The organism is Sulfurimonas sp. HSL3-7 (genome assembly GCF_039645985.1).
Lineage (GTDB): Bacteria > Campylobacterota > Campylobacteria > Campylobacterales > Sulfurimonadaceae > Sulfonitrofixus > Sulfonitrofixus jiaomeiensis.
Genome location: NZ_CP147919.1, coordinates 1,718,398 through 2,179,770, shown reverse-complemented (window position 1 = coordinate 2,179,770; position 461,373 = coordinate 1,718,398). Strand labels below are relative to the sequence as shown.

Below are 461,373 nucleotides of genomic sequence, written 5' to 3'. Positions count from 1 at the left end.
TATCTTTGACGGGCTGGCGCTTAATGCCAAAGGGATCTATGTCGATCCCGACGGGACCTTCCCGAACCACCATCCCGATCCGTCTGATGAACACAACCTTGCAGACATTAAAAAGCTGTTGGAAGAGGAGGGGGATATCGCCTTTGCCTACGACGGCGATGCCGACCGTATTGCTGTATTGACGCATCAGAACAACATCAAGGGTGATCAGATGGCCTTGCTCTATGCCATGAAGATCGAGAACCCGACGGTGATCGGCGAAGTGAAGTGTTCGCAGGTGATGTATGACGAGTTTGCGAGACGCGGTGTCAATGCGGTGATGTACAAGACGGGCCACTCCAACATCAAAGTGAAGATGAAAGAGCTTGACGCCGACCTGGCGTGCGAAGTGAGCGGCCACATCTTCTTTAAAAACCGTTACTTCGGTTATGACGATGCGATCTATGCAACGCTGCGTATGCTAGAGCTTATCCAAGACGGCATCGATCCAGATGCGGAACTTGCAAAACTGCCCCAGGTCTTTTCCACCGAAGAGATCAAGGTCGAAACAACCGAACAGGAGAAGTTCAAATTGATGGATGCCGTCAAAAATGCGTTGAAGCAGCCCCCTGAAGATTTCCCGCATATCAAGGATATTATCGAAGTCGACGGTGTCCGGGTCATTTTTGACAAAGGGTGGGGACTGGTACGTGCCAGCAATACAACGCCGGTACTCGTAACCCGTTTTGAATCAACAGAACTGTCGGAAGCAAAGCGCTACGAAGAGGCCTTGAACCGGTTAATCGACAGTGCGAAAGAGAGTCTATAACCGATGCTGTTTTATCCTACCCTGTTTCTGGGTCTGCTCTATTTCAAGATCTTCCGCGTACGCAGAAAGCTGGAAAAAAAAGCCGTCGGCACAACACTTGAAGGGTTCTTTGCCAACACGGCTCTTGCCGTAATCGTTTTATTCGGCTCTCTCAGCGAACCCTGGTACCTTCTGCTCACTACGGTGGTCGGGATGAATATTATGGCGTCTCTTATGGTCACCGCGGTACAATTGGGTATCTTCATTGACGGAAAACCGCTTCTTGGCCTGTCTCAGCTCTATAAGGTGATGCCGTTATTGGCCATGGTCGTTATATCGGGTTCTGTCGGAACCGTAACAATAAACTATTTAGGATAGATGATGAAAACACACTCTTTACTGATGCCTCTGGATATGCATGTTCACCTGCGTGATGGCGAGATGCTGCAGAATGTAGCCAAACTCACTTCGTATACCTTTTCGGGCGCCGTGGTCATGCCGAACCTGGTACCGCCTGTCAAGACCAGAGAACAGGTCAAAGCTTATAGAGAACGCATTATGTTTGCATGCGGTCTGGGGATCAACGAGGATGAGATCGAAGACTTTTCCTTTGACGAGGATGAGGACGAAGCGCTCATCGGCGGCGGCGATTTCGAACCTTTTATGACGATTTTCTATGACAATTACAGCGAAGAGTATCTGGAAGAGGTCCGGGATCTCATTTTCGGGATCAAACTCTACCCGGCAGGTATCACGACCAACTCGGAAGGGGGCGTGAAAGATTTTAACCTTGAGGCGATGCGGCCGACACTGGAAGCGATGGCACGTATGGATATCCCGTTGTTGGTGCATGGCGAGACGGCCGGCTTCGTGATGGACAGAGAGAAGGAGTTTATGAGTATCTATGAACTGCTGGCGAGCAATTTTCCCGATCTTAAGATCGTGATGGAACATATTACCACCAAAGCAGCGGTTGATCTGCTCGATAAGTTTCCGAACCTCTATGCGACGATCACGGTGCACCATCTGCTTATCACTCTTGACGATGTGGCAGGCGGTATGCTGCAGCCGCACCTTTTCTGCAAGCCGATCGCCAAGCGTCCGGAAGACAGAGAGGCACTGCTGGAGCTCGCACTGAACGCCCATCCGAAAGTGATGTTCGGTTCGGACTCCGCACCGCACCCGCAGCATGCAAAAGAGTCTTGCGGATGCGGTGCCGGCGTCTTTACCGCACCGATCGCACTGCAGCTGCTTTGCGAACTTTTTGACAAACACGGCAAACTTGACAATCTTCAGAGCTTTGTTTCGGACAATGCGCAGAGCATCTACGGCATCTGTCCTGAGTTCAAAGAGGTTGTCTTGGAAGAGAAACCATTCACTGTTCCTGCCAAATACGGCGATGTCGTGCCGATGTATGCCGGCAAGACCATCGGCTGGAGCATAGAAGACGTACTCTAGAGAAAGCAGGAAGATACATGATTGACGTCTATGCCCATCACCGGATTGCTACTGCGTTGCATGTAGATTGCAAGGGAGTGTTTCTTGTCTGATATTCTGCTGCTTGAAGATGACCTTCTTTTGGGCGAGACCCTCGAAGACCTGCTTGATGAAGAGGGATATAATGTGCAGTGGTGCAAGAACGGACAAGAGGCTCTGGACCTCTCCTATGCATCTAAATTCGATCTCTATGTGTTTGATATCAATGTTCCTCTGATCAACGGGCTGACCCTGCTGAGCGAACTGCGAAACGCTGATGATTTTACCCCGGCGATCTATCTGACCTCGCACCAGGAGAAGGAAGTGATGCTTGAGGGGTTTGCAAACGGGGCGGATGATTATCTTAAAAAGCCTTTTGACACGGATGAACTGCTTCTGCGTATAAAGGCGTTGCTGCGCCGTTCCCAAGGGAAATCAAAAGTATGTACCGGGACACTCTGCATAGATCGTGAGCGGCATATGATCTATGAAGACCGTAAGGAACTTGTGCTCTCTAAAAAAGAGTACATACTGCTTGCTCTTTTTATCGATAACAGCGATAAAACGGTCAGCAAAGAGATGATCATCGATGCGCTTTGGAGTACGGAAGAAGGGGTGAGCGACGGGGCCATCCGTGTCTATATCAACCGTCTTAAGCAGGAACTTTCAACGGTTGAGATCCAAAATGTCCGCGGGATCGGGTATCGTCTTGTTTCGTAATGTTGAGATCGTCATCCTTGTCTTTTTTGTGATCACGACACTGCTGATCATCTCGCTCTTCGCCTACCTGCAGGAGGCGGTTTCTCCACCCTACCTTGTCTCGATCATAACGGCGCTTGTACTGATCGCCGGTGTTGCGATAGCCAAACTCTCCATCGAGCCGCTGCGCGAACATTTTGATCAGCTGGAGCATTTTTCCAGAGAGATACTGCACGAGCTTAATCTGCCTATCAACACGATCATGACAAACACGGCGATGCTGAAAAAGAATATCGAAGATGAACGCGCGCTTAAACGCTTCCACCGCATTGAAGCGGCATGCGGCATGCTTGAAGAGCGCTACAAAGAGCTTGACTATCTGATCAAAAAGCAGATGCAGCGTGAACGGATTGAGACCTTTGATGTGGCAGATCTGGTGGTAGAACGGTTGAGGCTGTTGAAGCCACTCTACAGCAATGCCCGGTTTGAGGAAGATTTAGAATCTATTAGTGTAAATATCGATAGAATAGGCCTAGCAAAGGTGATCGACAATATTATTGACAACAGTGTGAAATACTCACCGAAAAATGCTGAGATCAGTATCGTTATCAAGAATAAGAAGCTGTCTATCAGCGACAAAGGGCGGGGAATGGATGAAGTTGAACTCTTCCAGATCTTCGACAGGTATTATCAGAGCGACGAGAGTGATCTTGGTTTTGGCATCGGACTGGGTCTGGTCAAGAACTATTGTGATCGTTATAAAATAAAACTGCATGTCAACTCAAAAAAAGATAAGGGTACGACAATGCAGCTAGACTTTTCAGGAGTAGCGTAAATGGATTCAACGGCATGGCTGGCGTTAGCAGAAGAGGTACTTGATTATGGTGTCATGGGGACACTGGCGATCATGAGCGTGGTTGCATTGTGGCTCTTTATTGAGCGGATGATGTTCTATAAAAGTATCAAACTTGAAGAGTACGATAACCGGGAACTTTTGGAAGTTGATCTTACCGACAACCTCTCAGCTCTTTCGGCCATCGGCGCCAACGCCCCTTATGTGGGGCTTATTGGAACAATCTTGGGGATTATGATCACCTTTTACGGCCTGGGAGAGGTCGGTACGGTCGATACCAAAAAAGTGATGACCGGACTGGCACTGGCGCTTAAAGCGACGGCATTCGGTATTATCGTTGCCATTCCTGCGATTGTTTTTTACACGACAGCGATGCGCAAGGTAGAGCGTTTAAGCGCTATCTGGGATGCTAAACAGCCGCAAAAAGATACGGAAAAATAATGAAGCAGCGTAAAAAATTCGATCAGATCAATGTGATCCCGCTGATCGATATCTTGCTGGTGCTGCTGGTGATGGTCATCACGACGGCCACCTTTATCAAGCAGGGTATCCTGCCGATAGAACTCCCGGAGGCAAAGGCGTCCGATAAAAAAGAGGATCAAAAAGAGTTTGATATCTACATTACGAAAGAGGGAAAGTATCATCTCGATAAAAAAGAGATCTCTATCAGTGATCTTGAGGAGAAACTGAAGTCGATAGACCCTGAACAGACCGTCGTGCTGCGCAGTGATAAAGATGCGAGTTTTCAGCATTTTGTCACCGTGATGGACATGTTGAAAAAACTCGAACACAAACAGCTCTATATCGTCACAAAAGAGTAACAGATGTCAGAGCAGCTCTTTAAACCGGCAATCAGGCTGATGAAAAGAGTTTCGCCGGACGTGAAAAACCTCTCTTTTCTTCTCGGTGCCCTCCTGTTAATAGCCGGATCCGCTCTGTACACTTTGGAATATGGACTCTCAAACACGCCCTACCTCTATCTGATTTTGACATTTTTACTGCTTTGGCTCTATTTTTACAGTGCCAATATCTACAGCCTCAAACAGAGTATCGAACAGATCACAAAAACACTTGATGAGATTGCTCAGGGCGGGTACGCTTCGCGGGTGGAGAATGTCAGTGCAGGCGAATTTGACCGCATCGCAGGTTCCGGCAATGCGATGCTTGCCACCTTGCAACAGAAAAGTGCTTTTCTTGAAGAGTATAAGCGGGTGGTCGATGCCAGCGCACCTCTTGTCAAGACGGATATCGACGGGCATATCACCTATGTCAATGCGGCGTATGAAAAGCTCAGCGGCTACAGTGCAGATGCGTTGATCGGTCACTCCCATGCTATTGTCCGTTCAGATCAGACAAGCGACGATTATCTGGAAACGTTTTGGACGACGATCTTGAACAAAGAGATTTTCAAAGGTGAGTTTCAGAACCGTAACAGAGAGGGCAAGATGTTCTATGTCGAATCAACGGTCGTGCCTATTTTGGATGAGAAGGGGGAGATCTTTGAATTCATCTCGATCATGTTCGATATTACGGCGAGAAAAGAGCAGGAACAGGAACTTGAGCATCGGTTGTATATCGACAGGCTGACCGCCTTGCCAAACAGAACGGCGCTGCACCGGGCGTTGGAACGTTCGTCCGAACATAAGCTGATCCTGATCAATATCGATGATTTCAATACCATCAATACGATCTACGGCGAACGTATCGGTGACGAACTGCTGGTCAGGTTCGCTCATAAACTGCAGACAATGCTCTCGAACGAGAATTTAAAGCTTTTTCATCTTAGTGCAGACGAATTTGCGATCCTGGCAGATAAAAAAGTCTCGGCGGACTTTTTCCGAGAGGATGTGGTCTTGCTCTCACACCAGCTCAATGTGATCGAACTGCAATGTTTTGCCCATACGATTACGGTCCGCGCCCGTATAGGTGCGGCGGCAGGGTCTGAAAATGAGAACCTCCGTTCACTGATCTCCATGGCCTCGCTTGCCTTGCGCGATGCCAAAAAGCGCCAACAGTCCTACGCTTTTTATTCGGACAGTGCAGATAACCTTTTGCATCTTGAAGAGAACTTTTTGACCTTGGAGATGCTTGATTTTGCACTTAACAACCAGACGGTCAATGTCCATTTTCAGGCGATAGCCAATACAGAAACACATGAGATAGAGAAGTTCGAAGCCCTGGTGAGAATCACAGACAGGGACGGAAAGGTGCACTACCCCAGCGAGTTTATCCCCATTGCCAAGGGGGCACGGCTCTACAGCCAACTTTCGATGGAGGTCTTTGCCCAAACCATAAAGATGGCACAGCACAACCCCTCTTTTGACTTCTCGTTCAATATCGAGATGGCGGATATCCTGGACCCGAAGAGCAGCTATTTTATTCTTTCCAGACTGCGTCAATCCGGCTGCGCTGAGCGGATCGTCTTTGAGCTGGTCGAATCGCAGGAGCTTGAAGGCAGCGAAGAGGTCTACCGCTTTTTTAAACTGATCAAAGAGGAGGGCGCCAAGATCGCCATCGATGACTTTGGAAGCGGGTACTCCAATTACGCATATCTGATGAAGCTCGGTGTTGATATCGTCAAGATCGACGGTTCATTGGTCGCCGATATTACGACCAATCTGAATAACAAACGTATTGTCAAGTCCATTATCAACATCATCCACGATCTTGGGATGAAGGTGGTTACCGAATTTGTTGAGGACAGAGAGATTTACCAGATGATTGTACTTTTAGGCGCTGACTATGCACAGGGGCATTTTATTGAGAAAGCGACTAACCTTGACGTCACGGCCCTCTTGCAAAGAGGAGAGCAGGAGGTATGATGCGACGGTATGTCGGCATCTTGCTTTTGCTCTTCTCCCTTTTGCAGGCGGACAATTGGGAACTGACAAAAGAGAGTGACGGTGTTGCTGTGTACACCCGAAACGTTGAAGGTTCACCGTTTCTAGCGTTTAAAGGGGTAACTGTAGTCGAGGGAAGCGTTGACGCCCTGGTCGCAATCTTATATGATACGCCCGCCGCTCCTGCGTGGCTGCATCAATGCCGTTTAGCCATGACCCTCGAAGAGGTGCGTTTTGAAGAGAACTATGTTTTCCAAATCTATGATCTCCCATTTCCCGTCAGTGACCGTCAATTAATCCTGCGTTCAACGCTTTTTTTTACAGAGAACGGTGTACGGGTTGAGATGCACGAGGCCAACACCTTTTGCGATGAGCAACAGAGTGATCGCTGTCAGAAGGCAAAGGCGTCAGATCTTATCCCGATCAAAAGATCCCGAGGCCACTATCTCTTTATTCCCCAGGATGAGAAGAGAACGAAAGTCATTTGGCAACACCATATTGAACCCGGCGGCAGCATTCCGGGGTGGCTGGCCAATGCGCTGGTCGTTGATGTTCCCTATAACTCGTTGTCCGATCTGAGAACACTGGTCAAAGAGGAGAAATACCGTTCTATGACGATAGAAAAGCTGCAAAGACTGTGGCAAAAGCAATATAAAGCGTTCCATTAGCGTCGCGGTGTTTTACTTTGTTCAGGGCTCTTTTAAAGAGCATTTTTGCTGTTTTGGCCTATGATAAGCCTGTAGAATCCGGTCCCCACCAAAAGGTAGAGAATGCAATGGCGTATGACGTATAACAATATTGACGGTGCCGCCTGTTCGGCAAGAGGTATCGCACTGCGGGGCTCCAAAGAGGAGCTTGAATCATTGGCCCAAGAGTTAGAAGGGACGATCTGCAATGTCATGATCGAAGAGAACAGAACATTTTCAAAAAGGGAGAAGCGATGCGATCGATAAAAAGAATAGTTGCGGGTCTGTTGTTTTCGTTTACGGCACTTTTTGCCGCGGAGCAGAAAGCGGTCTTTGACCTGACGACAGGTGATGTACCGACGATAGAGAAACACCTCATTAAAAACATAGAAGGGCTTGCCCGGTATTACAAAGCAAACGATATCACCTTCAAGGCAGTCGTCGTTATTTCGGGAAATGCCTATAAATATTTTGTACGTGACCTGGAGAACTCCCCTTTCAAAGATGAGAACGATGTTGTTCGTGCACAAAAAAAACTGGCTCCCTTGTTGGCAAAACTGCATCGTGAATACCAGGTCGAGTTCGATATGTGCCAAGCCGGAAGACGGGCCCGCAATATTGACATGAAAGTGCTTTATGACTATGTTCAAAGCGACAAGAACAAAAGCGTCTACTTAATCATGTGGCAGAACAGGGGCTATGCCTATCTGCCGGTACATTAAAGTGGGGGCATAATGATAGAGACACCCTATGTCGCAGCTGATGGCATTGTCGAGATCTATATTGACAGTACGTTCAAAGGCATTGTCCTGATCGATAGGCTGAACCCACCTTACGGAACTGCACTGCCGGGCGGTTTTATGGATATCGGCGAGACGATAGAGGCCTGTCTGAAACGGGAGATGAAAGAGGAGATCGGCCTGGATGTTGAGATCGAGCATCTGTTGGGGCTCTATTCCGATCCTTCACGTGATCCGCGTTTTCACACAATCTCAGCGGTTTATATCTGCCGGGCTGATGCACTGCCGCAAGCAGGCGATGATGCAAAGAGTGCCAAAGTGGTCGTGCTGGACGAGCTTGAGAAAGAATTGTTCGTGTTCGATCACGGCAAGATTATCGAAGACTATTTGGCCTTTAGGGGCGAATAAAGATCTTGCGCCCGGAGTAGAGAACACTTAGGCCGTCAAAGATGAGCGTTAATGCGATGAAGATACCGATCGCTTTGGCGGAGAATGTCTGGAAAGCTACAAGATAGGCGAAGAGAGCCGAAAAAAGAGCGTTTGCCAGCCAGGCAAAGGCCGTACGGTTTTTACGGGTCATAGAGGCGAAAAACAGATCGCATGACATGGCCCCGAGAAAATAGGCTGTGGCGATAACACGTGCCGTGCCGCTCTCGCCGTAGGGCAAGAGCAGAAAGAGCAGTCCAAACAGTATTAAAAGATGTGTCTTTATGCGACTGGCCAGGACGTCCGGATTGAGTTTTTTGGTCAAAAAGAAAGAGATGAGACCGCTCACCACCATCGTTGCACTGATGACAGTTGCCGGTGCAAATGTTGAAAAGCTGGCGTAGACCCCTGCGATGATGCCGATGATGATAAAGAGCGTGCCGATCCATCTGCTTTTGGACTCGTAGTCATCGCTCAACCCATTTTTTTCAATTTTAATCCACAAAACATAACACCATATTAAAAAATATTATTTTAGTGCCGGAATAATGCCCTGAAATTGATAAAATTGGGGTAAAAAGCAGCGCACATACAGGCATCTAATAGAGCTTTCCGAAGTGGTCGATGCAGGTGAGGTAGAGGCGGGTGTCGAATTCCAGCTGATGGTAAGAGGGTTCCATATGCTCACAGAGTTTGTAGAAGGCTTTGTTATGCTCTTTCTCTTTAAGATGGGCGAGTTCATGGACGATAATCATACGTAAAAATTGCTCCGGGACATTTTTAAACATCGATGCGATCCGGATCTCGTTTTTACTTTTAAGCTTCGATCCTTGCACCCGGGAGGCGAAGGTGTGCAAACCGAGCGCGTTGTTGATGACATGGATCTTGCCGTCATAAACCACCTTGCTGATCGGCTGTGTCTTCTTGAGGTAACTGTTCTTTATATCGAGAGTGTAGTCATAAAGGGTTTTGTCTGTTTTATAGTTATGACAAACCGGATATTTTTGCGTGAGAAAACGGGGCAGTTTTTCAGCTTTTATCAGCGCAACGACCTGCTCTCTCGTCGTCTCGCTGTAATGCGAAAGATATTTTAAGGTCATTTTATGCAGATGTGATGCGTGCTACTGCTTTGATGCATCAAGGCTTTTATTTAAGATATCTTCAATATCTTCGACACTGAGATCAAATTGGGCGAGCAGGGTCTGCATCGTTGCAAAATTTCCCTCTTCAATGGCAATGGCTATCGCCAACAGATTACCCAGAGTGCCTGTACGGTTTACCAGCGCATCTTCGACGTCCGGCTCCAGATCAAAGACTTTGAGCGTCGTCTCCAAGGTGGCATCAAAGACATTTTCCAACAGCGAAAGCATGGCGACGAGACGGGCCTGCGTTTTCAACTTCTCATTCTGGTGTGTTTTGATCTTCTCCAGGATACCGAGCATCGTGTCGATACGGTTCTGGATTAAAATAGAGTAGGAACTTTTACTCGTCTCTATCTTTTTGCTTGAGCGTGAGTAGATGATCATCATCAGCCACTGCATCAGTCTCGCTTCCCCGACATGCGTGACAATATCTTTGATGGAATGGCTCTCTTTAAGATCAAAACCGGGAATAGATTTGACATATTGCAACAGTTGAAGCGTAAGCTCATTATGGCGTTCGAACTCATTGCTGATATCTTCCATACTGCAGGACTGGAGCATATTAAAGAGACGTACGACGCCCAGGTGTTTCGGATCGAGACGGTTCTGCTCGATGGTGTAGATATCTGCAATAAAATAACCTTGAAAATATTTGAATCCCATCTCCCTGTACGCATCGTAGATCTCCTGGAACTCTATCTTCTGGGCAATGAGGGTCTGGTCTTTAAAGAGCGCAAGGTGGTTTTGAAGGTTTTCGATATCGGTTTGAGCAGTATCTATTTTTACATAACGGATATACGGCATGACCGGTGCAAAGTTCTTGATAAACTCATCATCAAAACGCGCATTGTCGAGTGCAAATGTATAGCCCTTGGCAAAAAACTGTTCGAGATTGGCAATCTCTTTTTTCCCTAAAGTAACATCCGTAGCGAGTTCAAAGACAAAACGGTCTTTGGGAAGATTATAGAGTATATCGGTCAGCAATATGTCGCCGCTGATGTTGATAAAAGCCTTGGCTTCGCCGATACTGTTGTCGACGCCGACCTGATTGAGAATATTGACCAAAACGGAAGCGGTTGCAGATCTTGGGTCGGTGAAGTCTCTATTCCCTTCATCATCGCGATAAAAAAACTCATAAGCGATGGTCGTATTGTTCGTATCGACAATGGGTTGTCTTGCCATAACAAGTTTACTGGACATCGTTATCCTTTCGGCCTCTTCTAAAAACCATAATCACGGATCTCAGCGGCGCGCTTTTATAATATGGCTTTATAGTACAAAAGATATTCTAAGAAAGAACATAAAGCGCTGCCGCTTCTATTTCTCTTTATCCCTATAATGGTATGATTTCTCAAAAATTACGGATAACAGATGAGTCAAGCCAAGCCGATACTTTTAGAAGATTATACACCTCCGAGCCATCATATAACCCACACGGATCTTACGTTTGAGATCTTTGATGAACATACCCTTGTGATCAACCGAATGCAGGTTAAACGTCTGGAGAGCGGTGCGACATCGCTCTACCTTAACGGCAGCGCCCTGAAACTGCTCTGTGTCAAGGTAGATGATGTCAAAGCGCAAGAGGATGCATTTGTGCGTGATGAAGAGGGGCTAAGCATTTTTTGTGACAAAGATGCATTTGTCCTACAGGTCGTTACCAAGATCTATCCCGATGAGAATACAGCACTGGAAGGGCTTTATCGCTCGGGGACTATTCTGTGTACGCAAAATGAGCCTGAGGGGTTCCGTTCGATCAGCTACTTCCTTGACCGTCCCGATAATATGAGTATCTTTACAACGACGATCATTGCAGAGAGCGCACGCTATCCTGTTTTATTGAGCAACGGTAACCTTGTCGAGCAAGAGCAGTATGAAGAGGGACGCCATATGGCCAAATGGGCCGATCCTTTTCCGAAACCCTCTTACCTTTTTGCTCTTGTCGCCGGTGATCTTGGCGTTGTAAACGACAGTTTTACGACGACGAGTGGACGCGAGATCGAACTCAATATCTATGTCGACAAAGGTAACGAGAACAAGTGCGGCCATGCGATGCGCTCGCTTAAAAATGCGATGAAGTGGGACGAAGAGAAGTACGGCCGCGAGTACGATCTTGACATCTACAATATCGTTGCCGTTGACAGTTTCAATATGGGGGCAATGGAGAATAAGGGGCTTAACATCTTCAACTCGCACTACGTCCTTGCCGACGAAGATACCGCGACAGATCAGAACTTCATGGGGATCGAGAGCGTGATCGCGCATGAGTATTTTCACAACTGGACAGGCAACCGTATCACCTGCCGCGACTGGTTCCAGCTGACGTTGAAAGAGGGGTTGACCGTTTTCCGCGACCAGAGTTTCAGCGCTGACATGAACGATGCGGCGGTGCAGCGCATCAGTGACGTCAAGGCACTAAGGGAGCGGCAGTTTGTCGAAGACGCTGGCCCGACAGCCCACCCGATCAAACCGGAAAGCTATATCGAGATCAACAACTTCTACACCGCAACGGTCTATGAGAAAGGGGCCGAGGTGATCCGTATGATCCACACGCTTCTGGGCGAAGAGAAGTTCCGTGCGGGGATGGACCTCTACTTTGAGACTTTTGACGCGCAGGCGGTGCGGACAGAGGATTTCCTCTGGGCAATGCACATCCAGGGGGGATTTGACCTTGAACGTTTCTCTCGCTGGTACTCTCAAGAACGCACACCGACATTGGAAGTACACGAAGAGTATGATGAAAGCACTCGGGAATTCCGTCTCAACCTGAAACAGGTTATCCCGAAATCGGTCAAAGGCGAAGAGCAGCTTCCTTACTACTTTCCGCTCGGATTCGCCCTGCTTGACGCAAAAGGCGAAAAACTCTCTTTTGAGCTCGAACGCGACAACCAGCCTCTTCTGGACCGCGGTATCCTGATCGTCGAAGAGGGCATCGAGACCTTCATCTTCAGGGAGGTGGAACAAAAACCGATACTCTCCGTCAACACGAACTTCAGCGCGCCGTTCAAGATCGAACATCCCGAAGCGGATTTCGATTTTCTGATGCGTTATGACAGCGACGGGTTCAACCGCTATGAAGCGACGCAAAAAACGGCTATGAGAGCGCTGCAGAAATTTATAGAGGATGGTGAGATAGACAGCGCCTACATCACGAGTTTTGGTAGCATTCTGGAAGATGAGACGCTGGGATTGGAGTCGAAGGCGTTTATGCTTGAACTTCCTTCTCTCTCCGTGATGATGCAGGAACAGGAGCTCATCGATGTCCCGCCGATCTCCAAGGCGCGCTCAGAACTCAAAAAAGCTATTGCGAAGGCATACAGAGAACCGATGCTCTCAGTTTACGCCACTTACCATAAAGCGCAAAACAGCGGGCTCGATACACAAAGCATGGGTGAGAGAGCGATGAAAAATGCCGTGCTGAGCTATCTTGTATGTCTTGAAGACGAGGCCATCAATGCCCTCTGTCTGAAACAGTATGAAGAGAGTGTGATGATGACCGACCGGATTGTGGCGCTCGACCTTTTGGAGAATTTCGCCCCGCACCTGGCAGAAGAGCCGCTGGCGCACTTTTATGAGCGTTATAAAGACGATACCCTGGTGATGAACAAATACCTATCGGTATTGGCGGCATCGGAACGCGAAGGGACGATTGACCGTGTCCAGGCCCTGCAGAACGATGCTGTTTACGATGTCAAAGTGCCGAACCTGGTCAGGGCCCTACTGGGTGTGTTTGCCCGCAACGCGGTGGCGTTCCATGCTCCGACCGGTCACGGCTATGCGTTTCTGGCAGAGAAGGTGATCGAACTTGATGCGATCAACCCGCAGATCGCTTCGGGATTGGCTGGCGCGTTCAAGAGCTATGGCCGTCTAAATCATGAAAACAGAACATTGATGAAAGAAGCCTTGGAGATGATCCTAAGCGAGAAAGAGATCTCAAATAACGTCTATGAGATCGTTGAAAAGATTTTGGCGAACTAGCAGTGCTTTCATGCGTTGAACAGCGCTTTTAGCTTCTGAAAAAAACACTGTTTCAGATCTTCGTATCAAAGATACCGATTTGATGCGATTTTCTCTTTTCCTGCATTCAAAAGGGATGTTTTTCATCCGAATAAATCGCTCTCAATTTCCCTCCAGTGGGTGATTCCATCACCTTGTGCATCCTCCGTTTGATTTTTGACATGTTTTTACGTCAACAGTGTGTAAAATCTGCTATAAATTCATGGAATTATCGCAAAAATTCATGTTGTATTAGAATTTGTGATAAGATTGTGATGGATTTGCGATAAAGTGGTTTTAGTAATAAATTAATCGTTATTTACAAAAGGAGAAAAGATGGCTAGAGTCGTTGTATTAGGCGGTGGTGTTTCAGGACACACGGCGGCAACATTTGCTGCAAAGTGGCTGGGTAATGGACATGAGGTTGTTGTCGTTACACCAAACTCAAAATGGAACTGGATCCCTTCAAATATCTGGGTCGGTGTTGGTCAGATGAGCAAAGAAGAGGTTACTTTTGAGCTTGATCCTGTCTATAGAAAAGCAGGTATTACTTATAAACAGGCAAAAGCGGTCTCCCTGAACCCTGAGGGAAGTGCAAGCGAAGCGAAACCTTTTGTAACGATCGAATATACGGGTCAGGGCAAAGCGGGTGAAACCGAAGATGTGACGTATGATTATGTGATCAATGCGACAGGTCCAAAGCTGAATTTCGGTGCGACACCTGGCCTTGGAGAAGGAGCAGAACTTGGCGAGCACACGGTCTCTGTTTGTACGGCGGATCACGCGGTTCATGCTAACGAGAAGCTGCAAGAAGCTATCGAGAAGATGAAAAAAGGGGAGCGTCAGACGTTTTTAATCGGTACAGGACACGGTATGTGTACCTGTCAGGGTGCTGCGTTTGAGTACATTTTTAATGTCGAACATGAGCTGAAAAAAGCAGGCGTGCGTGATCTGGCTGATATGCAGTGGATCTCGAACGAGTCTTTCCTCGGTGACTTCGGAATGGGCGGTCTTCACATGAAGGTCGGCGGTTACGTCGTCAGCTCGAAGATCTTTGCCGAGTCCCTCTATGCTGAGCGGGGTGTTGAATGGACAGTTGGTGCACATGTCTCTAAAGTCGAGAGCGGCAAGGTCGAGTATGAACTGCTGGACGGTTCAAAAGGTGAAAAGCAATTCGACTTTGCAATGCTGATCCCGCCGTTTGCGGGTGTCGGCCTGAAAGCGTACGGCAAAGATGGTGCCGATATCACGGATACGGTTTTCGCGCCGAACGGTTTCATGAAAGTCGATGCGAACTACAACGCAGGGTCTTACGAGAACTGGAAAGCATCCGACTGGCCGCGCACCTACCAGAACCCGACCTACAGCAACATGTTTGCCTGCGGTATCGCGTTTGCACCGCCGCATATCATCTCCAAACCGATGAGCTCCCCGAACGGTACACCGATCAACCCGACGCCGCCGCGTACGGGTATGCCTTCAGGTATTATCGGTAAAGCCGTTGCCCATTCTGTCTGCGACCTGATCACCAAAGGAGAAGGGGCACACCTTCACGAAGCCTCTATGGCCGAGATGGGTGCTGCCTGTGTCGCGTCTGCAGGTAAAGGTCTTACGACGGGTACCGCTGCGGCGATGACGGTCTATCCGGTCGTACCTGACTTTGACAAGTACCCTGGAACAGGACGTGATACCGACTATACCTTCGGTGAGATCGGTCTGGCGGGCCACTGGATCAAACATATCCTCCACCATATGTTTATCTATAAAGCGAAGCTCAAGCCGGGCTGGGGATTGATCCCGGAATAAAGAGGGAATGAAAAAGCCGGTGTTCGGCTTTTTAGTAGGTTTAGGGTCTGATCCTAATGTCTGCATCGCAGACCGCTAAAGAAATAAAATAACGATAAAGGAAGAAAAATGGCAAGAGAAGAAGAAGTCAATTTTGGGCGTAGTTCACAATCGAACACGACGATGATCCCGGGCAGATTCGCGAGAGCGATGCGAACCAATGTTATCTGGCAGTTTCTACGTTTTGTAGTCATAAACCTTAAGATGCTGGTCGTTGTCAGCAAGAGTCACTAGCACGTTTCTGGGGCTTTGCCCCGGATATTTGTTCAAGTCAAACGCGTTTGATTTAAACAAGTATCTTCACTTCACTGCCCTCCTAAAGGTCTTATAGATGGTTTTAGAGTTATTGAAATACCCGGATGAACGGATTCGTCTGATTTCAGGAAATGTACGGTTTTTTGATGATTCGCTTCAAAACATAATCACCGATATGGTTGATACGATGAAAGCGAATGGTCTCGAAGCGTTGAGCGCGATACAGATAGGAATACAGTACGCCGTCGTCGTCATTAAAGAGGCCGATGCGTATAAGCCCTATATCAACCTGCGCATCATCACCACGTCCGGCGAGACGGTCGAGACCGAGCGGACTCCCTATTATGAAAATATCAGTGTGGATGTACCGCGCCACGACAAGATCAAGATCTTTTATGAAAATGAGAAGGGCGAAGCACAGTACGCAGACCTTGAAGGCGCTTTTTCGCGTGTAATCCAGCATCAGCTTGACTACAACTACGGCAGCACATTTGTCGACAGGGTCGATAAAGAGACCCGCAAACGGATCAATGAGTACCTTCCGAAAGGGCTGGTCGTAAGCAGCAACAGCAGCTGCCCGACCGTTTTTTACAGGGATTATATAAAGAGGGCCTACAAATATGTAATGCTGGCCGTATGGTTCAGTTTCTTACCCCCATTTTTCATCGATGACAGTGCCGTTATGGCAAAACTGTTTCTCTTTGACAAGATTGCGCTGGGTACGGTGCCTTTTTTGATTGTCGGTTATGCCGTATACGCCTACTACGAGTCTGAAAAGTACAAACAGTGTACCAGTTGCCAAACCGGAAATATCATAGGGACTTCCGGTTTTGCATTAGCACAATGGATGGTACTGGGTGTTATTGCCTTTTTTTGGATGGGTATTTAACTCTCTGTTAATACGTCTTTCTGAAACCTCTATAAATCTCCACACTTAGATTTTAAACCTCTTGTGGCCCAACAGAACACTTTAGTATGATGCCGGCATATATTACAGGAGTTGCTTATGAAACAGATAATAATGGGATTGATCGTCTCTCTTCTCTTTTTGGGATGTGCCAAAGAAGAACCGGTCGCAGTCGAATCAAAAGTCGCCGTCGGTAAGAGTCTGGAGACACTTAAGCTCAATGATCAGTTCGGAAAGCCCCAGTCGCTCGGCGTCGATACAAAAAAAGTGATCTTCGCTTTCAGCAAAGAGACGGGCCACATGAGCAACGAATATTTTGATAAACAGGATCCGAACTTTCTTCCGGAACATTATGCTCTCTTTGTTGCCGATGTCAGCGCCGCACCGTCGCTGATCAGAAGCATGTTCATCATGCCGGGACTCAAAGAGTTCAAACATAATGTACTGTTGATCGAAGATGAAAATGTCGCCGCAAGCTACCGTATCGATGGTAAGAACGAAAAAGTAATGGTCCTGGATGTTGATAATTTCATCATCAAAAATATCACTTTTGTCGATTCGGAAGATGAACTGGCAAAAGCATTCTAGACCCTTGCCTGCGCCGATCGCTATCGGCGCTTTTTCCGCTTTTACTCTCCCCGTACCGTTCCTTCGAGAGATCCGATTAATTCATCTCTCTAACCGAAACTAAAGTTCATCTATACCACTATACAGAAAACAAAGGTTCGGTACGACGTCATGGAACATATCATGTCCTTTCTCACGGCACTTTTCGAGCTCTCCAACGCGATGGCACCCTATATCCTTTTCGGTCTTCTCTTCGCCGGTATTTTACATGAGCTGGTGCCGGACACCCTGGTAACGAAGCATCTCGGCCGTGAGAGTGTCGGTTCAGTGGTCAAAGCAACACTCTTCGGTGTGCCGCTTCCGGTCTGCTCCTGCGGGGTGATCCCCCTGGCGACCAGCATCAAAAAGAGCGGGGCGAGCAGGGGGGCGACGCTCTCTTTTCTTATCTCGACACCGATCACGGGGGTCGACTCCATCCTGGCGACCTACGGGATGTTCGGCTGGGCATTTACGATCTATCGTGTCATCACATCGATGGTGATCGCGATGGTGGCAGGGGTCCTGACCAATTATATGGACAAAGAAGTAGAACAGCCAAAACCGCTCTTCAGTGCAGCACCTCAGGGCGGTTTTTCGATGACGCCTCTGCACGCTAAAACGGATGAAGCGGGAAGCTGTTGTTCAGGCGGCAGCTGCTGCGAAAGCACGCAGAAGAGAGGCTTCTCCCTGCGTGCCGCACTTCACTATGCATTTATTACACTGCTCGGCGACATTGCCAAACCGCTCTTTTGGGGTCTGCTCATCGGTGCACTGATCACGGTGGCTATTCCGGAAAACCTGAGTGCGATCCTGGTCGAATACGCCTGGCTCTCATACCTGATCGTCATCGCCATTGCGGTGCCGATGTACGTCTGTGCGACCGCTTCTCTGCCTATTGCCGCCGCCTTGATGCTCTCCGGGGTAAGCGCCGGAGCGGCTTTTGTCTTTTTGAGTGCCGGCCCCGCGACGAATACCGTGACCATCGGCGTTGTCAAAAAGATGCTCGGAAGCAAGTCGCTCTCTATCTACCTCGGTACGATCATCGCTGGCAGCATTCTGTTCGGCCTCGGTCTGGACTACATTTTCGACATCAGTGATATTGATCCCAAATCCCTCGTTCATATGGATGAGGAAGCGGGTCTGATCGCCATGGCCAGTTCAACCGTCTTATGGGGTTTTGTCGGCTACTTTTTGCTTAAGCCGCTGCTTGAAAATAAAGGAAATCTCTAAAGCAGGTTAGCCTCTGTTTTTAAACTGGTACATCAGGATCGCCGCCGCGACACCGACGTTAAAGCTTCGGATGCCGGGCTCCATCTCTATCCGCACCGCTTCATCACAGGCTGCCAGCACTTCGGGAGAGATCCCTCTGCCCTCATGTCCCATCAGCAGTACCCACTTCTTTGGAACTTGTATCTCTGCCAACGGAGTAGCATCATCTGTCACCTCTGCGGCAAAGATCCTGTACCCGTTGGCCTTGAGTGTTTTCAGCGTGGCGAAAATATCATCGTAGCAATGCACCTTCAGTTTGCTGACGTGTCCCATCGATACCCTGAGTGCGCGTCTGCCGTAGGGGTGAGGGCCGTGTTTGGGCAGAAGGTAGGACCCTACACCCAGGGCGGCGGCACTTCTGGCGATGGAGCCGATGTTCTCGGTTGAGGTGATCTCGTCGAGCATGATGATGGTGTCGTCAAGTGCATCCAGCGGCGTCTCTGCCGGACGGATACCATGCATCATAACGTTGTGATGCACCTTGTGACCGACGATCTTCTCTATTACTTTTTTTTCGGCGACATAGAGAAGGGGAATCTCTTTTTGGCGAACAAGTGTTCCAAACTCTTCGTAATACGTTTTGGTCGCCAAAATACTTTTGACCTCGACGGCCGTCTCTAAAAGCATATTGACCACTTTGGGGCTGTCGGCTATGAAGCTGTTGTCTTCGCTGAAGGCGTTATCCCGCAACTGGCGGTATATCTCTAAAGAGGGGGTGTCAAGGTTGTCTATTTCTGTGAGATTCATAGGGTGGAAACTTTCTTGGGCAGTGGTATTTTTTGTCGGATGCACATTGTATACAATCCGCCAAAAAATACTTCAGTTTAGAGAAGGGTTTAAAAAAACGTTCTGCAGATACTTTAGGTATCGGATCAGATCTCAGCAAACAGTGTCAGCGTGACGGAACTTTTCTCATTGAGGCGTTCTTCATTGATGTTGAATGCTTCTGTAAATGCTTTGCGAAGTGCTTCATCAAACTGTGATAAATCGACTTTATAGTCTATGAAGGCATCCTCTTGGCTCATTTTTATATTGAACTGCTTGATCTGCTCATCGGTTGGAGCTTGTGTGATCGTAATGTACATGCGATCTCCTGCATAAAATTTTCAGTGAAATTATACAGCCAAATATATGAATTTCGGCATGAAATATGACAGACATTTACAGGAGATAAACAGAAGCGTAATACAAAACCGTAAATTTAGTATGATGCAGGTTTTAAACCTCTGTTTTTTCTCCTCTGATGCGGAGCGGTTTATCGGCTTGGTCTACTACCATCTGTATGCGATCATGATTCCATAAGCCCCTTGCACTGCAAGGGGCTGCAGGGCGACATCGTTATAGCGGTCGGTGAAAAACCAGGCGCTCAGACTCCCTATTGCAGCGCCGGCCAGCACATCGCCAAGGTAGTGTTTGTCGGTCTCGATGCGGCTGTAGCCGACAAAGGCTGCGCCTAGATACGCGGCGAGGGCATATTGGAGACCGTAGCGCTGATGGATAAAGGTCGCCCCCTGAAAAGCGTACATGGTATGCGCGGAAGGAAAAGAGCGGTCGTTGCTGCCGTCGGGGCGTTCTCTTTTAACGGTGAACTTCAGCCCAAAGGTGGTCGCGGTGGAGACGGCAATGGATTTGTAAAAAGCGCTCCGGCCGTCATGGTCATGCAGGCAAAAGGTGCTGCCGTAGGCACTGGCCGGGATAATAACGGCGAGGCCGTCGCCGATATAACCGATGCTTTTGTCATTGGCAAAACCGCTCTGTGCCAGGAACAGAAAAATGAGTAGAAGAGATTTGGTAAACATAGGGTGATTATAGCCTAGTTTAAGGCCCTATTCTGTGATAATGGCAAATGTTAATCGTTGTTAAAGCCGTTTTTTCTTTCGGCTGCCCTATAATAGATTAGAATACACCAAAGGAGTCCTGATATGGCAAAAGTTCTAAAGAAAAAAGCGGTCAAAAAAGTGGCAAGGAAAGCGGCGAAAAAAGCTGCACCGAAAGGAACAGCAAAGAAAGTTGCTAAAAAAGTGATCAAAACCATCTTGAAGAAAAAAGTGACGACGGAAAAAGCGGCGGTAAAAGTTGCCAAAAAATCAGCAAAAAAAGCGGTTAAAAAAGCGGCGGCAAAAGCAGCAAAGGCTCCGGCAAAAAAAACTGCGAAAAAGACGGTTACAAAGAAAAAATAGACTTTCTTCCTGCGGTTCTGCAGCATTTTAAGCGGCAGAACCTCTCTTCTGAAAACTTCCGACTGTTCAGGCAACGTTGCTTAGAACAGAGCGGTTCGTCTTTATATCATGGATGTCGGTAGTGGGCCTTTGAATGAGGTAACCCTGGACAAGCTGACACCCCAAAGCCTTGCAGACCTCCAGCTCGCTTTCGCGTTCGATCCCTTCGGCAATGATCCTGACGCCTAGCTGCTTTGCCAGCTGAATGATATTTTCGACGATCACCCTTTTTTTTGGGTCTTCGCAGATGCCGTTGATAAAAAAGCGGTCTATTTTGATGACATCAGGCGTAAATTCATAGAACAGTTTAAAGCCGGAAAATCCGACGCCGAAATCATCGATAGCAAGTTGGAATCCCTCTTTTTTATAGTGTTCAAGTATATGGATGATGCCGTTACCCTCTTTGGTCACTTCATGACGTTCCGATATCTCGAAACAGAGGGTACTTTTAGCTACATTATATGCCTGCAGCAGGGCTTCGGTATTGCCGGTGGTGTAATCCTCCATATCCAGCAGACGGTTATCAAGGTTGTAAAAGAGCTTGATGGCGGCATAGTTTTCGAGTTGCGTAAACTTTTTGATCGCTTTTTCACGAAGCAGAAGATCGACGGCGTATAGAAGCCCCAGATGGTAGGCCGTGTCAAAAAAGTGGTGGATGGAGTCATAGCCTATTATTTCAACGTTTCGCAGCAGGGCCTCGACTGCATAGATCTCTCTGGTGTGTATATCGACGATCGGCTGAAAGGCGAAATCAAGTGCTTTGATCTTTTCTAAAAAATGTCTAGTGTCTGTCATGGGCGGATAGTAGCGCAAAAGCATTACTTTTGTATTACATCGCGATGCCGCCGATCTGGAATTTCCCCCGTAACCAAAATCTTATACTTTAGTAATGTTTCTGAAATAATAGCCGCCTAGAATTTTGCCGAAAAAGGATGTATTATGAAAAAAAACGGATTTTGGCTGATAGGTTTGAGTGCGGCAGCGATGTTGACGATGAGCGGTTGTCTTGAAAAACAGAACGAACTCCATGAATCAACCATTTCTTGCCCGGAGAACACCCAGTTGATCAGCGATGATTTTGAGGGCAAGCCTGTCTGCCAGCTGCGCGGAACCTATGTAGACAATATCCATCTGACCAATGACAAGTTCTGGGCGCTTAAAGGCGAAGTGCATATCGGTATTGACTCTAAAGAAGAGGCGAGACTTGTGATCGATCCGGGAACAACTGTTTTTGGCAAGACCGGTGCCGATTTTTTGATCGTGACGCGCGGTTCACAGATCATTGCGGAAGGGACCTCTTCACAGCCTATCATCTTTACCTCGATGAAAGATGCAGCCGGTCTGCTCTCTACGCCGGGTGACTGGGGCGGTATCGCGATCGCAGGATATGGACCGACCAATGCCGGTAAAGAGGAGCGTTTCGAATTTTCCAACACCGATGTGCGTTTCGGCGGCGACAATGAGGAGGACAACTCGGGTATATTGAAGTATGTGCAGATCCGCTATGCCGGAAACGAAGTACGTCCGGGCGAAGAACTCAATGGTCTGAGCCTCGGCGGTGTCGGACGAAAAACGACGATCGATTATGTCGAGGTCTATAACGGCAAAGACGACGGCATCGAAGCCTGGGGCGGCAATGTCAATATGAAACACATTATTCTGATCGGAAACGGTGATGACAACCTCGATTTTGACCATGGCTACCGGGGCAATATCCAGTATGTCTATATCAAACAGACTACTGTTGAATCGATCCATGCCAGAGGGATCGAGACCGACAACAACAAAAAATCCCAAAATGCTGAGCCCCGCACGCTTGCAAAGGTGGCAAACTTTGAGATCGACGGTACGAAGAAAACCTCGGAAGCGGTCTTCTCGAGAGTTGGTTCAGGGTTGACACTTTACAATGGCGTGATCCGGAATGTCGGCGGCGTCGGTATCGTGGTCAAAAGCGAGGGACAGGAACGGTTTAAAACAAACCGTTTTGACGGCGTTTACCTGTTTAATTGTGCCCGTGGCGATGTCGAAGACGAGGCCGCCGGGATCAACGATCTTCTTACCTTCAACAAAACATTCAACTCAACGGTTGTCACGGAAGGTAACTACATCGCGCAGGTCGAAAACGATTTCTTTGAGCAAAGCAATTTCATCGGTGCATACCGTAAGAACAGTGACTGGCGTCAGGGATGGAGTGTGTTGAACTGAGGCTTCGTCAAAAAACAGGCCTTATTAATAGGCGCTTGATCGTCACTAGGCTTAGGTAAAACAGTTAATACGCTTTTTCTATAAAATATCCAAAAGTAATATGCTATACTCCGCCTATTTCACCTTTTGGAGTCCCCCTTATGTTAGACGAAAAGGTTCCCCACCTGCTGCGTGCCCTGCCGATATTTGTTGCGGCCAAACAGCATATTCTGCAAGAGTGGCTGGTCTTTGAAGAACCTCGCATTATCCTCGAGAGACACAATATCGAGACCGGCGACTTTATCAACCATTTCGGCGGCGGGGTATTTGACTATTTTATGGATGTTATCCGCGGTAAAAAAGAGATCGGGGATTGCCCTGTTATGGCGGATTTGATCGAGTATCTTAAAGACCGTGACATCTCGGCGGATGAACTTTTTATTATCTGCAGCCACTTCCGAAAAGCGATGATCGATTTTTCGTATGACTCTTCACTCAACTCCAAAACGATCTTCGACGAGGTCTCCTATCTTTTTGATCTCAACTTCTCGGGCGTGCTCAAGCGCTATACCGGTACGATCTACCAGAAAGAGCGTGAAATCGAACGCAATGTCAAGCTTCTGAATGAGTATAAAAAAGCGATCGATGCCAGTGCCATTGTTTCGAAAATGGATCCCAACGGCAGGATCATCTTTGTCAATGACAAGTTCTGTGCCTTAAGCGGTTACAGCCGTGAAGAGCTGCTGGACAAAGAACATAATATGATCCTGGCCGCTGAGGAGGAACACGCTTTTGATAAAAGCTTTTTGAAGACGATCCCGGCAGAAAGCGTCTACAACAAGAGTCTGAAAAAGCAGAAGCGAGACGGCAGTTTTTTTTATGTCGACAGCACGGTCGTTCCCATCAGCAATACAGAAGGGAGGGTCACGGAGTATATTGTGATCGCCTATGACGTCACGACGCTGATACAGGCCAGGCAGGAAGCGGTTCAGGCGGGGCTCTCAAAAGAGTACTTTCTTTCCAACATGTCGCATGAGATCCGCACACCGCTGAACGCCATTTTGGGCTTCGTCAGTATTCTTCAGGATGAGGTGGGAAGTTCCAAACACAAGAAGTATCTCGATATTGTCCTCAACAGCGGGGAGAACCTGCTTAATATCATTAATGACATCCTGGACTTTTCAAAACTTCAAAGCGGCGAGTTTATGATCGAAAAGAGTCATTTCAACCTGCATGAAGAGTTGAGCCACACCCTGGAGCTGTTTGTTGCGAGCGCCAATGAGAAAGGGGTCACGATGCTCTCTTATCTCGATCCGCACATTCCCTACATACTGGAGGCCGATCCGCTGCGCATCAAGCAGATCATTGCCAACTTTATCAGCAATGCGATCAAGTTTACGCCGCCTGAAGGAGTTGTGGAACTTGAGGCTTTCTGTGAAGAGGACATGTTGCGTATCAGTATCAAAGACACGGGGATAGGTATCGATGCAGAGGACCAGTCAAGGATCTTTGAGGCGTTTACCCAGGCGAAGAACAGAGGCGGTAATGTTCACGGCGGTACCGGCCTGGGTCTAGCTATCTGCAAGAAACTGGCACAGCATATGGGCGGGGATGTCCATGTCGAATCGGTAGTAGGCAAGGGGAGTGTCTTTACCCTGGAGATCCCGGTCCGTTCAAATGAAAAAACGACGTTGGAGATGTTCAATGTGCAGCCGTTCAAGAAGCTGACTCTGGCGCTTCTCCGTCAAAACGGCACACTCTCCAACACCCTGGAATCGCTGCAGCGCTATCTCAAGATCTTTGAACTCGATGTGATCCTGGTGGATACGTTGAGCGATGATCTCTATGACATTCTTTTCTTTTCCGATGCCCAGATAAATGAGATTATGCGTTCACAAATAGTCAAGAAGAAGCTTCCGGCCATAGCGATCATGGAGTATTTTGACAACCGCTATGAGGAGGTGGAGAATATCACGCCGCTTTACTTCCCGCTCTACTGTTCAAAGCTCTATCACACCTTTTTGGACGCGCTCCGCCTATCTGAGGAGAACGATGGGGCACTGTTGGCAAGTCCGTCTAAAAAACGCTGTTTCAAAGGCAATGTTCTGGTGGCAGAAGACAACAGTGCCAATCAGGAGCTGATCAAGATTATTTTGGAGAGTTATGGTCTGCACTACGTCATCGCTTCCGATGGGCTGGAAGCGGTGAATCGCTATAAGTCAGGCGATTTTGACCTGCTTCTGATGGATGAACAGATGCCTAAAAAGAGCGGGAGTAAGGCAGCCGAGGAAATCCGGGCATTTGAGAAGAGCGGCGGCAAAGAGCCTACGCCGATCATCGCCTTGACTGCGAATGTCCTTAAAGGTGAGAAAGAGAAGAGCGCCAAGAAAGGGTTTGATGCCTTCTTGGGCAAACCGATCGTCCTCAAAGAGATCGAAGCTGTTCTGAGCCGTTTTCTGGAGGAGGTTGTCGACGAGAGTGCTGCGCTAAAGAGCTGTAAAAGGGATAACGGCACTACGCTTCAAGGGTTGTGCATTACGTCATTGGCTGAAGAGCTGATGCTTGAGGAAGAACAGGTCATACGTCTCATGCAGATCTACAGTAAAAAGATGGAAGAGAGTCTCGAAGAGCTTAAAGAGGCTATAGGACAGAGAGACTATAAGGTGATCGCTCATCTGGCGCACTCGATCAAAGGCTCAAGCAGTAATTTCAGGATCGAGCCGATCGTTGATCTGGCCTATAGGCTTGAAAAAGCCTCTTCTGCCAAATCAAGCGAATTTGAGTTTGAAAATGTTTATGATGCAATCGTAGAGGCGTTTACCTCTATTACTGTCAGCGCGTAGAAAAGAGGGCCACTGCCGCCGAAAAAGGAAAAGCGTTATATCTCGATGTAGTAGCCGATACCTGAAGCATTCTTGATGATCGGCGTCGGCAGCAGTTTACGAAGACGCCAGACAAGAGTACGGACGTTGTTTTCAGTAGCCCCTTCGTCTTCCCAGACATAATTCACTGCCTGTTCGAAACTGACGATGACACCGAGCTGCGCGACAAGAAGGCGTATGAAGGTGTTCTCTTTTTTGGTGAGCTTGAGCATTTTACCCTTGTAGAAGACCTTGTCCAGATCGATGTCGAGATGGTAGCCGTCACCAAAAGGGATGATCGGTTTGTCGGAGATCTTTTTGGCAAAGAGAAGCTTCTCAAGGTGATCTTTGTCGGATTTTAGCGCATTCAGGTTCTCGTCTCGTTTCTTCTCCTCCTCATACTTGTAGAGTGCCATCTGAATAGTCCCGTGCAGCGATTGCGGATCGAAGGGTTTGACGATATAGCCGTAGGGCTCCGTTGTCTTGGCCTTGGAGATGATCTCATTTTCAAAATGCGAGGTCAGGAAGATAAAGGGGAGAGCATATTTATCATGGATGTAGTGGGCAAGCTCGATGCCGTCATCGACCTCTTGAAGTGAGATGTCGAGCAAGATGAGATCCGGTTCGTAGATCTTGATTTTGTTACGTGCCTGGATTGCTGTGTCGGCAATGGAAACGACGGCATACCCCTGTTTTTCAAGCGACATCTTGAGGTTTAAAGCGGTGACTTCATCGTCTTCGACGATCAATATCTTTTGACTCATGATTTACCTATTTAAAATTTGTTTTCATTATAGAACAAAGTGCTTAAATTTTTAGCACAACAGTGATAGGTTTGAGATAAAAATATTTTAAGGTCCGTTACGGGAGGTGGCATCTTGTTGTTCTCGTCTTGATCCGGGATCAAGAACTGATCCCCGAAGAAAGTTTTCCCGGATTCTGGTATGATCGAAAGAGAGCCATTGAAGGGAAACCCGGCGTTGGTTTCACAACGACAAAGACTATCGGCTCGCCGCAGAAAGCAGTAAGAAAAGAGCGCGGTTTACCTGCGCGAGGGTCTGACGCCGAAGCTGACCAAAGGAAATCCCTTTAGGGGAAACCCAGTGTTAACGCAATGAAGGGGAACGTGTTCATTTAGTGTGCAGTGAGAAAAGAGTGCGGTTTACCTGCACGGGGGACCTGACGCCTAGTCAAACCCAGTGTTAACGTAGCGTAGGGGAGCTTAGCTCGCCGCAGCGTATAAAACTAATGAATGGTATAGCCTATCCCCCGAACCGTCTTGATGTAGTCTTTGCTTTTGTCGGGATCAATCTTCTCTTTGAGACGGTTGATGGCGACATTGACGGTACGGCCCTGGTAGTGTTCGTTTTTGCCCCAGACATGTTTCAACAGGTAGTCGCGTTTGAGGACCGTATTTCTGCTTTCGATGAAAGTGTGCAGCAGGTCAAACTCCAGTTTGGTCAGTTCGACTTCTTTGCCGTCGATAAAGATCTCACGTGAGCGCAGATCAAGTTCAATATCACGAAAAGAGACGGTGTTCGCCTGTTGATGGGCCTGGGTCCGGCGCAATACAGCCTGTATACGGTAGAAGAGCTCCTGCATCTCAAAAGGTTTGCAGACATAATCGTCCGCACCGCGCAGAAACCCCTCTTCGATATGGTATTTGCTCCCCTTTGCCGAGAGGTAGATGACGGGTATCTCCATCCCCTGGTCGCGCAGCAGGGCGATGAACTCGCTCCCCTCGATATCGGGGAGGTTCCTGTCCATGATGATAAGGTCTATCTTCTCTTCCGCGATCGCCTGGCGAACATTCTTTGTACTGAGAAAGCCGAGTGTCTCGTAACCCTCTTTGTTCAGTCGGTGTTCTAGAACCTCAAGCAGATCTTTTTCATCTTCTACGATTAATATCTGTGCCGCCATTACCCTGTCCGTATAGTTTATATAGTGGCACTTTATCCGCTTTTTATAACACAAAGGTTACATGCCGTAGCCTTGTTGTAACCGAATTGTTACTTATGCGCCATACTGGGGACGTCTGTTTTTTCTATGCGGCTGTCTGTTTTTGAACAAGGATAATACGGCTTACATAATATATATAAAAGGTGAGAGTAAAGAGAATTGTAGATGTAACCAAAATGTTACACTGCTGTTGCATTTATGTGTCATAACGGTAGTGGTGATGTAACAGAAGGCTTTTATAATTTTGGAAATTAATCAAGGAGCCTTCCAAATGGCAAAGAATGAAAAATTCGTTTCAACAATCGTACTTAGTAGCCTGACAGCGGCACTATTAACTCTTTCAGGATGTGGGAGTTCATCTTCTTCAAGCAGCTCTACACCAACGCCAACGCCTACGGTAGAGGCAGAGCTGTATGACGGTTCTGGTGCTTTGGATGCAATGGAACGTCACGTTGCCAACGACGGCGTGATCTCTGCAACAACGTTTGCTTCTCCGGTAACAACTGCATTACCGGCGCCGGTAGCACCGACAAGAGACGCTGCAGCACAAGCGGCTGCGACGGTATTGACAGGTGATATCATAGTAGATACAACACTGGATGCAGCGACACTTTGGAAGATCAACGGTCTTGTAAAAGTGAAAGATGGCGCGACATTGACAATCGAACCGGGAACAGTGATCTTCGGTGAAGCCGGTGCGAACTATATTGTTGTGACAAAAGGTTCAAAGATCATCGCGGACGGTACGGAAGCATCTCCGATCATCTTTACATCAGCAACAGCATTGTTGAACCCGGCAGATGCTGCTCCTGCACAATGGGGCGGTCTGACAGTTCTTGGCGGCGCACCGACCAACCACGATGCACCGTTCTATGAAGTGGATGAGACAGATGCGGACTTCGCGTTCGGTGCTGCTACAGCAGGTGCAGGTGATGCAGCTGACAACAGCGGTATCCTTAGAAACGTCTATATCCTGAACTCAGGAAAAGAGGTAGCGACAGACCTTGAGATCAACGGTCTTTCCCTTGCCGGTGTCGGTTCAGGCACAGTGGTAGAGAACATCTATGTCGAGAACTCTTCAGATGACTGTATCGAGATCTGGGGTGGTACGGTCAATGTGACAAACGCGACATTGAAAAACTGTAACGATGACAGCCTCGACCTTGACTACGGTTATGTCGGAACAGCGGACAACATCGTTGTCGAGCAGGTTAATGCGGCGCACGCAGGGTTCGAGATCTCAAGCGGCGGCGACACGCCGATGACAGGTGCCGAGATCAAAAACTTCCGTATCGTAAAAGTCGATGGAAGTGATGAAGGCGGTATCTACATCAAAGACGACTCCACTGCACCGATCTTCGGTAACGGAACAGTGACAACAGTTGGCGCGCTTGATGCCGGTATCCACACGAAAAAAGCCTTTGTCGCTGACCAAAAAGGTCAGATCGCATTCAGAAACGTGACGTTGACGGCTTCGGTTGATTTTGACGGCTCAGGTGCAGCGGATGTTCAAGAGAAGTTCGAAGCTCAGGGCGGTACGATCTCATTACCGGCGCCGGTAGCACCGACAAGAGACGCTGCAGCACAAGCGGCTGCGACGGTATTGACAGGTGATATCATAGTAGATACAACACTGGATGCAGCGACACTTTGGAAGATCAACGGTCTTGTAAAAGTGAAAGATGGCGCGACATTGACAATCGAACCGGGAACAGTGATCTTCGGTGAAGCCGGTGCGAACTATATTGTTGTGACAAAAGGTTCAAAGATCATCGCGGACGGTACGGAAGCATCTCCGATCATCTTTACATCAGCAACAGCATTGTTGAACCCGGCAGATGCTGCTCCTGCACAATGGGGCGGTCTGACAGTTCTTGGCGGCGCACCGACCAACCACGATGCACCGTTCTATGAAGTGGATGAGACAGATGCGGACTTCGCGTTCGGTGCTGCTACAGCAGGTGCAGGTGATGCAGCTGACAACAGCGGTATCCTTAGAAACGTCTATATCCTGAACTCAGGAAAAGAGGTAGCGACAGACCTTGAGATCAACGGTCTTTCCCTTGCCGGTGTCGGTTCAGGCACAGTGGTAGAGAACATCTATGTCGAGAACTCTTCAGATGACTGTATCGAGATCTGGGGTGGTACGGTCAATGTGACAAACGCGACATTGAAAAACTGTAACGATGACAGCCTCGACCTTGACTACGGTTATGTCGGAACAGCGGACAACATCGTTGTCGAGCAGGTTAATGCGGCGCACGCAGGGTTCGAGATCTCAAGCGGCGGCGACACGCCGATGACAGGTGCCGAGATCAAAAACTTCCGTATCGTAAAAGTCGATGGAAGTGATGAAGGCGGTATCTACATCAAAGACGACTCCACGGCTCCGATCTTCGGTAACGGTTTCGTAACAGCACCGGGTATCGGTGATGCTGCGATCCATACGAAAAAAGCCTTTGTCGCTGATCAGAAAGCGGCAATCGCGTTCAAAGATGTCTACCTTAAATAATAAGGCAGTCCTACAGACAGAGCAGCGCTTTGCTGCTCTGTTTTATACTTAGTGATCACACAGAGCTTCACGCCTCTTTCTCTCTACACAATCTTTCAAACCGAACCTCTTCTACTGTGTCATGCATGTCGATTGCAGACAAATAAAGCTTCTTTGCCACAGGTATGTAACCAAGATGAGATGACCATGTTCTTATAATGAAACAACCATTTAGACGCCAGATGCATCTGATGAGCCCTTGAACACGGGTATTATGGCGATTTTTTCTGCTTGACGGTGCCAGCCGGCCATCTGCCTCCAGTTGCTGTGTAACCTAAATGTTACACAAGAGTAACGTTAAAGTAACCACCCTGATCTATTATTCGCCATCTTAAATTACTTGGGGAATCCATGTCTACAAAAATGCAAAATATTGCTTTGGCTTTTTTGGTTGCTGGTACATCGTTGATGGCAAACAGTGACAATATGGCGGAATCGTTGATGAAACTTCGTGCAGAAGTGGAGCAGCTGGACAGTTCGATCGCAGATGAAAAAGATGCGTTCAAAGGGTCGATGAAATCTTTGCGTCTGCAAAAAAATGACCTTGATGCGTTGATCGCGAGAGAAGAGCTTCGTATAAAACAGCTTGACGCAGAGATGGGCAAGGTCAAAAAAGAGGTTAAGGAGGCGGGCAAAAACTCGGTGGGCCTGAAACCTCTGGTACTGGAAGCGTTGTCTGTTCTGGAAAAAGATATCCAGGCACAGATCCCTTTCAAGACGGCCGATCGTATCGCTGATGTGCAGCGTATACAGAGCCAGCTTGAAAACGATGAGATCACGGCACAAAAAGCCCTGGCTTTGACATGGAACTCGTACGGCGATGCAATCCGTATGAGCAAAGAGAACGGTACTTTCAAACAGACGATCGAGCTTAACGGTCAGGACCGTCTGGCGGAAGTGGCCCGCATCGGAACGATGATGATGTACTTCAAGACGCCGAATGACGAGATGGGGTACGTGGTCAAGAGCGAGCGGGGCTGGGACTATAAACAGGTACTCGATAAAGCGCAGGCCGATCAGATCGCCGCTCTCTTCGATGCTTTTAAAAAACAGATCCGCACAGGCTATTTCACCCTGCCTAATGCGCTTGTTGTAACGGAGGTGAAATAATGCGTAATTTACTATTGGCCCTGCTGTTGGTGACAACAGCACTTTTCGGTGCGACCGATACTCAGCTTGAACGCGCTTATGCCAAAGAGTTTGCTTTTTTGAAAGCACAAAAGAATATGCTGACACAACGTCTGGAGCGTATTACAACGGAAAATGCCCAGAAACTTGAGGCAGCAAAAGCAGAGCTTGGCACACTGCAGAACAGCGTGCTTGCCAAACAGAACAGAAGCGAAAGCTTGAGTGATCAGCTCTATGCGGCGCAGCAGCATGCCCAAAACGTGACGGATGACGTCTCGATGGTCGAAGCGGTCGTACTGCAGGCGCAGTCCGCCTTGAAACCTTACGGTATCGAAGTCGAGGTTGACAAGGAGAACTATCAGGCGGCACTTAAGACAATCTTTGAAAAAGCGGATGCCCTGATCGGACAACTCTCTGCAGTCGAAGTGACGAAGGGCCCTTTCTACCTGAGTGACGGTACGGAAAGACTCGGCACGGTCGTCAAGATCGGTAACATCGCACGCTACGGGGTCGATGCCGAAAGTGCAGGCGCCCTTGTTCCTGCCGGCGAAGGGAAGTTCAAGATCTATAATGCACCCGAAGCGGCTGAAACGGCCAAGGTCATGGCCAGATCGGAGATGCCTGCTACGCTTGACATCTTTATCTATGAGAACAGCGCCAAAGAGATCGAAGACAAGACCGAGAAGACGATCATCTCGGTGATCAACTCAGGCGGGATCATCGGTTGGGTGATCATGGGTCTGGGTGCGCTCGGTCTGCTGCTGGCGTTGGTGCGTTTTGTCTTTCTGACCGGATCGAACTCGGCTACTCTGCCGCTTGCAAAAGAGACGTTGACGCACCTTCTCAAGGATGGGCAGGAGAAGACACTGGATTTCCTGAGAGACAAAAAAGGTGCCGCGCCGCGACTCTTTAAAGCAACAGTGCGCAATATCGACGCCGAGCGTGAACACGTCGAGGATGTCGTGATGGAGTCGATCATGCATGAGAGCACCCGGCTTGACCGTTTCAGCTCAGCGATCATGGTGATCGCCGCGGTATCACCGCTGCTGGGTCTGCTTGGAACGGTAACGGGTATGATCGCAACCTTCGACATCATTACCGAGTTCGGTACGGGTGACCCGAAACTGCTTTCAGGCGGTATCTCGATCGCGCTTGTCACAACGGAGCTCGGCCTTATCGTGGCTATCCCGATGCTGTTGCTTGGCAACATGTTGAGTGCATGGGCAGAAAAGATCAAAGACGGCATGGAACACTCTGCACTGCATTTGATCAACGAGTATAACAAGCAGAAATAATGTTGAGTCTGTATCTGGAGGGCTTTTTTGACTACATGCAGAGCGGCGGCCTTGTCATGTGGCCGCTCTTTTTCACTGCCATGTTCCTGTGGTTCGGTCTGGGGTTTCGTTTTCATACCCTCAAGCGCGGGTCAAAAAAGAGTGTGCGTACCCTGATCAGGAAATATAGAGAGAACAAGCGCATTGCGACAAAGGGACTGATCGACAGTGCGATTGTCGATGCGATGAAGATCATCGATGAGAACGGCTATGCCGTCTCCCCGCGCAAGCTGCTCGATGACCGCTTCTACGGCTATCAAAAACAGCTTAAACAGTACTCGCGTCTGGTGATGACCCTGGTCGTGATCGCGCCGCTGATCGGACTTTTGGGAACGGTCGTAGGGATGATCGAGACCTTCGACTCCCTGGCCTCTGCATCGCTCTTCAGCCAGAGCGGCGGTATCGCCGGCGGTATCTCGCAGGCGCTTTTTACAACGCAGCTGGGTCTTGTCGTGGCTGTTCCCGGTGTGATCATCGGCCGTCTGCTGGACCGCCGTGCGAACACGATGGAACTGGAGCTCGAACAGATCATCGACATCTTATGTACAGAAGTAAATGAAAAGGTAAGTCATGAAGTTTAGAAGAAAAAAAGAGCAGGTCAGCGACGTTGATATGTCGCCGCTGATCGACATGGTCTTTATCCTGTTGATCTTTTTTATGGTGAGTTCGACTTTTGTCAAAGATATGAAACTCGACCTAGAACGCCCGGGCGCTTCGTCAGCCTCGCGTGCCTCATCGAAGGTGATCCGTGTCTACATCGACAACACCGGCGAGACCTATGTAGACGGCCAGCCTGTCAAGACCTGGGCGATACAGGGCAAACTGCGGGATATGCTGCGTGCTTCGACCGAGAAGTCCGTCCTTGTTGTGACGGATGACACCATCGCTGTTGAAAAGCTGATCGATGTGGTTGACCAGTGCCGACTTTCGGGTGCGAAAGACGTCGCTGTCGCAACGAAAAAAGAGGTCGGCTAAGGTGCTTCGTCCAAACTGGTCAACCTATCTCAAAGCCGCTGTGTGGATGGTATTCGGTGTGGCTTTTGTCTTCACGACGGTCATCATGATGAACGAAGCAGGCGGCATCCATGAGACAAAGAAAAAAGAGGCAGCCGCCAACTTCGAGATCCAGAAGATGGTCAAACCGAAACCGAAGCCGAAACCGAAACCGAAGCCGAAACCGAAAAAAGCGGAGGTGAAACGCGCTGCGCCGACACCGAGCCTGAGTTCAAGCCTCGGGGGTATTGACACCGGACTGGACGCTTTTATGAGTGATGATGCCGGCATGGACGATGCGCTGCTCGGCGATGTCAATAAAGATGTCGTCATGACAGGGGAGTCCGTCGATGTGGCGCCTAAACCGGCACAGCGTTCGGCAATGGAGTACCCGAAGGCGGCACGTAAAAACGGTGTCACCGGCTACGTGCTTATGAACCTGCTCATCAGTAAAGAGGGACAGGTGGAGAAGGTCAAGGTACTGGAATCCGAACCGGCAGGCGTCTTTGACGAAACGGCCGAAGCGGGCGTAATGGGCTGGAGCTTTACCCCGGCACAGTACCAGGGCCAAAACGTCAAAGTGTGGGCCAAACAGAAGATCCGATTCGATCTGCAATAAGAGAAGAGCTATGAAACTATTTTTTATGTTATTAACGGCGTTACAACTGACGGTCTTTGCTGCTGAGAAGAGCAAGAATGACGAAGTCGACCATGTCGCACTGGCGGCACTGTTGATGAAAGACGGTCACTATGCCCGTGCTGCCGAGACCCTGAACGAAGCTGACACGACACAGAAAGATTTTGACTTCGTGCTGTACTACACGATCAAAGGGTTGGTCTTTACGAAACAGCAGCTCTATAAAGTGGCCAATGAACAGTTCTATAAAGCGATCGAGAGCGGTCAGACGGAACCGACGATCTACCTTTATATCGCGCAGAACAATTTTAAGCTGCTCGACTATCAGGGAACGATAGAGGCGCTGGACAAGGCGGGCGATATTGCTGCGGCTAAACCGCAGCTACTGGCCTTGCGGGCGGAGTGTCACTGGAAACTTGAACAGCGTCCGGAGGCCCTGGAGACGATTGCCGAAACGATCGCCAGATTCCCGGACTATTTTGCCGTCTACAAGCAGCGTTTCAACTACTATGTCGAACTCGGGCTCTATCAAAGCGCACTGGAAGATGCCGAGATCTACCTGGCCAATGAAAAGCCCAACGCCAAGACCTATCTGTCGTTCATCGGTGCCCTTCGCAAAAGCGGCGCGACGCAAAAAGCGACCGAATTGGCAGAACGCGGCAACCTGAAGTTTCCTGAGAGTGCCGAGATGACCGTGATGTTGGCCCATCTCTATCTTGACCAGGAGATGATCCATGCGGCGGCCGACCTCTTTGACCAGGCCTCGATCGAAGATGCCAAATACACCAAAGAGGCGGCCGAGATGCTGCGCCGTGCCCGCGAGTTTACGCTGGCGCTCTATAAAAACACGCAGCTGCTCGACACCAAAGAGAAGTATAAACAGCGTATCGCGATCTATCTTGAATTCGGCGAGTACGAACGGGTGGTCTCGGCGCACAGTGCGATCGAACGCAGCGGCCTGCTGGAGGATGAGAATATCCGCTATGCCCTGGCCTATGCCTATTATATGACCGCTAATTTTGCGGCCTGCGAAGCACAGCTCAAAGAGCTGACGCGCCCGGATCTCTTCGCAAAAGCGACGGAGCTTCGCAAGAACATCGAAAAATGTCAAAACAACGCTTGGGAATGTGAATTATGAAACTATTTTTAATCTTGATGGCTTTTTTAAGCTCCGTCTACGCTATCGATACCGGGGAACTCTCGTTTTATGCCATGAAAGACGGCAAGCCGCTTGCCGACCAGACCGTTGCGATCTTTAAAAAGTCGGATTCGGCGCTGATCAACGCACCGGGCAGCTATGACAAAAGAGCGGAATTCGTCACCGACAGCGACGGCTACCTTTTTACCGTTCTGCCGGCAGGCAGCTATCAGCTTCAGGTGGTTGCCAAAGAGAACGGGGTGCCGCAGGCCTTCGTCAAGAAAAATTTCATGATCGAAAAGGGCAAAGAGTCGCAGCTGTTTGTCTCATTGAAAGCCGACAATACGCTCGATTTTGTCGATGAAGAGGTGCCCCAGAGCGCCGCGTCGGCAGCTCAGGCTGACAGCAATAAGAGCGTTGTCAACGGCTATGTCAATCTTCAATTGACGTCATCCGAGAGTACCGAACCTATCAAAAACGCACGAATCTTTGTAAAAGGTATGAAGATCGATGTCAAAAGTGACGACAAAGGTCTAGTGTCGCTGACGATTCCTGAGGGGAATCAGACCATCTCCATCATCCACAGCGAGTACAGTTCGCAGACGGTCAAGGTGACGGTCCTGGGCAATGAAAGCGTGACAAAGTTTGTCGAGATGTCACCGGCATCGATGGAGCTCGAAGAGTTCGTTGTTCTGGCCCCGCAGGTACAGGGTTCGGTTGCAGCCGTCATGGCCGAAGAGCGTAACAGCGAATCGATCGCCAACATCATCGGTTCCGAACAGATGTCAAAACAGGGTGACTCCAATGCAGCGAGCGCTTTGAAACGTGTGGCCGGTGTCACGATTTTGGGCGGTAAATATATCTATGTCCGTGGACTCGGAGACCGTTATTCAAGCACCGAGCTCAACGGTATGGCGCTCCCTTCGCCGAACCCGGTCAAACGTACGGTTCCGCTTGACATGTTCCCGAGCGGCGTCATCGGCAGTCTGCAGGTGCAGAAGACCTTTACCCCGGACATCACGGGCGCCTTCGGCGGCGGGTATGTCAATGTACGGACCAAAAAGGTTTCGGATGACGATTATGCCAAGGTCAAAGTGGGGCTGAACATCCATGACTCCTACGGCAAAGAGGCGCCGAGTTACCAGGGCTCTTCAAGTGACTGGACAGGTTTTGATGACGGGTACCGTGCATTCAACTCCGGTCTTGTGAATGCGATGACCCCTGTTGTCGGAGAGAACCCGCCGAGCCTTGATTACAGCAGCAGTGAGATGCAGAATTTCCTGAAAGACCGAAACATTAACAACCAGACGACAACGGTGCCGCTCGGCGGCGAAGTCGAGATGGAAGTGGCCAAGAGTTTTACGATCGCCGACGAACACGAACTGAGCTTTTTGGCATCGTACGGGTATAAAAGCGAAGCGAAACTGCAGACCTACACCTCTTACGACTATCTGACATCGCGGGACGGTGTGCAGGAGAGCACACCGGACAACACGGCGGTGAACGACTCCTACCGTGAGACCGTGCAGCACGGGGGGCTTTTCAATGTCGGGTACCAATTCAGAAATTTTGACATTGCCTACACCAAACTCTACGTCCTGAACACGCTTGATCAGACCCGTTCGGTCGAAGGGACCTTCGGTGAGAACAACTCAAGAGAGCTGCAGAGCTACCTGGAGTGGCAGGAACGCGAGCTGGACATCAATCAGATCAACGGCGGCCTGAGCTACGACCTGTTGACCGACAACCGGTTTGATTTCGGGTACGAGTTTGCGACGGCGAGTGAAGATGTTCCGAACGATGTCGTCTACAACTATAAAAAAGTCTTTGCGAGCCAGCCGTATGTCTTTCAGCCGAACCAGAGCAAACTGACCTATAACAACAGAACGACAGAGGATGAGGTGACGAACTTCTTCTTGAAAAACAAGACGGATATCCCGTTGTTAAGCGATGAAGATTACCTCGAACTGGGGTATGTACAGGAGAAGAAAGAGCGTGTCGGTAACCGCCGGGAGTTGACCATACAGAGCAGTATCACCGATGCCGATGTCATCTCGGGACCGATCGGCGGGATCATCGACTACGGGACGGGGGATGAGCTGGACTACAGTATCACCTCCCAGCCGAAGGATCAGTACAATGCCAGCCTTGACCGCAAGGCGTTCTACCTCAAAGGGATGCTCAAGCCGATGGAAGATCTGGATCTGACCTTCGGGGTCCGCCATGTCGACCTGACGCAGACGGTCCGCCAATATGAGGTGACGAATAATATCGTCGGAACGACGAGCAATGAACTTAAATTTACTAAAAACCTGCCGAGTCTTGGGGCGAAATACAGCATCAACGATGCGAATCAGATCCGTCTGGCGTACTCCGAGACCTTTGTCTATCCCGACTTCCGCGAGTTTGTCGATGCCGAGTTCATTCACCCGGTATTCCTGGCAAAGATTGCCGGTAATCCGGATCTGGTCGAGACAGATATCCAGAGTGTCGATCTGCGGTATGACTACTTCTTTAACACTATCGATTCGATCAGTGCGTCGCTCTTCTATAAGCACATGGACAACCCTATCGAAGATACGCAGACCTTTACGACGGGGACACTGCCGCGTTACTCTTTTGAGAATTCGGCGGCAGCGGATCTGGCGGGGATTGAGTTGAGCTGGTATAAAAACCTGGGCTTTATCACGGGTGCATTGGATGACTTTGTCTTCTCCGGAAACTATACCTATATTGATTCGAAAGTGGAGTTGACACCGGATCAGCAGCGTAAGTTTGTGACCCAGAACCGGGGCTTGCAGGGCTTGTCACCGCAGGTACTGAACCTCTCATTCACGTATGAGCAGAGCGACAACCGGACCCTGAACCTCTCGTACAACAAGATGTCCGAACGTCTGATGCGGGTGGCGCTGAAAAACGGTACGGTCATCTATGCGCTTGACGATTATGAAGTGCCGCCGCATCTGCTTGATTTCACCTGGACGGAGCAGTTTAAAACGGATGTCTTTGCGGACATGGCGATGACCTTCAAGCTTAAGAACATCCTGGATGATGAGACCATCTGGAAGCAGGGCGACAATGTGACGCTGAAATATAAAACAGGCCGCTCGGTCTCGCTCTCACTGAGCGCCAAGTTCTAGATGCAGCGGCTTCTTTTTCTGCTACTCGCCTCTCACTCCTGGCTGATGAGCCAGACGCTCGTCGATGAAAAGACGGCGTTTATGTGGCAGGACGTTGTTGAGAACAAGAGCGTTATCCTGACCTGGCAGGAGGCAAAGGAGAACTGCGAAGAGCTTGACCTTGAAGGCTTCGACGACTGGTGGCTGCCGAGCGAGAGCGAGATGGCGACCATCGTCGATATCAGCCGTCCTGCGGGCCGCAGGATCAAAAAAGGCTTTGTCTACTACAAGAAAAATGCCGTCTACTGGACCGCCAGCACCTACGCCTGGAACGCGCCGCACGCCTGGGTCGTCGACTTCGGCAGCGGGGCTTCCTACACCCTTCCCAAAGAGGAACGCCGTTTTGTGCGCTGCGTGCGCTGCAGCGATTTCAAGAAGTGCATCGAACTTTTTTATGACAGGTAGAAAGGTCGTGAAACGCTTATCGGACAGTGTGTGGATAGAGATCGTACATAGGCGCTTCGTTAACCCGGATGAAGGGCAACCGATGCGTAAACAACCTTCTTGCTGCGGTATTAATTTCTCTCTTTAACCCCGTTTTCAACACTTCAACGGCATAATCGCGTATTAATATTAAAATATTGGACGCTTATGCTTGACTTCGCAAAATTTATCAAATACTCTAAACCGGGACCGCGATACACCTCGTATCCGACGGCTTTGGAGTTCAATGATGCCTTTACTTATGAGACCTATATCAACAAACTGGAGAGTCAGGAGAGTTCGCGTCCTCTATCCCTCTATTTCCACCTGCCGTTCTGCCGCAACGCCTGCTATTTCTGCGGCTGTAACGTCGTCTTCACCTCCAAAGAGGAGAAGATGGTCCGTTACATCGACTACCTCAAACGCGAACTCGCGATCCTGAGCCGCCATGTCGACACCTCGCGCGAGGTGATCCAGATGCACTTCGGCGGGGGGACGCCGACCTTTTTCAGTGCCGAGCAGCTTAAAGAGATCATCGTGGCGATCAAAAGCCATTTCAAGAACTTCAGCACCGACGCCGAGATCTCCTGCGAGATCGACCCGCGCCATATAAATGAGGCGCAGATGAAGATGATGAGCGAAGAGGGGTTCAACCGCGTCAGCTTCGGCATCCAGGATTTCAACGAGAAGGTGCAGGTGGCGGTGCACCGCGTCCAGCCCTACGACATCACGAAAAATGCGATGGACCTGGCCCGCAAATACAATATGGAGTCGGTCAACGTCGATTTGATCTACGGCTTGCCGTACCAGAGCCTGGAAACCTTCAAGGAGACCCTAAGACTCTCCCTTTCGCTCAACCCCGACCGCTTCGCCGTATTCAACTACGCCCATGTGCCGTGGCTTAAAAAGACGATGCGCAAGATCGACGAAACGACGCTGCCGCTGCCGGACGAGAAACTGCAGATCATGCAGTACACCATCGACTATCTCACGGAGAACGGCTACAAAATGATCGGGATGGACCACTTTGCCAAACCCGAGGACGAACTCTTCAAAGCGATAGAGAAGGGTGAACTCCACCGCAACTTCCAGGGCTACACCACCAAGGGCGGCGCCGACCTGATCGGTGTCGGCCTCACTTCGATCGGCGAGGGGGTAGACTACTACGCCCAGAACTTCAAAGAGATGAAGGCGTACGAGGCGGCGATCGATGCGGACAGACTGCCGTTCGAACGCGGTGTTGTGCTTAACGAGGATGACATGATACGCCAGCATGTGATCATGGAGCTGATGAGCAACTTCAAAATGGATATCAAACGTTTCAATGCCGATTTTGACGTTGATTTCAACACCTATTTTGCAGATGACCTACCGGGGCTCCAACCGTTTATTGATGAGGAACTGGTGCGTGTCAACGGCGATCATATCGAGTGCTCGGAGACGGGGACCCTGCTGATCAGAAACATCGCCATGGTGTTTGATGCCTATATGAACAAGCACGCCGGTTCCAAAAAGACCTTTTCAAAGACAGTATGATGAGCAAGAAACAAAAACGTCCGGAAGATATCTTCAACTTCAGTGAGACCAGCGATGCCTGTATCAAGTGCGGGATGTGTATACCGGTCTGTACCATCCACAACGTCAACGCCGACGAGGTCACCTCGCCGCGCGGTTTCATCGATCTGCTCGGGGCCTATCAGAAAGGCAACCTCGAACTGGATAAAACGGCCAAAGATATCTTCGAGAGCTGTTTCCTCTGTACCAACTGCGTCGACATTTGTCCGAAGGCCCTGCCGACCGACATGGTGATCGAACAGGTGCGCGCCGATATCGCCGAGAAGTTCGGACTGGCGTGGTTTAAAAAGGCCTTCTTCTTTCTGCTGCGCCACCGTTTCACGATGGACCTGCTCTTCAAGCTCGGCTACGTCTTTCAGACCTGCGGCTTCAAGATCAAGGCAGAACAGCAGTCGATGGAACCGCGTTTTCGTCTGCCGATCATCAAAAAAGACCGCCTGCTGCCGAGTATGGGCAAGACCTCGTTTTTGAACGCGAATCCCGAGAACATCGACAACGGCGGAAAACGAAGGGTGGCGATCTTCATCGGCTGTCTTGCCAACTACAACTATACCGAGATCGGCAAAGGGCTACTGGATATTCTCGAAGCCCTTGAGATTGACGCTTTCATCCCGAAAAAACAGCTATGCTGCGGGGCACCGGCCTACTTTACAGGCGATTTCGATACGGTCGACAACAACGCGAAAAAGAACATCGAATATTTTGAGAGCTTCATCGATGAGGTTGAAGCGATCATTATCCCCGAGGCGACCTGTTCGGCGATGATCAAGATCGACTACGAGCACTTCTTCCATGACCAGCCGGAGTGGCAGGAACGGGCGAGAAAGCTCAAAGACAAGGTCTTCATGGCGACCGAGTGGCTCCAGCACCACACCCATCTGGAACATCTGCTTTCGGCAAAAGCCAAAAACGATCTGATCGTCACCTACCACGACCCCTGCCATGCCAGAAAGATGCAGGGTGTCCACAACGAGCCGCGCAACCTCATAAAGCAGAGCTACGTCCTTAAAGAGATGAGCGACCCGAACGTCTGCTGTGGCTTCGGCGGGGTGACGATGCAGACCGAGAAATACCATTTCGCCAAGGCGGCGGGGGTACCGAAAGCGGCGATGATCAAGGAGACCGGGGCGCAGGTGGTCTCGGCGGAGTGCTCCGCCTGCCGTATGCAGATCAACGACTCGCTCTATCAGGCAGAGGTCGATACGATCTTCAAGAACCCGATCGAGCTGATCGCCGAAGCGCTTAAAAAACAGTGAACAAGCTGCTGATACTCTGGACGACCGAAGAGGTCGAAGTGGCGAAAAAAATGGTGCTGCTCTACGGCAGCGTCATTTTGCCGAGAGGCTACTGGGACGAGGCCCACCTGATGATCTGGGGCCCATCCGCCAGGGTGTTGGCCCATAACAGTGAACTCCAGGCGATGCTGAAAACCGTTCAGGAGAGCGGGGTGGAGACCTCGGTCTGCGTCGTCTGCAGCGATGACTACGGCGTCACTGAAAAGCTTGAATCACTCGGTGTCAAGGCCATTCACACAGGCGAATTCCTGACGGAGGCGCTCCAGAAGGAGTGGAAGGTCATCACTCTCTGACACAAGCGTTCCTGCCTCCTCTTTGGCAGGCGTCTCTCCCCGTACCCTTTTCCCTCTCTTTTTTGCTGCTTCGTTGTCGGCCGATGCAAAAGCGGCATGCAAGTGCTGTGCCAGAGAGGGCCAAAGGGGTTTTAAGTTAGATGGGAATACAATTGTTGCAAGGCCTCTACAGGCGGTAAAAGCCGGAACACATCTCCCTCTGGCGGAGCAGGTGAGGTACGGCGAAGAGAGAGTAGCAGATGAGAGACGCAAAAAACGACTGCAAGGCGCCGCTACCGTGGCAGCGCCGCAAATCCCTTGATGAAGACCCCCGGGCGCACGAAAGAATCGAAGCGATCACAAGTGGTCCCGGTTATGAGATTGCCGAGAAGGACAGCGCCTTCCTGGAGCAGCATGAGACACTGGGTATCCGTCTGGAGCTCGATTATCTCAAGGCCGAACTGCTGCTGCAGAAACACGGCATCGAGCACACCATTGTCGTTTTCGGAAGCACCCGCATTATCGAAGAGACGACAGCCAGGCGTCAGCTTGAAGCCCTGAAAAGTTCTCCCGACGCTTGTGAGAGAGCAGAGGCGGTGGAGATCGCCGAGCGCATACTGGAAAAAAGCAGGTACTACGAAATCGCAAGGCGGTTCGGACGATTGGTCGGCAGTGCGGGAGCCGGGCCGGCTGACAGCAGGATAACCCTGATGACAGGAGGCGGCCCCGGCATTATGGAGGCGGCCAACCGGGGGGCTTTCGACGTCGCCGCAAAATCGATCGGTCTGAACATCTCTCTGCCCGAAGAGCAGTTTCCCAACCCCTACGTCACCCCCGATCTCTGTTTTCAGTTTCACTATTTTGCGATCCGAAAGCTCCACTTCCTGCAGCGGGCGAAAGCCCTGGTCTTCTTTCCGGGCGGTTTCGGTACGCTCGACGAACTCTTCGGCATACTGACGCTGATACAGACACGGAAAATAGAGCCGGTCCCGATCGTGCTGGTCGGTGAGACTTACTGGAAAGAGCTGGTAAACATGGAGTTTATGGAAAAAGAGGGGTCGATCGACCCTGCGGACCGCTCCCTTTTCAGCTACGGCGAAAATGCCGGAGAGATATGGGAAGATCTGCTTGCGTGGCACCGGGCCAACGGGACACCGCTTTTTTAAGGAGAGAAGATGCTTTTGATACAGCGGTTTGGCTCTTTCGCGGCTTTTTCCCCACGGAGATGCGGTGATGAATGAAGTCGAACTGGGTGAACTGCTTCTCTCCTTATCCTTTATCTTTGTTCTGACCTACACCTTCGGCTATCTTCTCGCCAGATTTCGGATTCCCAGTATTCTGGCGGCATTGTTTGTCGGTATGGCGCTGAGTTATACACCGTTTTCCGCCTTTGTCCACTCTATTGCAGCGTTTGAAAGCACCTTTAGCTTCCTTGCCGATCTCGGTGTCCTTTTCCTGCTCTTCTATATCGGGCTGCAGATCGAGCTGGGGGAGATGAAAAAGTCAAGTTCCGACATCATATGGCTCACTGTTTTAAACACCATTTTCCCCTTCCTCTTCGGTGCCGCAGCTATGCTGCTCTACGGCTACGGCTGGGCGATCGCCCTTGTCATCGGGATGACACGTATGCCGACGGCCGAAGCGGTGATCGTGCCGATTCTCGATGAGTTCAAAATGATCAAGACACGCGTCGGTACCTATATTATCGGCGCGGGGGTGCTCGATGACATTATCGAAGTCGTGCTGGTCGGCATCGTCTCCGTCTGGATAGGGGTAAAGAGCGGTCAGAGCCATGGCGGCGTGATCGGCCTTCTGGCCGGCATCTTTGTCTTCATGTTGATCTCCTGGGCATTTTACCGCTGGATACCGCAGATGATGGAGAAGTGGGAGCCGGAGAACCTGAGTGGGCTGATGCTCCTGTCGCTGGTGATCCTTTTCGGTTTCGGCGGTTTCGGCGAGTATGTCGAACTGGGGATGGTCGTCGGGGCCATTACGGCAGGGGTCATCATGCGCCCCCTGTTTGAACATGAGGAGCAGAAAGGGGAGCTGCTTACCAAAACGACGCAGACCCTGAGCTACGGCTTTTTCGGCGTTCTCTTCTTTTTCTGGGTCGGTTTCAATGCCGATATGGAGGGCTTTCTGCAGGAGCCGCTTCTGGCCATAGTGCTCTACCTCGCCGGTACAGTGGGCAAACTGCTTGGGGTACTGCTGATGGTACCGATGAAGAAGATGGCGCTGAAAGAAGCGGTGGTCGTCGGGGTCGGACTGGATGCGAGGCTGACGACGGAGATCATCGTCGCCCAGCTGCTTTACAGTGCCGCGATCATCGATCAGAAACTTTTTACGGCGCTGGTCGCCGCCTCCTCTTTTACCGCGATTACCGTGCCGCTGCTCTTTTCTCTACTGATACGTTTTTGGGGCAGGGAGGTCTGCCGTGCAGAGTAACTCGCTATGGCAGAGCAAAGCGCCGGACGAGGTTATCAAGGCTTTCAACAGTGATGCGAAGAGCGGGCTGAGCGAGGAGGAGGCCCGAAAAAGGGCGAGAGAGGAGGGGGCGAACGAACTTGTCCGTATTGACAGAGCCCCCTGGTACAGGGTCTTCCTCCGCCAGTTCACCGATGTGCTCATCCTTATCCTCTTTGCGGCGGCGGCCATCTCCCTGGCCATCGGTGAGGTCGGCGATGCGGTCACCATCCTGGTCATCATCGTCTTGAACGGGGTACTCGGGTTTGTGCAGGAGTTCAAAGCGGAAAATGCTATCGAAGCTTTGCGCCAGATGCTCCACCCGACAGCGAAGGTGCTTCGTGACGGCAAAGAACAGATCATCGATGCGAAATTGCTTGTACGCGGCGATATTGTTCTGCTGGAGATCGGTGACAAGGTCCCTGCCGATCTGAGGCTGCTGCAGAGTGTTAACCTGAAAGCCGACGAGTCCGCTTTGACGGGGGAGTCGTCATCGGTCGCCAAAAACAGTGACCTTCTCAGCGAAGAGAAGCCGCTCTCGGAACAGTCGAACATGGCATGGATGGGAACGGCTGTCGTCAACGGACGGGGGAGCGGTCTGGTTGTCGAGACAGGGATGGCGACCCAGTTCGGTAAGATTGCAGGTATGACGCAGCGTGTCAAAGAAGCGCCGACGCCGCTGCAGAAGAAGCTGGCCGTTCTGGGCAGAAAACTGGGCATCTACTCTGTTGCAATCTCCGTACTTGTCGCCCTGTTCGGGTGGCTGCTGGGCAAAGATCTTCTCGAGATGTTCCTCACCGGCGTCGCCCTGGCGGTCGCTGTGGTACCGGAGGGACTTCCTGCTGTCGTGACCATCACTCTGGCTCTGGGGATCAAGGCGATGGCCGGGCAGAAGGCGCTGCTCAGACGCCTTCAGGCGGCCGAAACGCTGGGTGCCGCCACCACGATCTGTACGGACAAGACCGGGACACTGACGCAAAACCAGATGACGGTGAAGAAGATCTGGCTTGCTGAGGGAGAGGTGGGGGTCACCGGCAGCGGTTACGACCCCGCCGGCCATTTCGAGGCAGAGGGCGAGAAGATCGACTACCGAAGCCGTGCCGGACTGATGCTGCTGCTGAAAAGTGCCCTGGTCTGCAACCATGCCAAGGTCCAGAAAAGCAATGGCGGCTGGGAGGCGATAGGGGAGCCGACCGAAGCCGCCCTAGTCGTTGCGGCTTACAAGGCGAGGCTTTATAACGAAGAGGAAGAGAAGACGGTCAGTGAATTGTCTTTCAGCTCTGCGCGCAAACGGATGAGTGTCATCGTGCATGAGAAAGGGGTATTGACGGCCTATGTCAAAGGGGCACCGGAGGTGATTCTCGAGAGAAGCAGCCGCCTCTTTAAAGAGGGGCGTGCGGTTGCGCTCGATGAGACGCAGAAAGAAGAGGTCGAAACGGCATATACAATGATGGCGTCCAAAGGGCTGCGAACGCTTGCTGTCGCTTTCAGGGAACTCAGCGATGAGAGCAGTCTCTCTGAAGAGAGTGTGGAGAACGATCTTATCCTTCTCGGCATTGTTGGCATCATCGATCCGCCGCATGAGGCGGTCCCCGAAGCGATCAGGACGGCGGACGAGGCGGGCCTCAAGGTGATCATGATCACCGGTGACAGCCCCGACACGGCACTCTCCATTGCGGATGCCATCGGCCTGAAAGCAGAGCGGGCTGTCACCTCCGGTGAACTTGCCGAGATAGAAGACGACGCCCTTGCCGAGCTCCTCAAAGAGAGGGTTCTTTTCGCGCGGACGCGTCCGGAAGAGAAGCTGCGGATCGTGAAGATACTCAAAAGCAGAGGAGAAGTGGTCGCCATGACCGGCGACGGGGTCAATGACGCACCGGCACTCAAAGAGGCCGATGTCGGCATCGCGATGGGCAAAAAGGGGACCGATGTCGCCAAGAGCGCTTCCGACATCGTTCTGACCGATGACAACTTCGCCTCCATCGTCAACGCCGTCAAAGAGGGGCGGCGCGAATATGACAATATACAGAAGTTCGTCCAGTACCTTCTGGCGTCCAACAGCGGGGAGGTAATCGCCATTTTCGTCAACATCCTGCTGGGCGGACCGCTGATCCTGATCCCGGTGCAGATCCTCTGGATGAACCTGGTCACCGATGGTATGACCGCGGTCGCCCTCGGCGTTGAACCGGCCGAGAAGGGGATCATGAAGCGGCCGCCGAGAGAGGTGCGTGAGCCGATCCTTGACCGCTATGGTATTATAATGATCGCACTACTAGGAGGCTATGTCGGCCTGGCGACGCTCTGGCTTTTTCACCACTACCTGTCGCAGGCGCCCGAAAATGGCCTTCTGCTTGCACAGACCGTTGCGTTTACCGGGATCATCATTCTTGAAAAGATGATCGTGCTGAACTTCCGCTCCCTGCGCGAACCGATCAATGCGATAGGTTTCTTCTCCAACAAGTGGCTGTTGGGGGCGATCGCCCTGACGGTGGCGCTGCAGGCCGGCGCCGTTTATCTGCCGTTTTTGCAGGAGGCGCTCCATACGACTGCGATGGGATGGGAAGATTGGGGTATTATAGTGTTAGTGGCACTGCCGATATTTATCATAACTGAGATCTACAAGTGGGTACGATGGAAATAACAATTATAAAACAGCTGGGGATCGCCCTTTTCGTCGGGTTGATGATAGGGCTGCAGCGGGAGATGTACTATCATCGCGAGGGACGCAGCGGTTTTGCGGGGGCAAGGACATTCACCCTGATCGCGCTTTTTGGCTACATCAGTGCCTGGATGCAGGCATCGGTCCCTTTCTTTCTTCATGTTTCGCTCTTTTTGTTCGGTCTGCTGGTGATAATAGCCTATGTCTACAAGACCATGAAGACCGACTATCACGGCGCGACGACTGAGATCGCCTCTTTTGTGACCTATGTGCTGGGGATGATGATCTACTTTTCATTAGAGAGCTATGCCGTTCTCATTGCGGTTGTCATGCTGTTTCTGCTTGAACTGAAAGGGGCCCTGGCCAAAGTAGAGAAGCAGATAACGCAGCCCGACATTACGTCAGCTACCCTTTTTCTCGTGATGACCTTCGTTGTCTTGCCGCTGCTGCCCGATGAGATGATCGGACCGTTCGGGGTCTTCAACCCCTATAAGACGTGGCTGATGGTGGTGCTGATCGCGGGGATTTCGTTTGTCGGCTACATTGCCATCAAGATACTCGGCAATAAAAAGGGGATCTACCTCACCGGCATATTCGGCGGTCTCATCTCTTCGACGGCGGTCTCGATAACGCTCTCCAAACTCTACATCCTGCGGCAGTCCAGGTTGAAGAACTTTGCAGGCGGTATTGCTGTCGCTTCGACCATCATGTATGTGCGAGTGCTTGCCGAAGCGGCCATCTTCAACCCTTCACTTGCCCGAATGCTCGCACTGCCCTATCTCCTCGCTGCGATCATAGGGTTCGCTTTTGTGGGGTATCTTTACAACCGGCAGGAGCCGGTGCACAAGGTCGGCGACAGTGCGCTGAAGGCCAACCCGCTGGAGCTTTCCGAAGCACTGAAACTGGGGCTTCTCTTCGGTATCATCTTCGGATCAATCGGTATCCTGCAGGAGTGGTTCGGCGATTCCGGGGTCTATATCATCTCCTTTCTTTCCGGCCTGACCGACGTCGACGCCATCACCCTTTCACTGTCGCAGCTGGCGACAGTGAAGATCACGCAGCAAGCGGCGATGAACGGTATCGTCATAGCGACATCGGTCAATGCGACGGTCAAGATGGGCATCGTTTTTGTGCTGGGTGGTAGAAGGTTGGGGTTTGTGATACTTCCTTTCTACCTGTTGACGGTCGGCGTGTTGCTGGTCTCGCTGGCGCTGCTGAGATAGCAGCGAAGGGCAGGGTGCAGGAAAGAACAGCTCTGTAACTTCGCTCATAGGGTTTTTCGATATACTTTGCCACACCATAAACGGAACGACAATGGAATACTGGAACAATATCTACGAACAATTCAACCCTGTTGCCTTTACACTCTTCTCCTTCCCGGTCCATTGGTACGGGATGATGTATGTCCTGGCCCTGGTCAGCGCACTCTATATCGCCAAACGCATGGTCAGGCGCGATAGGCTTGCCATCGAACAGAGCCAGCTTGATGACTACTTCATCTATATCGAGATCGGAATCATTCTGGGGGCGCGTCTGGGCTACATCCTCTTTTATGACCCGAATACCAGCTATTACCTGAGCCATCCGTGGCAGATGTTCAACCCCTTCTCGAAAGAGGGGGAGTTTGTCGGGATCCGGGGCATGAGCTACCACGGTGCGATCATCGGCTGGTTCCTGGGCTCGCTCTACTATCACAGGCGCCATCCGGAGGTCTCTTTCGGCATCATCATGGATGTCGTGGCGCTGGCCGTTCCTGTCGGCTATATGTTCGGGCGCATCGGCAACTTCCTCAACAAAGAGCTCATCGGCCGTACGACCGATCTGCCGTGGGGCATCTACGTCGACGGCGTACTGCGCCACCCGTCACAGATCTACGAGGCGATCCTCGAGGGATTGGTGGTCTTTCTGGTCATCTACCTATACCGCAGCCATAAACGTTTCAACGGTGAGCTTATTCTGCTTTACGGGTTTGCGTACGGGCTGATGCGTTTCACTGCAGAGTTCTGGCGTCAGCCCGACGTACAGCTGGGCTTTCTCTTCGGTGAATGGCTGACGATGGGGCAGCTGCTGAGTTTCGGAATGATGGTGACGGCGATGGTTCTGTGGTTCTATTTCAACGGGAGACTCGCGAAAAAGAGGTAGCCTGGAGCGTTTTTTCTTTGCTGTTTATATATTTTTTGTTTGAATGATTTTTGATAGTAGAGGTGTCACTTTTTTCTTTTGCTTATCCAAAAGAAAAAGTAACCAAAAAAGAAAAGGATAATACCCTCCGGCCAAAAGTCACTTTTAAGACTTTCATCTTTCTCCCAGTGGCATTCCGGCACTGCTGCCGGAATTAATCTTCTGACGCAAAAGAAACACAAACTTCGTTGATAATGTGAAATTGAATGACAGCCCATCACTCCGCACAAGAAAACGAAGCTGTATTGTGAAAAGCATCAGCTTTTAGATTCCAATAGATGCGTCACCGCTTGGCTCTTTTCGTGGCATCTGCAGAGCAAACTGGAAATCAATTTGATGCGTTAAGAAAACGGCTTGTTTGAGCGTAAGCGAGTTTGCCGTTTTTAGTGTCAAATTGATTGGAAGTTTGGTACCCAGTAGCTACTGGGCTCGAAGCCGTCACGAGCGCTTTTTGGTTTCGTTTTTGGCGAGACAAAAAGGAAAGAGTGTATGATACAAAAGTCATACGTTCGAACACTTCTCAAGTGACTCTCTTTTTTTGAATGAGTTTTGATAGTAGTGATGTTACATTTCTTTCTTGCTAGCTCAAGAAAGAAACCTAACGAAAAGAAAGAAACGCTATACCCTCCGGCCAAAAGTCACTACCCGGACTTTTAACTGTCAACACATGGCATTCCGTCACTTCTGCCGGAATTAATCTACGGACGCATCACAACATCAACTTCTTTGACATTTTGAATTGTGTAAAAAATCTGATGTTCTGTACGGGTTGCATTAGCAAAAAAGTATGCTACAATAGAAATAAGCAGAACATATTCAGAGAAGGAGTCTCTCATGTCTAAAAAAATTGTCGATATAACAACCTTGGATTTGGCGCATACAACGGATGGCAAGATCAGTGTCGTCCATATTGAAAGGCCTTATGGGGAGCATAGCAGTCCGGTCGTGAGTGTAGGTATTTCGGTCAGTGGAGAGGATCAGGAGTGGAAAGTGCATATCCCCTACGAAAACCTCGACGATCTGATCAATGCGCTGAACCTTGCGCGCAGAGTGAACGAGGGCCTTCCGCACGAACTGCCGCACACGATGGATCTCGGTGCCGACATAGGGGGCGGGCAGTAACGCTCCCACAGCCCGGCTTCGGGCAGACAGGTCAAATACGATCCTATTCACTTGCTGTAAAAGCAGTACGCTTTCATCGTGCTACGTGTTACGATCTTTTTTCTTTTTCATCAACAGACTAACACATGACACTCATTCGTGTAATTTGATGATTCTCTCTTTATCTTTTTCTCTCTTTATATTTGTACGATAAAGCATTTCACGATACAGAATTTAGTTCTGTCCTGCATAGAATTTTAATTCTTTAAGTGCTTTCCATGCATTTTGCTGTTGGCTCTTATCAACAGATTATGAGGATTATTTTTAAAATATGCTCAGACTGAAGGCAAACCCTTTCCACTTACGCGCTCTCCACTTTCTGTCGAAGCTCAATCAGCTTGAGCAGCGAGAGGAAAAAGGCGGTAATGGCTGGGCCGAGGATCATCCCCCAGAAACCGAAAGCGCCGAGACCGGCGATGATAGAGAAGAAGATCAGCAGTTCGTTCATCTTGGCGTCGGTCTTGACGATGCGCAGGTTGATCTCTTTGATGATGACGGGTTTGATGAGGGTGTCGGCAATGATCGAGATGACAATAATGGAGTAGAGGACGATGAAGAGGGCACTGCCGGTATTGCCGTGGCTGAGTTCATAGACCATAAAAGGGACCCACATCAGCGCGCCGCCGACAACGGGCATCAGCGATGCAAAACCGTACATGATCCCGAAGAGAAGGCCGTTATACCCCATGAAACCGACAGCCACACCGAAGAGTGCCCCTTCAAAGACAGCGGTGGTCAAAATGGAGTAGAAGACCACGCTCATGACCGACGAAAGCTCGAAGCTGAGCAGTGTCGCATCCTGCTGGGGAAGCTGGATGACGCGTCTGAAATAGGCGAAGATCGTCTTGCCGTAAAAATGCGAAAAGAAGTAGAAGATGATGATCAGCAGCGCATTTTTAAGAAAACCCGCACTGTAGCTGCCGATGGTGCCCGCCATGCCCAGAGTGTGTTTTGCGAGCTTGTTGATCTCGATCTCGCTGAGGGCGTCGTCAATAAAGGGCTGTAAAAAGGCCAGATAGGAGGGCATATGCCCGGCCCAGTCACTGATCTCAAAGTAGATCTGCTCCAGGGCTGTGATGTCCGTATTGCCCAGATAGAGGGTGAAGGTGGTCAAAAAGTAGCCCAGAGGAGCAAAAAAGAGAATAGCCAGGGTGATGGTGGAGATCAGCGAGGCTAAAAGCACCGAGCCGGTCTGCTGCTCAAGGCGACGCTGCACGGAGGCGGTGGAGACAGCCAGAAGGGCCGCGATCATGATGCTCAGCAGAAAAGGCTGATAAAGCAGGAACATCCAGTAGAGAGAGAAGCCCAAGAGGGTGATGATGATGTATTGCGGTTTCATCGTCTCTCTCTATTCTTCAAAGAGAGAGTGTTTCTGAGTGGGTGCCTTGAACTTCAGCACTTCGTAGCTCTTCTGTGTGGCGACACGCCCCCGGGCTGTCCTCTCGAGGTAGCCGTTGGCCAGCAGATAAGGTTCGAGTACGTCTTCGACGGTGCCCTCGTCTTCGCTCAGCGCCGCGGCAATGGTGCTCAGCCCCATCGGGCGCCCTTTGGCCTGCATCAGGTACTCCAGAAGACGGATGTCCATCTCGTCAAAACCGTAGGTATTGATGCCGAGCTGCTCCAGGGCGAATCGGGTCCTTTCAAGCAGGATCTGCTCCTCATTGGCCACATCCGAGAAGTCGCGAACGCGTCGCAGCAGTCTGAGCGCGATACGCGGTGTTCCCCGGGAGCGTTTGGCGATCTCGAGAGCAGCTTCATGAACGATCTCTTTGCTCAGCTTCTCGGAGGCCTGCTGCACGATAAGTGCAAGCTCTTGGGGGCCGTAGAAGTTCATGCGGAAACTCATGCCGAAACGGTCGCGGAGCGGGTTGGAAAGCATCCCCGCACGGGTGGTCGCGCCGATCAGGGTAAAGCGGGGAAGGTCGATCTTGACCGTCTGCGCCGCCGGTCCGCTGCCGATGATGATGTCCAGGCGAAAATCCTCCATCGCCGAGTAGAGGATCTCTTCGACCGCAGGCGAGAGTCGGTGGATCTCGTCGATGAAGAGGATATCCCCTTCGTCGAGATTGGTCATGATCGCGGCCAGGTCGCCGCTCTTTTCGATCATCGGCGCGGCGGTGACTTTGATGCTTGAGCCCATCTCATTGGCGATGATCAGTGCGAGGGTGGTCTTGCCCAGCCCCGGGGGGCCGTAGAAGAGGACATGGTCGAGCGCCTCGCCGCGTTTTTTGCTCGCCTCGATAAAGACGCCGAGGTTCTTTTTGATCTGTTCCTGACCGACATATTCGTTCCAGGCATCGGGGCGTAGGTTGGTTTCGCTGAGCTCTTCGGTCTCAAATTTTTCGATTTCGACTATGCGTTCCATCAGCCTCTCTTCTCTTTGAAATAGTGTTTAATAGGTGTGGATCTCATCAGGAAAACGGCGCGATTCAACTTCATCTTTGTAGTTCTGGACGGCCTCTTTGACCAGCTCGGCACCGTTGAGGTACTTCTTGACGAATTTGGGGGTGAACGCCTCGAAAAGTCCCAGCATGTCGGAAAAGACAAGCACCTGTCCGTCAACGCTGTTGCCGGCGCCGATGCCGATCACCGGCACCTTGACGGCTCTGGCAACGTGCATCGCGACCTCGGCCTTGACCCCTTCGATTACCATACAGAAAGCACCGGCCTGTTCGACCGCCAGTGCATCGGTGATCAGCGCCTTGGCCTCCTCCTCATTTTTGCCCTTGACCTTATAGCCCCCTTCGCCGCGGACCGATTGCGGCAGAAGTCCGATGTGGCCGCAGACGGCGATGCCGTTGTCGACAAGGTGTCTGATGGTCTCTGCTTTGTTCTGGCCCCCTTCGATCTTGACCGCATCGGCAGGGCACTCCTGGAAGAGTCTGGTCGCATTTTCCAGGGCTTTTTCAGCCGTAGGGTAGGTGCCGAAAGGCATATCGGCGATGACAAAGCTGTTTTGTGCGCCGTTGCAGACGGCCTGGGTGTGGTAGATCATCTGATCGAGGGTGGCGCTGAGCGTATCTTTTTTGCCGCCGAAACTCATATTGAGGCTGTCGCCGACAAGAATAATGTCGGCAATGGGGTCAAAAAGTTTGGCGAACAGGGCATCATAGGCAGTGATCATGGTCAGGGGACGATCGCCCTTGGCCTTTTGAATACTGGTGATGGAAAGCTTCTTTGTCATATTTCTTCTCATCTTTTGCGTGTATAAGTATCGTGATTTTATCCAAAAGTGGTACAATTTCGTTTAAATATTACAATAATTATATATATCCCTCTTTTGGAGACAGATTGAAACATCTTGTAGCGTACATCACAACAGGTTTTCCTGAAAAATCATTTACCGTAGACCTGGCCCTGGCCCTCGGCGAAAGCGGCGTCGACTCGCTGGAGCTCGGCGTCCCTTTTTCCGATCCGGTCGCTGACGGCCCGGTGATCGAGAAAGCCAACTTTTTAGCCTTGGAGAAAGGGCTTCGCTTCAGGGATGTACTGGAGATTTCCGAGCAGATCGCCCCGAAAGTCGACACGCTGTGGATGGGGTACTTTAACTCTTTCTACCAATACGGCATGGACGCACTTTTGAAAAAAGCGAATGCGATCGGTGTCAGCGGTATGATCATTCCGGACCTGCCGCACGAAGAGGCGCTACTTTACAAACCGCAGTTTGACGCGAACAACATTGCCAACATCGCCTTTGTTGCACCGACCGACAGTGATGCGCGTATTGAAGAGATCGTCCGCGACGCCAAGAAGTTCATCTACCTGGTCGCCTATGCCGGTATTACGGGCAGCGGCCAGAGCGAGGACCTGCAGCCGGTCCTGAGATCGATAAAGTCGTACACCGATACCCCCGCCTATGTCGGTTTCGGCGTCAACCAGAAGACGGCCAAAGAGAAGGTCGCCGGTGCGGACGGCGTCATCGTCGGTTCCGCTTTTGTCAATGTCCTTTTGCAGGAAGAGCTGACCCTCTCTCAAAAGATAGAGCAGTGTTGCGCGATCGCTTCCGAGATCAAGCAGAAAATAAACGAATAATTTTGCGCAGGGTTAAAAAAAGGCTTGTGCAAAGCGCTTTTTGCCGAGTGAAGGTCATATCATGCGATTGAGGACTCTATTGTTTATGCTTCTCTCTGCCCTGAGCCTTCATGCCGGCAGCCGGCTCTACGAGGATCTCAGCGCAACGCCCGCTCGGACGCAGCTGCCCGCTTCCGCGTTTCACGTCGGCCCCCTTGCCGAACCCCTTTTGATACCGCCTGGCGAAACGTTGTCTCAGGGTCTTCAAGACTACAGGATGAGTGCGTCGCTGCAGCAGCAGTTTGCGGTGTTCAACGGGGAAGACGGCGTAGACTATCTTCCCGAATATTACAATGTCAACGAAGCACTTCCCTACCGTTACCGGAAACTGATCGAAGATTCGGTCTACCTGCAGGTTTTTTTAATATCGACGATCGGTATTCTGGCGGTGCTTCCCGAGAGCGTTTCGAAATGGGACATGGACGAGCTGGAGGAGAAGTCCCTTCAGGAGCGGTGGCGCGAGCACCTCAATACAAAGCCGGTCTGGGACAAGGATGACTGGGCGATCAACTATATCGGCCACCCGATATCGGGCGCGATCTACTATACCCTGGCCAGAAATGACGGCATGTCCATCGTCGAATCGGCGGCCTACTCGACGCTGATGTCGACGTTTTTCTGGGAGTACGGCTATGAGTCGTTTGCCGAGATCCCGTCCATTCAGGATCTTATCATTACGCCGCTTTTCGGTTCGTTTATGGGCGAAGGGATGTATCTGCTCGAAAAGAGACTCGACAGCAACGGCGGCATGGTCTTCGGTTCCAGGATACTGGGCAATATCAGCTACTTTTTCCTTAACCCGATGGGCAGTATCGCCAACGGCGTGAGCGGTATTTTGCAGGATTACAACAGTGAGATGCGGGTCACGATGACCGTTCAGACCTACCCCCGCGCCGACGACATCGCGCAGTTTCGCTGCGGTGACCCGGTGGAGTGCCCGCTGCGTTTCAGAGAGCGTGACTACGGTTTCCTCATCACCCTGCAGTAAACGTTTTTATCCAAGGGTTTTTACGATGCCTGTTTACTTTTCTGTCGACAGGGTTGCTTTTTATATGGTATAATTTCACTGTGTAATTTGTATCTGACTGGGGACGACTTGGCTTCGACAGGAGTAGGTCGGAATCTGGTTGCATGCCGGGCTGAGCACTCCCGTTACGCGGCTCAACTTGCTTAAACGCAAACAACACAAATTACCGCCCAGCTTTAGCAGTAGCTTAAGTTTTAACCCCTCGAAAGAGGCGGGCTGCTTCACTCTTCGGTTCTATCCGAGAAGAGATCTTGAAGTATAACCCTCACGATAGATATACTCTGCGTCTGTCTCAGCGCAAGATGAACTTTTGAGGCTCGTTCGGTCTAGTCTTGCGCATTGTATGAAGCCGAATTAAACGAAACAATGTCTCTAAGCATGTAGACGCCATTTTCTAACTATTTTTGGACTCGGGTTCGACACCCGACGTCTCCACCAATCAAACAATCCTTTTCAAACTCTTTTTACTTCTTTTCCCTATTTTTGTTTTTTCCGATGCACCTTGTCCCCCTTTTCCGTACTCTTGAAAAGTCTGTATCCTCGTTGCAGCTTTGTTAAACACTGTTGTATCTAATGTGGCATTAATGGCTATAAAGGTAAAATCTCCGGCTGAATCAATTATCTATTATTATCGGAGAAGGGCATGACCAACATTATACTTTGCGGCGGTAGCGGGACAAGACTCTGGCCGCTGAGCCGGACCCTGATGCCGAAGCAGTTCGTTCAGCTTTTCAACAGCGAATCTCTTTTTCAAAAGACCGTTGCACGTAACCAGAAGGCCTGCGACGCGCAGTTCATTGTCTCCAATGCCGAGCAGTATTTCCTCGCGGTCGACCAGATCGAGGAGATGAAGGCCGGCATCCGGGCGCGCAGGGCGGGGGACCCGCATGAAACGCACGCCGTCAACTACGAATCACGCTACCTTCTCGAGCCGGTCGGCCGCAACACCGCCCCGGCAATCGCACTTGCATGTCTTGCACTCGATGCAGACGAGATCGTTCTCGTCACCCCCTCCGACCACCTGATCAAGGACGAAAAAGCCTACCTTGAAGCGGTGGAAAAAGCAAAGACGTTGGCACAGGATGACAACCTCGTCACTTTCGGCATCACCCCTCAGTACCCCGAGACCGGTTTTGGCTACATCGAGGCCGAAGGGGAGGATGTCCTCTCTTTCAAAGAGAAGCCGGATGCACTCACGGCGCAGGCCTATCTCGATGCCGGAAACTATTACTGGAACTCCGGAATGTTCTGTTTCAGAGCGGGTCTCTTCCTCGAAGAGCTGCAGACCTACTCTCCGGAGATCTATGAGGCTTCGCTGAACGCCTTTGAAAATGCGAAAAGAGATGAGATGGTCCGTATCTCGCACGAGGACATGGCGGCGATCCCCGAAGACAGCATTGACTATGCGGTGATGGAGAAGAGCAGTCGGGTCAAAGTGGTCCCGTCCGACATCGCCTGGAGCGACCTGGGAAGTTTTGATGCCCTCTACGAAGAGCTGCCGCAGGACGAGGCGGGTAATGCCGCTTCGACCCAGCGTTGCGAGCCGATCATTCAGGAATCAAAAAACAATCTGATCATTTCGGAGAAGTTGGTCGCCGCGATCGATGTCGACGACCTGCTCATCATCGATACGGCCGATGCACTGCTGGTCTCCAAAAAGGGGAGCAGCCAGAAGGTCAAAGAGGTGGTCAAAGAGCTCAAGGCGCGTAACTCTGAACTGCCGAACATCCATGTCACGGCGCACCGTCCGTGGGGGACCTACACCATCCTCGACGAGTCGGACGGCTACAAGGTCAAACGTATCGTCGTCAAACCGGGCAAACGTCTGAGCCTGCAGAAACACTACCACCGCTCGGAGCACTGGATCGTCGTCTCGGGCACCGCAACCGTGACGCGGGGCAAGGAGGAATACCTAGTCCGCGCCAACGAATCGACCTACATCCCGATGGGCGAGATCCACCGCCTCGAGAACGTCGGGAGAATACCGCTGGTCATGATCGAAGCGCAGGTCGGCGAGTACGTCGGCGAAGACGACATCGTCCGCATCTTGGACGATTTCAAACGCGTTTAGTGTTTTGTGTTGCGTGCTAAGTGCTGTGATAATGAGCAGATAAAACAGTAGCAAGTAATACGTGATACAATGAAAGAGCTAGAACAAGGATAATTTAAAAATCAACCCTCTCATCTGTTAAACACTCCAGGGTGGCCTCTCGCACGACTCAGAATTTAGTGCTTTGCTATACTGTGCTGTTTGCCCTTGACCTTCTCTGTAGATAAAAAGAAACGATAGTAACACGTAATACATAGCACGTAGCACGCCATGTCTAGGACAAGCAGATCAGCGAAGTAATCGCTATGTAATAGCAATAGTGATAAAATATTTTTACAAAAGAGCGCAGCGCTAATCCCCTTTAAGGGCCTTGGCGCTGTACGTTGGAAAGAGAGGAAAGCCTATGGTCCTTGTGACTGGAGGGGCCGGTTATATCGGCTCACATACCTGTGTTCTGCTGATGGAGGCGGGGCATGAGATCGTGGTCTTCGACAACCTCTCAAACGCCTCGAAAGAGAGTTTGAGACGGGTCGAGAAGATCGTCGGCAGAGCCGTGCCGTTCGTCGAGGGGGACATCCGTTCGGCGGATGACCTGGAGGCGGTGTTTGCGCGTTACGACATTACATCGGTCATCCATTTTGCCGGGCTGAAGGCGGTGGGGGAGTCGGTGGCGGAACCGCTGACGTACTACGACAACAACATCCACGGCACCATCGTGCTCTGCGAAGTCATGCGAGAGCACGGCTGCAAAAAGATCGTCTTCAGTTCGTCCGCGACGGTCTACGGCGACCCGCATATGACGCCGATCACCGAAGATTTCCCGCTGAGCGCGACCAACCCCTATGGGCGCACAAAACTCTTCATCGAAGAGATATTGCGCGACCTCTCCGTTGCGGACGGTGAGTGGAGTGTCGCGCTGCTGCGCTACTTCAACCCGGTCGGCGCCCATAAGTCCGGCACCATCGGCGAAGACCCCAACGGCATTCCCAACAACCTCATGCCCTTCATATCGCAGACTGCGGTGGGTAAACGCGATTGTCTCAGCGTTTTCGGCGGGGACTACCCGACGCGCGACGGCACGGGGGTGCGTGACTATATTCACGTCGTTGACCTCGCGGACGGCCACCTCAAGGCGCTTGACTACATTGACGCCAACCGGGGCGTCCTGACCGTCAACCTCGGTACGGGTAATGGTTACTCGGTGCTGGAGATGGTCAAAGCCTTTGAGAAGGCCTCGGGCAGAAAGGTGCCCTACAAGATCGTCGAACGCCGCGCCGGCGACATCGCCGAATGCTACGCCGACCCGACTTACGCCAAAAAAATACTGGGATGGGAAGCCAAACGTGGCATCGACGAGATGTGCGAAGACAGCTGGCGCTGGCAGTCGCAAAATCCGCAGGGCTATGCCGACAGCTGAGCGCGAGGGGTTTGCCTTTGGCAAGGTGCAGTGTGAAGCGAAATGGTGAAGGGTTTACCTTCGGCCGGGAAGCGGAAAGAGCAGAGAGTTCGCTCCTTCGTTGATAAAAACAAAAAGCTCAATGGATCAAAAAAAACTACATTGTTTAGCGTTAAGTCTTAGCGCTACATATTGAACGCTTAGTACGTAACGCGTTGCGCATCACACGTCACACGCCTACTCCGCTGCCAGAAGTCCTTTTGCCTTGTCTGCGATAACCTCGACGGGGATCGTCCGGATGGAGAAGTCGTTTTTGTCGATCTTATTGATGTCGACTTTTGAGTCCGACTCGCAGGCGAGGTTGATCGGGGTCTCGTAGATCATCCGGGTGTTGGTCGGGCCGAAGAGGGTAATGGAAGGGCGGTTCATCGCCCAGGCGAGGTGGGTCGGGCCGGTGTCGTTGCCGATGGTGAGGTCGCAGTGCTCGATGACCGCTCTGAGCTCGGCCAGAGAGAGCTTGGGTGCGACGACCGCATTGGGGGCGTTTTTGGCGATAAAATTGGCATATTCTCTCTCCCTCTCGCTTCCCCAGATCAGGATGCATCGGGCCTCCTTCAGATCAAGAGCGAGCTCGGAAAATCTCTCTTTCGGGTACTCTTTGGACGGCCACGAAGCCCCGATGACGAAGGCGATATTCTTTGTACCGGAGGCGAGGAAAGCGGGCTTTTCCCGCGAAGCGAAGCAGGGCTGTTTGGCCAGTATCTCCCCGTCGCTCACTTTGAAGCCGAGCGCCTGCGCGACAACATCGATGTTGCGGCGGATGACGTTCTCTTCGTAGGGGATATGCGAATGGGTCGCATAGAACCGCGAGGCGAGAGACTCTCTGGCCGATGCTTTGTCGAAACCGTGGATGTTCTTGCCGATAAGGCGGGCGACGACGGCGGACTTGATGAGCCCCTGCATGTCGATGATCTTGTCAAAGGGGCCCGACGCTTTCAGGGCGGAAACGGTCGCTTTGAGCAGGGCGAGACTCTTCTCTTTTTTGATCCGCTTGATGGGAACGGCGTGGACTTTGAGGAGGTCGGGATGCCCCTCAAGAACAGGGGCGAACGCCGCCTCGCAGAACCACTCTATCTGTGCATTCGGGTAGTGCTTTTTGATCAGCTGCAGGACAATGGTACCGTTGATGATGTCACCAAGCGCGGTGAGGCGGACAAGGGCGATACGTATGGGTTCTCTATTCATACCGATACTATAACAGACGGCGTACAAAACAGGACTTAATCAGGAGACAAATCAAGCGTTAATCAACACTAGGCTATAATCGCGTCTATTTAAACGATGATGGAGAAGAGGTTTTGCATACACGCGACATACAACACTACGCCGAAAGCCGTACGAAGGCGAGAGCCTATTTTTGTTACCTCTTCTCCAAGAACCTGCCGAACCGTCTCCCCTCCATCACAGTCGACGCCGTCATGGGGCGCATGCGTAAGATCAAGGGGGACCTCAAGGATTGCGAGGGGATCTATCTGCTCGATGCCCGCGGGGTGCAGCTTTCGCCGACCTACCTGGGCGATGAGAGTAAGAAAGACGATGATATCGGGCTGATCCGCTCGAACCGCGCCTATTACTACCGCGCGGTAAAAGAGAAGCGCTGTACGATCACGGACCCTTACCCCTCGCTGATCACGCAGGAACTGACCATCACCGCTTCGCAGCCGATCTTTGACGAGAAGGGCGAGATCCTGTATGTCGCCTGTCTGGATATGCCGCTTGACGCCGTACTCAAGATCGCCCACCCCATGCCGATGCGCTCATTCGCAGGGCGTTTTTTCCGTATCGGGTATGCGGCCTTTACCCTTGTCCTCGCCCTGGTGGCGCTGCTGCTCTTTCTCAAAGGGCTGGAGTATTTTTTCCTGGAGGGAACGGATTTTCAGAACATCGATGTCAAGAGCATCTTTAACGCCACAATCCTGTTGACTCTGGCGCTGGCCATCTTTGACCTGGTCAAGACCCTTTTCGAAGAGGAGGTCCTCGGCAGCGGCTTCGAAGAACACAATACCGCAGACCCCCACAAGACGATGGTACGGTTTTTGGGCTCCATCATCATCGCCCTCTCTATCGAGGCGCTGATGCTGGTCTTCAAGTTTGCGATGACGGAACCCGACAAGCTGATTACGGCGATGTACATTATCGGCGGCGTTTCGCTGCTGATGGTCTCGCTTGCTGTTTACATAAAATTTACTGGAAAGAGAATTGAATCATGATCGGAATCGTTGATTACAATATGGGAAACCTGGCCTCGGTCAAAAATGCTTTCAGAAAGCTCGGCCACGAGGCGAAAGTCGAGTCGGACCCCGACAAGTTTTACACCTATGACAAGCTGATCCTGCCGGGCGTCGGTGCCTATGGCGATGCGATGGAGCACCTGAAAGAGCGTGGCATGGACGAGGCGATCAAGCGCTTTGCCGCCTCGGGCGCCCCGATGCTAGGCATCTGTCTTGGCATGCAGCTGCTCTTCGAAACGAGCCAGGAGTTCGGCCACAACGAAGGGCTCGGACTTATCAAAGGGCATGTGCAGGCCTTTGACACGGCGCGTTTCGATCACCCCCTGAAGGTGCCGCACATGGGATGGAACCGCATGTTCACCAAAGAGCACCCTCTTTTTGAAGGGCTGGACGATGAGCACTACCTCTACTTCGTCCACTCCTATCATGCGGTGTGCGAAGATCCTGCCAACACCATAGGGCGCACGGAGTATGGCTACAGCTTTACGAGCGCCGTGGCGAACGGCAATGTGATGGGTATCCAGCCCCACCCCGAGAAGAGCCATAAAAACGGGCTTCAAATCTTACAAAATTTTATCAATCTATAGGAGCAATATATGACGCTATTTCCTGCGATCGACCTCAAAGACGGCAAGGCGGTCCGTCTCTCTAAAGGGGTGATGGAGAGTGCCAAGATTTATTCCGACGAACCGTGGGAACTGGTCAAGAGTTTTGAAAAGATGGGGGCCGAGTGGGTCCACCTGGTCGATCTGAACGGCGCCTTTGCCGGCGAGCCGGTTAACCTTGAGGAGATCAGAAAGATCCGCGCAAACTGCAACGTCAAGCTCGAACTCGGCGGCGGCATCCGCGACGAAGAGACGATCAAACGCTACCTCGATCTGGGCATCGACCGCGTGATTCTCGGCTCCATCGCCGTGAAAGACCCGCAGTTCGTCAGGGAGATGGCGGCAAAATACCCGGTGGTTGTCGGCATCGACGCGATCGACGGCTATGTGGCCGTCGAAGGGTGGGGCGAAGTGAGTGAAATGAAGGCGACCGAGCTGGCCAAAGCTTTCGCCGAGGCAGGCGTCGAAGCGATCATCTGTACCGATGTGGGGCGCGACGGGATGCTCAGCGGGGTTAATGTGGACTTCACCCTCTCCATCGCTCGAGCGTCGGGCGTGCCGACAATCGCCAGCGGCGGCCTGAAAGACAGGGCCGACATCGACGCCCTCCAGGCGACGGGCGAGATCGAGGGCGTTATTGTCGGCAAAGCCTACTACGAGGGAACCCTGGATCTGGAAAAAGCGTTAAAGGAAGTGCAGTAGATGCAAGAATATTATTACGAACTGACCATTACCCCTTCGGCCTATTTTGAACTTTTCGGGGATTTCCTCGCGGACACGCTGCCTGTCGGTTTTGAAGAGCGCGACGGCAGTTTCATCGTCCGCAGCGAAGATGATCTTGAGACGATGTCATGGGGCGTAGAACAGTTTAAAGAGGCCCTTGAACAGGCGCTCGGAGAGACGATCGGTCTCGATCTCGAGCTTAAAAAAGAGAAAAACAGTGACTGGGTCAAGAGTTACCAGGAGAGCATTACGCCGATTGAGATCGGACCCTTCTATATCCATCCGACCTGGGACCAGCCCAAAGAGGGGATGTACAACATCATGATCGATCCGGCCCTAGCTTTCGGTACGGGTCACCACCCGACGACGGCGGCCTGTCTCGAAGCGATCGCCTCCGAGGTCAAAGAAGACGACGAGGTTGCGGACATCGGCTGCGGCAGCGGGATATTGGGTATTGCGGCAGCAAAACTCGGCGCGGAGGTCGATGCATGCGACACTGATCCCGTTTCGGTAGCAAACACGCTTGAGAATGCCGAGGTCAACGGGGTGGCTTTCCGGGAGATCTGGGAAGGCTCGGCAGCCGGCACGCAGAGAAAGTATGACGTGGTCATCGCCAATATTGTCGCCGACGTACTGGTCTTCATTGCCGGTGACCTGAAACGTTTGCTTAAAGATGAGGGTACCTTGGTACTTTCAGGGATCTTAGACAAATATGAAGATAAAGTATTACAAGCATATGCTGACTGCACAATTGTAAAGCGTATTCAGCGTGAAGAGTGGGTGACACTCGTTGTATCTAACAAAGGAAAGTAAAAAAGTATGAACAAAGACGATAACCAAAATCCAAAAAATGATAATTTTTTCAATAAAAACCCGCTGATTACCTTCGCTATCTTCTCGGTAGTGGTAATCCTGATCTTCAAGGCACTTATCGGCGAGGGCGGCGGCAGTATCGGCCAGCAGTTCGGCCAGGGGGCGGTCACGCACAAAGAGGTGAGTTATGCCGAGCTTAAAGAGCTCATCAAGAACAAGCAGGTCACCAAGGTCGATATCGGTCAAACGCATATCAGGGCGAAGGGGGAGAATACGATCTATACGACCCGTATGGTCGCCAATGACGACACCCTTGTGCCGCTGCTTGACCAGGAGAAGATCGACTACAGTGGTTTCTCGGAGAGCAACTGGTTTACCGACATGTTCGGCTGGCTCTTCCCTTTCCTGATCATCATCGCCATCTGGATGTTTTTTGCCGGGCGTATGCAAAAGGGGATGGGCGGCGGTGTCCTGGGGATGGGCAGCTCCAAAAAACTGGTCAACTCGGAGAAGCCGAAGACGAAGTTTGCTGATGTTGCCGGTGCCGAAGAGGCCAAAGAGGAGGTCCACGAGATCGTCGACTTTCTGAAATATCCGGGCCGTTATGTCGAGCTCGGGGCGAAGATTCCGAAAGGTGTCCTGCTGGTAGGCAGCCCGGGTACGGGTAAGACACTTCTGGCCAAAGCGGTCGCCGGCGAAGCCGACGTCCCTTTTTTCTCGGTCTCGGGTTCAAGCTTTATCGAGATGTTCGTCGGTGTGGGTGCTGCGCGTGTCCGTGACCTTTTTGAGCAGGCGAAAAAAGACGCCCCTTCGATTATCTTTATCGACGAGATCGATGCGATCGGTAAAAGCCGTGCGGCAGGCGGTATGATGGGCGGCAACGATGAGCGTGAACAGACGCTTAACCAGCTGCTGGCCGAGATGGACGGCTTCGGTACCGATACGCCGATCATCATCCTGGCGGCGACCAACCGTCCCGAAGTGCTAGACCCGGCCCTGCTGCGTCCGGGCCGTTTTGACCGACAGGTCCTGGTCGACAAGCCGGACTTCGAAGGGCGCATCGCGATCCTGAAGGTGCATGTCAAAAATGTAAGAATGGATGACGACGTCGATATCGAAGAGATCGCCCGTCTTACGGCCGGACTGGCCGGTGCGGACCTCGCCAACATCGTCAATGAAGCGGCCCTTCTGGCGGGACGCAAGAACCAGAAGACGGTCCGACAGGATGATTTGCGCGAAGCGGTCGAACGCGCTATCGCGGGACTGAGCAAAAAGAACCGTCGCATCAATAAAAAAGAGCAGCGCATTGTCGCCTACCATGAGTGCGGGCATGCACTGCTTGCCGAGACGACCAAAGGGGCGAAGAAAGTCTCCAAAGTCTCCATCGTTCCGCGCGGTCTGGCCGCACTCGGCTACACCCTGAACACGCCGGAAGAGAACAAATACCTGGCACAGAAATATGAACTGCTTGCCGAAGTGGATGTCCTTCTCGGGGGCCGTGGGGCAGAACAGGTTTTCATCGGTGAGATCTCGACGGGTGCGAGCAATGACCTCGAACGTGCGACCGATATCATTAAATCGATGGTCCAGGTCTACGGCATGAGCGATATTGCCGGCCTTATGGTGCTGGAGAAACAGCGTCAGTCCTTCCTCGGCGGCGGCATGGGGCAGGCCCGTGAATACTCCGACAAGATGGCCGAAGAGATGGACCAGTACATCAAAGTGACGCTCGAAGAGCGTTATAACGCTGTCGTTTCACGCCTGGAAGAGTACCGCGGTGCCATCGAGAAGATGGTCGAAGAGCTGTACAAGACAGAGAATATAACAGGTGCTGTGGTGCGTGACATTATCATCAACTTTGAAAAAGAGAACGGGATCGAATCGAAGGTCGAGGAGCATGTGAGTGCCGAAGACGAACGTGAATTCTCAGAAGATATGTCCCAGGACCAAAAAAACATGGATGAAAAAGAAGAACCAAGATCATGAACTATAATGATACGTTTATCATCGCGAAGGACGGTTTCAAGTGTATTGCGGCCTCTGCTGCGTTGATGCTTTTTTTCATGGCGATAGACGCCGATCTTTTCAGCTTTTTGAGCGGTGTTCTGCTTCTGGTTACGATCTGGACCTTTCGCAATCCCGAGCGTACGATTCCCCATTTTCAGCAAGACAGCATTGTCAGTGTTGCTGACGGCGTGATCAGAAGTATCGAGACGATAGAAGATGCGAAGGGGGAGAGTTCGTACAAGATCGTCATCAAGAGCGGCTTTTTGGATGCATCGGTCCTGCGTGTGCCGTTTTCGTGCGAGGTCTCCGAAGCCGAGCTTCTCTATGGTGCGCGCCTTAATTCGCTGACGCCGCTTTCGGACAGCCTGAACGAACAGTGCCGTATTGTTTTCGGCAGGGGGAAGAAACAGGTACGTGTCATGCATAAGCTGCAGATCAGCTCGGTCGGCATCAAAAACCACCTGAGCGAAAAAAGCCGGGCTGTCCAGGGCGCGCGTTACGGCCTGATGGTCAACGGCAAGACGACGCTGATCCTGCCGGTGAATTCGCGTGTGGCTGTCAAAGTCGGTGCAAAAGTGCGCGCGGGCGAGACGCTGATAGGGTTCTTCTCGTAAGCCATGAAAAAACAACCGACGCAACTCGCCTATCTGCTGCCAAATTTCTTTACCGCTTCGAGTATCTTTGCCGGTATCTACAGCATGATCTCGGCCATCGAAGGGAATTTCGCCCTGGCGGCGTGGATGGTACTGCTTTCGCTAATCTTTGACGGGCTAGACGGGCGTGTGGCGCGCCTGACCAACACCTGCAGCCGGTTCGGCGTAGAATTCGACTCTCTGGCCGACATCGTCGCCTTCGGCGCCGCGCCGGCAATACTGCTCTACCTCTATGTCGGGCATGACTTCGGCCGTTTCGGTATCATGGCCAGTGCGCTCTTCGTTATCTTCGGGGGGATCCGCCTGGCCCGTTTTAATGTGATGACGGGTGAGAACGAACCCTCGGTCTTTATCGGTGTGCCTATCCCTACGGCAGCCGTCTTTATCTCGATACTGGTGCTTTTGTTCGAGAAGTACAGCTTCTTGGCAGAGTACAAAGTCGTTATCCTGCTGATCGCGCTGCTGGTCGCCGTGCTGATGGTAAGCAACATACGTTACCCGAGTTTCAAAAAAGTGGATATGGGTAAAAAACATATACGGCGGGTCTTCGTCGTCATCGTTGCCGTAGCCATGATTTTCTTTATCTACCCGGTAGAAGGGTTCGCGACCTTCTTCACCCTCTATATCCTCTACGGACCGCTGCGCTCTGTCGTGACCCTCTCCAAACGTTCAAGACTTCTAAAATAACGCTTCAGGGCAGCGGTCTGCGCTCTCCGGCCGTCTCTTCACCGTTATAACCAGGGTTTTTAGAGGTGCCCTAAAGGGTTCGGATTCTACGGCACTGCGAAATATCTCTATGCAAAAGAAAGAGAGGACGGTGTGAACATGATCGATTTCAGTGAAGGGATCGCTCTGCTTGGCATCTACTACCGTTTTCGTTTTTAAAAACACGGCTGCTGTGCTGATCAGAGATGAAATGCTTCAGTAAAGATGCCGGAGGCAGTCCGGACAGGAGGGCGGGCAGTGCTTTTTGCGCTGCCCCTATTTGAGGTAGGGTTGAAGCGCAGCCGGAATCGTGATCGTGCCGTCTTCGTTTTCGGAGAAACGAGGCGTTCAAACAAGTTTGAACCCGCGTTACAGATACTTCTGCAGGGCAGAAGGTATACTAATACTCCCATCTTCGTTTTGAAAGTTCTCCATGATTGCGACAAGGGTACGGCCGACCGCCAGAGAGGAGCCGTTGAGGGTGTGGACAAGCACGTTTTTCTTGTCGATCTTCGTGCGGATCTTCGCGCGGCGCGCCTGGAAATCGCGGGTGTTGGAGACGGAAGAGATCTCGCGGTAGGTGTTCTGCCCCGGCAGCCACACGGTTTATGCCATTCATATATAAAGTAGATGACAACACAATGGTTTATAAAGGTTTGTCTAAGTTGTTGTATTGTTTGGTTATGGGTCTAGGCAGCTAATAGGCAACACAACCATTGAATGTTTCTTTAGAACACTTAAAGATGATGAAACCTACATTATGACAAGCATTGCTATGGGTTCCAAAACTCCTAAAGCTTTATGGGACTTTGTAATTTTGACTTTTTGAACACTTTGTGGGACACGAAGAATAGTTGCGATGACTTGTATTTTGAAAACTAGAGGTAATGGCACATAAACCAACTGAGCCAGTATTTAGAAACGTGCCTAATATTTTAGTATTTATTTGAATGTAAAATCTACAGTATTAAAAGCTGCATTTAGCAACGCAAAGATAAAGACTCCAAATGATATGAAAAATTTATTTCCAATTGCAGAAACACCATTTTTTTTAAAATTGTAGATTGCATATGTTATAGATAAAACAATAAGAGAGAATAAAACCCAATTTGCTTTTTGTTTTTTCTCTAAATCTGTATTTAGATCAAACAATATATCGACTATCCATAATAAAAATGAATGAATATAATCACTCATAAAATCCATAAAAATCCTTGAGATTTTTGTGCCCTAGGACTGATTACCTTTAGGTTAAGTTGTCTTGGAAGACTATGATTGTTTAATCTTTTCAATAATCTCCTCATGTCTATCATATTTATACAAATAAATATCTCGTGTTCTATGATTCGTTACAGTTTTCGATGTATATTTATAATAGCCAGCTTCATTTTTAGTGTATACACCACTGATTGTTTTCGTCAGTTTTCCTTGTTGATCATAATATTTTTCTACAGTGCCGTCAACATTTGTTTTATCGGTCGTTCTTTGCCCATCACTCGTTAAATAATACTCTGTTTTAAGCGTTCCATTTTCATGATAAGTTTTTCTCTCAAAAGGGAAACTGGTTCTTTCGAAATTTTTATAAATTTTACGTATTTGACCATTTTTAAAATAATATGTACCAGTGTATGTAGATTCGTCCCATTGATATTCTAATTCCCCCGTTTCATAGTAGGATTTGCTATACACTGCATGATATGCATATTTTTTACGGTCATACTTTGTCTCACTTTCAAGTCTGCCGTTCTCATAGTATCTCTTCTCTGCAGATTCAAGTGTTTCTGGTGGCTTAAACCATTTTTTATACCAAACCTTTCCATTAGACCAGTAGTGTATCTCTTGAATCTTTTCACGGTTTTTATTATAAATATATTGACCCGTTTTTCTTTTCCTCTTTAATCGTGAAACTTCTTTACCATTTTTATAATGAATATCGGCAACTATTCTATACTGTGTTTTTATAGTATTTCCCGCTTTGTCTTTTGTGTTTTCTTCTTTATTAGCGACATGTTCTATTGCGGTTCCATCAATAGTTATTCGACGTCCATCTTTATATTCTCCATGCGTTTCTGTAGCACCATTTTTGCCATATATCTCAAACGGTCCATCTTTTTTATCAGCCTTGTATGTATATTTTCCAATAAGGTTAAAGTCTTCATCATAAACTTTTTGAACACCTTCCCGTTTACCGTCTTTGACCATAGTATATTTATAATCAAATCGATCATACTCTGCACAATAACCTTCTGCTTTTCCATTTTTAACATTGGCAACACCAAGAAATATAGGGTTGGATTGATATCTCAGTACTGTATAAAGGCCATCCTGCCGTTGGGTTGATGCTAATTTATCTCCAGTCATCCAGTCACGAGTACTATTCCCGTTTATATAACCTACAGTATTTTGTTCGTAAAAATCTCTATCATACTTTTTTGGATTACTATTGATATCTATTGCCATTTTTTCAATACGTGCTTCTTCTTCTTTACGTAACTTCTCCTGACGAGCTGCTTCTTCTTTACGTAACTTCTCCTGATGAGCAGCTTCTTCGGCCTTCTGTTGCGCGGAAATTTGGTAAGCGAAATATCCACCAGCAACCACTGCCAATACTGTAATTGAAATTACAATTTTTCTAATTGCATTTTTTTTGTTTTGCAAAACACGTTCGATCTTGTAAATTTCAGTGTTAAGATCATCGTCAATTTTTTTTCTACCAAGTTGTAACTTGTCTTGAAGTGCTTGAAGTTTTGCAGAAAACTCTTCTTCCTCTTTTGAGACTAAAGCTTTATGCTCATTTCGACTGTTTTGTATGTTGTTCTCTATCTCTTGTTTTTTTTCTTCAAGATGATTTAGGATGTTTTCTCTTCCCTGCAGGAGTTCTTCTTCCAAGTGTTTTTGTTTTTCTTGAAAACTTCTATTTTGTTCGTGAAGCTGATTTGAGTTTTCTTTGATAGTAGTAATTAATGTTTTATATTCAGTATACATGTAAGTGGCTCCTAGTCAAAAAGACTGTCATACGTGTCATCAGTCTTCTCTTTCGTGTCAATTTCAACGGCATTGAAAAATTTCGGATAATCTTCTTTATCATTATTGTGGGCACAATTGTCATAAAGCGCTTTGACTTTTGCAAATGGATAGACTTTAAATTCATCGACATCAAATTTATTCTGATTACCTTTGATAATCCCAATATGCGGCGATCGGACTTTATCCAGGAAAAGACCCTGGTCTTCAAAAAGTTTTTGACTGTCTTCGCCACGTAGAATAATCTGTGCAGATTCAAACTCTCGAAAGAATGAACTTTCAACCATCTCTTTGAGACGATTATATCGGTCTGAATGAAGAATAACATGGATATTTCTGGCTGCACCATCTTTGACTAATCTATGTAACTTTTGAATATATGTCGAACTGTTATAGCCATCCGACCTGAACGAACGTGCATTGTGCACAGCAACTATCGTAAGTATGATTGTAGGATATTTCGTCTGTTTGTTCAGTTCGCGTTTATCAAGTTCATCATTGAGATTGTCAATCACGTTTTCTGCTTCATCCAGGTCATGTCCAATATATGATTTTACAGGCAGACCAGTAACAAAGTCCAGTTCTTCTTTATACTCATCATCTTCGCCAAGAAGATTGATGGTATAGAATTCACTTGCTTTATCCATAGTAAGGGATAGTGAATATAATATAGAAGAAATTAGACTGAATACTGTTTCTTTTGGATCACCGACAATTAAAACATTGGCCGGAATATCACGTTTGATTCTAAAAAAGACATGTTGATCACTGATGAAGTTTGGTTCGCCAATATAGGCATCAGAGAAGCGTCCAACTTTATGTTCTTTTTGGAAATAAGTGTTGTTGGTTATATCTGCATCCAGGTTTGTGTCAAATACTCTTTGCGTATCAAGCGGTATTCCACGCTCTAGAGCGATATCTTTAAGCATTAGCACATGTTTATTAATTGAATCATTATCGATATAAGCTACGCCAAACTTGACATTGGCCTCCTCTTTTCCATTGTCACGGTTGTATATTGCCTCACCACGTTCTAAATATTTTGCCGCATTATTGTCACTTGAGAAGAGTCTTTGCGATTCACTTTCATCCATACGCATACCGATTCGAACCTGAATTTGCCCCATTATTTTTCCTAAATCCAAGCCGAATAATGATTGTGTAGATAAAATCAAATGTACCCCAAATGAACGTCCACGTTTAACAATGTCTTCGAAAATATCTAACGCTTCTGAAGCAATTTTATCCATACCTGATACAAGTACCTGAAATTCATCAAATATGATCACTAGTCTATGCAGTGTTTTTCCGCTTCGTTCACGATACTCTTTAATATTATTTGAACCTGTCTCTGATTTGAAAAGTTCACCACGTCTGTTTATCTCCGCTTGAACACCTTTTAAAATATTTAACCCAAATAGTCGTTCACTTGAAAGTGATAGAACAGACATATGCGGAAGATTTTTATAAACAGAAAATTCTGTACCTTCTTTGTAATCTAATAAATAAAGTTGTAGTTCTTCGGGTGAATAGTTATGCGCAAGCGTATTGATCAGTGTATGTAATAATACAGTTTTACCACTACCGGTAGCACCTGCAATAAGTGCATGATGTTCGCTTTCACCAAGAATCAGACTTTTAACACCCTTGGCACCTGCACGACCAAGAGGTGCTTCAATTCGATCAATCGTGGTTTTTTCCCAAAGAGTATTTTCTACGATAGAGTCGAATGAAATGATTTTCTTCTCTACTTTCCTGTGCTTACTGTTAATTGAAGTAACCAGTGACTGCATTACTTCTGAAGGGAATGTTTCAATTGCCCGTGTACTATTCTCCACTAATAAACATTCTATTTCGCTCAAGTAAGGCAGTATGCCATCATCGATTTTTGGATTGTCGAACTTATATGATGGAGAAATTGAAAGTATTGTTTGAATACCGACTGTAGGCCCCTGAGAAACTATCATTTCAAGATGCTCTAAACTGGTATCATCAAACTTGTCTGGAAAGTTTGTTACACATAGGATTCTATATGGTTCAACGACTTCTTGAGCATCCTCATTATATTCCTTAAGTGATGAATACTTTGCTCCTAGGTATTTTTGTGTTAATTGGCCAATAGCATCCGAAAGTTCTTCCATGGCAGACATTACAGATCTTTTGCTATGCAAGATGCCTGAGCCCACAATCTTCTCATCCAATTCAACTAGGTTAATGAGATTTCCACCAGCTTTTTGCATATCAATACCGATAAATTTATACTCACCAACCGGTAATGAAGTGATAGTTTTCATTATGATAGTCTGTATAAGATCATGATTCTCATCTGTGGCATCAAATTTAAGGGATGTCTCTCCAAGAAAAGGTACAACCGCAGGTATTTCAAAAGATGCATTTGGCGATAGAGTAAGTTTGTCATAACCTATTGAAACAGAATCTGGAAAAACTTTTAGCAATTCATGGTTAGATTGATGTTTTGCAATATATTGCTCATATTTTTCCAAATATGTAGAATTGGCTTTTTGTAACGCAGGTATATCATTGTTGATAAACTTTTCTATTTCTTGCTCTATACTGGTGATGAGGGAGGATGTGTCGTCTTCATATTTTTTTTGTTCAATGTCTTTTTTCTTTTCACATTGAATATTGGTTTTCTCTAGTTCTTGAGTATATGTATTTAATGTCAGCTCAATTTCATTTGAAAAGTTTTTTTCTTTATCTTCTTCTATTTTGTTTAGCTGCAGAATGGTGTCTGCATGGCTTTTTTCAAGTTTTGATTTTTCGTTGTTTATTTGCTCTTCTAGTGTAGTAATCTCAGAGTTTGCCTGTTCTTTTAAATTTGAAATCTCTTTATCTGCTTGTTCTTTTGTCATCGTTTTTCCACTGTTGTTCTATATTCGAATATTATTTGTTTAGTTAGGCATTTGAGTAGTTTTGAGATTTTTTCATAGTCTCTTCTATATGCATCAGTCGTTTTCTATGAAAACCTATAACCCTTTCAAGCTCTGCAATAATTTTTGCCAGTACATCTCTTGCTTTATCGCCTTTCTCATCTTTCCAATCAATGTTATCGAGCATCTCTTTATTCTTTTCGTAAGCAAATTGAAGTTTTTTTATATCTTCTTCTTGCTCGCGTATAATTTGTAAGACTTGTTGATGGTTGATTTCTATTTTACTCATTGAAGTACCTTAGTTGGAGTTTGCATAATCTAGGATTTGCTTGGCGTGGTCTGAATGTTGTTTTGTATGTTTATGTAATGCATTCATCTTTTTTACAGTCTCTTCATACTCTTGTATTATTTTCAGAAGTTTATGTTGTTCATTGACCCCTTCTTGACTGGTCCAATGTTTCTTTAGTCCATTCACTTGTTGCTTCATTCGATCAACAATGATCAACGTTTGTTTAGTAGTTGCATCTATATGTTGCATATAGTTATCTGCATGTTCTATATCTATGTCTACTTGTTTACTCATTGAAGTCCCTCATTCGTTATTAAGTTTTTTTATTATCTTTAAAACATATTCAATAAATATTGAAATATAAATAATTAAAAGTTATAAAAAAATATTGCTACTACTTGTAACATCTACTATTTTTTTGAATTTTTACTTTTGCTTGAACAAGTTTATATTACTGTTGTCAACGGCGGAGTTAAATTCCGCGTTGACAAAGCTTATTGAATCATTGTCTGTTACTGTTATTAGGTATATCAGAAAGAAGTTTGCTGGAATGAAGTCGATGTCAAATGATATGACTGTTTAATCTATGATTGATAGATATTCACATAGGTTGAAATATTCTCCAGACGATTATTATTTAAGTTTAGTTGAAACATCAAAAAAAGCTTGAATGATGAATATAAAAAAGAATGTATTAAGTTTTTTTGAGGATTGATTGAGGTAGTTAACAGGCAGCAAAATCTGCCTATTTTAATGTATTTTATAAAATTTTTTAGCGTAGGTAAGACTTTAATACCTCAGGGATGGTAACAGTGCCATCTTCGTTTTGAAAGTTCTCCATAATCGCTACCAGGGTACGCCCGACTGCCAGAGAGGAGCCGTTAAGAGTATGGACAAGGACGTTTTTGTTGTCTATCTTTGCGCGGATCTTTGCACGGCGTGCCTGGAAGTCGCGGGTGTTGGAGACCGATGAGATCTCGCGGTAGGTATTCTGCCCCGGCAGCCACACTTCGAGGTCCACGGTTTTGGCCGCACCGAACCCGAGATCGCCGATACAGAGCGTGACAAGACGGTGCGGGAGTTCGAGCGCGGTCAGAAGGTCGGATGCACAGCTGACCATCTCTTCGAACATGGCGTCGCTCTCGTTCGGGCCGGTTATAGAGACAAGCTCGACCTTGTGGAACTGGTGCTGGCGGATGATGCCGCGGGTGTCGCGTCCTGCCGCACCGGCCTCTTTTCTGAAACAGGAGGTGTAGCCGCTCATCTTGATCGGCAGTTCGCTTTCGGGGATGATCTCGTCCTGAAACAGGTTGGTCAACGGCACTTCCGCTGTCGGGATCAGGTAGAGATCGTCATTTTCGACCTTGTAGAGATCCTCTTCGAACTTCGGAAGCTGTCCTGTTCCCTCAAGGGCGCGCCGGTTGACAAGCTGGGGTACAGAGACCTCGTTAAAGCCGCGTTCGCGGTTGAAGTCGAGCATGAAGTTGATCAGTGCGCGTTCGACTCTTGCACCCATGCCGGATATGACGGAGAAACGGCTTTGTGCCAGTTTGACGCCGCGTTCAAAATCGATCCAGCCTGTCGTCTCGGCCAGTTCCCAGTGCTCTTTCGGCGTGAAGGTGAACTGACGGGGGGTCAGTACCTTTCTGATCTCGACGTTATCCTCTTCATCTTCGCCGTCGGGCACATCATTGTCAGGCATGTTCGGCAGGACCATGACCATGGCTGTCAGCGACTCTTCGGCTTCACGCTGTCGGTTCTGCATCTCAGTGACGACGATCTTGTTCGCATCGACTTTGGCCTTGAGCTCGGTGATGTCTCTGCCCTCGCGTTTGTAGGTGCCGAAAAGCTTGCTCATCGCATTCTGCTCTGCCTGAGCGTTCTCAAAGGCCGCTTTCGCTGTTTTCAGCGCTTCGTTTTTCTCTTTGACGGATTCGATTGTCTCCGGGCTGACACCCTTGCGCTGGAGCCGGCTGCTGACAAGGTCAAAATCTTTTTGAAGGAGTTTAAGGTCGATCATTACTATTCCTTGGGGAATTAAATTGGCGAATTATAGCTAATTCAGGGTAATTATAAAGAATGGGCAGTGGGGCAGGAACAGTGCTACTGCTCTTGCGTGGCGGCGCAGGATTTTAGATAGACAAATTGGTAGATATCTCGTGGCTCGTCATCATCTGCACTGCGGAGTAACGCCGTTTTGCCGGTCGAGCGTACCGAGATGTCGACACGCTGCCCTCCTTTGATACCTTTCGCCTGCAGCAGGTAGTAGGATTCGCCGTCATCACCGTAGATAATGAAGGTGTTTCTGCCCAGAGATGCGGAAGCCGTTCCCGTGATATGGAACTTTTTGTTGCCCGTCTTGATAAGTAAAGCTGTCGGCACTTCGCCGCACTCCTTGACCATGGCCGCCATCTGCTCGGCCCTGCGTTTTTCCGCCTCTTCGGCGATGCGCTGCTGTTCTTGGATTTGGAGCTGTTTGACCCGTTTGGCATCATCGAGGGCTTCTTTTTTTCCCAGGACGTAGGCTTTGTCGTAGAAAGTATAGGCCTGAGCGTAATCCCTCTCGCATCCGCGCGCGTTTTCCAGCATCTCGGCCCGCAGGTAGAAGGCGTCGGCACTTTCCGATTGTGAAAGAGAGGCCATCGCACGATCGTAAAGTTTCAGATTGTAGAAATAGTTTCCGAGAAAATCGGAAGCGGGCTGATAACCGCTGTGTGCAGCCTGCTGCAAAAAGCTGATGGCATCGGCCGTTCTATTCTCTTCCATCAAGAACGTTCCGTAGTCGTACTGGGCTTCGGGATAGCCGCTTTGCGCCGATTTATTCAGCCAGTTGAGGGCCTTCTCTTTTTCCTGGCCCTTTAGGCGCTGATAAAGCTTGTACTGTGCCCGGGCATCACCGCTCCGCGCCGCATTGTCGTACCATCGTCTTGCCTTCTCCTGCTCGCCTTGCGTTTCATAGAGGCGGGCCAGGTTGTATTGTGACGCGGTGACATTGTTTTCAACGGCTTTACGATGCCAGTAGAGCGCCTGGCTGACATTATTTTCTTCGTAGAGGAGTGCCGTAGAACGTGCGGACTGCGCGTTGCCCATATCGGCAGCTTTTTCAAAGAGTTCGAGGGCTTTGCTCTTTTCGCCCTGGTCGAGATAGTATGTCCCTTTTTCTGCCAGCTTTTCACTCTCTCTATACTGATACGCAAGGTAACGGGGGTCCTTGTCGAAACGGGGGGATTTGCTTTTCATATAGACGTAATAGGATTCGATAAAGCTGTTCCCCGGGAAAGAGACGCTGGTGGTAAACGCATCGATATCGTCTTCTCTGACGGCAGCGAGTGTCGCTTTCTTGACCGTTTCCATCAGCAATTCGTACTCGAGTTTCAGCTTAAGGCGCTGGCGTGCATACTCGGTCTCTTTGATGGCCCGGTCGGATTTTCTGAGTTTTTCTGTATCGAGTTCGGTGGCGATGTCGTTGCTCTTCTCTAGACGTTTTAAAAAGGTGTCACATCCCTGTTCGACCTCCGTGCCGAGTTTGCCCTCGCCGCTGAGAAGTGCATGGCACTGCTGCTGCGCGTCGGCATAGGAACTCAATTGAGGCGACAGAGGGATACCGGGTGATGGTGTACATCCCGAGAGGACAAGAAGTAGGAGAAAGAGAGGTAATGAATAAAACCGCATAGCAAACCTTTAGTTTAAGTTACAATTTTTGAGATAATACGTTCGATAGACGCGCTGCAAAGCACCGCTGTCGTCGCTGATCTCGACAGAATTCCCTGTCGCTTTGACGAGGAGATCGACTTTCTGATAGGCCTTGAGCCCGTCATCTATCTTGGGATCAATGATATAGTAGAGCCGCTCATGGTCACCATAGACAGTGAGCCCGCCACTTTTTCTCTGCGCACCGGCGGACACCCCCACGATGCGAACGGTTTTGTCGCGGATCTTGATATTTTTGTTGTCGACAGGATCACCGCATGTCCGGCGGGCCTCTTTTTGCGCTTTGGCTTCTTTTTGGACGATACCTTTTGCAGCCTGGCGTTCCTGTCTGGTGATCTTCTTCTGTACGCGCTGCATATCAGCTATGCAGTTGTTTTGTCCGAATTCATGGGCTTTTTTATAATGTCGGTAGGCGAGAACGTGGTTCTGCTCTATTTCGAGACCCTCTTCGTACATCCGTGCCAGCATAACGTTGGCTTCGCCTCTGTTTTGCGTCTCCATCAGCATCGGGTATGCTTTTTGATAGGCCTTTTCTTGGAAATAGAGTCTCCCGAGGAAAAATCGGGTATCGGTGACGCCGTTGTTCTCGGCTTTCTCAAGCCAGCGGATCGCTTCTTGCTTTTTTTTCTGTTTCAAGAGTTGAAGACCGTAGATATATTGGGCCTGGGGGTAGTTGTTTTTTGCAGAGCGCTCCAGCCACATCTGTGCTTCTTCCCGCGCTTTGATGCTTTTGGATTTGGCATCCATTTTAAAAAGGCGGTACTGGGCGAGAGCATCACCCCCCTCTGCTGCGCTGAGATACCACTGCTTGGCTTTATGGGGCATCTTGATACGGAGATGGAGCCGGGCGAGGTTGAGTTTGGAACGTTCAATACCGTGCGCAAGGGCCTCTTTATGCCACTCAATGGCTTTGTCGACATGTTTGGCCTCGTAGATGATGCCGATAAGATATTTGGCTTCGGCGCTGTTCGCATCCGAGGCCGTTTGAAAGGCGTTCAGCGCGGCATGCTTGTCACCCCTGTTCAAGGCGGCGAGCCCCTTTTCGATGTGTTGGGAAGCATAGGCCTCTTCAAAGGCTCTGTATTGGGGGTAAATATCGAAGCGGGGTGCGTGCCGCTTCAGATAACGGTACATCTCCAATGTGAAAGGGTTTTTCTCGAACAGCAGACAAAATTCTGCACTGTTGAGATCGTCGTTCTGAATGATCGTTCTTATCTTTGCCTGGCAGCTGCCGGCTAAAACGGCCTTGTCGTTTTGAAGCTTTTCCTGACGTGCCGACGCTTCTGCGGCCAGTGCGGTGTAGGCGCTTTCCGCTTTTTCATCCTCGTTCAGGTTTTCCATCTTCTGCAGAAGAGTGTTTTGCGCTTCGAGGTCGTTCAGAAAGAGAGCACACTCCTGTTCCAACGCCTTGGGCGGGTTTTTTGTACAGCCGTTTTGGAGGCTTTTGTACGGTGAAAGTTTGGCATGCATCGCAGCTTTCGGCGTCGCCAGACAACCTGTCAGCAAAAGCATTGTTGAAAATGTCAGGATAAAAATATAGGGCATGATCGATCTCTCTTTCAGGGTTGGCAGTGCTGTTGAAAATAAAACTGATAGACGTCGCGTGTCCCGCGGTTGTCGCTGCTGACCGTGATCGCGTTTCCGGTGGAGATGGCGGTGATGTCGGCATGTTGGAACGGTTTTAGACCGGCTTGGCGGTCGGTATCGATCACATAGAACTGCCTGCCGTCGTCTGTATGGAGTAAAAAGCCGTTAACGTCCTCCAGAGGCAGTGAGACCAGGCCGTTAAGATAGACCTTGGTATCTTTTGTTCTGGCGATGCGCTTGATCGCTCTTTCACCGCAGCGTTCGGCAAGCTCTTTTTTGTAAAGCCGTTTTTTGCGTTTGGCCGCCTCGTAATACGCCTGCTCACGCTGCGTTTTCAGTTTGTCGACACGGGCCATCTCTTTTCCTGTATCGCCATAGCCCAGCCGAGCTGCCTCTTTGTAGCATTGGTAGGCACTGTAATAGTCAGGTTCAACACCGAGCCCGCGTTCAAACATCACACCGAGCCGGTATTTTGCTGTGGCACTCTTGGCGGCATCCAGAAGAGGGTAGGCTTTTTCGTACTCTTTATCCTCGAAGTAGAGCCCGCCGAGCGGTCCGTTCGCAGCGGTTATGCCGTGGTCTTTTGCTCTGAGCAGCCATGTTTTGGCTTCTTCTGGCTTATTGTTCTGCTCGAGACGCTCCGCATAGGCGTACTCTGCCGGCGGGAAACCGTTCTCTGCAGAATGTTGCAGCCATTTGTCGGCGATCTCTTCCGTCTTCTGCGAGGTTGACGTTATGTACTGCTGATAAAGCAGGAACTGCGCATAGGCATCACCGTCTTCCGCAGCCGCCAGATACCATTTAAGCGACTCTTTGGGCTCCATCTTTCGTTTGTAGAGACGGGCGAGGTGGAGGCGGGCCTCTTTGATGCCGTGTGCTTGCGCTTTTGTGTGCCACTCAATGGCTTTGTCGACATGTTTGGCCTCGTAAATGATTCCGGCAAGGTATTCGGCCTGAGCGCTGTGCAGGACAGCCGCTTCTTTGAAGTTTTTAAGCGCGCGGTGCTTCTCGCCCTGACTTAAAAACAGCAGCCCCTCCTCTAACAGCTCTTTGGCATACTGCTTCTCGAAGGCAAGGTATCGTGGATCGGTATCAAACTGGGGAGCATATCGCTTATAATAGTGATAGTGCTGTTTCGTAAACTCAGTCTCGCTAAAGGTCAACGTCAGTTCAACGTCGGAAAGTTCATCATTGGCAATTGCCGTTGCAGAGACACGGTTAAGCGTGTCTATAAGCTTTTGGTACGCAAGGCTGCTTTTCAGATGCTGGCGGTGGCTCTCGGTCTGTAAAAGGATGTACTCCGGTTTGGGTTTGGCGTTGGGGTCTGGATTGTCATCGTTGAAGTGCGCTATCTTGTAGTCGAGCGCATTGGCTTTCTCCAGACGGTTCAGAAAAAGATGGCACTCGTTTTCGAGGGCATCGGCAACAGCGATCTCCGTGCGCAGCCCTTCACATCTTTCCTGGGCTTCTGCGTATTGACTCAGTTCGGCAGAGAGCGGTACATCTGGAGCGGGGGTACAGGCGGTAAATACAAAAGAGATAAAAAGGGAGGTTAAAAACAGATATAGAGACATTGCGTACCTTGGAAGTATTTAATAAACTATAACAAGAAGTTTACAAATCTTATATTAAGCGAGGATCTCTTTTGCGATCTGAAAGTGGTTGGCGGTCATCAGGTGTATTTTCGGGTGGATGGCCTTGATATCGTCAAAGAGTTTTTTGCTGAGATCAAAGCCGACCCTGTACTCTTCGTCCGTTGAAATATCGGCCGCATTTTCAAGGGCTTCAAGCCAGTATGCCGGGACATGGATACCGGGTACATGGGCATCGAGAAATTGTGCGGTACGCAGTTTTGTGATCGGAAATATGCCCAATATCAGCGTGGCACTGCTCTGCTGTTCACTTTCGCGGTTTGCACTCTCCATCAACTCCACCAACATTTTGGCATTCTCTATATCATAGACGGGTTGCGTGATGATCCCGACAGCGCCGTGGTTGATTTTTTTGAGCATCTTTTTCTGCAGGGATTTCGGGTTGCGCGCGTGGGCGTTGACGACAGCAAAAGGGTAGATCGTTTCAGGGGCATCTTTAAAGGGCTTGCCCATCAAGTCGCTGCCGCTGTTGAGCGACGTGATGATGTCAAGCAGGAAGGTGGAATCGCCCTCAAAAACACCTTTGGCCTCTTTCTGATCGGAGATCTTGGCCGGGTCGCCCGTCAGTGCCAGTATGGCCCGGACATCCGCTTCGTTGGCGCCCAGAAGGTCGGACTGCAGAGCGATGCGGTTTCGGTCGCGCATACTCATCGTAGCCAGGACCGGTTTGTTGAAACGGTTCTGCAGGAGCTGGGCTGCAAAAAGGGCATTGTATTTGAGTTTGGCAAGGGGGTTGTCCGTCGTGCTGAACCCGTCAACCAGTTTGTCGAGTTCCAGCGCTGCAATCGTATCGATAACCGGTTTGAAACGGGCCGAATGCGGCGGGGTCGTCTCAAGGGTGATGTATGTTGAGTTTTGCAGTTTATCGATCAGTTGTTCAAACAAAAAGGGCTTCCTACGCTATAATTGCGTGATTATAACGAAAGAAGAGTAATTTATTATGAAATTATGTGTGTTTGATTTTGATTCGACCCTGATGGATGGCGAAACGATCGATTTTTTTGCGGAGGCGCTGGGAATCGGCGAGCAGGTTTCCGAGATCACCGAGAGGGCGATGGCCGGCGAGCTGGACTTTTTTGAGTCGCTTCAGGAGAGGGTCGGCCTGCTCAAAGGGCTGGATTACGCCAAGGTCGAAGAGATCAGCCAATCGCTTCCTTATATGCCGGGTGCGATAGAGACGATCGCCGAACTTAAAAAGCGCGGCATGACGGTGGTCTGTTTCAGCGGCGGGTTCAGAACGGCGACGACCTATGCCAAAGATATTTTGGGCTATGACGCCGACTTCTCCAATGCCCTGCATGTCAAAGAGGGCAAACTGACCGGACTTGTGGGTGGGGATATGATGTTTAACTTCTCCAAAGGCGACATGCTGGTAAGGCTGCAGAGTATCCTGGGCGTCAGCGAAGAGGAGACGATGGTGGTCGGCGACGGGGCCAATGACTTGAGTATGTTTGCCCATGCCGGTACCCGCGTTGCCTTCTGTGGCAGAGAGATCCTGAAAAAAGAGGCCAATATAATAATAGATAAAAAAGATCTGACACTGATCTTGAAGGAAATATAATGTTAGAAAATTCGATCTGGTACAAATACAACGGCGAGAAGTCCATTCGCGCGACTTTGGCTGACTTTTACGGCTGTCCTACGGCAATGATCAGCAATAACGAGGTTGAGCTTTACAACATCCTCAAGCGTAATATGACCAAACGTGAGCTGAAAGTCTATGTTCTTGAAGTGGCCGGTTTCGATGACGAAGCGATCAAGAAAGAGATGGGACTTGACGATAAGACACTCGAAAAGCTCAAGCATACGAGCAACCGTAAAATGCGTCAGGACAAGATTCGCCAGACGGTCAAAACGGCTGAACAGGAAGATGAGCTGGAAACGGCGGACGAAGACGAATAGGTAACGCTTTTTTATGAATATTCACCGCTAGAGGAACATCTTTACTTTAGATTTAGTTATGCTCATGTATGATTTTATCAACTTTTCATCACAAGGAGAAAATAGAGCATGAAAAAACAGACTTCAATTCTATTAGCATCACTCGTAGCCCTAGGTATGTTTGCAACATCTGCAAACGCTGACATCAAAAAAGGTCAAAAAGCTTACCTTAAACAGTGTAAAAAATGTCACGGTAACGGTACTAAAGGTGCTGCTATGAAAACTCAAGACGAGTGGGAAGAAGCATTCGAAGATAACGGTGCTGTATTCAAAGAATGGCACAAAGGTACCAAAGCAGAGAAATATGCTAACGGTAAAAAATTCGAAAAATCTGCAGCAGATCTTAAAGATTTCCTTTACGAGTACGGTTCTGATTCAGGAAACGTTCCTTCTTGTGGCTAAACCATCTTAGCTTTAGTGCAGCTTTCAGCCCCTGGCTGTTGTGCACCCGAAGCGCCCCGGCGTACATCTAGTACGCCTTCGTTTACTTAAACGATATTTTAAACCTTTCATCCCTTCCAATTAATCGCATCATCAAAACGATATCATTAAAGTTCTGTTAAAATGGCTGTAGCCTATCTAAAGCAGTTGACATGACAAAAAGCCTTTTTCTTTATACGGTTATCTTCGGTTCATTGCTCTATGGCGGTGCGGCGATCGTTCCGGGTGATGAGCAGTATTACAAAGCCGGGAAGGAGAATGTCGAGCTCATCTACACGAAGCAGAACCGTTATGCCGCCGAGCAGGCAATGGCTCTGGCGCCTTTGATCAACAAAGAGTACCAAGACACTTTCGGTTATGCGATGGATACGCCGCTGCATGTCGGGATCATCTCTCAGCAAAACCAGGTCGCCAACGGTTTTTCGACACAGTTCCCCTATAATCTGCAGATCAATTACGGGGGCGGTTCGCTGCAGGCCGATTATTTTGCATCGACATCATGGCTTAATACGCTGCTCTATCACGAGACCGCGCACAACTATCAGCTCAATGCCAAGGCGAGCCCGGTCACAAAGGGCCTGCACAGTGTCTTGGGTAACAGTGTGATGATAGCAGGGTTTTTCCCGCTTTTCAGCGTTCCCAACGTGACGATCACTTCTTTCCTGTTGGAAGGCAATGCCGTATTGAACGAGTCCTGGCAGGGCAACGGGGGACGTCTATACAGCGGCCGTTTTAAAGCCGAGACCGTTATGCAGGCAAGGGCGGGGCATATTACGCCGCAGTTTCTGTTCAATCAGACCACACATGCGTTTCCCTATTATGACAGGCACTATATCATAGGCGGATTCTTTCACCTCTATCTGGCTGAGAAGTACGGCATTGAAAAGGCAAACAGTTTTTTCTACAACCACTCCAGGTCGTGGCTCTGGCCGTTTCGTACCAACCATATCTTCAGGATCACGTTTGGCGAGAGCTATGAAGAGGCGATCGCCGGATTCAACCAATGGCTTCTGCAGGCATCGGAAGGTTTTGCCGAGACAGAGGGAACACCTCTTGTCACATCGAAATATTTCACTTCGTTGAACAGCAGCTATGACAAGATCTATTTTCTGATCTCGGATGCCCGGCGCGCCCCCGAACTGGTCCGTCTTTTTAAAAAAGACAAAGTGCTCAAGGTTGAGAGAGAGAGCTATTTCCAAGGAAAGATCATCAATCTGCACGACGAGTACCGTACACAAGGAAGCGGATTTGTCAATCCGACCAGGATCTATCAGGGGCTTTTTGATGAAAACGGTCATATTATCGACGGTACTGAGTCGAGGATGATCCAGGGTTATCTGAAAGGCGGAACTCCGGTCTATTTCGATGTCCCTTCCTCCTTCGATCAGCCGCAGCTGTATCTCGGCGACGACTTTTACGCGCAGGTCAATTCATCGGTGCACATCGACAGAGACGATAACCTCTACTATTTTGTGCAGAACGGCAAGAGACGCACACTCTACCGCAACAGAACTCCGCTCTACAGTTATGACGGCTATTACGGGATCGTCAGTGATGTGGACAGCAGCGGCCGTGTCTATTTCGTCGCCAACAGCGAAAAGGGGAGCTCTCTGTACCGGGTGGGAGAGAGCGGAGTAGCGCGCGTCTGCAGAGCGGACAACGTGGTCGAAGCGCGCTTGGTCAATGACGAAGAGGTGTTGATTGCTGCGATCGGCAGTGACAACTACTACTATGTCATCAACCCTCTCGAGAGCAGGGAAGAGGCTCCGTATGCGGTCAAATATTTTTTTGAAGAGGATTCTCGTTTCAGCACTGCCGGTTTCGCGGCCCGCGAAGCACAGAACAAAAGAGAACAACTGACCTTGGACGATCCCTATTACGGACCGCTCAATCTCCATTACGGCGGGTCGACGGTAAGCTTTGGCACCGCCAGCAAAAACGGAAAGAGACTCTTTACCTATTCGCTGGCAGCAAGTTTTACAGACCCTCTTTTGAGCAACACCTTCTCTCTTTTTGCACAGAGTGGCATCGATGAGGTCGGGGTTGCCGGACTGGGGTATGCCAACGGTGCGCACCTGCTTGAATTCGGAGGAACGCTATACGGCGTCTACAATGAAGGCGATGCCAATACCTACTACGACTACAATGCAACGACAAACGAATATTCGACGTTCTCACGTGATATCGAAAAAGACAGCCGCAGGTACGGCCTTTCGGCCTACCTGCGGTTGCCGGTGATCCAGCGCGGATACGACCGGGGTGACGTTCAGTTGAGTTACTACCAGGATTACGACAATAATGCCCGTTCGCCGTTGGTGCTGAGCGGAAACCTCGCCCATAGCGAGCAGTATGGGCAGTCGATGTTCATCAACTATCTCAACGCGCTCTCACTGTTTGGTTCGTATGACCGGGGTGACCGCTCTTACGGTTTTGAGTATACCCTCTCGCATGACCTTCCGTACAAGTTCTATATAGGAATGGCCCTCAAGGGCGTACGATCAGATTATGAGAGAGACGGTTCGACTGTAGAGGATGCGGATTATACACGCGGAGTTAAATTCAGCAATTTCCAGACGTCGCTCTTTATAGATCCTTCTTCCGTGGTGATGCCTTCACTGGAGCACACCCGTTTTGTGAAACAGGCCGCAGTAGGAGAACTCTCTTTGACAAAACAGTTTGACGGGCGTCTTTTGTTCTTCACCTTTCCGTTCTCGCTAACCAGGGAGGCCCTTTACGTCAAACAGCGCTACTACGATATACAGGATTTTGGCCAGGCCGATTTCAGCTGGAATGCGCGTAGCGGGCATACCGTCTATAATGAGACCACTGTGGGCGTTACTCTGGAGATCTTGCTTATGAACCGCTTGAGTGTCCCGGTCCGTATGGAATATATCTACAATGACAATACCAAAGAGGCCCATAACTACAGATTTTCACTCGGCGCTGTATTTTAGGTCCGGCGTAGCGAATCGTTTTCACTCCTCTTTTGTCGCTATCGCTCCGTATTCCAACAGCAGGTCGATCATCTTGTAGCGTTTGTGCTCTTGCGCGATTTTGAGTGCGGTAAGCCCCTGCGACGAGATAAGGTTGGGGTCAACACCGTTGTTAAGCATAAAAGTTACCGTCTCAAAGTGGTTGTAGTAGACCCCGAACATAAGGGCGCTCCAGCCGTAATTGTCGATTATATGGCTGGAAGCGTAGTTGCTCATAAGTAGTTTAACGGCTGAAAGCCGCCCCATAGATGCCGCCAACATCAGCGGCGTACGTCCGTTTATATCCAAATGATTGACGTCGGCGCCGAGTTGCAAAAGCAGGCGGAGATGCTCTTTATTGGCCGTGTCCTGTACTTTGGTGACTGTAGAGCAAAGCGGGGTCCATCCCAGTGAGTTAAGGGCAACATCGACCTTGGCCCCTTTGCTCAGGAGCAGCGTCTCCAGCTCTCTGTAGGCGTGTGCACTCTCATGATATTGGTTCAGGGCAATATGGGTCAGTGAAAGGGGCGTATGGACATTGTCGATGATATTGATATTGGCGCCGCGTTTGACCAGTACTTTTGCCCCTTCGGGATTGTCGTTGCGAATCGCGATACTCAATGCGCTGTGGCCGTTGTAGGAGGTGTGTTCAATGGATGCGTGCCGATCGAGCAGCAGCAGTACAATATTGAAATAGCGGGGATGACTCATCGCCAGCATTAGCGGGGTGAGCCCGTCACTGTCCTCTTTGTCAATATCAAGCCCCTTGTTGAGCAGGTAGAGCACGACTTTGATGTTGTTGCTCAGCACCGCCAGATGAAGCAGGGACTGTCCCTCTTGATTTGTCTGAAAAAGCTGTTGATGGTTTTGAACGCTGTGGATAAGGCGGTTAAGGTCTCCCAGGCGTGCCGTCTCGAAGATGTTGTAGGCTTTGGTATCAACCATAGAAACGGTTGCGTTGATAATCGACTGATACTGCTCTGAAGCAGTGTCGATGGCGGAGAGACCTTCATGATTGGTTATGGTTGCATCGGCGCCGTAGCGGATCAGGGTTGTTACGATTTCCATATGTTCAAATTTGAGTGCGAAATGCAGCGGGGTGTTGCCGTCTTTATCCTGGATATTGACATGGGCACCGTAGAGGAGCAGGGTGTCGATGATCTCCCTTTGATTATATTTGATCGCAAAGATAAGCGGCGGTGTCTGCGCCATTTCATGAAAATCGACATCAAAACCCTCCACGATCATCTGCACCATCTGGGGTGTGTTGCCATGCACGATGGTCTCATAAAAAAGCTCATGCGTATGCTCGATAATATGGGCTTCGTTGGGATGATACATCGGTGTCTTCAGTATTAAAGCACTGTGCAGACGTTCCATAAAAGGCATACTCGCTCCTTCTTCTCTCTATCTATAATATCATAAAGACAAAGGCATGTAAAGAGGTGTGTCTATCGTTTATATAATGAAGATTAATGTCAATTGGCGGTGTCGGGGTGAAGGGGATAGAACAGCGAAGCATTGTGCTTCGCCGAGGTCTTACTTGATGTTTTCGAAAGGGTTGTTGACAACCGCTTTACGTGTAACAGTGTAAGGGATGATCGCTGCTGCACGCGCACGTTTGATGGCAATAGTAACCATCTCTTGGTGACGTTTACAGTTACCAGTCAAACGACGTGGCATGATCTTGTAACGCTCAGAGAGAGAGAATCTCAATGAACCTGCATCTTTGTAATCTATGAAGTCAATTTTTGCTTCACAATATTTACAATAACGTTTTTTGTATTTTCTTCTTTCAGCCATAATTAATTCCTTATGCGTTTATTACTGTAGAGCCGTTTTGGACTCTAGAATGGGATCTCATCTTCATCAATGTCAATAGACGGTAGGTCTGCCGGCATATTCTGCTTCGGTGCTTGCTGCTGTGCAGGCTGGCCATACGATGGCTGCTGGTACTGTTGTTGCTGCGGAGCATTGTATGAAGAAGATTGCGTTTGTTGTTGCGGTTGTCCGTAACCGCCCTGTGCTTGCTGAGGTGCATTGTATCCGCCTTGGGCGTTGGCTTGCTGGCCTTCGCCTTTGGAATCGAGCATCTGCATTGTCTCAACAGCGACAGAGTGTTTAGAACGTTTCCCGCCATTTTGATCAACCCACTGTTCAAACTGAAGACGCCCTTCGACAAGGATTTTTGAACCCTTGCGAAGATATTGGTTTGCCACTTCTGCCGAGCGTCCGAAAAAAGTGATGTCAATAAACATCACTTCCTCTTTTTTTTCACCGTTTGAAGTGAATTTACGGCTTGTAGCGATCGCAGTCTTGGCAATAGCCATGCCTGCCTGGCTGTAGCGCAGTTCAATATCTCGTGTCAGGTTTCCTACTAGGACGACTTTGTTGTACATCTGGGTTTCCCTTACTTATTCAGCTGCCGGAGTTGTTTCAGCTGCTGGAGCTTCTACTGCTGGCGCTTCTTCTGCTGCCGGAGCTGCTGCTGGTTTGTTTTTAGTTTTAGCAACTAAATCATTCCATGCAGTAACTTCGCGTTTAGAATCGTATTTGATCGTAACAAAACGAAGAAGGTCTTCGTTGATACGGAAACGGCGTTCAACTTCGGCAATCGCAGCCGGTGCCATTGTGTAATAAACAACATGGAAATAACCACGCTCGTTTTTTGCGATAGGGTAAGCAAGTTTTTTTGTACCCATTTCGTCACGTGCAACAATTTCTGCGCCGTTTGACGTTAAAACTTCTTCAATCGCAGCGATTGAAGCTTTGGTCTCTTCTTCTGTTAATGTCGGCTTAACAATTACAAGATTTTCGTAATGTCTCATAGAGTATTTCTCCTTTTGGGTTCGCCCCTTATGGCTCGTGAACAACAGGTTGTTCGTTATATGCTCAAGTTGTACTTTTGCACAAAGAGTAAGGAAGCCCGAAATAATAGCTAAAGTGAGCTTAAGATTCTTTAAAGAATGTGGGCTTGTCTACCGACTTATTGTCAATATGCGCCAAATCTTCTTCTCTTTTCTCCCGGCAGTTGCATTTATGCCGGTAACCGTGACGGCTGCAGATAGCAATGACACCGGGTCGTATGCAGAGGTTCCCCTAAAAACGGTACCCGGCTATGGTCAGTCAGCACGGAGGATAATCTCAAACGCTGCTCCTTCAGAGGTGTTGCGGGCACTCAGCAGACCCTGCATGTTCCTTTCGATGATCAGCTTGGACATGTAGAGCCCCAGCCCCGTTCCCTGCTGTGCGTATTTGGTCGAATGGTACGGTTCAAAAATGTCTTGGAGTATCTCTTCGGGTATTCCGCCGCCGTTATCTTGGACCGTTATGATAAGCTCTTTTTCAGTGCGTACTACATGAATATGTATCCATTTCTCCTGCAGATCTTTAGTTGTTGACTGTTCTTCGATCGCTTCGCGGGCATTGTTGATAATATTGATGAGGACCTGTTTGAATTCGCTTTCATACCCTTCGATTACATAGGCGCGGGCGTCAGCCTGCAGGTTCGCAGCCTTGCATTCGGCATCAACGGAGACATCGATATCATGGCTTTGAAGATGCTTCTTCGTGATTGCCAATGAAGTCTCGATCGCTTTGATGATGTCGAAGGGTGCTTTCTGTTTTGAGGGCTTGAAAAAATCCCTGAAATCGTCAATGGTCTTTGACATGTACTCCAGGTACTGCTGTAACTCTTCGCTCAGTGCTTTGGCCTCACCTCTTTTCAGGGCGTCAAGTTCGATCTTGAGCTGCAGCTCCTGAACCAGGACACCGATCGCATTGAGCGGCTGGCGCCACTGATGGGCGATCGCACCGATCATCTCTCCCATAGCGGCAAGTTTCGACTGCTGCAAAAGCATTTTCTGCTGCTCTTCAAGCTCATCATACAGCCGTTTGGGGATCTTCGCGAGGAAAAAAGCGATCACGATGCCTGCGGGGATGATGAAGAGTATCAGAAACAGGATACTTTCGAGCATATTGCCGAATATATCTTTCTGGCTCTCGATGGGGACCAATCCGATATGGAGGGTCTCCTGATCGCTGACTTTAAAGGCTTCGCGCTCAAGCAGCACACCGGCTGTGTCAAAAGTGCACTGCTGATCATGGTAGCGTGTCCAGTTGCTGCGGGCAGGGTCATTGGAGTAGAGCAGACAGTTCTCATCGTCATACAGGTAGAGGTAAAAGAGCTGAGAAGCTGTCAGCTCTTCGAGTATATTCTCCATAAAGATATTGACGATAACGATCCCCCGCCGTTCCCCCTCTTCAAATACCGGCAGCGCAAAGCGCAGCACCGGCTTGTAGGGGACTTCGATCTTCCCATGTTCGATATTGAGGTCGAGCTTGGAGATGTAGAGCTGACCGTAACTGTTTTTGCTGCTCTCTAAAAAATAGTCGCGGCGCGATTTGTTCTGCAGCCTGTCGCCCTCTATACGGGCAGGAAGTTCATCCATATCGGTACGATCGATGCGTATCCGCTCCTGCCCGGTCTCATCCAGATAGCGCAGCTGCATAATGCGCTGATCGCTTTGGACGACGGTACAGAAGGTGTCTATACTGTTTTGGTAGTTCTGTGGCGTGTTCTCTCTAAGATAGTCCATAAAAAAGCGGTTGTTGTTTATGGCGTGGAGCAGGGCTTCGAAATGGTTCAACGAGTTTTTGAATCCCTGCTGTTTCAGTTCAAGTACGCTTTCGCCCTTTTCGATGTCGACGACATCCTGCAGACGAAGCTGTTGTACGGAGAACAGAGCGATTGACAAGATCGAGAGAAAGACGCCGCCAAGGACAAACAGCGATGTAAAACGCCCCAGGTAATCGATGCGTTTTAACAGCTTCATCTAAAGTTCCCCGAAGGGTTTCGGCGGTGAGAAGTAGTAGCCCTGAAACATGTCGACACCGAGGCTTTTAAGTTTATTGAAGACCGCTTCGTCTTCGACGAACTCGGCCACTGTTTTAACCCCGAGGTTGTCGGCAAACTTGACGATCGTCTCCAACGCAATGTAGCCGCGATAGTCATGAATGCGCCTGACCAGTGAACCGTCGATCTTGAGGATGTCGATGGGCATATCGAAAAAATAGACAAAGTTGGAATAGCCGCTTCCGAAATCGTCGATCGCTATCTGTGCACCGAGACTTTTCATATGTTGGCAGAACCTGATGGTCTGCCCGATATCTTTCAAGCCCTCGCTTTCAAGCAGCTCAAGGGTCACCTCTCCCCCTTGATGTTTTTTGATCATCTCTTCGAGATAGAGGCTGATCTCGGGGTTGCTGATGTCGTCAAAGGAGAGGTTGATGCTGAAACCGTGGGGTGAAGATGCAAAGTCCCGGAACGCGTTGTCGATCACCCGTTTTGTCAGCAGCGGATAGTTTTTCGACTGGCGGGCAATATCAAGAAAGTGATAGGGTGTCAGGATATGTTCCGGGTTTTCCGGATTGCGTATCCGCACAAGGGCTTCATATTTCACGAGTTTGCCGTTGGCATCGAAGATCGGCTGATAATAGTTTTCCACCGTGTCGTTGTATAACGCGTTCTTGATCATCCCCTGTATCTGCAGGTTGGCTTCGAAGTGTTCTTTGAATCCATCAAGATCGGAGTAGCATTGAAATGCCTTATGGGAACTTTTGGCAAACTTCAGGGCCAAAGAGGCTTCGGCATAGAGGTCGGTTTTTTCGATACAGCTGGCACCGATGGTGATGCCGACTTCGATGCGCAACACGCCGCCGATGACAAAGGGGTGGTTGTCCACATGCTCAATGATCTGTTTCGCTATTGTTTCCGTTCCGGTCAGATCAAGCGGCGCTGTCTTTTCAAAGAGAATAACGAAATGGTCCATATCGCTCCGGTAGAGGTGCCATGGCTCAGTATTTGGATGATAATCGGCCAGTACCGAAGCCATCTGTTTCAAGATATCATCGCCGGTATCAAAACCGTAGAGGTGGTTTAGATTCGAAAATCCGTCGATATCGACGATCATCATCATCCTTTTTGCGTTATGCTCGGCCAGGTCATGAAAGAGCCTCTGTCGGTTGGGAAGCCCTGTCAGCTCATCGGTATAGAGCTTCTCTATCATCGCATCTTTTTCACGGACGACTTCGGAAATATTGGTCAAAAGCAGGGTTATCTCGATGATGCGGTCTTCTTTTAGAGCAGAGGGGAAAGCGGTGATCCATATCGTATAGTTTCTGTTGTTGAGTGTCAACAGCGTCATCTTGCTGAAGATCTTCAACGTCTCTACTTTTTCAAGCAGCTCTGTGACATACGCCTCATCCAACAGATCGTATACCGATGAGAAGGAAAAATCTTCTTCCCCCATCTCGTCAAAATAGTCCGAGAGTTCGCGGTTCATGCTCAGCAGCGAACCCTCCGGCGTGATGTGCATGACGAAATTCGTCTGTTCTATCGCCTGACGGTAGTGTTCCAGTTCCTGCTGCTTGAGCCGGAGTTGCTGCTTGTTATAGATCGCTTCGGCGACTTTCGATATTGTTCCCATCAAGTCGCTGATACGGATCGGCTTGTTGATAAACTTGTCGACTTTCAGGTCGATCGCTTTACTCAGGTACTCCGTCTCATTGAAGGCGGATGTGATCACGACCGGGATCGTATACCCCTCTTCTCGGAGCTGTTCAACAAGGGTCAGCCCGTCCATCTTCGGCATCTTGATATCGGATATGATCAGATCCACCGGATGTTCATGGAGCTTTTCCAGTGCTTCGAGACCGTTTTCTGCGGTATGGACGTTTTTGACCAGCAGTGACAAGGAACGTGCAACCGAATGTCGGATTCCCGTTTCGTCTTCAACATACAGTACCGAGATATCAAGCATATCATTCATGTCTATTTCCCTTTCATTGCACTTCGACAATAGACCTTATCGAGGATACGGAGACAGATAAACTATTGTAAATTCGTTCTATTATAGTTTGTTGATTATTATTAGAATATTAATATGTTAATCAGCTTCTGTTAAATCCTTATCTGCTTCGAATGATGTTAATAGGAGCTGTATACCGGTCATTTAGACGGGAAATGAAAGGGAGGGTGCTGTTTTGAGGCTAGCTTGCAAGAGAAGGCGGTTCTGCTAACCGTTTACATGTTTTTTTTGGTCTTGCTGGTGGCCCGGGCCGTGAAGGGGTCGTCGGGCCAGTAGTGTTTTTTGTACTTGCCGCGGAGCTCCTTTTTGACCTCATGATAGGTGCTTTCCCAGAAGCTGTACAGATCCTTCGTCACCTGCATCGGACGGTGCGCCGGCGAGAGCAGCTCGATGGTGATCGCCACGGTGCCGTTGATGAGACGCGGTGTTTCCAGCATACCGAAAAGCTCCTGCAGCCGTACCGCCAGTACCGGGGAAGCCGGGTCTTCGTAGTTTAGGCGTATGTCTGAGCCGCTTGGCACTTTAATTCTGGCCGGGGCGAGAATGTCGATATGTTTCTTCTGATCCCATGTAAGGAGAGACGAGAGCATCGTATAAGTGTCGAGCTTGCGGCAGGCTTTAAAGCTTTTTACCCTCTCGAGGTGCGGCAGCAGCCATTGTTCAAGATGCTCCAGCAGCCATGTGTCGCTGACGTCGGGCAGGTCACCGATGAGGGCTGCTGCTTTGTCATCTTGTTCTTTCCAGTAATTCAGGAAGTCCATTCTTTGGCGCAGAGCGAGTGCCTCTTTCGACCATGTCAAAGTGTCCAGCCCCTTCTCTCTGACCGCGCCGAGCAGTGCCATCTTGATCTCGCTGTCGTCAATGTTTCGGAGAGGGCGTTCATTAAGCGTGATCGCACCGAGCCTTGTTACCTCTCTTGCTTCGACCCGCTCGCTCTCATCGTTCCACCTCGTCAGACGCTCTTTTACAATAAGGTCGCCGAAATACTCTTGCATCGTGGTCTCAAAGAGTGCTGCGCCACGGAAGATGCGGGCGTTGTTCCCGGCGGCATCGAGGTCGGCAATGACAAGGTAGGGTTCGCCGAAGAGTCCGTCTTCGCTGTTTAGAACGGCACCCTTTCCTCCGCTGAGAAGGTAGCGGCTCTCTTTCGGGCCGCGGCATCCGGCGATACGGTCGGGGTAGGCGAAACCCAGCAGAAGACCGACGGTATCGGCACGGCTTTGTTTGATTTTACCGCTGCTGTTAAGTTTTTTTCGCAAGGCCGAAGCCGTCTCCAGGACGCGCCTGAAGGCTCCCTGGTCGATGTGGCTGCCCGAGTGGCGCTCCTGTAGGGCATTTACTCTCAGAGAGAGGTCGGCCGAATGGCGGGCGCTGCCGGTGAAGATCTCTTTTTCGCTCAGCAGCGCGGCGATCAGGCAGCCAGTCTCCCCGTAGCCGAGTTCGGAGCCTTTGAGGATCATATGGGCAAGGCGGGGGTGGGTTCCCAGTTCAAGTATCTTCCTGCCGTGCGGGGTGATCGTGTTGCCCTCTAGGGCGCCGAGTTCTCTGAGCAGTTCGCGGGCATGTTCGACGGCTGCTGCGGGCGGAAGGTCGAGCCACTGCAGCTCGTCCACTTCCTCGACGCCCCAGTTGGCAAGTTCGAGCATCATCGGTACAAGGTCGCTTGTCATTATCTCCGGGGTGCTGTGGCGCGCAAGCGGACGGTGCTCATGCCAGAGACGGTAGCATCTCCCCGGGCTCAGACGTCCCGCACGGCCGCTGCGCTGCACTGCGGCGTCCTGCGATACAGGGAGAGTGTGGAGGCGGTTCATCCCCGAACCGCTGTCAAAGGTGGCAACCCGCTGCAGGCCGGCATCGATGACGACGGTGATCCCTTCGATGGTGAGACTTGTCTCGGCAATGTTGGTGGCAAGGACGATCTTGCGTTTTCCCTCGCTGCAGGGTCTGATCGCAGCATCCTGAGCCTGCTTGCTCATGTCGCCATAGAGCGGGGCGATGATGAGGTTGTCTTCTTTGAACGTCTCGCGCAGTTTAGCTTCGGTCTTTTTGATCTCCCTGACCCCCGGGAGAAAGACCAGGATGCTGCCCTTTTCACGGCGCAGAACGTCACCGACTGTCTTGGCAATAAGCGCACTCAGCTGCATCGGTGAGGGGTGGGGTGTTTTGCTGTCGAGGTAGATGTTCTCTACCGGAAAACTGCGCCCCTCGCTGGTGATGACGGGGGCATTGCTAAGAAGGGCGGCAATGGCTTCGGTGTTGAGGGTGGCGGACATCACCATGATCTTGAGATCGTCGCGCAGCAGCGCCTGCGACTGCAGGGCAAGCGCGAGGGCAAGGTCGCCGTGGAGGCTGCGTTCGTGGAACTCGTCGAAGATCAGCAGGGCGGCGTTCTCGATCGCCGGATCGCCCTGGAGCATGCGGGTCAAGATCCCCTCGGTCACGACAATGATCTTTGTCCTGCTGCTTACACAACGGTCCGCGCGGATCTGGTACCCCACCGTCTCGCCGACCTTTTCTCCCAGCAGTTCGGCCATGCGGGCCGCGGCGTTTCGTGCAGCCAGGCGGCGCGGCTCGAGCATGATGATCTGGCGTCCCTCCAACCATGTCTCATCCAGCAGCGTAAGGGGCACCGCCGTCGTCTTACCCGCACCCGGAGGAGCCTGAAGCACGAGCCGGTTCGATTCGCTCAGGGTGGTGACGATACGGGGTATGACCTGACGGATAGGGAGGTTTTGCATGCGGTATTATAGCGCAGGAGAGGAGTTAAATAGACGCCCATCCAAGTTTAAAATGTCATAGAAGTTATCGCTCTTTTCTTTGCGTCTGACCATTAGTTCCGGCACCAGTGCCGGAATGCCACATAGTAAAAAGTGACATCCTAGCTGTCAAAATACATTCATAAAGAAGTTGTACAGCTTGGATCTATTGTGGTGAAGATATAGGAACGAATGACTTTTGTTTCATACACTCTTTCCTTTTTACGACTCGCAATTTAGTTGCTCCCTGTATTGTGCTTTAGCACTTATACGCCGCAAAAAAGGAAACGACAAAGCTCTCGTGACGGCTTTACCCAAGGGCATTTCCTTTGGTCACGGCCTGGCGGGCTACTGGGTACTAAACTTCCAATCAATTTGACACTAAAAACGGCAAACTCACTTACGTTCAAACAAGCCGTTTTCTTAACGCATCAAATTGATTTCCAGTTTGCTCTGCAGATGCCACGAAAAGAGCCAAGCGGTAACGCATATGCTGCCGCGGTGAAGCTGAAGCATAACACCTTGTCGCGTCGGCTATAAAAAGCAAAGCAGTTTGCTTTTTATTTAACGCCTTTGGCACTAAAAGCTGTCGCTTTTCAATTCGGCTATGCCTCATTGTAGGGAACATGAAATTTCCATACTATCCATGATGTCTTAGAAGTTTATATTTTGGACGTCTGACCATTAATTCCGGCAGCAGTGCCGGAATGCCATCTGTTGACAGGTGAAAGTGTTGAAAATAATTTTTGGCCGAAGGGTATTGCACTCTCTTTTTTTCCTCAAGGTTTTTTCTCTGTGCTAGCAGAGAAAAAAAGTTGAATACTAACTATTGAAAAATATTCAAAAGAAATTGAGCCGCTAACATGCTTGCTATGATAATGAAAAACATGTAAAAACAATGATCTTTTGAACCGTTCTCGACAAAGATCAGCTTACTCCCCGTGAAAATGGTGTTCCAGAGTCCGTCGGTACTCTTCGCAGACCTTCCTGCCCGTCTTCCCGTGCTGACCGATTTTCAGAACCTCTCTGATGAAGTTGATGGGGTACTCGACCGCATTACCCGCATCGTGTTCAAAGATCTCGTCGAGGGTCTTGTACATCAGCTCATAGCTCTCATTATCGACAAGCTTGAGGCATTGAAGGATCTCTTCGGCCCGTATAAGCGAAGCATCATTGAACTCGCCGCGCTCATGGAGCCCTTTTCTGATCTCGACATAATCTTTTAGGCTTTTCCTGTTAAGGACGTGGTCGGTAAAAATATCGATAAGTGAGTTTGTTTGCATCGCTCTTCCTTTTTTAAACAGTTCTTTGTTTGTTTATTATACTGCCGAAATATAGCAAAAGTATAGCAATGACAGTTGTGCTGATATCTCTGTATAATACGGTTACAATGAAAATGATCAAAAAACACGATAAGGGTCTGCACCCGCGGAACCTTCATAATGACCGCTACGACTTCGAAGCACTGATAAAGAGTGAGCCAAAACTCGCCCCTTATGTCCGCGAGAACCCGTACGGCGACCTCTCCATCGACTTTGCCGATCCCGATGCGGTTTTGGTTTTGAACAAAGCGCTGCTCGCACACTTCTACGGCATCAAAAACTGGCGTATTCCCAAGCAGTATCTCTGCCCGCCGATCCCGGGGCGTGCCGACTACATCCACTACGTGGCGGACCTTCTGGCGGTGTCGAACGGCGGCGATGTCCCGACAGGTTCAAGGGTCACGGCCCTGGACATCGGCGTGGGGGCAAACTGCATCTACCCCGTCATCGGTCACAGCGTTTACGGTTGGCGGTTCGTCGGAACGGACATCGACCCGACATCGATCCGCTCCGCACAGTCCGTCATCGATGCCAATGATGCCCTCGTCGGCAATATAGAGCTGCGTCTGCAGAGCAATCCCGAGCATATTTTCAGCGGTATCATTCAGAAAAACGACCGCTTCGATTTGACGCTCTGCAACCCGCCGTTTCACCGCTCTGAAGAGGAGGCAAGTGCGGGAACCAAGAGGAAGATCAGAAACCTCACCGGCAAGCAAAGCAAAGGGAAGACGCTCAACTTCGGAGGACAGAGCAACGAGCTTTGGTGCAGAGGGGGCGAGAGCGCCTTTATACGAAAAATGGCGAAACAGAGTGCCGTACATGCCGCAAAAGTCTTCTGGTTTACCACCCTCGTTTCCAAAAAAGAGAACCTTACCGCCATCTACAAAGCATTGAAACCGCTCAATCCCGTTGAGGTTCAGACCATCGAGATGAGACAGGGGCAAAAGATAAGCCGCATTGTCGCATGGACCTTTTTGACAAAGAAGATGCAGCTGCAGTGGCGCAAAGAACGCTGGTGATGTATTGAGAAAGGTATGCGCGAAGTGCGTGAAAGAGCAGAACGGTGATTGCCCTAAAGTGTATCGGGGAGAGGCTCACCGAGATGGAAGCCCTGTGAACGCTCGATACCGAGCTCTTTGACAATTTCGTACACTTCGGCGTTGTGAACGAATTCGGCAATACATATCAGGTTGCGTTTGTTGGCAAAATAGACGATCGCCTGGATGATCGAAATCGCATTGGCATCGGTATGGAGATTCCGGATGAGGCTGCCGTCGATTTTGATGTAGTCGATCTTGAGTTGCAGCAGGTGTTCGAAGTTGGAGTAGCCTGAACCGAAATCGTCAATGGAGAACCGGCAGCCGAGCGCCTTCATCTCTTCGATAAAGCTGAGGATCTCCGGATAGTTTTCGATTCCGACGGATTCAAGGATCTCGAAAATAATCTGCTCCGCGACACGGTGCGTTTCTATCTGCTCTTTGATAAACAAGACGGTATCCTCATTAAGGATGTCATCTACGGAGAGATTGATAGAGAAATGGTCAGGTCTGCCACTAAAATGGCGGCAGCTTTTCTCCACCATGATCATCGTCAGACGGGGATAAAGCCGTGCTTTTTTAGAGATTTCAAGGAAATGAAACGGCGTCAGGACATTGCCGTCGGGTTCAACCAGCCGGACCAGACATTCATAACTGCTGACGGCGCCGGATCGGTTGTCGAAGATAGGTTGGTAATAGGGAACGATACGATCTTCGGAGATCGCAGCTGTGAGCCTTTGGGTCCATTGCATATTCTGATGGTACTGATGCTCGATATTGAGGCTTCCGTCATAGATCATGAAGGGTTTGTGACGGCTGCGGGCTGTTTTGAGAGCGATATCGGCCTTCTCCATTCCTTCTACGATGTTCATTGTTGCGCCAAGTGTGCTCCGGATGTTGAGCCTGGCCTCCTCGTAATCGATAGGGGTGGCTTCGATGACGGTGTTTAATTCGTTTAATAACAGTTCCAGATTATGATAGTCAAGGGCATGGTCGGTGAAGAGGGCAAACTCGTCGGCGGAGAGCTTATAGACGGACATGTCCGTCTCATTTTTGCTGAGATGTGTAAGTGTCTTGGCCAGGGTATTAAGAACATGGTCTCCGGCAATGTGGCCGTAAAAGTCGTTGATCTGCCGGAATTCATCGATGTTGACAAGTATGAGTACGCCGTGACGCGCTTTGCCGATATCTTCCATCAGCCGTGTACGGTTTGGCAATCCGGTCAGTGCATCGGTATAAAGCTGACGTCTCAGCTGGCTTGTCTTTTTTGCGACTTCCTGTTCCAGAATCTGCGCCGTATTCTCCTGCTGCTCGGCGTAGTCGGAAATACGTATATTCATCACTTTCAAGGCAGTGGCAATATCGCTTATCTCATTGTTTTTCTTATAAGGGGGAAGCGAAAGTTCCTGACCGGGGGTAAAACCGGCAACCTCTGAAGCAATACGTTTAAGCGGTGTAAGCAGATGGCGGAGGTAAAAGGTAAACAGGAATATGAGCAGACTCAGTACGCCGAGTAATATCAAAAAAACCATTCTGTACTGCCTGGCGAGATGGTGGTAATGCTCACTTGAGTAGGAGAGGTGAAGTTTAGCGATCGGATGATGGTTGACGGGGTGGATCAGCTCTGTTTCGACATTGAAATCTTCATCTGTATCGCTGCTGTCGATTTCCGTATTTTTGCGTCTGACGATACGCTGACCGTCTTGAACAAGCTCAAAAGAGAGAATATTGGGGTTGGCGGTGATTTGGTCGGCTATGGCCAACACATTCTCATTACGGCCCAGATAGAGTTCAACGGCCAGCATGGGTGCAATCATTTCGGCAATGATCTCCGCTTTGTCTTTTTCGGCCGTGTAAAGCGCATCTTTAGTTATTTTGCCAAAGACCAGAAAGATCGCAAAGAAGAGCAGAAAAAAAACAAGAGCGACGGAAAGAACGATTCTAGTGGAGAGGGAATGCGCTTTCTTTATTATCATCAAAAAACCTTACAACATGATAGAGCGTGTCTGAAAATTCAATCCCATAGTACGGCAGCATCGGCTTGTTCATATAGATCACCGTCGAACGCTCCAGGTTCAGGGAAAAAAGATAGCCTTCATTCAGATAGGCGGCATCCTCCACAAAAGAGACGATCTGTTTCTTAACGGCCAGTTTGGCAGGCTCATCGATATGCTTTTCTGAATGAAGTGCCATAACGGCACTCGCTTCAACTGTCTCATTGAGTTTGGAATATTGTATCAAAATTACTTTAAAAGGGTACCCTTCTATGCGCCCTTTGTACTGTTGTTCCATCAGGGACTTGAGTCTGGAAGCCGTCAAGGTGTCTTCAGCTTCGTGGACAATGGCAAAAACGATGCTGCCTTGAACCAGCAGCTTTTCCGGTTCTTTGGCAAGCAGCAGAAGCTTGGGGAAGATGGATGCCTGGGCTTTGAGCATCAACGGGCTATAGCTGAATCCGAAAAGCGGAACAACGATAAGCATGCTGACGAGCCATATTCGCATTAAAACTCCTTGCTCAAAGTGAGCAGAAAAGTACGGCCGTCCTGCGGGTAATCATTGGTATAGGTATTCGGCTCTGAAGGGTAGACGACATCGGCATCGGCAAGGTTCTTGACGCTGGCTGTTACATTGAACTGCCGTGCTGGGTTCTGGTAGTGCGCAGAAAGGTCCGCTGTAAAATAAGAGGGCGTATCGTCACGCTGATCACCTTCAATACGGGATTTACTGCCGACATATTTCAGGACCGTTCCGGCACTCAACTCCGGAGAAAACTTGTAGAGATAACTCGCTTTTGCCAGGTGCTGTGCGACATTGGCCAGAGGATTTCCCTGATCATCGGAACCGTCGACGTAGGAATAACTGGCATAGAGCTGGTCATGCGGCAATATCTGGGTGCTTGTTTCCAGTTCAAACCCGTAGATATCGGTATTGTGGTTGTTAAGATAAAGGTGCAGGGCATTGTTCTTATCGATCTGGTCTTTGTTTATCAGGTAGAAAACATCAGCCTGCAGATAGCTGCTGCCGCTGAATTTTTGAATGAATGCCAGTTCAAAAGCATCCACGGTTTCGGGTTTAAGGTCGGTGTTGCCGACACGCGCCGCGTTGTTAAGCGTATAGAGTTCCTGCCAGGAGGGGTTGCGGTGTGAATGGCTGTAGATGGCTTTAAAGATACGCTGCATGTCACTTTGGTAGACAAAAGATATCCTGGGATCATACTGTATCTTTGATAATGAAGTCTTTTCAATATTGATGCCATAGAGTATGCCGAGTTTTGTCCCGATCTCCATCTGATCCTGCAGGGAGAACATCGCAGTGTCGCGTTTTGCATCAATATCAAAAAAGGGGAGAGTATCCGTATAGTCAACCAGCCCTATGCCGGTATCCCTGTCGGTCGTTATCGTAACGATGTTGTAGGTCTCTTCCCGACTCAGACGGTAGCCGATGGTGATTTGATGGTTATCCACCCCGCTGTATTTAAGATAGGCAGATTGGTAAAAAGAGCGCTGATCAGCCTGATGAATTCCATAAAAACCGTCCGTAAAGGTGACTTTTTCATGGAGAGGATCGGAAAGACTAGGAAGTTCGAATCCTGCTGGTACCGATCTGGCATCACCGCTGAGGCTGTCATATTTTGCGCCGATCTTGATGACGGCCTCAAGGTCACCGAAATGCTTGTCCCAGCCCAATTCCAGCAGATAGGCAGGCATTTCGATACGATCATCATCTTGTGGGAGTAAACCGTTAAGACCGTAGGCACTGCCATGGGTATAACTGTTCCCTCTTGCTTTGAAGCTGAAGGCATCGTAATCAAGCTGCAAACCGAGAGCATAGGTCGTTGTCTGCAGCGGGGCATCTCCACTTTGTGCAAGAGCGGTATTGTCGATGGTATAAAAGGGTGTTTGATAGTTATAAATACCAGTGGCAGCCGCATCCGGACCGGCATACAGTGTTTTTTTATCCTTCTGGTAGTAACCGTCGGCATGTATGCGGAGTTTGCCTTCGGTGGCGGAAGAGGTGAACCCGACGGCCAGTGCGTTGTAGGATCCGGTTTTGGCGAAGACACGGTTGAGTGGTTCGCCGATCTCTTCAGCATAGGTAATGACCTGGATGGAACCGGCATAGGCGTTGATGCCGTCTGTTTTACTGCCGGGTCCACGAACTACTTCAATCCGTTTGATGACTTCGATGGGCATATAGTGATAACTTGCAAACCCGTCAATAAAAGTATCATTGGCGAGTATGCCGTCAATCAGCAGTTTGACCTGCCCGAAGGCCAAAGGGTTGGAACCCCGAAAAATTGGAGTTTTCATATCCATAAGGTCGGTGGCAATATCGACACCCGGTATCAATTCCAGGGCTTCTCCGAGTGTTGAAATACCGAGTTTTTCAAGTCTTTTTCCATCCAAAACGGAGATGATATAGGGCTGGTACGGTTCATTTGCTTTCGTTTCTGTGGCGGCCTCTGTAAAGTGTTCAAGATCCCTGCCAATCTGCTGCGTAACCGAAGCGAGATGCGGAATATTAGTCGATGAAAACTCCTTTAGTGACTCTTCTGCCTGCAGCAAGACGGTACTGCAGGCCAACAGCATGAAACTGAAATATCGGGCTTTCACTGTATTTCGCTTTTACTGAAAAGTTCACGATTGGCGTCGTACAATTCATCCATATATAAAATAGAGGGATAGCGTTGCCCAATATATGGTTGAAGATCTCCAATGCGCTTATAGGGAAAATTCAGCATGTTGAGTAATCGAAAAAACGGTTTTTCCAGGGCAGCAAAAGTATAGGCTATATTGAGATTTACCATGGTGGGATAGATAATAATTTTGAGATCATTGAAAAGGGGTTTTAGTTCCGAAATACTACGGAATTTCGGTGTGACAAATACTCTCGAAAGTTCACCGAGCTGTTCCTGATCAAAGTGCCAAGTATCCGTATCGTAGGTCATATAATTTGTAGTAGGATAACCAATGGGAGAGTGGTGAATAAGACGTGTGCATGCTACAACTTCGCCAGCTTCATCAAAGGCGGCGAAATGCTCAGAGTAAGCGTCGTATTCATCTGTCTCACGGTTAGGCTCACAGTTGTCCAGCTCAGTGACCCCCAATTTTTCACAGACAATCTGATATCGAAATGCATATATTTTTTCGAGCTGATCTTCCGTGCTCACTTTGATAACCTGATAGGACATTCTCAGCTTTTCCTTATTTTTGCAAAAATAATAGCACACAAACTTAGTCAGAGAGGATAAAAGCGATGAAAATTAAAGAATATTTGAACGATATTTTTCTGTTTTATCTTTCAGCTGCAGATAAAATGCAAAGGAGCACAGTCTTAGGCACAGATAAAACGTAAAGAAAAATGATGGTCTAATGCCTTTTTTGTCGTCAGAATGGAAAGGTTTTTTAAATAGTCAATGCAGCAATGTTCTTTTCGATAAAATAGAGTCTGCAAAACAGCAAAAGGAGTAGTATGACAGCAGGTTTTTTCGCTGTATTTGACGACATCGCAGCGTTGCTTGACGATGCGGCGGCAATGAGCAAGATCGCCACGAAGAAAACGGCAGGGGTATTGGGTGACGATTTGGCCGTCAATGCCGAGAAGGCATCTGGCTTTGCCTCTTCGAGGGAGCTTCCCGTCCTGTGGGCCATCACGAAAGGCTCGTTCCGTAACAAGCTGATCATCCTGCCGTTTGCCTTTCTGCTGAGTGCTTTTGCCCCGTGGATCATCGTCCCTATTTTGATGCTCGGCGGACTCTACCTCGCTTTCGAGGGGGCGGAGAAGATCTATGACTATTTTCAGCCGCATCCCCATGAAAAAGAGGAATTTAGCGCTGTCTCGACAGAGACCATCCTGGAGCATGAGGCAAAGAAGATCAAGTCGGCCATCCTCACCGACTTCATCCTCTCCATCGAGATCGTCATCATCGCGCTGGGAACGGTGGTGGAAAAAGAACTGCCGGTCCAGATCGTAGTCGTCTCTTCCGTGGCGATTTTGGCGACCATAGGGGTTTACGGTTTTGTCGCACTGCTGGTGCGGATGGACGATATGGGCTTCAAACTTATCGCGATCGCCGACAACAGGAACAGACCCCTTGAAGCTGTCGGCAAGACGCTTGTCCTGGCCCTGCCGAAGGTGATCAAGCTTCTGACGGTGGTCGGGACACTGGCAATGCTTCTTGTTGCCGGCGGCATCTTTGTCCACAATGTCCATCCGCTTCATGACGCCCTCCATTTCATGCCGAGCCTGCTGGCCGAAATGGTAACGGGCGTGGTTATCGGGGCGCTTGTCTTGATGGCAGAAAAGCTGTTTATAAAGCTCAAGACGGTCATTGCAAGGTAAGCCCCGTCAGTAAAGGGCAGCGCAAAAATGGCCACTCCTTCATGGCATAAATGTTTTTTTTATGGGGAATACCTGGCATTTAAGATAAGATTACGTTATCTATTCCAATTTTTTAAAGGCAAGGAATTGCAGATTTACTTCCTCTTGTATGGGTCCTCAATTGAACCTTAATCGCATTAAGATGGCGCTTTACGCCACATATCTGACAAACAGATACGGTTTGACACTCAAGAAAACAGACTCAGGTGCAGCGAAAAAGAGGCTCAGGCTTGAATATGCCCAAAAACTTCTCGCTGCACTGCACATCGATGTTGTCGTCAAAGGGAAAGAGAAACTGCCCAAAGAGGGGCGTTTCCTACTCATCACAAATCACCGCAGTATTATTGATCCGCTGATCATCGAAGTGGCGCTCAAAGAGACGGATATTTTCGGCCTGTGGGTTTCGAAAAAAGAGCTTTACAACTCTTTCTTCTTCGGTATTTTTACCAGAAACGCGGGAAGTATTCTCCTGGACAGGGAAGCCAAGCAGATGAGCGGATTTTTTAAAGATATCAAATCCGGTGTCGATGAGGGGAACTCGATCTTTCTTTTTCCTGAAGGCACCCGCAACAAAGAGGCGAGCGATCTCTCCGATTTTAAAGAGGGCGCCCGCATTATCGCTTTGAAAAACAGGCTCCCGATCCTGCCGATCTATATTCGGACCAATGCAAACGACGTTCTGGAAGCCGCTTTACAAAACAGACCGAAGCAACAGCACGCTATCACCGTCGAGATAGGTGAGCTGATGGACTATAAGGATAGATCTGTCGACTTAGAAGAGGCCTACCGGAAGATCTTTGATCTTGACGAGAAAGTTTTTCTCGGAGCGGATCTGTAAGGGGACCTTCTATGCAGGAGTGCAATGGGTTGAAGGTCAGATCACCGTGCTATTCATGGAATTTAAAACTTCCAATGTCTTCGTGACATCATAGATAGCGCTGTGATACTGCGCATCATCAAAATCAATACCGTAAAATGCACAGGTCTCTATGAGCTTCGGGTTTTTCAGATTGCCTTTTATATTGACAGCATTGACCGCCTTTTTGTTCTCTTTCATCGTGCAGAAGTGACGCTCAAATGAGACAAGAGTACCTAGATGGCGAAGCTCAAAAGCGATATTGTGGGCGACCAGCGTTTTGGCCCCGCTACAAAAATCGATGAAATCACGGTCATCTTCAAAATACTCCGCATAGCCGGCACTGTTTCTAAGCGTTTCGACTTTTTGCGGGGAGAGTTTATGGACAAGCAGGGCATGAGGGTTCACCGTATATTTGGAGTAGTAGTAGCGGTGAAAGGTGTCGGTAACAATATACTCTCCACCGCTCATGAACGCTCTAAACGCGGCAACCTCTATGACATCATGGATGTTGGATGAGTTTGTCTCAAAGTCCAGGATTATCATGCGCTATTGATCGTCCTGCGGCTCTTCGGGGTGCGCATCTTCTTTCGCTTTGTCCCCCCGCTTTCGTTTCTGTTTACGGTGGCGCGGTTTCTTGTTCCGGTCTTTCGTGCGCTGCGGTGTCTCTTCGGCGGCAGATTCGGGTTCCGGTACAAAACCTTCAACCTCCTCTTCGGGGATCTCCTGCCTGATAACCCGTTCAATGTCAAAGCGTTCGCGCTCCTCTTCAGGAGTGACAAGGGCGATGGCTTCACCTGTCTCGCTCAGGCAGCCTAAACGGCTGAGATAGTTCTCCGGCTCCGTCGGAAGGTCATAACTCACCATGCGGGCAATATTGCTGAGTCCAAGCGACTGCAGGATCATGTCGGTGGTGATGAGGACGTTCAGCTTACCCTCTCCAAAAGCCTTGGCTGCCGCTTCGTTCTCCTGTGTTCTTTTGTTGCCGTGTATCGCCGCGGCGTTGATACTCCGGCTTTTAAGGAAAATACTCAGGGCGTCCGCATCACGTTTGGTTTTTGTGATGACAACGGTCTGTATATCATCGCTGCTTTTGATGATGTGTGCAAGGATAGCCGCTTTGTCACAGCCTGCGACAAGGTGCAGCTTCTGTCTGGTACGTTTAGCAACACTTATGGGGTCGTTGTAGATCTTTTCAGTGGGTTGGTCGGTTTGCTCAGGCATGTAATCGGTTCCTTTGAAGTAAGGCGCGATTATAGCTGAGCGCAGATGAAAAGGGGGTTTTCATCGCTGACCCGAGAGGGTTATAAAAGGGCTTCCGCTGGAATGATGTTTTTAAGTACGCTGCACAAGTCGCTGTAGCCTTCTACCTTTTGAATAGGCATGCCGAACTTGACAAGGTCGACTCTCGAAGGGCCGTTCAGACAATAGACGGTTTTCTTAGGCTGGGTCACGACCTTGAGATACTCTGATTCGATCAGGATATAGTTCTTCGCGTCGTAGGTAAAAAGAACCTCGTTTTTTTCATTTGTTTTAACATCTGTGATTTTATTACTCATAGGTAGCACTCCTTTATTTTGTGTTGCCATCATACAGAGCGCTTTGCTCAATTTTTATTTAGTTATTTGCAAGAGAGGAAAGCAGGGGTTCCATTTTATATAAGCTGTGTTTCCGTTACTGTAAGCAGAAAATATCTCTGCAGTGCGGAGGAAAGGGGGTGTCTCTTTTGATTATATCTTTTTGGATTTTCTGTTGTGATAGTTGAGTTATAATCAGAAAATAGTACAAAAAAAGGAGACTATCATGAGATTAGTCACAATTGCAACCCTGACTGTGGTAACACTGCTTAGTACGGGGTGTGTCACCAAACAGACGCATGAAGCGGCGTTGCAGGAACTTAACAAAACGCGCGATTCCTTGGGTTCGGCGCAGAAGACCATCCATGATCAGCAGCTCCAAATCGAAAGCAACGAAAAAGAGATCGCACGCAGCAAGGAGCTGATCGAACTCAATAATGTTGAACTCTCGGACCTTGACTTGAAAAAAGCGGTGCTTCAACGGGAGCTCGATGAAGCCCAGAAACTCTTGAACACTGCAGAGTCGCAGCTGCAGGCGTCAAGGTCCAGGCTGAGTGACTCAGAGGCACAGCTTGAGACCATGCGTCAGATCGAGGCGGAGACCAAAAAGCGCAACGAGATCTACGCCCGTTTTGTCACTGAACTCCAAAAAATGATCGACGGCGGACAGCTGACAGTCAGCATCGAGCAGGGCCGCATTGTCATCAACCTGCCGGACAACGTTCTCTTTGCAACAGGCAGCGCCCGGGTAAATGCTGACGGGCAGGTAGCGCTCAAGCAGATCGCCAACGTGCTTAAAGAGTTCTCCGACCGCCGATTCCAGATCGAAGGGCATACGGACAATGTACCGATGAAAAGTGCCCGTTTCCCAAGCAACTGGGAACTTTCCACCGCGCGGGCCCTGAGCGTTGTCCACCTGATGATACAAGAAGGGGTGGCAGCTGAAAATGTTTCGGCAGCAGGCTTCGGTGAATTTCATCCCCGTGCGGACAATGAGAGCAAGGAGGGCCGAGCCCTAAACCGCCGCATCGAGATCATCATGCAGCCGAACCTTGAGATCCTCTCCAACGAACTGCCGAAAGTCGCCGAGTAATCTCTTTTCCAATCTACTCTTTCTCCCCTCTCAGAGTCCTGCCCGGGCTCGCCCCTTCATTTACGGCTTCGGTATTGATGATTATGATTTACACCGCTATCTCCAGACGCAACATTAACCTCTCGCACAATATAGGAATTTGTCCGACTTTCACGTTATAATTGATTTGTATGAGTTGATAAGAGTTGCTGGGATGAGAGAAGGATGGGGCCTATGCGAGGGCTCTTCTTCTGACTGCTTTTAACGACAAAAACCTCTTTCAGCAGCTTGAATCCAGATTTTATTTCCAAGGAGAAAAAATGGCAGGAATCAAAATCCGATACAGCGAGGCAGAACATGGCGGAGCCTAAAAACATCATCATCTGTCTTGACGGGACATGGAACAAACCGGATGAAGGGCGGCATGAAGAGAATAAAGAGACCAATGTCAGAAATCTGTGGGAACTTCTGGAGAAAGATGAGCCGCAGAAGCAGGTGGTCTATTATGACGAGGGGGTGGGGTCACACTGGTATGACCGTATCCGCGGAGGTGTTTCGGGCCGCGGCCTCTCCAAAAACATACGCGAAGCCTATTTTGAGGTCTGCAGACACTATGTGCCGGGAGACAGGGTTTCGATCTTCGGTTTCAGCCGGGGGGCCTACACGGCGCGCTCTCTTGCCGGAATGGTCTACAGCTGCGGCGTTATTCCCAGAGAGCAGCTTACGGACAACGCTATCGAAGAGGCGTTTGAGGTCTATAAAAAGGCGGACAAGCCGACACGGGCCGAATATAAAAGCAAAAACATCACCTGCGAGATCGAGATCGTAGGGGTATGGGACACGGTGGGAGCATTGGGGATCCCTGTCGGTTTTTTAAAGAAGTACACCAACAAGTTTCTGCAGTTTCATGACACCAAGATCAACAGGGAGATCAAGCACGCCTACCATGCTCTGGCGATAGACGAGCAGCGCGAGACCTTTCGGCCGACACTGTGGCATGTCAGAGATAAAAATGCACATCAGGATATCGAACAGGTCTGGTTCGCGGGTGTGCACTCCGATGTAGGCGGCGGTTATAAGCAGCGTGCGCACTCGGATATCGCATTTCGGTGGATGATCCACAAGATCCGTGACATGGTCCTTTTGGATGACTCGACCTATCCGTACCGAGTTGACGCGACCAAAGAGATCCATGACTCGTATAAGATCTATTACGGTCCAAAAGAGAGACGGGTGGCTTCTGCGACGGATATCTATACGCCGTATGTTCACGCGAGTGTTCTGGAGAAGATCCAAAAAGTACCGGACTACAGGGCGCTGGCACTGGTCGACATCGAAGACAGGGCGACGCTCGCACCGTACAGAGTGGTCCACGAGTGAGCATCTAGGCTGCACGCTGCGATACATGTAATAAAGGAAAAAAATGGGTAAAAAGACAATGAATATTCTGATCTTTTTGACTCTCGCTGCACCTGCCGCTGTGACGGCGGGTGCCCTGGAGAGATATCAGGTTCCGGAAGTGAAGAGCAACTCGGCAGAGATCCGCGTGGAGGAAAAGGTCTATACTGATTTTCGCAATAAAGCAAAGGAGTATTCACCGGAAAAACGGGAAAAACTCAAAGCATATTACCGTCAGAAGATGAAACAGTCCGTTCGGGAGAGAAACTTTGATGCCGCTTCACACTATCAGAAGCTTCTGGATATTTTGAATTCTTTGTAAAAGGTGGCGGGTATGAAAAGGATAATAGAGCAGATACTCCTGCTGATGGCCCTGGTCACACTGCCTTCAGGAGTACTCTATGCTACGGCAGATGAGAATATCAGTATGTTTGAAGATGAGTTCGATTACAGCAATGTGCCAAAGCAGGTGCAGTCCGAAAGCGACAGCGCACAATTGGCTGTGATCGAAAATACCTATCGATATGTGGTGATCACGGCGATCCTTTATGCCTTTACACTGGTCATCATCACCATCCTGATGAAGATAACGCCGCAGCATCAGGCAAAAGACATTGTCACGGTGGTCGGTCTGGTATCGGTCATATTCGGAGCGATACTGCTTGTCCTGGTTGTCGATACGTCAGATGCGCTAACGGCACCGATGGGCATTCTCGGTGCAATAGCAGGATATCTATTCGGCCGGTCTCAGAAAGCGGAGGGGTGATCTATCGCATACCTGCTCATCATATCGGACAGGAGAGAGTAGAAGCCGTTTCCTGTTTCTTCGTTTAATGAGTATACTGTTTCAGATAGTCGGCACAGAGACCTGAATATTTGACCTGCTGTTCTTGCTTTTCAGTCCATTACGAAGGAACCATTGTGCCCATTCCCCAAACCATAGAGGCGTTGATCGAAGAGGTCAGGCATCTCGAACAGAAGATCGATGCGGAGCTTGAAAAGCGACAAGAGCCCTTTCGTTACCAGATAAAAAAGGGGAAAGTCATCTTTGAAAAAGAGCTGCTGGCACGTCAGAAGCTCTTCAAGAAAAATCTTTTCACCTACCTCTCCGAGGTTCCGCTCCTCTCCTTCCTCGTTTCGCCTGTCATCTACAGTATCATCATCCCGGCCGTCATTTTGGATATTTTCGCCACACTCTATCACGCTGTCTGCTTTCCGGTCTACAAGATCCCAAAGGTGAGGCGAAGCGACTATATCATCTTCGACCGTCATAAGCTCGGCTACCTCAATCTGCTCGAAAAGATGAACTGCCTCTACTGCGGCTACATTAACGGACTCGTCGCCTACGCGCAGGAGATCTCGGCCCGTACCGAACAGCGTTTCTGCCCCATTTCGCATGCAAAAAAACCGCACCAGACCCATTCGCGCTACCGTTATTTTTTCAGCTACGGCGACGGCGAACGCTATAAGGAGGAACTCTTTCAACTGCGCCTGAAGTTTGAGGACCTTCAGCAGAGAGAGAAGAAAGAGGACGAAGCAGACGCGGTTAAGTAGGTTGGCTTAGGTTTCTCGGAAACGGCATCGCCGTCAAGCATTGTTTTCAAATTGAAACGCCGAATACGCCACCGAAATGGTACGGTTACTTTCTTTTATACGTTTTGTCTATGCTCCGATATAAGCCCGGCCAACGGCTTAGCGGTTCGAATCCCGCTGCCCCTTCGGGCAGAGACTCATGGGTGCCGATGAGCAGATAGCCGCCGGGTTTGAGCCTCGCTTCGATCTGCTTCAGCAGTGTTCGCTGCAGTGCATCGTCAAAGTAGCTGAAGATGAGGTTGCGGCAGAGTATGAGGTCAAACGTCTCTTCAGGCATCTCGTCTCTGATGTCCTGGTGAGAAAAGGTCACCGTCTTTTGATACTCTTTTTTGAGACAGTAGCTGCCGTTTTCGACATAAAACGCGCGCTCTAGCAACGGTTTCGGCAGCTCTTTGAGGCTGCTGTAGCGATAGCAGGCCTTTCCGGCCCGTGCCAGCATTGCAAGATGGCTGTCCGTTGCGATGATCACCACTTTCAGTACAGGAAATTTCGCTGCCAGTTCCATCTGCCAGAGAATCGAGAGGGTATAGGGCTCCTCTCCCGAGGCACACCCGGCGCTCCAGATCCTGAGGCTTTTCGCTTCCTTCTCGCACGCTTTTTCCGCCAGCTCCGGAAGCACTGTCTCTTTTAGATGTCCATAGATCCCCCTGTCCCGGTAGAAGCGGGAGATCGTAATGCGGCACATACCGTCAAGCAGATCCCATTCGTTTTGCGCATAGTCAAGATATTCACCGTACGCGTCAAAATCTGAGAGGCCGAGTGCTTTGATGCGTCTTTCAATCCGTTTGCAGACCTGTTTCCGTACTTTCCGAAAACCGTGCCATTGCAGACGGAGTGTCGGCATTATACGCTGCAAAAAGCTGACGCATTCCCAATCTTTCATCGGCGCTTTCTCCCCTTCTTATCCGTCAACAGGTCTCTTATCGGCCCTTTAACAGATATTTTCTCATAATGAAGATGTATTGCATGTTAAGAATGCAGCCCGAAATGAAGCAGGAAGGGGGCATGGGGTTTGTCATGCACACGGTCGGATCTTTTGAGAAAAAAAGCGGGTCGGAGCATTGGGCCTGAAGGCATCTTCCCGATAGTACTAGTCCAAAATTTTGGGAGGATTCTAAGCTTTCTTCTTTTAAAATGAATAATAGCACGACAAAAGGAGACGTTATGCGTTGGTCTAAAATTTTTGCAGCCGTTGCAGGCACATTGGCAGTTTTTATGTTTTTTAACTGTGGAGGCAGCGGTTCTAACAGCATTGGGACCGGGACGTTGTCTTTACGTCTGGCTGATGCGCCGCTGATTGACGACGGGAGCGTGACCGGCGTCTATATCACGATTACCGGAATCGAGTACCATACGAGCGATGGCAGCTGGAAAACGATGGATGAGTTTAACACCTCCGTCAACCCTATCAATCTTCTGGAATGGCAAGACGGAAAAAGCATCTCGCTGGGTGACTTTCAGCTGCCTGCCGGGAAATACACGCAGATGCGGTTTATGCTGGATGCCGCAGAAGAGCAGAAAAGACCCAAGAGCAATACCGGCTGTTTTATCGAGATCAACGACGTGAATGAGACGCTTTATGTACCCAGCGGTTCGCAGACAGGTTATAAGGCGGTCGGAAACTACGAAGTGCCGCGCAATGGTACCGTGGTGATGACCGCCGATTTCAATGTCCGAAAATCCATCGTCAGTTCGGGTGACGGCAGTTATTATAAACTGAAACCGACCATCAAACTGGTTGTTACGAACGAAGCCGGTACGATCAAAGGAACACTCGGCAATCTTGATACCAACAGCAGCTATGTCGTCTATGCCTATGAATATGTAGAAGGTTCATCTACATGGAACGATGAGGAGGCCAATGAACCGGCTCCTGAAGAGGTGCGCTTTGCCAATGCCGTTACCAGTTCACAGGTCAAGGACGGCGGCGCCTATATGCTCACATTCCTTGCGGCAGGAACCTATGATCTGATCGTCGCCAAATACGACGGCAACGGGGATTATGAGACATACTACATCCAGACAGAGATCACTGTTGAAAGTGCTGAAACCACCACGTTTGACTGGACACTGTAGACCGCTTCGCCGTTTATGACGCGGGCTTAGTGAACAACGTCACATCTACCTTTTTAGCGTGGGTGAGGGTATAAACGGCGTCAAAGAGTTTTGTTGAAAGAGGAAGATACAGCTTCAGCACTTTTTGGTAGCGCTGTTTTTGGGTGTACAGTGCGTCATGTTGTTCAAACGGTCTTTCTCGAATGTACAGCACTGTTCAAAAAACGTTTTCATCGAAGCTTTTCCTCTTTTTATCCGGGACTTTACGGTTGAAAGCTTTACCTTATTCTGCTCTGCATACTCCTGCTGGGTCTGTTCTTCCAGGTAGACCGCTTTGAGGGGATCTGAATAGTGCTTTGGCAGCTGGTGAAGAAACTTCTCGACACAGCAGTTCAGTTCATCATAGATCGTCTCATTCTCATCTTCGTTACTGTAAAAGAGTGCATCATCGATATCGACATAGTTCTCTTTTCGGCGGCGGTAGTAATCGATGATCCGGTTGGAGGCGATCTTGTAGAGCCAGCTTTGGACTTTCGTCTTCTCCTTTAGTGTCTCCAGCGAGTTCGCAGCTTTGAAAAACACGTCATTGAGAATCTCTTCGGCACTGTGGGCATCGGCCACCTTGTGCGAAATATACCGCAGGAGCGGTTGCCTGAACGTTTCGTAGAGCTTCTCGATCTCTTTTTCTCTGGATAACTGCATACGGTATTTTACCCTGTAATGGGAAACTGGCCGAGAGATGCAAAAGTTTCAAAAGCTTGCAACCTTTTTTTAATGCATTACGTCTTAGGCATGAAGAGACTTGAAAAAGGGAATAGATAACATGATTTTTACCGATAAAAAAGAGAGCCCATCATGCGGCTGCGCAACACAGGTGAATGCGGCAAGCGTCTGCCCGCAGTGCCATCAAAAAGGCAGCAAGGTTGAGGCGGTCACCGTACAATCGCAGTTGAAAAAGGAGCCGCTCAGCAACATGCATTCCACTAGGGATGCATTTAACTTCTGCACCAACCCCGTGTGCGATACCGTCTATTATGCCGACGACGGCAGTGAGAGCTTCGGGCAAAAAGAGATAAAGTCAAAAGTGACGCTGAAAAACGATGACCCCAAAACGCCGCTCTGCTACTGCAAAAAGCTGTTGAAAGGGGATGTCCTGGCGATGATAGAGAAGGGAGAGCCGGATATCGCCGAAAAGGTCAAAGCGATCATCGCAAATGGGAAGTCGTTTTGTGAAAAGTCCAACCCGAAAGGGACCTGCTGCACTGACGATGTAAAAAACTTTCTGGCCGGTTTCGGCATCTCCTGGGAAAAGCCGAAAAAACAGATGTTCAGTATGATGCCGCCCTCAAGCTGCTGTTCCTCCTCCGGCTGCTGCTGAGGTCTGTGCAGCATCGACCCCCTCTGTCGCGAAGATATCCCTTCGGAGACTAGGGGAACGAAGAAGTGCGTTTTTTTAGTACGGTGTAGTTGACCTTCTTATTCTCCCTCATTCGGGTCATAGGATATAACGGTCTCGTTCTCTTCATCAGGCGCCTGAGCCTTTGTCCCAGCATTTAGAACTTCGTCCACTTCTTTCACTTCTTTTTCCGAACGTTCCGGAATTTCTTTCGCCTTTTTGATCTCTTTTTCCGAGGCAGGCTTGGTGTACAGTGCGCTCTCCTCATCAAAGCCGTGCATTACAACGCCTGAACATCCGGCCAGTAACGTCATTGCCAGTACCGATGCTATTATCCCGTTCCCTGTTTTTCTCATAGGTGTCCTTTTAGGTCAGAATTTTACCAAATGTATAGATTGTTCTTTCATCTTACACCGTTTCGGCTGCGACTTTTTTTTCGCATCGCTGACGACGACAAGATGATGATTGTCGATCCATGAGACCCCTTCGACATTGCAGTAGAGCGTCCGGCCTTTTTTGTCTTTCGGAAAATAGTAGACCTTGCCGCTGCCCACGGTTTTCCATCTGTCAGTGTCGAGTTTTCCGATCCAGAGTGCCGATGATTCCTGTGAGCTGACCGCCAGCGTGTTGTCGGTGCTGATGTCCAGCCCGGAGTAGTCGGTGAAACGTAGGTTCTCAGGCAGAGGGATGGCACCTGTCAGATTCCATTTCTTCTTTTTTTTCACAAAGAACTGTATCGTCCCGCCGCCGGGTTTTTCGCCTTTTCGCCCCGCCTTGCAGCGGTTGCCCTCGCAGAGCGCCAGTAGGTAGTCCGTGCCGTTTCTGCGGAAAAAGGCCAGCCCTTCGAATCCCTTGTTGCCGCTCTCAAACCCGTAGTCCAGCCAGCGCTGCTTCGAGGTCGGTGAAAAGCCTCCGTCTGTCACACTCAGACGCCCCTGCCACATCCCCTTATGCTTCAGCGACTCTTCAACAAGGTAAAACTCGTTTTTCGGAGGGTTATAGGTAATGCCCTCAAATCCCACTTCTGCACGCTCTTTTCCCAGCAGTTTCACCTTGGTGAGCTTCGTGTTGACACGTGCCACCCGGCTGCTGTTGTCGAAGACAACATAGAAGCGGTTATTTGCAAAATGGACCCCGCTCGCTTCGTATCTCTCCATCTTGCCTTTGCCGTCAATGAGCTTTTTAAACTTGACCTCGTCGACTATTTTTAGCTCATCGCAAAGCGATTGGGCCGTTCCGAGAAAGAGCAGCGCTGTCAGTAAGATGACTGTTTTTAGTCTTTTCAACATTTTTCTTTTTATTCCAAAGGTTGTTTTCGGCGATTATATCAGAGTTGTGAGATCTTTGGAGATGCAAAAGTGCCTCTGCTGTCCTTAGTGAAAGGTTTCGATCTGTAAGCTTGTTCGGCTTTTTGGCTATGATAATAGAATGACAATCCATATGAAGGTTACACCATGACTTTCCCCAAACAACTGCAAAAAGATCTCGGACAGATCGCCGAAACGCTCAATTTGAATGCCGATGAGATGACCATCGTCAAAATGCGTCCGGGTATAAACGGGCGCCATAAAGAGCTGGAGCTGATTCAGGGGAACTGGGACACAGAGCACCCGTGGGTTATCATTGATGAAAACGATCTCCCCTATACGATGACTTCGGCTGAGTCTCTCTCAAAAATGATCGCCTTGTTCGCATCGGCGCAGGGCGAGACCTTTCGTCTTAAACTCGAAAAAGCGATATGGAAACAGTACCCGGTCGACTATTATGATGTGTGGGCCGTGGCGATGGACAGGATCAAACGGCTGGCAAAAAGCCGCCCGGAGAGCACTATCGTGAAACTCGATCTGGACTGGCTGGTCACAGAGATCAAACAGGAATACCCGAACCTCTTTTACCACATCGACCAATTGCTGGGGCAGGGGGAAAAGTAAGCGAAGCGCTCTACTTTAGCACTGTTGTTTATTTGAATATCTATTAAAGCAGCCTCTCCACCCAGCTATGAGATCAGAAAATCCTTCTTTCTGCCAAGATACTTTGATGACGACGGTCCGGATATCCATATAGTTTTTGTATAATGCCGCATGCAAAACCTACCCTTAGACAATATCTTTATCCCTTCAAAAGTCCCTTCCAAAAAGGTCATGATCATCCTTCACGGGCGCGGGGACTCGTCGGAAGGTTTTACGATGCTGCCGGACTTTTTACAGATCGAAACCATGAATTACCTTCTTCTGGATGCCCCGTTTGAGTACTTTACGGGGTTTTCATGGTACCAGCTGCCGCCGAACCAGCTTCCCGGAATACGACAGTCGAGTCAACTGCTTACCGAGACTTTGGACATGCTCTTCGAAGAGGAGTTTAATGCCGATGAGAGCTTTCTGTTCGGTTTTTCGCAGGGTTCGCTGCTCACCTTTGAGTTTGGTACGCGCTACCACAAGGTGCTTGCCGGTTACATCGCCGTCAGCGGCTATATCTATGATGCGTCCAAATTGCTGAGCGAGATGAACGAAGAGGCGGCCGCTTCGAACTGGTTATGTACCCACGGTACCGATGACAATGTATTACCTTTTGAAACCTCGAAAGAGCAGGTACAGCTGCTGCAGCAGAACGGTTTTAATGTGGCGTTCAAAGCGTATGCTAAAGATCACAGCATCGACCGTGAAGAGTTGGCGGATATCGCTGCCTGGATGCGAAAGATCATTGAAAAATAAATGATGTTGCGAAACGTTTAGAGAACAGGGTAAGTGATGTGACCGAGCGGGGTCAGCTTTCTGACATCGTCCCTTCAAAGGGTTTGGCACGGCAGACCCTGTTCCGACCGTTCTCTTTTGCTTCATAGAGGGCCGCATCAGCGCGTGTCATCGCCGCATCAAAGTTTTTGTCATCCCTGTTGACCTCGGCAACGCCAAGGCTGATGGTGAAGCGGAGTTCTGTGCCGTCGTCGAGTGTGATGACGAGTTTTTCGACTTCACGGCGCAAGGTCTCGGCCATGGCATATCCGCCCTCCATTACGGTCTCCGGAAGAAGAATAAGAAACTCTTCGCCGCCGAGACGACAGGTCACATCACTGACGCGTGTCGATTTTTTAAGGGTCTGGGCAAGTGCGATGATCACGTCGTCGCCCACCTGATGCCCATAGGTGTCATTGATGTTTTTAAACTTGTCGATATCGAGCATGACCACGGTAATGTGGCTCCTGTTACGGCGCATCAACCCTAAAAGATGGTCTGTGATTTCCGACAGGTATCGTCTGTTGTAGAGTTTTGTCATCGGGTCTGTCAGCGCCTGCTGCTCCAGTTCGTTGCGCGAAGCGGAAAGACGTTTTATCAGCGTTTTGACCCGAAAGAGAAGGAGTATGACGACAAACATCATGCCGACATAATATAGAGAGTTCACATAGATATCGAGCTTCTCTTTGACATAATAGAGTTTCCAGGGAATATCCTCAAACGCTTTTACATAGACATAATGACTGCCCAGGGAGAGATGACCGTTGTCGGTGACGGCCGACTCCAGGATCTCTCTGCTCAGCAGCTGAGATGCTCTAAAGATCTTTTCGACATCATACCCTTTAAGGTTGCTGGCGGCAACGATCTCATTGTTCTGACTGACAACAACGTAGGTCCCGTGATGAAGGTTCTTACTCTCAAGAAAAGCACTCTCCAGGGCAACGGCAATGTCCAGGTTGACGGTGCCGAGAAACTCGTTTTTGTCATAGAAAGGGTGCCCGATAGTGACCAGGACCTTCTCTTTTTGTGCCGATTTATGAAGCGGGGTAAAAAAGAGTTTTTTCTCAGGATTCAGTGCCGGCGTCGCATACTGCCACAGCGGTTTTTCAAGCATTTCGGCATGCCACATAAACTGATCTGACCATAGAAAAGGATAGGATGTGGAGAAGTTGTGTTTTGAAGCGTAATAGATTTGTTTAAAACTCTTGTTCAGCCCTTTGGCAATGGCAAAGTAGGTCGTCAGGGCCAATGACGTTGCCATCTCGTGGAGTACTTTTTTTGAGGATGTAAATCCGCCGAATCCGGTCAGGTTGGAGAGGGTCGGTTCATCCAGGGCAAAATCCCCTTGCACATTCACCCCGTGGACCTTGGCGACATACGCCAGGGGAATATCCTGATTTTTGTAGATCTCCCCAGCAGCGGCATATAGAGACAAAACAGAACCGATCCCGGTTTTGATCCGTGTCTCGAATTCGTTTGCGGTATTGTCCACTTCGATCCTGATATTGTTGCTCTGACTGGTCAGGGTCTGGTAGCCGACAACGATCATGACGACAGAGAGCAGACCGATTAAAATATTGATATAAAAAGCTTCTTTGTTAAATCTATTCTCTTTCATCACATCTTTTCCTTAAGTCGGTAGCTTATTATAGGTAACACTTCCTTGTAATAAAGCTGACCTTTAAAGAGAGACGCAGTTGCTTTTGGACGTTTAACACGGTTTTGCCTAAGACTCTTATCCCTCTAATACCGCCAACTTCTCTTCGTACTCCGCCATCAAGGCATCCAGCTCTTCCTGCGCAACTTCCATGCGCTCAAATTTCTCTTCGACTTCGGCTTCGAGTTTAGAGACAAACTGTGAGACTTCCATCACTTTGGCGTTATCATTGACATTGGAGGCTTCTACTAGTTCCTGGTGATACTTGGCGATCTGAGTCTCGCTCTCCATAATGAACTTCTCCGCCTTTTCGATCTCTTTTCGAAGCGGCGACGTTGCACGTGAACGCTCTTTGGTGATGATGTTTTTGAGCTTTTTGTTCTCTTTGCTCATCGGGTTGGCGGTTTTCTTCTTTTTAGGTTTGGTCTCTTCGACCTCGTCTTCATCCCACCCCTTTTTTTCCAGGAACAGGTCGTACCCGCCGTCAAACAGCTCTGCACCGTCTTTTGAAAAGATGATGAGCCGGTCAGCGACACGGCGTAAGAGCTCTTCGGAGTGGGAGACGATAATAGAAGAGCCCTGGAAGTTTTTGATCGCGACGGTCAATGCTTCAATGGAGTCGATGTCAAGGTGGTGCGTGGGCTCATCGAGAAAGAGCAGGTTGGACGGCCGTGACAAAATCTGTCCCAGCATCACCCGACTTTTTTCACCACCCGAGAGAAGCGAGACCTTCTTTTCGGCACGGTCGCCGCTGAACATCATCGCCCCGCAGATCGCCCTGACATTGGCGGCGGCAAGTTTCGGATTGGCGGCATAGATCTCATCCATAATGGTGCTGTCGGGATTAAGACGTGCTATATTGGTCTGACCAAAGTGTCCCACTGCGGTGGATCCATGGTACTTGACTTCACCCGTCAAGGGCTCTAACTCACCTGCGATAGTGTTAAGCAAGGTAGACTTACCGACACCATTTTTACCGATGATGGCAAGGCAGTGCCCCTTTTCGATGGTAAAGGAGATGTTCTTAAAGAGAATGTTGTCCGGGGTGTACCCAAAGCTGATATCCTGAACATCAAGCAGGACTTTAGCCGGCGTGTCTTTGAACTGAAAGTCGAAGGCAAGGGTACTGTCAAAACCAATGTCCTCCATACGGTCCATCTTCTCCAGCTGTTTGACTTTAGACTGCGCCAGTGCTGCTGTCGATGCTCTCGCCTTGTTTTTGGCGATGAACTCTTCGAGTTCCTTGACTTTTTTGTCCTGAGAGGCTTTCTGTTTGGCGTAAAGCTCCTCATTTTCGGCCAGCTGGGCATAGAACTTGTGTGTGTCGCCTGGGATCACAAACAGATCACGCCGGACGATCCCCATGGTATGGGTACAGATGCCGTCCATAAAGTCGCGGTCGTGCGTAATGAGGATCACCTCGCCCTGAAAGGCTCTAAGAAAGGACTTGAGCCAGCGCAGAGAAAGGATGTCGAGGTAGTTGGTCGGCTCATCAAGCAGCAGCAGGTTCGGTTCGGTCACCAGCAGTTTGGCAAGGTTGATACGGATCTGATACCCACCCGAAAACGAGAGGGGGGCTTTGTCGAGGTCTTCCTGGACGAAGCCCAGACCAAAGAGGATCTTCTCGACACGGTAGGTATCCCACTTCATGTCATCTTCGAGTGCAAGAGCAGCCTCTTCACGCAGCGTTTTTTCACTAAACTCAAGGTGCTGACGCAAGGCACCTATCTTATAGTTTTTAGGGATAAGCACACTCCCTTCACTTGGCTCTTCTTCGCCCAAAATAAGTTTAAACATGGTCGATTTACCGCTACCGTTACGACCGACGAGGCCCATTTTGTTACCGGGGTTGAGTTTAAAGGTGATGTTGCTATAAAGTTCTTGGCTGCCGTAGGCTTTGGAGACGTTGGAAAATTGTATCATTTTGATTCTTTTTGATTGGTTTTTTGTTTTGGATGTTAAATATAGCTCTGCAGTTTGATCAGCGTCGCCAAAAGGAGGGCGTTTTTCTCAAGCGCTCCGCCGGACTTCATCTTCAGCTCATTCGCAAGCAGGAGGTTCAGGATGGTTTCGTACTGCTCCTGCTTGAACCTGATGCTCTGCTGGGCGCGCTCCTGTTCGATCTTCTGCGGCAGTTTGTAACCGAGAATGGCCGCAGAGTCGGCAATGCCGTGTATCTTGATGTGGGCGTAAAAGAGGTAGAGCTGCGTTATGAAGGCGCTGATGGCCGTGATGATGCGGATCTCGTCCTCGCCGCTCTCGAGGATGCGCTGGAGCTCCTCTTTAAAATCTTTTTTGGCAAGCAGGTGGTTGATGAACTGGTCGATCTTTACTTCGGCTACCCCGTAGACCAGCGCGTCGATCTCCTTGGCACCGACAGGGCGCCCGAGGATCCGGAGTTTGTTCAGCTCATTGAAGGCGAGCGAGAGGTCGCCGTTTTGCGTTTCGATGAGGTGGGTGGCGGCATAACCGTCCATCTGGACACCCAGGCGCTGCGCCTCCTGCATGATGAGGCTGCGGGCCTCATTGGCAAAAGGGGGGAAGAGCCGCACTTCGATGCCGCCGGACTTCTTGTTGAAGGCTTTTGCTGAGGTCTTCATGTCACTGCCGTAATAGGCGTAGATAAAGGTGTTATCGGGGTTCTTCTGTACCAGTTCGAGCAGGATGTCAAGATCTTTTTTGGGCACTTTCTTTTCGTTCTTGATAATGAGCAGGTTCTGGTCGCCGAAGAGCGAGCCCTGTGAGAGGTGGACTTTCGCGCTGTTGAAATCGTACTCGTCATGATAGAGGCTCAGCACATTGGCATCGGGGATAGTGCTGAAGATGCGCAGGTAGTAGTCGATGAGAAAATGGCTCTCGCCGTAGAGCATGACGGCCTGCGGACGTTCGTTGTTGCGGATAAGGTTGTCGAGCTCGTTTCGGCGCATCAGCTCAGTTCCATCGGGTCGGTGTCAAGCTTTTTGACGAGGCTGGCGCTGATCTTGGCCGTTGCCAGATCGACCTTGTCGATACGGACGATGATATCGTCAAAAAGGGTGACCGGGGTACTGACGCTGAGGTTGACCACCGCGCCGACGATCGGTTCGAGTATCTCGGCGATGTAGTCCGGATCCGTGCCGTGGACTCGTGCCCTGAACTCCTGCCCGATCAGTCCGTTTGCCCAGCGGGCGAATTTGCGCTGCATGAAACGTATCTCGATCGTAGAGGCCTCGCGCTCTTTTTCGCTGATGCTGAAACAGAGGGCGTCGATGTTGCGCAGGACGTAGGAACTCTCCTCGGTGTCCTTGGCCAGCAGGGCCTTGAGATGACGGTGGACGATGAGATCCGAATAGCGGCGGATCGGCGAGGTGAAATGGGTGTAGGCGTCAAACCCGAGCCCGAAGTGGCCGACATTGTGCGGGGCATAGCGCGCCTGCATCTGCGCGCGGATGATGAGGGTGTCTACCTCCTTGTCGAGGCCGCGTTTGCGTGCTTCGGCCTGAATGAAATCGATCGTCTCTTTCATGGACTCTTTGGGTTCGACGATGATGCCGATGCCTGCAAGCTCCTGATAGAGGCTCTGGAGCTTGATCTGGCTTGAAGGTTCGTGGATACGGAAGACACCGTGGGTGTAACGCGAGGCTGCCGCCTTGTTGGCCAAAAGCATACAGTCTTCGATCAGTCCGTGCGAGGGGGTTTCTTCGCTCAGCGTAGTAGAGATGATGTTTTGCTCCTCGTCGAGTTCCATCTCGACCTCTTCGGAATGGAAGTCATAGCCGTATTTCAGCCGCTCCTCTTTGAGCGCGTCGGTCAGTTCGCGCAGCTTGGGGAGGTAGCCGAATACAGGTTCTTCCTCGCTGTTTTTTGGCGTAAGGCCGCCTTCGAAAAAGAGGTCGACCTCTTCATAGGTAAAGCGGCGTTTGGAGTGGATAATGGCCTCGTACAGTTCGCTTTTTACCACTTTTAGCCCATCGAGATGCAGTTCAAAAACAAAGGCGAGACGGTCGACATGAGGCTGAAGCGAACAGAGGGTCTCGGAGAGTTGGCGCGGCAGCATCGGAATGGAACGGTGCGGCAGGTAGATTGAGAAACTACGGTAGATCGCTTCGGCATCGATCGGACCAAAGGGCTCGACATAGCTGCTGACGTCGGCGATGGCGACGTAGAGGATGTTCTTCTCGGGGATGTAGCAGATGGCATCGTCAAAGTCTTTTGCGGTGACCGGGTCGATAGTACAAAAAGGGAGGCTTCGCAGGTCTTTGCGGTCGGGGTAGAACGAGACGTCCACGTTCTTGTCAAAACTCTGCGCCAGATCGAGGACATCCTGCTCGAATTCATCGTGCTTGTTAAACTGCGCCAGCACGATCTTCTCATCGACCAGAGGATCGCTGATGTGGCCCAGCTCTGCCATGACTTCGCTGGTCTGGTCGTTGATTTTGAAGAGGGCGCCCTCTTCGTATTTGGCAAGTTCGGCGGCGCTGAGCGGAACGCCTGCCGGGTAGCCGGTACGAATGTCGACCAGCCCTTTTTGCCCCTTGTTGACCGTCAGTATGGCAACGCTGTAGGTTTCGGCGCGTCCGAGGACCTCTACGACCTTGGCGCTTGGTCCGCCGCGTTTTCCCAGCAGACGTTGGGCGATGACGATGTCACCGTCTTTGGCACTGCCGAGATCGTGTTCATCGATGTAGAGATCGCGGACATTGGCACCGACTACCCGCAGGTAAGCGGAACCCTGCTGGGCCATCATTATTGAACCTGCGCGGTATTTTGAGGGGAGGCGGTAGAGTTTCTCCTCTTTTACGAGGTAGCCTTGAGCAAGCCATTTCTGAACATGTTCCATCTCCTCTTCGGTGATGTCCTGTTCGTAAAGTCCCACGGTCAATCGTATCAAAAGGTTTTTCACGCGCTCTTTTCCCCAATACAAAAGCATCGCCGGCAATTCTATAATGATTGCAGGGAGGCTCTTAAATAAATTTCTAGTATTATAACTAAGAATAGATATTGAAGGCGAATATATGAAGATCCTACTGTTACTGTTTTTGACACTGTCTCTCTTCGGAGGTGATTTTGAAGAGATGAAGAATACGTTTGAAAAAGGGAATGCCGACCGCGCTATTGCCATTGCGCGGATCAATGCGATGAAGGGAGACGTTGCTGCGATGTACGATCTCGGGCTGCTCTATTATGCGAAGGGCTCAACTAATGAAGCGAAAAGGTGGCTGGAACGTTCGGTTAGAAACGGGGGCAAAGGAGCGCTGGGTATCAGCATCATCCTTTTCTCGCAAAGTCGCAGCAGAGATGGGTATAAGAAGGTCACGGAATCGCTTGTCAATGTTGAAAAAAGTCCGATACGTTCAGCTTTGATGGCCGTCAGCAGGGACCTTTCGGAGAACCGGCGTGAGGCTTCTGGGAAAGATTATCTTACGGTAGCTGAGCTTTTTTACGGCGACAAAATTATTGCTCCGGACCTTAGAATGGCGCTCTTTTTGACCAATCAGGCGGCAAAAAAAGGCGATGAGAAAGCGATGGAACTGATGGGCGATGCATATTGGCGCAGCAACTACACCCGAAAGAGCCCGATGGTCGCCCCGCAAACGGGCAATGCCCTCAATGTGGCGCTAGAGTACTACAGCGATGCCTCCGGACTAGGCAATCTCGATGCGATGGCCAAAATGGGGAAACTTCATATTATCGGGCCGCGCAATGTCCGCAGGATCCAGTACGGAGTCGAGCTGATCCTCAAATCAGCAAACGGGGGCAGCCCCCTGGGTGCACAGATGGCAGCGGAACTCTATTTTGAAGGGCAGGGTGTCAGAGCCGATCGACGGCAGGCACTGGAATGGTATGCAAAAGCGACGGAGATATGCGAGGTCAACAAGATACTTGCGAACCTCTATCGCCAGGGCGAAGAGGCCGATAGGTATGCGGCCGCGTACAAACAGTGTGCCAATACCGACAAGTACAAGGGGCAATACCATCTACTGTTTGAACAATTTTGAGAGTAAACACATTCTATGCTAGAATTTTCGGCAAAAACAAGCCAAGGTGAAAAATGAATAATGAAGCGATGTTGAAACAACTTGGGTATACACCCAACGAAGCACTGTTGAACCAGTTGGAGAGAATTATCAATAATACGAACTCTTTTGAGAAGATCGAAAAACATATTTTTGATCTGAATGAACACCTCAAAGTTGATGACTCGCACGTTGCCATGTCGAACAGTGAAGACTATTTCAAGATCAAGATCGAAGCACCGAGCCCGGAACGTACTGAAGAGGCGATGGAGAAAGTGCAACATTTTGCCGACAAGTATAAAGTGGCCCTGAAGCAGGTTGAAGGCAAAAACACCTTTTACATTCTGGGCTTTAACAAATAAGCCGCGCCTTCAGGAAAATGCGAACCGTTTTGCATTTTCAGCCGACGCGGCACTGTACCGCATCTAACTCCGTAGTGACAAGCAGCGTAAAGCCGCTGCTTCCTAACCCGTAAAGATGAGAAGATACTATGCACATTGAACCGATCACGCAAGAGGGTTATGACCTTCTGATAAAAGAGTTCAAGTATCTTAAAGAGATCGAGAAGCCTAAGGCCAACCGTGAAAAAGAGGTGGCGGCAGCACTGGGTGATCGCAGTGAAAATGCGGATTACCATGCGGCCAAAGAGAAACTTCGCCATATCGATAAACGGCTTTTCTATCTTAGTAACATTCTTGAAAAGACACAGATTATCGATCCGTCGGGGCTTGATCACGCCCGTGCCCATTTTGGCTCTACCGTCACACTTTGCAATCTGGAGACAGGTGAAGAAGAGGTCTACACGATCTGCGGTCTCTTGGAAAGTGAGCCGGAAAACGGTCTCATCTCCATTCATGCCCCGCTTGCAAAGGTGATGATGGGCAAGCGTGTCGGCGATGAGTTCAGCATCAAGCTTCCCGGCGGTAAAAAAGAGTATGAAGTAGAGAAGTTGGAGTATATCCCGGTATTTGAGCGCAAAAAGATCCACCGGGATGAGAAGGATTTTGGGTTCAGTTAAAAAGGGTGAGGCGTGTCAGTGCACGTGAGCTTCCTGCTGAAGGGAACGCAGCGTTAGCGCAGGAGCGGGGGCTTTGCTCCTGTTTTTCCGCAAGAAAGACCAAGTGCGGCAGGCTGCACGTGAGCTTCCTGCTGAAGGGAACGCAGCGTTAGCGCAGGAGCGGGGGCTTTGCTCCTGCACCGTATAAAATAATAGAAATCAAAAGGAGCCAAAATGGCAAGAGCAGAAGCAAGACATATATTAGTGGACAGTGAAGAGCAGTGTTTAGCACTTAAAAAAGAGATCGAAGCAGGTGCTGACTTTGCTGCGGTGGCAAGGGAAAACTCACTATGCCCGTCAAGCCGCAACGGCGGCGATCTGGGTGAGTTTGGACCGGGTCAGATGGTACCTGAGTTTGACAAGGCGGTCTTCTCTTCGGATGTTGGCGTTGTCATCGGCCCGATCAAGACCCAGTTCGGATACCATCTGCTTGAAGTGACAAAACGCGTCTGACAGTCAGCCCGGATGTTCCCCGATTAAAGCGTTGGAACAGGTAACCTAAAATAAAGAGGTTATATGAGCGTAGGATCGATGTTGGCAAGAGTGGTGGTCGTTAGCATCTCTACGAGAGCCTGTTTCGGGACCTTATAGGCATCATGAAGCGAACATGGATTTTCTATATCGCATTCGCTCTCCGAAAAAGCACAGTTAGTGCAGTTGTTCTCCCCGATAGCCTCAAGTACATCTACCAGGTAGATCTCATCGATACCTCTGCTGAGTGTGAAACCGCCGTTGCGGCCACGCGTTACCTCAAGAAGCTCAGCCTTTGCCAGCTTGGTCATAAGCATTGTCAGGTATTTGTAAGGGATGTCTATTTTTTCGTGAATATACGCTGCCGAGAAGAGGCGTTGCGTGTCACTGGCCATAAAAATAACGATGCGAAAAGCATATTGTGCTGTTTTACTAAAAATGTGAAAACTCCGTTGACGAAACAATTTGTTTATTGTAAACAGATGCATCTTAAGTGTTTATCAAAAATATTATTTAAAATATTATTTTGGTATAATCGCGACTTAAAACCAAAAATTCTGTATTATGTAGATACATCCTCGCAAGGAACAGTCGTGAGTAAACCCCTCGAAAACATTGATGAGATCCTGAGTCAACACAAACTTTCCAAACTTGAATATGCCAATATCAAAAATATCCTGGGGCGCGAGCCTAACCTCGTTGAGATCGGTATTTTTTCAGCAATGTGGTCTGAACACTGTTCGTACAAGTCATCCAAGAAGCACCTTAACGGTTTCCCGACAAAAGCACCGTGGGTCATCCAGGGACCGGGTGAAAATGCCGGTGTTATTGACATCGGTGAGGGCTATGCGGCCGTCTTTAAGATGGAGAGCCACAACCATCCCTCGTTTATTGAACCGTACCAGGGTGCAGCAACAGGTGTCGGCGGGATCATGCGTGACGTCTTTACAATGGGTGCCCGTCCGGTAGCGAGTCTGAACTCGCTTCGTTTCGGCAATGTGACGAACGATGACAAAATAAGCAAGCATCAGCGCTATCTGGTACGCGGCGTTGTTGAAGGGATCGGCGGCTACGGCAACTGTATGGGTGTCCCGACAATCGGCGGTGAGATCAGTTTTGATGAGTGTTACAACGGAAATATCCTGGTCAACGCCTTCAACCTCGGTATCGCCAAATCGGACGAGATCTTCTACGGCAAGGCAGAGGGAACCGGCAACCCGGTAATGTATGTCGGTTCCAAAACGGGCCGTGACGGTCTCGGCGGTGCGGTCATGAGCTCTGACTCGTTTACGGAGGAGTCAAAATCACTCCGTCCGACCGTACAGGTGGGCGATCCGTTTACGGAAAAACTGCTGCTTGAAGCGTGTCTCGAGCTTTTCAAAACAGACTATGTTATCGGTATCCAGGACATGGGTGCGGCGGGTCTTACCTCCTCATCTTTCGAGATGGCGGGGCGCTCCGGTTCTGGGATGATCATGCACCTTGACAAAGTCCCTGCCCGCGAAGAGGGAATGACACCGTACGACTTCATGCTCTCCGAGTCTCAGGAACGTATGCTGATCTGTGCGAAAAAAGGGAGCGAGCAGGCGATCATCGATATCTTCGAGAAGTGGGATCTTGATGCGGCAGTGATCGGCGAAGTAACTGATACCGGGAATATGGAACTGTTCTGGCACGGTGAAAAGTGTGCGGAAGTTCCGGTCGATCCGGTCTCCGAGGAGGCACCGATCCTGGACCGTCCGACAGCTCGTCCTGCCTATCTTGACGGCATCAAAGAGACAACGATCGACGATTTTGCCAAAGTCGCCAACCAGGAAGCTTTTGAAAAGATGATCGCTTCGATGGAAGTGGTCGACAAGGCCTGGGTATATGAGCAGTACGACTCCATGGTGCAGACTAACACTATCAAAAAAGGCGGTATGCTTGATGCGTCCGTCATCCGTGTCAAAGAGAACGGCAAGGCTTTGGCGATGAGCTCAGACTGTAATGTCCGTTTCTGCTTTATCGACCCGAAAGGCGGTGCGGCGGCAGCCGTCATCGAAGCAGGGCGTAATGTTGCGATGTCCGGTGCACGTCCATTGGCGATTACCGACTGTCTGAACTACGGCAACCCGGAGAACCCGGAGGTTATGTGGCAGTTTGCCGAAGGGTGTCTGGGGATCAAAGAGGCGTGTGCCGAACTGAACACCCCGGTCATCGGAGGGAACGTATCGCTTTACAACGAGACAAACGGTGTTTCCGTATTCCCGACGCCTTCGATCGCGACGGTCGGTGTCAATGACGACCAGAACAAGGTCCTTTTCTCCAATTTCCAGAAAGCGGGCAATGACCTCTATCTTGTAGGTGAGACGGCATCTGAGTTCGGCGGTTCACTCTATATGAAAGAGATCTGTGGTACGGTCGAAGGGACACTTCCTAAGATCGACTACAAAAAAGAGCTGGCGCTTTGGGATCTTGTCATTGAAGCCAACAAAAAAGGGCTTTTGGCATCGGCAAAAGACCTCAGTTCGGGCGGCGCGGCGATCGCTCTGGCCAAGATGGCGGCGACAAGCGGTCTGGGCTGTGACGTCGTCATCAAGAACATTGACGATGCACGCGATATATTTGCCGAATCGATGAGCCGTGCGATCATCGAAATCGCCCCTGAGAATGCGGATGCCTTCAAAGCAATGGTCGGTGAGATGGCCTGCGAGAAGATCGGGAGTGTCGGCGGAAACGATCTCAAGGTCAACGATGTGGAGATGAGCCTGAAAGACCTTGATGCAGTCTATTTCGGCCAGTTCCGCAAGGTGATCGAACAGGATCTCTAGTCGGCAAAAGCCTCAGGGCTTTTTCCGTTTCGCCTCTCGTCTCTATAATATTCAACACACCCCTTTTATCCTCTCCCCGAAACTTTTTAGAATCCGACCTTTAAAAGCAGAATTTGCTGTCTATTTTATTTCAAATGCATCGACAGGATCTTCGAATGCGATGAAAAGTATGCAGGATTCACCTTCATGGCAATAGGCAGTATGCGGTTTTTTGGCCGGTCCGTAGGCATAGCGGCCCGGATATAACAAGCCGCTCTTCTCGCCTTCATAGGTGACGGTCATCTTTCCGGTCAGCAGTACCATCCGTTCCGGTGATGTGTGCCAGTGGTTGGGGATCTCATAATCGCCAGGGACCTTGAAAAAGAGGTCGGTATTCGGTTTTGCCGGATCACCGTGAATGGCTGCCAGCTGACACCCCTCACCTAAAAATGCAGGACAGGGTCCCCATGCAATGTTCGGATCATTGACAATTCTGATCAGAGAGTCCTCTGCATTCGCAATACCCAGTGTGGTTGCAAAGACAACGGCGGGCAGCAGTCTGCCCGCTCCGTTAAGAAATGATTGTAGATAAGACATAATGACTCCTTTCTTATCGATAACACAGGCTCTGAGATACATCGACACCCTATTGCAGATCATCTTCTGAGCACTTAACAGAAGACAAGTATGGAACCTGCATGCTGTGTTTCCTATGATTCGATTATTATAAAAAGTGATGGTAAGCTTTATTTAATCACCACCTTTTTACAGAATATTTTGAAAAGTGTAGGTTAAAATGGAAGCGGATTCTGACGGGAAGAGGGGTCTGCAGAACGGTCTACGCCTTTCGTTACTGTGCCGGCAGAGAGAGTGTCAAAGCAATTTTAAACCCCTTTTTACTGCCCAAGCTGGTCGAAGAGGAGATCAAACAGCGCGTCTTATAAGTCCAAGTGCTTTTAAACTCTTTCAGCCGTAACTTCTTGAAAACCCATAGTGAAATTTTAATTATCTTTTCAAATAATATTTATAAGTATTAGTGGATATTATTCGACAAAAAAAGGTGTACATCAATGTTATTGAAAAATATTCATAATGATCTGATCGGTAATTTCAGGATCATCGGTTTTATAGAGGGGATCTCCTACCTGCTGCTGCTCTTTATTGCGATGCCGCTGAAATACATGATGGGTATTGCCGCAGCGACAAAGATCGTAGGCATGGCCCATGGCCTACTTTTCATCGTTTTTTTGATCATCCTGATGCAGGCAGCCCAGAAACATCACTTTTCGCTAAAAGATAGCGCTATCTTCTTTATTGCATCACTACTGCCGTTTGGTACGTTCTTTACGGACAAACGCTTAAAAGAGCTGGAAGAGAGGCTTTAACGCAGCAATACCTGCGTGAACATAACTGGACAACAGGTGAAAAGTTTTGACGAGCGGGTCCGACTCTTCCGGGAGACCTACGCCTCTCTTGTATCGTTATGGATATCTTTGAATCTGTTTTTGATCTCAATGAACTGGTCAAGATAGTTGACAAAAAGTTCTATCAGTTCGGGGTCGAACTGCTTTCCCGACTGCACTTTGAGGTAGGCAATGATCTCATCGAGGGGCCAGGCTTTTTTGTAGATACGGTCGGTGGCAAGAGCATCAAAAACATCGGCGATCGCAACGATCCGTCCGTAGATCGATATCGCATTGCCTTTTATCCCGCGGGGATAGCCGTTGCCATCGTAATGTTCATGATGTTCATAGGCGACAGTTGCGGCTACTTTAAGAAGCGGACGGTTTGACCCTTTGAGGATCTTGTAGCCGACCTCGGTATGGGCCTTCATGAGTGTCCACTCCTCTTCCGTCAATTTCCCTGCTTTCAGTAAGATGGAGTCGGGTGTAGAGATCTTTCCTATGTCGTGCATTGTTGACGCGGCAAAGATGATCTCGCACTCTTCGTCATTCAAGCCGACCAGCTGCGCCAAAAGCTGCGAGTAGTGTGCAACGCGCTGCACATGGTGGCCGCTCTCTTTGCTTCTGGACTCAACGGCTTCGCCCATGCGGTAGATCAGTTCGCGCTGGGTCTCTTTGATCTCTTCATTAAGCAGGATAATATCGGTTATATCCCGACGGATGGCGATATATTCTATCAGCCTTCCTTTTTCATCATAGATGGGTGAGATGGAGGCGTCGACCCAATAGGCGGTGCCGTCCTTTTTCAGGTTTTTGATGATGCCGTTCCATTTTTTCCCTTTTTTTAAATCTTCCCATAATTTTTTAAAGACCTCTTCGGGCATATCGGTATGGCGTACAATATTGTGGGGCTGGTGAAGCAGCTCATCAGGTGAATAACCCGATATATTGCAAAAAGCGGGGTTGACATAGGTAATGATCCCTTTTGGATCGGCTTTGGAGACAATAGTACTGTAGTCAATCGCCTCTTGATAGTTTTGTAAGAGCTGCTGTCCGCGTGCCAATGCCTTGGAGCGCTTGAACGATATGACGAGTATCAGAAACAATGCTGCAATCGTGCCTGCCCAAAAGAGGGTGTGTCTGATCATGGCGTTTTTTGCCGCTTCTCGGTTCTGGAGGGCAGTGGCTTGTATCTGTTTTAATTCGCGGTTGGCCATATCATGAATATAGTCGACGGCAGAGGTGGAGCGTTGAAACCACTCAAAAGGCGTCTGGGGAATCTTTTGAAGGGGGTTGTCTGTAATGCTTTGAATGACTGAAAAGGTTTGTTGCACAGAGGGCTGTTTTTGTATGCTATCCAATGGGGATTGCATAGAAAGAGGGGCATATTCTTGAAATTTCGTAAGGAGATGTTTGTGGAGGCTGTTGATGGCGATGATCTCATGAAGATGCTGCTCTTTTGCGGTTGCCGAAGCTAAAAACAGACCGACTTTTGCCTGCAGACGGGCGGTACTTTCCTGTATATCTTTTAGCAGACGGTAGCGGATAAGTGAATTTCTGATCTCGGTGTTATCGGTATTGAGCAGAGGTGCCTGCGGTTGCTCCATCAGCTGGGAGATCAGCAAGGTATAGGCTTTAAAAGTCTGTGATGGGACTGCCGGATCTACTGCTGAATTGTCTTGAATCCGGGCATATTGTGCATGCAGATTTGAGAGATCGACTGTTTTTGAAACCTTGTCAAAGGCTTTGGCCGTATCTCTGTGCTGATCGGCTAGCGCCGAAGCCGCACTTTCAGTCGGATCGGCCGTATAGATGGTAGCGAGTGAACGCTCTTTTTGCAGTTTGCTGATGATCGTATTGATCTCGATAAGAGGGTGAAGACGATCTTCAACGAGGCGGGCATTGTCAATTCGGCACTTATCGGCACTGAGGTCCCTACAGGCACTGTACGCTGTCATAAATATCAAAAAAACTATTGCCGCTATGATCGTTATTTTGTTAGGAGTCATCATAATATTACTTTATCAAATATTGTATTCAACCGCATAGATTTTTATTGGAAAAATTTTTGGCAAAAGTACGTTACATTTACGATAAAAAAAACTTTTGTATTATCGTGGCATTGTTGCATAATTCTATATATATACTATCACATCAATGCTCAAATGGTATAAAATTTTCAAATATTGAGCGGTAACGGTTTTTCTTCAACAAAAAAAGTTTTTTAATAGGCGTCCAATGCCTTGTTTATCTGGACATAGGCTTCTATCGGGCTTGTCTCAAAATAAGGGATATTGTGTCTTTTGGCAAATTCACGTGTCATCTGCTGGACTTTCAGGAGGTTGAACCGTGGCGCTTTTGGAAAAAGGTGGTGCTCAATCTGGGTGTTGAGCCCGCCATAGAACCAGTGTACGAACCTGCCGCCTTTGAGCGAGCGCGATGAACGCATCTGTAGCTCCATCCAGCTCATCTTTTCGACCTCTTCAACACTGAAGACTTCGCATCCCAGATGGTTTGTAATAAAACCGAATGCCATCCAGGCAGAAAGAACGAGGTTGAGGGTAACAAAGGTTGTCAATGCATTGGCCAGAGGGAGCTGATAGAAGAGAGGGCCCCAAATGATCGGCCAATGCAGGAGCATTAAAAAAAGTTCACTGTAGTTTTTGCGTCTGATCACAAAGTTGTAGGACTGTACGATAAAAGCAGGGTACATAAAAAACATCGCCCCCCAGAATATGATGCGTTTATATTTTTTGATAAAAGGCTTGTTGCCGCGGTTATTCGGTGTAAAGGCCCCGTCAAGCGCCATGATGTCCCGGTCTTTGGTGACGGTGTTACAGAAGTGGTGGTGGTTGATGTTGTGTTTGAGGTCCCACCAGGATGATGAGTTGCTCAGGATGATGGCTGAAAACGGGTGGCTGAGGCGAAAAGAGAGTTTTTTGTTTTGAAAATACTGCAGGTGCAAAATGTCATGGGCCACAAAAACAGCACGGGTAAAGAGCAGGGTCATAAAAAGAGCGAGCAGAAGGGGATTCCATAGAGGCAGCGTGCTGTAGACAGCGATGAAAGAAACAACAAGCGCGATCATCTCGATCGAACCGCGGACAGGAACCCGGCGCAGAAGGCCGGCGGCACGAACCTGGGTTTTCAGCTCATCAAAAATATCTGGATAAGGGGTTGCGGGCATGAGCATTACCTGATGTATAAATTTGCCGGAATTATAACCGTTGTATTCTGAGATAATCGCTACCTGATTGATACGACAATGCTGCATTAAGGCTTATCACACACGTCATTGACGGTATCAATAAACGTGTATGATGCATTTTGGATGCCCTTTACTCAGAGAGTCAGCAGTAAAATCAAACAAATATAATGAACTTAATTCATAAAATGAATTAAGTTCATTTTTAATTTAGTTAGCATACACTTCCGGATTATGTCACGAAGGAGAAGAATGTCGCGTTTAAACCAAGAGTTAAAGAACATGAAACGCACGCTTATTCTGGATAAGGCTGAGGAGATGTTCGAAGAGCATGGCTTCGAAGAGCTAAAGGTCTCTGATCTTGCCCATGAAGCGGGTGTGAGCGTCGGAACGATCTACGCCTATTTTGAATCGAAAGAGGGGCTGTTCAGCGCCTGTGTCGGTGTACAGATCGAAGCCGTATACGAGGTGTTTATGCGCCTGTTCGAGGAGGAACTCCCTTTCGAACAACTGATTGAACGGTCGCAGCAGATCAAGTTCGATATGATGTCCAAAAAACGAAAGACGCTCGAGAGCGGGATTATCAACAACCCGTTTTTCTTTGAGTCGCAGCAGATCAGCCATAAAGAGGGGATAGACAGGATCCACCGTCTCTTCGTCGATACGATCGACCGCCACAAAAAAGTCGATGTTGACACCCTTCAGCTCGTCTATATTCTCAATGCCATCGGCAACGCCTATGTCCTGCGGTGGATCGAAGGGGAGTTCGACGATCTTAACGCCAAAACAAAAGAGGTTAGTACTCTTTTTATATCGATGCTAAAAGGAGCATAATGCAACGTCTACTGATACTACCTCTGATCGCGGTTTCTCTTTTCGGGTCTGATCTGGCTCTATTGATCGAGAAGGCACAGAAAAACGAACGGGTCGAAGTCTATCGACAGAAGATGAATGCCTCGGAGCAGACATACGAAGCGGTCAAGTCCTCCTACTACCCCCGGATCGATCTGGGGGCAGCGGCACACTTCACCTCCCCGAAAGGGCCGATGGATGCGGGAGAGCTCTATAATGTCAATGCCGAGGCTTCCTTGGTCCTTATGGACGGTTTCAAACGTGAAAACATACTTGACGAGAAGAGCAGTCTGAAACGTTCAAGCAGCTACAACCTCTCCCAGGCCAGGAAAGAGGTCGCAATGGAGGTGGCAACGCACTATTTTAACCTCAAGACGGTAGAGGCCGATCTCGCCGCGCTCAATCAGAAGCGAGAGCAGCTTCAGGAACAGCTCAACCGCCAGGAGAAGTTCTTCAGAGCGAAGCTCACGACCGAGGACAATGTCGAACGGATCAGAGCAGCAGTGGCCAATACCGACTACGAGATCGCTTCGCAGCTCTACAGTCGTGACGAGGTGATCGCGAAACTCTATACTCTGACCAACGAGGTGGTCGAGAAAGTGGACGAGAGCACGATTATGCCGCCGCTGTACGCTCAGAGAGAAGAAATGGATGCCTTGAAATCATTGGCATCGCAGGCCGAGGCGGTCCGCTATCAGGCGGAACAGGCCGACAGTACGAACTATCCGACCATCGTTTTATCGGACAAATACGGCTATACGGAGTATAAAGACGATAATCTGGAAGCTTTCGGATTTGAGCGGGTCAACAGTCAAAACGTGTTGATGCTCAACCTTTCAATGAACCTTTGGGACTTCTCTGCCGCCTCCGAACAGCGTCAGGCCGTGATGGCAGAGCACAACGCGCTTAAAGCGGAGCTTGCCTATAAGCAGAAAGAGGCAGATGCCGACCTGAAACTGGCGGAACGGGCTATCGAACGTTCCAAAAAACTTCTGGAAGCGGCACTGTTGTCGCAGCGCGCGTCGGACCGTACTTTTGCGGTCATTGACAAAAAGTACCAGGTGCGCGTGGTGGACTATGTGAAATACCTTGACGCATTGACGCAAAAGATTGAAGCGCAGGCGCAGTACAACAGGGCTTTGGGTGCATTGGAGATCTCTTATGCACGCTATTACTATTATGCAGGATTTGATGTGAAGGAGTATGTAAAATGATGAAAAAGATGATGATATTGGGACTATTGGCAACGGCGGGCCTTGCAGAAGAGATCTATGCGACCTTCAATGTGCAGGCGGAAAAAGAGGCGGATCTGGTCCTTTCTACAAGCGGATTGGTGAAGAAAATCTATGTCGATGTCGGCGATACCGTCAAAAAAGGTGAGGTCCTGCTGGAGCTCGACAACGATGACCTCAAAACATCGATGCTCCTGGCACAGAAGCAGATCGAACTGGCTGAGGTTAACCTCCGTTTCGCTAAAAAAGCGTATGAACGTTTCGAAAAGGTGCAGGATGTTGTCGATGAAGAGCTGTTTGATCAGTATGTTTCGAGTTATGAGCGCTCCAAGATCGAACTGTCCAACGCCAAAGCCAATCTTTCCTATAAAAAGGCGCTCTATGAGAAGACCCGTCTGAAAGCGCCGTTTTCCGGTGTAATCGCCTCCAAAGAGATCGAACTCGGCGACGGGGTAAGTTCGGCAAAGATGGAAACCCTATTTACTTTGATCACACCGAAAAAGCAGAAACTGATGGTAACGGTCGACGAGAAGTATTGGCAGAAGCTGAAAGTGGGACAGCCGTTTGACTACGTCGTGAGCGGCAGCGAAAAGAGCTTTAGCGGCAAGATAGTCAAGATCTACCCTTCGATCGATGACAAAAAACGTTCCGTTACGGTGGAAGTTCCTGCAACTGCACTCAAAGCCGGGCTTTTCGGGCACGGTACGATCAAGGCTGACTGATGTATAAATTTGCAATTACCCGGCCAATCACCACCCTGATGCTCTTTTTGTCATTGGTGATCTTCGGTCTAATGAGTTTCAGCAGCATGAACACCGTGCTTTTTCCCAAGGTCGATTTTCCGATCGTGACCGTAAAGACGATGTACTACGGGGCCGATCCGGAGACAGTAGAGTCAAAGGTGACCGAGAAGATCGAAGAGGCGGTTTCGTCGGTCGCCGGTCTGGATAAGCTAAATTCCGAGAGCAGCGAGAACGTCTCGGTCGTCACGTTGATCTTTGATATGGAGGTCGATATTACCGAAGCAGCCAACGATGTCCGCGACAAGGTCTCGGCGATTCAGCTTGACAGCGGGGTCGAAAAGCCTATAGTCAGTAAGCTGGATGTCGGCTCTGCTCCTGTACTTTCACTCTTCGTCGCCTCGGACAAGGTCAAGAGTACCCGTCTGATGCAGACGGTTGATGAGGTGATCAAACCGATGCTTGAGCGCCAAAGAGGGGTGGGTAGCATCAACATCATCGGGTACCAGGACCGCGAGATCAAGATCTATCCGGACCCTTTTGCCCTACGCAAATACGGGATCTCCGCAGTCGATCTGAAGCAGCTTATCCAGGCTTCGAATGTCAAGATGAGCGGCGGCAAACTGATCACCGACAAGGACCAGCTGATGGTCAAGGTTCAGGCCAATGCGAACAGCATTACGGAGCTGGAGAACTTTGAGATCCTTCAAGGGGTCAAGCTCCGTGATATCGCCCGGGTGGAGGATACGCTCGAAGATGCGGAGAGCCTGTCTACTTTTAACGGAAAACCGGGCGTGATCCTGCAGATCCAGAAGATCTCGGATGCGAATACCCTCAATGTTATCGCCGGCATCAAGAAGGTGATTCCTGATGTCGAAGAGCGTATCGGCGGCGACTATACATTGCAGTATTTCAACGATACCTCGAACTTTATCAACGCGTCGCTCGACCATGTCCTGTTCGACCTGATCTACGGGGGTATTCTGGCGATCATTATCGTCTTTCTTTTTTTGCGCAACCTGACGGCGACCATCGTCTCGGCGATCGCGATCCCGACCTCGATCATCGGGACTTTTTTCCTGATGGACCTGTTTGGTTACGAGCTGAACAAGGTGAGTATGCTGGGGTTGACGCTGGCGATCGGTATCTTCATTGATGATGCGATCGTTGTCATCGAGAATATTTATAAAAAGATAGAAGCCGGGCTTGACAAGGTGGAAGCCGCGCAGGATGGGACCCGCGAGATCGCGTTTTCGATTCTGGCGATCTCTTCCATGCTTCTGGCCGTCTTTATCCCGGTCAGTATGATGGGCGGTATCGTCGGGAAGTTCTTTAACGCCTTCGCCTTCACGGTGGCCATCGGTATCTTTATCTCCTACTTCGTCGCGATCATGCTGATCCCGGCGGTGAGTGCGAGGGTGCTGAAAAAAGGGGAGTCGCGTTTCTACCATATGACGGAGCCGCTCTTCGTCTTTATCGACCGCAGCTACGTTAAGCTGGTCGGTATGACGGTCAAGTATGCCAAAACAACGATTTTGGCAACCTTTCTGATCCTGTTTGCAAGTTTCTCGCTCGCGGGCAACATCGGGATGGACTTTGTCCCGAAAGAGGATAAGAGCGAGTTCGAGATCACGCTTAAAGCGCCGATCGGCGTCAGTCTCGAAGAGATGCAGCGCCGTTCGGAAGCGGTGGCGGAGCTTACCCGTCAAAACGAGTTCGTCGAATACACTGCGTTGACTGTCGCCTACAACACGACGCGCGATGCCCACAGGTCGCAGATCTACGTCAAACTGCGCGATGTTTCCAAGCGTAAAACGACACAGGAAGAGATCATCGTGCAGACACGTAAGGCACTTGCCGGATTTAAAGGGTTTGAGACGATCGCGGTCGCGGATATTCCGAACATCAAAGGGGCGGGTGCGGCGACGCCGTTTCAGATGATCATCCAGGGCAACGATTTCGACTCCCTGCAGGCCACTGTCGACAAGATCATTGCACGCATGAAGACAAACCCGGGGATCGTCGAGATCTCGACCAATTACGAGTCGGGAAAACCGGAACTTACCATCGATATTCAGCGTGAGGAGAGCACCCATATGGGGGTCTCTGCACAGGAGATCAGTGGTATCATCGCGACCGTACTCTCAAGCGACCGCGCGATTTCGCAATTTGAAGAGGGGGGCAAGCAGTATGACATCACGATGCGTTTTTCGGACGAGTACCGCCGCACGGTGGAGGACCTGAAACATCTGGAGGTCAAAACGATCAACGGTGATTTTGTCGCACTGGAGGGGCTGGTGAATTTTGTCGAGTCTGAAGGCCCGGTCTCGATCCACCACTTCAACCGACAACGCCAGATCAGCATTTCGGCCAACCTCGACGGCATCCCTCTGGGCGAAGCAGTCGATACGGCTGTCAACGGGATTGCCAACGACCTTGGAAAAGGGATGAAATACGGCTTTCTAGGAATGGCGGAAGAGATGAAGAAGATGGGCAAAGAGTTCGGCCTCGCCTTCGGTCTCGCTTTTTTGATGATGTACATCATTCTGGCCGCCCTCTATGAATCTTTGCTGCAGCCGCTCATCATCATGGTGGCGCTGCCGATGTCCTTTATCGGGGTGCTTCTGGCCCTGATCATCGCGGGCAAGAATTTCAATCTCTTTACGATGATGGGGATCATCCTGCTGATGGGGATGGTCGGTAAAAATGCGGTCCTGCTGGTCGATTTTGCCAACCAGCAGCTGCGCAAGGGTTCGAGTGTCAGTGAAGCGCTTATATTGGCAGGCGAAAAACGTCTGCGCCCGATCCTGATGACCACCTTTGCAATGGTCTTTGCGATGCTGCCGCTTGTCTTTATGAAAGGGGCGGGTTACGAGAGCAATTCGCCGATGGCGACGGCGGTTGTCGGCGGTCTTATCTCGTCGATGCTGCTGACGTTGATCGTCGTGCCGTCGATCTACAAGTTTCTAAGTCCGCTCGATCTCTGGATGCGCAAGTTCTATGACCTCGATTTTATGGAAGTGACAAAAACGGATAGAAGCGAAAAGCAGGAACTGCCTAGATAGGCAAGCCGTTTTACTTTCAAAAGAGCATCATAGATTTAAACGATGAACCAATATAGGAAACACGCCTCAGCCATGATCTGCATGGCTGCAAATAGAATGGAACATTTTTGGTATATAATGCGCGAATGGAAGAACTAGAGATAATCTATCGAGATGAGTACCTCGTTGCAATAAACAAGCCGACCGACCTTCTGGTCCACCGCTCCTGGATCGACAAGGACGAGACGCGTTTCGCCATTCAGATGCTGCGCGATCAGATTGGACAATATGTCTACCCGGTGCACCGCCTCGACAAACCGACGTCGGGAGTGCTGCTCTTCGCCCTTACCAAAGAGATTGCCAGGGCTCTCTCCGAGCAGATGCAGGCGAATGCGTTCAAAAAACAGTATGTCGCCCTTGTCCGAGGCTATACCGATGAGAAAGGTCTTATCGACTATGCCCTCAAAGAGGTGCTCGACAAGATGACGGATGCCAAAGCGCGGCAGGACAAAGCAGCGCAGGAGGCGGTGACCGCCTATGAGAAGATCGGCCAGGTCGAACTGCCGTTTGCGGTGGGTCGCTACAACACGGCGCGGTATTCGCTGCTGAAGCTGAATCCGCAGACAGGGCGGAAGCACCAGCTCAGGCGCCACATGAAGCATATCCTCCACCCGATCGTCGGCGATACGAAGTACGGACGGGGGGAGCATAACCGTTTTTTCAGAGAGCAGTTCAATGCCCACCGTCTGCTGCTTCACGCCAATGCCCTGACCTTTACCCATCCTGTATCAGAGCGCGAGCTGCTCCTGCGGGCCGGTCTTGATGAGTTGTTTTCGGGCCTCATTGAGCAGCTGGGTTTGAGCTGTGACGCGGAGCTGACAGAGAGTAGTGCCGTTTTCGGAGGTGAAGCGTGAAGCCAGCCCCCTTTCAGGAGGACAACTTCGCAGAGGAGTTCATAGATCTGGACCTCTCCGAAGCAGAGATCGTCTCAAAAGAGTTTGAAGAGTGCACCTTTATCAACTGCGATTTCAGCGAGGCCCAGCTTCGCCACTGCATCTTTGACGACTGCCGTTTTCTCAAGTGCAACCTGAGTGTGGTGAAGGTCGACGGCAGCAGGTTCTCAAATGTTGTTTTTGAAGAGAGCAAGCTCAGCGGCATTGACTGGACGAAAGCCGCATACTCGGAGATCCTGCTGGACGCCCCGTTCACATTTATAAACTGTATAGTGGACTACGCCTCTTTTTACGGCCTTACGCTGCAGTCGATGGTGATAAGAGAGTGCAAAGCGTACGATGTCGACTTCAGGGAGTGCGACCTCTCCGGGGCCGATCTGAGGGAGACGGATCTGACCGACACTCTCTTTCGCAACACGAATCTGAGCGGCGCCGATCTTACCCTGGCCGAAAACTACACGATCGATATCAATGTCAACACGATCAAAGGGGCCCGGTTCAGCCGATACGAAGCGCTTACGCTGCTTGAGGGGCTGGAGATCACGCTGGTCGATTAGTCCTGCTGTGCTGCTGCGATCTTGAAGTCGAAATAGGTCGTTTTGAACGGCTCATCTTTCAGTGTGAAGTGCCACCACTCCTCGGCGTAGTTCACATAGCCGTTTCTCTCCATTATCTTCTTGAGTTTCATCCGGTTCTGATGCTGCTTTTTCGTGACCGCTTCGGAATGGGTATGCGAGCGGGGATCGAAAAAGTCGAAGGGGGTCCCCATGTCAAGTTTTTCGATAGTAAGGTCAATTGTGCTTCCCCTGCTGTGGCCTGACCTGGCGGCAATGTAGCCCCGCTCGAAAAGCACTTCTTTATCGACATGGGGATAGTAGGTCTCTTTCATCCTGGTATCGTTTAGATCCTTGGCCCAGCGGACAAAGTGATCGACGGCACGCTGCGGGCGGAAGCAGTCGAAGATGTGGAGACGATATCCCTCTCTCTGCAGGTCACTTTGTGCCTTCTGCAGTGCAAGGGCAGCCTCTTTCGTAAGGTAGCATATGGGATCGTCATAGCCTTCTATCGCTTGGCCGACAAAGTTCTCATTAGACGCATAGCGCATATCAAAATGGATAGAGGGGATCAGGGTGTTGACGTTGACAAAGCGCTGCGCTTTATCATTTCCGAAAAGTGTCAGGGTAAGTAGAATAAATAGGAGTGCTTTCATACCAATACTTTCTGTAATAATGGTGTAGTATACAAGATCAATAATGAAACAGAGGAGGGCAACGGATGGAATTTCGTTCATGGGCAATAAAGATAGCGAACAGAGAGGTCCTGGACAGGCTGATGGAGATGGTTGAAAAGCAGGAGATTGAAGAGATGTTCCTCTGCCAGATCGATGCGGATGACGCTGTTATCAAAGGATCCAGAAAAGGGGAGGTAATAGGTATACTCTTGATCAAAGGGGTGAAAATCAGACCCCGGCTCGAATCCCTGGGCCAAAGCGTGCTTCTGGACGACTTAGATGACGATATGTTTGACATAGACGATGAAGGGGCTGCCCTTAGAGGGGTGATCTACCCCGAATCGGAAGAGGACGAGCTCCAGATGATCGAACGTCTCGCCTAGTCGTCGATCTCTTTTTTCTGACTCTTCGCCAGCACAAAGATCAGGCTCAGCAGCGCGCCCAGAAAGACGATACTGTAGCCGGTCGGAAGATCATAATAGAAGCCGATGGCGACGGCGGTGACGGAGAAGAACCATCCGTAGCCGAAGGCGACCCATAGCGCTTTGAAACGGCTCTGCATGCTGGCGACCATCGCCGGGGCGATCAGCAGGGTGAAGACGACGAAGACGCCGGCGAGCTGAACCGAAGAGGTGACGGTGACGGCAAGCAGGGAGAAGAAGAGCAGCTCTTTGACAAAACCCGTTATTTTCGGGTAGAGAAAATAGATGATCAATGCGATAAGGGCGTAGATGCCGCTGCTCTTGTACAGGTCCTCTTCGGAAGTGAAGAGGATGTCGTTGGCCAGCAGTGACTTGAAATGCTCCATTCCCTCGGCGCTCTGGGCAAGCACCATCATGATCCCGCTGGCACCCAGGACATAGAGCAGCCCGATATAGGCCTCCAAATGGATCCGTCGGTGCGCCCCGTAGGCGATAAAGAGTGCACCGAGAAGGGCAAATGCGAGGGTCCAGATATAGAGAAACTCGCCGTGAAAGAAACCGTAGCTCACTGAAGCACCCAGGGCCGCCAGTTGCCCGATGGCAAGATCGGTGAAGATGATACCGCGCTCAAGAATGCGGATGCCGAACCAGGCGTGGATCATTACAAGAATGATCATAAGGGCGATCGGGACCAGAAAGATATCGATCATGGCTGAACCGCCGAGGTCAGATGGTCAAAGAGGCCGATCAGGGAGTCTATAGACTCAAGTGCCCCGATGTCGTGCGGCATCAGAATAATTTTGATACCGGTCTTGGTGCGGATGTACTCGGCCGTTTTGGTAGAGTGGTAGACATCATGAAAGATGCAGCAGGGCTTCTCTCTTTTGATCTGTTCGATCAACTCCATCGTGTGGCGCGAAGAGGGCGGAATGCCCGGAAGCGGCTCGATGGTGCCGATGTTGACAAGTCCGTAGGCCTGGTTGAAGTAGGCGAGGTTATCGTGGAACTGGATCACTTTCATTCCTCTTTTGGGGGCCATCTTCTCTTGCCACCGCTTCATATTCTTCTGCCACTCCTGCTCAAAAACCTGCAGGTTCGTTTCGTAGATGCTGCGGTGCTCGCTGTCCATGTTGCTCATAAAGGCGGCGATAGAACGGGCCAGGATCAGGACATTGCTGGGATTGAGGTGGAAATGGGGGTTACCGTCGGGGTGGACGTCGCCTTGCGAGCGGTCGACCGATTTCGGTTTCTGAATCAGTTCAAGCTGGTGGGAGAGGTTCAGAAAGGTTGATGCATTGGGGTTGACCTTGCGGTTGTTGGCCCTCTTGATCAGCGGCGGCAGCCAGCCGATCTCAAGCTGTCCCCCGTTCATGATCAGCGCATCGGCACGGCGTAGCTTCGAGATCAGCGAAGGGCGCGGCACAACAAAGTGCGGGTCCCAGTTCCCCTGTGCCAGGACGACTGTTTTGACATGGTCCTTACCGATCTCTTTGGTGATCGCACCGATATAGGGGTAGCTGACCGCGATGTTGAGATGGGCAGAGAGGGCGAGGGGAAGCAGTAAGAGCAATAAGATGTTTTTCATGTCAGGCCTTTAGTCTGTTGTGTCACGATGTAGGCAGCGCGACCCGCCTGGAAGCGGGCGCTTTGCAGGAGCTGCCTAAAAATCGTGGGCACCGTGGGCGCCGATGGCGATGTTGAACTGCACCATCACCGTGTCGATGTCCTGGCGTTCGCCCTCTTCGTTGAAGAGCGCTTCGTTATGGTTATATTGTAGACGAATACGGCTGAATTCACTCGGGTGGTACTCGGCCATCGCGCTGTAGCGGTTGAAATTGTCAGGAAGGTCCAGATTGGTACCGCCCGCCGTGACATCATTTTTGTAGATGTTGTCGTAACGGACGCCTGCACGCCAGTTCTTGTCGTAGGCGTAGACAAGCTGGGTGTAGTAGCCCGCCTGTTTTTTGTTAAGATCGGCACTGCTCGTTGTGTTAGTATCCGTGTTGTTTACATACTGCGTACCGTCCATATCGCGCATCATCCACTCGCTCTGCCATGTCAGGAAGCTGTAGGAGTCGAAGTAGTGTTTGACGGTCAAATCTGCACCGTAGAGGGCGCTGTTACCGGCAAAGGCGTGTGGGCTCTCTTCGTCGCCAAAGTGATCGAGACGGCTTGAACCATAGGCGTAGGAGATGCCCGGAAGGATCGTCGTGTTTCCGATGTCGAAGGCGGTCTTGACGTAGCCGACGAAGAGCGAAGGGGCACGTACTTCCGATGCCAGCGGTGCGGCATCTTCTACGATAGAGTTCGGGTCACTGATGGCCGCATTGCCGAACATCGACTCGTTCGTCCCCTGAAGGGTTTCCACTCCGATCATCAGGTAGTGGTCCATCGGGGCAACCCACTGCAGCTGTGCGCCGAGTTCATTGATACCGTGGTTGCCCAGGAAAGCCTCGTAGACCAGCGGCATGTCGCCGAAGTCCCAGAAGTGGTGATGCTGGGAGTTGATACGGCCGAACTCCGAGAGCATCTTACCGGCGCGGAAACGCAGACCTGCAGGCAGGCTTGTGGTGGTGAAATAGGCCTCTTCGACCTCGACGCCGTGCTCACTGAAATGGAAGACAGCGTCCATATTGAAGTAGGGATCAACACTGCTTGAAAGCACAAGTTCCGCGTAGTTGAGGTTGAAACCGTTGTTGGCGTTGTAGGTAGCGTGGCTGGTCGTGCCGTGGCTGTGCGAGCCCATCAGACCGTGTGCGATTCCCGGGACTTCAAGGTGCTGCAGCTCGGAATCTTCCACGTTTCGGTAGACATAGGAGAAGTCGGTGACCAGTGAGATGTCGGGAATATATTGCGACTGTGAGAAGCTTCTTTCGTTTACCGGTTTGACAGAGGGGACAACGGCAAAAAGTGATGCCGAGACAAGGGTGGACAGTAGTAGTGCTTTTTTCATAGTTTCTCCATAATTAAGCGCACGGCATATACCTTAGGACAGTATACAGTGCATTGTTCTTATATAGTTTTGATAATCGGGACTGAGTATTATGAAAAAAGAGGCGGTGCGCGCGGGTTGCGTGTTGAGATAATCGAAGCGGTGATCTCTGTTTCTGGGAACAGGAGTGCTTCATAGCCGATAAAAAGTGTAATGACCGGGGCGTTCGTTTCCGGTGCAAGCGCGTTGTCATGCTGTACCAGAGTACAGACCTGACAGTCGCTGCTGTTGTGGTTGGGCAGCAGCTCATGCAGACTTGTCGTCAGGGTCGTGATGATAAAAAAGAGTGCTACTAAAGTATTGATTTGCCGTTTCATCGACGGAATTTTAACATAATTCTGCGACAGGGTGCGTAAGGCTGCCACAATATTTTATACCTGCCGCGTCAACTAACACAGAGGTAACACTCTTCGGTTATATTTTTTGCATAGATAAAAAGGGATGAAATGCGAATTTTAATGCTTGAAGATGATCTGAAACTCTCGGCACTGGTAACGGCATATTTGCAGCAGCACTATGTTGTTGATGCACTTTCGAGTATCGATGAAGCCGGTGATTATATCGACCAGTTCCACTATGATGTCGTCCTGCTGGACAGAAATATCAACGGGGCCGATATAGGGATGTCTTTGATCCAAAAGGTCAAAGCCAAAAATATGCAGACAGGGGTGATCGTGATCAGCGCTTATGATACGATCGCAGACAAGATCAGCGGTCTGAACCTCGGGGCAGACGATTACCTCGACAAACCTTTTGACAATGATGAGCTGCTTGCACGTATCAACGCACTCTCACGGCGAAACCAGAATATTGCAGAGATCGATATTGAAGGCGTCAAGTGTGATATAGGGCGTAAATCCATGGCGTATGAAGGCGAGTCGATAAAACTGACACGAAAAGAGAGCGACCTTTTCTTCTATCTGTTACAAAAACAGGGCGCTATCGTCTCTAAAGAGGAGCTGCTGGACGCACTTTACCTCAATCCGCAGAACATCTCGTCAAATACAATCGATGTGACGATAGGGCACATCCGTAAAAAGCTGCCTGTGGCGATTATAAAGACGGTCAAAACACGAGGGTATACCATTGAACCGGCCTAAAAGTCTGCAATTCTCGATTATCTTCTTTTTTGCCGTCAGTTCGGTCGTGACCTTTTTGATGCTCGGAAGCTATGTCGTCTATGATTACCACAAAGAGCTGCGGACCAATCTGCATAACTCACTGAGTGTTTTTGCCGATGATGTAGTACGACACAAACTCTACCAAAATGATCCGAACACTATCAAAGAGAGCTTTCATCTTTTGGAAGGCTATCACGAAGCGCCTTTTGTCGCTCTTTTTGACCATCTTAGCTTTGATCTCAGCCAGGATAAACCCTCAGATGCTCAGGCATGCCGTGTTGTCAGGGAACTGCCGGATGATCGTTACCTGGTCGTCAGTTCCGGTCTCGAAGCCGTCAACAGCAAGACAATGCTCTTTATCTATAAATTATTGTCGGTATTCGGCAGCGTTTTATTACTTTTTATCTTGATATTTGCCTTCTTTCTCAACCGGTTGTTTATGCCGCTGCGCTGCCTGGTCCGTTTTTGCCAGGACTCCTCCGTTGAAAACAGAAATATGCCCTTGTGCAGCGGCAGTACCGAGGTGACGGATCTTAAAAAAGCGATTGTCGGACTGCTGGAATCGAACCAGACACTGTGCAAACAGAAACAGGATATCTTTAAAGAGGCGGCGCACGAGATCAAATCGCCGATCGCGATCTTGAAAGCACGTCTCGCTCTTTTTAAACAAAATAAAGATTTTGATAAAACAACATTCATTCAAGAGAGTGAAGATGATATCAGGACGATCAGCAATAAACTGCGTGAACTGCTCTTTCTGAAAGAGATCGAGTGGGATATGCAGAAGAAAAAAGAGTCGGTCGCGATGCAGCTGCAGTGCACTATGATGCAGGAGGCTTTCAAACCTATATTGGAGAAGAAAGGGCTGACAATGGTTTCGAATTGGGAAGAGGATTTTACCCTCTCTGTTCATAAAGAGGCGATGAAGAAGGTGATGCAGGCCGTTTTTGAAAATATTTTCATGCACACGAAAAACAATACGACCATTACAAATTATGTCGACTCCAAAAATCGTCGTCTTCATATTGTCAATGAGATGGGAGACAAGAGCGATGAGACGCTTTTCAGTTCCTATATCGGCTCAAAGATGATCGAAAGACTTGCCGACAAGCTTGATTATACCTATAATGTGCAGGAAAAAGAGGGGATGTTCTATACAACGATTGTTTTCGGTGTCTCCGAAAAAGCAGGGTAGTTGCCGATCAGTGGGCAGAGGGTGGATAGGGGTGCCGAAATGTTTTCGGCACCCCTCATATTGTAAAGTCAAAGACTATTTGAAGTATTTGGAAACATCTTTCTCGACTGCACCAGGTACGGTCATAATCCCCATGAAACCGCCCATGTCAAGCAGCGGGTAGCTGATGGCGATCAGGTAATCGGCACGCATTGCAGTTGCTTTGTTGTCCTCGACCAGGACCATCCACGGAAGGATCGCGGCATTCTGGACACCGATCTTGTCGACAAACTTCATCGTACGCTTGTTCAGTTTGACACCGTAGAGCGTACGCCCCTCACCGACGTCGAGTTTGAAGACCAGGTCTTTCTTTTTAGCACCCTCTATCTTTGCGTTAAGCGCGGCCGTCTCACCCTCTCCGGCAACGATAACGTCCTGATAATAAGGGCGTCCCATCATAAACTGGTAATCGGCAAGACCTGCAAATTCCCATTTGTCTTCTGACGGTTTCAACTCACCAAACGCTTTGTTGATAGCATCAAGCAGAGGCTGTTCGTCACCCAGCTTGTAGTCGTCCTGCAAAAATGCCTTTACGAAGTAGCGCGGGTTTGAGATACGGACCTCATTGCCTTCAGTGTTGACCAACACGCGAAGTGCGCCTGCCAAAAAACCGCGTCCGGGTTTGTCTGCTAGAGCTTTGAGGTGGTCATTGGTAAAGACGATACTGTCAAGTTTTTTCTTGCCGACCTTGTCGACCGCTACGATCTCGAAACCGGCACTTTCAAGTTTTGACTTGACCTCGTCCGTACTCATCAACGGGGCGATAAAATAGGTGCTGACTTCAGCTGGACCCGCGTATCCCGGTGTCGCCTCTTTGGAGCTACAGCCGCTAAACATCATGACAGCTGCTGCCATAATCGCTAAAAGAAGATTTTTCATTTTAATCCTTGAATATGAAGATGCGTCATTATCATCTTTTTAAGATGAAAAAATCATTAAATATGTATAAAAAAATCAAATACTAACTTTTCATGATTTTTTCATTTTAATGCTGTAGTCTAACGTCTACTATAGCCTACATCTCTATAGAACTAAGGAGTAAAGATGAGAAGAAGTAACTATCTCAATCTCGCAGCAGTCGTTGGCGTCAGTGCCATGTTGCTTTTGAGCGGATGTAGCTCGGATTCCGATAATTCAAGCACACCACCGGCCACCTCAATAGAATACATTGATTACAAAGGGGACACACGTACGGCAGCAGTAACTGCCGGTGCAGCAGAGTACCATGCGGGAACAGGGTATGGAGAGACGATGTTTGACAGTGCCGATAAAAAGTGTCAGCACTGTCATAATGAACTCTACGATACATGGAAAGGTTCCATGCACGGTAACTCCTGGACGGACCCGATATTCCAGTCTAAGTTCCAGGATTTCCTGCGCACGCATATCGCAAAGATCGGCAGCAACCCGACAGGCACACTTGCCTATGAGGAGAAACAGTTCAAGGGGGCAGCACAGACATGTATCAAGTGTCATGCACCGGGCGCTTATTATGCGGATGATGTATCGGTTGTTTTGACACCGCTTACAGTAAATCCTACGACAGCCGATCTTGATGCAGCCAAGGCTAACAACCAGGCCAACAGTATGGCTACAACGGGCGCATTTGATCCGACACAGCCGATCAATGTCGTCTCGGTATCCGGCTTTGACGACACACTCTATCAAGCGACATTTGATATCGGTCATGAAGCGAACAAAGAGGGCATCAACTGTGCATTCTGTCACAGTATTGAAACGGTACGCATGATGAGTGACACGGACGGCGCTGACGGCGGCATGTATACACTCGCAGCTGCAATGCGCGAAGGCCCGGTCGGTGCTATTCAGTATGATGCAGGCAGTACACTGCATTACAGCCCTGAAGGTACTAACATCGAGATGAATGCGTTTTTCCGTCTCTGGGGACCGGAAAAATACAAAGATCCGGAAAACACACCAAAGTCACTACCTGACTTTGATGTTGATAAAGCCAAAGACGGCCGATACACCATGCACAGTGTCATGCTCCATGATGAAACGAATGAGAGTAAGACGCATTACACCGGCGGACCGTTCTATGGCCCTTTCGGTGTCACCGGAAAGAGCAATGAAAACGAAGATGATGATACGAACCGTACGGCGTTGATCAGCCCTGAGTTTGACCAGACATCGGCCAATGTCCACCAGTTCGGTGCGCACGGCAAAGCACTTTGTCTAAGCTGTCACCAGCGTTCTGCAGGTGCACTTGATCCGGCTTCTGCCGGCACAGCTGCAAAAGAGCCTGGAACGGACAACTTTATGGAGCTCTGTTCAACATGGACCGTTGTCAGTGACGGTGTAGGAGACAATTATGCAGACAGTGAAACATCACCGAAATGCCAGCGATGTCATATGGAACGTATTGAAGGCAAAGTCCTGCACCGCTGGGCAGCTCCTGATCAAAACTGGACACTGGCAAACAACCCGGCGTTGACAGCCCATTTTGATCCCGACGATAATGATGGTCTGGGTGATGAGAACCCTGTGGCAGCCGGTTGGTTGAACTCGCATGCCTTCCTGGGCGCAAGCAAGACAGGCGGCCATAAGACAAGCGTTGTAGCGAAGATAAAAAGCGGGTTTGAATCAACGTTACCGACCCCGGTCCTTACAAATAATACGCTGACGGTAACAACGACACTTAAAAACAAGACAGCACATATGTTCCCAGGAGCACACCCGATGCGTCGTGTCCTGACACGTGTCGTCGTGACCGATGAAAATGGAACGATGATCGAGTCAACAACCAAGTCCGGAATTTCTAACTTTGCAACGGTCGCAAACAGTGTGACACCGGTTGCAGACAAAACACTTCACGCAAGTGCAGAGTCGAGTGTCACTGTGGGTTATGATGCAGCTAGAACAATTGACTTCCCGGGTAAAACACCTGATCTTAACGGCTCTGCTGTCAGCGGACAAAAGTTTGACGGACGTACCTTGAAAATCACTGGAGCAGACAGTACGGTGAGTTCACAAGAGGTGAATACGACAACGTATGCTATTCAAGGCAGCGTCTTTAATGCAGCGATCACTGATGACAGTAATAACAGTACATTTACGCGTATTTACGGTCATGAGACGGGCAAAAAATATGATCTTGACGGCGATACTACAAAAGAGACGTTCATCGTCCGCCCCGGTTTTGATTCAAATACGGTGCCGAATGATACGCGTCTAGTGCCGAATGAAGAAGAGGTTTATACATTGGAGTACGATGTATCGGGTGCATCAAGCGTGACGGTGACCTATAAAGTCTACTACATGCAAAAAGGTGCAAACGGGAAATTCCTGACAGGTGCCGACGGTTTTCTTGACCAGGCAGCCAGTGATGCGAAAAAACTGCTTGTAACGGAAGTGGCATCACATTCAGAGACAGTAGTAGTCGCTGCGCCGTAAGGAGCGCTGTATATAAGTGATGAACTTGGCGTCGGACAGAGGAGATCTAAGTTCTGTCCAAAGCCTCTTCTCTAGAGGCCGTCAAGAGGAGATAATACCGGGTACGTAACGTTCTGTTCGGACTGTACGGCCCGATAATCCCTACCACCATTTCAATTCCTTTTTTTCTTTTAGCGGCTATCGAGTTACTGTTTTACCCAGTCCTAATAACTACTGCGTTAAAATTCCACAAATATTTTCTCCAAGGTTTAGAGTATGAAACGCGCCCTTTTGAGTGTAAGTGATAAAAGTAATATTGTTGAGTTCGCAAAGTCTCTTGTTGCGAATGATTTTGAGATCATCTCGACAGGTGGTACCTTCAAGATGTTGAAAGAGGCCGGTGTGCCGGCGATCGAAATCGATGAGATCACGAAGTTTCCTGAGTGCTTTGAGGGACGTGTCAAAACATTGAACCCGTTCATCCACGGCGGTATCCTTCACCGACGTGACAAGCAGTCGCATCTTGACCAGGCCAAAGAGCTTGGTGTCGAGGCGATCGACCTGGTCTGTGTCAACCTGTACCCGTTCAAAGAGACGATTGAAAAAACAGATGACTTCGAAGATATCATCGAGAACATCGACATCGGCGGACCGGCAATGGTCCGTTCTGCGGCGAAAAACTTTGACAGTGTGATGATCGTTACCGATGTTGCAGACTATTCGCTTGTATTGAATGCGATTGAGAACGACACCAACACGGTCGAGTTCCGCCGCGGTCTTATGATCAAAGCCTATGAACACACGGCAGCCTACGACAGTATGATCGCCAATTACATGAACAGCCGTTTCAACCAGGGCTTCGGCGAGAAGCAGTTCATCGTCGGAAAGAAGGTGATGGATACGCGTTACGGCGAGAACCCGCACCAGAAAGGGGCGCTTTACGAGTTCGACAACTACTTCAGCAAGAACTTCAAGACACTCAAAGGGGAGGCGAGCTTCAACAACCTGAATGACCTTAACGGTGCGGTCAAGATCGCAGCGGCCTTCGGCGATGAGAACGCCGTTGTTATCTGCAAACACGGCAACCCGTGCGGTTTCGCGATCCGCGACAACCTGACAGAAGCGTATGCCGAAGCGCTCAAATGCGATCCTGTTTCCGCATTCGGCGGTGTCGTTGCCGTAAACGGCGTTGTTGACGCGGAACTAGCCGAGAAGATGAACGAGATCTTCCTTGAAGTGGTGATCGCCGGCCGTATTACCGAAGAGGCGCAGGCGGTGTTCGAGAAGAAAAAACGTATCAAACTCTTTGAGTACGGCGCGGACAAGATCGTTCTTGCCAACGACGCCAAAGACTTCAAGCACATCGACGGCGGATTCGTCTTCCAGGATGCCGACAAAGTCGGTGCGGACGAAGTCAAAAATGCGAAACTAGTCTCAGAACGCGCGGCGACAGAAGCAGAGTTGAAAGATGCAGAGATCGCCTATAAAATCGCTTCTCTTACCAAATCGAACTGTGTCGTCTATGTCAAAGATGCGGCAATGGTGGCTGTCGGTATGGGGATGACCTCACGCGTCGATGCTTCCCAGTGTGCGCTCAAAAAAGCCAAAGAGATGGGCCTCGATGTTTCGGGTGCGGCGCTTGCCTCCGAAGCGTTCTTCCCGTTCCGCGACTCGATCGATGCGGCGCAGACAGCCGGCGTCAAAACGGTGATCGAACCGGGCGGTTCGATCCGTGACGATGAGGTGATCGAAGCGGCCAATGAGTTCGGCATGGCCCTCTACTTCTCGGAAGTCCGCCACTTCCTCCACTAGCCTGAAGCGTTAGCTTCAGCATATCTTGTACGAGAGTTCACCTCTTGACGTACCGATGTACGCCTTCGGGTTCACTCTCGTACTATCTATACTAAATCTAAAGCTGCAGGCGGGTTCTTTTGCCTTTATAGCGAATTTTTACAAATTACTAATCATCACCGCAAAGTGATACTCTCACCGTTTTTTAACTACTTATCCAATATAATCAAAGCACAATGCTCTTATAAAGGCACACCATGAACCTACCTGCCATTACACTTCCTATTGAGATCACCGATACTGTTCCTGTGCTGTTACACCCCATCGCGGTTCACTTTGCCGTGGTTCTTCCGCTTGTTATTATGATTTTGGAGCTGATCAATCTGATCACGAAACGCAAGGCCTTGAGTATTTCGGTCTATGTTCTGTTTATCCTTCTCATAGGTCTGTTTGTAGCCGCTTACATTACCGGCGTGACCGACGGCACAGAGGCCGGCCTGTTTTTGAGCGATGAAGGCAAAGAGGCCCTCAAAGGGCATAAGATCCTTGGCACCTATCTTGTCTATCTGACGCTTTTGCCTCTGTTGCTGAAGGTGCTAAGCCTCTTTGTCAAAAAAGGGTGGAGCAGGGCGCTCTACTCGCTGGGGCTGATTATTTTGATCGCTTTGACTTTTTTTCAGGCAAAAAAGGGCGGAGAGCTTGTTTACAGTTATGGTGCCAATGTCAGCTCACAACAGCTTCTCGAAGATAAAATCGAAACGCTGGAAGAAGATATCGACACACTTCAAAGCAGCTGTGAAGAGGAGTTGGCCGCACTCAAAGAGCGATATTCAGATTGTAACCTGACGTTTGCTGAAACAAATGCTACCGCTGTTCAAACGCCACCCGATACAAACGGTACTCAAGGTGTAACGGTAGATGCGAATGCGTCTGATACCGTCATAAAAACCGATCTAAACGGCAGTGCCGCTCCAAACAAGACAAAAAGCGGTGACGCTAACAGTTCCAAACCTTAGTGGAGTGGGTCGGGACGTTAAAACAACAGAGCGATACGGGATCTGTTTTAATGTCCTTGTCCGCTTTATTTTTGACGTGCCTGCCTTGCAATAACTCTTTTATCGCCAATTTCCTATTCATCGCCGTGTTCAATGGCATTGTTCTATTAAGCTGTTTTAAACGCTTTTGTATTATCATGAAAAAACACAGAAAGGATGAATCGTAATGCTGGAAGAGATCTCAGTTTTGATATTATATCTGGTATTGGCGTTTTCATGGTTTTATATTTTTATGCACGCTGTCATACAGTACCACGCATCTAAAAACGGCCAGTTATTGTTCCATTCTATTTATCTGCTCATCGCGCTTTTCTCATTCCGTTTTTTTATTGTATTTGCCATACACTCTTTTGCCACTGCGCTGGAGCAGGCACTGCTGCCAAAAGAGCTTGTTCCGTTTATTGCACCTTTATATACATCGTTCTATCATCCGACGACCCTGGATATTATTGACACAATTTTCACTTTCATTGTTCTGGCTATCATTGTGCTTGGTTCATTCGGTCGTAAGCGTAAGCAGCTTCAAAACGAGCTTGAAGCGTTTTTGCGTTTGAAGCGCGACGCCAAACGTATGGAAAAAAATGTCCACCGTCAGAGCAGTTACATCAGACTGCTGGAGATCGTCTCAAAGATCAAAAAAATGCTTATTGAGAGTTCGACAGAGAAGGAGATATTTACGCATGTTTGCAATTCACTGGGAACCTTTCCGCACTATAAAGTTGTCTGGATCGGTTTGCAGAGCGAAGAGAACAATATTGTAAATATCGCCTACAAAGCTGATATGGCGACGCCAAGCTATCTGCAAAAAAATTTTCAAATCAAACTTGATGATGACGATCCCCACGCGTATGGCCCTGTCGGCGAATGTATGCGTACGGGCAGAAGTGTGCTCATCGAAGATACGCAGAGTGATCCGCGTTTTGAACCTTGGAAATATCGTGCGAAGGCTTCGTCGATCCATTCCGTTCTCTCTATTCCCATAAAAACCTTTCATCAAAAAAAACTTTTTGGTGTTATCAGTATCTATGGCGATGCGGAACACAGTTTTAGTTATGAAGAGATCGATATTCTCGAAGACCTGGCCCAAAATGTCAGCAGCGCCATTGCTTATCATAAAGCGGATAATCATCGTAAAGAGACCGAAGATGAACTGAAAAACTCTTCTCAGCTTCTTCAAAATATCATCGCTACCGTTCCTGTCCGAATTTTTTGGAAAGACAAATATTTGTACTATAGAGGCTGTAACGCACTTTTTTTACAGGATGCCGACCTTTCCCGAATCGAGGATATCGTCGGTAAAAAAGACACGGACCTTGTCTGGGCAGAACATGCCGACGCGTTTATCCAGGATGACCTGCAGGTGATGAAAACGAAAAATCCTATTGTCAACCGTGTCGAACGCCAAGGCGATATGTATGTTCTCGTCAACAAAGCGCCTCTTTTTGATAACGAACATAATATTATCGGCATGATAGGCAGTTACACCGATATCACGCTTCAGCGCAAAGCTGAGCTCTATCTAAAAGAGAATGAACAGCGCTTTAGAGAACTGATACAGTCATTACCGAATATCTCGATACAGGGGTATGATAAAGATCGCAAGGTGATTTACTGGAACAGGCAGAGTGAAATACTTTACGGTTATAGTGAAGAGGACGCATTGGGACGCAAATTTGAAGAGCTGATTATTCCTGAGGCGATGCGAGATCGCGTTATCGCTGACATTGAGAATTGGATACACAACAATAAACCTATTCCCGCTTCGGAACTTACCCTGCGTAAAAAAGATGGGTCTGACGTACTGGTCTACTCCTCACATGTCTTGCTGCGATCACAAGAGAAGGAGCCGGAGATCTTCTGTATCGATATTGATCTGACACAGCAGAAGGAGGCCGAACTGGCACTGGAACGCCTTGCCAATCATGATCTTTTGACACAGCTCCCGAACCGTCACTTTTTCTTGCGCCATGCCAAGGCGCTGATCAATAAAGCGGAGCGTAACCACAGCGAGTTTGCTCTGCTCTTTCTTGATCTGGATGATTTCAAGGTGATCAACGATACCTACGGTCACGACTACGGCGATAATGTTCTGATCGAGGCGGCTGAACGGCTACGCTCCAGTTTACGTGATTATGACTTTGTGGCCCGCTATGGAGGTGATGAGTTTATTGTGACGATTGAGTATGAAGGGGATATTGAGCTGATCATGACAATTGCACAGAAGATCATTGACACTCTAAAGGAGCCCATCTATATTAAAAACACCAGTTTACAGATCGGTTCAAGTGTCGGTATAAGCCTCTACCCTCAGGATTCGAGTGAACTTCTAACACTGCTCAAGTATGCGGATGCGGCAATGTATAGCGCTAAAGAGGGCGGGAAAAACAGATTTAGCCATTATTCGAACAGATCGCTATAGTGCATGGAATAAAGCAGATTGGCATAGTTGGGAAATAGAGTTATGAAGATAAACTGTGATTGTTGATAAGTGTATTAGGAATAAAGAAAGTGGTCGGGGCGAAAGGACTCGAACCTTCGACCCCCTGGTCCCAAACCAGGTACTCTAACCATACTGAGCTACGCCCCGACAACGAGCCGAATTATACATAGGGAAAAGTAAAAATAAGTTGAAATTACCCGTATGCCTGCGTTTTACGTGAGAATGTACATTCGGACCTTGGCGATCAAGGTAGATGACCACGTAAAATAGGGAAATTAAAGAAATAAAACGTCGTGCAACGTCCTTTTATTATTCGCTTCAAACGGCGAACCTTGATTGACATGCACTCAACCTTTTTGCTATAATAGATACAAATAATAGAATATGTATAGAAGAGGAAAATTTTAATGAGTAAAAGTCTGTATGAGACATTAGGTGTCAGTGATAACGCCAGCGAAGCAGAGATCAAAAAAGCATACCGTAAGTTGGCCCGTCAGTATCACCCGGATGTCAATAAAGACCCGGGGGCCGAAGATAAGTTTAAAGAGATCAATGCTGCCTACGAGGTTTTGAGCGACAAAGATAAAAAAGCGCAGTATGATGCCTACGGCGACCAGATGTTCGGCGGACAGAACTTCCATGATTTTGCACGCGGCCAGGGGGCCAATGTGGATCTTGATGAGATCCTGCGTCAGATGTTCGGTGGTGGCGGCGGTTTTGGCGGAAGCGCCGGGTTTGGCGGTGCAGGCGGTTTTGGCGGCGGTGGTTTCGGCGGTTTCGGTGGCGGACATGGCCGTCAGACGGTCAACCTTGACATCGAAAGCGCCATTACGGTGCCTTTCAACGTAGCAATACTGGGCGGAAAACACGGTGTTACCGTACAGGGTGAGAGTTTTGACATTAAGATCCCGGCCGGTATCAAAGACGGCGAGAAATTGCGTGTGCGCGGCAAAGGGCACAAACAGGGCGGACAAAGCGGCGATCTCTACCTTAAGATCAATGTGGCACAAAACCCGGAGTATGAACGTGACGGCGACAATTTGGTCAAAAGTTTTGATCTCCCTCTCTCTGCAGCACTTTTTGGCGATAAGATCATGATCAATACTTTAGAGAAAGAGATCACGCTCAAAGTGCCTCAAAACACGAAGAACGGGCAGCGTTTTCGCGTCAAAGAGATGGGGGCGGTTAACCGCAAGACAAATCAAAAAGGTGATCTTTATCTTAAAGCAAATATCGTCCTTCCGAATGTTGACACCCTGGATGAATCCCTTGTCGCTATGATGAAAGAGAAACTACCTAAAACGGTATAAGGAGTACGAGCATGATGCACCATTACGATGAACCGGCTTACCTGATCAGTATTGTGGCAAAGATCCTTGATATCCATCCACAGACACTGCGTCAGTATGAGCGTGAAAACCTGATTACCCCTTCGCGGTCAGACGGTCGTATCCGCCTTTATTCCCAGCGTGACATAGACCGTATCAAAATGATTTTGCGTCTTACCCGGGAACTGGGCGTGAATTTGGCGGGGGTGGATGTCGCCCTTCGTCTGAAAGAGCAGATGGAAGAGATGGAGAAAGAGATTGCCGAACTTCGTCATGCCCTTTCTGTCGCCCGCAATACCGGTTCTGTACCGCCGGAAAAATCACTGGTGACAAAGCGCAGTCATTACGAAATGGTGATCTTCACCGACGATTAAAAGTTCTAATTTCAGCGCATCTTGCACTGAAGTTCACCTCTCAACGTACCGATGTACGTCTTCGGGATCACTTCCGCACAATCTGCACTAAGACTAAAACTTTTAAGTGTGTCAGCTTGGTTTTCGGTAAGCTTTCGCCACCTTTCTCCAATCCAAATATATTACCATTTACTAAGATGTCGGAATAGAACTATTTACGGGTATTTTTGAGGGTGTTTGTAGAGAGAAGCACTTTTGGCCGCTTTTTGCCGCATCCAAATGCGGTAAAAGCTATTCGCGAAGGCGCTCGATCTTTGCTCCGAGATCTCCCAGCTTTTTCTCCAGGTTCTCATACCCTCGGTCAAGATGATAGATACGGTGCACCTGTGTCACGCCTTCGGCAATATTGGCGGCGATCACCATCGCACTTGAGGCGCGAAGATCGGTTGCCATGACATCGGTTCCGGAAAGCTGCGAGGGGCCGATCACCGTTGCGGTATGGCCGCTGAGTTTGATGTCCGCACCCAGACGCTGCAGTTCGCTCACATGCATAAAGCGGTTTTCAAAAAGACGTTCTTCTATCGTAGATGTCCCGTGGGCCTGTGTCGCCAACGCCAAAAACTGCGCCTGCATGTCCGTCGGAAAGCCCGGATACTCCTGCGTGACAATATTGACGGATTTGATCGTGTCGGTAGGGTGGATGGTCATTGTGTTTTCGGTAATATCAAAGGTAAATCCCATCTCCTCCAACTTCCCGGTAACCGCCTCAAGATGATCGGGACGGACATTCTCCAGGGTGACGGTCGAGTCGCTTATGCCGGCAGCACAGAGGTACGTTCCCGCCTCGATACGATCGGGAATGACATCAAAAGGGTCGATGTCGACCAGGCGTCTGTCGGTGCCGTAGATGGCAAGTTCTGCTGTACCGATCCCTTCTATGGAGACACCGCTGTTCTTAAGCACTTCACAGAGCTGGACAACTTCGGGTTCGCGGGCCGCATTGGTAATGGTGGTCTTTCCTTTGGCAAGGGCGGCGGCCATGATGACATTGGCGGTTCCTGTGACGGTGATCTTGTCAAAGATGATGTGCGCGCCTTTAAGACCGTCCGGTGCTTCGGCCTGGACGTAACCGGCATGGATCGTGATCTTGGCACCCATCTGCTCCAGTGCTTTGAGATGCAGATCGATCGGACGCTGGCCGATGGCACAGCCGCCCGGAAGAGAGACCTCGCAGTGGCCGAAACGCGAAAGCAGCGGGCCAAGGACCAGGATGGAGGCGCGCATTGTTTTGACAATCTCGTAGGTTGCTTTGGTGTTGGTAAGGCAGCAGGTATTGATCTCTACAGTGTTTTCGTCTTTAAACGAGAATGTGCCGCCAAGGTTCTCTATCAGTTTTAATAACGTCTTGATATCGACGACAGAGGGCATATTGCCTATCTTAACAGTGTTGTTGGCGAGCAGTGTCATCGCAATGAGCGGCAGCGCGGCATTTTTTGCGCCTGAGATCTTTACATTGCCGTGAAGCTTGGTCGGGCCGGTGATTTCTAAGTAGTCCATTACATTCTCTTATTTTAATAACGAAATTATAGAGCAGAGTTGGTTTATCGCAGGTAAAATTTACGCCGATTGATATGTTAAGGCGGGTTGAACATATATTCGGAAGTTTCAATTGGTATAATACAGGAATAAATATATGAAGGTATCCAGAGGTACGCTAAAGGAAGAGATGTGAGTTCAGCATTAGACCGGTTAAAAGAGTTGACTTCGAGGATATCGAGTTATGAACTGGCACGCAAAGAGAACCTGCGCTCACTTTCGGCACTCTTTACGGCCTTGAACCTTTCCGAGAAGGTCGGGGCGTTTGACGAGATATTCGAGTTTAAAGCGATCAACCTCTCGGGCATCTCCCTGAGTGAAGAAGATATCGGTACGATCAAAGAGGGAAAATACCTGCAGATAATCGGCATTAAATACGACCGTGAGGCCAAGGTGAAAAACAGAAACATCTCACTCGGTTATTATGGTCGTGTGGAAAAAGTTGATGCCGAACTTCGTGAGACAATCGTCAGGTTTATTATTGCCTGGCGTTTTGAGAAAAGTTTTCGTACCTTGGAACACTATTACACTATGCTGGAAAAACTGCCAAAAAACGAAGAACTGAGTCATGCTGATCTACCTTGATCTTGAGACAACAGGGCTGGAAGAGGGTGACCGGATCTGTTCGCTTGCCATCGTGTTCAGCGATGAAGGCCAATGGGACAGCAAAGAGGAACTCGTAAAGCCGCCGCGCAAGATCAGACCTGAGGCGATGGCGGTGCACCACATCACCAATGAGATGGTCAGGGAGGTGCCTTCTTTTGAGGACTCTGAAATAGCCGCTTTTCTGAAAGAGCACAACCGTGTTGACAATACGCTCGTCGCACACAATATCAGTTTTGACCTCTCCATGCTGGCCAAAGAGGGGTTTGTCTGGCAGGGCGGGATCATTGACACCCTGAAATGTTCGAGGCACCTTATCGACGAGATCGATTATTTTTCGCTTCAGTATCTGCGATATGAATTGGGGCTTTACCGAAATGAGTCCGAGGAAGCCGGGAAACTGGACATCCGGATTTGTGCGCATAATGCACTCAGTGATGCTTTTCATGTGATGCTCCTGCACCGATATCTAAACGAAATGGCGGATGATAGGAAGCTGCAGGAGCTTAGCGTGGAACCTGTCTTGATCAAGCGGCTCAATTTCGGAAAATATAAAGAACATTATCTTGAAGAGGTCGCGATGAATGATGCAGCCTACCTCCGCTGGATGTTGGAGCAAAACATCGACGAAGACCTTCAGTACAGTATAAGACACTATTTAGAAACAGTATAAGGAGTATTATCAATGCCAAAACACCTGACGAAGAAGATCATTTCCGGAAAATACAAGGGCAAGACGCTGAAACTTCCGTCGATGAGTACGACCCGCAGTTCGAAAACCATTGTTCTGGAGTCATTTTTCAATACTGTTCAGTTCGACGTGATCGATGCCAATTTTGTCGAGCTCTTTTCAGGCAGCGGTTCGATCGGCCTGGAGGCACTGAGCAGAGGGGCCAAACGGATCTACTTTATGGAGCAGGACCGCAATGCCCTTAAAACGCTTGAAGAGAACATCGCTCAGACTGACCCGAAGGCCTGTGAAGTCTACCGCGGTGATACCTTTGCAAATATCGGCGCTGTCGTCAAGCGGCTTAAAAACCTGAATGAAGATGCCTACTTCTATATCGACCCGCCGTTTTCCATCCGTGAAGGGCATGAAGACATCTATCTGAAGATGATCGATCTTATCGGAAAACTGCCGGAGGAGGTTGTAAAACTCATCATCATCGAACATATGACGGGCCTTGAACTTCCCCAGGAAATCGGTGTTTTTCATAAGACAAAGTCCAAAAAATTCGGCAAGACCTCTTTGAGCTATTTTGGAGTTGAAGAGGTTTAGATCCTAAAGAGTATAATGAGAATGTGGTTGAATAAAATTATTTTCATTTGAACATTCCCAACAGCTCATTAGGTGTACGCCAGTACCAATGTCTACTTGAGTAAAGCGTATCGGCTTTCAGTTGTTTTTTGGTCAAAGAGGCACTTTCCAAATCCCAAAATACAGGGGAACTGTTCGTATTTTGATACGAAACGAATCGTTAAAATATGGCCGGGACGATCTGCAGGAACCGGAATTTTCGGTTACAGAGAACTTGCAATTTCAAACTTAGACTTTCACAATCTATTCATTACGAGCATTGACCTCCTTTCCAAACCTCCACCGTAGAAGCTATGCCAATAAGAGTGTTTTATACATAAAATAGGCCTTGCATATACTTCACGATCCAAGCTCATTTATGTTTGTTTTTATACAGTTTTTGTGTAGAATGGATTGAAATAATTTTATATAAGATAAAGTCATAATAGAAAATAAAAATTTCTTATAAATGATATTTTATTGATATCAACAGGATCGTAATGCAGAAACTTTTAGTACTGTTAGCCATAAGCTGGGTGTCACTTTTGGCAGAAGAAAATCTCATACAGAACTATGTCCCACTCGATATTTCGGCTGTCCATCTTGGATCAATGGATGCTTTTGCCAGTACAGAAAAGATTGCTGTTCCCGAATTGTCTTCTCTGAAGGCGTTTCAGAAAAAGAGTGGCGAGAGTGAGGCGGCGTTTTTAAAACGTGTTCGCAACGCAACACAAAAACGCCAACAGGCAACGTTTGACATTCAAAAGAGTTACCGTGACGAGGTGCTCCAGCGCAACAATAGCGCAAACAGTTCAAAAGAAGAATTTGAAAGACAGGTCAGAAAACACAATCAAAAACTTCAGAAACTCCGTACTTTCCTCGATTATGATGCAAAAGTACACGGCGCTGCAAGTGTCTCTCAAGAGTACCCCCAACTTATAGATGTCAGCACAGTATTTGATACAACACTGCAAAATCCGAACCTGAATGACCCCTTCCTGCCTCTTTTAACGAGCTACTCTGACAAAACGTATAATGCAAAAGATGACGAACTGGCTAGACTGATCAAGCGCACTAAAAAGAGCTATCCAGACTACAAATCCTGGCTTTTTGTTGTCTCAATAGAGAACTATGCCAACGCAGATAGCGTACTGTTCGCTTCCCGAACGGCCAAAGCGGTGGTGAGCACTTTTCAGAAAAAGATGGGCGTGCCTTTGCGTCATACCATTGTGGTAGAGAATGAAAAGGCGACAGCGGCAAACATCCTGGCGGCGCTTGAAAAGATGATAAACCGTATTCAGCAGGAAGATACCGTCTACTTTTATTTTGTGGGGCATGCCATGTCGGGCCCTTCCGGTAAAAACTTTTTGCTTGCTTATGACGGTTCGGTGGATATGTTGGACGATGATGGGCTTGTGGGGATGGAACGCATCTATAACGCATTCCAGCGTTGTCGGGCAGAACGGACGTTTGCTTTTATTGATGCGAGTTTTATGGGGGTGAGTGACGGTATACCGCTTAAGAAAGGGGAGCGTCTGAGCGGCCCTGTCAAAAAGACAAAGTATCATAAGCGCCTCAACATCATCAACGCGGCAAACCGTGACCAGACCGCGAATGGCTACTTTGAAAAAGGGTACCGGCTCTTCAGTTACTTTCTGATCAAAGGGGCGCTCTCTGAAAAAGAGCAGGATGCCGGGGAGATGTTTGATGACCTGCAGTTAAAGATGCTCCAGGTCTCAACAACCTACGGTCCGGAGTTCACGCAGGAACCCGAGTTTTTCGGTTACCGCAATTTAGCGATGCAGAAGTAGGAGGCAGAGACGATGAAACGATATGCAGCACTTATGATCTCCCTTTCACTTTTTGCCGGCGCTGAGACGGAATGGCCAGATAATCGGAGTGCAGACGCACGTTCGTATGATGTTACGCAATCGTATGCATTGAGCGCCGATGCGGAATTCTCTCTTGAAGCGGCACTGGAAGATTACTCTGAACTGACAGATTGCGAAGAGGATGCCAAAGAGCAGATGGCCGAAGATGCAATGGCCGAAGCTGATCTCTGTGAAACACACAACATCGATATCCGCCTGGCCCATCCTGTCGAGATCAAGAATGTCAGGGTGACAAGCCGCAAGATCAGAAACGACACCTGTTCGCTCGAAGCGGTCTATACGCTTTCAACGCTGCCGCCCGAAGAGATGAAAGAGATCGACGCGGTCTGTAAAGAAGAGTACGAAGGCTACGGTGCGTCGTTGATGCTCGATGACGGCCTGTGGCAGGCGGTACAGTTCGGTTTCGGTGTGGGTTACTCCGGCGGCGGTACCGGCACCTTCGAGGGCGATCTGGTAGAGAGCGCGACCGGCAAAAAAAGCGCTGAGTACAGATATGTGTCCGCACCGACCATGACGCTGGATGCTGCCTATCTCTACAAACTTCCGACGGCCAATTTCTATCTCATGGGCGGTGCGGAACTGGGCTGGGTCATGCAGCAGAAAAACACGAAGGACCCTGACCCGACGGAAAAAGTTATCTATGACGGCGGCAGTCCCTATATCTTCCGTGTGGGTATCAACACCGGGTTGGGGTACCGCTACCATATGCGCTATGATCTGCAGCTGCAGGTCGGCTACCAGTTTCAGTACCTGTATCGTACGGTTAGTTCGGGCGAGACGTTTCAGGGGTATGAGAACAACCTGATCGCCGGTCTTCGGGGTGCGTACCATTTTCATGAGAATTTCGCCGTCTGGGTCAAAGTCCAACATAATACATCGAGTGCGATCGGTACGGTCGGGCTGAGTTACGAATTTTGGGATTAGGAGAAGAGATGATAAGAAAAGCATTAATGGCATCACTTTTTATTACCGGATTGATCTTTTCCGGATGCGGGGAAGCAGACTACTCGTTTGAAACGGTTAAGAGACTAAGCGGTCTGGACCTTATCAATGGGAGTTTCGGATTTACAAGCAGCGATTATGTCATTGTCAACAGTGAGGAGCGTTATGTCACTGATGTGACGACCGATACCACGAGCAATGTCAGATACAGCGTAATCGGAGGCGAAAACGGTACACTTTTCAGCATTGATGCGACGACAGGCAAACTTTCATTCATCGCAAAGCCTTCCTATGATCCGGACAGTGGAAACCTCTATGAGGTGATCGTTTCGGCAGAAGACAGTGAGGCCAATCGTGCTGTTCAGATCATAGAGGTTGAAGTCGTTGCGGACATCACAAAACTTCCTCCCGTCATTGATATGATGTTCAAAGAGTATGCTGTACTCAGTTTTGAGGGGGTCGTATTTAATCTCTTCGCCCAGGCGGCAGACAGCCAAAGTCAACTGATTTACACACTGGAGGGGACGGATAAGGCATTTTTCAGCATCAATGAAAAAGGCGAGGTGCGTTTTACAAGTACTGCAGAAACGTCTGGCAAGAGCAGCTTCACGATCGATGTCATTGTCCAAGACGGCTACGGAAATATTAGCAGGATTAACGATGTTGTCATTACCAAGGTCGATTCGTTAAGCGAAATCCAGCCTGTGATCCTTTCCGAAAGCTTCAAGATCGTCGAAAACTCCAAAGGCAATATCGCGGTAGAGGTATTTACGGCAGAAGGGGTGAAAATCACCCATTATACACTCGGCGGCCAAGATGCCGCGATGTTCGCAATCAACAGCGACGGGGTGCTGTCGTTGATCGAGCCTCAGGATCATGAGAGCGTCACGGCACCTTTTGAAATAACGCTTCAGGTCGAAGATGCCAATGGTCAAAAAAGTGTTGTGCAGCCGATCGAGGTGACGATTGTCGATATTGACGAGACTTTTCTCTTTTCCGGTATTCGTGACTTTACTGTCCAGGAAGGCAGCAGCGGTGTGGTGACAACAGTAGAAGCGACCGCAAAAACGCTGCCCGAAGACCTAGAGAAGCACTTTTCCCTAGTCCAGGGCAGCGACTATTTTACTATTAATGATGCGGGTGTCATTCAGTGGAAAGCAACGGCACAAAAAGATGCCAAGATCACGGTTCAGGTCGCTGTTGAGAGCCAGCTTAACGGTTCAAGGACCCTGAGTGCACCTTTCAGCATCGTCGTCGTTGATGATCCGGCCAAGATAGCGCCGACAATAGACAACAACTATCCCCGAGAGATATCGGTTGTAGAGACACAAGCGGTATTGATGACGATACAGGCTACGGTCAACGGTAATGCTGAAAGTCTTGCCTATGCACTTACCGGTGCCGATGCCAATCTGTTCGCTATTGACGGCAACGGTAATGTCTCACCGCATGTGGCATTTGATGAAGCGGGAACAAATGTCTATACGTTTGCTGTTGTGATCACGGACAACAACGGCAATGTCGTTACGACAGACACCATTACCGTTACACTGCTTCAGGACCCGGATAAGATCAGGCCTGTCATTGTCTCGACGACGTTTAATATTGCCGAGAACAGTACCGGAAATATGAACATTCTGATCAGCAGCGAGGGTAACGGTGTTGTCGATACCTATCTCACCGCTGGCGATGACGGTGCACTCTTTGCCTTTGATTCGAACGGATTGCGCTTCAAGAGCGGTGCGGATTTTGAGTCGATGCGTTCGGCCGCCGGTACGACCAGCTACCATCTCCTGCTGCAGGTCAAAGACAATCTGGGCAACTATTCGGATGAAAAAGCCATAGTCGTGAATGTGACGGATGTCGACGAGACGCTGCAGTTCACCTCATTGAACAGTTTTACCCCGACAGAAGGGACGACTGCTGTCGGTACGATCAAGGCTAACGGTAAAGATTCGACGCCGGTCACGCTCAGTTACACACTGCACAATCATACGGATGTATTCATCCTTGATGCCGTCAGCGGCGCATTGAACTTGAGATCGCCAGCCGTTGCGGGTGAGCATTATGACCTGACCATATCGGCACAGAGCCAGTTTAACGGCTCGTTAACCTATGCACCGACAATCAGTGTTGATGTTGCGGCACTCAGCTACGCCATTACCTTTACGTCGCAGGATGTCGCGACCTTGCCGCAAAACAGTGTGGTCGAGGTACCGATCGAGGCAGCTTCGGCAGCCGGAAGACCGATCTCCTATGCGATGGCAGAGGGAACGGATGCGTCTATCTTCGCGATCGATGCCTCGACAGGTGTGATGACCGTTCATGTACCGGCCTATACCTTCAGTAACGACCCCGAAGCCAATATCTATCGCGGTGCAGTGGTCGCAAGTGATGATATGGGCCACAGTGCGACCCAGCAGGGTGAATTGCATATTGAACCGGTGGACGGTCTGCCGGTCTTTGTGACACCTGCGGCTCAGGATGTGAATGAAAATGAGAAAGCAATCGCCCAGCTTGAGGCCACGTCGCCGATCGGTTCACCGCTGACGTATGAAAAAGTATCGGGGCTTGACAGTTACTACTTCAACGTCACGAGTGACGGGGTCCTAACATTCAATATTGCAAAAGATTACGAAGATCCGGAAGATGCCGATCTGGACAATGTCTACGAAGTGGAAATCCGTGTCACCGATACACTGCACCCTGTCAACACGACGGTGCGGCGCTTTACGGTCAGTGTGCTTGATGTCGATATTGCATTTTCTTCGACAACGACGGTCAATGTTTCTGTAGATGACGGAGAATATACCTTGTTTTGGGCTAATAATACAGTGACTGACCTTGAACTCAGTCCGACGCCGGGTAATGGTGTATTGGATTACACGATTGTAAGTAATCCGGATAGTCGTATTTTCAGTATGCCTTCCAGCGGGGTTCTGCGTGTTGATGCCCCGCCAGTCAGTAGTGATAAGCGATATGTCATTGTTGTCGGGGCACACAAAGACAATGGGACAACAGTGCAAGAGGTACTTTATGTGACGATACTTAATTAGACGGGTACTGCCTGTTATTATCTGAAGAAGGTATGAATCACTTTGATTAGCGTCGACAGGATACTTGTGATTGGCATCAGGGATATAAACATTCCTATATGAGTCGTGGGTTAAACAGCGGACTTAGCTTTTGTTGGCTATAGTGTTTTTATAAAAATCTTATTTAGATAAGGTCCGTTTTGCTACGTTTGCCCTACTTGAGTTTTATAGCACTTATCTCTGTTTTCATTTTTGTATTTGTGGGAGAGTTTGTCTATCTACAGAGCCCCTATGAACTGCACAAAGAGGCCATCCTTGTTGCCCCGTCTTCACTCTTTCCCCTTGGGACGGACAGGCTTGGGCGCGATCTGTTGGCACGTTTGATCGAAGGGGGTAAAGTCTCGCTTCTCATCGGAATAGGGAGCGCTTTTATCGCCTCGTTCGTCGGTCTGATGCTGGGGGCGACGGCGGGCTATTTTCGCGGCAAAGTCGACAAAGCCTTTGTCGTTACGGTCGATCTTTTCTTGACCTTTCCGACCTTCTTTTTGCTGTTGGCACTGGTGAGCTACATCAACGCCTCTGTCTGGGTGCTGATATTGATTATCTCCGTCACCGGGTGGATGACAACGGCCAGGCTGATACGTTCGGAGAGTTTTGCCATCACTTCACAGCCCTTTATCAAGATTCTGAACATAGCAAAGGTCAGCAGAGCCAAGATCCTTTTGAAATACTACGCCCCGCTTCTGACCCCTATTTTTTTTGTCAGTTTTACCTTTGGGGTAGGGGGTGCGATCCTGTCGGAATCGGGGCTGAGCTATCTCGGCCTGGGGATCGTCGCACCGCAAATGAGCTGGGGGACCATCCTCAGCAACGGCAAAGAGGTGCTCGATATCGCCTGGTGGGTCAGTTTCTTTCCGGGGCTGATGATCTTCCTGGTCACCTTTTCCCTGATGAACATCGCCAACTACCTTCAAAACCTCAATAGCAGTAAGGATATCCAAAAGTAGTCTTTCGCTTGCAGTCATGTTTTATTAGGATTTAGGATGGGCGTGAAGACTTTACAATGGGAGCAGGGGATGGACCCCAAATCTTAAATCGAAAAGAAAACAGCTACTGCGCTTCGTTGATCGGGTCGTGGATTTTCCAGCCGAAGATCTTGCGGTACATCACCCCCTGGGCGATCATGACGAGCGGGATAGTCCATATCAGTCCGATACCAAAAGGTATCGCACTTAAGACAGTGAGCAGCACCAAGGTAATATTGACCCCAAAGACAGTGAACCAGTGTTTGGTGACGGCCTGACGGGAGACCTCCATCGCGCCCCAGATACCAAGTCCTTTATCGACCATCAAGGGAAGCGTAAAACTATAGGCGATGGAAAGGTAGATACCGGGCAGTATCAGGAGAGCCAGACCGATATAGGTAATAACCGTGATCAGGATAGATGCAAAAACAAGCGGCCAGACCAGAACATAATAGTTGAATATGGAACCGATGTTCAACTCTTCACCGTTGGCACGGCTGTACCCCAACAGCAGCAGGCCTAATGAGAGCGGAATGGTGATCGGCGCAGCAAGCCAGCCGACCAGCATATCGATAAATACCCCTTTGAATGTCTCTTGCGCATCGTAATAGGGTTGCGAATCGAGAAAAAGGTTGATGATACCTGCCGTCAGTGAGGCAAGTATAAGATAGATCAACATCGCACCTACGATTTTGAGTTTGGCGCCGTATACTTTTCCCCATGCTTCCGAGAGGATTTCACCAACGGTGAAAAAATATTCCCCTTTGACTGCTTTGTGCAATGAACCCTGATCTTCCAATATATTTTCCCTTAATTATGTTAAACTTTTAAACATATACTAACATAAGCGGAGATAATGGTACAAGTAAAAATTTCCGGAAATATCATCATCGTCCTGGCATCTATCATCATCGTCTTGGCTGCGTTGAAACTGGCCGCTGCAATTGTAGTTCCCTTTCTGCTTGCAAGTTTCATCGCTATTATTATTTCACCTTTGTACAGTTGGCTGATACAGAAAAAAGTCCCCACCGTTTTAGCCCTTTTAGCGGTTGTTGGGGGGCTTGTAATCATTTTTAGTCTGTTAGGCGTTATCGTAGGTACCTCTGTACAGAGTTTTAGCGCGAACATGCCTCTTTACGAGGCAAAACTCCATGTGCAGCTGAGCTCTATAACTGAGATGTTAAGTCGTTACGGTCTGCTTCAGGGCGATCTGAAATCGATATTTGATCCGGCCAGGTTAATGCAGTATTCGGCAACCGTCTTGAAGGGCGCCGGTTCGGTTCTGACCAACAGCTTTATTATCTTTTTGATTATTGTCTTTATGCTTTTGGAATCGACACAGTTCGCTAAAAAACTTGATATTGCCGGCGGTGAAAGAGAGACGATGAAGCATGTCAACGAAGTGCTTACCAAGATCAAACACTATATGGCTTTGAAAGCAGTGATCTCCCTTGTAACGGGGGTGATCGTTACAATCGTTTTGATGTGGATAGGGCTGGATTATGCCGTACTTTGGGGGCTGGTCGCCTTTTTGTTTAACTTCATACCAAACATCGGGTCCATTTTGGCCGCAGTCCCGGCTGTATTACTGGCCCTTGTACAGCTTGGTACCTTTGGCGCTTTAGAGGTCGGGGCCGTTTATCTTGCAATCAATGTTCTGATCGGCTCGATCATTGAGCCTCGTATTATGGGAGAGGGATTGGGTATCTCCACGCTGATCGTATTTTTATCATTGATCTTCTGGGGATGGCTGCTCGGACCGATAGGGATGCTGCTTTCGATACCGCTGACCATTATGATAAAGATCATTTTACAGACGAACGAGAAAACGCGCTGGATGGCTGTTCTGATGGGAAATGGTGAAGGCGTAGCAGAGGTTAAAACCCGGAATGACTTCTAGCCGTTACGAACGGCTCTTTATGTAGTATACATTTGCGCAACGAAGGCGGATCAGACCAGAACGTGTCCTACAAACTTGCTCATGTTGTCCAGGATCTCGCCGCCGCGACGAAAGCCCAGCCCGCAGGCTTCGTACGCAAAAAAGACACCGGCCTGGTACTTGTTGCCTTCGCTGTCTTTCGGAAACTCCACATATTCCTGATAGACCGGGCGGTAGTTTTCGTAAGGGCCGTCTGTTTCGGCAACGGTACTGCCCGAAGCGTCCACAATTTTGGTGTTGGCCCCCTCTCTTCCGAAGTGGCGTTTTTCAACATAGGCCCCCTCCAGCGGTGCATCTGATGTCTTTAAGAGGTAAGGGGAGTCAGGAAAGAGATCGCTGAGAACTTTGAGCATCCCTTTCGACTGGAAAAGAACCGTATAAGCCGGGTTGAGGATGATCGCTTTCTGGTTCTGTATGATCGTGTTGAGCAGTACCGCCAACTCCCCCTCATCGCTGCCGATATCTTCCCAGGGGTAGAGTTTGAACCAATACTCATACTCCATGCCGTTACCGTCGCTGATCCCGTTTTCGTCAAATGCTACATTCTGCAGAAAATCAAAACCGGTGTTAAACCCGGCATCGGTGGCGATCTGCTGCAACAAGCGCGTCGTCACCTCTTCTTCGGCATTGCCTTCAACACTTGAAAAGAGCATTTTCCACCCTTCGTAACGCTCGCCAAAAAGTGAGGTGTCTTCAAAAAGGGTGACGAGGCGTTTGAAGTTCTCTTCAATCGCCTTGTAGATATCGTTGAACTGCATCGCGTCATCCATACCGTTGGCCTTGAGAAGAGCCCACTGTACGATGGCCGTTTCAAAAAGCCCGGTCGGTGTATCGGCGTTGAACTCAATGAGCTTAATGGGTTGCCCGTCGATGCCGCCGGCAAAGTCAAATCGGCCGTAGATGTGCCAGTGCACGTCATTTTCCCATGACTTTTTAATGGTATCGATAATATTAAAAGGGATGCCAAGTTCAAAAAAGAGGTCGTTTTCGATGACGTATTCAGCGGCTTCGACATACATGTCATAGAGTGTATTGGCCGCTTCGTAATAGGCTTCGGCTTCAGTTTGTGATACCTCGACAAGCTGGTCGGCAACATATTTGCTCCCATCGGTATCGGTGTGCCAGCTAAAGCCGATCTTCTCTAGTTCCAGGTCGCTTAAAGGGGCGACATCGCGAAGTCTGATCATCGGTCAGCCGCCGAAAGAGCTGCTGCGGGTTGACGAGCTTCCCGTTTTTGAACCACCGAAGAAACTCCGTTTGGAACCACCGGCAGCAGCCCGTTTCGCTGCATTTTGGTGATACGCCGATTTGTTGACGGTGTTGGAGTGGCGTTGAAAGTTCTTGTTACCCATCAGGGCGTTACCGATCATATTCCCCAGCAGTGAACCCGCCGCAACGGCAAGGATGGTTCCCGCCAGTCCCATCCCTTCGCCTGAAGGGGCACTGTTGAGTTCAGACTGGCCGTTTTGCATCTTCTGATACTCCTGCTCAGCCAGGCGGCGCATCTCTTCCTCGCTCATAAACCGTTCTGTCACGATGCCGTTTTCGTCCCGTTCACGGATGATAGCGCGAGAAGGGCCTTCTGTCGGCATCTCTTCGACAACAATATATTTTCCGCCCGGCTGCTGCTCGATGACCAGAAAACGGTTTTGAGGCTCCTGCTGGGGTGCTTCACAACCGCTGAGCACGCTCATCACGGCGACACCCATACTGCCTAGCAGGGCCGCGGAACCGATGGTTGAAAGATGTTTCATAGATATTTCCTTGTTAACGTAATTGTTTGATTTTTTTACGATTTAGTCTGTAGATAGAGGAGGCTTCACCTTCATACAGACCTCTGTTATCTTCGATAATAATATCGGCATGCGCTTCAGCAAACGCTCTGTCAAATGAACACCCTTTTGCATTGGCAGAAGTGCTGTAGAACCAGCCGAATTTTTTTAGCAGTTGATGGTGCTCCCCGTCTGCAACGATACGGATGGCCCGATTGTTGATGACAAAGCTTGTCGCTTTTGCCTGACGGAGTCTGTTTTTAAACTTTCGAGGCACACGCCCTCCCATGGCACTGTAACGTCTCAGCGAATCAAAACTTTGGATAAAGGGTTTATTACCGGGGCGCTCTTTGATGCGGGCAAGTTTGTGTGAATCCTGAGAGAGGAAACCGACAGTGGTGTCGGTTTGGGCCAGTATCACGCTGTGCATATTAATTGTTGAGGTACTCTTGCAGTGCCTGAGGTTCATTCCAGTTAAGATCTTCCATCTGCGCGAGGGCGTCAATAGCTGAACGTGCAGCACTGAGTGTCGTAAAGTAAGGGATGTTCATTGCCAGTACGATCTGGCGGATAACGACGGCATCTTTTTTAGAGGTGTTGTTGTCCGAGGTATTGATCGCCATTGCAATTTCGCCGTTTTTCATGGTGTCCTGAATATTCGGACGGCCTTCAGAGATCTTGAGAACGACTTCGCATGGTATACCTGCCTCTTCGATTGTTTTCTGGGTGCCTTTGGTCGCAATCAGTTTAAAACCTGCTTTGTGAAGTCCGCGTGCGATCTCCGGTGCGTGTTCCTTGTCCATATCGATAAAGGAGAGGAAACAGGTTCCTTTCGTAGGAATAATATTCCCGGCTGCCATCTGGGCTTTGGCAAAACTCTTGCCGAAGGCACGGCTGATCCCCATGACTTCACCCGTCGATTTCATCTCAGGGCTGAGTACCAGGTCGGCACCGTAGAGTTTATGGAAAGGGAAGACCGCCTCTTTGATGGCAACATGGTCTTTCAAACGCGGTTTAAGCAGACCGTCTTCTTCCATCACCACCTTATAGGTATCGTAAAAGTCCAGCGCGCTGCGGAGGTTCTCACCCATCATGACACGTGTTGCTACCTTGGCAAGAGGAACGCCGGTTGCTTTGGAAACAAACGGTACGGTACGCGAAGCACGCGGGTTGACTTCGATCAGGTAGATCTCGTTTTGGTAAATGGCATACTGGACATTCATCAGTCCGACAACGCCGAGACCGAGAGCGATTGTCTTGGTCTGTTGTTCTACCTGCTTTTGCAGCTCAGCTGTAAGGTTCATCGGCGGAAGCGAACAGGCGGAATCGCCCGAGTGGATTCCCGCCTCTTCGATATGCTGCATGATCGAGCCGATGTAGACGTCAGTGCCGTCACAGATACAGTCGACGTCAAGTTCAACAGCCTGATCAAGGAATTTGTCGACAAGCACCGGTGCGTCATGAGAGACCGAAACCGCTTCATCCATATAGGTGCGAAGCTCATTTTCGTTGTAGACAATGCGCATCGCACGTCCGCCCAGGACGAACGAAGGACGTACAAGTACAGGGTAGGTCAATCTCTCGGCGATGACGACAGCCTCCTCTTTGGTCGTTGCAAGGCCGTTTTGTGGCTGTTTAAGTCCGTTGGCTTCAACAAATTCAGAGAACTGTTTACGGTCCTCCGCCAGGTCGATCACACGCGCAGGTGTCCCGGAGATCTTTGCTCCGATCGCGGTCAAAGGGTTGGCCAGTTTCAACGGTGTCTGCCCGCCGAAGTGAACGATGATGCCGTCTGGGTTTTCTGTTTCGATCACTTCACGTACATGCTCGAAATCGATCGGCTCGAAGTAGAGGACGTCGGAGGTGTCGTAATCGGTAGAGACCGTTTCAGGGTTACAGTTGTACATAATGGTTTCGATACCCATATCGTTAAGGGCAAACGCCGCATGGACACAACAGTAGTCAAACTCGATACCCTGGCCGATACGGTTGGGCCCGCCGCCGAGGATCAACACTTTTTTCTTGTCACTGACACGCGGTGCAGTTTTCGGCAGCTTTGTAATGTTTGTCGTCGAGTAGAGGTACGGGGTCAATGCCTCGAACTCGGCGGCACAGGTATCGACCTCGTTGTACTCAAGGTGGATGTCCAAACGCTTGCGTGCAGCGTAGATGTCGTTTTCACTCATGCCGGTCGAACAGTTCTGGGTGATAAGCTTGGAGATGCGCTTATCGGAGAAACCGTCAGTTTTCAGCTTGCGGAACGATTTTTCATCATTAAGCAGTTCAAGGTTGATCTTTTTCTCTGAGGCGATGATCTCTTCAAGCTGGTAGAGGAACCACGGATCGATCTTGCAGAGCTCAAATATCTCTTCAACGCTCATGCCCCGGCGGAGACCTTCTGCCACGTAAAGAACGCGTTCAGCATTCGGACGGCGGATCTCATGCTGGATGAACTCCATATCACCTTTTATCTCGTCAAAGCCGCTGAGCCCGGTCTCAAGAGAGCAGAGGGCCTTTTGGATAGACTCTTTGAAGGTACGTCCGATTGCCATGACTTCACCGACAGATTTCATCGAGGTCGAGAGCGTTGACTCGGCTTCAGGGAACTTCTCGAATGTAAAGCGCGGAATCTTCGTCACGACGTAGTCGATGACCGGCTCGAATGATGCCGGCGTACCGGTGATGTCATTGGTCACTTCATCAAGGGTAAAACCGACGGCCAGAAGGGTCGCCACTTTTGCAATAGGGTAACCTGTCGCTTTTGAGGCCAATGCCGATGAACGTGATACGCGGGGGTTCATCTCGATAACGATCATACGGCCTGTTTTCGGGTCGACTGAGAACTGGACGTTCGATCCGCCTGTATCGACACCGATCTCACGTAAAATAGCGAATGAAGCGTCACGCATACGCTGGTACTCTTTGTCCGTCAGGGTGAGTGCCGGAGCAACGGTGATAGAGTCGCCGGTATGGACGCCCATCGGATCAAAGTTTTCGATCGAACAGACGATGATACAGTTGTCCGCCGAGTCTCGGATGACCTCCATCTCATACTCTTTCCAGCCAAGAAGAGATTCCTCAACAAGGATCTCCGTGATCGGGCTTTCATCGAGACCGCGCTGCGCGAGTTCTTTGTACTCATCGATGTTGTACGCCACACCTGAACCGCCGCCCGCAAGCGTAAAGGAAGCGCGGATGATGATCGGGAAACCTATCTCTTCGGCAGCTTCAAGGGCTTCATCCATGTTATGGGCATAACGTGAATGGGGCAGGTCCATCCCGAGTCTGATCATCGCATCTTTGAATGCGGTACGGTCTTCACCCATGGTGATCGCTTCCGGTTTTGCACCCAGGAACTCGACACCTTCAAGCATCCCGTTTTCATACATCTTCATTGCGGCATTAAGTGCTGTCTGTCCACCCATGGTCGGCAGGATGGCATCGACATTCTCTTTTTTGATGATCTCTGCAATGACCTCAGGCTTGATCGGCTCGATGTAGGTACGATCTGCAAACTCAGGATCGGTCATAATGGTTGCCGGATTCGAGTTGATGAGTACAACTCTATAGCCTAACTCTTTAAGTGTTTTAACGGCTTGTGTCCCTGAATAATCGAATTCACATGCTTGGCCGATAATGATCGGACCTGAACCGATAAGTAAGATTGTCTTTATGTCTTCGCGTTTTGGCATTATGACCCTTCAAAAATGTGTAAAAATTTGCTAATTATAGGCAAGAAGGGCTTAAAAAACGGTGAATGATCTTTAAGAAAACAGGGCTTTTGAACGTATCATTATTGCTGGAGAGGTTTTAAGGCTGTTGAAGACGAAAAGAGTGGATCGTGACTACTTTTTCGGTAAATTCAGTAAGGCTTGATCTTCGCCAAAGAGATTGAAAGAGTACAGAACAGAGAGCATCCCGGAATACATCATTTTGTCATCAACAAGCGGACTGTCTTGAATGCTTTTCCCAAGATAATCGGCACGAAGATTGGCTAAAAGATGCCAATGCTCATTGAGATTGTATTCGATGTAGGTCTGGGCGGCAAGGTTGAGTGCCGCACCGGCTTTATAGCTGTCCGGTCTCAGCCCTGCATCCGTCTCATCCTGGGGAATACCAAAATAGTAGTCTGTAAACTTTGGTGAAAGATAGACTGCCAGCACACTCGGTACAAAGTAAAAATTGCCGACGGTGTATTCTGCGCCTATTTCCATACGTGCTTTGAGGCCGTTGTACTCGTTGAAAATATCATGCAGCAGTAAAAATTCGCCGAAATAGTTTTCATAGCTGGCACTCAGGGCCAGACCCCCTTCCCAGCTGCTCTCATGCGGCTCCATCCCTTCCAAGATCGGGGTCTTGTCTCGGGAGCCTAGCGCGTTGAAGGCATCGGTCTCATAATAGCCGATGATCTGCGGCTGGGCGGTGATCGAAGCACCCCAGCTGAACTTGTCGCCTTTCTGTCCGTAAAAGTACATTCCGACACGTGTCCATCGAACATAGAAGAGTGAATTATCGAAAAAGATGACCGGCGAGGCGAGAACAACAGGATCGGCATCTTTGTAGGGCTGTGTCTGGAAATAGGGGCCAAGACCGATATATGTATCGTCTTTGGCATGAAGCAAGGTGCTTAATGATATCAAAATTAATAGTAGCTTTTTCATGGGTTTTGTCTGCTTTTAGGGTGATGATAGTATACCGCGACTTTTAGCGGATCCGTTTGATAAGGTGGAAATAGTCGGGGTTGCTCGCGTTGTAGTAAGGGTCGATTATGGCATTCTGATACCCCTGGGACTGTTCTATCGAGACCACTTTCCCTACTTTCAGCCCCGGGAAAAAGAGGTTGTCGAGTCCGGATGTAAGCACTTCGTCTCCAACTTTGATCTTGATCCATGTCGGTATGAACTCGACGATCAGCTCTCTGGTCTTGAGACCGTGCACGATGCCCGGGGCCTTGTTCGCACCGACATAGACGGCATAGGAACTTTTGAGCGCGCCGTTTAACAGTGCCATGGGCCGTCCCTCTTTCATCACAACAATGCCGGCGACGTTCTCTTTATGGACCAGTCCGTAGACTTTGGTCGGATCGAAAGGCGGTGTATCGATCCAGACCTTGTTGATATCGCCAAATTTTGCATAAGAGATAGCACGGACCAGTTCGACTTGCGGCAGGACTTTAAACGAAGAGTTGTTTTCAACAAAGAGTGCATTGAGCTCGGTAGCGACCTGATGCAACAGAAGGTGGCTCTCTTCGTAGAGACTTAGCTGCTTGCGCAGTTCTATGATAGTGTCCTGCTGGTTGAAATGCTCATCATAACTTTGTCCGACAGAAGCGGTAAAGCTATGATAAGAACTTTTGATGGCGTTCGATAGAGAGAGTATAGGGCGCTGTAGATCTGTCATGAAAAAGAGTGCACCACCGAAAAGGAGTGCAAAGAGAACAAAAATAGACAGGACTTCTTTGTTCATCTCTATTCGTCAAACAGTTCTTGCAAAAGATCGATCTCGTCGAGCGCCTTGCCGGTGCCTTTGGCAACGGCTAACAGAGGCTCGTCGGCAACATAGACCGGAATGCGAATGATATCGGAGAGGTATTTGTCAAGCTGGCGGATCAGTGCGCCGCCGCCGGTAAGCACGACTCCGTGGTTGACGATGTCACCTGCAAGATCAGGCGGCATCTGTTCAAGAACGTCGCGAAGTGCTTCGGCGATCTCTTTAAGCGGCTCTTCCATCGCTTCTCTGGCGTCTTCGCTTGTCAGCGTGATGGAACTGAGCAGCCCCTCTACCTGGTCACGGCCGGTGATGTTGTAGGTAAGGTCCTCATCGAGCTCCATTGCTGTCCCTACGGAGATCTTAATCTCTTCGGCCACACGCTCACCGATCAGGAGGTTATATTTACGGCGAATGTAGTTGATGATCGAGAGGTCTATTTTGTCGCCGGCAACGCGGATCGATTTTGAAAGAACCAGCCCTCCTAGAGAGACCACACCGATCTCCGTAGTACCACCGCCGATATCAACGACAAGGTGCCCCTGCGGTTCACGGATATCAATACCGGCACCGATGGCTGCAGCCATCGGTTCTTCGATCAGGAAAACCTCACGGGCACCGGCCGAGAGAGCAGATTCGCGAACCGCTTTTCGTTCGACCTGGGTTAGACCGTAAGGAACACAGATGATGATACGCGGACTGATGAGCGCTTTTCTTCCGTGCGCTTTTTCAATAAATTTTCGGATCATCTTTTCCGTCATATCGAAGTCCGCGATGACACCGTCGCGCATAGGGCGTATCGCACGGATGTTGCCCGGTGTTTTACCGACCATATCTTTGGCTTCCTGTCCAACGGCCAGAACCTGAGTCTGACCATATTTTCCGTTTTTAACGGCGACAACTGAAGGCTCATTGATGATGATCCCATGACCTTTGGCAATAACAAGGGTATTAGCTGTTCCAAGGTCAATCGCAAGATCGCTTGAAAAAAGACCGATAAGTTTATTAAATATCATTTATGCGTTCCTATGCACTTTTTTGTTTGCTTTTCTTAATATAAAGAGGTTCATCACCTTTTTCGATGACTTCTTTGGTAATAACTATCTCATAACCGCTGTACTCCGGAAGAGTGTACATGATGTCGATCATACTCTCTTCCATAATAGCCCGCAGACCGCGTGCGCCTGTTTTACGGGCTATTGCTTTTGCCGCAACGGCGAGAAGGGCATCTTCTTCAAACGTGAGTTCAACATCATCGATCGCAAAAAGCTTTTTATACTGTTTGACCAGCGAGTTTTTCGGTTCTGTCAAAATGCGAACCATATCCTCTTCTTTGATCTCATTGAGGGATGCGATGATCGGTAAACGGCCGATAAGTTCAGGGATAAGGCCATAGTGGACGAGATCGTCGGGTTCGACCATCTCAAGCGTCGGCTTTTGCTCATCCTTGCTCTTTTTTTCATGTCCGAAACCGAGTATATTCTTACCCTGCTTGCGTTTCAGGATATCCTGCATCCCGTCAAACGCACCTCCGCAGATAAAAAGAATACCCGAGGTGTCGATCTGAACAAACTCCTGGTTAGGGTGTTTACGTCCCCCTTTTGGCGGAAGGTTGACCTGGGCGCCTTCGACGATCTTAAGAAGGGCCTGCTGAACACCCTCTCCTGAGACGTCGCGGGTGATCGAGCGGTTTTCGCTCATGCGCGCAATCTTGTCCACTTCATCGATAAAGACAATACCCTGCTGGGCACGTTCGACGTCACCGTCGGCTGCCTGTAACAGTTTGGTCAGGATGTTTTCGACATCCTCACCCACATAACCGGCTTCGGTCAGAGAAGTTGCATCGGCGATTGCGATCGGTACGTTCAAAACACGTGCAATGGTCTGTGCCATCAGTGTCTTACCGGACCCTGTCGGACCGATCAGCAAGATATTTGATTTGGCGATCTCGGTATTGTCATCTTCAACCAAACCGGTTTTGAAGATACGTTTGTAGTGGTTGTAAACAGCAACCGAAAGCAGCTTTCTGGCATTTTCCTGGCCGATGACATATTCGCCTAAAAAGGCATTAAGCTCTTTGGGCGTCATCAATTGCGTGGTCGCATCTACGAGCGCTTTCTGTTCTTTGGTGACCTCACCTTGTGTGTCACCAAACATGATCTTGTATGCTGAATAGACACAATTCTTACAAATATAGACACTGTTGCCGGCGATCAGCGGATTCTCTTCACTCTCTACGGCATTACAAAAACTGCAGTGGCGGTGTTCACTCATATATTTTTCCTCTCAAACGGGATTCCGCGTTTGGTGTTACTGATAAAATTACAAAGGTTCTTGACCAAGTCGTTCTCACTTTTTTCAAGCAGCTCTTTTGCTACCTCCTGCAGCGGTTTTCCCATCTCAAAAAGTTCACGATAGGCTGCTTTCAGTGCATCAATATCGCTGCGCTCGGCGTGACGGCGCAGGCCGGTCAGATTTAGGCCTCGCAGCGTTGCCCGGTTGCCCTCTGCCATGCAGTAGGGAGGGACATCCTGCGAAAGTGCCGAGGCGCCGCCGACCATAGCAAAGTCGCCGATCTTGACAAACTGGTGTACCGGTGTCATGCCGCCGATAACGGCATTGTTGCCCATCTCGACATGACCGGCCAGCGTCGCCGCATTGGCCAGAATACAGTTGTTTCCGATGATCACATCATGGCCGAGGTGGACATATCCCATAAAAAGATTGTTGTCTCCGACACGTGTGACACTTCCGCCGCCTTCGGTACCCGGGTTGAAAAGAGTGAACTCGCGGATGGTGTTGTTGTCGCCGATGATCAGCTCGACCTCTTCGCCGTGAAACTTGAGATCCTGCGGGATCGAACCAAGCACGGCATGCGAAAAGATGCGGTTGTTCTTACCGATCGTCGTCTTGCCGTAAATGCAGGCACCGTGGGCAATCGTCGTGCCGTCGCCTATCTTGGCTTCGCCGGATACGAAACAGTGCGCATCGATCCTGACATTCTCTCCGATTTGTGCACCATCTTCAATAATGGCCAATGGTGAAATCATACTCACATCCAGTCCTATTTGTCTACGACCATGGCTTTAAGTTCTGCTTCCGAGACCATCTCGTCATCAACAAAAGCTTTACCTTCAAGCAGCCAGATGGCGCCTTTTTGCTTGATTACACTTACGCGGTATTCAAGACGGTCACCGGGACGGACCGGTTTTCGGAATTTGGCCTTGTCGATACTCATGAAGTAGACCACCTTCTCCTTGACCTCTTCTTTTGTCAGTTCCATACTTTGAAATGCCAACAAACCGCCGGCTTGTGCCATACCTTCCAGAATCATGACGCCAGGGTAGATCGGGTGACCCGGAAAATGGCCTTCAAATACCGGCTCGCTGATACTTACGTTTTTGAAAGCGACAATGTTCTCTTTCACTTCGAGTGAGACAACTCTGTCTACAAGTAAAAACGGGTAACGGTGAGGCAGGATCTCTTGAATTTCAACGACGTCCATCATATATAAAACCTTTTGAATCGGCACTTCTTGAAATGATTGTGTTTTCAGTAGAACGTGCCATAAAATAAATTGCTTTATTTTATCCAAATGTCTGTTAAGAGATTATTATCAAAGGCGCTTGGCAGGTTTTTTAGAGAGAGATCAAATACTCTTTGGTGTCTTCATAGGTCTTGGCATCGAGTGAGAGGGTGAGTTTACCCTCCGGAATGGTATCCACGACGACGATAGGCGTAAGATCATAAGGCAGAGCAACGATCTTCTGGCGGACCATCAACTCGATCTCAAAAGTGGGGGCGTTGAAGATCAGCTCCCGGACATTTTCAAAAGAACTCTCTGCGAGTCGGTTGTAGTGTTCAAGGGTGATAAAGCGGATCTCGTCGCGATTCATGTAGTGGACATTATCAATGCTGTATTCGATCTTTCCCTGGGCGCGCTTGCGCGAGAGGGTCGAGTAGGCGAGGGCATGGGCCGGTATCGACGTCGTTTTTCCTTTGGTCAGGGTGCAGGAGAACTGGCGGTAGTTTAAAAACTTCTGGCGGACGATGCGATAGGGCTTGCCTTCATCTTCAAATTCCATTCTTTTTGTATACATGGCCAGGCGCTCTTCGATCGAGGCCGGCAGAGTACGGTTGTTGATAGGCGAGAACATCTCGTCCATCAGTCTGTCTTGCTGTTCACGCTGCATGGTAAGCCCGAAGATGCAGCCGCAGTAATCCTGGCGGTAGAGCTGCTCCTCTTTGGTGACGCGGGACTGATCCTGCGTTCCGCCGTCTGCACGGTAATCGACGGCAATAAACTCGACACCGTGTTTTTTGTGGAAGGCGTCACCCACACGTTTGAGCTGTTCCTGGGATTTAAGCGGGCTGACGAGCAGCGTTGTCGTCATCTTCTTTTCACCCAGTTCAAGGGCTTTATGGGCGCTGACGTCAAAGCGCTTGTCAAAACAGACCTCACAGCGCGCCCCTTTTTCAGGCTCTTTTTCCAGTCCGCGGACGGCGTCCAGCCAGTTCTCGAAGTCATATTCGCCTTCGAGCAGGTCAATGCCCAGTTTTTTACAGCTTCTTTGAACATCCAAATAGCGCAATCGGTATTCCGAATAGGGGTGGATATTGGGATCATAAAAAAAGCCGGTGAGTTTCTCTTCGGGGAACTCTTTTTGAAGTTTTTCCAGAAAGAAGTGGCTGTCAACCGAGCAGCAGATATGCACTAGCATCGGGAACCTCCCGATGACAGTGCCGTGAATAGCAAACGGTGAATAGTGAAGGGGGCATGGCAAAGAGTGTTCTGCTTAGCTTTTGCCCTTTTACCATGCTCCATTTTCTATTCTCCTTATATTAGCGGGACGCTAAAATCTCAACGCTTTCGATCTTATCCTGGCCCTGGATGCTGTCCAGCACAGACATAGAGTCTGCATCGTCTGGCTCAATGCCGCCAAATACCGTATGAACGCCGTCAAGGTGAGGACACGGTACAAAACAGATAAAGAACTGTGAGCCGCCTGTATTCGGGCCGGCGTGTGCCATAGAAAGGGTTCCTTTGACGTGACGGTGCTTGTTCAGTGCCGTCTCACACGGGATCGCCCAGCCTGGACCGCCTGTACCTGTACCGTGCGGACAACCGCCCTGTGCCATAAAACCCGGAATAACACGGTGAAAGTTAAGACCATTGTAATAGCCGTCATTTGCAAGTGAAGCAAAGTTTGCAACGGTGTTCGGTGTTTCGTCATTATAAAGTTTGATCCACATAACACCTTTGCTGGTTGTCATTTTTGCCCATTGAAAAGAGGCCATCTCTTCTGCTGAGAAATCATAGGTTTTGAGTTCTTGTCTTCCAAAAGCCATTGTTATCCTTTATTTTTTAGAATTAATGGTGCGAATTATAGTAGAAGAATCTTAACCGCAAACAAACTTTTAAACGTAATGTGTATAATCCGTATTATGTTAACGCCACGTAAAAAAATTGCCTTATGGGCATCACAGTATTTAAGTAATTTCGCTCTCTCTCAGGTCTACGCGTTCGCAACATTGGTAATACTTCTGTTCACTATCGTGTTTGCCTCTTTACTGATCCAGGATGAATATCAGGATTATGAAAAGCAGCTTGCTCTGGAGTACAACACTTTTGTCAAAGAGCAGGAACTATCATTAATACGTTCGACACGCCGGCTGGCCGCTTTGATGGAGTACGAGCTGCAAAATCCCTCAAACCATACCGGCGAAGCGTTAAAGCGGATCGAGAACCTTTTTACCGATGATAAAAACAGCTTTGTCCAACTCTTTGATTATAATGCAAACGCACTTTTCAAACCCGTTGCAGTACAGCAAAAACTCGGCGATATCCGTCAACTTGCAGATGCTTCGATTATTCACTTGCAACAGCTCGAACATACTAAACTGCATGATGCACTGCTCTATGTGCTCAAGCTGGACAACGGCTACACGCTTATCAGCGGTATCTATACAAAGCCGGCACACACCTTGCTGCTTGAACGCCACAATAAACAAAAAAGCAAGATCGTAAAGATCGTCCTGGAGATCGCCACACTGGCTTTTATACTTTTTGGTGTCATCTTTGGTATTAACAAGATCATCAGTGCCGTCATGCAGCGCGATGTCGATACTTTTCTGCTTTTTTTCGAGCGGGCCGCACATAATGATCAGGTGATCAACTACAAACAGATATTCTTTAAAGAGTTCCGTACGATGGTGCGCTATGCCAATGAGATGGTCGAGACGATCATGCATCAGAAACACTCGCTGGCGCAGCTGAACGAATCGCTTGAACAGAAGGTCGAAACGAAAACGCTGGCCCTGCAGAAAAACTATGAAGAGCTGGAAAAAGCACAGCAGTTTTCGCAGAGCCTGCTGGATTCGCAGAAGCAGTTTCTGCGCCACGCCGTTCATGAAACGAATACCCCGCTGAGCGTTATTATGACAAATATCGATCTTTTTACATTGAAGCACGGCAAAAACAGCCAGCTTGCCAAAATCGATGCCGCGGTCAAAAATATCTTCAATATCTATGACGACCTGAGCTACCTGGTCAAAAAAGACCAGGTCGAATACCCGCGGACGGCGATCAATCTGAACGACTACCTTCAGAGCCGCAAGGAGTTTTTTGAGGAGGTGGCCGAGCAGTCGCACCTCTCCTTTGTGTTTGAACCGTGCGAAGGCAGCCACTACATCTACTTCAACGAGACCAAACTGCAGCGCATTGTCGACAATAACATCACCAATGCTATAAAATATACGTTGCCGGAGGAACTGATCACCATCAGGACGAGTGTCGACGGTACGGAAATCTGTTTTGAGATCTACAGCCGTTCGAAAAAGATAGAAGATACGAACAAGGTGCTGGAACCCTACTACCGTGAAGACGGAAAAGTGGAAGGATTCGGGCTGGGACTGAACCTGGTGAAGTCCATCTGTGAAGAGGAGGGGGTTGTGATCAAGATCGACTCGAGTGAGGACGTGACACGGTTCAGCTACATATTCAAGGTGATGGGCATATGAAAATATTTTTGTTGGAAGATGAAATCATGCTTAATGAGTCGATCCAGGAGTATCTGGAGGCGATCGGCCATCAGGTGATAAGCTGCGTGGACGGCGAAAAAGCGATGGGGATGCTTCAGGAAGAGAATTTTGATCTGCTTATTTTAGACATCAATGTGCCGGGTGTGGACGGTCTGACGCTCCTGGAGCGGCTGCATGCGCTGAAAATACACACACCGGCTATCTATATAAGTGCATTGGTCGATATCGAAGATATTTCGCGCGCCTACGATCTGGGCTGTTATGACTACCTGAAAAAACCGTTCCATCTCAAAGAGCTAGCCCTGCGGATAGACAAGATCAAGCTCTCTACCGAAGTACCGCGGGTGCATCTGCGCCTCTCTTCCCACTATAGTTACGATCAGGAACACAACCAGTTGCTCTTCAGGGGCGATGTCCAGGTCCTCAGCAAGCGCCAGTCACAGATTATCGATCTGCTGGCACGCAACCGCGGACGGATCGTCGACTTTGAGCAGTTTCAACACTATGTATGGGACGATACCTTTGTCGACAATGCGACGATCAGGGCAGAGGTGAACCGATTGAAAAAGAGTCTGAAAGAGGATTTTATACAGAATATCCGTTCGCAGGGGTATATGATAGACATTCCGTCCAAATAAGGTGTTACAATCTTTCCCATCTTATGACGCAAGATAGTAGATTTTCATTATCTATTAGCGCAGAGAAGCCGCTTTTTCCAATTTGCTACGTTCGTGCTACGTTCTCACCTTATGATAACAGTGTAGAAGAATTATCGGGTATTTGGCGATACCCGTTTATAAGGTGAAGCAAATGAAAAAAACGTTCGGTGCAAGTATAGCATCAATTGTTGCTGTATCGGGTATATATGCTGCTGAAGATTTAAGCAGTATGTTCAGTGAAGGTAAGGCCGGCGGGCAGATCCGCGAGTTCAGTGTTGCGAGGAGCATCACCGATACGCGCCCCGCGGGGGACGACTATACGCGAAAAGCGAATGCGATCGGCGGTTTCCTGAAATATGAGACGGCGGAGCTGCATGGTTTGACGCTGGGGACGGCATTTTATACGACCAACGGGTTTTTGTTGGGAAGCCCAAGAACGGACTACACGGTTGTCGATCCGTCACTGTTGGGTCCGGATAACGAAGACTATTCGATCCTTGGTGAGGCGTATCTTCAGTATAAGCGCGGCAATACGATCTTCAAAGGGGGACGCCAAAAGCTTAATACGCCGCTGGCGGGTGCCGATGATGCGAGAATGCTTCCCAACTTGTTTGAAGCGTATCTCCTCAGCAACACGGACATTCCGGACACAACAGTTGTCGTCGGGCACGTGACCCGTTTTGCGCAGGGTACTTTCGGCCGCGTCTATAACGGCTCGAATCTGGCGAATCAGATGCTCTCGGCAACATCGGGCTACTCGGCTGTCGATCCCCGTAACCAGGTCGGTTCGTTCGAGAATATGGGCAAGTATGCGGTAGGAACAGCAACAGACGGCGTCTCTGTCGCATCGGCGACCTATACCGGCGTCAAGGGTCTTAAAGTCCAGCTTTGGGATTACTACGCCTACGATATCTTAAACGCCGTCTATGGTCAGCTTGATTACAGTATGGCGTTTGGTATGGTCAAGCCCTTCGTCGCCGGGCAGTTCATCAAAGAGGATGACCTCGGCGATAAATTGTTGAGCAACCTCGGCGGTGACGGCAAGATAGATTCGCTCTACTGGGCTGCCAAAGCGGGTTTGACCGTCGAGAACTTGACGGCGTATATCGCCTATTCGCAGACAGGGGCCAACAAAAGCAGCGATGCGCCCTATGCCAATGCAATTATCACGCCCTGGGGCGGCATGCCTGCATTTACCCAGGGAATGGTGACGCGCCATATGTTCCTGGCCGGTACAAAAGCCTCGAAAGCGGCGCTCTCCTATAACTGGAAAGGGTTCGGACCGGATCTTAGTACGGCGCTCTATTATGCTGATTTCGATATGGCCGATTTTAACGGCTATACCTCCGACGATGCTAGCGAGGCGGGATTTGACGTGATCTACAATACCGGTTTTGTAGAGAACCTGCAGCTGCGTCTGCGCGGGAACTTTACATCGGATTACTTTGTCGCGGACAACGGTGCCGTCGATTGGGACGAGTACCGTTTTATCGTCAATTACAATTTTTAGCAGCCGTTTCGGCTACTATTGAGTCAGAACATTAAAAAGGAGTCTTGATGAGACAAGAACAAGTTGAAGCGATCAAAAACGATCCGAACTTTCAGGAGCTGGTAGCCAAGCGGACCCGATTCGCGTGGACATTGACCATTTTGATGCTGGTCGTCTACTTTGCATTTATTTTAACCATTGCATTCGACCCGAGTGCACTGGGAACACCTTTGGGTGATGATACGGTTACGACAGTGGGTATCCCGGTGGGCGTGGCGATCATCGTATTTGCCTTTGCCCTGACAGGAATCTATGTCAGACGTGCCAACGGCGAGTTCGATGCGCTGACGGCCAAGATCAAAGAGACTGCAAAGGAAAATGAATAATGTTGGGTCGTATTCTTATATTTATGGGTCTTTCAGCGGCTATGTTGTTTGCCTCGGGTGCACTGGAAGGCGAAGTTGAAAAACAGGCGCTGAACATGTCAGCGATCGTGATGTTCCTGCTTTTCGTGGGCGGTACACTGGGTATTACCTACTGGGCGGCAAAACGTACCAAGACGGCCAAAGATTTCTATACGGCCGGCGGCGGTATCACCGGACTGCAAAACGGTATGGCGATCGCAGGTGACTATATGTCTGCGGCATCATTCCTCGGTATTTCAGGCCTTGTCTACCTTAAAGGGTATGACGGGCTGATCTATTCGATCGGTTTCCTTGTCGGTTGGCCGATCATCCTTTTCCTGGTAGCGGAGCAGCTGCGTAATCTCGGTAAATACACTTTTGCCGACGTTGCGTCATACCGTCTGCGCCAGACGCCGATCCGTTCATTGGCGGCTTCAGGCTCTATCGCGACGGTCATCCTCTACCTGATCGCACAGATGGTTGGTTCGGGTAAGCTGATCCAGCTTCTCTTCGGTCTTCAGTATGAGGTCGCGGTTGTTCTGGTCGGTGTATTGATGATCCTCTATGTCACCTTTGGCGGTATGCTGGCGACAACATGGGTTCAGATCATCAAAGCCTTCCTGCTGCTTTCGGGTGCAACGTTTATGGCGATTGCGGTTATGGCCCACTATGACTTCAGTTTCGGTTCACTCTTTGCTACGGCGACGGAGATGAAAGGGATCGAGATCATGAGTCCGGGCGGACTGGTCAGTGACCCTGTTTCGGCGATCTCGCTTGCGATCGCGCTGATGTTCGGTACGGCGGGTCTTCCGCATATCCTGATGCGTTTCTTTACGGTCGGGGATGCAAAAGAGGCCCGTAAATCGGTCTTCTATGCAACAGGTTTCATCGGGTATTTCTACATCCTGACCTTCATCATCGGTTTCGGTGCGATCGTCATGGTCTTTAAAAACCCTGAGTACCTGGATATGGCGAAACAGGCAGTTGAAGGCGGTTCACCGATCCTTGGCGGAAACAACATGGCGGCGATCCACTTGTCACATGCCGTCGGCGGCGATTTCTTCCTCGGCTTTATTTCGGCGGTAGCATTTGCAACGATCCTTGCGGTCGTTTCGGGTCTGACGCTGGCAGGCGCTTCGGCGATCTCGCATGACCTTTACGCTTCGGTGATCAAAAAAGGCAAAGCGGACGGTATGGCGGAGATGAAAGTCTCCAAAATGGCGACGGTCGCGCTTGGTATCATCGCCATTATTATGGGTATCGCATTTGAGAAACAGAACATCGCTTTTGTTGTCGGTCTTGCCTTCGCTATTGCTGCGTCGGCGAACTTCCCGATCCTCTTCCTGTCGATGTTCTGGAAAAAATTGACGACTCGCGGTGCGGTTATCGGCGGTTCCTTAGGTCTGGCGACAGCAGTCATGCTGGTTATCCTCGGTCCGATCGTATGGGTTCAGATTTTGGGCAATGCGGAAGCGATCTTCCCGTATAAATATCCGGCTCTGTTCTCGGTAGTCGTTTCATTTATCGGGATCTGGTTCTTCTCGATCACGGACAAAAGCGAGGGCGTGGCACAAGAGATCGAGGCTTTTGAAGCACAATACGTACGTGCTCAGACCGGTATCGGTGCCGAAGGGGCAACGGAGCATTAAGCTTTTGGGCTGATATTCCGTATTAGAATATAGAAGGAGCAAACTATGAGTATTTTGGATCAGCAGCAGCTGCTTGCCTCTATCCACCCGTTCGAACTGTTGACTCAGCGGGTTATCGCACAGTTGAGTTCCCAGATGGATATCGCCTATTATCCGAATGAGACGGTTCTTATCGGACCGCGTGTAGAGGCGCAACACCTCTACATCATCATCAAGGGCAGTGTAAACGAGCTTATTGACGGTGAACTGCATAATGTCTACACAGCGTTGGACAGTTTTGATGCCAATGCGCTGATCTATAATGATGTCAAGTCCACATTTGTGGTTCAAGAAGATCTTATCTGCTACCTGCTGCCAAAAGAGATTTTCTTAAACCTCATACAGGATTATGAGCCGTTTCGCAGCTATTTCATGAAAGACTTCATCGCGAAGCACCAGTCGCTTAAAGAGCGTCAGCAACAGAACGACCTGACGCCGTTTATGATTGCAAGGGTTTCCGATATTTTTCTTCATGAACCTTGTATCGTCGAGTATACCGAACCGATACGCAATGGACTGGTAAAGATGAAAGAGCTTAAAACCTCCTCCATCCTGGTCTGGGACAACGGGGTGTTCGGTATTATTACCGACACTGACCTGCGAGATAAGATACTGCTGGGAGAGACGGCGCTCGATGCGAATGCCGGATCGATTGCCAACTACCCGTTAATTACCATTGATCGAAACGACTTTCTTTTCAATGCGCTGCTGCTCTTTACCAAACACGGCATCAAACGTGTCGCCGTGACGGAGGAGGGTGAGATCATAGGTATCCTGGAACAGCTGGACCTACTGAGCCATTTCGCCAGCCATTCGCATCTTATCGCGGTTCAGGTCAACAAAGCCGAGAGTATCGAGGAGTTAAGCAGCATTCAGAAAGAGCAGCTTTATCTGGTGCAGTCGCTGAACTCAAAAGGGGTGAAGGTCCGCTACATCTCGAAGCTGGTCAGCGAGATCAATGCCAAGGTCTATGAAAAGGTCTATGAATTGACAGTGCCCCGGGAACTTCGGGAGAAGGCAGCTTTGATCGTGATGGGTTCGGAAGGGCGGCATGAACAGGTGTTGAGAACCGATCAGGATAATGCACTGATCATCGATGAGAGTGCCGATGCAGAAGTTTTCACGCCATACATGCAGGCCTTCAGCGAACATCTGCAGACCTTGGGTTTCCCGCCGTGCCCGGGTCAGGTCATGGTCAATAACCCCCATTGGCGCGGCACTGTTTCTCTCTTCAAAAAACGCATCGACGGCTGGGTGGAGAGTTTTGATGAGAATGCACTGCAGGCACTCTCTATCTTTTTGGATGCCCAATGCATCAGCGGCAACAGCAGACTGCTCGACGAGCTGACAGAGTACCTTCAAAAAAGATTCACAGGCAGAGAGGATATTCTGGCGCATATGGCCAAGTCAACACTCAGTTTTGAGACCCCGCTGAGCATCTTTTCGGGCTTTATTGTCGAAAAGTCGCATGCCAACGAGATCGACCTAAAAAAAGGGGGGATATTTGCTATCGTTCACGGCATCAGGACCCTGGCGCTCGAGTATCATATTACGCAGACCAATACGATCGAACGCATCAAAGAGCTTAACAACCGCGGGCTCTTTGACAAAAAGTTTGCGACTGAACTGATCGAGGCCTTTGACACCCTCTCAGGCATCCGGCTCAAGGCGATGCTGCGCCATCCGAACAAGCTTGAACATGTCAATTTTATCAACCCGTCCAAACTGGATAAAATGGAACGCGATCTTTTGAAAGATAGTTTTAAGGTGGTTAACACGTTCAAGAAGTTTCTGACCTACCATTACCATCTGAATATGGTGGTTTAGATGTTTAACGGACTCAAGCAGAAATTGAATCGCAAGCGTTTGAAAGACGATACTTACGCATTCCTGTTTGACGATTACGAGGGTGACGAAGTGGTCGTCTATGATACGGAGACAAGCGGGTTGAACCCAAAGAAGGATGAGATACTCTCCATAGGGGCCGTAGTGGTCCGTGGCAACACCATTGTCACGTCAAAAACCTTTGAACTTTTTCTCAAACCATCACAGCAGATTTCCAAAAAAAGTATCGAAATTCATCACATTCGTCCCTGTGATGTTGAGAGTGCACTGGACCCTTATGAAGGGATCGATGCCTTCCTTAGATTCATCGGTTCGAGACCCCTCGTCGGATACTATCTTGAGTTCGATGTCGCGATGATAAATAAGTATATTAAACCGTGGCTAGGAATCACCCTTCCAAACCGTCAAATAGAGGTCTCAGCGCTCTATTATAATAAAAAAATAGAGTTAATTCCGCAAGGAAATATAGACCTTCGATTTGATACAATATTATACGACCTGCAGATCCCAAATATGGGGCAACATAACGCCGTTAACGATGCAATTATGACGGCCATGATCTACATAAAATTGTTGCATACAAAACGATTGACGTGAGCTCTGGATAAGAGATATTTTATGTCTTTTATCCAGAACTCATGTTCAAAAAATTAAGGAGATTCTATGAGTGAAGTAAAAAAACCTGTCTTTCAACCGAATAAAGCATTTGCTAAAGAGGCGCGCATCAAAAACATGTGCGAATATCAAGAGCTGCAAGATTGGGCCCATGAAGATTATGAAGGCTTTTGGGATCATTTTGCCAAAGAGAAGATCGATTGGTTTGAACCGTATACGAATGTTCTGGACGAGAGCAACATGCCTTTCGTCAAATGGTTCGAAGGGGGTAAACTGAACGTTGCCCACCAGTGTATCGACCGTCATCTGGATTCGCGTAAAAACAAAGCGGCGATCATCTTCGAAGGTGACCGCGGTGACAAACAGATCATCACCTATCTTGAACTGTACTACAATGTCAACAAAATGGCGAACCTTCTCAAGAATGAGTTCGGCGTAGAGAAAGGTGACCGTGTGGTCATCTACATGCCGATGATCCCTGAAGCGGCCTATGCAATGCTGGCCTGTGCGCGTCTGGGTGCGATCCACTCGATCGTCTTCGGCGGCTTTTCGGCAGAAGCACTGCGCGACCGTATTATTGACGCCGAAGCCAAAACGGTCATCACGGCGGACGGCGCCTTCCGTAAAGACAAGCCGTATATGCTTAAACCGGTTGTCGACAAAGCACTCGAAGAGGGATGTGAATGTGTCGGTAAAGTCCTGGTCGTCGAGCGCAACGGCGAAGATGTGGAGTGGGTCGCGGGACGTGATTACTCCTACAACGAAATGATCGATCAGCAGTCCCCTGTCTGTGATGCTGAACCGATGGACTCGGAAGATCCGCTCTTCCTGCTTTACACCTCGGGTTCAACCGGCAAACCAAAAGGGGTCCAGCACAATTCTGCAGGCTATATCCTGTGGGCACAGATGACGATGGAGTGGGTCTTTGATGTCAAAGAGAACGACACCTACTGGTGTACGGCAGACGTGGGGTGGATCACCGGTCACACCTATATTGTCTACGGTCCGCTTGCCATGGGTGCGACAACGATCATGTTCGAAGGTGTCCCGACCTATCCGGACGCGGGCCGTCCTTGGAAGATGGTTGAAGAGTACAAGATCAACCAGTTCTACACGGCGCCGACTGCGATCCGTGTCCTTCACAAGACAGGTGCCGAAGAGCCTAAGAAATATGACCTTAGCAGTCTGAAAGTCCTCGGTACGGTCGGTGAGCCGATCGATCCGCCGGCATGGAAATGGTACTACGAAGATATCGGTAACAGCAAATGTGCGATCGTCGATACCTATTGGCAGACAGAGACGGGCGGCCACATGGTCTCTCCGCTTCCTGGTGCGACACCGATCAAGCCGGCCTGTGCGACCTTCCCGCTTCCGGGCATCATGGGCGAGATTCTTGACCCTGAAACCGGCGAGAAAGTCGGTGCCGGCGAGAGCGGCTACATGTGTGTCACACGCCCGTGGCCGTCGATGATCCGCGGCGTATGGGGTGATCCGGAACGCTTTGTGAAGTCCTACTTCGGCGACGTTACGAAAGACGGCAAGCCGGTCTATTTTACCGGTGACGGTGCGAACTACGACGAGGATGGTTACATCACCATTACGGGCCGTACGGATGATGTCATCAACGTCTCAGGCCACCGTATGGGTACGGCTGAGGTTGAAGCGGCGATCAAAAAGTCTTCGGATGTTGCCGAAGTCGCCGTCGTCGGAAAACCGCATGAACTCAAAGGTGAGGGGATATTCGCTTATGTCGTGCTCAAAAACGAAGAGAACCTGGGCGAGCTGGTTGATACGATGAAAGCGATCAACAATGTCATCAAGCAGGAGATCGGTAATATTGCACTCTGTGACGATATCGTTTTCGTACCGGGTCTGCCGAAAACACGTTCGGGCAAGATCATGCGTCGTATTCTGCGCTCTATTGCTAAAGGCGAAGCGATCACCCAGGACACTTCGACACTTGAGGATCCTGCAGTGGTCGGACAGATCGAGTCGTGTGTCAAAAACGGCAGCTGCTGACGCCGCTCCAAACGTGACGACGCGTCGTCACGTTTATCTCTTTTTTTCAAAATCTCCTTACAACTGACATCTAAAGGGAACTCCCATCTCCTGTCTCCTGTGATTTCCATAGGAAAATTTTATTTAATCTCCAAAGTTAAAAATAATGTTAAAATGAATTCTCGATGATTCTTTTTTAGAAAAGAAAGGGAGATGATATGGAGAGTAGAGAGGCATATACAATCAAAAAGTCGCAGTACGACGCTGTTGTATTTGACCTGGACGGTGTGATCACGCAGACACAGAAGATCCATGCAAAAGCGTGGAAGAAGACCTTTGACGACTTTTTAAAACAGAGCGCTGAAACCGATGCTTTTACCCCTTTCGACATAACAGCCGATTACCTTGCTTATGTCGATGGGAAGCCAAGAAAAGAGGGCATACGCAGTTTTCTCGCCTCCAGAAATATGGAGATTCCGGAAGGAAAGGATACCGATGGAGAGGAAGTAGAGAGTATTGCCGCTTTGGCAAACAGGAAAAACAGCTGTTTTCTGGAGCTGCTTTCCCAGGGGGTGAAAACCTACAAAAGCTCCATAAAACTGCTCTTAAAACTGCGAAATTTCGGCTTTTTAACGGCCGTGGTCTCTTCGAGTAAAAACTGCCACCATATTTTGGAATCCGCGAATCTTAAGAGCTATTTTGATGTCGTCGTCGACGGTCTGGACCTTGCTGCCCTGGATCTCAAGGGAAAACCCGAACCTGACCTCTTTCTCGAAGCGCTTAAAAGACTTAATGTTCGACCGGGCAGAGCTGTTGTCATAGAGGATGCCGTGGTCGGGGTTGCGGCGGGGAAAAAAGGGGGATTTGCGAAAGTGGTCGGCGTGGACAGGGGAAGACACGCCAGGGCGTTGAAGCGTGCCGGGGCCGATCTGGTCGTCAAGAGCCTTCAAAAGTTCGATATCGAGACGAAGACAACAGAACTTCCTTCGGCATTACAATCGTTCAAGAAGATAGAGGCGCAATGCAAAGACAAGGAGGTTGTACTCTTTCTTGATTTTGACGGGACGCTGACGCCTATTGTCTCACACCCCAAAGATGCTTACCTCTCAGAAACGATGCGAAACACGCTGATCAGACTCTCCAACCAGTGTACCCTGGGCGTGATAAGCGGCAGAGGGCTTAACGATATCAAGAGCAGGGTGGGCATTAAAGGGATCTATTATTCCGGCAGCCACGGTTACGAGATCGAAGGGCCCAGTATCAAGATGGAACATGAACCGGCTCTGGCATTTGTAGAGACCTTTGATGCCCTGGAAGGGGAATTGACCGAACGCCTGGCTGATGTTGAAGGGGCCCTGGTCGAGCGGAAAAAGTTCAGTATAGCACTGCACTACAGAAATGTTGCAAAGCGCAACGTAGCACGTGTTGAAAAAGCAGCTGATGACGCTGTCAATAAATATCCCCGATTGCGTAAGAATTACGGCAAAAAACTGTATGAGCTGCAGCCGGACCTGCAGTGGAACAAGGGCAAGGCCCTGGAATGGCTGATGAAAGCGCTGCATATAGACAGGCGTATCAGCAAGGTGTTCTATATCGGTGACGACATCACCGATGAAGATGCTTTTTCGGCTATAAAGAGCTATGGAATAGGGATATTGGTCGGTAGAGAGAAGCGAACGACCGGGGCGCAATACAAGTTAAAGGACACGGAGCAGGCCCTGCGTTTTCTGGAGATACTCTCCTCCTCAGTTGAGGAGGGTAATATCTGGTCCTTGGCTTATAGCCATTATGAGCCTAAGGAGGAGAAGCTCAGAGAAGTGCTTTGCGCTTTGGGCAACGGCTATTTTGTGACCAGATCCGCCGCAACCGAATCGCAGGCTGATGAGATACACTATCCCGGAACCTATATCGCAGGAGGGTATAACCGTCTGAAGACAGTGATCCAGGAGAAGGCGATTATCAATGAGGATCTGGTCAACTTTCCCAACTGGCTGACATTACGTTTCAGGATAGATGAGGGGGAGTGGTTCAGCATAGATGATACGGCGATCCTCTCCTATCGCCAGGAGCTCGATATGCAGGAGGGGGTTCTGCATAGAATGGTCCACTTTAGTGACGCCAAGGCACGGGAGACCCGCATCATAGAGAGACGTTTTGTCCATATGGGAAACAAGCATATGGCCGCCATTGAACTGACGATTATGCCGATCAACTGGGAAGGAAGGCTTGAAGTCGAATCAGGGATAGACGGAAATATAAAAAACGAGGGGGTCAAACGCTATCGCAATTTAAGCAATCAACATCTGCGGTATATAGAGAAAGAGGCGCAAGAGGATAGGGTCTTTTTGAGGATGGAGACGGTGCAATCCAATCACACCGTATTTCTGGCTGCGAAGACAAAACTCTTTGTCAACGGCGAGCAGCCCGCTGCTGAAAGCGAGTCGGTAGAGAACAGATCCTATATCGCTAAACGTTTTCTGCTGGAGTCCATCAGCAGTAGAGATTCGGTGAGTATAGAAAAGATCGTTTCGCTCTTTACGTCAAAAGACCAGGCTGTATCAAACTGTTATATCGAAGCAAGGGATGCTCTGGAAGATGCGGGAAGGTTTCAAAACCTTCTTGTTGACCATAAAATCGTCTGGAAACATCTCTGGAACTATTTCGATATCGGTCTTACGCTCCGGGATATTAAAAAAGATTACTTTGTAAAAAGAACGCTGCACCTCTACACCTATCAGCTGTTACAGACCGCGTCAGTCCATAGCATCGGCATGGATGTCGGTATCCCGGCGAGAGGTTGGCACGGAGAGGCCTATCGGGGGCATGTTTTCTGGGATGAGGTCTTTATCTTTCCTTTCTTTAACTACCGACTTCCCCAGGTAACACGTTCGCTTATACTCTACCGCTACCGCAGGCTTTCCAAAGCCAGACGCGCAGCGAAGGAGCAGGGTTATAAAGGGGCGATGTATCCGTGGCAGAGCGGCAGCAACGGTGAGGAGGAGAGCCAGAAGATACACCTTAACCCGCGCTCCGGCCGATGGATCGAAGACAACAGCCATCTTCAAAGGCATGTCAACGCAGCCATTGTCTACAACATCTGGCAATATTATCAGGTGAGCGGTGACCGTGAATTCCTCGCCTATTACGGTGCGGAGATGATCATTGAGATCGCCAGGTTCTGGTCGAGCATGGCCGTATACAACAGTATGGAAAATAGGTATGAGATCGAGGGTGTTATGGGGCCGGATGAGTATCATGATGCATATCCGGAAAGTAAAGAACCCGGATTGAAAAACAACGCCTATACCAACATCATGGCGGTATTCGTCCTTAACAAAGCGGTCGAGATGCGAAAGATACTCTCATCGATCCGTTTCAGCGAACTGCGCGAAAAACTACATATCGAAGATGCGGAGATCAAAAGGTGGGATGAGATACGCCATAAGATGAAGATCGCTTTTCACGATGGAAATATTATCAGTCAGTTTGAGGGGTATGAAGCACTTAGGGAACTCGATTGGGATGCGTACCGCGAGAAGTATGGCAATATCCAGCGCCTCGACAGAATCCTGGAGGCCGAAGACGACAGTACCAACCGCTACAAGGTTTCCAAGCAGGCCGATGTGCTGATGCTATTCTACCTCTTCTCCAATGAAGCGCTCAAGGCCCTCTTCCATCAGCTGGGATACCGGTTCAGTCAGGCCATGCTGCAAAAAAACGTCAAGTACTATCTGCAGCGGACCTCAAGCGGGTCCTCTCTAAGTCAGGTTGTGCATGCCTGGGTAAGTGCACGAACCAACGCGAAAGAGTCATGGAACTCCTTTAATAAGGCACTTCTGACAGATATAGCAGACATTCAGGGAGAAACGACGCCCGAAGGGGTGCATATCGGAGCGATGGCAGGGACGAGCGACATTATACAGCGCTGTTATACCGGCCTGGAAGCAAGAGATGAGATCTTGTATCTAAAGCCTTCCCTTCCCCGTGAACTGCATGAGATCAACCTTAAATTACACTATAGAGGGCATTGGCTTACTATCAATATCTGTGCTAAGAGGGTTGTAGTCGAAGCACAAAAGTCCAATGCAAAGGCCATAGATATGGATGTCAAAGGCGAGCTTTTCACCGTTGCAAGCGGCGAGCGCAAAGAGATAACGTACACACATAAATAGAAGGAGCAGAACATGTATGAAGACAAAGAGGGAAGATTGATCGTTGTCTCAAACCGGCTGCCCATCGTGGTCAAAAAGAGTGGTGCGAACCGATATGAACTGACACCGTCATCAGGAGGACTGGTAACTGCGATGACCCCGGTTTTAAAAAGGGACGGGGGAGTATGGGTCGGCTGGGCCGGCAATTACGAGGAGGAGGGGGTAGTGCTTGAAACGCTTCTTCGACAGGAAGAGCAGAATCTGGCGTACAGCTATGAACCGGTAGATATCAACCTTAAAGAGTATGAACTTTATTATAAGGGGTTCTGCAATGAAATACTCTGGCCGCTCTTCCATAACCTCTCTGTCTATTGCAATTTCTCGGCGGACTACTTCAAGGCGTTTAAAAGAGTCAACCGGAAGTTTGCGCAGACGGTGGCGGAGGCGCTCATCGACAATGACTTTATCTGGATTCATGATTATCATCTTATCAATACAGGCGAAGAGTTGAGGAAAAACGGTATACAAAACAGGATAGCATTTTTCCTTCATATCCCCTTTCCCCCGGCTGAGACCTTCAACCGTATACCATGGCGTCTGCAGATCGTAAAAGCCCTGTTGGCTTATGACCTGATAGGGTTTCAAACGGAGACAGATAAGAAGAACTTTTTGGAGGTCGTCACCACCTGCATAGACGAAAGTGAAATTAACGCTAAAATGCCTGATCCAGCGACGATTGTAGGTAAAAAAAGAGAAAACAAAGTGGCTGTTTTTCCTATCAGCATCGATTATAATGAGTTTTCCGATGCGGCGGGGAGCAAGCCTGTGGTTCAAAGGTACAGGGAGATCAAGGAGGGGTATCACGGGCAAAAGATCATACTCGGCGTCGATCGGCTCGACTACAGTAAAGGTATCCCGCAGAGGCTGAAAGCCTATAGGACCTTGCTGAAAAGGAACCCGCAGCTGCATACCAAGGTCAAATTGATACAGGTACTCGTGCCCAGCCGGGAAGATATCATCGAGTATGGGAATCTTAAAAGAGAGATAGAACAGCTGGTAGGCGAGATCAACGGTAGATTCAGCCAGCCGGGTTGGATCCCTATACAAAACTGCTATTACACATTGAGCAGGGAGGAACTACTCGCTTATTACAGGGCATCGGATATAGCGCTGGTCACCCCGTTAAAAGACGGGATGAACCTGGTTGCAAAAGAGTATTGTGTTACTAATATCGACAGAGAGGGGGTATTGATCCTCAGCCGGTTCGCAGGGGTAAGACAGCAGTTCAAAGACGATGCTCTGTTAGTAAACCCTTTTGATGAAGAGTCTGTTGTAGACGCTCTCAAAAAGGCTCTTTTTATGGACAGTGAAGAGAAGCATAAACGAATGGAAAAGATGCAGGAGAATGTCCGAAAGTATGATATCTACTGGTGGGTCGATGCCTTTTTACAGGCCGGTAAGAGGCAGGAAAGAGGGCGCAAGAAGATGCTTTCGGCTGATCACTTTTCTACAGTAGTAAAGGCTATGAAAAACGCCTCAGCAGTTACCGGCCGAGACTGAAGAACGGGGTGAACCGGCACTTCTCTTATTGCTTGAAGTAGTGCGACATGTTGTTGCGGCCGAATTTCTGGACCAGCATCGCTGCGGTCGCACCGCGTTGGTTCGCGATGGTCACATCCGCTCCTTTTTCGATGAGGTAGCCACAGAGCTCCGGCATATCATCCATGACACACTCCATCAATGGCGTCCAGCCGGGTGCATCCTGGCGGTTGATGTCGGCACCATTGTCAACCAAAACCGCAACCATCTCCCGACGGTCTCTGCGAATACTGATGTGCAGCAGCGTTTCGCCGTATTTGTTTTGCATATTGACATCGGCGCCGGCTTCGATCAGTGTTTTAAAGGCTTCTGTGTCATTTTGGTAGACGATATCGGCAAAGAGTGAAAAAAGATCTTCATTTTCGGGATGGGTATCATAGAGAGAGATACGCTCAACGACAGCGACGTCAATCTTACCAAGCAGTTCGGTTTTGGAAGCCATATAAAATCCTTATTACGAGTAGTACATTTAAAAGAAGAATAGTCCGGAAGAACTAAAACTTGCATTAAGGCCCGTATTGAACTTCATCACTTTCATAGATACAATTGTCTATACTTTCACTATCAAATATAAAGGCTTGCCATGGAACTCTGCGTCGCACTGGACCTTCCGACAATGGAAGAAAACCTCTCTCTTGTAGAAAAGATAAAAGATTATCCTATCTGGTTGAAAGTGGGTCTTCGCGCCTATATCCGTGACGGCGAACCGTTTATTAAAGCACTCAAAGAGATCAACCCGGGGTGCAGGATCTTTCTGGACCTGAAACTCTATGACATCCCCAATACGATGGCGGATGCGGCAGAGTCGATCATGGGACTGGGCGTCGACATGTTCAACGTGCATGCTTCGGCTGGCAAGCGTGCGATGCAGACGGTAATGGCGCGGTTGGAGAAGTACGAGAAGCGGCCGCTGGTCCTTGCGGTAACCGCCTTGACCTCGTTTGACGAAGAAGAGTTCAGCAGTGTCTACGGTGAGAAGATCGCTGTCAAAGCGGATCAGTTTGCCAAAGACAGCTATGAAGCGGGGCTTGACGGCGTGGTCTGTTCGGCTTTTGAAAGTGCATCGATCAAGTCTATTACAGCGGACAACTTTCTGACACTTACGCCGGGTATCCGTCCTTTCGGCGAAGATGCCGGTGATCAGCAGCGTGTGGCAACGGTTGAACTGGCGCAGGATGAGAAGGTCGATTTCATCGTCGTCGGCCGTCCGATCTATCAGGCAGAGGATCCGGCAGCGGTTGTCGAAAAAATCATTCAAAAGCTGTAATTCCCGCTTGTTTTAAGGTTCATATTAGAACTCTGTAAGTATAATCACGTTCTCTTTTTAAAAGAGGCTGGACACGTGGGTGAGTTGGCTGAAACCACATCCCTGCTAAGGATGCGTACTGGCAACGGTACCGAGGGTTCGAATCCCTCCGTGTCCACCACTTGTAAAGAGCTTCATTTTCCGGATTAGCTCAGCGGTAGAGTAGATGACTGTTAATCATTTGGTCACTGGTTCGAATCCAGTATCCGGAGCCACTCAATCAATCAACCCCTAAAACAAACACTTTCAAGCAACATAATTATTACTCGGTGTCAATTCGGTGTCTTTTAGTGCCAGTTCTTGCTGTAAAAACTGACCTCTTTTTCTCTCTTTTCTCTTCACATAACGAGCATAACGACTCAGTGTCATTGTCGAATCCGTATGCCCTAACATGTTTGACACCCAGAGTATATCCTCACCATTCTCCAACATCACTGTTGCAAAGGTATGACGTGTATGATAGATAGGACGATACTCCAATTCACATACTTTAAGCGTCTTTTTCCAAGCTCGATCTCGAATTCGTTTGATGTCATATATCGGTTCATCACCTTCATTCAAGAAGACATACGAGTTTTTATCTCCAGTGAGCTTGTATTGGCTCTGAAGGTAAACATAGAGTGAGTCCAGTATATCTATCACCCTGTTGCTCGATTCGGTCTTAGGAGGCGTATTAACACCCATTTTTCGTGAGCGCTGGATATGGATCTCCATCTTCTTGAAATCGATGTCACACCACTTCAAACCGATCATCTCACCGCTGCGCATCCCGGTGAAAAAGGCCAGAGCAAAGAAGTTCCTGTCCTGACCTTCCGAATTCTCCAATATCTCTGAAATCTCCGAGAGGGAAAAAGGATGAATCTCAACTTTCTCAGCCTTAATCGTCTTGACCAAGGTGAGCGGGTTTTTGGAAATCAGCTCATCACGATAAGCATCATTTAGTATACCGCTAAGAACAGCTCTGATATTCTTCAGACGCCTTGGCGAGACACTTTCCAAAACCTTGTTCTGCCAAAGCTCCAGATCGGAGGCTTTGATCTTATCAAGTTTCATATGACCCAGATGCGGTTCGATATGTTTATCGTACGATATCTGATAATCGTTTTGCGTAGTGGCACGTCTTCGAGACTTGTTCATCTCGAAAGAGGTACGCATGTACTCGTTAAGTGTTGGTGCTGTTTTATTAAAGAACTCTCCACTGTGAAGCTTGAGCATCAATTGTGGAATCAGTTGTGTCTCTGCCAATTTTCTATTGGCCTTTGTGTTGGAAAGTTTCAGAGGCTTGCGGATCAGCTTTCTATGGTGATCATAAAACCTGACCCAAAGAGTCTCTTTGACTTCGCCTTTTACATTTTTGACTTTTTTTACATACAGTTTCATATATTCGATCCTTTATTCAAGAACCCTATATACGAAGTTTTCACATTCACATTATAGAATGTGTTGTGTAAACTGTATGTAAAAGATGTCATGGCGTTATCCCAAGACTTCTTCGAACAAAGCATCGATCTTGGTATAGGTACTGTTATTGACAGAATCTATTCCCATTACCCAGTTATCTACTTCACTCTTGTCAAAGAGCAGTTTGCCTTCGCGCTTATAATAATGAGTACCCAGTACAAAGTCATTTTTTTTGATCTTGGCTTTAATGGTTTCCAGTTTATAGCCGGTGTACTCCGCCAACTCTTTTGTGTTCAGCCAACGTTTTTCAGTACTGTTGGTTTCAAGGGTGCTTTTGACCTGAAGCATGACTTCCAAAAGTTTGGGAATCTGTTCAAGTACTTCGAAATCTACTTTCATGATTTGCTCCTTTTGTCAGAACATTATGAAAGAGTTCATATTCGATGAAACATAATTTTGGTTGCATTTAAAAAATCGTTGGTTGCAAACGAAATGAACAATGACATCATGCATTAGCATGTATCAAAGTGTATCAATTGATGTATCAGGAATGTATCAATATGTTCTCATCATGTATCGCAAATGTATCAACATGTTGCGCCAATGTATCAGATATGTATCAATTGTGTATCGGCGTGTTATCAGCAATGTATCAATATGTTCTCATCATGTATCGCAAATGTATCAATATGTTGCGCCAATGTATCAGATATGTATCAATTGTGTATCGGCGTGTTATCAGCAATGTATCAATTATATATCAGAATGTATCAGACACAGACTTGTGCGAATTTTTCGGGGTATATCTCCAAACCGTGAAAGGGATACGATTTGCAAATGCCCGATTTTAGTGGTTTTTACCAGCTTTATAGTCCTGTTTTCAGGGCTTTGTTGGGATACACCCATTTTTTTGGGTATATCCATTTTTACCCCGATCATGCTTACGGAAGCAATCCGTCTGCTAGCATCGTTTAAAGCCCAACTTTTAGGGGTTTGAAGGACATTAGTCGTTTTTTGGGGTAATATCCCCTCGATTTAGCAAGACAATCAGGTATAGCCCACCGAAAAATCAGAGATTTTTAGATTGGCAAGCTTTAACTACTTCGCTCCGCAAAGTTCAATGGATTATTTAATTTCATACCTGACTTTCAGTGATCAATAAAAAAGTTAATGAAATGTACCTAACTCAACCGCGACCTGAAGTCGATTAAAGAACACAAGCTATAATAGATCGAAATATAATTCATTAGGTTTAGTTACATAGATGGCATACTCTGAATCAGACACACGTTCAAAACTTATCGACCCGAAAATCAAAGGTAGCGGGTGGAATGAAGCACATATCGTTAGGGAGTACTATTTCACGGATGGCCGAAAGCTCATCGGCGGTAAGCGTGGTAAGCGATATTTTGTCGATTACCTACTGACCTACAAGAACACCAACCTTGCCATCATCGAAGCAAAAGCCGAAAACAGAGACCCGCTGGACGGCCTGCAACAATCCATCAACTATGCCGAACGTCTTCGCATTGATTATGTCTATACTACCAACGGTCATAAGATCTATGAGCATTCACTGAAAGACGGCAATGGAAGATACATCGAGGACTATCCGACGCCTGATGAGCTCTTTGAGAGAAAGTACGGCAGACCAACGCCAAAAGTACAAGAAGTCATTACCCACCCTTTCCACATTGAAGGAACGATGAAACCTCGTTTCTATCAGCAAATTGCGGTTCAAAAAACCATAGAAGCCATTGCAAACAGTGCGGACAGGGTGCTTCTAACGCTTGCAACGGGGACAGGCAAAACCTACATCGCTTTTCAAATTGCCTACAGACTGTTTCAATCCAAATGGAACAGGGATAATGCCGACAGAAGACCCAAGATACTTTTCTTAGCTGACAGAAACGTACTTAAAGATCAGTCTATCAATACGTTCAACCCTCTTGAAAAAGATTGTGTCGAGATAAACGGAAAGAACATCAAAAAACGGGGTGGAAAAGTTCCTACGGCTGGAAACATCTTTTTTGCGATCTACCAGTCCATTGCAGAGAACAAAAACAGAGTGATAGAGACTTCCGAAGAAGAGCAAGAGGACGATGTGACCGCTTACTACAAGCAGTATCCGTCCAACTTTTTCGACCTTGTCATCATTGACGAATGTCATAGAGGTAGCGCTAACGATGAGAGTAGCTGGCGAGCTATTTTAGATCATTTTGGCAGTGCTGTGCATTTAGGACTTACCGCAACACCGAAAAGAGATGACAACGGCGATACTTACAAATACTTCGGCGATCCAATCTATGAATATTCTCTCAAAGACGGTATTAACGACGGTTTCTTGACACCTTACAAAGTCAAGAGAATCCAGACAAACATAGACGAATATCGGTTTGATCCGAACGACATCATTACAGGTGAGCTGGACAAACAGATAGTAGAGCTGGAGAAATTCGAGAAACAGGTCGTCATTCCGAAACGCACCGAGCTCATCGCGAAAACGATTCTAGAAAACATGAACCCGATGGACAAAACGATAATCTTCTGTGTGAATCAGCAACATGCTTCGGACATGAAAATCGCTATCGACAAGTTTAAAACCATCAAAGATAATAACTACTGTGTACGGGTCACTTCGGACGAGGGAGACATAGGCCGAGACTTTTTGGAGATGTTTCAAAACAACGACAGAGACATTCCTACGATCCTCACAAGCTCCAAAATGCTGACAACGGGCGTTGATGCCAAAAATGTTAGAAACGTTGTTCTGACGGCGCCCATAAAGTCCATGACCGAATTCAAGCAGATCATCGGTCGTGGCACGAGGGTGTTTGAAGGAAAAGACTTCTTTACAATCATGGACTTTGTCGGTGCAACGAACCTCTTTTATGATCCGGCCTGGGATGGAGAAGATGAACCTTCTATTGGGAGTGGAAAAAGAGAACCGAAAGAGCCGAAAGATAAACCCGAGTATCCGACACCCGAACCCGGTGACGACACGGTAGGTGAAACGCAGCCCACTTATGGCAGCAACATAGTCACCATCGACATCAAAGGCAAGAAACTCAAAGTCATCAACATAGAAACAACCTATGTGGGTGTTGACGGCATCCCTCTCAAAACAGAAGATTACCTAGAACTGCTCATCGGCGTACTCGGCAAGTTCTACAACAACGAAGAAGGGCTAAGAGAGATATGGAGCAACCCAACCAACAGGAAGGATTTGCTTGACAAGCTTAGAGAGATGAATATCGACGAATCCCAGCTAGAGGATCTAAAAACCATCTTTGAGGCAGAAGAGAGCGACATCTACGACGTACTGGCACACTTGTCATTTAACCTCGACATAAAAACGAGAAGCGAACGGGTCTTCTCTGTGGAGCATGGCGACTTCTTTGAAAAGATCCATAACGAAAAGGCCAAAGAGTTTTTAGAGTTCATTTTAAACAGGTACAAAAAAGACGGTGTCAAAGAGCTCGACGAAGATAAACTCGGCAATCTTGTTGATCTAAGTGGCATGGGAACAGTGCGAGAAGTAGCTAATAACTTTGGTGGTATACCACAGATGCGGGATGAGTATTTTGGATTACAAAAGGAGATATACAAATGAAGAATGTACCAAAAATAGTGTTGGACAAGATTGTAAAACAAACTAAAGAAGAAAACTCATTTCTAGTAAATTGTGGGTATACACAAGAAGAGGCAGACGAAGAAATCCAAGCATTAATTGATGAAGAAATTAATGCATATAATCAGTTACAGACACTACAGTGTGATAGTGTACCAGATAAAATAATTGAAGAATATAAAAATTTGGCAGATAATGTGGGCAATAGTTATACTGAACAACTCGAAGAAGTCACTCAAAGGTTATCAGTATATGAACGAAATCAAAAAATAGATAAACTGAAACAATTATTTATCTTATTGGAAAGTACTATTGGTGGTCAATGCTATAATGGACACATCCAAAACTACGGAAGCTGGGGGCAATGGCTAGATGAAGGAAGAGAATTTAAATATCCATTTTATTATTACAAAAATAATGAAAAACAACCAAAAACACATTATTTAAATAATAGTATGAATGCTAATGAACTCTATTCTGCATATTATCCTTTTGGTGCAAACCAGTTACATATAAGTAAAGCAATATTGAAAACAATCGAACTAATAGAAAAAAGATATGGATTGAACTTCTGTGAACTAGAAGAAAAAATTACTAACTGATGTAAATGAAGTATTATGGCAAAAAAACTTAGAAAAGGCAGAGCCAAGTATTTATTTCTATATTAAATTGAAAGCAGAATGGGAACAGTGCGAGAAGTGGCTAATAATTTTGGTGGTATACCTCAGATGCGAGATGAGTATTTTGAGCTGCAAAGGGAGATATATAAATGAGTTTCATATTATCAAATGTACATAACGATTTAGATGGGTATAATCAACTGATAAAGCTTTATGATAAATATAAGGATGATTTTTTTGAAAATATTGAAATAGAACTGACTCAATGGTTTGATGCAAATCTCTGTGCTGTTTTAGGTGGCATACTTGATAAAATAGAAAATGGTGGGATCAATGATATAGTATTTATAAGCATTAAGAATGATATTCAAACAATTTTACAAAAAAATGGTTTTCTTGCATTTTACGGATATGATAAAATTTACGATACATATCATAGTACGATTGAGTATAAAAAATTAAAACCGTCTGATAGTAGATATTTTAACCAGTATTTAGAAGATGACTTGCTAAAAAGAAGTGGTTTACCGAAGATGAGTGATGCTGTGCATGAAAAAATCAGTGAGTCTATTCAAGAAATGTTTGTCAATGCTCAAATTCATAGTGAAACAGAGTTTATATACACTTGTGGACAATATTTTCACATGCAGGACAAAATTAATTTTACTATTGTGGATACAGGAATAGGTTTTGCAAAAAGGATTGAGAAAAACTTAAAAGAAGTTATCACTTCTAAGGATGCCATTAAATGGGCTATGATAGACGGGAATACAACTAAACAAGGTGTTTCTGGAGGTTTAGGACTCGCTTTACTTCAAGAGTTTATTACGCAAAATAAGGGTAAAATACAAATTATTAGTGGAAATGCCTTGTATGAACTTAGTAACGGTAGTGAGACAATACAAGAATTAGACAGTTTTTTTCAGGGTTCAGTAATTAGCATGACATTTAAAACAGATGACAATAAAACATATCGTCTTCTAAGTGAAGTTGAAGAGATAGATATAAATGATATATTTTAAGGGACTATTATGGATGAAATGAAAATAAATGTTTTCAGCATTGTTGGGCAAAAAGATTGTACCTTGCCTGAAGATGGAGATAAAGTTTATCAAACTATAAAAAAGGCTTTAGTAGAAAATAAAAAAACTATAATTAATTTTAAAAATGTTGAAAAACTAACAACGGCCTTTTTAAATAATGCTATAGGAAAGCTTTATGGAGAATTTGAAGAAGCTAAATTAAAAGATAGTTTATCGGTAGAAAACCTATCTGAAAGTGGTAAGGTTAGGCTCAAAAGGGTTGTAACAAATGCAAAAAACTATTTTAGTAATCCTGACAAAATGAAAGAATCCATTAAAGAAATTTTAGGTGAAGATGATGGCGAATAGATATAACCCATCAAATATAAGAAATATTAGTGATAAAAAAATTTTTTTTGATGCGAATGTTTTGATATATCTTTTTTGGGCAAGTACTTCCTCTTCTTGGGAAGAAAAATATGCTAGATTATATTCAAAATTAAATGCTCAAGATAGTAAATTTGTATTAGACTTCATCGTTATATCAGAATTTATAAATAGAGCTATTAAGATTGAATATAAAAATTACCTAGAAAGCTATACCCTTATTGAAGAAGAATGGCCATATAAAAAATATAGAAATAGTGAAGATGGGCAAAAGGCTTTAGAAGATATATATTTAACTGTAACTGAAGATATATTTCGTGAGTTTGAAGTAGTAGAAAAAAGTTATTCAATACATGACTTAACTTTAATGTGTACAGTAGATACTTTAGATTTTTCTGACAAGGCTATTGTGAAGATATGTGATGAAAATCAATTCGTATTATTAACAAATGATACCGATTTTAAAGATATTGATATTGATATCCTAAGTTGTCATCGAGATATTTGTTGATTTAAATCAATATACACTTTTCATAATAAATTCAATCGAAAATAAAATGTAGTGAATAGCTGTAAATCTATTAGTAAATTTTTAATAGTTATTCTAAAGGCAAAGCTTGGAAAGCAAAATAAACAGAATAACAGACATTCTTCGTCGTGACGACGGCATCAGCGGTGCGATGATGTACACCGAACAGATCTCATGGGTACTCTTCTTAAAATTCCTCAGTGACTTGGAAGATTCAAAAGCTGACGAAGCACTTCTTAATGGGCAAGATTATACGTACATACTTGATGATGAATTCAAATGGGGGAACTGGGCTTGTCCTAAAAAAGATGGGAAGATCGATCTTATCAATGCCAAGAGTGGTGAAGACCTTTTGGAGTTTACAAATAAGAAGCTATTTCCCTACCTTAAAGGCTTCAAATCGATTACGGAAGACCCAAAGTCCATTAAATACAAAATCGGTGCCATCTTTGAATTTTTGGACAACCGCATCGCTAATGGGCATACTCTTAGAGAGGTTCTGGACATCATTGATGTTATGGACTTCCATAACCAGGCAGATCTTTTTCAACTTTCACTTGTCTATGAAAAACTTTTGAAAGATATGGGCAGTGATGGAGGCAACAGTGGTGAGTTTTATACACCTCGTCCACTCATCAAAGTGATCGCCGATGTTGTCAATCCTCAAATCGGTCAAACTGTTTATGATCCTGCTTCAGGCTCGTGTGGATTCCTTATAGAGGCTTATCATCATATTCGATATGAAGATTTTGAAAAGAAAAAGCAGAGAGAGCTATCAACTTCGCAGCTGAAGTTTTTAAATGAAGATACCTTTTTTGGAAACGAAAAAACGCCTCTCTCTTATGTCATGGGTGTCATGAACATGATCCTGCATGGAGTAGAGTCGCCTAACATCTCAAAAATGAATACACTTACCAAAGACATTCGGGGACTGGAGGAGAAAGATCGTTTTGATTGCATCCTTGCCAATCCTCCGTTTGGTGGAAAAGAGAACGACAGCATCCAGCAAAACTTCCCCGTTAAGTCCAATGCTACAGAGTTGCTGTTTTTACAACATATGATGAACTACTTGAAACTAAACGGCAGATGTGGCGTGGTTATTCCGGAGGGTGTTCTGTTTCAAACCAATAATGCCTTCCAGTCGGTCAAAAAAGAGCTTTTAGAGCGTTTTAATGTTCACACCATCCTTTCACTTCCGGCAGGTATATTTTTACCGTACAGCGGTGTTAAAACAAACGTCATCTTCTTTGACAGAAACGGTTCTACTTCTGACATCTTTTACTATGAAGTAAACCCACCATACAAACTCACAAAGAACAAGCCGATCCAGTACGAGCACTTCAAAGAGTTTTTAAATGTATGGGAAAATAGAACACTGACAGAGAACTCATGGATAGTCAATGTCAACGACATTAAAGAGTTCGATATATCGGCTAAAAACCCGAACAACGTTGAAACAATAGAACATAAATCACCGATTGAGTTGGTTGAGAACATCAAACTCAATAACGTCGAAATAAATGCATTGATGGATCAGATTGAAGCTATCTTAATAGGTAAAGATATCAATGAATGAGTTGTATGAACTTCCTGAAGGATGGGAGTGGACTAAATTAGGTGCTGTTTGCAACTTATTGAATGGTTATGCATTCAAAGCCAAAGAGTATGTAGAAAAGTCTGATACCGTGATAATAAGGATGGGGAATATCCGTCCTAATGGTGAATTTGATGCAGAACATAAAATAAAATATCTACCCAATAAATACGCTATTGAGTTACCAAACTACATTCTTAGCGAGGGTGACTTAATTATTGCAATGACTGATTTGGCATCTGAGATGAGAATATTAGGGAACCCTACATTAGTATCAAATTTAAATGGTAGAACATTTATGCTAAATCAGAGGGTTGGTAAATTGTATGATTTTAATTTAGAGAAAGTTGTTGTTAAATATTTAAGATATATCTTAACAGCCCATCAAATAAAAGATTATTACAAATCTTTGGGGGGTGGCGGTTTGCAAATCAATATAGGAAAACAACAAATATTATCTGTTGACTTGCCACTCCCACCAATTTCAGAACAACAAAGATTAGTTTCTAAACTCGATCTGCTCTTTGAAAAAATAGATAAATCCATAGCCCTGCATCAAAAAAACATGGATGAAGCGGATCTGTTTATGGGAAGTGTTTTGAATGATGTTTTTGGGGAGTTGGAAGAGAAGTATGATAAAGATCAATTAGGTAATACAGTAAAGATTATTGGGGGTGGGACACCATCAAAAAATAAAAAAGTATATTGGGACAATGGAAACATTAACTGGGCTACGGTTGGTGATATGAATGTAGAAACAATTAAAAAAACAGAATTATCAATTACTGAAAAGGGATTAGAAGAAAGTTCATCAAATATTATTCCAAAAGAAGCAATTATTATTGCTACGAGAGTTGGATTAGGTAAAGTCTGTTATTTGGAACATGATACAGCTATAAATCAAGATTTAAAAGGCTTATTGCCTTTAAATGATAAAGTGAATATTAGGTTTTTGTTTAACTATTTTAAAAATATTAAAGAATATCTTATTAATAATGGAACTGGTGCAACTGTAAAAGGTGTAAAATTAGATTTTATAAAGACATTGGAATTACCACTACCACCTCTACAGATTCAACAAAAAATTGTTAAGTATTTAGATGAAGTATCTCAAAAAATAGAAAAAATTAAATCTGTTCAAAAAGATAAAATGGGTGCTCTCAAAGCATTAAAAGCTTCTATTTTGGATCAGGCGTTTAGAGGGGAACTGTGAATGGAAAAGCTTTTGTGGCTTTTAGCAGGTGCAGCTATCTCCTACATTTTACAACGTCTGCACGTTCGAAACAGTGACAAAGAGACATTTGCGAGAGAACAGTTAAAAGAACTCTACATTCCCCTCGACACCATCATAAACGAAGAGTTTTTGATGAACATAGAAAACAGTGGAAATCCTGCAAGACAATACGATTATGCTTACACCATCATAGAGCTAATCACCAAAAAAAGTTTTTACGCCTCACATGATCTTAAGCTGGCTGTTCATTCTTTGCGCCACCATTTTAAATTGGAAAACGAAGTTGCCGGGCATTACAACAACCTGGAAGGTGACGAGAAAAAAGCTGCTGTTTGGACGTTCAAAGAAGAAGAAAATGAAACAAACCTTGAACAAGTGCTAGATGTCATTCACAATGACCTCCAACAGCTAAAATCACTTAAACCATTGCGAACACAATACAAAGAGTAAAGATTAGATATTCTCATCAAAAGGGATATGCCAATAGTGGACTGACATAAAAATTCCAATATGCCTAGTTGCTTCGCAGTTGAAATTTACATCTGTAAAAATTCAAAAATAGTTGTATCAAATTTACTGTAAAATCGTTCAAACTTCGATCTGAAATCAAATTCATAATCTTTGCCCATATTTCCATGAATCTCACTTACTCTAATTTTATTTTTATCGAAAATGATTACATCTGGTCTATAGTTGTTTTTATTGTATTTAAAAAACTTTTTGGCTAATTCGCCTTTATTGGTAAGTGCCGATGCGATTAGATTTGTAGTAATCGGTTTATAAATGACTTTACCCGCTTGTAAGAGTGACAAAACCTTTTCACGTTCCAATCCACTTTCTACGGTTGCTATTAGATTGTCATGTATGACAATTGGATAAATAAACCCTCGAACCACCTCATTGTTTTTTATAACTACAAAATAAAAGTATGGTGCTGTAACTGTGTTTTTTTTGATCCTTGCACAATTATGCATGTAACGCAAATTTTTAGGAACAATATCATATTGAATACCCTCCAGAGTTACCGTTTGGATAGTGTCTAATTTGTTATTAACCGTAGGTAAGTTTTCATGTGTTAATCCATACTTAAATTGAACATTTTTTTTCTGCTGATACTGCTCTTTTGAAGAACGACCGAACTTTATTGAACTTAGGGTCTCATCAAAACGTTTTAACAAAGCGGAGATCGTTACATTAGTCATTCTTTGGCTGTCAAGTCTGTTTTTCTGTATATTCGCACTATTAAAGGCATGAGTGTATGCTTGTGCTAGCATCCCCTCTACCACTCCTCTAAAGTTTTTTCTCGCCTTTCTATGCTGTTTCCTTGTCTGAGCTTTAGATAAGTTCTCCTTTTTAATATAATTCTTCGGTTCATCAAATAAACACTCACGTACCCTTTCAATTTTATTATATTCGTTCACATGATAATCCGGTTTGTCATCGCTCAAATCACATGAACTTGTATGGTCGTTTCCTTGTTTTGGAAAATGAGCAATATGAAAAGTTTCATTCTTATCATGTTCTTTACTAATATTACGTTTTATAGATATTTGAACAGGGTTATCTTGATGACATCCGCAAATTAAGTGTTTGACATTTTCATTATTTTTCATCTTTTTTAAGAAGTGCTGGAACTGCTTCGAATCTTTGTCAGTTATGCTTGATAAATGAAACGCCTCACTCCAAAGTTTTTTAGGTTTGTTGTTCTCATCTGAGATAATAGGTACTAATTGTGTTGACATAAATATCCTTTTATATAAAACTGGTTACGAGTACATCCGTATACTAAGAGTTATATATTTTTCTAAGTCAAGTATAAAAATCTAAAGCTTGTTCCAGAGATAAAAATGGTTGCAATTTCAAGTTCTGTAGTTGCAAAATAAAAACTTTGCGGAGTGAAGTAGTTAAAACGCAATATAAAAACAATAGATTACAAACAATCCGGACATTATGCTGTCCGGTTCATTATTTATAATTCATTAAAAGCTACAATATTCTAAAGGGCTGCTATGGATCATGAATATGACAAAATTCTAACACGCTTAACTAGAACGCTTTCACGTCTTAACAGCGGTGAAGCTTTATCTGTCAAAGAGTTGGCAGATGAGTACAATGTATCTACTAAGACGATACAACGTGACTTTAATGAAAAGCTCTGCAGTTTTCCAATCTACCAAGAGAAGAAAAAATGGAAGATGCAAAAGGGCTTTAGAGTTGAAAAGACCAAGACTGTTCAGGAACAGTTAGTGCTTGATATTATGGAGAAGATGGCAGAGGATATCGGTGGCAACTTTTATACAACGGCACACAGTCTTCTTTCAAAAATTAAAAATGAAGAGTTCAACCCTATTTATACTAAACTCAATATAGAAGATATTAGTGATAAATTTAACGAGATCCAAAAACTCGAACAGGCTATAAATAATAAACAGATCATAACTTGTATCTATGATGACGAAAAAGAGCCTCCTAGGCGAGAATGTTTGAAACCTCTAAAGATTGTTAATTATGAGGGATTTTGGTATCTGGTTGCTCTTGATGAAGATGAATATGTTCGCAAACTCTATCTCAAAAAAGTGAGTAATGTCATTGTTACCAGAGATTCTTTTTCACCATCAACTAAGATCGAAACTCTTCTTGAGAATTCTATAAATATATGGTTCCAGTCAGACAGAGAGCCCTTTGATGTAACCATATATGCCGACGCAAAAGTTGCTAAATACTTTAACCGTAAGCCATTGTCTACACAACGTATAATCAGCACTCATTCAGATGGTTCCCTGGAGTTTGTAGTTACCATTACCTATGAGATGGAGATCATCCCGATCATTCAATATTGGCTTCCACATCTTAGAATTATTGAACCATTATGGATTGATGACATCATTAAACAAGAGTTGAAATTATATATTAAAGGGAACAACGATGATTGAAAGAGAAGAGATAAAAGTATTGTGGGAAGGCCCATTTTCGATAGAACAAATCCTCCAAAAAGATGGGATTGATTCTAAAAAGTATGAAGTTAAAGCAAGTGATATTGGCCTTTACCAAATTTATGGTTGTCATCCTCTGTATGGAGATAACGTACTGGTATATATTGGCAGAACAAAAGGTAAAAAGGGTTTCAGATCTCGACTAAAAAATAGATGGGTTATTGAAAATGGGAGTGATGCTGAAAATGTGCAAATATATCTTGGAACAATTATGAGTGATTTAAATAAATTGTCAAAAGACGAGATATTAAGTAAAAAATTAATTGATAAGGCTGAAATACTACTGATTAACGCGCATAAACCTGCGTACAACTCTTCAAATATTCAAAGTGCGCATGATGATTTTATTGATGGTAGATACATGATTCACAATGAAGGCAACTACAGAAGACTTGCAGCAGTTTTAGATAGTAAATATTTTTGGGAGAAGTATGCAAACTATAAAATAGTTGAACTCATAGCAGATGTCACAACAATGGAAATTGAAGATGAAGATGAATATTATGGAGTCTCGTTAAACGATTACTTTGATGTCAATGCTAAATATAAAATATGGTTTGGAGTGGATTATGAAATTTGGGAAGTCGAAAAAGTACCATTAATGTTTCAAATATATTCTGAAGATAAATTGGTGATGGAAAAAATCAGAAAATCAGGAAAATATACATTTTATAAATATGCTGATAATGATGAGCTTCTAGATTGTTTTTATATTGACAATATTAACTTTAATGCAGATGTGGATAAAGAAACTTTGTTGGAAGAATTTAAAAACCATGTCAATAATATCAAGACAGCAATGAACGAGATACTTCAATAAATGTAGTGTAGACAAGTTCTACATAGTAGCGATTAATAAAACCAGACATGATGTTGTCGCTATAGACTTATATACTTCAGGTAACTTAACACTAGAAGTACGTGATGGATGTAATAACACAGACTGAAAATTTCTCATGGGTTGCAGAGCTTATAGACTTTGCTGCAGCTCATCAGATATACGAGCTACAGCATTTAGAAAAGAATCCTCTTCAAGTCGTCATGAACTTGCAGACTTTAGATCTTTCCTATAAAGAGCTAAGTTGTTTACCAGATGCTTTGAGTCGCTTGACAGAGCTAAAACATCTCGATCTTTCACACAACAGGTTCGAAGTATTCCCACCGCAGGTCTTTACATTAGAATCACTTACCAGTTTAGATATTTCATGGAATCATATTATCGAGATACCTAATTCTTTGCCAAGGCGGTTGACTATAAACCGGGCATGGAACAGATCGAAATCAAATAAATGAAGAAGCTAAAATGAGACGCATATCAAAACAAGAACTTTTATTCGAATTACAAACACTCACAAGTGATAACCCAAACAACATTCAGTTTGATGTAGATGATATTGATACTATAACTAGTGATGTATCTAAAATATACACGATGGAATTTAGTGTTTCCACTTCTTTAGTTCCAGCATTCCACGAAAGAGTTCAAGCATTTAATCATAACTTAAAGGGCATGTTATGTCATTTCAGGATTACGAGCGACTACGACATGTCTAATGTCATTAGCATTATGGACACAATACAACAAGACTTGGATGATGAGATAGATACACTGTTCGCTATTTCTTACATTAATGATCTGCCCCCTTCAAACATGATGATGGCAGTATTTATTACAATGCCTGAAAAGTTAGTCCCAGTAAACAATACTTACAAAATTTAGTATATGCGAAGACCTAAAATAAAAAATGATGCCGTATGCTGCGCCTCGTTTGACACCTATGGACATTTATAGATTGTCGGTGTCCATTTGGTGCTATTTATGACCCAAAAGACACCTTTTTTTGACAATCTTTTAACTTTGAAAACTTCGATACATAGGGCATTTGATGGTATATAGAGGTTTTAAAAATGGTTTCCAGTATCCGGAGCCACTTAATCACCCCCTCCCCATCAGCTTTATACCTATCGTATCTCTATTAGCAATGCATTTTTCGTCACGCATATCTTTCTGGGTCTCACGGCAGAAAAAGAAAGCCATATAAACGGATCGAACGATTTAAAAGAAGTGTGTGAAAAAGCGTACTCACATCTTCCTCGATCTCATTTGAAGAAGAAGCGGGATTACGCTGTACACGTATCGGAAATATACACTCTAAAACTCCTGCTTGAAACGAAAAGAATTAAATATTGTTTTTATTTATTTATATTTATTTAATGTGTTGTTCTGTACCATGTTTCGTAACCTAAAAAAAGGAGTGTTAAATGAAGCTTTTAGCATTTGTTTCAGCATTAATGCTGAGTGTATCACTGTGGGCGGTCAATATCAATACCGCATCAATTGAGGAGTTGTCGACGCTGCCGGGTATCGGTAAAGGGACGGCTGAAAAGATAGTTAAGTATCGTCAAAAGCACAAATTCAAGAAGACCTCTGACATTATGAATGTCAACGGAATAGGTCAAAAAAAATATGACAAGATCCAGGCTGAACTGAGCATCTAATCGTTGTCTGACAGACAAAAAGCAGGCAATCAAACCTCCCAATAATAATCGTAAATGTTCATAGGTCTGATCCTATGACATTTCTTCCGAACTATTTCAATCCATCATCAACGATCGTGTACGAGAAAATCAGGATAGATCAGGACTGACTTGGTAATTTTGATCAGAATTTTTTACAAGAAGGGGCGAAAGGGCGCGAAGGCTTTACCAAAATGTCAAATAATTTAGTTAGAATATAGAGATAAAGCAGAAACTAATACAAAGTGAAAAAATGTTAAGACAAACTATTTTGATCACCGTTTTGGCGCTCTTTTTTTTCTCCGGGTGCAGTATGAAAAGGTACACCTTGTTTCAGGACGACGAGCGTTCGGAGGAGCCGACGGAGGTAAACGAGAAGGTGTATCAGGATGAGATGGTATTCGAGAACAGGATACAGCCTAATGACCGTGTGAATATCATCGTTTATAATCAGTCAGGTCCGGGCGAGCTGACGGCGATGATCAGTTCAAGTTCACGCGGCACGCCAACGGGGGGCAGAGTACCCGATGAGACGACAGGTCTTTTGGTAACGCGAGAGGGGACGGTGGATCTGCCACTGATCGGCAGTGTCAAGATCGAGGGCTATACGCAAGACGAGGCGGCGAAGTATTTAATGAAAGAGTATAAGAAATACATTCGCACCCCGTATGTCACGGTAGAGATCATGAATCAGCGCATCTTTCTTTTAGGCGAGGTCAACACGCCGGGTGTAGTACAGGTGACAAACGGTACGATGAACCTGATCGAAGCGATCGCCCGTTCGGGAGACCTGACCGACTATGCAGAGCGCCGGGGTATCCTGGTAATCCGCGGGGACCTGCGCAACCCACAGGTCCGTACGATCGATCTGACCCAGATGTCGGCCGTCAGGATTGCAAGTCTTTATCTCAAACCGAACGATATCGTCTATGTACAGCCGCGTGCATCTAAAGGACGTCAGCTCGCCTTTGATGAGATCGCACCGCCGTTTCAGCTGGTTGCGTCGATGTTAGAACCGTTTGTAAGCATTACCTACCTAGCCAAAGCGTGGTAAGAGTAATATGAACACATACCCTACCATCGATAAAGATGAGATCGACCTCAAAGAGGTCTTCAGCACGCTCAACCGGTATAAATATTCTATTATTATTTTTATGATCGTCTTTACCATCGGTTCGGCCGTCTTTGCCTATTTTACACCCAATGTCTATGAAGCGGCGACGACAATAGAACTCCAGCGAGAAGATCCTCGTTTGAGAGGCGATAACAGTGATACGATGGCCCTTGCTCTTGCCGGAAATAGTGCCAATCTCGAAGATGAGCAGTATATTATCCAGTCTCGTTTCCTTGCGGAGAAGGTCCTTGCTGGGCTCGATATCGGTACACGGTACTTTACGAAGCGCAATTACCGTACTGTCGAGCTTTATCGTGCTTCCCCATTTTTAGTGACGGCAAAAACGCTCGATAAGCGTTTAAATGGAACCCGTTTTTATATGGATATGCTGGGCAGTGACCGTTTCATTCTGAGGATGACGCCTGATATAGAGATAAGAGAGAGACTTTTACGGCAGTTTGGTTTTATCGAAGCGCCTGCGGATGAACCGAAACCTTACGAAGATATACATAGATTCGGCGAAGAGATCGTCACCGGGTGGTTCAGTATTAAGATCGAAAAGATCGTTGACCCGGTTGAAAAAGAGTATTCCTTTTCGATCACACCCAATGAAGCGATGCACAAGTTTATTAACGAAGGCCTTTCGACCGCTTTGGCTTCTGAAAATGGTTCGATACTGAAGATCACTTTTCAAGACAACGTTGCGCTCCGTGCGAAACAGGTGCTCAGCGCCCTGATAGAACGCTACCTGCAGCAAGAGCTGGAGGAGAAGACCCTGGAGGCGGATCGAGCCTTGGCCTTTATCGATGCACAGATCGCCGAGATCAACAAGGATGTTGAGCGAACCCAGGGGCAGCTGGAGCAGTTCCGTGCGAAACATACGATTGTCGATACCGGCCAGCAGGCGATGATCACGGCACAGAACATGGCTGAGTATGAGAGTCGGCTCCAGACACTTGAGATCGAATCGAGTATCTTGAAGAATGTTCAGGAGTTCGTCAATACCGGCAAAGATCTCGCCGGTATCAGCCTGGGCTCTGCCGGCGCTACGGATCCGGCACTGGCGCAGATGATCCAACAGTTTCAAGAGAACATGATGGCACGTCAATCCCTCCTGGTCGAGTTCACCGAACTGCATCCGGATGTGATCAAACTGACAGAAACGATCAACTCTTTGAAATCATCGATTAAATATACACTGAAGAATGATCTGCGCATCATCGAAGAGCGCAAACAGAAGCTGCAGCAGTATATTAGCAAATATCAACGTTCGCTGGAAGCACTTCCTGAAAATGAACGAAGATTGGCGAACCTGACGCGTAATACGACGGTCAACGAGAAAGTCTATAATTATCTGTTGGAAAAACGGGCCGAAACGGCAATCTTAAGCTCCTCGACCATATCGAAAACACGTGTGCTTGATTCGGTACTGCTGCCGAAGCTCCCTATCAAACCAAAACGTCTGTTTATTATTTTAGTGGGGATGATCCTTGGGCTTATCGTCGGGGTCGCTTCGGCCTTTTTACGCTCTTTTCTGGACGATACCCTTAAAACAGCTGAGGATTTCGATAAGATCAGCACTATTCCCCTCTATGGTGCTATCCCGCAACGTAAGAACAAGAGGGGGTATTCGCAGTTTGAAGAGGCGATGCGTGTGCTTCGTACGAACCTGCAGTTTGTGGGCGGTACCAAAAAATCCAAGATCGTTGCATTGACCTCTTCGATCTCGGGTGAAGGCAAGACAATTATCGCGGTTTCACTGGCCAAGATGATTGCCGCAACCGGCAAAAAAGTGATCATACTTGATCTGGATATGCGTCGTTCCCGTATGCATGAAGAGTTCAATATTACGAACAAGATCGGTGTGAGCTCCGTGCTTTCAGGCAGCAACACACTCGAAGAGGCCCTGCAAAAAGAGGTCTTGGAAAATGTTGATGTCATCACTTCGGGACCGAAGCCGCCGAACCCATCGGAGCTTTTGGTGAAAGAAGGTTTCGAGCAACTGATTCAAACACTCTCGGAAAAGTATGCGTATATTATTTTTGATACACCGCCGATCGGTCTGGTGAGCGATGCGATGATCCTGCTGAAGACGGCCGATATCGGTTTGATCGTGACACGTGCGAACTACTCGAAGAAAGCCTATCTTAAAAATGTGGACAAGTTCTCTAAAGAACATGACCTCAATAATCTCGGCTTTATTCTTAATGGCATTGAATCGAGCAAACGCCATGGTTACGGCTATGGCTACGGTTACGGCTACGGCTCTAGCAAAGGCTACTACGAGTAAACGTTGCAGGTTTTTGGCTCTGAATCTTCGGGACCATCGTCTTTCTCTCCTCATCTTTGCAGATAACTATTTGCACTACCAGTCGCTAACCTCTTTATTCCGCCTATGGCTTTGCATAGGTGTGGCACATTTAAATCGTATCGGTGTATCCTCCAAAACTTAAAAGAATGTCATGATAACAAAGGATTGTCCTTATAAAGAGTGCGCGTGCACAATTGCAGGTTTTCCTGGATAAACTAAATCGTCGCGTTGGAAAGCTCAGTCCAACGAACCCATTTTGGGTTATTTTTTGATACAATTAATTTAAATAAGATTAAAGTAGTATGAAATATTATACTGTGATTTTATGTAATATGATGATATCGTGCTGATCCGCCAGATGGCGCTTGAGTTGGAGGAAAGCTAATGATAAAGAAAGTCCTCATAGTATTTGGAACCCGTCCTGAAGCCATCAAGATGGCGCCGCTTGTAAAAGCATTTCAGGCAGAGGCTGCTTTAGAAACAAAAGTGTGTGTGACTGCGCAGCACAGGGAAATGCTCGATCAGGTACTGGGGATATTTGCCATTGCGCCGGAGTATGATTTAAATATTATGAAGGCAGGCCAGGACCTTTATGACGTGACCTCCGCCGTGCTTTTGGGTATGAAAGAGGTGCTTTCGGATTATCGTCCGGATGTTGTCCTGGTCCATGGCGACACCACAACAACGATCGCTGCATCGCTGGCAGCCTTTTACCAAAAAATAGCTGTTGGCCATGTGGAAGCCGGTTTGCGAACCGGCAATATCTACAGCCCCTGGCCGGAAGAAGCAAACAGGCGGTTGACCTCCCAGCTTGCCGCCTACCATTTTGCCCCGACACAGACCAGTAAAGAGAACCTGCTGAAAGAGCAAATCAATCAGAAGAACATTTTGGTTACAGGCAACACGGTCATTGATGCACTCTTTTTTGCATTAAAGGCGATCAATAGTGATGACGCCCTGAAAAAAAGGGTCATTGCCCGGATCAATGAGGAGTATAATCTTGATGAGGGAAAAAAACTCATTCTGGTGACGGGACACCGCAGGGAAAATTTCGGGCAGGGTTTTATTGACATCTGTACGGCCCTTAAAGCATTGGCGGAAAATAATCCGGAAGTCGATATTGTCTATCCTGTGCATTTGAATCCCAATGTTCAGCAACCGGTTCATCGGATACTAGAAAGTGTCAAAAATGTCCATCTGATACAACCGATGGGATATGAACCGTTTATCTACCTGATGGAAAAATCCTATTTCATTATCACAGACAGTGGCGGCGTGCAGGAAGAGGCCCCAAGCCTCGGCAAGCCGGTACTGGTGATGCGTGACACCACAGAACGTCCTGAGGCCCTGGAAGCGGGCACAGTCAAGCTTGTGGGAACAGACCCCGGAAAAATCATCGATGAGGCGCAAAAACTTCTGGATGATGCAGCGGCGTATGCGAATATGTCAAAGGCACATAACCCTTACGGCGATGGGCTCGCCTGTTCGAGAATTGTAGAATTTATAAAAGGAAGAGAGTAATGCGAAATAAAACAATCTGTGTTGTAGGATTAGGCTATATCGGTTTGCCGACAGCGGCATTGTTGTCAAACCGGGGGTATAAAGTCCACGGAGTCGAGATCATACAAAGTACGGTTGACACGATCAACCACGGAAAGATTCATATTGTTGAACCCGGACTAGACACATTTGTCCGTTCCGCCGTCAATTCGGGTCGATTGGAAGCGGATACCCTGCCTAAGGAGTCCGATATCTTCATTATTGCCGTTCCGACACCTTTTTACGAGGGGTTTGTACCGAATATCGATTTTGTGATCGATGCCACGAAGTCGATTGCGCCCTATGTCAAAGCCGGAAATATCGTCATTCTGGAATCAACATCGCCAGTCGGTACAACGGAGAAGGTAGCCGAAGTTTTGGAGCAAAACGGCGTTGACATTTCAAGTATCTATATAGCCCATTGTCCGGAAAGGGTACTGCCCGGGCAGATTATGCAGGAACTGGTTGCGAATGATCGGATTGTCGGGGGTATTACACCGGAAGCCACCAAAGTGACGGCTGCATTTTATAAGACGTTTGTTGACGGTGAAGTGTTGCAAACCGACGCCAAAACGGCAGAGATGGCAAAATTGACCGAGAACAGCTTCCGTGATACCAATATCGCATTTGCCAATGAACTTTCTATACTATGTGATAAATTCGGTATTGACGTATGGGAACTGATCGCGCTTGCAAACCGTCATCCAAGGGTCAATATTCTCAGACCGGGAGCAGGAGTAGGGGGACACTGTATCGCGGTTGACCCTTGGTTTATTGTGCATAAAGGCGGAAAAGATGCGAAGATGATCCGTACGGCAAGAGAAGTAAATATGTATAAAACCGAGTGGGTAATAGAAAAGATTAAAAATGCCGCATTGACGTATGAAAAAGAACATGGCTCAGAGGCGAAAATTGCATGTATGGGGCTTGCGTTCAAGCCGAATATCGACGATTTGAGGGAGTCCCCGGCTCTTTATATTACAAGAAGGCTTGTTTCCGAGAATCTTGATGTTTTGGCCGTTGAACCCAACATCCATAAGTCCGATGAGTTTACACTGGTTGATTTTGAACAAGCTGTCAACGAAGCAGATATTGTGGTGTTTTTAGTGTCGCATAAAGAGTTCGGTAATTTGAATACTGAGTATAAAATTGTTTTGGATTTTTGCGGGGTGAATAAATGAAAATCAGTGTTATCGGGACAGGCTATGTAGGCCTGGTGAGTGGAACTTGTTTCGCGCAGATGGGTAACAGTACCATCTGTGTGGATATCGACAAGAAAAAAATAGAAAACCTGAAAAACGGCATCATCCCGATCTATGAGCCGGGTCTTGAAGAGATGGTATTGAAAAACCATAAAAACGGCAGTCTCAGTTTTACAACAGATGTCGCGGAAGCAGTTGCAAATACAGATATCATTTTTATCGCGGTGGGCACGCCGATGGGCGAAGACGGCAGTGCCGATCTGCAGTATGTTCTCTCCGTTGCCAAAAGCATCGGTGAACATATGCAGCACTACATGGTCATCGTTGATAAATCCACGGTTCCGGTAGGAACGGCAGATAAGGTACAAGCGGCTGTTCAGGCTGAGCTTGACAGACGCGGAAGCGATCTGAAGTTTGATGTAGTTTCTAATCCTGAGTTCTTAAAGGAAGGCGCGGCGATAGAAGATTTCATGAAGCCAGACCGTGTCGTTGTAGGAGCGGAGAGTGACAAAGCGATGCAGATGATGCGCGAACTTTATGGGCCGTTTATGAAAACGCGTGACCGTTTTATTGAAATGGATGTAAAAAGTGCGGAGATGACCAAATATGCCGCCAATGCCATGTTGGCGACAAAGATCTCCTTTATGAACGAGATCGCCAATATCTGCGAGCGGGTAGGGGCGGATGTCAATAAGGTCCGTAACGGTATCGGGTCGGACGCCCGTATCGGGTACAGCTTTATCTACCCGGGTAGCGGCTACGGCGGCAGTTGTTTCCCGAAAGATGTGCAGGCGCTTGCGAAAACGGCAAAAAAACATGGCTATACCCCGCGCATTCTAGAAGCGGTAGAAGCGGTCAACTACGATCAAAAGAGCGTAATCTCAAACAAGGTGATCAGACGCTTTGGAGAAGACCTTTCCGGCAGGACTTTTGCTGTTTGGGGACTGGCGTTCAAGCCGGAGACCGATGATATGCGCGAAGCTTCCTCCATTACCATCATAAATGAACTTACTTCCCGCGGTGCCGAAATTGTCGCGTATGACCCGAAAGCGCGGCATGAGGCGGAGAATTTTTATCTCAAAGGCAATGCGCGTGTCCGTTATGTTGACAGCAAATACGAAGCGCTCACCGGTGCCGATGCCGTCATCCTGGTGACAGAGTGGCAGGAGTTCAGAAGCCCGGATTTCGGCGAGATCCACAAACTGCTTAAATCGGCGGTCTTTTTTGACGGCCGTAACCAGTACAGTAAAGAGCGGATGCATGATATGGGTTTTGAGTATTTTCAGATAGGAGTCAGTTCGTGAAAATTTTGGTGACAGGAACTGCAGGATTTATAGGATTTCATCTTGCGAAAAAACTTCTTGAGCGCGGCGATGAAGTCATAGGATTAGACAGCATTAATGACTATTATGATGTGAATGTAAAGTATGGCAGATTGCAAGAAACAGGCATTGAAAAAGAAAAAATAGTGTATGCCAAATTTATTCAAAGCAGCAAGTACCCAAATTACAAATTTGTGCAGCTCAATCTTGAAGACCGTAAAGCAGTTTTGGAGTTATTTGAAAAAGAGAAATTTGATAAAGTAGTAAACTTGGCAGCGCAAGCCGGCGTGCGTTACTCTATAGAAAACCCTTTTGCCTATATTGAAAGCAATATTAGTGGATTTATAAATATTCTTGAAGGGTGCCGTCATAATAATGTAAAACATTTGGCATATGCAAGCAGTTCTTCTGTGTATGGGTTAAATGAGCAGATGCCTTTTTCAACTTCAAGCAATGTTGATCATCCTATGAGCTTGTATGCTGCAACTAAAAAAAGTAATGAACTTATGGCCCATACTTATAGCCATCTTTATAACCTTCCGACGACAGGATTGAGGTTCTTTACGGTTTATGGCCCGTGGGGAAGGCCGGATATGGCACTGTTTTTATTTACTAAGGCAGCGCTGGAGGATAAAACAATCGATGTCTTTAATAATGGCGATATGTTGCGTGACTTTACCTACATTGATGATATCGTTGAGGGCGTTGTCCGCGTTATGGACAGTCCGGCAAAAAGTAACCCTAACTGGAATGGAAAGAAACCGGACCCATCGAGTTCAAGTGCTCCATATAAGATCTATAACATAGGTAATAACAATCCGGTGAAATTAATGGATTTTATTGAAGCTATTGAAAAGACGGTAGGGAAAAAAATAGAAAAGAATCTGATGCCATTACAACCAGGTGACGTACCTGCCACCTATGCCAATGTAGATGATTTGGTTGAAGATTTACATTATAAACCTGAAACACCCGTGCAAAAAGGTATAGATAACTTTGTCGCATGGTACAGAGAATTTTTTAAGTTGTAACGGAGAGAACATGCAAAATACTAAAATCGCAATCATCGGTTTGGGCTATGTAGGATTACCTTTAGCGGTAGAGTTTGGTAAAAAATATGAGACAATTGGTTTCGATGTTGCGCAATGGCGCGTTGATGAATTGCAAAATGGCTATGATAGAACGTTAGAGATAGCTGATGATGATTTGACGAATGTTATCACCAATCACACACTCTCTTTCAGTACCAACCTGGATGATATCAAAGTATGTAATTTTTATATTGTCAGTGTTCCTACTCCAGTGGATGAACATAAACGTCCGAATCTTATGCCTGTAATTAAAGCAAGCGAATCTATAGGCAAAGTATTGAAGAAGGATGATATCGTTATTTATGAGTCGACAGTATACCCGGGTGCAACGGAAGAAGTGTGTGTGCCTGTGCTTGAAAAATTCAGCGGTTTGACTTTTAACAAAGATTTTTTTTGCGGTTATTCGCCGGAACGTATAAATCCGGGGGACAAAGAACATACTGTGACCAAGATAAAGAAAGTAACCTCTGGTTCAACACCTGACGTTGCACAAAAGGTTGATTCGTTATATAAAAGTATTATTACAGCGGGAACACATCTTGCTCCCAGCATTAAAGTGGCCGAAGCAGCAAAAGTAATTGAAAACTCTCAACGTGATATCAATATCGCCTTTATGAATGAACTAGCTATTATATTTAACAAGTTGAGTATTGACACTAATGCGGTGTTAAAGGCAGCTGGAACTAAATGGAATTTTTTAAAATTTAGACCAGGACTTGTTGGAGGGCACTGCATAGGTGTAGACCCATATTACCTGACCTACAAAGCTCAAGAAGTGGGATACAACCCCGAGATTATCCTGTCGGGACGTAGGCTCAATGACAATATGGGAATATATGTAGCCAACCGGGTGATTAAACTGATGATTAAAAAAGGACAGAAAATTGAAGGTTCCAAAGTCCTTGTACTAGGGATTACATTTAAAGAGAATTGTCCAGATATCCGCAATTCACGGGTGATCGATGTGATTCGGGAATTACAAGACTTTGGCACTTATGTAGATATTTATGACCCATGGGCAGAAAAAGAGGACGTTCAACGAGAATACGGTGTTGATTTGATTGATAGTCTGAACATGGAATCGTATGATGCAATTGTACTTGCAGTTTCCCATGACGCGTTTCGTAAACTTGAAATACATAAGTCAGAACATCAGGTTGTCTTTGATATCAAATCGTTTTTAGATGTTGAATTGTCAGATGGAAGGCTGTAATTGTGAAAGGTATCATACTTGCAGATTACAGCGGGACAAGCCTTTAATCTATTGCCAAAGCAACTGCTGCCGATTTATGATAAACCAATGGTTTATGCATCCGTTTTCCATGCTGGTGTTAGCTGGTATAAGAGAAGTTAGATTATCTGCATGCCAGAGTTGATAAAGAGTTTTAGTGTGAAGTCTCAAACGCTTAATCAACCAAGAGAATGAATTTCACTGAATAGTGCACCGTAAAGAGATATTTTATGATATAAACATTTGAACAATTCATTAATTGACATTGAGTTTGTATAGCGACTATAGTGGTAGATGGAAGGAATTATATTTAATGGATAACCTGAAGTCAAAAGGAGCAACGGCCTTTCTCTGGGACTTTTTTGGAAAAATGGCCATGCACGGAACCGCCTTTGTGGTAATGATCTTTCTTGCACGACTGCTGGAACCGTCAGCGTTTGGTCTTGTCGCAATGGTGATGGTCATCGTTACTGTCGCAAAAGTTTTTACCGATGTCGGCCTCGGCGGTGCTTTGATCCAGCGCCGTAGGGTTCTGCCGATCCATTATACTTCCGTCTTTTATTTCAATATTTTTGTAGGTGCCTGTTTAACGATCATCACTTATTCCTCCGCTACGCTGGTAAGCGAGTTCTATAAAAATGAACAGCTTATCCCGATCGTCCAAGTGATGTCTATCATGTTTTTTTTTACCGCATTTAGCAGTGTGCATACCAATATATTACGTAAAGAGTTGAAATACGCCGCTTTAACAAAAGTCAATTTCGCGTCTGCATTGCTCAGTGGTATAGCAGGTGTTGCCTTGGCATTTTACGGGGCCGGGGTCTGGAGCCTGGTTGCCCAGGCTCTATCAAGAGTGGTGTTTTACAACCTTTTTATCTGGTTTGCATCCCAATGGACACCCTCCTTATTGTTCTCCTTTAAAGCTTTGCGGCAGTTGTGGGGATACGGATTTCGTATATTTTTGTCCGGGTTGTTGGAGACCATTTTTACCCGTCTTGATATCATCATCATAGGGAAACTGTTCACGCCGGCAGCATTAGGTTTTTTTCAACAGGCTAAGGCTTTGGATGGGTTGATCGTCACGTACTCTTCCAGTAGCATTATGGCCGTGCTGTTCCCTATCCTGAGTAAAGTGCAAAATGATCTGCCGCGGTTTCAGCACATTGCCATTCGAACGTTGGAGGTTATCTGTTTTATCCTTTTTTTACTGCTGGGCGGTATGTACCTAATCTCAGAAGAGCTGATCGTGATGCTTTTTACGGAAAAGTGGCTTCCCACAGCTGCGTACTTCAAGATCCTCGTGCTCAGCGGGTTTGCATATCCCATTAGTGCTTTGTTAGTCAATATTTTGAAAGGCAAAGGAAACTCGAAGGCTTTTCTGCGTTTGGAGATTTACAAAAAAATCCTGATTAGTATTAACTTCTATGTTGGTTTTTTGTGGGGGATTGAGGGATATCTTTACGGACTTGTCGTTGTTTCTGTTTTGTCCGTGATATTAAATACACTGTTTGCTTCGCGTGAGATTCATTTGTCGGTACTTCAGTTTATAAAGCCGATGATCGTTCAAATGTTACTATCGGTTTCCACAGTAATTTTAGTTGTGTATATTACATCGGACCTGGAATTAAATAACATTTTACTGATCGTCATAAAGGGACTTTTATTTACGTTTCTGTATTTTTTTACAAGTGCAGTTTTTCGGACAGCCCCTTTTATGACATTCAGAAACCAGGCGTTGCAGGTTATAAGAAGAAAAATTAGCATTTGAAAGTAAGGAGAGATAGGTATGCAGGAATATCAAAATGACGATATCATTGTTTCGGTCTGCTTGACAGCTTATAATCATGAAAAATATATTGCACAGGCTTTGGATTCCATCCTGATGCAAGAGGTGGGCTTCAAGTATGAGATAGTTGTCGGAGAAGATTGTTCACCGGATAATACTCGCAAGATTTTACTTGACTATAAAGCGAAGTATCCTGATAAACTCAAACTTTTGTTGCATGAAAAAAATATGGGCGGGAAAAAAAATGTGATGACTACATTGAAAAACTGTAGCGGAAAATATATCGCCATGCTTGACGGCGATGATTACTGGATAGATCCGAAAAAACTACAAATTCAAATTGATTTAATGGAAAGAAATCCTGACTGTCACATGAGCTTCCACCCTGCGGAAGCAAGAATCGATAATGCTGAAACAGGAAAGATTATTGCCAAACATGCTAATAAAAATAAAATATTCAGTACTTCGGAAGTGATTCTCGGTGGCGGTGGCTTTACCCCTACCGCTTCAACCATCTTTCATCGGGAAGTAATCGATAACCTTCCGGATTTTTTTGTAGAGACCACTGTTGGGGATTATTATATGCAAGTATTAGGTGCTCTGAATGGAGGTGCTTTGTATATAGACAGGGTTATGTCGGTTTACAGACAAGGCGTAGAAGGGTCCTGGTCAACATCATTGAAAAATATTGATATTGACAGAAAGATAAAATGGCATCATGATTCTATTAAGTCACTAAATGAGTTAAATAAATATTTGAATTTTAATTATCAAAAAGAATTTGACCAAAGGATATCAAATCATTATTACAGAATGTCAATTCTCTACTTGAAAAATGATTTTTATAAAGAGTTCAGAAAAAACATAGAATTAAGTTATAATTTGTATGCTTTTAAATCATTTAAGTTTTTGATTTTGTATTATTTACGGTTATTTCCAAAATTTATAAAATATTTACATCAATTTATTTATACAAAATGATTCTTCCGAATTATACTAATGAATAGAAGGGGTGGGGGGGTTAAGCTTATAAACAACCAAAAATAAGGTTATGCCGCGTTTATGGTCGGTAAATGATATTTCAATATTTAATGCCTTTAATCAGGATGTTATGAATATGAAATTTGACGAAATCAATGCTTCCAACCATTAAGGCGTACATAGTCAATAATCATTTATTATTAATATCAAAATCTTTTTATTAAATAAAAGAATATTCAAGGAAAAATTAATCAAAAAGGGTATGGATGAAGCTTGGTATTTTAAAAGCGTGGGATAAATTACATTATAGTCGTTTTGTCAATGCATGTGAGTATTTGAAGATTAATTATGAAGTTATCGATATCTTATGTGCAGACTGGATAGATAAAGTACGGTCGAGTAACTGCGATGGATTTTTATGCAGACCACCATGCGACTATCAAGAAAGAAAAAGTATTTATGATGAAAAAATATATTTTATTCATAAATTTCTAAATAAGCCAATTTATCCTTCATTTGATGAACAGTTTATATACGAAAATAAAAGAAATATGGCTTATTTTCTTGAGATTATGAATTTTCCACATCCTAAAACCAACGTTTTTTCCAGAAAAGAAGATGCACTATTGTACATTGAGAACTGCGTCTATCCCATTGTGTTCAAATCCAATGTAGGTGCTTCCGCAACTGGTGTGACAATTGTGAAGAACAAACAACATGCCAAAAAAATAATTATAAGTGTTTTCGGTAGATTTCAAAGCTTGTTTGCTATTGGGAAAGTTCCTTTTTTTAAATCCAATAAACTTAATGGATTAAAGTTTCCAGCTTTTGGTGCAATTCAAAAGCACTATGTCATTATCCAAGAATACCATAAAATCAAATGGGAATGGAGAATCATAAAAATCGGAGATTCTTATTTTGGTCATCAAAAACTTTTAAAAGGAGAGTTTGCAAGTGGCAGTGGTATTGATGCTGTTGGATGGGTCGATCCGCCTAGAGAACTTCTCTGTCTAGTCAAAGATGTTTGTGAACAAGGTCGATTCTATTCGATGTCTGTGGATATTTTTGAAACAGTAAACGGCGAATATCTTATAAATGAGTTACAAACGCATTTTGGCGCTTATGATCGTCCTCAAATGTATTTAAATGGCATCCCAGGCCGCTATATATTGAAAAATGATACGTTTGTATTTGAAGAAGGGGAGTTCAATAAATTCTTTAGCAATATATTGAGAGTGGAACATTTTATAAATATTCTTAAAAGTTCAAAAGCAAATAAATGAAGTTTTGAAATGCAAAATCTATTAATTAAATCTTTATCGATCCTTTTAACGTTATATTTTGGATGCTTTATCGTTTTTGACATAAATTATACATATATTGCGCATTCTGTTAATATATTAGTAATTAGTAATTTTGTTATTTTATTATTTATAACAAAAAGAACATTTCAGATTAATGAAATGATCAATGTATATGCTTTATTTCTTTTTATAGCATTGGCAAGTTCCTTGTGGGGTGTTAATTTTGATAATCCATCATTTCGGAGTCTTCAACTTTTTATTATCTTGATCAATTTATTTGTTATATACAATAGCATGAAAAAATTCGATCTGCAAAATACATTTTTATACGGTGTTCTTTTAGGCTCTTTTGTAAATTATGTATTTATACTTGAAATTATCCCTGCGCCCTTTCCAATTATAGATGCATGGGGAGAAAGATATTTCGGAACAGTAGGCAATGCCAACTCATTGGCTATTGTTATGATCGCATCAATATTTGCAAGTATTGTAATTTTACATAAAAAAAAAGAAATCCACACAATGTTTCTTTATTACCAATATATCAATATACTTTTAGCGGCATATATGATAATGCTGACATTGTCGAAAAAAGGAGTTATTTTTGGTTTTCTACTTATCTTCATTTTTTTAATATTATCTATCAAATCCATAAAAAAACCAAAAACAGTACTTAAACTTATCATGCTGAGTATTATTGGTATAGTGTTGATTTATAACTTTATTACTTTAGATGATATTATGAATACTCTTAATGGTATAGAACGAAGATTTAGTAATTTTCACTCTCAAATTACATCTCAGCACCAAACTAAATTTGGAAGCACTGGAGAACGAAAATATTTTATAGAATTAGGATGGGGTTTATTTAAAGATAAACCTTTATTTGGTTACGGATTGGACAATTTTCGTGAATTCGCACATACGTATTCTCATAACAACTATATTGAATTACTGGTCGGTGTAGGATTGGTGGGAATGATGATTTTTTATTCAATATATTTTTTCTTAGTTAAGAAAATTCTTCGTATGAAAGATTTTTTTTTGAAAACGATTTTTTTAGCGATAGTAGGTATTATACTATTAATGGATTTTGCTCTTGTCTCATACAGAAATAAAACATTATTATTTTTACTACTATTTATATTCGTAATCGTAGAATTGGAAAATCAATATACAATAAAAAGTGTAGACAATGAAAAAAAAGATTAAAGTACTTTTTGTTTTAGCACAACTTGTCGGTGGTGGTGCCGAAAGAGTTACCATAAATATCATGAGACTATTAGATAGGAATATATTTGATATTCATTTACTAGTGATGTGCAGTGATGGTCCTTCTTTTGAGTATTTGCCTTCGGATATTACATTGCATGATATAAAAGTATCAAAAACGATGTTTTCAATTTTCAAACTTAGACAAAAAATTTTGCAAATCAGTCCGGATGTCATTTACTCAACACTGTTCCGCACTCATGAAGCACTCTACTTTGCATTGTTAAATGTTCAAAATAGACCTATAGTTGTAATGAGAAGCCAGAACTCTCCCAAGCTGCTATTACAAAATAAGAGAATGGGCCTTTTCTCGAAGTTCTTATTAGAAACAGCCTATAAGAGTGCGGATCTTGTTTTGGCCCAAACACCTGAGATGAAAGATGAAATTATTAAATATCATAACATCAACGCGACCAAAGTCCATGTTCTATTAAATCCATTGGATACAGATAATATCAATGCAAAAATTGAAAAAATCGAAAATCCTTTTGATCCACAACGTATTAATGTTGTAGCAGCAGGTAGATTGGCTAAACAAAAAGGTTTCGATATTCTTATAAAATCATTCAAATACGTTGTTGAAAATAATAATCAATTTTTTTTACACATTATTGGAGAAGACTTGGGTGAAAAGGAACGTTTAGAACAAATTGTGCATGAACTCTCGCTAGAAAATAATGTAAAGTTTTGGGATTACCAAAATAATCCTTATAGGTTTTTCTTTTTTTCAGATCTCTATGTACTTTCATCCAGATGGGAGGGAATGCCAAATACTGTAATTGAAAATCTATACCTCAGAAAACCTATAGTTGCCACCAACTGTATTCCATATATGAATAAATTGATCCAAAACGGAAAAAATGGTTTTTTAGTAGATGTAAATGATATAACTGCCTTGGCTGACGCAATTATAAATTATAACAAGATAACGATGGAGTTTCCAAAGCCAATAGAAACCCGGTATTATGTTAACGATTTTTTTAAATCCTTGGGTGTCAAAATATGACTTGCAATGGCCTTTCCTATCCTGTGTATATAATTTAAGAAATATGGATAATTGAGCATGTATAAAATTGCTAAATGGTTCAATAACTTTCAATCACCGTCAGTGCTTATGATAGATGATTTGAGTGATGCATATATTGAGGTATATCGTGAATCATATAAAAACGATTGGGGCTATTTATGTGATTCTGAGGGATCATCGTTTAAATTTTTACAAAAAAGCCTATTGGATGTTTTCCCACATATCAAGATTACTTTTTTTGCACCCTATGCTAGACATAATGCAATTAGTGAAAAAAGTAGATACAAATATATGAAATATTCTCTTGGAGAACGAGATCAATATACTGATTTTTTAGTAAAGTTGGATAAGCAAGGTCATGAGATCGCACATCATGGTTCCAATCATGGTGAATATATAGATGAGAATATACCGACAACTGTAAATAATTGGACTCACGAATGGGCATTGTTTAAAGATGTTGATACAGGAATAGATACTACGTTGAAAGGTGTTGAAAAATTCAAAGAAATATGTCGAATAGAGGTTGTAGGAGGAAAATATTGTGGTTATATTATGATTGATAATTCTAGAAAAATTATAGATAAATGTAATTTTTTATATTGGTGTGAAAAACCAAATTATAATTTTCACAACTATCAAGAAAGCTTTTTTGGCAAGAATGAAATAGTCTCTTTTCCCACTAACTTTCCAGGCAATTCATTTGTAAGGTTGTCTTATGAGACAGGGGATGTACGGAAAGATAGAAAGAAAAAATTTTTTAAATATTTTCAACCTTTATATAATGTTCTAAGTTACATAAGAATCTACAAACTATACAGAAATGGGCATATAATAAGTATACAAGAACATAACTCTCCTTCTAAATCTTCAGGTTTAGTCCAGTCTGCTAATATTGTGACAGATATCAAAAGTCTAAAAAAAATATATACATTTTTAAAAAATTTATCCATCTGGTATGCTAACTGTAAAGAAATTGCAAAATATATTTATATCAGGGAACACAGTCAATTAATATTTAAAAACGATAGATTGATAATAAATTTTAAAAATACAAAAAAAATAAGCAATGCTGTAATTTCGTTAATTAATAAAAAAGCATTTTCTTTAGAATGCAATGATCAAACTTTTTCATCAGCAATGAATAATGGCATGCATGTTGTAAATTTGCCGATTGTAAATGGTCTGAATAGCTTTAAAATTATATAATGTAAATATAGGTAGTTTGTTTATGCAAATACAACTGACTTCTTCAATATGAAAGAATGATGAACGTTCATATCGTTAGGGCATCAGGAAAATTAAATACTGCCTAATCTACAATATAATCTAACTAGCAACATACAAATATTCTTCAGCAGTAGGCTAGTTTAAGGGAAAAAATGAAAAAAGGTCCAAAAAAAATATTAATAATCGGTCCTTGTCTTAATAGAAAAAATCCCGAATTGGCAGGTGGGCCAATAGTCTTTTTTGAAGGGTTCATTAAGCAATTAGATAAAAATAGTGTTCAATATAATATTATTGATACTAATAAAAAAAATTATTGCAATCTCTTCTCTGCATATATTAATATCTTTTTTCAAATTTTGTTCAAACAGAGAGGGTGCAGTCATATTTCATTGCATAGTTCTCGCGATTACATGATACTTGGGATAATTATTATTTTTATTGGGAAAATATTTAAAAAAAGAACTAGTATTCGAAAGTTTGGAGCAGAGGTAATAAATACATACAAAGAAAGCAAAAGGATAAAGAAATATGTATTGAAATTTATTTTTTCACATATCGATACATTGTTTCTTCAAACCAAATATTTGGTTGATTTTTTTTCAAAAATAAATGAGAATACTTTTTGGTTTCCAAATGTAAGAAGTAGAGTCATCGAACCAACATTACCTCGATCTTTTCAAAAGAGATTTGTTTTTGTCAGCCATGTTATACGTGAAAAAGGTATTGATGAAATTATTGAAGCATCAAATCAGTTGGATCGTAGTTATACTATAGATATCTTTGGCCCTATATTTGATGAAAAATATACAGAAGAGTATTTTGAAGAACATAATGTATCGTATAACGGAGCTTTGAAAGCTGACAATGTAATGCAAAAATTAAATGAATATGATGTCGTCCTGTTACCAAGCTATAAAGAAGGGTATCCAGGAATTGTTATCGAGGCATATTCGTTGGGTATTCCTGTTATTGTCACCGCGTTACAGCCAATTAAAGAGATTGTTGACCCCTTTGAAACGGGTATACTAATTGAACCAAAAAGTGTAGAAGAACTTGTCAATGCAATAAAATATTTCAATGAAAATAACTATAGTAGTATGTCGGAAAATGCATATAGAAAATTTGAAAATTTTGATTTTGATAAGCAAATAAAAAAGTTCTTAGAGAGAATATGAAGTGTACAAACTTTTCAGGCTGTTTCATACTGTTCAGTATTTAAAATGTAGACAAATATATTTCCGACTATTTTATTACATAAGAAAGCTACTTAGGCAATTGAGTGGTTTTTCTTACCCTTTGTCTATAGTATCACAGCCTGCACAGCTCTCTTTACGACCTTCCATCCCACTTACAAATGCTTTGTTGGATAGGGAATTTGTTTTTTTAAATAAGTCTTTTGTATTTCTAAATAAAATTGATTGGAATTTTTCTACTTATGGAAAACTTTGGACTTATAATCTGACCTATTTTGAATACTTAAACCAATCAAAAATGCAACAAGATGAAGGACTACTTCTGATCAAAGACTTCATTGATCAGATGCTGTCTGTAAAAGATGGCTTAGAATCCTTTCCCATTGCTTTACGTGGGGTCAACTGGATCAAATTTTTGACCAAATACGAGATACGTGATCAAAAGATAGATGATTCACTTTATGCGCAGTATAAAATACTATTGGATAATTTAGAATATCACCTTTTGGGAAATCATCTGTTGGAAAATGGTTTTTCACTGCTTTTCGGTGCCTACTACTTTAAAGATGAAGAATTGTATACAAAAGCCAAAGAGATTCTAATAACCGAATTAGATGAACAGGTCTTAAGAGATGGAGCACATTTTGAATTAAGTCCTATGTACCATCAGATTATGCTCTTGAGATTACTTGATTCCATTAATCTGGTTCAAAACAACAGTTGGAAGAAAAGTGATCTTTTAACTTTGTTAAAAGATAAAGCTTCATTAATGCTTGGTTGGCTAAATGCTATTGCTTTTGACGATGGAACTATTCCTCTTTTAAATGACAGTTCTTTCAATATAACACCTACTACAAACGAGTTAAATCTTTATGCTGAACAATTAAAAGTCAAAAAAGGTTCTGTAATACTTAAAGAGAGTGGCTATAGAAAAGTCAAAAAAGATCGGTATGAATGTATAATAGATGTAGGAAACATTGGGCCTGATTATATTCCCGGTCATGCTCATAGTGATACGTTTAATTTTATAATGCATGTTGATGGCAAGCCATTAATCGTTGATACTGGATTATCAACCTACGAAACAAATCAAAGGCGTATGATTGAACGTTCTACATCGGCACACAACACTGTAGAAGTCGATGGTTTAAATCAGAGCGAGGTCTGGGGTGGTTTTAGAGTTGCAAGACGTGCAAAAATTATTCATTTGGATGAAAATAGTCATATTATTGAAGCTACTCATGATGGATATAAACGCATAGGTGTCCTCCACACAAGAAAATTTACAGTGAATGAGCGATCTATAGTTATCGAAGATTATATCAATAGTGCTAGTAAACATCAATGTATCGCCTATATACATTTCCATCCAAAAGTGCGACCGGTGATTAAAGATAATAAAATCATAATTGATCAAACTGGAATAATCATAGATAATGCTATAAAAATTGAAATAGGAGCATATCAATATGCTCCTGAGTTTAATAAGCTTAACGAAGCGGTTAGTGTAAAAATAGCATTTGAAAATAGATTGAAAATGGAAATTCAGATATCATGAAAATACTTTTTATTACCGACAACTTTCCACCAGAAGTTAATGCCCCAGCTACGCGAACCTATGAACACTGTCAGAAGTGGATTAAAAAAGGAGTCAAAGTCACAATTATCACATGTGCTCCAAATTTTCCGCATGGTCAAGTCTATGAAGGATACAAAAATAAACTTTATCAAAAAGAGCAGATTGATGGTATAGAGGTGATAAGAGTATGGAGCTATATCGCGGCCAATAGAGGAGTTGTTAAAAGGATTCTGGATTATGTCAGTTTTGCTTTTATGGCATTTTTTGTGGGTTTGTTCCAGAAAGCTGATGTTATTATTGCAACTTCACCACAATTTTTTACTACCTGGGCAGCATCGGGACTCTCAAAAATCAAACGTAAACCATGGGTGTTTGAACTAAGAGATCTATGGCCTGATTCCATCAGAACCGTAGGCGCTATTAAACAGGGTAGAGTACTTGATTTACTTGAAAAGATAGAACTTTCTCTTTATAGGGATAGTGACAAGGTGATAGCAGTTACTCAGGCCTTTAAAGCTAATTTAATAGATCGAGGAATTAGTCAAAAAAAAATTAAAGTTGTTACCAATGGCTCAAATATGGAGCTTTTTACTCCTCGTGAAAAAGATCAAACACTTTTAAGAGCGTTGAAATTAGAAGATAAGTTTGTGATTGGCTATATAGGTACACATGGTATGGCGCATAGTTTGGATTTTATTACGCAGTCGATTTCAAAGATAGATGATCCGAACATCCATTTTTTATTTATTGGTGATGGGGCGAAGAAAAGCGAAATTGTTAGTCTGGCTTCTGCATTGGATCTAAAAAATATTACATTTTTAGATCCAATTGCAAAAGAAGAAGTTCCCCGCTATCTTTCAATCATTGATGTTTCATTGGCACCTTTGAAAAAATCCGATACTTTCAAAACAGTTATTCCATCTAAGATCTTTGAAGCATCTGCCATGCAAAAACCAACTTTACTTGGTGTCGAAGGACAAGCAAAGGAAATCATTGAAAAATACAATGCAGGACTGTGTTTTCAACCGGAAAATGAAGAAGATTTCATTACTAAAGTTAAACTCATGAAAGATGACAAGTTTTTATACAAAAGCTATCAGGAAGGCTGTAAACAATTGGCACTTGATTTTGACAGGGAAAAACTGGCTAATGACATGTTGGAAATTTTAAAGAATCTGATGTAGTATTTGTAAGGTAAAAGGGTATATTTCACTCGAAGCTTCCATCCAACTTTAGCAGCCAATTGAATTGACTGCTATTTTCGAGTTTAAAAAAAAGAACCTGCAGCTTTGATTATTTCAATTCTTTATTCTGATAATCCATTATCCACGGCCCTGTTGGTTCTACCGTAACTGGCTCTACCGTAACGGGTTCTACAGCAACTGGTTCTTCAGCAACCGGTTCTTCGCTGACTGGAGCATCAGGAATACCTGCAAGATTTGCATGCGGGCTTAAAGAAGTAGTAACTACGCCAACAAGTGTTATTTGTTTTGGGTTATTGGTAAAAAGATCATAGTTGAAGGTGTAATCCCCCATTTTAGCATCGGAGGCATTAGCATAACTGATATCTCCTGTGCCTTTGATTCCATTTGATGTATCATAGTAGTAGTTGCCTGAGGCTTCGAGCACACCGCTTACATGGGCAGTTTGTCCTGAGGAAATCAATACATTGTTTTTGAATGTTGTGTCTCCCGAGTTGTTTTCAAATCTCATGGCATAACCCGTTAGTGAACCGACCCATACGTTTTCTTCAATACGAATGTTATTACAAGCATACGAGAACATAACATAGGGTGTGTCTCCGTCTACAGTTTTATTTACTTTATAAAACACATTGTGTTTAAATAATGCATTCATAGCAGGATAGGGAATGTCATTGTCTCTGCTGGTAGACAAAGAAATTCCCCACTCAGAATCCATGATGTAGTTGTTTTCAAAGACAAGATTTGGAACACCAAAGTGAATCGTTACAGCTTTACCTTGTCCGCTACCACTGGAGTTGTGTCTAAATCCCCACATTTTATTGTTTGTAATAACTACAGGATTGGCCGTATCTTTAGAACCGGCTTTGAGATCAATGGCGTTTTCAGCCCAAGCATGCTCTTCATCGGTATATATATCAGGTGTTATCCAGAGCAGGTTATTGTCAATTATTGTACCAGCAAAATTTACATTAGTGTAAGTCCCATCGTCTGCTCTTGTAAGTTGAATAGCATCACATGCATTAACAATTTCATTGTTAATTATCTTTGTGTTGAGAGTAGTGCTTCCGTCGGTTATACTATTTGAAAGTAAAATTGCGACTCTATCCCTTTGTCTTCCTCCCAATGACATATCTGCTATACGGCTGTTCTGTATTGTATTATTATCGCAGCCATGATAAAAGGCTATTCCATGATCCTTAAGGTCTGTAATATGGAGTCTGTTTAGGATGTTATTGGAAGCGCCACCATAAAATCTATATAGCTTCTCTGCGCTTCCAGTATCAACAGAAAGGGATGAGATTCTATCAATTACCCAATAGCTCCCACCATTATCAAAAGATAACCAAACATTTGCCTGCTCTGAAGTTTCAAGTTTTGCAGGATGTGTATCGTTTCCGTTGTCAAGAACAATATATCTGCGTTTTGCACTTGAGCCATCGGCAGACAATGTTATCTTTCCGGCACTTCGGTAATCACCCGGCTTAACACAGAAGATACTTTTGCTGCTGTCATTTATTTTACTCCAGTCAGCGTTGCTGCTGATGAACTGTACTTCGGGATTGGTGGCATCGCATTCCGGAAGTGTTATATTTTCAAGATATTCACTATCTGCTGCAAAAGCATTACTGCTTAATATGAACATCAAACTTAACAATCCGATTTTTAGTGAATTTAAGGTATTTGTTTTGTTACGCATTATTGATCCTTATTTCTTTATAATCTGTCTTCAACAATCTCGTCCGAAGAGATTGCCGGTATTACACTATTTGATTGGACTTCATAGTTCCATTTGTAGTTATACGCTACGAGTTTGAAATCATCCCCAGGAAGCACTTCTATCTGAAAAAATCCGTCTGCATCGGTGGAGAGGTCGCTTCTTACCCAGTTTGGTCCGACAGCAGACACTCTTGCGTCTTTAACTGTAATTCCATCCGTATAAACAATACGACCTCTGTAAATACCGGGAGCATTTTCAAGAGGCATATTTAAGCTCCACGTTCCTAAGTGCGTAATGTTTCCTTGATAGGTTCCGTCTGATTGAAGCTCGGCATAACCTTCTTCAATCCAGATCCCCTGGTTGTAATCATAATACCATAGTGGAATGATATTTTCTTCTTTTAAACTGGCAATAGCTGGAAAAGTTAAAGTTGCCATTGCACCGTCAGTTAAACTCAGAGCATTACCGTTTACATCTTCCAACGTTGCAGTAATTAAACCGTAAGAGCCAAAGAGTGCGATGTTCCCACTGCTGTCTTTTCCTTCAAAAAGTCCTGGAAAAGTCGCTTTACCTGAATCTGTTGTTGGATCAAGATAGGCTACGTTGGGAATGACTTCACCAACATACTGATTTCCTGAAAGGTCATTGTAGACCGCCGCCGGCAGAGCGATACTGGCTGAATTAGCCAGATCTAATACCGTGCTTTCTTGGCTGTAATAAGGTGCTTGCTGTTCATTTGGAGCAAGTTCATATTCCAAATAGTTTGACGAAAGCATATCAGTGCCTTCTGCAAACTCATCGGCTTGAATGACCGCAGAGTTGTGAAAATAACTCTGATGTTGAAAAGTGACAACGGCTCTTATCGTCGTGTTAACGTCAAACAGTGCATAGTTTCCGTTTGCATCGGTAGTCGTAACAGCATCGCCGACACTGACCTGAACATTTTCGATACCTTCTCCGGTGACACTGTCTTTGACTTGTCCTTCGAATTTGGCGACCAAAGATGCTTCGGGCGCACTGTCGAACTGTGTTTCGGAAGGAATATTTGAGTCGGAAGTTATACTTGCGTCGACTTCAAGCGAATCATTGGTTGAATTTGAGGTTTCCTGACAACCTGTCAGAAATGTTGTAGCAACTAATAGTGCTAAAAAACTTTTTTTCGTAGTTAAGTACAAAAGTTCATCCTTGTTTTTGAATAAAACCTTCATGCAAAAAGGCATGTAAGAATTTAATATTCAAACCTGGGATGTGAATCTATAGAGGAGGTAACCCGGCTATCTTAATACAGTTATGAAAGGAGGTAGGTGAGAAGATACTTAATATTCCGCATAAATAATAATGAAATATCAAGGCAACCCAGCCATCTCTTTCAAATTAATGAATAAGACCCGTGGCTTTCCGTCCCCGCTTCACAACGGGTTTGGCCTAAAAATATTATTTGGAATAATGTTCAGAGGAGAAAGCTTGATTTTATATTAATAATAGTACATTACATTTCTAATATAAATCAAGGCAACCCAGCTATCTCTAATCAAAGAGACCTGAAGCTTTCCGTCCCCGCTTTGCAACGGGTTTGGCATAAACAATCAGAATTATGCTATAAAACAACTTAATTCTTTATTACTTATTTGAATTAGATTAAAAGCCCATCGATTCAAATCTGACTGGTTTCCTGGAATTGGAATATGTTTAGCGTTGGAAGATGCAGTACATTCCCTGTTCTACAATCTGTCGGCTGATATCACAGCTGCTCACAAGCCCGAGTTGAATGATCAGACTAAATCTCGCTCTAGACGCAATTCCCCTCACTTTAAGATTATAAATTCGTACTTGAATAATCCTGTATAAGCAGGACAACACATGTTTAAGCAGTACGCTCTACGGAAATAATGACAGTACAAAAGATACTTTTTCTATTAAAATATTTAGCAGCAATACAGATGAGCCAGAACACTGATATATAAGTAGATGAGGTGAGAAGTTGGCGATAGCAAACTGATATTTGCAGATATACCAATGGAGTGTTTTTTGGACGGGCATATGCAATGCCCCGTGGCATTATTTCACGGCAAAACGATCTGATGCCGTTCTTTTTAGATCGACTGTTTTGAGAGATTGATTTCCTTCGTTTTGGACGGATAATCAATTTGGCTCTTTATACAGTCCACCTTTTTTAGTTACCGCTTGTCTTTACTTTTCATTGGCGGTATTTAATTAACTCGAATTGGTTATTTAGATCCTGTCTTCAACAATTTCACCCGAAGCGACAGCCGGTAATACGTTGGCATGTGCAGCTTCATATTTCCATTTATAGTTATAAGCTACAATTTGGAAATCATCACCGGGAACGACGGTAACTTCAAATAGCCCATCAGCATCAGTTGACAAATCGCTTCTCATCCAGTTAGGTCCGATAAGAGCTACTCTTGCATCTTTAACCGTGACTCCATCGCTATACACGATTCGGCCGCGGTATGTGCCAGGCGACGTCTCTAGCGGCATATTTAGACTCCATGTACCAACGTGTGAAATGCTCCCCACATATGTTCCATCCGACTGGAGTTCTGCATAGCCTTCTTCGATCCAGGTCCCTTGGCTGTAGTCATAATACCATAGCGGAATAATGTTCTTCTCTTCTAGAGAGGTAACGGCATCAAATGTCAATGTTGCTGTAGCGCCATCTGCAAGATTTAGTGCATTACCGCCAGTATCTTTGAGTGATAGGCTGATCAGGCCGTAAGAGCTAAACAACACTGTCTCCCCATTGACATTTTTCCCTTCAAAAGTACCTGGAAACAGTTCTTTGCCTTCCTCTGTAGTGACATCCACTATTTTTAATCCTGCAGTAACAGTACCGTGATAGGCATTACCTGACATATCTGCATAGACATCAGTAGGTATGTCAAGATGGGCACCGGCAACTGCGGTCTGGCTGTCATAACTCCATTGTGAAGTATAGGTACCTATAGCGTACTCGAGATAATTCGAAGAAGCAGTGGTTGTACCTTCCGCATAGAGATCAACCTGAATACGTGTACTGCCAAGCAGGTAGCCCTCTTTTTCAAAATTGACAACGGCGTTTTCAGTTTCAGCAATGTTGGAGAGTGTAAAATAGCCGTTCTCATCGGTTGCTGTGGCACATCCGCCCACATTGATCTGCACATCGGCTAATCCGCTGCCTGTCGCTTTGTCAGTGACATGGCCTTCGATCATTGCATCGCCTTCTACACATACTGCAACGACAGGTTGTGTCTCTTCCACTACAGGTAGCGTCTCTTCAACGACAGGTTGTGTCTCTTCCACAACGGGTAGCGTCTCTTCAACGACAGGTTGTGTCTCTTCAACAACGGGAAGTGTCTCTTCAACAACGGGAAGTGTCTCTTCAACGACAGGTTGAGTTTCTTCAACAACGGGAAGTGTCTCTTCAATGACAGGTTGAGTTTCTTCAACAACGGGAAGTGTCTCTTCAACGACAGGTTGAGTTTCTTCAACAACGGGAAGTGTCTCTTCAACAACAGGTTCTGTCTCTGTAGTAGTTTTTTTAGCTAAGCCCGGTGGTAGTGTTGTCTTTACCTTAGGTGCTAGTGCAGTACTGCTGCTTGTTTGATTGGCATCTTCTTGACAACCTGTCAGAAAAGCGACTGTGATGAGTAATGTCAAAAAACTTTTTTTAGTCGATAAGTACAAAAGTTCATCCTTGTTTTTGAATAAAACCTTCATGCAAAAAGGCATGTAAGAATTTAATATTCAAACCTGGGATGTGAATCTATAGAGGAGGTAACCCGGCTATCTTAGATACAGTGATGAAAGGAGGTAGATGAGAAGATGCTTACTATTCCACATAAATAAGAATACATGTCAATGCAACCCAGCCATCTCTTTCAAAAATGAAATAAGACCCGTGGCTTTCCGTCCCCGCTTCACAACGGGTTTGGCCTAGTTAATTTAATAATGTATGTGAGGAATAAGGTTCAGAGGGAAAAGGCTTGATTTTATAATAAAAAGTGTAAAATCATCTTCTTTATAAAACAAGGCAACCCAGCTATCTCTAATCAAAGAGACCTGAAGCTTTCCGTCCCCGCTTCACAACGGGTTTGGCATAAACAATCAGAATTATTATATAAAATAGCTTAAATATTCATTACTTATTTAGATTAGATAGATGAAACTTGACGTCTCTTGCTTGTGCTTCTTAGTTTTTAACAGATATAGATTGGTTGTCAGTAGGGTGATCACACTGTTTATGCATCTCTTTTCATTCGGACTTAGCGATGTTATAGATATTGCTTTGTTGCCGATCATTTATATGACTTTTTAAAAATGTTGTGCAGTAAAATTGAACAAGAAGCACAGGGTAAAGAGATCTCTGTGCAAATCGACTTGGCAACTGAAGAGGACAGGCTGGCACGCTGTTTGAACAAATCCTCAGTCGATAATTCTGGCCATAACAACACCCTTGATCGCGAGCAACTTCTCGATCATTGATTCTGGGAGATTTCCGTCTTCTATATCGATGATGTTATAGGCCAGGTTACCTTTACTTTTATTGAGCATGTTGGCAATATTGATATTGTGTTTTGCCAGCAAAGAGGTGATCTCACTGATCATGCTTGGCATATTCTTATTGGCTATAACCACTCTTTTTGCGCCTGCTATTCTAGGTTGTACACAGTTAGGAAAATTTACAGAATTCTCGATATTTCCGGTTTCAAGAAAATGTTTTACCTGGGTGCATGCCATGACTGCACAATTGTCTTCTGCCTCGCCTGTTGAAGCTCCGAGGTGGGGTATAGGAATGACCTGTTTGATATCGAGCAGGTCGCCATTGGGAAAATCTGTTACATACGCCGAGACTTTTCCGGAGGCAATGGCGTTTTTGAGGGCATCATTATTGATCAAACCACCTCGTGCAAAATTCATGATTTTGACGCCGTCTTTCATCATGGCAAATTTTTCGCTGTCAATCATCTCTTTTGTGCTCTCCATCAGCGGTACATGAATGGTCAGATAGTCAACATCGCTAAGAAGTGTCTCAAGTCCGGTGGCCTTTTGTACATTGTGTGAGAGTTCCCAGGCAGAATCTATAGAGAGAAAGGGGTCGTAGCCGATAACGTCCATGCCTAATGCGAGTGCATCATTGGCCACGATCACACCGATAGCGCCTAGACCGATGACCCCGAGCTTTTTGCCTTTGAGCTCCTGACCTGCAAATTGGGACTTTCCTTTTTCGACCAGTGCCGGAACTTTGTCACCCTCTTTTTTTAAGCCATGAACCCATGCGATACCCTCTACAATATCACGTGAAGCGAGCAGCATACCGGCGAGTACCAGCTCTTTGACGGCATTGGCGTTGGCTCCGGGTGTGTTAAACACGACAATACCCTTTTCAGAGCATTTTTCGATAGGGATATTGTTGGTTCCGGCACCGGCTCTGGCAATGGCAAGTAACGACTTTGGTAGTTTCATATCATGCATTGAAAAACTGCGAAGTACGATTGCATCGGGATGTGTGATTTCACTGGCGACTTCATAGTCTTCGCGGGAAAACAGTTCCAAACCTTGCGGTGAAATCTTGTTCAGTGTCTGTACCTTATACATCTTATTCTCCATTTTACTGTTTTTCTATCGCGAACGTTTACATTAGTCAATCAAGCGCTTGAACGCCATTTTAGCTCATTGCATGTTATATTGAGACACAAAGGCCGTTTGTGATATACCTGAGAAAGCCTGACTTGTAGAGTTGTATTTATTCTAACAAAATCTAGGGAAAAAAGTCCTTTTTCCCTGGGATAAAAGATTGTCGGCAGCACCTTTTTTAAATTCATGGGATGTCATCAGTGGCTATTTGAGAAAACTAGTGTAAAACTAAAAATGTGATTTATTGATAGTCTTGTTGTAAAGAAATTGTGAAGAGAGTGTTTTATAGCTGTCTTGCGACAATTCAACCAATCATGACATGGATTTGTTTTGATAAATGGCTGAAATGATAGATTTTAGAGCTTAAAACCCTAAAATCCATTGGTTTTTTTATTTCAGTTCAAAATTGAAAAGGTAAACCGTACCCATTTCGCTAATGATATTTTCGGTATAAGATCTGGCACCAACAACCATATCAGAACCGCTGATGGCTACTGAATATCCAAAATAGTCTCCTGCGCCAGTATCATGAGCTTTGAATCTGAGGATTTCTGTAAAGACACCTGTTCCATCATTTTGGAAGAGATAGGCTGCACCACGATTGCCGTTTATATCGCTGGCCGGATCTTCGCTTTTGGCGCCGACAAGGACATAATTTCCGCTAATGCTGACTGCGCTACCAAATAGATCATCTGCAACGGCATCGGAAGCAGCAAGTTTTGTTGTCTGGGTATAGGTGTCATCTCCGTTGTTTTTAAAGATATAGGCTGCACCGGTATTGTTTTTATCGACACTGTCTTGATTGGCATTGTCGTGATAGGCACCGACAACTGCATACTCTCCATTTGCGCCGATACCCACTGACCAACCGAAATTATCACCTACTTGGGCATCGCCAAGAGGAGCCATTAGTTTGTCTGCATGATTGAAAAGGCCTGTACCGGCATCCTTTTTATAGACGTAGGCCGCTCCGGCACTAATTACAGCATCTGCGCCCATACTTTCTGACCAGGCGCCGACTATCGCATGATCTCCGTTGATGTCAACTGACCACCCAAAATAATCACTTGGTTCGTGATCGAAGGCCGTGAGCTTGTTTACCTCAGTATAGGTGTCATCTCCATTGTTTTTAAAGATATAGGCTGCACCCGTAGACGGGCCGACCGGGTCGACAGAAGAAGATTTATTATCGGCACCGACGATCACATAGGCGCCATCGATGGCGACTGAAAAACCGAAATGGTCATCAGCCGCAGGATCAGAGGCCGTGAGTAGGGCTATCTCAGTATAATTGTTATCTGGAGCGTTCCTTTTAAAGACATAGGCCGCACCGGCATTCGTTGCGTTAGTATCCGCGAGCTGCGCACCGACAACCACATAATCGCCACTGATGGCTACCGATATGCCAAACTTGTCGCCAAGTGTAGCATCACTGGCGTTGAGCTCAGCCACTTGGCTGTAAGTTCCTGTTACGTCTTTGTAAAGGACATAAGCCATACCGGCTTTTGAGGCATTACCTTCAGCACCGACAACCACATAGGCACCATCAACGGCGACCGAAGAACCGAAATAGTCCTGGGTCTCGGGTGCAGGTGCAGTACGCTTGATATCAACCATGATCGTCACAGGGACTGCTGCGCTGTCTCCAGCATCGCTTGTTGCTACAGCCGTCAACTTATATATTGCCCGTGTTTTATAGTCAATAGTTCCCGTGGTGGAGATGTTGCCTTCAGGTGTTACCGTGAAATCCTCAGCACCTATTCCGGTGAGACTGATGCCGTGTATGACAGTGCTCTCCCCACTATCTGATATATTGATATCTCCTATGTGACCGGAAGTACCATCTGCTATTGTCAGAGTAAAAGGCTGAAGAGTCGGCGGGACATCGGGAACATTGTTAATGGTGATGTTGACATCAACCTCTGTACTGCCTCCGGCAGCATTGGTCGCTATCGCCTTCATACTGTAGAATGGTGTTGTTTCATAATCAAGAGCGCCCGCAACAGTAATTGTGCCATCTTTTGCTGCTTTAAAGTCGGCGCTGCTTAAAGCAATGGAGTCAACGATACCTGCATCTCCGGTACCGGAAATATTAATGTCTCCGACAACCGTTCCGATTGGAGAGTTTTCAGCTATGCTTCCAGTAAATGCCTCAATGACCGGAACGGACTCAACATCATTGGTGACCGTGATTGTGACAGCGACCGGAGCGCTGCCTCCGGCTTCATTGGTGGCAACAGCTTGCAGGTTATAGAGAGCCTGCGTTTCAAAGTCCGGAACGTTGACGACGGTGATCGTACCGTCTGTTGCTACGGCAAAGTCAGTTGCACCGGTACCGGTAAGAGTGATATCCGTGATCGCGGTATCTCCGGAACTGGTAACGATTACAGAGCCAACAACGGTAGTATTATTTTCTATTACTGTCGCAGTTGAAGCTGCCAAGATCGGCGCAACATCGGCGACATCGGTGACTGTTATTGTAACATTAACCGAAGCGCTGGTTCCGGCATTGCTTACCGCTTCTGCCGTCAGCAAATATGTCGGCCGCGTTTCAAAGTCCGGCGCGTTGACGACGGTGATCGTACCGTCTGCTGCTACAGCAAAGTCTGCCGCGCCATTGCCGCTCAGGGTGATACCTGTGATCGGGGCATCTCCGGAACTGGTGATGGTTACGGTGCCAATTACAGCGGAAGCCGCAGTATTCTCTGCTACTGTCGCCGTTGATGCTGCCAGAACCGGGACAACATCGGGTACATCAGTGACTGCTATCGTCACACTGACCGGGTCACTCTCCCCGCCTGCATTAGTGGCTACTGCCGTCAGGTTATAGTCCGCCTGCGTTTCAAAATCAAGTGCATTGGCCACTGTGATGGTCCCGTTGGTATCGACACTGAAATCCGTACTGCCGGTGCCGCTGAGCGCAATGGCAGTAATAGAAGAATCCCCGGCATCTACCGTGATACTCCCGATGACCGAACTGACCGCCGCACTCTCTGCGACATTGCCACTGAACTCTGTTAATGTCGGTTTGTCGTTACTGCTCTTGCTGCTGTTGCTACTGCATCCAGACAGCACCAAGAAAGCGAATAACATACTTAGGTAAAACGTTTTCATGTCAACACTCCGTTAAATTGGGATTTGACACATAATAACATAAAAATGATAGAAATATGAAACGGCAAAAAAAAAGGGTAAAAAATTATTATAAAGTGCGAACAAGCAGCATATTAGATGGGTATTTTCTATAAACGGTAGCCTTTAAAAGGGATGGTTTTACATCTTTTTGGCGTGTAGTGTTTTTGATTGATTTGGAATTTAGATAATGAAATTAAAATGGTGCACAATGACGATTAAATTATGGATTTACAGGTTGGAACGTGTATGCGTCGGTGATGCAGTAAAACATATGCCGGTCGGCAGACTGGATGAAGAAGGTGTTCACAAAAAAAACGCGACTATCTGTCAAGGGGCCGCAGATGAGAATAACCTCCCTGCAGATATTGGATGGTACTGTGAGGGTACGGGTCTATAAGAGGCCAGGGAATGCGTTTAAAGATCTCCATGCGTTTATTAAAAGATTGAAAGGTGGATTGATTCTGAAAAGTTCTATTGTGTTGGTTTAGATTTGTGTTAATATATGATAATCACTTAACGTACGGTGTTAGGTCATCCTTTGAGTGAAATGATTTATGGATGGAGGTTTGTACAATGAAAGGCATAATACTTGCCGGTGGAAGCGGGACACGGCTTTACCCTATGACCAAAGTAATTTCAAAGCAGCTGTTGCCGATCTATGACAAACCGATGGTCTATTACCCGCTCTCTGTACTGATGTTGGCGGGAATCAAAGAGATACTGATTATTTCAACACCTGAGGATACGTCACGATTTGAAGAACTTCTCGGCGACGGCAGTCAGTGGGGTATTCATCTTCAGTACAAGATACAGCCCTCTCCGGACGGACTGGCCCAGGCCTTTATCTTAGGCGAAGAGTTCATAGGCGATGACAGCGTTTGCTTGATTTTAGGCGATAACATCTTTTATGGTCATGCCTTTTCGCCGTTGCTGAAAGATTCTGCAAATTTAAAGGAGGGTGCGATTATATTCGGGTATCAAGTCAAGGACCCAAAACGTTTCGGCGTCGTTGAATTTGACAAGAATAGAAAAGTCATCTCCATTGAAGAAAAGCCTGAAAATCCAAAAAGCAGTTTTGCCGTGACCGGGCTCTACTTTTATGATAACGATGTCATAGAGATAGCAAAAAAGATCAAGCCATCACCCAGAGGGGAGTTGGAGATAACCTCTGTCAATGAGGCTTACCTGAAGCGAAAACAACTCAAAGTGCACCTGCTTGGAAGGGGCTTTGCCTGGCTGGATACGGGGACGCTCAGCAGTTTACTTGATGCTGGAATCTTTGTTCAGACTGTTGAAGACCGCCAGGGTTTTATGATCGCATGCCTCGAAGAGATTGCTTTTAATAACGGATGGATTGATGCAGAAAAGATTTTGGAAATCGCCAAACCGCTTGAAAAAAGCGGTTACGGGCAGTACCTTATAGGTTTGGTGAAAGAAAAGCAATGAAGACGATTCTGGTTACGGGATGCGCAGGGTTTATAGGTTCTAACTTTGTTCCCTACTTTTTAGAAAAATATCCTGACTATACCATCATTAATCTCGATCTGCTTACTTACGCAGGTAACCTTGACAATCTTAAAGAGGTGGAAAAAGATGGGCGTTATGCTTTTGTCAAAGGCGACATCTGCGACCGAGCACTTGTTGAGAAGCTATTTGCAAAGTATGATGTCCGAGGCGTGATCCATTTTGCTGCGGAAAGTCATGTCGATAACTCTATCAAAAATCCTGCTGTCTTTATTGAGACAAATATAAAAGGTACATTTACGCTTATCGATGTGGCGTACAAATATTGGATGGCGGGTCCTTTTGTCTGCAAAGATGGATATGAGACATGCCGTTTTCATCATATCTCCACAGATGAAGTCTATGGAACACTGGGAGAGGAAGGCTTTTTTACGGAAAATACCCCCTATGCACCGAATTCTCCCTACAGTGCATCAAAAGCAGGAAGCGATATGATTGTGCGCAGCTACCATCATACCTATGGGATGAATACCGTTGTCACCAACTGCTCAAACAACTACGGACCAAAGCAGCATGATGAGAAGCTGATCCCGACCATCATTCGAAAGGCGCTTGCCGGTGAGCAGATCCCTATTTACGGTGACGGCGAGAATATCCGCGACTGGCTCTATGTACTCGATCACTGCAAAGGTATTGATCTGGTCTACCATAAGGGGGACAGCGGCGAGGTTTACAATATTGGAGGCCGTAATGAGCGTACAAACAATTACATAGTGCATAAAATATGTGAAATCCTGGATAAATTGCACCCGATTGAAAAATTATCATTAAAAAGTTACAATGAACTAATATCTTTTGTAGAAGATAGGGCTGGACACGACAGGCGTTATGCTATTGATGCGACAAAAATCGAGAACGAACTTGGGTGGAAAGCGGATGAGAATTTTGAAAGCGGGATAGTGAAAACAGTGGAATGGTATTTGAAAAAATACAGTGTTAAAGATCTAAAAAAAGAGAGAAACTGATGGTTCATGTTACTAAAATATATTTACCGGATAAAGAGAAGTATAAAAGCTACGTCGACAAGATATATGAGAGCGGATGGCTAACAAATAACGGGCCATTGGTCCAGGAGCTTGAAAAACGACTTGAAGAGTATCTTGGGGTAAAAAACCTGCTTTGTGTTTCAAATGGAACGTCTGCAATACAGCTGGCTTACCGTCTGCTTGAGCTTGAGGGGGAGGTAGTGACAACGCCTTTCAGTTTTGTTTCGACGACGAGTTCAATTGCGGCTGAGGGGCTTACCCCTGTTTTTGCGGATATTGATCCCGAGAGTTACAATATTGATCCCCAAAATATTGAAAGTGCCATTACCGAGAAGACAAGTGCTATCGCTCCATGCCATGTTTTTGGGAACGCATGCGAGATTGATAAAATCGATGAAATCGCCGATAAGCATCATTTAAAGGTCATTTATGACGCTTCACACGCGTTTGATGTCAAGTACAAAGATAAACATATATTGAATTACGGTGATATTTCAGCTATCAGTTTCCATGCGACTAAAATTTTTCATACCATAGAAGGTGCTGCAATTGTCATTAAAGATGATGCCTTGTATGAAAAAGCAAAAATTGTCAGAAGTTATGGTGTAGACGGTCCTGATTCCGTGGGAATGTTGGGCATAAATGCGAAGATGAACGAATTTGAAGCGGCGATGGGACTGTGTATGCTGGATGAAGAGACCATTATCCATGAACAGCGTAAAGCAAGCAGGGAATATTATGTCAAACAGCTAAAAGACTATATTCAAATGCAGAAAAAGAATGAAGACGCTACGCAGAGTTATACCTATTTCCCAATTGTTTTCAGATCGGAAGAGGAGATGGACAAAGTTCGGTCAGCTTTGCTTGAAAAAGATATTGCACCGCGGCAATATTTTTATCCGTCACTCGATACGCTTTCGTATGTTGAAAAGCGCAGGATTATGCCGATTTCGAGGGATATCTCGAGCAGAATCCTTGTGATCCCCATGCATTCGGGGGTTGAGCCTACTGTGAGCAAAATAGTGGTTGAAACTCTCGAAAAGTTGCGTAGATAAAAAGCTGTATCTTGGATTTCAAAACGCATGAAGGCATATAATGGTTAATGTTTCAAAAGTATATTTCCCTGATAAACAGAAGTTTCTAAACTATGTCGAAAAGGTCTATGAAAGCGGATGGTTGACGAACAACGGACCATTGGTGCAGGAACTCGAAAAAAGACTTGCGAAACATCTTGGGGTCAAAAACCTTCTTTGCGTCTCAAACGGTACAACCGCGCTGCAGCTCTCATATAAACTTTTGCAACTAAAAGGTGAAGTGATCACGACCCCTTTCAGTTTTGTGGCAACCACCAGTTCCATAAAATGGGAGGGGCTGGATCCTGTGTTTACAGACATTGACCCCGAAACATTCAATATCGATCCTGTAAAAATGGAAAAATCATTGAGTGTAAAGACTTCCGCGATCGTCCCGGTACACGTGTTTGGTAATGCCTGCGAGATAGAAGAGATCGACAGGATCGCAAAAAAGAATAGCTTGAAAGTTATTTATGATGCTTCACACGCTTTCGACGTTAAGTATAAAAATGAGAGCATCCTCAATTACGGAGACATCTCTGTTATCAGTTTTCATGCAACCAAATTTTTCCATACGATTGAAGGGGCTGCGATTGTTGTAAAAGATGATGACCTGTACGAAAAAGCGAAAATCGTTAGAAATTTTGGTCTTGACGATCAAAACACAGTCAAGACATTAGGCATTAATGCAAAAATGAATGAACTGGAAGCGGCAATGGGGTTGTGTGTGTTGGATGAGATCGATACCATTCTTGCGCAGCGCAAGAAGAGCCATGATTATTATGCCGCACATTTGAAGGATTATGTGCAGTTGCAGCGTATTACTAAAGATGCGTCACAAAGTTACAGCTATTTTCCTATCGTTTTGAGATCAGAAGAAGAACTTGAAAATGTCCGGAATGCTCTGCTTGCGGAGGCTGTCTCACCTCGTCAATATTTTTATCCTTCGCTGGATACGCTCCCTTATGTAAAACTTCGTCAGGTGATGAGAAACTCTAGAGACATCGCTGGCAGAATATTGGTAGTTCCTATGCATTCCGGAATTGAAGCTGCAGTAAGTAAAATTATCATTGAAACACTTCACAAGCAGAGACGATGATAGAGTATGATTAAATTACTTGTGAGTCTTTATCTAAAAAATTCTGAGCAGAATAAAACTGCTGAGAATAAAGAACATTTAAATAAAGTAAAGGTGGCCATATGACTATCGCTATTATGCAACCTTATCTTTTTCCCTATATTGGTTACTGGCAGCTGATAGATGCTGTGGACAAGTTTGTGGTTTATGACAATATCCAGTTTGAGAAGGGGGGTTGGTTTAACAAGAATAATATTCTGTTATTTGGAAAGAAAACACTCTTCAGCATTCCTCTGAAAAAAGATTCCTACCAGCTTGATGTCGTGGAAAGAAGGCTTGCGGACCATGCTTCCCAACAGATAGATAAAATCTTACGTCAAATTGAGAACGGATACAAAAAAGCGCCCTATTTTAATGACGTATTTCCTTTGCTCGAATCTATTTTCAGCTTTGATGAAAAAAACCTGTTTTTCTATACCTACAACTCCATCATGAAAGTAGCGGAATATTTAGATATAGATACTGAAATAGTGGTGTCATCAACACTGAAAATTGACCATACTTTAAAGGGAGAAGAGAAGGTATTGGCGATAAATAAGTATTTGCATGCTGATCACTATATCAATGCCATTGGTGGTCAATCGCTTTATGTGAAAGAAACCTTTGCCAAAGCTGGTGTGAAACTGAACTTTATTGATACGAAGATTATAGAGTACAAGCAATTTGATGATGTGTTCGTTCCTTTTCTCTCTATTATTGATATCATGATGTTCAATTCTAAAGAAAAGATCCAAACGATGCTAAAAAGTTATACATTGATATGAAAATGTATTAGATGGTGATCATGACGCTTTTTGTTTAAAATACACTCTTTTCTCTCGTTAAGATATGAATCCGTCGATGATCTTTGTTCGCCATAGGCTGTTGCTGCTGTTTTTTTAATTGTCTATCCAGTGTGGAGTGAATGATATGGGCAGTGATCACATGTCTTTAAAACTGATGCATATTATTACAATTCGGGTACGCAATACAATTGACATTTCAACGGCCGCATTGTTTAAAAACCTGTCATTCACTCTGCTGACATCACAGAAAAGTAGATGATCGATTGTAATTCTGAACACTTTCTCTTTCTCTTGTAAAATTAATACCGGTATAATTTTTGGAGCGCTGCAATCAAGCAAAAAAAAAGCTTTTTCCCAACTGTGTCAAAATTCAAAGAATCTTGCAAAGAGAACAAAGGCTTTACCAAAATGTCAAATAATTTAGTTAGAATATAGAGATAAAGCAGAAACTAATACAAAGTGAAAAAATGTTAAGACAAACTATTTTGATCACCGTTTTGGCGCTCTTTTTTTTCTCCGGGTGCAGTATGAAAAGGTACACCTTGTTTCAGGACGACGAGCGTTCGGAGGAGCCGACGGAGGTAAACGAGAAGGTGTATCAGGATGAGATGGTATTCGAGAACAGGATACAGCCTAATGACCGTGTGAATATCATCGTTTATAATCAGTCAGGTCCGGGCGAGCTGACGGCGATGATCAGTTCAAGTTCACGCGGCACGCCAACGGGGGGCAGAGTACCCGATGAGACGACAGGTCTTTTGGTAACGCGAGAGGGGACGGTGGATCTGCCACTGATCGGCAGTGTCAAGATCGAGGGCTATACGCAAGACGAGGCGGCGAAGTATTTAATGAAAGAGTATAAGAAATACATTCGCACCCCGTATGTCACGGTAGAGATCATGAATCAGCGCATCTTTCTTTTAGGCGAGGTCAACACGCCGGGTGTAGTACAGGTGACAAACGGTACGATGAACCTGATCGAAGCGATCGCCCGTTCGGGAGACCTGACCGACTATGCAGAGCGCCGGGGTATCCTGGTAATCCGCGGGGACCTGCGCAACCCACAGGTCCGTACGATCGATCTGACCCAGATGTCGGCCGTCAGGATTGCAAGTCTTTATCTCAAACCGAACGATATCGTCTATGTACAGCCGCGTGCATCTAAAGGACGTCAGCTCGCCTTTGATGAGATCGCACCGCCGTTTCAGCTGGTTGCGTCGATGTTAGAACCGTTTGTAAGCATTACCTACCTAGCCAAAGCGTGGTAAGAGTAATGAACACATACCCTACCATCGATAAAGATGAGATCGACCTCAAAGAGGTCTTCAGCACGCTCAACCGGTATAAATATTCTATTATTATTTTTATGATCGTCTTTACCATCGGTTCGGCCGTCTTTGCCTATTTTACACCACAATGTCTATGAAGCGGCGACGACAATAGAACTCCAGCGAGAAGATCCTCGTTTGAGAGGCGATAACAGTGATACGATGGCCCTTGCTCTTGCCGGAAATAGTGCCAATCTCGAAGATGAGCAGTATATTATCCAGTCTCGTTTCCTTGCGGAGAAGGTCCTTGCTGGGCTCGATATCGGTACACGGTACTTTACGAAGCGCAATTACCGTACTGTCGAGCTTTATCGTGCTTCCCCCATTTTTAGTGACGGCAAAAACGCTCGATAAGCGTTTAAATGGAACCCGTTTTTATATGGATATGCTGGGCAGTGACCGTTTCATTCTGAGGATGACGCCTGATATAGAGATAAGAGAGAGACTTTTACGGCAGTTTGGTTTTATCGAAGCGCCTGCGGATGAACCGAAACCTTACGAAGATATACATAGATTCGGCGAAGAGATCGTCACCGGGTGGTTCAGTATTAAGATCGAAAAGATCGTTGACCCGGGTTGAAAAAGAGTATTCCTTTTCGATCACACCCAATGAAGCGATGCACAAGTTTATTAACGAAGGCCTTTCGACCGCTTTGGCTTCTGAAAATGGTTCGATACTGAAGATCACTTTTCAAGACAACGTTGCGCTCCGTGCGAAACAGGTGCTCAGCGCCCTGATAGAACGCTACCTGCAGCAAGAGCTGGAGGAGAAGACCCTGGAGGCGGATCGAGCCTTGGCCTTTATCGATGCACAGATCGCCGAGATCAACAAGGATGTTGAGCGAACCCAGGGGCAGCTGGAGCAGTTCCGTGCGAAACATACGATTGTCGATACCGGCCAGCAGGCGATGATCACGGCACAGAACATGGCTGAGTATGAGAGTCGGCTCCAGACACTTGAGATCGAATCGAGTATCTTGAAGAATGTTCAGGAGTTCGTCAATACCGGCAAAGATCTCGCCGGTATCAGCCTGGGCTCTGCCGGCGCTACGGATCCGGCACTGGCGCAGATGATCCAACAGTTTCAAGAGAACATGATGGCACGTCAATCCCTCCTGGTCGAGTTCACCGAACTGCATCCGGATGTGATCAAACTGACAGAAACGATCAACTTTGAAATCATCGATTAAATATACACTGAAGAATGATCTGCGCATCATCGAAGAGCGCAAACAGAAGCTGCAGCAGTATATTAGCAAATATCAACGTTCGCTGGAAGCACTTCCTGAAAATGAACGAAGATTGGCGAACCTGACGCGTAATACGACGGTCAACGAGAAAGTCTATAATTATCTGTTGGAAAAACGGGCCGAAACGGCAATCTTAAGCTCCTCGACCATATCGAAAACACGTGTGCTTGATTCGGTACTGCTGCCGAAGCTCCCTATCAAACCAAAACGTCTGTTTATTATTTTAGTGGGGATGATCCTTGGGCTTATCGTCGGGGTCGCTTCGGCCTTTTTACGCTCTTTTCTGGACGATACCCTTAAAACAGCTGAGGATTTCGATAAGATCAGCACTATTCCCCTCTATGGTGCTATCCCGCAACGTAAGAACAAGAGGGGGTATTCGCAGTTTGAAGAGGCGATGCGTGTGCTTCGTACGAACCTGCAGTTTGTGGGCGGTACCAAAAAATCCAAGATCGTTGCATTGACCTCTTCGATCTCGGGTGAAGGCAAGACAATTATCGCGGTTTCACTGGCCAAGATGATTGCCGCAACCGGCAAAAAAGTGATCATACTTGATCTGGATATGCGTCGTTCCCGTATGCATGAAGAGTTCAATATTACGAACAAGATCGGTGTGAGCTCCGTGCTTTCAGGCAGCAACACACTCGAAGAGGCCCTGCAAAAAGAGGTCTTGGAAAATGTTGATGTCATCACTTCGGGACCGAAGCCGCCGAACCCATCGGAGCTTTTGGTGAAAGAAGGTTTCGAGCAACTGATTCAAACACTCTCGGAAAAGTATGCGTATATTATTTTTGATACACCGCCGATCGGTCTGGTGAGCGATGCGATGATCCTGCTGAAGACGGCCGATATCGGTTTGATCGTGACACGTGCGAACTACTCGAAGAAAGCCTATCTTAAAAATGTGGACAAGTTCTCTAAAGAACATGACCTCAATAATCTCGGCTTTATTCTTAATGGCATTGAATCGAGCAAACGCCATGGTTACGGCTATGGCTACGGTTACGGCTACGGCTCTAGCAAAGGCTACTACGAGTAAACGTTGCAGGTTTTTGGCTCTGAATCTTCGGGACCATCGTCTTTCTCTCCTCACCAGTCGCAAAATGAGTAAAACGTTCAGCTTGCTGACATTTCTGTGAAAAGAAGGGTATTCCTCACGTAATGATGTTCACTCTAAATTTATAACTTTTATGCTGCTTCCGTATTTAGATACGCATCGCCATTTTTCCTGCTTGAATGGATGTGTTGACAGCTTACTCTTTATTAATTATCTTTTCTTAGCACTTGGCACTATTTATTCAGTAGTGCCTCTATATCCTTCCTGATACTTTCAGGCTTTGTGGAAGGGCCGTAGCGTTTGACGATGTTGCCCTTTCGATCGACTAAAAATTTTGTAAAGTTCCATTTGATCGACTCTGTCCAGAACAAACCGCTCTGTTCATGCTTGAGATACTGGTAAAGGGGCGAGGCATCGTCACCGTTAACGTCGATCTTGGCGAACATATCGAACTGAACGTCATATTTTCCCTGACAAAAAAACAGGATCTCCTTGTTGGTGCCGGGCTCTTGTTCTCCGAACTGGTTGGACGGAAAACCGAGTACCATGAACCCTTGCTCCCTGTACGATTCATAAAGTTTCTCCAAGCCTTCGTACTGCGGTGTAAACCCGCATTCGCTGGCGACGTTGACGATCAACAGTACCTTCTCTTTATAAATGGACATAGGGATCTCTTGCCCGTCAATGGCCGTCACGTTAAAGTCGTAGATAGACACTTCTTTTTCCTTTGCACTGAGTGGATTGGCTAATGTTATAAGCGTAAGCACCAGTAGTAGATATCGCATTACTATCCTTTTCAAACTCATCTTATACTGTTTATTATCGGGGAAAACGAGTCTATAAGTATAACGATAAATCTACGGGATGCAAAGAATAGGACAATGATTTATAAAGCTGTGCAATGAATAAGAGAATGATACGAAAGAGGGGTAGGGTGGTGCCTACTTCTCCTCATCTAGAAGTTTCTTATACTGGATAATAGTGCTTTGAAGGCGATCGGGTACAGTTACCTTACGCGAAGCAATGTAGCCAATGATGGTACCGTTCTCATCCTTTTTCGGAACGATATGGACATCGACCCAGTAGTACTTTCCGTCTTTACGGAGGTTTTTAACGTAACCGTCCCATACTTTGCCTTCTTTAATCACCTTCCACATCTGTTCAAAAGCCACCTTTGGCATATCCGGGTGGCGTAAAATACTGTGCGGCTGACCGATGGCTTCTTGTTTAGTGTAACCGGTCATCTCGACAAATTTTCGGTTTACAAAGGTGATGACACCTTTGGTGTCTGTTTCGCTGATAAGGCTTCGGCCATCAAAGATAACTTCTTCGTCAACAGGTTCAGGTCTTTTGATCATAAAAAAATCTCCTCAATTATTAGATGAAATAATAGCAAAACAGGTATTAAATTCAAGTAATATTGACTGTTTTTCTCAGTATTGGATCACAAATAGACTGTTTCCCTATCATGGGACTCTGTGCTATAATAACCGAACTAAAATTTAGGGCACCGTATCGATGTTAGCCAGTGAAATCACTTCTCTTCTTAGCGACAAAAAAAAGCTTCTGACCGAAGTTTACTTTGAACTTCAAACCTATTTTGAATCCAAATACGGCAATGATACGGTCATCTTTATGGAAATCGGCACATTTTACGAGGTGTATGAGGTCAACAACGATGATCTGCAGGTCGGCAAAGCAAAGGAGATGGCAGAGCTGCTCAATATCCAGCTTACCAAGAAGAACAAGAACATCGTAGAAAACTCAATTAAAAACCCTCTGTTGGCAGGGGTCCCTTCGGTCTCTTTTGAACGCTATCTCGCGCGTTTGATTCAGGAAAAAAAATATACGGTGATCGTTATCCGTCAAAAAGGGCTGCCGCCTAAAGTCAGCCGATATGTCTCTCAGATCATCTCGCCGGGCACCAATTTTGACTATATGACGGACAATGAGGATAACTATATCGCTTCACTGATCATCGATCAGCACAGAGATATCTTTTCGGTCGGCTACAGTGCCATCGATGTGACGACGGGAAAGACCTGGCTTTATGAGGCGCACGGTACTTCTGAGGACCAGAGTTTTGCGCTTGATGAGATCTTTAACCTGCTCAATGTCCATAAGACCTCTGAAGTGGTCATTACTTTTTTGGAAGGGGTGCAGAACCAGAAAGAGGTACTCCGCTATCTTGAGATTGCCGACCGTTTCCACTACACTATCAACAATGAACGCCATAAGATCGCCTATCAGAACGAGCTTTTTCAGAATGTCTACAACATCCAGTCCCTTCTTTCGCCAATAGAGCACCTGGACCTTGAGCGCTCCCCGATGATTTCGGAGTCTCTGGCTATTTTGGTTCATTTCGTCATTGAGCACGACTATCACATCATCCAGAAGCTCTACCGCCCGCAGCTCATTGACAACAAACGTTATATGTACCTCGGCAATAATGCTTTGGAACAGCTGGGCATCATCTCCAAAGACCGTAATGAGATGACACTCTTCAAACTGATCGACAAATCATGTACGGCCATCGGCAAGCGGCTTTTAAAAGAGCGCCTGCTCAACCCGCTGCTTGACCGCGATGAACTGGTGCGCCGTTACAACCTTATTGACCGGGTCAATACCCATACCCGTACGCTTGATGAGACGCTTCGGGGGATCTATGACCTTGAACGTCTTGCCCGGCGCATCAGTCTGGGCCGCCTCCACCCTTTTGAGATGAACTATGTCTATGAGTCGCTGACCGGTGTCCAGGAGCTGATGAACTACATCAAAAAGCACAAGATCCAAAAGACGCCGTTTTCCGAACAGGAGATCAGCGAGTTTATCCGTGACATCCAAAAGAGTGTCGACCTGGAGACCTCCCGCCGTTTTACAATGGCGACGATCGATGAGAACTTTTTGATGCGGGGCGTGGATGCCGGTATCGACACTTTGGTTGACGAAAATGCACGTATGCTGCAGACTTTCAAGATCATTATGGTGCGCATCGAAGAGATGCTTTCACGGATGAGTGCGAACAGCAACGGGTCGTATGTGAGCTTAGGCCTTCTGGAGAAAGAGGGGTACTATATCTCGTTGAGCAAAAACCGCTGGTCGATGATCGAGAAGGTCTTTAAAGAAGAGAAGATCGAGATAGAAGGGCTCTCTGTCGATTTTAGTGATTTCAGCATAAAAAAACTGACCAACAATGTGAAGATCACTTCGGAACTGACGGATCAGCTCTCCGACAAGATCATGCGCAACCGGCTCAAGATCGTCGCCCTGGCCAAAGAGCGTTTTGTCAACCTGCAGGGCCTCTTTGAACGCCGATACACTATTCTTTTAGAACGCATCATCCACTATGTGGCTGATCTTGACGTGGCGGTGAGTTCGGCAAAAGTGGCCCAGCAGTACAATTACGCCCGCCCGACGATCGTTGATGTGCGCGAAGATGAGAACTTTATGCAGATCATGGCGCTGCGACACCCGCTCATCGAGATACAGGAACGCCAGGGGATCTATGTCCCCAATGATGTTGTGATGGGTACGCGCGACTATCTTGACCTTCCTTACCCCGAAACGGTGATGCTCGATGTGCGTGTGCATGACGGCCACGACATCAACGGGGTATTGCTTTACGGCATCAATTCGAGCGGTAAATCCTCTTTGATGAAGAGCATCGGTATTGCCGTTCTTCTGGCCCAGTCCGGTTTCTATGTTCCGGCCAGTGCAATGAAATTCTCTCTTTTTGACTCCATCTTTACCCGTATCGTCTCCAAAGACAACCTCGCTAAAGGGCTTTCGACCTTTGCGGTAGAGATGCTGGAACTCAAAAACATCTTTAAACGCGCTTCGCAACACTCTCTGGTGCTGGGTGACGAGATCTCGCACGGTACGGAGACACTTTCGGGCGTCTCTATTGTTGCCAGCGCGATCATGAAGCTGACAAAACTACGTTCGATCTTTCTTTTTGCTACCCACCTGCATCAACTCGCGACGATGCCGGAGATAAGAAAGCTCAAAAATGTGGTCGATCTGCATCTGAGTGTGGTCTATGATGAGATACAGGACAAGCTGCTCTTCAACCGCATCCTGCAGTCGGGCAGCGGCAGTTCGGTCTATGGTCTTGAATTTGCCAAATCACTGCACATGGATGATGAGTTTTTGACCAACGCCAATAAGATAAGAAAGCGTCTCTCCAATGACTTTGAAGAGCTTGAACTCTTGGTGAAAAAACGTACGTCCAAATACAACAAAGAGCTCTATGTGACCAAGTGCGTTATCTGCGGCGCTGTGGCCGAAGACGTGCACCACATCGCCCATCAGTCGGTGGCGGACAATGCCGGATTTATCGGCCATTTCCATCAGGACCACCGCAGCAATCTTGTCCCGCTTTGCAAAGAGCATCACCGGGAGATCCACGACGGCAAGATCCGGGTCAAAGGTTTTGTCATGACTTCGAAAGGGCTTGAACTCGACTATGAAGAGCAGCTCCTAAAAGAGAAGCAGGTGGTGACCGAACCGGAGATCAACATCGTTGAAGAGGACGAAAACAGCAGCAACCTGGGCGGTTGGGATGATTTTTAAGGTATTTGAGCTTTACTGCTGAGATTCTTGTAAATATAGAAGTAGCTGTTGCGTATTGTCTTCCAAAGCAGGGCCCGCCCACTCCATATAGTTCCCAAGATCACACTCTTCGCCGATGATATCTTTGGTCAAATCGTCGCATTCTGAGGGGTAGGTGGCAATACGGATATTTTTGGCGAGTGTACTGATCTTATCGGCCAATAGAAGGGTACTTTCCTTTCTTAGCCTGTTTTCTGTTTTAACCTGATCCAGTTTTTTCTGGCAATAAAATGCTGTCGTAATAACAAATAAAAGCGACAAAAATAGTATAAATATGCATTTTTTTCTTGATCTGAACATAGCACCTTCTTTAATCAATAAAAATATAATAACACAATAAATAATGTATTTTCTTAACTGTTCGCTTTAATGAATTTATCCTCTCCTCAATCCGGTACGCAATATAATAGTCGTCAAGAGCACCTCACAGTTGTGTCGCAAGGGGAAAGTTCTTTGAACGGTATGTTCTGGAAAGTGGTGGCGTCAGTTGGACTGGTGTTGATCAAATGCTGAAATTGTGGAACCGGCTGTTGTGGAAAAGATAGCCAAATCTGGAGAGGCTGAAAAACTTTGCGCTTAAAGTGGCCATCCCAAGCTTTCCCAATAGGGTGAGCTGAATCTTATCTGTAAGAGGGCATTGGCGTGAGAAAAGCGTAACTAGACATCAGCACTTTACGCTATGATTTTGTTATTAAAAAAAGAGGACGATCATATGAAGAAAATAGCAGGGTTAAGTCTTTTGGCACTGTGGTTGATTATGGCCGGCTGTACGCAGGAACAGCAGAACCAGATGAGCCGCGGCATCCAAAACTGGACAGGTACCAACGGGGTGATGGATGTCTATGCAGGAGAGAAGCTGGTCATGCGTTTTATCAAGGTCGACAAGATGACAACAGGTATGGGGCGCGATGACAACCAACAGCGTGCTTACCGCTACAGCTACGGCTATCTGGATAAAAATTTCAACTATAAGGTCGACCCGGGTGAGAAGAAGCTCTACTTTGAGGTGAGCGATTACAGCAACTATGTTTTTTATGAAAATCCTGAGTTCTAGGGAAGAGATTTGGAACTGATAGACTTATTTAAAAAGATCCTGCAAGCCAAAAGCGAGACACCGGATGACGGTGGGCTGCTCGATTTTGTTGCAGAGTACCTTAATGACTTTACAGCGGTGCGACTGGATGCGAACGGGGTCAAGAACCTCTTTGTCTACAAGACGTTCGGTGAAGGCGAACACCTCTGCTTCGCAGGCCATGTGGATGTTGTTCCGGCAGGCGAGGGGTGGAGCGTCGACCCGTATGCAGCAGTAGAACAGGACGGCTATATCTACGGACGCGGTGCGCAGGATATGAAGTCGGGCTTTACGGCCTTTTTACAGGCGGTCAAAGAGACGGAACACTTCAACGGTACCCTCTCATTGCTACTGACCTCAGATGAAGAGGGACCGGCAAAACACGGAACACTCGAGGTACTGAAATACCTAGATGAACAGAAGATGATGCCGGATGCCTGTATCGTGGCGGAGCCGACCTGCGAAGAGGTGTTCGGCGATGCGATCAAGATCGGCCGCCGCGGCTCGATCAACGGCGTGATCGAAAAACACGGCAAACAGGGCCATGCCGCCTATCCTGAAAAGGCGACCAATCCGATCCACAAGGTCGCTCAGGTACTGCACCATATGGCGGGTGTCGATCTGGACGAGGGCGACGAGAACTTTGCACCGAGCAAGTTTGTCGTAACCGACATCCGTGCCGGCATGGAGGTAACCAATGTCACGCCCGGTAAGCTGAAGATGATGTTCAATGTGCGCAACTCCACCAAGACCGATCAAAAAGCGATAGAAGATTTCGTCCATAAATACTTTTCGGAGATGAACTATACACTCAAACTCGACCAGTCGGCTTATCCTTTTATGACTGACCCCAACACGAAAATCGTACGTACCATTGATGCGGCTATCGAGAAGGTGACCGGGATCAGACCGAAACACTCCACTGCCGGGGGGACGTCAGATGCCCGGTATATTGCACCGTATGGCGTAGATGTCATAGAATTCGGGGTGCGAAACGATACGATCCATGCACCCAATGAGAGAACGACGCGTGAAGAGGTCGAAAAACTCTACGAAGTCTTTAAGCGGGTCATCGCTACCTTTTAAGCATAGGCAACGATACGGGTTTTACTGTTTTTAGAAGAGGGCTGTTCTAAAGAGCTCTTATCCGTGCCTTGTCTTTGCGTATGAATGCAAGCATCTGCTGCGCATTCCTGGAGTAGCAGACCAGCTGCTCTTCCGCCATACTTTTTGTGTTTTTACGCTGCAGACGCAGATAATCTTCACTGTCATAATACGAAAACAAAACACCGCTGTAGAAAAAGCCGTGGGTATTGAGCAGGGATATCACCGCATCGATATTTTCGATACGGTGAAGGTTGATATCGGCATAGAGCATATCACAGTGCTCTTTTTGCAGATCGGCAAGGATATCCATCAACTTTTTTTCTGTGATCACCTCTTCGATACGTATATAACCGAGATTTACTTTGTCGTCGATGCGGTGGGTAATGGCGTCGCGTACCTGATGGGGTGGATTCATGTCGCAGATCTCGATGCCGATATCATCATAGACTTTTTGGATCTGCTTGCCGTAGATCTCAGAACGGGCATGCTGGCAGCGGCGTTTGTCAAAAAGCAGGTAGGCAACGAGCACACCGCTGCGCTGCTGGTGCTGAAGGCTGTGTTCGATCTGGATCTCGGAGGGGACCTGCCCGAGTATGATGGCACACTCCGTCATTCCGTGTGACAGGTTGGCTTTCTGGCTGTAGGGGTGGAGCATGATCGCATCACCGAAGATCGCGTCATACCCGAGTCGTTTGGCTTCGAAGATGAGAAAATCGAACATCTTGTTCATAATGCCTATTCCCTTGTAACGGGGATCGACTGTTGCGACGGCGATCTCGGCAATATTGGAGTAGGGATTGCGTATCAGGGCAAAATGGCCGACAACTTCGTTCTTATAAAGTGCAACGATGGAGTGGACATCACCTTTTTCATTGGCCTTTCGTACCTTCTGGGGTTCATAAAAAAGGTGCTTGTAATAGGTGTAATCATAGTTTCGGTAGATCAGTTTGGCAATGCCGTCACCGTCACCGCTTATGAATGCGCGTACATCAAGATGCTGCAGGATATCTTGCTTGTCAGGCGCCTCCTGCATGATGATCTGATTGGTCTTGATGTCAAAACATTGATCAAACATCTGTACCAGAGTAAACTGTTTACCTGCGTTCGGAAGCGGTGTGAAATAGAAGCGGTCGACCAGATCGTAGATAAGATAAAATCCTTTTTTGTGGTCGGCACTGTGATCGATGGGCTCGCTGAGATAGCGGCTGAAGTCAAAAGGAACACCCCTATCTTCAACGTCGATTCTGAGCTGGCAGCTGTAGATGTAGTAGTGGATGGTAACGTCCAGGTCATATTCGCGTTCGTACGCATGTTCGAGGACATTCTCTATCAGCTGCATGAGCGCTTCTTCCATAGGTGCAAGGTCCGAAACAGGAAGCCGCTCTTTCAGATGGGAAAAGAGATGGTAGATCAGTTTCGCATCGGCCATATTGGTGATCTTTAGAGCGATTTCGTCACGCATTTTTCATTGCCCGCAGTGCGGCCGCCCCCATGATCTTCATACCGACGATAAGCGCATCGTCATCGACATTGAAGCGGCTGTTATGCTGGGAGACACAGGTGCCTTTGTCCCGATTGCAGGTCCCAAGACGGAAAAAAGCGCCTGGGACGATCTCAAGGTAGCGTCCGAAATCCTCGCCTCCCATGACAGGGTCGATAAGGTCGATGGTGTTCTCTTTGCCTAAAACGCTCTCACCTGCCTCTCTTACCAAATCGACCATGGCATCATGATTGCACACTTCGGGCGAACCGTAGTTGTAGTGGAACGCATAGGTCGCATGCATCGAACGGGTGATCCCTTTCAGGGAGATCTCCATCATCTTCGGGATCGAATGGCGCACATCATGGTTGACGCTGCGTACGGTGCCGCAGAGCTTGACATGATCACACAGGATATTGGCCGCTTTTCCTCCCTCGATGGTCCCCAGCGAGATGACTGCCGGATGCAGCGGGTCGATCTGGCGCGAGACGATGTGGTTGAGCGAGTTGACCGCCATGGAGGTGACCAGAATGGCGTCGACGCCTTCATGCGGACGCGCTCCGTGCGAACTCTTGCCGAATATTTCGATTTCAAAGGTGTCGGCAGAGGCGAGCATCACCCCGTATTTATAACCGATCTGCCCGGTGTTGAGATAAGGGTAGGCATGCAGTCCGAAAATGGCTTTGACATTTTCCAGTACGCCGTCTTTTATCATCTGGGAACTGCCGCCTTCAGTGATCTCTTCGGCAGGCTGGAAGATGAACCGTACATTACTGTCAAGCAGCGGTTTGACCTGCATGAACGCCAGAGCAGTACCCAGCAAAATGGCGGTATGCGAATCATGGCCGCAGGCGTGCATAATCCCCGGTTTGCGTGAGGTGTAAGGCGCTTCACTCTGTTCCTGGATAGGCAGGGCGTCGATATCGGCGCGAAGAGCGATAAAAGGTTTCTCTTTATCGACCACAAGATCGGCAATAAGACCGTAATGATCGCTGAAGATCCTTACAGTTAAACCGGCATTTTCAAGCAGACCTTTCAGCAGCGCCGTAGTCTCTTTCTCCTGCGAGGAGAGTTCCGGGTATTCATGCAGCTGCTGCCGAAGTGCGATGATACTTTCATTGATGGTTTCTATTGTCTCAAAAAGTTTTTCTTCTGTTGTCTGCATGTTCTCTCCTGAATGTATCCGCTTTCTTTTATTATAGAGCAGGATTTCTAAAAAGGGGTGAAAGCATTAACAGTGAACCGTTTCCTCTTTGGTATAATACGGTTTTTTAAAGGACGACAATGCGTATATTTTTGTTTATTGCGATGTTCACACTCTCTATCTTTGCCAATGAGATCGAGTGGGAGGATAGCTTTGCGGAGGCAAAAGCCAAAGCGCAAAAAGAGGATAAGATCATCTATGCGCTGATCACGTCAGAGACGTGCAGATGGTGCCGAAAGCTTGAATCGACAACGCTCGAAGAGGAAAAAGTGGTCGAGAACGTCAACACCAAATATGCTGCTGTCGCACTGACACGCGGCAAAGACACGTACCCGCCGTGTCTGAAAGCGCCAATGGTACCGATGAGCTACTTTCTGACGCCTGAAGGACGAGTGCTATACAGCGTACCGGGGTACTGGAGCAAAGACGATTATCTTTCGATGATGGAAGATGTCGAACGAAAATACAAAAAACAGAAATCAGCACAAAAGGATGACTAGAATGGAATTCGTAAAAACAGACAAGGCGCCGGCAGCGATCGGACCGTACTCACAGGCGGTAAAGGTAAACGGTATGGTCTATACCTCAGGGCAGATCGCACTGCGTCCCGACGGTACGATGGTAGAAGACGACGTGGTTAAACAGACAGAACAGGTTTTCAGCAACTTGAAAGCGGTTCTGGCAGAAGCAGGTTCGTCACTCGACAGAGTCGTAAAGGTGATGGCTTTTGTCGCAGATATCAATGATTTTGCAACGGTCAACGAGCTCTATGCCAACGCTTTCGGTGACCATAAACCGGCGCGTTCGCTTGTCGCCGCAAAGACTCTGCCTAAGAATGCCCTGGTTGAGATCGAAGTTATCGCGATTTGTGATTGATATAAAGTAAACTTAAAGTAATATTCAGTATAATTCGCAAACTTTTTATAAAGACAGATAGAGTACTCTTTTGACTCTTGGTGTCGGAGAGGGTGAAAACCTTCTCTTTACAGGCTGGACCTGATCATGGCAAATGTTGACCTTCTTGGACCGTTTTTCGGGATAAGAGTCTTGTGATGATGAGTAAGTGCTGTACACTGAAGCGTTTTTAGAGGACTCTTGAAAAAAACAAGGAAATGCAATGTACGCAATCATTAAAAATGGTGGTAAGCAGTATAAGGTAGAAGAGGGCGATATCCTTCTTCTTGACAAAATGAACCTTGCTGCAAAAGACACTCTTGAGATCAAGGAAGTTCTGGCTGTAAATGCCGGCGAACTTAAAGTAGGGGCACCTTTCGTAGACGGTGCTGTTGTGACTGCTGAAGTTATCAACGAAGGTCGTGACCGTAAAGTCGTTATCTTCAAAAAACGTCGTCGTAAAGACTCTAAAGTCAAACGTGGTTTCCGTAGAGATTTCACCCGCGTTCGTATCACTAAAATCGCTGCATAAGCACTAAAAAGTTAGGAGAAAGACATGGCACACAAAAAAGGTCAAGGTAGTACTCAGAATAATCGTGACTCAGCAGGTCGTCGATTAGGTGTTAAAAAATTCGGTGGTGAAACAGTACGTGCAGGTAACATCGTTATCCGTCAACGTGGTACAAAAGTTCACCCAGGTAAAAACATGGGTATGGGTAAAGACCATACACTTTACGCACTTGTAGACGGTATCGTTGTTTTCGAAAGAAAAGACAAAAACCGTAAACAAGTTTCAATTATCCCTGCTGCATAAGCACTTTTCTTTAGGCCCTTTCCGGGGCCTCTTTCACTGATTTTTAAATATTTACCACTGTATTTTTTTCTTTTCAAATGTATAATGCTAAATATTTAAATGATTTTTTTTCTAAATTTAAGGACAATCGATGTTTACAGATAAGGTTACATTAACACTCTCATCAGGCAAAGGCGGTCAAGGTTGTGTTGCCTTCAGACGTGAAAAGTTTGTAACCAATGGCGGGCCGAACGGCGGCGACGGCGGTAAAGGCGGCGATATCTATTTCCGTGTCGACAACAACACCCACACGCTTTCGCATTTCAAAGGGCAAAAAAACCTGAAAGCGGAAAACGGCCGTCCGGGTGAGGGCTCGCGAATGACAGGGAAGTCGGGCAAGCCTCTCTATGTGATCGTACCTCCGGGAACACAGGTGATCGACAAAGAGACAGGCGAAGTCCTGTTTGACCTGTTGGATGACGGCTATGAAGTACGTTTTCTAAGCGGCGGCAGGGGCGGTCTCGGCAACTACCACTTTAAATCATCGACAAACCAGCAACCGCGCTATGCCCAGCCGGGCGAACCGGGTATTGAACGCGAAGTGATACTCGACCTTAAACTGATCGCGGATGTCGGTCTGGTCGGATTTCCGAATGTCGGTAAATCAACGCTGATCTCGACGGTCTCCAATGCCCGTCCGGAAGTGGCAAACTACGAGTTTACGACATTGACACCGAAACTCGGTCAGGTCGATGTCGGGAACTACGAGTCTTTTGTCATGGCCGATATCCCGGGGATCATAGGCGGCGCTTCTGACGGCAAAGGGCTCGGTCTGGAGTTCCTGCGTCATATCGAGCGTACCAAAACCCTTCTTTTCATGATCGACATCGCTTCGTATCGCGAGATGAAAGAGCAGTTCGACATTCTTAAAGAAGAACTCCAGAAGTTTTCGGAAAAACTGCACAAGCGTTCATTTGCCATTGCACTGACACGTTCGGATGCCTTGAGCCAGGAAGAGGCGAAAGAGAAAGCCGAAACGTTTATCAGGGAATTGGGTCTGGAGCCAAGCGCAAAAAGCCGCTTCGGATTTGAAGCAGGGTACCCTTTTTACGAACAGGACGACCAGGAAGGTACACAGGAGTTTGACATGTCGAAACCTTTTTTCATCGTTCCGATCTCTTCGGTAATGCATACCAATATAGACGGATTACGCTATGGGTTGCATGCACTTGTGAGCGCTGCCAGAAAATGAAACGTCTTGTTGTCAAAGTCGGCAGCGCAGTCTTAACCGAACAAAACCGCATTGCCAAAGAACGCATGCAGAACCTGGTCGATCTGATCGCAGAACTGAAAGGGAAGTATGAGGTCATTCTGGTCTCATCCGGAGCCGTTGCTGCAGGTTATACAGAACTGAAACTTGACAAAAAGATCCTGGCCAACAAGCAGGCATTGGCTGCTATCGGACAGCCGATACTGTTGAACCGTTACAAAAAAATGTTCGAGCACCATCAGATCATCACCGCCCAGGTCCTTGTGACTGCAGCCAATTTTCGTTCCGATGAACAAGAGTCGCGTATGCGAAACACAATCGAAGCGCTATTGGCGAATAAAGTCCTTCCGATCATCAATGAAAATGATGCAACGGCGACAGAAGAGCTGGTGCTGGGTGACAATGACCAACTCTCTGCTTATGTGGCAGAGCACTTTGACGCAGACCTGTTGATGATCCTCTCCGATATCGATGCCTATTACGACAAAGATCCGCGTGCCAATGCAGATGCGAAGGTACGAAAAACAGTCTCTGTTATTGCTGCGGCAGAACTTGAAAAAGAGGTGACCCCAAATTCAACCTTTGCTACGGGCGGTATCGTGACCAAGTTGAAAGCGGCCAATTATATACTGGAACATGACAGAGAGATGTTTTTGAGTTCGGGCTTTGATCTTAGCGATGCAAGGGCCTTCCTTCTCGAAGAGAGACATCTCGGCGGTACCTACTTTACAAAGAGTGCACGATGATGAATGTTATCTTTATGGGGACACCCGATTATGCCAGTGAGATATTAAAAGCACTGGTGGCCGATGATGAGATCAATGTGGTCGCTGTCTATACCCAGCCTGACAAGCCGGTCGGACGTAAAAAAGTGATGACCCCGCCAATCACAAAAACAGTAGCACTGGAAAACGGCCTCAAGGTCTATCAGCCTACCAGACTGCGCGATGAAGAGACTGTAGCCGAACTTCTGACGATAGCGTGTGATTTCATCGTTGTTGCGGCTTATGGGCAGATCCTGCCAAAAGCGGTGCTGGATCATGCGCCCTGCATCAACCTTCACGCCTCTATCCTGCCTGACTACAGGGGAGCAAGCCCGATTCAGCAAGCCATTCTGAAAGGAGACAGGGAAACGGGTGTGACGGCGATGCTGATGGATGAGGGTCTCGATACAGGCGATATCCTTAAAATTGAAAAGATCGCAATCGGTGATGAGGAAATGGTAAGTTCACTCTTTGAGCGTTTGACCGTCAGTGCCGCTGCATTGACAATTGAGGTGTTGAAGAAGTTCAAGACACTTACACCGCTACCCCAGAACAATGCAAAAGCCTCGCACTGTACAAAGATCTCAAAACAAGAGGGACTTGTTACATTTGATGATGCAGAAACACTCTATAACCGTTATCGCGCTTTTACGCCATGGCCTGGTGTCTATCTTGAAAGCGGTTTAAAACTCAAGAAGATGCAGTTGATCGAGAATGAAAAACATCATAAGGCAGGTGAAATACTCTCTGTAGACGATGAAAGTGTTGTCGTCGGCTGTAAAAAAGGCTCTTTACGACTTGAGCTTGTGCAACCGGCGTCTAAAAAAGAGATGAGCGTGATCGCCTATCTCAACGGTAAGCGACTCTCTATTGCAGATACTTTTGCTTGAAACGGTTGATTCCACCCAGACCTACCTTTTAGAGGCGCTTAAAGAAGAGACCTTGTCGACGCCTGTCTGTGTCAGTGCCAAACGCCAGGCGTCGGGCAAAGGGAGTCGCGGCAACAGCTGGGAAGGGATGGAAGGCAATCTCTTTTTCTCTTTTGCCTTAGACCGAAGCAGCTTGCCTCAGGATCTCAAACTTGAATCCTCTTCTATCTATTTTACCTATATCTTAAAAGAGTTACTGGCCGAAAAGGGCTCTTCTCTCTGGCTGAAATGGCCCAATGACTTTTATTTGGGCAACACCAAGATCGGCGGGGTGATTACAAATCTCTATAAAGAGGTATTGGTCTGCGGTATAGGCTTAAATACCAAGGCGGCGCCGCAGGGTTTTGACAATCTTGATATTGAAATCGAAAATGAGACCCTCTTGAAGGCTTACTTTGATATCTTGAAAAATCCACCTTCGTGGAAGAATGTTTTTAGTAACTATGCGTTAGAATTTGACAGAAGCAGAAGCTATTTTACCCACAACGGTGAATCAAAAATCGCATTGAAAAATGCAAGATTATTGGAAGATGGATCACTGGAGTGTGATGGGAAAAGGATATTTAGTCTACGATGAGTGAAATTATAGTAATAGCCAACCAAAAAGGTGGGGTAGGAAAGACGACGACCGCTGTTAACCTTGCTGCCTCTTTGGCAGTGGAAGGCAAAAAGGTATTGCTGATCGATGCAGATCCGCAAGCCAATGCGACCACTTCTCTTGGTTACAGCCGTAATGATTATGAATTTAACATCTATCATGTTCTTATCGGTACGAAAAAACTCCGTGACATCATATTGAAATCTGACATCGCAACATTAGACCTGGCGCCGTCAAACATCGGTTTGGTCGGAGTTGAAAAAGAGTATTATGATGCGGGTAACGCCAAGGGACGCGAGCTCATTATGAAAAATGCACTCGCCCAGGTCAAATCTACCTATGACTACATCGTCATCGACTCGCCGCCGGCACTTGGACCGATGACGATCAATGCGCTTTCCGCTGCCAACTCGGTCATTATTCCGATTCAGTGCGAGTTTTTTGCACTCGAAGGTTTGGCACAGCTTTTGAACACGGTACGTCTGATCCGCAAGACGATCAACCCGCGTTTGAGCATCAAGGGTTTCCTGCCGACAATGTACAGTGCGCAAAACAACCTTTCAAAACAGGTTTTTGCCGACTTGCGTCAACACTTTGACAACAAACTCTTTAAGGACATGGACGAAGAGCTGATTGTCATCCCGCGTAATGTGCGTCTTGCCGAGAGCCCGAGTTTCGGAAAACCTGCGCTCTTATATGACGCAAAATCGAGCGGCTCGATCGCTTATCAAAATCTAGCGCAAGCTATTATTGCGTAACAGGGTAGAATGTGGGAAAAAGCAAAGCAAAATCTTTAGGACGTGGTCTGGGCGAACTGCTGGGAGAGATCGAAGAAGCGTATGAAAGTGAAATGCCGAGTTCCGATTCGGTAGTGGAACTTCCACTCTCGCAGATCAAAGCCAACCCTTACCAGCCGCGTAAACATTTTGATGAGCACTCTTTAGCAGAGCTTGCCGATTCTATCAAAACATACGGTCTTATTCAGCCGATTGTTGTGGTTGAAGATATTGACGGCTATATCCTGGTGGCAGGTGAGCGTCGTCTGCGTGCAAGCAAGATCGCAAAACTCAAGACTATTCGTGCAGTGATCGCACATATTGACGAAGAGAAGATGCGTCAGCAGGCGCTTATTGAGAATATCCAGCGTGATGAGCTCAATGTGGTCGATCTGGCCCATGCGTACGGTGAACTTTTGGAAGTGCACGGCATTACGCATGATGAGCTCTCCTCTATGGTCCATAAATCCCGCGCACATATCACCAATACGCTGCGTCTACTGCAACTGTCAAAAAAAACACTGGCAGCATTGAAAGAGGGCAAAATAACAGCTGGTCACGCCAAGGTTCTGGTCGGTCTCAGTGATAAAGAACAGGCAACAATGGTTGCTTCAATCGTTGGTCAAAAACTGAGTGTCCGTGACATTGAGACGATGGCAAAATCAATGAAAAACAGTTCACCTGCCGCACCAGTAAAAGCGAAAAAAGAGAGTTTTGACCTTACGGGACTGGCGGACCGTTTCAAAGATCTGGGGTTTAAAGTAAAAACAAAATCCAATGAGATCACTATTTCCTTTGACAGCGAAGAAGCGATTGCAAAACTCATAAACCGGCTATAACCGCCGTCACCTTCCCAAAAAGACGCTGTTCGTACGTTCTTAAAATGTTACGATTGAACGCTTGTTTTCTTCATATTGTGTAATTTTTCTTCTTTTTTTCATATTCTTTTCTATCTTTAACTATTACTTTAACTACTGCGTTGTATAATCTCGCAACTTTTAGGAGGTGGTATGTTAGATATAAATCCGTTGCTACTGAGCATCACGATCGTTGTCTTCCTTGTCCTTATAGCCGTTCTAAACAGTTTGCTTTTTAAACCTCTATTCAATTACATGAATGAGCGTGATGCTAGTATCAAAAACGATCTTGACAAAGTTGGCAACAACGATGCCGAGATCGCAGCGTTGACAGCACAGGCACAGAGTATTGTAAATGAAGCGAAGTTGGAAGCCGCGGCATTAAGAGAGAAAGTGATTGCTGAAGCAAAAGAACTTGCAGAAAGCAAAATTGAAGCAAAACGTGCTGAATTAGCGAAAGACAAAGCTGAATTTGAAAAGTCTCTGGCGGAAAGCCGTGAGGATCTGAAAAGTTCACTCTTGTCCCAATTGCCTCTTTTTAAAGAAGCAGTTAAAGCTAAGTTTAGTCAAATATAAGGAAACGATGTGAGTAAAATTCTTTTACCTTTATTGTTTGTGAGTGCATCACTGTTTGCTACTGAGCATGCAGCTGACGCAGGTACAGACATTGTACAGCGCACCGTTAACTTCGTTATCTTTGCAGGTATCCTATGGTATCTGTTAGCAGAGCCTGTGAAAAACTACTTCGGTGGTCGTTCAAAGAGCATTGCTGATGAACTGCAAAAGGTGCAAGACAGACTCCGTGAGTCGAAACAGGCCAAAGAAGTTGCCGAAGCGAAGATCAGCGAAGCCACAAACTTAGCTGAAGAAATCATGAAAGCGGCTTCTAAAGAGGGTAAGATCTTGAATGAGAAGATCCTCAAGCAGTGTGATGCAGATATCGAGAACCTGCAAAAGCAGAGTGCTGCACTTATGGCACTGGAACAGCGTAAAATGGTTCGTGAACTTGTAGACGAGATCATGGAAGATGTTCTGGTCCAAGAGAGTGCTTCACTTGATAAAGAAGCTATGGCTGGCATTCTGATGAAGAAGGTGGCGTAAATGCAAGAGTTAATCGCAAAACGCTATGTAAAAGCATTGGGTGAGGCAACAGGTACTGAATCATTGGCAAATATTGCTGATCTGTTTAATGCAATCGCTGCTAATTTTGAAAATGTGAAGTTTCGTCAAATTATGGAAAATCCGGATGTTGCAAAATCGGATAAAGAATCCATCCTGCTTGATGCTGTAAAATCGGCAGGCAGCGAGAAATTGAACAATTTCATGAAACTCTTAGTGGAAAACGGTCGTATCAATATCATTCCTGCAATGGCTGAAGAGATGCGCAAGGAGATCGCGCGCAGTTCGAAAAACTACAGCGGTGTTGTTTACAGCAATGAAGAGATCGATGCTAAGACCCTGCAAGAGCTAAGTGCTGGTCTTGGTAAAAAAGTCGATGCAACTGTTGTGCTTGATTTTGTTAAAAGTGATTATGATGGTCTTAAGGTAGAAGTATCTGACCTGGATATGGAAATCAACTTTTCAAAATCTCGTGTTAATGCACAACTTATAGAACATATCTTAAAAGCAATCTAATAGGAGGCAAACAAAGTGGTAGCTAAAATTCAAGCTGATGAAATCAGTTCAATAATTAAAGAGCGTATTGATAACTTTGAACTAAGTGTTGATATTAACGAAACGGGTAAAATCATCTCATACGCGGATGGTGTTGCACAAGTCTACGGCATGAACAATGTTATGGCTGGTGAGATGGTCGAGTTCGAAGACGGAACAAGAGGCCTGGTACTTAACTTGGAAGAGAGCAGCGTCGGTGTTGTTCTTCTAGGTAAGAGCTCTCAGCTTCGTGAAGGTATGAGCGTTAAGCGCCTTGGCAAACTTCTTAGTGTACCAGTTGGTGATGCTCTTCTTGGCCGTGTTGTTAATGCACTTGGTGAACCTGTTGACGGCAAAGGCCCGATCGAAGCAACTGAAATGCGTTTGGTTGAAGAGAAAGCGCCTGGTATCATGGAGCGTAAATCGGTACATGAACCACTTGCAACAGGTATCAAAGCGATCGATGCACTTGTACCGATCGGCCGTGGTCAACGTGAGCTTATCATCGGTGACCGCCAGACAGGTAAAACAACTGTAGCTATCGATGCCATCATTAACCAAAAAGGTAACGGTGTTGTCTGTGTGTACGTTGCAGTCGGTCAAAAAGAGTCGACTGTTGCACAAGTCGTTCGCCGCCTTGAAGAGCACGGTGCAATGGAGTACACAATCGTTGTTACTGCGACTGCCGCTGAGTCAGCAGCCCTTCAATTCCTTGCACCGTATACTGGTGTAACAATGGGTGAGTATTTCCGCGATAACGCACGTCACGGTCTAATCGTTTATGATGATCTTTCCAAGCATGCCGTAGCATACCGTGAAATGTCACTGATTCTTCGCCGTCCTCCGGGCCGCGAAGCATACCCTGGTGATGTTTTCTACCTACACTCTCGTCTTCTTGAGCGTGCAGCAAAACTGAACGACGAAGAAGGTGCAGGTTCACTAACAGCACTTCCTATTATTGAGACACTTGCAGGTGATGTTGCAGCATACATCCCGACAAACGTTATCTCTATCACTGATGGTCAGATCTTCCTTGAAACTGATTTGTTCAACTCAGGTATCCGTCCTGCGATCAACGTTGGTCTTTCGGTATCCCGTGTTGGTGGTGCGGCACAGATCAAAGCAACGAAACAAGTTGCCGGTACATTGCGTCTTGACCTTGCTCAGTATCGTGAACTTCAGGCATTCGCTCAGTTCGCATCTGACCTTGACGAGCTTTCTCGCAAGCAGCTTGAGCGTGGGCAGAGAATGGTAGAGGTTCTTAAGCAGCCTCAGTACTCACCATTGTCAGCTGCGCAGCAGGCAATGATCATCTTCGCAGGTAACGAAGGTTTCCTTGATGATATGCCACATACAAGTGTCACTAAGTTTGAGGCTGAGCTTTATCCGTTTATTGAAGCGTCTTACCCACAAATCTTCGAAAACATTAGAAGTACATCAAAAATCGATGACGAAACTAATGCTTTGATGAAAAAAGCGCTTGAAGAATTTAAAGCATCTTTTATCGCTGAATAAGAAGGACCATTATGGCCAACTTAAAAGATATTAAAAGACAGATAAGCAGTGTAAGTAGCACGCAGAAGACGACGCGCGCTATGAAGCTTGTCTCGACTGCGAAGCTTCGCCGAGCAGAGGAGCTAGCCAAGCGCTCTCGTCTTTTCGCTGACAAAACAAATGAGATGATCCAAGAGATTGCATTTCAGATTGAATGCACGAAGATGGGTGGTATCGATAACCGTTGTTTCGAAAAGATCGAAACTCCTAAGATGGTCGATATAGTATTTGTAACAGCGGACAAAGGTCTGTGTGGTGGCTTTAATATACAAACAATTAAAGCCGTCAACAAACTGATGAAAGAGTTTAAAGAGCAAAAAGTCAAAGTTCGTATACGCGGTGTTGGTAAGAAAGGTATCGAGTATTACAAATACAACGAAGTCGAACTTCTTGATGCTGTTAATAACCTCAGTTCTGCCCCGGATATGGGACGTGCAGCTGAGTTTATCACAACGTCTATCAATGACTTTAAAGACGGCAAGATCGATGGCGTCTACATTGTGCATAACGGTTATAAAAACATGATTACGCAAGAACTTCATGTTGACCGCGTACTGCCGGTAGACACGGATTCACTTGACTGTACAAAAAATGTCAACAAGTCTTTACTTGAGATCGAGTCCGAAGACAGTGAAAAGATGCTTGATTCTCTTCTTACGAAGTATGTCGAGTACAACATGTATTATGCGTTGATCGACTCCGTTGCTGCTGAGCACTCCGCTCGTATGCAGGCAATGGATGCGGCAACAAACAATGCAAAAGAGATGGTGAAGTCGCTTAACGTTAAATACAACAAAGCGCGCCAAGAAGCAATTACAACCGAACTGATCGAGATCATCAGTGGTGTTGAGTCAATGAAATAATGGAGGAAACAATGGTTGGTAAAATTATCCAGGTAATGGGTCCAGTTGTTGACGTTGAATTCGAAGGAAAACTTCCTGCGATCAATGAAGCAATTGAAGTAAAGGGCGGAATCGGTGAAAACAATTTTCGTCTTGTTCTTGAAGTAGCTGCACACATCGGTGGGGGTCGTGTCCGTACGATCGCTATGGATATGAGTGAAGGTCTTGTTCGTGGTATGGAAGCAGTCGCAACTGGCGCTCCTATCAGCGTACCGGTAGGTGAAAAAGTTCTTGGTCGTATCTTCAACGTTATCGGCGAAACAATCGATGGCGGCGAGCAGGTGACTGACGCGCCGACATGGTCAATCCACCGTGATCCACCTCCGTTCATCGAGCAGTCTACTAAGACTGAGATGTTCGAAACAGGTATCAAAGTTGTCGACCTTCTTGCACCATATGCTAAAGGTGGTAAAGTCGGTCTATTCGGTGGTGCGGGTGTTGGTAAAACAGTTATCATCATGGAGCTTATCCACAACGTTGCACACGGTCACGAAGGTCTTTCTGTATTTGCCGGTGTTGGTGAGCGTACACGTGAAGGTAATGACCTTTATTACGAGATGAAAGACTCGAACGTACTGGACAAAGTTGCACTGTGCTACGGTCAGATGAGTGAGCCTCCTGGAGCACGTAACCGTATCGCACTTACTGGTCTTACAATGGCTGAGTACTTCCGTGACGAAAAAGGTCTTGACGTATTGATGTTCATCGATAACATCTTCCGTTTTGCTCAGTCTGGTTCAGAGATGTCAGCACTTCTTGGACGTATCCCTTCAGCTGTTGGTTACCAACCGACATTGGCTCGTGAGATGGGTGCACTTCAAGATCGTATTACGTCAACGACTAAAGGTTCGATCACTTCTGTTCAAGCCGTATATGTTCCTGCGGATGACTTGACGGATCCGGCTCCGGCATCTGTTTTTGCTCACCTTGATGCAACGACAGTACTTAACCGTAAGATCGCAGAAAAAGGTATCTACCCTGCGGTTGATCCATTGGATTCAACATCACGTATGCTTGACCCTGCGATCATCGGTGAAGAGCACTACAAAGTTGCTCGCGGTGTTCAGCAGACACTACAGAAATACAAAGACCTTCAGGATATCATTGCGATTCTTGGTATGGATGAACTTTCTGAAGATGATAAAGCGGTTGTCGAACGTGCTCGTAAAATCGAGAAGTTCCTTTCTCAACCGTTCTTCGTTGCTGAAGTATTTACCGGTGCACCTGGTAAATATGTCAGCCTTGAAGACACTATCAAAGGTTTCAAAGGAATCCTTGAGGGTGAATACGATCACATGCCGGAATCTGCATTCTATATGGTTGGTGATATGAAAGAGGCTATCGCTAAAGCCGAGAAATCTAAATAGTAGCGCTGCTACTTTTTAAAACAAGGGCTAAATATGGAAACGCTTAATTTAGAAGTTGTAACACCAAGCGGCATGATCTTTAACGGAAAAGCTGTCAGTGTTACACTACCTGGTGAAGAGGGAGAATTTGGTGTTCTTCCTCATCACGCAGCTCTGACAACACTGCTGAAAGCAGGTGTTGTTGACATCGAGAATGAAAATAAAAATGTTGAATCGATTGTTGTGAATTGGGGTGTTGTTCAAGTGAATGAGGCAAAAGTAGTAGTACTGGTTGACGGTGCTGTTGCGATTCGCGGTGAAACCGAAAGCGAAATTGCCAAAGCTCTTGATGACGCGAAAACACTTCTTTCAGACATTTCTGACTCTAACATTGCAATTGCAGCCGTTTCTGCGAAGATCGAATCTGCTGCACACAAGCTCGTCTAACGCTTATGGAAAGCTTTAGCGACTTTATCTCCCAAAGTCACAGTGTCACCCTTGCGGTGCTGGCACTGCTCTCACTCTACTTTATTTTGATCAACTGGGTATTTTTCTATCGCCTTTTCACTATTAACAGTTGGATAGAGCGTGAAACGCTTTCTCTAGAACAGTTACTGATGGGTGCCGAAAATGTAACGACGAATGCTTATCTCTATAAGTTTATCAGTTCTAGTTCCAAGATAAGCCGTGAGATCTTTGACTTGGGAATGTTTTCAGCGACAAAAGAGTCGACAAAAGGACTATCATACCTTTCTGTTGTCGCCTCGACTTCTCCCTTTATTGGTCTCTTCGGTACCGTCGTCTCTATTTTGGATACCTTTGATGACATCGGCGGTGCCGGCGGGATGAATATGATCGCTGCCGGTGTTTCGGATGCTCTGATAGCGACGGCAGGCGGTATTTTTGTCGCTATCTTTGCCTATACCTTTCATCAGGTTCTGAAACGCCGTGCCTATGAACTTAACGGCTTGATCCGTATGCAGCGCGATGCTGTACTTGCCCGTAAAGCTGAAGAGGCCTGATGAACGATTTCGAGTGGGAACAATCACCTGAATTAAATATCACACCGCTGGTGGACGTCATGCTGGTGTTGCTTGCGATCTTGATGGTGATCGCGCCTACCGTTATCTATGAAGAGATGATAAAATTGCCGCAGGGCTCTGCGACAAAGCAGATTGAACAAAAAGCCCCGGTTCACATCACGATTGATGAAAAAGGCAAAGTTGTTGTGAATAAAGAGAATTTCGATCTTCAGACATTCGCTGATAATTTTTATCTTTATTCTCAAAAACTTGACAAAGAGGCAACGGTACTTATCAGCGCGGACAAGTCACTGGAATATGGCGTTGTCATGTCTATACTCGGTGCGGTGAAACAGGCCGGATTTACCGAAGTCTCACTCGCTACCAGTGGTTAATCTCTTTTCGTTAGACTTTCAAAAAAAAGCAGGAGAATAGATGGCTCAATACAGCAGAGATGACCGTTATTTTTATCTCAGCGGCCTTATCTCACTCGCCCTTTTTACTGCTGTTCTTTTCCTTTTTGCCCTTGTTATCCTGCACAAAAGCGAGATTAAAACCTTTGCTATGCAAGAAGATAACTATATCTCTGTGTCTCTTAACATGGACGTCGTTATTCCGACAAAAAACGATGCCAAGCCGGCTCCGGAACCGACTCCGAAAGAGGAGGTTGTTCCGGAAACAGAACCTGTCGTTGACGAGATTGAGACAACGCCGGAGAGTGTCAATACGGATGTCTCATCACTCTTTGATGATGTCTGGACACAAAGTGCCGACACTAAAGTTGATAAAAAAGTGGAGAAGGTCGATACCAAAAGATTGGCGGCGATCGAAAAACGTATTAAGACCAAAGAGTCAAAGCACACCAGCAAAGCAAGTGATAAGATTAAGACGATAGAACTTGTCAAACCCTCTATAGAAGTGGTCGGTGCTTCAGCCTCCACGGCACCCGAAGTTAACGAGTATTTGGCTAAAATACACGCCTTGGTCAAAAGCAAGTTCTTCCCGCCTGCCAGCAGTGAAGGCGAAAGTGCCAAGGTACGTGTCAGCCTTGATGCAAACGGGTATATTACAGGCTATAGAGTCATTGTCCCTTCTGGCTCTAACATATTTAATGAAGAGGTTGACAGGCTATATGGCCGGTTGAAGAGAATTGATTTTCCTAGAAATCCGGATGGAAAATCGATCTCATTAGAGATCATATTAACAGTTGAGGAGAAGTAATGCGCATTTTTATTGGAGTACTGTTTTCAGTACTGATGTTGTGGGGGTCTGACGCAACAATCGAAGTTAGGAAAAGTGTTGATTCCCTGCCGTCAATCGCCGTGGAAGATGCATCAAGTGATTATCAAGACGGTCTTAGCAAACGTTTTTTCCGTGTCTTGGTGGGCGATTTGAATGTACTAAGTATCTTTAATGTCGACCGGGATTACGCTACAGCCGATTTTGAGAAAGAAGATGTTGCCGACCTTCATAAAGAGATAGATTATGTTGTACGCTACCGTCTCGTTGAGGATAACGGTGTGATGATTGTCAATGTCAAACTGATAAACAACGACAAGGTGATGCATACAATAGATTACAGAATCAAAAACCCGAGACAGTACGTTTTTCTGGTCCATACAATAGCAGCAGAAATAAATGATTTCATGGGTGCCGACCCTGTCGACTGGATGAAAGAGAAAGTTGTTATCTCGAGAACTACAGGTCCCCGCGTCTCAGAGATATTGATCACAGACTATACTTTGAGCTATCAATTTTCAATCAAGAAAAACGGGTTGAACATTTTTCCAAAATGGGCAGATAAAGCAAAAAAATATCTTTACTACACCGCTTTGACAAATGGCGTACCTGAACTTCATAAATACGGTATTTATGATAAGAGTGATGTCCTGATCTTAAAATCGGATGGCATGCTGGTCTGTTCTGATGTGAGCGATGATGGGAACAGATTGCTCCTCTCTATGGCGCCAAAGGGGCAGCCTGACATATACGAGTATGATGTGCAGAACAGGAAGCTGAAGCGGCTGACCCGATACAGCGGCATCGATGTCAATGCCCAGTACCTTGCTGACGACAAGATCGCCTTCATCTCTAATCGTTTTGGTTATCCAAATGTCTTCGCCAAAAAGATCGGCTCGGACGCTGTCGAACAGATGGTCTACGTCGGTAAAAGCAACTCGGCTTGCAGTGCGCACAACAATTATATTGTCTATAAAGCGCGTGAAAGCTCAAATGCATTTTCCAAAAACACCTTCAATCTGCATTTGATCTCAACCAAGACGGACTTTATACGCCGACTGACAGTGACCGGTATCAATGAATATCCGCTTTTCTCACGAGACGGCGGCACGGTTCTTTTTGTCAAGAAATACAAAAATCAAAGTTCGGTGGGCGTGATCCGTTTGAATCAAAACAAAAATTATCTTTTTCCTCTTACCGGCGGCGATATCCAGTCAATCGACTGGTAGTTGACGGCAGATGCCCCAAGGCAGGAGTTTATACTGTCTTCTGCCGCTGGGTTCCGCTTTTGATTACTATGCAAGTGCTTTCTGTTTAAGGTGTGGATGATACGCGGCTTTTTAATTTACTCTCTGTTTCTGTTATTGGATTATAATCGCTTCACAGATATTCATAGAAAATTAGCTCTTTTTTATTAAGAAGTGGCTACTATTTCGCAACGAATAAGATGAAGGATATACATGAAAGCACTGCTGTTTACAGGATCTTTAGTAGCTATTTTGACATTAGCAGGATGTAGCGGTACAGGACCGGTCGTCGAAGATACAACAGAAGGCACAAGCCAGCCAGAAGAGATCAGTATTGTTGATGAGAGTAGTGCAGCGGACACTGAAGCAGGAATCGTAAGTACCGACCTTGACAGCGGTATCGTCACCCTCGAAAGCATTGAAGCGAAAATCGTCCCTATCTATTTTGCATTTGACAAATATAATCTGGAAGATGAAGATATAGAGACGTTGCGTACAAATGTTGAAATCGTAAAAGGGGATACGGCAGCGATGAAAATTGCTGACCAGTACACCTTGAAACTTGAAGGGAACTGTGACGAATGGGGTTCTGACGAATACAACTTTGCACTGGGTCTGAAACGTGCGAATGCGGTTAAAGAGGAGCTGATCAATGACGGTATTGAAGCAAATCGTATCACGATGGTAAGTTACGGCTCAAGCAGTCCGGTCTGTACCGAGAAAACACAAGAGTGCTGGTCTAAAAACCGCCGCGTAGACTTTAAACTGCTGCCGTAAATAAATGCGTTTCGCCTTACATCTTTCATTTCTACTGCTCCCTTTGTCACTTTTAGCCGGAGAACCTTCGGCTTTTGGAGCCGGTAACCTGGACAGTGACAATCCGTATGGTTTGACAGAGGCAGAAAAGAAGATCCTCCAGAACAAGCAGATATTGCAACAAACTAAACGCAACCTCCGTTCCCAGAACAATGAGATAGAGTCGTTGCGTGAACGCGTTGACGGACTGCAGTCGGTTCTTGAAGCAATCGCGATGAAATCACAGCAGAATCGTGTTGCTTTGGGCGATCTGAGCAAGTCTCGCGAGAATGAAGGTTCGTCGACGCTAGAACGCCTTCAGCAGCTTGAAGCGCAGACAGCGACGAACACTGAAAATGTACTGCAGCTGAAAACAGCGATAGAAGAGCTGAGTAAACTTATCGACCAGCAAAGCGCTTCCCTTGTCACCAAAGAAGAGTACAACGCACTTGTCGATGATGTCAACACTTTTAAAAAACTGGTTGCAACCGAGTTAAAAAAAAAGCCAGGTAAAAGCAGCGGGAAAAAAATAAGTAACGGGGACCTTGCGACAAACGCAAAAAACCATTACGAGTCTAAAAAATATACACAAGCCCTTGAAGAATATAAAGAATTGGTAAACCGAAAGTATAAACCGGCACGTTCACACTATATGATCGGTCAGATCTACTATGCAAAAAACGACTACGGCAAAGCAATCGCTCACTATAAAGAGAGCGCATCACTTTACAAAAACGCTTCGTACATGCCGATCTTGATGTTTCGTACCGCTGTATCGATGGAACGGACGGGTGATAAAAAACATGCGAAATCATTTTACAATGCCGTAATTGCAAAGTACCCTGGCTCAACAGAAGCGATGCAGTCTCAGGAACGTCTTAATAACCTTAAATAAGCTTTCCCAGAAGCACTTTCACAGTCTAGCACGGCATTCTGCCGTGCTTAATCCGATTGCTACTTTCTATTATTCAGCCAATCCATAGTTTAATGTGTTAAAATCGCGTTTAAATTACAAGGGCCTTATTCATTAAGTGCCCTACCATAGAGGAATTAAAATGGCAATTTCAGAAAATCAAGTTGTATCTATCGAGTATGAAGTAAAAGACGGCAATCAAGTTGTTGATTCAAATGTCGGTGGCGCACCACTAGTATTTATCTTCGGAAAAGGTCAGATTATCCCTGGTCTTGAGGAAGGCATTAAAAACATGGCTATCGGTGAAAAAGGCGATGTCCTTGTCAAGCCGCAAGACGCTTACGGTGAGTACAATGCCGATGCGACACAAGAGGTTCCAAAAGAGCAGTTTGCCGGTATCGAGTTAGAGGTCGGTCAGACACTTTACGGTCAAGGTGAAGATGGCGGTACGGTACAAGTGACTGTCAAAGAGATCGGTGAAGAAAATGTAACTGTAGATTTTAACCACCCATTAGCGGGCAAAGAGCTAATGTTTACTGTTACTATCAACAACGTGCGTGACGCTTCGGCAGATGAGATTCTTTCAGGTGTTCCTGTTGAAAATGCTCCTGCAGCAGGCGGATCATGTGGTACAGGCTGTGGTTGCCACTAATTTTTTAGCGACATCACGTGCTTCAACAGAAGCATTTAAAACAGCAAACCTGCTAAAAACTCTCAGTGTAAATGCCCTCATTTACGGAGAGACCGCAACGGGCAAGCTGACGCTTGCCCGATATATCCTTCCCAACGCTTCTATATTTAGCGCTAATGATTTTGAAAAACTTTTAGAAGCTGTTGATACCAATAGCGAACTGATTATTACGCATATCGAAAATGCACCAAATCTTAAACGTCTGATCGATACGATTTCTGCTTCCAAAGCACGCGTGATCGTCACGAGTAATGACAGTAACCTGAATGAACTTTTACACGATAGTTTCAGTGTACGAATCTACTTGCCTCCTCTCAGAGAACGGTTTGAAGATGTGAAGCCGCTGCTAGAGCTTTTTTTGCAGGAAGCAAATAAGATCTTTGGTGAGGAGAAGCCTTTTGAGATGCCGGCTTATGAACTTGACCTGAGTCAAAATGCCAATTCGTTGAGGAAGCAGCTTTTTTTACATTATTCGTTTACAAATATCAATGAAAATGAATTAATGGCAGTGATTGAGGAGTACCTGAGCGACAAACTTGGCTCTAAAAACGATTATCGCAACTATCTGCATCTCTACGAAGTGCCGCTTATCCGTGCAGGTTTGAAACAGTTCAAGTCACAGTTGCAGCTTGCAGAGAAGTTAGGCCTTAACAGGAATACCCTGCGTAAAAAGATCGCAGAACATGCGCGATATAATCTAGAATAAGATTTCATCGATAAAAGTTCCGCCAGAAGGCTTTTGTAAAGCAGAAACTGATTTTTGTCGCTCTTTGTACTGTTTTGTTGTGGTGATGTCTCTACAGCCCGTATTTATTATGTGTTTGTTGATACAATTACGTTTAAAAAAAAAGTTAAGCATGAAGGATAGATATGAGTAAAAGAATTGCAATGATCTTCCCTGGTCAGGGTAGTCAAAGTATTGGCATGGGCAAGTCATTTTATGAAAATTCAGACATGGCAAAAGAGATGTTCGAAAAAGCCGGTGAACGCATCGGCGTTGATTTTAAAGCCCTTTTGTTCGAAGAGAATGAGAAGATCAATCAAACGGCCTATACACAGCCGGCTATTTTACTTGTAAGTATTATTGCTTATAAACTTTTTCAACATAAGCATGATGTCAAACCGGCGCTATTGCTGGGACACTCTCTAGGCGAGATTTCAGCACTGTGTGCTGCCGGTGCGATCGACTACCTTGACGCCGTTGAACTTGTTCATAAGCGCGGAACGCTTATGCAGGCGGCTTGCGAGGGAATCGAGGCAGGTATGATGGCGATTGTCGGACTTGACGACGAGTCTGTTGCAAATATCTGTCGTGATGCGCGTAACCAAGAGAATAAAAGCGTTTGGCCGGCGAACTACAATCAGGACGGTCAACTGGTTATCGCAGGTTTGAAGCCGGATCTATCAAGTATGGAAGAGACGTTTAAAGCGGCAGGTGCCAAACGTGCACTGCTTCTGAATATGTCCGTTGCCAGCCATTGCCCGCTACTCGCTTCTGCCCAGGCACCGCTGAAGGCAGAACTTGAACGTATGCTCCACGATCCGTTCGTGGCACCGGTTATCTCCAATGTCACGGCGAAACCGTATGCGACAAAACAGCAGGCATTGGAGCTGGTGACGGAGCAGCTTATCCGTCCGGTACTTTACAAACAGTCGATCGTTGCCATCAAAGATGATGTCGACATGGCTATCGAGTTTGGTAACGGCGCTGTGCTTAAAGGCCTTAACCGCCGCATTAACAAAGATATGCCTACTCTCAATGTTTCCGATATGGAAACACTTCAAAAGGTCGTAGAAGAGCTGTCATGAGCCGATTTACAAAGGGGATGACGATTGTTCAAAATGCGCCCCGGCTTAACCGTAGCAATCTGAAAGAGGCGCTTTTACTCATTGAAGATGCCGCTGAGCGTTCTGACATCATTGTCTTTCCTGAACTCTCCCTCAACGGGTATATGCTCCAGGACAAACTCCACGAGGATGCCTGGCAGCTTGATGAACTTGATGCACTGCGCGAGGCCAGTCTGGCTATTGACATTGTCATCGGTGCGGCGATCAGGGAGGAGAACGGTTTTTATAATGCGGCTCTCTACTTTTCCCAAGGTTCGCTCAACCATATTCACCACAAAGTCCATCTGCCGAACTACGGGATGTTTGAAGAGGCGCGTTATTTCAGACCGGGAAGCCGTATCGGCAGCTTCAAAACCAGGTTCGGCCGGGCGGCGATGCTGGTGTGTGAAGATTTATGGGAAGTGAATCTTCTCGAAGACCTTGAAGATGAGCACCCGGAGATTATCTATATCTTAGCCGCATCACCCGCACGCGGATTCAGCGATGGGGGGCTGGCAATCGAAGCGACATGGCAGAAGCTTTTAGAAAAAGCGGCTGTTGACATGCAGGCAGAGGTCGTATTTGTCAACCGTGTCGGGTTTGAAGACGGGCTTGGCTTTTGGGGAGGCAGCCGCGTGATCACCCCTGAAGGCGAAACCGCATACCTAGCCGACAAATTTGCAAACAGTACGGAAACTGTAAAACTGGGTCAATAACTTCATAGCTACCAGGAATGGATGGCTAAAACAGATTAAGGATAATGATGAAAATAGCAATTATGGGCGCGATGATTGAAGAGGTCGAGCCGTTTTTGAATCTCGGAGAGCACGAACCGCTTCTGAAATATTTTAAAAAACATAATGATGTCAATTACGGGGGCAACCTCTATCATGAGGCGAAGTATAAGGGACTTGATATCGTCTTGGGATACAGCAAGATCGGTAAGGTCAATGCCGCGTTGACGGCGGCGACGATGATCGAGAAGTTCGGGGCCGAGCAGCTGCTTTTTACCGGTGTAGCCGGTGCCGTCAACCCTTCGCTGAAGATCGGAGACCTTATTGCGGCGACGCAGCTTTGCCAGCATGACCTAGACATCACTGCATTCGGGCATCCTCACGGCTATGTACCGGAGGGGAAAGTTTATGTCGAGCCTTCGCGCGAGCTTCTTCGAATCGCTAAAAGTGTTGCTGATGAGAAAGAGATAGCTCTCAAAGGCGGGGTTATTGCGACCGGTGATCAGTTTATTGCCGATCCGGAACGCAAGAAGTGGATCGAGACAACATTTGATGCAGATGCCATTGAGATGGAGGGTGCAGCAGTCGCAGTCGTCTGTGATCAGCTCAATATACCGTTTTTTGTATTGCGCGCGATCAGTGATACCGCCGATACGGATGCAACCTTTGATTTTGACGAATTTTTAAAACACTCGTCTCAGGTCAGTAGCAGTTTTGTACTGGCTATGCTTGATAAGATAGCTGATGGTCAAGATCAGTAAAAAAATTATGAAGCAGATGGGCCGTACCAACGGTGCCTTTGAACTGATAGAAGAGGGTGACAAGATCCTTGTCGGTCTAAGCGGCGGTAAGGACTCCCTGACCTTGATCCATGCGCTGAAAGAGCAGCAGCGCCGCGCGCCTTTTGATTTTGAGTTCGTCGCGGTGACGGTTGCCTATGGTATGGGTGAAAACTTTGACTACCTGGCCGAACATTGCGAAAAGTACGGTATCAAACATGAGATCTACGATACGAAGATCTATGAGACGGCCCAGGAGAAGATACGTAAGAACTCCTCTTTCTGCTCCTTCTTCTCACGTATGCGAAGAGGCTCTCTCTACTCCGCAGCGGAGAAGTTCGGCTGTAACAAAGTAGCCCTCGGACACCACCTCGATGACGCGGTCGAGAGTTTTTTTATGAACCTGATCTATAACGGACAGATGCGTGCGCTCTCTCCGAAATACCGGGCAGGAAACGGCCTGATCGTGATCCGTCCGCTGATTCAGATGCGTGAGCGCCAGCTGCGCGCTTTTGCCGAAGACAACGGTCTTCAGGCGATTGGCGACGAAGCGTGTCCGAGCATGCGTTTCGATGTCAAGATGCCCTATGCAAGAGCGGAGATGAAAGAGATGTTGAAGGGGATGGAAGAGAAGTACCCCGATATCTTTACTTCGATCAATGCGGCATTTTCAAATATTTCGGACGAGAGTTTTTTCGACCCGAAGCGTTTTCTACTTTAGCGCAACAGAAAGCAAACGCCTATTTCACTTCGCCGATACGGCGTTTTGACAAGAGGGGACCTTGTTTGCTCCGAGGCGTCATGCACAGATAAATCATGCAGATACTTTTTACATACAATTCTTAAAGCGTTCGCCTGTTTCTCCTCCTAAAGTCTCTGATGATTAATTTCGGTATAATTCCAGCAAATTTTAGATATAAGGCAGAAAATGAGCATTAATGTAACTCCAACAAAAGAGATCTTGGAAAATTCAGATATGGTCATCGTTGATATCCGTACAGAAGGCGAGTGGATGCAGACCGGTGTTGTCCCGGGTTGTAAAACGATCACATTTTTTGATGAGCGCGGCGGTTATGATGCCGAAGGCTTTTTAAAACAGATGGATGCCCTCGGCGGCAAAGATGTTGAGATCGGCCTTATCTGCCGTACAGGCGCGCGCACGGCGCAGGTGGCTAACTTTATGGCACAACAAGGGTATAACGTTAAAAACCTTGTCGGCGGTGTAATGAAGTTGATGGGTGAGGGGTATCAACTCTCCCCGTACAAAGGTTAATCAAAGCTCCAGCTTCGACACACCTTGCACTTCAGTTCACCACTCGACATACCGGTGTCTGCCTTCGGGCTCACTTCAGCACAATCTGCATCAAATCTGAAACTTTTACAAGTTGAGACTTTTAAAGATGTGCTGCGCTATCTTTCTTAACGCTTAACGCTTAACGCTTAACGCTTAACGCTTAACGCTTAACGCTTAACGTTATTCTGTAGAATGGGTTTCGATATGCCCTTGTTCATACTGCTCTTGAGGCACGATTTGTGTCTCCTCTTCAACCGGTTCAGCTCTGTTTTCGCAACCGCTTAAAATCAGTACAAGAATTAAACTACTTACGACGTTTCTCATAATCATCTTTTAGCCTTTGATATAGATCGACAATGCGTTCTTGATAGATTCTGTTCTCTTCGTCTTCGCAGCAAGCGATGATCTTTCGATAATCGTCGATTGAAATTTTGTCCGCATAACGCGGGATGTCCTTCAGGTCGTTCATAATATCTTCGATCAACTCATCGATAGCGAGACCATTGTCTTCAAAGACCTTGTCCAGATACTCTTCAACGGTCAACCGCAGTGTATTGGCTCTGTCTGCTTCGCCGTAGAGCGCCATTCCTGTTTCCCGAACAATATCGAGTTCGCATTCACTGTAGTTTTCATTGGCAGCGATCAGTGCAGCAAAAAGTTTTGCTCTGAACTCAAGAGAACTGTGGTGATACAGAAGAAGTTCACGAAAGGCACGAAAGATGTAGTGCTTAAGGTTGAATGCCATTGTCTAGCCTATTACATTATATATTCGATATCATAGCGAAAAGGAAATTAGCAATGAAGAATTTATCTCTATTTGTGGGCTTACTTCTCTTTTTTTCGGGGTGTGCCGATAAAACGGCCCTATCGCTCAACCACGATGTTAAGCCTTCTTGTACCTATTATTCACTGCAGCGTGCGGAGTGCCTGGACAAAGAGGCCTTTATCGATATATTTGAGCCCTACAGGGTGATCTTTGTCGGGGACCATCATCACAGTGCCAACGCCCATAAGGTGCTGACAGAGCTTATCGATGAACTCTCACGCCGGGGGTATAAGATCGCATTGGCCAACGAGTGGTTTACACCGCAGGACGATGCGCTGCTTAAACAGTATGTAGACGGTGAACTCGATGCCAATCTCTCCAAAGCGCTGTCGTGGAAAAAGCGTGTCGGGTATGATTTCAACCTCTCAAAACCGATCTACGATGCGGTCATCGCGAATCAGGGGGCGCTTTTCGGCATCAATATGAGTCGGGCCTTTAAAAAGAAGATATCGGATCAAAACCTCACCGGTATGAGTGAAGAGGAGAGAAAGTTCTATGATGGGCTTGATCTTAACGTGCGTGCACACAAAGTGATGCTTTCGCCCTATTTCAGCCATTGTCACAGCCTGAAAAACGGGGAGTCGCAAGCCGCGTGCAGCGAACGGATGTATCGTGTTCAGGTCGCATGGGATACGATGATGGGAGAAGAGAGTGCCAAACTTTTAGAGCGATTGGCTGCAGATGAGAAGCTGATCGTTTTTGTCGGAGCGATGCACCTGGAAAACGGACTCGGGGTCAATATGCGGTTTGCAAGAGTGTCGAATGAACCTTTCATCACGCTTCTTCCTGTGCCAAAAAAAGTGCAGCAGAACGAAGAGATAGATGCGCATCTCGGACGCAGCGATCTGCTCTATCTCTACGATAATTAGTGCGTTGCGTTTTCCAGTTCGATATCCTTTTTAAAGGCCTCTTTGTAGTAGCCGATAACAGCGATCAGGCCGATGGCGTAGACAAAGATTGAGAGCAGGATCACCCCCATGACTACCTGGGTGAACATCTCTTTATAGATAAAACTCTCCGGCAGGTGATGGACCATGATGATGGAGAGACCGCCTTTGATCCCAGAGAGGGTAAGAACGGCCCACCACCGGTAGTTGACATTGGTGATGCGGTTGCTGGCGCGGGAGATGAAAGAGAACTTCAGCATCATCAGGGCCCGTATGACAGTGGTGACCAAAAAGAGGCCTATGATCTCGTAGGTGTAGTTGAAGAGCTTCTCTAACTCGATGAGCTCGGCGAGGGTGACAAAGAGCAGGGCGTTGGCAAAGAGGGCGAAGAAAGCGATGGACTGTTTATTGGCATCGATGCGGGCTTTTGTCGTGATCAACCGCTCGCGCGAACTGAGCCTACGCTGTGTGTCGTCAGAGACGATCTCCTCGTCTTCGCTGAAACGGCTCAGATCTCTGTTGATATAGAACTGCAGCGTCATGATGGCGACGATGAGCGAGAGAATCCCCGAGACATGGATGGCATGCAGCTCCGCGATGACAAAGGCGGCGTAGCCAGCCAGCAGGATGACGATGAACTCATCGACGACGGTGTGGAGCCACCCCAGAATGATCTTGGCAATGTAACCGACGATAAAGCCGATCACGATCGAGCCGGCAAGCACTTTGACCAGTATGAACGAGACATCCACGGCAGTGATCTCTGCTCCGCCCATCAGCGGCAGACCGATAAACAAGAAGGCGATCATCGCCGTCGCATCGTTGAAAAGGGACTCTCCCTCGGTCAGTACCTTGAGCGAGTGTGGCAGCTCAAACTGCGAAAAGATGGAGCTGACACTCACGGCATCGGTGGCGAGGACCATCGCAAAGAGAGAGATGAGCATACCGACGGTGAAGGTGTAGTCATGGACCGACGCAAAATTAAGCACGATCCCTGCAATGATGGAGAGGACAACGGCGACAAAAGAGAGGTAGAAGATGGCAATGCCGTGCTTTTTAAGGTCCCGGAGTCTGAAGTTCATCGCATCCGGCAGCAGTATCAGCGGCAGAAGAAGCAACAAAATCTCGTCAAACTTTTCATGGGCAGAGAGGTTGATCAGCTCCGGCATGTAGGTGTAGGTGATCAGTGTCAGCGACATGATACCGATCGGCAGCGGAATGGAAAAACGCCGTTGCAACACACGTGAGAGCAGCAGGATCGTCAAGATCGAGATGAGGATGATGCTCATAAGACTCCTTGTCAGTTAGAAAATTGTTGGTGATTATAACCCACTTTCCTGCAAGAGTGCAAAGGCCTTGTGGTCGGCACCGCTCAGGGCGAGTTTTTCGATCTCCTCTTTGGTGTACCATGCGGCTTCCTCTTCGACCATTGAGGCGGAGAAGTAGACTTTGGCGTGGAGATGGAAGTGGGAGTACTGGTGCTTTATTTCGCCGATGTGCTGTGCTTCCTGCACTTCATCATGTTCCATGAACCCCCAAAGCCCGTTTAGAAAACGTGTCTGGCGTTGGCGCAGGGCATACCGGCCGTCATGTTTGTGGATCACGATATGTTTCAGACGGACAGGTACCTGCTTTTTTGCTCTCTTCTCGGGGTAGAGCAGCGGGCCATCCTCTGTCGCTTTGCAAATATCATTAAAGGGACAGCGGTCACAGGCGGCCTGCTTTGCCTGACAGAGCATGGCGCCGATATCCATCATCGCCTGGTTGTAGTCAAAGGGTCGCTCTTCGTCAAAGAGGCGGTAGGCCAGCTGCCACAGCTCTCTGTCGTTCGCCTTTTTGACGCCGAAGACCCGGTAGAGGATCCGCTTGACATTGGCATCCATGATGGGAACAGGGGTATGGTAGGCGAAGGCGGCGACGGCGTGGGCCGTACTCTGTCCTATGCCGGGCAGGGCGACGAGTTCGGTCACACTCTGCGGAAGAGCGTCCCGGCAGATCTGCGCAGTCTTATGCAGGTTGCGTGCCCGGGTGTAGTAGCCGAGCCCTTCCCACTGTTTAAGTACCTCGTCTTCATGGGCTTCAGCAAGTGCTTGTAGTGTCGGAAACTTCTCCAGAAAGGGAAAATAGAATCTTTCGAGTACCGTTTTGACCTGGGTCTGCTGGAGCATGATCTCGCTCACCCAGATCCTGTATGCATCACTGTTTTGGCGCCAGGGGAGGTCGTGGCGGCCGTTTTCTTGGTACCACTGATAAAGTTTTCGGTGCGCCTCTTTAAACATGGGCTTCTTTCGCGGGTCTGGTAATGAGATAGCCGCCGATCAGGATCGGAATGATGCCGAGCATCTGGCGGATACCGGGAACTTCGTCCAGGGTAAAATAGGCAAATACCAGGGTAAAGAGCGGCGGGAGGGCCAGCATGGCACTCACCTTGGTGATCGAGATGCGGTGCAGCGCTTCGATCCAAAGCACCTTGGCCAGGCCGAAGACCAGAAAACCGATGATCAGAATATAGGGCGCGGCTTTGACGAGGTTCTCCTGGGTCGGCAGCGGTTCAAAGAGATAGGCGAGTGCAAATACGGCCGGCAGCGCAATGACGTTTCTAAAGGCCAGAATGGTCTCCGAACTGACAAAGCTGCGAGCCCGTTTCTGGTAGAGGTTGGCAAAGGGGGCGATTGCTGCGGAGATCAGGATGATCAGGTCACCCCTGTTGAAACTGAGGTCATCCGGTATCAGGACGGTCAGCGCCCCCACTCCCATGAGCGCTGCGCCGGCCGTCTGCATCGGACTGAGCCTGTCACTGCCGAAGACATTGAAATAGAGGTAGGCAAAGAGAAGCTGCAGAAAGATGATGACGGCCATATTACCGGCGGTGGTGTACTGCAGGCCGATAAAGACGAGTACAAAGAGGAGGTTGATAAAAAGGGTGGTCAGCAGCAGGTCTTTACGGGCATTTTTCTGAAAAAGCTCGGGCACTTTTTTTTGATAGACGACAAGTGCTAAAAAGATGACGGTGGCGATAACGATAGCGAAAGTATAGCTGTAGATCGCGCCGATAAGGGGGATACTGAAGAGTGACAGTATCGGAAACCAGCTCTCTATAAGCGAGAGCAGCAGCATATAGATCTCGCCTTTGCGTTCTTCTTGCATTATCACATCTTTTTTGTTTGTGATTCTAGCATAATCATCAAAGGATGGGGGATTAAAATAGGGTGTAAAATAACCAGTCGTTTTAGATGTCCGCACTGTTTTTTTATCTGTCTGCTGCCCGGTGCGCCGTCGCACCCTGTTCAAGAAGCGCTTTAATCACAGTCCTCTATAACCTTGTTTGGTATAAAATCCGGTCATGTTTACAGTCACTGACCATACGCATGAGATGCTTATTGAAAAACAGTCCAAGTTCATTGCCCATCTGATACCATACGGCATCTATGATGAGGTGCTGGCATCACTCAGAGCGGAACATCCAAAGGCCCGCCATTTTGTCACGGCATTCCGCTATATCAACGAGTTCGATCAGGTCGTTGAGGGAAGCAGTGACGACGGTGAACCGAAAGGGACCTCGGGTAAACCGACCCTGGCGGTACTTCAGGGCAGTGAACTGATCAATGTCGCCGTGATCACCGTGCGCTATTTCGGGGGTACGAAACTGGGCACCGGCGGTCTGGTGCGCGCCTACTCCGATGCGGCGAACCTGGCGGTCAATGCTGCAAATCTTGTGCCCTACCAGAAAGAGAATCTCCTGGTTGTCGCATGTGCCTACAGTGACATCGGCAAGGTGGATTATATACTTGAGAAGCTGGGTGTCAAGGTGACTGAAAAAGAGTTTGACGCCGTGGGTGAAGTGATGCACCTGCAGGCACCGCAGGAGAGCTTGGACGCTTTTTTAGAAGAGGCGAAGCGACTGGTAACGATCGTCTCTGCATAAAGCCTGATCTATCCTTTTTTGACCAACACGCCACCCAGAACGATCAAACCGATACCGCAGAATGTCCAAAAGTCCGGAAAGGCATCGCCAAGCATATAGCCAAAGCCGATGGCGAAGGGGATGTTGGTGTAACTGACAACGCCGATGACCCCCGCTTTTGAGAGGCTGTACGCCTTGGTCAGCAGCCACTGCGAGAGGGTAGAGATAACACCTATCAGCAGGATAAGTGTCCAGAGTTTGACACTGTCCGGCAATCTGAAATCGACAAAGAGAAACGCGACGGCTTCGGGCGCGGCTACATAGGGTGCGATCAAAAAGAGAAAAAGCGGAAAGAGCGTCCCCGTTGTCATAAAGGAGAGAACGATCACCCTCGCATCGTAGATGTGTTTGATCTTCTTGATCGTCGTGTAGGCGGCCGCAGCAAAAAAACCTCCCAGTATCCCCAAAAAGTGCTCATAGCTAAATACCAGGCCGATCGGTTTAGTGATCAGTACCACGCCGATAAAACCGATCAGGAGGGCAGCGACCCCCTTGCGTGAGAGCTGCTCTTTGAGCAGGAAAAAGGCCAGCACCGAGACAAAGAGCGGGGAGGTCTTGTTCAGCGTTATGGCCACGCCGAGCGGGATCGTCGTGATGGTGTAGAAAAAGAGGATCATTGCGCTGAAGCCGAGCAGGCCGCGCAATATCAGCAGATGGATCTTGCCGCCGGGCAGTTTGGTCGGGGTGTGCCTGAGCATGACGAGCAGAAAGAGTACGCCTAAGAGGTTTCTGAAAAATACGATCTCGAGTGCGGAGATATCCTCGCTCAATATCTTGGCAATAGCCCCGTTGAGTGCAGAGATAAGGGCACTGACCAACATAAAGAGAACGCCCCTGTCAACCCTGCTTAGCATCACAACCCCAATTTTTTTTGACATTGTAGCACCATGAGCTTAGCGCATCATGTAGGACGACAGAGCTTAAAGGGGTTACGGTCTTCGGCTAAGAGGTGTTTCAAGCTGCGCTTTTTTACTGCGCAGGACGGTGTGCCCCAGCACGATAACGTTGAAGACGGGGGTGAACAGTGCGGCAAAAGGGATCATCGAGATGAGATAGAGCAGCAGTGTCGTAATACGGACCTTGTTCGCATTAAAGTACATCATCTGCCGGTACTCCTCTTTTAGAAGTGCTGTGGTGCCGACATCAAGCATATAGAACTTGTGAAAGAGGTAGTAAAACGGCAGGTTGATCGCCACGATGTTGAGCACAGGGATGAAATAGAGCGGGATCAAGGCGATCAGCAAGATGACCATGATGGCGATATATTTGAGCGAATGAAAGAGTGTGGTAAAGACATTCCCGTGACCGTCGAGCGTGAGTTCGGGGTAGTGACGGCGCTGCAGCTCCCTCAAGATGGCCGGCGTCAGAAAGCCGATCACCAGTATGGCGGTAAAGATGGCGACGACAAACATCAGCATCCCGCCGACGGTAAAGAGAAAGAAGCTGACCAGCCAGGAGGTGATGGAATACTGCATCAAAAACTCCAAGATCGCATTGCCGCCGACGTAGGTCTCATCACTACTCTCGGTGTGCGCGATGCCGTTCTCCTGCGTCGTCTGCATCTTTTCGATATGGATCACACTCTCTTTGAGGCTGTCCAGACCGGCATCGGCTGCGGAGAAGAAGAGGGCATAAAGTACGATTATGCTGAAGAGAAAGGGGGCAAACGCATAGGTCAGCATCTTTTTGGTCAGGAAGTCCTGAACGCTCAATGTCCAGAGGTTTGAATTCACATGTTTTCCTTGATAAGTCTGATCACTTCTTCTATTTTTTCGCCTTCTACTTTTCCGGCATGATAGAAGAGCACCTTGCCTGCCTGATCGAAGACGATGATATCCGAGTTGTCGTCGGCAAGGCCCCATTGTGAGACAAGCGCTTTGTCCATATCTTTGAGATAGAGGGTCTTTTTAAACTTTTTCTGTTTCTTTTTCAGGGCGGCGTTGATGGCAAAGTTCGGTTTCCAGGTCGCTGCCATGTTGATAATGGCAACGGAAGCAAATTTGGCGCGGTCAAGCGCTGCCGCTTTGACAGCATCGCTTAGCGCATTATTGAGATCCTTCTCATCGGGGTCAACATAAAAGAGCAGGTGAACCTTGTTTCTGAGTTCACTGCTTGACCAGGAGCTGCCGTCCAGACGGCCGCCTGCATCACCGCTAAGTGTGATTTCAGGGGGAACAGTACCGACCTCCAGTGCATTCAGAGAAAGGGTCAGAAAAAAGGGAAGCAAAAGAAGTTTTTTACATAATCCGCGCAGTAGACGATTGCACTCTGTTGTGACACTTGTCATGGGTAACGATCCTTTTAGTGTTGATGATAGCAGAAAAACACTAATGTTTAGACCAGAGTTTTTCGTTGAGTTTGAGCTCTTTGATGATGCCCGTGGCCAGGTGCAGCGTCTGGATGTAGGCCATTGCCGCCTTGTACTCAAGCAGGGATGAGAAGAGTTTGGGCTCAAACAGATCGTCATTGTAATCGATGGCGATATAGATGTGTGTTCCGCTAAAAGCGACATAGAGTTTTGCTCCGGCTCTTCTCCTTAGCTCGATCAGACGTTTCATCATCGTATGGGTCAAAATATAGCGCGACTCGATCTGGTCGCTTCCGTAGACCACAAACTCTTTTTCAAAGAGAGGATCATCCATCTTAACAAGGTCATTACGGGAGTAGTTGTTCGACTGCATCCAGTTGCCGATAAAGGAGCCGAAGGTACTCTCCGCACTGTCGGGAAGCACGACCGTATGCCCAAGGAAATGTTTGTTGAAATCGGCAACGATAAAGAGCCCCTGAAAGACGGTATGCCAACTGGTACGCCCTTTTGAATCGGTGCTTTTATGTTCGGCATGAAGGTCGGAAAACTGTAGGTTTATCCCATCCATTGTCCCTTTTACATGGTCATTCCCCCCGAAGCGGTCGATACGCTGCGTAAAAAGTTTCGCGTGAGAAAAGAGTGATTCGCTGACGTGATGGAGCGGTGCATAACGAAGGTCTGTATCGATGGCCCGGATGAGGGGTCGGATGATCTTCTGTTTGAACTCGGCGGTGTAGTCTTTGATCATAAACTTATAGACAAAACCGCCGATGCCGAAACCGGCAAAGAGAATAAAAAAGAGGGTGTCGTTGAACCCCGTGTTTTTGCCGATAACTGCCGCAATACTTACGGTTGCAATGCCGATCGAACCCAGGACGAGCGTCACTTTTGATTTGACCCTTTTTCGCTCTGCTTCGAGAATTTTGAGTTCCGGGTAGAGCTCATTGTAGTAAAAGTCGGTCAGATCATTGACACTCGCCATCCGCTAACTACTTTTTGCTGAAAAGATCGTTCACATTGACGTTTTGGCGCTCTGTCTCGGGAATAGTAAAAACTTCTTTGCGCTGATAATTCATCATCGAGGCCATGAAGTTGGTCGGGATCATCTCGATGGCATTGTTGTAGTCGGTGACCGCCTGGTTGTAGGCACGGCGGGCGGCCGAGATCTGTGCTTCGACCTCGTGAAGCGTGCGCTGCAGGTGCATGACGTTTTGATTGGCTTTGAGGTCGGGATAGTTCTCGACGGCGACCAGGATAGAGCCGAGTGCCGAGGTGATCTCTTTGTCGAGCGTAATCTTGTCATGGTCGGAGAGATCCGGCTTCATCGCCTTGGCACGAAGCTCGGTAATATTGTTCAAAAGGCCTTTCTCATGCGCCATATACTGCTGAACGGAGGAGACAAGGTTGGGAATGAGGTCATAGCGTTTTTTCAAAACAGCATCGACACTACCGGAGATATTCTCGATCTGGTTCTTCTTGCCGACAAGGGAGTTGTACATCAGCACGAGCGCAAGCAGTACGACGCCGATAATGATTAGAGCTGTCATATGATGTCCTGGTAAGTTGAAATGGCGGATATTTTATCGAAATAAAAATTAACACAGACCTGCAACGGATTTACACGGTTATCGGAAAACACCACCCCTCTGAACCGGCCTCTTTGACGACATCAATATAATCGCCTTTCAGGATGTTGCAGCGGCCGCAGATACAGAGCAGGGCATCGACGAGGTGTTCACCCATCTTTGCATCTTGATCGAAATGGTGAAGAAGAGATTTTGGCTCTTTTTTATAATCGGTATCACCCCGTGTCTGCTTGGTCGTTTGGGTCGATTGATCTGGATGAATCCATACTGCCGGAGTAAAGCGTTATAATACCGGATCAATAAGATGATGGCGGGATAGTATTGGATATCTTTACAAGAGCAGTTTTTAGAATATTTGTTCTGTTGTATATGTTAACGGGAGTAGAACTCTTTGGCGGTTCTGTGGGCGGATTTATACACAATGATGTCATATTTAAAACGGATCAGCACTACACTAACGGGCTCGCGTTGGGATGGGTGAGCGATGAACTTTCCGGTACGGGAGGGGTTGAAGCCGCTTACACCGAAGCTCTCATCTTTGTTGCAGATCTGATCCCTTTTCACACACTGGACACGGGTCGGAACTTTCAAAGCAGTGTCTTCATCAATCAATATATCGTAACTCCCAGTTTTGATGATAACGGCACGGCTGCAGATGATATTCCTTTTGCCGGCGTGCTACGGATGGGATTTGGACTTTTTGAATGGGATCGCGAGGAACTTCATTCCTATCATATTTCAGTGGGTGTCATCGGGCCGAGTGCAAAGGCGGAGGAGGTACAAAACGGTTTTCATGATCTCATCAACAATGATGCCGTAGAGGGTTGGGATAGTCAGCTGGGCAACAAAGGCTTCTTTGAGATCGGCTACGGGTATGGGAACCGCTCTTACGAATACAATTTCGCAGAGAGTTACAGAGTCGACTGGTTTAACGATTTTTTGGCGACAGCCGGCAATGCTGCAGTCGAGATGGAGCTGGGAACGCTGGTGCGTATCGGCGATAATGTCCCGGATAATTTTGTCTTCGCCTCACAGTATCTTGGCTCTTTGGGGAATGAACATATAAATGTACGGGAGCGAAACGGTGCATGGGGCTGGTCGATGAGTCTCGGTTTTGTGATGAGAGCCACCCTCTATAACTATATCATGGAAGAGGCTGAAAAGATGAGCGGACTTGACGTCAAAATGCTCAACGCGCAATGGGTCGGTAATATCAGTATGTATATCGGTGACTTTCAGACCTCGTTTGTTTTGCAACAGACCGATATCATCATTAATCAGGACATATCGAGAGAACGTTACGGCGGGTTGACTTTTATCTGGGCGTACTAGGTAAACGTCTGCTGTTATCGCGGCGTTTCGAGAATTGGAAAACACCACCCCTCATCTTTAGCTTCCTCAACGATTTGAACCGTTTCCCCTCTCAAGATTTTGTAGCCGCCGTAGACACAGAGCAGGGCATCGACAAGATGCTCATCCATATTCTGTTTCTGATTAAAATGGGACAGAAGGCGTTGCGGTTCTTTCTTGTAGTCGGCAAAACCTAATGCATGGGCGATCTGTTTGGGGTAGACCTCGTAGATGGGTACTTTTCTGTTTTTGACGCTAAGGTAGGGAAACCGGTAGTCGAAATGGTGCAGCAGGGCGACGGCTCGTGCGGTCAGCCGGCCGATGCGGTCGCCCGCCGGCGGCATCGGCCGGAGACCGAATGTTTTATAGAGGTAGTAGTCTGTGTAGCGATAGAGATAGGGGTTGATGATCTCGCCCGATCCCTCTCTCGGCGGCGTCGGCATCTGCGGGTGAAGCAGGGGCAGGGGTAGGCTCAAAGGCGCATCGACGGTGACGGCATCGACCTCCAGGCGTTCCAGGACATCGACAATGTACTCTTGACAGGCGATGTGGTCTTTGTGCTTCGGCTCTTTAAACGCTTCGAGAACCTCGACTTTCCCGTCAACGACGTTGGCGTGGATATAGGCGGAATTGCCGCTCATGCAGCCGCCCAGATCGATGCCCAGTATTTTGTAGTTTTTTTGCATGTAAAAGTGTATAATAGATGAGTTAAGGGGTACCTGTCAGATCGGTATGGGGCCGTAGAAGGTGCCACAAAAAGAAAGGAGAAAGGTCATGAAAAAAGTTATGGCGTCGTTGGCAGCGACTTTTGTACTGGTTGGTGGTGCCTATGCCGAGGGTGAGACACCCAATGACGGGAGCGGTTTCTATATCGGTGCCGGATTTGGTATAAGCGGTTATTACGCCACTTTTTTCGACAACTCCTATAACATGGACGATCCGGATAACACCTATGTGGTCAGTGCCAGCAAATTGAATGATAACGATGCAGGGTACCTTCTGTACGCCGGGTATCAGATCAACAAGATCATAGGCGTTGAGTTCTCATACACTGATTACGGCCGTTTTGAGTATAAAAAGTATCATCAGGAACCGAAGGCCGTTGCTGTTTATGCCAATGCGGGTTACACCTTTTTGAACGGTCAGTTACGGCCGTTCGGGAACCTGGGGCTTGGGTACCTGAAGCAGAATCAGTCTGACCGCTACTATGATCTGAAAGACAAGTTCGCCACGGTGCATTTCGGGATTGGCGGCGAGTATTACCCGACCGTGTTAAAGGGACTTGGTTTTAGAGCGGCCATGGAGGGAGATGTCTATGTAGACAGAGTGACAGCAGTGGACGAAGATACGAACAAGCGTTCCACGGAGTCCCTATGGCAGGAGTATTATCTCTTTTATGCCGGTGTCCAGTACAAGTTCTAAGTAGGAATGAGCCTTAGATGAAGAGTTACCGTTTCTTAATCTCCGGACGTGTTCAGGGTGTCTTCTACCGGGCCAATGTCTCCAGAAATGCGGGTGATGCAGGTTTTAGCGGTTATGTCAGAAACCTGGACGATGGACGTGTCGAAGCCGTAGTCAGTTGTGAAGAAGAGCGGCTTGCGGAGTTCCTTGCGCTGTTACGGCGCGGTTCGGAAGCCAGCCGTGTAGATGACATTGAACAGAGTGCGACAGATGAGACGTTTAGCGGTACGTTTGTCGTAAGATAGCGCCACAGTAGGCCGCACACTTCACAGTCACTTCACGTTTTCTTGTTACTGTTTCCCCATAACAAGGAGACAAAAATGAAAACCTTTATATTCTCAACACTGATAGCTTTTATGTTGGCCGGTTGTCAAGTCACATACGATTCGTATTCAGATAGGGATAGTCTGTATGTCGACGGTTCATACGGCTGGGTGGTACAGGAGTATGAACTGCCTTACTCCTACGACTACTATCTGGACGACAGCCTCTATTTTGAAACACCCTATCTGCAAGACGGCACGAAAGTGTATATCGACATCTATAATGACTACGGGTATGCCTACATCGATGTGAATGACTGGAGCATGATCCTGATAGACCAATGGTTTGACGGTGCGTATGAAGCCCACTATGTTTTCGAAGTCGGTGAAAGCGGGTACCACTATTTTCAGATCGGTGACCTTGATCCAGATACGGTCGTCCATATCTATTATCAATAAAGATGCCCACACAAACGAGGGTATCAGTAGTGAACAGTTTTATTGGATCAGGAGTGCTTTTTTGATTTTTGCTGAGGCGATACACTCGCCGATCTCTTTTTCCTTGCCTCTTTCGAATCCTGTTTTGTCGGGTTACAATAGGCGAATTATCCCTTCTTGTAAATGATTGGTAAGGATATAAGATATAGTTGGCTTCAAACAATCAAACGACCCTTTGGGTCTGATTGCCTGATTTGACAAAGATGATAATCTGCCGCCAAATATCGCTATTCCCACCATATTTCAGTAGCCTTATACTCCAGGAGAGGCACAGCTTCGCCCATTTGCGGATGGCTCAGTTCGATCCCTTTGCGTTCGGCTTCCGCCACGACCCGCTCCAGCGGTTCTTTCCAAGGGTGCATGGCCAGTTTAAAGCTGCCGTTGTGGATCGGGAAAAGCCGTCGACCCCGCAGGTCCATATGGGCCTGGACGGTTTCTTCCGGCATCATATGAATGCTTCGCCAGCGTTCATTATAGGCGCCCGCTTCCAGGAACGTCATATCAAAGGGGCCGAAGCGGTTTCCAATCTCCTTGAAACCATTGAAATAGCCGCTGTCCGCTCCGAAATAGAGGTTGGTATGGGCGCTTTTTATGATCCAGGAGGCCCAAAGGCTCCGGTTGCGGTCAAAAAATCCCCGTGCGGAAAAATGTTGTGCCGAAGCAGCTGTAATAGTTAGACTCTGATCTTCGACACTTTCCCACCAGTCCAGCTCGGTGATCTTGGACGCGTCAACACCCCAATCTACGAGCTGCGACTTGATGCCCAGCGTCGTGTAAACATGTCCGATCCGATCCTTCAGGCTTTTGATCGTCGCTTCGTCCAGGTGGTCATAGTGGTTGTGGGAGATGATGAGAATGTCGATATAGGGCATCTCATCCAGAGAGATCGGCATCTCATGAAAACGCTTCGGCCCCAGAAAAGAGATCGGCGACGGCCGCTCGGAAAAGACCGGGTCCGTCAGGATAAAACGGCCGTCCAGCCGAAACAGCAGGGTGGAATGGACTAGGCGGATCACGGAGTTCTCCGGCATATGCAACAACTCCTCCCGGGTCAGTTTGTATACAGGGATGGTCCCGGTTTCGGGGGTGGTGTCTTCGTTGTCTTTTACAAAAATCTCCCAGATGATGGAAAGTGTCTCGGTGAAACTGAGCTCTTCCTGGTCCATCTTGCTCTCGAAACGCCCATCCTTGTAGAACGATGCGCTGGAGCGCGGCTTGAGTTCTTTTTCGGAACATCCGTTCATCATGACTCCTGTGATACATAGTGCGAGTATGGCGATTTTGTTGTGTATTTTCATATGACCTCTCACATCAAGCCACTAAAGCGCTAATCGGTGGTTTCTACTTTTATCATGCCGGAGAAATCCTTGATATGTTCCATGCCCGACACCGCATGGCCGAGTTCGTACAGGCCGTTCGCCGTTCCGAAATCTTTGTAGAAGATGACGACATTTCCCCAGGGGGCGTAGTAGGCGAGCGTTCCGGTCCGCGCGTCAGCCAATGGCGTGCCGGTCGTCGACAGTTTTTTTGGAGGGTAGAATATCTTTTCATTGTGGCTGTAGTTCTCGACTTTGATACTCAGGGGAAGCTGCGCATAAAGCTCTTTTGCGGCCTGGGAGTCATTGAGTTGAAAAATCGTGGTATTGTTGTTTGCGTGGACGCTGATTTTCATCTTTTTACCTTCGTCACGGGCGGCCAGTGGAAGGGTAAGCAAAACAATGATGATCATACTCAACAGTGCTCTCATACTTTATCCTCCCGATTGGTGTTTCTGCCTAGCCCTTTGTGAGTATGTCGTGGATAACGGTATATTTGCCGGCCCATGAGCTGATGATGTCCGTCGCCGTTTGCGCACCGTAGCCTGCGGCCGAAGCGAACATGGAGGTGGCACCTGCCGCACAGCCCGTGACGTACTTTCCTTCGCCGATTATGCCGTTGTGATTTTCTATCATAACCATACCCGGACGCGGTGCACGGATATGATCGACGATCGCAGCACCGATGCCCTCTACGGCGTTGGTCTGCATGCCGTTGGCAAAAACAACGATGTCGGCTTCGAAGGTCTCTGCCGATTCGGTCGTTACTTTAAAATCCCCCGCAGTTCCGGAGACGGATGCGACGGTGCCCTGCATGATGGAAACGTTCTCATAAGCTTCTGCCCGCTGTGCCAAAGAGGCCAAAAGTTCAGGCCCCTTTGTTCCTTCGGCGATACCCGGTACGTTATGGAGTTCCGCCATATTCAAATGGGACTTTCCTGCGTCGATCACGAGTACTTTTTTATCGGCGGCAAGTTCCATCTTGGGGCCTGCCGAACCCAGAGTGATGGCGCACGAAAGGCCCGATACACCGCCGCCGATGATAATGACATCATATTTCTGCATCTTGTTCTCCTTTTAACTTGAACTATTTTAGCAGTTTATCCCGATTCGGGGATAACACGATACTGGATCATGATTGCACAATACTACAAAATGTGTGCTGTCAGTCCGGTATTAACCGAAGCTATGAGAGGTAGGCCCCTCCGCTGACAGAGAGGTATGCCCCTGTTACCTGGGCACTCTCTTCTCTTGCCAGAAAGCTGACGGCATTCGCGACATCTTCGGGTTTTGAAATCGTCTGCGTCGGCGTCATGGATCGGATGAACTCTTTAAACTCTTCCGGGGCACCTTCGGTCGCATCGGTCAAGACCAGACCGGGAGCGACGATGTTGGACGTGATACCGTGGGCGCCCAACTCCTGTGCGAGATATTTGCTGAAGGTATCGAGAGCGCCTTTGGCAGAACCGTGGGCGATAAAAGTCGGTGCAGGACTTTCCGACAAAGTACTCGAAATGAAGATAAGACGACCGAACTTCTTTTCTACCATTGAAGCCGCTGCATATTGGGCACAAACGTATGAAGCGCGCATCTCATCATTGAGTTTTTGGGAGAATTCGCCCCAGGTTTGCTCCATAAAAGGCTTCTGCGTAAAGTTCATGTTGGCATTGGAGACCAGGATATCGACGCCGCCGTGTTTGCTTTTGACCTCGTCAAACATTGCCTTGATGCTCTCTTCATCCCTGACATCTGCCTGAACAGTATAGGCTTCGCCGCCCGCATTGTTGATGGCTGCCGCCAGATCATTCGCCACCTGGGTGCTGTTGACGTAATTGATGAACACCCTGTGACCGTTTTTGGCGAGCTCTTTGGCGACGGCCGCACCGATGCCTCTCGCACCTCCGGTAATAAGTACATTTTTCTTAGACATAAGAAATCCTTTCTATTTGTGGGTTGATGGCTGTTATTGTAGCTGACGGAACGTTTTTTGGTAAGAGTAAAAACGCCTATTAATTGTCAATTTTACTTAATTAAAAAAGTAATTAACTGAAAATATTAAGAAAAAAGCTATATTTTAAACTTAAAATGGACAATACCACGTATATACGCCGTACTCTTGTTATAATGGCAACACGTTGCAATGATCAGGATCTATGATGGAACTATTGACGATGTCTCAGGTGCTGGAACGCTACAGGCAAATACATCTGGAAGAGCCGAAGTTTGGCATGAATGTCCTCTCAGACGACTTTCGGCCACACGACATCGTCATCCTCCAGAGTAACTCCCAAAGAAAAGAGGGGGTGCCTGTCCGGTGTGATTTCTATACCATGGTTTTCTGTCTGACCGGCGGTTCGATCCGGTATGTCAACCAGTTCGAATACACGATCAATGCCCACTCGCTGCACCTGTTGCCGCCGGAAAGCATCCATTCGTTCAAAGACACGTTCGATACGACGCAATATTATGTGCTTCTCTTTGAGAGAGACTTTCCCGAAGAGGCGGCACTTTTGGATTTTCATGACAGGCAGCTCGAAAGTGTTGATCTGGAACTGTCGCTGTTCACTAAAGTCAAGGAGATCTTCGAGGAGATCGAGAGTGAACTCAAAAGAGACGAAGAGGACAATTACCTCTATGCGAAACATCTGTTGAATCAGCTGTTGTTGATCTTGAAAAGAGAGAAATTAAAACTCAGGAGTGATACGCTTAGAACAAGAAGCGATGTCATCTGCAGCCGGTTTCTCTCGCTGCTGGAAGAGAATTTCAAAAGTATGAAACGCGTCGATGACTATGCATCGCTGCTCGATCTGACCCCGAAATACCTAAGTGAAACGGTCAAAGGAAAACTGGGAAAAAGCGCCTTGCATTATATTCATAAACGCATTATAAAAGAGGCCAAGTATCTGCTGGTCTATACCGACAGGAGCATCAACAGTATTGCACTGACGCTGAATTTTCATGATGCTTCTCAGTTCACCAAGTTCTTCAAACAGAAAGTCGGTAAAAGTCCGAAACAGTACCGAATAGATAATTCTGATTAATGTCCGTTTCTACTTTCCAACACGTTGTGCAACACTTCTCCGGCAACCTCGGCTTTCCGATGGCCTACACGCTCTTTTATCACCGCGACAAACGCATGGTGTTCAAAGAACCTGATTGTTGCTCACGGATCTTAGGTCCGTGCCATCTCTTTTCCGGCGATCATCCCGCTCGCCCAGGCGAAGTTGAAGTTGTAGCCGCCGCGGCGTCCGACGATGTCGATCACCTCGCCGGCAAAGTATAGCCCTTCCACTAGCTTTGATTCCATTGTCTTGTTGTCTATCTGCGCCGTACTGACCCCGCCGCCGCTGACCTCGGCATGTTTGAAACCATGCGTATCGATGATATCGAAGCGCCAATCCTGGATGAGATGGGAAAGCTTTTTGATCTCTTTTGTCGTCAATTGCGAGGCCGGGATGTCAGGCCGGATACGGGCACTTTGCAAAAGGTGGGGGACGACCTTTATGGAGAGAATACCGGTAAGTGCCGTTTCAAGCGGATGGTTCGGTACCGCGACAGTCAGTTTTTCTATCAGAGTGCCGAGGGCCTGGCGGTTGAAGCGGGGCAGCAGATTGATGCCCACAGCAACATGTTGGTACTCCATCAGGGCCAAGGACGCCTTTTGGCTTACATCCAGGATCGCCAATCCGGAGATACCGTAGCGTGTGAAGAGGATGTCGCCCTGGACCTTCTCTTCGGGTCTGCCGTTGAGGTAGAGTGTCACTTCCGCCAGGGTTTTGACTCCGGCCATCTTATGGTGGATCGTTGAGTCAAGATGCAGCTGCACGAGAGAGGGGTAGGGCGGCTCTATTTCGTGGCCAAAGGTTTTGGCAAAATCATAACCGTCACCTGTTGCGCCAAGCTGGGGTGCCGCTTCCGATCCTGTGGCGATAAGCACCTTGTCATAAGCTGCTTTCTCCTGATCCGATTCGATGATGAACTGCTTGCCCTCTTTGGCGATACCCGAGACCCGTTTTTCAGAGACGATTTTTACCCCGGCCTCTTTCACAGCTGTCTGAAAGGCGAGTACGACGGACTTGGCTTCATTGGAGAGAGGGTAACAGCGTCCGTCATCTTTGATATCGAGAAGCAGACCGATCGTTTGGCAGAACTTCTCAAACGTTTTAAACGGCATCTGTTGCAAAGCATAGGCGCTAAAGCCCGGATCAGCACCAAAATAGTCATCCCTACAGGCTGTCGTATTGATGATATTGCAACGCCCGTTCCCCGAGGCCAGGATCTTCTTGCCGACACTTTTGTTGTGCTCATAGATCGTGACATCGGCACCGGCTCTTGCAGCGGTCAGTGCCGCCATTAACCCGGCTGCACCTCCGCCAATTATGGCAACTTTATTCATGGCAACATTGTAGCTACTCGATACTTAGTCAGATGTAACATTGAACGCTCTGTCGCGTTGTCCGCTTATGCACAATTATAAAATTTAATGGATAATAATTATAAAAACGGTGTATAATCGTTTTAAACACATTAACTGAAGGACCTGCCATGAAAGAAAAAAAATCAGCCGAAGCCCAAAAACAGACAAAAGAGGAAGAACTGACGAAAGCGCAGACACAGATCGATTCATTCAAAAAACAGCTGGCTGAGCTCAATCTGAAAGAAAAAGTGGATGGTCTCAGTGCTGATGCGAAGAAGATCTATGAAGAGCAACGTAAAGAGCTTGAAGCGCTCATCGATGAGATTGAGAAGAAGTTCAAAGAGCTGAAGACAAAAGCAAGTACAAACTGGCAGGAGACAAAGGAGTTTGTCGAGCTGACCAATAAGGCGTTAAAACACTCTTTTAACTACTTTATGTCCCACTATAAGAAAAAATAATTCTCCAAAAGAGAGGGGCGTGGCCGACGTTGCCAAATGTGGACCGGCCTTCTGTCTTCGCAAGAAGTCGGCTGATTGCATCGACGTCAGCCGGCGTGACTGACCCGGAAATCACGGGATTTACGGAAATGTCGGTTTCGGTAATACCCAGCTGGTTGCAACGGCGTCAAATTCAGTATGATCTGTAACATTACTCACGTTCCAATCTGATAAATTCTGATCAAATGCAGTAGCAGCAAAGAACATTCTTGGCATAAGTTTTACGCTTGAAACGTTCCATCCTGAGATGTTTTGATTAAATGCAAGAGCAGCCTCAAAAAGGGACGTCATATCTGTAACATTTGAAGTATTCCAATCCCCTATATACTGGTCAAATACGGTGGCGGCATTGAGAAGCTGATTCATCGTTTTTACACGTGAAGTGTCCCATGATCCAATATGCTGATTAAATGCCGTGGCACTATAGAACATGCCGTTCATGGTTGTTACACCTGACGTATCCCACGCATCGAGATTCTGATTAAACGCATTGGTATGAGCAAACATATAAGCCATAGTGGTGACCTTCGCAGTATTCCATGATCCGATGTCCTGATTAAACACTTGGGCAGTATCGAACATATGGGACATCGTAGTCACCTTTGAAGTGTCCCAAGATCCGATATCCTGGTTAAACGCTCTGGCATTGTGGAACATATAGTCCATACTGATAACATTCGAAGTATTCCAGTCGCCGATATCCTGATCAAATACTTTAGCTGCGTAGAACATCAAACTCATGTTCGTATCGTTCGCGGTGTCCCAATCGCCGATATCCTGATTGAATGCTGCCGCAGCGTAGAACATTTCACTCATATCGGTGACATTTTCTGTATTCCATAAGGATATATCAACATTAAACGTCAGCTTCCCATAAAACAGTCTGTGCATATCTGTCACCGCGTCTACTACGGCATACTTGATCTTTCTTTCAAGGTCTTTTGTCGTTGCAGCGTTAGCATCAGCGGTATAGTTGGCATCATAGTTAGTGATCAAAGCATCCAATGCGGCCCTGTCGGCGACGGTAAAGTCGGTATCGAGCAGGGATTTGATACTGTTGAGTTCCGACTCCATCGTGCTGACAGAACCGCTGAAGGCGTTTACTTTGGCCAGTAGCTCCCTGAAGATAGGCTGTTTAACCGGTGATCTTTTGATCTCATCGATAAAAGCGGTGAGATTGGTGTCGGTACCGGCATTGAAGTTCGTTGTCAACCGTTCTTTAAGCAGTGATGCACCGTTGGGATATTTAAGCATCGCGTAGCAGAGTTGGGCGAATTTGGCCACTTCGACATTGTCGGTTTCGACATAATCAACGGCCAACTCTGCATCACTCAGTCCGCCCAGCAGGATCTCAATATTGGATCTGACGGCAGCATCACCATCAATGATGGTCGTTATGGGGGAGATGATCGTGCCGCTAGCAGCACTCAGGTTGACGTCGAATGCTGCATTCGTATCAACCAGCTTGGCACTGCCGACGGTCAATGAGATGGGGTAGACCGGGGTTGATGCAAAAGTATAGAGTCCAATTGTTCCATTGCGCTCTGTTGCGACCTGCCCGTTGGCATCGGTTACATTTCCATCTTTGATATAACCGTCGAGGACTGTGACCTCACTTGATGGTGAATGATCTGATGAACCGTCACTTTTAGAACACCCGGCCAAAAGGCCAATTACTAATAAACCGATCAAGTATTTGGCATACATGATAACTCCTCGCCTACACCTAAAAATACACGCTTAATAAATATGGCGGAAACTAACTTAAATTGATATTCATAAATAAACTATGGTTTGAGAGCGTGAAAACTTTAATGTTTGTTGTCCGGACTGTCTGTTTGAAAGGGCAAAAGCAGTGGCGCGGTGGACAATATGGCAGAGAAGGGTGCTGTTAGCACGCTTTTTGGCTAAAGTGATATTAATCAAGAGCGTAGCGAAACATTGTCAGCGAAGCGAGTTTGATGTCGATGTTTATGTATGCGAAAAATTTGTTTGGATTGTATGTTTGAATAGGAAAATGTAGTGGCGCGGTGGACGGGACTCGAACCCGCGACCCCCTGCGTGACAGGCAGGTATTCTAACCAACTGAACTACCACCGCGCATGTAACAATAAAAATGGTGGGCATTACAAGACTCGAACTTGTGACATCTACCTTGTAAGGGTAGCGCTCTACCAACTGAGCTAAACGCCCGTTTATAATCTACTTTATGGCGACCCCTAAAGGATTTGAACCTCTGTTCCTACCATGAAGTGATAGTGTCCTTGGCCACTAGACGAAAGGGTCAAGTATCAAGCACATATAAACGTACAATTACGTTTTCAATGGTGGGCACTACTGGACTCGAACCAGTGACATCTACCTTGTAAGGGTAGCGCTCTACCAACTGAGCTAAGCGCCCAAAATCTTGCTTTTAACTTTAATTTACAGTAAAGAAAAAATCAACAATTTTGGAAAAAATTCCAAATGGCGCGGTGGACGGGACTCGAACCCGCGACCCCCTGCGTGACAGGCAGGTATTCTAACCAACTGAACTACCACCGCAACCGTAAAAAAATGGTGTCCCGTGATGGACTCGAACCATCGGCATCCTCATTAAAAGTGAGATGCTCTACCAACTGAGCTAACGGGACTCACAAACCAGCTACTGCTGTTGTGAGGCGAAATTATAGGCAAAAGATTCTGCGATGTCAAGAGAATTTAGAATTTTTTGAAAAAAACTTTTTTATCGCCCAAAATGAGCATCTTCAAGGCAGTGAGCGCGCTCTGCTGCTGGATGTAATTTCGATCGCCCTTGAAGTGACAGCGCACGACATTTTCGTAGTTTTTGGATTTGACACCGATGACAACCGTACCGACAGGTTTCTCTGGGCTTCCGCCATCAGGTCCCGCAACACCGCTGATGGCAAGTGCATAATCCGCCTTGGCGACATTCAGCGCACCTTCGCACATTTCGGCGACCACCTCTTCACTGACCGCACCATGTTTGACCAGGGTCGCATGGTCAACCGCGAGCCAGTTCTCTTTCAAGATATTGGAATAGGTGACCAACGAGCCTTCAAATACGGAGGAGACACCGGCGTGGGAAGTAAAGTAATAGGCGAGCAACCCACCCGTACAGCTTTCTGCGAGTGTGATCTTCTGCTGCGTCGCCAGTGTCGCATCAATAATATGCTGGACCAGGTCTTCCGTCACGATGATCTTTGCAGGATGCCTCTCCTGTGCAATCTGAATAAACTTGTCAATCGATCCAAATGTGTTGCATGTTACGCTCACTTCCACCCACCCTTCTACTATTTGCGAGAAAGCAAGGGAGACATCAAATTGTCTGGAAAGCGGTTTCAAGGCTTCGATCACCTCTTTGATCGGTGTCTCGAAAAAGTGCAGTTTCTGTTGTGCAGAGGGGAGCGTGATCAGAAGTTCTGGAATCTCCTGAGACTCCTGCGCCTGTATGACATTGATGGCACTTGTATTGATATCGAGGCGATAGCTGTTTTCAACGCATGTTTCACATTGCGAGGGGATGAGCATCTGCTTTTTCAAGACCAGTTTGTCTCCCAGAAGGGTGCAGAGCAGCTTACCGACAAGTGTAAAGCTCTTTTTACTGGTAAGAATATAGAGCATCTCCTCGTCTTTTAGCCTCTTTTCAAGGTCGCCGAAGAAGTTGCGGTCAGCTTCCCGATAATACTCAATAGAATCAAGCGCCATCCCATCCGTTTCGATCGTTCGGATAATATAGTCTCTAAAAGCCTGGTTCTGGATAAATATATTGCCGATGAAAATAAGACGATTTTTCACATTAAGTCCATTGATAAACTTGCTTAGGTGACCGTAAACAGCGTCAGGTAATAGGGAAGTATAGCACAGCGTCAGCCCTTTTTAAACCCTATAAGGATATAATCCAAAAATTTTAGAAACAGAGGGTGTAATGGATTACAAAGAGACTTTGTTATTGCCTAAAACAGATTTCCCGATGCGCGGAAACCTTGTTCAGAACGAACCAAAACGCTACGGCGCATGGGATGCGGACAAGATCTATGAACAGATGAAGAAAAACCGTGAAGGTGCCGAGCCGTTTACACTGCATGACGGACCGCCATATGCCAATGGACATATCCATATCGGCCACGCCCTCAACAAGATCTTAAAAGACATCATTATCAAATTCAACTACTTTAACGGCAAGTCTGTCCGTTTCACGCCGGGTTGGGACTGCCACGGTCTGCCGATCGAACAGCAGGTCGAGAAAAAACTGGGCGGCAAACAGAAGAAAGAGCAGTTGAGTACCGGCGAGGTGCGTAAACTGTGCCGTGAACATGCGGCGAAGTTTGTCGATATCCAGCGCGACGAGTTCAAGACACTCGGTATCCTGGCCGACTGGGAAAAACCTTACCTGACAATGGACTACAAGTTCGAAGCGAACATCTACCGTACGCTTTGCGACGTGGCGAAAAAAGGGCTGTTGATCGAACGCTCCAAACCGGTCTACTGGTCATGGGCGGAACGTACCGCTCTGGCCGAAGCCGAAGTCGAGTATGAGGACAAAGAGTCCCACTCCATCTATGTCGCTTTCGAACTGAGCGACGAATCCAAGGTGCGTATGGGCATCGAAGGCAAAGCGGGTCTGGTTATCTGGACAACGACGCCGTGGACGCTGCCGGCAAATACCGGTATCTCCCTCAACCCGGATGAGAAATATGTGCGTACAAGCGACGGCTATATCGTCGCGGAGAAGCTCTACAACGAAAACATCGAAAGCGGTGTCTTCAGCGGCGAAGTGGTTCAGACCTTTGATGCGAAGAAGTTTGAGAACCTTCATGCGGTCAACCCGCTCAACGGCCGCTCTTCGCATATCGTTCTCGGCGAGCATGTCCTGATGGACAACGGTACGGGCTGTGTCCACACGGCACCGGGCCACGGTGAGGATGACTACCGTGTCGGTCTGAAGTACAACCTGGACGTGATCATGCCGGTCGATGAGACAGGCTGTTATGATGAGACCGTAGTCCGTGAAAGACTCTTTCCCAACCCGGAAGAGTTTGTCGGCAAACATATCTTTAAATCGAATGAGCCGATCCTGGAGATGCTGGGTGAAGGGCTGTTAAAAGTCAGCAAGTTCACCCACTCCTATCCGCACTGCTGGCGTTCGCATACACCGCTGATCTTCCGTGCAACGAAGCAGTGGTTTATCGCCGTTGATCAGAAGCCGGAAGGTGAAGAGCGTACGCTGCGTGAGATCGCGCTCGAAGAGATCGAAAAGACCTCATTCTATCCGGAGACGGGCCGCAAGCGTCTGACCTCGATGGTCGCCAACCGTCCGGACTGGTGTATCTCCCGTCAACGTGACTGGGGTGTGCCGATCGCACTGTTCCGTGTCAAAGCGACCGGCGAAGTGATCCTCGACGAGAAGGTCCTGAACTTTGTGGCGATGATCTTTGAGATGCAGGGCTCTGACGCCTGGTATACAATGGATATTGCAGAGCTGTTGTACCCGGGTTCGGGATATAAACCGGAAGAGCTTGAAAAAGTGACGGATATCCTCGATGTCTGGTTCGATTCGGGTGCGACCTGGAATGCGGTTATGAAGTCGCGTAATTACAATGCCGGAAAATACCCTGCCGATGTCTATCTTGAAGGAAGCGACCAGCACCGCGGCTGGTTCCAGTCGTCACTTTTCCTGAGTACGGCGGTAGAGCACAAGGCACCGTACAGTGCACTCATCACGCACGGATTTACCATGGATGGTAAAGGCGAAAAGATGAGTAAGTCCAAAGGGAACGTGCTTGCACCGGACAAGGTGGTCAAGCAATATGGATCGGAGATATTGCGTTTTTGGGTTGCGATGACGGATTACCAGAATGATCAAAAGATCTCTGACGATATTTTGAAGCAGATCGCCGAGCAGTACCGCAAGCTGCGCAACACTTTCCGGTTCCTGCTTGCGAACATCGATGATCTTGAGACAATCCTGCCGTATGCGGAGATGGGTGTTCTTGACAGATGGATCGTCTCCAAGGCACAGACCGTTTTCGATGAGGCGCACAAGCAGTTCAGTGCCTACAACTTTGTCGGGGGCATGAGCACGCTGAACAACTTCATTGTCAATGAACTGAGCGGTATCTTTATGGATATCACCAAAGACAGGCTCTACTGCGACGCCAAAGATGACCTGCATCGCCGTGCATCGCAAAGCGCGATGGCGATGATCACCCAATCGCTTCTCGGTCTGATCGCGCCGATCCTGACCTATACGGCGGATGAGATCATGGAGAGTGCGCCGGCCGTGATCAAAGGCGGGATGGAAAATATCTTCGATATGACCTATACGCCGATCGATGTCGAATACTCTCTCTTTGAAGAGTTCTATATGGTCAAAGCGCGTGAAGGTTTTTCCGAAGTCGTCGATGCGCTTAAAAAAGAGAAACGTATCAAAAGTACGCTTGAACTGGTGATCTACACGTCATCAGAAAAGATCAAAGCGCTGCCGGAAATCGAAGCGGAAGACTGGTTCGTCGTCTCCGGCATCAAGGACGGTGAACCTGCCGAAGCACTGGGTGAGTTCACGGTGGATGATGACAAGTTCGTCATCGCGCTTGCAACCGCTGCAAAATGTCCACGCTGTTGGAAGTTCCACGCTCACGATGAAGAGAGTCTGTGTGAACGCTGTCATAAGGTCATGAATGCCTGATATGACCCAGCCTGTCAGTGCGACAACGGTCGTCGTGACTATTGTGATTATTTTGGCACTCTCTCTGGCGGGTGTCTATGCTGTAAAAAAAGCTAAAAAAAAAGGATAATGTGTGATTACGCTTAAAGAAGCCCTTTCCCTATCAAAAGAGGAGTTGGCAGCATTTAAAGAGGATCTTAAAAAGAAGATCGAAGCAAATCCGGAGCTCAATGCTTACATTGATGTCAATAATGTCGGCGACGGTGTACCGATCGCGATCAAAGACAATATTCAGGTCAAAGAGTGGTCGGTAACATCCGGTTCCAAGATCCTGCAGGGATACATCGCACCGTACAACGCGACCGTGATCAACAAGCTTCTTGATGCAGGTATCTCACCGTTCGGCCGGACCAACATGGATGAGTTTGCGATGGGATCGACGACGGAGAGCTCATGCTACGGGATCACGCAGAATCCGCATAACCCCAACTGCGTACCGGGCGGCTCGTCAGGCGGATCGGCGGCAGCTGTCGGTGCGGGACTTGCGATCGCGGCACTCGGTTCCGACACCGGCGGCTCGATCCGTCAGCCGGCGGCATTCTGCGGTATTGTCGGCATGAAACCGACCTATGGCCGTGTCAGCCGTTACGGTCTGGGCGCGTATGCAAGCTCGCTTGACCAGATCGGACCGATGACCCAGAACGTTGAAGATGCGGCGATTCTCTACGACATCATCAGCGGTCATGACGTCAAGGACTCGACAAGTTATCAGAGCGATGATAAAGTCTCTGACAAACTTGATCCTGAGCGCAAGCTGACGATCGCGATCATTCCCGATCATGTCAAAGACGCCAGCGATGAGATCAAACAAGGGTATGCCAAAGCGGTCGAAGCACTGAAAGTAGCGGGCCATACTGTTGTTGAGAAGAGTCTGATGGACGGCAAGTACGACATCTCGGCTTACTATATTACGGCAACGGCTGAGGCGACAACAAACCTGGCACGTTATGACGGTATCCGTTACGGTAACCGCAAAGAGGGTGAAAACCTGAATGACCTTTTTGTCAAAACCCGTTCCGAAGGGTTCGGTGACGAGGTCAAACGCCGTATCCTGCTGGGGAACTTTGTTCTCTCAAGCGGCTACTATGATGCCTACTATGTCAAAGCGCAAAAAGTGCGTCACCTGATCAAAGAAGAATACGCAAAACTGTTTGCCGAAGTCGATTTGATCTTGAGCCCTGTCGCGCCGCGTACAGCGTACGAAGTCGGTGCTTTGGAAGACCCTCTTGAGATGTACCTGAGCGATATCTATACGATCTCGGTCAACCTTGCCGGTCTGCCGGCGATCTCTCTTCCGGTGGACAAAGCAGAAAACGGCATGCCGGTCGGTCTCCAGCTGATCGCCAATGCCTATGATGAGCAGACACTCTTTGACGGTGCGCTCAGTCTAGAAAAACAATTAAATTCATAAACCAAGGAAAACAAAATGAATATTCGTAAACGCGCACTTACCTTCGAAGACGTTCTTCTCATCCCAAAATACTCAGAGGTCCTTCCCAAAGAGGTCAACCTTGAGACAATGCTGACACGCAATATCAAGCTTAATATCCCGATGGTCTCTGCGGCAATGGATACCGTGACTGAGTACCGTGCCGCGATCGCAATGGCCCGTCTCGGCGGTATCGGTATCATCCATAAAAACATGGATATCGCGACACAGGCCAAGCAGGTAAGACAGGTGAAAAAGTCAGAGAGCGGGATGATCATCGACCCTGTATCTGTCAATCCCGATGCGACATTGAGAGAGGCCGATATCAAGATGGGTGAATACCGTATCAGCGGCGTTCCCGTCGTGGATGAAGACAACAAGCTGCTGGGTATCCTGACAAACCGTGACATGCGTTTCGAGAAAGACTATGGCAAAAAAAGCGGTGATGTCATGACCAAAATGCCGTTGGTGACCGGTACCAAAGGGATGTCACTTGATGATGCCGCCGATATCATGCACAAAAACAAGATCGAAAAACTTCCGGTTATTGACGATGAGGGGAGACTTCAGGGACTCTATACGATCAAAGATATCAAAAAACGTATCGAACACCCTAATGCGAACAAAGATGAGCTGGGCCGTCTTCGTGTCGGTGCTGCGATCGGCGTCGGTCAGATGGACCGTGCAAAAGCACTTGTCGAAGCGGGTGTTGACGTGCTGGTTCTGGACTCGGCACACGGTCATTCCAAAGGGATCATCGATACGGTCAAAGCGATCAAAGCGGAGTTGGATGTTGATATCATTGCCGGAAACGTTGCTACGGGCGAAGCGGTCGAAGCGCTTGCCGAAGCGGGTGCAGACGCCGTTAAAGTTGGTATCGGACCGGGTTCGATCTGTACGACGCGTATTGTTGCCGGTGTGGGTGTGCCGCAGATCTCTGCTATCGATGAGTGTGCCGCTGTCGGGCGTAAACTTGGCGTGCCTATTATTGCAGACGGGGGTATCAAATACTCCGGCGAGATCGCGAAAGCCCTGGCCGTGGGCGCAAGCTCTATTATGGCGGGTTCTCTGCTTGCCGGTACCGAAGAGTCGCCGGGCGACCTGATCAACTTCCAGGGACGCCAGTACAAATCGTACCGCGGTATGGGAAGTATCGGGGCGATGCAGAAAGGCTCACACGACCGTTATTTCCAGGAAGGTACGGCTGCTGACAAGCTGGTACCGGAAGGGATCGAAGGGCGTGTACCGTTCCGCGGATCGATTGCCGGTATCGTGCACCAGATGATGGGCGGTCTGCGCGCATCTATGGGATACTGCGGTTCAAAAGACATTGTGACGTTCTGGGAAAAAGCAGAGTTCGTCGAGATCACTTCTGCCGGTCTGAAAGAGTCGCATGTCCATGACGTTCAGATCACAGCCGAGGCGCCGAACTACCACGTTTAGCCACTGGCTAAACGCGATAAAATAATGAATTTTCAATGATGGATGTTGAATGAAGGCTTGCTTTTTTAAAAAGCCTGTCATTATAATAATGGCACTGTTTAATAGAACCGGGTGTGATGAAAAAAGAATCAAATAACATCCAGCATCCAACAGTAAACATCCGTTACGCCGGGTTCTGGGTTCGGTTCCTGGCAAGCTGGATCGATACTCTTGTATTGATCGTTCCGATAGGTCTGATCGTCTATCTGCTCAGCGGCGGTGCCTGGCTGGACTTTTCACAACTTTCCCAAAGTATTGCACTGGCACAGAGCAGTGCGCCTGCCGATGCACTGCAGACGATGCCAAAAGCAAGTATGAAGTGGGAGTCGCTGTTTGAACTGTTGGTCGCCGGCGTGACCATCGTTTTCTGGAAACGCTGGGCGGGCGCGACACCGGGCAAAAAACTGCTCGGTATTCACGTGGTTGATGCTGCCAGTTGCGACGATATTAATAACAAGCAAGCGATTATTCGCTATATTGGCTATATTATTTCAGCCATTCCGTTGGGGGCAGGGTTCCTGATGGTCGGGCTGAGAAAAGACAAGCGGGCTCTGCACGATCTGCTGGCTGAGACGGTTGTCATTTACAAATAAAGGATAGAGATGCATTTTCAAACAGAAGCGCTTCATGCCGGTTACGATAAAGACAACCAATCAACCATGGCGGTACCGATCTACATGTCCACGGCGTATGAGTTTCGTGATGTTGAACATGCAGCCAACCTCTTCGCGCTCAAAGAGCTCGGCAACATCTATACCCGTCTGAACAACCCGACAACGGATGTCTTTGAAAAACGTTTTGCCCAGCTGGAAGGCGGCGAGGCTGCCATTGCGACCTCCAGCGGGATGTCGGCGATCTTCTATGCCATTGCCAATGCCGCCGAAGCGGGCGATAACATTGTCTGTGCTTCCCAGCTTTACGGCGGTTCGCTGACGCTCTTCTCGCATACGCTGAAACGTTTCGGGATCGAGGCACGCTATTTTGATGTCCAGAGCCCGCAGGATGCCGAAAAGCTGATCGACGACAAGACGAAAGTGATCTTTTTTGAGACCCTGACCAATCCGAGCATCGATGTCGCCAATATCGCTGCGATCACCGAGATCGCGGACAGACACAATGTCCTGACCGTGGTTGACAACACCGTAGCGACGCCGGCACTCTGCCGTCCGTTTGAGCACGGTGTGGACGTTGTCGTGCACAGTGCAAGTAAATATACGACGGGCCAGGGGCTTGCCATCGGCGGGATCATGGTCGAGCGTAAAGACCTTGTCGAGAAGATCAGGGGCAATGCCCGTTATCCGCACTTCAACGAACCCGATACATCGTACCACGGGCTGGTCTATGTGGATGTGCCGTTGCCTGTTTACACCCTTCGCGCACGTCTTTCGCTGCTGCGCGACCTGGGCGCGGTGAGCTCACCGTTTAACTCATGGCTTTTTATTCAGGGTCTTGAGACACTCGCTCTGCGTATGAAAGAGCATTCGCACAACGCCTTGATGCTGGCGCAGTTTCTGGAGAAACATCCTAAGGTGGCCAAAGTCAACTACCCGGGGCTGCCGTCAAACAGCAACTATGCCAATGCGCAGCGCTATTTTGAGAACGGCCAGGCGAGCGGACTGCTCAGTTTTGAGGTGGCCGGTTTTGACCAGGCAAAAGCCATTGTCGATGCGACCAAGATCTTTTCACTGGTGGTCAATATCGGTGATTCGAAGTCGATCATCACCCACCCGGCATCGACCACGCACCAGCAGCTGTCGGATGCCGAACTTGCAGCCTGCGGTGTACCGGCAGGGTTGATACGTCTGAGTGCAGGTCTGGAAAATGTCAACGACCTTATTGCAGACCTGTCCCAGGCACTAGAGGCGTAGTCATCGAAGCAGTAAAAAGTCAAGCTCTCCTGCATCTGGAGACGCACACCGAGCACTTTACCAATCCGCTCTATCTTGAGAGCGGGCGTATCCTTGAGCCGTACGATATCATCTACGAGACCTACGGCAAGATGAACGAGGATAAGTCCAATATTATCGTGGTCTGCCATGCCTTGACGGGGTCGCATCATGCCGCCGGTTACTATGAAGGCGAACATAAACCGGGCTGGTGGGACGGCTTCATCGGGCCGGGCAAGGCGATCGACACGGATGAGTACTTTGTAATCTGTACCAATGTGGTCGGCAGCTGTTTCGGTTCGACCGGGCCGATGTCGACGATGTACCCCCATCAGGAGCCTTACCGCTATAAATTTCCTGTTGTGACGATCAAAGATATGGTGAAGGCGCAGCGCATTCTCTTTGACCGTCTGGAGATCCACCATGTCCACGCTATTATCGGCGGGTCGATGGGCGGTATGCAGGCACTGCAGTTCGCCGTGCACTTTCCGAAGTTTGCGACGAAAGTGATCTCGATGGCAGCCACCTATGCGACCCAGCCCTGGGCAATCGCTTTCAACAAGGTGGCCCAAGAGTCGATATTGTCCGACAGGGATTTTAAAAACGGTTATTATGATCCGAAAGATCTGAAAGAGAACGGGCTGCGCGGTATGGCCGTCGGGCGTATGGCGGGGCATATCAGCTTCCTCTCCCACCACTCGATGCAGGAGAAGTTCGGACGTGAGTACAAACTGACGGACGGCCTTTACGAGCTCTTCGGCCGCTTCCAGGTGGAATCCTACCTGGAGTACAACGGCCACAACTTTACCAAATGGTTTGATCCGCTTTCGTACCTCTACATCACCAAAGCGATCAATATCTACGATCTCTCACGGGGGTTCGATTCGCTTGAAGAGGCGCTTTCGCTGATACAGTCGGAGACCTATCTGCTAAGCTTTAAAAATGACATGCTCTTCTTAAGCGACGAGATGAAGGTGATCGCTGATATACTTGCCGGCAACCAAAGAGTAAAAAGCGACTATTTTGAAGTCGACAGCAACTACGGGCATGACGCCTTTTTGGTTGAGCTGGACAAATTTGAGGATTATGTGAGAAAGGCGCTACATGAGTGAAAAAACCGCAGAAGATTTTGAGATAAGACTGGAAAAGGCCAAAGCGATCCTTGAGAAGCTGATGAACCCTGAGATCACCCTGAATGAGAGCGTAAAAGCTTACGAAGAGGGGATGAAAGAGCTTCAGCAAGCGCAGAAGATGTTGGAAAATGCGCAGCTACAGATCGAACAGATCCGGACCAAACAGTAGGGTCAAAGAGAGAGCATGCCAATGAAAGTCGCTGTCCTACAACTTCAATCCATCGGCATGAGCTCGACCAAGCTTTACCACTTTATCCGCATCGCGCATAAGAAAGGGGTGAAACTGCTGCTTCTGGGCGAGTATATGCTCAACTCCTTTTTCAAGGAGCTCGAATCCACACCGATCTCGATGATCAAAGAGCAGAGCGAACACCACCTTGCCGTCTTAAAAGAGATGGCGCAGACGCACAACATGGTCATCGTCGCGCCCATCATTATCGTCAAGAAAAAAGAGCCCTACAAGGTGGTCGCCAAGATCTCGCCGAACTCGACCAGCTACTATCACCAGCAGTTCCTTATCAACTACAGCCACTGGAACGAAGAGAAGTACTTTGCCAACCCGATAGAGGGGATCAAAGCGCCGATGAGTTTCAGTCTTGACGGCGTGAGGTTTATGATCATGGGCGGTTTTGAACTCCACTTCGACGACCTCTGGTACTACACGTCGATGAAGAACGTCGACTGCGTGCTGCTGCCGACCATCTCGACCTTCGAATCGCACGAACGGTGGAAAGAGATCATCAAGATGCGCGCTTTTACCCACAACTGCTACGTCCTCCGGGCCAACCGCATCGGCGACTACAAAGAGGAGGGCTACACCTGGCACTTCTACGGCGACTCGGTGCTTGCCAACCCCTACGGCGAGATCGAAGAGCACCTCGGTGACAGCGAAGAGCTGATGATCACGGAGATCGATCACAAGAGGGTCGTCGAAGCCAGACGGAGCTGGGGCTTTAAAGAGGCGCTGAACAAGCGCCAGTAGCGTTGCTGCTTCTGTCAGGCATTTGCTTTAGAGCGTAAACCCCAAATAGACAATCCCACCGCTGCGAATGATGTTATGACAACCACGACCAGCATAGCGGTGACGACGAATTCGTTGAACGCATTGCCTTCCAACCCGTTCGAGGCAAGCGGCGTTGCCATGCCTGTACCGAGAATCGCACCGGCAAGGCAGGCAAGCCAATTCAGGTAACTCGATATCAACCAGGCCCAGTACATCGTCTTTGTCTGTCCGGTCGTCAGCGAGAACTCCTGAAAAACAGCGCCCACGGCTATTAGAAGCACACCGCTTAAAACACCGATCGTATGCGCTGACAGGCCCAAACGGGGTATGGCCATCTGCGAAACGAACATGCCCGATAGTAACGCCAGCAGCATGAGGATAAAACCGTGACGCATTATTTTCGTTTTCATACTAAACTACTCTGCAAGCGGACCGCGCTCCGGCCGTAAGGAAGTGAGCAGGTCGTAGACTTCCGGGCGAACCTCTGTCGCTTCGTAAGCGCTCGGTATCGTTTTCGCCAGTTCGGTCTCGCGAAATGCATCGAGCGCCGCCCGGGTCTCAAAGAGATAGATGCCGCAGACAGCACCCGTCGCCTTGTCTCTGCCGTAAAACTTCTGCACCAATCCGGGCACCTCTAGAAATTGCGGACGACGGTCCTCCATTCGACGTTCAAGCTCTTCGAATGCCAGTTCCGACTTTAAGCGGACAAATAAAATAGCAGCCATATCAACCCTCCTCAGATTGCTCTATTCTCTTCATTTCACGTCTCTGCAGGTGTTTTTCCACCTGCGTATATAACCATTATAAGACAGGCTATATCGCATATATCCCCTTACGATGGAAACAGTTGAAATATTTTGGTTTATGTTAAGCATCCGGTAAATGGCAGTCATTCGGAGAAACAACCGGCAGCAGCGGAGGGATCTTGTCAAGGTGTGACCGGACGTTGGTAGATTAAGACAATGGCCCGGCTCTGTTGTCTTTTATTGATCGACATAAGCGCTGCCTGCATTCGCACGTAGAACGCGGGAACGGTTATGAAACGAGCTCGAGCAGCGCGTCACGCGCTTCGGTGATCTGAACAAAATGGTCATGGCTGCCGCCGACGTCGGGATGCACCTTCTTGGCAAGCCGGCGAAAAGCGGCTTTGATCTTGGACGGCTCAAGCGTCCCGTCGGCCGGCAGCTCCAGCAGCTCTCGATGCTGCTTCTCATTGCATTGCTGAAAACGGTTCGGGCGCCGTCTGCGGCGTCCGTTGGCACGCTCAAGCTCTTCGAAAAGCCGCCCCTGGGCTTCACGGCGTTTTTCGAGAGATGCCCGGCGCAACGCCACCTGATCCTCCTGCCATCGTTGGTGGGACATGACGACACACGCAGCGAAGCTGATCCGGCCGCCTCTCTCGAGCTCGTCGAGGCTGAACGGCCCCACCATGTCGTAGGGCTCATCCAGCCAGGCCTTTCTGCTGTCGGAGCCGATTTCGACCCGGGCGATCGTCACCGTATCGCATATGCCGTAGGCGTCATTCCAGATGACCCACTGTTCTTCTTCCTCGGAGCACAGGTCGTTGTCATGCATGGGTCATCTCCTGTTTGAGGGGTTGAACGCGTTTTTAATGATATGCAATATACGTACCAATGCCCTAAAGCGCACCAGTGGAAGAGACGCCGGAGGTTGTGCCCTTAACGTCGGGAACACAATATGTATCTAAGACCCAAACAGACCAAAAGAAGCAGTTATGGCCACTAAAAATACCGAATTGTCGGAATCTTTACAAAAAAGTATCGATCTCATGGCAGATTACCAGGCGTATGCGCTTGGTATCAACCGGGATACACCCTTCTTTGCACTGAAACTGCCGCAAAATTTCGCACCCGATCTGGACGAACCTCTGAGCTGCGAATTCAAGCCGGCCATGTTGAATGTCACCTATCACGGGCAGACTTTCGCACTATGTGTCGTGCAGTTCCGTCTTAACGGCAGAGACAGCCTCGTCTGCAGTCTAAACCTTGACCTGATGCAAGACAGAGAGCATGCGGTTGCCCGGGCACTGTTGAGAATGCAGGAGTACGGCGTCATGCTCGTCACCGAAGAGCTGCACCGTGCCATGGAGTTCAAGGCAAACTTCGTGGGTACGTTTAACCCGATTGTCGTTTTGGAAGAGACGGTTCAACAGGCAGACAGTGATGACAAAGCCCTCTGCCGGGAGGTCTATTCGGGAATCGCTTCGCAGTTTGAATCAGCTTCGGATATGTGGTATTCATTTGAGAGTATCGCACCCGCACACCACCGCTGGTATGCGAAGATGTGAAAGCCAAAGAGTTGAGTGAGTACGGAAGCCGACCGGCGGAGAGGGAAAAGATGCGAATAGCCCCTTTAGCAAAAGGAAGACTCTGGTTCGAATATGAAAATTATAAACAGCATGCCCGTTTTCTGAATCTTTCAAAAAAAGAGAAAGAGATCGTCGAACAGTTCAAAAAAGAGGGGTGCTACCTTTACAAAAATGCCATCAGCGATGATGTCATTGACAAGATCGATAATGCGGTAGACGAATGGATGATCGACAATATATCCGGATTGGTGGCCAATAAAAAACCGGACGGAACCTACCCGAGACTCATCGGTCTGCATGAAGAGGTGCCTGCCATACAGGCGCTGTTCTCAAACGAGGTGACGCTCAGGCTCCGGGAGCTGCTGTTCGGGCGCGGAAAGTCACTCTATACCAGTATCACTTTTTTGCAGGGAAGTCAGCAGGCACTGCACCGGGATATCCCTGTTTTTAATGTTTCGCCCGACAACTTCTATTTCAGGATCTGGTTTGCACTGGAAGACGCGACATTTGAGAACGGGACATTGACAGGGGTGAGAGGTGGCCACAGGGTGGCTGCTGACAAGTACAGGATGCCGCACAGGTTCTACAGCCGTTTTGAGGAGATCCCCGAACAGGACCCTGTCCTGTGGCGAAAATATCAGGATGCGTTAAAGCAAAAATATGAAGCAGCGGGTCTCAGAGAGGAGAAGATAGAGTTGTCCAAAGGCGATCTGCTTATATGGCATCCTCTTTTCCCTCACGGGGGAAGCAAAATTGAAGACAAAAAGTCGAGCAGGCGGTCCGTTGTCCTTCACGTAACGGAGATTCCTCCGTTTTCGCAGACCGTCAAAAAGTGAGCTTGTTTTGTTCCCCTTATGCGTTATGACTTTCACCCGGTTTTTATACAGGAACGTTTTTTGTATACCCAAAGAAAAGGAATTCTATGCAGATAAAAAACTACCCGAAAGTCGTCTTGTTAAAAGGAAACGGTCCCATTACGGTTAACAGTGAAATGATGGAACTGATTACGATCACATTGTCGCACGGCCTGATCGGCCTGCCCCTCAAATCTTTGCGTGCCGAGAGGGTCTATGTAGTAAGTGATATGACCAGGTTTTGGGAAGTCCACAAAGAGATCAAAGAGAAACCCTGCTGCTTTGTCTACAGCAATGAGACATTGGATGAAGAGGATTTAGAACGTATTAAAGCTGATAATATCAGTTTTATTTGACAGCGCTGTTTCAAAGCGTATAAAAAGAGTGTAGGCATATAAAACGTTTAAAATGAGCAATCAAAAAATCGCTCGCGGATTCTTGATTGACTCCTCTAATTTGTTATCTCATTTGATATCATTGATAATTGTATTAATATACCCAAATTTTTTACTTCTTTGCAAATAGTTGGGATGATATGTTCTATAGCATGACGCATTGAATGATGGAATTTCAATTTTAGCAAGTTCTCGTAAGGGGGTATTTTCGTTTAGTGGCTTAAATGTAACTTGTTGAAATGTTTTTTTTATATACTTGTCATAGTTCGGACCAGTAAAAAAAATAACTTCTGTAGGTTGTAATAACGCAATTTCTTGTATTAATACAGAACTAGTGTTAGTAATAAATTCATTAGCTATGGCTAAATTTGCTTTTTTTAAAAATGATCCTCCATCGTAACTAGACCTGAACAAGTTTGTCCAAAGAACGTTGGACTCAAAGCCAGTATTTTCTGATCCCGATAAAGAGGTTCGAACAAGCCTAAATGCTTTCCAAAATGGACTTGACTTATGTCTATAATTCTCTCCAAAAGAAAATCTTTCGTAATTTTCAATCATTGAACTTATTGCTTTTAGCTCTTTAAAATCTGAAAGATTACGAATTTTTCCCCATTCCCAACCAAGAGTTTCTTGTCCAATGACTAAAATCCTTTTATTGGAATTAACCCATTTTGCTGTAGTACTGAGAAGAAGAGGCGGTGAAATATGAGTTTCATCAATCCCATGAAAATTTACTTTTAACAAAGTTTTTTCATATAAAGATGCTAGTTGTTTATTCATTATATTGCTTTCATGATAACGTTTAAAATGAGCAGTCAAAAAGCCGCCCGCTGATTTTTGATAGGCTCCACAGTTTTGTAATATTATTTTTTGATTCTTACTACATCGTTTAGGAAATCGTTATTTAAAAGCTGTTCTAAACTTTCCCTAGCCTTTTCTTGTTTTGTACAATTCTGGTCGGAAAGCATTCTAATATTTTCGTTAAGTAAAGCATCTGATGCTTGTATTTTTATCTTAACTGCATTAGTGACTTCTTGAAGACGATTTGTACAAATTTGTACAAAAGAATTGTTGATATTTTTGTTATGTGCCAAGTACGATAAACATATTTGTGTGAAATCATCAGCCTCATTTATATTTTCAAAAATTTTATAAACTGTACTGGCAACTTCGTTGATATGATCGTCACTTCTATGAATAATACTATCCCCAACAACCATAGCACTGGTTTGACCTGTTGTAATTAAACCTCGCGCATTTGCCATACCTTCATTTATGGCTTTCTTATTTAGTTCTCTACTAAATTTTTGGTTTTCAAGCTCAGCTTGTTTGGTTTTTAGAATATTAATCTCATCGTCAGTCTTCCCAGTAGTATTTGTATCTTCTACCTGTTTGATTTCTTCCGTGAGTTTATCAATTTCTTTTTGAATGGTGTCAACTTCTGCTTGCATTTCGCTAATAGATTTTGCGACTTCTGTAGTACCTACAGTTGTAATTGTTACTGGTGGCACTCGTACAGTTCCAGTTAATTGTTCAATAGCTAATAAAGCGATCATACTTCGCTGATATCTTCTAGCTGCAATACCATATTGTGCCTTATCAAGTGCACCGTTCGCATATGCTTCACAGTTCCGATACATTGCATCACGAAGCAGCTGAATACTTTGTGTACGAAGCCCAATGAAGGAAGTTCCTTCTTGTGACGATGTAGCCAATTTTAATGCAGCTTGTTCAGGAATTTTCCCTTCCAATGCCAACTGCATGGCATAGGCAGATAATGCGTCTGGACTGGGCTCTGAACATACCACTGTTCTGTTGCTCTCATTTTGAACAACAATAATAGCTCGTTGCTTGGCATCAATGAGCTGGCCATTCCCATCATTAACATTAAAATCACGTGCTATTGAGTTCAAACGTGCACATCCCGAAAATAGCATCATGGCTAATAGGGCAATCATAGCTGTATATTTCACGATTTCTCCTTTTTATATAACTATTTAATATCTGACATGGTATAGCTTTTAACCTGATATCTCCTCAATATCTAACAAAAAATATGTTCTTGTATTTTAAAATATTTGTCAAGATGCAATATTTCTATATTGTAATTGATATTTTCACTGATAAGATAATCATTTTTAATGTCTAAATATTGGTTTTAAGGCCAATATCTTGACAAAGTGTAGGGATATTTGCCGATTTAGACAATATCCGTACATTTTGTCCGGTATTTGAAAGATGATCATTGGAAGAAAAAAGGGTTGACAACCTCATGTTTTCATCGCAGACAGTACAGTGGAAATAAAAGATATAATACGCCCATGAAACGCAAATACATACAGAACCATAATCCCGTGACATTCAGCTTTAAACCGACCCGCGAGGATTTCATCGTCGATGAGATCCCCCTTTACGAAGAGGGCAAAAGAGGCAATTACCTGCATCTGCACATCAAAAAGACCGACATGTCCACTATGGAGATGATCGCCGTTCTGGAGGAGCAGACTAAGTTCCACAACATCTCCTACGCGGGATTGAAGGACAAGTACGCGACGACCACGCAGTACATCTCGATGCCGGCCTCGTATGAGAAGTATTTTGCGAAGTTCAAGCACCCGCAGATAGAGATACTCGACTCGTTCCTCCATAAAGAGAAGCTCAACATCGGTGACCTCAAAGGGAACCGCTTCAAGATCCGCCTTCACGACGTGACGCCGAAAAGTGCCGAGAAGCTCGATGAGGTGCTTCAGGAGATCGTCCGTCAGGGGATGCCGAACTACTTCGGGTACCAGCGTTTCGGGCAGGACGAAGACCACTTCGAGAAGTCCAAAGAGGCGGCGCACGGCTCCAAGGTCTTCCGCGACCGCCGTCTGAACAAGCTGATGACCAATGCCTACCAGTCCTACCTTTTCAACGACTGGCTGGACGAACGGGTCCGTCTCTGCCGCGATCTGGACTACATGGACCTGGATCTCTTTGAGAAGAAGTGGGGGCTTTCGACCGAAGAGGTCAAACAGCTTCAGGGGCAGTCCTCCATCTTCAAGGTGCTTCCGGGCGAGATCATGCTCGACGTTCAAAGTGGCAAATGGGTCAATGTCACCGACCTCCAGTCGGTTAAAAAGCCCTACAAAGAGCGCAAGCTTCAACCGACGGGACTGCTGGTAGGTAACAAGGTGTGGCGCTCGCGCGGCGCGGCCGGTGCGATCGAAGCACGTCATGACGATGACGAGGTGACGATGGCCGGCGAACGCCGCGTCGCCTGGGTCTACCCCAAGGAGATAAAGTCGAAGTACCTCAAAAAAGAGAGCGTCTATGAGCTCTCTTTCGCACTGCCGAAAGGCTCCTACGCCACCGTGCTTCTGGAGAACCTCGCCAACCGGGATATAGAGGGCGTGCACGAGCCTAAGAAAACGAAGAAGTCTGCTTCTTTCCGGTTCGATGATCCGGATGATTACGATGATGAGTATTAGGATTTAAGGGGTAAAGACTTATATTGTGTCTTTGAAGTTTGTTGAACAATTAACTTTTATTAACCATACTCTTTCCTTTTTACGTCGCAAAAAAGGAAACGAAAAAGCTCTCGTGACGGCTTCGCGGTCGGCTAGCTGCCGACTGCTTTCCTTTCAGTCCTTCACTCGCTAAAAACGACAAAACTCCCTACGGTCAAACATTGCCGTTTTTTTAACGCTCCTTCTCTCCTTACAGTCAACGCTGCAGATGCCACGAAAAGAGCTAAGCGGTGACGCATTGATTTGAAATTAAAAGCTGATGCTTTTCAATTCGGCTACGCCTCATTGTACGGAACATCAAAATTTTTACACAATTTAAAATGTCAAAGAAGTTGATGTTGTGATGCGTCCGGAGATTAATTCCGGCAGAAGTGACGGAATGCCATCTGTTGAAAGGTGAAAGTTTTGGCAGTGAATTTTGGCCGAAGGGTATAGCTCTTCTTTCTTTTCCGTCAGGTTTCTTTCTTGAGCTAGCAAGAAAGAAAAGTGACATCCCTGCTATCAAAAAATATTCAAAAGAAGTTGTGCTGCTCAGATTTATTGAGGCGGAGATGCCAAAGATCATGAGCTTTATCGATCATACTCTTTCTTTTTTCACGATGCGGAATTTTACGATGTGACATTTAGTGTCACCCTGCATAGAGCTTTAGCTCTTTAAGTTCCGCCCTGTGCGGCGCTTTAGCGCTGTGTCGCCGCAAAAAAAGTAAGCAAAAAAGCTCTCGAATCGGCTTTACCCGAGGGCATTTCCTTTGGTCACAGCCCGACACGCTGTCGGGTACCTTCTTTACACTCGCTCCTTCCTAAAAACTGCCGCACCGATGCTTCGCATAACGGTTTGGCGCGTCGGCTAAAAAACGCAAAGAAATTTGCCTTTTTTTAACGCCTTTGGCACTCCCTAGCTCAGACAGCGTGATTTTCTTAACGAGTAAAATAGAGTTCCAGCTCACTCTGCAGATGTTGTGAAAAGAGCCAAACGGTGACGCATTGATTTGACTTTAAAAGCCGACGCTTTTCACAATGCGGCTTCGCCTTCTTGTGCAGAGTGATGGACTTTCTCGCAATTTTAATTTTTCATTGAAGTTTGTGCTTTTTACACGTCAGAACATTAATTCCGGCAGAAGTGACGGAATGCCATCGGGAGAGAGGTGAAAGTTCTAGCAGTGACTTTTGGCCGGAGGGTATCATCTTCTCTTTTTTCCGTCAGGTTTTTCTCTGGATGAGCAGAGAAAAAAGTGACATACTAGCTATCAAAACTCATTCAAAAGAAGTTGTTTAGCTTAGATGTATTGTGGCGAAGATGTAGGAACGAATGACTTTTGTCTCCTACACTCTTTCCTTTATCCAATTTTGTATTTTCAGTAATGGTTGTATTTCAATATGCGTCATGGCATTAATTCCGGCAGAAGTGACGGAATGCCATTTGTTGACAAGTAAAAGTTCTAGCAGTAACGGTATCCGTCAGGTTCTTGCCCTTTTCTTTTTTGGTTACTTCTTCTTTTGGGCACGCAAAAGAAAAAAGTGACATTACTACTATTAAAAAGCATTAAAAGAAGAAGGTAGACTTGCAACAATGTTGTGAAATTGTTAGAAATAACAAATATTCCTGACTTCTCTCTTACTTTTTTACGCCGCAAAAAAAGTAAGCAAAAAAGCTCTCGAAACGGCTTCGAGCCCGACAGGCTGTCGGGTACCAAGCCTACGATATATTCCATCCTAAAAACGCATGGGTCACTACGTTCAATGCGTTTTCTTAACGGAAGTAATATACCTCCGGCTCGCTCTGCAGATTTTTCGAAAAAGAGCCAAGCGGTGACGCATCTATTTTTAATTTAAAAGCTGACGCTTTTCAATTCGGCTTTGGCTCATTGTGGGCAGTAACAGACTCTCATTTGATTTTGTATTATCAATGAAGTCTGTATTTTTTGTGCGTCAGAGATGAAAGTCAAAGTTTGAGCAGTAACTTCTGGCCGGAGGGTATTGCACTTTCTTTTTTCCGCTAGGTTTTTCTTTGTGCACGCAAAGAAAAAAGTAGCATCTCTAGCGATATGAAGTAATTAAAAAAGTCTAAAAAGAGAAAGAATATCTATTGGCGGAAGTGAGTATGCGTATATAAAGTTGAGATCGAAGATTACTCCTCTTCGATCATATGGTCGAGAATATAGAGCTGAATCTCTTTGGCAGGCAGCTCTTTGTCAAGCGCTTTGCCGTAGAGACGGGAGACCTGTTGATGGTGCTTCTCATAGGCAAAATGCGGATAGTGGTTATGCCACGCCTCTTTGATGATCTTCAGTGAGACACGGTCAACAAGCCACGCCTTGAAGATGGAGTAGGTGCCGAAGAAGAAGCCGGTGAAGATCACCGCCGCGATGATGAGCAGATGGCAGTCGATCTTGGCCAGCTCTCTGTGAAAGAGGGCGCTCAGCGGCAGCAGGATGACGTGCCAGATGACCAGAAAGACAAGGATGTTCCGACCTATCCTGACGCGGGTGCCGGGTATCTTCCCCTCGAGGTTCAGACCGTCATCGTACATCTTGTTGGCTTTGAGCAGTTCGCGAAAAAGCAGGGGCTCGTTGTTCCTGGCGAACACAAAGGGCACAATATACTTATCAACAAGTTCTAATATTTTATTCACGTCGGGACTCTTTTATTGGTTGGTAGCCGTATTATACCGATGAAAAGGAAAATCTTTTTAAAAGCGTCCCAATCTTTAGTAAAAGAGTAGGATTGCTGCTAATTTTAGAGCAGACATGCTACACTAATCCACTTGCAAAAAAGGTGTAAAGCGATGTTGAAATATTTCCATAGACAGGTGCAGTTGTGGGGCGAAGATACCCAACGTTCTCTTCAGGAGAAAAAGATCGCCATTATCGGCAGCGGCGGCCTCGGCAGCTCTCTGGCCTTTGCTCTGGGCGCATCCGGCATCGGCGAGATCCATATGGTCGATTTTGACGAAGTGAGTCTGCACAACATCCACCGCCAGATCGCATTCAAAACCGGCGACGAGGGGAAGAACAAAGCCCGTATCAACGCGCGGATCATCGAAGAGCGCTGCCCTTATGTCAAAGCGGTCGCCCACGAATGCGATTTCGAGACCTTTGCCAAGATGGGGATCGAGGTCGACCTGATCATCGATGCGACCGACAACCTGCCGACACGCGGTGCGATCAACGCCTATGCCAAATCGGTCGACACCCCGTGGCTCTACGGTTCGGTCGAAGCCTTTAACGGGCAGGTCTGTTTCTTTGAAGAGGCCTCATTCGAAGAGGTCTTCAAGATCACGCAGAAGACCCCGGCCGGCATCGCGGCACCGATCGTCATGCATATCGCTTCGCTGCAGGCCAACCTGGCACTGCGCTACCTGGCCGGTCTGAGTGTCAAAAAAGATTACCTCTACTACCTCTTTTTCAACGACGAGGGCGAATTGATCACGCAGAAGTTCGGGCTTCCCAAAAGCTGACCTCTGTTGAGGAGAGCAGAACATTTTCAAAGTTTTATGTTATCTTGATTACAATGTGTGATACTCACAATCGGAAGTACTCTTATGAAACAGACGCTTTTGCTCCTTCTTTTGACACTCTCTCTGCTTGGCAACGACTTTTTTGACGATTTTTTTACCCAACAGATCGAACTTGAAAGACAGCTCGAAGATCAGAATCTCAGCAGTGACACCTTGGAAGAGATCCTCGTAGAAGAGGACAGGCTCTTCAACCAGTTCTTCGTCGATTACATTACCAAAGATAAAAAAGAGGGCGGGTTAGAGCAGGACCTCTACAGCAGCGAGATATTCAGGCTCAAGCGCCGCATCCAGGCGAACAGTCAGCGCGGCAACACCCTGGCCATCATGCGTGACGAGCTGAAACTTGCCACATTCGCTCTCAAGCAGAACATATGGAGTACGATGGAGCAGGTCGTTCAGGCTGTGAAACTGGACTCCTACAAAGCGTTTGCGGCGCGGCTGCAGGAGATCATTGAAAAACGCCATGAAAAAGAGCCTTCCATCGATCTGCAGAAATATGCTTATATCCCGAAGATAGCCGATCCCGATCCGTTAATGCTGAGTGTCAGGGCGAATCTTGACGAGTACCGTTATATCCAAAACATACACAACACCCTAAGTGCCGAATTGATAGAAAACGCGAAACAGGTCTATAAGGCCGGTGCGGTCTATCGCTACGGGATCCTCTCCCTGGCGGTCATCATCAACGATTCCGATGTGGCCAGAGCCGTAGACCCCTATCTGGATTATGTCTATCTCAGCAGTGCCAAGCTTGTCTACATCACGGCGATTCTCTTTGTGATATACGTTGTGGGCAAGACCATCGTCTTTGTCCTGCAGCGCCTGCTCTATTTTGTGAGCAGCGACGAGGAGGATATCTGGTACGTATTTGAACAGACCACCCGCCCTTTTACGGTGCTTGTCATCATACTGGCATCCGAACTGGTCTTTACGGTCTACTCCGGCTTCAGCGATGTCTCGTGGGTCATCACCCTCTATAACATCGCCTATGTCTTCCTGGTTTCGTTCCTGGTCTATCGCCTGGGCAATGCGATCGCTGTCGTCAAGATGGAGCAGCTGCACAGCAACAAGTTTTTTAGAAACGAGGTCGTTAACCTCGGGTTGAAAGTGCTGAACGGTCTGGTGGGGCTGACAGCGCTGATCATCATCCTGAAAATACTCAATGTGAACCTGACGGCGATCCTCTCCGGTCTTGGTATCGGCGGTATTGCGGTCGCTTTTGCCGCGAAAGATACGATTGCAAACTTTTTCGGGTCGGTCTCCATCCTTTTGACAGACCTTTTTGAACAGGGGGACTGGATCGCTGTCAACGATATGGAAGGTACCGTCGTCGAGATCGGTCTGAGGGCGACGACGATCCGGACCTTTGACAACGCCCTGATCGCTATTCCCAACTATAAACTCGCCGATAACGGTATCAAGAACTGGAGCCGGCGGACCATGGGCCGCCGCATCAAGATGAAGATCGGCGTGACCTATGAGTCTGATATGGAGAAGATCAAAAAAGCGATAGCGGAGATCAGGGAGATGCTGCAGAACCATCCGGGTATCGTGACGGAACGGACCGAGTATTTGAGCAGTGAACGTCAGAAGAAACTGGTCTCCAAAGAGGACCTCAAGGGGATCAAACGCCTTATTATGGTCTATCTCGATGCGTTCGGAAGTTCAAGTATCGATATTCTGGTCTACTGTTTCAGCCGTTCGGTAATCTGGAGCGAGTGGCAGGAGGTCAAGGAGGATGTGCTCTTTAAGATCGCCGAGATCTTAAAGGCGAATGATCTGGATTTTGCCTACCCGGCCATGACAATCCACCAGGCTGCGCCGAAAGACTAAAGCGTAGCGATATATTCGGAGATCGCCCGGATCTGCGCTTCGCTCAGGCTGCTTGCCTGGCCTTTCATAATGGCTTTCATATTGCCGCCGTAGGTGCCGTTTTGGTAGCCTTTGAGCGCGTTGATACTCTTCTCTTTCTCCCACCCCGCAATGATCTGCGACTTGTTGAGGGCGGCTTTCTCACCATGCTGGCCATGACATGAAGCACACTTCTGGACGAAAAGAAGGCGGCCGTTCTGCGGTGTCTCCGCCTTGGCCGATGGTGCCGGTTCCGTACTTTGAGGCGCTGTTTGCAGCGGTTCCTTTTCAGCGGAAGACGGCTCTTGCTTCACAGGAACGTCAGACGGTGATGCCGCTTCTTTTGTTGTCGCATTTGAGCGGTTGTCGCTGCAGGCACCCAAGAGAAGCATAAGCGTTATTAAGAGGGTCGGTTTCATAGTTTTTTCCAATACGTTTTAGTATGCGGAAGATTATAACATCGCACTTCTTAGAGAGTTGGGGCAATGTTGAAATGTTAATGCAGGTTTAAGGGCACCTTTAAAACCCAGGACAGCTTCAGCGATAGAGAAGAGACGCGGCGAGGGTTTCTGGAAGTGCCCCTGGTTTTACGCTCGAAAAAGTATCATCGTCTTCTTCCTCGGAAATGTGCCTCAGTATTGTTAGAGATGCCCAAAAGAAAAAAAAGGGTATAATCGCGATTACATAGAGAGACTAAAACATTAGAGCAGACATGAGATTTGAACCCTATCCATTTGAAAAACTGAACACACTTTTGGCGGATATTGCGCCCAACCCTGAGCTTGATCCCATTCTTTTGACGATCGGCGAGCCGCAGTTTGAGACCCCCGCGTTTATTCAAAATGCCCTGAAAGAGAGTACCCCGCTGCTTAAAAAATACCCTAAAACGGCGGGCGAAGAGTACCTGCGTGACTCCATGCGCAACTTTCTTTCACGCCGTTTCGGCGTGACGGTAAGCAACGCGCAGCTTGTCCCATCGTTCGGGACAAGAGAGGTGCTTTTCAATTTTCCGCAATACTTTCTTTTCGACAAGAAAGAGCCGGTCATCGCTTTCACCAACCCCTTCTACCAGATCTACGAGGGTGCCGCGATCGCCAGCCGTGCAAAGATGCATTTTTTAAATCTGGATGAATCCAACGGCTACAGACCCGAAATGGACGAAGCGCGCCTGAAAGAGTGTGATCTTGTGATCCTGAACTTTCCGAACAACCCGACGGCATCATGCCTGAGCCTCGAAGAGCTGGGCGAATGGGTCAAGCTGGCGCTCAAACATGACTTCGTCCTGGTCAACGACGAGTGTTACTCGGAGATCTATACCGACAAGGCCGTGCCGTCGCTGCTGGAAGCCTCCGTGCATGTGGGCAACAGCGACTACACCAATGTCCTGGTCATCAACTCGATCTCCAAACGCTCATCGGCGCCGGGACTGAGAAGCGGATTCATCGCGGGGGATGCCGAGATATTGAAGGGGTATATGGAATACCGTACCTATGTCGGTGCCGCCTCGCCGCTGCCGCTGCAAATGGCTGCGGCAGCTGCCTGGGATGAGGAAGAACATGTCGAACGTTCCCGCGCTGTCTACAGACGCAATTTTGAACTGGCACAAGAGATCCTCGGTGTCGCCATGCCCGAAGCGACCTTCTATATCTGGCTCAAAGTCGACGATGCGATAGAGATGACGAAAAAGCTCTACCGCGACTACAACCTCAAGGTCCTTCCGGGCGAGTACCTGGCGCGAACGGATGAGAAAGGCGAGAACCCGGGCCGCGGATACCTGCGTATCGCCCTGGTCGAGAACGAAGCGAAGACAAAAGAGGCACTACTGCGTATTAAGGAGGCATTGGCATGAACGAAGAACTGAAAGAGAAGATATTAAAAGCACAGCAAGAGGGCAGTATCGCCGGGTTGTATGTTCTGGAGGCCCAGGCGCAAGAGGCATTTGACGAGCAGGAGCTGATCGCCTATTATGCCAACATTTTAGACCTCGCCCTGGAGAACCTGACGGACGCACTGGAGTCGGCCCGTCAAATGGATATCACCGAAGTTCAGGACTTCGCGACGCTCCGTGCGCTCTACGAGTATGCGATGGAACATTACAGTGCGGGTAAAAAGACAGATGCTTCGGCACTGTTTGAGATCCTGTCGGGTCTCTGCAGCGACAAGACCTTCTCTGACGCGATGAAGATGCATCAGGCCGGTGCCGATTCGGGTATGAGCATCGATGCCTTTGTTGAAAAGATCGGCGACGTGGACGCAACGCACCGCGCCGGCAACTTCTATATCTCCGAGTTTAAGAAAGATGCCCGGAAGATACTGGATGCCGAAGGGGGGAAACAGTGAAGATCCATTTTATCGGCATAGGCGGCATCGGCATCTCGGGACTGGCGCAGTACATGCACTTCAAAGGGCATGATATTACCGGCTCGGATGTCGCCGATTCGCGTATTGTAAAGATCCTGCGCGACAAAGGGATCGAAGTCACCATCCCCCACAACAAAAAGGCGATCGAGGAGCAGGAGCTGGTGATCCACTCCGCCATTATCCGCGGGAACAACCCCGAAGTCGTTGCGGCAAAAGAGAAGGGGATCAAAGTCCTGGCACGTCGTGAGGCGCTTCTGGACCTGCTGCACGAACAGAAGGTCTATGCGGTCGCCGGAGCACACGGCAAGAGCACGACGTCGGCGATCCTGGCTGCGATCATGGACGGTTCCGCCATTATCGGGGCGGAGTCAAAAGCGTTCGGTTCCAACGTCCGCTATGACGATACCTCCGATCAGCTCATTTTTGAAGCCGATGAGAGTGACGGCAGTTTCCTGAACGCCAACCCCTACTGTGCGATCGTGATCAACGCCGAACCGGAACATATGGAGTACTACAACTACGACTATGAGCTCTTCTACGACTCCTACCGCAAGTTCATCGCTTCGGCAAAACTGCGTGTCATCAATGCCGAAGATGCGTTTTTGAGTACGATCGAAGGCGAAGCGATCCGTCTCTACCCGAGCAAAGATATCAAAGATATCAGGTACCTGCTTATCGATGACGAACCCTACACCTCTTTTACGCTGAAAGATCTTGGAAGCTTTAATGTCTGGGGCTTTGGCGAGCATATCGCCATCGACGCCGCACTGGCTATTCTGGCGGCCCATGAGAGCATGGATATCGAGACGATCCGCATCCGCCTGCTGCACTTCAAGGGGATCAAAAAGCGCTTTGATATCGTTGCGAAAGGGGATGAGGCTGTCATCATCGATGATTACGGCCACCACCCTACGGAGATCGCGGCAACGATGGGTTCCGTGCAGGAGTACAAGAGACTCAAAGGGATCAAACGGATCACGGCCATCTGGCAACCGCACAAATATTCGCGTACCATTGACAACCTTGACGCCTTCACAAAATGTTTTGAGGGGGTGGACCGGCTCATCATCCTGCCGGTCTGGGCCGCGAGCGAAGCCGAACAGTTTATCGACTTTGAAAAAGAGTTCGGCGGGTATGACCTCACCATGATGGACTACCTTACCCGCGACGGCGACAGTGTCAACCTCTGTAAACACAATGAGGTCATCGAAAGCCTGGATGAGGGGATCATCATCGGTTTCGGTGCCGGCGACATCACCTATCAGCTGAGAGGAACAAAGTAATGGCCTATATCTACGGCTTGATCATAGTTGCGCTTTTCTTTGCCGTGATGCACTTTTTTACGGAGCTTGACCTGAAACAAAAAATGGGGGCTACCGTCTTGACCCTCTCTTTCGTGATGGCTGCGCTCTATTACAACACGCTGCAAAACGCGAAGGCGGAACATCTTCGTGATGTGATGCTCCGTTTCAACCAGGGAAAGAGCCTGCAGTGCGGCGACCTGGAGGTCGACAAGCAGAACTTTACCCTGAGCGTGGGGACGCAGACCTTTATCGCCAAAGAGCAGACGCCGTACTCCGGCAAAATGGTCGTAGCAAGTGACTGTGAATGAGTCTTAACGCGCTGATCGACCGTCTGGACCTACACGGCCATATCGACTCTTTTAACGGCTTTCTCAGCCGTCATAAGCCGCTCTTTATCGAGGGCGATCAAGAACGCCATTTTAACTATATCGAAGCGCTGGACAAACTCTCTTTCAATGCCCCGCCGAAAGTCGACTCCTTTCATATCATCAAAGCCCATCTCAAAAAACAGGGCATTATGCGTTTTGAACAGATCTTTGAGATCATCAAGGTGGTGCGCTATTTCCGTTCGCTCAAAAACAACGGCTACGAGGGTATTATCGGTGAATGGCTGAAGAAGATCGAGATCCCCGAACGTTTCGGCGAAGAGGTGGAGAGCTATTTTGACCTTGAGGGAAACTTCAATGAAGAGCTTGACGAAGAGCTGTACGGACTCGGACAGCGCATCAAAGCCATCAAGGATGATATCAACGCCTCGATGCGCCGTCTGCTCTACCACTCAAAGCTCTCTTCCTATCTGGTCGATACGCAGATCCACTACGTCAACAATGAAGAGTGTCTCCTGGTGCGCGGCGGTTTCAACCATGTGCTCAAAGGCCAGGTGGTCGGCCGTACCGGCGCGGGCTTTTTCTACGTTGTTCCCGACGCGCTGAGCAAAAACCGCGAGCAGATCAGGGTTGTCGAGACGATGCGCGAGGTGAAGTTCTATGAGTACGCCAAGCGCTTTTCGAAAGTCCTCTCCGAGCTTCTGCCTTTTATCAGCTTTATCGACAAAGAGTTTGACCGTTTCGACCACTACCAGGCCCGCGTCACGTTTGCCAGGGCGAAAAGTCTCAGTATCATCAAAGCCGAGCGAAGCAGAGAGATCAGGCTTGTCGGTTTCGAACATCCCGCACTGCACAAACCGAAACCGGTCAATGTCGATTTTTCGAAATCGGTGCTGATGGTGACCGGGGTGAACGCCGGCGGTAAGACAATGCTTTTGAAAGCGATACTCTCCGCGGCGGTGATGGCCAAATACCTGATCCCGATGAAGGTGAACAAGCATAAATCGGTGATCGGAAACTTCAAGCGCTTTGAAGCGGTCATCGACGATCCGCAGAATGTCAAAAACGACATCTCCACCTTCGCCGGGCGGATGCAGCAGTTTGCACAGCTTTTTTCGCAGAACGAGGCACTTGTCGGCGTGGATGAGATCGAACTCGGTACCGACAGCGACGAGGCGGCGGCACTTTTCAACGTCATACTTGACGACCTGATCGCCAAGGGGCAGAAGATCGTCGTGACGACCCACCACAAACGGCTTGCCGCCCTGATGGCGGACCGCGATGACGTGGAGCTGATGGCGGCGATCTACGACGAGGAACACCGCCAGCCGACCTACGAGTTTCTGCAGGGTATCATCGGCAAATCCTACGCCTTTGAGACGGCACTGCGCTACGGCATCTCCAACGCCGTGGTCGAACGCGCCAAAAAAGTATACGGCGAGAACCATGAAAAACTCAACCTGCTTATCGAGAGAGGTTCCGAGCTGGAGCGCGCCTTAAAAGCGAAAAATGCGCTGCTGGATGAAAAGCTCGCCGAAGTCGAGGCCGAAGAGCGCAGGCTCAAAGAGCAGAGAGAGCAGCTTGCTCTGAACCTTGAAGCCGAGCGCGCCAAGCTCAAAGCGAGCTATGCCGCGTCGATCGCGATAGCCAAAGAGGCGGCCCGTCTCACTGATGCCAAAGCGATCCATAAAAAGATGAACGAAGCCAACATCGCACTGCCGAAGCAGGAACCCATCAGGAAAAATGAGCGCTACGATTTCAAGGTCGGCGACAATGTCAAATACCGCAGCGCCAAAGGAACCATTATCAGCCTGAAAGAGAAAGAGGCGATGATCGAAGTGGAGGGAATGCGCCTGCGTGTCCGGCGCGACGAGCTGCGTCCCTCAGGCAAGCCGCCCAAAAAGAGGCCGAAGACGGAGGTCCATCACAAGATCGAACGCCGCGGCAGCCTGAGGCTTGATATCCACGGTCTTCGAGCCGAAGAGGCGGAAGAGAAGATGGACAAGTTCCTCTCCGACGCACTGATCGACGGCTGGAACGAGGTGGTGATCTATCACGGTATCGGTACCGGCAAACTCTCCTATGCAGTCAAGCGCTTTCTGAAAGCACACCCGAAGGTCAAGTCCTTTGAAGACGCGCCGCAGAACATGGGCGGTTTCGGTGCCAAAGTGGTACGGCTGTAGAAAGGCAGGGAATGAAGAGTTTACACGAGACGATCTTCTCAGCTTTGAGAGAGGTACCATCGATAAGACCGGTTTCCGGTCGAAGTAAAGAGGCTGAATGACGCAAAAAGAGTATAAAAAAAACGTAGAGCTGTTAAACAAATACGCGTACCACTACTATGTGCTTGACGATCCTATCACGACGGATGAGGTGTATGACAAGCTCTATCATGAAGTGCTCGCCTACGAAGAGAAATATCCGGAAAATATCGATCCCTCATCGCCGACGCAGCGGGTGGGGGATGTGGCCTCACTCTCTTTTACAAAAGCAGTGCACCTTTCACGTATGTGGAGTCTCGAAGATATCTTCAACAGTGAAGATCTCCAGAAGTGGCTGGAGAAGGTGCACAGACTTTCAGACGGCATCTCCTTTTACTGTGAGCCCAAATACGATGGTGCGAGCCTGAACCTGATCTATGAGAACGGTGTGCTGACAAGAGCGATCACACGCGGCGACGGTGTCGAAGGCGAAGAGATCACTCAAAATGCGAAAACGATCAACTCGATTCCCCTGACGATCAACCATCCGGGCCGTCTTGAGGTCCGTGGGGAAGTGGTGATCTTTAAAAAGGAGTTCGAACGCATCAACGAAGAGCGTATGCAATCGGGCGAGAGTATCTTTGCAAACCCGAGAAACGCGGCTGCCGGTTCGCTCCGTCAGCTGGATCCGCGCATCACCGCCTCGCGCAACCTGGTCTTTTTGCCGTACGGCATCGGCGAGAACGATCTGGAGATTGGGCGTTTGAGTAAGCGGATGGAGTACATCTACGAGCTCGGTTTCCGTGCGCCGCCGGAAAGAGCTCTCTGCAAAGGGTTCGACGAGATCGAAGCCTTTTACCAAAAGATGAACACTGAACGCGACGATTATGTGATGATGATTGACGGGATGGTGATAAAGGTCGACCAGATCGAGGCGCAGGAGGAGATGGGGTACACGGTGAAAAATCCCCGCTGGTCGTGTGCCTACAAATTTCCGGCCGTTGAAAAGATCACCACGTTGAAAGATATTGTCCTGCAGGTCGGACGAAGCGGGGCGGTCACGCCGGTTGCCGTTGTCGAGCCGACGCCGATCGAAGGGGTCGTGGTCGAGCGGGCCACGCTGCACAATTTTGACGAGATCGACCGCAAAGATATCCGCATCGGCGACAAGGTGATCATTCTGCGTTCGGGCGATGTCATCCCCAAAATTGTCAAAGTGCTGACGCATGAGCGTGACGGTTCCCAACTGCCGTACAAGCGTCCGACCGAGTGCCCCGTCTGCCACAGTGAGCTGCTTGACGAAGGCGCCTTGACCAAGTGTCAGAACCTCACCTGCAGTGCGAGGGTGGTCAACGCCATCATCTATTTTGCCTCCAAACCGTGTCTGAACATTGACGGGCTGGGTGAAAAGATCGTCGAGACGCTTTATAACGAGGGGCTCATCAAGAGCGTGATCGATCTTTTTTCTCTGGAGCTCGACGCGCTTTTGGCGCTTGAGGGATTCAAAGAGAAAAAGAGCCAGAAACTTCTTGATGCGATTGAAGGGGCCAAAGGGTGTGAATGCTGGCGTTTCATCAATGCGCTCGGCATGGAACATATCGGGGAAGTGGCGTCGAAGAGTCTGTGCGGGCATTTCGGACTGGGGTTCAGCGAGGCGACCAAAGAGGAACTTGTCGCTATCGACGGCTTCGGCGAAGAGATGGCCAACTCGGTGCTTGAGTTTGTCCGCGTCAACGGCGAGAACATCAGGATACTCGAAGAGATACTGACACCGGTGGAACCGGCGCAAAAAGCGGATGTGGCCGAGAACCCCTTCAAAGAGAAGACCGTTGTTTTGACCGGTTCGATGAGCGAATCGCGCGGCAAGATCAAGATCATGCTCGAAGAGCTGGGCGCAAAGGTGGCGGGTTCCGTCTCAAAAAAGACGGACTACGTCATTTACGGTGACGATGCCGGAAGCAAATATGACAAAGCGGTGGCATTGGGCGTTGCGACGATCACCGAAGAGCAGATGCGGGAGATGTTGGCATGAAAAAGATAGTGCTTCTTCTGATGACCTTTGTTACGCTCTCCTTGGCCGAGCCGGTAGACAGGGTCGGCCCTTATATCGCGCTGGGCGGCGGTTATGCGCTTTTTAACGACGATACAAGGATGCAGGCCGATACGATCGACAACTCGTATAACCTCAATATCATCGGCGGTGTTTTTATCAACAAGTATCTTTCGGTAGAACTCGCTTACGACTATTACAAGCGATTTGAAAACGTTGAGAATGCCAATACGACCAAAATTACGGTCGTGGACGTGGATGCCAAGGCCCATTACCCGTTGTCGCAAGAGCGCATCGATCTGTACGCCGCTTTTGGAGCAGGACAGATACTGTGGCGTGAAAGTCTGCAGGGTGTATCGAACGACGACAAGTCAAATGTCCTAAGGGGTGATATCGGGGTAGGGGTCCGTGCTTTGGAGTGGTTGACCGTCAACATAGGCTACCGCAGGTACTTTTTCTCACTTGAACACAACACCGGTACGCTCGACAGCGATAACAACATCATATACGAGCGCTACAATATGGAAGTCAGTTCGGCTTATGCAAACATTGAGGTACAATTTTAATGCGTTTAGATCAATACCTGGTACAAGAGGGCTTTGTCGATTCAAGAACCAAAGCCCAGATACTGATAAAAGGGCGAAAAGTGAGTGTCAACGCCAAAGCGGTCACGAAACCTGCTTTCAATGTCACTGATGAGAAGGTCGAGGTTGCCGACGAGATGATCTATGTCTCAAGAGCGGCGCACAAGCTCAAGGGGTTTTTGCCAACGCTGCCTTTTACCCCGAAAGGGCTCGAAGCGCTTGACATTGGCGCAAGTACAGGCGGCTTTACCCAGGTCCTTCTTGAAGAGGGTGTCAAAAGTGTGACCTGTGTCGATGTCGGACGCGGACAGCTGCACCAGAAACTGCTTGATGATAATCGTGTCACCAGTTTTGAAAATATGGATATCCGTGATTATCCACGACAAAAACAGTATGATCTTGTTACCAGCGATGTCTCTTTTATCTCCCTGCATCATATCCTGGAGTCGGTTGATGCGCTGAGTAAAAAGTGGATCATCCTGCTTTTTAAACCGCAGTTTGAGGTGGGCAAAGATGTCAAACGTGACAGCAACGGTGTCGTGACGGATGACAAGGCTATTGCCGCCGCTAAAACGCGTTTTGAAGAGGCGACCAAGGCGTTGGGCTGGAGACTGGTCCATCATGAACCCTCAAAACTCAGCGGTAAAGAGGGCAATATAGAGGAGTGTTACTGTTTTGAAAAATGTTAAAGCGATAGCGATAGGCGGGTTTGACGGCATGCATATCGGGCATCAAAAACTTTTTGAGGCCGTGGGAGAGACGGGGGCTGTTTTAGTGATCGAGACGGGCTATGCCAACCTGACCCCCGGGCGGGCAAGAGAGCATTACACAGATCTGCCGGTTTTTTATTATGAACTTGAGACTATCCGTCATCTTGATGCAGAAGGTTTTATTGCAAAACTCTCCGAAGAATTTCCAAAACTGGAGAAGATCGTTGTTGGGTATGATTTTCATTTTGGCAAGGACCGCCGTTATGCCATTGACGATCTGCGTGCGTATTTCAGCGGGGAGGTCGAGGTGATCGACGAGGTCGCGATCGACAACGATTCGGTCCATTCGCACAAGATCCGGGCCAAACTGCAGATCGGTGATGTCAAAGGGGCGAACCGGTTTTTAGGGTATAACTATACGGTCCACGGCGAAAAGGTACCGGGGCAGGGACTTGGAGAAAAAGAGCTTTTCGCAACGATCAACATCGATGTAAAAGGGTTTCTCCTGCCCAAAGAGGGGGTCTATGTCACTTTTGCCCGTTTGGACGACGAAGAACATTACCACCCTGCGGTTACTTTTATCGGTCACCGTGTAACGACGGACGGCTCTTTTGCCGTCGAAACGCACATTTTAGACATGAATGTCGGCGATATTAAAAGAGTACGCATCTCTTTCGTCGACTTTATCCGACCGAACAAAAAGTTTGAGAACCTGGAGAGCTTGAAAGCAGCGATCGCCGATGATATAGCGATTGCAAAGCGTGATACACAGCGGCTGAGTCTTTAAGCGCCTGTTTGGATTCTACTCTTTGCTTATTTGATACAGAATCAGTGAATTTGCGCAATTCGCTGATAAAGAGGGGCTCTTCTTAGAAACTTTTAATCCAAGAGAGAGTAAAATCGCGGAACTATTTTGCATTTAAGGAACGATGAATGGGTGAATTATTTACATTCTTTGGTCTGATCAGTCATGATCACACTTTTATCTATATGACGCACATGCTGCTTACAGCACTGATTGTAGTTGTTATCGCCAAGCTGGCAACAAGCAACATGAAAGTGGTTCCAACCGGAACACAAAACCTTTTAGAAGCTTACCTTGGCGGCGTACTTGCCATGGGTGCGGACGTAATGGGTAAGGAAGAGGCGCGCCGCTATCTTCCGCTTGTTGCGACGATCGGTCTTTTCGTCGGTATTGCCAACCTTATCGGTATCGTTCCGGGCTTCGAAGCACCGTCAGCGTTCCTTGACTTCACACTGGCTCTTGCGCTTGTCGTTTTTGTCTACTACAACTTCGAAGGTATCCGCCGTAACGGTGTTATCGCCTATTTCAAACACTTCTTCGGCCCGGTCTGGTGGTTGGCATGGTTGATGTTCCCGATCGAGATCGTTTCGCACATTTCACGTATCATCTCTCTCTCTTTCCGTCTTTTCGGTAATGTCAAGGGTGATGATATGTTCCTGATGGTACTTTTGATGCTGGCTCCGTGGTTGCTGCCGATGATCCCGTTCGCACTGCTTACCTTCATGGCGTTGCTTCAAGCATTCATCTTCATGATGCTGACATACGTCTACCTTGGCGGCGCGATCCAGATCCACGACGAGCACTAAACACTCTGCCGTATGAAGCGAAGTGTTTTTGATAACATCATCAGCTTCCTTCTAGGCATCTCCTGGGCATTTATTGTCCTCGGTGCCTACATCGTCTTTAAAATCTTTCTTTTTATGGGTGTCGGTTCGGCACTCTTTTTCGCCATACTCTATATCATCCTCGGCCTGTTTTTCATTCTTCTGCTTGAAACGATGCTAACCTATAAAGAGCGTTTAAACGAGTCAAAAAAACAGACAGAGCTTCTCGAAGACATCCGCGACGCACTTCGGACATAAGGTCCGGCTCCAACTGTTCCAAGACGAGGTTGTCTGATATGAAATATGAAAGATTAGAGGCCGAGAGATGAAGTCCTATCTGATAACCGATCCCCGGTTCTACTCAACAACGCCGACAACGTTTCGTATGACCATGCAAAAGACTTTGCAAAAACATCAACCCGATTTTGCACTCTACCGGGACAAGAACAACCCGGATTACGCCGAAATGGCGAAACTGTTCCTGGAGCTCTGTTCAGGCTCCGGCAAAACAAAAGCCATACTGCACGGCAATGTCGGACTTGCCGCCGAACTTCATGCATACGGGGTGCACCTGACGTCACAGCAGTTCGACGAGATCGAAGCAGCAAAAGCGTCGGGACTCTTTGTTGTCATCTCCTGCCACAGTGAAGCGGAAATCCTCGAAGCGCAGCGAAGAGGGGCCGATGCCGTCACTTACAGCCCCATTTTCAACACACCGGACAAGGGTGAGCCGAAGGGTTTAGAGGATTTAAATGAAAGAGTGGCTAAAATAAGCCTACCTATTATCGCGCTGGGCGGGATCACCACGAAAGCGCAGGTTAAAGCGGTTGAGCAGAGCGGCTGTTACGGCTTTGCTTCGATCCGCTACTTTATAGACAATTAAAAAATATTTTAAAAAAGTCAGTCCCGGGACTGACCTCTCCACAAGGAAACCAATGTTTGAAGTCGTTATCGGCCTTGAAGTCCACGTCCAACTCAACACAGATACCAAACTCTTTTGTTCATGCCCGACCAGTTTCAATGACCGTCCCAATGTCAACACTTGTCCGACCTGTTTAGCACTTCCGGGTGCTTTGCCGGTCCTTAACAAAAGCGTCCTGGAAAAATCGGTAATGCTCGGAACGGCGATCGGTGCGACGGTCAACCGTACCTCGTTCTTCGACCGCAAGTCCTACTTCTACCCGGACAGTCCGTCCGCATACCAGATTACACAGCTCTACACGCCTGTGGTCGAGCACGGCAAGCTGGAGATCGATTTTGAGGACGGCTCCAAAAAGACCATCCGCATCAACCGTGCGCATATCGAAGCGGATGCCGGTAAAAACATCCACGAAGGGGCTGTCTCCAAAGTGGACCTGAACCGTGCGGGAACACCGCTTCTGGAGATCGTCTCTGAGCCGGATATGCGTTCAGCCGAAGAGGCAGTCCTGTACGTCAAAAAGCTGCACTCGATCGTCCGTTACCTTGACATCTCCAATGCGAATATGCAGGAGGGGTCGTTCCGTGTCGACGTCAACGTCTCAATCCGCCCGAAAGGCGATGAAAAGCTCTATACCCGTGTCGAGATCAAGAACATCAACAGCTTCCGCTTTATCCAGAAAGCGATCGAGATCGAGGTAGAGCGCCAGATTGAAGCGTGGGAAGACGGGGTCTATGACGAAGAGATCTACCAGGAGACCCGTCTGTTTGACCAGAACAAGCAGGAGACCCGTTCAATGCGCGGCAAGGAAGAAGCGGCGGATTACCGCTATTTCCCGGAACCTGACCTGCTCAAAGCGGTGATCGATGACGAGATGTTTGAAACGTACTCGCAGATCCCGGAACTGCCGGATGAGAAAAAAGAGCGTCTGGTCTCCGAATACGGTATGCGTGAATATGACGCCGCCGTTATTACCGCCGAGCTTGAGACGGCACACTTCTTTGAAGCGATGCTTGCAGAGGGCATCAATGCCAAAAATGCGGTTACCTGGCTGACAGTGGAGCTGCAGGGACGCCTTAAAGGCGGCATGACGATCACAAGTTCTCCAGTGGATGCCAAGACACTCGGAACCCTTGTCAAGCGGATCGAAGACAAAACGATCAGCGGAAAGGCGGCAAAAGAGGTCCTTGACTATCTGATGGAGAACGAGAGCGATGTCGACGGTGCGATCGATAAGCTCGGTCTTAAACAGATGAACGACACCGGTGCTCTGGAAAAGATCATTGATGAGATCATCGCAGCCAATGCTGACAAGGTGGAAGAGTACCGCGGCGGCAAGGACAAACTCTTCGGCTTCTTTGTCGGTCAGACGATGAAAGCGAGCAAGGGAACGGCCAATCCGCAAACGGTCAACGAGATGCTGAAAGCAAAACTCGGCTAGAGATCCGATGATGCAAGAAGAGCTTACAGAGTCAGAGCGGGTCTCTTCTTCATCGTATAAACAGAAATATGTCGGGCTGCTTTCGCGGTTTCTGGTCGATACGGCCTATTTCCTAAAGACATCACCGCGCTACAAGAGTGCGAAAAACTTCTTCTACAATCTTCTTGAAAACAATGCCTTTGTCTATAAACGCTATTTTGACCTCTTTATGATGGTGCTGATCTTTTCAAGCGTCATTATCCTGATTCGAGAAGTGCGTCATGAGATCAATGATTTTTGGGCCGTTTTCAACAACTACATCATCTCGGTGATCTTTCTGATCGAATATCTGCTGCGTTTCTGGGTGATCAGCGACTCGTCCGATATCGTCATCGACCAGTATGAGAGAGACGAACATCTGCAGCGGCGTTTTCGTACCGGGCACGCGCTCTTCAAGATATTTCTTGCCAAATGGAACTATGTCCGTTCGCCGGCGGCGATCATCGACCTTCTGGCGATTATGCCGTTCTTCCATGAACTGAGGCTGCTGCGGCTTTTCATACTGTTTCGGGTCTTCAAAATCTTCCGCTACACCCAGAATATGCAGTATTTCGGTTACATTCTTTCGCACAAAAAGTTCGAACTGCTGACCCTTTTGACTTTCGCGAGCGTCGTGGTCTTCGTCGCTTCGGTTCTAATCTATGTGATGGAGTCCAACAACCCGAATTCGCCGATCAACACTCTTTTCGATGCGTTTTACTGGTCGATCGTGACGATCTCGACTGTCGGATACGGCGATGTGACCCCGGTGACAAGCGAGGGACGGACGGTGGCTATCGTCGTGATCATCTCGGGTATCGCGGTGATCTCTTTCGCCACCTCGATCGTCGTCACCGCCTTTACCGAAAAGCTGGATGATATCCGCGAGAACAAAATACTGGCAGACGTCAAAGGGCTCAAACACTTCTATCTGATCTGCGGCTACGGCATCGTCGCCCGTCAGACCGCTTCGAAACTGCGCCGAAGCGGCCGCAACGTCGTGGTTCTGGATACGGACCATCAGCGGGTCAAAGAGGCAAAAGAAAATCAGCTTTATGCTCTGCAGTTAGATGCGGCATCGCTCTCCTCCTATCAAAAGATGGGACTCGATTTTGAGAAACAGGTGAACGCCGTTATTCTGCTGGGTGAGAGTGATATCGCCAATGTCTACACCGCGCTGACACTGCGTTCCATCGATCACAATATGCGGATTCTTTCCCTGTTGCATGACAAAAGAAACCGCCGCAAGCTGCAGCTTGCCGGGGTCAACCATATCGTCTATTCTCAGGAGCTGATCGGACTGCTTTCCAAAGAGTACAGCGGCCGGCCGATCGCTTTCGAGACGATGAGCATGCTGCGTGCGGAAGAGTCGGGTACGGCGATGGAAGAGATCGTTGTAAATGAACGGATCGCAGACAACTTCAAGAAGGTCGATGATATGCATATCCGCCGGCACCGGCTCCTGCTGATCGGACTGTCAAAAGTGAGTGCAGAAGGCTTCCTTTTCAATCCGCCGCCGGAGACGCCTCTGGAGAAGGGGGATATTATGATCGTCGCGGGTGAACATTCGATGATCAACGAGTTCAGACTATTTACCCATATGAGGTTGCGATGAAGACATATCATGTGGTCGTTTTCGGTTATGAAGAGTTTGCCAAAGAGGTCGTACGGCAGGTCAGAGAGGCTTATCTCGGCGTAGAGGTCTATGCACTGACCGAGGCCTCTGTCGAGGAGGCTAAAAAAGAGGGGATTGCCGCCAAAATATTTGATCTTGATGACAACTGGGATGAGTTCAAGCGTTTTAATATGCAGGAGACCCTCTTCATCTGTGCACTGGACGATGACGTTTCGAATGTCTTTTTGACGATCGGTCTGCGTGACGGCCTGGATGATGCCAGGCTGATCGCGCTCGCCTCGACCCAGGAACATGCCTCAAAACTTCGTCTGGCCGGAGCGAACAAGGTGATCTCCAAACTTCAGACGACGGCAGATATCATCATCGAGGTGCTTGAACGGCCGATCGTCACCTATGTCATGGGGGAGATCATGCAGGAAGAGGCGGCCTTGAAAACGGTACAGATCGTACTCGAAGCCGGTTCGCCGCTCATCGGCGAGCTACTGTATGACGTTTCGCTGCAGCTGCAGAGCGAGTTGATCGTTCTGGCCGTTGTTGACGAGACGATGCAGACCCATTTCGTGTTTACATCAAAAGGGTATAAACACCGAATTGAAGTGGGGGATATTTTAGTTGTGATCGGATATGATGAGAATATTGAGAAACTTAAAAGGAGAGTGTAGTGAAGAAGATAGGCGTTATTGGAGCGGGGAAATGGGGACAGGCGCTTGCGTTTGCTTTTCGTCAAAATCCCGAGAACGAGGTCTATATCACCTCGCGGACAAAGCGTGATATCGAAAACTTTGTTTCACTCGAAGAGGTACTGAAGCTGGAGTATCTGGTCATGGCGATACCGGCACAGCAGGTGGCCTGTTGGCTGGATGACCACTTTACCTATCATGACCAGAAAGTCCTGGTCGCCGCCAAAGGTATCGAAGCTTCCAGCGGTCGTTTTCTTAACGAGATTTTCGTAAAACATGTGCCCGAAGCCTGCCTGGCCTATCTTTCCGGCCCTTCATTCGCAGCCGAGGTCATGCAGTCACTGCCTACCGCCCTGGTGATCAACTCCACTGACGAGCAGCTCGCGATGGCTTTTGCCGAATTTTTTCCCGCCTTTATCCGTACCTATGTGAGTGCCGATGTGGTGGGGGCCGAGGTGTCAGGCTCCTATAAAAACGTGATCGCTATCGCAGCGGGGATCACGCAGGGGCTGAAGCTCGGCAATAATGCAAGTGCGTCACTTATCTCCCGCGGTCTGGTCGAGATGCACCGTTTTGGCAAGCATTACGGTGCCGAAGATGACACCTTTTTGGGTCTCAGCGGTGCGGGGGATCTTTTCCTGACAGCGTCTTCGACCATGTCACGTAATTTTCGCGTGGGTCTGGGACTTGCCGCTGGGAAATCGCAAACGGAGATTCTTGAAGAATTGGGTGAGGTGGCCGAGGGAATCGGTACGGCCTATGCGCTCAATATTATTGCCGCAGAACGCGGTATCTACCTGCCTATCGCAGCAGAGGTTTATGCTATTTTAGAAGGCAAAGAGCCGCTGAAAAGCCTGAACGATCTTTTGACGCGCTAGGGATAACGATGAATGAAGAGCGTCTACAGATAAAGAAGATAGCAACTGCGCTGATTCTGGGTGTTCTTTCGTTCGCTCTTGCCTTCCTTTTTCTGAACTATCAGCAGTCGGCGTTAATCGGGGCGCTGGTCCTTTTAGTGACGCTTTGGACCAATGAGGGACTCGCCCTTGGTGTGGCCTCTCTTTTACCGATCGTCCTTTTTCCGACGCTGGGTATTTTAAGTACCAAAGCGACAACGGTCAACTATGCCAATCCCATCATCTATCTTTTTTTCGGGGGATTTTTACTGGCAATAGCGGTGGAAAAGACAGGGCTGCATACCTGGATCGCAGACAAGGTATTGCTGCTGTTTCCCAATACGGCAAAGGGGATCGTCTTCTCTCTGACGATCACTTCGGGCCTGCTCAGCTCCATACTCTCCAATACGACAACGGCCCTGCTGCTGATCCCTATAGCGCTCTATCTCTCTGCTGAGCCTAAGCTCAAACTCCGTTTCGCACTTTCTATTGCCTATGGGGCGAGTGTAGGGGGGATATTGACGCCGATCGGGACGCCGCCGAACCTGATCCTTCTTGGGGTGATGGAGGAGAAAGGGATGGAAGCGATCCCCTTTTTTCAATGGATCTGGATGGTCGCGCCGCTCTCAGTCACGATGTTTATTGCGGTCGCCTCTGTGTTGAGTATCGGTGTCGGCAAGGTGAAAATAACGAGAAATATCGAGCATAAAGCGATGACACTGTCGCAGAAGAAAGTGATGTTCTTATTGGCCTCGCTGATGCTGCTGTTGTTGGTTAATGCGCCGATAAAACCTTACTGGAACGGTCTGGGGATGAGCGAACCGGTCATCCTGCTCTCTGCCGGGCTGCTTCTTTTCGCACCGCCGTTTCGTCTGCTTGAGTGGATGGGCGACAAAGATAAGATCCCGTACCGTATTATGCTGCTATTTGGTGCCGGTTTTTCGATTGCGGAGGCTTTCTCAGTGACCGGTTTGGCCGATCAGGTCGCTTCGTATATCGTGGGGATGACCACCCTGGCCCCGGTTCTGCTTCTGCTGGCCATTGCGGCGATCGTCACTTTTACGACGGAGGTGACCTCCAATACGGCACTGATCTCGATTATGCTGCCGGTGATTTACTCGGTGGCAGAGCAGAGTGGTATCGATACCCGTCTCTTCATGATGGTGGCGACACTCTGTGCCAGTTACGCCTTTATGCTGCCCATTGCGACACCACCGAATGCGATCGCCATGTCATCGGGGGTAGTGGATGTGAAGGTCATGGCGAAGTATGGGCTGGTCTTTAACCTGGTCGGTATTGCGCTGATCGTCCTGATCGCCAAACTCTTCTGGAGCCACCTTATTTGAAGCGTTAGCTGGGTCTGCCCCTTCGGGTATCGGCGCACTTTGCACAGAAGTTCACCTCTCGATGTACCGATGTACATCTTCGGGTTCACTTCTGCACAACCTGCACCAAATCTAACGCTTCAAAGTTCAGTTCTGGTTAAGATGAGCTGCGCCACCTTTCTTAACTCTTAACTCTTAACTCTTAACTCTTAACTCTTAACTCTTAACTCTTAACTCTTAACTCTTAACTCTTAACTCTTAACTCTTAACTCTTAACTCTTAACTCTTAACTCTTAACTCTTAACTCTTAACTCTTAACTCTTAACTCTTAACTCTTAACGCTGAACGTGGCATAGATGGGATTGTGGTCTGAGACGTTTTTGGTATCGATCGCTTCTGCTTTGAGCAGTTTAAGATCTTTGTAGAAGATATGGTCAAGGGGTTTTGCAAAGATCTGTTTGATGTGATGTTCCTGATGGACTTCTGCTTTTTCCAATCCGAGTGCTTGTTGAAAAGCTTCCAGTGCCTTCATCCGTTTTTTCGTCCAGTTGTTGAAATCTCCTCCGACGATCATCGGTCCGCTGCAGCTGTGCAGCTCCGTTTTGATCTTCTCCAGCTCTTTCGTAAATATCTTTATAGAGACAAAATTGATGGCATGAATATTGACAACGTGGAGATTCTGGCCATTAGGAAGCTGGTGGTGTGTGATGAGCATACTTTTATGGGTGATCATACCGACCTCGCGGCGGTGCGAGAGGTTCTGGCGGATCTTTTTAAAAGCGACCTGGGTCGCTGTCAAGACACCGTAGAGGTGCTGAAACGTCTCGATGTTGCTTGCCATTGCATAGGAGAAATCGTCCAGGATAGAGGCCATTTTTTTGGGAAACTTGGCCTCTTGAAAGAGGAGAAAATCTGACGGGTAGTCGTGAAGAATGGCTTTGAAGGCGTGCTGAAATTGCGGTTGAAGGTTCTCTTTATGAATGTTCCATACAAGCAGGGAAAACTCTTTTGGGAGGAGGTGATGCTGGTGCTGAAGTTGTTGCGGGAAGAGCTTGGGTTTTAAAATAGGTGATCCTTTAGAGCTGCGGAGCTAAGATACGCATGAAATTTTCTATGATACGACGCAATTTTGAAGCCTCCGGCATTCGCGTCTCTGCATTGTCGATAAAACCTTTCATCCACGCCTCTATCTCGCCGATGATGGTTTCAGAATAGGCAAAACTGACGGCTTCGTAATTGAGCAGCAAAGAGCGGTTGTCAATATTGACTGAGCCGATCATGACCGCCTTCCTGTCAAAGAGAATGGCTTTGGCATGCAGAATATTACCTGTATACAAGACCAGATCAATGCCTTCTTCCTGGAGTTCGCGCATGTAGGAACTTCGGCTCAAGTCGGCGACGATGTGATCGGATTGTTTCGGTGTGATCAGTTTGATATCAAGCCCTTTGTGTTTGGCGATTCGAAGTGCCAGCATCAGGGTCTCATCGGGTAAAAAATAGGGGGTGACGATCCAGATGCGCTCTGTCGCGGAGTGGATCGCACTGATGAGCGCTTCAAAAAGGGCATCCCCTTCGATGTCGGGTCCGGAGGGTACGACCTGGATATAGGCGTCACCGTAGACTTTCTTAACAGGCAGGGCTGCCTGGCGAAGTGCAGAACCGGTGGCATAGGCCCAGTCGGCTTCAAAGATCTGGGCATACTGGTAGGCCGCATCCCCCTGTGATTTGAACAGTATATCCCCCCATTGACGCGGGTCCTTTGCCGGTCCCATATACTTCTTTGAGAGGTTCATCCCTCCGGTGATCAGGGTGGTTTCGTCAAAAAGGTAGATCTTGCGGTGGTTGCGAAGATTGATGGAGTTCTGATAGGGCAGACGAAGAAGAGGCATGAAAAAGTGGACCTCACATCCCGCTTTTCTCAGTTTTTTGAGCGGACCTTGAAAAAAATAGAGTTTGTAGGAGCCGAGCGAGTCAAGCAGCAGCCGTACATGAATACCTTCTGAGGCTTTCTCTATCAGGGCATTGATGATTGTTTTTGTGACCTTGTCTTTTTTCAGGAGATAGGTGCTGAGACTGATGCTCTTCTTCGCATTTTTGATCTCATCCATTAGGGTTTCGTAGGCTTTGACATTGTCACTGATAAACTCGAAACTGTTATGTGCGCTTACCCCGGCAATGCCGTTGGAACGCAGGATACCGTCGATGCTGTTGACCTTTCCTGCCGTTTCACCGACCCCTTTGACGTGCAGCGAAGACTTGCTCTTTTTAACCGGACGTTTGCGAATACCGAAGATAACGTAGAGCAGAATGGAGACGTAGGGTACGATCACCATCAGCAGGAGCCAGGATATGATACTTGTCGGAGAACGTCTTTGATAGAGCATATGCAGCATGGCAAACACGATGATGATCTCGGTTATGATAAAAACGCCGTGCAGGCCCAAAAATTCGAACAGGTTACTTTGCATTGAAAAGCTTCCGTCGATTCTGAATGATCAGAACAAGACAAAGCGGCCAAAACGTATTTAAAACGGGACGGTTGTTCAGATCAGAGAAATAGTAGAGAAGAGGCAGACAGGCAAGAAAAGGCCATGTCAAAAAGTAGAAAAAAAGAATTGCACTGCCATAAAGTTCTCTCATAAACAGATAGTAGCCTAGTTTGGGTAAAATTGCGAAAAAGAAATGGAGAAAAAATGATCGTTCATATTGTGATGTTTACATTCAAAGAGGAAAACAAGGCAGAAAATATTGCCAAGGCTAAAGAGATGCTTGAAGCACTTGTCGAAAAGATCGATCCGCTGCTTTCCATGGAAGTGGGCATTGATTTCAACGGCAGTGAACGGGCGATGGACCTCTCCTTGATCTCGACATTTGAAACAAAAGAGGGGCTGGCGGAGTATGCCACGCATCCGGCGCATCTGGAAGTTGTTGCTTTCATTAAAGAGGTGACGACATCAAGCAAAGTGGTGGATTACGAAAAGTAAGGTTCGCCGGGTAAAGATCGACTTTAACGAAGATCGATACCGGGGCGTCAGCGTTTACCTTTTGCCGAAGAGGGCGAAAATGCCGGTACGTTTTTTCGGGTTCTCTTCCGTCGGTTTCTCTTCGGCTGCTTCGATGGCTTTACACCCCTCTTCGGTCGAGACGATCGAGGCATTGCGTTTGATCATAACTGAGGCGCCGCTTTTGCTCTCTACCCCGATGTTTTTGAGGGTGTCGGAGAGCAGGTTGAAGGTTGCATCATCATTGATGCCTTCACAGTTGGTATTGCCGGTACAGATACTGAACTGCGACTCGCCTTCGACAAAACGAAGACCGACGATCAGGTCGATCCCCTGTGACCGAAGGTCGATCTTGACCCCGCAGATATTTGCGTCGTTCTGATGCTTCGCACCAAATTCCTGAAGGGCCTCTTTGAAAACAAGGCCGATTGAACTCTCTTCTGACATAACATTTCCTTATAGAAAAGGGTGGATTCCTGATACTATTGTAGCATAGCGGATTTTCTTTTACAAATTGCTATTCTTTTGTAGTAAAACGACCTTTTTGTCATCATGATAGAAAAGAGTCAGACCGAACTGTTTTGCCAATATCTCAAAACTTTTTGGTTTGCAGAAGACGATATGTGTCGGATCGCGCCGGTACCACCACTGCAGATAGTGCTCTTGCGTGTTGCTGTGGAACTGCGTCATCAGCGCCAGGTAGCCGCCCGGATTGAGATGTTCTGTCAAGAGCTGTATGATACCCCGGACATCGGCAATGTGTTCGATCACTTCAGTCGAGGTGATAAGGTCGTAACGCTTGCCTTGATAGACCTTTTCGGGGGCGAAGAACTTGTCGTAGTGGTCGGTTGCAAACCCCTCTCTCTCGAGCATCCTGGCTAGGACGGGATTCGGCCCCGATCCGAAGTCGAGGGCCGTTTCGATCTTCTCTTTATGGGGTGCTATTGTCTTGTCGATAAAGTCCTGGAACATCGCTACATAGCCGAGATTCTCTTCGGTATTGTTGTGCTGCTGATAGACCTTCAGCTCTTTTTCGTCAGAGACGATCGCCTGCGGATCTTTAAAAAGGAATTCGCACTCCGGGCAGTGGTAGGTCATGCACTGCATATAGTCATCGAAAAAAGCATGTGTCTGGCCTTCACAGATTTTGCACTGCATCCGATTACCCCTTCTGCGCTTCGATCTCTTCGAGTTTCTCTTCGATAGCGAGCAGCTCTTCGACTTTCGCTTCGTAGAGGGCTTCGCTTTGTGAGAGCTCCTGCGCGACAACAGAGATCCCTTTTTCGCTGTAGCATTCCGGATCGGCCAGGCAGGCATTGATCTGATCGATCCTGGCCTCGATCTCTTCGATCTCCTGAGGCAGGGATTTGAGGGCCTCATTCTCTTTGTAGGTGAGTTTCAGCGCCTTGGGCTTCTCTTTGTGTACTTTTTTAGGCGTGCTCTGCTCTGCCTCTTTGACAATGTTCTCGATCTCCAGCATCTCTTTCTCATGTTCGAGGTACTCTGAGTAGAGCTGGTGGGATTCTTCGATCTCGCCGTCATGGCCTTTGAAGATAAAGAGCTTTTTGGCGATCTTGTCGACGAAGTATCGGTCGTGGCTGACCAGGATGACCGCGCCGGGAAAGTTTTGCAGCTGCTCTTCAAGGATGTTGATGGTCGGGATGTCGAGGTCGTTGGTCGGTTCATCCAGGATCAGACAGTCCACATTTTTGGTAAAGAGGAGGGCGAGGGCGACACGGTTTTTCTCCCCGCCGCTCAATACGCCGATTTTCTTGTCCAGGAACTCTCTCGGGAAGAGGAAGTTCTTAAGGTAGCCGTAGACATGCATGTTCGAACCGCGCACCTGGACCCGGTCCCCGCCGTTGGGACAGAAGGTCTCGATGAGGTTTTTTGAATCGTCGAGCAGCTCTCGGTGCTGGTCGAAGTAGCCGATGGAGAACTCGCCCTGTTTGATCTTCCCTTCGGTCGGCTTGATACGCCCGAGCAGGGTCTTGAGCAGGGTCGATTTTCCGGTGCCGTTGGGCCCGACGATGGCGATCACATCTTTCTGGAGAATACGGGTGGTGAAGTTTTTGATCAGCACTTTGTCGCCGAGGGTGACGCCGAGGTTTTCGACCTCGAAGAGCATCTTCTGCTTGTTGACGCTTTTGTCACGGTTGAAGTGCTTCTCTTCGCGCTGGATTTCGACGCTCATCTTTCGGATCTTGGCGGGGTTGGTCTTGGCCGCTTCGCGCAGCTGCATCAGCCGTTCTTTTCGTCCCTCGTTGCGTTTGAGACGGGCGCGGACACCGCGGGCAAACCACTCGTTCTCGGTCTTGAGCAGCCCAAGCAGGTTGTCGTGCTGTTTCTGCAGGGTGCGGAGGTACTCCGCCTTCTGCTCAAGGTAGTTGGAGTAGCCGCCGCGGTACTCTCTGAGTTTGCCGTCTTCGACCTCGATGGTCTTGGTCGCGATCTGGTCGATGAAGTAACGGTCGTGGGAGATGAAGACAAGGGTGAACTGCTCTTTGAGGATCAGCTCTTCCAAAAACTCCACCATATAGACGTCAAGGTGGTTGGTCGGCTCATCGAGCAGCAGGATATCGGGTTTCTGCAGGAGCAGCCCGGCAAGGGCGACGCGGCGCTGTTCACCCCCGCTGAGCATGACGACCGGCTTATCTTCCATATGTTTGAGGTTGAAGTTCAGAAGAACGCGTTCGATCTTGTCGTCGAGCGTCCAGGCGTTGTGATGGTCGAGATAGTGGTTGAGCTCGGCATGCTCTTTCAAAAGCTGCGGGTTCTCAAAATCGTCTGCGAGCTGCAGCGAGAGGGCATCGTAGCGTTCTCTGGCAGCATAAAGCTCCTTCAGACCCCGCTCGACGGCTTGCCTGACAGAGTCATCGGCTTCAAAGCGCGGGACCTGGTCGAGCATCTTGATCTCAAGGTCCTGCTTGGTGATGCGTTCACCTTCGTCTATATCGAGTTTGCCGTTGATGATCTTCATCAGGGTCGATTTGCCGCTGCCGTTTTTACCGACAATGACAATACGTTCACCCTCGTCAACATGAAAATTGACATTGACTAGGATCTTCTGCAGATCATAATGTTTGTGTACACCAAGTAGGTCGATCAGGGCCATAGGTTCTCCAAAAGTAGTTTACTGTTTATATAATCGTTATTTTTTGCCGAAGCAATAGGTCCGATATAAAAACCATGAAGCGATCGCTTTGTCGCTATAGCTGTACTCCTGCTGTTTTTTAGGAATAGAGTTGTTTCGCATGTATGAACGGATAATGCCGGTGACCAGATAACTGATAAGCAGCGTGGCCGCCGCGTAAAAATAGTCCACAATAAAGGCGACCATCAGGGTCAATATCAGGGGTATATAGGTGAGTTTAAAAGCGATAACATTGACCAGAAAAACGCACTCTTTTGATGTGAAAACAGGGGTCGGTTCGATCTCGGGAATAAAGTCATTTTGCATGACGGCATTATATCGAATTATCAGTTTGCTTCCCGGCAGTATTTGTTGGACTTTTGCCATCTGTCCTACGGGTCTGCGTAGTACGGATATGACGAATAAAATATATAAAAAGCAAACTTAAGGCGTCATATTAACTTATAGTGTTTACGATTGTTAGTATCATTTTTTTGTATTCTTCTACAGTACAAAGACACAAAATAATAAAATTTCCCACAAGGAGTTAGCAATGGGTGAACCAAGATTAGAAGAGTTAGGTGATTACAACACACTTAAAGGTGAAAAGCGTCGTATTTTTTGGGCCGTTATTATCGCGGGTCTGATCATCGGAACGGTCTACCTGGCAGCCAGAAGCTATTTCGTGCCTAACGACATGATCGAGACGCAAGACGAGATCGTCAAAGTGCCGAGGGTCAAATAAAGCTTAAACGCTATTGCATATATTGGCGCTTAATGCAATCATGCTAAAATAGCGCAATTCTAACAGGGATGTTCAAAACCCTGTTAAACCTTCTTTCCTAAGGGCTTTCATGTTAACCGCTATAATAGCAATCTATTCCGTCTATGTTCTCCTGAAAATGTATGTCAGTGTCATGCAGATCGGTTTTGTCAACCAGGCCAAGCGCCAGGGTGCCGTCTTGATGGGCAGCGCAGACTATCTGAAAGCCGGTAATTATGCCGTCGCCAAAGAGAAGCTTTCGATGCTGTCGACACTGATCGATTTTATTGTCTTTCTGGCGTGGATGCGTTTCGGTATCGCTTTTCTCGAGCAGAATGTCATGGTCTTTGATCCGGCTTTCTCGACGATACTGGGTGTGCTTGGATTTATTTTGATCAACGGCCTGATCTCTCTGCCGATGGAGTATTATGAGAAGTTCGTTCTGGATGCCAAGTTCGGCTTCAACCGCTCAACCAAGGCTCTCTATATCAAAGATACTCTGATTTCGACGATGTTGACCATTGTGTTTGGCGGCCTGATTATCTGGGGGATCTATCTTATCATCTCTTCGACAGCCCTGTGGTGGCTCTGGAGTTTCGGTTTTATCTTCGGTGTGGTTGTTCTGCTCAATATGTTCTATCCGACCATGCGTGCGCTCTTTTTTGACAAGCTGACCCCGCTCGAAGACGAGGAGCTCAACCGACAGATCAATCAGCTGATGGAGAAGACAGGCTTTCAAAGCTCCGGCGTCTTTATCTCCGATGCATCCAAACGCGATGCCCGCCTCAATGCCTATTTCGGCGGTCTGGGAAAGACAAAACGGGTCGTGCTTTTCGATACGCTGCTGCAGAAACTGACGCCGAATGAACTTTTGGCGGTTCTGGGACATGAACTCGGCCATTTTCAGCACGGCGACATCTATAAAAACATCGCCCTGATGGGCGGGATGCTCTTTGCGATGTTTGCCCTTTTCGGTAACCTCCCCGATACGCTCTATATGGAGCTCGGCATTCAGAAGAGCGCGGCCAATATGATGATCCTTTTTATGCTCGTAATGCCGCTGCTTGGCTTTATTATGATGCCGATTATGGGGATCGTCAGCCGTCACAACGAATACGAAGCGGACCGGACTGGTGCGGATCTGGGCGGAAAACTTTTTTTAAGCGAAGCACTTAAAAAACTGGTAAGTGAGAACAAGAGTTTTCCGCTTTCACACCCGGTCTATATCTTCTTCTACTACACCCATCCGCCGGTGCTGGAACGGCTCAAGGAACTCGGTGTTGACACGAATGTAAACACCCGTGAAGCGCTTGAGGGAACATGTCCGACAATCGATTGAAGATGCAATCGGTCGGAGAGTGGCTGCGGCTGATCACGGCAGAACTGCAGGGGGCTGTCGAGCGGCCGAGGCGTGAAGCCCAGCTGCTCATCATGGCCCTGCTGGAAAAAGACGAGCTCTGGCTGATGACGCATGAGGCCGACATTGTGGAGGAGGGGGAGAAACTCGCCTCCTGGGTAGAACGCCGCAAAAAGAACGAGCCTATCGAGTACATTACCAATAGGGTCAGTTTCTATTCGCAGGAGTTCCACATCGAACCGGGGGCACTGATCCCCCGTCCCGAGACGGAGCTGCTCATCGATGAGGTACTTGCGCTGGCCGACAGGGATGCGGAGCTGACCATCGTCGAGATCGGTGTGGGCAGCGGTATCATCTCGACTGTCCTTGCGCAGGAGTTGCCGAAGGCAAAGATCATTGCGGTTGACATCAGTCCGGAGGCCCTGAAGGTTGCCAAAAAAAACATCGAATGCTTCGGTCTTGGCGGACGTATCGAACTGCGTCAGGGCGATCTGCTGGAGCCGGTAAGCGAGAGTATCGACATCCTCGTCTCAAACCCGCCCTATATCGCCAATGACGAGCCTCTTGAGTCCAACCTTGACTACGAACCCGACCTGGCCCTTTTCGGCGGCGAGATCGGTGATGAGATCATCAAGCGGCTTCTCGACGCGGTGTTTGAACGCGGTATCAGGATCTTTGCCTGCGAGATGGGCTATGACCAGAAGCCGAAGGTCCAGCACTACCTTGAGGGAAAAAGGTATAATGAGCTGAAGTTCTATGAAGATCTGGCGGGCCTGGACCGCGGGTTTGTTCTTAAAACATAAAAAGGAAAACGTATGACGGCTAAACAGTGGACGGTAACACTCTACCTGCTTTTGATAGCGATGACCCTCGGTGCGGTTTTGACCCTGGGCATCTTTGTGACGGCGACGCTCTTTCACTCGGACAGCTACCTCTCGGGTGTGATGCTGGATCATTACAACGAGGGTATTCTGATGGCGGAGATATTCCGCCGTTTCAGCTACTTCATCTACTTCATCGCGGCGGTTGTCTTCGCCTTCGAAGGCAATGAGTACAAACACGGCCGCCGTGACAACTACGCGATGGTGAGCGGTTTTGTCGTCATCATAACGGCTTTGATGTTCAGCGGCGTCTATACCCCGAAGATACTCGAGATGCAGGCGCTCGGTGCCGAGGCGACACAGAGCGAGGCCTTCGAGGCGCTCCATATGGGCAGCGAGATCGACTTCAAGATCCTCGCTGTGGCCCTCGGTGTGCTCTTTATCCGCCGCATGCGGCTGATGTTCGTGCAGAAGTAGCCCAACAGTAGCGGCGGCCTGTGCCGCCGCTGCAGAATACTTCCGATTTTTTGCATTATAAATCTTTTTACAAGAGAGATCTATTATAATGCTGCCTGTAAAAAAGACGCGTCCGTAGCTCAGCTGAATAGAGCACTGGTTTCCGGTACCAGCGGTCACAGGTTTGAATCCTGTCGGGCGTACCATTAGCTTTCCAAGAATAATCATCCGCACATATCATTCTTACTACTGTTAAAAGTCAATAGTTTTCTATAGGTATTGAACACATACGTAAGATGTTCTGCCGATTTTGATCTATCCATATCAACCGGAGTGCTGTTTTTTATACCGTTTCATTCTTATGTATAATAGTGTCTGTGAGATAAGATACAATGAGGCAGAGGTATGTGCGGACGGGTCGGTTTCTTTTCAGACGGTCTTTTTATCAATGATGTACAGGCCGTTCTCGGCGATTTTGTTAACGACATCGGTTATCTGACGCCGCACTACAACATCGCCCCTTCCCAAGCTTTAGCGGCACTTCTGAACAACCATCACTACACTGAGACCTCATTCGGGCTCATACCGCATTGGGCAAAAGACAGGAAACGGCAACTCATCAATGCCAGAGCAGAGACGATCAATGACAAACCGATGTTTCGCGGCTCTTTTAGACACAAGCGTGCTCTGATCCCGGTCAACGGTTTTTACGAATGGCATCAGGAAGGTGGTCATAAGCAACCCTACTGGATACATCCGACAGAAAGTGACTATTTTGCGTTGGGTGCCATATGGGATAAGTGGTATGACAATGAACAGGAAAAAAGTATCACGACGTCGGCGATCATCACAACGGCTTCTAATGAACTGATGGAACCGATCCATGACCGCATGCCGGTGATCATTCCGAAAGAGTCCTGGGGGCTCTGGCTTGATAGCGAAGTTCAGGAACCCGAAGCACTCTATGAACTGCTGCAGCCATGCGGAAGCGATCGAATGGTCGCATACAAAGTCTCTACGAGAGTCAATTCTCCTGTAAATGATGATGCGGAGCTGCTTGCGCCAATGTCTCCAGAAACGCTCTTTTAAAGCGATCATCAGGCAGTGCCTCCGCTTTTTGCTCCAGATACCGAAAACGCTCCAAAATTACTTCGCTTTTAATCCGCTCTTTCTGCCAGAGATAAGGCTGGTATACCTGCATCAGACTCTTATAGGCACTCATCCTCCCCAGCCTCTCTTCACTGTAGCCTTTAGACCCGTATTTCACTTTGCCATAGAGGAAATAGGCCACAAAATAACTTGCCATTAACGCCTCAAATTCTATGTATCGTCTCATACTGAAAGTGTATGTCAGCATGTAATATATTCACTGAAATTTGTCAACTCGTCATATTATGTCAACATGATATTGCACCTTGACCTGGACAGTTTTTTTGCTTCTGCCGAACGTACTCGAAACGTGGAACTCATCGGTAAACCACTCATCGTAGGCGGACGGGGCGATCCTTTTATCTTTGACACAAAACCGGCCAAAGCGAAGCGGCTTATCCAGCTCAACCAGGGGGCGTTTGTCCCCTCTCTTTTTCATGCCGAGCATGACGCTTCAAGTTACTTTTTCGAGGGCGATCGCATACGGGGGATCGTTACGACTGCCAGCTACGAGGCGAGACACTGCGGGGTGAAGACCGCCATGACGATCAGAGAGGCTTTGAACCTCTGTCCCGATGCGATCTTGCTGCCGCCAGATCATCTGCTCTATCACACTCTGTCGCATGAGATGATGGAGCTGCTCGGCAATGAGATACCGCTGGTAGAACAGTACAGCATCGACGAACTCTTCGGGGATGTCACCGGCTGGATAGACGAAAAAGATATGTACGACTTCATCGCCTATCTACAGGAGAAAGTTGCCAAGGAGATGCTGCTTCCCGTCTCCATCGGTGCCTGTAATGCAAAGTGGATTGCCAAGCTGGCGACATCTACCGTCAAGCCTTTTGGATTGAAAGTGGTCTATGATGAAGAGATCCATGACTTTGTCAAAGATATCGATATCCATGCGTTCCCGGGCGTGGGCAGAGCCTTCGGAAAGAAGATGCGGCAATACGGCATCAAGACCATCGGTGACGCTTTACATGCCCGAAGGCTCTTTGAAAGCTGGGGGCGACAAGGAAGAGATCTTTATAAACGGTTGAGCGGTACGGACCATGAAGGCGTGAGCAGAAAACAGAGCCGTAAAGGTGTCGGGATGTCACGCAGTATGGACCACCCGATCAAAGACCGTGCCGAGTTTTATCGGCGTGTCAGTACCATGGTACGCCACTGGAGCCATACTATCAAACGTCTGAACGTGAATCCGACCACCTTCTTTTTTGGGATCGGGTATGAACATCATCTCAGAAGCAAGAAACAGTACACCACCTACCGAATATTCAACGAGCAGTTCATCCAGCACTTTGCAAGGGAGAAGTTTCAGGAGCTCGATATCTACCCCAATGTCGCGATACTCTATATCACGATGAGCGCGACAAAATTTCTGCACCATGATCCCAAGGCGGTGGATATCTTTGCGTTTGAAAATGACAAGAAGATGCACCGGCTCGATTCGGCTGTAAACAAGGCACGGGAAAAGTACGGAATGGACATATTGCGCAGTGGAAACGAATTAAACGATAGTCAACGATGATCACTCATGCGAACACTGTTATAATAGGTACTCCAGCGGTTAAAACGCCACAATCATAAGCTGGATAGGCATCTCAAGGCCTTATTGAAAAACAGGAAGCCAAATAGGCGCCGTTTTGTGTCATATGAAAAAAGTAATCACTATCCACTCGACTGAGTGAATGATGAAAATTATTTTGGAAGTGAAAAAGGTTAGGTCAAAAGGGGGCAGAAAAATGCAAATGTCTTCCGCCTCTATATACTTTAATTGATTATCCGCCTGAAAAGAGGGCGGCGTTCACGCTACCGTTGTTATTTGGCCAGGATGATTGAGCTTGCTTTCACAAGCGCGTAAAGGGTGTCACCTTTAGCTATCTCAAGCTCTTCAGTCGCTTCATTGGTAATGTTGGCAGAGAGCGTGTCATCACCCATCGCCAGTTTTAGCGTACTGTTGACCATCCCTTTTTTGACATCGGTAACGGTTGTTTCAAAAACATTGCGGGTGCTTATCTGGCCCGGTTTCTCTTTGCTTACAATGACAAAAGATGCTTTGATGATGGCATAGACTTCCTCACCGACAGCCAGCGCCATCTCCTCAACGGCTTCATTGGTCAAAACAGCTTTGATCACATTTGATTTCAGATCAATGACGACTTCGCTGTTGACCTGACCGGCCTTGATACTGCTTACCGTGCCTTTTAATTGGTTGCGTGCACTTGTTTTCATGGTTAATCCTTGTTGTTTAGTATTTTGTAATAATAGTCCGAATAAAGTAATTCATAACTTAAATCTAATAATAAAAATTACTTTGTGTTATTATTGTGGTATATAATATTTTAGAATAGTTTCGGTTTTTTGCATGGTTTCTGTTCAGACAGATAACCGGGTGAAAAGGCGCGTCAGCCTAATGCCGGGTTGTCAGATAACAGCACTTTGGTAGTGTGTTGGCATATCGAGCTTCAGCGATCCTTCCAAGAATAAGAGAATGCTATATTTTATGACACTCTAATCTGTGGCAAGTATAATGCCGGGCTTCTTTTATAATAACAATTTATTATAAAAACAACATATTCAAACTAAATGGCACCTCTAAAAACCTTAGTCCGCCTCCCTGCGGGCAACACTGAGAAATACATACTTTGGGTTGGTACTTCTCACTTAAGCTATGTCTAGGCTTGCAAAGTACCGCCTTGATTATGAATTTTACTGTGCTGCTGAGGCTAACCAGGGTTTTTAGAGGTGCCCTAAAGGAAACCATCATGTTCAAAAAACATTTTGCATCGGCGTTGTTGCTGTTTGTCCTGTTTCTGGCCAAGGCCCAGGCGTCGCTGACGACCGAACTGCAGGGACTTGTCAGCCAGGGCAGTGCGCTCGACGCCAATCTCTCTGCGTTCAGTTTTGATGAGGGGGATGACTGTTCCCAACTGGGTACCCTCAACACCTCTATTGAAGCGTATATCGAAAGCATCGAGGCGATCTATGCCCAGCTCTCTTCGCCGCTGAGCCTGACACAGGAGGACATGACATCGCTTGATGATCTTAGCACCATCAGCAGATCGATGGCCGAAGAGAGTGTCCGGATGGCACTGGAGCTCAACAGCATCGAATCGGTTGCCGACCTTTTCGAGTACCGGGCCGGGCTCAGTGCGATGCTGCGCCTTTCCGACGATATCGGTACGATGGCCGACCGCATTCTCGAGATGGCCAACCGCATTCTGGTCATGGCGGACAATATCGGTTCGATGGCGGACAAGATCGTCGTCACCATGACGCTGCAAAGCAGCAATATGCAGTTCATTCAGGCCTCCCTCTTGACGACACAGCAGAATATGGCCGCGCTCAACAGCTCTCTTTCGTCGATTGTCTACAACCTTACCCTCGAGCAGGTCCAATCCGACGGTGATGCGTTGAGTTCCGATATGAATATGACCATCCTGACCAACTTTAACATGGCGGATGAACTGGGCCAGCTGCAGGAACAGTCGGCACTGCTGATGGGGAAAGTACTCAGCCTCTACACCTTCGCCAGCCTGAACAGTGCGATGGCTTCGCACTATGTCGACGGTGATACACTGACCTATTTCAGCGACCTCTCGGAGATCAACAGGGCTCTGGCGCAGAGTACCGAAAATTTCGCCAGAACCGTGCAGCTGATCGCCCCGCTGACGGAGACACCCGTCCTTTCCGATGCCACGAACTCCATGCTGAAGCTGGTGCAGGATATCAGACTGATGAGCGACCGCATCATGGAGATGAGTGACAAGATCATCGTCATGGCCGACAACATCGGTGCGATGAGTGAGCGGATCGTCGAGGTCGAAGGGATACAGACATCGAATATGGCCTACACCGTCGATTCCCTGACCACTTCGCAGAAGATCACTGTCGGCATAATCGAGTCCTATGGACTCTAAGAAAGAGGAGAACCGAATGAAACAACTATGGAACAACTGTATCGGCGCTGCCGCCGTTTTTATGCTTTTTACGGGTATGCCGGCAGCCGCTGCCCTGAATGATGACCTGCAAGATCTTGTTTTTCAGTCCGAGGCACTTGAGGGTGAATTGAGCACGCTTGAACTCAATGCCTCTTCGGTCTGTTCGCCGCTGTTGCAGGTGAACCAGATGGCACGCGACATGGTCAACGCCATCGCCGCCGTCGATGAAAGCCTCTCCGCCCCGCTGCAGATCGATGCTGATACGCTCGATGCCCTTGAACAGCTCTCGGTGACCAATCTGAGCCTGGCCAATGAAGCGCTGCGCCTCTCACTTGACCTGCAGCAGCTTGACAATGCGGCCTCGGTACTGACCGTCAAAGACGGCATTACCGCCATGCTGCAGCTCTCCGATGATATCGGTACGATGGCGGACAGGATAGGGGAGATGGCGGACAAGATTCTTGTCATGGCCGACAATATAGACATCATGGCTGACCGCATTATCGCGACTCAGGAGATTCAGAGCGCGAACATGACCTCCAGCGTCGATACACTGCTGCAGACACAGACTAATGCGCTGACGCTGGTCTCGGTGATCGAGACGAGCACGCGCGAACTCGACTACGATGCGCTCATTTCCGACGGCATGGAGCTCTCCTCGCGTATGCACTCGGTGATGCTCAGCCCGTGGACGATGAAGTACCAGCTTCAAAGTGTCGCGGATGACGTCGAGAGCTTTCTTGAGCAGGTCACGGCGCTCAGCAACGGTGTCGAGAGCGATGCGGCGAACGGCACACTCTATATCGACGGCACGTCGATGATGCAGCTCTACGACATGTCGGTTATGCTGACCTTCATAGCAACGGCGGTTGACGGCTATGTCATCGCGATTGAGGGGCTTGAGCCGTCAACATCGACATTGACGCTCAAAGATTCGCTCGGCAGTATGCTGCAGCTCTCAGCCGATATCGGCGTCATGGCCGACCGGATCGGGGAGATGGGCGATACTATTCTGCTTATGGCCGACAATATAGGAATGGTGGCCGATACCTTTATCACAACACAGCAGTTTCAGAGCGCGAACCTTTTCGCAACGCAAAACTCCGTCCTTGCGGCACAGCAGATGGCCATCGCCATCATTGTCTCCAGAGAGCTTTGAGGATTGCACGCATTGTCTGTTATGGATCTTCATGGCAGCTCTCGAGCGCAGAACGTTTTTTTGATGATTTTCCAGGTACCTGCCGTGCTATCGGCAGCGTAGACAAAAGATTGAACCTTAATATTTCTGTTGATCCCTTCAATAGCTTGTCTTATGGGTAATCCTCTAAATCCTTTTGTGTTATGCTTGTTTCTATTAGTTAAAGAGTAGGAATAGCACGTGAAAGAGAGCCATACACTTATTCATACCATTATTGACGAGATCGAGAAGGTCGTCATCGGCAAGCGCGAAAAGATCGAGCTGGCGATGGCGGCATTTCTCTCCGGCGGGCACCTGCTGATCGAAGATATGCCGGGGGTCGGCAAGACGACGCTGGCCAAGGCGATTTCGCAGGTGCTCGGTCTGGACTTCGGACGTATCCAGTTCACCTCCGACCTGTTGCCGGCCGATATCATCGGCGTCAACTATTATGATGTCAAGAGCGGCGAGTTCCTCTTCAAAAAAGGGCCGATTTTCAGCTCTGTCCTGCTGGCGGACGAGATCAACCGTGCGACACCCAAGACCCAGAGTGCCCTTTTGGAGGCGATGGCGGAACGCCAGGTCAGTGTCGAGAACAAGACATACCCTCTGCCGGATCCTTTTTTCGTCATAGCGACAAAAAACCCCTTCGAGGAGTCGGGCGTCTTCAGGATGCCGAGCTCGCAGCTTGACCGATTTATCTGTACGATCTCCCTTGGGTACGCCGACGGGGAATCCGAGCGGGAGATACTCAGGCAGGGTGAGGAGAAAGATTTGCATGCCCTTAAGACCTTTGAAAAAGAGGCGGTCATGAAGCTCCTGAGCCTCAGCAGAAACGTCCATGTCAGCGACGAGATACTCGACCTTGTCCAGAAGATCATCAAGATCACCAGGGAACACGGGCTCTTTGAGTACGGACTTTCGACCAGAGGGGCTTTGGCGCTTCTGCAGCTTGCAAAAGCGCACGCCGTCGTCAGCGGCAGGAATTTCGTGATACCTAACGATGTCACCGATGTTCTGGAACCTGTCGTCATACACCGATTGGAGTTAAGCAACCATGATCATTCTGAACCAGCTTCAAAAAAGATTCTCGCCCTCGTTTGCCAGGATTGCTAGAAAAGGCAGCGAGCGGCCGACTAAATATATCTATCTTCTCATTCTGATATTGATTGCGCTCTTTATGCAGGCCTACATACATAACTACAACATCGTCTACCTGGCACTCTTCTTTACCTTCGCTTTTGCCTTCAGCAGCTACTTTTTCGGCAGGAACAACATACGCTCACTGGAGGTAGCGCTGCTTTCATCCCAACGCGTGTTTGCCAACCAGAAAAGCAGCTATACGCTTTTGCTCTCTTCATCATCAGAGAGAGAACTCTACGACATTACCTGCATCTGCAGCGAAGAGCGGCAGCACTGCAAGCGTATCAGCGCCGATTCACCCGAGGTGCTGACCTTTTCCCATACCTGTGCAAAGAGAGGGGAGAGGGCATTCGAGAGCGTTCAGTGCGACAGCGGCTTCCCGCTGCCGCATCAGCTCTTCTACAAGGTCTTTGACCTGCAGAAGAGCTTTGTGGTCTACCCCGAACCGAAAGGGGAGAGCCTGGATGCCTATATCGCCAGGAACAGGGCGATCTATGGCGAGAAGGATGACTTTGAAGGGGTAAAGGGGTATGAGCGCAGCGACCGGATCTCACAGATCTATTGGCCCTCCATTGCCAAAGGCGGCAGCCTGATGAGCAAGGTCTTCACCTATATAAATGATGCGCAGCTGCTCCATTTCGATTTTCTGTCCTGCGGTACCGACGATGAGCAGCGGCTCTCGCAGCTGAGCCTGTGGGTACTCGAATGTGAACAGCGAGGATATGCCTTCACTATTGCGATCGGAAAGAGACTGCTGGAGAGCAAAAAGATGAGCACAGATGAGATTCTTACGTACCTTGGCCGATATTAAATCACCGCCGAAAAGCCTTTATCTCGTCGATATAGCGCTGGTCCTATCGATTGTTCCCCACCTGGACAAGCTCAAGTTTCCCATGCTCGTCTACCTGCTGGCCGTGCTTATCGTGCTGATCGCGAGCAGAAAGGTCCCAAAAGCGCTGCAGTACGCTTTGGCACTCTTCGGTGTTCTGTCGGTCATAAGCTCCTTCTACACCGATTTCAACTTCTCGTCGCTGAACCGCTTCACCCTCTTTGTCTCGCTGCTGAACGCACTGCTGATCTATGCAGTCTCCCTACAGCGTCTCAAAGGGGAGCTGAACTTCTACCTTGCCTTCTCACCGGCGATGCTGCTGATGCTTTCGTTTTTTCTGCACAACTCGGTACCGATGCTTTTCTATACGGTTTTTACGCTCTTCGTCTTTATGCTGCTGCTTGTCTGGTCGAAAATGCATACTCCGCTCTATGATGCACTGAAAATGGCTCTCACGCTCTTTGCCTACGCGTTGCCTGTTGTCGCACTACTGTTCCTTGTCTTTCCGCGTATTAGTTTTGAAAAGGCTGTTTACGGGTTTCATGATGACTTCGTCAAAAAAAGTGGCCACAACGGTGTGATGTCGCTGGGCAGCGATGCGGCGATGAACCTCTCTTCGCAGGTGCTGATGGAAGTCTATTTTGAAAACGGGCTTCCGAAAGAGAAGGGGCTCTACTTTCGGGGGACCACCCTTTATGTCGATCGCAACGATTCGTTCCGGCAGCTGCCGGATCGTCTGAAAAAGCCTTTGGCTGCAGGCCGGAAGGCGATAGCTACAGGCGGACGGGTTGCCTACAGTATCACGCTCTATCCGCATAATGAAAAGTGGCTCTATGCCCTTGACATTCCGGCATCATCGCCTCCAAAAAGCACCTTGCTGGACGATTACACCATCGTGAGCGACAAAAAGATCGACAAGAGATATCGTTACGAGATGCATTCCGACCTGTCATATTTGATGAATGCCCCTTTACGCAAAGAGATACGTGAAGCATCGCTCCGGTTTTACGGGAAACGTGACGCTATCAGTTCGGAACGTGCCAGGCAGCTGGTTGCACCACGCGATAAGCAGACCTTGGAAAACATCGCCGCCTATTTTCGCTCACTCAATCTTGTCTACACCCTCAAACCCGATCACCTGGATAAAAAAAGACCCGTCGATTCGTTTTTGTATGAGAGCAAAAAGGGGTATTGCGTCCATTTTGCGGCTGCATTCGCATATATGGCCCGGGCTTCCGGGCTTCCGGCACGGGTGGTCACGGGATTTTTGGTCAATCCGAACGAGGCTTTGGAGAATTATCTTGTGGTGAGAGAATCAGACGCCCATGCGTGGGTAGAAGTCTACCTGCAGGAGAAGGGGTGGACGAGGGTGGAGACGACAGCCTTTGCCGAAAGGATAGAGGGGGATGTCTTGCAGCGTCTCGGTGTTGAAGGCAGCAATACGGGGCAGAAGTGGTTAAAACGGCTTAACCTGCATCTGATGTACCTGAAATATGTCATTGAGACGTGGATATTGGAGTACAGCCGTGTCAAACAGATGGAAATTCTGCATGCGCTTATTAACAGTTCTACTTATCTTGTCGCGTTTATCGTCAACGGTATTCTATTTACCGCACTTTCGATAGGTGTAGCGATCTTTGTCAGTGCGCGACGTTGTCACGACAGGGTACTGTGTATCCTGCGCCCGCTGATGAAACACGCCGAAAAATCGGGATTGGAAAAGCAGCCCAATGAGAGCATGCATGACTTTCTTTGTAGACTCAAAGAGAAAGTGAACGCGGACATGATAGACGAGATAGATCTGCTCTATCACAAGATAAAATATGCGAAAAAATATGAGACAGAAGATATCGCGCAGCTCAAAAAGATCGTAAATGCAATAAAAAAATAGTATTTACCGCCGGCAAAGCGTCTAAATTACCCCAAAAAACGCCAGCCCTCGTGTCTCAAATTATTTTTATTGTAAAATACCGCATAAATTTGAGACGACGGAGCGAAAGCGAATGGAAAGTATCAATGTTATCGATGCCATCAAAGGGCGTTCTTCAACGCGCAAGTTTTTAGATAAACCGGTACCGAAAGAGATCCAGGAAAAGATTCTGGAAGCGGCAGCAATGACACCCAGCGGCGCAAATATGCAGCCTTGGATCGTCTACGCCGTAAGTAATAAAGAGATGCTTACAAAGATAGGCGATGCGATCATTGCACATATCGAAGCGGGCGGGGACGTCGATCAGTTCATTCAGTACTATCCAGTCAACTGGATCAACCCCTATAAAAAGCGCCGTATTGTGACAGGTGCAGGCCTCTATAAACTGATGGGTGTCGATCGTCATGATGACGAGACACGCCAACAGATGTGGTTCGACAACTACCGATGGTTCGGTTCACAAACGGTCTTCTTCGTTTTTATGGAGAAAGAACTCATCAACGGGGCGCAAGGCCCGCTGATCGATTCGGGGGCATACATGCAGAACCTGATGCTTGCGGCAGAAGGTTACGGTCTTGGTTCATGCCCGCAAGGCTCAACGACCGAGTATGGCAAGATCATTGCCAGAGTTCTGGACGTACCTGAGAATCTGGCCCTGCTGTACAGTGTTGTCATCGGCTACGAAGACAAAGAGGCGAAGATCAATACCTATCAGCCGGCACGTGTACCGATGAACGATACCGTAACATTTGTAGAATAGAGCAACTGGGCGCTTTTGTTAAAGTGAAAGCGCCTTTTTCAGGCTTGGCCTGATACCTTATTATAATTCAACATTCAACATTCAACATTCAACATTTTTATCGTCCGCCGAACTGGTTGTTCCACCACTCTTCAGGCGAGATCGTCTTCTGTTTGATAAACTCTTCGTCAAAACGGTATTCGTAGTGCTTGACGTACTCCATGATGATCTTGTAGGCTTCGATGATATCGCTGCTCATTTTGGTCGCGGTCTCGATCTCGTCAAGATGTTTATCGGGATGCCACTGGTGCATAAGGTTTTTGTAACGGGCTTTTATTTCAGGGAGAGAGGCACTGTCGCGAAGACCAAGGAGTGTTTTGGCCTTCATGACCTCTTCAAAGGAGTGCATTATAGAGGTGATTAATCTTTTTGCTGGCGCATATAGGTCGGAACGTCCAAGTAGTCATCGCTAATATCGCCGCCTACAACCATTTTCGGACGCAATGTTGCTTGCTGTTGCGTCATTGCCGGTTGAGTGTGTGTAGGCGTTTCAGAGATGAAATCATCGTTGTTCACACCTTGGTTGAGCTCCTTTTCAAAACCGGTTGCGACAAGCGTAATCCGGATAGAATCAACCGGCATAGATTCGTCGGTTGTTGTACCAAAGATAACATCAGCTTCTTCATCCGCACTTTCGTGAACGACCTCCATAGCCTCGGTCAGTTCCATCATTGGAAAGTCCGGGTGGATATGGAAATGGACAAGAACACCCATTGCTCCGTTGATCGACATGTTGTCAAGAAGCGGTGATTCGATCGCCGACTTGATCGCTTCATAAGCCGCGTTTTCGCCTTGGTGCTCACCGACACCCATCAGCGCCATACCGCGATGACACATGACGGTCTGCAGGTCGGCAAAGTCCAGGTTGATGTCGTTTTCACCGTGTGAAAGGATGACACCGGATGTTCCGCTGACGGCTTGGGCCAGTACCGAATCAACGATCTTGAAACTTTCACGAAGCCCAAGACGCTTATCGATGATGGAAAGAAGTTTATCGTTCGGAATAACAACGATAGAGTCACATTCGTTTTTAAGGTCTTCCAACCCTTTCTCCGCCAGTTTACGGCGTTTACTGCCTTCAAACTTGAACGGTTTTGTCACCACGGCGATCGTCAGGGCTCCGATCTCTTTTGCGATCTGCGCCACGATAGGTGCGGCCCCTGTACCTGTCCCGCCGCCGAGACCGGCAGCGATGAAGACGATGTCCGCACCGTCAAGGGACATGCGAAGTTCATCATAGCTTTCCAGTGCCGAATCTTTGCCGATCGACGGCTTCATCCCCGCACCGAGACCTTTTGTCAGTTTTCCGCCGAGCTGGATCTTCGTGTTGGCCAGAGAACTGTCAAGCACTTGCGCATCGGTATTGGCAACCACAAGCTCGATTCCGCTGACACCCTCTTTGATCATATGTCCGATCATGTTGCCGCCGCCGCCGCCGACACCGACAGCAACGATTCTAGCACCTGTCTGTCGCGTTGACTCTTCGATAATAAACATATCACTACTCATAACACACTCCTTGTTAAAATAACTGGGTCATCCAGTTCCAGAATTTTGAAAACGGGCCTGCTTCCTGTTCACCCTTAGACTTGAGAGGGGTGATAGGTTTTCCAATGTTTACAGTCGTGGATTTCGCAGAGTCTTCAGGTTCGCCGATCGTCGGAATGCCGATCTCTTCAGGTTCTTCGCTTGGCGGAATGTCCATACCATCAAAGTCATTTTTTGTATGACGCATCTTTTTATTGACATCCACTTCGTACAGTGAATATCCGTTCGCTTCATAACGCAGTAGACCAAGTGCACCGGAATAGGCCGGATTGCGAAGCTGGTCAAAGAGCCCTTCGACCTCTATCGGTCTGGCAATACGCACAGGCAGGTTGTCAAAGATGGCACTGGCCAATTCTCTCAGACCTACCATGTTTGTAAATCCGCCCGTTAAGACGATACCTGCCCCCATCTGTTCTTTAAGAGCACTTTTCTCCAGAGATTGGGCAATGATCATCAATGTCTCTTCGACACGTGCGTAAATGACATTGTGCACGACTTCCAGAGAGACCTCATGGGTTGAGTTCTCATCGCCGATGATCGGCAGCTCGATAAGATCGTTGTTCGGAGCGTGAAGCGAACCGTACTCCATCTTGACACTGTCGGCCACATTCAACGGTGTATGCAGCGCCATAGAGAGGTCATTGGTGATATGGTTTGAACCGACACCCAGGAAGTCGTTATAGCGGATAGAATTACCCGAATGAATGACGATATTGCTAGTGCTTCCGCCCATATCGACAACACCGACACCGAGCTCTTTTTCATCTTCATTCAAGACAGCGATGGCAGAAGCGTAACCGCTTAAGACTACGTTTTCCACTTCAACACCTGCGGCACGCACCGCTTTGCGGAGATTGTGGAAGTTTGATTTCTGTGTGGTGATGATGTGCGTCTCGACTTCCAGGCGGGAAGCGTTCATCCCCAGAGGATCTTCGATATAGTCCTGATCGTCCACTTTGAAATTAAAAGGAAGCGTATGCAGCACTTCATACTCATTGGGGATATTGGCATTGTAAAGTGACGTACGCATGACGCGTTCGATCTCTTTAAGCGTGATCTCCTTATTCGGGATGTTGACAATACCGCTGGAGACAAGGCTTTTTGTGTAGGCGCCGGAGATGCTGACAGTGGCTTTTTTAATATCTGTCCCTGCAACGCGTTTAGCATCTGCCAAAGCACTTTTGATCGATTTGGAAGCAAGCTCTATGTTGGTAATACTGCCTTTTTTAAGACCTTGTGCTTTAGCAATGCCGGCACCGATAATCTGTATATTGTTCTCTGAATCAATATTGGCAATAATTGCACAGATTTTAGTGGAACCGATGTCAATCGCTAAAACTGATCTACTCACTTTAATTGCCTCCTACAAATGATTCAACCGTGTATTTACTCTCAAGCATCTTGATCAATGAACGATCAAATATAGAATCTTTTAGACGTGCGACCTGCATCGCTTCAGTGGGCTCTTCATTGGAAAGTAGCTTCTGCTCCCTGATGTTGAAAAGGACGATCTTGTTTTCGTTTAGAGGCACATACCCGCGTTTTTGCGAAGCGACAAAAAGCTTTGAGACAAAAAGTTTTGTTTCCTCTTTATTGAGCCCTGCCAGCGTACTTGCCTGTGCCGGTGTAATGAAACCGCTCAATCTGCCTTTAAAGCTGGCGAGAGAGTTCTCGGCAAGTTGCTGAAGTTTTCGCGCACTTTCTTCTTTGGTGTAGTCGGCCAGAACAGCCGCTTTAGCATCTTCAAACGATTTTGGCGTTGCCGGATTGATCTGCTCAAGTTTTAATGTGATGTACGTGTCACCTGCTTTGCGCGGTTTAAGAAAAGGGCTTGTGATGTTAAGCGCAGCGATCTCGGCAAAGAGCTCTTTTGAGTACGGGTTATTGGCTTCATCGACAGTAATGGTTTCTGTTGCAACGTTCTCGTCCAGTTTCCCTTTTTTGAAGGCGATATAGTTGCGAAGCGCCTGTTTATTAGTCGCTTTATCGTCTAACGCAGCGATCACCTGTTCTTTAGCGTCTGCAAGTTCCAGAATCTTGCCTTGGGCATCTGTGAAATCGTGACGGTTGGCATTGTAGTACTCTAGAATGGCATTTTCATCTGCGTCTGCAGAAATTTTTTCCTGTGTGAGTACTTGAAGCGTGAATGATGGTCTGGTCATGTAGTTTTGCTGACGAGTCTCCCAGTAGCTTTTGACAGCTTCTTCACTTGTCTCTATGCTAACGTCTTGAGTATCAAGAATCTTATACTCAATTTTATCTGCAATATTTTTTGCTGTTGCAAAGACCTTCTCTTCAAGTGGAAGAGGGTCGCTTTGAAAAAGAGAGAGTACCTTCTGGATCAAAATGGAGTTGCGAAGATCACTCTCGTAATCAACGATGCTGAGTCTGTTCTGTTTCAAAATCTTTGCATAAAGATCTTTTGAGAATGTACCGTTTTCAAAAAACATATCCTGCGAGGTGATCACTTTTGAAAGTTCTTCTTTGGTGACCTCAAGGTTATAACTGTTAGCCAGATTAAGAATCAAGGCCTGCTCAACGACCTGACGCATCGCCTGCTGTTTTAAACCAAAACTTTCTGCCTGTTTTTCATCAAAATTCCCTTGGAAAATCTGGTTGTACTGACCATAAAGACGGCTATAGGCCTGCTGCCATTCACGTTGGGTGATCGAGATGTCACCCACTTTGGCAACGGCTCCTGCTTTTTCGCCGTAGCTGTACTGCCCCCAACCGACAAAACCTGCGCCAATAAAAGCGAATGTCGAAATCCATATCGTGATTACGAGGTATTTTCGGTGTCTTTGCATCCAAGTGATCATAGTGATTGTGCCCTTAATATATCAATTGGTTATATTTTATGTTTTTAAATATTAAACTAGCCTAAAAGTTCCCTAATTTAGGCAGATTGTCGCATTTTTTGCAAACACGGATTTCGCTATGATTAGATGACGAATTCGAATAAAGGGTAATTGATGAATAACAAGATGATGGCCGATCGGGACCTTGATGTAATCTGGCATCCCTGCACACAGATGAAGGATCATGAATTTTTGCCGATGATACCTATAAAAAAAGGCGAAGGTGTCTATCTCGAAGATTTTGAAGGCAATCGGTATATCGATGCGGTCAGCTCGTGGTGGGTCAATATGTTCGGTCATGCCAATGGCTACATCAACGCAGCGGTCAAAAAACAGCTTGACACACTCGAACATGTTATTCTGGCCGGATTTACCCATGAACAGGTCATCCGTCTGAGTGAAAGACTCGTCAAACTGACCCCGGAGGGGCTAACACGCTGTTTTTATGCCGACAACGGTTCATCTGCTATAGAAGTAGCATTGAAGATGAGCTATCATTTCCATAAAAACCAGGGCCGGGAGCGCTCTTTGTTTGTCTCCTTGAGTAACTCCTATCACGGGGAGACGATAGGGGCACTCTCCGTCGGTGACGTGGAACTCTACAAAGAGACCTATGAGCCGCTGTTAATTCGCTCTATCCAGACACCGGTGCCAAAAGATCAGAGTGAAGAAGCAGCACTTGAGGCGGCAGCTGCGTTGGCAGAATGTTTCAAAACAAGACATGAAGAGATCGCTGCTTTGATCGTAGAACCGTTGATCCAGGGTGCGGGTTCGATGCATATGTACCACCCGCTCTATTTGACGAAGGCAAGAGAACTCTGCGATGTTTACGGCATTCATCTTATTGCAGATGAAGTGATGGCAGGTTTTGGCCGAACGGGTACGATGTTTGCGTGTGAACAAGCCGGTATAACACCCGATTACATGGTGTTATCCAAGGGGCTTACAGGCGGCTATCTGCCGCTTTCCGTCGTACTAACAACGGAGGAGGTCTACGCTGCTTTTTATTGTGATTACGGACTTTACAAGGCCTTTTTGCATTCACATTCTTACACAGGAAATGCCTTGGCCTGTGCGGCAGCCAACGCAACACTGGACCTTTTTGAATCAGAAAATGTTATAGAAAAGAACAGAGACAACTCCAACTACATCGCGTCAAAACTGCAGGCTTTTGAGACGTTGGCCAATGTCAAAGAGGTAAGGCAGTGCGGCATGGTCGCTGCGGTTGAACTTGAGGGGTACGCACCACAGGAACGGATCGGGCTGAAAGTGTATGAATACGGCCTGAAGCATGGTGTACTTTTGCGACCGCTTGGCCATATCGTCTACTTCATGCCGCCTTATATCATCAGCAAGGAAGAGATAGATATTATGATGGACACGGCATACCAGGCCATCTCTCATCTCCCATCTGCAGTAGTAAAATGATTACTCCGGCTGTACGGCGATGGACTGAAGCGATCACTTCCATGTCCGGATGCGGGAATATGCACCGACTTACAACTATGATTTAGGATAGAGACCGTATTGAAAAAAGAGGATAATCTTAAGGAACTCAGCGTAGAGAAGATGCTGGAACGCAGTAGAAGCCATCAAAAAAGTAAACCTTCAGATACGGCAGTGCGCATCGGGATACTGCTTCTGCTTCCATACGTGCTTTGGCTGAGCAAATACAATGATGCTTATGTCGCCTCTATTCACGGCAAGATGATCCATCTGAATTTTGACGGGGTGATGCAGTCATTTCACAATGTGTTGAACAGTGCCAATATGATCGTCCATGAAGCGGGGCACGGAGTATGCTATCTTTTCGCTTGTCCGGAGTTGATAACGGCACTCAACGGCACTGTTTTCCAGCTGCTTCTTCCGATGATATTCATCTATTACTATTACAAAAGAGAGAACAGCATTGTAATGGGGCTAGGCGCTATCTGGCTTGCCCAAAATCTGGTTTACGTGGCATGGTATATGTCCACTTCGCATACGCCGCAGCGCTATCCCTTCTTTATCCCGGGTGCGGACAAGCATGATTTCTGGTTTATCTTCAGAGAAGTGGGCGTCTATGAGTATGACTGGCTGATATCAGGGGCTGTCCGGGTCATTGCCGTTGTTTTGTTGCTGGTTTCCTATGGTTACCTGCTTTATATTGCATTTTTAAAAAACGAGAGTAGACGACGGAGAGGATTCTATAAGTGGGGAACAAAACAGTGACCTTGTACATCGACGGCGATGCTTTTCCCAACCTACTCAAACCGATCGTGCTTCGCAGCATAGAACGCCTCTCTTTGCCGACCTATGTCGTCTCCAACAAGCGCATAACTTTGGGTAACTCCCACCATATTACCTACATCATAGTAGAGGAGGGTGCGGATGAGGCGGACCACCGAATTGTCGAGATGGTCAGAGAAGGGGATCTGGTCATTACGGCCGACATTCCGCTGGCCGACCGCGTCATCGCCAAAAAGGCCCACGCCATCGACCACAGGGGGGAGCTCTACAGCGTCGACAATATCAAGCAGTACCTCGCCATGCGCAACCTGATGGAAAAGATCAGAGAGAGCGGCGAGGTGACCAAAGGGCCCAAACCTTTCAGTCAGAAAGACGCCCACGAATTTGCCAACCAACTGCACCGTTTTTTGACAAAGCACCATTAACGCCGGCACGCTTCTTAAAAATAAGCCGTGAAACAGCCGCACCTCGACTGCTATATTTTTCTATAATCTCTCTTCGATAATATCTCGTCAGATTTATAATTTTTTGTTTTTAAGGCGATCCATGCAAAAGATCTTTATCGGGCGTACGTTCAGAGGCTCCATCACCCTGCCTGACACCAAAGAGGCGAAACAGCTCTTTTTCAGGGTCAAGCGGGCTTACGAGAAGAGAGAAACGCTCAATATCTCACTTTTGTTCGGTGCGAAGAGGCTCGCAAGGTTGAAAACGTATCAAAAAGGGGGTGCCAGAGAGGAGCTGCTGAACCTGGAACTCTATATCGAACTGGGGCAGATCCTCGGTTTCGATACGACGGATGCCAGGCAGCTGAAAAACGCCATCGAACTGATCAATGACACGGCGCATACGCATTTCAATATCGCCAAACGTGTCTCGCTTATCAACAAACAGGCCAAAAGCAGGACTGACCAGAGCTATCTCTTCTGGGATATTGAGAACTTCTCCAATATCACAGCTATCTTCAATGATCTGATCGAGCCAAACGAGATACCCGACGAACATATCTACCTTGCGGCCAACCCCGATTCGCTCTATTTGAAAAAAAAGGAGTGGGAGGCCAACCTGTATGATTACGGAAAGACACTGGACTCGTTCAATTTTACAAAATGCGACCATGGAAAAAATGTTGCTGATGATCTCCTCTTACAGAATTTTAAACGTCTTCGCCTTCAAAACAGTGATGTCTACATAATGACATTCGACCGGGAGCTGAAAGAGCGTTTTCTCGCCCACTGCCACAAAAGCAACAACCTCTTCATCATGAAAAAATAGTTGTCGGGAAAATAATGTATTGTTAAATCTTATATGTTCTCTTCTCCTTTAATCTTTGTTTACTATCTTGTTAGACAATAGTGCAACTAAAGATCAAAAAGGGCAACAATGCGTATTCGTATACTAGTGATAGGAACTCTTGTCTTCGCCTCTCATGTGGCGTTAGGCGATATGTTGGTGACATTGCCGCAACCATCACAGACACGCTCACAGCAGCCGTCTTCTTTCAAACATGAGATTGTACGTTCTCTGGTCTCGCGGGGGATAGAACACCAAGCCGCCGAAGCCATTGCCGCTGAGAGCGTGTCGGATGCGTATGATGCGACATTGCTGAGCCATATGATAGCAACGAAGATGGGTCTGCCGAAGAAAACGATCTATGACTACATTGCCTCTCAGGCACTGTTTCAAAAAGGTGTCGACCTGCGAAGCTATGCCGATGTGGTTGCCATGATGCATCAGATCAAAGGTTCTAGCGTGAGTAAAAAGGAACTGGAATCTATCAAAGAGTATATTTCGATAGTGTAAAGAGACGTTTTTGACTGCCTTGACAGCAAGGCAGCATAAATACGATGCTATATCAAAAATTTAACGGGCCGCTTTTTTGATAGTGTGAAGATGGATCGCAAATCCCAAGTTGACAAGCAGATTTTTTACCGCTAGGTCGGGGTCTTTGATGATCGGTGGAAGTTTGTAGATCTTGATACCGCCCTTTTCCAATACCTTCTCTACATTACTACAGCAGGTCTCAGCGATGATATAGTCGCATCCGTTTATTGCTTCGAGAATGATGTAATGATCGGCCAGATGATCGAGATCGTTTTTCACTCTATCGTTGCATCTGTCCGAACGCATCATCGGATCAAAGACAACACTTTCATCTTCTTCTGCCCATGGATTCTTTTTATGTTCCACGCAATCAAAGATGATCTTCTCTTTCTCATCTGTGACCTGGTAGACAGCAAAGGCGGGTGCTGTCCATGGATTGGAATGATAGACGCTGTTATCTGCGTTTAAAGGAACTGCAATTTTCATCTTCATAACGGATACTTCATGCTTTTGTTATCTGATTTTGACCTGTTTTTGAGATAAAAAATATAGTTTATTGATTAATTTATAATCAATAAATACACACCATAGCGATCTACCTTTGCAAGTCAAATGCAGCTGATGGTTATTTCATGACTGAGTAACGTTTGCTGAAGCTCGATGAAGACCGGTTTTAATAAGGTATACTTTTGAGTACTGCTTTGGAGAGAAAACACCCTGTTTCAGCGACTTATCGCAATGCTGTGAAGAGAGTATATTTGAGGAGTTTACGGTGAAGAACTTACTGATAATGCGCCATGCAAAATCGAGCTGGAAAGAGCTTGGCCTCCCTGATCATGAGCGACCGCTTAACAAGCGCGGACAACACGATGCCCCGAAGATGGGGCGGCTGATCCGTAAAAAAAAGCTGAAGCCGCAGCTGATTATCTGTTCCAGTGCAAAACGTGCACGCGAGACGCTCGAGCGCGTAACAGAAGCGTTCGGTTACAGTCAGGAGATCCGTTTCAGTGAAGCGCTGTACGGCGCCGGTCCGGAAGCCTATATCAAACTTCTAAAGGAACTTGATGAAGCGTATGACCGCGTCATGGTCGTGGGCCACAACCCCGGCCTTGAAGCGCTGCTCGAACGTCTTACCGGAGAAGAGCAAATACTGCCGACGGCAGCTCTGGCCCGGGTTGAACTGCCTATAAAAGGGTGGCGAAAACTGGGCGACTCCGTTGACGGCGAGCTGATCGATTTGTGGACACCTCGCCAGTTTTCGGAATGAAAGGCCTGCTCATCCGCAACAACTGCCTTATATTTTTAGTGTTATAATTATTGAAAAATGTAAAAAGGTTTCCTATGGGCTGGACCTGCCAATATGACTATAAAGGGTATTGCAAACGTGTTGAAAAGCCGTGTGTCCCGGGAATGAAAGGGTGTATCCTCAAAAGCAGCGATTACATCTTCAGCGGGGAACACCGTCAGATGCCTGAAAAAGAGGAACAGAAAAGAGAAGAGATAGATTTTGCGGAACTTGTGCGGAGTCATTGATATCTGCCTCTGGCTTTGCAAAGCGTTTCAACTATTCTGCAGCCATAGAGTATAACTTGTTCTTGCGTATTCATAATGATATGTGCTGAACTCCCAAACGCTCAGCGTTGATGGCCGATTTTCCTAGATATTCGCACCGTGGTAGAAATACTCTCCCATTCCAAGCGTGTAGAGCAGATTGCCGTAGAGCGAGTGCTCGATGGCGGTCAGCAGGAGCGAGCGGCTTTTGAGGTAGGTGTGGGCGAACAAAAGGCCTCCGAAGAAGGTAAAGATAACCGCGATCCAGTTCTCAAAGACGATGTGGACATAGGCAAAGAGCAGGGCGTTAAATGTAATGAGAAGCAGCGGACGGTTTTTGAAGCGTTTTTTGTAGCGGTAGAAGAAGAAACTACGAAACAGGAGCTCCTGGACGAAGGCCGAGAAAACAGGGTAGAACAGCATGACGGCCAGCCACTGCCACGGATCGGCTTTGAGCAGGGAGAGAAAGATACCCGGTTGGTAGAGCAGGGTGAAAAGCGTTATGGCGCTGCCGATCACAAGGAACCGTTTCAAAACATCATAGAGCGCCATGCGCTCAACGTCGAGCGGCAGTATTTTGATTTTGCTGCTGCGCAGGATGAGGTAGGCGTAGAGAGAGACGATCCACAGCAGAGGCATGACGGCCGCTTTAGGCAGCAGCCCCGAGACAACAAGCAACGGCGGAGTGACAAAGAGCAGGAGAAATTCGCTCAGCAATGCAGTTCTGTTCATGCCTTTACTATAGCACAGCTCTATTGCCGTTTGAGCAAAAGGAAGCTTTTTTTCGACAAATCACTCTCTCTTCGAGACCCAATAGAGTGTTAACGCTCTGCCTGTGAATATGCCTAATATGCAGTAGACAGCCACAGCGCCATAGACAAAAAAGAGAGCACCCAGCAGAAGAGATAAAACAGAAAAGCGTATAGCAAAGGTAAAATAAAATGAGATTGTACGTTTCACTGCAAGATTGCCCAACTGCCAATAGAGGTGCGAAAAATAGAAGATTGCAATGATATTTCCGAGTATAAAAAAAAGTAGCTCTCTCATTTTTTATAGATAAAAACTCTCCAGACAGAGTAGATGGCGACAAAAAGACCCAATATGATGAAGGTAACGGTCCAGGAGAGACCGCCGGCACCCACCTGTGTATGTTTATCCAGATAGTTGCCGAGATAACCGCCGATGACCATAGGCAGCGCCACCATCCATCCTATCGCACCGACGACGATGACCGTCTCCCAGAATATTCCTTTTTTGCGCCATTTCTGCATCCACGACGCTTTTTTGCCGATATGCTCCTCAAAGCTCTTCTTCTCTCCGTTGTTATTCAATTTCACGCTCCAGTTCGATCATCTTTTTGAAAAAAGCTTTTTGAAGGTTTTCCATGTTCAGGTGAAAGAGAGACTCCTTCTGCGTCTGTTCTTTGAAATACTGCTCTATGATCTCTTTGAGTTCGTCGATCCGTCTGCTCTGTGCAAACTCTTTTGTCGTGATCGTCAGCATCTCTTTTTTAAAAGAGAGGATGCCGCCGTTGAAGGCAAAATACTCCTCATCGTCATTGATGAGGGCAATGGCGATGGAGGGTTCCAAAATCGTTAGAAACTCGATATGCCTCGGCAATATGCCGAAAGAGCCGCTTCTGTCCTCGGCTCTGAAAAAAGAGATGTTGTCCACTCTCTCTATATGCGAGGGGGTGATGATGTGGGCACTAAAGGTCGGCTTCATCGATCGTCCCTATCATATAAAAGCGGCTTTCATCAATCGCGTCCATCTCGCCGGAGATGATCTTTTCACACCCTGCTATGGTGTCAGAGAGCGGAACGCTTTTGCCTTTTCTTCCCGTAAAGGATTCGGTCACAAAAAAGGGCTGGGTCAGGAATTTTTCCAGTTTCCTTGCACGGGTGACGATCAGACGGTCCTCATGGCTCAGCTGCTGCATACCGAGCATCGTAATGATGTCCTGCAGCTCTTTGTATTTAGCCAGCATCTCTTTCACCTCTTTTGCAACGCGGTAATGCTCGTCTCCGACGATCAGGGGATCGAGAAGTTTCGAATGGGACTCAAGCGGATCGATCGAAGGGTATAGCCCCTTGGCAGCATAGCTCCGCGACAAAATGATCGAGGTGTCAAGATGGGCGAAGACAGAGGCGACGCCGGGATCGGTGATGTCGTCGGCCGGCACATAGACCGCCTGCACGGATGTGATCGACCCCTCCGGTGTCGAGGCGATCCGCTCTTCGAGCTCGGCGATCTCGTTGGAAAGCGTCGGCTGGTACCCCACCCGTGAGGGGATTCTGCCGAGCAGGGTGGAGATCTCCTGTCCTGCCTGGATAAAGCGGTAGATGTTGTCGACAAGCAGAAGCACATCCTTATGCTCCTTGTCTCTGAAATATTCGCTCATCGTCAGCGCGGTCAACGGCGCCCTGTAGCGGATTCCGGGGGCTTCATTCATCTGCCCGAAGACCATGATCGTCTTCTCCATCACGCCGGATTCAAGCATCTGTGCATAGAGCTCATGCCCCTCTCGGATCCGTTCTCCGATGCCGGCGAACACGGAGACCCCGTGATGCAGGGTGATGGATTTGAAGATGAACTCCATCAGCAAAACAGTTTTACCGACGCCGGCCCCTCCGAAAAGCCCCACTTTTCCCCCCTGGATAAAAGGGGCCAGCAGGTCGATGATCTTGATGCCGGTCTCATAGATATTTACGGTTCCGCTTTGTGCCGATACCCCCAGAGAGGGCTCGAAAACTGACTCATAGTGTGAGAACGCATCGCCTTTAGCATCGATGGTGCCGCCCAGGGCATTAAAGATCCTGCCCAGTGTCTCTTCCCCTACAGGCACGTTGATCGGTTCAAAGGTTCTTCGCACTTGCATCCCTTTTTTTACCCCCTGCATGTACCCCAGAGCGACAGCCCTGACAAGATGCTCATCGAGCTGTTTACGTGTTTCAAAATAGAGCTCCTTCTCTTCTGTTTCAAGAATAAGAATCTCAAATACAGAAGGGAGCTCTTCTTCAAAATAAATATCACATACGGTCGAGTTGAGTGCGACGATCATTCCGGTCATGTCAATCTTTAATCTTTCTTGAAACTTAGATAGTCTATTATAACTAAACAACCGAAAAACACAACAGGTGTAAAATAAAGATGATAAATCAGGTTTTCCCCGAAGTTGTATTGACATTTGAGATCATGGGTATGGAGGTTATAGTAACCGATACCGTGGTGACAACATGGGGTATTATGATGGTTTTGGCACTGCTCTCTTTTTTTATCACTAAAAACCTTTCCGTTTCAAATCCGTCGAAGAGGCAACTGTTGGCCGAACGAGTCGTTATTGCGATCAGGGATACGCTGCAAACCTCTGTCCGGATCATGCCGTGGGCATTGGTCCCTTTTATCGGCACGATATGGATCTTTGTCGGTGTTATGAACCTTGTATCGCTCATCCCCTATTTTCACAACCCGACACGGGACCTGAGCACGACGGCGGCGCTCGCGGTCATCACCTTCTTTTCCATACACTACTACGGCATCCGTTTTGGCGGCCTTCGGAACTATCTGAAACGCTATATCGAACCTTCGGTCTTTCTGCTCCCCTTTAATCTTTTCGGAGAATTTTCAAGGATCTTTGCAATGGCTATACGCCTTTTCGGCAACATGCTGAGCTGGGAACTGATCATCGCCATTTTGATCGCTCTTGCCGGCTTGCTGGTACCGGTTCCTTTGATACTGCTGAGCATTGTAGGCGATCTGCTGCACGCCTATCTCTTCGGTCTGCTGACCTATATTTTCATCATAGGCGGCTTACAGGCGGAACACATCGAATCATCACAGGAGAATAAACATGGATAGCATGACGATCATTATCGCCGTTTCAATCATCACAGCCGGTCTGACCATCTCGATCGGCGGGTATGGACCATCAAGAGGTGAGGCAGATGCGCTGACCAAAGCAATAGAGACCATCGGAAGACAGCCCGAGTCGGCCAACGAAATCACGCGGCTGCTCTTTGTCGGCATGGCCATGGTCGAGTCGGTGGCGATCTATTCGTTGGTGATCGCGCTGATCATCCTCTTTGCCAACCCGCTGCTCAGCTACGTAGTCAAGTAGAGATCCCATGTTTGACTGGTGGACCTTCTTTTTCCAGGTCGTGAACTTTTTCATTGTCCTCTATATTCTCTACCGACTCTTTTTCAACCCGCTGAAGCGTATTATCCAAAAAAGAGAAGAGATGATCGCAGAGCGCATCAGGAAACTCGAAGAGGGTGAACAGCGTGTGGAGGAGGATGAAGCGCTCTATCGCGAAAAGATGAAAGAGATCCAGAGCCTGCAGGAAAAAGCGCTCGACGAAGCGCGTAAAAAAGCGCTGATCGAAACCGATCTACTGATGAAAGAGACCAACAGGGAAATTGAAAAGGCGTTTGAAAAAGAGAAACGGATCATAGAAGAGGCAGAGAAAAAATCCGAAAAAGAGATCAGGCAGAAAAGCCTGGAGTTCAGTCTCTACTACAGTGAAAAACTGCTGTCGGAGCTCAGCGATGAGCTGCTGCATGAAAAACGTACCGATCAGTTTTTACAGGTCCTCTCTGAAAGCGATGCGGACGAGATTTTGCTGCTCAAAGAAGAGCTCGCCGGCAATGCATGCGAGATGACCCTCTACACGCCGTTCCTCCCGCAGGAAAATATGAAGCAGAAGATCAAAGAGACGATCGAAGAACTTCTTCAGTGCGGTACGGTCGTACTGTATAGTATTCAGGACAGTTCACTGATATGCGGTATTCGTCTTGTCATTGAGAACAAGGTCTTCGACGCCTCCGTCAAAGGGGAGCTGGAGCGTTTCAAAGAGAAGATGGAGAACGAGTTGTAGATGGACAGAAAAAAATTTGTCGAGGAGACGTTTAAAACCCTCTATCATGCGGCGGAGAAAGAGAGACAGCTCTTCAGTGCGCAGGAAGAGGGGTATATCGCCAATATCAGTGACGGCATCATCGAGGTTAAAGAGCTTCCCCATGTCGGCTATTTCGAGCTACTGGAACTCCCCTACAACCTCTTCGCATTGGCACTCAACATCAAACAGGAGTCGGTTCAGGCCATCGTACTGGGCGAGTATACGCGGCTCAACGTCAAAGACCGTGTCCGCTACACCAACCGGAGCGTCTCGATACCTGTCGGGTATGAACTGCTGGGAAAAGTGGTCGATCCGCTTGTCTGTATGCTGGACGAACAACAGCCGATAGCGACAAAAGAGCACTATCCGATCGAACAGCAGGCCGTAGCGCTGATGGAAAGAGACTTTGTCAAAGAACCGCTCTATACCGGTATCAAGATCATAGACGCAATGATCCCCATCGGAAAGGGGCAGCGGGAGCTAATTATTTCGGACTCTTCACTGGGAAAGACCGCACTGGCAGTCGATACGATCATCAATCAGAAGGGGAAAGATGTTCTCTGTGTCTATGTCTCTGTCGGACAGCGGAAAACGCAGATCGCCCGGGTGATCAACGATCTGAAACAGGGCGGTGCCCTTTCGCATACGGTGGTGGTCGCAGCATCGGCAGATGCATCTGCCGGCATGAAGTTCATCGCCCCGTATTCCGGATGTGCCATCGCCGAATACTTCAGGGACCAGGGCAAAGATGTGCTGATCGTCTATGATGATCTCACCAAACATGCCGATGCCTACAGAAGCATCTCGCTGCTTCTCGAAATACCGCCCGGACGCGAAGCCTATCCCGGGGACATCTTTTTTATCCATTCGCGCCTTCTGGAGCGGGCAGGGAAAAGGGACGACAAGTTCAAAGGGGGCTCCATCACCGCGCTTCCGATCATCGAAACGCAGGCGGGAAGGCTATCGGACTATATCCCCACCAATCTCATATCGATAACGGACGGCCAGATCTACCTGGAGAGAGAGCTGTTCAACAAAGGGTTTCTTCCCGCCATCGACATCGGCCGCTCGGTGTCGCGTATCGGGAGCAAGGCGCAGCCTCCGGCGCTGAAAAAGATGGCCGCAAAACTCAAACTCGACTACTCCCAGTTTCTCGAAGTGGAGGTCTTTACCAAGTTCGGTGCCAAGGTGGAGCCGCAGACGCAGAAACTGATCGACAGAGGACGGGCACTGCGGGTCGCACTGAAACAGAAGCGTTTCGAACATATCGCGATGCCTGAAGAGGTTGTCATCTTCTTTTTGAGCAATGAGGGATACCTTCAGCAGCTGCCTCTGACGGAGATAGATATTTTTATAGACAAATTCATACGTCACATTAAAAAAGAGGCGCCGGAGATCCTGAACGCGATCGAAGTGACAAAAGAGATCGATGAGGCGTTGATCGAACGCCTGCGGGCCACTGCGGACGACTTTTTAAAAGTGTGGCACCGATGAGCAGCTCTCTGTCTCTGACAAAGAAACTCAAAAGCATCAAAGAGATCGAAGAGATCGTCTCATCGATGAAAGCATTTGCCAACTTCAATGTACAGAGCGCAATACACAAGCTTCCCTACCTGCGTACCTATCAAAGGAGCATTGAGGACTCGGTAGGGGACATTGTCACGCTTTTTCCGAATCTGTCGGAGATCGGCGAGACCCTCCCCGGCAGGACGATCTATGTTCTCTTCCTCTCCGAAGAGGGGCTTTGCGGTTTTTTCAATGAGAGGATCCTTGATTTTTTCAGCACGCTTCCCAAAGAAGGGCAGAGGACCGTCATCATAGGCGAAAAGGGCGCCGAGGAGGCCAAAGCACGCAAGACCGTCTGCAGCCGGTACCTCAAAGGGGCCTCTAATGTCGAAGCCATCGACACCTATACAATAGAACTCTCCGCCTACCTCAATGAACTGGTGACGAAAGAGCATCTGGGTATTTTGCACCTGGTCTATGCGAAACATAACGATGAGGGGGGTTATGATGTCGTCAACAAAAAGGTCCTGCCGCCCGATTTTTCAAAGTTCCACAAAAAGTCGATAAAAAAAGAGCCCCTCTTGTATCTTGAGGGGCATGAGATACTCAATGTCATGATCAAAGAGTACCTTTACACCTCCTGTTACAGGGCATTTCTCGAATCAGTTGCCAGTGAAAACCAGGAACGGCTCAACAGCATGATCCATGCCGCCAACGCGATCAAAGAGAGTGACCAGCTGATGCGGCTTGAACTCAATGCCCTTCGCCAGCAAGAGATCACGCAGGAGCTGCTGGAGATCGTCAACACCTACCGCTCGATGATGAAAAAAGAGGCGCAGCTGTAATGCGGTCAGTAGTATCATACCGTGACAACACGGCCCGGATGGAGGGGAGATGAGTTTTCTTTCCGATATCAATCCGATACTCTTTCTGGGCTGTTCGGTCCTTCTCGCATTCTATATCGGCCAGGGGGCACGCTTCTTCCGACTGCCGATGATCATCGGCTATCTGGTCACCGGCATCGTTCTGGGACCCTCGATGCTGAACCTGCTTGACCACAAAACGCTCGAGGGCCTTTCGTTCATCATCGACATCGGCCTGGGGATCGTCGCGTTTTCCATCGGAACGGAACTGGATTTCGCTTCGTTGAAGCGGCTCGGTTTCGGCATCGTTTCCGTCATCCTGGCCGAATCGTTCGGTGCATTTCTGCTGGTATTCCTCTCGGTATACCTCTTTTCGCAGGATCTGGTCCTTTCCATTCTGTTTGCTTCCATCGCCCCGGCAAGCGCCCCGGCAGGCACTGTTGCCGTGATCAAGGAGTACAAAGCCAAGGGGCCGATGACCAAAGCCCTCTACGCCGTGGTCGGTTTCGATGATGCCCTGGGGGTCATCATTTTCGGCTTTGCCCTCACTTTTGCGAAAGCGGTGCTGGTCTCGCGTGTCGCGGGAGAGGGTGCCCTCATCACATTTGAGGTATGGGAACCGTTGGCCGAAATAGCCCTGAGCATCGCAGCCGGCGCCGTGGCGGGATGGTTCTTTATCCGTCTGGCGGAGAAACTCGGTGAAAACGGAAAGATGTTCATTCTGGTCTTCGCAACGGTTCTGCTTTTGAGCGGCCTCTCCCTGCAGTTTCACGGCTCTCTGATACTGACCAACATGATGGCCGGCATCATCCTGACCAATCTCAGCCACCCCTACATGATACAGAAGGTCCGGCTTGCGATCGACACGGTTCTGCCGCTGATCTTCGTCCTTTTTTTCCTGGTGGCAGGCCTGCATGTGGAGATCTGGCTGCTCCCGTCGATCGGCCTTTTGGGAACAGTCTACATCGCTGGACGCTCTTTCGGTCTGGTCGGAGGGGCCTACCTCGGCAGTGCGATTGGAGGCATGGAGAAAAAGATCAGGAATTATCTCGGTTTCGGAATCCTGTCGCAGGCGGGGCTGGCGATCGGTCTGGGCTTTATGGCCAAAAACGAACTTGCCAAACTGGCCGAAGAGTATCAGATCGCCGATGCAGCGGCTATCGGAACGGCTATCTTGATCACGATAACGGCGACCTCCGTACTTTTTGAACTTGTAGGGCCTGTCGCGACGAAATTTGCACTGAAGAAAGCCGGCGAGATAGAAACAAGTCAAAAGAAAGGATAGCAGATGAATGGAGAGCACAGTAAAACGAACTGCATCAGGGATGTGCTGGCGAGGATCAAAGAGCGCACCCTGCCGACTGTCATGGAAACGGCCAGGCTTGATGAACTGATCGATGCGTTCGAGTGTTCAAGACACTCCCGGGTCCTCTATGCTGTTGACGCCGACAATAGATTTTTGGGCGTCATCGATGTCAACGACATCTCGCAGCATGTCCTGTTCCACTACCATGAACCGAGATTTGATTCACGGGCGCTCATCAGGATCGTCACCTCCGAATACGCAAAAGATTTCATCAAAAAGGAGAAGTGTGCCGCTTTGTTAGATGAAGATTATGAAATCGTCCTGCAGCGTATGATCAAATACAAGGCGGACGAGATTCCGGTTCTGTCGGAAGAGGGCGAGATACTCGGCGACATTACGATTGTCGATATGATCGAGTACTATATGCACAAGACCGGAAGGGACCGGCTGAATATTCTGCCGTAACACCTAAGAGAATGGGCTATCGGTCAAGGTCCAGGGATGTGGCGATGCGAAGGGTAAAGCAGGCGCCTTCTTCTCTGTTGAGGACAGAAAGGTCTCCCTGAAGATAATGTTTGGCGAGGCTCGAAGCGATATAGAGCCCCATTCCCGTACCGTGTTTTTTCCCTTTTGTTGTGAAGTAGGGCTCAAAGACATTGGTCAGGTTCTTCTGGGGAATACCTCCGCCGTTATCACTGATCTCCAGCACGATCTCGTCATTCTGGTGTATGGCCGAGATGCTGATGCGCCCGTCACTGCTGCGATGTTCAGAGATCGCGTCGATCGCATTGTAAACCAGAATCAGCAGAATCTGCAGGAGCGCATTTTTCCGGTTGTGTATTATCAGGTTCGGTCGGGCTTGATTGTCAAGGGTTATATGATGCTTTTTCAGCAGGCCTGTAACAAGAACGGAGGTCTCATTGAGCACGCTTTCAAGAGCAAATGTATTGAGCCCATTTTCTGGACGCATGAAATCGCGGAAATCATCGATCGTCTGGGAGAGATACTGCAGTGCCGAATTCGCTTTCTCATACTGTGCTTCCAGAAGCTCCGGTGTGAGCAGTGAGAGCTCCCCTTTGATGTAGATGTCCTGAAGCGCAAGGGCGATGATATTGAGCGGCTGGCGCCACTGGTGGGCGATGATCTCGATCGTCTCGCCGATAGTCGCCTGGCGCGACTGGTGCAGCATGATCTCTTTGCTCTGCTTTTCGGCCTCGATCGCTTTCTCCATGTCCGCGGTGATCTGCTGAACGAAATGGCTCATCGCACTCGAGTGCAGGGAGGTGCGGGCATGATGTTTGTGCTCTAACGGATTGATCCGAAGAGGGGGTATTTCTCCTTCGCTCAGCCCCAGGACGGTCATCGTCTGGTTTAAAAAGAGGTTGCACTTTTCGCACGGTGCATGGTAGAACTCCCCGTAGGTGTAAAAACCGTTTGTCATGGCGAAGCGCTGAAGCTGGAGCGTCTCCTGCTCGATGTCATCTCCCACCAGTGAAAGGCGGGCGATGCAGCTGTAGGCAAAGAGGGATTCGACCGGTTTGTCGATAAAATACTCTTCATCCACATTGGCACCGGCCATAATCCCCTCACTGTCGCCGAAACCGAATTGGAGCATTGTTCCTTCTTCGATGGAGCCTGCGAAGCTGAGCGAGCCGTCATCATGTTTCACCATAACGGCGCGGGCGACCGGCATCGCCTTATCGGTGATGATCATCGGAAATTCCAGGCCGATATCGGGGAGCATCTGGGCGATCTGGTCGCCGAGGTAGCGTTTGTAGATCTCGATGATCGGCGTATGGTCGAGTTCCCAGACACGGTTGCCCCTGGACTTCGTGACCTTGAACGTTCGACCCAGACCGACCCAGTTGAAGTTGAAACTGTTATAGACTTTCAGGGCCTCCCCGAACAGCAGTGCGATTGCAAAGCCGCTGTTGGTGCACCCCTCTTCGGTGAAGACAAAGGTCTCTTTGAAACGGTGGTCGTCCGATGCCATTCCGCCGGCTATGAGCAGATTCGGTTCTACCTCCGAGATCCCCCGAAGCAGGACCTCCCCGTCAATACGGAGCCCTTCGGAAAAGACGATGGCCGCTTTGGGCGGCATTACGGAGCTGTTTCGGAGTCTGCGTGTCAGATCGAAGGCGTCTTCAAAAAGATTTTTGTTGGAGAAGACGATCCCGGTATGTACCTCGGAACAGCAGAAGGTGCTGACCGTCAGCAGGGTCTGCTGGTAGCTAAGCCGTCCTGCCTGGATCTTGGCTCCGGCGGTCGCCCCGAGTATCTTGGCATGGGGAACACGTGCTTTGATCCGATCTATAAGATCGTTGATCTCTTTGGCAGTGTTAAGAGAGGTAAAAACTTGAACCAGGACTTCCCGTGCTTTGCAAAAATCAGTAGAGATAAGGTCAGGGTCGGTATATGTTTCACTTTTCATCGTGTAATTATACTATGACTCGATAGCGTTTAGGTCTCTGTCGAGAGAAGTAGGCGGACTTAATCTGTTAAAAAAACAGGCAAAGAACCGATTTTAATACATTACAATGCTTTGACTGTAGCGATAATCATGGATCTTAACAAGAGTGTTTTTAAGCTCAAAGTCGAATACCGGTGGTTCTCGCCTTTTCTTCTACAGATTATGATTTGGAACTAATCTTTTTTTTGCAACTTTGTTTGGGTTCTCCGGTGCTATAGTAGAAAACTTCCTTGTTTGAAACATGTGCTGATGTTTGAATCGAGGTAGTGATGAAAGAGACGGTCGCCATCTATAAAAAACAACGTGTTTTTATCGAGAATTCGTTGACGTCGATGATAGCCAATATTGATCTTGACCAGTACGACATGATGAAAGAGAAGTCCATCTTTGCCATGTTTCCTGCACTGAAAGCCACCTACAAAATCAATGCGAACAACAAACAGTCGACGCCGATGTATACGGAAGACGGCTCCGACAGCAGCGCTTTGGGCTTGGACAAATCCTATCTGCTCGGACGTGTCCAGTTCAGAGAAGACAATATCTATATCTCCAACGCCTATGTCAACTCAATGAGCGGAACGCTCTATATTACGATCGTCGTGCGTCTGAAGTCGGAGTATCTTGTCTACGACTTCGAGCTTTACGAGCTGCTCAAAGAGCTTTCCCTTATTGAAGGGCATGAACTCTTTGGCCAATACACGCGCTATTTTTACGCCCTTTTCGGGTTTTTACTGGCAGGGTTTTCGGTCGCCCTGGTCGTCTATGCGATCTATATCGCGTGGGCCCTGGTCGTCGAACAGGACAAAGAGACGCTCGCCGGTCTTTTCCGCTCCATCATCGCGCTGACGCTGGGGCTGGCGATCTTCGACCTCTCCAAGACAATCCTGGAACATGAGGTCTTCTACAAGAGCCTCAGCCGCAGCAACAATCTTGAAAACCGCCTGCTGGCACGCTTTTTGACATCTATCATCATCGCGCTCTCCATAGAATCTTTGATGGTGGTCTTCAAGATCGCACTGAGCGACTACTCCAAGATGATCTACGCTTTTTACCTTATTTCCGGGGTGGCGCTTATGATCGTCGCTCTGAGCCTCTTTATCTTTATCATGCGCTATCAGGGACAGAAAGGGTGAACCGCCTGAGGTCGGGGCAAAAATGCAGATATTTTTCTTTTCTACTATAATTACGTCTATATTTACAAAAAGGAAGTGCCTATGTGCGACTTCAACAACATGGACGATGCGGCAAAAGCCGCCTATCACAGACAACTGACCAAATGTGCCGACGCTTTCGGCGGCACCAACTTTTTTCTTCAGCTTCTCGAAGCTATCCGCAAGACCAAACCGCATCCGCTGCTGGCGAAACATATGGAGTTCCGTTTCTCGCGCGGTATTGTAAAGTGGAACAAAGTGATCTTCAAAGACAAGTTCACGCTGCTTACAAGTGTGCGTGTGACTGAGAACGAGAACGGGAACCTGCTTCCCGGTGAAGATGATAAGAACTATAAAAAGGTGATGAACCTTCTGCGTACGCTTCAGCCTATAACGTTCGAGGTCCTGCCTAAAAACCTCAAAGACGGTGACGGCTTCAAAGTGCATCCGTTCGATATCGTTGATAAAAAGACGACACGCATCAACCCTGTTTTTGATGCGCTCTTTTTCTGTTCGGTCGATACGGTCAAAAAAGTGCTCAGCTACACCCCGAAAGCGTCATGATGGACGGAAAAGAGCGCAGGAACATCCGAAGCGGCATGAGCGTTGCCATCGTCCTCAAGCAGGACCAGGAGACTGGGCGCCTGACCGACGGCATCGTCCGTGATATCCTGACCAAGTCCGCCAGCCACCCCCACGGCATCAAAGTCCGTCTGATGAGCGGCGAAGTCGGACGGGTCAAAGAGATCTATTAGACCCGGCTAAACAGAAAATAAAGAGAAGATTGAATATAATCGCGCCAATTATTATTTATTAGCAGGAGTTTGTCATGGGTAGAGCCTTTGAATACCGTAAAGCAGCCAAGATGAAGCGTTGGGGGAACATGTCCCGTGTTTTCCCAAAATTGGCAAAATCGATTGAAAAAGCGGCAAAAGAGGGCGGCGGCGATCCCGACATGAACCCGAAACTCCGTACGGCGATCTTGAACGCCAAAGCGGAGAACATGCCCAAGGACAACATCGAAGCGGCGATCAAACGTGCCATCGGCAAAGATGCCAAGGATATGCTTGAGGTGACCTTTGAGGGCAAAGGACCGCACGGTTCACTGATCTTCGTCGAGTGTCTGACGGACAACAACACCCGTACGGTTGCCAACGTCAAGAACCACATCAACAAAAACGGCGGCGAGATGCTGAACAACGGTTCACTCGACTTTATGTTCTCGCGCAAATCGATCTTCGAGTTTGATCTTCCGGAAGGAATGGATGTTGAAGAGCTGGAACTTGAGCTCATCGACGCCGGCCTTGAAGAGATCGAAGAGGAAGAGGGCGAGTGTATTGTTCATGCCGACTATACGGACTTCGGGAACATGAGCCAGAAATTCGACGAACTGGGGATCGAGCTTAAAAAAGCGACCCTCGAGCGTATTGCCAACACGCCTATCTCCCTGAACGAAGAGCAGATGGAAGAGGTACAGAAGATCATCGACAAGCTTGAAGACGACGAAGACGTTCAGGCTGTCTATACCAACATAGAGTAGCATTTTACTCCAGAGCGTGCCGCTCTCTTGACAGACAGCGGCAACCATCAAAACACTTTATTATAGACACCGTCGATGAGAAGGAGTGGATCATGGGTATTTCAACCGCGTTACTCCGGGCATTGATCACCTCGGTACTGTTCGTTCTTCTGCCTTCGGCGCTCTGCGCATCGCCTGATAAAACAGCGAAACCGTCGCACCTTGAAACCCAAAAAAGTATCACGGTCGAGATCGATTACGGCGGGCTTCGTCCCGCAAGAAGCGTCAAAACCTCATATGTTGAGGGGATGAGCGCCCTACAGCTTTTGCAGCAGGTTGCCGAGGTGAAAACACATAAGGTCGGTGCTTTCGTATTTGTCCGATCGATTGACAAGATCAAAAGCGAACGCGGTAAGATGGGATGGTTTTACAGTATCGACGGTGTAGCGGCCAAGACGCTTGCAAAGAGCCGTCTTCTCGAAAATGCGAAAGAGATGAAGTGGTCCTACCAGGTAGAAGCCTGCTATTAGACGCAGCTGAATATTTACGGCACTTCTGGCTTAAAAACTCAACGCGTCTCTTTTAATAATCAAGCCCCATTGCACTATCTTCTTTGTCCAACATCAATAAGCGGCAACTCTTTTCTAAAATAGCCAGCTGTTTTGCCATTGCATGAAGATCGCGGTTGTATGCATAGACACCGTAGCCGCGTATGATCATGATATTGGTGCGTTCTGTCAGAAAATATTTGGGTATCTCCGTAATAGCGCGCTCGTACCAGTCATCAAAGTTTTTGGGATCATAGATGGCGATCTGCCCTAGCTCTTTGTAGCCGAAATAGTCTTTTGGGATGATCAGGTTGCGTTCAAGAGAAAAGGCGGTTGTAAAAGGCGGCATGGTAAATGTGATGAATTTGGCATCCGTGATATGATCATAGATCCCTTTATGAATGCCTGCATCGACACTGGCGTTGTTCCAACGATAGTCTTTTGCAAAATAGAGCTCGATAAGCTGCTCATTCGTAATGGCATCGAAGATACTTTCTCGGGTGTTGATAACAAAACGGTTGTTCTCTGTTTTGGCAGAAATAGCACCATGATAGATCCCGTAAAAATCTTTTCGGAACATCGAGAGGGCAAAAGAGGCAAGTTGTTGTTTTAATCGTAGCTTGTTCATAAGGTGATTGTAGCAGGTTTGCTATAAAAATTATAGGATTTTGATCAGGCAGAAAGTCTGTTCCCATAGTTACGGGAACAGTGTGTCAAGCTTATTGTTCGCCGTTACCGTACTCTTCAAAAAGGTATTCGGTGACCGTATCGGCATCTTCTTTTGTGATCGGGGCCTTAAAGTGAACGATCATCTTTTGCACTTTTTTGCGCCAGAAACTTTTGGATTGCGGCCCCTGGTTGGTGACGTATCCGAAAGAGTGGCAGGTCAGACAGTTGGCGTTGACCGCGTCAAAACCTTTACCCATCTTTACTTCGAACGGGATGTAGGGGACCTCGATATCGCCTTCGACCTGGGCAAACAGCGGTGCAAGTGTCAATGTAGCCAGTAATAAAATCTTTTTCATGCTTCTCTCCTTATACCACTTGAACCGTTACGACGTCAATACCGTTGAACTTGTAGCCGCCGTGATTCCATTTGATCTCCTGCGCTAACGGCTGAGATTGCCCGATCTTGTTGATCGCCTTGGCCATGATCGTCATCTTGCCGTATTTCATCGGTTTAAATGCAAAGCTGAAGGCTCTGAAGGCGTAGCGTCCTGCCGCACCTTTGTCCAGTATGGCCGGTTTCCAGCTCTTGCCGCCGTCAACTGAGATCAGTACGTCTCGGATGCCGTGGCCGTCGTCGAAGGCGACACCGCGGACGACGACATGTGATTTCATCTGGATCACCTCGTTGTTTACCGGGTAGCCGATGATCGATTTGACGTTCATCTTGGTGATCGGCTTGGTGTTTTTGGCTCTTTTTTCAGGCGTCTCGCATTCGCAGTCGTTGTCCGGCACGCGGTAGGCGACATCCATGAAGAAGAGTTTTTTGTACTTGTTGGTCACGGTGATGTTGCTGAGCATCTTGACCCAGCTGTCCGAATAGTAGCCCGGGATCACCAGGCGCAGCGGGAAACCGTTGAGGTAGGGAAGGTCCTCGTCGTTCATCTCATAGGCGAGGATGACATGGTCGTCAAGTTCGTCAAGGTGAAGCTCGCGGACAAAGTTCGGCGTTTCGTAGTAGGCGGCATTGTCACGGCCGTTGAAACCGATCCACTCGGCATCTTTTTTAAGACCGGCCTGGTCAAGCAGGTCGCGAAGACGGACCCCTTTCCATTTGGCACAGCCCATCGCACCGTGGCCCCACTGGATACCGCCTGCCGTCGGTTGGAAGGCCGAACGGCTGTTGCCGCCGCACTGAAGTACAGAGGTGACGGTCACCTGCTCGAAGTTTGCCGGGTCTTTCAGGAAGTCAAGCGTGATGTTGAGCTCGCGTTCCACCAGACCGTCGACTTTGATAGTGAAGGTACTCGGATCGATATGGGTCGGGATCTCCGGCATGTGCCATCGAACAAAGAACTCATCGTTGGGTGTGATCGCCTGCGCAAAGGTGCTGCGCGGCGACTCCAGAAGCGGCGGACGGTCCGAGTAGGTGATCATCGGACGCTTTTCGGGAAAAGCGATCTCCGAGACTTTGCGGTTGTCAATCGGTTGACGGGTGACGCCCGCTTCGAGTGTGGTGGCCATCGCTGCTGCAGCGCCGGCTAGAGAGGTTTTAAAAAAATCTCTTCGTTTCATGAGGAACCTTTCAAATGTATATGCGAATACGCTGTACCCTATATATAGGTGTATTTTATCATAGTTGAATGGGGATTCTGAAATAAAAAATTAGTGATATAATAAACAAAATAATTTAACATTGATTTATTTTATTAGCAAAAATAATGAATAAAGGTCTACGATGTACTCATTCAAACAGCTTGAACTTTTTATCTCCCTGGCCAGGACACAGCGGGTTGTCGAGACGGCCAAAGAGTATGAGATGAGCCAGTCCGCCGTTTCGATGTCGATACGCGAACTGGAAAAAGAGCTGGGCGAACTGCTTTTTGACCGCATCGGCAAAAAACTGATCTTAAATGACAGAGGGCATCTTCTTCTAAAAACATGTACGCCCCACATTGAAGGGCTTAAAGAGATCTATGCCAATTTTAACGCCTCCCAGCTCATGGGCGAACTGCGGATTACCGCGAGTGTGACCATTGCCGACTACCTGATGCCGCATCTTTTAAATGATTATCTGAGCGCGTATGAGGGGCTGCATCTCAAATTGAAAAGCGCCAATACCTCCGATGTTATCAGGCAGGTAAAAAGCGGTGAGTGCGATTTCGGGTTTATTGAAGGGGCGTGTCTTGACAGTACTATCGAGTGTAATGTCCTGATGCAAGACGAGCTGGTGGTGGTAAGCCGCGACAGCGGTTTTCAGAAAAAGGGCGTTCTGTTTATGGACCAGCTTGTCAATAAGAAATGGATCTTGCGCGAAGAGGGTTCGGGCACGCGCTCCGTCTTTCTGAACACCATCGCCCCCCTGGACCAGGAACTGAATGTCTTTATGGAGTTCGGCAGTATCGAGGCGATCAAGAATTTTCTTTTGAGTGACGATGCTTACCTTTCCGTATTGCCGAGGATCTGCGTGCTCCATGAATTGGAAGAGGAAAAACTTTTTGAGGTCAGGGTCAAAAACATGACATTCCAGCGTGATTTTATCCTGATCAAACGTCACGACAGGATCGAATCGGCGTTGATGAAGCATTTTAAAGATTTTGTTATGGAACGGTTTTCGTAAATAACGCTGGCTATGACATTAGCCTGTTTGCCAAGAAATTAAGCCCCCGTAGAGTAAAATAACCCCAATAATAAAGAAGGTTGCACTTTGTCTGAAATCCCTCATATCCCCGTACTTTATCGTGAAGTAGTCGATGCCTTTGCCGGTATAGAAGAGGGTGTCATTGTCGACTGTACGATGGGGTACGGCGGACACAGTTCAATGCTTTTGGAAGCCAATGAGAAGATTACGCTGATCGGGATCGACCAGGATCAGACAGCAATCGATTTCTCAAGCAAACGGCTTGCCCCGTTCGGCGATCGGGCCAAGATAAAAAAAGGGCGCTTCTCCGATGTGATCAAAACGATCATAGCCGAAGAGGGGAGCGAAAACATCAGAGGGATACTGGCGGACATCGGTGTCTCTTCCCTTCAGCTTGACCAGAAAGAGCGCGGTTTCTCGTATGAGAGCGAGACGCTCGATATGCGGATGGACAGCGGGGCGGCTTTGAGTGCCGCTGAAGTGGTCAACGGCTATTCGCAAAAGGAGCTTGAACGTATTTTGCGCGATTACGGCGAGATCCGCAATGCGGCTCAGATCGCCTCGGCGATTATCAAACACCGGCCGTTTTACTCGGCGAAAGAACTCAGCGATGTGGTGAAGCCCTACGGACCGCGCGGGAAGAAGATCCATCCTGCCACCCTTGTGATGCAGGCGATACGTATAGAGGTCAACGATGAACTGGGTGAGCTGTCGCGCCTTTTGGATGCGATAGAAGAGGCGGATCTTCCGCATGCCCGGATTGGCATCATCTCCTTCCACTCTCTGGAAGACCGCATGGTCAAACAGCGTTTTTCGAAATGGAGCAAATCGTGCATCTGCCCGCCCGAAGCGATGCGCTGCACCTGCGGCAATAACCATGCAAAAGGCCGGATCGTTACCAGAAAACCGCTCACCGCACAGGCGGATGAACTCAAAGAAAATGCAAGAAGCCGCAGTGCCAAACTGCGTATTTTTGAGACGGGGGCGTGATGAACGAAAAAGATCTTATACTCAATGAGGTCAAAGAACATCAATGCCAGGAAAACAAGATGGGGTGGCGTTTTCTGCTTATGACCCTGCTTATCTTCGCCATTGCCTGGCTGCTGCTTTTTCCGAAAATATACCTGCAGTCGCAGATCTACTACAAAAGTCGCGATATCGCGGTATTGACAGGGGAATACAATGTCTTAAAAGAGGAGAACCGCATTCTCAAGACGAAGGTCGAATCGATCCGTTTTAAAAATCAGGTTCTTGACACCATGTTTGATGAATAAGGAAAGAGGATGATCCGCCGTATCATCGAGTTTGCTATCGACAAGGCACTGTTGAACCATATTATGCTGCTCTTTATCGTGCTGCTCTCCATTTTTGCCTATATCAACATTCCCAAAGAGATCTTTCCGCCGATACAGATGGACAAGATCTCTATCAACGGCGGCTATGTCGGCACGAGCGCCAATGTGCTCGACAAGATGGTGGTCAACACCATCGAAGATGATCTTAAAAACATCAATGAACTCGATGTGGTCAAGACGGCGATCAAAAACGGTTCGTTCTCTATTATGGCGGACATCAAACCCGGTTCGGACAACATCCAAGTGCTTCAGGATGTCAAAGATATTATTGCCCAGACCAAGCGCGATCTGCCGGCAGATATGAACGAACCTATTGCCAAGATCCATATCGAGACGATACCGCTTGTTTTAGTGGCTATTGCGGGAGAAGTACCGACGAAAGAGCTCCTGGCGCGTGCGGAAGAACTAAAAAGTTCGCTCTCGCAGTTCAAGGAGCTTAGCGAGATCTCCATCCGCGGTGATGCCGATGAGGAGCTGCTCTTGCGCCTCAATGAAGATAAGATCCGAGCTTTCGGATTGGAGCTCAACAGTGTTGTTTCGGCATTGCAGAATCTCAGCTCCATCTTTCCTATCGGTACTATCAAAGAGCGGGGAAAGCATCTCTACATCTCGACCTACAACGGTGAAAAAGAGCGTGCTGTACTGGAAGACGCTATCATCAATATCGGCAGGCAACATGTTCGATTGGGCGATATAGCCGATATCTCTTTTGAGCTGAGTGATGAGAGTGAGCTCTCCCATTACAACGGCGTGCGAAACATCTCGGTCAACATCACCAAGTCCAAACTGGGCAATGCGATTTCGCTGGCCAAAGAGATAGGTGTCGTATTGGATCAATACGAGAAAAAGTACCCGCATCTCAGCTTTAATATCTATACCGACACCTCCGTCTGGATCAAGAACCGTCTGAACACGGTCTTCTCGAATATCCTGTTCGGGCTGATGCTGGTTTTTTTGGCCATGTTGATTTTTGTCAATCGTGGTATCGCCCTGGTCGTGGCAATGGGGATACCGCTCTCGTTTATGATCGGCCTTATCGCGACGGAGGCCTTTGGCTACAGTCTGAATATGCTCTCCCTGCTGGGGGCTCTGATAGCGCTGGGGATGCTGGTAGACGAGGCCATCGTCGTTGCCGAGAACATCTACCGTCACCTGGAAGAGGGGATGGAACGCCGTGAAGCCGCCATCGTGGGTGCGGTTGAGATGTTCCCGGCCGTATTGACGGCCACTTTGACAACGATCTTTGCCTTTTTGCCGATGCTCTTGATCAGCGGCGAGATGGGGGCATTTATCAAGATCTTGCCGATCATGATATCGGTCCTGCTGATCAGTTCGCTTTTCGAAGCTTTTTTCTTTTTGCCGCTGCATTCGTATGACTTTTTGCGTCTGCGTAAAGAGGGGCATATGACCCACGGCATCTGGGAAGCGCTTTACACCCTTTACAACAGAGTGCTGACCCGACTCCTCAGCAAAAAGCTGTTGTCGCTTATTGTGATCGTCACAAGTATCCTGGTTGCAACAGTCTATATGGTCAAAAGCTCCAAATTTCAGCTCTTTCCGGAATTTGACGTTACGCAGGTCTATGTCTCCGGTAAGGTCAATATCAATAACGATCTGGAAGATACCGAAGCGTTGGTCGCACGACTTGAAAAAGAACTTCTCAAGCGGCTCGACGACAATGACTATATCTCCGTAACATCCGTGATCGGACTGCGGATAGATGCCAAAAACAAGGCGGAGCTGGGAGAAAACCTCTTTCATATCTTTATTGAACTGCATGAACGTGCTCCCGATAATATTTTTAACAAATACATCAACCCCTACCTCTCTATCGAGTATGATGCCGATCTGCTTGTCCGTGAAAAACCGGCGGTTGAGATCAAAAATGAGATTTCTGAGTGGTTGGTGCCCTATAAAGAAGCAAAAATCGGTGATGATCCGGTCTATGAGGAACTCAATGTCGATATCCAGGGTACGGGCGTCGTCGCACACGATGTCGAGATTGCATTGAGCGGCAAGAGTGATGATGACCTTCTTGAGGGCGTTAAAAAGCTTGAAGGGGCGATGCAGCAGATCAAAGGGCTGCTCAATATTGCCGACGATGCGGATTTGGGTGAAAAGGAACTCAAGTTGCGTGTTAACAGTTACGGGCAGGAGTTAGGTTTTAACGAGCAGCTTATTACGCAGGAGCTTCGGGCCTATTATCTCAAAGGCGAATACGGCAAGATGTTTAATGAAAACGGTCTCGTACGGGTGCGTATCGAGAGCGGTGCAAATGAGAACCTGGCATCGCTTGACGACATGCAGGTCCAGGTTCCGGGCACACAGAACTATGTGGCCCTGCGGGAAGTGTGCGACTTTATCATTACGCAGGGGTATGTCAGCATCATTAAAGAGGACGGCAAGCGTATCCGTTCCGTTTTTGCTTCGCTTAAGAAGGGAGAGATCACCTCCTCCGAAGCGATGAAAGAGCTGCAACCGGCACTCGAAGAACTCCGCCGGGAGGGCTTTCATGTTGAGGTCAAGGGGGAAGAACAGGAGAATGCGAAGACGCAGCGAGAGATGGGCCAAGCCGCGGTTGTGGCGACCTTTTTGATCTTTATCACACTGGTGTGGCTTTTCGACTCTCTAAAACGTTCTCTGATTGTTTTGAGTACGATCCCCCTGGTCGTGCTGGGGGTTTACGTGGGACACCTCATTATGGGCCTCAATATCTCGATGACCTCCTTGATCGGTATTGTCGGTCTCGCCGGGGTCGTGGTCAATGACGGGCTGATCATGGTCAGTTTTATCCAAAAAGCCAGAGACCTTGAGGAACTGGTCGTTATGGCGAAAACACGTCTGCGTCCGATCCTCTTGACCTCGATCACGACGGTACTGGGACTGGTAACACTGATCTTTTTTGCTTCGGGTCAGGCGCAGATCCTGCAGCCGATGGCTGTGGCACTTGGTTTCGGTATTACCTGGGCGACAGTCTTAAATCTTATTTACGTCCCCATACTGTACGCCGTGGTTTATCGGATCAAAAGCCCCGGGAGATAAAGTGTCGTGGGTGAATATGCAGGTTTTAGAGGTGCCATAAGCATCTCAGTGGTATAATCACCAAATTTTTATATACGGGACAGATGACAGTATGAACGATAATGATAAATATGCAGCACTGTTTGAAGATGATGATGATATCTTTTTAGGTTCACCTAAATCGAAATTTCTGGATATTGTCTTCAATGCCAACCAAAATCTTGTTAAAGACGAACTCTGCAATATTGTTGAAAGAGTTGCGGCTCTTGAGATGATGCTGGATGAAAAAGTTGGCGGAGACTGGGAACGTGAACTGGCGACAAATGACTATACCCGCACTTCTGAAGTGGAAGAAAAAGCGAAGAGTCTTTTTATCGAGTACACAGGCAACGTACTTTCCAAAAACGAATAGTTCAGAGGGGCAAATACCCCCTCAGCGGTGCAGTTTTCTTTTAAGAGCAGCAAACGTGCTTTTACAAGACACCTACATAAGGGCACCTCTAAAACCCCTAGTTAGCTTCAGCGCTAGAGAGAAGAGCCCATAATCTAAGTTAGGATAAATACAAACGTGATTGAGACAGTAGAAAAAGAGATCTTGACCCTTGTTGACGAGATTGGCTATGATGAGATTACACGCCTTTTTGGGACACTCAAAGGGGGGAAGCGTCTTCGTGCAAAGTTGATCCTGGAAATTGCCGCCGAAGATAAAGAAGCACCGAAGCTGGGTGCGATCGTTGAGCTGATCCATGCTGCCAGCCTTCTGCATGATGATGTGATCGATGATGCAACCCTTCGCCGCGGCGTCGCTTCTGTCAATGCGACGGAAGATTCGAAAACGGCGATTATGCTCGGGGATGCTCTCTACTCCAAGGCCTACAGTAGCCTGGTCTCTTTTGACGAAGCCGTTGCCAGGACGGTTTCTGCCGCGGTTACGGCACTTTCCGTCGGTGAGCTGATGGACGTGCGTATGTCGGAGGCGTTCAATGCGGATGCCGAACGTTATATGCAGATGCTCTATCTTAAGACAGCTGCACTGATCGAGGCTTCGGCTAAAGCGGCGGCTCAGTTGACGGGTAAAGATGCAGAAGCCTACGCGCTCTATGGCAAAAACCTCGGTATCTCGTTTCAGATTATTGACGACATCCTGGATATTGTTTCGGATGAGGCTACACTGGGCAAGCCTGCACTGCACGACTACGAAGAGGGCAAATGTACCTTGCCGTATATCTACCTTTATGACGCGCTTGAGGGTGCAGAGAGAGAACGCCTGGTTGCTTCGCATAAACAGAAACTTTCGCCTGAAGAATCGGCCTGGATCAAAGCGAAGATGCAGGAGCACAAATGTATTGAACGCTCTTATGCTTTGGCGCAGGAACTCTCGAACAAAGCCATTGAGGCCGTTTCCGGCGATGAACGCCTTGTCGGCATTATCGAATCCATGATGAAAAGAAGTTTTTAATGCACTTCCTGGTGGTCAGTTTTACCCACAAAAATACCACTTTGGCGATTCGTGAGAAGCTGGCATTCGCAAATGACGAGCAGAAAGACCTCTGCCTTAGCAGGCTCTGTTCCGATGCGAGTATCAGTGAGGCGATGGTAACGTCGACGTGTAACCGTATTGAAGTGTTCTGCAGCTGTAACGACATTGAAGCGGCTACGATGACCATTTTGCTCCACATGCATAAACGTTCGGGCATTGATGCCGATGAGCTGGAAGTGCGGGCAGATATTCATGAGGACCGCTCTGCGATCCACCATGTCCTGTCAGTGGTGAGTTCGCTTGATTCGATGGTGGTCGGTGAGACACAGATCGCGGGGCAGATCAAAGATGCCTACAATTTTGCACGTGCACATCACTACTGCAACTCCAGGATCGCGGGTGTTATTCAGCACGCCTTCAAATGTGCGGCGGAAGTACGCAACGTCACGGACATCTCCTCCAAACCCGTCTCTATCGCCAGTGTCGCGATGCAGCAGTTAAAGCGTGATGCCGGCGATCTGAGCGGCAAGCGCGCGCTCATCATCGGTGCCGGGGAGATGTCGGTTTTGAGTGCGCGCTATCTGAGCAAAGAGAATGTCTCCATCACGATCATGAACCGTACAAGAGCCAAGGCGGAAGAGATCGCCGAGGAGTTTGATGCGCAGGTGATCGACTTTGACGAGTTGCACGCGGTGATAGATGAGTTCGACCTGCTTATCTCGGCAACCGGTGCGACTGAACCGATCATAAAAAAGAGAGACATCAACTTTTCGATCCGTGACCGTTTCTGGATCGATATGGCGGTCCCGCGTGATATCGAAGAGTTCGAATCCGAATCCATCACGCTTTATGCCGTGGATGACCTCAAAAGCATCGTGGATGAGAACCTCGTTCTGCGAGAAGATGAGGCAAAAGCCTCATTCGGCATTATCCGCCGGTATACAAAAAGTTATTATGAGTGGCAGCAGCGCCAGAGCATTGAGCCGATGATCAAAGAGCTCTATGTCCGGGCAATGAAAGCGGCACAGGTAGAGAGCGAACGTGCCATTGCGAACGGGTATCTGCCGCAAGAGTATGCCACTCAGGCTCAGAAGATGGCCGAACAGGCGCTGAAACGTTTTCTTCACGGCAAGATCCAGCGGCTTCGCGAGGTGACGGAAGAGGCGCAATCCGAGTCGTTGATGGATGCTCTTTCGCATATTCTCGGTCTAGACAAACAAGAAAAAAATTAACTATTTTTACAAGGAACTCCATGCGTTTTTCTCAAGCTTTTATTCCAACAACAAAAGAAGCACCGTCCGATGCGCAACTTGCCAGCCATATCTTTTTGGCACGCGCCGGTTTTACCTCACAGGTCGCCGCAGGTCTGTATAACTATCTGCCGCTGGGCAAACGTGTTCTTAAAAACATCGAGAATGTGATCAATGAGGAGATGACAGCTTCAGGTGCGCAAGAGGTCGATCTCAGTTTCGTTACACCGGCCGATCTTTGGGCCGAGAGCGGCCGTATTGAGAAGTTCGGGAAAGAACTTCTCCGTTTCCGCGACCGTAAAGAGAACTTATTTGTTCTGGGGCCGACACACGAAGAGATGATGGTCAATCTTGTGCGCAACCGTGTTACGAGCTACAAGCAGCTTCCGCTGAACCTCTACCAGATCAAGACCAAGTTCCGTGATGAGGCGCGTCCGCGTTTCGGGTTGATGCGCGGCCGCGAGTTCGTGATGAAAGACGGTTACAGTTTTCATGCAAATGAAGAGGACCTTGATCGCGAATTCGATGCGATGGAAGCAGCATACAAACGTATATTGGAACGTCTGGGGCTCGAGTTCCGCGTCGTCGAAGCCGACAGCGGTGCGATCGGCGGTTCGGGTTCCAAAGAGCTGATGGTGATCGCCGACAGCGGTGAAGACACGATCGCTATATGCGACAGCTGCGAATACGGTGCCAATGTCGAAGCGGCGAAACGTTCGGATCGTCAGGATATTCCTGCAGCGCCGGAAGCGGATTTCAACAAATTCCAGACGCCCGGTGTCACAAGCATCGAAGCGCTGGCAGCATTTTTCAAGGTTGACCCTTACTACACGATGAAGTGCGTGGCGAAACGGCTGATCTATGAAGACGGCGATCAGGTGGTGCTCTTTTTCCTGCGCGGCGACGACGAACTCCAGGAGGTCAAGGCGGTGAACGCTGCCGAAGCACTCGATATCGCCGACGTAAGCGAAGAGGAGCTTACCGCCCTTGGGCTGGTTCCGGGTTTCATGGGACCGCTGGATATGGACAAAGTTCCGTGTGTATTTGACACAGGCCTTAAAGACGCCAAGCAGCTTATCTGCGGCGCCAACGAGAAAGATTACCACTATGTCGGCGTCGATATGAGTGTGCTTAAAGACGCGCTGTTCAAGGATCTCTATTCAGCGAGAGAAGGCGACGGTTGTCCAAACTGCAACGGCAAGCTCCACTACAGAAAAGGGATCGAGGTCGGCCATATCTTTAAACTGGGTACGACCTACTCCAAGCCGCTCAAGGCAGAGTTCCTTAACGAAAAAGGTCAGTCTGAACCTTTCGTCATGGGAACATACGGTATGGGTGTGAGCCGCCTTATCGCCGCAACGGTCGAACAGCATCATGATGAAAAGGGGTGTATCTGGACGAGGGAGACAGCCCCATACCTTGTCAATGTAATGGTCTCCAACATCAAAGACGAAGCGCAGCTTGACTTCGGTGAAGAGCTTTACGTAAAGCTCAAGACTGCCGGTGTGGAGGTGATTCTGGATGATCGTAAAGAGCGTTTCGGGTTTAAGATGAAAGACGCGGAACTGATCGGTTTCCCCTACACGGTCATCGTCGGTAAAGAACTCGAAAACGGTAATGTCCAGATTGTCGAGCGGGCAACGCTGGAAAAGAGCGAAGTCACTGCAGCGTCTGTTTTTGACGCGATCATGGATCGTCTGAAATGATCTACTTTTTCGTCTATCTCTTTTTGGAGGTGATGATCTCGGTCAACCTGGCTTCTGAGATCGGCGGGTTCTATACTTTTCTGGAGATACTTCTGAGCGCTTTGATCGGTATGGTCCTATTGGTCAACTTCAGAGCCACACTGGTTGAGAACATGCATGCCGTCTCGATGCAAAAGATCGATGTACAAGAGTTTCAACGTTTGAATATCTTTGCCGTTCTCGGTGCGATCTTATTGATCTTACCCGGGTTCTTAACCGATATCATCGGTATCTTGCTACAATTTTCCGTTTTTACCAAGATGTTGGTTAACCGTTTTACGGCAAAATCACCTTTTGAGAATCAAGATTCTGGAAACAGAACATATACACACACACAAATACATGAAGAAAAGGATGACAATGTCATTGATGTCGAAATTATCAGCAACGATACTACTAAGTAGCCTTTCACTTTTTGGCGCGACAAATGCCGAAGTGACCGGTTTTTTAAAAAAGCAGATCGGCGGCAATAAAAACATTTCAAATCTTGAGATAAAGGTTGTGGAAAGAACGCCATCGAAAGGGCTCAAAGGCTGGGACAGCCTTATCGTAAACTTGAAAGCACGTGTCAAACAGGGCGATCAAGAACGTGATATCGAACAGCAGATGATCTATTTTGTTCATGGTGATTTCATAACCAAAGATTTTAACAATATCAAGAGCGGTCGCAGTTTGAGCAGTTCGGTGGCACCGAAGTTCAAGACGGAATATTACACGAAAGAAAACCTTGTTTTCGGTAATGCTGGTGCTAAACATAAAGTGGCGATATTTTCCGATCCGCTTTGCCCGTTTTGCAGAAAGTTTGTGCCTGAGGCTATCGAATACATGAAAAAATTCCCGGATGATTTTGCCGTCTATTATTACCACTTTCCGCTTCCTTCGCTTCATCCTGCAGCGATCACCTTGACAAAAGCGGCGATAGCGATTGAACACAAGGGGATGAAAAGCAGACTTCTGGACCTTTACAAAGTCGAGGTCAATGCGCGCGAAACCGATGAGAAAAAGATTCTGGCCGCTTTTAACAAAAGCCTGGGCACCTCGATCACGCCGGCAGAGATCCACGCAGCGTCGGTAGAAAAACAGTTCAACCATGATAAAGAGATCGCTATGAAAGTCATGGTTCAGGGAACACCGACACTTTTCTTTGACGGTGAAAAAGATGCAAGCAAAACCAGATATAAAGAAGTGAAGGTCAAATGAAAAAAATAACGATAGCAACACGCGGTTCAAAACTCGCTCTTTGGCAATCCGAGCATATCAAAGCTGTTTTAGAAGAGAAGAACCCGGGGTTGGCGGTTGAACTTAAAATTGTCATCACCTCAGGTGACAAGATCATCGATACCCCATTGGCCAAGATCGGCGGTAAAGGACTTTTTCTAAAAGAGATCGAAGAGGCGATGCTTCGCGGTGAAGCGCAGATCGCAGTGCATTCACTCAAAGATGTACCGACGGTAATGCCGGCGGGATTGGTGCTTGCGGCGATCACCGAACGTGAAGATGTACGCGATGCGATGCTTTCCGAAAAATATACGGAGATCGATGAGCTTCCAAAGGGGGCAACAGTAGGGACCTCGTCACTGCGCCGTCGTATGCATTTGGCACGTATTCGCCCCGATCTTATCATCAAGGACCTTCGCGGTAATGTTGATACCCGTATCCGTAAGCTTAAAGAGGGGCAGTTTGATGCCATCATCCTGGCAGCAGCCGGCATAAGCCGTTTGGGACTGCTGGATGCGGTCGAGCATATTTACCCGATCTCGCTGATGGAGATGATCCCGGCGATGGGGCAGGGTGCTCTGGGTATTCAGTGCGTGGATGATCCTGAAGTGATCAAGATCGCCGAGCAGCTCGAAGATGAGTACAGCCGAATCGAAACGACGATAGAGCGTGATTTTGTCGATATGCTTGAAGGCGGATGTCAGGTGCCTATCGGCGTTAATGCTTTTGTTCAGGACAACGGCGATGTGATCGTCCGTTCGCTGTTGGGCCTGCCTAACGGTCACGAAGTTTTGGGCGAGACCAAGATCGTGCGAAAAGAGGAACATGCCAATGCCGGACGCGAGATGGCACAGCGTTTGATCGACAAAGGCGCCAAAGAGCTTCTTGCGCGTGCTGAAGAGCAGGCCAATAGCATCAAAAGTACCCTTTAAGGCCGCTTGATCCGTATAGTGGTGTCAGCCCCACTTTAAAAACGGTTGGCGATAGATCGACTCCATATAAAGAACTCACATGAAAAAAACTATTGATCTGCTTACAAAACACAATGAGCTGACTATCATTGAAGAAGAACTCGATATCTACCTGGAGATCCCGCATCTGGCCTATATGGAGGTGAAAAAAAAGGATGGCGGCAAGGCGCTTCTTTTTACCAGCCCCGTTGACAGGAAAAACAGCAGAACGTTTGATGTACCGGTTCTGATGAACCTTTTCGGTTCATACAAACGGACCGAACTGCTGTTTGGACGCAGTATAGAGTCGGTAGCGGATGAGATCACCAAACTGCTCCATATGAAACCGCCCGAAAGTCTCGGCAACAAGATCGCGATGCTGGGTGATCTGCTGCAGCTGAAGAATGTTTTTCCGAAACGGTTGAAAAAAGAGGGGGAGTGTCAGGCAATCAAGATGCTCGGCGAAGATGTGAACCTTTATGATCTACCGGTACTGACAACATGGGAACAGGACGGGGGGCCTTTCATCACGATGGGGCAGGTCTATACGCAAAGTCTTGACGGCGAGATGGTGAACCTGGGGATGTACCGCCTTCAGGTCTATGATAAAAATCATCTTGGTATGCATTGGCAGATCCATAAAGATGCCTCCCATTTCTTTGATCAGTACCAGCGTGCGGGCAAAAAGATGCCGGTGAGTATCGGTATCGGCGGTGACCCGCTATATACCTGGTGCGCAACGGCTCCGCTGCCATACGGCGTGAACGAACTGCTGCTTTACGGCTTTGTCAAAAAAGAGAAGGCTGAGGTGGTCAAGTCGGTCACGACGCCGCTTTACATTCCGCACGATGTCGATTATGTGATAGAGGGGTGGGTCGATCCGCAAAATCTGAAGATCGAAGGCCCTTTTGGCGATCATACAGGGTATTACACGCTTGAAGAGCCTTATCCTGTTATGGAAGTCAGTGCTATTACCCGCAAAAAAGAGCCTACTTATTTAGCGACAGTCGTCGGGAAACCGCCGCTTGAAGACAAATATATGGGGTGGGCGACAGAGCGTATCTTCTTACCGCTGATAAAAACCAATGCCCCGGATCTGATCGATTATCATATGCCGGAAAACGGAGTCTTCCACAATCTTATTCTGGCAAAGATGCAGCCGCTGTATAAAGGGCATGCAAAGCAGTTCATGCATGTCTTCTGGGGCGCGGGTCAGATGAGTTTTGTCAAACATGCTCTTTTTGTAGATGAAAGAGGTCCTGAGCTTAGTAATTATTTTGCAATGGCTAAATATGTACTTGACCGTTTTTCGCCTAAAATGCTCTTTATTACCGAAGGTATTACGGATGCACTAGACCATTCAAGCCCGGAAGCCCTGGTGGGTGGGAAACTCGGTATTGATGCAACACAAAAGTTTGAACCGACAACGCCGGCACTGCTCGACGATGAAAAACTGTTGGTATTAGTCAAAGAGCGTATTCCTGAAGCCGAAGATCTTCGCCAATATATGTTGATGACACCCAACCCGATCACCGTGATTACGATCAATAAAAGCAGACGGGTGAATGAGTGTTTTGAACTTCTTGACGACCTTAATGAACATCTTCGTATCATCGTTTTTGTGGATGTTGAAAATAACAATATAGACAATCCTTATATGTTGACCTGGCGTATCGTCAACAACCTGGACGCACAGCGCGATATCCGGATCGCAGGGCAGTCCGTGTATATTGACGGCACCAATAAAAATAAAATAGACGGTTTTAAACGCCGCTGGCCTGATGACGTTACCTGCACCTCTGATGTCGTCGCCTCTCTTAAATCAAAAGGGTTGTGGGATCTAGATCCAAAACTGGAAACCTATTATCAACTCTAAATGCATTCAAACATTAAACAATGTTCATGTTGTTTAATGTTTATTTTTTCTTATATATAATCCGTAACTTATCCAATCTCCTTCGCCAACTCTTGGTATTTAAGAACGCTGTTAAGGCTAATATTATTTTTTATAATGTAATATAGAATCAATATTTAAAATGAGGTTGCTCGTATATGAAAAAGATTGTAATGTCTGTACTTGCGTTAACTGTATTGGGGCTGGGTTCTGCTGATGCCGCTGTTTATAAAGGACAAAAAGTTTACGTCAAAAAATGTCGTAAATGTCACGGAGGCGGACTGGAAGTTGCCGGAGCAAAAAAGAAAACGACCTGGAATAAACTATTAAAGAATAAAGGTGAAGGGTTGGCAAAACTTCATCTTGAGAACAACAAAGCAAAAGCATCTTGGAAATATTTTGAAAGCAAAAAGTATACAAAAAGCGCCCGGCATCTCAAGGACTTTATGGTCGAGTACGCTAAGGACAGCGGAAACGTTCCTGCTTGTAACTGATCTATTTGCACAAAGGCGCATTCGTGTGCCGACTTCTCCCTAACAAACGATTTACATCTCAAATCCATTTTTCCCGGCATAGGAACTGTTTCTTCTGCAAACTTCAACGCTCTGCAGGGCAACGGTTCTATCCTCTGTAAAATTAAGGTAAAATGTCAAAATTAATTTCCACAGCATTGATAAAATGGCATGTGGTGCGAATGGAGCCGTTATGGATAAAATGTGGTCAGGCCGTTTTAGTGAAGCCTCGTCTTCACTTTTAGATGATTTTAATGCATCGATCATGTACGATCGAAGACTGTATAAAGAGGATATAGAGGGTTCTCTTGCGCATGCAGCGATGTTACAGGCGCAAGGGATCTTGAACAGTGATGAACTAAAAGCGATTCAAGAGGGTATGGCACAGGTCCTGCAAGAGATCGAATCAGGAGAGTTTGAATGGAAAATCTCAGATGAAGATCTGCACATGGCGATTGAAAAACGTCTAACGTCTATCATCGGTGACGTAGGCGGTAAACTGCATACCGCGCGCTCACGTAATGATCAGGTCGCTGTTGACTTCCGCCGTTATGTTCTGCGCAAAGACCGTGAAATCGCACAGCTTCTAAAGTCACTGTTGGAAGTGATCGTTGCGATTGCCGAAGAACATACCTCGACACTGCTTCCGGGTATGACGCACCTGCAGCATGCACAGCCGATCAACTTCGGTTTTCACATGCTGGCGTATGCTTCGATGTTTAAGCGTGACATTGAGCGTTTTGAAGATAGCCGCCGCCGTAATAACATCTCGCCTCTTGGGTGTGCCGCACTCGCCGGTACGCCGCACAACATCAACCGTGAAATGACGGCTGAAACATTGGGCTTTGACAGTGTCAGTGTGAACTGCCTGGATACGGTAAGTGACCGCGATTTTGCTTTGGAGATCCTTTTCAATATCTCTACGATGATGATGCATATCTCGCGTTTGAGCGAAGAGATCATTATGTGGTCGAGCTATGAGTTCGGTTTTGTCGAACTTTCAGATGCCTACTCAACAGGATCTTCCATCATGCCGCAAAAGAAAAACCCGGATGTCCCTGAACTGCTTCGCGGAAAAACGGGACGTGTCAACGGCAATCTGATCGCACTGCTGACGGTGATGAAAGGGCTTCCTCTCGCCTACAATAAAGATACCCAGGAGGATAAGGAGGGTGTCTTTGACAGCATCGATACCGCAGAGATCTCACTGGAGATTCTTCGTGAAGCACTGAAGACAATGACCGTTAAAACAGAGAATATGGAAAAAGCCTGTCAAAAAGGTCATTTGACCGCAACGGATCTGGCTGATTACCTTGTCGAGAAGTGCGGTGTTCCGTTCAGAGAGACGCACTTTATCTCCGGAAAGGCCGTCGCCCGTTCAGAAGCGCTGGGCATCGACATCAGCGAGATGAGTTTCGAAGAACTTAAAAAGATCGACGGGCGCATCAACGAGGACGTCATGCCGTACCTGGTGTTGAGAAACTCGATGAACGCGCGCCAGTCGCAGGGTGCTACGGCAACAGTCCGTACAAAAGAACAGGTTGAATTTTTCAAAGAATATATCAAAGGATTGAACATATGAAAGTGACCGTAGCCCATAAAGAGGCAATGAAGTTTGAAGCGACGACAGCAAAAAGCAGTTTTATCATCGACTGTCCGACGATCAGCCCGGTAGAGTATTTTCTAAGCGGTATCATCACCTGCAGTGCGACCGACGTCTATATGCTGCCGCAGAACCAGGGGAAAACAGTGACGGATCTTGTTGTTGACGGTGAAGTGGTCCGTAATGACGATCACCCCAAGAAGTTCAACTCGCTGCACCTGACATATACTTTTAACTCGGATGCAGATGATGATGAGCAGGCGGCCCGCTGGGTGATGGCCAGTGTTGAGACCTACTGTTCGACGATCAACACCATTCGTGACACAACGAAGATCTCGTATACGATCATCCATAACGGTAAGACCATCCGTGAGAACGTTGAGATGATCAGCGGTCAAGGCACAAACGTCGACCTTGGCGAACTGGATGCCTGCTGCCCGTCTTAGGTTGTATCTCGACCCGGCCGGGTTGCTCGCGCATTAAAAACAGTTGACATCTTAGAGTATGGACCTTTCTCTTTTTATCTATTTATTTCAGATTAATTACAAAAAATAATGTGATATAATAGATGCATGATAAATATGCTTAAAGAGAATCGAAATAAATATCAGACGATTATTGTTAAGAGAATTGATGATTATTTTTACAAACGTAAACGTTACCATCAACATTTTTCGTTGGCAATTGGTCTGTTTGATCCTGATGTGGATTTAAGTGCTTTAGACGAACATAGCCGTCAAACAGATATTTTTATTAAATTAGAAGAAAATCTTTATTGTGAAGTATTTGACGGTACGACGGCAGGGAGTGGCATAAAAGCCGCATCTAACTTGCTTACCATTTTTGAAAACAACTTTTATGGCAAACGGGTCTATACAAGCATCGTGTTTTCCAATGACTATGACACAAGTACGCAAATGGTCCATCGGCTTTTCGATATCTTGGAATACGCATATTCCCACAATATGCAGAACATGATTGTGGATAACTCGGTGATGATCAAAGATTATTGAACACTCTTCTAATAATTCCGTTATTTTTATTGTTTTTAAATCATCTTGCATAGATAGCTATAAATCATATTTTTTCCATTGATAGAACGCGTGGAACAGATTAAGGACGTTAATGTTTGCGTTTTATGAGAGTGATTGGTTTACCATCACTTTGGAGATACTCTTTTTGCTTTTTATTGTTTATGATACGAAGCGCTATTTTCAAACACGAAAACGTGAATACCTCTTTAATATTGTTTTTGCTGTTCTCTTTTTCTTTTGGGCTTTGGTGCCTTTTTACAACAAATATTACAGTTGGCAAGAGCGTGATAAGCAGTCGTTGTTGACAAAATGCGTTCACGAGTACAACCAGACTTACTGCCGCTGTCTGGACGATAAGATATTTAAAGAATACGATGTTGAGACATATAATGAGCTGGATAAAGAAAATGATAGAGATTTTATCGAGGTGTTGGACGGGTTTGATAAAGAGTGCCGAGGAGAGGATAGCTGGTTCTAGCCGTCTTGTTGACGGCTGAATTTTTTAGAGGAAATCTTTCGGATCTGCGTCTGTAAAATGGCCGAATCTGAGTTTTGTTCCACCTAGAACATGCCAATGAAGATGCTTGACCTCCTGGCCGCCGTTTTCACCGATATTACTTATCAAACGGTAGCCTGACGCTTTAATATCGACGTGATCTACAAGTTCTTGAATAAAAGTCGTCATCGCTGCCATCACTTCCGGCGGCACGTCATTGAAGCTGTCGAAATGCTGCTTTGGAATCACTAAAAGATGGACAGGCGCTTTTGGGTTGATATCATGAAATGCAAGAAAATCTTCGCTCTCTTTCTCAATATTTGCAGGGATCTCTTTATTGACGATTTTACAAAACAGACACATTTTTTTACCTCTGGATGATGATTTTTGTCATTGTATCACAGAGTTTGTAAATGCTCTTGAAAGCTCCTAATGCCGGGCGATAGCTGAAATTGAAGATAAAGTTAAAACTCTTTGGATAAAATACGCGTTAATATAAAATGGGCAGCAGCCCCAATGGAGACTCCATTTGAAGCAGTGGTATGACAAAATAGAAGCAGCGGATTCGGTTGAAAAACTTGAAGAGATACGTATCGCTGTTTTTGGTAAAAAAGGTGTTCTGGCGGCAGAGTTCGCCAAGATGAAAAGTGCACCAAACGAAGAGAAAGCGCAGATCGCCAAAGAATTGAATATTCATAAAGGCAAGATGACAGAGCTTTTCAATCAACGCAAGATTGTTTTGGCGACGGAGGCTCTTGAAGCGGCAATGAAAGCAGAAAAGATCGATGTCTCTCTTTTTTCGCCGACAGCTGAACGCGGTGCATTGCATCCGGTCATGCAGACGATGGACCGCATCGTCGATTACTTTGTCTCGATGAACTTCACGGTCAATACGGGCCCTATAGTCGAAGATGATTTTCACAACTTTGAAGCATTGAATCTGCCAAAGTATCATCCGGCCCGTGACATGCAGGACACTTTTTATTTTAAAGACGAGATGTTACTGCGTACCCATACCTCTCCAGTACAGATCCGTACGATGCTACACTCAAAGCCTCCGATCCGTATGATCGCACCGGGTGCTGTCTTCCGACGTGATTATGACTTGACACACACACCGATGTTCCATCAGGTAGAAGGGCTTGTCGTCGATGAAGAAGGCAAGGTCTCTTTTGCCAACCTCAAGTTCATCCTGGAAGACTTCCTGAAATATATGTTCGGTGATGTTGACGTCCGTTTCCGTCCGAGTTTCTTCCCGTTTACGGAGCCGTCCGCCGAAGTGGATATCAGTTGTATCTTCTGTAAAGGCGAAGGATGCCGGGTCTGCTCCAAGACAGGGTGGCTGGAAGTTCTCGGATGTGGAATCGTTGATCCCAACGTGTTTGAGGCCGTCGGGTACAAAGATGTCAGCGGGTACGCATTCGGCCTGGGCGTCGAGCGTTTCGCCATGTTAATTCAACACATCGGAGACCTTCGTTCACTGTTCGAAGGCGATGTCAGACTTTTGGAGCAGTTTCAATGATCGTTACACGCAGCTGGTTAAACGAGTGGATCAAACTCGATGATATTTCAACAGAAGAGTTGGCTAAGACCTTCAACAGTATCGGCCTTGAAGTCGACAGGGTCGAATCGTTCGATATCCCGGAAAAGATCGTTTTCGGTAAGGTTTTGGAATGCGAAAAGCATCCCGATGCTGATAAACTCAATGTCTGTAAAGTGGATATCGGCGGCAGCGTTCGCCAGATCGTCTGCGGTGCTGCCAATGTACGTGAGGGGATAACCGTCGCGGTAGCGACACTCGGTGCTGAAATGCCGGGCGGTCTTAAGATCAAACCGGTACAGCTTCGGGGCGTCGATTCGGAAGGGATGATCTGTTCATCAACAGAACTTGGCCTGCCGAAACTCGAAGAGGGGATCATGGTGATCGATGAGAGTGTCGGCGATGTTAAGCTTGGCGATGAGGTGCGAACGAATCCTTATTTTAATGATGACCTGATCGAGATCGAACTGACAGCCAACCGCGGCGATTGTCTGAGTATCCGCGGTGTTGCACGTGACCTATGTGCGGCTTACGATCGTCCGTTAAAAAAGATCAAGAGTGAAGACAACGACCAGGCACGTCTGGGTATAGGCCGTCTGCTTCAGTTAATGCAGGAAGATACACTGGATGTCGATCTCACTTACCGGGCGCTTGACTTGAAAGGTCTGGAACTGCCGCTGACAATGCGCCTGCGTTTGGCGCAGATCGAAGAGACAAAAGAGAGCGCTATCGAAGGACTGTTGTGGTACGCAACCTACAGTACCGGCGTCGTCCTTCGTGCTTACCATTACGGTTTTTTCAATGATGAAGAGAAGGGTAAGGCGATCTGCACGCTTAAACGCGACGAGAAAGGCTTTGTATCTATATACAATAGAGAAAAAGCATCTGTCGTCGGTGTCTATCAGGAAGATGCATCCCGCGTCAGCTATGATGAGGGGATTGTGTTCATTGAAGCAAGTTATATTCCGCCTGATATCGTCTCGCGCCAAATGGCGGAACATAAAATTGAGAATGGACCGCATTTTTATCGTACTTCACGCGGATCTGAGCCGGAACTCGATATCGGTCTGGGGTTTGTACTGAACCTTTTTGAATCGTATTCAGAGTCGTCGATCTATGGCGGCAGTATCGATGTCAGCAGCAAGTTCACTGAAAAGGTTATCGGTATCAGTGTCGATGAGATCAATGCCATCATCGGTATGGATATTAACAAAGTGACCATTACCAAAATGCTTAAGGGACTGGGGTTTGAACTGGATAAATCAAAGGGTGACAACTTTGTTGTAGAGGTACCGCGTTACCGTCACGATATCGTCAATAAACAGGATGTTGTCGAAGAGATCGTCCGTCTGGTCGGTATTGACAATATTGAATCCAAGCCGTTCTCCTTTGCAGAAGATAACCGTTTCGGCGATGACTATGCCGCTTACATCAAGCGCAAGGTATACCGTCACCGTGCGGCCCAAAGCGGTTTTTACGAGACTGTGCATTTTGTCTTTACGGAACGTGCCATACTGGAGAAATATGGTTTTGCTACGGTTGACAAAGCCAAAGAACTGCTTAATCCGATCGCCGGAACACTGGACACGCTGCGTTCAACGATGATGCCGGGCCTTGTTCAGGCAGCGTCGCATAACGTGAAGGTAGGACAGAAGTCGGTTAAACTCTTTGAATCCGGTTCGGTCTTCAGTGCCGAACGTCAAGAGAGTGTTAAAATGGCTTTTCTGGTCTCAGGCAGTTCAGAGCGTGACAAGCTTTCCAACAGCGGAAAAGCTGCGACGGTAGACTTCGCCTCATTCGTTCAGAAGATCGCCGATGTCGTCGGTGATTTCACGCTTCGTGAGAACAGACCGGATCACACCTTTGCCCACCCGTACCAGTCGGCAGCAATTATTCAGAATGACCGGGTGATCGGTGAGCTTTTTAAACTGCACCCTTCGGTTGCCGAAGAGTATGACCTTGATGATACCTATCTTTGTGAAGTCGATTTTGATTCTTTATATTACGGTATTCAAGAGGCGAAAAGCTATTCAAAATACCAGGCTTCGTTTAGAGACTTGAGTGTGGTTATGCCGGCATCGATGCGCTACGAAGAGATCGAAAAAGTGATCGACGCGAACAAAAGTGCGGAGATCATCCGTTTCTACCCGGTCGATCGTTACAGTGATGAACAACTGGGTGATAATGTCAGCTTGAGCCTGCGTTTTGTGCTTCAGTCAGAAGAGAAGACGCTTGAGGAAGAAGATATCACATCATCAATGAGCAGCGTCCTCAGCGCACTTGAATCCGAACTGGGGTTGACACTGAGATGAGCTCGATAAAGGTCTCTCCCCGAAAAACGGCTTTTACGTTTCAAACCGACGCTATAGCTGCCGATAAGTCTATCTCTCACCGTTGTGCCATGTTCTCCATGCTTGCGAAGGGTGAAAGTGTGATCGAGAACTTCCTGCGCGCTGAAGACACCATGAATTCGCTTCGTATCGTTGAAAAACTCGGTGCAAAAGTGCTTGATGACGGTACGATCATCCGTATCTCTTCGGAGGGCATTCAGGAGAGTGAAGATATCCTTGACTGTGGCAACTCAGGCACAGGTATGCGCCTGTTCTGCGGTCTGTTGGCTTCGGCCGAGGGCCATTTTGTCCTGACAGGTGATGAATATCTCAGGCGTCGTCCGATGAAGCGTGTGACAGAACCGTTGAAAAGCATCGGGGCCAAACTTGACGGACGCCGGAACGGCGATCTTGCACCGCTCAGTATTCGCGGTGCTTCGCTGAAAGCGTTTGATTATGAGAGCAAGATCGCCTCGGCGCAGGTTAAATCGGCAATGATCCTGGCCGCACTCAGTGCGGACGGAACCTGTAGCTATAAAGAGCCTGAACTCAGTCGTGACCATACCGAACGTATGTTAAAAGGAATGGGGGCAGCGATCAGTGTGGATGGTCTGACCACAACGATAGAACCGATGAAAGCGCTGCTCTCACCGTTGAAGATTCGAGTACCGGCTGACCCGTCTTCGGCTTTTTTCTTTGCCGTAGCGACGGCGATAACACCAGGCGCAGAAGCTGTTTTGGAAGGGGTGACCTTCAATCCGACCCGCATTGAAGCCTTTAAAGCTTTAGAACGCATGGGTGCGGAAATTAGTTATGATCTGACAGAAGATGTTTATGAACCTATAGGCAATATTACGGTCAAACATGCACCGCTTAAAGCGGTCAGGATCGATGATAATATCTCTTGGCTTATCGATGAGCTTCCGGCACTCGCTATCGCAATGGCATGTGCGCAGGGCAGAAGTGAAGTCGCCAATGCTGAAGAGTTGCGTGTCAAAGAGAGCGACCGTATATCGACGGTGGTGAATAACCTCAGAGCCTGCGGTATTGAAGTTGAGGAGTACGAAGACGGTTATGCTGTCACAGGCGGCGAGCTTAAAACGGCTGAGATCGACAGTTTTGGTGATCACCGTATTGCGATGAGTTTTATCATTGCGGGTCTTCGCTGCGGCATGGAAGTAACTGACATTGAGTGTATAAACACCTCTTTCCCAAACTTCTTCACCTTGCTCTCTCAAATAACGGATATTGAACTATGAAGATAAAACTTGCCGAAAATTACGGTTTCTGCTTCGGTGTTAAACGTGCGATCAAGATCGCTGAGGAGAATACCAATTCAGCAACCTATGGACCTCTTATCCATAATTCTAAAGAGATCGCGCGTCTCAAGCGTGATTTCAATGTTGCTTTGAGTGAAGATCTGGCAGATTTCAAATCGGGTGACAAGGCTGTTATCCGGACCCACGGCATTCCAAAAGACGAACTCGCTCAGCTTTATACGCGCAATGTCGAAGTCATTGATGCAACCTGCCCCTATGTAACCAAGCCGCAGCAGATCTGTGAAGAGATGAGCGGAGCAGGGTATGACATTGTTATCTTCGGTGACGAGGAACACCCTGAGATCAAAGGGGTTAAAAGCTACGCTACATATGGTGCGCATGTCGTCACCTCTGTAGAGGAGCTGAAAAAGCTGCATCTGAAAGAGAAGATCGCTGTCGTGGCCCAAACGACACGTAAGGCGGAAGATTATCTCGAGATCTGTAACTATTTGATACCCCGCCATAAAGAGGTACGTGTCTTCAACACCATCTGCAACGCGACTTTTGAAAACCAGGACGCGGTTAGAAAACTTGCCAAAGAAGCCGATATAATGATCGTCATTGGCGGTAAAAACTCCTCAAATACGAAGCAGCTTCAAAGTATTGCGCTCAACGCAGGTATAGATTCCTACCATATTGAAGGGGCTGATGATCTGGTGGCTTCATGGTTTGAGGGAAAAAAACTCTGCGGTATCAGCGCCGGAGCTTCAACTCCGGACTGGATCATTCAACAGGTAATCGAGGCAATTGAGACAATGACGAAGTAGAGGACCGGAGACTCTTTCCCGGGTGTACCGTTTTTCTCTTTTGCATCGGAATCTCGAACAATTTTCTCTCTTTTCTGCAACCGCGCCGCACTCTTTTTTTCCTTATAATTACTGTTTATAGATTAAGTAAAACTTTGCTATAATTACGCGATTTTATTACGTTACAAGGGAAGTTGTATGGCTGAAGAGCTTTTAGAAGAAGAAAATTTCGCGGCAATGTTCGAAGCGTCTGAAAAGGCGCAAGAGTCCACAAACCGCATTGTTGAAGGCGAAATTGTTGAATTGCAAGAAGAAGATGAGCGTGTGCTTGTCGGTGTTGGTGAAAAACTAGAGGGTATCCTTTCTCTAGATGAGATCCGTGACGAAAACGGTGCATTGGCATATAAAGTAGGTGACAAGATCACTGTAATGGTGACTGGTTACTACAATGAACGCCCAAAGATCTCTCACAAAAAAGTGCTTGAACAGGCGAAAACACTTGAGTTTATCAATGCACATAAAGACGATTATGAAAATATCGTAATCGAAGGTGTGATAACAAACAAAAATCGCGGTGGTTATGTCATTGAAGCGGATGATATCAAGTTTTTCATGCCGCGTTCACTTGCCGCGTTCAGAGACACTGATGATGTCATGGGCCGCAAGGTCAAAGCGCAGATCGTCAAGCTCGATCCGGAAGACACATCAATTGTAGTTTCTCGCCGTAAACTCTTTAATGAAGAGCGTAAAAAGAAAAAAGAGATCATTGACAAACTGATGGCTGAGGGCACTGTCGTTGAAGGTGTGATCAAGAAGATCACTTCTTACGGTATGTTCGTAGATGTCGGCGGTGTAGATGGTCTTGTTCACTATAATGAGATCTCTTATAAAGGGCCGGTTAATCCGTCGAAACTTTATAAAGAGGGTGATGTTGTAAACGTTAAAGCGATCTCTTACGATAAAGATAAACGTCACCTTTCTCTTTCTATCAAAGCTGTTCAGGAAGATCCATGGCAAGAGGTAGAGTCTGAGCTGGACGAAGGCGATACAATTACTGTAACGGTAAGCAACATCGAGTCGTACGGGGTATTTGTTGACCTTGGTAACGACATCGAAGGTTTCTTGCATATTTCAGAGATCACATGGGATAAAAACATCAAAAACCCTGCCGACTACCTGACTGTCGGTCAGGAGATCGATGTAGAAGTTATCGAGATCAATTCAGATACGCATAAACTACGTGTATCACTCAAACGTCTTCTTCCGAAACCGTTTGATGAGTTTGTTAAGAAACGTAAAGAGGGTGACGTGGTCACAGGTGTCGTCACATCATTGACTGACTTCGGTGCTTTTGTGAAGATCGACGGTGTTGAAGGCCTTCTTCACAACCAGGATGTCTCTTGGGAAAAAGGTGTTAAAGCTAAAGATCTGTTCAAAAAAGGTGACGAAGTTGAAGTCAAGATCGCTCGTATCAACCGTGATGATCAGAAGATCTCGCTTAACCACAAATGTCTTCAAGAGAGCCCTATCGATGCATTCGCTGCTAAACACAGCCGTAATGAGATCGTCAAAGGTAAGATCCGTGATATTAAAGACTTTGGTGTCTTTGTTTCACTTGAAGACGGTGTCGATGCACTTATCCGTGACGAAGATCTTGATCCATTGGTCAAAGAAGAACTGGAAATCGGACAGGAGATCGAAGCTGTTATCGCTGTAATAGATACACAACGTGACCGTATCCGTCTTTCAGTAAAACAACTTTCTCGTTTGAAAGATCAGAAGATCATTGAAGATCTAAACAAAGAAGACAGCGGCAACACGCTTGGTGATCTTCTTAAAGATCAACTTAAATAAGTAATTCCCTTGTAAACCTAATGCAAAGAGTCGGCTTTTTAGCTACTCTTGCATTTTTAATCTCCAATTTTGACTTGAGTATATTTCTAATAGATTGATGTCAAAATTCACTCAATTTTTTTAGTATAGGATGTAAAGTTATGGAAAAATATCAGATTGTTGTATGTGATCACATTCACGAAGCCGGTCTTGAAATGCTTAAAAATGATGATCAAGTTGATTATGTTTTTGCAGCAGATATTGATAAAACTGAACTTTTAGATGTCATTAAAACTGCCGATGTGGCTATTACCCGCAGCTCAACTGATGTAGATGAAAAATTCATTGCGGCAGCGAAAAACCTTAAAGCGATCGTCCGTGCAGGTGTCGGTGTCGACAATGTAGATATTGAAGGGTGCTCTAAAGAGGGGATCATTGTTATGAATGTACCGACAGCCAACACCATTGCGGCTGTCGAACTCACAATGACACATATGCTTTCATGTATGCGTATGTTCCCTTACTCACATGACCATCTTAAAAACCAGCGCATCTGGAAACGTGAGAAGTGGTATGGACATGAGTTGAAGGGTAAAAAACTGGGTGTAATCGGTTTTGGTAATATTGGTAGTCGTGTTGCTATACGTGCAAAAGCTTTTGAAATGGATATTATCGCATACGACCCGTATATCAATGCGTCCAAAGTCACTGACCTTGGGATGGAATACACTGAAAATTTTGATGATATTCTGGCCTGCGATATCATTACTATCCATACGCCTAAGAACCAAGAAACACTGAATATGATCGACAAAGAAGAGATCGCTAAGATGAAAGACGGTGTTGTATTGGTCAACTGTGCCCGCGGTGGCCTTTATAACGAAGAGGCACTTTACGACGGTCTTAAATCAGGAAAGGTCCGTTTTGCCGGTATCGACGTGTTTATCAAAGAGCCTGCAACAGACCACCCGCTTCTGGATCTAGATAATATCGTTGTTTCACCTCACCTTGGCGCCAATACGTTTGAATCACAGTACAACATCGGTACTCAGGCAGCACAACAGGCGATCGAAGCGGCAAAAGGGATTGCTTACCCGCACGCCATGAACCTTCCGATTGATGAAAGCAAGATCCCATCGTTTGTCAAGCCATTCCTTGAAATGGGACAGAAGATCGGTTTCCTGGCTTCACAGATCAACAAAGCACCGATCGTCTCTGTAAAAGTGAGCGGTGACGGTGAGATCACAGAGTACCTTGATTCATTGGCTACATTTGCAACAGTCGGTGCGATGGCTGAAACGACAGGTGATACGGTCAATTACGTTAATGCCGAGTTTATCGCTGAGCAGCGCGGTATTAAAATTGAAGTCGAAAAGACAGATGTCAAAACACCATATAAAAACCTTATTACAGTCAAACTGACAACAGAAAAACGTGCGGTCAGCATCTCTGCAACGATCTTCGAAGGTGGTGTTCAGCGCATTGTTGATTTTGACGGTTTTGAGGTTGATGTCGCGCCAAAAGGCAACATGATCATCTTTAAAAACACGGATGTTCCTGGTGTAATCGGTAAGGTCGGTACGATCCTTGCCAATAATAATGTCAACATCTCCGATTTCCGTCTGGGCCGTAACAACAAGTCTGAAGCACTTGCCGTTATTTTGGTTGATTCTGACGTCAGCGACGCAACGCTTAATGAACTGGCTGCGCTTGAGGCGTGTATCAGCGTCAAAGCCGCTCGTTTATAATCTCTGCGTACCCTGTGATCATACAGGGTACCCTTTTTATCTCTTTATTCTCCATTCAATTCCAATTCATCTTTTGATAACAACACCAACTTGTTCAACACCACTTTGATATACCGGCATTATGTATAACAGCGAGGGAAATTTAAGAACGTTCAAGACTATTTTTAATAGAGGTAGCTAAAAAGCAGTGAAGCATAGCCGTGCAGGTGTGGCTGTTGTGTAAAACTTCGACTTTCAGCTGTATATACAAGTGAAAGAGTATAGTTCTCATAAGAGCCGCCAACACCCCCGCCAACCCTTCCAACCAGAGGATAAGGTTCTACGGAAAGAGAACTCTTATTGGTGTTGCCCTCCAAAAAGAGGTCTTTTCCTATAAAACGTAAATCACTCTGGAGTTGTAGGTAATAGCTGAAAGCGGCTCTGTATTTTTCCTTATTTTTATCTAAGGCCGGTATGCCAGAATCAAGACCCGGCATCATGACGAAGTTTTGTCCAAAGTCCCGGGGGACATGGATCCCTATTCTATAAAGCAGACCAAGATCGAATTCTGTCCGAACAGTACCGAGAACACCGCCTATCCGCGGAATCAAGACGGCTTCATACTGTTTTGTATCGACAAGGTACCGTTCATGATGGTGATAGGCAAGGTTAATCCCGAATTCGTCATGAAGCTGATTCTGCCACCCATCGACAGCATCCCCCAATATGTAATCGTGAGTAAAACGTTGAATCTCTTCTGCCTTGGCAGAAGGCCCCACCAGGCCGAGTTGAAGTTCGAGCGAATCCAGACGTTCGGCACTGCTTTGATGTAAGGCAAAAGAGGCATATGCCCAGCCGGCATAAGGACGGTCGTCGTATTGCGGTTCAGGATTGTTAAACTCCTCCGGAGAGTACATCTCCAGGGTGATCGCCAGAGCAAAATAAGAGACACTTGTGCCGCGGTCGGCAAAGGGCAGGTAAAAAGGGTCATTGTTGAGTTTAAACAAAGTCGAGAGATCAATACCTGCCGTATACCAGCGATCTGTTCTGACAAAGGTGTCATTTTCGAACACAAAATTGAAACGTTCAAGCTCTAACACCTGCCGCTCTTCCGCTATAAGAGGATACAAAAAGAGAGAGAATAAAAGCAAAAAAAATCGTTGTATCATAAGACAAAACTTTGACTCTATTTTTAAACAATTGAAATAATTTCAAACTATTACACTAAAGCAGTAACCGTCTTCCACTGACGAGAAGAGCATTGCATTATATCATCCATTGCAGATTATATACGATTAATCTTTGCATATAAACAATGATGATTATTTTGTTCGATTCTGATGTCACAGATGTCGCTAAGGATAAGCTCTCAAAGGCTTGCCCCAGCGTCAAAACGGTACGTCTGTAACGCTTTTTTCTCAATCATGATTTTGTAAACAGCTAAATTATATTGTGTTACAATGGATTACACTTACTCAAGGATAGTTCATGAAACTGCCTAAGGTTACTATACGTACTAACATTCTCACCTATATACTTCTTATCGTTACCTCGGTTTCACTTTTGTTCTCGGGAATGCAATATTATTTCAGTAAGCAGATGGCTTTTTCAGCTACCGAGAACGCATTTTATCAGACAGCGGAAAAGATTACTGCCGATATGTTTGGCAGTGACCTACTGGCCAAAGAAATGCTCTATCAAATGCAGAACTATCCTGCGCTCAGGAAGCCGGTGACTGAAATGCTCCCTATGGAGATCATTACACGCTTTATCTACACCTTGAAACGTAACAACAACATATACGCCATCTATAAGGGCGACAGTAACGGTGACTTTTTTGAAGTGATCAATATGCAGAGCTCATCACAGCTGTTCACACACTATGAAGCACCTAAGGAAACTCGGTGGATGGTTATTGGTATCAAGGGAATCGGAGAGAAGAGAACCAGGACCTTCAGCTATCTGGATACATCGCTTTCGCTTATATTGCGACGTTCAGAGCCTTCAAATTTCATGGCGACGAGCAGACCCTGGTTCCAGCAGGCGATCGTAACAGATAAAGCAGTTAGAAGTGATCCCTACACCTTTAGCAACCTCCAGCAAAAAGGTATTACCTATTCAATGAGGGTTGAAGATACAGGTATTGTCCTTGCATTGGATTTTACGCTGCCTAAACTCCATATGCTTCTTAAAAATCTCAAGTTTGCAGAGTCAAGCGAGATCGTGATGTTTGACCAAGAAGGTATTGAAATCGCTACATCTAAAGAGCTGGTGAGTGGACAAGGAAAACGTGTCAGTGAGATTTTCCTTCAAAGTGAAAAGGATAAGGTTTTTGCCATGGAAGAGGGTGATGAGAAACGTTTTGCGATGGTGACGACGATGAGCCGTGAAAATGGCTCTAATACCTACCTTGGTATCAGTGTCGACACAGATGAGATGTTAAAACCATATCTGGACAATATAGCGTACTCTTTACTGGCTGCGTTGCTCTTGTTCGTACTTAGTATACCCTTTGTCATCTTGGTGACGTCACAAATCGTTCGGCCTATCAAGGCGTTAATGGTTGAAAATGAAAAGATCATGCATCGTCATTTTGACGAAGTCATCACGGTGAAGACCAACATCATAGAGCTGAGTCAGCTTTCTGACTCTTTAGTAACGATGTCGAAAAGTATCAATGCCTATCAGGAAGCGCAGAAAGAGCTGATGGACTCATTTATCAGGCTGATCGCCGATGCGATCGATGCCAAGTCGCCTTATACCGGAGGACACTGTAAACGGGTGCCGATTCTGGCAACGATGCTGGTTAAAGAGGCCGGCAAAGCTGACACCGGAACGCTAAAAGCATTTAGTTTTACGACGAAAGATGAGATGGAAGAGTTTGAAAGAGGTGCCTGGCTGCATGACTGCGGCAAGATAACAACACCGGAGTATGTTGTTGACAAGGCGACAAAGCTTGAGACCATCTATAACCGGATACATGAAATACGCACCCGTTTTGAAGTGATATGGCGCGATATAGAGATTGCCTACCTTGAAGGCATCATAAAAGGTGACAATCAAGAAGAGCTGGAGAGATGGAGAGATGAAGAGCATCAGGCCCTGACGGACGATTTCCGTTTTGTGGCAGAGACGAACATCGGCGGCGAGTTTATGAGCGAGGCGCGAAAAGATCGCATACAGACGATAGGAAAGCGAACGTGGCTGCGCCGGTTTGATGACAGGCTTGGCCTATCTGACACGGAACTGATGCGTTACAGTGAAGAGGATACGGCCACTCTTCCTGTTCGTGAAAACCTGCTTGGTGACCGTTCTGAGCATATTGTAAAACGTGTCGATTTTGATGAAGAGGGATATGAAAAAGCCGGCTTTAAACTTGATGTTCCGACCCATCTCTACAATTACGGTGAGATCTATAATCTCTGTATCGAAAAAGGGACCTTGAGTGAAGAGGAACGTTTCAAGATACAGGAGCATGTGATCATGTCGATCAGGATGCTCGAACAGTTGCCTTACACGGATGATATGAAACGCATACCGGAGTATGCGGGAACGCATCATGAGACCTTGATAGGCACAGGTTACCCTCGTGCTTTGAATGCCGATGACCTCTCCATACCGGCAAGAATCATGGCGATTGCCGACATCTTTGAAGCCTTGACGGCTTCAGACCGTCCCTATAAAAAAGGAAAAACCCTCTCTCAGGCACTTAAGATCATGCGCTCTATGCGCGATGATCAACATATCGATGCCGAACTGTTCGAACTCTTTTTACGTTCTGGTGTTTATAGACGTTATGCCAACGAGCACTTAAAAAAAGAACAGATCGATGAAGTTGACATAGAGTTGTATTTGAATTAGAGGTTGGTTGAAGGTGTAAAAGTTATAGATGATGCCTTAACATCATCTATGTGCCTTTTTAGACAAAATGATCCGGATTTTCGATCGAGACCGCTTTCCGTGCTTTAAAGCCAAAATGTTTATCCAGATCGGCATTGTGGAGCAAGACAGGCACGATCATCAGTGATGCGATGACGGCGGCAACGGTACCGAAGATAAGGGCGACACCCAGGCCGCCAAAGACCGCATCCGAAGCCAATAGCGTCGAAGCAAGGATGATAGCCGCCGCCGTCAGAAAGATCGGTTTGGCACGTGTTGCCGAAGCATAGGCGATCGCATCGGTTTTAGGCATTCCCTTCTCATGCATCAACGACTTGGTAAAGTCGATGAGCAGCAGTGAGTTCCGCGAACTGATCCCGATAAGGGCGATAAAGCCGATCAGCGAGGTGGCTGTCAGGAAGAAGGTGTCTGTCGTAAAGAGATCCATGATCCAGTGTCCGGCAATGACACCGATGATCGAGAGAAAACTTCCAAGCAGAACGATCCCGCTGAGGACAAAGCTCTTGTAGTAGATCACCATCAGCAAAAAGATCAGGACCAGTGCCGCGATAAAGGCGCCGCCGAGGTCGACAAAGGTGTCGAGTGTGACCTCCATCTCGCCGTCCCAGAGAAGCGTGTAGATATTGCTTGTCTTTTTCTCCTGCAGCTGGAGGTTGAAAAGCCCGGTCGTTGTGACATCGTACTCGTCTTCGAACGTCTCCATGATCTGCGCTCTTGCATCGATAAGCGGGTAGACCTGGGAGACCATATCGGTCTCTGCCAGAACATTGGTCATCTGGTGCAGGTTCTTGCTCATGATCATCGGATTGGACTTCACCGATTCGATATTGACGACTTCGGTGATCGGTACCATCATACCGTTTTGGTTCATCAGACGAAGGCTTGATAGTTTGCTTTCTACCGAATATCTGTCCTTGTTCGTAAACTTTTTGGTCTCATCGCTCAGTGTCAGAAAGATAGGTACCTGGTCATTGTACTCGGCACTGTTTTTAACGGCAATATCCATTCCCTCAAAGGCAAGATAGATAATGTCATTGACCTGTTTGATGGTAAGCCCCGATTTGGCGATCTTGATGCTGTCGACCTTGATCTCGAACTTGTCGTAGATGGCATCTTGCATGATGTCGATGTCGACCAGCCCTTCGGTATTTTTAAAGACCTTCTCTACACGTTTTGCCAGATGGCGGATACCGTCACTGTCCTGCCCGTAGATCTCGGCAACGACGGCAGCCATTGTCGGCGGTCCTGCGGGCGGTTCTACGAATTTGATGTTTGTCTTGGGCACGATTGTCTCACAACTTTTCTGGATGGCTGGTCGCATACGCTGCACCATCATGTAGGAGGGTTCGTCTCTGTGGTGTTTTTTAGTAAGGTTAACAACTACTTCGGCAAGGTTCTCAGAGGATTTGAAGTGCGATCCTTTGATCAGACCTGCAAAATCAAGCGGTGCCCCCATGCCTAAAAAGACTTCGGTATCGAGGACTTCGCGCTCTTTATGGATGAACCCGACCACGCATTCGCTCACTTTCTGTGTCTGCTGGATAGAACTGCCTTCAGGGAGGTCGATATAGACGGTAAAGGTGTCATTGTTCTTGCCCGGCAGCATTTTTGCCAGAACGATCTCGGTCGGCAGCATGGCAACCGATAGAATAAAAGCGAACAGTGTCCCAAGCAGGATCATCATTTTCTTGCGTTTGCTCTGAAGCCCAGCATGGATGAGTTCTTCAAATTTTTTAAACATTATTTTTCTCCTCCATCATGATGTTCCGGTTTTTTAAGCAGACGGACTGCCAGATAGGGTGTGAAGATGTAGGCGACAAAGAGTGATGCGATCAGGGCAACCGGTACATTTGCCGGGATCGGTTTCATAAATTGTCCCATCATCCCGCCGACAAAGGCCATCGGTACCATGGTCAGGATAATGGCAAGCGTCGCAATATTGGTCGGTGGTCCGATTTCATCGGTCGCCTCGACCATCAGTTCATCGGCATCGCGCTTGGCGGCATCGGTGTCATGGTAATGGCGGTGGATGTTTTCGATAACGATAATGGCTGCATCGACCAGAAGACCCAGACTCAGCAGGAAGGCAAAAAGGGTGATACGGTTAATAGTCTGTCCGGTCAGATAGGCGACGAAGAGGGTGATCGCCAAAATGGCCGGAACGGTAAAGGTGACGATCAATGACTCTCTCCAACCCAGGACAAAGATCAAAAGAAGCGCTATGATCACTATAGAGAGTATCAGGTGAAATACAAGTTCATTAACGGCTTCATTCGCACGTTCGCCGTCATTACGGGTGATGACGTAACTGATGCCGTGTTTCGCCATCTCTTCTTTGTAGCGGCTAAGCTCTTTTTTCACTTCGTCAGCGATGATTACGGCATTGGTCCCTTGAAGTTTTGAGATGGTCAGTGTTACCTGCTCCTGGAGCGGCGAGAATTTGCCCTTGTCGTCTTTGACACTTACCAGTGCAGATTTAAAGTTCTGCTTGTCAAACGAGTCTTCCACCGTTGCGATATCTTTCAGGTAGATCGCAGCCCCCATGTACTGGGCAACGATGATATTTGCGATATCCTCTTTGTCCTCAATAGCATTTTTGACACCGACCATGATGATCTCGTTCTCCTTGGTACGGTTCTTTACATCGGGCACATTGTAGGCGACGGACTGCACTGCCTGTGTGATCTGCCCCATAGAGAGGTTGTAGCCTGAAAGCTTATGAAGGTCGACCAGGATGTTGTATTGGTGCTGGTGGCCCCCTTTGAGTGCCGTAACGGCAACATTGTCAAGGCCGTTGATATGATGCTGCATCTCTTTGGCATAATCGAAGAGGTTTGTGGCGGCTATCGTCTTGTCTTTGGCAAAGAAAGCGACACTTACGATGGGAATATCGACATCGATGTCAAGCGGTTTGATGGTCGGTTCAAGGGCCGTTTTCGGAAAGAGGTCCTTGTTCTGCATGATCTTGTCGTAGACCTTGAGGTTGGAGTTCTCTTTCTCTTCCCCGATAAAGAAGGCGACATTGACGACGCCGACATTGTCCATGGCCGAACCGTAGATGTGCTCGACCCCTTTGACCTCTTTGAGCTTACGCTCAAGCGGTTTGACAATGACCTCTTCGACCTCTTTGGCGGTGGCACCCGGCATAGCGACAATAACGGTCGAACCGCTCACGACCATCTGCGGGTTCTCTTCTCGCGGCATGATCTCCAAGGAGAGGTAGCCCATTATCAATAGAAAAACACCAAGAACCGAGGTTAAGGGATTACGGATAAAGGCACGGGCCAGTTTCCCGGCACTGTCCTTTGGCACATAGGCTTTATGTTTCATCTACTCTCCTTATTTGACAACGATAGTGGCATACATACCCGGGTAGACCGTCTCTTTTGTTTTGTTCTCAAAAGCGATCTTGATACGGAAAGAGTGGGTCATCGGATTTGAGCTTGGGATGATCGCAGAGATCTTACCGGTAGACGTAACGCCGACGGAAGGGATTGTGACATCGACGGCTGTCCCGACTTTTATACGTTTTAGATCGCTTTCTGCAATATCGGCTGTGATCTTAAGCGAATCGAGATCGGAGAGGACATAGGCAGGCATCCCCGGCATCGCCATTTCGCCGACCTTGATGTTCTTGGCAATGATTACGCCGTTGTTCGGTGCTTTAATATGAAGATATTTGTACTGGTTTTTAACCTCTTTGAGCTGTGCGTTGGCCTGTTCGACCTGTTTTTTGCTGATGGCGACCATGTCTTCCATGTTTTTTGCGGCAAGTTCAAGGTTTTCGACCTCATATTTGGAGACCATGTTCTTTTCCAAAAGACGTTTGTGGCGTGCAAGGTTAAGACGTACGTTGTTAAGCTGGTTCTGGTTCATCTGCAGCGCCAGCTGTGCTTGCGAGATGCCGAGTTGAACACGGGCGATGGAGGCATCGATCTCTTTGGAGTCGATGGAGTAGAGAAGGGTCCCCTTTTTGACGTAATCACCTTCGTTCGCCTTGACAGTAGTGACAAATCCCATAAAACGGCTTGTGATCATTTTTTCGTTATCCGAGATAACCGTACCTGAAAGGGTCAACCCCTCTGCCAGAAGTGAACCGGCCAGTGCGAGTAGTAGTGCTAGTTTTTTCATTATTGCTCTCCGTTTGCTAATTTTTCCAGGGCGAATACACGCTCATTACGTTTGTTCTTGACTTCAAGCAGGGTCAGGACCTTCTCGATCTGTTCTGACTGCTTGATGATCAGATCGTTCATCGAAGCGAGCTGTTCACGGTAACGCTCTTCATAGCTTTTATAGATCTCGGTCGAAAGCTCGAGCTCTTTACTCAGGCTTTCGATCTCATAATCAAGCGATTCTATCTCGGTCCGGATCTTGTCCACCTGCAGGGCGATCCCTTTTTTAGCCAGTTCGACCTGCGTTTTCGTTTTCAGTGCGTTGACCTTGGCTTCCTGGACTTTGTTGGCGTCCGATCCGCCGCTGAAGAGGTTCCATTTGAGCTGAACGCCTGCCGTGTATGAACCGTTATCGATCATATCATAATTATCCAGGTCGATAGCCGAAGACTGGACATCCGCTTTCAGACCGACCATAGGAAGATAACCTGAGTGGGAGACATCGACCATTCTGCGGCGGATCTGAAGACCGGTCTCCGCTTTCTTGATGTCGACATTACGATTAAGAATCTCTTCTGTGGAAAAAGCACTTGCTTTGACCTCGGATTCAGGCACCTTGATCTGCTTGACCTCACGGTTGAGCAGAAAGCTCAGATAGTGATAGAGCAGATCTTCGTTCGCTTTCATCTCATGGAGTTTGCGTTCGACGTTAGAACGTTTTGCCTGGACTTCAAGCAGATCGATGCGTTTTGCATATCCCTCTTTGATCATATAGTGGGTGGTATTCTCAAGCCTTGCAATGTTTTCATTGATGGTGGTGAGATTTTTGATCGCCTGTTCAAGAAGCCCCATATCATAGAAGGCTTTTCGTGTTTCGTAGATCTTGTCATTGACGGTTTTGTCTTTTTCGAGTCCCTGCATCTTCTCCATAAAACGGCTGATGTCGGTGTAGCCGCTGATCTTGCCGCCGGCATAGATCGGCAGGGTGTACTCGAGTTTTGTCTGATAGAAGTTGGTACTGCCGGGGTTATTGAGGTCTTCAGGTTTGACGGTTAAAATGTCCGGATTAGTCATGTCAAAGTCAGCAAACCCGAAATCTCCGAAGGTTGCCTGACGCGATGTCAGTTTGAAACCGAAGACATTGCCGGCATCATCGGAGTTGGAGGCGTTGAGGATAAGGTCAAGCGTACCCCAGTTCATAGCACTGGCCTGCGCCGTTTTTGCCTGAGTGCTCTGCAGCTCATACTGCGCTGCCTTGATATCAAGATTGTCCTCTTTTAAGATCTCTATCGCCTCATCTAAAGTGAGATCATGCTCACCAGGCAAGGCAGCCCCGTAGAGGGACAGAGTTATTGCAAGCAAGCTGCTTATCATCCTCATATTTTCTCCTTAATAAAATTGATCGTATAAAATTATATATATTATATCACGAAATTATATATGCTAAGCATAAAAATAATATCACAGTGGCGATTGAAATATGTTAAAATGAAAAACAGTATCGTCAAAAAGTGCTTTTCCTCCGCTTGAAATACAGGGTGGTTGTAAATAGGGTGTAAATAAGGTAAAATTTCAAAAAATTTATTTAGTAAAGGCTCTTACTATGGCAACAATCGGTATGGGAGATATCAAAAAAGGTGTCCGTTTAGAAATTTCAGGCGTACCGTACAAGGTCGTTGAATTTCAACATGTCAAACCGGGTAAAGGTGCTGCTTTTGTACGTTGTAAAGTCAAAAGTTTCATAAACGGTAAAGTGGTTGAAAAGACGATTCACGCAGGTGACAAGTTCGAAGTTCCGAATCTTGAATACAAAACGATGCAATATCTTTATGATGATGGTGAGATGCTGCAGTTCATGGACAATGAAACTTACGATCAGCTCGGTCTTACCTATGAGCAGTGCGAAGATGCGATGAAGTGGCTCAAAGACGGTACCAATGTCGATATTATCAACTACAACGGCAAAGCGATCTCTGTCGAAGCACCGGCCGTGATGGAGCTGGTTATCACCGATACGCCGCCGAACTTCAAAGGCGATACTTCAAGCGGTTCCAAAAAACCTGCGACACTGGAGACAGGTGCAGTCGTTCAGGTTCCTTACCATGTTCTTGAGGGCGATCTTATCCGCGTCAACACGGTTGATGGCGAGTACCTCGAAAAAGTAAAGTAAAAAGTTCCAGCTGGGTCTGCCCCCTCGGGTATCGGCGCACCTTGCACCGAAGTTCACCTCTCGACGTACCGATGTACGCCTTCGGATTCACTTCGGCACAATCTGCACCAAATCTGAAACTTTTTCAAAGTTCAGGTTGTGTGAAGATGAGCTTCGCCACCATTCACCATTCACCATTCACCATTCACCATTCAGCAAAATCCTCTGTGTTACAATAATAAAAAATGATTTGAAGGAAAAACTATGCCGAAAGTATTAGTCCCGTTAGCGGAGGGATTTGAGGAGATCGAAGCGGTCTCGCTGATCGACATTATGCGCCGCGGCGGTATCAAGGTGTTGGTGTGCGCTTTGGATGAGAACATGGATGTTACCGGGGCCAACGGGATTACGCTCAAAGCGGAAGGATCGGTAGCGGGTATAGGCGCTGATGATATCGATATGGTCGTACTGCCCGGCGGTTGGGGTGGCACGAACCGTTTGGCAGAAGATGCGAATGTGCAGAACCTTCTAAAAGCAATGGATGCAAAAGGCAAACAGATCGGTGCGATGTGTGCTGCACCTTTTGCTTTGAATGCGGCGGGGGTTCTGAAAGGGAACTACACCTGTTATCCGTCGGTCGAGAATGAGATCCGAAAAGAGGGATATCAAGGAGACAGATATCAGGTGGTCGAAGATGCCAACGTGATGACCTCGCGCGGGCCGGGAACAGCGATATGTTTCGGCCTGGCCATCGTAAAAAAACTGATGGGTGAAGAGAAATACAATGCTGTCAGGGAAGGGACCCTCTCGACCTATTGCGATACAATCGCATAGGTCTTTTTGCGAACGGCCTGCATCTCCATGAACCGGACATTTCAGCTGATGATACGTCTGTAAGGGCCAATCAAAAAAAATTATATAGAGTATTATTTTGTCGATAAACCAAAACCGTTACGAATCCGGGGCAAAAAGCTATGGCTCTTTTGCAAAAAAATCGCCAGGTTGCCTGCATAAAGCGTGTATTGCAAACTTCCGTTTTAGCGAAGCTGCTTTGCTGTCTAATATATAAACAATCAAGGATTAAGTATGAAAAAAAGTTATCTTGTTATGGCTGCTGCGCTATTTTTACTGAGCGGCTGCAGTAAAGTGACCAAAGAAAATTACGATAAAATCAAAGTCGGCATGTCATACGATGAAGTTGTTGCACTGATAGGAAAACCCGAAGGCTGCGATGAGATCTTCGGCGTCACCAGCTGCGAATGGAAAAGCGGCAAGGCGGAAGTCAAGGCAAAGTTCATCTCCGATCAAGTGACATACACAACCGCAAGCGGCCTTAAATAGAACCTATTTGATCCGTCTGCCGGAAAGCGTGCCAACTTGTTGCAGAGATAACGGCCAATCTATTCCTTAAACGCGGAGCGGTCGTTTACGACGAACTCTGAAAAGGCAAGGCTGCCGTCTTGGTTTGAATCCATTTGTCTGAAACGCACCTTCTCGGCAGTGACCATCTCTTCACGGGTGATCAGCCCGTCGGCATCACTGTCGCTGTCTCTGAAGACGGCTTGCGCCAGATCCGGCAAAAACATGTAAAAGCGCGTCTTGTAGAGCTCCTCTTTCGTAATCGTCTCCCCACCGTCGGGGTTCATCTTGTCAAACCGTTCGTCGATAAAGGCCCTGTATTCATTACGCGTAATAATGCCGTCTTCGTTGCTGTCAAATTTGTTAAAGAGATAGCTGTGCATCTGTTCGTCACTGAAATGCGGTTTGAACAGACTGCAGCCGGAGAGGAGATAGCCAAAGAGCAAGAGTACGGCAAAATGTTTGATGCCCATCATGGTCCCTTTTTAGGTGAAGTATATCCAAAGAGAAAGAACAGCTCTTTCAAGCTGTTGCTTTGCGGGCTGCTTTACGAAGCGGTCTCTTTACGAACAATGTGGACGGCTTCGACCATGTTTTTAAGGCTCGGTCTGACCTCCTCCCATTTCCGTGTCTTAAGGCCGCAGTCCGGATTGATCCAGAGCTGTTGCTGCGGTAACACCTCCTGCAGGGCTTTGATCTGTCCGACCATCTCGTCGACTGTCGGGATACGCGGCGAGTGGATGTCGTAGATACCGGGACCCACCTCCTGCCTGTAGCCGGTCTCTTTGAAGATGCGTAGCAGACGGTTGCCGCTGCGCGCTGTTTCGATGGTGATGACATCGGCCCCCATCGCTTCGATCGTCGGCATAATGTCGTTAAAATTGCTGTAACACATGTGGGTATGGATCTGCGTGGCGGCATCGGCCGATGCGACGGAAATCTTAAAGCTCTCAAGTGCCCACTTTTCGTAGGCACTTATCTGCTCTTTGCGCAGCGGATACCCCTCTTTGAAGGCGGCTTCATCGATCTGGATGATCTTGATACCGCCGTTTTGTAGATCGTCGACCTCGTCACTGATAGCAACCGCGATCTGTTTTGCCACTTCGGAGCGCGGTTTGTCATCGCGTACAAAGGACCAGTTAAGGATCGTCACCGGACCCGTCAACATCCCTTTCATATGTTTGTGTGTCTTGGATTGCGCATATTGCGACCAATAGAGCGTCATCGCTTTCGGACGGCTGACATCACCGAAGATCAGGGGCGGTTTGACACAGCGGCTGCCGTAGCTCTGCACCCAGCCGTTTTGGGAGAAGGCAAAACCTTCGAGCATTTCGCCGAAATACTCGACCATATCATTGCGTTCCGGCTCGCCGTGGACCAGGACGTCCAGTCCGACGGACTCCTGGAATGCGACACATTCATCAATGTACTGTTTCATCACGGACTCGTAGGAAGACCGGTCAATGGCCCCGTTTTTGAACTCCCGACGTGCTTGACGGAGTTCTGTCGTCTGCGGGAAAGAACCGATGGTGGTCGTTGCAAGATCGGCGTAGCCGAGCTCTTCGCGCTGAATCTTGATACGCTGTTCATAAGGGGTGGCGCGTTCAACGGCAACAGCGCCCGCAATGCGCTTTTGAACTTTCTCGTCATGAATGGTTTTGGAGTGCTGTCGGCTGATATTGGCACGTCTGTTCTCTTCCAACGCCGCCTCTTCTTCCGCTGTGAGCCTGCCGTTAAAGAAGAGCTTGGTCAGAAGGTTGATCTCGTCCAGTTTTTCGAGCGCGAAAGCGAGCCAGGATTTGACTTCATTCTCCAGCTTCTCTTCATACCTGAGCGTGTACGGAGTGTGAAGAAGGGAACAGGAAGTTGCGATAGTAATCTTCTCCCTGTCGATATGCGTTGCTATCGTTTCCAACAGCTGTTTCGTCTTTTCGATGTCGTTGCGCCAGACGTTGCGGCCGTCGATAACGCCGGCGAACAGCTGCTTGCCGCTAAGTGCAATAGTGTCAAGCGACTCAAGGCTTTTCTTACCGTAAAGAAGGTCAAGTCCGATCCCGTAAACAGGGGTGTGTACAAGGACATTGGTCGCTTCGACGGAGTGGTTAAAATAGGTGGTTACGATCAGTTTTATTTTGTCTGATACCTTGGCCAGTTTTTCATAGGCGATCTTCAGCAGTGAAAGCATTTCAGCGTCGACATCGGTAGCAAAGATCGGTTCGTCGATCTGAACATACTCGGCACCGTTCTGGGCAAGAGTGCTCAGCAGCTCTGCATAGAGCACCAGCAGGTTGTCAAAATGCTCCAGCGTATCGGTACCGTTGTCGTCTTTGGCCAGCGCGAGGTAGGTAAGCGGTCCGATAAGGTTGACCTTCGGCGAAATACATGCTTCACGGGCTTCGTGTAATTCGCCCACTACTTTTTCGGTATTGAGGGTAAAGGGCATCTGACTGTTGAGCTCGGGAACGATATAGTGGTAGTTGGTGTTGAACCATTTGGTCATCTGCATTGCCGTGTGCTCTTTGTCGCCGCGTGCCATGGCAAAATAGAGATCGGTCGGATCACTGATATCACGAAAACGGGAGGGGATCGCTCCGAGCATAACGGTCGTATCCAACATCAGGTCATAGTAGGAGAAGTCGTTACAGCTGATCAGCTCTATTCCCGCCTCTTTTTGATAGTTCCAGTGACGCTGTTTCAGCTCTTTGGCAATTTTTTCGACGTCCGAGAAGTCACATTTTTGACTCCAATAGTTCTCAAGTGCAAACTTGAGTTCACGTTTTTCTCCGATTCTCGGAAATCCTAGTACGCTGTTTTTTGGCATGGGTATATCCTTTATACATTATGAAAACATTGAACATTCAATGCTATTGTCGGTCCGAAGACAAATAAAAATGGGGTATTACTAGAAAGAGAAGGACAGGGGAGGATGGGTTCCGGTTCGACGGTGGCTGTAAAAAAGGCAGTGACAGGCTTGGGTAGATAGAAGTTTTACAAAAAGGAGTATACGGCGTGTGAGACGGTTAAAGTAACAGTTGCAATGGCAGGGTTTGTCGTTGAAAAGACAAGAGAGGGCGGAGAGCTCCTCATCAGGCGGATCTTCTTCGATAGAGACGTTATCGTCAAACAGCATCGCCTGGTGGGCGCTTGCTCGGGTGATCTGCGAGTGCAGTGTCGGGGCCACGGCGTGTGCGAGGATGGAACTGAGCGTAAAGTAACGTTTCCCAAAGCCTTTTGGACGCATGCCGACACCTTTCATATTTTGGCGTGATTATAACACAAGAACCCCTTCAGTAGCAGCATTTTCCGACTGATATAGCAAACAATACGTTCAGGGGGTCCGGTTTTTATAGACGATCAGGATAAGCAGGAAAAAGGTCAGGACTAGGACGAGATAGGGGTCGATATAGATAAGTCCTATAAACAGGGCATAGACCAATCCCAACAGCAATGCAAGAAATGTAAAAAGTACAAGTGCACTTAGAAGGACGACGATGTTGCCGTGCTGCAGCTTTTTCTGCTCTATCCACTCTAGAATTTTTTTCATAATCTATATTCTAGCACAGCGGCTGTACACATATTAAAAATTCAGCAACCTGCTTAAAAAGTTTAAGGTTTAGAAAAAGAGGTGATCATGTTGAAGGATCGGACTTTAATCCAAAAGTCGAATCTGCCGTTTATTCGCTTTGGGCTGCTTTTTCGGCATGGTGCTGTTTTGTACATTGCGCATAAAGAGCGGCACTTTTCGCCCCTTGTTTTTGGTGATGTCGAGCAACATGGTCGTGATGACGTCGGTCTTATCGAGCCCTTTTATTTTTGTCAGGAAGTCGAAGATGTGTTGGGTCAGGCGATCAAGCGAGATTTTCCAGGTAGATTGGGTTTCACCGAAAAGCCAGGTGGAAAAGTCACGAAAACCTTCATAAACACCTGTTCCTTTAAAAAGAAGGTCGACGGTATTGGTGAAATTGCCGCTGTTGTAGACCAGGTCCCAAAAACGGGCAAACCGCTTCATCTGCTGGATCTCGGCAAAGCTGATCAGGTCGTTTTGCAAAATGTCGTAGGGCGGTACGTCGGAGTAGATCATACCGAACTCCCTGTCATGGCGAGACATGGTGGTACCAGAGAGGTGTTTCAGTATGCCGATCTGAATCTCGCAGGAGGTGATTGAAGAGAGCTCGTTGAGGTTGCGTCCGAATCCCTCGAGCGTCTCTCCCGGAAGGCCGACGATCAGGTCGACATGCATATGGGCCTTGGTCTCGTTCTCGAGAAAAGAGAGGTTCTCTTTGATCTTCTCGAGCCGGAGCGGGCGGTTGATGTTCTCGGCGATTTTTGGATCGAGGGTCTGGATTCCCACCTCAAGCTGCAGTGCCCCGGCAGGGAACTGTGCGATGCGCGCTTTGAGCGAGTCGGGGAAATGGTCGGGTATCACCTCGAAGTGGACGAAGTAGGGTGGCTCCTTGGCCAGGAAAAAGTCCAGAATGGCGTTGGCGAACTTCATATTGAGGTTGAAGGTGCGGTCGATGAATTTGAAGTTGCGTGCCCCGCGCTGCCAGAGCTTCTCGAACTCTGTCAAGAGCACATCGATATCGAAGTTACGCACCTTTTCGTCGATAGCCGAGAGGCAGAACTCGCAGAGAAAAGGGCAGCCCCTCGAGGCCTCGACATAGATGTAGCGGTTGGCGACGTCGCTGTCGGTGTAGTAGTCGTAGGGGAGGGCAATCTCTTTGAGGTTGGCCATGACAGGAGAAATGATCCGCTCTTGCGGGGCGGTGCCGTCAAAGATCTGACGGCAGAGTCGGTAGAAGGCGACATCCCCTTCGCCTTGGACGATGTAGTCGGCTTTGGAGAAGTCGACACGGTGGGGGATGTGGGCCGCCTCCGGTCCGCCCAGGACGATGCGGCTCTGCGGTGCGATCTTTTTGAGTATCTCGATGAGCTGGTGCACTTCGGTGGCGTTCCAGATATAGACGGAGATGCCGATGATCTCGGGCTGATGGGCCAGGATGCGCTCGGCGATGCTCTGGACGTTCTCGTTGATGGTGAACTCTTCGATTAGGGTGTCACTTTGGAGCTCCTGCATATTGGCATAGAGATAGCGCAGGGCTATCGCGGTATGGCTATAGCGGGAGTTAAGTGTGGTGAGAAGGATCTTTTTCATCTGGGGTCTCCCGTGGTGGAGAAGGGCACTACTGCGCTTCTTTGTAGCGGGTCAGCTTCTTTTTGTAGAGGTAGCTGGCACTCTGGTAGTAGGTGATGGTGTCGTTGATATCGGCTTCATTCTCTTCGAGCTCTTTGTATTTGACCCCCTTGAGTTTGAGCTCTTCGACTTCAAGCGATTTGACACTCTCATCGGGCGAGAGGACGGTGAGACGGTTGTCACGGTAGAAACCGAGTTTCTGGTAGTTGCCCACAAAGGCCTGCTCTATGAAGTCATCGGCGAGGATGTTGTTACCGTAGAACTTGCCCTCGTAATCCCAGTTCATCAGCGACATCACGGTCGGCATCAGGTCGATCTGGGATGAGAGCTTCGAGACGGTCTGCGCTACGATGATCTTCGGTGCATAGACAAAGGCCGGGATGAGGTAGCGGTGAAGCGGCACATCCACCTCGCCGGAGCTTCCGCCGTTATGGTCGGCAACGATGACAAAGAGGGTGTTGTCGAACCACGGCTTCTCTGCCGCCTCTTCGAGCAGTTTCTTGATCGCGTGATCGCTGTAGTTGACACCGGCGTCGCGACCTTTGAATTCGGTCTGTGTCATATAGGTCTGCGGAAAAGTATAGGGACGGTGGTTGGACGTGGTCATGACAAAACTGAAGAAGGGTTTGTTCTGCGCGAATGATTTGTCGGCCTCTTTAATCGCTTTGTCGAAGAGGTTCTCATCACAGACGCCCCAAACATTTGCAAAGGTAATCTCCTCTTTCGTAAAGTCATTGCGGTCAACGATGTTGAAACCGTTATGCGAAAAGAAGTCGTTCATGTTGTCAAAATAGCCGTGGCCGCCGTAGATGAACTTGTTGTCATACCCCTTCTCTTTGAAGACAAAACCGACAGAAGAGAGGTCGTGGTTGTCAGGACGTTTAACGATGCTGCGGCCCGGGGTAGGCGGGATAGAGAGGGTGACAGCCTCCATACCCCGGACCGTACGGGTTCCTGTCGCATAGAGATTGTTGAAAAAGAGGGACTCTTTGATGGTTCTGTCCATTTCCGGGGTGAGGTTTTTCGTGTTGCCGTAGGTCCCCATATAGGCGGCGCTCATGCTCTCGATCATGATCAGCATGACGTTGTAGCGTTTCTCCCCGCCCTGCGTTGTATAGTGGCGGGTGATATCGTTAAGATTATCATTGAGAAATTGCGCATCCCGGCGGGTCTGCATACGGTGAAGGCTGCTTAAGACCTTGTTGATATCGTTTGTGCGGTAGAATTCGTCATAATCAAGCGTATTGTTGCGAAAAGCGGAAAAGAGGGAGTAGAGCCCGTTTTTGGAAAGTTCCGCATTGAACTTGTTGCTGAAGGCCGCCGTAAGGCTCTGCTTTGTCAAAAGATTGAAAAATATCAAAGGCAGCAGGAGCAGAACAACGCCCACTTTCAGACGTGACATAAACCCTTTTTCATCCTTGAACGTACTGTGCAGCGCATGGGTCTTTTTGATGTAAAAGACAAAGAGTGAGATCGTAAGAAAGAGAACGACCGCTAAAAGGAGCGGTACGGGGTAGGACTCCAGAATATTGTTGATCACCTCGTTGGTATAGACCAGATAGTCGACCGCGATAAAGTTGAAGCGCTTTCCGAACTCGTCCCAAAAGAACCACTCGCTGAAGGCGTTAAAGACGACCGAGTAGACAAAGCCGAAAAAGATGATGAGTGAGATGATATGGTGGGCTCTGGAGTTGAAGATCTTGTTCGGTACCAGGATGAGGTAGACGACAAAAGGGATGACGTAATACGATGCGGCGACAAAGTCGTAAAAGAGGCCGATGCCGTAGACTTTGAGCATTTCGATAACAGAGAGGCTGACATGGTCAAATGAGTAGCTCAGCAGTACCGTACGCGAGATAAAAGAAATGAAGATAAAGGTTGCAATAAAGAGAAAGACAAGGTTAAAACGATTTGATTTTGTTAAGTACAAATGATGTCCTGGCTGTGTGGAATTTAACCGCGATTATACCTTATCAAAGTAAAAATCCGGTGTCTTGTGCCGTGCTTGCAGACAAATTGACGCATCAAAACACAGCCAGTTTTAACCTCTAAAGACTATAATATCTTTCACTAAACTACTACTATTTTTGACAGGAATACTATGAGCGTACAGCCTTTTACCCACCTTCACCTGCATACCGAATACTCCCTTCTTGACGGCGCCAACAAGATATCCAACCTTGTTGAGCGTGTTAAAGCATTGGGAATGACTTCGGTGGCCATGACCGACCACGGCAACATGTTCGGTGCCATCGATTTTTACAAGCAGATGAAAGCGGCGGGCATCAAACCGATCATCGGGATGGAAGGCTACATCCACAACGGCGAGATGATCGACGACAGAAGTACAAAACAGCGTTTCCATATCTGCCTCTACGCCAAGAACCAGAAAGGGTACGAAAACCTGATGTATCTCAGCTCCAAAGCCTACATCGACGGCTTCTACTACTTCCCGCGTATCAACAAGAAAGAGCTCCGCGAGCATAGCGAGGGGCTCATCTGCTCTTCTGCCTGTCTGCAGGGCGAGGTCAACTGGCATCTCAACCTCCAGAACCAGCGTAATGTCCGTAACGGGGCAGAGGGGTACGAGGGGGCAAAACGTGTCGCGCTGGAGTATAAAGAGATCTTCGGCGACGACTTCTACCTTGAACTGATGCGCCACGGCATCGGCGACCAGCTCTATATCGACGAGCAGGTGCTAAGACTCAGCCGGGAGACGGGGATCAAGATTGTCGCCACCAACGACACCCACTACACCTTTCCCGACGATGCACAGTACCATGAGGCCTTTATGTGTATCGGGATGAATAAACTCTATGACGATCCCAACCGTATGCGCCACTCGGTGCACGAGTTCTATCTCAAATCGCCCGAACAGATGGCCCGCCTCTTCGCCGATATCCCCGAAGCGCTGGAGAATACCCAGGAGATCGTCGAGAAGTGCCAGCTTGAGCTGAAACTCGGTGACCCGACACCGCCGAACTTCAAGTTCACCCCTGAATATGCTGCGCGCGAGAACCTTGATATCAACTATGAGGACGATGCACCGCTGAGTGAAGACGCCGACAAGGAGGCGAAAAAGAAATGGCTGAGTGCTGCCGACAAGAACGACGCCGAGTACTTTATCCACCGCTGCAAGGTCGGGCTTGAAAACCGTCTTCAACATGTCCCGCAGGAACGCCATGACGAGTACCGGGAACGTCTTGAATTTGAGATGGATGTTATCAACTCCATGAAGTTCCCGGGTTATATGCTGATCGTCTGGGATTTCGTCAAAGAGGCGAAGAATATGGGCGTGGCCGTCGGACCGGGACGGGGTTCCGCCGCCGGTTCGCTGGTTGCGTTTGCCCTTGATATCACCGATATCGACCCGATGAAATACGACCTGCTTTTTGAGCGTTTTCTCAACCCGGAGCGGGTATCGATGCCCGATATTGATATGGACTTTATGCAGGCCCGCCGCGGCGAGGTGATCGACTATGTCGTCGAGAAGTACGGACGTAACCAGGTCGCGCAGATCATCACCTTCGGTTCCCTGCTGGCCAAAGGGGTCATCCGCGACGTATCGCGCGTCCTCGACGTGCCGCTTTCGCAGGCCGACAAGATGGCGAAACTGATCCCGGACGAACTGGGCATCACCCTCAACGGCAAGGGCAAACCCGGCAGCGAGGGCTTCAAAGACGGGGCTTTCCAGAAGGAGCCGAAGATCCGGGAACTGATCGAGACCGACCCGCAGGCTGCACGCGTCTGGGAATTCTCCAAAAAACTCGAAGGGCTAAAGCGCAATGCGGGGATGCACGCTGCCGGTGTCGTTATCTCCAACCGGGAGCTCTGGTACAAGACCCCGATCTACAAGCCTTCGGGCGAAACGACCTTTGTCACGCAGTATTCGCTCAACTATCTTGAAGATGTCGATCTCATCAAGTTCGACTTCCTGGGTCTGAAGACCCTTGATGTTATCGATGCGGCGATCAAGCTGGTCAAAACCCGTTATGACCGGGATATCAACTGGCATGAGATCGATGAAAACGATGCCGAGGTATACAGGGTGATCCAGACGGGTGAGACGGTCGGGATGTTCCAGATAGAGAGTTCGGGAATGCAGGATCTGAACAAACGGCTCAAACCTTCAACCTTCGAAGACCTGATCGCGGTCCTGGCACTCTACCGTCCGGGTCCGATGGAGTCGGGGATGCTCGATGATTTCATCGAGCGTAAGCACGGGCGCCAGGAGATCGTCTATGTCTTTGATGCCCTCGAAGAGATACTGAAGCCGACCTACGGGGTCATCGTCTACCAGGAACAGGTCATGCAGATCGTTCAGACCATCGGGGGCTTCAGCCTCGGCGGTGCGGACATCGTCCGCCGCGCGATGGGTAAGAAGAAGGTCGAGGAGATGCTCAAGTACAACAAATTGTTCTCCGAAGGGGCGCAAAAACAAGGGCTCGACTATAAGACCGCTTCGGAGCTTTTTGACCTGATCGAAAAGTTCGCCGGTTACGGTTTCAACAAATCGCACTCGGCGGCCTATGCGATGGTCACCTTTCAGACGGCGTGGCTGAAGACCTACTATCCGCAGGAGTTCATGGCGGCACTGCTCACCTCGGAGAAGGACAATACGGACAAGATTGTCAAGTATATCGATGAGGTCAAGCGCATGGGTATCGAACTCTCGCCTCCCGATATCAACCATTCGCAGCTGGAGTTCTCGGCGATCGAGAAAGACGGTCAGGATGTCATCCTTTTCGGGCTCGGCGCGATCAAAGGCGTCGGAGAAGCGGCCGTCCAGTCCATTCTGGAGGTTCGTGAGAACGGCGAGTTCAGTTCAATGCAGGACTTTGTCAACCGCATCGAGCCGCAGAAGGTCAACAAGAGGGTGCTCGAGTCGATTACGAAATCGGGCGGTTTTGATGCTTTCGGACTCTCCCGCCGTGCGATCCTTGGGCAGATGGACCTGATTATCCAGACAGCGAAAGATGCTTCACAGGCGAAGAAAAATGCAATCGGCAGTCTCTTCGGTGATGATGAGGAGATCTCTACCGTTGAGCTTACCCTGAAAGACGAGGCGGAGTTCGGGCTCAAAGAGATACTGGATTTTGAGAAAGATACGCTGGGCTTTTACGTTTCGGGCCACCCGCTCGATGATTTCCGCGAGCGCATCGATGCACTTACATACACGCTCTCTTCCGATATCGACAACATCACCGACGGTTCGACGGCGATCTTTATCGGGAAAGTCGAAGAGATCACCAAGAAGATCTCCAAGAAGGGCAACCAGTTCGGTATCGTCAACCTGATGGACTTTCACGGCAATATCGAGATGATGCTCTTCAGTGATAAACTCGATCAGCTCGAAGGGATGAATCTGAATGACCCGGTTGCATTTAAAGTCAAAGTGACCCATACTGAGCAGTTTACCCGCATGAGTGTTTTGAAGATTTTTACCCTGGACGAAGTCAAAAAAGAGGCAAAAAAGGTGGTGACAAAGATCGTTGAGAAGCCGCCTGAAATGTTGAAACTTCGCCTGCGTATGGACAAGAGCACGGAATTGCTCGAAGAGCTTTACCGTCTGGTCCGGCGTTATCCGGGCAACCGCCCGCTTCAGCTCAACATTGTCTCAAAATTGCAGAATGTTGTGATCGATTCTGCGATAAGGGTGGACAGCAAAGTACTCGACGAACTGGCACATTTCGAAGCAGTGGATGTGGCGTAAAGTATAAATCAATGTATCGTTGACAGGATAAAATTTTCGCTTTTTAAACCTTGTTTACAAAAAGGTAACATTTACATAAGCTTTGGCAGTCTTTGTATCGCTCGATGTGCAAAAAACTTGAGTATGCTTCATCGTGTAGTCTATTTGCATGATTTCCATCAACTTAGATGATTCACTAGGAACGTGTGTTGGGTATACCGAAAAGTTAGAAAATACCGTTTCTATTCCCTTTCCTCAATCGTCCCGGATCAGTCTGGGCAGAGATTTCCTGGAGAATTCATTTTTTTCAGCACGATTTTTTTGACGGACAGGAATTCTTCCTCATTTTTCGGTTGGTAGTAGGCGATGTAGCTGACGTATGTCAGCAATGCATGCTTTAAGCCTGTATATGACCGGAAAATTACCTGTACAAGCAGTTCTTTCAGTGCGTCGTTTATCGTTGCAAGGGTATTGTATAAGAAAAAGAATGCGGTGCGGGATACTTATGCATGTTCGGAGGGCAAACGACACTGAGAGAATTTTGAATTGAACTCAATCTGAACCGACACGATATTGTTGAGGTTATGATTAGTCAGTACTATATGGCACATAATTATGAGATAAGCCTTCAGTAGGAGTTTAAATACTTTAAAGATGGCCGTGTTATTCTCACCGAAGAGAAAAGTGTGCTTGAATTTTAGGAAAAAATGTTAATTTCGGCAAATACAATTCCAGCTCTGACTCCGGATAAGCATTATTCAAACATTTATTCAAAACGGCTCTGTTGATAGAATATGTTCACTTTTTATTTTATTAGATCGGGTCAATTGACTTGTCTTTTATATCGAGATTTGTATTAGATTACTTTACTTTGATTTTTATATGTGATATCATGTTCTTAACTGCAATAAAGCCAAACTGTCTGTGAGGGCAGGACGGAAAGCTAAGGACCTCCAGAAGAACGCCTGGCTACTCAGCAACTATCATACATTAAATGTCGTTTTGAAATGCTGGCTAGAAGTCATCTGTTCAAAATTCATCTATTCTAAAATATTGGAAGGATGAGACAATGAAACGTGTATTTTTTATTGCGCTTTTTATGGTTAAGTTCCTGTATGCTGCTGAGATCATCGTTGACAATCATGATTCGGGCTTCAGCACGACCGGTTCCTGGTCCGAGTCCGGGGCGCCGGATGAGTATGCCGACAGTTCTGTTTTCAGCAGAACCATCGGCAGCAGCGCGACCTGGACACCCGTTCTGCCGGAGGCAGACTACTATGAGGTTTATGTATGGTATACCGGTTCTACCGTCTATGATCGTGATACAGACGCCAGCTATACGGTCAATCATGCCGGGGGTTCTACGCCGATAGGGATTGATCAGAATCAGGGTTCGGGAGACTGGGTTTTACTGGGCACCTTCTCATTCAATGCGGGCACCAGTGGCAATGTTACCCTTGTGCGTGATGTGGAAACGGGAGGCACCAGCGCCGATGCTGTCAGGTTTGTGTCTCAGGGCGGTGTGCCTACAAACCATGCTCCGGTAGTAAATGCGGGTTCCGATCAGACGATCACGCTGCCTGCAGGTGCCAGCCTGAACGGTACGGTGACCGATGACGGTCTTCCTGCTCCTTATACGGTCGTGTGGACACAGGTCAGTGGTCCCGGGACCGTAACATTCAGCAATGCCGCTGCGGAAGATACGACAGTCAGCTTCAGCCAGGATGGAACTTATGTGCTCAGGCTGAGTGCAGATGATACAGAACTGCAGGGATATGATGATATAGAAATTACAGTCAATCCGGCTGCAGGCAGTGGCGCGATCATCGTTGACAATCATGATTCGGGCTTCAGCACGACCGGTTCCTGGTCCGAGTCCGGGGCGCCGGATGAGTATGCCGACAGTTCTGTTTTCAGCAGAACCATCGGCAGCAGCGCGACCTGGACACCCGTTCTGCCGGAGGCAGACTACTATGAGGTTTATGTATGGTATACCGGTTCTACCGTCTATGATCGTGATACAGACGCCAGCTATACGGTCAATCATGCCGGGGGTTCTACGCCGATAGGGATTGATCAGAATCAGGGTTCGGGAGACTGGGTTTTACTGGGCACCTTCTCATTCAATGCGGGCACCAGTGGCAATGTTACCCTTGTGCGTGATGTGGAAACGGGAGGCACCAGCGCCGATGCTGTCAGGTTTGTGTCTCAGGGCGGTGTGCCTACAAACCATGCTCCGGTAGTAAATGCGGGTTCCGATCAGACGATCACGCTGCCTGCAGGTGCCAGCCTGAACGGTACGGTGACCGATGACGGTCTTCCTGCTCCTTATACGGTCGTGTGGACACAGGTCAGTGGTCCCGGGACCGTAACATTCAGCAATGCCGCTGCGGAAGATACGACAGTCAGCTTCAGCCAGGATGGAACTTATGTGCTCAGGCTGAGTGCAGATGATACAGAACTGCAGGGATATGATGATATAGAAATTACAGTCAATCCGGCTGCAGGCAGTGGCGCGATCATCGTTGACAATCATGATTCGGGCTTCAGCACGACCGGTTCCTGGTCCGAGTCCGGGGCGCCGGATGAGTATGCCGACAGTTCTGTTTTCAGCAGAACCATCGGCAGCAGCGCGACCTGGACACCCGTTCTGCCGGAGGCAGACTACTATGAGGTTTATGTATGGTATACCGGTTCTACCGTCTATGATCGTGATACAGACGCCAGCTATACGGTCAATCATGCCGGGGGTTCTACGCCGATAGGGATTGATCAGAATCAGGGTTCGGGAGACTGGGTTTTACTGGGCACCTTCTCATTCAATGCGGGCACCAGTGGCAATGTTACCCTTGTGCGTGATGTGGAAACGGGAGGCACCAGCGCCGATGCTGTCAGGTTTGTATCGCTGGGCGGTGTACCTGATACTACGTTTCCTATCATCACGATTATAGGGGATAACCCTTTAAATCTGCAGCTGGGCGACACCTTTAGCGATCCGGGGGCCACGGCGCATGATAATATCGACGGTGATGTTACGGCATCCATACAGACAAGCGACGATGTCAACATCTCTGTTGTCGGAACCTATAGTGTTAACTACACGGTTGGTGATACAGCAGGCAATATTACAACTGCTGTCCGTACCGTTGTGGTCAGTGATCCGACAGCAGATACAACACCTCCCGTCGTTACGATTATAGGGGATAATCCTTTAAATCTGCAGCTGGGCGACACCTTTAGCGATCCGGGGGCCACGGCGCATGATAATATCGACGGTGATGTTACGGCATCCATACAGACAAGCGACGATGTCGACACCTCTATCGTCGGAACCTATAGTGTTACCTACACGGTTGGTGATACAGCAGGCAATATTGCAACTGCTGTCCGTACCGTTGTGGTCAGTGATGGCGATTTTCAGGTCATTGAACTTAATGAACTCGAAGCTGACACTCCTAGAACAGAGGATGATTTTGGATACGACGTGGCCATTAATGGGGAGTATGCTGTTGTTGGTGCTCGGCTTGCGGATGTAGGCGGTGTTGGTAATGTCGGTGCGGCATATGTTTATAAAAAAAATATTAACGGGCATTATATTCGGATTGCCGAATTGACATCCGACGATGGTGCAGAAGGCGACTATTTTGGTAATTCGGTAGCTATTGAGGGGGATTATGTGGTAGTCGGCGCAATGGGCGAAGACAATAATAATAGCAGTGCATCTTTTGACAGCGGGGCTTTATATGTATTCAAAAAAGACGCTTCGGACAACTACACGCAGATAGCCAAGCTTGTTGCGAATGATGGCGCCGTCTATGATCATTTGGGTTGGGTGGTTGACATAAGCGGCAATTATATTGTTGCAGGTGCGGACAATGCATACGTAGGAAGTTCATGTTGTGCGGGTGCTGCCTATGTCTTTAAAAATGACGGCCTGGATCACTATACGCAGGTAGATAAGCTTACCGCTTCGGATGCCACAGCTGGTGACTACTTCGGTTATTCCGTATCTGTCAGCGGGGAGTATATTACCGTCGGTGCCTTTTACGAACATGCCCTAGGTATCAACAATGCCGGATCAGCCTATATCTTCAAAAAGGATTCCGCAGCAGATACGTTCAACGAAGTGGCGAAAATCCATGCCGACGACGCGGAAGCGGGGGACCTGTTCGGACGCTCGATCGACATTGACGGGGATTATGTGGTCGTCGGTGCCTGGTACGAAGATCCCAACGGGGTAACAAATGCCGGTTCAGCTTACGTCTTTAAAAACGACGGCGGCGACAGTTTCAATCAAGTAGCCAAGCTCAGCGCCGATGATGCCGGAGGGAATGACCAGTTCGGAATCTCGGTGGCCATAGACGGGGGATATGTCATTGTCGGTGCCCATCATGCAAATTCGGCTTACCTTTTTCAAAATGACGGGACGGATAATTACCTTCAGATGGCCAAGATCGACGTATCCGGAGGTTATTTTGGAAAATCAGTAGATATTAGCGGAATGGATATTGTCGTAGGCGCCAACACTGCTTATCCGACTTCATCACCGGATGCTGGTTCGGCCTATTCGTTTACGATTTTACCGTAACAAGACGCTAATTGCACCTTCAGGTTCCATTAGCGCATAATGTAAATAGACTGGTGATCCATTTTGGTTCAGTATGTGATCCCGAACACTGATTTTAAAATATGCAATTAAATATAGTAGCAGGCGTTAAAGCTTGCCCTGACCGCTGGCATAGTGTATTGCCTCGCATTGATTGGTTATCTGAAAATCCTACGAACTAGTGGTATTATTAGGTTTGTTTATCAAAATGTTATCAATTTGTTATGTTTATGTTCCAAATAAAGCTATATATCAGGAATACCGATTGATAATGTAAATGATTGATTTATGATAAATTATTATAAATGTAGATTAATTATAACAAGAAGGAATAAATTGTGATAAGAGTCAGTACATCTATTCTAACGACTGTTTTACTGGGGTTCCTGACGACCGCCGGGCATTGTAAGAGTATCACAGAAGGACCATATATCGGTTTGGGACTGGGATACTCAATGGCGGATATTGACAGTGAAACTATTAAAGAAGGGTTTTGCGGCGGGGATTGTGTCTCTTACACCGACGATGAAAACAGTTTTGGTTTCAAGGTGTTCGGCGGGTATCTGTTTAACGAGTATTTTGCAGTGGAAGGAGGTTATGCCAATCTGGGTGAATTTACCTATAAGGCGGTATCGACAACCAATTCCACGAAGGGCTCATATAAGCCACAAGGAGTCAATATAGACCTTCTTTTCCTTCTACCGCTGTATGATGAGTCGTTCTCTTTGACAGCGCGGGGCGGGCTGCTTTACTCTTGGTTAAAAGAGGATTATTCGAATGCAGGAGATTTTACGAAAAACGAGCTGGGCTTCAAATACGGTCTCGGCTTTCAATATGACCTTGCTCCGGCATGGGGCCTTCGCGGAGAGTGGGAAGACTATCATATGAAAGAGTCGCTTGCCGGCGGTGCAGATATCCACCTCTTTTCTGTCGGTTTGGTATACCGTTTTGGAATCGAAGAAAAAGCAGTGCCCGAACCGGAACCTGTTGTGGTCATCAAAGAGGTGAAAGTTGCCGCTGAGCCGATTGTCATTACCACACCGCCACCGCCCGCCGAGCGTATTGTGTTCGCATCGGATGCACTTTTCGATTTTGATCAGGCAAAACTGGTTCCACAAGGTAAAGCGATGCTTGCGGAACTCGTTAAGAATATTAATGAAAACGATCGGCTGATCATCACAGGACACACAGACGATGTTGGGGAGGAAGACTATAATCTAGAACTTTCTTACCAACGTGCAAATTCCGTTAGAAATTTTCTGATTATCAAGGGGATCTCCCCGCTGCAGATGGAGATCATCGCCAAAGGTGAAAGTGAGCCGATCGCAGATAACAGTACGGAAGAAGGTCGTGCGGCAAACAGACGCGTAGATATTAGCATTATCACAGCGACAAAGTAAAAGGAGATTTCGATGAATTTTTCGGTACAAAATATAAAAGAGATTGTTTTGGGTCTGATCCTTAGCACCGTATTTGTGCTGTCAGGATGTGACTCAGAAGACAGACTACTGGGAGGAACTGGACTTGGTAACGAGCCATATGTCGTCTCAACAAGCCCGACACAGGGAATGTCAAACGTAGATGTTAATGCGTCTATTATGATTGTTTTCAGTAAAGAGTTGGACCCCGCATCGATCAATGATACAACATTTTATGTAACGGAAGGCAATAATACTGTGCATGTTGGGGGTACGATCATGCATGACAAAAATACCATTTACTTCACGTTTGATGCCGAGATGCTTCCGTATACGGAATACAGAGCTGTCGTTACGCGTCAAGTAACAGATTTGAATGGTCTGCACCCAATCAGTACCTACACATTATTATTTGTCTCTGGCAGCAACGGAGACAGTGATGGTGACGGACTTAAGGACCCGAACGACAACTGCCCGAACGTAAGCAATCCTGATCAGACTGATACCGATAATGACGGCATCGGCGATGCTTGTGACAGTAACACGGACACTGATAATGACGGTATAGAAGATGGAATTGACAACTGTCTTCTTATACTAAACCCGGATCAGGCGGACACCGATGGTGACGGTGCAGGGGACGCCTGTGACACTGATGATGACAATGATGGAATTCTGGACAACAGCGATAACTGTATTGTGACTATCAATCCAGATCAAGCTGACACCGACGGTGATGGTGCGGGGAATGCCTGTGACAATGATGATGATGGAGACAGTATCGAAGACAGTGCCGACAACTGTATATTAGTGTCCAATCCGGACCAGGCCGATACCGACGGTGACGGTGCTGGAGATGCCTGTGATACAGATGATGACAATGACGGTATTCTGGACGGAAGTGATAACTGTGTCTTGATTCCCAATCCCGATCAGACTGACAGTGACGGAGACGGCATAGGTAACAGCTGCGATACTGATGATGATAACGATGGTATTCTCGATGTAAATGATAACTGTATAATCACAGCAAATCCAGGTCAGGAAGATGGAGATGGTGATGGTGTAGGGGACGCCTGTGACAGCAACACCGACAGTGATGGCGACGGGATCGATGACGGTAACGACAACTGTCTTCTGATTCCAAACCCGCTGCAAGAGGACAGTGACCTGGATGGTATCGGTGACGCCTGTGATAATGACAATGACAATGACGGGGTAGTTGACAGTGAGGACAACTGTCCGCTCGTACCAAATGCCGACCAGATTGACAGTGACGGTGACGGCACGGGAGATGTGTGTGATAACACAGCCAATTTGGTGGGACTCTGTGGTAGTAATGCCGAGGCTATTATTAACTTAGGAAATGATCGGGCATCTGTAGAAAGCAGCGCTGGCGGTTTGCTTTGTACGCTGTTGGGGATTTTGTGCCCTAGCATTGAGGGTGATGCCGATCTTGTTGATGCGGATGCCGAAACAGCAGCAGAAGTTACGACACTGCTTGAATTGGCCGGTTCTGCTGTTATACTTGTCAAAGATGAAGATGAAGTCCACACGGGAGGAAGCACGGTCGGATTTGTGGTGCAAGACACGGGGGATTTGCTTACGGTCAATCTAGTCGACAACCTTACCATCAAGACCTATTTAAACGGGGTGCTGCAAGAAGATGTGAGCGGCAGTTCACTGCTGACTTTAGACCTGCTTGGTTTGAACGGGACAGGGAAAGCTTACTACAGCTTCAATTCAAGCAAAGATTTTGACAGTGTGGAGTTAAGTATATCCGGTCTTGCTGATGTCATTGAGACGATAAAAGTTTATGGTGTCTGCGTATACTGATCTCGTCCTTTGTGAAGCTGCAGAACATTGCAGTTTTCACTTATGCTCTCTACCTCATTTTGAAACAGTGCCGAAATAAAAACAGGATTTCATGGACTCTTACAGTGGATTGCTCTGTAATACGTTAAAATTTGATCATACGTCTACAAAGCGTAGATATAAAAAAATATATAATATATTATGTAGATTGATCGGATTTAAGGGAAACAGAGATGATGACAACAGATGAATTCAATGAAGGACTTTTAGGCTTTTTAGACGCTTCACCGACCCCGTTCCATACGACGCGCAATATGGCGATGATGTGTGAGAATGCCGGTTTTATCAAACTGGAAGAGACAGAGAAGTGGGCACTTGTAAAAGGCCAGAAATATTATGTGACACGTAATGACTCCTCTATCATCGCCTTTACCTACCCGGGAGATGACGATTATGTGATGATGGGGGCGCATACCGACTCGCCGAACCTGAAGTTGAAACCTTCACCGGTCATTGAGAAAAACGGTTTAGTTCAGCTGGGCGTCGAACCTTATGGCGGACTTCTGATGAACCCGTGGTTTGACCGTGACCTCAGTATTGCAGGCCGTGTTGCCTATAAAGACACCACAGGTCGAATCAAAGAGGCGCTTGTGAATATGCAGAAGGCGATCGCTATTATCCCGTCACTTGCGATTCATCTTGACGATAAAGCCAACAAAGAGCGCACCGTCAATGCACAGACGGACATCGTCCCTATCATTACAAGCGGTGCGTTTGATTTTAGCGAGTGGATCAAAGCAGCGTTGAAACATGAAGGATATGATGACTTTGCAAGTCTGCTTTCGCATGAACTTAGCCTCTACGATACGCAAAAAGCCGCCTTTGTCGGACTGCAGGATGACTTTATCGCCTCTGCACGTCTGGACAATCTCTTAAGCTGCTATGTCAGCTTATTGACGATCTGCAGCGTTCACCCCTCACGGCCATACCTGATGGTCTGCAGCGATCATGAAGAGGTGGGCAGCGAGAGCACTTCCGGGGCAGCCGGCAGCTTTCTGGAAAGCGTGCTCCGCCGTATGACGGCTGATTTTGAAAGTTATACCCGGCTTACGCGCAAATCGGTCATGATCTCGTGTGACAATGCACATGCGGTCCATCCCAACTATGCAGGCAAACATGATGACAACCATGCGCCGCGTATCAACAACGGGGTTGTCGTCAAGGTCAATGCCAACCAGCGTTACGCCTCAAACTCGCGAACCATCTCAAGGGTTTCGCTGGCCGCAGAAAGTCAAGATATTAAACTCCAGGAGTTTGTGACCCGTTCGGACATGGGGTGCGGCTCTACAATCGGTCCGATCACGGCGACACGACTCGGCATCGACACCATCGATGTCGGGCTACCGACCTTTGCAATGCACTCTATACGAGAGCTTGCGGGAAACAAGGATGCTCATCAGCTTTATCGAATACTGTTGGCCTTGCAGCAATAAAATGCACTTTTAAGTGACGGTTTTTTCCTTTGACTGTACCAGGATAACCGTCATCATGATCAAGGCGATCAGTACGGCAATGGAAGCGATCGCCAGATAGGGGTCGATTGTTTCCAACAGCACATAATTGCCATAAAGCAGAAACAGGCCGATACCAAGGAAAATTGATGAGGCATGATGGACATAAAACTGTACCCTGGCCAGTGTTGAACCGCTGTCGGAGATCCAGAGCTTGTGACACAATCCGTAGATAAAAGAGACGACAAAACCTACCAGCATTATGTGGGCATGCGTGACCAGCTGCCCGTGATCCTGCGACGCCGCCATATAGATACCCAGCAGCAAACCGATGATAGCATAGCCGAAGGCTGACAATACATAGCTTCTGTCCATGATATCCTCCTATAAAGCAAAGTTATATAATCACTATAGAACGCTATGTCTTAATAAGCTATGGTATTGATAGGGGAGAATATTTCTTAAGTATTATCTGTAATTCGGTTCTGCCGAGGTTAAAAAGGGTAAAAATTCAAAACAGTAAGGTATATTTCCATCTGATTTCGGCCCGATATTCTCGGACGTAATACTATTTATACATTTTTGTAGTATGATTATTGTACACCATTCAAGGAGTTGACCATGAAAAAGTTCTCTATCGTTTTAAGTACATTGTTACTGGGCGCTGCGGTCTACGCGGCTGATTTTTCGTCAAAAAGTACGGATGAACTGTTGAATATGCGCGGTACGTTGACCACTGAGCAGGAGCGTACCCAGTTGCATAATGAGCTAAAGATCCGTGAAAAGACAATGACACAGGATCAGCTGAAAAAGTTTCAGACCTATCCGCCGGAGAACCGTGTACGCAAGTATCAAAACAAGGGACAAGGCCCAGGTATGGGTCAAGGTCAAGGCATGGGTCAGGGACAAGGTATGGGAGGCGGTAAAAACCGCTGATCATTCTGATCGCATCTGCTAGCCATTCCCAGGTTTAACCTGGGAATGAATATTTGCCACTTTGCCAAAACTTTTTGACATCAATAAACTTTATTTCTGCAGAGCAATGTTTCATGTTCACATGTCTCAAACGATCTAATTTCTCAGAATAGTCATTATTCACAGCTTTAGCCCCTCTGTTATAACTTCCTTTCATTTTTCAATCTTATGCTCTGTCAATAAATACAACCTGAGTTTAGGTCAATACGATATAGGGATTTATGCTGATCCGGGGAATGAAGAAGCTTCTGGTCATGATCAATGCAGAGGGCCTCTCTCCTTCAGGCGCTCTTTGATAATGTGGAGTGCTGCGACAGATATATCGATCAGGGTGATGTCACCGAACCCTTTTTCAAGTAGGTGGTCGGCGCCGCATCCGATGTGATGAATGAATGTTTCGGTGCGGCCATAATGTACTGAAGAAGTGTACACAATATTTCCAGAACCGCTTGATACCAACCGACCTTTCTCGTATCTGTTGTCCGGTAGATAACTTCCCAGCGGTCACTGCGTGTTGGCATTGTTCTCTTTCTGACAACGTTGTTGTAATTTTTGGGTATAGTATCTTTTTTCGGGTAATCCGTTACTTATTGAGCGGTGCTCCTTACCAGCGCCGCTGCTATTACGCGATAACGCGCAGCCATCAATAGATGCCCGATTTACCCGGCGCCAAAATCCCTTTAGGATCGAGTGCCCGCTTTATCTTTTGAAATACATTGTGAATTTCAGGACCATACGTTTCAGCAACCAGATCCATAAATCCACTGCTTGTCCGATATACACCGTAACCCTGTTGCGCAAATGCATCTACCAATTCAGCGTAACAGTCATGTGCGCGCTGCATCTCTTCTGGATCATTTCGGTTATAGAGCAGGTCGATAATATGGTGCATGTCCCGCCAACCGACGATAAACTCGGCGACATAATCGAAGCCGTATTTATTCATAATCTTTTTAGCCAGTGCCGATTGGTTAAGGGTGTGTTTTCCTTCCGCCGGCGATACCGGGGCAAACCACATACTTCCGCCGCCGCCTCTCCAGTTATAGAGGCCAAACTCCTGGAGTGTCATATAGCCGCGCATCAAGTCGGCACGATATTTGAATATCGGGTCATCACCCATCTCTTTGGATGTCAGGAATTTATGGTTTTTAAAGTTGGCATTGATGACCGACTGGATGATTTTCCAGTTCAACTCATTCGCTTCTTCGGTGCCGTACAAGGCCGCATAAACGTTCCACGTACCCATTCCTGTGTCTTTTTTGATCTTTTCGATCTCCTCTTCCGTGATGGAACGGTTTCCGTCAACATAGTCGGAACGGCTGACAACACCTGCTGCTTCATAAAGCGTACTGGCGATCGTGAAAGCATTTGGAATAATGTTTGCGATACGAAGCGGTCGAAGAACTTCGACGACTTTTTCAACATCTTCAACTGTGTCCAATGTAATACAGAACGGTTTGAATGCCGGCGGTTCAGGCATAAGCCACATTCCCATTTCAACGCAGATACCATAGTTGCTCTGTGTAAAGATACCGTCCAGCGACGGTCCGTAGCCCCATTTGAAAACGGATGAACTGGTAGAGTTCTTGATGCCGCCCATACCGGTTTTAAAGGATGAACCGTCCGCCAATACGATCTCCATTCCGCACTGCATCATGAAGTGTTCGCCGTATGGCGTATAACCGACACCCCGGTCCATTGTATTGCCGACCGGACTTGCAATGGCACTCGGGGCCGGGCAGGAGAGCCATAGTTTGTACCCTTTTTCCTGAATGTAGTCAAAGAGTTGCTGGTAGGTAACACCCGGTTCAAGTACGGCATAACAGAGGTCGGGATTCACCTCGATGATCTTATTCATTTTGTGAAGATCAAGGAT

The 461,373-nt window shown here is 47.7% G+C and carries 431 protein-coding genes, 10 tRNA genes, 1 other RNA gene, 1 pseudogene and 5 riboswitches (2 of these 448 cut by a window edge); of the genes and pseudogenes, 290 read left to right on the top strand and 153 right to left on the bottom strand.

The features are described 5' to 3' along the window. From WCY20_RS10845 to WCY20_RS10790, 12 genes are all read left to right on the top strand, one after another. Window positions 1–808 carry the 3' portion of a phosphomannomutase/phosphoglucomutase gene (locus WCY20_RS10845; RefSeq protein WP_345975073.1) on the top strand. It extends 551 nt beyond the left edge of the window, so the window shows 808 of its 1,359 coding nt (coding positions 552–1,359); its start codon lies beyond the left edge, outside the window; it ends in the stop codon at window positions 806–808. Between the two features lie 3 nt (window positions 809–811). After that, a complete protein-coding gene (locus WCY20_RS10840) occupies window positions 812–1,165 on the top strand; it encodes a hypothetical protein (RefSeq protein WP_345975072.1) in 354 nt (117 codons plus the stop codon). Window positions 1,166–1,168: 3 nt separating this feature from the next. After that, on the top strand, window positions 1,169–2,245 hold the full coding sequence (pyrC, locus tag WCY20_RS10835; protein ID WP_345978256.1) for a dihydroorotase: 1,077 nt from the start codon (window positions 1,169–1,171) through the stop codon (window positions 2,243–2,245). Between the two features lie 84 nt (window positions 2,246–2,329). Then, window positions 2,330–2,983: a response regulator transcription factor gene (locus WCY20_RS10830; RefSeq protein WP_345975070.1), complete on the top strand. Its 654-nt coding sequence runs from the start codon at window positions 2,330–2,332 to the stop codon at window positions 2,981–2,983. Continuing rightward, window positions 2,949–3,797, top strand: coding sequence for a HAMP domain-containing sensor histidine kinase (locus WCY20_RS10825; RefSeq protein ID WP_345975068.1), 849 nt, complete (start codon window positions 2,949–2,951; stop codon window positions 3,795–3,797). The genes WCY20_RS10830 and WCY20_RS10825 overlap by 35 nt, the downstream gene beginning before the upstream one ends. Continuing rightward, window positions 3,798–4,256 (top strand): TonB-system energizer ExbB, encoded by a 459-nt coding sequence (gene exbB / locus WCY20_RS10820; RefSeq protein ID WP_345975066.1) that lies wholly within the window; start codon window positions 3,798–3,800, stop codon window positions 4,254–4,256. Then, complete coding sequence (locus tag WCY20_RS10815) at window positions 4,256–4,636, top strand: biopolymer transporter ExbD (RefSeq protein ID WP_345975064.1); 381 nt, start codon at window positions 4,256–4,258, stop codon at window positions 4,634–4,636. Before exbB ends, WCY20_RS10815 begins: the two co-directional genes overlap by 1 nt. Window positions 4,637–4,639: 3 nt before the next feature. Then, entirely contained in the window at window positions 4,640–6,637 is a 1,998-nt protein-coding gene (locus WCY20_RS10810; RefSeq protein ID WP_345975063.1) for an EAL domain-containing protein, read from the top strand. Then, window positions 6,634–7,323: an START domain-containing protein gene (locus tag WCY20_RS10805; protein ID WP_345975061.1), complete on the top strand. Its 690-nt coding sequence runs from the start codon at window positions 6,634–6,636 to the stop codon at window positions 7,321–7,323. Before WCY20_RS10810 ends, WCY20_RS10805 begins: the two co-directional genes overlap by 4 nt. A gap of 102 nt (window positions 7,324–7,425) precedes the next feature. Then, window positions 7,426–7,608: a hypothetical protein gene (locus WCY20_RS10800; protein ID WP_345975059.1), complete on the top strand. Its 183-nt coding sequence runs from the start codon at window positions 7,426–7,428 to the stop codon at window positions 7,606–7,608. Next, the gene (locus tag WCY20_RS10795; RefSeq protein ID WP_345975058.1) at window positions 7,596–8,063 is read left to right on the top strand and encodes a hypothetical protein; all 468 of its coding nucleotides are present in this window, start codon (window positions 7,596–7,598) and stop codon (window positions 8,061–8,063) included. Before WCY20_RS10800 ends, WCY20_RS10795 begins: the two co-directional genes overlap by 13 nt. 12 nt (window positions 8,064–8,075) lie before the next feature. Next, on the top strand, window positions 8,076–8,489 hold the full coding sequence (locus WCY20_RS10790; protein ID WP_345975056.1) for an NUDIX hydrolase: 414 nt from the start codon (window positions 8,076–8,078) through the stop codon (window positions 8,487–8,489). Here the strand turns inward: WCY20_RS10790 and WCY20_RS10785 are convergent. The 3 genes from WCY20_RS10785 to WCY20_RS10775 form a co-directional block, all read right to left on the bottom strand. Beyond that, window positions 8,476–8,985 (bottom strand): DUF308 domain-containing protein, encoded by a 510-nt coding sequence (locus tag WCY20_RS10785; protein WP_345975054.1) that lies wholly within the window; start codon window positions 8,983–8,985, stop codon window positions 8,476–8,478. The two genes, WCY20_RS10790 and WCY20_RS10785, sit on opposite strands and share 14 nt — an antisense overlap. A gap of 121 nt (window positions 8,986–9,106) precedes the next feature. Further along, on the bottom strand, window positions 9,107–9,607 hold the full coding sequence (locus WCY20_RS10780) for a M48 family metallopeptidase (RefSeq protein WP_345975052.1): 501 nt from the start codon (window positions 9,605–9,607) through the stop codon (window positions 9,107–9,109). A gap of 21 nt (window positions 9,608–9,628) precedes the next feature. Further along, a complete protein-coding gene (locus tag WCY20_RS10775) occupies window positions 9,629–10,849 on the bottom strand; it encodes a hypothetical protein (protein ID WP_345975050.1) in 1,221 nt (406 codons plus the stop codon). Between the two features lie 171 nt (window positions 10,850–11,020). Between WCY20_RS10775 and pepN the strand changes: the two genes are divergently transcribed. From pepN to WCY20_RS10745, 6 genes are all read left to right on the top strand, one after another. After that, window positions 11,021–13,627: an aminopeptidase N gene (gene pepN, locus WCY20_RS10770; RefSeq protein WP_345975049.1), complete on the top strand. Its 2,607-nt coding sequence runs from the start codon at window positions 11,021–11,023 to the stop codon at window positions 13,625–13,627. 354 nt (window positions 13,628–13,981) lie between these two features. Continuing rightward, window positions 13,982–15,451, top strand: a complete 1,470-nt coding sequence (locus WCY20_RS10765) for an FAD-dependent oxidoreductase (protein ID WP_345975047.1) — start codon at window positions 13,982–13,984, stop codon at window positions 15,449–15,451. Between the two features lie 108 nt (window positions 15,452–15,559). After that, a complete protein-coding gene (locus WCY20_RS10760) occupies window positions 15,560–15,724 on the top strand; it encodes a hypothetical protein (RefSeq protein WP_345975045.1) in 165 nt (54 codons plus the stop codon). A 97-nt stretch (window positions 15,725–15,821) separates the two neighbouring features. Further along, a complete protein-coding gene (locus WCY20_RS10755) occupies window positions 15,822–16,634 on the top strand; it encodes a peptide deformylase (RefSeq protein ID WP_345975044.1) in 813 nt (270 codons plus the stop codon). 117 nt (window positions 16,635–16,751) lie between these two features. Further along, on the top strand, window positions 16,752–17,240 hold the full coding sequence (locus WCY20_RS10750) for a hypothetical protein (protein ID WP_345975042.1): 489 nt from the start codon (window positions 16,752–16,754) through the stop codon (window positions 17,238–17,240). A gap of 150 nt (window positions 17,241–17,390) precedes the next feature. Continuing rightward, window positions 17,391–18,488, top strand: a complete 1,098-nt coding sequence (locus WCY20_RS10745) for an SO_0444 family Cu/Zn efflux transporter (protein WP_345975041.1) — start codon at window positions 17,391–17,393, stop codon at window positions 18,486–18,488. Between the two features lie 6 nt (window positions 18,489–18,494). On the opposite strand, the gene WCY20_RS10740 is transcribed toward WCY20_RS10745, so the two are convergent. The 3 genes from WCY20_RS10740 to WCY20_RS10730 form a co-directional block, all read right to left on the bottom strand. Continuing rightward, entirely contained in the window at window positions 18,495–19,274 is a 780-nt protein-coding gene (locus tag WCY20_RS10740) for an RNA methyltransferase (RefSeq protein ID WP_345975039.1), read from the bottom strand. A gap of 125 nt (window positions 19,275–19,399) precedes the next feature. Next, window positions 19,400–19,612 (bottom strand): hypothetical protein, encoded by a 213-nt coding sequence (locus WCY20_RS10735; protein ID WP_345975037.1) that lies wholly within the window; start codon window positions 19,610–19,612, stop codon window positions 19,400–19,402. A 186-nt stretch (window positions 19,613–19,798) separates the two neighbouring features. Then, entirely contained in the window at window positions 19,799–20,326 is a 528-nt protein-coding gene (locus tag WCY20_RS10730) for a phosphatase PAP2 family protein (protein WP_345975035.1), read from the bottom strand. A 123-nt stretch (window positions 20,327–20,449) separates the two neighbouring features. Here WCY20_RS10730 and WCY20_RS10725 point away from each other — a divergent pair, with 123 nt between their 5' ends. After that, the gene (locus WCY20_RS10725; RefSeq protein ID WP_345975033.1) at window positions 20,450–20,707 is read left to right on the top strand and encodes a hypothetical protein; all 258 of its coding nucleotides are present in this window, start codon (window positions 20,450–20,452) and stop codon (window positions 20,705–20,707) included. Between the two features lie 66 nt (window positions 20,708–20,773). Here the strand turns inward: WCY20_RS10725 and WCY20_RS10720 are convergent, their stop codons facing one another. Continuing rightward, a complete protein-coding gene (locus tag WCY20_RS10720; protein ID WP_345975031.1) occupies window positions 20,774–21,541 on the bottom strand; it encodes an EAL domain-containing protein in 768 nt (255 codons plus the stop codon). Between the two features lie 144 nt (window positions 21,542–21,685). Between WCY20_RS10720 and WCY20_RS10715 the strand changes: the two genes are divergently transcribed. Next, the gene (locus WCY20_RS10715) at window positions 21,686–22,951 is read left to right on the top strand and encodes a hypothetical protein (protein ID WP_345975029.1); all 1,266 of its coding nucleotides are present in this window, start codon (window positions 21,686–21,688) and stop codon (window positions 22,949–22,951) included. A 140-nt stretch (window positions 22,952–23,091) separates the two neighbouring features. Next, window positions 23,092–25,773 carry an ATP-binding protein gene (locus WCY20_RS10710; protein WP_345975027.1) on the top strand — a complete coding sequence of 894 codons (2,682 nt, stop codon included), beginning with the start codon at window positions 23,092–23,094 and terminating at the stop codon, window positions 25,771–25,773. Window positions 25,774–25,808: 35 nt separating this feature from the next. On the opposite strand, the gene WCY20_RS10705 is transcribed toward WCY20_RS10710, so the two are convergent. Both WCY20_RS10705 and WCY20_RS10700 read right to left on the bottom strand, forming a co-directional pair. Then, window positions 25,809–26,555 carry a response regulator gene (locus WCY20_RS10705; protein ID WP_345975026.1) on the bottom strand — a complete coding sequence of 249 codons (747 nt, stop codon included), beginning with the start codon at window positions 26,553–26,555 and terminating at the stop codon, window positions 25,809–25,811. A 481-nt stretch (window positions 26,556–27,036) separates the two neighbouring features. Beyond that, on the bottom strand, window positions 27,037–27,711 hold the full coding sequence (locus WCY20_RS10700; protein WP_345975024.1) for a response regulator transcription factor: 675 nt from the start codon (window positions 27,709–27,711) through the stop codon (window positions 27,037–27,039). 310 nt (window positions 27,712–28,021) lie between these two features. On the opposite strand from WCY20_RS10700, the gene WCY20_RS10695 reads away from it, so the two are divergent. The 18 genes from WCY20_RS10695 (at window position 28,022) to WCY20_RS10610 (ending at window position 50,700) form a co-directional block, all read left to right on the top strand. After that, a complete protein-coding gene (locus WCY20_RS10695) occupies window positions 28,022–30,262 on the top strand; it encodes a hypothetical protein (RefSeq protein WP_345975022.1) in 2,241 nt (746 codons plus the stop codon). Window positions 30,263–30,679: 417 nt separating this feature from the next. Then, a complete protein-coding gene (locus tag WCY20_RS10690) occupies window positions 30,680–31,411 on the top strand; it encodes a DUF3450 family protein (protein WP_345975020.1) in 732 nt (243 codons plus the stop codon). After that, complete coding sequence (locus WCY20_RS10685) at window positions 31,411–32,724, top strand: MotA/TolQ/ExbB proton channel family protein (RefSeq protein ID WP_345975019.1); 1,314 nt, start codon at window positions 31,411–31,413, stop codon at window positions 32,722–32,724. The genes WCY20_RS10690 and WCY20_RS10685 overlap by 1 nt, the downstream gene beginning before the upstream one ends. Next, window positions 32,724–33,344 (top strand): MotA/TolQ/ExbB proton channel family protein, encoded by a 621-nt coding sequence (locus WCY20_RS10680; protein ID WP_345975017.1) that lies wholly within the window; start codon window positions 32,724–32,726, stop codon window positions 33,342–33,344. The genes WCY20_RS10685 and WCY20_RS10680 overlap by 1 nt, the downstream gene beginning before the upstream one ends. After that, on the top strand, window positions 33,334–33,738 hold the full coding sequence (locus tag WCY20_RS10675; RefSeq protein ID WP_345975015.1) for a biopolymer transporter ExbD: 405 nt from the start codon (window positions 33,334–33,336) through the stop codon (window positions 33,736–33,738). Before WCY20_RS10680 ends, WCY20_RS10675 begins: the two co-directional genes overlap by 11 nt. Window position 33,739: 1 nt before the next feature. Beyond that, window positions 33,740–34,375 (top strand): TonB family protein, encoded by a 636-nt coding sequence (locus WCY20_RS10670; RefSeq protein WP_345975014.1) that lies wholly within the window; start codon window positions 33,740–33,742, stop codon window positions 34,373–34,375. Between the two features lie 10 nt (window positions 34,376–34,385). Further along, window positions 34,386–35,531 carry a hypothetical protein gene (locus tag WCY20_RS10665; protein WP_345975012.1) on the top strand — a complete coding sequence of 382 codons (1,146 nt, stop codon included), beginning with the start codon at window positions 34,386–34,388 and terminating at the stop codon, window positions 35,529–35,531. Further along, entirely contained in the window at window positions 35,528–38,671 is a 3,144-nt protein-coding gene (locus tag WCY20_RS10660) for a TonB-dependent receptor (RefSeq protein ID WP_345975011.1), read from the top strand. The genes WCY20_RS10665 and WCY20_RS10660 overlap by 4 nt, the downstream gene beginning before the upstream one ends. Continuing rightward, a complete protein-coding gene (locus WCY20_RS10655) occupies window positions 38,672–39,115 on the top strand; it encodes a DUF1566 domain-containing protein (RefSeq protein ID WP_345975009.1) in 444 nt (147 codons plus the stop codon). Window positions 39,116–39,301: 186 nt separating this feature from the next. After that, window positions 39,302–40,669 (top strand): oxygen-independent coproporphyrinogen III oxidase, encoded by a 1,368-nt coding sequence (hemN, locus tag WCY20_RS10650; protein WP_345975007.1) that lies wholly within the window; start codon window positions 39,302–39,304, stop codon window positions 40,667–40,669. Next, entirely contained in the window at window positions 40,666–41,964 is a 1,299-nt protein-coding gene (locus tag WCY20_RS10645; RefSeq protein WP_345975006.1) for a (Fe-S)-binding protein, read from the top strand. The genes hemN and WCY20_RS10645 overlap by 4 nt, the downstream gene beginning before the upstream one ends. Further along, entirely contained in the window at window positions 41,961–42,296 is a 336-nt protein-coding gene (locus WCY20_RS10640; protein WP_345975004.1) for a DsrE family protein, read from the top strand. The genes WCY20_RS10645 and WCY20_RS10640 overlap by 4 nt, the downstream gene beginning before the upstream one ends. 239 nt (window positions 42,297–42,535) lie before the next feature. Continuing rightward, window positions 42,536–43,441, top strand: coding sequence for an LOG family protein (locus WCY20_RS10635; protein ID WP_345975002.1), 906 nt, complete (start codon window positions 42,536–42,538; stop codon window positions 43,439–43,441). A gap of 67 nt (window positions 43,442–43,508) precedes the next feature. Next, a complete protein-coding gene (locus WCY20_RS10630; RefSeq protein ID WP_345975001.1) occupies window positions 43,509–44,720 on the top strand; it encodes a cation:proton antiporter in 1,212 nt (403 codons plus the stop codon). Continuing rightward, a complete protein-coding gene (locus WCY20_RS10625; RefSeq protein ID WP_345975000.1) occupies window positions 44,710–47,379 on the top strand; it encodes an HAD-IC family P-type ATPase in 2,670 nt (889 codons plus the stop codon). The genes WCY20_RS10630 and WCY20_RS10625 overlap by 11 nt, the downstream gene beginning before the upstream one ends. Beyond that, complete coding sequence (locus tag WCY20_RS10620; RefSeq protein ID WP_345974999.1) at window positions 47,370–48,620, top strand: MgtC/SapB family protein; 1,251 nt, start codon at window positions 47,370–47,372, stop codon at window positions 48,618–48,620. Before WCY20_RS10625 ends, WCY20_RS10620 begins: the two co-directional genes overlap by 10 nt. 91 nt (window positions 48,621–48,711) lie before the next feature. Beyond that, the gene (gene lgt, locus WCY20_RS10615; protein ID WP_345974998.1) at window positions 48,712–49,539 is read left to right on the top strand and encodes a prolipoprotein diacylglyceryl transferase; all 828 of its coding nucleotides are present in this window, start codon (window positions 48,712–48,714) and stop codon (window positions 49,537–49,539) included. A gap of 873 nt (window positions 49,540–50,412) precedes the next feature. After that, entirely contained in the window at window positions 50,413–50,700 is a 288-nt protein-coding gene (locus WCY20_RS10610; RefSeq protein ID WP_345974997.1) for a hypothetical protein, read from the top strand. A 340-nt stretch (window positions 50,701–51,040) separates the two neighbouring features. On the opposite strand, the gene WCY20_RS10605 is transcribed toward WCY20_RS10610, so the two are convergent. From WCY20_RS10605 to panB, 3 genes are read right to left on the bottom strand one after another with little or no spacing between them, the layout of a single operon-like run. Beyond that, complete coding sequence (locus WCY20_RS10605; protein WP_345974995.1) at window positions 51,041–52,078, bottom strand: AI-2E family transporter; 1,038 nt, start codon at window positions 52,076–52,078, stop codon at window positions 51,041–51,043. A 9-nt stretch (window positions 52,079–52,087) separates the two neighbouring features. Further along, a complete protein-coding gene (gene ruvB, locus WCY20_RS10600; RefSeq protein WP_345974993.1) occupies window positions 52,088–53,104 on the bottom strand; it encodes a Holliday junction branch migration DNA helicase RuvB in 1,017 nt (338 codons plus the stop codon). Window positions 53,105–53,131: 27 nt separating this feature from the next. Further along, a complete protein-coding gene (gene panB, locus WCY20_RS10595) occupies window positions 53,132–53,923 on the bottom strand; it encodes a 3-methyl-2-oxobutanoate hydroxymethyltransferase (protein WP_345974991.1) in 792 nt (263 codons plus the stop codon). A 107-nt stretch (window positions 53,924–54,030) separates the two neighbouring features. On the opposite strand from panB, the gene trpA reads away from it, so the two are divergent. The 5 genes from trpA (at window position 54,031) to galE (ending at window position 59,304) form a co-directional block, all read left to right on the top strand. Next, window positions 54,031–54,771, top strand: coding sequence for a tryptophan synthase subunit alpha (gene trpA / locus WCY20_RS10590; RefSeq protein ID WP_345974990.1), 741 nt, complete (start codon window positions 54,031–54,033; stop codon window positions 54,769–54,771). An 85-nt stretch (window positions 54,772–54,856) separates the two neighbouring features. Then, on the top strand, window positions 54,857–55,798 hold the full coding sequence (locus WCY20_RS10585; protein WP_345978255.1) for a DUF3943 domain-containing protein: 942 nt from the start codon (window positions 54,857–54,859) through the stop codon (window positions 55,796–55,798). A gap of 99 nt (window positions 55,799–55,897) precedes the next feature. Then, window positions 55,898–56,275, top strand: a transfer-messenger RNA (tmRNA) gene (gene ssrA / locus WCY20_RS10580). Window positions 56,276–56,480: 205 nt separating this feature from the next. Continuing rightward, entirely contained in the window at window positions 56,481–57,908 is a 1,428-nt protein-coding gene (locus WCY20_RS10575; protein ID WP_345974988.1) for a mannose-1-phosphate guanylyltransferase/mannose-6-phosphate isomerase, read from the top strand. Window positions 57,909–58,290: 382 nt separating this feature from the next. Then, the gene (gene galE, locus WCY20_RS10570; protein WP_345974986.1) at window positions 58,291–59,304 is read left to right on the top strand and encodes a UDP-glucose 4-epimerase GalE; all 1,014 of its coding nucleotides are present in this window, start codon (window positions 58,291–58,293) and stop codon (window positions 59,302–59,304) included. Window positions 59,305–59,520: 216 nt separating this feature from the next. Here galE and waaC read toward each other — a convergent pair whose 3' ends face one another. Further along, window positions 59,521–60,528 (bottom strand): lipopolysaccharide heptosyltransferase I, encoded by a 1,008-nt coding sequence (gene waaC, locus WCY20_RS10565; protein WP_345974985.1) that lies wholly within the window; start codon window positions 60,526–60,528, stop codon window positions 59,521–59,523. Window positions 60,529–60,641: 113 nt separating this feature from the next. Here waaC and WCY20_RS10560 point away from each other — a divergent pair, with 113 nt between their 5' ends. The 7 genes from WCY20_RS10560 to pssA are packed head-to-tail and all read left to right on the top strand — an operon-like array spanning window position 60,642 to window position 67,062. Further along, on the top strand, window positions 60,642–61,553 hold the full coding sequence (locus WCY20_RS10560; RefSeq protein WP_345974983.1) for a PDC sensor domain-containing protein: 912 nt from the start codon (window positions 60,642–60,644) through the stop codon (window positions 61,551–61,553). Further along, window positions 61,550–62,161, top strand: a complete 612-nt coding sequence (hisH, locus tag WCY20_RS10555) for an imidazole glycerol phosphate synthase subunit HisH (RefSeq protein WP_345974982.1) — start codon at window positions 61,550–61,552, stop codon at window positions 62,159–62,161. The genes WCY20_RS10560 and hisH overlap by 4 nt, the downstream gene beginning before the upstream one ends. 9 nt (window positions 62,162–62,170) lie before the next feature. After that, entirely contained in the window at window positions 62,171–62,881 is a 711-nt protein-coding gene (gene hisA / locus WCY20_RS10550) for a 1-(5-phosphoribosyl)-5-[(5-phosphoribosylamino)methylideneamino]imidazole-4-carboxamide isomerase (protein ID WP_345974980.1), read from the top strand. Then, the gene (locus WCY20_RS10545) at window positions 62,882–63,715 is read left to right on the top strand and encodes a 50S ribosomal protein L11 methyltransferase (RefSeq protein WP_345974978.1); all 834 of its coding nucleotides are present in this window, start codon (window positions 62,882–62,884) and stop codon (window positions 63,713–63,715) included. Window positions 63,716–63,721: 6 nt separating this feature from the next. Further along, complete coding sequence (gene ftsH / locus WCY20_RS10540; protein WP_345974976.1) at window positions 63,722–65,701, top strand: ATP-dependent zinc metalloprotease FtsH; 1,980 nt, start codon at window positions 63,722–63,724, stop codon at window positions 65,699–65,701. Further along, entirely contained in the window at window positions 65,698–66,336 is a 639-nt protein-coding gene (locus tag WCY20_RS10535; RefSeq protein ID WP_345974974.1) for a phosphatidylserine decarboxylase, read from the top strand. Before ftsH ends, WCY20_RS10535 begins: the two co-directional genes overlap by 4 nt. A gap of 3 nt (window positions 66,337–66,339) precedes the next feature. Further along, complete coding sequence (gene pssA, locus WCY20_RS10530) at window positions 66,340–67,062, top strand: CDP-diacylglycerol--serine O-phosphatidyltransferase (protein WP_345974973.1); 723 nt, start codon at window positions 66,340–66,342, stop codon at window positions 67,060–67,062. 387 nt (window positions 67,063–67,449) lie between these two features. On the opposite strand, the pseudogene WCY20_RS10525 reads toward pssA, so the two are convergent. From WCY20_RS10525 to WCY20_RS10475, 11 genes and pseudogenes are all read right to left on the bottom strand, one after another. Beyond that, window positions 67,450–67,683: pseudogene (locus tag WCY20_RS10525) on the bottom strand (aminoacyl--tRNA ligase-related protein); the annotation flags it as partial. Between the two features lie 339 nt (window positions 67,684–68,022). After that, window positions 68,023–68,286, bottom strand: coding sequence for a hypothetical protein (locus WCY20_RS10520; RefSeq protein WP_345974972.1), 264 nt, complete (start codon window positions 68,284–68,286; stop codon window positions 68,023–68,025). A gap of 63 nt (window positions 68,287–68,349) precedes the next feature. Continuing rightward, the gene (locus WCY20_RS10515; RefSeq protein WP_345974970.1) at window positions 68,350–70,065 is read right to left on the bottom strand and encodes a hypothetical protein; all 1,716 of its coding nucleotides are present in this window, start codon (window positions 70,063–70,065) and stop codon (window positions 68,350–68,352) included. A gap of 11 nt (window positions 70,066–70,076) precedes the next feature. Beyond that, on the bottom strand, window positions 70,077–72,977 hold the full coding sequence (locus WCY20_RS10510; protein WP_345974969.1) for an FtsK/SpoIIIE domain-containing protein: 2,901 nt from the start codon (window positions 72,975–72,977) through the stop codon (window positions 70,077–70,079). A 43-nt stretch (window positions 72,978–73,020) separates the two neighbouring features. Further along, window positions 73,021–73,284, bottom strand: coding sequence for a hypothetical protein (locus tag WCY20_RS10505; RefSeq protein WP_345974967.1), 264 nt, complete (start codon window positions 73,282–73,284; stop codon window positions 73,021–73,023). A gap of 9 nt (window positions 73,285–73,293) precedes the next feature. After that, on the bottom strand, window positions 73,294–73,578 hold the full coding sequence (locus WCY20_RS10500; RefSeq protein ID WP_345974965.1) for a hypothetical protein: 285 nt from the start codon (window positions 73,576–73,578) through the stop codon (window positions 73,294–73,296). Between the two features lie 478 nt (window positions 73,579–74,056). Then, window positions 74,057–75,304 carry a serine--tRNA ligase gene (serS, locus tag WCY20_RS10495; RefSeq protein WP_345974963.1) on the bottom strand — a complete coding sequence of 416 codons (1,248 nt, stop codon included), beginning with the start codon at window positions 75,302–75,304 and terminating at the stop codon, window positions 74,057–74,059. A gap of 83 nt (window positions 75,305–75,387) precedes the next feature. Next, window positions 75,388–76,956: a tetratricopeptide repeat protein gene (locus WCY20_RS10490; protein ID WP_345974961.1), complete on the bottom strand. Its 1,569-nt coding sequence runs from the start codon at window positions 76,954–76,956 to the stop codon at window positions 75,388–75,390. Between the two features lie 9 nt (window positions 76,957–76,965). Then, window positions 76,966–78,540, bottom strand: coding sequence for a tetratricopeptide repeat protein (locus WCY20_RS10485; protein ID WP_345974959.1), 1,575 nt, complete (start codon window positions 78,538–78,540; stop codon window positions 76,966–76,968). A 14-nt stretch (window positions 78,541–78,554) separates the two neighbouring features. Continuing rightward, window positions 78,555–80,156, bottom strand: a complete 1,602-nt coding sequence (locus WCY20_RS10480; protein WP_345974957.1) for a tetratricopeptide repeat protein — start codon at window positions 80,154–80,156, stop codon at window positions 78,555–78,557. A gap of 54 nt (window positions 80,157–80,210) precedes the next feature. Further along, window positions 80,211–81,119, bottom strand: a complete 909-nt coding sequence (locus tag WCY20_RS10475) for a methylenetetrahydrofolate reductase (protein WP_345974956.1) — start codon at window positions 81,117–81,119, stop codon at window positions 80,211–80,213. A 55-nt stretch (window positions 81,120–81,174) separates the two neighbouring features. Here WCY20_RS10475 and serB point away from each other — a divergent pair, with 55 nt between their 5' ends. The 4 genes from serB to WCY20_RS10455 all read left to right on the top strand — a co-directional run bounded on the left by serB (window position 81,175) and on the right by WCY20_RS10455 (window position 85,570). Further along, complete coding sequence (gene serB / locus WCY20_RS10470; protein ID WP_345974954.1) at window positions 81,175–81,795, top strand: phosphoserine phosphatase SerB; 621 nt, start codon at window positions 81,175–81,177, stop codon at window positions 81,793–81,795. After that, window positions 81,795–82,136, top strand: coding sequence for a hypothetical protein (locus WCY20_RS10465; protein WP_345974952.1), 342 nt, complete (start codon window positions 81,795–81,797; stop codon window positions 82,134–82,136). Before serB ends, WCY20_RS10465 begins: the two co-directional genes overlap by 1 nt. Window positions 82,137–82,244: 108 nt before the next feature. Further along, window positions 82,245–82,577, top strand: a complete 333-nt coding sequence (locus WCY20_RS10460; RefSeq protein WP_345974951.1) for a c-type cytochrome — start codon at window positions 82,245–82,247, stop codon at window positions 82,575–82,577. A 191-nt stretch (window positions 82,578–82,768) separates the two neighbouring features. Beyond that, on the top strand, window positions 82,769–85,570 hold the full coding sequence (locus tag WCY20_RS10455) for a hypothetical protein (RefSeq protein WP_345974949.1): 2,802 nt from the start codon (window positions 82,769–82,771) through the stop codon (window positions 85,568–85,570). Between the two features lie 21 nt (window positions 85,571–85,591). Here the strand turns inward: WCY20_RS10455 and WCY20_RS10450 are convergent, their stop codons facing one another. The 8 genes from WCY20_RS10450 to WCY20_RS10415 all read right to left on the bottom strand — a co-directional run bounded on the left by WCY20_RS10450 (window position 85,592) and on the right by WCY20_RS10415 (window position 96,496). Beyond that, on the bottom strand, window positions 85,592–86,977 hold the full coding sequence (locus WCY20_RS10450) for an ankyrin repeat domain-containing protein (RefSeq protein ID WP_345974948.1): 1,386 nt from the start codon (window positions 86,975–86,977) through the stop codon (window positions 85,592–85,594). Between the two features lie 150 nt (window positions 86,978–87,127). Next, complete coding sequence (gene rpsR, locus WCY20_RS10445) at window positions 87,128–87,391, bottom strand: 30S ribosomal protein S18 (protein ID WP_345974946.1); 264 nt, start codon at window positions 87,389–87,391, stop codon at window positions 87,128–87,130. 44 nt (window positions 87,392–87,435) lie between these two features. Next, window positions 87,436–87,987, bottom strand: coding sequence for a single-stranded DNA-binding protein (locus tag WCY20_RS10440; RefSeq protein ID WP_345974945.1), 552 nt, complete (start codon window positions 87,985–87,987; stop codon window positions 87,436–87,438). Between the two features lie 15 nt (window positions 87,988–88,002). Then, on the bottom strand, window positions 88,003–88,416 hold the full coding sequence (gene rpsF, locus WCY20_RS10435) for a 30S ribosomal protein S6 (RefSeq protein WP_345974944.1): 414 nt from the start codon (window positions 88,414–88,416) through the stop codon (window positions 88,003–88,005). A gap of 294 nt (window positions 88,417–88,710) precedes the next feature. Continuing rightward, a complete protein-coding gene (locus tag WCY20_RS10430) occupies window positions 88,711–90,423 on the bottom strand; it encodes an ATP-binding protein (RefSeq protein ID WP_345974943.1) in 1,713 nt (570 codons plus the stop codon). Further along, on the bottom strand, window positions 90,424–92,418 hold the full coding sequence (locus WCY20_RS10425; protein ID WP_345974942.1) for an EAL domain-containing protein: 1,995 nt from the start codon (window positions 92,416–92,418) through the stop codon (window positions 90,424–90,426). A gap of 254 nt (window positions 92,419–92,672) precedes the next feature. Continuing rightward, window positions 92,673–95,195, bottom strand: a complete 2,523-nt coding sequence (gene hrpB, locus WCY20_RS10420) for an ATP-dependent helicase HrpB (protein ID WP_345974941.1) — start codon at window positions 95,193–95,195, stop codon at window positions 92,673–92,675. Between the two features lie 950 nt (window positions 95,196–96,145). Next, window positions 96,146–96,496, bottom strand: a complete 351-nt coding sequence (locus WCY20_RS10415) for a hypothetical protein (RefSeq protein WP_345974940.1) — start codon at window positions 96,494–96,496, stop codon at window positions 96,146–96,148. Between the two features lie 107 nt (window positions 96,497–96,603). Here WCY20_RS10415 and rlmF point away from each other — a divergent pair, with 107 nt between their 5' ends. Next, the gene (gene rlmF / locus WCY20_RS10410; protein WP_345974938.1) at window positions 96,604–97,554 is read left to right on the top strand and encodes a 23S rRNA (adenine(1618)-N(6))-methyltransferase RlmF; all 951 of its coding nucleotides are present in this window, start codon (window positions 96,604–96,606) and stop codon (window positions 97,552–97,554) included. 53 nt (window positions 97,555–97,607) lie between these two features. Here the strand turns inward: rlmF and WCY20_RS10405 are convergent, their stop codons facing one another. Genes WCY20_RS10405 through WCY20_RS10390 form a run of 4 tightly spaced genes read right to left on the bottom strand, consistent with a single transcriptional unit; the run spans window position 97,608 to window position 102,763 of the window. Beyond that, window positions 97,608–99,548 carry an EAL domain-containing protein gene (locus WCY20_RS10405; protein ID WP_345974936.1) on the bottom strand — a complete coding sequence of 647 codons (1,941 nt, stop codon included), beginning with the start codon at window positions 99,546–99,548 and terminating at the stop codon, window positions 97,608–97,610. Further along, window positions 99,514–100,074 (bottom strand): hypothetical protein, encoded by a 561-nt coding sequence (locus WCY20_RS10400; protein WP_345974935.1) that lies wholly within the window; start codon window positions 100,072–100,074, stop codon window positions 99,514–99,516. The genes WCY20_RS10405 and WCY20_RS10400 overlap by 35 nt, the downstream gene beginning before the upstream one ends. Continuing rightward, entirely contained in the window at window positions 100,074–102,185 is a 2,112-nt protein-coding gene (locus tag WCY20_RS10395) for a TonB-dependent receptor (RefSeq protein WP_345974934.1), read from the bottom strand. The genes WCY20_RS10400 and WCY20_RS10395 overlap by 1 nt, the downstream gene beginning before the upstream one ends. Further along, complete coding sequence (locus tag WCY20_RS10390; RefSeq protein WP_345974932.1) at window positions 102,182–102,763, bottom strand: GNAT family N-acyltransferase; 582 nt, start codon at window positions 102,761–102,763, stop codon at window positions 102,182–102,184. The genes WCY20_RS10395 and WCY20_RS10390 overlap by 4 nt, the downstream gene beginning before the upstream one ends. A 281-nt stretch (window positions 102,764–103,044) precedes the next feature. Here WCY20_RS10390 and WCY20_RS10385 point away from each other — a divergent pair, with 281 nt between their 5' ends. Both WCY20_RS10385 and WCY20_RS10380 read left to right on the top strand, forming a co-directional pair. Continuing rightward, a complete protein-coding gene (locus WCY20_RS10385; protein WP_345974930.1) occupies window positions 103,045–103,914 on the top strand; it encodes a DUF808 domain-containing protein in 870 nt (289 codons plus the stop codon). A gap of 181 nt (window positions 103,915–104,095) precedes the next feature. Next, entirely contained in the window at window positions 104,096–104,791 is a 696-nt protein-coding gene (locus tag WCY20_RS10380; protein ID WP_345974928.1) for a lysophospholipid acyltransferase family protein, read from the top strand. Window positions 104,792–104,827: 36 nt separating this feature from the next. Here WCY20_RS10380 and WCY20_RS10375 read toward each other — a convergent pair whose 3' ends face one another. From WCY20_RS10375 to WCY20_RS10365, 3 genes are all read right to left on the bottom strand, one after another. Beyond that, entirely contained in the window at window positions 104,828–105,355 is a 528-nt protein-coding gene (locus WCY20_RS10375) for a 3'-5' exonuclease (RefSeq protein WP_345974927.1), read from the bottom strand. Window positions 105,356–105,358: 3 nt separating this feature from the next. Beyond that, window positions 105,359–106,033, bottom strand: a complete 675-nt coding sequence (locus WCY20_RS10370; protein WP_345974926.1) for a helicase-related protein — start codon at window positions 106,031–106,033, stop codon at window positions 105,359–105,361. A gap of 80 nt (window positions 106,034–106,113) precedes the next feature. Beyond that, on the bottom strand, window positions 106,114–106,368 hold the full coding sequence (locus tag WCY20_RS10365; RefSeq protein ID WP_345974924.1) for a hypothetical protein: 255 nt from the start codon (window positions 106,366–106,368) through the stop codon (window positions 106,114–106,116). A 244-nt stretch (window positions 106,369–106,612) separates the two neighbouring features. On the opposite strand from WCY20_RS10365, the gene WCY20_RS10360 reads away from it, so the two are divergent. The 5 genes from WCY20_RS10360 to WCY20_RS10340 all read left to right on the top strand — a co-directional run bounded on the left by WCY20_RS10360 (window position 106,613) and on the right by WCY20_RS10340 (window position 110,410). Further along, window positions 106,613–107,479, top strand: a complete 867-nt coding sequence (locus tag WCY20_RS10360; RefSeq protein WP_345974922.1) for an OmpA family protein — start codon at window positions 106,613–106,615, stop codon at window positions 107,477–107,479. Window positions 107,480–107,815: 336 nt separating this feature from the next. Next, entirely contained in the window at window positions 107,816–108,838 is a 1,023-nt protein-coding gene (locus WCY20_RS10355) for a DUF2235 domain-containing protein (RefSeq protein ID WP_345974920.1), read from the top strand. A gap of 43 nt (window positions 108,839–108,881) precedes the next feature. Further along, the gene (locus WCY20_RS10350) at window positions 108,882–109,178 is read left to right on the top strand and encodes a hypothetical protein (RefSeq protein WP_345974918.1); all 297 of its coding nucleotides are present in this window, start codon (window positions 108,882–108,884) and stop codon (window positions 109,176–109,178) included. 12 nt (window positions 109,179–109,190) lie between these two features. After that, entirely contained in the window at window positions 109,191–109,622 is a 432-nt protein-coding gene (locus WCY20_RS10345) for a hypothetical protein (protein ID WP_345974917.1), read from the top strand. A 155-nt stretch (window positions 109,623–109,777) separates the two neighbouring features. Further along, on the top strand, window positions 109,778–110,410 hold the full coding sequence (locus tag WCY20_RS10340) for a hypothetical protein (protein WP_345974915.1): 633 nt from the start codon (window positions 109,778–109,780) through the stop codon (window positions 110,408–110,410). A gap of 85 nt (window positions 110,411–110,495) precedes the next feature. On the opposite strand, the gene WCY20_RS10335 is transcribed toward WCY20_RS10340, so the two are convergent. After that, entirely contained in the window at window positions 110,496–111,332 is an 837-nt protein-coding gene (locus WCY20_RS10335; protein WP_345974913.1) for a CheR family methyltransferase, read from the bottom strand. A gap of 281 nt (window positions 111,333–111,613) precedes the next feature. On the opposite strand from WCY20_RS10335, the gene WCY20_RS10330 reads away from it, so the two are divergent. Next, on the top strand, window positions 111,614–112,525 hold the full coding sequence (locus tag WCY20_RS10330) for a DUF4382 domain-containing protein (RefSeq protein WP_345974911.1): 912 nt from the start codon (window positions 111,614–111,616) through the stop codon (window positions 112,523–112,525). A gap of 114 nt (window positions 112,526–112,639) precedes the next feature. On the opposite strand, the gene WCY20_RS10325 is transcribed toward WCY20_RS10330, so the two are convergent. Next, window positions 112,640–113,206 carry a sigma-70 family RNA polymerase sigma factor gene (locus tag WCY20_RS10325; RefSeq protein WP_345974910.1) on the bottom strand — a complete coding sequence of 189 codons (567 nt, stop codon included), beginning with the start codon at window positions 113,204–113,206 and terminating at the stop codon, window positions 112,640–112,642. Window positions 113,207–113,327: 121 nt separating this feature from the next. On the opposite strand from WCY20_RS10325, the gene WCY20_RS10320 reads away from it, so the two are divergent. Further along, the gene (locus tag WCY20_RS10320; RefSeq protein ID WP_345974909.1) at window positions 113,328–113,882 is read left to right on the top strand and encodes a hypothetical protein; all 555 of its coding nucleotides are present in this window, start codon (window positions 113,328–113,330) and stop codon (window positions 113,880–113,882) included. A gap of 98 nt (window positions 113,883–113,980) precedes the next feature. Here WCY20_RS10320 and WCY20_RS10315 read toward each other — a convergent pair whose 3' ends face one another. Then, on the bottom strand, window positions 113,981–114,256 hold the full coding sequence (locus tag WCY20_RS10315; protein WP_345974907.1) for a hypothetical protein: 276 nt from the start codon (window positions 114,254–114,256) through the stop codon (window positions 113,981–113,983). Window positions 114,257–114,271: 15 nt separating this feature from the next. Then, complete coding sequence (locus tag WCY20_RS10310; protein WP_345974906.1) at window positions 114,272–115,189, bottom strand: hypothetical protein; 918 nt, start codon at window positions 115,187–115,189, stop codon at window positions 114,272–114,274. A gap of 165 nt (window positions 115,190–115,354) precedes the next feature. Between WCY20_RS10310 and WCY20_RS10305 the strand changes: the two genes are divergently transcribed. Both WCY20_RS10305 and WCY20_RS10300 read left to right on the top strand, forming a co-directional pair. Further along, on the top strand, window positions 115,355–115,831 hold the full coding sequence (locus WCY20_RS10305; protein ID WP_345974904.1) for a DUF2603 domain-containing protein: 477 nt from the start codon (window positions 115,355–115,357) through the stop codon (window positions 115,829–115,831). 150 nt (window positions 115,832–115,981) lie between these two features. Next, window positions 115,982–116,611 (top strand): serine esterase, encoded by a 630-nt coding sequence (locus tag WCY20_RS10300; RefSeq protein WP_345974902.1) that lies wholly within the window; start codon window positions 115,982–115,984, stop codon window positions 116,609–116,611. A gap of 52 nt (window positions 116,612–116,663) precedes the next feature. Here the strand turns inward: WCY20_RS10300 and WCY20_RS10295 are convergent, their stop codons facing one another. The 4 genes from WCY20_RS10295 to WCY20_RS10280 form a co-directional block, all read right to left on the bottom strand. Continuing rightward, window positions 116,664–118,247: a diguanylate cyclase gene (locus WCY20_RS10295; RefSeq protein WP_345974901.1), complete on the bottom strand. Its 1,584-nt coding sequence runs from the start codon at window positions 118,245–118,247 to the stop codon at window positions 116,664–116,666. A gap of 117 nt (window positions 118,248–118,364) precedes the next feature. Further along, window positions 118,365–120,209 (bottom strand): ABC-F family ATP-binding cassette domain-containing protein, encoded by a 1,845-nt coding sequence (locus WCY20_RS10290; RefSeq protein WP_345974899.1) that lies wholly within the window; start codon window positions 120,207–120,209, stop codon window positions 118,365–118,367. A gap of 35 nt (window positions 120,210–120,244) precedes the next feature. Continuing rightward, window positions 120,245–121,213, bottom strand: coding sequence for a DNA polymerase III subunit delta (gene holA / locus WCY20_RS10285; RefSeq protein WP_345974897.1), 969 nt, complete (start codon window positions 121,211–121,213; stop codon window positions 120,245–120,247). Beyond that, window positions 121,213–123,168, bottom strand: a complete 1,956-nt coding sequence (locus WCY20_RS10280) for a ribonuclease R family protein (RefSeq protein WP_345974895.1) — start codon at window positions 123,166–123,168, stop codon at window positions 121,213–121,215. Before WCY20_RS10280 ends, holA begins: the two co-directional genes overlap by 1 nt. A 112-nt stretch (window positions 123,169–123,280) precedes the next feature. On the opposite strand from WCY20_RS10280, the gene WCY20_RS10275 reads away from it, so the two are divergent. The 4 genes from WCY20_RS10275 to WCY20_RS10260 all read left to right on the top strand — a co-directional run bounded on the left by WCY20_RS10275 (window position 123,281) and on the right by WCY20_RS10260 (window position 125,792). Beyond that, window positions 123,281–124,264: a hypothetical protein gene (locus WCY20_RS10275; RefSeq protein ID WP_345974893.1), complete on the top strand. Its 984-nt coding sequence runs from the start codon at window positions 123,281–123,283 to the stop codon at window positions 124,262–124,264. Window positions 124,265–124,317: 53 nt separating this feature from the next. Further along, a complete protein-coding gene (locus WCY20_RS10270) occupies window positions 124,318–124,644 on the top strand; it encodes a hypothetical protein (protein ID WP_345974891.1) in 327 nt (108 codons plus the stop codon). A gap of 128 nt (window positions 124,645–124,772) precedes the next feature. Further along, window positions 124,773–125,300, top strand: a complete 528-nt coding sequence (gene greA / locus WCY20_RS10265) for a transcription elongation factor GreA (RefSeq protein WP_345974889.1) — start codon at window positions 124,773–124,775, stop codon at window positions 125,298–125,300. Between the two features lie 213 nt (window positions 125,301–125,513). Beyond that, complete coding sequence (locus WCY20_RS10260) at window positions 125,514–125,792, top strand: peptidylprolyl isomerase (RefSeq protein WP_345974887.1); 279 nt, start codon at window positions 125,514–125,516, stop codon at window positions 125,790–125,792. A gap of 59 nt (window positions 125,793–125,851) precedes the next feature. Here the strand turns inward: WCY20_RS10260 and WCY20_RS10255 are convergent, their stop codons facing one another. Beyond that, complete coding sequence (locus WCY20_RS10255) at window positions 125,852–126,298, bottom strand: Rrf2 family transcriptional regulator (protein ID WP_345974885.1); 447 nt, start codon at window positions 126,296–126,298, stop codon at window positions 125,852–125,854. 105 nt (window positions 126,299–126,403) lie between these two features. On the opposite strand from WCY20_RS10255, the gene purL reads away from it, so the two are divergent. Continuing rightward, the gene (gene purL / locus WCY20_RS10250) at window positions 126,404–128,620 is read left to right on the top strand and encodes a phosphoribosylformylglycinamidine synthase subunit PurL (protein ID WP_345974883.1); all 2,217 of its coding nucleotides are present in this window, start codon (window positions 126,404–126,406) and stop codon (window positions 128,618–128,620) included. Between the two features lie 120 nt (window positions 128,621–128,740). Here purL and WCY20_RS10245 read toward each other — a convergent pair whose 3' ends face one another. Then, complete coding sequence (locus WCY20_RS10245; RefSeq protein WP_345974881.1) at window positions 128,741–129,196, bottom strand: cupin domain-containing protein; 456 nt, start codon at window positions 129,194–129,196, stop codon at window positions 128,741–128,743. A 473-nt stretch (window positions 129,197–129,669) separates the two neighbouring features. On the opposite strand from WCY20_RS10245, the gene WCY20_RS10240 reads away from it, so the two are divergent. Then, window positions 129,670–129,984: a DUF3817 domain-containing protein gene (locus WCY20_RS10240; RefSeq protein WP_345974879.1), complete on the top strand. Its 315-nt coding sequence runs from the start codon at window positions 129,670–129,672 to the stop codon at window positions 129,982–129,984. 77 nt (window positions 129,985–130,061) lie between these two features. Here the strand turns inward: WCY20_RS10240 and WCY20_RS10235 are convergent, their stop codons facing one another. Both WCY20_RS10235 and WCY20_RS10230 read right to left on the bottom strand, forming a co-directional pair. After that, window positions 130,062–132,014, bottom strand: a complete 1,953-nt coding sequence (locus WCY20_RS10235; RefSeq protein ID WP_345974877.1) for an HD domain-containing phosphohydrolase — start codon at window positions 132,012–132,014, stop codon at window positions 130,062–130,064. Between the two features lie 212 nt (window positions 132,015–132,226). Further along, on the bottom strand, window positions 132,227–133,189 hold the full coding sequence (locus WCY20_RS10230) for an acyl-CoA desaturase (protein ID WP_345974875.1): 963 nt from the start codon (window positions 133,187–133,189) through the stop codon (window positions 132,227–132,229). Between the two features lie 270 nt (window positions 133,190–133,459). Between WCY20_RS10230 and WCY20_RS10225 the strand changes: the two genes are divergently transcribed. From WCY20_RS10225 to WCY20_RS10200, 6 genes are all read left to right on the top strand, one after another. After that, the gene (locus WCY20_RS10225) at window positions 133,460–134,041 is read left to right on the top strand and encodes a helix-turn-helix domain-containing protein (protein WP_345974873.1); all 582 of its coding nucleotides are present in this window, start codon (window positions 133,460–133,462) and stop codon (window positions 134,039–134,041) included. Then, window positions 134,041–135,273, top strand: coding sequence for a TolC family protein (locus WCY20_RS10220; RefSeq protein ID WP_345974871.1), 1,233 nt, complete (start codon window positions 134,041–134,043; stop codon window positions 135,271–135,273). The genes WCY20_RS10225 and WCY20_RS10220 overlap by 1 nt, the downstream gene beginning before the upstream one ends. Further along, on the top strand, window positions 135,270–136,013 hold the full coding sequence (locus tag WCY20_RS10215; protein WP_345974870.1) for an efflux RND transporter periplasmic adaptor subunit: 744 nt from the start codon (window positions 135,270–135,272) through the stop codon (window positions 136,011–136,013). The genes WCY20_RS10220 and WCY20_RS10215 overlap by 4 nt, the downstream gene beginning before the upstream one ends. After that, entirely contained in the window at window positions 136,013–139,096 is a 3,084-nt protein-coding gene (locus WCY20_RS10210; RefSeq protein ID WP_345974869.1) for an efflux RND transporter permease subunit, read from the top strand. Before WCY20_RS10215 ends, WCY20_RS10210 begins: the two co-directional genes overlap by 1 nt. A gap of 125 nt (window positions 139,097–139,221) precedes the next feature. Next, the gene (gene truC, locus WCY20_RS10205) at window positions 139,222–139,989 is read left to right on the top strand and encodes a tRNA pseudouridine(65) synthase TruC (RefSeq protein WP_345974867.1); all 768 of its coding nucleotides are present in this window, start codon (window positions 139,222–139,224) and stop codon (window positions 139,987–139,989) included. Continuing rightward, window positions 139,986–140,585: a pentapeptide repeat-containing protein gene (locus WCY20_RS10200; RefSeq protein WP_345974865.1), complete on the top strand. Its 600-nt coding sequence runs from the start codon at window positions 139,986–139,988 to the stop codon at window positions 140,583–140,585. The genes truC and WCY20_RS10200 overlap by 4 nt, the downstream gene beginning before the upstream one ends. On the opposite strand, the gene WCY20_RS10195 is transcribed toward WCY20_RS10200, so the two are convergent. After that, window positions 140,582–141,238: a M15 family metallopeptidase gene (locus WCY20_RS10195; RefSeq protein ID WP_345974864.1), complete on the bottom strand. Its 657-nt coding sequence runs from the start codon at window positions 141,236–141,238 to the stop codon at window positions 140,582–140,584. The genes WCY20_RS10200 and WCY20_RS10195 overlap by 4 nt on opposite strands. A gap of 65 nt (window positions 141,239–141,303) precedes the next feature. On the opposite strand from WCY20_RS10195, the gene WCY20_RS10190 reads away from it, so the two are divergent. Beyond that, window positions 141,304–141,642 carry a hypothetical protein gene (locus WCY20_RS10190; protein WP_345974863.1) on the top strand — a complete coding sequence of 113 codons (339 nt, stop codon included), beginning with the start codon at window positions 141,304–141,306 and terminating at the stop codon, window positions 141,640–141,642. On the opposite strand, the gene WCY20_RS10185 is transcribed toward WCY20_RS10190, so the two are convergent. From WCY20_RS10185 to WCY20_RS10170, 4 genes are all read right to left on the bottom strand, one after another. Beyond that, window positions 141,639–142,391 (bottom strand): metal ABC transporter permease, encoded by a 753-nt coding sequence (locus tag WCY20_RS10185; RefSeq protein ID WP_345974861.1) that lies wholly within the window; start codon window positions 142,389–142,391, stop codon window positions 141,639–141,641. The two genes, WCY20_RS10190 and WCY20_RS10185, sit on opposite strands and share 4 nt — an antisense overlap. Next, window positions 142,388–143,266 (bottom strand): metal ABC transporter substrate-binding protein, encoded by an 879-nt coding sequence (locus WCY20_RS10180; protein WP_345974859.1) that lies wholly within the window; start codon window positions 143,264–143,266, stop codon window positions 142,388–142,390. The genes WCY20_RS10185 and WCY20_RS10180 overlap by 4 nt, the downstream gene beginning before the upstream one ends. 75 nt (window positions 143,267–143,341) lie before the next feature. Further along, window positions 143,342–144,634, bottom strand: coding sequence for a TonB-dependent receptor (locus tag WCY20_RS10175; RefSeq protein WP_345974857.1), 1,293 nt, complete (start codon window positions 144,632–144,634; stop codon window positions 143,342–143,344). An 89-nt stretch (window positions 144,635–144,723) separates the two neighbouring features. Beyond that, a complete protein-coding gene (locus WCY20_RS10170; protein ID WP_345974856.1) occupies window positions 144,724–144,990 on the bottom strand; it encodes a hypothetical protein in 267 nt (88 codons plus the stop codon). A 129-nt stretch (window positions 144,991–145,119) separates the two neighbouring features. Here WCY20_RS10170 and WCY20_RS10165 point away from each other — a divergent pair, with 129 nt between their 5' ends. Continuing rightward, window positions 145,120–145,773, top strand: a complete 654-nt coding sequence (locus tag WCY20_RS10165) for a response regulator transcription factor (RefSeq protein WP_345974854.1) — start codon at window positions 145,120–145,122, stop codon at window positions 145,771–145,773. Continuing rightward, on the top strand, window positions 145,760–146,989 hold the full coding sequence (locus WCY20_RS10160) for a hypothetical protein (RefSeq protein ID WP_345974852.1): 1,230 nt from the start codon (window positions 145,760–145,762) through the stop codon (window positions 146,987–146,989). Before WCY20_RS10165 ends, WCY20_RS10160 begins: the two co-directional genes overlap by 14 nt. Before the next feature lie 75 nt (window positions 146,990–147,064). On the opposite strand, the gene WCY20_RS10155 is transcribed toward WCY20_RS10160, so the two are convergent. Next, window positions 147,065–147,907 (bottom strand): hypothetical protein, encoded by an 843-nt coding sequence (locus tag WCY20_RS10155; protein WP_345974850.1) that lies wholly within the window; start codon window positions 147,905–147,907, stop codon window positions 147,065–147,067. 165 nt (window positions 147,908–148,072) lie between these two features. On the opposite strand from WCY20_RS10155, the gene WCY20_RS10150 reads away from it, so the two are divergent. From WCY20_RS10150 to WCY20_RS10135, 4 genes are all read left to right on the top strand, one after another. Beyond that, window positions 148,073–150,442 (top strand): hypothetical protein, encoded by a 2,370-nt coding sequence (locus WCY20_RS10150; protein ID WP_345974849.1) that lies wholly within the window; start codon window positions 148,073–148,075, stop codon window positions 150,440–150,442. A 255-nt stretch (window positions 150,443–150,697) separates the two neighbouring features. After that, a complete protein-coding gene (gene purH, locus WCY20_RS10145) occupies window positions 150,698–152,233 on the top strand; it encodes a bifunctional phosphoribosylaminoimidazolecarboxamide formyltransferase/IMP cyclohydrolase (RefSeq protein ID WP_345974847.1) in 1,536 nt (511 codons plus the stop codon). Between the two features lie 236 nt (window positions 152,234–152,469). Then, entirely contained in the window at window positions 152,470–153,228 is a 759-nt protein-coding gene (locus tag WCY20_RS10140; protein ID WP_345974845.1) for a DUF2231 domain-containing protein, read from the top strand. 271 nt (window positions 153,229–153,499) lie between these two features. Next, on the top strand, window positions 153,500–155,686 hold the full coding sequence (locus tag WCY20_RS10135) for a diguanylate cyclase (protein ID WP_345974844.1): 2,187 nt from the start codon (window positions 153,500–153,502) through the stop codon (window positions 155,684–155,686). A gap of 90 nt (window positions 155,687–155,776) precedes the next feature. Here the strand turns inward: WCY20_RS10135 and WCY20_RS10130 are convergent. Then, window positions 155,777–155,854, bottom strand: a tRNA-Pro gene (locus WCY20_RS10130). Window positions 155,855–156,114: 260 nt separating this feature from the next. Between WCY20_RS10130 and WCY20_RS10125 the strand changes: the two genes are divergently transcribed. Together WCY20_RS10125 and WCY20_RS10120 are read left to right on the top strand one after the other, a co-directional pair. Beyond that, entirely contained in the window at window positions 156,115–157,017 is a 903-nt protein-coding gene (locus tag WCY20_RS10125) for a J domain-containing protein (protein WP_345974842.1), read from the top strand. Between the two features lie 11 nt (window positions 157,018–157,028). Next, entirely contained in the window at window positions 157,029–157,409 is a 381-nt protein-coding gene (locus WCY20_RS10120; RefSeq protein WP_345974840.1) for a helix-turn-helix transcriptional regulator, read from the top strand. 270 nt (window positions 157,410–157,679) lie between these two features. On the opposite strand, the gene murA is transcribed toward WCY20_RS10120, so the two are convergent. After that, window positions 157,680–158,945 carry a UDP-N-acetylglucosamine 1-carboxyvinyltransferase gene (gene murA, locus WCY20_RS10115; RefSeq protein WP_345974838.1) on the bottom strand — a complete coding sequence of 422 codons (1,266 nt, stop codon included), beginning with the start codon at window positions 158,943–158,945 and terminating at the stop codon, window positions 157,680–157,682. A 171-nt stretch (window positions 158,946–159,116) separates the two neighbouring features. Between murA and WCY20_RS10110 the strand changes: the two genes are divergently transcribed. From WCY20_RS10110 to WCY20_RS10080, 7 genes are all read left to right on the top strand, one after another. Then, window positions 159,117–159,569, top strand: a complete 453-nt coding sequence (locus tag WCY20_RS10110; RefSeq protein WP_345974837.1) for a hypothetical protein — start codon at window positions 159,117–159,119, stop codon at window positions 159,567–159,569. Beyond that, window positions 159,553–160,260: an exonuclease domain-containing protein gene (locus tag WCY20_RS10105; RefSeq protein WP_345974835.1), complete on the top strand. Its 708-nt coding sequence runs from the start codon at window positions 159,553–159,555 to the stop codon at window positions 160,258–160,260. Before WCY20_RS10110 ends, WCY20_RS10105 begins: the two co-directional genes overlap by 17 nt. Before the next feature lie 12 nt (window positions 160,261–160,272). After that, the gene (gene rsmD, locus WCY20_RS10100; protein ID WP_345974834.1) at window positions 160,273–160,866 is read left to right on the top strand and encodes a 16S rRNA (guanine(966)-N(2))-methyltransferase RsmD; all 594 of its coding nucleotides are present in this window, start codon (window positions 160,273–160,275) and stop codon (window positions 160,864–160,866) included. Window positions 160,867–161,384: 518 nt separating this feature from the next. Continuing rightward, entirely contained in the window at window positions 161,385–162,695 is a 1,311-nt protein-coding gene (locus WCY20_RS10095; RefSeq protein ID WP_345974832.1) for a hypothetical protein, read from the top strand. 12 nt (window positions 162,696–162,707) lie between these two features. Then, on the top strand, window positions 162,708–163,700 hold the full coding sequence (locus WCY20_RS10090) for a hypothetical protein (RefSeq protein ID WP_345974830.1): 993 nt from the start codon (window positions 162,708–162,710) through the stop codon (window positions 163,698–163,700). Window positions 163,701–163,708: 8 nt separating this feature from the next. Then, window positions 163,709–166,774 carry a cadherin repeat domain-containing protein gene (locus WCY20_RS10085; protein ID WP_345974828.1) on the top strand — a complete coding sequence of 1,022 codons (3,066 nt, stop codon included), beginning with the start codon at window positions 163,709–163,711 and terminating at the stop codon, window positions 166,772–166,774. Between the two features lie 188 nt (window positions 166,775–166,962). Further along, window positions 166,963–167,760 carry an ABC transporter permease gene (locus WCY20_RS10080; RefSeq protein ID WP_345978253.1) on the top strand — a complete coding sequence of 266 codons (798 nt, stop codon included), beginning with the start codon at window positions 166,963–166,965 and terminating at the stop codon, window positions 167,758–167,760. Window positions 167,761–167,863: 103 nt separating this feature from the next. On the opposite strand, the gene WCY20_RS10075 is transcribed toward WCY20_RS10080, so the two are convergent. Beyond that, complete coding sequence (locus WCY20_RS10075) at window positions 167,864–168,577, bottom strand: hypothetical protein (protein WP_345974826.1); 714 nt, start codon at window positions 168,575–168,577, stop codon at window positions 167,864–167,866. A gap of 57 nt (window positions 168,578–168,634) precedes the next feature. Here WCY20_RS10075 and WCY20_RS10070 point away from each other — a divergent pair, with 57 nt between their 5' ends. Further along, complete coding sequence (locus WCY20_RS10070) at window positions 168,635–169,678, top strand: AI-2E family transporter (RefSeq protein ID WP_345974824.1); 1,044 nt, start codon at window positions 168,635–168,637, stop codon at window positions 169,676–169,678. Window positions 169,679–169,728: 50 nt separating this feature from the next. Here the strand turns inward: WCY20_RS10070 and WCY20_RS10065 are convergent, their stop codons facing one another. From WCY20_RS10065 to WCY20_RS10010, 12 genes are all read right to left on the bottom strand, one after another. Beyond that, a complete protein-coding gene (locus WCY20_RS10065; RefSeq protein WP_345974822.1) occupies window positions 169,729–170,904 on the bottom strand; it encodes a glutathionylspermidine synthase family protein in 1,176 nt (391 codons plus the stop codon). A gap of 3 nt (window positions 170,905–170,907) precedes the next feature. Then, window positions 170,908–171,471: a hypothetical protein gene (locus tag WCY20_RS10060; protein WP_345974820.1), complete on the bottom strand. Its 564-nt coding sequence runs from the start codon at window positions 171,469–171,471 to the stop codon at window positions 170,908–170,910. 13 nt (window positions 171,472–171,484) lie between these two features. Next, the gene (locus tag WCY20_RS10055) at window positions 171,485–171,919 is read right to left on the bottom strand and encodes a Sua5/YciO/YrdC/YwlC family protein (RefSeq protein WP_345974818.1); all 435 of its coding nucleotides are present in this window, start codon (window positions 171,917–171,919) and stop codon (window positions 171,485–171,487) included. 1 nt (window position 171,920) lies between these two features. Beyond that, entirely contained in the window at window positions 171,921–175,181 is a 3,261-nt protein-coding gene (gene carB, locus WCY20_RS10050) for a carbamoyl-phosphate synthase large subunit (RefSeq protein ID WP_345974817.1), read from the bottom strand. 153 nt (window positions 175,182–175,334) lie between these two features. Next, on the bottom strand, window positions 175,335–176,150 hold the full coding sequence (locus WCY20_RS10045) for a MipA/OmpV family protein (protein ID WP_345974815.1): 816 nt from the start codon (window positions 176,148–176,150) through the stop codon (window positions 175,335–175,337). A 43-nt stretch (window positions 176,151–176,193) separates the two neighbouring features. Beyond that, window positions 176,194–176,955, bottom strand: coding sequence for a rod shape-determining protein MreC (gene mreC / locus WCY20_RS10040; protein ID WP_345974813.1), 762 nt, complete (start codon window positions 176,953–176,955; stop codon window positions 176,194–176,196). A gap of 2 nt (window positions 176,956–176,957) precedes the next feature. Then, window positions 176,958–177,992 (bottom strand): rod shape-determining protein, encoded by a 1,035-nt coding sequence (locus WCY20_RS10035; RefSeq protein WP_345974811.1) that lies wholly within the window; start codon window positions 177,990–177,992, stop codon window positions 176,958–176,960. A gap of 10 nt (window positions 177,993–178,002) precedes the next feature. Beyond that, a complete protein-coding gene (gene clpX, locus WCY20_RS10030) occupies window positions 178,003–179,250 on the bottom strand; it encodes an ATP-dependent Clp protease ATP-binding subunit ClpX (protein WP_345974809.1) in 1,248 nt (415 codons plus the stop codon). Then, window positions 179,247–180,032, bottom strand: coding sequence for an acyl-ACP--UDP-N-acetylglucosamine O-acyltransferase (gene lpxA, locus WCY20_RS10025; protein ID WP_345974807.1), 786 nt, complete (start codon window positions 180,030–180,032; stop codon window positions 179,247–179,249). The genes clpX and lpxA overlap by 4 nt, the downstream gene beginning before the upstream one ends. An 8-nt stretch (window positions 180,033–180,040) precedes the next feature. Then, window positions 180,041–180,484, bottom strand: a complete 444-nt coding sequence (gene fabZ, locus WCY20_RS10020; protein WP_345974806.1) for a 3-hydroxyacyl-ACP dehydratase FabZ — start codon at window positions 180,482–180,484, stop codon at window positions 180,041–180,043. Between the two features lie 130 nt (window positions 180,485–180,614). Beyond that, on the bottom strand, window positions 180,615–181,697 hold the full coding sequence (locus tag WCY20_RS10015; protein ID WP_345974804.1) for an epoxyqueuosine reductase QueH: 1,083 nt from the start codon (window positions 181,695–181,697) through the stop codon (window positions 180,615–180,617). A 121-nt stretch (window positions 181,698–181,818) separates the two neighbouring features. Then, window positions 181,819–182,325 (bottom strand): peptidylprolyl isomerase, encoded by a 507-nt coding sequence (locus WCY20_RS10010; protein ID WP_345974803.1) that lies wholly within the window; start codon window positions 182,323–182,325, stop codon window positions 181,819–181,821. A gap of 96 nt (window positions 182,326–182,421) precedes the next feature. Between WCY20_RS10010 and WCY20_RS10005 the strand changes: the two genes are divergently transcribed. The 10 genes from WCY20_RS10005 (at window position 182,422) to WCY20_RS09960 (ending at window position 198,426) form a co-directional block, all read left to right on the top strand. Then, window positions 182,422–183,996 (top strand): HAMP domain-containing sensor histidine kinase, encoded by a 1,575-nt coding sequence (locus WCY20_RS10005; RefSeq protein WP_345974802.1) that lies wholly within the window; start codon window positions 182,422–182,424, stop codon window positions 183,994–183,996. After that, on the top strand, window positions 183,993–184,655 hold the full coding sequence (locus WCY20_RS10000) for a response regulator transcription factor (RefSeq protein WP_345974801.1): 663 nt from the start codon (window positions 183,993–183,995) through the stop codon (window positions 184,653–184,655). Before WCY20_RS10005 ends, WCY20_RS10000 begins: the two co-directional genes overlap by 4 nt. 172 nt (window positions 184,656–184,827) lie before the next feature. Next, complete coding sequence (locus WCY20_RS09995) at window positions 184,828–186,186, top strand: OprD family outer membrane porin (protein ID WP_345974799.1); 1,359 nt, start codon at window positions 184,828–184,830, stop codon at window positions 186,184–186,186. Window positions 186,187–186,233: 47 nt separating this feature from the next. Continuing rightward, window positions 186,234–186,551, top strand: a complete 318-nt coding sequence (locus WCY20_RS09990; RefSeq protein ID WP_345974797.1) for a DUF485 domain-containing protein — start codon at window positions 186,234–186,236, stop codon at window positions 186,549–186,551. Further along, complete coding sequence (locus WCY20_RS09985) at window positions 186,551–188,218, top strand: cation acetate symporter (protein WP_345974795.1); 1,668 nt, start codon at window positions 186,551–186,553, stop codon at window positions 188,216–188,218. The genes WCY20_RS09990 and WCY20_RS09985 overlap by 1 nt, the downstream gene beginning before the upstream one ends. A gap of 45 nt (window positions 188,219–188,263) precedes the next feature. After that, window positions 188,264–190,084 carry a putative nucleotidyltransferase substrate binding domain-containing protein gene (locus tag WCY20_RS09980; RefSeq protein ID WP_345974794.1) on the top strand — a complete coding sequence of 607 codons (1,821 nt, stop codon included), beginning with the start codon at window positions 188,264–188,266 and terminating at the stop codon, window positions 190,082–190,084. Further along, the gene (locus WCY20_RS09975) at window positions 190,085–190,699 is read left to right on the top strand and encodes a 3'-5' exonuclease (protein ID WP_345974792.1); all 615 of its coding nucleotides are present in this window, start codon (window positions 190,085–190,087) and stop codon (window positions 190,697–190,699) included. A 66-nt stretch (window positions 190,700–190,765) separates the two neighbouring features. Continuing rightward, on the top strand, window positions 190,766–192,736 hold the full coding sequence (gene acs, locus WCY20_RS09970) for an acetate--CoA ligase (protein WP_345974790.1): 1,971 nt from the start codon (window positions 190,766–190,768) through the stop codon (window positions 192,734–192,736). A 197-nt stretch (window positions 192,737–192,933) separates the two neighbouring features. Continuing rightward, window positions 192,934–196,887, top strand: a complete 3,954-nt coding sequence (gene otsB, locus WCY20_RS09965; RefSeq protein ID WP_345974788.1) for a trehalose-phosphatase — start codon at window positions 192,934–192,936, stop codon at window positions 196,885–196,887. A 12-nt stretch (window positions 196,888–196,899) separates the two neighbouring features. Continuing rightward, the gene (locus tag WCY20_RS09960; RefSeq protein WP_345974786.1) at window positions 196,900–198,426 is read left to right on the top strand and encodes a trehalose-6-phosphate synthase; all 1,527 of its coding nucleotides are present in this window, start codon (window positions 196,900–196,902) and stop codon (window positions 198,424–198,426) included. Between the two features lie 25 nt (window positions 198,427–198,451). Here WCY20_RS09960 and WCY20_RS09955 read toward each other — a convergent pair whose 3' ends face one another. Then, window positions 198,452–198,907 carry an ankyrin repeat domain-containing protein gene (locus WCY20_RS09955; RefSeq protein ID WP_345974784.1) on the bottom strand — a complete coding sequence of 152 codons (456 nt, stop codon included), beginning with the start codon at window positions 198,905–198,907 and terminating at the stop codon, window positions 198,452–198,454. A gap of 141 nt (window positions 198,908–199,048) precedes the next feature. Between WCY20_RS09955 and pyrF the strand changes: the two genes are divergently transcribed. From pyrF to WCY20_RS09940, 3 genes are all read left to right on the top strand, one after another. Then, the gene (gene pyrF / locus WCY20_RS09950) at window positions 199,049–199,732 is read left to right on the top strand and encodes an orotidine-5'-phosphate decarboxylase (RefSeq protein WP_345974782.1); all 684 of its coding nucleotides are present in this window, start codon (window positions 199,049–199,051) and stop codon (window positions 199,730–199,732) included. A gap of 69 nt (window positions 199,733–199,801) precedes the next feature. Then, window positions 199,802–199,892: transfer RNA gene (locus WCY20_RS09945), tRNA-Ser, on the top strand. A 19-nt stretch (window positions 199,893–199,911) separates the two neighbouring features. Then, window positions 199,912–199,986 (top strand) — tRNA-Asn (locus WCY20_RS09940). A 31-nt stretch (window positions 199,987–200,017) separates the two neighbouring features. Here the strand turns inward: WCY20_RS09940 and WCY20_RS09935 are convergent. Together WCY20_RS09935 and WCY20_RS09930 are read right to left on the bottom strand one after the other, a co-directional pair. Next, on the bottom strand, window positions 200,018–201,151 hold the full coding sequence (locus WCY20_RS09935) for a site-specific integrase (protein ID WP_345974780.1): 1,134 nt from the start codon (window positions 201,149–201,151) through the stop codon (window positions 200,018–200,020). A gap of 96 nt (window positions 201,152–201,247) precedes the next feature. Then, a complete protein-coding gene (locus WCY20_RS09930) occupies window positions 201,248–201,571 on the bottom strand; it encodes a helix-turn-helix domain-containing protein (RefSeq protein WP_345974779.1) in 324 nt (107 codons plus the stop codon). A gap of 865 nt (window positions 201,572–202,436) precedes the next feature. On the opposite strand from WCY20_RS09930, the gene WCY20_RS09925 reads away from it, so the two are divergent. The 8 genes from WCY20_RS09925 to WCY20_RS09890 all read left to right on the top strand — a co-directional run bounded on the left by WCY20_RS09925 (window position 202,437) and on the right by WCY20_RS09890 (window position 210,639). Then, entirely contained in the window at window positions 202,437–204,785 is a 2,349-nt protein-coding gene (locus WCY20_RS09925) for a DEAD/DEAH box helicase family protein (RefSeq protein WP_345974777.1), read from the top strand. Beyond that, entirely contained in the window at window positions 204,782–205,405 is a 624-nt protein-coding gene (locus tag WCY20_RS09920) for a hypothetical protein (RefSeq protein WP_345974776.1), read from the top strand. Before WCY20_RS09925 ends, WCY20_RS09920 begins: the two co-directional genes overlap by 4 nt. 167 nt (window positions 205,406–205,572) lie before the next feature. Beyond that, window positions 205,573–206,445, top strand: coding sequence for an ATP-binding protein (locus WCY20_RS09915; RefSeq protein WP_345974775.1), 873 nt, complete (start codon window positions 205,573–205,575; stop codon window positions 206,443–206,445). A 9-nt stretch (window positions 206,446–206,454) separates the two neighbouring features. Then, window positions 206,455–206,814, top strand: coding sequence for an STAS-like domain-containing protein (locus WCY20_RS09910; protein WP_345974773.1), 360 nt, complete (start codon window positions 206,455–206,457; stop codon window positions 206,812–206,814). Continuing rightward, window positions 206,801–207,343, top strand: coding sequence for a PIN domain-containing protein (locus WCY20_RS09905; RefSeq protein WP_345978252.1), 543 nt, complete (start codon window positions 206,801–206,803; stop codon window positions 207,341–207,343). The genes WCY20_RS09910 and WCY20_RS09905 overlap by 14 nt, the downstream gene beginning before the upstream one ends. A gap of 106 nt (window positions 207,344–207,449) precedes the next feature. Next, window positions 207,450–208,937: a class I SAM-dependent DNA methyltransferase gene (locus tag WCY20_RS09900; protein WP_345974772.1), complete on the top strand. Its 1,488-nt coding sequence runs from the start codon at window positions 207,450–207,452 to the stop codon at window positions 208,935–208,937. Continuing rightward, window positions 208,930–210,168, top strand: a complete 1,239-nt coding sequence (locus WCY20_RS09895; protein ID WP_345974771.1) for a restriction endonuclease subunit S — start codon at window positions 208,930–208,932, stop codon at window positions 210,166–210,168. The genes WCY20_RS09900 and WCY20_RS09895 overlap by 8 nt, the downstream gene beginning before the upstream one ends. Continuing rightward, the gene (locus tag WCY20_RS09890) at window positions 210,169–210,639 is read left to right on the top strand and encodes a hypothetical protein (protein ID WP_345974769.1); all 471 of its coding nucleotides are present in this window, start codon (window positions 210,169–210,171) and stop codon (window positions 210,637–210,639) included. Window positions 210,640–210,725: 86 nt separating this feature from the next. Here the strand turns inward: WCY20_RS09890 and WCY20_RS09885 are convergent, their stop codons facing one another. Next, on the bottom strand, window positions 210,726–211,931 hold the full coding sequence (locus WCY20_RS09885; protein WP_345974767.1) for a hypothetical protein: 1,206 nt from the start codon (window positions 211,929–211,931) through the stop codon (window positions 210,726–210,728). Between the two features lie 267 nt (window positions 211,932–212,198). On the opposite strand from WCY20_RS09885, the gene WCY20_RS09880 reads away from it, so the two are divergent. The 21 genes from WCY20_RS09880 (at window position 212,199) to WCY20_RS09780 (ending at window position 237,065) form a co-directional block, all read left to right on the top strand. Next, entirely contained in the window at window positions 212,199–213,122 is a 924-nt protein-coding gene (locus WCY20_RS09880) for a WYL domain-containing protein (RefSeq protein ID WP_345974765.1), read from the top strand. After that, window positions 213,115–214,002, top strand: a complete 888-nt coding sequence (locus WCY20_RS09875; RefSeq protein ID WP_345974764.1) for a hypothetical protein — start codon at window positions 213,115–213,117, stop codon at window positions 214,000–214,002. The genes WCY20_RS09880 and WCY20_RS09875 overlap by 8 nt, the downstream gene beginning before the upstream one ends. Window positions 214,003–214,106: 104 nt before the next feature. Continuing rightward, complete coding sequence (locus WCY20_RS09870; protein ID WP_345974762.1) at window positions 214,107–214,475, top strand: hypothetical protein; 369 nt, start codon at window positions 214,107–214,109, stop codon at window positions 214,473–214,475. Between the two features lie 10 nt (window positions 214,476–214,485). Further along, window positions 214,486–214,902, top strand: a complete 417-nt coding sequence (locus tag WCY20_RS09865) for a hypothetical protein (RefSeq protein WP_345974761.1) — start codon at window positions 214,486–214,488, stop codon at window positions 214,900–214,902. Between the two features lie 542 nt (window positions 214,903–215,444). Further along, window positions 215,445–215,681, top strand: a complete 237-nt coding sequence (locus tag WCY20_RS09860; RefSeq protein ID WP_345974760.1) for a helix-hairpin-helix domain-containing protein — start codon at window positions 215,445–215,447, stop codon at window positions 215,679–215,681. A gap of 271 nt (window positions 215,682–215,952) precedes the next feature. Further along, window positions 215,953–216,753 (top strand): polysaccharide biosynthesis/export family protein, encoded by an 801-nt coding sequence (locus tag WCY20_RS09855; RefSeq protein WP_345974716.1) that lies wholly within the window; start codon window positions 215,953–215,955, stop codon window positions 216,751–216,753. Between the two features lie 7 nt (window positions 216,754–216,760). Then, entirely contained in the window at window positions 216,761–219,103 is a 2,343-nt protein-coding gene (locus WCY20_RS09850; RefSeq protein ID WP_345974758.1) for a polysaccharide biosynthesis tyrosine autokinase, read from the top strand. A gap of 405 nt (window positions 219,104–219,508) precedes the next feature. Further along, window positions 219,509–220,645 carry a UDP-N-acetylglucosamine 2-epimerase (non-hydrolyzing) gene (gene wecB / locus WCY20_RS09845; protein WP_345974757.1) on the top strand — a complete coding sequence of 379 codons (1,137 nt, stop codon included), beginning with the start codon at window positions 219,509–219,511 and terminating at the stop codon, window positions 220,643–220,645. Then, complete coding sequence (gene wecC, locus WCY20_RS09840) at window positions 220,645–221,844, top strand: UDP-N-acetyl-D-mannosamine dehydrogenase (RefSeq protein WP_345974755.1); 1,200 nt, start codon at window positions 220,645–220,647, stop codon at window positions 221,842–221,844. The genes wecB and wecC overlap by 1 nt, the downstream gene beginning before the upstream one ends. After that, on the top strand, window positions 221,841–223,169 hold the full coding sequence (locus WCY20_RS09835) for a UDP-glucose/GDP-mannose dehydrogenase family protein (RefSeq protein WP_345974753.1): 1,329 nt from the start codon (window positions 221,841–221,843) through the stop codon (window positions 223,167–223,169). Before wecC ends, WCY20_RS09835 begins: the two co-directional genes overlap by 4 nt. Then, window positions 223,166–224,218: an NAD-dependent epimerase gene (locus WCY20_RS09830; RefSeq protein ID WP_345974751.1), complete on the top strand. Its 1,053-nt coding sequence runs from the start codon at window positions 223,166–223,168 to the stop codon at window positions 224,216–224,218. The genes WCY20_RS09835 and WCY20_RS09830 overlap by 4 nt, the downstream gene beginning before the upstream one ends. 10 nt (window positions 224,219–224,228) lie before the next feature. Next, the gene (tviB, locus tag WCY20_RS09825; RefSeq protein WP_345974749.1) at window positions 224,229–225,491 is read left to right on the top strand and encodes a Vi polysaccharide biosynthesis UDP-N-acetylglucosamine C-6 dehydrogenase TviB; all 1,263 of its coding nucleotides are present in this window, start codon (window positions 224,229–224,231) and stop codon (window positions 225,489–225,491) included. A gap of 331 nt (window positions 225,492–225,822) precedes the next feature. Further along, window positions 225,823–227,277 (top strand): lipopolysaccharide biosynthesis protein, encoded by a 1,455-nt coding sequence (locus WCY20_RS09820; protein WP_345974747.1) that lies wholly within the window; start codon window positions 225,823–225,825, stop codon window positions 227,275–227,277. An 18-nt stretch (window positions 227,278–227,295) separates the two neighbouring features. After that, window positions 227,296–228,276, top strand: a complete 981-nt coding sequence (locus tag WCY20_RS09815) for a glycosyltransferase (protein ID WP_345974745.1) — start codon at window positions 227,296–227,298, stop codon at window positions 228,274–228,276. Between the two features lie 266 nt (window positions 228,277–228,542). Beyond that, a complete protein-coding gene (locus WCY20_RS09810) occupies window positions 228,543–229,559 on the top strand; it encodes a hypothetical protein (RefSeq protein WP_345974744.1) in 1,017 nt (338 codons plus the stop codon). A gap of 315 nt (window positions 229,560–229,874) precedes the next feature. Continuing rightward, window positions 229,875–230,792 carry an O-antigen ligase family protein gene (locus WCY20_RS09805; protein ID WP_345974743.1) on the top strand — a complete coding sequence of 306 codons (918 nt, stop codon included), beginning with the start codon at window positions 229,875–229,877 and terminating at the stop codon, window positions 230,790–230,792. Then, window positions 230,776–231,858 carry a glycosyltransferase gene (locus WCY20_RS09800; RefSeq protein ID WP_345974741.1) on the top strand — a complete coding sequence of 361 codons (1,083 nt, stop codon included), beginning with the start codon at window positions 230,776–230,778 and terminating at the stop codon, window positions 231,856–231,858. The genes WCY20_RS09805 and WCY20_RS09800 overlap by 17 nt, the downstream gene beginning before the upstream one ends. A gap of 57 nt (window positions 231,859–231,915) precedes the next feature. Continuing rightward, on the top strand, window positions 231,916–233,088 hold the full coding sequence (locus WCY20_RS09795; protein WP_345974740.1) for a hypothetical protein: 1,173 nt from the start codon (window positions 231,916–231,918) through the stop codon (window positions 233,086–233,088). Between the two features lie 173 nt (window positions 233,089–233,261). Next, window positions 233,262–234,284: a glycosyltransferase gene (locus WCY20_RS09790; RefSeq protein ID WP_345974738.1), complete on the top strand. Its 1,023-nt coding sequence runs from the start codon at window positions 233,262–233,264 to the stop codon at window positions 234,282–234,284. 100 nt (window positions 234,285–234,384) lie between these two features. Continuing rightward, window positions 234,385–235,860: an alginate lyase family protein gene (locus WCY20_RS09785; RefSeq protein ID WP_345974736.1), complete on the top strand. Its 1,476-nt coding sequence runs from the start codon at window positions 234,385–234,387 to the stop codon at window positions 235,858–235,860. Then, window positions 235,857–237,065, top strand: a complete 1,209-nt coding sequence (locus WCY20_RS09780) for a glycosyltransferase family 4 protein (RefSeq protein ID WP_345974735.1) — start codon at window positions 235,857–235,859, stop codon at window positions 237,063–237,065. Before WCY20_RS09785 ends, WCY20_RS09780 begins: the two co-directional genes overlap by 4 nt. A 109-nt stretch (window positions 237,066–237,174) precedes the next feature. On the opposite strand, the gene WCY20_RS09775 is transcribed toward WCY20_RS09780, so the two are convergent. From WCY20_RS09775 to WCY20_RS09755, 5 genes are all read right to left on the bottom strand, one after another. Continuing rightward, window positions 237,175–238,782 carry a hypothetical protein gene (locus WCY20_RS09775; RefSeq protein ID WP_345974734.1) on the bottom strand — a complete coding sequence of 536 codons (1,608 nt, stop codon included), beginning with the start codon at window positions 238,780–238,782 and terminating at the stop codon, window positions 237,175–237,177. 17 nt (window positions 238,783–238,799) lie between these two features. Further along, a complete protein-coding gene (locus tag WCY20_RS09770) occupies window positions 238,800–240,011 on the bottom strand; it encodes a hypothetical protein (RefSeq protein ID WP_345974732.1) in 1,212 nt (403 codons plus the stop codon). Between the two features lie 139 nt (window positions 240,012–240,150). Continuing rightward, window positions 240,151–240,238, bottom strand: a riboswitch (cyclic di-GMP riboswitch). 73 nt (window positions 240,239–240,311) lie between these two features. Further along, window positions 240,312–240,391, bottom strand: a riboswitch (cyclic di-GMP riboswitch). A gap of 644 nt (window positions 240,392–241,035) precedes the next feature. Next, the gene (locus WCY20_RS09765) at window positions 241,036–242,523 is read right to left on the bottom strand and encodes a hypothetical protein (protein WP_345974730.1); all 1,488 of its coding nucleotides are present in this window, start codon (window positions 242,521–242,523) and stop codon (window positions 241,036–241,038) included. Between the two features lie 139 nt (window positions 242,524–242,662). Beyond that, a riboswitch (cyclic di-GMP riboswitch) is annotated at window positions 242,663–242,749 on the bottom strand. An 83-nt stretch (window positions 242,750–242,832) separates the two neighbouring features. Further along, a riboswitch (cyclic di-GMP riboswitch) is annotated at window positions 242,833–242,912 on the bottom strand. Between the two features lie 316 nt (window positions 242,913–243,228). Next, entirely contained in the window at window positions 243,229–244,413 is a 1,185-nt protein-coding gene (locus tag WCY20_RS09760) for a phosphoglycerate dehydrogenase (RefSeq protein WP_345974729.1), read from the bottom strand. Window positions 244,414–244,830: 417 nt separating this feature from the next. Next, entirely contained in the window at window positions 244,831–247,554 is a 2,724-nt protein-coding gene (locus tag WCY20_RS09755; protein ID WP_345974727.1) for a cadherin domain-containing protein, read from the bottom strand. A gap of 594 nt (window positions 247,555–248,148) precedes the next feature. Between WCY20_RS09755 and rfbA the strand changes: the two genes are divergently transcribed. The 11 genes from rfbA to WCY20_RS09700 all read left to right on the top strand — a co-directional run bounded on the left by rfbA (window position 248,149) and on the right by WCY20_RS09700 (window position 256,698). Then, window positions 248,149–249,021, top strand: coding sequence for a glucose-1-phosphate thymidylyltransferase RfbA (gene rfbA / locus WCY20_RS09750; RefSeq protein WP_345974725.1), 873 nt, complete (start codon window positions 248,149–248,151; stop codon window positions 249,019–249,021). Then, window positions 249,018–250,064, top strand: a complete 1,047-nt coding sequence (gene rfbB, locus WCY20_RS09745) for a dTDP-glucose 4,6-dehydratase (RefSeq protein ID WP_345974724.1) — start codon at window positions 249,018–249,020, stop codon at window positions 250,062–250,064. The genes rfbA and rfbB overlap by 4 nt, the downstream gene beginning before the upstream one ends. Next, the gene (locus WCY20_RS09740; protein WP_345974722.1) at window positions 250,064–251,140 is read left to right on the top strand and encodes a DegT/DnrJ/EryC1/StrS family aminotransferase; all 1,077 of its coding nucleotides are present in this window, start codon (window positions 250,064–250,066) and stop codon (window positions 251,138–251,140) included. Before rfbB ends, WCY20_RS09740 begins: the two co-directional genes overlap by 1 nt. 40 nt (window positions 251,141–251,180) lie before the next feature. Next, window positions 251,181–252,257 carry a DegT/DnrJ/EryC1/StrS family aminotransferase gene (locus tag WCY20_RS09735; protein ID WP_345974720.1) on the top strand — a complete coding sequence of 359 codons (1,077 nt, stop codon included), beginning with the start codon at window positions 251,181–251,183 and terminating at the stop codon, window positions 252,255–252,257. Between the two features lie 101 nt (window positions 252,258–252,358). Further along, window positions 252,359–253,060: a WbqC family protein gene (locus tag WCY20_RS09730; protein WP_345974718.1), complete on the top strand. Its 702-nt coding sequence runs from the start codon at window positions 252,359–252,361 to the stop codon at window positions 253,058–253,060. A gap of 488 nt (window positions 253,061–253,548) precedes the next feature. Further along, window positions 253,549–254,349, top strand: a complete 801-nt coding sequence (locus WCY20_RS09725; protein ID WP_345974716.1) for a polysaccharide biosynthesis/export family protein — start codon at window positions 253,549–253,551, stop codon at window positions 254,347–254,349. 5 nt (window positions 254,350–254,354) lie between these two features. Continuing rightward, on the top strand, window positions 254,355–254,507 hold the full coding sequence (locus WCY20_RS09720; RefSeq protein WP_345974714.1) for a Wzz/FepE/Etk N-terminal domain-containing protein: 153 nt from the start codon (window positions 254,355–254,357) through the stop codon (window positions 254,505–254,507). Next, complete coding sequence (locus WCY20_RS09715) at window positions 254,479–254,763, top strand: hypothetical protein (RefSeq protein WP_345974712.1); 285 nt, start codon at window positions 254,479–254,481, stop codon at window positions 254,761–254,763. The genes WCY20_RS09720 and WCY20_RS09715 overlap by 29 nt, the downstream gene beginning before the upstream one ends. Before the next feature lie 25 nt (window positions 254,764–254,788). Then, a complete protein-coding gene (locus WCY20_RS09710) occupies window positions 254,789–254,989 on the top strand; it encodes a hypothetical protein (protein ID WP_345974711.1) in 201 nt (66 codons plus the stop codon). After that, a complete protein-coding gene (locus tag WCY20_RS09705) occupies window positions 254,976–255,599 on the top strand; it encodes a hypothetical protein (RefSeq protein ID WP_345974709.1) in 624 nt (207 codons plus the stop codon). Before WCY20_RS09710 ends, WCY20_RS09705 begins: the two co-directional genes overlap by 14 nt. Beyond that, the gene (locus WCY20_RS09700; protein ID WP_345974707.1) at window positions 255,583–256,698 is read left to right on the top strand and encodes a polysaccharide biosynthesis tyrosine autokinase; all 1,116 of its coding nucleotides are present in this window, start codon (window positions 255,583–255,585) and stop codon (window positions 256,696–256,698) included. The genes WCY20_RS09705 and WCY20_RS09700 overlap by 17 nt, the downstream gene beginning before the upstream one ends. Before the next feature lie 251 nt (window positions 256,699–256,949). Here WCY20_RS09700 and WCY20_RS09695 read toward each other — a convergent pair whose 3' ends face one another. Beyond that, window positions 256,950–257,432 (bottom strand): glutathione peroxidase, encoded by a 483-nt coding sequence (locus WCY20_RS09695; RefSeq protein ID WP_345978250.1) that lies wholly within the window; start codon window positions 257,430–257,432, stop codon window positions 256,950–256,952. A gap of 225 nt (window positions 257,433–257,657) precedes the next feature. Beyond that, the gene (locus tag WCY20_RS09690; RefSeq protein ID WP_345974705.1) at window positions 257,658–258,074 is read right to left on the bottom strand and encodes a PAS domain-containing protein; all 417 of its coding nucleotides are present in this window, start codon (window positions 258,072–258,074) and stop codon (window positions 257,658–257,660) included. A 160-nt stretch (window positions 258,075–258,234) separates the two neighbouring features. On the opposite strand from WCY20_RS09690, the gene WCY20_RS09685 reads away from it, so the two are divergent. Next, window positions 258,235–261,288 (top strand): DNA mismatch repair protein, encoded by a 3,054-nt coding sequence (locus WCY20_RS09685; RefSeq protein ID WP_345974703.1) that lies wholly within the window; start codon window positions 258,235–258,237, stop codon window positions 261,286–261,288. Window positions 261,289–261,300: 12 nt separating this feature from the next. On the opposite strand, the gene WCY20_RS09680 is transcribed toward WCY20_RS09685, so the two are convergent. Continuing rightward, on the bottom strand, window positions 261,301–261,489 hold the full coding sequence (locus WCY20_RS09680; protein ID WP_345974702.1) for a hypothetical protein: 189 nt from the start codon (window positions 261,487–261,489) through the stop codon (window positions 261,301–261,303). Window positions 261,490–262,039: 550 nt separating this feature from the next. Here WCY20_RS09680 and WCY20_RS09675 point away from each other — a divergent pair. Further along, window positions 262,040–262,381, top strand: coding sequence for a hypothetical protein (locus tag WCY20_RS09675; RefSeq protein WP_345974701.1), 342 nt, complete (start codon window positions 262,040–262,042; stop codon window positions 262,379–262,381). Between the two features lie 9 nt (window positions 262,382–262,390). Further along, the gene (dapE, locus tag WCY20_RS09670; protein WP_345974699.1) at window positions 262,391–263,485 is read left to right on the top strand and encodes a succinyl-diaminopimelate desuccinylase; all 1,095 of its coding nucleotides are present in this window, start codon (window positions 262,391–262,393) and stop codon (window positions 263,483–263,485) included. A gap of 46 nt (window positions 263,486–263,531) precedes the next feature. Here the strand turns inward: dapE and WCY20_RS09665 are convergent, their stop codons facing one another. Continuing rightward, the gene (locus WCY20_RS09665) at window positions 263,532–264,968 is read right to left on the bottom strand and encodes a GNAT family N-acetyltransferase (RefSeq protein WP_345974697.1); all 1,437 of its coding nucleotides are present in this window, start codon (window positions 264,966–264,968) and stop codon (window positions 263,532–263,534) included. Further along, on the bottom strand, window positions 264,961–266,151 hold the full coding sequence (locus tag WCY20_RS09660) for an amidohydrolase (protein ID WP_345974695.1): 1,191 nt from the start codon (window positions 266,149–266,151) through the stop codon (window positions 264,961–264,963). The genes WCY20_RS09665 and WCY20_RS09660 overlap by 8 nt, the downstream gene beginning before the upstream one ends. A gap of 119 nt (window positions 266,152–266,270) precedes the next feature. Here WCY20_RS09660 and WCY20_RS09655 point away from each other — a divergent pair, with 119 nt between their 5' ends. From WCY20_RS09655 to WCY20_RS09510, 30 genes are all read left to right on the top strand, one after another. Continuing rightward, window positions 266,271–266,690, top strand: coding sequence for a DUF255 domain-containing protein (locus tag WCY20_RS09655; protein WP_345974693.1), 420 nt, complete (start codon window positions 266,271–266,273; stop codon window positions 266,688–266,690). Window position 266,691: 1 nt separating this feature from the next. After that, on the top strand, window positions 266,692–267,066 hold the full coding sequence (locus WCY20_RS09650) for a RidA family protein (RefSeq protein ID WP_345974691.1): 375 nt from the start codon (window positions 266,692–266,694) through the stop codon (window positions 267,064–267,066). 241 nt (window positions 267,067–267,307) lie between these two features. Then, on the top strand, window positions 267,308–267,616 hold the full coding sequence (gene rplU, locus WCY20_RS09645; protein WP_345974689.1) for a 50S ribosomal protein L21: 309 nt from the start codon (window positions 267,308–267,310) through the stop codon (window positions 267,614–267,616). Between the two features lie 24 nt (window positions 267,617–267,640). Further along, window positions 267,641–267,898 (top strand): 50S ribosomal protein L27, encoded by a 258-nt coding sequence (gene rpmA, locus WCY20_RS09640; protein WP_345974687.1) that lies wholly within the window; start codon window positions 267,641–267,643, stop codon window positions 267,896–267,898. A 130-nt stretch (window positions 267,899–268,028) separates the two neighbouring features. After that, entirely contained in the window at window positions 268,029–269,129 is a 1,101-nt protein-coding gene (gene obgE, locus WCY20_RS09635; protein ID WP_345974685.1) for a GTPase ObgE, read from the top strand. Then, window positions 269,126–269,893 (top strand): glutamate 5-kinase, encoded by a 768-nt coding sequence (proB, locus tag WCY20_RS09630; RefSeq protein ID WP_345974683.1) that lies wholly within the window; start codon window positions 269,126–269,128, stop codon window positions 269,891–269,893. Before obgE ends, proB begins: the two co-directional genes overlap by 4 nt. Next, the gene (gene fmt, locus WCY20_RS09625) at window positions 269,893–270,801 is read left to right on the top strand and encodes a methionyl-tRNA formyltransferase (RefSeq protein ID WP_345978248.1); all 909 of its coding nucleotides are present in this window, start codon (window positions 269,893–269,895) and stop codon (window positions 270,799–270,801) included. The genes proB and fmt overlap by 1 nt, the downstream gene beginning before the upstream one ends. Then, complete coding sequence (locus WCY20_RS09620; protein ID WP_345974681.1) at window positions 270,782–271,417, top strand: biotin--[acetyl-CoA-carboxylase] ligase; 636 nt, start codon at window positions 270,782–270,784, stop codon at window positions 271,415–271,417. Before fmt ends, WCY20_RS09620 begins: the two co-directional genes overlap by 20 nt. Beyond that, window positions 271,414–272,196 (top strand): AAA family ATPase, encoded by a 783-nt coding sequence (locus tag WCY20_RS09615; protein WP_345974679.1) that lies wholly within the window; start codon window positions 271,414–271,416, stop codon window positions 272,194–272,196. The genes WCY20_RS09620 and WCY20_RS09615 overlap by 4 nt, the downstream gene beginning before the upstream one ends. A gap of 11 nt (window positions 272,197–272,207) precedes the next feature. Further along, complete coding sequence (locus WCY20_RS09610; RefSeq protein WP_345974677.1) at window positions 272,208–273,053, top strand: ParB/RepB/Spo0J family partition protein; 846 nt, start codon at window positions 272,208–272,210, stop codon at window positions 273,051–273,053. 171 nt (window positions 273,054–273,224) lie between these two features. Further along, a complete protein-coding gene (locus tag WCY20_RS09605) occupies window positions 273,225–273,647 on the top strand; it encodes a FoF1 ATP synthase subunit B' (RefSeq protein WP_345974675.1) in 423 nt (140 codons plus the stop codon). 9 nt (window positions 273,648–273,656) lie between these two features. Further along, on the top strand, window positions 273,657–274,172 hold the full coding sequence (locus tag WCY20_RS09600; protein WP_345974674.1) for a F0F1 ATP synthase subunit B: 516 nt from the start codon (window positions 273,657–273,659) through the stop codon (window positions 274,170–274,172). Then, complete coding sequence (locus WCY20_RS09595; protein ID WP_345974672.1) at window positions 274,173–274,706, top strand: F0F1 ATP synthase subunit delta; 534 nt, start codon at window positions 274,173–274,175, stop codon at window positions 274,704–274,706. It begins immediately after the preceding gene. Window positions 274,707–274,721: 15 nt separating this feature from the next. Continuing rightward, window positions 274,722–276,239 (top strand): F0F1 ATP synthase subunit alpha, encoded by a 1,518-nt coding sequence (atpA, locus tag WCY20_RS09590; protein ID WP_345974670.1) that lies wholly within the window; start codon window positions 274,722–274,724, stop codon window positions 276,237–276,239. A gap of 11 nt (window positions 276,240–276,250) precedes the next feature. Next, window positions 276,251–277,141 (top strand): ATP synthase F1 subunit gamma, encoded by an 891-nt coding sequence (atpG, locus tag WCY20_RS09585; protein ID WP_345974668.1) that lies wholly within the window; start codon window positions 276,251–276,253, stop codon window positions 277,139–277,141. An 11-nt stretch (window positions 277,142–277,152) separates the two neighbouring features. Further along, window positions 277,153–278,547, top strand: coding sequence for a F0F1 ATP synthase subunit beta (atpD, locus tag WCY20_RS09580; RefSeq protein WP_345974667.1), 1,395 nt, complete (start codon window positions 277,153–277,155; stop codon window positions 278,545–278,547). A 33-nt stretch (window positions 278,548–278,580) separates the two neighbouring features. After that, the gene (gene atpC / locus WCY20_RS09575; RefSeq protein WP_345974666.1) at window positions 278,581–278,973 is read left to right on the top strand and encodes an ATP synthase F1 subunit epsilon; all 393 of its coding nucleotides are present in this window, start codon (window positions 278,581–278,583) and stop codon (window positions 278,971–278,973) included. Between the two features lie 5 nt (window positions 278,974–278,978). Continuing rightward, on the top strand, window positions 278,979–279,548 hold the full coding sequence (locus WCY20_RS09570) for a MotA/TolQ/ExbB proton channel family protein (RefSeq protein ID WP_345974664.1): 570 nt from the start codon (window positions 278,979–278,981) through the stop codon (window positions 279,546–279,548). Next, the gene (locus WCY20_RS09565) at window positions 279,548–279,943 is read left to right on the top strand and encodes a biopolymer transporter ExbD (protein ID WP_345974662.1); all 396 of its coding nucleotides are present in this window, start codon (window positions 279,548–279,550) and stop codon (window positions 279,941–279,943) included. The genes WCY20_RS09570 and WCY20_RS09565 overlap by 1 nt, the downstream gene beginning before the upstream one ends. A gap of 40 nt (window positions 279,944–279,983) precedes the next feature. Then, the gene (locus WCY20_RS09560; RefSeq protein ID WP_345974661.1) at window positions 279,984–280,769 is read left to right on the top strand and encodes a TonB C-terminal domain-containing protein; all 786 of its coding nucleotides are present in this window, start codon (window positions 279,984–279,986) and stop codon (window positions 280,767–280,769) included. Beyond that, window positions 280,769–282,016: a Tol-Pal system protein TolB gene (gene tolB / locus WCY20_RS09555; RefSeq protein WP_345974660.1), complete on the top strand. Its 1,248-nt coding sequence runs from the start codon at window positions 280,769–280,771 to the stop codon at window positions 282,014–282,016. The genes WCY20_RS09560 and tolB overlap by 1 nt, the downstream gene beginning before the upstream one ends. A 231-nt stretch (window positions 282,017–282,247) precedes the next feature. After that, window positions 282,248–282,811, top strand: a complete 564-nt coding sequence (locus WCY20_RS09550) for an OmpA family protein (protein ID WP_345974659.1) — start codon at window positions 282,248–282,250, stop codon at window positions 282,809–282,811. A 4-nt stretch (window positions 282,812–282,815) separates the two neighbouring features. Continuing rightward, on the top strand, window positions 282,816–283,724 hold the full coding sequence (locus WCY20_RS09545; RefSeq protein ID WP_345974658.1) for a tetratricopeptide repeat protein: 909 nt from the start codon (window positions 282,816–282,818) through the stop codon (window positions 283,722–283,724). A 160-nt stretch (window positions 283,725–283,884) separates the two neighbouring features. Then, entirely contained in the window at window positions 283,885–284,394 is a 510-nt protein-coding gene (locus WCY20_RS09540; RefSeq protein WP_345974657.1) for a peptidylprolyl isomerase, read from the top strand. Continuing rightward, entirely contained in the window at window positions 284,345–285,139 is a 795-nt protein-coding gene (locus WCY20_RS09535; RefSeq protein ID WP_345978247.1) for a helix-turn-helix domain-containing protein, read from the top strand. Before WCY20_RS09540 ends, WCY20_RS09535 begins: the two co-directional genes overlap by 50 nt. 164 nt (window positions 285,140–285,303) lie before the next feature. Then, window positions 285,304–286,242 (top strand): ACP S-malonyltransferase, encoded by a 939-nt coding sequence (gene fabD / locus WCY20_RS09530; protein WP_345974655.1) that lies wholly within the window; start codon window positions 285,304–285,306, stop codon window positions 286,240–286,242. Continuing rightward, complete coding sequence (locus WCY20_RS09525; protein WP_345974653.1) at window positions 286,239–286,976, top strand: nitrilase-related carbon-nitrogen hydrolase; 738 nt, start codon at window positions 286,239–286,241, stop codon at window positions 286,974–286,976. Before fabD ends, WCY20_RS09525 begins: the two co-directional genes overlap by 4 nt. Before the next feature lie 44 nt (window positions 286,977–287,020). Then, window positions 287,021–287,755: a 5'-methylthioadenosine/adenosylhomocysteine nucleosidase gene (locus WCY20_RS09520; protein WP_345974652.1), complete on the top strand. Its 735-nt coding sequence runs from the start codon at window positions 287,021–287,023 to the stop codon at window positions 287,753–287,755. Further along, on the top strand, window positions 287,739–288,494 hold the full coding sequence (locus WCY20_RS09515; protein WP_345974650.1) for an ATP-binding protein: 756 nt from the start codon (window positions 287,739–287,741) through the stop codon (window positions 288,492–288,494). The genes WCY20_RS09520 and WCY20_RS09515 overlap by 17 nt, the downstream gene beginning before the upstream one ends. A 207-nt stretch (window positions 288,495–288,701) precedes the next feature. Next, the gene (locus tag WCY20_RS09510) at window positions 288,702–289,046 is read left to right on the top strand and encodes a rhodanese-like domain-containing protein (RefSeq protein ID WP_345974649.1); all 345 of its coding nucleotides are present in this window, start codon (window positions 288,702–288,704) and stop codon (window positions 289,044–289,046) included. Between the two features lie 325 nt (window positions 289,047–289,371). Here WCY20_RS09510 and WCY20_RS09505 read toward each other — a convergent pair whose 3' ends face one another. After that, the gene (locus WCY20_RS09505; protein ID WP_345974648.1) at window positions 289,372–289,812 is read right to left on the bottom strand and encodes a hypothetical protein; all 441 of its coding nucleotides are present in this window, start codon (window positions 289,810–289,812) and stop codon (window positions 289,372–289,374) included. 53 nt (window positions 289,813–289,865) lie between these two features. Between WCY20_RS09505 and WCY20_RS09500 the strand changes: the two genes are divergently transcribed. After that, complete coding sequence (locus tag WCY20_RS09500) at window positions 289,866–290,762, top strand: ChaN family lipoprotein (protein ID WP_345974647.1); 897 nt, start codon at window positions 289,866–289,868, stop codon at window positions 290,760–290,762. On the opposite strand, the gene WCY20_RS09495 is transcribed toward WCY20_RS09500, so the two are convergent. From WCY20_RS09495 to WCY20_RS09485, 3 genes are read right to left on the bottom strand one after another with little or no spacing between them, the layout of a single operon-like run. Then, window positions 290,759–292,069: a cation:proton antiporter gene (locus tag WCY20_RS09495; RefSeq protein WP_345974646.1), complete on the bottom strand. Its 1,311-nt coding sequence runs from the start codon at window positions 292,067–292,069 to the stop codon at window positions 290,759–290,761. The two genes, WCY20_RS09500 and WCY20_RS09495, sit on opposite strands and share 4 nt — an antisense overlap. Before the next feature lie 33 nt (window positions 292,070–292,102). Further along, window positions 292,103–293,059, bottom strand: a complete 957-nt coding sequence (mutY, locus tag WCY20_RS09490; RefSeq protein ID WP_345974645.1) for an A/G-specific adenine glycosylase — start codon at window positions 293,057–293,059, stop codon at window positions 292,103–292,105. After that, entirely contained in the window at window positions 293,052–293,927 is an 876-nt protein-coding gene (locus WCY20_RS09485; RefSeq protein ID WP_345974643.1) for a DMT family transporter, read from the bottom strand. The genes mutY and WCY20_RS09485 overlap by 8 nt, the downstream gene beginning before the upstream one ends. Window positions 293,928–294,123: 196 nt before the next feature. Here WCY20_RS09485 and WCY20_RS09480 point away from each other — a divergent pair, with 196 nt between their 5' ends. Beyond that, the gene (locus tag WCY20_RS09480; protein ID WP_345974642.1) at window positions 294,124–294,705 is read left to right on the top strand and encodes a YigZ family protein; all 582 of its coding nucleotides are present in this window, start codon (window positions 294,124–294,126) and stop codon (window positions 294,703–294,705) included. A gap of 8 nt (window positions 294,706–294,713) precedes the next feature. On the opposite strand, the gene WCY20_RS09475 is transcribed toward WCY20_RS09480, so the two are convergent. The 6 genes from WCY20_RS09475 to WCY20_RS09450 all read right to left on the bottom strand — a co-directional run bounded on the left by WCY20_RS09475 (window position 294,714) and on the right by WCY20_RS09450 (window position 298,795). Beyond that, window positions 294,714–295,622, bottom strand: a complete 909-nt coding sequence (locus WCY20_RS09475) for a DMT family transporter (protein WP_345974641.1) — start codon at window positions 295,620–295,622, stop codon at window positions 294,714–294,716. Window positions 295,623–295,673: 51 nt separating this feature from the next. Then, on the bottom strand, window positions 295,674–296,477 hold the full coding sequence (locus tag WCY20_RS09470; protein ID WP_345974640.1) for an EI24 domain-containing protein: 804 nt from the start codon (window positions 296,475–296,477) through the stop codon (window positions 295,674–295,676). Beyond that, the gene (locus WCY20_RS09465) at window positions 296,474–297,031 is read right to left on the bottom strand and encodes a YtfJ family protein (protein ID WP_345974638.1); all 558 of its coding nucleotides are present in this window, start codon (window positions 297,029–297,031) and stop codon (window positions 296,474–296,476) included. Before WCY20_RS09465 ends, WCY20_RS09470 begins: the two co-directional genes overlap by 4 nt. 40 nt (window positions 297,032–297,071) lie before the next feature. Further along, on the bottom strand, window positions 297,072–298,034 hold the full coding sequence (locus WCY20_RS09460; protein ID WP_345974636.1) for a DUF3137 domain-containing protein: 963 nt from the start codon (window positions 298,032–298,034) through the stop codon (window positions 297,072–297,074). A gap of 7 nt (window positions 298,035–298,041) precedes the next feature. Then, a complete protein-coding gene (locus WCY20_RS09455) occupies window positions 298,042–298,599 on the bottom strand; it encodes a LemA family protein (protein WP_345974634.1) in 558 nt (185 codons plus the stop codon). A 70-nt stretch (window positions 298,600–298,669) separates the two neighbouring features. Then, window positions 298,670–298,795: a hypothetical protein gene (locus WCY20_RS09450; protein ID WP_345974632.1), complete on the bottom strand. Its 126-nt coding sequence runs from the start codon at window positions 298,793–298,795 to the stop codon at window positions 298,670–298,672. Window positions 298,796–299,007: 212 nt separating this feature from the next. Between WCY20_RS09450 and WCY20_RS09445 the strand changes: the two genes are divergently transcribed. Then, window positions 299,008–299,970 (top strand): lipid A deacylase LpxR family protein, encoded by a 963-nt coding sequence (locus WCY20_RS09445; protein WP_345974631.1) that lies wholly within the window; start codon window positions 299,008–299,010, stop codon window positions 299,968–299,970. Between the two features lie 14 nt (window positions 299,971–299,984). Here the strand turns inward: WCY20_RS09445 and WCY20_RS09440 are convergent, their stop codons facing one another. After that, window positions 299,985–300,674 (bottom strand): DUF429 domain-containing protein, encoded by a 690-nt coding sequence (locus tag WCY20_RS09440; RefSeq protein WP_345974630.1) that lies wholly within the window; start codon window positions 300,672–300,674, stop codon window positions 299,985–299,987. Window positions 300,675–300,762: 88 nt separating this feature from the next. On the opposite strand from WCY20_RS09440, the gene WCY20_RS09435 reads away from it, so the two are divergent. The 3 genes from WCY20_RS09435 (at window position 300,763) to WCY20_RS09425 (ending at window position 302,171) form a co-directional block, all read left to right on the top strand. Beyond that, window positions 300,763–301,410: an outer membrane beta-barrel protein gene (locus WCY20_RS09435; protein ID WP_345974629.1), complete on the top strand. Its 648-nt coding sequence runs from the start codon at window positions 300,763–300,765 to the stop codon at window positions 301,408–301,410. A gap of 17 nt (window positions 301,411–301,427) precedes the next feature. Beyond that, window positions 301,428–301,694, top strand: a complete 267-nt coding sequence (locus WCY20_RS09430) for an acylphosphatase (protein ID WP_345974627.1) — start codon at window positions 301,428–301,430, stop codon at window positions 301,692–301,694. Window positions 301,695–301,769: 75 nt separating this feature from the next. Continuing rightward, on the top strand, window positions 301,770–302,171 hold the full coding sequence (locus WCY20_RS09425; RefSeq protein WP_345974625.1) for a hypothetical protein: 402 nt from the start codon (window positions 301,770–301,772) through the stop codon (window positions 302,169–302,171). 266 nt (window positions 302,172–302,437) lie between these two features. On the opposite strand, the gene WCY20_RS09420 is transcribed toward WCY20_RS09425, so the two are convergent. The 4 genes from WCY20_RS09420 to WCY20_RS09405 form a co-directional block, all read right to left on the bottom strand. Beyond that, complete coding sequence (locus tag WCY20_RS09420; protein ID WP_345974624.1) at window positions 302,438–303,508, bottom strand: MBL fold metallo-hydrolase; 1,071 nt, start codon at window positions 303,506–303,508, stop codon at window positions 302,438–302,440. 29 nt (window positions 303,509–303,537) lie between these two features. Continuing rightward, entirely contained in the window at window positions 303,538–303,957 is a 420-nt protein-coding gene (locus tag WCY20_RS09415) for a cyclophilin-like fold protein (RefSeq protein WP_345974623.1), read from the bottom strand. A gap of 28 nt (window positions 303,958–303,985) precedes the next feature. Next, a complete protein-coding gene (locus tag WCY20_RS09410; protein WP_345974622.1) occupies window positions 303,986–304,591 on the bottom strand; it encodes an NAD(P)/FAD-dependent oxidoreductase in 606 nt (201 codons plus the stop codon). A 121-nt stretch (window positions 304,592–304,712) separates the two neighbouring features. Next, entirely contained in the window at window positions 304,713–305,456 is a 744-nt protein-coding gene (locus WCY20_RS09405; protein ID WP_345974620.1) for an SDR family oxidoreductase, read from the bottom strand. A gap of 223 nt (window positions 305,457–305,679) precedes the next feature. Between WCY20_RS09405 and WCY20_RS09400 the strand changes: the two genes are divergently transcribed. After that, window positions 305,680–306,567: a helix-turn-helix domain-containing protein gene (locus WCY20_RS09400; protein WP_345974619.1), complete on the top strand. Its 888-nt coding sequence runs from the start codon at window positions 305,680–305,682 to the stop codon at window positions 306,565–306,567. Window positions 306,568–306,698: 131 nt separating this feature from the next. Here the strand turns inward: WCY20_RS09400 and WCY20_RS09395 are convergent, their stop codons facing one another. Further along, a complete protein-coding gene (locus tag WCY20_RS09395; RefSeq protein WP_345974618.1) occupies window positions 306,699–307,922 on the bottom strand; it encodes an NAD(P)/FAD-dependent oxidoreductase in 1,224 nt (407 codons plus the stop codon). 149 nt (window positions 307,923–308,071) lie between these two features. Between WCY20_RS09395 and WCY20_RS09390 the strand changes: the two genes are divergently transcribed. Next, window positions 308,072–308,401: a hypothetical protein gene (locus WCY20_RS09390; RefSeq protein ID WP_345974617.1), complete on the top strand. Its 330-nt coding sequence runs from the start codon at window positions 308,072–308,074 to the stop codon at window positions 308,399–308,401. 120 nt (window positions 308,402–308,521) lie between these two features. Here the strand turns inward: WCY20_RS09390 and WCY20_RS09385 are convergent, their stop codons facing one another. The 8 genes from WCY20_RS09385 to WCY20_RS09350 form a co-directional block, all read right to left on the bottom strand. Next, entirely contained in the window at window positions 308,522–310,147 is a 1,626-nt protein-coding gene (locus tag WCY20_RS09385) for a BspA family leucine-rich repeat surface protein (RefSeq protein WP_345974616.1), read from the bottom strand. A gap of 316 nt (window positions 310,148–310,463) precedes the next feature. Beyond that, window positions 310,464–310,540, bottom strand: a tRNA-Asp gene (locus WCY20_RS09380). A gap of 17 nt (window positions 310,541–310,557) precedes the next feature. Continuing rightward, window positions 310,558–310,633 (bottom strand) — tRNA-Val (locus WCY20_RS09375). A gap of 17 nt (window positions 310,634–310,650) precedes the next feature. After that, a tRNA-Glu gene (locus tag WCY20_RS09370) sits at window positions 310,651–310,726 on the bottom strand. A gap of 39 nt (window positions 310,727–310,765) precedes the next feature. Beyond that, window positions 310,766–310,841 (bottom strand) — tRNA-Val (locus tag WCY20_RS09365). A 66-nt stretch (window positions 310,842–310,907) separates the two neighbouring features. Further along, a tRNA-Asp gene (locus WCY20_RS09360) sits at window positions 310,908–310,984 on the bottom strand. Window positions 310,985–310,997: 13 nt separating this feature from the next. Continuing rightward, window positions 310,998–311,073, bottom strand: a tRNA-Lys gene (locus WCY20_RS09355). A 67-nt stretch (window positions 311,074–311,140) separates the two neighbouring features. After that, window positions 311,141–312,238 carry a CinA family protein gene (locus tag WCY20_RS09350; protein ID WP_345974614.1) on the bottom strand — a complete coding sequence of 366 codons (1,098 nt, stop codon included), beginning with the start codon at window positions 312,236–312,238 and terminating at the stop codon, window positions 311,141–311,143. A gap of 130 nt (window positions 312,239–312,368) precedes the next feature. Here WCY20_RS09350 and ileS point away from each other — a divergent pair, with 130 nt between their 5' ends. The 8 genes from ileS to WCY20_RS09310 all read left to right on the top strand — a co-directional run bounded on the left by ileS (window position 312,369) and on the right by WCY20_RS09310 (window position 322,079). Then, window positions 312,369–315,128 (top strand): isoleucine--tRNA ligase, encoded by a 2,760-nt coding sequence (ileS, locus tag WCY20_RS09345; RefSeq protein WP_345974613.1) that lies wholly within the window; start codon window positions 312,369–312,371, stop codon window positions 315,126–315,128. A gap of 112 nt (window positions 315,129–315,240) precedes the next feature. Further along, window positions 315,241–316,578 (top strand): Asp-tRNA(Asn)/Glu-tRNA(Gln) amidotransferase subunit GatA, encoded by a 1,338-nt coding sequence (gatA, locus tag WCY20_RS09340; protein WP_345974612.1) that lies wholly within the window; start codon window positions 315,241–315,243, stop codon window positions 316,576–316,578. A gap of 15 nt (window positions 316,579–316,593) precedes the next feature. Continuing rightward, entirely contained in the window at window positions 316,594–318,039 is a 1,446-nt protein-coding gene (guaB, locus tag WCY20_RS09335) for an IMP dehydrogenase (RefSeq protein ID WP_345974611.1), read from the top strand. A gap of 116 nt (window positions 318,040–318,155) precedes the next feature. Beyond that, the gene (locus WCY20_RS09330; RefSeq protein WP_345978246.1) at window positions 318,156–318,671 is read left to right on the top strand and encodes an RDD family protein; all 516 of its coding nucleotides are present in this window, start codon (window positions 318,156–318,158) and stop codon (window positions 318,669–318,671) included. A gap of 9 nt (window positions 318,672–318,680) precedes the next feature. Then, a complete protein-coding gene (locus WCY20_RS09325; protein WP_345974610.1) occupies window positions 318,681–319,946 on the top strand; it encodes an O-acetylhomoserine aminocarboxypropyltransferase/cysteine synthase family protein in 1,266 nt (421 codons plus the stop codon). A gap of 29 nt (window positions 319,947–319,975) precedes the next feature. After that, a complete protein-coding gene (locus WCY20_RS09320) occupies window positions 319,976–321,076 on the top strand; it encodes a homoserine O-acetyltransferase (protein ID WP_345978245.1) in 1,101 nt (366 codons plus the stop codon). Next, a complete protein-coding gene (gene xseB / locus WCY20_RS09315; protein ID WP_345974609.1) occupies window positions 321,069–321,266 on the top strand; it encodes an exodeoxyribonuclease VII small subunit in 198 nt (65 codons plus the stop codon). The genes WCY20_RS09320 and xseB overlap by 8 nt, the downstream gene beginning before the upstream one ends. A gap of 15 nt (window positions 321,267–321,281) precedes the next feature. Further along, window positions 321,282–322,079: a carbon-nitrogen hydrolase family protein gene (locus WCY20_RS09310; protein ID WP_345974608.1), complete on the top strand. Its 798-nt coding sequence runs from the start codon at window positions 321,282–321,284 to the stop codon at window positions 322,077–322,079. A gap of 14 nt (window positions 322,080–322,093) precedes the next feature. Here WCY20_RS09310 and WCY20_RS09305 read toward each other — a convergent pair whose 3' ends face one another. From WCY20_RS09305 to WCY20_RS09295, 3 genes are all read right to left on the bottom strand, one after another. Then, a complete protein-coding gene (locus WCY20_RS09305) occupies window positions 322,094–322,510 on the bottom strand; it encodes a hypothetical protein (RefSeq protein WP_345974607.1) in 417 nt (138 codons plus the stop codon). A 6-nt stretch (window positions 322,511–322,516) separates the two neighbouring features. Beyond that, window positions 322,517–322,825, bottom strand: coding sequence for a YdhR family protein (locus WCY20_RS09300; protein WP_345974606.1), 309 nt, complete (start codon window positions 322,823–322,825; stop codon window positions 322,517–322,519). 310 nt (window positions 322,826–323,135) lie between these two features. After that, window positions 323,136–323,675 carry a J domain-containing protein gene (locus WCY20_RS09295; protein ID WP_345974604.1) on the bottom strand — a complete coding sequence of 180 codons (540 nt, stop codon included), beginning with the start codon at window positions 323,673–323,675 and terminating at the stop codon, window positions 323,136–323,138. A gap of 160 nt (window positions 323,676–323,835) precedes the next feature. Here WCY20_RS09295 and WCY20_RS09290 point away from each other — a divergent pair, with 160 nt between their 5' ends. The 3 genes from WCY20_RS09290 (at window position 323,836) to WCY20_RS09280 (ending at window position 325,639) form a co-directional block, all read left to right on the top strand. Then, complete coding sequence (locus WCY20_RS09290) at window positions 323,836–324,408, top strand: hypothetical protein (protein ID WP_345974602.1); 573 nt, start codon at window positions 323,836–323,838, stop codon at window positions 324,406–324,408. A gap of 50 nt (window positions 324,409–324,458) precedes the next feature. Further along, window positions 324,459–325,265 (top strand): phytanoyl-CoA dioxygenase family protein, encoded by an 807-nt coding sequence (locus WCY20_RS09285; RefSeq protein WP_345974601.1) that lies wholly within the window; start codon window positions 324,459–324,461, stop codon window positions 325,263–325,265. Window positions 325,266–325,351: 86 nt separating this feature from the next. Further along, entirely contained in the window at window positions 325,352–325,639 is a 288-nt protein-coding gene (locus tag WCY20_RS09280) for a hypothetical protein (protein WP_345974599.1), read from the top strand. Window positions 325,640–325,747: 108 nt separating this feature from the next. Here the strand turns inward: WCY20_RS09280 and WCY20_RS09275 are convergent, their stop codons facing one another. Next, window positions 325,748–326,458: a hypothetical protein gene (locus WCY20_RS09275; RefSeq protein WP_345974598.1), complete on the bottom strand. Its 711-nt coding sequence runs from the start codon at window positions 326,456–326,458 to the stop codon at window positions 325,748–325,750. A gap of 83 nt (window positions 326,459–326,541) precedes the next feature. Next, on the bottom strand, window positions 326,542–327,651 hold the full coding sequence (locus WCY20_RS09270) for a hypothetical protein (RefSeq protein WP_345974596.1): 1,110 nt from the start codon (window positions 327,649–327,651) through the stop codon (window positions 326,542–326,544). Window positions 327,652–327,999: 348 nt separating this feature from the next. On the opposite strand from WCY20_RS09270, the gene WCY20_RS09265 reads away from it, so the two are divergent. Both WCY20_RS09265 and WCY20_RS09260 read left to right on the top strand, forming a co-directional pair. Next, entirely contained in the window at window positions 328,000–329,148 is a 1,149-nt protein-coding gene (locus WCY20_RS09265; RefSeq protein WP_345974594.1) for a tRNA pseudouridine(13) synthase TruD, read from the top strand. 428 nt (window positions 329,149–329,576) lie between these two features. Continuing rightward, window positions 329,577–329,807: a hypothetical protein gene (locus WCY20_RS09260; protein WP_345974592.1), complete on the top strand. Its 231-nt coding sequence runs from the start codon at window positions 329,577–329,579 to the stop codon at window positions 329,805–329,807. A gap of 1,508 nt (window positions 329,808–331,315) precedes the next feature. Here WCY20_RS09260 and WCY20_RS09255 read toward each other — a convergent pair. Next, window positions 331,316–331,819, bottom strand: a complete 504-nt coding sequence (locus tag WCY20_RS09255; RefSeq protein WP_345974590.1) for a hypothetical protein — start codon at window positions 331,817–331,819, stop codon at window positions 331,316–331,318. 153 nt (window positions 331,820–331,972) lie between these two features. On the opposite strand from WCY20_RS09255, the gene WCY20_RS09250 reads away from it, so the two are divergent. Both WCY20_RS09250 and WCY20_RS09245 read left to right on the top strand, forming a co-directional pair. Next, window positions 331,973–332,644 carry a ThiF family adenylyltransferase gene (locus WCY20_RS09250; RefSeq protein WP_345974588.1) on the top strand — a complete coding sequence of 224 codons (672 nt, stop codon included), beginning with the start codon at window positions 331,973–331,975 and terminating at the stop codon, window positions 332,642–332,644. An 84-nt stretch (window positions 332,645–332,728) separates the two neighbouring features. Further along, complete coding sequence (locus WCY20_RS09245) at window positions 332,729–334,537, top strand: mechanosensitive ion channel family protein (protein ID WP_345974586.1); 1,809 nt, start codon at window positions 332,729–332,731, stop codon at window positions 334,535–334,537. Here WCY20_RS09245 and WCY20_RS09240 read toward each other — a convergent pair. Then, entirely contained in the window at window positions 334,534–334,974 is a 441-nt protein-coding gene (locus tag WCY20_RS09240) for a c-type cytochrome (protein ID WP_345974584.1), read from the bottom strand. The two genes, WCY20_RS09245 and WCY20_RS09240, sit on opposite strands and share 4 nt — an antisense overlap. 293 nt (window positions 334,975–335,267) lie before the next feature. On the opposite strand from WCY20_RS09240, the gene WCY20_RS09235 reads away from it, so the two are divergent. From WCY20_RS09235 to WCY20_RS09155, 17 genes are all read left to right on the top strand, one after another. Next, window positions 335,268–336,404: a succinyldiaminopimelate transaminase gene (locus WCY20_RS09235; protein ID WP_345974583.1), complete on the top strand. Its 1,137-nt coding sequence runs from the start codon at window positions 335,268–335,270 to the stop codon at window positions 336,402–336,404. Next, a complete protein-coding gene (locus WCY20_RS09230) occupies window positions 336,401–336,895 on the top strand; it encodes a hypothetical protein (RefSeq protein WP_345974581.1) in 495 nt (164 codons plus the stop codon). Before WCY20_RS09235 ends, WCY20_RS09230 begins: the two co-directional genes overlap by 4 nt. Then, entirely contained in the window at window positions 336,892–338,199 is a 1,308-nt protein-coding gene (gene murC / locus WCY20_RS09225; RefSeq protein ID WP_345974579.1) for a UDP-N-acetylmuramate--L-alanine ligase, read from the top strand. The genes WCY20_RS09230 and murC overlap by 4 nt, the downstream gene beginning before the upstream one ends. Further along, entirely contained in the window at window positions 338,199–338,528 is a 330-nt protein-coding gene (locus WCY20_RS09220) for a hypothetical protein (protein ID WP_345974577.1), read from the top strand. The genes murC and WCY20_RS09220 overlap by 1 nt, the downstream gene beginning before the upstream one ends. Further along, window positions 338,525–340,729 (top strand): endonuclease MutS2, encoded by a 2,205-nt coding sequence (locus WCY20_RS09215; protein ID WP_345974575.1) that lies wholly within the window; start codon window positions 338,525–338,527, stop codon window positions 340,727–340,729. Before WCY20_RS09220 ends, WCY20_RS09215 begins: the two co-directional genes overlap by 4 nt. A gap of 97 nt (window positions 340,730–340,826) precedes the next feature. Further along, window positions 340,827–342,779: an NAD-dependent DNA ligase LigA gene (gene ligA, locus WCY20_RS09210; RefSeq protein ID WP_345974573.1), complete on the top strand. Its 1,953-nt coding sequence runs from the start codon at window positions 340,827–340,829 to the stop codon at window positions 342,777–342,779. After that, a complete protein-coding gene (locus tag WCY20_RS09205; protein ID WP_345974571.1) occupies window positions 342,776–343,363 on the top strand; it encodes a porin family protein in 588 nt (195 codons plus the stop codon). The genes ligA and WCY20_RS09205 overlap by 4 nt, the downstream gene beginning before the upstream one ends. Beyond that, on the top strand, window positions 343,363–344,070 hold the full coding sequence (locus WCY20_RS09200) for a TlyA family RNA methyltransferase (protein WP_345974569.1): 708 nt from the start codon (window positions 343,363–343,365) through the stop codon (window positions 344,068–344,070). The genes WCY20_RS09205 and WCY20_RS09200 overlap by 1 nt, the downstream gene beginning before the upstream one ends. Further along, window positions 344,057–344,878, top strand: coding sequence for a bifunctional riboflavin kinase/FAD synthetase (locus WCY20_RS09195; protein WP_345974567.1), 822 nt, complete (start codon window positions 344,057–344,059; stop codon window positions 344,876–344,878). Before WCY20_RS09200 ends, WCY20_RS09195 begins: the two co-directional genes overlap by 14 nt. A 146-nt stretch (window positions 344,879–345,024) precedes the next feature. Continuing rightward, entirely contained in the window at window positions 345,025–345,702 is a 678-nt protein-coding gene (locus tag WCY20_RS09190) for a F0F1 ATP synthase subunit A (RefSeq protein ID WP_345974566.1), read from the top strand. A 12-nt stretch (window positions 345,703–345,714) separates the two neighbouring features. Further along, the gene (locus tag WCY20_RS09185) at window positions 345,715–345,978 is read left to right on the top strand and encodes a hypothetical protein (protein WP_345974564.1); all 264 of its coding nucleotides are present in this window, start codon (window positions 345,715–345,717) and stop codon (window positions 345,976–345,978) included. 67 nt (window positions 345,979–346,045) lie between these two features. Further along, window positions 346,046–346,603 (top strand): thiamine phosphate synthase, encoded by a 558-nt coding sequence (locus WCY20_RS09180; protein WP_345974562.1) that lies wholly within the window; start codon window positions 346,046–346,048, stop codon window positions 346,601–346,603. A gap of 52 nt (window positions 346,604–346,655) precedes the next feature. After that, a complete protein-coding gene (gatB, locus tag WCY20_RS09175) occupies window positions 346,656–348,080 on the top strand; it encodes an Asp-tRNA(Asn)/Glu-tRNA(Gln) amidotransferase subunit GatB (protein WP_345974560.1) in 1,425 nt (474 codons plus the stop codon). 7 nt (window positions 348,081–348,087) lie between these two features. Further along, window positions 348,088–349,713: an ion transporter gene (locus tag WCY20_RS09170; protein WP_345974558.1), complete on the top strand. Its 1,626-nt coding sequence runs from the start codon at window positions 348,088–348,090 to the stop codon at window positions 349,711–349,713. Beyond that, window positions 349,710–350,396, top strand: coding sequence for an NAD-binding protein (locus WCY20_RS09165; RefSeq protein ID WP_345974556.1), 687 nt, complete (start codon window positions 349,710–349,712; stop codon window positions 350,394–350,396). The genes WCY20_RS09170 and WCY20_RS09165 overlap by 4 nt, the downstream gene beginning before the upstream one ends. Continuing rightward, window positions 350,396–351,292, top strand: a complete 897-nt coding sequence (locus tag WCY20_RS09160) for an NAD(P)H-dependent glycerol-3-phosphate dehydrogenase (RefSeq protein ID WP_345974554.1) — start codon at window positions 350,396–350,398, stop codon at window positions 351,290–351,292. The genes WCY20_RS09165 and WCY20_RS09160 overlap by 1 nt, the downstream gene beginning before the upstream one ends. 8 nt (window positions 351,293–351,300) lie before the next feature. Next, window positions 351,301–352,656, top strand: a complete 1,356-nt coding sequence (locus tag WCY20_RS09155; protein ID WP_345974553.1) for a DASS family sodium-coupled anion symporter — start codon at window positions 351,301–351,303, stop codon at window positions 352,654–352,656. A 307-nt stretch (window positions 352,657–352,963) separates the two neighbouring features. Here WCY20_RS09155 and WCY20_RS09150 read toward each other — a convergent pair whose 3' ends face one another. After that, the gene (locus WCY20_RS09150; RefSeq protein ID WP_345978244.1) at window positions 352,964–353,617 is read right to left on the bottom strand and encodes an endonuclease/exonuclease/phosphatase family protein; all 654 of its coding nucleotides are present in this window, start codon (window positions 353,615–353,617) and stop codon (window positions 352,964–352,966) included. On the opposite strand from WCY20_RS09150, the gene WCY20_RS09145 reads away from it, so the two are divergent. Beyond that, window positions 353,561–353,698 (top strand): hypothetical protein, encoded by a 138-nt coding sequence (locus tag WCY20_RS09145; RefSeq protein ID WP_345974551.1) that lies wholly within the window; start codon window positions 353,561–353,563, stop codon window positions 353,696–353,698. The two genes, WCY20_RS09150 and WCY20_RS09145, sit on opposite strands and share 57 nt — an antisense overlap. A gap of 13 nt (window positions 353,699–353,711) precedes the next feature. Here WCY20_RS09145 and WCY20_RS09140 read toward each other — a convergent pair whose 3' ends face one another. Next, window positions 353,712–355,103 (bottom strand): phospholipase D-like domain-containing protein, encoded by a 1,392-nt coding sequence (locus WCY20_RS09140; protein ID WP_345974549.1) that lies wholly within the window; start codon window positions 355,101–355,103, stop codon window positions 353,712–353,714. 225 nt (window positions 355,104–355,328) lie between these two features. On the opposite strand from WCY20_RS09140, the gene WCY20_RS09135 reads away from it, so the two are divergent. Next, on the top strand, window positions 355,329–355,619 hold the full coding sequence (locus tag WCY20_RS09135) for a Dabb family protein (RefSeq protein ID WP_345974547.1): 291 nt from the start codon (window positions 355,329–355,331) through the stop codon (window positions 355,617–355,619). Window positions 355,620–355,673: 54 nt separating this feature from the next. Here WCY20_RS09135 and WCY20_RS09130 read toward each other — a convergent pair whose 3' ends face one another. From WCY20_RS09130 to WCY20_RS09115, 4 genes are read right to left on the bottom strand one after another with little or no spacing between them, the layout of a single operon-like run. After that, on the bottom strand, window positions 355,674–356,084 hold the full coding sequence (locus WCY20_RS09130; protein ID WP_345974545.1) for a hypothetical protein: 411 nt from the start codon (window positions 356,082–356,084) through the stop codon (window positions 355,674–355,676). A 60-nt stretch (window positions 356,085–356,144) separates the two neighbouring features. Beyond that, window positions 356,145–356,795, bottom strand: coding sequence for a class I SAM-dependent methyltransferase (locus WCY20_RS09125; RefSeq protein ID WP_345974543.1), 651 nt, complete (start codon window positions 356,793–356,795; stop codon window positions 356,145–356,147). Window positions 356,796–356,799: 4 nt separating this feature from the next. Beyond that, window positions 356,800–358,752 carry a ribosomal protection-like ABC-F family protein gene (abc-f, locus tag WCY20_RS09120; protein WP_345974541.1) on the bottom strand — a complete coding sequence of 651 codons (1,953 nt, stop codon included), beginning with the start codon at window positions 358,750–358,752 and terminating at the stop codon, window positions 356,800–356,802. A gap of 36 nt (window positions 358,753–358,788) precedes the next feature. Beyond that, a complete protein-coding gene (locus tag WCY20_RS09115; protein ID WP_345974540.1) occupies window positions 358,789–359,097 on the bottom strand; it encodes a hypothetical protein in 309 nt (102 codons plus the stop codon). Window positions 359,098–359,323: 226 nt separating this feature from the next. Between WCY20_RS09115 and WCY20_RS09110 the strand changes: the two genes are divergently transcribed. The 6 genes from WCY20_RS09110 to WCY20_RS09085 all read left to right on the top strand — a co-directional run bounded on the left by WCY20_RS09110 (window position 359,324) and on the right by WCY20_RS09085 (window position 363,256). After that, window positions 359,324–359,515 (top strand): hypothetical protein, encoded by a 192-nt coding sequence (locus WCY20_RS09110; RefSeq protein ID WP_345974538.1) that lies wholly within the window; start codon window positions 359,324–359,326, stop codon window positions 359,513–359,515. Window positions 359,516–359,624: 109 nt separating this feature from the next. Then, window positions 359,625–360,872, top strand: coding sequence for a M48 family metallopeptidase (locus WCY20_RS09105; RefSeq protein WP_345974536.1), 1,248 nt, complete (start codon window positions 359,625–359,627; stop codon window positions 360,870–360,872). Window positions 360,873–360,874: 2 nt separating this feature from the next. Beyond that, window positions 360,875–361,693 carry a peptide chain release factor N(5)-glutamine methyltransferase gene (gene prmC / locus WCY20_RS09100; RefSeq protein ID WP_345974534.1) on the top strand — a complete coding sequence of 273 codons (819 nt, stop codon included), beginning with the start codon at window positions 360,875–360,877 and terminating at the stop codon, window positions 361,691–361,693. Window positions 361,694–361,705: 12 nt separating this feature from the next. Next, window positions 361,706–362,188: a DUF4149 domain-containing protein gene (locus WCY20_RS09095; protein WP_345974532.1), complete on the top strand. Its 483-nt coding sequence runs from the start codon at window positions 361,706–361,708 to the stop codon at window positions 362,186–362,188. Window positions 362,189–362,296: 108 nt separating this feature from the next. Further along, window positions 362,297–362,373, top strand: a tRNA-Arg gene (locus WCY20_RS09090). A gap of 199 nt (window positions 362,374–362,572) precedes the next feature. Next, entirely contained in the window at window positions 362,573–363,256 is a 684-nt protein-coding gene (locus tag WCY20_RS09085; RefSeq protein WP_345974530.1) for an SOS response-associated peptidase, read from the top strand. Here WCY20_RS09085 and WCY20_RS09080 read toward each other — a convergent pair. Next, window positions 363,192–363,503, bottom strand: coding sequence for a hypothetical protein (locus tag WCY20_RS09080; protein WP_345974528.1), 312 nt, complete (start codon window positions 363,501–363,503; stop codon window positions 363,192–363,194). The genes WCY20_RS09085 and WCY20_RS09080 overlap by 65 nt on opposite strands. A 66-nt stretch (window positions 363,504–363,569) precedes the next feature. Between WCY20_RS09080 and WCY20_RS09075 the strand changes: the two genes are divergently transcribed. Further along, the gene (locus tag WCY20_RS09075) at window positions 363,570–364,850 is read left to right on the top strand and encodes a DNA polymerase IV (RefSeq protein WP_345974526.1); all 1,281 of its coding nucleotides are present in this window, start codon (window positions 363,570–363,572) and stop codon (window positions 364,848–364,850) included. Window positions 364,851–365,140: 290 nt separating this feature from the next. Here the strand turns inward: WCY20_RS09075 and WCY20_RS09070 are convergent, their stop codons facing one another. Beyond that, entirely contained in the window at window positions 365,141–365,554 is a 414-nt protein-coding gene (locus WCY20_RS09070; RefSeq protein ID WP_345974524.1) for a TOBE domain-containing protein, read from the bottom strand. 533 nt (window positions 365,555–366,087) lie between these two features. Here WCY20_RS09070 and WCY20_RS09065 point away from each other — a divergent pair. From WCY20_RS09065 to WCY20_RS09040, 6 genes are all read left to right on the top strand, one after another. Next, a complete protein-coding gene (locus WCY20_RS09065) occupies window positions 366,088–367,242 on the top strand; it encodes a hypothetical protein (protein ID WP_345974522.1) in 1,155 nt (384 codons plus the stop codon). 16 nt (window positions 367,243–367,258) lie between these two features. After that, window positions 367,259–368,422: a hypothetical protein gene (locus tag WCY20_RS09060; protein WP_345974520.1), complete on the top strand. Its 1,164-nt coding sequence runs from the start codon at window positions 367,259–367,261 to the stop codon at window positions 368,420–368,422. Window positions 368,423–368,641: 219 nt separating this feature from the next. Beyond that, window positions 368,642–369,556, top strand: a complete 915-nt coding sequence (locus WCY20_RS09055) for an AAA family ATPase (RefSeq protein WP_345974519.1) — start codon at window positions 368,642–368,644, stop codon at window positions 369,554–369,556. Further along, a complete protein-coding gene (locus WCY20_RS09050; RefSeq protein WP_345974517.1) occupies window positions 369,498–370,394 on the top strand; it encodes a DUF58 domain-containing protein in 897 nt (298 codons plus the stop codon). Before WCY20_RS09055 ends, WCY20_RS09050 begins: the two co-directional genes overlap by 59 nt. Further along, a complete protein-coding gene (locus tag WCY20_RS09045) occupies window positions 370,363–372,303 on the top strand; it encodes a DUF3488 and transglutaminase-like domain-containing protein (protein ID WP_345974515.1) in 1,941 nt (646 codons plus the stop codon). The genes WCY20_RS09050 and WCY20_RS09045 overlap by 32 nt, the downstream gene beginning before the upstream one ends. Before the next feature lie 112 nt (window positions 372,304–372,415). Beyond that, window positions 372,416–373,102 carry a nitroreductase gene (locus WCY20_RS09040; protein WP_345974513.1) on the top strand — a complete coding sequence of 229 codons (687 nt, stop codon included), beginning with the start codon at window positions 372,416–372,418 and terminating at the stop codon, window positions 373,100–373,102. Between the two features lie 97 nt (window positions 373,103–373,199). On the opposite strand, the gene WCY20_RS09035 is transcribed toward WCY20_RS09040, so the two are convergent. The 4 genes from WCY20_RS09035 to WCY20_RS09020 are packed head-to-tail and all read right to left on the bottom strand — an operon-like array spanning window position 373,200 to window position 377,496. Continuing rightward, window positions 373,200–373,490 carry a J domain-containing protein gene (locus WCY20_RS09035; protein ID WP_345974511.1) on the bottom strand — a complete coding sequence of 97 codons (291 nt, stop codon included), beginning with the start codon at window positions 373,488–373,490 and terminating at the stop codon, window positions 373,200–373,202. Window positions 373,491–373,501: 11 nt separating this feature from the next. After that, on the bottom strand, window positions 373,502–374,650 hold the full coding sequence (gene ftsZ / locus WCY20_RS09030) for a cell division protein FtsZ (RefSeq protein WP_345974509.1): 1,149 nt from the start codon (window positions 374,648–374,650) through the stop codon (window positions 373,502–373,504). A gap of 13 nt (window positions 374,651–374,663) precedes the next feature. Then, on the bottom strand, window positions 374,664–376,040 hold the full coding sequence (ftsA, locus tag WCY20_RS09025) for a cell division protein FtsA (RefSeq protein WP_345974507.1): 1,377 nt from the start codon (window positions 376,038–376,040) through the stop codon (window positions 374,664–374,666). Between the two features lies 1 nt (window position 376,041). Further along, the gene (locus WCY20_RS09020; RefSeq protein ID WP_345974505.1) at window positions 376,042–377,496 is read right to left on the bottom strand and encodes a peptidylprolyl isomerase; all 1,455 of its coding nucleotides are present in this window, start codon (window positions 377,494–377,496) and stop codon (window positions 376,042–376,044) included. Window positions 377,497–377,661: 165 nt separating this feature from the next. On the opposite strand from WCY20_RS09020, the gene WCY20_RS09015 reads away from it, so the two are divergent. The 5 genes from WCY20_RS09015 to WCY20_RS08995 all read left to right on the top strand — a co-directional run bounded on the left by WCY20_RS09015 (window position 377,662) and on the right by WCY20_RS08995 (window position 381,576). Continuing rightward, on the top strand, window positions 377,662–378,975 hold the full coding sequence (locus WCY20_RS09015) for an adenosylmethionine--8-amino-7-oxononanoate transaminase (RefSeq protein ID WP_345974503.1): 1,314 nt from the start codon (window positions 377,662–377,664) through the stop codon (window positions 378,973–378,975). Between the two features lie 99 nt (window positions 378,976–379,074). Beyond that, entirely contained in the window at window positions 379,075–379,758 is a 684-nt protein-coding gene (locus WCY20_RS09010; RefSeq protein ID WP_345974501.1) for a hypothetical protein, read from the top strand. Then, entirely contained in the window at window positions 379,755–380,201 is a 447-nt protein-coding gene (locus WCY20_RS09005; RefSeq protein WP_345978243.1) for a YaiI/YqxD family protein, read from the top strand. Before WCY20_RS09010 ends, WCY20_RS09005 begins: the two co-directional genes overlap by 4 nt. 121 nt (window positions 380,202–380,322) lie before the next feature. Beyond that, window positions 380,323–381,048: a hypothetical protein gene (locus WCY20_RS09000; protein WP_345974499.1), complete on the top strand. Its 726-nt coding sequence runs from the start codon at window positions 380,323–380,325 to the stop codon at window positions 381,046–381,048. A gap of 108 nt (window positions 381,049–381,156) precedes the next feature. After that, window positions 381,157–381,576 carry a hypothetical protein gene (locus tag WCY20_RS08995; RefSeq protein WP_345974498.1) on the top strand — a complete coding sequence of 140 codons (420 nt, stop codon included), beginning with the start codon at window positions 381,157–381,159 and terminating at the stop codon, window positions 381,574–381,576. Window positions 381,577–381,636: 60 nt separating this feature from the next. Here WCY20_RS08995 and WCY20_RS08990 read toward each other — a convergent pair whose 3' ends face one another. Next, window positions 381,637–382,083, bottom strand: a complete 447-nt coding sequence (locus WCY20_RS08990; protein ID WP_345974496.1) for a hypothetical protein — start codon at window positions 382,081–382,083, stop codon at window positions 381,637–381,639. A 286-nt stretch (window positions 382,084–382,369) separates the two neighbouring features. Here WCY20_RS08990 and WCY20_RS08985 point away from each other — a divergent pair, with 286 nt between their 5' ends. Then, the gene (locus tag WCY20_RS08985) at window positions 382,370–382,864 is read left to right on the top strand and encodes a histidine phosphatase family protein (RefSeq protein ID WP_345974494.1); all 495 of its coding nucleotides are present in this window, start codon (window positions 382,370–382,372) and stop codon (window positions 382,862–382,864) included. 74 nt (window positions 382,865–382,938) lie between these two features. Beyond that, window positions 382,939–383,130, top strand: coding sequence for a hypothetical protein (locus tag WCY20_RS08980; protein ID WP_345974492.1), 192 nt, complete (start codon window positions 382,939–382,941; stop codon window positions 383,128–383,130). A 123-nt stretch (window positions 383,131–383,253) separates the two neighbouring features. Here the strand turns inward: WCY20_RS08980 and WCY20_RS08975 are convergent, their stop codons facing one another. The 4 genes from WCY20_RS08975 to atpD (WCY20_RS08960) form a co-directional block, all read right to left on the bottom strand. Next, window positions 383,254–383,880 (bottom strand): CPBP family intramembrane glutamic endopeptidase, encoded by a 627-nt coding sequence (locus WCY20_RS08975; RefSeq protein ID WP_345974490.1) that lies wholly within the window; start codon window positions 383,878–383,880, stop codon window positions 383,254–383,256. 311 nt (window positions 383,881–384,191) lie between these two features. After that, window positions 384,192–384,479, bottom strand: a complete 288-nt coding sequence (locus tag WCY20_RS08970; protein WP_345974488.1) for an AtpZ/AtpI family protein — start codon at window positions 384,477–384,479, stop codon at window positions 384,192–384,194. Continuing rightward, the gene (locus WCY20_RS08965) at window positions 384,472–384,873 is read right to left on the bottom strand and encodes a hypothetical protein (protein WP_345974486.1); all 402 of its coding nucleotides are present in this window, start codon (window positions 384,871–384,873) and stop codon (window positions 384,472–384,474) included. Before WCY20_RS08965 ends, WCY20_RS08970 begins: the two co-directional genes overlap by 8 nt. Further along, window positions 384,857–386,218 (bottom strand): F0F1 ATP synthase subunit beta, encoded by a 1,362-nt coding sequence (atpD, locus tag WCY20_RS08960; protein ID WP_345974485.1) that lies wholly within the window; start codon window positions 386,216–386,218, stop codon window positions 384,857–384,859. Before atpD (WCY20_RS08960) ends, WCY20_RS08965 begins: the two co-directional genes overlap by 17 nt. 80 nt (window positions 386,219–386,298) lie before the next feature. Between atpD (WCY20_RS08960) and WCY20_RS08955 the strand changes: the two genes are divergently transcribed. Genes WCY20_RS08955 through WCY20_RS08925 form a run of 7 tightly spaced genes read left to right on the top strand, consistent with a single transcriptional unit; the run spans window position 386,299 to window position 392,183 of the window. Further along, the gene (locus WCY20_RS08955) at window positions 386,299–387,006 is read left to right on the top strand and encodes a F0F1 ATP synthase subunit A (protein ID WP_345974483.1); all 708 of its coding nucleotides are present in this window, start codon (window positions 386,299–386,301) and stop codon (window positions 387,004–387,006) included. After that, window positions 386,999–387,265 (top strand): ATP synthase F0 subunit C, encoded by a 267-nt coding sequence (gene atpE / locus WCY20_RS08950; RefSeq protein WP_345974482.1) that lies wholly within the window; start codon window positions 386,999–387,001, stop codon window positions 387,263–387,265. The genes WCY20_RS08955 and atpE overlap by 8 nt, the downstream gene beginning before the upstream one ends. A 7-nt stretch (window positions 387,266–387,272) precedes the next feature. Next, entirely contained in the window at window positions 387,273–388,022 is a 750-nt protein-coding gene (locus WCY20_RS08945) for a F0F1 ATP synthase subunit delta (protein WP_345974481.1), read from the top strand. Then, window positions 388,023–389,537, top strand: a complete 1,515-nt coding sequence (locus WCY20_RS08940) for a F0F1 ATP synthase subunit alpha (protein ID WP_345974480.1) — start codon at window positions 388,023–388,025, stop codon at window positions 389,535–389,537. Next, window positions 389,534–390,394: a F0F1 ATP synthase subunit gamma gene (locus WCY20_RS08935; RefSeq protein WP_345974479.1), complete on the top strand. Its 861-nt coding sequence runs from the start codon at window positions 389,534–389,536 to the stop codon at window positions 390,392–390,394. The genes WCY20_RS08940 and WCY20_RS08935 overlap by 4 nt, the downstream gene beginning before the upstream one ends. Window positions 390,395–390,443: 49 nt before the next feature. Next, window positions 390,444–391,697, top strand: coding sequence for a cation:proton antiporter (locus WCY20_RS08930; protein ID WP_345974478.1), 1,254 nt, complete (start codon window positions 390,444–390,446; stop codon window positions 391,695–391,697). 3 nt (window positions 391,698–391,700) lie between these two features. Next, the gene (locus tag WCY20_RS08925) at window positions 391,701–392,183 is read left to right on the top strand and encodes a CBS domain-containing protein (protein WP_345974476.1); all 483 of its coding nucleotides are present in this window, start codon (window positions 391,701–391,703) and stop codon (window positions 392,181–392,183) included. 16 nt (window positions 392,184–392,199) lie between these two features. Here WCY20_RS08925 and WCY20_RS08920 read toward each other — a convergent pair whose 3' ends face one another. Further along, window positions 392,200–394,149, bottom strand: coding sequence for an FIST N-terminal domain-containing protein (locus WCY20_RS08920; RefSeq protein WP_345974474.1), 1,950 nt, complete (start codon window positions 394,147–394,149; stop codon window positions 392,200–392,202). A gap of 308 nt (window positions 394,150–394,457) precedes the next feature. On the opposite strand from WCY20_RS08920, the gene WCY20_RS08915 reads away from it, so the two are divergent. The 5 genes from WCY20_RS08915 (at window position 394,458) to WCY20_RS08895 (ending at window position 397,388) form a co-directional block, all read left to right on the top strand. Next, a complete protein-coding gene (locus WCY20_RS08915) occupies window positions 394,458–395,321 on the top strand; it encodes a hypothetical protein (RefSeq protein ID WP_345974473.1) in 864 nt (287 codons plus the stop codon). An 81-nt stretch (window positions 395,322–395,402) separates the two neighbouring features. Then, window positions 395,403–395,903 (top strand): hypothetical protein, encoded by a 501-nt coding sequence (locus WCY20_RS08910; RefSeq protein ID WP_345974471.1) that lies wholly within the window; start codon window positions 395,403–395,405, stop codon window positions 395,901–395,903. Beyond that, on the top strand, window positions 395,900–396,094 hold the full coding sequence (locus WCY20_RS08905) for a YwbE family protein (RefSeq protein ID WP_345974470.1): 195 nt from the start codon (window positions 395,900–395,902) through the stop codon (window positions 396,092–396,094). Before WCY20_RS08910 ends, WCY20_RS08905 begins: the two co-directional genes overlap by 4 nt. A 74-nt stretch (window positions 396,095–396,168) precedes the next feature. Next, window positions 396,169–396,879, top strand: coding sequence for a YebC/PmpR family DNA-binding transcriptional regulator (locus WCY20_RS08900; RefSeq protein ID WP_345974468.1), 711 nt, complete (start codon window positions 396,169–396,171; stop codon window positions 396,877–396,879). 92 nt (window positions 396,880–396,971) lie between these two features. Next, complete coding sequence (locus WCY20_RS08895; protein ID WP_345974466.1) at window positions 396,972–397,388, top strand: DUF4430 domain-containing protein; 417 nt, start codon at window positions 396,972–396,974, stop codon at window positions 397,386–397,388. 52 nt (window positions 397,389–397,440) lie between these two features. Here the strand turns inward: WCY20_RS08895 and WCY20_RS08890 are convergent, their stop codons facing one another. The 3 genes from WCY20_RS08890 to WCY20_RS08880 all read right to left on the bottom strand — a co-directional run bounded on the left by WCY20_RS08890 (window position 397,441) and on the right by WCY20_RS08880 (window position 399,647). Continuing rightward, window positions 397,441–398,034, bottom strand: coding sequence for a class II aldolase and adducin N-terminal domain-containing protein (locus WCY20_RS08890; RefSeq protein WP_345974465.1), 594 nt, complete (start codon window positions 398,032–398,034; stop codon window positions 397,441–397,443). 91 nt (window positions 398,035–398,125) lie between these two features. Beyond that, a complete protein-coding gene (locus WCY20_RS08885; protein WP_345974464.1) occupies window positions 398,126–398,431 on the bottom strand; it encodes a sulfite:cytochrome C oxidoreductase subunit B in 306 nt (101 codons plus the stop codon). Between the two features lie 10 nt (window positions 398,432–398,441). Further along, the gene (locus tag WCY20_RS08880) at window positions 398,442–399,647 is read right to left on the bottom strand and encodes a molybdopterin-dependent oxidoreductase (protein WP_345974462.1); all 1,206 of its coding nucleotides are present in this window, start codon (window positions 399,645–399,647) and stop codon (window positions 398,442–398,444) included. Window positions 399,648–399,810: 163 nt separating this feature from the next. On the opposite strand from WCY20_RS08880, the gene WCY20_RS08875 reads away from it, so the two are divergent. The 17 genes from WCY20_RS08875 (at window position 399,811) to WCY20_RS08795 (ending at window position 417,253) form a co-directional block, all read left to right on the top strand. Next, window positions 399,811–400,692: a LysR substrate-binding domain-containing protein gene (locus WCY20_RS08875; protein WP_345974460.1), complete on the top strand. Its 882-nt coding sequence runs from the start codon at window positions 399,811–399,813 to the stop codon at window positions 400,690–400,692. 87 nt (window positions 400,693–400,779) lie between these two features. After that, window positions 400,780–401,703, top strand: a complete 924-nt coding sequence (rsmH, locus tag WCY20_RS08870) for a 16S rRNA (cytosine(1402)-N(4))-methyltransferase RsmH (protein WP_345974458.1) — start codon at window positions 400,780–400,782, stop codon at window positions 401,701–401,703. Next, window positions 401,703–401,987, top strand: coding sequence for a hypothetical protein (locus tag WCY20_RS08865; RefSeq protein WP_345974456.1), 285 nt, complete (start codon window positions 401,703–401,705; stop codon window positions 401,985–401,987). Before rsmH ends, WCY20_RS08865 begins: the two co-directional genes overlap by 1 nt. Before the next feature lie 9 nt (window positions 401,988–401,996). Then, the gene (locus WCY20_RS08860; protein WP_345974454.1) at window positions 401,997–405,110 is read left to right on the top strand and encodes an efflux RND transporter permease subunit; all 3,114 of its coding nucleotides are present in this window, start codon (window positions 401,997–401,999) and stop codon (window positions 405,108–405,110) included. Window positions 405,111–405,201: 91 nt separating this feature from the next. Continuing rightward, window positions 405,202–405,501 (top strand): DUF2018 family protein, encoded by a 300-nt coding sequence (locus tag WCY20_RS08855; protein ID WP_345974453.1) that lies wholly within the window; start codon window positions 405,202–405,204, stop codon window positions 405,499–405,501. 159 nt (window positions 405,502–405,660) lie between these two features. Continuing rightward, complete coding sequence (locus WCY20_RS08850; RefSeq protein WP_345978241.1) at window positions 405,661–406,548, top strand: polyprenyl synthetase family protein; 888 nt, start codon at window positions 405,661–405,663, stop codon at window positions 406,546–406,548. Continuing rightward, on the top strand, window positions 406,548–407,801 hold the full coding sequence (gene hemA / locus WCY20_RS08845; protein WP_345974452.1) for a glutamyl-tRNA reductase: 1,254 nt from the start codon (window positions 406,548–406,550) through the stop codon (window positions 407,799–407,801). The genes WCY20_RS08850 and hemA overlap by 1 nt, the downstream gene beginning before the upstream one ends. Before the next feature lie 20 nt (window positions 407,802–407,821). After that, window positions 407,822–409,525 carry a proline--tRNA ligase gene (locus tag WCY20_RS08840; protein ID WP_345974451.1) on the top strand — a complete coding sequence of 568 codons (1,704 nt, stop codon included), beginning with the start codon at window positions 407,822–407,824 and terminating at the stop codon, window positions 409,523–409,525. Continuing rightward, entirely contained in the window at window positions 409,522–409,968 is a 447-nt protein-coding gene (locus WCY20_RS08835; RefSeq protein WP_345974449.1) for an FxsA family protein, read from the top strand. Before WCY20_RS08840 ends, WCY20_RS08835 begins: the two co-directional genes overlap by 4 nt. Then, window positions 409,934–410,764 carry a thioredoxin domain-containing protein gene (locus WCY20_RS08830; protein WP_345974448.1) on the top strand — a complete coding sequence of 277 codons (831 nt, stop codon included), beginning with the start codon at window positions 409,934–409,936 and terminating at the stop codon, window positions 410,762–410,764. The genes WCY20_RS08835 and WCY20_RS08830 overlap by 35 nt, the downstream gene beginning before the upstream one ends. Beyond that, window positions 410,761–411,714 carry a hydroxymethylbilane synthase gene (gene hemC / locus WCY20_RS08825; protein ID WP_345974446.1) on the top strand — a complete coding sequence of 318 codons (954 nt, stop codon included), beginning with the start codon at window positions 410,761–410,763 and terminating at the stop codon, window positions 411,712–411,714. The genes WCY20_RS08830 and hemC overlap by 4 nt, the downstream gene beginning before the upstream one ends. A gap of 79 nt (window positions 411,715–411,793) precedes the next feature. After that, window positions 411,794–413,608, top strand: a complete 1,815-nt coding sequence (locus WCY20_RS08820) for a menaquinone biosynthesis decarboxylase (protein WP_345974444.1) — start codon at window positions 411,794–411,796, stop codon at window positions 413,606–413,608. A gap of 176 nt (window positions 413,609–413,784) precedes the next feature. Continuing rightward, window positions 413,785–414,120 carry a c-type cytochrome gene (locus tag WCY20_RS08815; protein WP_345974442.1) on the top strand — a complete coding sequence of 112 codons (336 nt, stop codon included), beginning with the start codon at window positions 413,785–413,787 and terminating at the stop codon, window positions 414,118–414,120. 211 nt (window positions 414,121–414,331) lie between these two features. After that, the gene (gene argH, locus WCY20_RS08810; protein ID WP_345974440.1) at window positions 414,332–415,720 is read left to right on the top strand and encodes an argininosuccinate lyase; all 1,389 of its coding nucleotides are present in this window, start codon (window positions 414,332–414,334) and stop codon (window positions 415,718–415,720) included. Continuing rightward, a complete protein-coding gene (locus WCY20_RS08805) occupies window positions 415,717–416,187 on the top strand; it encodes an OsmC family protein (RefSeq protein ID WP_345974438.1) in 471 nt (156 codons plus the stop codon). Before argH ends, WCY20_RS08805 begins: the two co-directional genes overlap by 4 nt. Window positions 416,188–416,313: 126 nt before the next feature. Continuing rightward, a complete protein-coding gene (locus WCY20_RS08800) occupies window positions 416,314–416,754 on the top strand; it encodes a hypothetical protein (RefSeq protein ID WP_345974436.1) in 441 nt (146 codons plus the stop codon). A 112-nt stretch (window positions 416,755–416,866) separates the two neighbouring features. Then, window positions 416,867–417,253, top strand: coding sequence for a hypothetical protein (locus WCY20_RS08795; RefSeq protein WP_345974434.1), 387 nt, complete (start codon window positions 416,867–416,869; stop codon window positions 417,251–417,253). Between the two features lie 24 nt (window positions 417,254–417,277). Here WCY20_RS08795 and WCY20_RS08790 read toward each other — a convergent pair whose 3' ends face one another. Then, entirely contained in the window at window positions 417,278–417,634 is a 357-nt protein-coding gene (locus WCY20_RS08790) for a histidine triad nucleotide-binding protein (RefSeq protein ID WP_345974433.1), read from the bottom strand. A 166-nt stretch (window positions 417,635–417,800) separates the two neighbouring features. Here WCY20_RS08790 and pheS point away from each other — a divergent pair, with 166 nt between their 5' ends. The 6 genes from pheS (at window position 417,801) to serA (ending at window position 426,787) form a co-directional block, all read left to right on the top strand. Continuing rightward, complete coding sequence (gene pheS, locus WCY20_RS08785; protein WP_345974431.1) at window positions 417,801–418,793, top strand: phenylalanine--tRNA ligase subunit alpha; 993 nt, start codon at window positions 417,801–417,803, stop codon at window positions 418,791–418,793. After that, window positions 418,790–421,123 (top strand): phenylalanine--tRNA ligase subunit beta, encoded by a 2,334-nt coding sequence (gene pheT / locus WCY20_RS08780; RefSeq protein WP_345974430.1) that lies wholly within the window; start codon window positions 418,790–418,792, stop codon window positions 421,121–421,123. Before pheS ends, pheT begins: the two co-directional genes overlap by 4 nt. After that, a complete protein-coding gene (aroA, locus tag WCY20_RS08775) occupies window positions 421,120–422,400 on the top strand; it encodes a 3-phosphoshikimate 1-carboxyvinyltransferase (RefSeq protein WP_345974428.1) in 1,281 nt (426 codons plus the stop codon). Before pheT ends, aroA begins: the two co-directional genes overlap by 4 nt. After that, window positions 422,397–423,227, top strand: coding sequence for a 4-hydroxy-3-methylbut-2-enyl diphosphate reductase (locus WCY20_RS08770; RefSeq protein WP_345974427.1), 831 nt, complete (start codon window positions 422,397–422,399; stop codon window positions 423,225–423,227). The genes aroA and WCY20_RS08770 overlap by 4 nt, the downstream gene beginning before the upstream one ends. Window positions 423,228–423,404: 177 nt before the next feature. Next, window positions 423,405–425,060, top strand: coding sequence for a 30S ribosomal protein S1 (locus WCY20_RS08765; protein ID WP_345974425.1), 1,656 nt, complete (start codon window positions 423,405–423,407; stop codon window positions 425,058–425,060). Between the two features lie 140 nt (window positions 425,061–425,200). Next, on the top strand, window positions 425,201–426,787 hold the full coding sequence (gene serA, locus WCY20_RS08760; RefSeq protein ID WP_345974423.1) for a phosphoglycerate dehydrogenase: 1,587 nt from the start codon (window positions 425,201–425,203) through the stop codon (window positions 426,785–426,787). A 164-nt stretch (window positions 426,788–426,951) separates the two neighbouring features. Here serA and WCY20_RS08755 read toward each other — a convergent pair whose 3' ends face one another. Further along, window positions 426,952–427,935, bottom strand: coding sequence for a lipid A deacylase LpxR family protein (locus WCY20_RS08755; protein ID WP_345974422.1), 984 nt, complete (start codon window positions 427,933–427,935; stop codon window positions 426,952–426,954). 430 nt (window positions 427,936–428,365) lie between these two features. Between WCY20_RS08755 and WCY20_RS08750 the strand changes: the two genes are divergently transcribed. Then, window positions 428,366–430,627, top strand: a complete 2,262-nt coding sequence (locus WCY20_RS08750) for an HD domain-containing phosphohydrolase (protein ID WP_345974421.1) — start codon at window positions 428,366–428,368, stop codon at window positions 430,625–430,627. A gap of 58 nt (window positions 430,628–430,685) precedes the next feature. On the opposite strand, the gene WCY20_RS08745 is transcribed toward WCY20_RS08750, so the two are convergent. From WCY20_RS08745 to WCY20_RS08730, 4 genes are read right to left on the bottom strand one after another with little or no spacing between them, the layout of a single operon-like run. Continuing rightward, window positions 430,686–432,407, bottom strand: a complete 1,722-nt coding sequence (locus tag WCY20_RS08745) for an efflux RND transporter permease subunit (RefSeq protein WP_345974419.1) — start codon at window positions 432,405–432,407, stop codon at window positions 430,686–430,688. After that, window positions 432,407–433,996: an efflux RND transporter permease subunit gene (locus tag WCY20_RS08740; RefSeq protein ID WP_345974417.1), complete on the bottom strand. Its 1,590-nt coding sequence runs from the start codon at window positions 433,994–433,996 to the stop codon at window positions 432,407–432,409. The genes WCY20_RS08745 and WCY20_RS08740 overlap by 1 nt, the downstream gene beginning before the upstream one ends. Window positions 433,997–434,005: 9 nt before the next feature. Beyond that, window positions 434,006–434,797 carry an efflux RND transporter periplasmic adaptor subunit gene (locus WCY20_RS08735; protein WP_345974415.1) on the bottom strand — a complete coding sequence of 264 codons (792 nt, stop codon included), beginning with the start codon at window positions 434,795–434,797 and terminating at the stop codon, window positions 434,006–434,008. After that, window positions 434,797–436,158: a TolC family protein gene (locus WCY20_RS08730; RefSeq protein WP_345974413.1), complete on the bottom strand. Its 1,362-nt coding sequence runs from the start codon at window positions 436,156–436,158 to the stop codon at window positions 434,797–434,799. Before WCY20_RS08730 ends, WCY20_RS08735 begins: the two co-directional genes overlap by 1 nt. A gap of 223 nt (window positions 436,159–436,381) precedes the next feature. Between WCY20_RS08730 and efp the strand changes: the two genes are divergently transcribed. The 4 genes from efp (at window position 436,382) to WCY20_RS08710 (ending at window position 438,268) form a co-directional block, all read left to right on the top strand. Beyond that, window positions 436,382–436,948, top strand: coding sequence for an elongation factor P (gene efp / locus WCY20_RS08725; RefSeq protein ID WP_345974412.1), 567 nt, complete (start codon window positions 436,382–436,384; stop codon window positions 436,946–436,948). 41 nt (window positions 436,949–436,989) lie between these two features. After that, the gene (locus WCY20_RS08720; RefSeq protein ID WP_345974410.1) at window positions 436,990–437,166 is read left to right on the top strand and encodes a hypothetical protein; all 177 of its coding nucleotides are present in this window, start codon (window positions 436,990–436,992) and stop codon (window positions 437,164–437,166) included. Between the two features lie 25 nt (window positions 437,167–437,191). Then, complete coding sequence (locus tag WCY20_RS08715; protein WP_345974408.1) at window positions 437,192–437,761, top strand: DJ-1 family glyoxalase III; 570 nt, start codon at window positions 437,192–437,194, stop codon at window positions 437,759–437,761. Between the two features lie 252 nt (window positions 437,762–438,013). Further along, window positions 438,014–438,268 carry a DUF3862 domain-containing protein gene (locus tag WCY20_RS08710; RefSeq protein WP_345974406.1) on the top strand — a complete coding sequence of 85 codons (255 nt, stop codon included), beginning with the start codon at window positions 438,014–438,016 and terminating at the stop codon, window positions 438,266–438,268. A gap of 59 nt (window positions 438,269–438,327) precedes the next feature. Here the strand turns inward: WCY20_RS08710 and WCY20_RS08705 are convergent, their stop codons facing one another. The 6 genes from WCY20_RS08705 to WCY20_RS08680 all read right to left on the bottom strand — a co-directional run bounded on the left by WCY20_RS08705 (window position 438,328) and on the right by WCY20_RS08680 (window position 445,410). After that, window positions 438,328–438,762 carry a hypothetical protein gene (locus tag WCY20_RS08705; RefSeq protein WP_345974405.1) on the bottom strand — a complete coding sequence of 145 codons (435 nt, stop codon included), beginning with the start codon at window positions 438,760–438,762 and terminating at the stop codon, window positions 438,328–438,330. A 71-nt stretch (window positions 438,763–438,833) separates the two neighbouring features. After that, window positions 438,834–441,107 carry a 5-methyltetrahydropteroyltriglutamate--homocysteine S-methyltransferase gene (gene metE / locus WCY20_RS08700; protein WP_345974403.1) on the bottom strand — a complete coding sequence of 758 codons (2,274 nt, stop codon included), beginning with the start codon at window positions 441,105–441,107 and terminating at the stop codon, window positions 438,834–438,836. Between the two features lie 81 nt (window positions 441,108–441,188). Next, window positions 441,189–441,527: a hypothetical protein gene (locus WCY20_RS08695; protein WP_345974402.1), complete on the bottom strand. Its 339-nt coding sequence runs from the start codon at window positions 441,525–441,527 to the stop codon at window positions 441,189–441,191. Between the two features lie 87 nt (window positions 441,528–441,614). Then, window positions 441,615–441,830, bottom strand: a complete 216-nt coding sequence (locus tag WCY20_RS08690) for a hypothetical protein (protein WP_345974400.1) — start codon at window positions 441,828–441,830, stop codon at window positions 441,615–441,617. 105 nt (window positions 441,831–441,935) lie between these two features. After that, on the bottom strand, window positions 441,936–443,441 hold the full coding sequence (locus WCY20_RS08685) for a DUF4080 domain-containing protein (RefSeq protein ID WP_345974398.1): 1,506 nt from the start codon (window positions 443,439–443,441) through the stop codon (window positions 441,936–441,938). Window positions 443,442–443,469: 28 nt separating this feature from the next. Beyond that, window positions 443,470–445,410, bottom strand: a complete 1,941-nt coding sequence (locus tag WCY20_RS08680; RefSeq protein WP_345974396.1) for an LTA synthase family protein — start codon at window positions 445,408–445,410, stop codon at window positions 443,470–443,472. A gap of 171 nt (window positions 445,411–445,581) precedes the next feature. Here WCY20_RS08680 and dnaE point away from each other — a divergent pair, with 171 nt between their 5' ends. The 5 genes from dnaE (at window position 445,582) to WCY20_RS08655 (ending at window position 458,504) form a co-directional block, all read left to right on the top strand. Continuing rightward, a complete protein-coding gene (gene dnaE, locus WCY20_RS08675; RefSeq protein WP_345974394.1) occupies window positions 445,582–449,193 on the top strand; it encodes a DNA polymerase III subunit alpha in 3,612 nt (1,203 codons plus the stop codon). 881 nt (window positions 449,194–450,074) lie between these two features. Then, window positions 450,075–450,149, top strand: a riboswitch (cyclic di-GMP riboswitch). Window positions 450,150–450,241: 92 nt separating this feature from the next. Next, window positions 450,242–453,760 (top strand): immunoglobulin-like domain-containing protein, encoded by a 3,519-nt coding sequence (locus WCY20_RS08670; RefSeq protein ID WP_345974393.1) that lies wholly within the window; start codon window positions 450,242–450,244, stop codon window positions 453,758–453,760. 356 nt (window positions 453,761–454,116) lie between these two features. Next, window positions 454,117–455,178, top strand: coding sequence for an outer membrane beta-barrel protein (locus WCY20_RS08665; RefSeq protein WP_345974391.1), 1,062 nt, complete (start codon window positions 454,117–454,119; stop codon window positions 455,176–455,178). Window positions 455,179–455,190: 12 nt separating this feature from the next. Beyond that, window positions 455,191–457,032 (top strand): thrombospondin type 3 repeat-containing protein, encoded by a 1,842-nt coding sequence (locus WCY20_RS08660; protein ID WP_345974389.1) that lies wholly within the window; start codon window positions 455,191–455,193, stop codon window positions 457,030–457,032. Between the two features lie 212 nt (window positions 457,033–457,244). Further along, window positions 457,245–458,504: a M18 family aminopeptidase gene (locus tag WCY20_RS08655; RefSeq protein WP_345974387.1), complete on the top strand. Its 1,260-nt coding sequence runs from the start codon at window positions 457,245–457,247 to the stop codon at window positions 458,502–458,504. Window positions 458,505–458,513: 9 nt separating this feature from the next. On the opposite strand, the gene WCY20_RS08650 is transcribed toward WCY20_RS08655, so the two are convergent. Further along, the gene (locus WCY20_RS08650) at window positions 458,514–458,897 is read right to left on the bottom strand and encodes a TonB-dependent receptor (protein ID WP_345974386.1); all 384 of its coding nucleotides are present in this window, start codon (window positions 458,895–458,897) and stop codon (window positions 458,514–458,516) included. Between the two features lie 246 nt (window positions 458,898–459,143). Here WCY20_RS08650 and WCY20_RS08645 point away from each other — a divergent pair, with 246 nt between their 5' ends. Next, window positions 459,144–459,458 carry a DUF1104 domain-containing protein gene (locus tag WCY20_RS08645; protein ID WP_345974384.1) on the top strand — a complete coding sequence of 105 codons (315 nt, stop codon included), beginning with the start codon at window positions 459,144–459,146 and terminating at the stop codon, window positions 459,456–459,458. Between the two features lie 365 nt (window positions 459,459–459,823). On the opposite strand, the gene WCY20_RS08640 is transcribed toward WCY20_RS08645, so the two are convergent. Together WCY20_RS08640 and WCY20_RS08635 are read right to left on the bottom strand one after the other, a co-directional pair. After that, on the bottom strand, window positions 459,824–460,018 hold the full coding sequence (locus tag WCY20_RS08640) for a hypothetical protein (protein ID WP_345974383.1): 195 nt from the start codon (window positions 460,016–460,018) through the stop codon (window positions 459,824–459,826). Between the two features lie 122 nt (window positions 460,019–460,140). Then, window positions 460,141–461,373, bottom strand: the 3' portion of a protein-coding gene (locus WCY20_RS08635; protein WP_345974381.1) for an FAD-binding oxidoreductase. Its footprint extends 315 nt past the window's final position; 1,233 of the gene's 1,548 nt are visible here — the last part of the coding sequence; its start codon lies beyond the right edge, outside the window; its stop codon occupies window positions 460,141–460,143.

Bases quoted from the DNA above. Each gene is read 5' to 3' on its own strand.
- WCY20_RS10840 (WP_345975072.1), top strand. From the start codon at position 812: ATGCTGTTTTATCCTACCCTGTTTCTGGGTCTGCTCTATTTCAAGATC.
- pyrC (WP_345978256.1), top strand. From the start codon at position 1,169: ATGAAAACACACTCTTTACTGATGCCTCTGGATATGCATGTTCACCTG.
- WCY20_RS10825 (WP_345975068.1), top strand. From the start codon at position 2,949: ATGTCCGCGGGATCGGGTATCGTCTTGTTTCGTAATGTTGAGATCGTC.
- exbB (WP_345975066.1), top strand. From the start codon at position 3,798: ATGGATTCAACGGCATGGCTGGCGTTAGCAGAAGAGGTACTTGATTAT.
- WCY20_RS10815 (WP_345975064.1), top strand. From the start codon at position 4,256: ATGAAGCAGCGTAAAAAATTCGATCAGATCAATGTGATCCCGCTGATC.
- WCY20_RS10810 (WP_345975063.1), top strand. From the start codon at position 4,640: ATGTCAGAGCAGCTCTTTAAACCGGCAATCAGGCTGATGAAAAGAGTT.
- WCY20_RS10805 (WP_345975061.1), top strand. From the start codon at position 6,634: ATGATGCGACGGTATGTCGGCATCTTGCTTTTGCTCTTCTCCCTTTTG.
- WCY20_RS10800 (WP_345975059.1), top strand. From the start codon at position 7,426: ATGCAATGGCGTATGACGTATAACAATATTGACGGTGCCGCCTGTTCG.
- WCY20_RS10795 (WP_345975058.1), top strand. From the start codon at position 7,596: ATGCGATCGATAAAAAGAATAGTTGCGGGTCTGTTGTTTTCGTTTACG.
- WCY20_RS10790 (WP_345975056.1), top strand. From the start codon at position 8,076: ATGATAGAGACACCCTATGTCGCAGCTGATGGCATTGTCGAGATCTAT.
- WCY20_RS10780 (WP_345975052.1), bottom strand. From the start codon at position 9,607: ATGACCTTAAAATATCTTTCGCATTACAGCGAGACGACGAGAGAGCAG.
- WCY20_RS10775 (WP_345975050.1), bottom strand. From the start codon at position 10,849: ATGTCCAGTAAACTTGTTATGGCAAGACAACCCATTGTCGATACGAAC.
- pepN (WP_345975049.1), top strand. From the start codon at position 11,021: ATGAGTCAAGCCAAGCCGATACTTTTAGAAGATTATACACCTCCGAGC.
- WCY20_RS10765 (WP_345975047.1), top strand. From the start codon at position 13,982: ATGGCTAGAGTCGTTGTATTAGGCGGTGGTGTTTCAGGACACACGGCG.
- WCY20_RS10760 (WP_345975045.1), top strand. From the start codon at position 15,560: ATGGCAAGAGAAGAAGAAGTCAATTTTGGGCGTAGTTCACAATCGAAC.
- WCY20_RS10755 (WP_345975044.1), top strand. From the start codon at position 15,822: ATGGTTTTAGAGTTATTGAAATACCCGGATGAACGGATTCGTCTGATT.
- WCY20_RS10750 (WP_345975042.1), top strand. From the start codon at position 16,752: ATGAAACAGATAATAATGGGATTGATCGTCTCTCTTCTCTTTTTGGGA.
- WCY20_RS10745 (WP_345975041.1), top strand. From the start codon at position 17,391: ATGGAACATATCATGTCCTTTCTCACGGCACTTTTCGAGCTCTCCAAC.
- WCY20_RS10740 (WP_345975039.1), bottom strand. From the start codon at position 19,274: ATGAATCTCACAGAAATAGACAACCTTGACACCCCCTCTTTAGAGATA.
- WCY20_RS10735 (WP_345975037.1), bottom strand. From the start codon at position 19,612: ATGTACATTACGATCACACAAGCTCCAACCGATGAGCAGATCAAGCAG.
- WCY20_RS10730 (WP_345975035.1), bottom strand. From the start codon at position 20,326: ATGTTTACCAAATCTCTTCTACTCATTTTTCTGTTCCTGGCACAGAGC.
- WCY20_RS10725 (WP_345975033.1), top strand. From the start codon at position 20,450: ATGGCAAAAGTTCTAAAGAAAAAAGCGGTCAAAAAAGTGGCAAGGAAA.
- WCY20_RS10720 (WP_345975031.1), bottom strand. From the start codon at position 21,541: ATGACAGACACTAGACATTTTTTAGAAAAGATCAAAGCACTTGATTTC.
- WCY20_RS10715 (WP_345975029.1), top strand. From the start codon at position 21,686: ATGAAAAAAAACGGATTTTGGCTGATAGGTTTGAGTGCGGCAGCGATG.
- WCY20_RS10710 (WP_345975027.1), top strand. From the start codon at position 23,092: ATGTTAGACGAAAAGGTTCCCCACCTGCTGCGTGCCCTGCCGATATTT.
- WCY20_RS10705 (WP_345975026.1), bottom strand. From the start codon at position 26,555: ATGAGTCAAAAGATATTGATCGTCGAAGACGATGAAGTCACCGCTTTA.
- WCY20_RS10700 (WP_345975024.1), bottom strand. From the start codon at position 27,711: ATGGCGGCACAGATATTAATCGTAGAAGATGAAAAAGATCTGCTTGAG.
- WCY20_RS10695 (WP_345975022.1), top strand. From the start codon at position 28,022: ATGGCAAAGAATGAAAAATTCGTTTCAACAATCGTACTTAGTAGCCTG.
- WCY20_RS10685 (WP_345975019.1), top strand. From the start codon at position 31,411: ATGCGTAATTTACTATTGGCCCTGCTGTTGGTGACAACAGCACTTTTC.
- WCY20_RS10680 (WP_345975017.1), top strand. From the start codon at position 32,724: ATGTTGAGTCTGTATCTGGAGGGCTTTTTTGACTACATGCAGAGCGGC.
- WCY20_RS10675 (WP_345975015.1), top strand. From the start codon at position 33,334: ATGAAGTTTAGAAGAAAAAAAGAGCAGGTCAGCGACGTTGATATGTCG.
- WCY20_RS10665 (WP_345975012.1), top strand. From the start codon at position 34,386: ATGAAACTATTTTTTATGTTATTAACGGCGTTACAACTGACGGTCTTT.
- WCY20_RS10660 (WP_345975011.1), top strand. From the start codon at position 35,528: ATGAAACTATTTTTAATCTTGATGGCTTTTTTAAGCTCCGTCTACGCT.
- WCY20_RS10655 (WP_345975009.1), top strand. From the start codon at position 38,672: ATGCAGCGGCTTCTTTTTCTGCTACTCGCCTCTCACTCCTGGCTGATG.
- hemN (WP_345975007.1), top strand. From the start codon at position 39,302: ATGCTTGACTTCGCAAAATTTATCAAATACTCTAAACCGGGACCGCGA.
- WCY20_RS10645 (WP_345975006.1), top strand. From the start codon at position 40,666: ATGATGAGCAAGAAACAAAAACGTCCGGAAGATATCTTCAACTTCAGT.
- WCY20_RS10635 (WP_345975002.1), top strand. From the start codon at position 42,536: ATGAGAGACGCAAAAAACGACTGCAAGGCGCCGCTACCGTGGCAGCGC.
- WCY20_RS10630 (WP_345975001.1), top strand. From the start codon at position 43,509: ATGAATGAAGTCGAACTGGGTGAACTGCTTCTCTCCTTATCCTTTATC.
- WCY20_RS10620 (WP_345974999.1), top strand. From the start codon at position 47,370: ATGGAAATAACAATTATAAAACAGCTGGGGATCGCCCTTTTCGTCGGG.
- lgt (WP_345974998.1), top strand. From the start codon at position 48,712: ATGGAATACTGGAACAATATCTACGAACAATTCAACCCTGTTGCCTTT.
- WCY20_RS10610 (WP_345974997.1), top strand. From the start codon at position 50,413: ATGTCTAAAAAAATTGTCGATATAACAACCTTGGATTTGGCGCATACA.
- WCY20_RS10605 (WP_345974995.1), bottom strand. From the start codon at position 52,078: ATGAAACCGCAATACATCATCATCACCCTCTTGGGCTTCTCTCTCTAC.
- ruvB (WP_345974993.1), bottom strand. From the start codon at position 53,104: ATGGAACGCATAGTCGAAATCGAAAAATTTGAGACCGAAGAGCTCAGC.
- panB (WP_345974991.1), bottom strand. From the start codon at position 53,923: ATGACAAAGAAGCTTTCCATCACCAGTATTCAAAAGGCCAAGGGCGAT.
- WCY20_RS10585 (WP_345978255.1), top strand. From the start codon at position 54,857: ATGCTTCTCTCTGCCCTGAGCCTTCATGCCGGCAGCCGGCTCTACGAG.
- WCY20_RS10575 (WP_345974988.1), top strand. From the start codon at position 56,481: ATGACCAACATTATACTTTGCGGCGGTAGCGGGACAAGACTCTGGCCG.
- galE (WP_345974986.1), top strand. From the start codon at position 58,291: ATGGTCCTTGTGACTGGAGGGGCCGGTTATATCGGCTCACATACCTGT.
- waaC (WP_345974985.1), bottom strand. From the start codon at position 60,528: ATGAATAGAGAACCCATACGTATCGCCCTTGTCCGCCTCACCGCGCTT.
- hisH (WP_345974982.1), top strand. From the start codon at position 61,550: ATGATCGGAATCGTTGATTACAATATGGGAAACCTGGCCTCGGTCAAA.
- hisA (WP_345974980.1), top strand. From the start codon at position 62,171: ATGACGCTATTTCCTGCGATCGACCTCAAAGACGGCAAGGCGGTCCGT.
- WCY20_RS10545 (WP_345974978.1), top strand. From the start codon at position 62,882: ATGCAAGAATATTATTACGAACTGACCATTACCCCTTCGGCCTATTTT.
- ftsH (WP_345974976.1), top strand. From the start codon at position 63,722: ATGAACAAAGACGATAACCAAAATCCAAAAAATGATAATTTTTTCAAT.
- WCY20_RS10535 (WP_345974974.1), top strand. From the start codon at position 65,698: ATGAACTATAATGATACGTTTATCATCGCGAAGGACGGTTTCAAGTGT.
- pssA (WP_345974973.1), top strand. From the start codon at position 66,340: ATGAAAAAACAACCGACGCAACTCGCCTATCTGCTGCCAAATTTCTTT.
- WCY20_RS10520 (WP_345974972.1), bottom strand. From the start codon at position 68,286: ATGGATTTTATGAGTGATTATATTCATTCATTTTTATTATGGATAGTC.
- WCY20_RS10515 (WP_345974970.1), bottom strand. From the start codon at position 70,065: ATGTATACTGAATATAAAACATTAATTACTACTATCAAAGAAAACTCA.
- WCY20_RS10510 (WP_345974969.1), bottom strand. From the start codon at position 72,977: ATGACAAAAGAACAAGCAGATAAAGAGATTTCAAATTTAAAAGAACAG.
- WCY20_RS10505 (WP_345974967.1), bottom strand. From the start codon at position 73,284: ATGAGTAAAATAGAAATCAACCATCAACAAGTCTTACAAATTATACGC.
- WCY20_RS10500 (WP_345974965.1), bottom strand. From the start codon at position 73,578: ATGAGTAAACAAGTAGACATAGATATAGAACATGCAGATAACTATATG.
- serS (WP_345974963.1), bottom strand. From the start codon at position 75,304: ATGATCGACCTTAAACTCCTTCAAAAAGATTTTGACCTTGTCAGCAGC.
- WCY20_RS10490 (WP_345974961.1), bottom strand. From the start codon at position 76,956: ATGCGGTTTTATTCATTACCTCTCTTTCTCCTACTTCTTGTCCTCTCG.
- WCY20_RS10485 (WP_345974959.1), bottom strand. From the start codon at position 78,540: ATGCCCTATATTTTTATCCTGACATTTTCAACAATGCTTTTGCTGACA.
- WCY20_RS10480 (WP_345974957.1), bottom strand. From the start codon at position 80,156: ATGTCTCTATATCTGTTTTTAACCTCCCTTTTTATCTCTTTTGTATTT.
- serB (WP_345974954.1), top strand. From the start codon at position 81,175: ATGAAATTATGTGTGTTTGATTTTGATTCGACCCTGATGGATGGCGAA.
- WCY20_RS10465 (WP_345974952.1), top strand. From the start codon at position 81,795: ATGTTAGAAAATTCGATCTGGTACAAATACAACGGCGAGAAGTCCATT.
- WCY20_RS10460 (WP_345974951.1), top strand. From the start codon at position 82,245: ATGAAAAAACAGACTTCAATTCTATTAGCATCACTCGTAGCCCTAGGT.
- WCY20_RS10455 (WP_345974949.1), top strand. From the start codon at position 82,769: ATGACAAAAAGCCTTTTTCTTTATACGGTTATCTTCGGTTCATTGCTC.
- WCY20_RS10450 (WP_345974948.1), bottom strand. From the start codon at position 86,977: ATGCCTTTTATGGAACGTCTGCACAGTGCTTTAATACTGAAGACACCG.
- rpsR (WP_345974946.1), bottom strand. From the start codon at position 87,391: ATGGCTGAAAGAAGAAAATACAAAAAACGTTATTGTAAATATTGTGAA.
- WCY20_RS10440 (WP_345974945.1), bottom strand. From the start codon at position 87,987: ATGTACAACAAAGTCGTCCTAGTAGGAAACCTGACACGAGATATTGAA.
- rpsF (WP_345974944.1), bottom strand. From the start codon at position 88,416: ATGAGACATTACGAAAATCTTGTAATTGTTAAGCCGACATTAACAGAA.
- WCY20_RS10430 (WP_345974943.1), bottom strand. From the start codon at position 90,423: ATGAAGCTGTTAAAACGCATCGATTACCTGGGGCGTTTTACATCGCTG.
- WCY20_RS10425 (WP_345974942.1), bottom strand. From the start codon at position 92,418: ATGAATGATATGCTTGATATCTCGGTACTGTATGTTGAAGACGAAACG.
- hrpB (WP_345974941.1), bottom strand. From the start codon at position 95,195: ATGCAAAACCTCCCTATCCGTCAGGTCATACCCCGTATCGTCACCACC.
- WCY20_RS10415 (WP_345974940.1), bottom strand. From the start codon at position 96,496: ATGCAAACAAACTCACTTATCGATATTTTTACCGACCACGTCCTTAAC.
- rlmF (WP_345974938.1), top strand. From the start codon at position 96,604: ATGAAAATGATCAAAAAACACGATAAGGGTCTGCACCCGCGGAACCTT.
- WCY20_RS10405 (WP_345974936.1), bottom strand. From the start codon at position 99,548: ATGATAATAAAGAAAGCGCATTCCCTCTCCACTAGAATCGTTCTTTCC.
- WCY20_RS10400 (WP_345974935.1), bottom strand. From the start codon at position 100,074: ATGCGAATATGGCTCGTCAGCATGCTTATCGTTGTTCCGCTTTTCGGA.
- WCY20_RS10390 (WP_345974932.1), bottom strand. From the start codon at position 102,763: ATGTCCTATCAGGTTATCAAAGTGAGCACGGAAGATCAGCTCGAAAAA.
- WCY20_RS10385 (WP_345974930.1), top strand. From the start codon at position 103,045: ATGACAGCAGGTTTTTTCGCTGTATTTGACGACATCGCAGCGTTGCTT.
- WCY20_RS10380 (WP_345974928.1), top strand. From the start codon at position 104,096: ATGGCGCTTTACGCCACATATCTGACAAACAGATACGGTTTGACACTC.
- WCY20_RS10375 (WP_345974927.1), bottom strand. From the start codon at position 105,355: ATGATAATCCTGGACTTTGAGACAAACTCATCCAACATCCATGATGTC.
- WCY20_RS10370 (WP_345974926.1), bottom strand. From the start codon at position 106,033: ATGCCTGAGCAAACCGACCAACCCACTGAAAAGATCTACAACGACCCC.
- WCY20_RS10365 (WP_345974924.1), bottom strand. From the start codon at position 106,368: ATGAGTAATAAAATCACAGATGTTAAAACAAATGAAAAAAACGAGGTT.
- WCY20_RS10360 (WP_345974922.1), top strand. From the start codon at position 106,613: ATGAGATTAGTCACAATTGCAACCCTGACTGTGGTAACACTGCTTAGT.
- WCY20_RS10355 (WP_345974920.1), top strand. From the start codon at position 107,816: ATGGCGGAGCCTAAAAACATCATCATCTGTCTTGACGGGACATGGAAC.
- WCY20_RS10350 (WP_345974918.1), top strand. From the start codon at position 108,882: ATGGGTAAAAAGACAATGAATATTCTGATCTTTTTGACTCTCGCTGCA.
- WCY20_RS10345 (WP_345974917.1), top strand. From the start codon at position 109,191: ATGAAAAGGATAATAGAGCAGATACTCCTGCTGATGGCCCTGGTCACA.
- WCY20_RS10335 (WP_345974913.1), bottom strand. From the start codon at position 111,332: ATGAAAGATTGGGAATGCGTCAGCTTTTTGCAGCGTATAATGCCGACA.
- WCY20_RS10330 (WP_345974911.1), top strand. From the start codon at position 111,614: ATGCGTTGGTCTAAAATTTTTGCAGCCGTTGCAGGCACATTGGCAGTT.
- WCY20_RS10325 (WP_345974910.1), bottom strand. From the start codon at position 113,206: ATGCAGTTATCCAGAGAAAAAGAGATCGAGAAGCTCTACGAAACGTTC.
- WCY20_RS10320 (WP_345974909.1), top strand. From the start codon at position 113,328: ATGATTTTTACCGATAAAAAAGAGAGCCCATCATGCGGCTGCGCAACA.
- WCY20_RS10315 (WP_345974907.1), bottom strand. From the start codon at position 114,256: ATGAGAAAAACAGGGAACGGGATAATAGCATCGGTACTGGCAATGACG.
- WCY20_RS10310 (WP_345974906.1), bottom strand. From the start codon at position 115,189: ATGTTGAAAAGACTAAAAACAGTCATCTTACTGACAGCGCTGCTCTTT.
- WCY20_RS10305 (WP_345974904.1), top strand. From the start codon at position 115,355: ATGACTTTCCCCAAACAACTGCAAAAAGATCTCGGACAGATCGCCGAA.
- WCY20_RS10300 (WP_345974902.1), top strand. From the start codon at position 115,982: ATGCAAAACCTACCCTTAGACAATATCTTTATCCCTTCAAAAGTCCCT.
- WCY20_RS10295 (WP_345974901.1), bottom strand. From the start codon at position 118,247: ATGAAAGAGAATAGATTTAACAAAGAAGCTTTTTATATCAATATTTTA.
- WCY20_RS10290 (WP_345974899.1), bottom strand. From the start codon at position 120,209: ATGATACAATTTTCCAACGTCTCCAAAGCCTACGGCAGCCAAGAACTT.
- holA (WP_345974897.1), bottom strand. From the start codon at position 121,213: ATGCGCCGAAACGAGCTCGACAACCTTATCCGCAACAACGAACGTCCG.
- WCY20_RS10275 (WP_345974893.1), top strand. From the start codon at position 123,281: ATGAAGATCCTACTGTTACTGTTTTTGACACTGTCTCTCTTCGGAGGT.
- WCY20_RS10270 (WP_345974891.1), top strand. From the start codon at position 124,318: ATGAATAATGAAGCGATGTTGAAACAACTTGGGTATACACCCAACGAA.
- greA (WP_345974889.1), top strand. From the start codon at position 124,773: ATGCACATTGAACCGATCACGCAAGAGGGTTATGACCTTCTGATAAAA.
- WCY20_RS10260 (WP_345974887.1), top strand. From the start codon at position 125,514: ATGGCAAGAGCAGAAGCAAGACATATATTAGTGGACAGTGAAGAGCAG.
- WCY20_RS10255 (WP_345974885.1), bottom strand. From the start codon at position 126,298: ATGCATCTGTTTACAATAAACAAATTGTTTCGTCAACGGAGTTTTCAC.
- WCY20_RS10245 (WP_345974881.1), bottom strand. From the start codon at position 129,196: ATGTCTTATCTACAATCATTTCTTAACGGAGCGGGCAGACTGCTGCCC.
- WCY20_RS10240 (WP_345974879.1), top strand. From the start codon at position 129,670: ATGTTATTGAAAAATATTCATAATGATCTGATCGGTAATTTCAGGATC.
- WCY20_RS10235 (WP_345974877.1), bottom strand. From the start codon at position 132,014: ATGATGACTCCTAACAAAATAACGATCATAGCGGCAATAGTTTTTTTG.
- WCY20_RS10230 (WP_345974875.1), bottom strand. From the start codon at position 133,189: ATGCCCGCAACCCCTTATCCAGATATTTTTGATGAGCTGAAAACCCAG.
- WCY20_RS10225 (WP_345974873.1), top strand. From the start codon at position 133,460: ATGTCGCGTTTAAACCAAGAGTTAAAGAACATGAAACGCACGCTTATT.
- WCY20_RS10220 (WP_345974871.1), top strand. From the start codon at position 134,041: ATGCAACGTCTACTGATACTACCTCTGATCGCGGTTTCTCTTTTCGGG.
- WCY20_RS10215 (WP_345974870.1), top strand. From the start codon at position 135,270: ATGATGAAAAAGATGATGATATTGGGACTATTGGCAACGGCGGGCCTT.
- WCY20_RS10210 (WP_345974869.1), top strand. From the start codon at position 136,013: ATGTATAAATTTGCAATTACCCGGCCAATCACCACCCTGATGCTCTTT.
- truC (WP_345974867.1), top strand. From the start codon at position 139,222: ATGGAAGAACTAGAGATAATCTATCGAGATGAGTACCTCGTTGCAATA.
- WCY20_RS10195 (WP_345974864.1), bottom strand. From the start codon at position 141,238: ATGAAAGCACTCCTATTTATTCTACTTACCCTGACACTTTTCGGAAAT.
- WCY20_RS10190 (WP_345974863.1), top strand. From the start codon at position 141,304: ATGGAATTTCGTTCATGGGCAATAAAGATAGCGAACAGAGAGGTCCTG.
- WCY20_RS10185 (WP_345974861.1), bottom strand. From the start codon at position 142,391: ATGATCGATATCTTTCTGGTCCCGATCGCCCTTATGATCATTCTTGTA.
- WCY20_RS10180 (WP_345974859.1), bottom strand. From the start codon at position 143,266: ATGAAAAACATCTTATTGCTCTTACTGCTTCCCCTCGCCCTCTCTGCC.
- WCY20_RS10175 (WP_345974857.1), bottom strand. From the start codon at position 144,634: ATGAAAAAAGCACTACTACTGTCCACCCTTGTCTCGGCATCACTTTTT.
- WCY20_RS10170 (WP_345974856.1), bottom strand. From the start codon at position 144,990: ATGAAACGGCAAATCAATACTTTAGTAGCACTCTTTTTTATCATCACG.
- WCY20_RS10165 (WP_345974854.1), top strand. From the start codon at position 145,120: ATGCGAATTTTAATGCTTGAAGATGATCTGAAACTCTCGGCACTGGTA.
- WCY20_RS10155 (WP_345974850.1), bottom strand. From the start codon at position 147,907: ATGAAAAATCTTCTTTTAGCGATTATGGCAGCAGCTGTCATGATGTTT.
- WCY20_RS10150 (WP_345974849.1), top strand. From the start codon at position 148,073: ATGAGAAGAAGTAACTATCTCAATCTCGCAGCAGTCGTTGGCGTCAGT.
- purH (WP_345974847.1), top strand. From the start codon at position 150,698: ATGAAACGCGCCCTTTTGAGTGTAAGTGATAAAAGTAATATTGTTGAG.
- WCY20_RS10140 (WP_345974845.1), top strand. From the start codon at position 152,470: ATGAACCTACCTGCCATTACACTTCCTATTGAGATCACCGATACTGTT.
- WCY20_RS10135 (WP_345974844.1), top strand. From the start codon at position 153,500: ATGCACGCTGTCATACAGTACCACGCATCTAAAAACGGCCAGTTATTG.
- WCY20_RS10125 (WP_345974842.1), top strand. From the start codon at position 156,115: ATGAGTAAAAGTCTGTATGAGACATTAGGTGTCAGTGATAACGCCAGC.
- WCY20_RS10120 (WP_345974840.1), top strand. From the start codon at position 157,029: ATGATGCACCATTACGATGAACCGGCTTACCTGATCAGTATTGTGGCA.
- murA (WP_345974838.1), bottom strand. From the start codon at position 158,945: ATGGACTACTTAGAAATCACCGGCCCGACCAAGCTTCACGGCAATGTA.
- WCY20_RS10105 (WP_345974835.1), top strand. From the start codon at position 159,553: ATGCTGATCTACCTTGATCTTGAGACAACAGGGCTGGAAGAGGGTGAC.
- rsmD (WP_345974834.1), top strand. From the start codon at position 160,273: ATGCCAAAACACCTGACGAAGAAGATCATTTCCGGAAAATACAAGGGC.
- WCY20_RS10095 (WP_345974832.1), top strand. From the start codon at position 161,385: ATGCAGAAACTTTTAGTACTGTTAGCCATAAGCTGGGTGTCACTTTTG.
- WCY20_RS10090 (WP_345974830.1), top strand. From the start codon at position 162,708: ATGAAACGATATGCAGCACTTATGATCTCCCTTTCACTTTTTGCCGGC.
- WCY20_RS10085 (WP_345974828.1), top strand. From the start codon at position 163,709: ATGATAAGAAAAGCATTAATGGCATCACTTTTTATTACCGGATTGATC.
- WCY20_RS10070 (WP_345974824.1), top strand. From the start codon at position 168,635: ATGGTACAAGTAAAAATTTCCGGAAATATCATCATCGTCCTGGCATCT.
- WCY20_RS10065 (WP_345974822.1), bottom strand. From the start codon at position 170,904: ATGATCAGACTTCGCGATGTCGCCCCTTTAAGCGACCTGGAACTAGAG.
- WCY20_RS10060 (WP_345974820.1), bottom strand. From the start codon at position 171,471: ATGAAACATCTTTCAACCATCGGTTCCGCGGCCCTGCTAGGCAGTATG.
- WCY20_RS10055 (WP_345974818.1), bottom strand. From the start codon at position 171,919: ATGCACAGCGTGATACTGGCCCAAACCGACACCACTGTCGGTTTCCTC.
- carB (WP_345974817.1), bottom strand. From the start codon at position 175,181: ATGCCAAAACGCGAAGACATAAAGACAATCTTACTTATCGGTTCAGGT.
- WCY20_RS10045 (WP_345974815.1), bottom strand. From the start codon at position 176,150: ATGAAAAAGCTACTATTAATTTTGATATCATTAAGCACCTTGCTTCAT.
- mreC (WP_345974813.1), bottom strand. From the start codon at position 176,955: ATGAACAAAGAAGTCCTGTCTATTTTTGTTCTCTTTGCACTCCTTTTC.
- WCY20_RS10035 (WP_345974811.1), bottom strand. From the start codon at position 177,992: ATGATATTTAATAAACTTATCGGTCTTTTTTCAAGCGATCTTGCGATT.
- clpX (WP_345974809.1), bottom strand. From the start codon at position 179,250: ATGAGTGAACACCGCCACTGCAGTTTTTGTAATGCCGTAGAGAGTGAA.
- fabZ (WP_345974806.1), bottom strand. From the start codon at position 180,484: ATGATGGACGTCGTTGAAATTCAAGAGATCCTGCCTCACCGTTACCCG.
- WCY20_RS10015 (WP_345974804.1), bottom strand. From the start codon at position 181,697: ATGCTAGTGCATATCTGCTGCTCGGTTGACAGCCACTTCTTTCTGGAA.
- WCY20_RS10010 (WP_345974803.1), bottom strand. From the start codon at position 182,325: ATGGCTTTTGGAAGACAAGAACTCAAAACCTATGATTTCTCAGCAGAA.
- WCY20_RS10005 (WP_345974802.1), top strand. From the start codon at position 182,422: ATGTTAACGCCACGTAAAAAAATTGCCTTATGGGCATCACAGTATTTA.
- WCY20_RS10000 (WP_345974801.1), top strand. From the start codon at position 183,993: ATGAAAATATTTTTGTTGGAAGATGAAATCATGCTTAATGAGTCGATC.
- WCY20_RS09995 (WP_345974799.1), top strand. From the start codon at position 184,828: ATGAAAAAAACGTTCGGTGCAAGTATAGCATCAATTGTTGCTGTATCG.
- WCY20_RS09990 (WP_345974797.1), top strand. From the start codon at position 186,234: ATGAGACAAGAACAAGTTGAAGCGATCAAAAACGATCCGAACTTTCAG.
- WCY20_RS09985 (WP_345974795.1), top strand. From the start codon at position 186,551: ATGTTGGGTCGTATTCTTATATTTATGGGTCTTTCAGCGGCTATGTTG.
- WCY20_RS09980 (WP_345974794.1), top strand. From the start codon at position 188,264: ATGAGTATTTTGGATCAGCAGCAGCTGCTTGCCTCTATCCACCCGTTC.
- WCY20_RS09975 (WP_345974792.1), top strand. From the start codon at position 190,085: ATGTTTAACGGACTCAAGCAGAAATTGAATCGCAAGCGTTTGAAAGAC.
- acs (WP_345974790.1), top strand. From the start codon at position 190,766: ATGAGTGAAGTAAAAAAACCTGTCTTTCAACCGAATAAAGCATTTGCT.
- otsB (WP_345974788.1), top strand. From the start codon at position 192,934: ATGGAGAGTAGAGAGGCATATACAATCAAAAAGTCGCAGTACGACGCT.
- WCY20_RS09960 (WP_345974786.1), top strand. From the start codon at position 196,900: ATGTATGAAGACAAAGAGGGAAGATTGATCGTTGTCTCAAACCGGCTG.
- WCY20_RS09955 (WP_345974784.1), bottom strand. From the start codon at position 198,907: ATGGCTTCCAAAACCGAACTGCTTGGTAAGATTGACGTCGCTGTCGTT.
- pyrF (WP_345974782.1), top strand. From the start codon at position 199,049: ATGGAACTCTGCGTCGCACTGGACCTTCCGACAATGGAAGAAAACCTC.
- WCY20_RS09935 (WP_345974780.1), bottom strand. From the start codon at position 201,151: ATGAAACTGTATGTAAAAAAAGTCAAAAATGTAAAAGGCGAAGTCAAA.
- WCY20_RS09930 (WP_345974779.1), bottom strand. From the start codon at position 201,571: ATGAAAGTAGATTTCGAAGTACTTGAACAGATTCCCAAACTTTTGGAA.
- WCY20_RS09925 (WP_345974777.1), top strand. From the start codon at position 202,437: ATGGCATACTCTGAATCAGACACACGTTCAAAACTTATCGACCCGAAA.
- WCY20_RS09920 (WP_345974776.1), top strand. From the start codon at position 204,782: ATGAAGAATGTACCAAAAATAGTGTTGGACAAGATTGTAAAACAAACT.
- WCY20_RS09915 (WP_345974775.1), top strand. From the start codon at position 205,573: ATGAGTTTCATATTATCAAATGTACATAACGATTTAGATGGGTATAAT.
- WCY20_RS09910 (WP_345974773.1), top strand. From the start codon at position 206,455: ATGGATGAAATGAAAATAAATGTTTTCAGCATTGTTGGGCAAAAAGAT.
- WCY20_RS09905 (WP_345978252.1), top strand. From the start codon at position 206,801: ATGATGGCGAATAGATATAACCCATCAAATATAAGAAATATTAGTGAT.
- WCY20_RS09895 (WP_345974771.1), top strand. From the start codon at position 208,930: ATGAATGAGTTGTATGAACTTCCTGAAGGATGGGAGTGGACTAAATTA.
- WCY20_RS09890 (WP_345974769.1), top strand. From the start codon at position 210,169: ATGGAAAAGCTTTTGTGGCTTTTAGCAGGTGCAGCTATCTCCTACATT.
- WCY20_RS09885 (WP_345974767.1), bottom strand. From the start codon at position 211,931: ATGTCAACACAATTAGTACCTATTATCTCAGATGAGAACAACAAACCT.
- WCY20_RS09880 (WP_345974765.1), top strand. From the start codon at position 212,199: ATGGATCATGAATATGACAAAATTCTAACACGCTTAACTAGAACGCTT.
- WCY20_RS09875 (WP_345974764.1), top strand. From the start codon at position 213,115: ATGATTGAAAGAGAAGAGATAAAAGTATTGTGGGAAGGCCCATTTTCG.
- WCY20_RS09870 (WP_345974762.1), top strand. From the start codon at position 214,107: ATGGATGTAATAACACAGACTGAAAATTTCTCATGGGTTGCAGAGCTT.
- WCY20_RS09865 (WP_345974761.1), top strand. From the start codon at position 214,486: ATGAGACGCATATCAAAACAAGAACTTTTATTCGAATTACAAACACTC.
- WCY20_RS09860 (WP_345974760.1), top strand. From the start codon at position 215,445: ATGAAGCTTTTAGCATTTGTTTCAGCATTAATGCTGAGTGTATCACTG.
- WCY20_RS09855 (WP_345974716.1), top strand. From the start codon at position 215,953: ATGTTAAGACAAACTATTTTGATCACCGTTTTGGCGCTCTTTTTTTTC.
- WCY20_RS09850 (WP_345974758.1), top strand. From the start codon at position 216,761: ATGAACACATACCCTACCATCGATAAAGATGAGATCGACCTCAAAGAG.
- wecB (WP_345974757.1), top strand. From the start codon at position 219,509: ATGATAAAGAAAGTCCTCATAGTATTTGGAACCCGTCCTGAAGCCATC.
- wecC (WP_345974755.1), top strand. From the start codon at position 220,645: ATGCGAAATAAAACAATCTGTGTTGTAGGATTAGGCTATATCGGTTTG.
- WCY20_RS09835 (WP_345974753.1), top strand. From the start codon at position 221,841: ATGAAAATCAGTGTTATCGGGACAGGCTATGTAGGCCTGGTGAGTGGA.
- tviB (WP_345974749.1), top strand. From the start codon at position 224,229: ATGCAAAATACTAAAATCGCAATCATCGGTTTGGGCTATGTAGGATTA.
- WCY20_RS09820 (WP_345974747.1), top strand. From the start codon at position 225,823: ATGGATAACCTGAAGTCAAAAGGAGCAACGGCCTTTCTCTGGGACTTT.
- WCY20_RS09815 (WP_345974745.1), top strand. From the start codon at position 227,296: ATGCAGGAATATCAAAATGACGATATCATTGTTTCGGTCTGCTTGACA.
- WCY20_RS09810 (WP_345974744.1), top strand. From the start codon at position 228,543: ATGAAGCTTGGTATTTTAAAAGCGTGGGATAAATTACATTATAGTCGT.
- WCY20_RS09805 (WP_345974743.1), top strand. From the start codon at position 229,875: ATGAAAAAATTCGATCTGCAAAATACATTTTTATACGGTGTTCTTTTA.
- WCY20_RS09800 (WP_345974741.1), top strand. From the start codon at position 230,776: ATGAAAAAAAAGATTAAAGTACTTTTTGTTTTAGCACAACTTGTCGGT.
- WCY20_RS09795 (WP_345974740.1), top strand. From the start codon at position 231,916: ATGTATAAAATTGCTAAATGGTTCAATAACTTTCAATCACCGTCAGTG.
- WCY20_RS09790 (WP_345974738.1), top strand. From the start codon at position 233,262: ATGAAAAAAGGTCCAAAAAAAATATTAATAATCGGTCCTTGTCTTAAT.
- WCY20_RS09780 (WP_345974735.1), top strand. From the start codon at position 235,857: ATGAAAATACTTTTTATTACCGACAACTTTCCACCAGAAGTTAATGCC.
- WCY20_RS09775 (WP_345974734.1), bottom strand. From the start codon at position 238,782: ATGCGTAACAAAACAAATACCTTAAATTCACTAAAAATCGGATTGTTA.
- WCY20_RS09770 (WP_345974732.1), bottom strand. From the start codon at position 240,011: ATGAAGGTTTTATTCAAAAACAAGGATGAACTTTTGTACTTAACTACG.
- WCY20_RS09765 (WP_345974730.1), bottom strand. From the start codon at position 242,523: ATGAAGGTTTTATTCAAAAACAAGGATGAACTTTTGTACTTATCGACT.
- WCY20_RS09760 (WP_345974729.1), bottom strand. From the start codon at position 244,413: ATGGAGAATAAGATGTATAAGGTACAGACACTGAACAAGATTTCACCG.
- WCY20_RS09755 (WP_345974727.1), bottom strand. From the start codon at position 247,554: ATGAAAACGTTTTACCTAAGTATGTTATTCGCTTTCTTGGTGCTGTCT.
- rfbA (WP_345974725.1), top strand. From the start codon at position 248,149: ATGAAAGGCATAATACTTGCCGGTGGAAGCGGGACACGGCTTTACCCT.
- rfbB (WP_345974724.1), top strand. From the start codon at position 249,018: ATGAAGACGATTCTGGTTACGGGATGCGCAGGGTTTATAGGTTCTAAC.
- WCY20_RS09740 (WP_345974722.1), top strand. From the start codon at position 250,064: ATGGTTCATGTTACTAAAATATATTTACCGGATAAAGAGAAGTATAAA.
- WCY20_RS09735 (WP_345974720.1), top strand. From the start codon at position 251,181: ATGGTTAATGTTTCAAAAGTATATTTCCCTGATAAACAGAAGTTTCTA.
- WCY20_RS09730 (WP_345974718.1), top strand. From the start codon at position 252,359: ATGACTATCGCTATTATGCAACCTTATCTTTTTCCCTATATTGGTTAC.
- WCY20_RS09725 (WP_345974716.1), top strand. From the start codon at position 253,549: ATGTTAAGACAAACTATTTTGATCACCGTTTTGGCGCTCTTTTTTTTC.
- WCY20_RS09720 (WP_345974714.1), top strand. From the start codon at position 254,355: ATGAACACATACCCTACCATCGATAAAGATGAGATCGACCTCAAAGAG.
- WCY20_RS09710 (WP_345974711.1), top strand. From the start codon at position 254,789: ATGGATATGCTGGGCAGTGACCGTTTCATTCTGAGGATGACGCCTGAT.
- WCY20_RS09690 (WP_345974705.1), bottom strand. From the start codon at position 258,074: ATGATCAAAAGACCTGAACCTGTTGACGAAGAAGTTATCTTTGATGGC.
- WCY20_RS09685 (WP_345974703.1), top strand. From the start codon at position 258,235: ATGTTAGCCAGTGAAATCACTTCTCTTCTTAGCGACAAAAAAAAGCTT.
- WCY20_RS09675 (WP_345974701.1), top strand. From the start codon at position 262,040: ATGAAGAAAATAGCAGGGTTAAGTCTTTTGGCACTGTGGTTGATTATG.
- WCY20_RS09665 (WP_345974697.1), bottom strand. From the start codon at position 264,968: ATGCGTGACGAAATCGCTCTAAAGATCACCAATATGGCCGATGCGAAA.
- WCY20_RS09660 (WP_345974695.1), bottom strand. From the start codon at position 266,151: ATGCAGACAACAGAAGAAAAACTTTTTGAGACAATAGAAACCATCAAT.
- WCY20_RS09655 (WP_345974693.1), top strand. From the start codon at position 266,271: ATGCGTATATTTTTGTTTATTGCGATGTTCACACTCTCTATCTTTGCC.
- WCY20_RS09650 (WP_345974691.1), top strand. From the start codon at position 266,692: ATGGAATTCGTAAAAACAGACAAGGCGCCGGCAGCGATCGGACCGTAC.
- rplU (WP_345974689.1), top strand. From the start codon at position 267,308: ATGTACGCAATCATTAAAAATGGTGGTAAGCAGTATAAGGTAGAAGAG.
- rpmA (WP_345974687.1), top strand. From the start codon at position 267,641: ATGGCACACAAAAAAGGTCAAGGTAGTACTCAGAATAATCGTGACTCA.
- obgE (WP_345974685.1), top strand. From the start codon at position 268,029: ATGTTTACAGATAAGGTTACATTAACACTCTCATCAGGCAAAGGCGGT.
- proB (WP_345974683.1), top strand. From the start codon at position 269,126: ATGAAACGTCTTGTTGTCAAAGTCGGCAGCGCAGTCTTAACCGAACAA.
- fmt (WP_345978248.1), top strand. From the start codon at position 269,893: ATGAATGTTATCTTTATGGGGACACCCGATTATGCCAGTGAGATATTA.
- WCY20_RS09615 (WP_345974679.1), top strand. From the start codon at position 271,414: ATGAGTGAAATTATAGTAATAGCCAACCAAAAAGGTGGGGTAGGAAAG.
- WCY20_RS09605 (WP_345974675.1), top strand. From the start codon at position 273,225: ATGTTAGATATAAATCCGTTGCTACTGAGCATCACGATCGTTGTCTTC.
- WCY20_RS09595 (WP_345974672.1), top strand. From the start codon at position 274,173: ATGCAAGAGTTAATCGCAAAACGCTATGTAAAAGCATTGGGTGAGGCA.
- atpG (WP_345974668.1), top strand. From the start codon at position 276,251: ATGGCCAACTTAAAAGATATTAAAAGACAGATAAGCAGTGTAAGTAGC.
- atpD (WP_345974667.1), top strand. From the start codon at position 277,153: ATGGTTGGTAAAATTATCCAGGTAATGGGTCCAGTTGTTGACGTTGAA.
- atpC (WP_345974666.1), top strand. From the start codon at position 278,581: ATGGAAACGCTTAATTTAGAAGTTGTAACACCAAGCGGCATGATCTTT.
- WCY20_RS09570 (WP_345974664.1), top strand. From the start codon at position 278,979: ATGGAAAGCTTTAGCGACTTTATCTCCCAAAGTCACAGTGTCACCCTT.
- WCY20_RS09565 (WP_345974662.1), top strand. From the start codon at position 279,548: ATGAACGATTTCGAGTGGGAACAATCACCTGAATTAAATATCACACCG.
- WCY20_RS09560 (WP_345974661.1), top strand. From the start codon at position 279,984: ATGGCTCAATACAGCAGAGATGACCGTTATTTTTATCTCAGCGGCCTT.
- tolB (WP_345974660.1), top strand. From the start codon at position 280,769: ATGCGCATTTTTATTGGAGTACTGTTTTCAGTACTGATGTTGTGGGGG.
- WCY20_RS09550 (WP_345974659.1), top strand. From the start codon at position 282,248: ATGAAAGCACTGCTGTTTACAGGATCTTTAGTAGCTATTTTGACATTA.
- WCY20_RS09545 (WP_345974658.1), top strand. From the start codon at position 282,816: ATGCGTTTCGCCTTACATCTTTCATTTCTACTGCTCCCTTTGTCACTT.
- WCY20_RS09540 (WP_345974657.1), top strand. From the start codon at position 283,885: ATGGCAATTTCAGAAAATCAAGTTGTATCTATCGAGTATGAAGTAAAA.
- WCY20_RS09535 (WP_345978247.1), top strand. From the start codon at position 284,345: ATGCTCCTGCAGCAGGCGGATCATGTGGTACAGGCTGTGGTTGCCACT.
- fabD (WP_345974655.1), top strand. From the start codon at position 285,304: ATGAGTAAAAGAATTGCAATGATCTTCCCTGGTCAGGGTAGTCAAAGT.
- WCY20_RS09525 (WP_345974653.1), top strand. From the start codon at position 286,239: ATGAGCCGATTTACAAAGGGGATGACGATTGTTCAAAATGCGCCCCGG.
- WCY20_RS09520 (WP_345974652.1), top strand. From the start codon at position 287,021: ATGATGAAAATAGCAATTATGGGCGCGATGATTGAAGAGGTCGAGCCG.
- WCY20_RS09515 (WP_345974650.1), top strand. From the start codon at position 287,739: ATGGTCAAGATCAGTAAAAAAATTATGAAGCAGATGGGCCGTACCAAC.
- WCY20_RS09510 (WP_345974649.1), top strand. From the start codon at position 288,702: ATGAGCATTAATGTAACTCCAACAAAAGAGATCTTGGAAAATTCAGAT.
- WCY20_RS09505 (WP_345974648.1), bottom strand. From the start codon at position 289,812: ATGGCATTCAACCTTAAGCACTACATCTTTCGTGCCTTTCGTGAACTT.
- WCY20_RS09500 (WP_345974647.1), top strand. From the start codon at position 289,866: ATGAAGAATTTATCTCTATTTGTGGGCTTACTTCTCTTTTTTTCGGGG.
- WCY20_RS09495 (WP_345974646.1), bottom strand. From the start codon at position 292,069: ATGAGCATCATCCTCATCTCGATCTTGACGATCCTGCTGCTCTCACGT.
- mutY (WP_345974645.1), bottom strand. From the start codon at position 293,059: ATGTTTAAAGAGGCGCACCGAAAACTTTATCAGTGGTACCAAGAAAAC.
- WCY20_RS09485 (WP_345974643.1), bottom strand. From the start codon at position 293,927: ATGCAAGAAGAACGCAAAGGCGAGATCTATATGCTGCTGCTCTCGCTT.
- WCY20_RS09480 (WP_345974642.1), top strand. From the start codon at position 294,124: ATGTTTACAGTCACTGACCATACGCATGAGATGCTTATTGAAAAACAG.
- WCY20_RS09475 (WP_345974641.1), bottom strand. From the start codon at position 295,622: ATGTCAAAAAAAATTGGGGTTGTGATGCTAAGCAGGGTTGACAGGGGC.
- WCY20_RS09465 (WP_345974638.1), bottom strand. From the start codon at position 297,031: ATGACAAGTGTCACAACAGAGTGCAATCGTCTACTGCGCGGATTATGT.
- WCY20_RS09460 (WP_345974636.1), bottom strand. From the start codon at position 298,034: ATGGCGAGTGTCAATGATCTGACCGACTTTTACTACAATGAGCTCTAC.
- WCY20_RS09455 (WP_345974634.1), bottom strand. From the start codon at position 298,599: ATGACAGCTCTAATCATTATCGGCGTCGTACTGCTTGCGCTCGTGCTG.
- WCY20_RS09450 (WP_345974632.1), bottom strand. From the start codon at position 298,795: ATGGGTGAACACCTCGTCGATGCCCTGCTCTGTATCTGCGGCCGCTGC.
- WCY20_RS09445 (WP_345974631.1), top strand. From the start codon at position 299,008: ATGTTAACGGGAGTAGAACTCTTTGGCGGTTCTGTGGGCGGATTTATA.
- WCY20_RS09440 (WP_345974630.1), bottom strand. From the start codon at position 300,674: ATGCAAAAAAACTACAAAATACTGGGCATCGATCTGGGCGGCTGCATG.
- WCY20_RS09435 (WP_345974629.1), top strand. From the start codon at position 300,763: ATGAAAAAAGTTATGGCGTCGTTGGCAGCGACTTTTGTACTGGTTGGT.
- WCY20_RS09430 (WP_345974627.1), top strand. From the start codon at position 301,428: ATGAAGAGTTACCGTTTCTTAATCTCCGGACGTGTTCAGGGTGTCTTC.
- WCY20_RS09425 (WP_345974625.1), top strand. From the start codon at position 301,770: ATGAAAACCTTTATATTCTCAACACTGATAGCTTTTATGTTGGCCGGT.
- WCY20_RS09420 (WP_345974624.1), bottom strand. From the start codon at position 303,508: ATGAAAATACACAACAAAATCGCCATACTCGCACTATGTATCACAGGA.
- WCY20_RS09415 (WP_345974623.1), bottom strand. From the start codon at position 303,957: ATGAGAGCACTGTTGAGTATGATCATCATTGTTTTGCTTACCCTTCCA.
- WCY20_RS09410 (WP_345974622.1), bottom strand. From the start codon at position 304,591: ATGCAGAAATATGATGTCATTATCATCGGCGGCGGTGTATCGGGCCTT.
- WCY20_RS09405 (WP_345974620.1), bottom strand. From the start codon at position 305,456: ATGTCTAAGAAAAATGTACTTATTACCGGAGGTGCGAGAGGCATCGGT.
- WCY20_RS09400 (WP_345974619.1), top strand. From the start codon at position 305,680: ATGATGGAACTATTGACGATGTCTCAGGTGCTGGAACGCTACAGGCAA.
- WCY20_RS09395 (WP_345974618.1), bottom strand. From the start codon at position 307,922: ATGAATAAAGTTGCCATAATTGGCGGAGGTGCAGCCGGGTTAATGGCG.
- WCY20_RS09390 (WP_345974617.1), top strand. From the start codon at position 308,072: ATGAAAGAAAAAAAATCAGCCGAAGCCCAAAAACAGACAAAAGAGGAA.
- WCY20_RS09385 (WP_345974616.1), bottom strand. From the start codon at position 310,147: ATGTATGCCAAATACTTGATCGGTTTATTAGTAATTGGCCTTTTGGCC.
- ileS (WP_345974613.1), top strand. From the start codon at position 312,369: ATGGATTACAAAGAGACTTTGTTATTGCCTAAAACAGATTTCCCGATG.
- guaB (WP_345974611.1), top strand. From the start codon at position 316,594: ATGAATATTCGTAAACGCGCACTTACCTTCGAAGACGTTCTTCTCATC.
- WCY20_RS09330 (WP_345978246.1), top strand. From the start codon at position 318,156: ATGAAAAAAGAATCAAATAACATCCAGCATCCAACAGTAAACATCCGT.
- WCY20_RS09325 (WP_345974610.1), top strand. From the start codon at position 318,681: ATGCATTTTCAAACAGAAGCGCTTCATGCCGGTTACGATAAAGACAAC.
- xseB (WP_345974609.1), top strand. From the start codon at position 321,069: ATGAGTGAAAAAACCGCAGAAGATTTTGAGATAAGACTGGAAAAGGCC.
- WCY20_RS09310 (WP_345974608.1), top strand. From the start codon at position 321,282: ATGCCAATGAAAGTCGCTGTCCTACAACTTCAATCCATCGGCATGAGC.
- WCY20_RS09305 (WP_345974607.1), bottom strand. From the start codon at position 322,510: ATGAAAACGAAAATAATGCGTCACGGTTTTATCCTCATGCTGCTGGCG.
- WCY20_RS09300 (WP_345974606.1), bottom strand. From the start codon at position 322,825: ATGGCTGCTATTTTATTTGTCCGCTTAAAGTCGGAACTGGCATTCGAA.
- WCY20_RS09295 (WP_345974604.1), bottom strand. From the start codon at position 323,675: ATGCATGACAACGACCTGTGCTCCGAGGAAGAAGAACAGTGGGTCATC.
- WCY20_RS09290 (WP_345974602.1), top strand. From the start codon at position 323,836: ATGGCCACTAAAAATACCGAATTGTCGGAATCTTTACAAAAAAGTATC.
- WCY20_RS09285 (WP_345974601.1), top strand. From the start codon at position 324,459: ATGCGAATAGCCCCTTTAGCAAAAGGAAGACTCTGGTTCGAATATGAA.
- WCY20_RS09280 (WP_345974599.1), top strand. From the start codon at position 325,352: ATGCAGATAAAAAACTACCCGAAAGTCGTCTTGTTAAAAGGAAACGGT.
- WCY20_RS09275 (WP_345974598.1), bottom strand. From the start codon at position 326,458: ATGAATAAACAACTAGCATCTTTATATGAAAAAACTTTGTTAAAAGTA.
- WCY20_RS09265 (WP_345974594.1), top strand. From the start codon at position 328,000: ATGAAACGCAAATACATACAGAACCATAATCCCGTGACATTCAGCTTT.
- WCY20_RS09250 (WP_345974588.1), top strand. From the start codon at position 331,973: ATGTTGAAATATTTCCATAGACAGGTGCAGTTGTGGGGCGAAGATACC.
- WCY20_RS09245 (WP_345974586.1), top strand. From the start codon at position 332,729: ATGAAACAGACGCTTTTGCTCCTTCTTTTGACACTCTCTCTGCTTGGC.
- WCY20_RS09240 (WP_345974584.1), bottom strand. From the start codon at position 334,974: ATGAAACCGACCCTCTTAATAACGCTTATGCTTCTCTTGGGTGCCTGC.
- WCY20_RS09235 (WP_345974583.1), top strand. From the start codon at position 335,268: ATGAGATTTGAACCCTATCCATTTGAAAAACTGAACACACTTTTGGCG.
- WCY20_RS09230 (WP_345974581.1), top strand. From the start codon at position 336,401: ATGAACGAAGAACTGAAAGAGAAGATATTAAAAGCACAGCAAGAGGGC.
- WCY20_RS09220 (WP_345974577.1), top strand. From the start codon at position 338,199: ATGGCCTATATCTACGGCTTGATCATAGTTGCGCTTTTCTTTGCCGTG.
- WCY20_RS09215 (WP_345974575.1), top strand. From the start codon at position 338,525: ATGAGTCTTAACGCGCTGATCGACCGTCTGGACCTACACGGCCATATC.
- ligA (WP_345974573.1), top strand. From the start codon at position 340,827: ATGACGCAAAAAGAGTATAAAAAAAACGTAGAGCTGTTAAACAAATAC.
- WCY20_RS09205 (WP_345974571.1), top strand. From the start codon at position 342,776: ATGAAAAAGATAGTGCTTCTTCTGATGACCTTTGTTACGCTCTCCTTG.
- WCY20_RS09200 (WP_345974569.1), top strand. From the start codon at position 343,363: ATGCGTTTAGATCAATACCTGGTACAAGAGGGCTTTGTCGATTCAAGA.
- WCY20_RS09190 (WP_345974566.1), top strand. From the start codon at position 345,025: ATGGGTGAATTATTTACATTCTTTGGTCTGATCAGTCATGATCACACT.
- WCY20_RS09185 (WP_345974564.1), top strand. From the start codon at position 345,715: ATGAAGCGAAGTGTTTTTGATAACATCATCAGCTTCCTTCTAGGCATC.
- WCY20_RS09180 (WP_345974562.1), top strand. From the start codon at position 346,046: ATGAAGTCCTATCTGATAACCGATCCCCGGTTCTACTCAACAACGCCG.
- gatB (WP_345974560.1), top strand. From the start codon at position 346,656: ATGTTTGAAGTCGTTATCGGCCTTGAAGTCCACGTCCAACTCAACACA.
- WCY20_RS09170 (WP_345974558.1), top strand. From the start codon at position 348,088: ATGATGCAAGAAGAGCTTACAGAGTCAGAGCGGGTCTCTTCTTCATCG.
- WCY20_RS09165 (WP_345974556.1), top strand. From the start codon at position 349,710: ATGAAGACATATCATGTGGTCGTTTTCGGTTATGAAGAGTTTGCCAAA.
- WCY20_RS09155 (WP_345974553.1), top strand. From the start codon at position 351,301: ATGAATGAAGAGCGTCTACAGATAAAGAAGATAGCAACTGCGCTGATT.
- WCY20_RS09140 (WP_345974549.1), bottom strand. From the start codon at position 355,103: ATGCAAAGTAACCTGTTCGAATTTTTGGGCCTGCACGGCGTTTTTATC.
- WCY20_RS09135 (WP_345974547.1), top strand. From the start codon at position 355,329: ATGATCGTTCATATTGTGATGTTTACATTCAAAGAGGAAAACAAGGCA.
- WCY20_RS09130 (WP_345974545.1), bottom strand. From the start codon at position 356,084: ATGTCAGAAGAGAGTTCAATCGGCCTTGTTTTCAAAGAGGCCCTTCAG.
- WCY20_RS09125 (WP_345974543.1), bottom strand. From the start codon at position 356,795: ATGCAGTGCAAAATCTGTGAAGGCCAGACACATGCTTTTTTCGATGAC.
- abc-f (WP_345974541.1), bottom strand. From the start codon at position 358,752: ATGGCCCTGATCGACCTACTTGGTGTACACAAACATTATGATCTGCAG.
- WCY20_RS09115 (WP_345974540.1), bottom strand. From the start codon at position 359,097: ATGCAAAATGACTTTATTCCCGAGATCGAACCGACCCCTGTTTTCACA.
- WCY20_RS09110 (WP_345974538.1), top strand. From the start codon at position 359,324: ATGGGTGAACCAAGATTAGAAGAGTTAGGTGATTACAACACACTTAAA.
- WCY20_RS09105 (WP_345974536.1), top strand. From the start codon at position 359,625: ATGTTAACCGCTATAATAGCAATCTATTCCGTCTATGTTCTCCTGAAA.
- prmC (WP_345974534.1), top strand. From the start codon at position 360,875: ATGCAATCGGTCGGAGAGTGGCTGCGGCTGATCACGGCAGAACTGCAG.
- WCY20_RS09095 (WP_345974532.1), top strand. From the start codon at position 361,706: ATGACGGCTAAACAGTGGACGGTAACACTCTACCTGCTTTTGATAGCG.
- WCY20_RS09085 (WP_345974530.1), top strand. From the start codon at position 362,573: ATGTGCGGACGGGTCGGTTTCTTTTCAGACGGTCTTTTTATCAATGAT.
- WCY20_RS09080 (WP_345974528.1), bottom strand. From the start codon at position 363,503: ATGAGACGATACATAGAATTTGAGGCGTTAATGGCAAGTTATTTTGTG.
- WCY20_RS09075 (WP_345974526.1), top strand. From the start codon at position 363,570: ATGATATTGCACCTTGACCTGGACAGTTTTTTTGCTTCTGCCGAACGT.
- WCY20_RS09070 (WP_345974524.1), bottom strand. From the start codon at position 365,554: ATGAAAACAAGTGCACGCAACCAATTAAAAGGCACGGTAAGCAGTATC.
- WCY20_RS09065 (WP_345974522.1), top strand. From the start codon at position 366,088: ATGTTCAAAAAACATTTTGCATCGGCGTTGTTGCTGTTTGTCCTGTTT.
- WCY20_RS09060 (WP_345974520.1), top strand. From the start codon at position 367,259: ATGAAACAACTATGGAACAACTGTATCGGCGCTGCCGCCGTTTTTATG.
- WCY20_RS09050 (WP_345974517.1), top strand. From the start codon at position 369,498: ATGATCATTCTGAACCAGCTTCAAAAAAGATTCTCGCCCTCGTTTGCC.
- WCY20_RS09045 (WP_345974515.1), top strand. From the start codon at position 370,363: ATGAGATTCTTACGTACCTTGGCCGATATTAAATCACCGCCGAAAAGC.
- WCY20_RS09040 (WP_345974513.1), top strand. From the start codon at position 372,416: ATGGAAAGTATCAATGTTATCGATGCCATCAAAGGGCGTTCTTCAACG.
- WCY20_RS09035 (WP_345974511.1), bottom strand. From the start codon at position 373,490: ATGCACTCCTTTGAAGAGGTCATGAAGGCCAAAACACTCCTTGGTCTT.
- ftsZ (WP_345974509.1), bottom strand. From the start codon at position 374,650: ATGAGTAGTGATATGTTTATTATCGAAGAGTCAACGCGACAGACAGGT.
- WCY20_RS09020 (WP_345974505.1), bottom strand. From the start codon at position 377,496: ATGCAAAGACACCGAAAATACCTCGTAATCACGATATGGATTTCGACA.
- WCY20_RS09015 (WP_345974503.1), top strand. From the start codon at position 377,662: ATGAATAACAAGATGATGGCCGATCGGGACCTTGATGTAATCTGGCAT.
- WCY20_RS09000 (WP_345974499.1), top strand. From the start codon at position 380,323: ATGCAAAAGATCTTTATCGGGCGTACGTTCAGAGGCTCCATCACCCTG.
- WCY20_RS08995 (WP_345974498.1), top strand. From the start codon at position 381,157: ATGCGTATTCGTATACTAGTGATAGGAACTCTTGTCTTCGCCTCTCAT.
- WCY20_RS08990 (WP_345974496.1), bottom strand. From the start codon at position 382,083: ATGAAAATTGCAGTTCCTTTAAACGCAGATAACAGCGTCTATCATTCC.
- WCY20_RS08980 (WP_345974492.1), top strand. From the start codon at position 382,939: ATGGGCTGGACCTGCCAATATGACTATAAAGGGTATTGCAAACGTGTT.
- WCY20_RS08975 (WP_345974490.1), bottom strand. From the start codon at position 383,880: ATGAACAGAACTGCATTGCTGAGCGAATTTCTCCTGCTCTTTGTCACT.
- WCY20_RS08965 (WP_345974486.1), bottom strand. From the start codon at position 384,873: ATGAAGCCGACCTTTAGTGCCCACATCATCACCCCCTCGCATATAGAG.
- atpD (WP_345974485.1), bottom strand. From the start codon at position 386,218: ATGACCGGAATGATCGTCGCACTCAACTCGACCGTATGTGATATTTAT.
- WCY20_RS08955 (WP_345974483.1), top strand. From the start codon at position 386,299: ATGATAAATCAGGTTTTCCCCGAAGTTGTATTGACATTTGAGATCATG.
- atpE (WP_345974482.1), top strand. From the start codon at position 386,999: ATGGATAGCATGACGATCATTATCGCCGTTTCAATCATCACAGCCGGT.
- WCY20_RS08945 (WP_345974481.1), top strand. From the start codon at position 387,273: ATGTTTGACTGGTGGACCTTCTTTTTCCAGGTCGTGAACTTTTTCATT.
- WCY20_RS08940 (WP_345974480.1), top strand. From the start codon at position 388,023: ATGGACAGAAAAAAATTTGTCGAGGAGACGTTTAAAACCCTCTATCAT.
- WCY20_RS08935 (WP_345974479.1), top strand. From the start codon at position 389,534: ATGAGCAGCTCTCTGTCTCTGACAAAGAAACTCAAAAGCATCAAAGAG.
- WCY20_RS08930 (WP_345974478.1), top strand. From the start codon at position 390,444: ATGAGTTTTCTTTCCGATATCAATCCGATACTCTTTCTGGGCTGTTCG.
- WCY20_RS08925 (WP_345974476.1), top strand. From the start codon at position 391,701: ATGAATGGAGAGCACAGTAAAACGAACTGCATCAGGGATGTGCTGGCG.
- WCY20_RS08920 (WP_345974474.1), bottom strand. From the start codon at position 394,149: ATGAAAAGTGAAACATATACCGACCCTGACCTTATCTCTACTGATTTT.
- WCY20_RS08915 (WP_345974473.1), top strand. From the start codon at position 394,458: ATGAAAGAGACGGTCGCCATCTATAAAAAACAACGTGTTTTTATCGAG.
- WCY20_RS08910 (WP_345974471.1), top strand. From the start codon at position 395,403: ATGTGCGACTTCAACAACATGGACGATGCGGCAAAAGCCGCCTATCAC.
- WCY20_RS08905 (WP_345974470.1), top strand. From the start codon at position 395,900: ATGATGGACGGAAAAGAGCGCAGGAACATCCGAAGCGGCATGAGCGTT.
- WCY20_RS08900 (WP_345974468.1), top strand. From the start codon at position 396,169: ATGGGTAGAGCCTTTGAATACCGTAAAGCAGCCAAGATGAAGCGTTGG.
- WCY20_RS08895 (WP_345974466.1), top strand. From the start codon at position 396,972: ATGGGTATTTCAACCGCGTTACTCCGGGCATTGATCACCTCGGTACTG.
- WCY20_RS08890 (WP_345974465.1), bottom strand. From the start codon at position 398,034: ATGAACAAGCTACGATTAAAACAACAACTTGCCTCTTTTGCCCTCTCG.
- WCY20_RS08885 (WP_345974464.1), bottom strand. From the start codon at position 398,431: ATGAAAAAGATTTTATTACTGGCTACATTGACACTTGCACCGCTGTTT.
- WCY20_RS08880 (WP_345974462.1), bottom strand. From the start codon at position 399,647: ATGAAACGAAGAGATTTTTTTAAAACCTCTCTAGCCGGCGCTGCAGCA.
- WCY20_RS08875 (WP_345974460.1), top strand. From the start codon at position 399,811: ATGTACTCATTCAAACAGCTTGAACTTTTTATCTCCCTGGCCAGGACA.
- WCY20_RS08865 (WP_345974456.1), top strand. From the start codon at position 401,703: ATGAACGAAAAAGATCTTATACTCAATGAGGTCAAAGAACATCAATGC.
- WCY20_RS08860 (WP_345974454.1), top strand. From the start codon at position 401,997: ATGATCCGCCGTATCATCGAGTTTGCTATCGACAAGGCACTGTTGAAC.
- WCY20_RS08855 (WP_345974453.1), top strand. From the start codon at position 405,202: ATGAACGATAATGATAAATATGCAGCACTGTTTGAAGATGATGATGAT.
- hemA (WP_345974452.1), top strand. From the start codon at position 406,548: ATGCACTTCCTGGTGGTCAGTTTTACCCACAAAAATACCACTTTGGCG.
- WCY20_RS08840 (WP_345974451.1), top strand. From the start codon at position 407,822: ATGCGTTTTTCTCAAGCTTTTATTCCAACAACAAAAGAAGCACCGTCC.
- WCY20_RS08835 (WP_345974449.1), top strand. From the start codon at position 409,522: ATGATCTACTTTTTCGTCTATCTCTTTTTGGAGGTGATGATCTCGGTC.
- WCY20_RS08830 (WP_345974448.1), top strand. From the start codon at position 409,934: ATGTCGAAATTATCAGCAACGATACTACTAAGTAGCCTTTCACTTTTT.
- hemC (WP_345974446.1), top strand. From the start codon at position 410,761: ATGAAAAAAATAACGATAGCAACACGCGGTTCAAAACTCGCTCTTTGG.
- WCY20_RS08820 (WP_345974444.1), top strand. From the start codon at position 411,794: ATGAAAAAAACTATTGATCTGCTTACAAAACACAATGAGCTGACTATC.
- WCY20_RS08815 (WP_345974442.1), top strand. From the start codon at position 413,785: ATGAAAAAGATTGTAATGTCTGTACTTGCGTTAACTGTATTGGGGCTG.
- argH (WP_345974440.1), top strand. From the start codon at position 414,332: ATGGATAAAATGTGGTCAGGCCGTTTTAGTGAAGCCTCGTCTTCACTT.
- WCY20_RS08805 (WP_345974438.1), top strand. From the start codon at position 415,717: ATGAAAGTGACCGTAGCCCATAAAGAGGCAATGAAGTTTGAAGCGACG.
- WCY20_RS08800 (WP_345974436.1), top strand. From the start codon at position 416,314: ATGATAAATATGCTTAAAGAGAATCGAAATAAATATCAGACGATTATT.
- WCY20_RS08795 (WP_345974434.1), top strand. From the start codon at position 416,867: ATGTTTGCGTTTTATGAGAGTGATTGGTTTACCATCACTTTGGAGATA.
- WCY20_RS08790 (WP_345974433.1), bottom strand. From the start codon at position 417,634: ATGTGTCTGTTTTGTAAAATCGTCAATAAAGAGATCCCTGCAAATATT.
- pheT (WP_345974430.1), top strand. From the start codon at position 418,790: ATGATCGTTACACGCAGCTGGTTAAACGAGTGGATCAAACTCGATGAT.
- aroA (WP_345974428.1), top strand. From the start codon at position 421,120: ATGAGCTCGATAAAGGTCTCTCCCCGAAAAACGGCTTTTACGTTTCAA.
- WCY20_RS08770 (WP_345974427.1), top strand. From the start codon at position 422,397: ATGAAGATAAAACTTGCCGAAAATTACGGTTTCTGCTTCGGTGTTAAA.
- WCY20_RS08765 (WP_345974425.1), top strand. From the start codon at position 423,405: ATGGCTGAAGAGCTTTTAGAAGAAGAAAATTTCGCGGCAATGTTCGAA.
- serA (WP_345974423.1), top strand. From the start codon at position 425,201: ATGGAAAAATATCAGATTGTTGTATGTGATCACATTCACGAAGCCGGT.
- WCY20_RS08755 (WP_345974422.1), bottom strand. From the start codon at position 427,935: ATGATACAACGATTTTTTTTGCTTTTATTCTCTCTCTTTTTGTATCCT.
- WCY20_RS08750 (WP_345974421.1), top strand. From the start codon at position 428,366: ATGGCTTTTTCAGCTACCGAGAACGCATTTTATCAGACAGCGGAAAAG.
- WCY20_RS08745 (WP_345974419.1), bottom strand. From the start codon at position 432,407: ATGTTTAAAAAATTTGAAGAACTCATCCATGCTGGGCTTCAGAGCAAA.
- WCY20_RS08740 (WP_345974417.1), bottom strand. From the start codon at position 433,996: ATGAAACATAAAGCCTATGTGCCAAAGGACAGTGCCGGGAAACTGGCC.
- WCY20_RS08735 (WP_345974415.1), bottom strand. From the start codon at position 434,797: ATGAAAAAACTAGCACTACTACTCGCACTGGCCGGTTCACTTCTGGCA.
- WCY20_RS08730 (WP_345974413.1), bottom strand. From the start codon at position 436,158: ATGAGGATGATAAGCAGCTTGCTTGCAATAACTCTGTCCCTCTACGGG.
- efp (WP_345974412.1), top strand. From the start codon at position 436,382: ATGGCAACAATCGGTATGGGAGATATCAAAAAAGGTGTCCGTTTAGAA.
- WCY20_RS08715 (WP_345974408.1), top strand. From the start codon at position 437,192: ATGCCGAAAGTATTAGTCCCGTTAGCGGAGGGATTTGAGGAGATCGAA.
- WCY20_RS08710 (WP_345974406.1), top strand. From the start codon at position 438,014: ATGAAAAAAAGTTATCTTGTTATGGCTGCTGCGCTATTTTTACTGAGC.
- WCY20_RS08705 (WP_345974405.1), bottom strand. From the start codon at position 438,762: ATGATGGGCATCAAACATTTTGCCGTACTCTTGCTCTTTGGCTATCTC.
- metE (WP_345974403.1), bottom strand. From the start codon at position 441,107: ATGCCAAAAAACAGCGTACTAGGATTTCCGAGAATCGGAGAAAAACGT.
- WCY20_RS08695 (WP_345974402.1), bottom strand. From the start codon at position 441,527: ATGCGTCCAAAAGGCTTTGGGAAACGTTACTTTACGCTCAGTTCCATC.
- WCY20_RS08690 (WP_345974400.1), bottom strand. From the start codon at position 441,830: ATGAAAAAAATTCTAGAGTGGATAGAGCAGAAAAAGCTGCAGCACGGC.
- WCY20_RS08685 (WP_345974398.1), bottom strand. From the start codon at position 443,441: ATGAAAAAGATCCTTCTCACCACACTTAACTCCCGCTATAGCCATACC.
- dnaE (WP_345974394.1), top strand. From the start codon at position 445,582: ATGAGCGTACAGCCTTTTACCCACCTTCACCTGCATACCGAATACTCC.
- WCY20_RS08670 (WP_345974393.1), top strand. From the start codon at position 450,242: ATGAAACGTGTATTTTTTATTGCGCTTTTTATGGTTAAGTTCCTGTAT.
- WCY20_RS08660 (WP_345974389.1), top strand. From the start codon at position 455,191: ATGAATTTTTCGGTACAAAATATAAAAGAGATTGTTTTGGGTCTGATC.
- WCY20_RS08655 (WP_345974387.1), top strand. From the start codon at position 457,245: ATGATGACAACAGATGAATTCAATGAAGGACTTTTAGGCTTTTTAGAC.
- WCY20_RS08650 (WP_345974386.1), bottom strand. From the start codon at position 458,897: ATGGACAGAAGCTATGTATTGTCAGCCTTCGGCTATGCTATCATCGGT.
- WCY20_RS08645 (WP_345974384.1), top strand. From the start codon at position 459,144: ATGAAAAAGTTCTCTATCGTTTTAAGTACATTGTTACTGGGCGCTGCG.
- WCY20_RS08640 (WP_345974383.1), bottom strand. From the start codon at position 460,018: ATGCCAACACGCAGTGACCGCTGGGAAGTTATCTACCGGACAACAGAT.